The organism is Hymenobacter cheonanensis, from assembly GCF_030581075.1.
Lineage (GTDB): Bacteria > Bacteroidota > Bacteroidia > Cytophagales > Hymenobacteraceae > Hymenobacter.
Genome location: NZ_JAUQSW010000003.1, coordinates 168,299 through 555,697, shown reverse-complemented (window position 1 = coordinate 555,697; position 387,399 = coordinate 168,299). Strand labels below are relative to the sequence as shown.

General features: G+C 62.2%; 343 protein-coding genes, 1 tRNA gene and 1 riboswitch (1 of these 345 running past the window's edge). Of the genes, 146 read left to right on the top strand and 198 right to left on the bottom strand.

From position 1 onward, the window contains the following. From Q5H89_RS08820 to Q5H89_RS08805, 4 genes are all read left to right on the top strand, one after another. Positions 1-699, top strand: a 699-nt coding sequence (locus Q5H89_RS08820) for a hypothetical protein (RefSeq protein ID WP_305018925.1), incomplete at its 5' end; no start/stop codon positions are given. A 91-nt stretch (positions 700-790) separates the two neighbouring features. After that, positions 791-1,477 carry a response regulator transcription factor gene (locus Q5H89_RS08815; RefSeq protein ID WP_305018924.1) on the top strand — a complete coding sequence of 229 codons (687 nt, stop codon included), beginning with the start codon at positions 791-793 and terminating at the stop codon, positions 1,475-1,477. A gap of 3 nt (positions 1,478-1,480) precedes the next feature. Further along, on the top strand, positions 1,481-2,962 hold the full coding sequence (locus tag Q5H89_RS08810; RefSeq protein ID WP_305018923.1) for a HAMP domain-containing sensor histidine kinase: 1,482 nt from the start codon (positions 1,481-1,483) through the stop codon (positions 2,960-2,962). A gap of 480 nt (positions 2,963-3,442) precedes the next feature. Beyond that, entirely contained in the window at positions 3,443-5,461 is a 2,019-nt protein-coding gene (locus tag Q5H89_RS08805; RefSeq protein ID WP_305018922.1) for a DUF4394 domain-containing protein, read from the top strand. A gap of 128 nt (positions 5,462-5,589) precedes the next feature. Here the strand turns inward: Q5H89_RS08805 and Q5H89_RS08800 are convergent, their stop codons facing one another. Then, positions 5,590-6,339, bottom strand: coding sequence for an RDD family protein (locus Q5H89_RS08800; RefSeq protein WP_305018921.1), 750 nt, complete (start codon positions 6,337-6,339; stop codon positions 5,590-5,592). Positions 6,340-6,439: 100 nt separating this feature from the next. Here Q5H89_RS08800 and Q5H89_RS08795 point away from each other — a divergent pair, with 100 nt between their 5' ends. The 10 genes from Q5H89_RS08795 to Q5H89_RS08750 all read left to right on the top strand — a co-directional run bounded on the left by Q5H89_RS08795 (position 6,440) and on the right by Q5H89_RS08750 (position 17,140). Beyond that, positions 6,440-7,393 (top strand): stage II sporulation protein M, encoded by a 954-nt coding sequence (locus Q5H89_RS08795; protein WP_305018920.1) that lies wholly within the window; start codon positions 6,440-6,442, stop codon positions 7,391-7,393. 54 nt (positions 7,394-7,447) lie between these two features. Beyond that, entirely contained in the window at positions 7,448-8,425 is a 978-nt protein-coding gene (locus tag Q5H89_RS08790; protein WP_305018919.1) for a hypothetical protein, read from the top strand. Continuing rightward, on the top strand, positions 8,385-9,176 hold the full coding sequence (locus Q5H89_RS08785) for a DUF4129 domain-containing protein (RefSeq protein WP_305018918.1): 792 nt from the start codon (positions 8,385-8,387) through the stop codon (positions 9,174-9,176). Before Q5H89_RS08790 ends, Q5H89_RS08785 begins: the two co-directional genes overlap by 41 nt. 258 nt (positions 9,177-9,434) lie before the next feature. Further along, complete coding sequence (locus tag Q5H89_RS08780; RefSeq protein ID WP_305018917.1) at positions 9,435-10,508, top strand: glycosyltransferase family 4 protein; 1,074 nt, start codon at positions 9,435-9,437, stop codon at positions 10,506-10,508. A 13-nt stretch (positions 10,509-10,521) separates the two neighbouring features. Further along, positions 10,522-11,904 carry a DUF4350 domain-containing protein gene (locus Q5H89_RS23245; protein ID WP_369810648.1) on the top strand — a complete coding sequence of 461 codons (1,383 nt, stop codon included), beginning with the start codon at positions 10,522-10,524 and terminating at the stop codon, positions 11,902-11,904. A gap of 191 nt (positions 11,905-12,095) precedes the next feature. Then, positions 12,096-13,127 carry an AAA family ATPase gene (locus tag Q5H89_RS08770; RefSeq protein ID WP_305018915.1) on the top strand — a complete coding sequence of 344 codons (1,032 nt, stop codon included), beginning with the start codon at positions 12,096-12,098 and terminating at the stop codon, positions 13,125-13,127. Positions 13,128-13,151: 24 nt separating this feature from the next. After that, a complete protein-coding gene (locus Q5H89_RS08765; RefSeq protein ID WP_305018914.1) occupies positions 13,152-13,433 on the top strand; it encodes a hypothetical protein in 282 nt (93 codons plus the stop codon). Between the two features lie 77 nt (positions 13,434-13,510). Beyond that, positions 13,511-14,860 carry a DUF58 domain-containing protein gene (locus Q5H89_RS08760; protein WP_305018913.1) on the top strand — a complete coding sequence of 450 codons (1,350 nt, stop codon included), beginning with the start codon at positions 13,511-13,513 and terminating at the stop codon, positions 14,858-14,860. Positions 14,861-15,015: 155 nt separating this feature from the next. Beyond that, complete coding sequence (locus Q5H89_RS08755; RefSeq protein ID WP_305018912.1) at positions 15,016-16,884, top strand: beta-N-acetylhexosaminidase; 1,869 nt, start codon at positions 15,016-15,018, stop codon at positions 16,882-16,884. Positions 16,885-16,936: 52 nt separating this feature from the next. Next, on the top strand, positions 16,937-17,140 hold the full coding sequence (locus Q5H89_RS08750) for a hypothetical protein (protein WP_305018911.1): 204 nt from the start codon (positions 16,937-16,939) through the stop codon (positions 17,138-17,140). On the opposite strand, the gene Q5H89_RS08745 is transcribed toward Q5H89_RS08750, so the two are convergent. The 3 genes from Q5H89_RS08745 to pucL are packed head-to-tail and all read right to left on the bottom strand — an operon-like array spanning position 17,137 to position 19,539. Then, entirely contained in the window at positions 17,137-18,117 is a 981-nt protein-coding gene (locus Q5H89_RS08745) for an XdhC family protein (RefSeq protein WP_305018910.1), read from the bottom strand. The two genes, Q5H89_RS08750 and Q5H89_RS08745, sit on opposite strands and share 4 nt — an antisense overlap. A gap of 5 nt (positions 18,118-18,122) precedes the next feature. Beyond that, positions 18,123-18,668: a hypothetical protein gene (locus Q5H89_RS08740; RefSeq protein WP_305018909.1), complete on the bottom strand. Its 546-nt coding sequence runs from the start codon at positions 18,666-18,668 to the stop codon at positions 18,123-18,125. Between the two features lie 22 nt (positions 18,669-18,690). Further along, entirely contained in the window at positions 18,691-19,539 is an 849-nt protein-coding gene (pucL, locus tag Q5H89_RS08735) for a factor-independent urate hydroxylase (RefSeq protein WP_305018908.1), read from the bottom strand. A gap of 70 nt (positions 19,540-19,609) precedes the next feature. On the opposite strand from pucL, the gene allB reads away from it, so the two are divergent. The 6 genes from allB to Q5H89_RS08705 all read left to right on the top strand — a co-directional run bounded on the left by allB (position 19,610) and on the right by Q5H89_RS08705 (position 25,650). Then, positions 19,610-20,944, top strand: coding sequence for an allantoinase AllB (allB, locus tag Q5H89_RS08730; RefSeq protein WP_305018907.1), 1,335 nt, complete (start codon positions 19,610-19,612; stop codon positions 20,942-20,944). 131 nt (positions 20,945-21,075) lie between these two features. Then, positions 21,076-22,326: a Zn-dependent hydrolase gene (locus tag Q5H89_RS08725; protein ID WP_305018906.1), complete on the top strand. Its 1,251-nt coding sequence runs from the start codon at positions 21,076-21,078 to the stop codon at positions 22,324-22,326. Between the two features lie 131 nt (positions 22,327-22,457). After that, positions 22,458-23,204, top strand: a complete 747-nt coding sequence (allE, locus tag Q5H89_RS08720; RefSeq protein WP_305018905.1) for a (S)-ureidoglycine aminohydrolase — start codon at positions 22,458-22,460, stop codon at positions 23,202-23,204. A gap of 151 nt (positions 23,205-23,355) precedes the next feature. Beyond that, the gene (gene uraD, locus Q5H89_RS08715) at positions 23,356-23,859 is read left to right on the top strand and encodes a 2-oxo-4-hydroxy-4-carboxy-5-ureidoimidazoline decarboxylase (protein ID WP_305018904.1); all 504 of its coding nucleotides are present in this window, start codon (positions 23,356-23,358) and stop codon (positions 23,857-23,859) included. After that, complete coding sequence (gene uraH / locus Q5H89_RS08710) at positions 23,856-24,194, top strand: hydroxyisourate hydrolase (protein WP_305018903.1); 339 nt, start codon at positions 23,856-23,858, stop codon at positions 24,192-24,194. The genes uraD and uraH overlap by 4 nt, the downstream gene beginning before the upstream one ends. Positions 24,195-24,219: 25 nt before the next feature. Next, complete coding sequence (locus Q5H89_RS08705; protein WP_305018902.1) at positions 24,220-25,650, top strand: DUF6986 family protein; 1,431 nt, start codon at positions 24,220-24,222, stop codon at positions 25,648-25,650. A gap of 71 nt (positions 25,651-25,721) precedes the next feature. Here the strand turns inward: Q5H89_RS08705 and Q5H89_RS08700 are convergent, their stop codons facing one another. From Q5H89_RS08700 to Q5H89_RS08685, 4 genes are all read right to left on the bottom strand, one after another. Further along, positions 25,722-26,246, bottom strand: coding sequence for a DUF5063 domain-containing protein (locus Q5H89_RS08700; RefSeq protein WP_305018901.1), 525 nt, complete (start codon positions 26,244-26,246; stop codon positions 25,722-25,724). A gap of 14 nt (positions 26,247-26,260) precedes the next feature. Beyond that, positions 26,261-28,549, bottom strand: a complete 2,289-nt coding sequence (locus Q5H89_RS08695) for a xanthine dehydrogenase molybdopterin binding subunit (protein ID WP_305018900.1) — start codon at positions 28,547-28,549, stop codon at positions 26,261-26,263. A gap of 147 nt (positions 28,550-28,696) precedes the next feature. After that, positions 28,697-30,220: an FAD binding domain-containing protein gene (locus Q5H89_RS08690; RefSeq protein WP_305018899.1), complete on the bottom strand. Its 1,524-nt coding sequence runs from the start codon at positions 30,218-30,220 to the stop codon at positions 28,697-28,699. A gap of 83 nt (positions 30,221-30,303) precedes the next feature. Continuing rightward, the gene (locus Q5H89_RS08685) at positions 30,304-34,131 is read right to left on the bottom strand and encodes a hypothetical protein (RefSeq protein ID WP_305018898.1); all 3,828 of its coding nucleotides are present in this window, start codon (positions 34,129-34,131) and stop codon (positions 30,304-30,306) included. Between the two features lie 138 nt (positions 34,132-34,269). Here Q5H89_RS08685 and Q5H89_RS08680 point away from each other — a divergent pair, with 138 nt between their 5' ends. Next, a complete protein-coding gene (locus Q5H89_RS08680; protein WP_305018897.1) occupies positions 34,270-35,520 on the top strand; it encodes a hypothetical protein in 1,251 nt (416 codons plus the stop codon). 87 nt (positions 35,521-35,607) lie between these two features. Here Q5H89_RS08680 and Q5H89_RS08675 read toward each other — a convergent pair whose 3' ends face one another. From Q5H89_RS08675 to Q5H89_RS08590, 18 genes are all read right to left on the bottom strand, one after another. Next, the gene (locus Q5H89_RS08675; RefSeq protein ID WP_305018896.1) at positions 35,608-36,012 is read right to left on the bottom strand and encodes a hypothetical protein; all 405 of its coding nucleotides are present in this window, start codon (positions 36,010-36,012) and stop codon (positions 35,608-35,610) included. A 146-nt stretch (positions 36,013-36,158) separates the two neighbouring features. After that, positions 36,159-39,908 (bottom strand): sensor histidine kinase, encoded by a 3,750-nt coding sequence (locus tag Q5H89_RS08670; protein WP_305018895.1) that lies wholly within the window; start codon positions 39,906-39,908, stop codon positions 36,159-36,161. 194 nt (positions 39,909-40,102) lie between these two features. Then, positions 40,103-40,354: a hypothetical protein gene (locus tag Q5H89_RS08665; RefSeq protein ID WP_305018894.1), complete on the bottom strand. Its 252-nt coding sequence runs from the start codon at positions 40,352-40,354 to the stop codon at positions 40,103-40,105. A 35-nt stretch (positions 40,355-40,389) separates the two neighbouring features. Continuing rightward, complete coding sequence (locus Q5H89_RS08660; RefSeq protein ID WP_305018893.1) at positions 40,390-40,971, bottom strand: DUF420 domain-containing protein; 582 nt, start codon at positions 40,969-40,971, stop codon at positions 40,390-40,392. Beyond that, the gene (locus Q5H89_RS08655; protein WP_305018892.1) at positions 40,955-41,647 is read right to left on the bottom strand and encodes a hypothetical protein; all 693 of its coding nucleotides are present in this window, start codon (positions 41,645-41,647) and stop codon (positions 40,955-40,957) included. The genes Q5H89_RS08660 and Q5H89_RS08655 overlap by 17 nt, the downstream gene beginning before the upstream one ends. 9 nt (positions 41,648-41,656) lie before the next feature. Then, a complete protein-coding gene (locus tag Q5H89_RS08650; RefSeq protein ID WP_305018891.1) occupies positions 41,657-42,013 on the bottom strand; it encodes a cytochrome C oxidase subunit IV family protein in 357 nt (118 codons plus the stop codon). A gap of 73 nt (positions 42,014-42,086) precedes the next feature. Further along, on the bottom strand, positions 42,087-42,863 hold the full coding sequence (locus tag Q5H89_RS08645; RefSeq protein WP_305018890.1) for a cytochrome c oxidase subunit 3: 777 nt from the start codon (positions 42,861-42,863) through the stop codon (positions 42,087-42,089). Positions 42,864-42,907: 44 nt separating this feature from the next. Continuing rightward, a complete protein-coding gene (locus Q5H89_RS08640; protein WP_305018889.1) occupies positions 42,908-43,498 on the bottom strand; it encodes a cytochrome c oxidase subunit 3 in 591 nt (196 codons plus the stop codon). Between the two features lie 91 nt (positions 43,499-43,589). Then, positions 43,590-44,441 carry a heme o synthase gene (gene cyoE / locus Q5H89_RS08635; protein WP_305018888.1) on the bottom strand — a complete coding sequence of 284 codons (852 nt, stop codon included), beginning with the start codon at positions 44,439-44,441 and terminating at the stop codon, positions 43,590-43,592. A gap of 55 nt (positions 44,442-44,496) precedes the next feature. After that, positions 44,497-45,630 carry a COX15/CtaA family protein gene (locus Q5H89_RS08630; RefSeq protein WP_305018887.1) on the bottom strand — a complete coding sequence of 378 codons (1,134 nt, stop codon included), beginning with the start codon at positions 45,628-45,630 and terminating at the stop codon, positions 44,497-44,499. A 138-nt stretch (positions 45,631-45,768) separates the two neighbouring features. Then, positions 45,769-47,634 carry a cytochrome c oxidase subunit I gene (locus tag Q5H89_RS08625; RefSeq protein ID WP_305018886.1) on the bottom strand — a complete coding sequence of 622 codons (1,866 nt, stop codon included), beginning with the start codon at positions 47,632-47,634 and terminating at the stop codon, positions 45,769-45,771. 32 nt (positions 47,635-47,666) lie between these two features. Continuing rightward, on the bottom strand, positions 47,667-48,764 hold the full coding sequence (locus Q5H89_RS08620; protein WP_305018885.1) for a cytochrome c oxidase subunit II: 1,098 nt from the start codon (positions 48,762-48,764) through the stop codon (positions 47,667-47,669). A 90-nt stretch (positions 48,765-48,854) separates the two neighbouring features. After that, positions 48,855-50,165, bottom strand: coding sequence for a quinol:cytochrome C oxidoreductase (locus tag Q5H89_RS08615; protein WP_305018884.1), 1,311 nt, complete (start codon positions 50,163-50,165; stop codon positions 48,855-48,857). Positions 50,166-50,172: 7 nt separating this feature from the next. Beyond that, entirely contained in the window at positions 50,173-50,814 is a 642-nt protein-coding gene (locus Q5H89_RS08610; protein ID WP_305018883.1) for a c-type cytochrome, read from the bottom strand. 113 nt (positions 50,815-50,927) lie between these two features. After that, positions 50,928-51,518: a DUF3341 domain-containing protein gene (locus Q5H89_RS08605; protein WP_305018882.1), complete on the bottom strand. Its 591-nt coding sequence runs from the start codon at positions 51,516-51,518 to the stop codon at positions 50,928-50,930. Then, positions 51,511-52,989: an NrfD/PsrC family molybdoenzyme membrane anchor subunit gene (gene nrfD / locus Q5H89_RS08600; RefSeq protein ID WP_305018881.1), complete on the bottom strand. Its 1,479-nt coding sequence runs from the start codon at positions 52,987-52,989 to the stop codon at positions 51,511-51,513. Before nrfD ends, Q5H89_RS08605 begins: the two co-directional genes overlap by 8 nt. Before the next feature lie 29 nt (positions 52,990-53,018). Further along, a complete protein-coding gene (locus Q5H89_RS08595) occupies positions 53,019-56,099 on the bottom strand; it encodes a TAT-variant-translocated molybdopterin oxidoreductase (RefSeq protein WP_305018880.1) in 3,081 nt (1,026 codons plus the stop codon). Between the two features lie 113 nt (positions 56,100-56,212). Beyond that, the gene (locus Q5H89_RS08590) at positions 56,213-57,451 is read right to left on the bottom strand and encodes a cytochrome c3 family protein (RefSeq protein WP_305018879.1); all 1,239 of its coding nucleotides are present in this window, start codon (positions 57,449-57,451) and stop codon (positions 56,213-56,215) included. 498 nt (positions 57,452-57,949) lie between these two features. Here Q5H89_RS08590 and rpsF point away from each other — a divergent pair, with 498 nt between their 5' ends. From rpsF to priA, 6 genes are all read left to right on the top strand, one after another. After that, on the top strand, positions 57,950-58,333 hold the full coding sequence (rpsF, locus tag Q5H89_RS08585) for a 30S ribosomal protein S6 (protein WP_208132027.1): 384 nt from the start codon (positions 57,950-57,952) through the stop codon (positions 58,331-58,333). Between the two features lie 19 nt (positions 58,334-58,352). Beyond that, positions 58,353-58,625 (top strand): 30S ribosomal protein S18, encoded by a 273-nt coding sequence (gene rpsR / locus Q5H89_RS08580; protein ID WP_151085757.1) that lies wholly within the window; start codon positions 58,353-58,355, stop codon positions 58,623-58,625. A gap of 10 nt (positions 58,626-58,635) precedes the next feature. After that, positions 58,636-59,079, top strand: coding sequence for a 50S ribosomal protein L9 (gene rplI, locus Q5H89_RS08575; protein ID WP_173243372.1), 444 nt, complete (start codon positions 58,636-58,638; stop codon positions 59,077-59,079). Positions 59,080-59,156: 77 nt separating this feature from the next. Further along, on the top strand, positions 59,157-61,445 hold the full coding sequence (locus Q5H89_RS08570; RefSeq protein WP_305018878.1) for a GSCFA domain-containing protein: 2,289 nt from the start codon (positions 59,157-59,159) through the stop codon (positions 61,443-61,445). 56 nt (positions 61,446-61,501) lie between these two features. Continuing rightward, positions 61,502-63,553 (top strand): thioredoxin domain-containing protein, encoded by a 2,052-nt coding sequence (locus tag Q5H89_RS08565; protein WP_305018877.1) that lies wholly within the window; start codon positions 61,502-61,504, stop codon positions 63,551-63,553. Between the two features lie 72 nt (positions 63,554-63,625). After that, positions 63,626-66,172, top strand: coding sequence for a replication restart helicase PriA (gene priA / locus Q5H89_RS08560; protein ID WP_305018876.1), 2,547 nt, complete (start codon positions 63,626-63,628; stop codon positions 66,170-66,172). 74 nt (positions 66,173-66,246) lie between these two features. Here priA and Q5H89_RS08555 read toward each other — a convergent pair whose 3' ends face one another. Next, positions 66,247-66,870, bottom strand: coding sequence for a hypothetical protein (locus tag Q5H89_RS08555; protein ID WP_305018875.1), 624 nt, complete (start codon positions 66,868-66,870; stop codon positions 66,247-66,249). A 195-nt stretch (positions 66,871-67,065) separates the two neighbouring features. Here Q5H89_RS08555 and Q5H89_RS08550 point away from each other — a divergent pair, with 195 nt between their 5' ends. After that, positions 67,066-67,857, top strand: coding sequence for a class I SAM-dependent methyltransferase (locus Q5H89_RS08550; RefSeq protein ID WP_305018874.1), 792 nt, complete (start codon positions 67,066-67,068; stop codon positions 67,855-67,857). 6 nt (positions 67,858-67,863) lie between these two features. On the opposite strand, the gene Q5H89_RS08545 is transcribed toward Q5H89_RS08550, so the two are convergent. Further along, complete coding sequence (locus Q5H89_RS08545) at positions 67,864-69,048, bottom strand: glycoside hydrolase family 130 protein (RefSeq protein ID WP_305018873.1); 1,185 nt, start codon at positions 69,046-69,048, stop codon at positions 67,864-67,866. Between the two features lie 203 nt (positions 69,049-69,251). Further along, positions 69,252-70,541 (bottom strand): aminopeptidase P N-terminal domain-containing protein, encoded by a 1,290-nt coding sequence (locus Q5H89_RS08540; RefSeq protein ID WP_305018872.1) that lies wholly within the window; start codon positions 70,539-70,541, stop codon positions 69,252-69,254. Between the two features lie 133 nt (positions 70,542-70,674). Between Q5H89_RS08540 and Q5H89_RS08535 the strand changes: the two genes are divergently transcribed. After that, entirely contained in the window at positions 70,675-71,352 is a 678-nt protein-coding gene (locus tag Q5H89_RS08535; protein ID WP_305018871.1) for a phosphatase PAP2 family protein, read from the top strand. 56 nt (positions 71,353-71,408) lie between these two features. On the opposite strand, the gene Q5H89_RS08530 is transcribed toward Q5H89_RS08535, so the two are convergent. Further along, entirely contained in the window at positions 71,409-72,476 is a 1,068-nt protein-coding gene (locus tag Q5H89_RS08530; protein WP_305018870.1) for a fatty acid desaturase family protein, read from the bottom strand. Positions 72,477-72,833: 357 nt separating this feature from the next. On the opposite strand from Q5H89_RS08530, the gene dnaE reads away from it, so the two are divergent. The 3 genes from dnaE (at position 72,834) to trxA (ending at position 78,122) form a co-directional block, all read left to right on the top strand. Next, positions 72,834-76,550 carry a DNA polymerase III subunit alpha gene (gene dnaE, locus Q5H89_RS08525; RefSeq protein ID WP_305018869.1) on the top strand — a complete coding sequence of 1,239 codons (3,717 nt, stop codon included), beginning with the start codon at positions 72,834-72,836 and terminating at the stop codon, positions 76,548-76,550. Between the two features lie 217 nt (positions 76,551-76,767). Continuing rightward, positions 76,768-77,679, top strand: a complete 912-nt coding sequence (locus Q5H89_RS08520; RefSeq protein ID WP_305018868.1) for a porin family protein — start codon at positions 76,768-76,770, stop codon at positions 77,677-77,679. A gap of 113 nt (positions 77,680-77,792) precedes the next feature. Next, positions 77,793-78,122 carry a thioredoxin gene (trxA, locus tag Q5H89_RS08515; protein WP_305018867.1) on the top strand — a complete coding sequence of 110 codons (330 nt, stop codon included), beginning with the start codon at positions 77,793-77,795 and terminating at the stop codon, positions 78,120-78,122. Between the two features lie 85 nt (positions 78,123-78,207). On the opposite strand, the gene Q5H89_RS08510 is transcribed toward trxA, so the two are convergent. After that, a complete protein-coding gene (locus Q5H89_RS08510; RefSeq protein WP_305018866.1) occupies positions 78,208-78,525 on the bottom strand; it encodes a hypothetical protein in 318 nt (105 codons plus the stop codon). 182 nt (positions 78,526-78,707) lie between these two features. Between Q5H89_RS08510 and Q5H89_RS08505 the strand changes: the two genes are divergently transcribed. Next, a complete protein-coding gene (locus Q5H89_RS08505; RefSeq protein ID WP_305018865.1) occupies positions 78,708-79,133 on the top strand; it encodes a hypothetical protein in 426 nt (141 codons plus the stop codon). A 99-nt stretch (positions 79,134-79,232) separates the two neighbouring features. Next, positions 79,233-81,146: an SPFH domain-containing protein gene (locus Q5H89_RS08500; RefSeq protein ID WP_305018864.1), complete on the top strand. Its 1,914-nt coding sequence runs from the start codon at positions 79,233-79,235 to the stop codon at positions 81,144-81,146. An 85-nt stretch (positions 81,147-81,231) separates the two neighbouring features. On the opposite strand, the gene Q5H89_RS08495 is transcribed toward Q5H89_RS08500, so the two are convergent. Further along, positions 81,232-81,720, bottom strand: a complete 489-nt coding sequence (locus tag Q5H89_RS08495; RefSeq protein WP_305018863.1) for an Lrp/AsnC family transcriptional regulator — start codon at positions 81,718-81,720, stop codon at positions 81,232-81,234. 457 nt (positions 81,721-82,177) lie between these two features. Between Q5H89_RS08495 and Q5H89_RS08490 the strand changes: the two genes are divergently transcribed. Continuing rightward, positions 82,178-83,506, top strand: coding sequence for a hemolysin family protein (locus tag Q5H89_RS08490; protein WP_305018862.1), 1,329 nt, complete (start codon positions 82,178-82,180; stop codon positions 83,504-83,506). Between the two features lie 11 nt (positions 83,507-83,517). On the opposite strand, the gene Q5H89_RS08485 is transcribed toward Q5H89_RS08490, so the two are convergent. From Q5H89_RS08485 to accD, 9 genes are all read right to left on the bottom strand, one after another. After that, the gene (locus Q5H89_RS08485) at positions 83,518-84,222 is read right to left on the bottom strand and encodes a TM2 domain-containing protein (protein ID WP_305018861.1); all 705 of its coding nucleotides are present in this window, start codon (positions 84,220-84,222) and stop codon (positions 83,518-83,520) included. 349 nt (positions 84,223-84,571) lie between these two features. Beyond that, positions 84,572-85,174: a TM2 domain-containing protein gene (locus Q5H89_RS08480; protein WP_305018860.1), complete on the bottom strand. Its 603-nt coding sequence runs from the start codon at positions 85,172-85,174 to the stop codon at positions 84,572-84,574. A 304-nt stretch (positions 85,175-85,478) separates the two neighbouring features. Next, positions 85,479-85,991 carry a gamma carbonic anhydrase family protein gene (locus Q5H89_RS08475; protein ID WP_305018859.1) on the bottom strand — a complete coding sequence of 171 codons (513 nt, stop codon included), beginning with the start codon at positions 85,989-85,991 and terminating at the stop codon, positions 85,479-85,481. A 4-nt stretch (positions 85,992-85,995) separates the two neighbouring features. After that, positions 85,996-86,982 (bottom strand): radical SAM protein, encoded by a 987-nt coding sequence (locus Q5H89_RS08470; RefSeq protein WP_305018858.1) that lies wholly within the window; start codon positions 86,980-86,982, stop codon positions 85,996-85,998. A 55-nt stretch (positions 86,983-87,037) separates the two neighbouring features. Continuing rightward, positions 87,038-87,811, bottom strand: coding sequence for an endonuclease III domain-containing protein (locus Q5H89_RS08465; protein ID WP_305018857.1), 774 nt, complete (start codon positions 87,809-87,811; stop codon positions 87,038-87,040). Positions 87,812-87,969: 158 nt separating this feature from the next. Then, complete coding sequence (locus Q5H89_RS08460) at positions 87,970-88,686, bottom strand: OmpA family protein (RefSeq protein WP_305018856.1); 717 nt, start codon at positions 88,684-88,686, stop codon at positions 87,970-87,972. A gap of 208 nt (positions 88,687-88,894) precedes the next feature. Then, the gene (locus Q5H89_RS08455; RefSeq protein WP_305018855.1) at positions 88,895-89,170 is read right to left on the bottom strand and encodes a glycine zipper domain-containing protein; all 276 of its coding nucleotides are present in this window, start codon (positions 89,168-89,170) and stop codon (positions 88,895-88,897) included. 150 nt (positions 89,171-89,320) lie between these two features. Further along, positions 89,321-90,064: an OmpA family protein gene (locus Q5H89_RS08450; protein ID WP_305018854.1), complete on the bottom strand. Its 744-nt coding sequence runs from the start codon at positions 90,062-90,064 to the stop codon at positions 89,321-89,323. Positions 90,065-90,172: 108 nt separating this feature from the next. Further along, complete coding sequence (accD, locus tag Q5H89_RS08445) at positions 90,173-91,024, bottom strand: acetyl-CoA carboxylase, carboxyltransferase subunit beta (protein WP_305018853.1); 852 nt, start codon at positions 91,022-91,024, stop codon at positions 90,173-90,175. Positions 91,025-91,274: 250 nt separating this feature from the next. On the opposite strand from accD, the gene Q5H89_RS08440 reads away from it, so the two are divergent. Beyond that, on the top strand, positions 91,275-92,264 hold the full coding sequence (locus Q5H89_RS08440) for an OmpA/MotB family protein (protein WP_305018852.1): 990 nt from the start codon (positions 91,275-91,277) through the stop codon (positions 92,262-92,264). 87 nt (positions 92,265-92,351) lie between these two features. Further along, positions 92,352-93,800, top strand: a complete 1,449-nt coding sequence (locus Q5H89_RS08435) for a hypothetical protein (protein WP_305018851.1) — start codon at positions 92,352-92,354, stop codon at positions 93,798-93,800. A 75-nt stretch (positions 93,801-93,875) separates the two neighbouring features. On the opposite strand, the gene Q5H89_RS08430 is transcribed toward Q5H89_RS08435, so the two are convergent. The 5 genes from Q5H89_RS08430 to Q5H89_RS08410 form a co-directional block, all read right to left on the bottom strand. Then, a complete protein-coding gene (locus tag Q5H89_RS08430) occupies positions 93,876-96,689 on the bottom strand; it encodes a TonB-dependent receptor (protein WP_305018850.1) in 2,814 nt (937 codons plus the stop codon). Between the two features lie 379 nt (positions 96,690-97,068). Next, positions 97,069-98,058 (bottom strand): MBL fold metallo-hydrolase, encoded by a 990-nt coding sequence (locus Q5H89_RS08425; protein ID WP_305018849.1) that lies wholly within the window; start codon positions 98,056-98,058, stop codon positions 97,069-97,071. A 40-nt stretch (positions 98,059-98,098) separates the two neighbouring features. Beyond that, positions 98,099-98,719, bottom strand: coding sequence for an SGNH/GDSL hydrolase family protein (locus tag Q5H89_RS08420; protein WP_305018848.1), 621 nt, complete (start codon positions 98,717-98,719; stop codon positions 98,099-98,101). Between the two features lie 175 nt (positions 98,720-98,894). Next, positions 98,895-99,860, bottom strand: coding sequence for an SIMPL domain-containing protein (locus tag Q5H89_RS08415; RefSeq protein ID WP_305018847.1), 966 nt, complete (start codon positions 99,858-99,860; stop codon positions 98,895-98,897). 137 nt (positions 99,861-99,997) lie between these two features. Continuing rightward, a complete protein-coding gene (locus Q5H89_RS08410; RefSeq protein ID WP_305018846.1) occupies positions 99,998-101,137 on the bottom strand; it encodes a cystathionine gamma-synthase in 1,140 nt (379 codons plus the stop codon). Positions 101,138-101,227: 90 nt separating this feature from the next. Between Q5H89_RS08410 and Q5H89_RS08405 the strand changes: the two genes are divergently transcribed. From Q5H89_RS08405 to Q5H89_RS08395, 3 genes are all read left to right on the top strand, one after another. Continuing rightward, complete coding sequence (locus tag Q5H89_RS08405) at positions 101,228-102,136, top strand: DUF2167 domain-containing protein (RefSeq protein WP_305018845.1); 909 nt, start codon at positions 101,228-101,230, stop codon at positions 102,134-102,136. 80 nt (positions 102,137-102,216) lie between these two features. Continuing rightward, entirely contained in the window at positions 102,217-102,927 is a 711-nt protein-coding gene (locus tag Q5H89_RS08400; RefSeq protein ID WP_305018844.1) for a TVP38/TMEM64 family protein, read from the top strand. Between the two features lie 124 nt (positions 102,928-103,051). Further along, a tRNA-Arg gene (locus Q5H89_RS08395) sits at positions 103,052-103,128 on the top strand. 65 nt (positions 103,129-103,193) lie between these two features. On the opposite strand, the gene Q5H89_RS08390 is transcribed toward Q5H89_RS08395, so the two are convergent. From Q5H89_RS08390 to Q5H89_RS08080, 63 genes are all read right to left on the bottom strand, one after another. Next, positions 103,194-107,354 carry a phage tail tape measure protein gene (locus Q5H89_RS08390; protein WP_305018843.1) on the bottom strand — a complete coding sequence of 1,387 codons (4,161 nt, stop codon included), beginning with the start codon at positions 107,352-107,354 and terminating at the stop codon, positions 103,194-103,196. After that, positions 107,354-107,884 carry a hypothetical protein gene (locus tag Q5H89_RS08385; protein WP_305018842.1) on the bottom strand — a complete coding sequence of 177 codons (531 nt, stop codon included), beginning with the start codon at positions 107,882-107,884 and terminating at the stop codon, positions 107,354-107,356. Before Q5H89_RS08385 ends, Q5H89_RS08390 begins: the two co-directional genes overlap by 1 nt. Before the next feature lie 90 nt (positions 107,885-107,974). Next, positions 107,975-108,583 carry a hypothetical protein gene (locus Q5H89_RS08380; RefSeq protein WP_305018841.1) on the bottom strand — a complete coding sequence of 203 codons (609 nt, stop codon included), beginning with the start codon at positions 108,581-108,583 and terminating at the stop codon, positions 107,975-107,977. A 1-nt stretch (position 108,584) separates the two neighbouring features. After that, positions 108,585-109,049, bottom strand: a complete 465-nt coding sequence (locus Q5H89_RS08375; protein WP_305018840.1) for a lysozyme — start codon at positions 109,047-109,049, stop codon at positions 108,585-108,587. Further along, a complete protein-coding gene (locus tag Q5H89_RS08370; RefSeq protein ID WP_305018839.1) occupies positions 109,046-109,870 on the bottom strand; it encodes a hypothetical protein in 825 nt (274 codons plus the stop codon). Before Q5H89_RS08370 ends, Q5H89_RS08375 begins: the two co-directional genes overlap by 4 nt. Further along, complete coding sequence (locus Q5H89_RS08365) at positions 109,871-110,350, bottom strand: hypothetical protein (protein WP_305018838.1); 480 nt, start codon at positions 110,348-110,350, stop codon at positions 109,871-109,873. Between the two features lie 2 nt (positions 110,351-110,352). After that, entirely contained in the window at positions 110,353-111,294 is a 942-nt protein-coding gene (locus Q5H89_RS08360) for a DUF6712 family protein (protein WP_305018837.1), read from the bottom strand. Positions 111,295-111,298: 4 nt separating this feature from the next. Beyond that, positions 111,299-112,570, bottom strand: a complete 1,272-nt coding sequence (locus tag Q5H89_RS08355; RefSeq protein ID WP_305018836.1) for a hypothetical protein — start codon at positions 112,568-112,570, stop codon at positions 111,299-111,301. 3 nt (positions 112,571-112,573) lie between these two features. After that, positions 112,574-112,888: a hypothetical protein gene (locus Q5H89_RS08350; RefSeq protein WP_305018835.1), complete on the bottom strand. Its 315-nt coding sequence runs from the start codon at positions 112,886-112,888 to the stop codon at positions 112,574-112,576. A gap of 300 nt (positions 112,889-113,188) precedes the next feature. Beyond that, positions 113,189-114,676, bottom strand: a complete 1,488-nt coding sequence (locus Q5H89_RS08345; RefSeq protein ID WP_305018834.1) for a terminase large subunit domain-containing protein — start codon at positions 114,674-114,676, stop codon at positions 113,189-113,191. Beyond that, entirely contained in the window at positions 114,666-115,190 is a 525-nt protein-coding gene (locus Q5H89_RS08340) for a hypothetical protein (RefSeq protein WP_305018833.1), read from the bottom strand. Before Q5H89_RS08340 ends, Q5H89_RS08345 begins: the two co-directional genes overlap by 11 nt. 58 nt (positions 115,191-115,248) lie before the next feature. Beyond that, entirely contained in the window at positions 115,249-115,449 is a 201-nt protein-coding gene (locus Q5H89_RS08335) for an AbrB/MazE/SpoVT family DNA-binding domain-containing protein (RefSeq protein ID WP_305018832.1), read from the bottom strand. Positions 115,450-115,483: 34 nt separating this feature from the next. Next, a complete protein-coding gene (locus tag Q5H89_RS08330; RefSeq protein WP_305018831.1) occupies positions 115,484-115,801 on the bottom strand; it encodes a hypothetical protein in 318 nt (105 codons plus the stop codon). 202 nt (positions 115,802-116,003) lie between these two features. Continuing rightward, positions 116,004-116,774 carry an N-6 DNA methylase gene (locus Q5H89_RS08325; protein WP_305018830.1) on the bottom strand — a complete coding sequence of 257 codons (771 nt, stop codon included), beginning with the start codon at positions 116,772-116,774 and terminating at the stop codon, positions 116,004-116,006. A 44-nt stretch (positions 116,775-116,818) separates the two neighbouring features. Continuing rightward, complete coding sequence (locus Q5H89_RS08320) at positions 116,819-117,484, bottom strand: hypothetical protein (protein ID WP_305018829.1); 666 nt, start codon at positions 117,482-117,484, stop codon at positions 116,819-116,821. Beyond that, a complete protein-coding gene (locus Q5H89_RS08315) occupies positions 117,471-118,061 on the bottom strand; it encodes an AAA family ATPase (RefSeq protein ID WP_305018828.1) in 591 nt (196 codons plus the stop codon). Before Q5H89_RS08315 ends, Q5H89_RS08320 begins: the two co-directional genes overlap by 14 nt. Positions 118,062-118,139: 78 nt before the next feature. Further along, on the bottom strand, positions 118,140-118,928 hold the full coding sequence (locus tag Q5H89_RS08310; protein ID WP_305018827.1) for a DUF932 domain-containing protein: 789 nt from the start codon (positions 118,926-118,928) through the stop codon (positions 118,140-118,142). Between the two features lie 214 nt (positions 118,929-119,142). Next, positions 119,143-119,439 carry a hypothetical protein gene (locus tag Q5H89_RS08305; protein WP_305018826.1) on the bottom strand — a complete coding sequence of 99 codons (297 nt, stop codon included), beginning with the start codon at positions 119,437-119,439 and terminating at the stop codon, positions 119,143-119,145. Positions 119,440-119,443: 4 nt separating this feature from the next. Then, on the bottom strand, positions 119,444-120,130 hold the full coding sequence (locus Q5H89_RS08300) for a CRISPR-associated endoribonuclease Cas6 (RefSeq protein ID WP_305018825.1): 687 nt from the start codon (positions 120,128-120,130) through the stop codon (positions 119,444-119,446). After that, positions 120,130-120,489 carry a hypothetical protein gene (locus Q5H89_RS08295; RefSeq protein ID WP_305018824.1) on the bottom strand — a complete coding sequence of 120 codons (360 nt, stop codon included), beginning with the start codon at positions 120,487-120,489 and terminating at the stop codon, positions 120,130-120,132. The genes Q5H89_RS08300 and Q5H89_RS08295 overlap by 1 nt, the downstream gene beginning before the upstream one ends. Positions 120,490-120,621: 132 nt before the next feature. After that, complete coding sequence (locus Q5H89_RS08290; protein WP_305018823.1) at positions 120,622-121,092, bottom strand: hypothetical protein; 471 nt, start codon at positions 121,090-121,092, stop codon at positions 120,622-120,624. Positions 121,093-121,171: 79 nt separating this feature from the next. Next, the gene (locus Q5H89_RS08285; protein WP_305018822.1) at positions 121,172-121,609 is read right to left on the bottom strand and encodes a hypothetical protein; all 438 of its coding nucleotides are present in this window, start codon (positions 121,607-121,609) and stop codon (positions 121,172-121,174) included. 72 nt (positions 121,610-121,681) lie between these two features. Continuing rightward, positions 121,682-121,993, bottom strand: coding sequence for a hypothetical protein (locus Q5H89_RS08280; RefSeq protein ID WP_305018821.1), 312 nt, complete (start codon positions 121,991-121,993; stop codon positions 121,682-121,684). Positions 121,994-122,135: 142 nt separating this feature from the next. Next, the gene (locus Q5H89_RS08275; protein ID WP_305018820.1) at positions 122,136-122,411 is read right to left on the bottom strand and encodes a hypothetical protein; all 276 of its coding nucleotides are present in this window, start codon (positions 122,409-122,411) and stop codon (positions 122,136-122,138) included. 2 nt (positions 122,412-122,413) lie between these two features. Continuing rightward, positions 122,414-122,644 (bottom strand): hypothetical protein, encoded by a 231-nt coding sequence (locus tag Q5H89_RS08270; protein ID WP_305018819.1) that lies wholly within the window; start codon positions 122,642-122,644, stop codon positions 122,414-122,416. Positions 122,645-122,664: 20 nt separating this feature from the next. Then, complete coding sequence (locus Q5H89_RS08265) at positions 122,665-123,009, bottom strand: hypothetical protein (protein ID WP_305018818.1); 345 nt, start codon at positions 123,007-123,009, stop codon at positions 122,665-122,667. 1 nt (position 123,010) lies between these two features. Further along, on the bottom strand, positions 123,011-123,751 hold the full coding sequence (locus Q5H89_RS08260; protein WP_305018817.1) for a GREB1-related protein: 741 nt from the start codon (positions 123,749-123,751) through the stop codon (positions 123,011-123,013). Next, positions 123,733-124,359, bottom strand: coding sequence for a hypothetical protein (locus Q5H89_RS08255; RefSeq protein WP_305018816.1), 627 nt, complete (start codon positions 124,357-124,359; stop codon positions 123,733-123,735). Before Q5H89_RS08255 ends, Q5H89_RS08260 begins: the two co-directional genes overlap by 19 nt. Beyond that, entirely contained in the window at positions 124,344-124,523 is a 180-nt protein-coding gene (locus tag Q5H89_RS08250; RefSeq protein ID WP_305018815.1) for a hypothetical protein, read from the bottom strand. Before Q5H89_RS08250 ends, Q5H89_RS08255 begins: the two co-directional genes overlap by 16 nt. Further along, a complete protein-coding gene (locus tag Q5H89_RS08245) occupies positions 124,520-125,293 on the bottom strand; it encodes a hypothetical protein (protein WP_305018814.1) in 774 nt (257 codons plus the stop codon). Before Q5H89_RS08245 ends, Q5H89_RS08250 begins: the two co-directional genes overlap by 4 nt. Before the next feature lie 73 nt (positions 125,294-125,366). Further along, on the bottom strand, positions 125,367-125,699 hold the full coding sequence (locus tag Q5H89_RS08240; protein ID WP_305018813.1) for a hypothetical protein: 333 nt from the start codon (positions 125,697-125,699) through the stop codon (positions 125,367-125,369). Positions 125,700-125,922: 223 nt separating this feature from the next. Continuing rightward, the gene (locus Q5H89_RS08235; RefSeq protein WP_305018812.1) at positions 125,923-126,171 is read right to left on the bottom strand and encodes a hypothetical protein; all 249 of its coding nucleotides are present in this window, start codon (positions 126,169-126,171) and stop codon (positions 125,923-125,925) included. A gap of 44 nt (positions 126,172-126,215) precedes the next feature. Continuing rightward, entirely contained in the window at positions 126,216-126,899 is a 684-nt protein-coding gene (locus Q5H89_RS08230) for a hypothetical protein (RefSeq protein WP_305018811.1), read from the bottom strand. Positions 126,900-127,006: 107 nt separating this feature from the next. Next, positions 127,007-128,017 (bottom strand): hypothetical protein, encoded by a 1,011-nt coding sequence (locus Q5H89_RS08225; protein ID WP_305018810.1) that lies wholly within the window; start codon positions 128,015-128,017, stop codon positions 127,007-127,009. A gap of 67 nt (positions 128,018-128,084) precedes the next feature. Then, on the bottom strand, positions 128,085-128,468 hold the full coding sequence (locus tag Q5H89_RS08220) for a hypothetical protein (protein ID WP_305018809.1): 384 nt from the start codon (positions 128,466-128,468) through the stop codon (positions 128,085-128,087). Next, positions 128,441-129,472 (bottom strand): S49 family peptidase, encoded by a 1,032-nt coding sequence (locus Q5H89_RS08215; protein ID WP_305018808.1) that lies wholly within the window; start codon positions 129,470-129,472, stop codon positions 128,441-128,443. Before Q5H89_RS08215 ends, Q5H89_RS08220 begins: the two co-directional genes overlap by 28 nt. 174 nt (positions 129,473-129,646) lie before the next feature. Further along, positions 129,647-130,129 carry a hypothetical protein gene (locus Q5H89_RS08210; protein WP_305018807.1) on the bottom strand — a complete coding sequence of 161 codons (483 nt, stop codon included), beginning with the start codon at positions 130,127-130,129 and terminating at the stop codon, positions 129,647-129,649. 12 nt (positions 130,130-130,141) lie between these two features. Beyond that, a complete protein-coding gene (locus Q5H89_RS08205) occupies positions 130,142-130,756 on the bottom strand; it encodes a hypothetical protein (RefSeq protein ID WP_305018806.1) in 615 nt (204 codons plus the stop codon). After that, positions 130,753-132,180 (bottom strand): hypothetical protein, encoded by a 1,428-nt coding sequence (locus tag Q5H89_RS08200; protein WP_305018805.1) that lies wholly within the window; start codon positions 132,178-132,180, stop codon positions 130,753-130,755. The genes Q5H89_RS08205 and Q5H89_RS08200 overlap by 4 nt, the downstream gene beginning before the upstream one ends. Before the next feature lies 1 nt (position 132,181). Continuing rightward, on the bottom strand, positions 132,182-132,733 hold the full coding sequence (locus Q5H89_RS08195; protein WP_305018804.1) for a hypothetical protein: 552 nt from the start codon (positions 132,731-132,733) through the stop codon (positions 132,182-132,184). A gap of 5 nt (positions 132,734-132,738) precedes the next feature. Continuing rightward, positions 132,739-133,137 carry a DUF5675 family protein gene (locus tag Q5H89_RS08190; RefSeq protein ID WP_305018803.1) on the bottom strand — a complete coding sequence of 133 codons (399 nt, stop codon included), beginning with the start codon at positions 133,135-133,137 and terminating at the stop codon, positions 132,739-132,741. A 233-nt stretch (positions 133,138-133,370) separates the two neighbouring features. Further along, positions 133,371-135,194 (bottom strand): hypothetical protein, encoded by a 1,824-nt coding sequence (locus Q5H89_RS08185; protein WP_305018802.1) that lies wholly within the window; start codon positions 135,192-135,194, stop codon positions 133,371-133,373. Then, positions 135,175-136,905, bottom strand: coding sequence for a hypothetical protein (locus tag Q5H89_RS08180; protein ID WP_305018801.1), 1,731 nt, complete (start codon positions 136,903-136,905; stop codon positions 135,175-135,177). The genes Q5H89_RS08185 and Q5H89_RS08180 overlap by 20 nt, the downstream gene beginning before the upstream one ends. Before the next feature lie 5 nt (positions 136,906-136,910). Beyond that, the gene (locus tag Q5H89_RS08175) at positions 136,911-137,384 is read right to left on the bottom strand and encodes a hypothetical protein (protein ID WP_305018800.1); all 474 of its coding nucleotides are present in this window, start codon (positions 137,382-137,384) and stop codon (positions 136,911-136,913) included. Between the two features lie 32 nt (positions 137,385-137,416). Beyond that, complete coding sequence (locus Q5H89_RS08170) at positions 137,417-137,932, bottom strand: hypothetical protein (protein ID WP_305018799.1); 516 nt, start codon at positions 137,930-137,932, stop codon at positions 137,417-137,419. A 52-nt stretch (positions 137,933-137,984) separates the two neighbouring features. After that, on the bottom strand, positions 137,985-138,629 hold the full coding sequence (locus Q5H89_RS08165; RefSeq protein WP_305018798.1) for a recombinase family protein: 645 nt from the start codon (positions 138,627-138,629) through the stop codon (positions 137,985-137,987). Positions 138,630-138,731: 102 nt separating this feature from the next. Continuing rightward, complete coding sequence (locus Q5H89_RS08160; protein ID WP_305018797.1) at positions 138,732-139,100, bottom strand: hypothetical protein; 369 nt, start codon at positions 139,098-139,100, stop codon at positions 138,732-138,734. A 35-nt stretch (positions 139,101-139,135) separates the two neighbouring features. Next, entirely contained in the window at positions 139,136-139,486 is a 351-nt protein-coding gene (locus tag Q5H89_RS08155) for a hypothetical protein (RefSeq protein ID WP_305018796.1), read from the bottom strand. After that, a complete protein-coding gene (locus Q5H89_RS08150) occupies positions 139,479-139,847 on the bottom strand; it encodes a hypothetical protein (RefSeq protein ID WP_305018795.1) in 369 nt (122 codons plus the stop codon). Before Q5H89_RS08150 ends, Q5H89_RS08155 begins: the two co-directional genes overlap by 8 nt. Before the next feature lie 240 nt (positions 139,848-140,087). After that, complete coding sequence (locus tag Q5H89_RS08145) at positions 140,088-141,392, bottom strand: toprim domain-containing protein (protein ID WP_305018794.1); 1,305 nt, start codon at positions 141,390-141,392, stop codon at positions 140,088-140,090. Between the two features lie 237 nt (positions 141,393-141,629). Next, positions 141,630-142,190 carry a hypothetical protein gene (locus Q5H89_RS08140; RefSeq protein WP_305018793.1) on the bottom strand — a complete coding sequence of 187 codons (561 nt, stop codon included), beginning with the start codon at positions 142,188-142,190 and terminating at the stop codon, positions 141,630-141,632. A 175-nt stretch (positions 142,191-142,365) separates the two neighbouring features. After that, positions 142,366-142,572 (bottom strand): hypothetical protein, encoded by a 207-nt coding sequence (locus tag Q5H89_RS08135; RefSeq protein WP_305018792.1) that lies wholly within the window; start codon positions 142,570-142,572, stop codon positions 142,366-142,368. Then, a complete protein-coding gene (locus Q5H89_RS08130; protein WP_305018791.1) occupies positions 142,556-142,759 on the bottom strand; it encodes a hypothetical protein in 204 nt (67 codons plus the stop codon). The genes Q5H89_RS08135 and Q5H89_RS08130 overlap by 17 nt, the downstream gene beginning before the upstream one ends. Beyond that, on the bottom strand, positions 142,756-143,085 hold the full coding sequence (locus Q5H89_RS08125; RefSeq protein ID WP_305018790.1) for a hypothetical protein: 330 nt from the start codon (positions 143,083-143,085) through the stop codon (positions 142,756-142,758). Before Q5H89_RS08125 ends, Q5H89_RS08130 begins: the two co-directional genes overlap by 4 nt. Continuing rightward, the gene (locus tag Q5H89_RS08120) at positions 143,078-143,476 is read right to left on the bottom strand and encodes a hypothetical protein (RefSeq protein WP_305018789.1); all 399 of its coding nucleotides are present in this window, start codon (positions 143,474-143,476) and stop codon (positions 143,078-143,080) included. Before Q5H89_RS08120 ends, Q5H89_RS08125 begins: the two co-directional genes overlap by 8 nt. Positions 143,477-143,478: 2 nt before the next feature. Beyond that, complete coding sequence (locus tag Q5H89_RS08115; RefSeq protein ID WP_305018788.1) at positions 143,479-143,862, bottom strand: hypothetical protein; 384 nt, start codon at positions 143,860-143,862, stop codon at positions 143,479-143,481. 25 nt (positions 143,863-143,887) lie between these two features. Beyond that, the gene (locus tag Q5H89_RS08110) at positions 143,888-144,040 is read right to left on the bottom strand and encodes a hypothetical protein (RefSeq protein ID WP_305018787.1); all 153 of its coding nucleotides are present in this window, start codon (positions 144,038-144,040) and stop codon (positions 143,888-143,890) included. A gap of 67 nt (positions 144,041-144,107) precedes the next feature. Further along, complete coding sequence (locus Q5H89_RS08105; RefSeq protein WP_305018786.1) at positions 144,108-144,440, bottom strand: hypothetical protein; 333 nt, start codon at positions 144,438-144,440, stop codon at positions 144,108-144,110. A gap of 2 nt (positions 144,441-144,442) precedes the next feature. Beyond that, the gene (locus Q5H89_RS08100; RefSeq protein ID WP_305018785.1) at positions 144,443-144,703 is read right to left on the bottom strand and encodes a hypothetical protein; all 261 of its coding nucleotides are present in this window, start codon (positions 144,701-144,703) and stop codon (positions 144,443-144,445) included. Between the two features lie 29 nt (positions 144,704-144,732). Beyond that, positions 144,733-145,137 carry a hypothetical protein gene (locus Q5H89_RS08095; RefSeq protein WP_305018784.1) on the bottom strand — a complete coding sequence of 135 codons (405 nt, stop codon included), beginning with the start codon at positions 145,135-145,137 and terminating at the stop codon, positions 144,733-144,735. A 2-nt stretch (positions 145,138-145,139) separates the two neighbouring features. Further along, positions 145,140-145,454, bottom strand: a complete 315-nt coding sequence (locus Q5H89_RS08090) for a hypothetical protein (RefSeq protein WP_305018783.1) — start codon at positions 145,452-145,454, stop codon at positions 145,140-145,142. Positions 145,455-145,532: 78 nt separating this feature from the next. After that, entirely contained in the window at positions 145,533-145,796 is a 264-nt protein-coding gene (locus Q5H89_RS08085; protein ID WP_305018782.1) for a hypothetical protein, read from the bottom strand. A gap of 49 nt (positions 145,797-145,845) precedes the next feature. Next, positions 145,846-146,124 carry a hypothetical protein gene (locus Q5H89_RS08080; RefSeq protein WP_305018781.1) on the bottom strand — a complete coding sequence of 93 codons (279 nt, stop codon included), beginning with the start codon at positions 146,122-146,124 and terminating at the stop codon, positions 145,846-145,848. A gap of 124 nt (positions 146,125-146,248) precedes the next feature. Here Q5H89_RS08080 and Q5H89_RS08075 point away from each other — a divergent pair, with 124 nt between their 5' ends. The 6 genes from Q5H89_RS08075 to Q5H89_RS08050 all read left to right on the top strand — a co-directional run bounded on the left by Q5H89_RS08075 (position 146,249) and on the right by Q5H89_RS08050 (position 150,586). Next, complete coding sequence (locus tag Q5H89_RS08075) at positions 146,249-146,731, top strand: hypothetical protein (RefSeq protein WP_305018780.1); 483 nt, start codon at positions 146,249-146,251, stop codon at positions 146,729-146,731. Next, positions 146,731-147,282: a DUF4468 domain-containing protein gene (locus Q5H89_RS08070; protein WP_305018779.1), complete on the top strand. Its 552-nt coding sequence runs from the start codon at positions 146,731-146,733 to the stop codon at positions 147,280-147,282. The genes Q5H89_RS08075 and Q5H89_RS08070 overlap by 1 nt, the downstream gene beginning before the upstream one ends. 6 nt (positions 147,283-147,288) lie before the next feature. Further along, a complete protein-coding gene (locus Q5H89_RS08065; protein WP_305018778.1) occupies positions 147,289-148,629 on the top strand; it encodes a hypothetical protein in 1,341 nt (446 codons plus the stop codon). A gap of 413 nt (positions 148,630-149,042) precedes the next feature. Beyond that, the gene (locus Q5H89_RS08060; RefSeq protein WP_305018777.1) at positions 149,043-149,405 is read left to right on the top strand and encodes a hypothetical protein; all 363 of its coding nucleotides are present in this window, start codon (positions 149,043-149,045) and stop codon (positions 149,403-149,405) included. Between the two features lie 102 nt (positions 149,406-149,507). Then, entirely contained in the window at positions 149,508-149,855 is a 348-nt protein-coding gene (locus tag Q5H89_RS08055; RefSeq protein WP_305018776.1) for a hypothetical protein, read from the top strand. Between the two features lie 191 nt (positions 149,856-150,046). Next, a complete protein-coding gene (locus Q5H89_RS08050; RefSeq protein ID WP_305018775.1) occupies positions 150,047-150,586 on the top strand; it encodes an RNA polymerase sigma factor in 540 nt (179 codons plus the stop codon). Positions 150,587-150,685: 99 nt separating this feature from the next. Here the strand turns inward: Q5H89_RS08050 and Q5H89_RS08045 are convergent, their stop codons facing one another. Then, a complete protein-coding gene (locus Q5H89_RS08045; protein WP_305018774.1) occupies positions 150,686-151,573 on the bottom strand; it encodes a DNA/RNA non-specific endonuclease in 888 nt (295 codons plus the stop codon). A gap of 212 nt (positions 151,574-151,785) precedes the next feature. Here Q5H89_RS08045 and Q5H89_RS08040 point away from each other — a divergent pair, with 212 nt between their 5' ends. Together Q5H89_RS08040 and Q5H89_RS08035 are read left to right on the top strand one after the other, a co-directional pair. Beyond that, positions 151,786-152,802, top strand: a complete 1,017-nt coding sequence (locus Q5H89_RS08040; RefSeq protein ID WP_305018773.1) for an NAD(P)/FAD-dependent oxidoreductase — start codon at positions 151,786-151,788, stop codon at positions 152,800-152,802. Positions 152,803-152,896: 94 nt separating this feature from the next. Beyond that, positions 152,897-153,220 carry a 2Fe-2S iron-sulfur cluster-binding protein gene (locus Q5H89_RS08035; RefSeq protein ID WP_305018772.1) on the top strand — a complete coding sequence of 108 codons (324 nt, stop codon included), beginning with the start codon at positions 152,897-152,899 and terminating at the stop codon, positions 153,218-153,220. Between the two features lie 107 nt (positions 153,221-153,327). Here Q5H89_RS08035 and Q5H89_RS08030 read toward each other — a convergent pair whose 3' ends face one another. Next, the gene (locus Q5H89_RS08030) at positions 153,328-154,026 is read right to left on the bottom strand and encodes a hypothetical protein (protein ID WP_305018771.1); all 699 of its coding nucleotides are present in this window, start codon (positions 154,024-154,026) and stop codon (positions 153,328-153,330) included. Between the two features lie 172 nt (positions 154,027-154,198). After that, positions 154,199-160,438, bottom strand: coding sequence for an alpha-2-macroglobulin family protein (locus tag Q5H89_RS08025; RefSeq protein ID WP_305018770.1), 6,240 nt, complete (start codon positions 160,436-160,438; stop codon positions 154,199-154,201). A 232-nt stretch (positions 160,439-160,670) separates the two neighbouring features. On the opposite strand from Q5H89_RS08025, the gene Q5H89_RS08020 reads away from it, so the two are divergent. Genes Q5H89_RS08020 through Q5H89_RS08000 form a run of 5 tightly spaced genes read left to right on the top strand, consistent with a single transcriptional unit; the run spans position 160,671 to position 163,206 of the window. After that, positions 160,671-161,021: an ArsR/SmtB family transcription factor gene (locus tag Q5H89_RS08020; protein ID WP_305018769.1), complete on the top strand. Its 351-nt coding sequence runs from the start codon at positions 160,671-160,673 to the stop codon at positions 161,019-161,021. 24 nt (positions 161,022-161,045) lie between these two features. Beyond that, positions 161,046-161,504 (top strand): DUF6428 family protein, encoded by a 459-nt coding sequence (locus Q5H89_RS08015; protein WP_305018768.1) that lies wholly within the window; start codon positions 161,046-161,048, stop codon positions 161,502-161,504. Positions 161,505-161,545: 41 nt separating this feature from the next. Then, on the top strand, positions 161,546-162,070 hold the full coding sequence (locus Q5H89_RS08010) for a GNAT family N-acetyltransferase (RefSeq protein WP_305018767.1): 525 nt from the start codon (positions 161,546-161,548) through the stop codon (positions 162,068-162,070). After that, on the top strand, positions 162,067-162,741 hold the full coding sequence (locus tag Q5H89_RS08005; RefSeq protein WP_305018766.1) for an MIP/aquaporin family protein: 675 nt from the start codon (positions 162,067-162,069) through the stop codon (positions 162,739-162,741). The genes Q5H89_RS08010 and Q5H89_RS08005 overlap by 4 nt, the downstream gene beginning before the upstream one ends. A 27-nt stretch (positions 162,742-162,768) precedes the next feature. Beyond that, a complete protein-coding gene (locus tag Q5H89_RS08000; RefSeq protein WP_305018765.1) occupies positions 162,769-163,206 on the top strand; it encodes an arsenate reductase ArsC in 438 nt (145 codons plus the stop codon). On the opposite strand, the gene Q5H89_RS07995 is transcribed toward Q5H89_RS08000, so the two are convergent. From Q5H89_RS07995 to purH, 4 genes are all read right to left on the bottom strand, one after another. Next, on the bottom strand, positions 163,203-163,733 hold the full coding sequence (locus Q5H89_RS07995; RefSeq protein ID WP_305018764.1) for a hypothetical protein: 531 nt from the start codon (positions 163,731-163,733) through the stop codon (positions 163,203-163,205). The genes Q5H89_RS08000 and Q5H89_RS07995 overlap by 4 nt on opposite strands. Further along, complete coding sequence (mreC, locus tag Q5H89_RS07990) at positions 163,730-164,764, bottom strand: rod shape-determining protein MreC (protein WP_305018763.1); 1,035 nt, start codon at positions 164,762-164,764, stop codon at positions 163,730-163,732. The genes Q5H89_RS07995 and mreC overlap by 4 nt, the downstream gene beginning before the upstream one ends. 105 nt (positions 164,765-164,869) lie before the next feature. After that, the gene (locus tag Q5H89_RS07985; RefSeq protein WP_305018762.1) at positions 164,870-165,895 is read right to left on the bottom strand and encodes a rod shape-determining protein; all 1,026 of its coding nucleotides are present in this window, start codon (positions 165,893-165,895) and stop codon (positions 164,870-164,872) included. 392 nt (positions 165,896-166,287) lie between these two features. Further along, positions 166,288-167,820 (bottom strand): bifunctional phosphoribosylaminoimidazolecarboxamide formyltransferase/IMP cyclohydrolase, encoded by a 1,533-nt coding sequence (purH, locus tag Q5H89_RS07980; RefSeq protein ID WP_305018761.1) that lies wholly within the window; start codon positions 167,818-167,820, stop codon positions 166,288-166,290. A gap of 208 nt (positions 167,821-168,028) precedes the next feature. Between purH and Q5H89_RS07975 the strand changes: the two genes are divergently transcribed. From Q5H89_RS07975 to Q5H89_RS07965, 3 genes are all read left to right on the top strand, one after another. Further along, a complete protein-coding gene (locus Q5H89_RS07975; protein WP_305018760.1) occupies positions 168,029-169,336 on the top strand; it encodes an acyl-CoA dehydrogenase family protein in 1,308 nt (435 codons plus the stop codon). A 101-nt stretch (positions 169,337-169,437) separates the two neighbouring features. Beyond that, positions 169,438-170,178 (top strand): PIG-L deacetylase family protein, encoded by a 741-nt coding sequence (locus Q5H89_RS07970; protein WP_305018759.1) that lies wholly within the window; start codon positions 169,438-169,440, stop codon positions 170,176-170,178. Then, positions 170,175-170,771, top strand: coding sequence for a class I SAM-dependent DNA methyltransferase (locus tag Q5H89_RS07965; RefSeq protein ID WP_305018758.1), 597 nt, complete (start codon positions 170,175-170,177; stop codon positions 170,769-170,771). Before Q5H89_RS07970 ends, Q5H89_RS07965 begins: the two co-directional genes overlap by 4 nt. 3 nt (positions 170,772-170,774) lie before the next feature. Here the strand turns inward: Q5H89_RS07965 and Q5H89_RS07960 are convergent, their stop codons facing one another. The 7 genes from Q5H89_RS07960 to Q5H89_RS07930 form a co-directional block, all read right to left on the bottom strand. Then, positions 170,775-172,013, bottom strand: coding sequence for a glycosyltransferase (locus Q5H89_RS07960; protein ID WP_305018757.1), 1,239 nt, complete (start codon positions 172,011-172,013; stop codon positions 170,775-170,777). A 234-nt stretch (positions 172,014-172,247) separates the two neighbouring features. Beyond that, positions 172,248-173,447 (bottom strand): BamA/TamA family outer membrane protein, encoded by a 1,200-nt coding sequence (locus Q5H89_RS07955; RefSeq protein WP_305018756.1) that lies wholly within the window; start codon positions 173,445-173,447, stop codon positions 172,248-172,250. A 187-nt stretch (positions 173,448-173,634) separates the two neighbouring features. Beyond that, positions 173,635-174,579 carry a geranylgeranylglycerol-phosphate geranylgeranyltransferase gene (locus Q5H89_RS07950; RefSeq protein WP_305018755.1) on the bottom strand — a complete coding sequence of 315 codons (945 nt, stop codon included), beginning with the start codon at positions 174,577-174,579 and terminating at the stop codon, positions 173,635-173,637. A gap of 119 nt (positions 174,580-174,698) precedes the next feature. Next, the gene (locus tag Q5H89_RS07945; RefSeq protein WP_223651647.1) at positions 174,699-174,893 is read right to left on the bottom strand and encodes a cold-shock protein; all 195 of its coding nucleotides are present in this window, start codon (positions 174,891-174,893) and stop codon (positions 174,699-174,701) included. 106 nt (positions 174,894-174,999) lie between these two features. Then, the gene (gene iscX / locus Q5H89_RS07940) at positions 175,000-175,236 is read right to left on the bottom strand and encodes a Fe-S cluster assembly protein IscX (RefSeq protein ID WP_305018754.1); all 237 of its coding nucleotides are present in this window, start codon (positions 175,234-175,236) and stop codon (positions 175,000-175,002) included. A 108-nt stretch (positions 175,237-175,344) separates the two neighbouring features. Continuing rightward, complete coding sequence (locus Q5H89_RS07935) at positions 175,345-175,692, bottom strand: 2Fe-2S iron-sulfur cluster-binding protein (RefSeq protein WP_305018753.1); 348 nt, start codon at positions 175,690-175,692, stop codon at positions 175,345-175,347. Positions 175,693-175,783: 91 nt separating this feature from the next. Next, on the bottom strand, positions 175,784-176,614 hold the full coding sequence (locus Q5H89_RS07930) for a Rossmann-like and DUF2520 domain-containing protein (protein WP_305018752.1): 831 nt from the start codon (positions 176,612-176,614) through the stop codon (positions 175,784-175,786). A 229-nt stretch (positions 176,615-176,843) separates the two neighbouring features. Between Q5H89_RS07930 and Q5H89_RS07925 the strand changes: the two genes are divergently transcribed. Further along, a complete protein-coding gene (locus tag Q5H89_RS07925) occupies positions 176,844-179,585 on the top strand; it encodes a T9SS type A sorting domain-containing protein (protein WP_305018751.1) in 2,742 nt (913 codons plus the stop codon). An 81-nt stretch (positions 179,586-179,666) separates the two neighbouring features. Here Q5H89_RS07925 and ccsA read toward each other — a convergent pair whose 3' ends face one another. Then, complete coding sequence (gene ccsA / locus Q5H89_RS07920; protein ID WP_305018750.1) at positions 179,667-182,258, bottom strand: cytochrome c biogenesis protein CcsA; 2,592 nt, start codon at positions 182,256-182,258, stop codon at positions 179,667-179,669. Positions 182,259-182,385: 127 nt separating this feature from the next. Here ccsA and Q5H89_RS07915 point away from each other — a divergent pair, with 127 nt between their 5' ends. Further along, positions 182,386-185,148: a PAS domain-containing hybrid sensor histidine kinase/response regulator gene (locus Q5H89_RS07915; protein ID WP_305018749.1), complete on the top strand. Its 2,763-nt coding sequence runs from the start codon at positions 182,386-182,388 to the stop codon at positions 185,146-185,148. A 74-nt stretch (positions 185,149-185,222) separates the two neighbouring features. On the opposite strand, the gene Q5H89_RS07910 is transcribed toward Q5H89_RS07915, so the two are convergent. From Q5H89_RS07910 to Q5H89_RS07870, 9 genes are all read right to left on the bottom strand, one after another. Next, positions 185,223-185,984 (bottom strand): LytR/AlgR family response regulator transcription factor, encoded by a 762-nt coding sequence (locus tag Q5H89_RS07910; protein ID WP_305018748.1) that lies wholly within the window; start codon positions 185,982-185,984, stop codon positions 185,223-185,225. A 226-nt stretch (positions 185,985-186,210) separates the two neighbouring features. Beyond that, positions 186,211-187,299 (bottom strand): hypothetical protein, encoded by a 1,089-nt coding sequence (locus Q5H89_RS07905; RefSeq protein WP_305018747.1) that lies wholly within the window; start codon positions 187,297-187,299, stop codon positions 186,211-186,213. Positions 187,300-187,411: 112 nt separating this feature from the next. Then, positions 187,412-187,858 carry a cytochrome c maturation protein CcmE domain-containing protein gene (locus Q5H89_RS07900; RefSeq protein ID WP_305018746.1) on the bottom strand — a complete coding sequence of 149 codons (447 nt, stop codon included), beginning with the start codon at positions 187,856-187,858 and terminating at the stop codon, positions 187,412-187,414. 84 nt (positions 187,859-187,942) lie between these two features. Continuing rightward, entirely contained in the window at positions 187,943-188,200 is a 258-nt protein-coding gene (locus Q5H89_RS07895) for a CcmD family protein (RefSeq protein WP_305018745.1), read from the bottom strand. Next, on the bottom strand, positions 188,172-188,858 hold the full coding sequence (locus Q5H89_RS07890; protein WP_369810647.1) for a cytochrome c biogenesis protein: 687 nt from the start codon (positions 188,856-188,858) through the stop codon (positions 188,172-188,174). Before Q5H89_RS07890 ends, Q5H89_RS07895 begins: the two co-directional genes overlap by 29 nt. A gap of 104 nt (positions 188,859-188,962) precedes the next feature. Further along, on the bottom strand, positions 188,963-189,607 hold the full coding sequence (locus tag Q5H89_RS07885; protein WP_305018744.1) for a methyltransferase domain-containing protein: 645 nt from the start codon (positions 189,605-189,607) through the stop codon (positions 188,963-188,965). Between the two features lie 26 nt (positions 189,608-189,633). After that, a complete protein-coding gene (locus Q5H89_RS07880; protein WP_369810646.1) occupies positions 189,634-190,311 on the bottom strand; it encodes a heme exporter protein CcmB in 678 nt (225 codons plus the stop codon). Positions 190,312-190,407: 96 nt separating this feature from the next. After that, the gene (locus Q5H89_RS07875) at positions 190,408-193,776 is read right to left on the bottom strand and encodes a hypothetical protein (protein ID WP_305018743.1); all 3,369 of its coding nucleotides are present in this window, start codon (positions 193,774-193,776) and stop codon (positions 190,408-190,410) included. A 120-nt stretch (positions 193,777-193,896) separates the two neighbouring features. After that, on the bottom strand, positions 193,897-194,988 hold the full coding sequence (locus tag Q5H89_RS07870; RefSeq protein WP_305018742.1) for an NAD(P)/FAD-dependent oxidoreductase: 1,092 nt from the start codon (positions 194,986-194,988) through the stop codon (positions 193,897-193,899). Between the two features lie 82 nt (positions 194,989-195,070). On the opposite strand from Q5H89_RS07870, the gene Q5H89_RS07865 reads away from it, so the two are divergent. The 6 genes from Q5H89_RS07865 to Q5H89_RS07840 all read left to right on the top strand — a co-directional run bounded on the left by Q5H89_RS07865 (position 195,071) and on the right by Q5H89_RS07840 (position 205,385). Continuing rightward, entirely contained in the window at positions 195,071-195,715 is a 645-nt protein-coding gene (locus tag Q5H89_RS07865; RefSeq protein WP_305018741.1) for an MBL fold metallo-hydrolase, read from the top strand. A 69-nt stretch (positions 195,716-195,784) separates the two neighbouring features. Further along, positions 195,785-196,543 (top strand): CDP-alcohol phosphatidyltransferase family protein, encoded by a 759-nt coding sequence (locus Q5H89_RS07860; RefSeq protein WP_305018740.1) that lies wholly within the window; start codon positions 195,785-195,787, stop codon positions 196,541-196,543. A 90-nt stretch (positions 196,544-196,633) separates the two neighbouring features. Beyond that, positions 196,634-200,743 carry a type IX secretion system sortase PorU gene (porU, locus tag Q5H89_RS07855; RefSeq protein WP_305018739.1) on the top strand — a complete coding sequence of 1,370 codons (4,110 nt, stop codon included), beginning with the start codon at positions 196,634-196,636 and terminating at the stop codon, positions 200,741-200,743. A 113-nt stretch (positions 200,744-200,856) separates the two neighbouring features. Beyond that, entirely contained in the window at positions 200,857-202,074 is a 1,218-nt protein-coding gene (porV, locus tag Q5H89_RS07850; RefSeq protein ID WP_305018738.1) for a type IX secretion system outer membrane channel protein PorV, read from the top strand. A 177-nt stretch (positions 202,075-202,251) separates the two neighbouring features. Continuing rightward, positions 202,252-203,550: a M16 family metallopeptidase gene (locus Q5H89_RS07845; RefSeq protein WP_305018737.1), complete on the top strand. Its 1,299-nt coding sequence runs from the start codon at positions 202,252-202,254 to the stop codon at positions 203,548-203,550. A 440-nt stretch (positions 203,551-203,990) separates the two neighbouring features. Beyond that, positions 203,991-205,385 carry a DUF3500 domain-containing protein gene (locus tag Q5H89_RS07840; RefSeq protein ID WP_305018736.1) on the top strand — a complete coding sequence of 465 codons (1,395 nt, stop codon included), beginning with the start codon at positions 203,991-203,993 and terminating at the stop codon, positions 205,383-205,385. A 68-nt stretch (positions 205,386-205,453) separates the two neighbouring features. On the opposite strand, the gene Q5H89_RS07835 is transcribed toward Q5H89_RS07840, so the two are convergent. After that, positions 205,454-206,410 carry a hypothetical protein gene (locus Q5H89_RS07835; RefSeq protein WP_305018735.1) on the bottom strand — a complete coding sequence of 319 codons (957 nt, stop codon included), beginning with the start codon at positions 206,408-206,410 and terminating at the stop codon, positions 205,454-205,456. A gap of 196 nt (positions 206,411-206,606) precedes the next feature. Between Q5H89_RS07835 and Q5H89_RS07830 the strand changes: the two genes are divergently transcribed. After that, a complete protein-coding gene (locus tag Q5H89_RS07830; protein WP_305018734.1) occupies positions 206,607-207,689 on the top strand; it encodes a glycosyltransferase family protein in 1,083 nt (360 codons plus the stop codon). Here Q5H89_RS07830 and Q5H89_RS07825 read toward each other — a convergent pair. After that, a complete protein-coding gene (locus Q5H89_RS07825; protein WP_305018733.1) occupies positions 207,686-208,288 on the bottom strand; it encodes a YdeI/OmpD-associated family protein in 603 nt (200 codons plus the stop codon). The genes Q5H89_RS07830 and Q5H89_RS07825 overlap by 4 nt on opposite strands. Positions 208,289-208,516: 228 nt before the next feature. On the opposite strand from Q5H89_RS07825, the gene eno reads away from it, so the two are divergent. The 4 genes from eno to Q5H89_RS07805 all read left to right on the top strand — a co-directional run bounded on the left by eno (position 208,517) and on the right by Q5H89_RS07805 (position 213,845). Continuing rightward, positions 208,517-209,788, top strand: a complete 1,272-nt coding sequence (gene eno, locus Q5H89_RS07820) for a phosphopyruvate hydratase (protein ID WP_305018732.1) — start codon at positions 208,517-208,519, stop codon at positions 209,786-209,788. 150 nt (positions 209,789-209,938) lie between these two features. Further along, positions 209,939-210,256 (top strand): FtsB family cell division protein, encoded by a 318-nt coding sequence (locus Q5H89_RS07815; RefSeq protein ID WP_305018731.1) that lies wholly within the window; start codon positions 209,939-209,941, stop codon positions 210,254-210,256. Between the two features lie 128 nt (positions 210,257-210,384). Further along, positions 210,385-213,363 carry a CARDB domain-containing protein gene (locus Q5H89_RS07810; RefSeq protein ID WP_305018730.1) on the top strand — a complete coding sequence of 993 codons (2,979 nt, stop codon included), beginning with the start codon at positions 210,385-210,387 and terminating at the stop codon, positions 213,361-213,363. An 86-nt stretch (positions 213,364-213,449) separates the two neighbouring features. Beyond that, a complete protein-coding gene (locus Q5H89_RS07805; RefSeq protein WP_305018729.1) occupies positions 213,450-213,845 on the top strand; it encodes a hypothetical protein in 396 nt (131 codons plus the stop codon). A gap of 156 nt (positions 213,846-214,001) precedes the next feature. Here the strand turns inward: Q5H89_RS07805 and Q5H89_RS07800 are convergent, their stop codons facing one another. From Q5H89_RS07800 to Q5H89_RS07770, 7 genes are all read right to left on the bottom strand, one after another. Further along, a complete protein-coding gene (locus Q5H89_RS07800) occupies positions 214,002-215,165 on the bottom strand; it encodes an anhydro-N-acetylmuramic acid kinase (RefSeq protein ID WP_305018728.1) in 1,164 nt (387 codons plus the stop codon). A 122-nt stretch (positions 215,166-215,287) separates the two neighbouring features. Beyond that, positions 215,288-215,617 (bottom strand): nucleotide pyrophosphohydrolase, encoded by a 330-nt coding sequence (locus tag Q5H89_RS07795; RefSeq protein WP_305018727.1) that lies wholly within the window; start codon positions 215,615-215,617, stop codon positions 215,288-215,290. A 12-nt stretch (positions 215,618-215,629) separates the two neighbouring features. Then, positions 215,630-216,079, bottom strand: a complete 450-nt coding sequence (dtd, locus tag Q5H89_RS07790; RefSeq protein WP_305018726.1) for a D-aminoacyl-tRNA deacylase — start codon at positions 216,077-216,079, stop codon at positions 215,630-215,632. A gap of 64 nt (positions 216,080-216,143) precedes the next feature. Next, positions 216,144-217,241 carry an endolytic transglycosylase MltG gene (locus Q5H89_RS07785; RefSeq protein ID WP_305018725.1) on the bottom strand — a complete coding sequence of 366 codons (1,098 nt, stop codon included), beginning with the start codon at positions 217,239-217,241 and terminating at the stop codon, positions 216,144-216,146. A 65-nt stretch (positions 217,242-217,306) separates the two neighbouring features. Then, positions 217,307-219,235: a carboxypeptidase-like regulatory domain-containing protein gene (locus Q5H89_RS07780; RefSeq protein ID WP_305018724.1), complete on the bottom strand. Its 1,929-nt coding sequence runs from the start codon at positions 219,233-219,235 to the stop codon at positions 217,307-217,309. 165 nt (positions 219,236-219,400) lie between these two features. Further along, entirely contained in the window at positions 219,401-220,582 is a 1,182-nt protein-coding gene (locus tag Q5H89_RS07775; RefSeq protein WP_305018723.1) for a ribonuclease D, read from the bottom strand. Between the two features lie 261 nt (positions 220,583-220,843). Next, positions 220,844-222,439, bottom strand: a complete 1,596-nt coding sequence (locus Q5H89_RS07770; protein WP_305018722.1) for a T9SS type A sorting domain-containing protein — start codon at positions 222,437-222,439, stop codon at positions 220,844-220,846. 418 nt (positions 222,440-222,857) lie between these two features. On the opposite strand from Q5H89_RS07770, the gene Q5H89_RS07765 reads away from it, so the two are divergent. The 6 genes from Q5H89_RS07765 (at position 222,858) to Q5H89_RS07740 (ending at position 235,375) form a co-directional block, all read left to right on the top strand. After that, on the top strand, positions 222,858-223,925 hold the full coding sequence (locus tag Q5H89_RS07765; protein ID WP_305018721.1) for a TonB-dependent receptor domain-containing protein: 1,068 nt from the start codon (positions 222,858-222,860) through the stop codon (positions 223,923-223,925). 111 nt (positions 223,926-224,036) lie between these two features. After that, the gene (locus Q5H89_RS07760; protein ID WP_305018720.1) at positions 224,037-225,425 is read left to right on the top strand and encodes a RagB/SusD family nutrient uptake outer membrane protein; all 1,389 of its coding nucleotides are present in this window, start codon (positions 224,037-224,039) and stop codon (positions 225,423-225,425) included. A 320-nt stretch (positions 225,426-225,745) separates the two neighbouring features. Further along, the gene (locus Q5H89_RS07755; RefSeq protein WP_305018719.1) at positions 225,746-228,781 is read left to right on the top strand and encodes a SusC/RagA family TonB-linked outer membrane protein; all 3,036 of its coding nucleotides are present in this window, start codon (positions 225,746-225,748) and stop codon (positions 228,779-228,781) included. A 21-nt stretch (positions 228,782-228,802) separates the two neighbouring features. Continuing rightward, on the top strand, positions 228,803-230,254 hold the full coding sequence (locus Q5H89_RS07750; protein WP_305018718.1) for a RagB/SusD family nutrient uptake outer membrane protein: 1,452 nt from the start codon (positions 228,803-228,805) through the stop codon (positions 230,252-230,254). A 346-nt stretch (positions 230,255-230,600) separates the two neighbouring features. Further along, entirely contained in the window at positions 230,601-233,957 is a 3,357-nt protein-coding gene (locus Q5H89_RS07745) for a SusC/RagA family TonB-linked outer membrane protein (protein WP_305018717.1), read from the top strand. A gap of 20 nt (positions 233,958-233,977) precedes the next feature. Then, positions 233,978-235,375 carry a SusD/RagB family nutrient-binding outer membrane lipoprotein gene (locus Q5H89_RS07740; protein ID WP_305018716.1) on the top strand — a complete coding sequence of 466 codons (1,398 nt, stop codon included), beginning with the start codon at positions 233,978-233,980 and terminating at the stop codon, positions 235,373-235,375. A gap of 76 nt (positions 235,376-235,451) precedes the next feature. On the opposite strand, the gene Q5H89_RS07735 is transcribed toward Q5H89_RS07740, so the two are convergent. The 3 genes from Q5H89_RS07735 to Q5H89_RS07725 form a co-directional block, all read right to left on the bottom strand. Then, positions 235,452-235,922 carry a hypothetical protein gene (locus Q5H89_RS07735; RefSeq protein WP_305018715.1) on the bottom strand — a complete coding sequence of 157 codons (471 nt, stop codon included), beginning with the start codon at positions 235,920-235,922 and terminating at the stop codon, positions 235,452-235,454. A gap of 126 nt (positions 235,923-236,048) precedes the next feature. Then, positions 236,049-238,268, bottom strand: a complete 2,220-nt coding sequence (gene feoB, locus Q5H89_RS07730; RefSeq protein WP_305018714.1) for a ferrous iron transport protein B — start codon at positions 238,266-238,268, stop codon at positions 236,049-236,051. 11 nt (positions 238,269-238,279) lie between these two features. Then, positions 238,280-238,564, bottom strand: coding sequence for a FeoA family protein (locus Q5H89_RS07725; protein WP_305018713.1), 285 nt, complete (start codon positions 238,562-238,564; stop codon positions 238,280-238,282). Positions 238,565-238,868: 304 nt separating this feature from the next. Here Q5H89_RS07725 and Q5H89_RS07720 point away from each other — a divergent pair, with 304 nt between their 5' ends. After that, the gene (locus tag Q5H89_RS07720; protein WP_305018712.1) at positions 238,869-239,699 is read left to right on the top strand and encodes a carboxypeptidase-like regulatory domain-containing protein; all 831 of its coding nucleotides are present in this window, start codon (positions 238,869-238,871) and stop codon (positions 239,697-239,699) included. A gap of 94 nt (positions 239,700-239,793) precedes the next feature. Here the strand turns inward: Q5H89_RS07720 and Q5H89_RS07715 are convergent, their stop codons facing one another. Further along, positions 239,794-241,245, bottom strand: a complete 1,452-nt coding sequence (locus Q5H89_RS07715; RefSeq protein WP_305018711.1) for an alpha/beta hydrolase family protein — start codon at positions 241,243-241,245, stop codon at positions 239,794-239,796. 328 nt (positions 241,246-241,573) lie between these two features. Here Q5H89_RS07715 and Q5H89_RS07710 point away from each other — a divergent pair, with 328 nt between their 5' ends. The 3 genes from Q5H89_RS07710 (at position 241,574) to Q5H89_RS07700 (ending at position 248,609) form a co-directional block, all read left to right on the top strand. Beyond that, the gene (locus Q5H89_RS07710; RefSeq protein WP_305018710.1) at positions 241,574-242,473 is read left to right on the top strand and encodes a carboxypeptidase-like regulatory domain-containing protein; all 900 of its coding nucleotides are present in this window, start codon (positions 241,574-241,576) and stop codon (positions 242,471-242,473) included. Positions 242,474-243,158: 685 nt separating this feature from the next. Next, complete coding sequence (locus Q5H89_RS07705; RefSeq protein WP_305018709.1) at positions 243,159-248,330, top strand: M36 family metallopeptidase; 5,172 nt, start codon at positions 243,159-243,161, stop codon at positions 248,328-248,330. Positions 248,331-248,411: 81 nt separating this feature from the next. After that, positions 248,412-248,609, top strand: coding sequence for a PID-CTERM protein-sorting domain-containing protein (locus Q5H89_RS07700; RefSeq protein WP_305018708.1), 198 nt, complete (start codon positions 248,412-248,414; stop codon positions 248,607-248,609). Positions 248,610-248,817: 208 nt separating this feature from the next. Here Q5H89_RS07700 and Q5H89_RS07695 read toward each other — a convergent pair whose 3' ends face one another. The 4 genes from Q5H89_RS07695 to Q5H89_RS07680 form a co-directional block, all read right to left on the bottom strand. Beyond that, the gene (locus tag Q5H89_RS07695; protein WP_305018707.1) at positions 248,818-249,471 is read right to left on the bottom strand and encodes an OmpA family protein; all 654 of its coding nucleotides are present in this window, start codon (positions 249,469-249,471) and stop codon (positions 248,818-248,820) included. Positions 249,472-249,614: 143 nt separating this feature from the next. Next, positions 249,615-251,012, bottom strand: coding sequence for an alpha/beta hydrolase family protein (locus Q5H89_RS07690; protein ID WP_305018706.1), 1,398 nt, complete (start codon positions 251,010-251,012; stop codon positions 249,615-249,617). 149 nt (positions 251,013-251,161) lie between these two features. After that, positions 251,162-253,795, bottom strand: a complete 2,634-nt coding sequence (locus tag Q5H89_RS07685) for a bifunctional UDP-N-acetylmuramoyl-tripeptide:D-alanyl-D-alanine ligase/alanine racemase (RefSeq protein ID WP_305018705.1) — start codon at positions 253,793-253,795, stop codon at positions 251,162-251,164. A 146-nt stretch (positions 253,796-253,941) separates the two neighbouring features. After that, positions 253,942-254,778: an oxidoreductase gene (locus Q5H89_RS07680; RefSeq protein WP_305018704.1), complete on the bottom strand. Its 837-nt coding sequence runs from the start codon at positions 254,776-254,778 to the stop codon at positions 253,942-253,944. A 635-nt stretch (positions 254,779-255,413) separates the two neighbouring features. On the opposite strand from Q5H89_RS07680, the gene Q5H89_RS07675 reads away from it, so the two are divergent. After that, a complete protein-coding gene (locus Q5H89_RS07675) occupies positions 255,414-257,984 on the top strand; it encodes a YfhO family protein (RefSeq protein WP_305018703.1) in 2,571 nt (856 codons plus the stop codon). Between the two features lie 140 nt (positions 257,985-258,124). Continuing rightward, positions 258,125-259,030 (top strand): 1-aminocyclopropane-1-carboxylate deaminase/D-cysteine desulfhydrase, encoded by a 906-nt coding sequence (locus Q5H89_RS07670; RefSeq protein ID WP_305018702.1) that lies wholly within the window; start codon positions 258,125-258,127, stop codon positions 259,028-259,030. An 8-nt stretch (positions 259,031-259,038) separates the two neighbouring features. On the opposite strand, the gene Q5H89_RS07665 is transcribed toward Q5H89_RS07670, so the two are convergent. After that, positions 259,039-260,283 (bottom strand): hypothetical protein, encoded by a 1,245-nt coding sequence (locus tag Q5H89_RS07665; protein WP_305018701.1) that lies wholly within the window; start codon positions 260,281-260,283, stop codon positions 259,039-259,041. Positions 260,284-260,392: 109 nt separating this feature from the next. Between Q5H89_RS07665 and Q5H89_RS07660 the strand changes: the two genes are divergently transcribed. Next, positions 260,393-261,028: a DUF4230 domain-containing protein gene (locus tag Q5H89_RS07660; RefSeq protein ID WP_305018700.1), complete on the top strand. Its 636-nt coding sequence runs from the start codon at positions 260,393-260,395 to the stop codon at positions 261,026-261,028. 180 nt (positions 261,029-261,208) lie between these two features. Here Q5H89_RS07660 and Q5H89_RS07655 read toward each other — a convergent pair whose 3' ends face one another. Beyond that, the gene (locus Q5H89_RS07655) at positions 261,209-261,571 is read right to left on the bottom strand and encodes a hypothetical protein (protein ID WP_305018699.1); all 363 of its coding nucleotides are present in this window, start codon (positions 261,569-261,571) and stop codon (positions 261,209-261,211) included. Between the two features lie 304 nt (positions 261,572-261,875). Between Q5H89_RS07655 and Q5H89_RS07650 the strand changes: the two genes are divergently transcribed. The 3 genes from Q5H89_RS07650 to Q5H89_RS07640 all read left to right on the top strand — a co-directional run bounded on the left by Q5H89_RS07650 (position 261,876) and on the right by Q5H89_RS07640 (position 265,453). Further along, entirely contained in the window at positions 261,876-263,357 is a 1,482-nt protein-coding gene (locus Q5H89_RS07650; RefSeq protein WP_305018698.1) for a hypothetical protein, read from the top strand. A gap of 21 nt (positions 263,358-263,378) precedes the next feature. Continuing rightward, positions 263,379-264,830 (top strand): T9SS type A sorting domain-containing protein, encoded by a 1,452-nt coding sequence (locus tag Q5H89_RS07645; RefSeq protein WP_305018697.1) that lies wholly within the window; start codon positions 263,379-263,381, stop codon positions 264,828-264,830. Between the two features lie 143 nt (positions 264,831-264,973). After that, positions 264,974-265,453 carry a hypothetical protein gene (locus tag Q5H89_RS07640; protein WP_305018696.1) on the top strand — a complete coding sequence of 160 codons (480 nt, stop codon included), beginning with the start codon at positions 264,974-264,976 and terminating at the stop codon, positions 265,451-265,453. Between the two features lie 307 nt (positions 265,454-265,760). Here the strand turns inward: Q5H89_RS07640 and Q5H89_RS07635 are convergent, their stop codons facing one another. Further along, a complete protein-coding gene (locus tag Q5H89_RS07635; RefSeq protein ID WP_305018695.1) occupies positions 265,761-266,252 on the bottom strand; it encodes a regulatory protein RecX in 492 nt (163 codons plus the stop codon). A gap of 138 nt (positions 266,253-266,390) precedes the next feature. On the opposite strand from Q5H89_RS07635, the gene Q5H89_RS07630 reads away from it, so the two are divergent. From Q5H89_RS07630 to Q5H89_RS07610, 5 genes are all read left to right on the top strand, one after another. Further along, entirely contained in the window at positions 266,391-267,248 is an 858-nt protein-coding gene (locus Q5H89_RS07630) for a DMT family transporter (RefSeq protein WP_305018694.1), read from the top strand. 99 nt (positions 267,249-267,347) lie between these two features. Further along, positions 267,348-268,616 carry a ferritin-like domain-containing protein gene (locus Q5H89_RS07625; protein WP_305018693.1) on the top strand — a complete coding sequence of 423 codons (1,269 nt, stop codon included), beginning with the start codon at positions 267,348-267,350 and terminating at the stop codon, positions 268,614-268,616. Positions 268,617-268,655: 39 nt separating this feature from the next. Next, complete coding sequence (locus Q5H89_RS07620) at positions 268,656-269,594, top strand: ferritin-like domain-containing protein (protein WP_305018692.1); 939 nt, start codon at positions 268,656-268,658, stop codon at positions 269,592-269,594. Between the two features lie 133 nt (positions 269,595-269,727). Beyond that, positions 269,728-272,391 (top strand): DUF5686 and carboxypeptidase regulatory-like domain-containing protein, encoded by a 2,664-nt coding sequence (locus Q5H89_RS07615; protein ID WP_305018691.1) that lies wholly within the window; start codon positions 269,728-269,730, stop codon positions 272,389-272,391. Between the two features lie 84 nt (positions 272,392-272,475). Beyond that, positions 272,476-272,970 carry a hypothetical protein gene (locus Q5H89_RS07610; protein ID WP_305018690.1) on the top strand — a complete coding sequence of 165 codons (495 nt, stop codon included), beginning with the start codon at positions 272,476-272,478 and terminating at the stop codon, positions 272,968-272,970. Between the two features lie 84 nt (positions 272,971-273,054). On the opposite strand, the gene Q5H89_RS07605 is transcribed toward Q5H89_RS07610, so the two are convergent. Next, positions 273,055-273,354, bottom strand: a complete 300-nt coding sequence (locus Q5H89_RS07605) for a DUF4834 family protein (RefSeq protein WP_305018689.1) — start codon at positions 273,352-273,354, stop codon at positions 273,055-273,057. Between Q5H89_RS07605 and Q5H89_RS07600 the strand changes: the two genes are divergently transcribed. The 3 genes from Q5H89_RS07600 (at position 273,353) to Q5H89_RS07590 (ending at position 276,170) form a co-directional block, all read left to right on the top strand. Beyond that, on the top strand, positions 273,353-274,654 hold the full coding sequence (locus Q5H89_RS07600) for a GWxTD domain-containing protein (protein WP_305018688.1): 1,302 nt from the start codon (positions 273,353-273,355) through the stop codon (positions 274,652-274,654). The two genes, Q5H89_RS07605 and Q5H89_RS07600, sit on opposite strands and share 2 nt — an antisense overlap. Beyond that, positions 274,627-275,658, top strand: coding sequence for a 23S rRNA (guanosine(2251)-2'-O)-methyltransferase RlmB (gene rlmB / locus Q5H89_RS07595; RefSeq protein WP_305018687.1), 1,032 nt, complete (start codon positions 274,627-274,629; stop codon positions 275,656-275,658). The genes Q5H89_RS07600 and rlmB overlap by 28 nt, the downstream gene beginning before the upstream one ends. A 65-nt stretch (positions 275,659-275,723) precedes the next feature. Continuing rightward, positions 275,724-276,170: a hypothetical protein gene (locus Q5H89_RS07590; RefSeq protein WP_305018686.1), complete on the top strand. Its 447-nt coding sequence runs from the start codon at positions 275,724-275,726 to the stop codon at positions 276,168-276,170. Between the two features lie 77 nt (positions 276,171-276,247). On the opposite strand, the gene Q5H89_RS07585 is transcribed toward Q5H89_RS07590, so the two are convergent. Continuing rightward, positions 276,248-277,336 (bottom strand): mannose-1-phosphate guanylyltransferase, encoded by a 1,089-nt coding sequence (locus Q5H89_RS07585; protein ID WP_305018685.1) that lies wholly within the window; start codon positions 277,334-277,336, stop codon positions 276,248-276,250. 124 nt (positions 277,337-277,460) lie between these two features. Then, a complete protein-coding gene (locus Q5H89_RS07580) occupies positions 277,461-278,465 on the bottom strand; it encodes a KpsF/GutQ family sugar-phosphate isomerase (protein ID WP_305018684.1) in 1,005 nt (334 codons plus the stop codon). Positions 278,466-278,665: 200 nt separating this feature from the next. Here Q5H89_RS07580 and recQ point away from each other — a divergent pair, with 200 nt between their 5' ends. Beyond that, entirely contained in the window at positions 278,666-280,876 is a 2,211-nt protein-coding gene (gene recQ, locus Q5H89_RS07575; RefSeq protein ID WP_305018683.1) for a DNA helicase RecQ, read from the top strand. A gap of 86 nt (positions 280,877-280,962) precedes the next feature. On the opposite strand, the gene Q5H89_RS07570 is transcribed toward recQ, so the two are convergent. Both Q5H89_RS07570 and Q5H89_RS07565 read right to left on the bottom strand, forming a co-directional pair. After that, the gene (locus tag Q5H89_RS07570) at positions 280,963-281,349 is read right to left on the bottom strand and encodes a GxxExxY protein (RefSeq protein WP_305018682.1); all 387 of its coding nucleotides are present in this window, start codon (positions 281,347-281,349) and stop codon (positions 280,963-280,965) included. A 109-nt stretch (positions 281,350-281,458) separates the two neighbouring features. Next, entirely contained in the window at positions 281,459-281,881 is a 423-nt protein-coding gene (locus tag Q5H89_RS07565) for a BrxA/BrxB family bacilliredoxin (RefSeq protein WP_305018681.1), read from the bottom strand. A gap of 297 nt (positions 281,882-282,178) precedes the next feature. Here Q5H89_RS07565 and Q5H89_RS07560 point away from each other — a divergent pair, with 297 nt between their 5' ends. From Q5H89_RS07560 to Q5H89_RS07545, 4 genes are all read left to right on the top strand, one after another. Then, positions 282,179-285,973, top strand: a complete 3,795-nt coding sequence (locus tag Q5H89_RS07560) for a PKD domain-containing protein (RefSeq protein ID WP_305018680.1) — start codon at positions 282,179-282,181, stop codon at positions 285,971-285,973. A gap of 216 nt (positions 285,974-286,189) precedes the next feature. Continuing rightward, positions 286,190-289,804: a hybrid sensor histidine kinase/response regulator gene (locus tag Q5H89_RS07555; protein ID WP_305018679.1), complete on the top strand. Its 3,615-nt coding sequence runs from the start codon at positions 286,190-286,192 to the stop codon at positions 289,802-289,804. A 127-nt stretch (positions 289,805-289,931) separates the two neighbouring features. Continuing rightward, a complete protein-coding gene (locus tag Q5H89_RS07550) occupies positions 289,932-290,690 on the top strand; it encodes a LytR/AlgR family response regulator transcription factor (protein WP_305018678.1) in 759 nt (252 codons plus the stop codon). A 49-nt stretch (positions 290,691-290,739) separates the two neighbouring features. Further along, the gene (locus Q5H89_RS07545) at positions 290,740-291,363 is read left to right on the top strand and encodes a PKD domain-containing protein (RefSeq protein ID WP_305018677.1); all 624 of its coding nucleotides are present in this window, start codon (positions 290,740-290,742) and stop codon (positions 291,361-291,363) included. Positions 291,364-291,372: 9 nt separating this feature from the next. Here Q5H89_RS07545 and Q5H89_RS07540 read toward each other — a convergent pair whose 3' ends face one another. Beyond that, entirely contained in the window at positions 291,373-292,836 is a 1,464-nt protein-coding gene (locus Q5H89_RS07540; protein WP_305018676.1) for a hypothetical protein, read from the bottom strand. A gap of 409 nt (positions 292,837-293,245) precedes the next feature. Between Q5H89_RS07540 and Q5H89_RS07535 the strand changes: the two genes are divergently transcribed. The 4 genes from Q5H89_RS07535 to Q5H89_RS07520 all read left to right on the top strand — a co-directional run bounded on the left by Q5H89_RS07535 (position 293,246) and on the right by Q5H89_RS07520 (position 297,538). After that, positions 293,246-293,638 (top strand): hypothetical protein, encoded by a 393-nt coding sequence (locus Q5H89_RS07535; protein ID WP_305018675.1) that lies wholly within the window; start codon positions 293,246-293,248, stop codon positions 293,636-293,638. 323 nt (positions 293,639-293,961) lie between these two features. Next, a complete protein-coding gene (locus tag Q5H89_RS07530) occupies positions 293,962-295,467 on the top strand; it encodes an ABC transporter substrate-binding protein (RefSeq protein ID WP_305018674.1) in 1,506 nt (501 codons plus the stop codon). Between the two features lie 2 nt (positions 295,468-295,469). Further along, positions 295,470-296,531, top strand: coding sequence for an ABC transporter permease subunit (locus Q5H89_RS07525; RefSeq protein WP_305018673.1), 1,062 nt, complete (start codon positions 295,470-295,472; stop codon positions 296,529-296,531). Beyond that, positions 296,528-297,538 carry an ABC transporter permease gene (locus Q5H89_RS07520; RefSeq protein ID WP_305018672.1) on the top strand — a complete coding sequence of 337 codons (1,011 nt, stop codon included), beginning with the start codon at positions 296,528-296,530 and terminating at the stop codon, positions 297,536-297,538. Before Q5H89_RS07525 ends, Q5H89_RS07520 begins: the two co-directional genes overlap by 4 nt. A 726-nt stretch (positions 297,539-298,264) precedes the next feature. Here the strand turns inward: Q5H89_RS07520 and Q5H89_RS07515 are convergent. The 7 genes from Q5H89_RS07515 to Q5H89_RS07485 form a co-directional block, all read right to left on the bottom strand. Next, positions 298,265-299,179, bottom strand: coding sequence for an SDR family oxidoreductase (locus tag Q5H89_RS07515; RefSeq protein WP_305018671.1), 915 nt, complete (start codon positions 299,177-299,179; stop codon positions 298,265-298,267). A 6-nt stretch (positions 299,180-299,185) separates the two neighbouring features. After that, positions 299,186-299,830, bottom strand: coding sequence for a peptidylprolyl isomerase (locus tag Q5H89_RS07510; protein ID WP_305018670.1), 645 nt, complete (start codon positions 299,828-299,830; stop codon positions 299,186-299,188). Positions 299,831-299,900: 70 nt separating this feature from the next. Next, positions 299,901-300,842, bottom strand: a complete 942-nt coding sequence (gene hemC / locus Q5H89_RS07505) for a hydroxymethylbilane synthase (protein WP_305018669.1) — start codon at positions 300,840-300,842, stop codon at positions 299,901-299,903. Positions 300,843-300,863: 21 nt separating this feature from the next. Beyond that, entirely contained in the window at positions 300,864-301,805 is a 942-nt protein-coding gene (locus Q5H89_RS07500; RefSeq protein ID WP_305018668.1) for a DUF2279 domain-containing protein, read from the bottom strand. A 42-nt stretch (positions 301,806-301,847) separates the two neighbouring features. Further along, on the bottom strand, positions 301,848-302,981 hold the full coding sequence (locus Q5H89_RS07495) for a DNA polymerase III subunit (RefSeq protein WP_305018667.1): 1,134 nt from the start codon (positions 302,979-302,981) through the stop codon (positions 301,848-301,850). Continuing rightward, on the bottom strand, positions 302,978-304,189 hold the full coding sequence (locus Q5H89_RS07490) for a GlmU family protein (protein WP_305018666.1): 1,212 nt from the start codon (positions 304,187-304,189) through the stop codon (positions 302,978-302,980). Before Q5H89_RS07490 ends, Q5H89_RS07495 begins: the two co-directional genes overlap by 4 nt. Positions 304,190-304,341: 152 nt before the next feature. Continuing rightward, positions 304,342-304,611 carry a type B 50S ribosomal protein L31 gene (locus Q5H89_RS07485; protein WP_305018665.1) on the bottom strand — a complete coding sequence of 90 codons (270 nt, stop codon included), beginning with the start codon at positions 304,609-304,611 and terminating at the stop codon, positions 304,342-304,344. Positions 304,612-304,845: 234 nt separating this feature from the next. Between Q5H89_RS07485 and rdgB the strand changes: the two genes are divergently transcribed. The 8 genes from rdgB to Q5H89_RS07445 all read left to right on the top strand — a co-directional run bounded on the left by rdgB (position 304,846) and on the right by Q5H89_RS07445 (position 312,664). Continuing rightward, positions 304,846-305,442: an RdgB/HAM1 family non-canonical purine NTP pyrophosphatase gene (rdgB, locus tag Q5H89_RS07480; RefSeq protein WP_305018664.1), complete on the top strand. Its 597-nt coding sequence runs from the start codon at positions 304,846-304,848 to the stop codon at positions 305,440-305,442. Between the two features lie 78 nt (positions 305,443-305,520). Continuing rightward, entirely contained in the window at positions 305,521-306,147 is a 627-nt protein-coding gene (locus Q5H89_RS07475; RefSeq protein ID WP_305018663.1) for a uridine kinase family protein, read from the top strand. Between the two features lie 30 nt (positions 306,148-306,177). Beyond that, positions 306,178-306,645: a DUF4268 domain-containing protein gene (locus tag Q5H89_RS07470; RefSeq protein WP_305018662.1), complete on the top strand. Its 468-nt coding sequence runs from the start codon at positions 306,178-306,180 to the stop codon at positions 306,643-306,645. Between the two features lie 62 nt (positions 306,646-306,707). Continuing rightward, positions 306,708-307,088, top strand: coding sequence for a hypothetical protein (locus Q5H89_RS07465; protein WP_305018661.1), 381 nt, complete (start codon positions 306,708-306,710; stop codon positions 307,086-307,088). A 118-nt stretch (positions 307,089-307,206) separates the two neighbouring features. Continuing rightward, complete coding sequence (gene secDF, locus Q5H89_RS07460; RefSeq protein ID WP_305018660.1) at positions 307,207-310,212, top strand: protein translocase subunit SecDF; 3,006 nt, start codon at positions 307,207-307,209, stop codon at positions 310,210-310,212. Between the two features lie 419 nt (positions 310,213-310,631). Then, positions 310,632-311,054: a hypothetical protein gene (locus Q5H89_RS07455; RefSeq protein WP_305018659.1), complete on the top strand. Its 423-nt coding sequence runs from the start codon at positions 310,632-310,634 to the stop codon at positions 311,052-311,054. Positions 311,055-311,104: 50 nt separating this feature from the next. After that, positions 311,105-311,710 (top strand): YceI family protein, encoded by a 606-nt coding sequence (locus Q5H89_RS07450; protein ID WP_305018658.1) that lies wholly within the window; start codon positions 311,105-311,107, stop codon positions 311,708-311,710. A 30-nt stretch (positions 311,711-311,740) separates the two neighbouring features. Continuing rightward, positions 311,741-312,664: a DUF5777 family beta-barrel protein gene (locus tag Q5H89_RS07445; RefSeq protein ID WP_305018657.1), complete on the top strand. Its 924-nt coding sequence runs from the start codon at positions 311,741-311,743 to the stop codon at positions 312,662-312,664. Positions 312,665-312,735: 71 nt separating this feature from the next. Here Q5H89_RS07445 and Q5H89_RS07440 read toward each other — a convergent pair whose 3' ends face one another. The 4 genes from Q5H89_RS07440 to Q5H89_RS07425 all read right to left on the bottom strand — a co-directional run bounded on the left by Q5H89_RS07440 (position 312,736) and on the right by Q5H89_RS07425 (position 317,037). Further along, a complete protein-coding gene (locus Q5H89_RS07440) occupies positions 312,736-313,572 on the bottom strand; it encodes a CPBP family intramembrane glutamic endopeptidase (protein WP_305018656.1) in 837 nt (278 codons plus the stop codon). A 97-nt stretch (positions 313,573-313,669) separates the two neighbouring features. Then, positions 313,670-314,272, bottom strand: a complete 603-nt coding sequence (locus Q5H89_RS07435) for a NifU family protein (RefSeq protein WP_305018655.1) — start codon at positions 314,270-314,272, stop codon at positions 313,670-313,672. 105 nt (positions 314,273-314,377) lie between these two features. Further along, positions 314,378-315,457 carry a chorismate synthase gene (gene aroC, locus Q5H89_RS07430; protein ID WP_305018654.1) on the bottom strand — a complete coding sequence of 360 codons (1,080 nt, stop codon included), beginning with the start codon at positions 315,455-315,457 and terminating at the stop codon, positions 314,378-314,380. 92 nt (positions 315,458-315,549) lie between these two features. After that, on the bottom strand, positions 315,550-317,037 hold the full coding sequence (locus Q5H89_RS07425) for a hypothetical protein (RefSeq protein WP_305018653.1): 1,488 nt from the start codon (positions 317,035-317,037) through the stop codon (positions 315,550-315,552). A 684-nt stretch (positions 317,038-317,721) separates the two neighbouring features. Between Q5H89_RS07425 and Q5H89_RS07420 the strand changes: the two genes are divergently transcribed. The 3 genes from Q5H89_RS07420 (at position 317,722) to Q5H89_RS07410 (ending at position 319,929) form a co-directional block, all read left to right on the top strand. After that, positions 317,722-318,495 (top strand): ferritin-like domain-containing protein, encoded by a 774-nt coding sequence (locus Q5H89_RS07420; protein ID WP_305018652.1) that lies wholly within the window; start codon positions 317,722-317,724, stop codon positions 318,493-318,495. A 47-nt stretch (positions 318,496-318,542) separates the two neighbouring features. Next, entirely contained in the window at positions 318,543-319,508 is a 966-nt protein-coding gene (locus tag Q5H89_RS07415) for a ferritin-like domain-containing protein (RefSeq protein WP_305018651.1), read from the top strand. Positions 319,509-319,719: 211 nt separating this feature from the next. After that, on the top strand, positions 319,720-319,929 hold the full coding sequence (locus tag Q5H89_RS07410) for a hypothetical protein (protein WP_305018650.1): 210 nt from the start codon (positions 319,720-319,722) through the stop codon (positions 319,927-319,929). On the opposite strand, the gene queG is transcribed toward Q5H89_RS07410, so the two are convergent. From queG to Q5H89_RS07390, 4 genes are all read right to left on the bottom strand, one after another. After that, positions 319,926-320,876, bottom strand: a complete 951-nt coding sequence (queG, locus tag Q5H89_RS07405; RefSeq protein WP_305018649.1) for a tRNA epoxyqueuosine(34) reductase QueG — start codon at positions 320,874-320,876, stop codon at positions 319,926-319,928. The two genes, Q5H89_RS07410 and queG, sit on opposite strands and share 4 nt — an antisense overlap. Before the next feature lie 138 nt (positions 320,877-321,014). After that, positions 321,015-322,067 (bottom strand): Holliday junction branch migration DNA helicase RuvB, encoded by a 1,053-nt coding sequence (ruvB, locus tag Q5H89_RS07400; RefSeq protein WP_305018648.1) that lies wholly within the window; start codon positions 322,065-322,067, stop codon positions 321,015-321,017. A gap of 105 nt (positions 322,068-322,172) precedes the next feature. Beyond that, the gene (locus Q5H89_RS07395) at positions 322,173-322,511 is read right to left on the bottom strand and encodes an HIRAN domain-containing protein (protein WP_305018647.1); all 339 of its coding nucleotides are present in this window, start codon (positions 322,509-322,511) and stop codon (positions 322,173-322,175) included. Positions 322,512-322,615: 104 nt separating this feature from the next. Next, entirely contained in the window at positions 322,616-322,951 is a 336-nt protein-coding gene (locus Q5H89_RS07390; protein ID WP_305018646.1) for a hypothetical protein, read from the bottom strand. A 132-nt stretch (positions 322,952-323,083) separates the two neighbouring features. Between Q5H89_RS07390 and Q5H89_RS07385 the strand changes: the two genes are divergently transcribed. Together Q5H89_RS07385 and Q5H89_RS07380 are read left to right on the top strand one after the other, a co-directional pair. Further along, a complete protein-coding gene (locus Q5H89_RS07385; protein WP_305018645.1) occupies positions 323,084-323,425 on the top strand; it encodes a hypothetical protein in 342 nt (113 codons plus the stop codon). A 220-nt stretch (positions 323,426-323,645) separates the two neighbouring features. Further along, on the top strand, positions 323,646-323,843 hold the full coding sequence (locus Q5H89_RS07380; protein ID WP_305018644.1) for a hypothetical protein: 198 nt from the start codon (positions 323,646-323,648) through the stop codon (positions 323,841-323,843). Between the two features lie 387 nt (positions 323,844-324,230). Here Q5H89_RS07380 and Q5H89_RS07375 read toward each other — a convergent pair whose 3' ends face one another. From Q5H89_RS07375 to Q5H89_RS07350, 6 genes are all read right to left on the bottom strand, one after another. Continuing rightward, entirely contained in the window at positions 324,231-324,749 is a 519-nt protein-coding gene (locus Q5H89_RS07375) for a YfbM family protein (RefSeq protein ID WP_305018643.1), read from the bottom strand. A gap of 9 nt (positions 324,750-324,758) precedes the next feature. Continuing rightward, the gene (locus Q5H89_RS07370) at positions 324,759-325,994 is read right to left on the bottom strand and encodes an acyl-CoA dehydrogenase family protein (RefSeq protein WP_305018642.1); all 1,236 of its coding nucleotides are present in this window, start codon (positions 325,992-325,994) and stop codon (positions 324,759-324,761) included. Positions 325,995-326,090: 96 nt separating this feature from the next. After that, a complete protein-coding gene (locus Q5H89_RS07365; protein WP_305018641.1) occupies positions 326,091-326,912 on the bottom strand; it encodes an ATP-binding cassette domain-containing protein in 822 nt (273 codons plus the stop codon). Positions 326,913-326,923: 11 nt separating this feature from the next. Continuing rightward, positions 326,924-327,601 carry a molybdate ABC transporter permease subunit gene (gene modB / locus Q5H89_RS07360; RefSeq protein WP_305018640.1) on the bottom strand — a complete coding sequence of 226 codons (678 nt, stop codon included), beginning with the start codon at positions 327,599-327,601 and terminating at the stop codon, positions 326,924-326,926. Between the two features lie 153 nt (positions 327,602-327,754). Continuing rightward, positions 327,755-328,519 (bottom strand): molybdate ABC transporter substrate-binding protein, encoded by a 765-nt coding sequence (gene modA / locus Q5H89_RS07355; protein WP_305018639.1) that lies wholly within the window; start codon positions 328,517-328,519, stop codon positions 327,755-327,757. Between the two features lie 152 nt (positions 328,520-328,671). Beyond that, positions 328,672-331,161 (bottom strand): TonB-dependent receptor, encoded by a 2,490-nt coding sequence (locus Q5H89_RS07350; RefSeq protein ID WP_305018638.1) that lies wholly within the window; start codon positions 331,159-331,161, stop codon positions 328,672-328,674. Between the two features lie 61 nt (positions 331,162-331,222). After that, positions 331,223-331,324, bottom strand: a riboswitch (TPP riboswitch). A gap of 173 nt (positions 331,325-331,497) precedes the next feature. Between Q5H89_RS07350 and Q5H89_RS07345 the strand changes: the two genes are divergently transcribed. Both Q5H89_RS07345 and Q5H89_RS07340 read left to right on the top strand, forming a co-directional pair. Continuing rightward, positions 331,498-331,725 (top strand): hypothetical protein, encoded by a 228-nt coding sequence (locus Q5H89_RS07345; RefSeq protein ID WP_305018637.1) that lies wholly within the window; start codon positions 331,498-331,500, stop codon positions 331,723-331,725. An 86-nt stretch (positions 331,726-331,811) separates the two neighbouring features. Further along, a complete protein-coding gene (locus tag Q5H89_RS07340; RefSeq protein ID WP_305018636.1) occupies positions 331,812-333,374 on the top strand; it encodes a DUF4139 domain-containing protein in 1,563 nt (520 codons plus the stop codon). Between the two features lie 6 nt (positions 333,375-333,380). On the opposite strand, the gene Q5H89_RS07335 is transcribed toward Q5H89_RS07340, so the two are convergent. From Q5H89_RS07335 to pnuC, 3 genes are all read right to left on the bottom strand, one after another. Then, positions 333,381-334,268, bottom strand: coding sequence for an aldose 1-epimerase family protein (locus Q5H89_RS07335; protein WP_305018635.1), 888 nt, complete (start codon positions 334,266-334,268; stop codon positions 333,381-333,383). A 65-nt stretch (positions 334,269-334,333) separates the two neighbouring features. After that, positions 334,334-334,849, bottom strand: coding sequence for an ATP-binding protein (locus Q5H89_RS07330; protein WP_305018634.1), 516 nt, complete (start codon positions 334,847-334,849; stop codon positions 334,334-334,336). 12 nt (positions 334,850-334,861) lie between these two features. Then, positions 334,862-335,488: a nicotinamide riboside transporter PnuC gene (gene pnuC / locus Q5H89_RS07325; RefSeq protein WP_305018633.1), complete on the bottom strand. Its 627-nt coding sequence runs from the start codon at positions 335,486-335,488 to the stop codon at positions 334,862-334,864. Between the two features lie 54 nt (positions 335,489-335,542). Here pnuC and Q5H89_RS07320 point away from each other — a divergent pair, with 54 nt between their 5' ends. The 5 genes from Q5H89_RS07320 (at position 335,543) to Q5H89_RS07300 (ending at position 341,633) form a co-directional block, all read left to right on the top strand. Next, positions 335,543-335,866: a rhodanese-like domain-containing protein gene (locus tag Q5H89_RS07320; protein WP_305018632.1), complete on the top strand. Its 324-nt coding sequence runs from the start codon at positions 335,543-335,545 to the stop codon at positions 335,864-335,866. A 137-nt stretch (positions 335,867-336,003) separates the two neighbouring features. Continuing rightward, complete coding sequence (locus Q5H89_RS07315; RefSeq protein ID WP_305018631.1) at positions 336,004-336,768, top strand: YqjF family protein; 765 nt, start codon at positions 336,004-336,006, stop codon at positions 336,766-336,768. A 9-nt stretch (positions 336,769-336,777) separates the two neighbouring features. Further along, the gene (hrpB, locus tag Q5H89_RS07310; protein WP_305018630.1) at positions 336,778-339,471 is read left to right on the top strand and encodes an ATP-dependent helicase HrpB; all 2,694 of its coding nucleotides are present in this window, start codon (positions 336,778-336,780) and stop codon (positions 339,469-339,471) included. Between the two features lie 299 nt (positions 339,472-339,770). Further along, positions 339,771-340,604, top strand: coding sequence for an oxidoreductase (locus tag Q5H89_RS07305; RefSeq protein ID WP_305018629.1), 834 nt, complete (start codon positions 339,771-339,773; stop codon positions 340,602-340,604). Between the two features lie 177 nt (positions 340,605-340,781). Beyond that, a complete protein-coding gene (locus Q5H89_RS07300) occupies positions 340,782-341,633 on the top strand; it encodes an FRG domain-containing protein (protein ID WP_305018628.1) in 852 nt (283 codons plus the stop codon). A gap of 361 nt (positions 341,634-341,994) precedes the next feature. Here Q5H89_RS07300 and Q5H89_RS07295 read toward each other — a convergent pair whose 3' ends face one another. Beyond that, complete coding sequence (locus tag Q5H89_RS07295) at positions 341,995-342,153, bottom strand: hypothetical protein (protein ID WP_305018627.1); 159 nt, start codon at positions 342,151-342,153, stop codon at positions 341,995-341,997. 166 nt (positions 342,154-342,319) lie between these two features. Between Q5H89_RS07295 and guaB the strand changes: the two genes are divergently transcribed. From guaB to Q5H89_RS07250, 9 genes are all read left to right on the top strand, one after another. Beyond that, positions 342,320-343,798, top strand: a complete 1,479-nt coding sequence (guaB, locus tag Q5H89_RS07290) for an IMP dehydrogenase (protein ID WP_305018626.1) — start codon at positions 342,320-342,322, stop codon at positions 343,796-343,798. A gap of 202 nt (positions 343,799-344,000) precedes the next feature. Continuing rightward, the gene (locus Q5H89_RS07285) at positions 344,001-346,106 is read left to right on the top strand and encodes a PP2C family protein-serine/threonine phosphatase (RefSeq protein WP_305018625.1); all 2,106 of its coding nucleotides are present in this window, start codon (positions 344,001-344,003) and stop codon (positions 346,104-346,106) included. A gap of 21 nt (positions 346,107-346,127) precedes the next feature. After that, positions 346,128-346,457 carry an STAS domain-containing protein gene (locus Q5H89_RS07280; protein WP_305018624.1) on the top strand — a complete coding sequence of 110 codons (330 nt, stop codon included), beginning with the start codon at positions 346,128-346,130 and terminating at the stop codon, positions 346,455-346,457. A gap of 56 nt (positions 346,458-346,513) precedes the next feature. Then, positions 346,514-346,930 carry an ATP-binding protein gene (locus Q5H89_RS07275; protein WP_305018623.1) on the top strand — a complete coding sequence of 139 codons (417 nt, stop codon included), beginning with the start codon at positions 346,514-346,516 and terminating at the stop codon, positions 346,928-346,930. A 231-nt stretch (positions 346,931-347,161) separates the two neighbouring features. Beyond that, positions 347,162-349,537: a peptidylprolyl isomerase gene (locus Q5H89_RS07270; protein WP_305018622.1), complete on the top strand. Its 2,376-nt coding sequence runs from the start codon at positions 347,162-347,164 to the stop codon at positions 349,535-349,537. Between the two features lie 99 nt (positions 349,538-349,636). Then, positions 349,637-351,031, top strand: a complete 1,395-nt coding sequence (locus tag Q5H89_RS07265; protein WP_305018621.1) for a peptidylprolyl isomerase — start codon at positions 349,637-349,639, stop codon at positions 351,029-351,031. Positions 351,032-351,173: 142 nt separating this feature from the next. Next, on the top strand, positions 351,174-352,139 hold the full coding sequence (locus Q5H89_RS07260; protein WP_305018620.1) for an AAA family ATPase: 966 nt from the start codon (positions 351,174-351,176) through the stop codon (positions 352,137-352,139). Positions 352,140-352,238: 99 nt separating this feature from the next. Further along, the gene (locus tag Q5H89_RS07255; RefSeq protein ID WP_305018619.1) at positions 352,239-352,655 is read left to right on the top strand and encodes a hypothetical protein; all 417 of its coding nucleotides are present in this window, start codon (positions 352,239-352,241) and stop codon (positions 352,653-352,655) included. 229 nt (positions 352,656-352,884) lie between these two features. Next, positions 352,885-353,457 carry a GNAT family N-acetyltransferase gene (locus tag Q5H89_RS07250; protein ID WP_305018618.1) on the top strand — a complete coding sequence of 191 codons (573 nt, stop codon included), beginning with the start codon at positions 352,885-352,887 and terminating at the stop codon, positions 353,455-353,457. 51 nt (positions 353,458-353,508) lie between these two features. Here the strand turns inward: Q5H89_RS07250 and Q5H89_RS07245 are convergent, their stop codons facing one another. After that, a complete protein-coding gene (locus Q5H89_RS07245; RefSeq protein ID WP_305018617.1) occupies positions 353,509-354,240 on the bottom strand; it encodes a hypothetical protein in 732 nt (243 codons plus the stop codon). Between the two features lie 726 nt (positions 354,241-354,966). On the opposite strand from Q5H89_RS07245, the gene recA reads away from it, so the two are divergent. From recA to Q5H89_RS07195, 10 genes are all read left to right on the top strand, one after another. Then, positions 354,967-356,049 carry a recombinase RecA gene (gene recA / locus Q5H89_RS07240; protein ID WP_254244286.1) on the top strand — a complete coding sequence of 361 codons (1,083 nt, stop codon included), beginning with the start codon at positions 354,967-354,969 and terminating at the stop codon, positions 356,047-356,049. Between the two features lie 160 nt (positions 356,050-356,209). Further along, on the top strand, positions 356,210-357,019 hold the full coding sequence (locus tag Q5H89_RS07235; protein ID WP_305018616.1) for a DUF3108 domain-containing protein: 810 nt from the start codon (positions 356,210-356,212) through the stop codon (positions 357,017-357,019). Positions 357,020-357,114: 95 nt separating this feature from the next. After that, positions 357,115-357,834: a response regulator transcription factor gene (locus tag Q5H89_RS07230; protein ID WP_305018615.1), complete on the top strand. Its 720-nt coding sequence runs from the start codon at positions 357,115-357,117 to the stop codon at positions 357,832-357,834. 156 nt (positions 357,835-357,990) lie between these two features. After that, positions 357,991-359,061, top strand: coding sequence for a sensor histidine kinase (locus tag Q5H89_RS07225; protein WP_305018614.1), 1,071 nt, complete (start codon positions 357,991-357,993; stop codon positions 359,059-359,061). A gap of 47 nt (positions 359,062-359,108) precedes the next feature. Then, positions 359,109-359,822, top strand: a complete 714-nt coding sequence (locus Q5H89_RS07220) for an RluA family pseudouridine synthase (protein ID WP_305018613.1) — start codon at positions 359,109-359,111, stop codon at positions 359,820-359,822. A gap of 128 nt (positions 359,823-359,950) precedes the next feature. Continuing rightward, complete coding sequence (rplM, locus tag Q5H89_RS07215) at positions 359,951-360,403, top strand: 50S ribosomal protein L13 (protein WP_305018612.1); 453 nt, start codon at positions 359,951-359,953, stop codon at positions 360,401-360,403. 46 nt (positions 360,404-360,449) lie between these two features. After that, positions 360,450-360,836: a 30S ribosomal protein S9 gene (gene rpsI / locus Q5H89_RS07210; RefSeq protein WP_305018611.1), complete on the top strand. Its 387-nt coding sequence runs from the start codon at positions 360,450-360,452 to the stop codon at positions 360,834-360,836. 21 nt (positions 360,837-360,857) lie between these two features. Continuing rightward, complete coding sequence (gene rpsB / locus Q5H89_RS07205; protein ID WP_305018610.1) at positions 360,858-361,631, top strand: 30S ribosomal protein S2; 774 nt, start codon at positions 360,858-360,860, stop codon at positions 361,629-361,631. A 163-nt stretch (positions 361,632-361,794) separates the two neighbouring features. After that, positions 361,795-362,631 carry a translation elongation factor Ts gene (gene tsf / locus Q5H89_RS07200; protein ID WP_305018609.1) on the top strand — a complete coding sequence of 279 codons (837 nt, stop codon included), beginning with the start codon at positions 361,795-361,797 and terminating at the stop codon, positions 362,629-362,631. A 102-nt stretch (positions 362,632-362,733) separates the two neighbouring features. Continuing rightward, positions 362,734-363,003 (top strand): hypothetical protein, encoded by a 270-nt coding sequence (locus tag Q5H89_RS07195; protein ID WP_305018608.1) that lies wholly within the window; start codon positions 362,734-362,736, stop codon positions 363,001-363,003. 2 nt (positions 363,004-363,005) lie between these two features. Here the strand turns inward: Q5H89_RS07195 and Q5H89_RS07190 are convergent, their stop codons facing one another. The 4 genes from Q5H89_RS07190 to Q5H89_RS07175 are packed head-to-tail and all read right to left on the bottom strand — an operon-like array spanning position 363,006 to position 365,884. After that, positions 363,006-364,010, bottom strand: a complete 1,005-nt coding sequence (locus Q5H89_RS07190; RefSeq protein WP_305018607.1) for a DUF3089 domain-containing protein — start codon at positions 364,008-364,010, stop codon at positions 363,006-363,008. 59 nt (positions 364,011-364,069) lie between these two features. Further along, positions 364,070-364,828: an SHOCT domain-containing protein gene (locus Q5H89_RS07185; RefSeq protein ID WP_305018606.1), complete on the bottom strand. Its 759-nt coding sequence runs from the start codon at positions 364,826-364,828 to the stop codon at positions 364,070-364,072. Positions 364,829-364,848: 20 nt separating this feature from the next. Beyond that, positions 364,849-365,592 (bottom strand): hypothetical protein, encoded by a 744-nt coding sequence (locus tag Q5H89_RS07180; protein ID WP_305018605.1) that lies wholly within the window; start codon positions 365,590-365,592, stop codon positions 364,849-364,851. A gap of 31 nt (positions 365,593-365,623) precedes the next feature. Continuing rightward, positions 365,624-365,884 carry a hypothetical protein gene (locus Q5H89_RS07175; RefSeq protein ID WP_305018604.1) on the bottom strand — a complete coding sequence of 87 codons (261 nt, stop codon included), beginning with the start codon at positions 365,882-365,884 and terminating at the stop codon, positions 365,624-365,626. Positions 365,885-366,040: 156 nt separating this feature from the next. Between Q5H89_RS07175 and Q5H89_RS07170 the strand changes: the two genes are divergently transcribed. Continuing rightward, positions 366,041-366,217 (top strand): hypothetical protein, encoded by a 177-nt coding sequence (locus tag Q5H89_RS07170; protein WP_305018603.1) that lies wholly within the window; start codon positions 366,041-366,043, stop codon positions 366,215-366,217. 75 nt (positions 366,218-366,292) lie between these two features. On the opposite strand, the gene Q5H89_RS07165 is transcribed toward Q5H89_RS07170, so the two are convergent. The 6 genes from Q5H89_RS07165 to Q5H89_RS07140 all read right to left on the bottom strand — a co-directional run bounded on the left by Q5H89_RS07165 (position 366,293) and on the right by Q5H89_RS07140 (position 373,030). Continuing rightward, the gene (locus Q5H89_RS07165; RefSeq protein ID WP_305018602.1) at positions 366,293-367,597 is read right to left on the bottom strand and encodes an MFS transporter; all 1,305 of its coding nucleotides are present in this window, start codon (positions 367,595-367,597) and stop codon (positions 366,293-366,295) included. 56 nt (positions 367,598-367,653) lie between these two features. Continuing rightward, on the bottom strand, positions 367,654-368,136 hold the full coding sequence (locus Q5H89_RS07160) for a hypothetical protein (RefSeq protein WP_305018601.1): 483 nt from the start codon (positions 368,134-368,136) through the stop codon (positions 367,654-367,656). Continuing rightward, positions 368,123-368,446 (bottom strand): hypothetical protein, encoded by a 324-nt coding sequence (locus Q5H89_RS07155; RefSeq protein ID WP_305018600.1) that lies wholly within the window; start codon positions 368,444-368,446, stop codon positions 368,123-368,125. Before Q5H89_RS07155 ends, Q5H89_RS07160 begins: the two co-directional genes overlap by 14 nt. Before the next feature lie 43 nt (positions 368,447-368,489). Further along, positions 368,490-370,700: an FUSC family membrane protein gene (locus Q5H89_RS07150; RefSeq protein ID WP_305018599.1), complete on the bottom strand. Its 2,211-nt coding sequence runs from the start codon at positions 370,698-370,700 to the stop codon at positions 368,490-368,492. Between the two features lie 264 nt (positions 370,701-370,964). Next, entirely contained in the window at positions 370,965-371,657 is a 693-nt protein-coding gene (locus Q5H89_RS07145; RefSeq protein WP_305018598.1) for an MlaE family ABC transporter permease, read from the bottom strand. Between the two features lie 305 nt (positions 371,658-371,962). Continuing rightward, positions 371,963-373,030 carry a glycoside hydrolase family 43 protein gene (locus tag Q5H89_RS07140; protein ID WP_305018597.1) on the bottom strand — a complete coding sequence of 356 codons (1,068 nt, stop codon included), beginning with the start codon at positions 373,028-373,030 and terminating at the stop codon, positions 371,963-371,965. 724 nt (positions 373,031-373,754) lie between these two features. On the opposite strand from Q5H89_RS07140, the gene Q5H89_RS07135 reads away from it, so the two are divergent. The 4 genes from Q5H89_RS07135 (at position 373,755) to Q5H89_RS07120 (ending at position 381,355) form a co-directional block, all read left to right on the top strand. Beyond that, a complete protein-coding gene (locus Q5H89_RS07135; protein ID WP_305018596.1) occupies positions 373,755-376,874 on the top strand; it encodes a SusC/RagA family TonB-linked outer membrane protein in 3,120 nt (1,039 codons plus the stop codon). Positions 376,875-376,907: 33 nt separating this feature from the next. Further along, complete coding sequence (locus tag Q5H89_RS07130; RefSeq protein ID WP_305018595.1) at positions 376,908-378,482, top strand: RagB/SusD family nutrient uptake outer membrane protein; 1,575 nt, start codon at positions 376,908-376,910, stop codon at positions 378,480-378,482. A gap of 126 nt (positions 378,483-378,608) precedes the next feature. Then, entirely contained in the window at positions 378,609-379,682 is a 1,074-nt protein-coding gene (locus Q5H89_RS07125; protein ID WP_305018594.1) for a glycoside hydrolase family 43 protein, read from the top strand. Between the two features lie 71 nt (positions 379,683-379,753). Beyond that, on the top strand, positions 379,754-381,355 hold the full coding sequence (locus tag Q5H89_RS07120) for a family 43 glycosylhydrolase (RefSeq protein ID WP_305018593.1): 1,602 nt from the start codon (positions 379,754-379,756) through the stop codon (positions 381,353-381,355). Positions 381,356-381,556: 201 nt separating this feature from the next. Here the strand turns inward: Q5H89_RS07120 and Q5H89_RS07115 are convergent, their stop codons facing one another. From Q5H89_RS07115 to Q5H89_RS07105, 3 genes are all read right to left on the bottom strand, one after another. Beyond that, positions 381,557-383,752 carry an RICIN domain-containing protein gene (locus Q5H89_RS07115; protein WP_305018592.1) on the bottom strand — a complete coding sequence of 732 codons (2,196 nt, stop codon included), beginning with the start codon at positions 383,750-383,752 and terminating at the stop codon, positions 381,557-381,559. A 136-nt stretch (positions 383,753-383,888) separates the two neighbouring features. Further along, positions 383,889-386,369, bottom strand: coding sequence for a glutaminase family protein (locus Q5H89_RS07110; RefSeq protein ID WP_305018591.1), 2,481 nt, complete (start codon positions 386,367-386,369; stop codon positions 383,889-383,891). 101 nt (positions 386,370-386,470) lie between these two features. After that, positions 386,471-387,399: the 3' portion of an aldose epimerase family protein gene (locus Q5H89_RS07105; RefSeq protein WP_305018590.1), read on the bottom strand. 292 nt of this gene lie beyond the right edge of the window; only the last 929 of its 1,221 coding nucleotides appear in the window; its start codon lies beyond the right edge, outside the window; its stop codon occupies positions 386,471-386,473.

Below are 387,399 nucleotides of genomic sequence, written 5' to 3'. Positions count from 1 at the left end.
GGCCCGGCCGGCCCGCCGCCCCCGCCGCCCGCCGGTGGCCCCCGCGGCGAGCGCGGCCCCGGCGGCCCCGGTCCTAAAGGCCCGCACGACAAGGGGCCGAAGGGTGGCCCCGATGGCGGCCAGGTGCAGGTGCTGAGCGACGTGCGCGGCACGCTGGCCAGCTACCAGGCCCGCAACGATGAGCAGGTGTACGACGCCTTTGTGCTGCGCCCCGAGGGCAGCGCCGCCCCCGATACCATCCACTTTCCGCGCCACCTGGGCCAGCAGCTAACCTCGGCCGTGAAGGCCGGCAGCAGCGTAACGGTGACCGGCTTCCGCCAGGCCGGGCCCGATGGCCGCAGCCGCTTCCACTTTGTAAGCCTGACCAGCGGTGGCCAAACCGTGCGCGACACGCCGCCGGTGCGCCCCACCACGGCCCCTACCGAGGAATCGGCCACGGTAAAAGGCACCATCCGGGAACTGCGGCGCGGACCACGCGGCGAGGTTAAGAGCCTGCTGCTCAGCGACCAGAGCGTCTTGCAGCTTTCGCCCCGCGCTGTAGAGCAGCTGGCCGATAAGCTCACCACCGGCGCCACCGTGGAGGCCACCGGCACGCTACGCACCGCCCACCCCGGCGAGGCCATGGCTACTACCTCGCCCGTGCGCATTGTGCGGGCCGAGACGCTGACGCTCGGCGGCAACAAATACTTGGTGCGCTAGCCAACAGATAGTTAACTCAAAACGTCAGCCGAAAAATCTCGGCTGACGTTTTGAGTTTTTACTCTGACCATTTGCTGACTTTCTGCCTTTTATGCGCATTCTCATCGTCGAAGATGAAGCCCGGCTAGCCGGCTTCGTGCAGCAGGGCCTGGTGCAGGCCGGGCACGTGGCCGATGTAGCCGCCACCGGCCCCGAGGGCCTGGAGCGCGCCGCCACCACGCCCTACGACGCCATTTTGCTCGACCTGATGCTGCCCGGCCAGAGCGGCCTCGATGTGCTGCGCAACCTGCGCGAGTTTGGCATTGCCACGCCCGTGCTCATTGTCAGCGCCCTCACCGACAGCAAGCACGTGGTGGGTGGCCTCGAAGCCGGCGCCGTCGACTACCTGCGCAAGCCCTTTGCCTTCGATGAGCTGCTGGCCCGCCTGCACATTATCGGGCGCAAAACGGCCGGGCCCGCCGGCGCCGAAGCCCTGCGCCTGGCCGACCTGGTACTCGACCCGCTGGGCCGCGTGGTAACGCGCGCCGGCCGGGTTATCAGCCTTACCAACCGCGAGTTTGCGGTGCTGGAGCTGCTGCTGCGCAACGCCGGCCGGGTGGTGAGCAAAACCCGCCTGGCCGAAAAGGTGTGGGACGTGGATTATGACATGGGTTCCAACGTGATAGAGGTGCACATTTCGCAGCTGCGCCGCAAGCTGGACCGCGACTTTGCGCCCGCCCCGGCCCTGCTCGAAACTGTGATTGGCCAGGGCTACCGGCTGAGAAATTCTGAGCTATGAGTTATGAAGTATGAGCTAGAGACTGCGCCAGTTGCGGCTACTACCGCCGCGCCCACCGCCCGCCGCCGCTGGCGGCTGGGTTTGCGCGGGCAGCTGCTGCTGGTGTTTGGGCTGGTGCTGGGGCTAGCCACGCTGGCGGCGGGCGGCTACCAATACCGCAGCCTGCGCCGCCAGCTTACCCACGCCGACGATGCCCTGCTGCGTGCCCGCGCCCAGGATTTGCTGGGCCGCATCAGCCTCGACCCCCTGCCCACCCTGCCCCTGCCCGACCAGGCGGGCGAGATTATGCGCGTGACATTTACCGAGGCCGGCCAGCCGCCGCACGAGCTGTTTCGGTCGGCCCGGTTTCCGGCCGATGCCGTGCCCAGCCTGCCCCCACCCAATGCGCCCGGCGCCGCGCTAGGCCCCCGGCACCGGGCGGTGGCCGTGGGCCGGGCCGCCGCGCCCCCTGGGTTTGGGGCCGAAAGCGCGGCTCCTACCGGCCGCCTCACGCTGTGGCTGGGCCACCCGGCCGCACCGCTAGGGCAGGCGCTGGGGCGCGTGCAGCGCACGCTGCTGCTGGGTTTGGCGGGCAGCCTGGCGCTGGCGGCCCTGCTGGCGCCACTAGTGGCGGGCGCCGTGCTGCGGCCGTTGCGGCGCATGGCGGCGCAGGCGCGGCGCATTCAGCAGGCGCAGGATATTGCCCCGCTGCCGGTGCCGGCCACCGGCGATGAAGTGCAGGAGCTGGCCGAAACCCTCAACCAATTGCTAGGCCGCCTGCAGGAGCAGGCCACGGCGCAGGCCAACTTTTTGGCCGCGGCGGCCCATGAGCTGCGCACCCCGCTGGCCACGCTGCAAACCGGCCTCGACGTGAGCGGCCGCGACCCCGCGCTGCCCGCCGCCACCCGCGCCGCGCTGGCCGGCCACGATGCCGAGCTGGCCCGCCTGGGCCGCCTGGTCGACGACTTTTTGCTGGTGGGCCGCCTGGGCGCGGGCGGGGCGCCGGCCACGCACTGCCGGCCGGTGGCCCTCGATGAGCTGGTGCTGGCCCTGGCCGACCGCGAGCTGCCGCGCTTTCGGGCGGCCGGGCGAGGGCTCACCATTGCCCTGCCCGACGAGGCCGACGCGGCTAGTCTGCTCGCAACTACCGATGCCGACCAGCTGACGACCATTTTGCTGAACCTGCTCGACAATGCCCGCAAGCATGGCGCCCCCGGTGCCCCGGTGGCCCTGCGGCTGCTGGCCCCGGCGGCCGGCCAGGGCGCGGCCATAGAAGTAGCCAATGCCCTAGCCGCGCCGCTGGGCCCGCGCCTGGCGCAGCTCACCACGGCCTGGTACCAGGCCGACCCGCTGGCGCCCGGCACGGGCCTGGGCCTCTGGATAGCCGGGCGGCTGGCCCAGGGCCTGGGCCTCACGCTGACGCTGGCTGAAACGGCCGGCCAGCTGGTAGCGCGCGTGCAGTGCCCGCCCCCGCGGGGCCGTGGGGGTCCCGCTATTGCCAGCTAGGCGAAGAATATGGTGAAAAACTGCCAGAGAATGTCAGGCTTGCCGCTTCGCCTGGGCGGTTCTCCACGCCGAGCAGGATGCTTCGACAAACTCGACTTAAGAGGCTAAAGGTGTTTTTAGAGAATTTAAAACACGCGCTGGGCGCGTGGCCGGCAGCACAGGCTAGCAAGCCCCGCAACGCAGCTTAAACTCTTGATTTACAACAATATTTTTTGACATAACTTCGCAATCAGCGCCCAACCAGTGTGCGGGGTGCTGCCGCGCAAAGGCCGCGCTGCGGCTGGAGTAGCCTTGCGCCGGCGCCGTGGCGGCCGGCTGGCTGCCCGGCCACTACGGCGCCGGCACAGCATATTAAATCATCATTAAAATTCATACAAATTTCATCCAAAGTGCAGCTGCGAAACGTAGGTGATTTGCGGCTGTAGACGGCTGCGCTTTGCTGAATTTCACCTCATTACCTTTTCCCCCCTCCCTTACTTTATGTCGAAACTTCTTACTCGCTGGGATATGGCACTGAAAGGCCTTTGCCTGGGCGCCTTGCTGCTAGGGGCCGCCGCGCGGCCAGCCGCCGCCCAAACTGCCTATGGCATCACGCTCGACCTGACGCAGACGTACAGCCTCGTCACGTTTCAGGTAACGGCGCCGGGCACTTTCACGGCCACGGCTACCATTACGGGGCTAGCCACTGGGCAGTCGCTGGTGGGCATCGACTCGCGCCCGGCCACGGGCCAGATTTTTGCCTTGGGCTACGATGCTACCTCGACCAGCAACAACGCGCAGCTTTACACCCTGTCGACCGCCGGGGTGCTGACGCCCGTGGGCAGCGCTTCTACCCTGCTGCTGGGCAATAACGCCACCCGCGTGGGCTTCGACTTCAACCCTACCGTGGACCGCATTCGGGTGACGGGCGGCAACGGCGGCAACTACCGCCTCAACCCCAACAACGGCGCCGTTGCCGCCATCGATGGCATGCTGGCTTACGCCACCACCGACGCCAATACCGGCCAGACGCCCGGCGTGGGCTCATCGGCCTACACCAACTCGTACATCGGCAGCTCGGCCACCACGCTCTACAACCTCGATGAAGCGGCTAGCCGCCTGGTGCGCCAGGACCCGCCCAATAATGGCACCCTGAATACGGTGGGGCCGCTGGGAATCAGCACTAACGGCTCTACCCAGGCCTCGGACATTGATATTTACTTCAACCCGACCACGGGCCAGAACGTGGCTTATATATCGTCGACCACCCTGTCGCTGGCTACCGCTTCGGTGAGCAACCAGCTATACACCGTGAACCTGACGACTGGCGCCACTACGGCCGTTGGCACACTGGGCAGCGCTACGGCGCTTTATGGGGTGGGCGATATTACGCTGGCCATCACGCGGCCCGCGCTCACCAACATTACGGGGCAGTTGGCGTATGCGCTGGCAGGCACCAACCTGCTCACGTTTGATACGGCGCTGCCGGGCACCATCCGCACGGCCACGGGCATTACGGGCGTGGATGCCACCCAAACGCTGGTGGGGCTCGATGTGCGGCCCCTCAACAACGCGCTGTATGCGCTGGGCTACAACTCGGCCGCCGCTACGGGCGTGAACAACTCGCAGCTTTACTCGCTCGATGCCGGCACGGGCACGGCCACGGCCGTAGGTGCGGCCTTCCGCCTCGAGCTGGGCACGGGCAGCGTGGGATTTGACTTTAACCCCACCGTGGACCGCATTCGGGTGGTAGGGGCCAACCGCAACAACTACCGCCTCAACCCCAATAGCACCGCCGCCAGCGTGCTGGCCGCCACCGACGGCCCGGTGGCCTACACCACCGGCACCAATACGCCCAGCATCGGGGCGGTGGCCTACACCAACAGCTTTATGGGGGCTAGCACTGCCTCGGGCACCACGCTCTACAACTACGACCTGGCCCTGAACCAGCTCAACACCCAGGCCACCGCCAACCCGCCGGCCGATGGCCAGCTTACGGCCGTGGGCGCTTCGGGCATTACCGTTAATACCACCACGCCCTACGTGGACCTTGACATTTATAGCACCGGCGCGGGCGTGAACACGGCGTATCTGGTGGCCAATACCGGCACCTCGCTCGGCACCACGCTCTATACCGTGAACCTGGCCACGGGCGCCGCTACGCCGGTGGGCGCCATTGGCAACGGGGCCGTGGCGGCCCGCAACATTGCCATTGCCGCCGCCACGGGCGTAATAACGAGCAGCCGGCCGGCCGAGCTAGCCACTTCGCTCACGCTACACCCCAACCCTTTGGCCAGCGCCACCAGCCTCAGCTTTGGCCTGCCCCGCGCTGCCCGCGTGGAGCTGACCGTGACCGACGCCCTGGGCCGGGTAGTAGACCAGGTAGATGCCGGCCTGCTGCCCGCCGGCCCCCAGGCCCTGCGCTGGAGCCGCCACGGCCAGGCCGCCGGCCTGTACTTCTTCCGCCTGCGCTTCGATGGCCAGCCGGCCGGCACGCGCCAGGCCATGCTCACGGAGTAGGGCTAGCCCTTATTTTAAGCCTAAAGCGGCCGGCCCTCTCTGGAGGCGCCGGCCGCTTTTTTATGGGCTATGCATGGAGTGTTTGGCTCTAGCGGGGCGCGGCCAGCCCTGCACCACGGCCGCTGGGCCTAGCCGGCCGGCGCCACCAGGCTGGCGTGGTCGCGCAGCACAGTTTGCAGAAAGGCCTCGTTGGGCAGGTCGCTGCTTATGCCCAGCAGCTGCTTGGTTTTGAGAGCCGTTTCGTGCAGCAGCACGTGGTCTTGGCGGCGCTGGCTGTGGCGCAGCAGCTGGCGCAGCAGGGCCACATCGTGGTCGCTGAGCTGGGCGGCCTGCTCAAATACCGGCTGGTAGCCGGCGGGCACGGTGTCTTCGGGGGCGCGGGGCGTGGTGCGGGGCCGCAGGCTAAGTACGGTGGTGCCGGCCAGCAGGTCGCCCAGGCGCTGCCCCCGGCCATTGAGCAGCACCACCACGGCGGCCAGCCCGCCGGCCGTGGCAATAATCTCGATGGGCCGTAGCAGCCAGCGCAGAAAGTAGTCGCCCAGCCGGGGCGGGGTGCCATTGAGGCGCATCACGCGCAGGTGGCGGGCTTTTTTGCCAAGCGTTTGGCCATTGAAGAAAATCTCGCAGGCCAGGAAGTAGAAAATGAACGGCGAAAGCATCAGGGCGGCCAGGGCCACGCCCACCAGCTCGGCAGGGTCGCTGTAGTTGATGGCGTGGCTATCGCCGTCGCCGGCGGCGCGCACCAGCACCGTCAGCAGCACGCCGTAGGCCAGCAGCACCAGGTAGTCGAGCAGCGCCGCCGCCAGGCGGTCGCCCACGCTGGCTACTTCATACTGGAGAGTTACGTTTTGGGTGGTATGAATGCGGATGGAAGCCATAAAGGGCGCATAAAAAACGGCGGGGCCGCCCGCCATACGCAGCAAAGTAACGCTGCCGGCTCCCTATCTTCACCGCCCGCTAACCGGCTATTTTTTCTATATGCGCGAAGCAGTATTCCGCCGGCTCAACCAGGAGCGCTGGCGCCGCTACGAAACCGCCGCCCCCGTGGCCGACCCCGACGAGCTGGCCGCCCGCTTCGTGGCCCTCACCGACGACCTGGCCTACGCCCAAACCTTCTACCCGGAGTCGGACACCACGGCGTACCTCAACCAGCTGGCCAGCCGCCAGCACCAGGCTATTTATAAAAACAAGGCCGAGGACAGCAGCCGCTTTGGCCGGTTTTGGGCCCTGGAGCTGCCGCTGGCCGTGAGCCGCCACCGCTCCGAGCTGCGCTGGGCGCTGCTCGTATTTGTGCTGAGCACGCTGGTGGGCGTGCTCTCGGCGGCCTACGACGACACCTTTGTGCGCGTGGTGCTGGGCGACGGCTACGTAAACCAGACGCTGGAAAACATCCGGCACGGCGACCCCATGGCCGTGTACAAGCGGGACCCCGAGGCATCGATGTTTCTGCAAATCACCTTCAACAACGTGCGCGTGGCGCTGCTGTGCTTTGCCCTGGGCATCACGGGCGGGCTGGGCACCACGTTCATGCTCTTCCGCAACGGCCTGATGCTGGGAGCTTTCCAGTTCTTCTTTTTTCGGCAGCACGTGCTGCTGGCCTCGCTGCTGGCGGTGTGGCTGCACGGCACGCTCGAAATCTCGTCGATAGTGCTGGCCGGCGGCGCGGGCTTTGTGCTGGCGAAGGGGCTGTTGTTTCCGGGCACCTTTTCGCGGCGCGACAGCCTGCGGCTAGCCGCCCGCGACAGTGTGAAGCTGGCCCTGGGCATTGTGCCGGTGCTGTGCGCGGCCGGCTTTATCGAAAGCTACCTCACGCGCCACACCGAAATGCCACTGGCTGCCAGCCTGCTGCTCATCGGCGGCTCGGCGGCGTTTATCGGCTGGTACTTTGTGCTGCGGCCCCGGCAGCTGCGCCAGCGGGCGCAGGCCACCTGAGCGCCCGGCCCTGCTAGCTACTAAATTTTTTCCAACCCGAATTTTCCTCGCTTTATGCCCATTCAGTACTCTTCTTCCAGGCTTAGCTACACCCACGAAACCGACTTTCGCCAGGAGCGCAACTTTGGCCAGAAGGTCAGCGCCACTTTCGAGTTTATGGGGGCGCACTGGCGGCCGCTAGGCCGCGTAATGCTCTACCTGGTGGCGCCGCTAGCCCTGTTGCAGGGTATTCTCACGGCCTTGCTGCAATCGCGCATGCTGAGTGCCATCCGCCTCGCGCAGCCCGCCGACCCCACCAACCCGCTGGCCGCCCAGCGCGCCATGCTGCGCGCTACCTTTCAAAACCCGCTGTACTACTTCAATTCGGTGCTCGGGATGATTTTCATCTCGATGTGCATTCTCACCATTTATGGCTACCTGGTGCGCTGCCTGCGGCCCGTCGGGGCCGAAGTCACGCCCATCACGCCGGGCGAGGTGTGGCAGGTGGTGCGGGGCCACCTGGTGGGCACATTCTTCTCGCTTTGGGGCCTGACGCTGGTAATAATGGTGGGCTTTCTGGTCTTCTTTTTTCCCGGCGTGTACCTGAGCGTGGCGCTAAGCCTGTTTTTCATTGTGCGAGTGGTAGAGGGCACTGGGTTTTTCGGCACCATCGGCCGCTGCCTGCGCCTGACGAAAGGCAAGTGGTGGTCCACGTTTGGGGTGATTTTTATCATGATTGTGCTGCTCTACGCGCTGCTTTTCGGCCTGAATACGGTACTGGGCATGTTGATTGCCGGGCTGCACGGAGCCTTCACGCCCACCACCCCGGGGCAGGCCAGCGATATTTTTGCCATCGTCATGGCGGTGTTTCTCACGGTTGCCTTCTTTTTGCTGTATCCGCCCCTGCTGCTGGTGCTGGCTTTCCAGTACTTCAACCTGGTAGAGCGCCACGAGGCCGTGGGCCTGCTGCACCTGGTGGGCCAGCTAGGCCAGGCCCCGCTGGCCAGCCCCGATGGCAGCACCTATCGCCCCCAAGAAGAAGGTGAATACTAGATTCTTAACGCGCACTACCGGGCAGTGGCTGCTGCTAGGGTGCCTGGCGCTGGGCGGCGGCGTGGCGGCCCAGCCCGCACCCGCGCCGGCTACCCAGGCGCCCGCCGTGCGCCTGCGCCAGCCGCCGGCGGTGGTCGCCCGCCTGCGCGAGCTGGCCGGCGAGCGGGCCTTTGACTACCAGCAGGAGCCCCCGGCCGATGATGCCCGGGCCAGCGCGTGGCAACGCTTCTGGCGGCGGGTGTTTCGGTGGCTGCGCGAGCTATTTGGGGGCCGCGATGCGCCTACCTACAACGGCTTCTGGTGCTGGGTTATCTACGGGCTGCTGGCCGCCGCCGCGGGCTGGGTGGTGCTGAAGCTGCTGCAGGTAGACCTTACATGGGCTTTCGGGCGCGCCCCGCGCCGGGCACCGCTGGCCTACGAAACGCTGGGCGAGAACATCCACGAGCTGGATTTTGAGGAGGAGCTGCGGGCGGCCGAGGAGGCCGGCAATCGGCGCCTGGCCGTGCGGCTAGGCTACCTGGCCCTGCTCAAGCAGCTCAGCGACCGCGACCTCATTGCCTGGCAGCCCGACAAAACCAACCACGCCTACCTGGGCGAGCTGGCCAGCCAGCGCCCCGCCCTGCGCCCGCCCTTCGCCGAGCTTACCCGGCAGTTTGAGTACGTGTGGTACGGCGAGCTGCCGCTCACCCCGGCCCAATACACCGAGGTGCGCGCCGCCCAAGTGTCTTTAAGTAAAACACTTACTGATTAATATGCAAGTGTGCTGATTCATATGCAAGCGTGCTCCCCACCCCGGCCCCTCCCCTGCGGAAGAGGCGAGCCGATTGCCAGTGGTCGTAAGGTAAGCCGACGCCAGGCTCCCCTCCCCCGCAGGGGAGGGGCCGGAGAAAATCTTAACCGCCCTTAGCGACGTGCAGGCTCCCCTCCCCCGCAGGGGAGGGGCCGGGGGTGGGGCCCGGCGTGAGGGCTATACACTACAAGAAGTACCTACCACCAGTAAAACCCTTCATTGAAAAATATTTGCCTCGACTGCGAGCCGTTTCGCGACCGCCACAGCGGCTTCAGTCACTTCGTGTTTCCGCTGGCCGAAGAGCTGGTGCGCCAAAACCACCGCTACCGCCTCAGCTGCTACGTGCCGGCGGCCGAGGTGGGCGCGCTAGGGCACGCGGGCGTGCAGTACCTCACCCAGCGCAGCTTTCACAAGTATTTCAACCCGCCCAGCTACCGCTTTCGGCTCTGGCACGCCACTTCGCAGCTGAGCTGGTACGTGCCCACCGGGCCGTTTACGAAGGTGGTGCTGACGGTGCACGACCTCAATTTTCTGCACGAAAGCCCCGATGAGCGCACCTACACCCGGCAGCTGGCCATGGTGCGGCGCAACATTCGGCGGGCCGATTACCTGGTGACCATCTCCGACTTCGTGCGCCAGGACATCCTGCGCCACGCCGACCTGCTAGGCTACCGCGCCGGCCAAAAGCTGCGCTACGTGCCGCGCGGCGTGGAGGCGCTGGTGCCCGTGCCCGGCCACGCGCCGGCCTACGTGCCCACGCGGCCATTCCTGTTCAGCCTGGGCTCGGTGAATGCCAAGAAGAACTTTCACGTGCTGCCGCCGCTGCTGGTCGGCAACGACTACGAGCTGGTGCTGGCCGGCGGCTTTGCCGAGCCCGACTACATTGCCAAAATCCGGGCCGTGGCCGCCGAGTGCGGCGTGGCCGAGCGCGTGCACATCCTCACCCGCATCAGCGAGGCCGATAAAGTGTGGTATTACCAGCACTGCTTAGCGTATATGCAACCCTCACTGGCCGAAGGCTTTGGCCTGCCGGTAGTGGAGGCTATGCAGTTTGGCAAGCCGGTGTTTTTGAGCAACCTGACGTCGCTGCCCGAGGTGGGCGGGGCCGAAGGGCGCTACTTTCCCGACTTCGCGCCCGCCGCCATACGCCACGTGCTGGCCGAAGGCCTGCGCGAATACCAGGCCGCGCCCACCGCGCGCGCGGCAGCGCTGCGCGCCCACGCGGCGGGCTTCAGCTGGGCGCAGTCGGCCGCCGACTACCTGGCCGTGTACGACGAACTGCTTCTCTCCTGATTTTTTCGCGCCCGTGACGTCTTTTCGCCTATATCTGCTAGGGTTGCTCGCCTTGTTTGGGGCCTACGTGGCGCTGGAGTATTATCGCCCCAAGCCGCTCGACTGGCGGCCCACGCTCAGCAACGCCGACAAGATTCCCTACGGCACCTATGCCCTCTTCGACGTGCTGCCCCAGCTGCTGGGCACCGAGGAGGTGACCAGCGTGCGGCTGCCCGTCTACAATCAGTTCTTTGACCAAGATGAACCGGAGGACAACAGGATTGAAGAAAGTGATTCTACCGATGTACCTCAATCAGCCAAGTCTGATTCTGCTAAAACAAGTACTCGCAAGCAGGTAACAAAGTATATTTCATCAAGCTCTGGTACTGATGCTGATTCAACAATCGAGTCTAGTCGGCAAGATTCGGCACATTTACCTTTCGTATCTACTCGCCCCATAAATTATTTATTTATAAATAATTATTTAAAAATTACTGAAAGTGAGGCGAAAGCTTTACTTGTCTTTGTGAATAAAGGCAATGACATATTCATTGCAGCGACCGATGTAGACAATAATCTTTCCCGGTTATTGGGCATGAAGCCGATAGAACTGGATACTACTCTCTCGTCAAATGTTCATCATTCCGATTCTGTAAAAATCCACTGGTTTGAGCCCGCATTGGCACAGGCGACAACACGTTTACCGGCCGAGGTTGTCACAACTCGTATCTCTACTAAAATCTGGTGTAAAGCCGAAGCATTAGCTACTGATGAGCAAGGGCGTGCGGTATTCATGCGCCTCAATTTTGGGCGCGGCCACGTGTACCTATGCACGGTGCCGCTGGCCTTCAGCAACTACTTTGTGCTGCCGCCGCGCCAGCGGCAGTTTGCGCTGGCGGCGCTTTCGTATCTGCCTACCGGCCGCCCGGTGTGGTGGGATGAGTACCAGAAGCAGGGCCGCGCCGGCGAGCAGTCGGTGCTGCGCGTGGTGTTCAGCCAGCCCAGTTTGCGCACGGCGTATTATCTGCTGTGGGCCACGGCGCTGCTCTTCATTTTTGTGGAGGCGCGGCGGCGGCAGCGCATCATCCCGGTCCTCAACCCGCTGCCCAATACCACGCTGCTGTTTACGCGCACCGTGGCTAGCCTCTACCGGCAGGGGCGCAACCACCAGCGCATTGCCGACAAGAAAACGGCGCTCTTTCTCGACTACCTGCGCGCCCGCTTTCAGGAGCCCGCGCCCGACCTGGCCGACGAGGCCTTCCGCGAGCGCCTGAGTCAGAAATCGGGCGTATCCCGCGCCCGCCTCGACGAGCTGGTGCGTCTCATCAACTTCGCCCGCACCGCCCCCACCGTCACCGACCGCGAACTACTTACCTTGAGCCGCGCCATGCACGATTTCAAGCGCGAAGCGAGTTGAAAAATCACTTTTGCACTGTGCCGGGAAATGCCCTTTTTACTAAATTGTATTTTTCCGCTAAAGTGCTTTTGCGGGCCACCAGGCCACTTTATTCCTTTTTTTTAGCCGCTGCCAGCCCACTTTACGGACGCAAGGTAGCAGCCAGGCCTGCTCCGACGGGCTTCTTTTTGACCTAGCTTTTTCTCTGACTCATGGAAAACGAAACTCCTTACCAGTCGCCGGAAATACCCGCCGAAGCGCCGGCATCTCCCGAGTCGGCTTTCGCGCCGCGCACCAACCTGGCGCAGCTCACGGCCCGCACCGAGGCCGTGCGCCAGCAAATCGGGCAGGTAATTGTGGGCCAGCAAGACTTGCTGGAGCTGCTGCTCACGGCCCTGCTCGCCGACGGCCACGTGCTGCTCGAAGGCGTGCCCGGCGTGGCCAAAACCCTCACCGCCAAGCTACTGGCCCGCACCTTGGATGTGCCCTTCAGCCGCATCCAGTTTACGCCCGACCTGATGCCGGCCGATGTGCTGGGCACCAGCATTTTCCGGCCGGCGCAGGGCGATTTTGAGTTCCGACCCGGCCCCATCTTCGCCAGCGTGGTGCTGATTGACGAAATCAACCGCGCCCCGGCCAAAACGCAGTCGGCCCTGTTTGAGGTGATGGAGGAGCGCACCGTGACCCAGGACGGCACCACCCACCGCATGGCGGCGCCCTTTGTGGTGCTAGCCACCCAAAACCCGATTGAGCAGGAGGGCACCTACCGCCTGCCCGAGGCCCAACTCGACCGCTTTCTGTTCAAGCTGAACGTGGGCTACCCCACCCTGGCCGAGGAAATCCAGATACTACAGGGCCACCACAGCGGCTTCGGCGGCACGCCCCTGGATAAAGTAAAAGCCGTGCTCACGGCTCCGGACCTGGCCGCTCTACGCCAGCAGGTGGGCCAGCAGCGCGTGGAGGCCAACGTGCTCGAATACATTGCCAAAATCGTGGGCCAGACGCGCGCCCACAAGGCGCTGTACCTGGGCGCCTCGCCCCGCGCCAGCATTGCGCTGCTCAACGGCGCCAAGGCCCTGGCCGCGCTGCGCGGCCGCGACTTCGTGACGCCCGAGGACGCGCAGTTTCTGGCCGCGCCGGTGCTGCGCCACCGCATCATGCTCACGCCCGAGCGCGAAATGGAAGGCGGCACGCCCGATGAGGTAGTGAAGCAGATAGTACAGAGCGTGGAGGTACCACGGTGATAAAGCAAGTGCTTCTTATTCAACATGGATGGTTCGCAAACAACAGTAACAAAAATTGACCGGCATGAGCCCGCATATGTTTGCCAGCATGTTTTCACGAAGGAAAAACCTATCCTTTACGTGTGTAGAGAAGATGGTGACTGGCAGCTCTTGTGTGGTGGCTTACATGATGAAGATGAAATTCCGCATGTAGTAGGAATAGGTCACTTTTTTGATGCAGACCCAACTTTGGCATTGATTGCTGCTTTACAAGCAGGTCAAGAGGCAGAAAGAGAAACCCCTACAAGTCCGTGGATTATATCATAAAGACCTTACATGCTTGCTTGTTGAGCCTAGTAGTGTAGTCATTTGACGATAGCAATCCGCAAATAGCTGCGCTACCCATGTCTTTCTTCCTAACCTCCCGCTTCTTCTACCTCTTTACGGCGCTCATCACGGGCTTCATCGTCAGCTTCTTTCTGCCGTGGCTGCTAGGGCCGCTGCAGCTGCTGCTAGGGGTGGCGGGGCTGCTTACGCTGCTCGATGCGCTGCTGCTGTACGCGCCGGCGGGCGGGGTTAGCCCGGTATTTGGGCGGCGGGCGCTGGGCGAGAAGCTCTCGAACGGCGACGACAACGACGTGCAGCTGTTTCTGGAAAACCGCTACCGCTTCGCTATTCAGGCAGAGGTGATTGACGAGATTCCGCACCAGTTTCAGCGGCGCGATGTGCTGTTTGAGGCTACTATTCGGCCGGGGCAAACGCAGGTTATCAAGTACCAGTTGCGGCCCACCAAGCGCGGCGAGTATGAGTTTGGGGCCTTGAACGTGTACGCCGCCTCACCGCTAGGGCTGGTGCGGCGGCGGTTTCGGTTCGGGCGCGAGGGGCAGGTAGTGCCGGTGTACCCGTCGTTTTTGCAGATGCGGCAGTACGAGCTGCTGGCCATTCACAACCGCCTCACGGAGGTGGGCGTGAAGCGCATTCGGCGGGTGGGCCAGAGCATGGAGTTTGAGCAGCTACGGCCCTACGCCGGGGGCGACGACCCGCGCACCATCAACTGGCAGGCCAGCGCCCGGCGCGCCACCGGCGGCGGTGCCGACACGCTGGTAGTCAACCACTTTCAGGATGAGCGCGCCCAGCAGGTATACTGCCTCCTCGACAAAGGCCGCGTGATGCGGATGCCCTTCGCGGGGCTGAGCCTGCTCGACTACGCTATTAACGCCACGCTGGTCCTCAGCAACATTGCGCTGCTCAAGCACGACAAGGCGGGGCTCATCACATTCTCGAACAAGCCCGGCGCCACGGTGCCCGCCGAGCGCCGGCCGGGCCACCTGCGCGCCCTGCTCGAAGTGCTGTACCGCCAGAAAACCCAGTACCTCGAAACCGACTACGAGCTGCTCTACGCCACGGTGCGCGCCAGGATTAAGCAGCGCAGCCTGCTAATTTTGTTCACCAACTTCGAGACCCTGCCGGGTATGGAACGGCAATTGCCCTACCTGCGCGCCTTGAGCAAGGCGCACCTGCTGCTGGTTGTTTTTTTTGAGAACACCGAGCTGCGCACCTACCTCGACGCGCCGGCCGAAACGACGGCCGACGTGTACAATCAAACCATCGCCGAAAAATTTCAGCAGGACAAGCGCCAGATTGTGCTGGAATTGCAGCGCTACGGCATTCAGGCGCTGCTTACGCCGCCGCAGCTGCTGACGGCTAACACCATTAATAAATACTTGGAATTCAAGGCCAGGGGACTGATATGAATTTTTTAACGCGAAGTTTCGCAACGTACAATCGCGAAGTTTCGCAAAGTGTAAATGGAGCGGCTTTACCAGACTTCGCGCTCAACTTTGCGAAACTTTGCGCGCTAACGCTCGGGCTCAGCTTCGGCGCCCAGGCCCAACGCCCGCTGCTGCCGGTGCCCGCGCAGGCCACCTGGCAGGCCGGCCACTACGCCTTCAAAACGGCGCCGCTGCTCGCCCTGCGCCGGCAGGTAACGGGCCCCGCCACCTCGACCGATGAGCGCTACCACCTGCGCATAACTGCCACCGGGGCCAGCCTCACGGCCGCCGGGCCGCTGGGCTTGCAGCGCGGGCTAGCCACTTTTCGGCAGGTTATTGAGCGCACGCCCCAAGGCTGGCGGGCGCAGCTTTGCGACATCCAGGACGCGCCGCGCTTTGCCTGGCGCGGACTGATGATGGACCCGGCGCGGCACTTCCTGCCGGTGGCCGTCATCAAGCGCAACCTCGATGGCATGGCCGCCGTGAAGCTGAACGTGCTGCACTGGCACCTGTGCGACGACCAGGGCTGGCGCGTGGAAAGCAAGCTGTTTCCGCGCCTGCACCAGGTAGGGGGCGCCACCGGCTACTACACCCAGGCCGAGGTGCGCGAGGTGGTGCGCTACGCCGCCCAGCGCGGCATCCGGGTGGTGCCCGAGTTCGATATGCCGGGCCACGCCGGGGCGCTGGTCACGGCCTATCCGCGGCTAGCCTCCAACGACTCGGTCAAGACCCTGCCCATCAGGTGGGGCGTGCTCAATATCGCCCTCGACCCCACCCGCGAGGCCACCTATACCATGCTCGACTCGGTGCTGACGGAGATGAGCGGGCTGTTTCCGGACAAGTATTTCCACATCGGCGGCGATGAGAACGATGGCCGGCAATGGCGCCACAGCCCGCGCATTGTGGCTTTTATGCAGCAGCAAGGCTTCGTGAAGCCCGGCACCACTACCCCCGACAAACACCAGCTCCAGAACTACTTCAACCGCCGCATGCTCAGCATTTTGCAGAAGCTGGGCAAGACTATGATAGGCTGGGATGAGATACTAGGCCCCGACCTGCCCCGGCCGGTCGCAATCGAAAGCTGGCGCGGCCCCAAGGGCGTGCTCGATGCCGTGCGCCAGGGCCACCCCGCCCTGCGCGCCAACGGCTACTACATTGACCTGTACTACTCGGCCGCCACCCACTACGCCGCCGACCCGCTCCAGGGCATTCCCGACTCGCTGGCCAGCCGCGTGCTAGGGGGCGAGGCCGAGATGTGGAGCGAGTTTGCCGACAGCGTGCTCTACGACAGCCGGGTGTGGCCCCGCGCCGCCGCCGTGGCCGAGCGCCTCTGGAGCCCCGCTGCCCTCAGCCAAGACGTGCCCGACATGTACCGCCGCCTGGCCTTCGTGAGCGAGGAGCTGGAGGCACTGGGCCTGCGCCACCGCCGCGCCCCGGCCGCCCTGCTGCGCCAGCTGACCAGCCCCTACCCCGCCGCCCTGCCCGCCCTGCAAACCCTAGCCGGCCTCATCGAGCCGGTAAAAGAGTACAAGCGGCACTCGCAGGGCTTTAAGTACACCACCGAAACGCCCCTCACCCGCTTGGTAGACGCCGCCCCGGCCGAGGCCGACCCAGCCCGCCGCTTCGGCGCCACCGCCGACAGCCTGCTGGCCAGCCTCAGCATCGGCGTGCCCACTTTCCCGGCCACGCCGCCCAAGCTCACGCCCGCCGCCCAGCGCCAGCTGGCCAGCCTGCGCCGGCAGGTGGCCGAGTGGCAGCGCGCCCCCGAGGCCCTCACGCCACTATTTGCGGCTAGCCCCAGCCTGGCCGAATACGCGCCATTGGCCGTTCAGCTGGGCCTCGTGGCCAATCTGCTGGCTACGCGCCTCACCCAGCTTGAGCAGGGGCAGCCGGTGGTGCCCGCCGCCCAGGCCGCTGCCAAGCTCCAGCTCGACGCCGCCCAGAAGCCCGTGGGGCAGGTTGAGCTGGCTATCATTGGGGCGGCGCGGCGGCTGGTAGGCGGCTGAGCCCAGCCTTGCAGCAGCTAACCAAAAGCGGGTTGCTTTACGTAGGCAGCTTATGCAACCCGATTCGCCCCTACCGCCCAACCCGAACCCACCTGCCGAGCCCAGCATTCTGGAGGAAATGGCCGCCCTTACCGGGCTCTTCAACCCCGAGATAATCTGGAAAGAGGAAGAGCTGCTCGATGACATGGACGAGCAGGAAGCCCGGCAGGCCGCCGCGCAGGAAACCCCCACCACACCGCCCACCGACCAGCGCTAGCCCCCGGCGCGGGCTTGTTCCTGCGCGTTGCGCACCGCAATCAGCTCGGCGGCGATGCTCACGGCAATTTCCTCGGGCGTGCGGCTGCTTATCTGCACGCCTATCGGGCCACGCAGCCGCGCTAAGTCGGCGGCCGAGAAGCCTTCCTCGGCCAGCACCCGGCGCAGCTCGGCCACTTTGGTGGCGCTGCCCATCACGCCCAGGTAGGCGTAGGGCTGGCCTAGCAGCCGGCGCAGGGCCACGGCATCGGTGCGGTAGCCTACTGTCATGACCACCACATACTTGCGCGGGCCGGGCGGCACGGTTAGCGTGTCATAATTCACACGCTGGCGGTGGTGCGCAAAGCAGTTGGCGGCGAGCGTGGGCAGGTCGGCGCGGTCGTCGAGCACCGTTAGTTCAAATTCCAGGTTAGCGGCCAGTTGCGACAGCGCCAAGCTCACGTGCCCGCCGCCCACAATCGTGAGCTGGTCGCGGAAGCCTAGCTGCTCGCGGTAGCGCCAGTCGGGGCCGGGCTGATAGGTGTAGAAGTCGGCCGGCGCTTCGCCGGCTAGTTGCAGGCCGCTAGCCTCGCTCACTTCCCAGGCGCCACCGCTGAGCCGCTGCAACGCCGCCTCAATGGCCCCTACCACCGGAAAATCGGCCGCTTGCAGCGGCCACAGCAGCACTTCCTGCTCGCCGGCGCACATCATGCCCGAGCGGTCGGCTGGGGCCTCGCGCCGGTGAATCTGGGGGCGCAGCAGCGGCGTGTAGTTGGCTTCGCGCAGGCGCTGGCGGGCCAGCTCCACCCACTTGTGCTCCATAATGCCGCCACCGATTGAGCCAGCTACGGCTGCGGCCGTCACCGTCATTTTGAAGCCCTGGCGGCCGGGGCTGCTGCCCTCGCTGCGCACCACGCACAGCAGCGCGGCCGGCTGGCCGGCGCGCAGGGCAGCGGCGGCTAGGGTCCAGGCAGGCAGGTCGCGGGGGGTGGCGGGCATAGGAGTTAGAGGGCCATTGCAGTTACAATTGCCTTGTGCGTAAACGGGCCAGCCTTATCAAGCCAATGATAACTGCCCATCATCTCGACATCTATGGCTGCCTGCATTATTGTCTCGAATTTTTTGGGTATCCAGCAGAATAGGTTAGCGTTTTCGTCGTCGAAGTAAAACCAGGTATCGATAGGTGGCACATCGCTTTCATCCACAAAGCAATTGCTGTCAACAATGGCCGCTCCGTCGTGCGTAGTAAGCTGGGTATGCAAGTAGAGTATCCTACCTAGGCTCTGGAAATCAGCAAAGCTGCCAGCTGCTTCCCCCATTTCCATATCACGATGATTAAAGGCCAGTTGCAATGCCTGTCTGAAATTATTCAACTCATATACATCCAAATTCCAGGTAGTATAACCCCACTCGCTAGCGTACAAATGCTGTCCATTAATTACCGGATTAATCTGGCGAAAAATGGCACCATGATTTTGCTTATCAGGTGGATAGACAAATTGTTGCATCAGATGCTCAGTCCACGCTACAACTTGTTTCAGGCGTGGCACGAAAACACGTAGGTCTAACATATTACTCCCGCACCACCGTGCCCGTGATGTAGCCAAACGGCGCATCCGTGGCCACGAAAACCTCGTTCGTATTTGGCTGGCCAAAGGGCTCCAGGTTGAAGGGAATGTGGTGCTTGTTGGGCATGATGAGGCTGATTTCCTTCACCTCATCGTTTTCTTCCAGAATTTTCTCGCCGATGGCGTAGAGCGTGTGCTGCACCGAGAGGCTCTTGTGCTCGGAAAACGTGCGCAGCAGGCTAGCCCGGATTTTCTGATACAGCGCCTCAAAATCGAGGTCGGCGCGGGTGTATTCCCACTCGGCCTCGCATTCGGTGGCCAGGATGCGGTCGGTGGTTTCGGGTAGTACCGTGTACTCGTCTTTAGGATAGCCCACGAAGGCCGAGTCGGTGGTTTTGAGCAGCATCAGGCCCTTGATGCCGGCCCACACGGTGGCCGTGCCATCGGCCGTAAGCTCGACTACGGCGCGGCGCTTTTCGGAGCCGCCGCCGGTGAAGGCGTGCGTATGCGCTTGGCCGTCAAACTCCATGCGCTGCCACAGGTGCTCTACCAGCTCGATGCGCGCCTTGCGCACCTGCGGGTTGCGCGACACAAAGTGCCTAGCCAGCACCAGCCCATACGCCTCGATGGTACCCGTAAAATGCTCCCTGGCCAGGGCGTACACGGTGTTTTTTTGCGTATCGGTGGGCAGGATGAGCGAGTTGTCGCCCAGCGTGTGGGCCGTGTCGAAGTCGCCCGTCAGCTGCACGCTCACGCTCACCTGCCGAAACTCGTGGTGGCTGCCGTGGCGAATGATGCGCGACATATTCACGGCATTCTTGCCGTAGGCGTTCGTTCCGAGTTTAATGGGCATACGATGTAGATTGCGGGGCAAAAAAAGAGCGGCAAGATAGTCGCTAGCCGCTACCATCGTTCCTCGCCCCATGCCCGATTTATTCTTAAAAAGCACGGCCGTCGTGCTGCCCGAAGGCCAGCGCCCGGCGCTACTAGCCCTGCAAGGCGGCCGCCTGGCCGATGTGCTGCCCTACGACGCGCCCGTAGCCGGCCCGGTGCAGGACTTCGGCCACGCAGCCATTTTGCCCGGCGTCATCGACCCGCACGTGCACCTCAACGAGCCCGGCCGCACCGACTGGGAGGGCTTCGATACCGGCACCCGCGCCGCGCTGGCCGGCGGCCTCACCACGCTGGTAGACATGCCGTTAAACTCGGCGCCCGTCACGACTTCGGTCGAAAACCTGCGCATCAAGCAGGCCGCCACCCAGGGCCAGCTGCACACCAACGTGGGGTTCTGGGGCGGCATCGTACCCGGCAACGCGGCCGAAATCGAGCCGCTCATCGCGGCCGGCGTGCTGGGCTTCAAGGCCTTTCTGACGCACTCGGGCATCGATGACTTCCCGAATGCTACGGAGGCCGATTTGCGCCGGGCCATGCCCATTCTGGCTAGCCACGGCCGGCCGCTGCTGGTGCACTGCGAATTGAGCGAAGACAACGACGCCTGGAAAAAGGGCGACACCCGCTCATACCGCAACTACCTGGCCTCGCGCCCCAAAAGCTGGGAGGATGAGGCCATTGCCCTGATGATTCGGCTCTGCGCCGAGTACCGCTGCCCGGTGCACATCGTGCATTTGTCGTCGGCCAGCTCGCTGGCCCCCATTGCCGAAGCCAAGGCCCAGGGCCTGCCCCTAACCGTCGAAACCGGCCAGCACTACCTCTTTTTCAACGCCGAGGACATTGCCGATGGCCAGACGCAGTTTAAGTGCGCGCCGCCCATTCGGGAGCGGGCTAATAATGAGCAGCTGTGGCTGGCCCTGCAAAGCGGCCTCATCGACTTTGTGGCCACCGACCACTCGCCCGCCCCGCCCGACCTCAAGCAGCTGGCCAGCGGCGATTTTGCCACCGCCTGGGGCGGCATCGCTTCGCTGCAGCTAGCCCTGCCCGTGCTCTGGACGGCCGCCCGCCAGCGCGGCGCCACCCTGCCCGACCTCGCCCGCTGGCTCAGCCAAAACCCGGCCCGGCTCATCGGCCAAAGCCACCGCAAAGGCCAGATTACCAAGAACTACGACGCCGACTTATTGGTACTGGCCGCCGACCAGACTTTTACCGTGACCGAGGCGCTGCTGCACCACCGCCACAAGGTGTCGCCCTACCTGGGCCGCGAGCTGGCGGGCGTGGTCACGCACACGTTTTTGGCTGGCGAGGAGGTTTTTCGCCACCCCGATGCCCTGCACCTCAACCGGGGGCAGCTCCTGCGGCGCTAAAACTCCGCGTACCTCCGCGCTTTCCCACTGCGCACCTCTGCGGTAACTTGCCGGGCACTTTGTTTCTATAAATTTCCCGCTGAGGTACGCGCAGATTAGCCGCTGAGGTGCGCCAGGCCCCTATACTCCCCATGACTACTTACGCAACGCGCACCACCCACATTCTCAGCCGCATCGAGCAGCTGGCCGCCATCAGCGAAGATGCGACGGGCGCCACCGTCACGCGCCGCTTCGGCACGCCGGCCTTCGTGCGCGGCCGCGACCTGGTGCAAGGCTGGTTTGAGGCCGCCGGCCTCGCCACCCGGCTCGACGGCATTGGCAACCTGCGCGGGCGGCTGGCTAGCCCCCGGCCGGGCGCCAAAACTTTCGTGCTGGCCTCGCACATCGACACCGTGGTGAATGCCGGCAAGTACGACGGCCCGCTGGGGGTGCTGATGGGGCTGAACCTGGTGGAAAGCATTATCCAGCAAGGCCTTGAGCTGCCGTTTCACCTGGAGCTGATGGCCTTCAGCGACGAGGAAGGCGTGCGGTTTCACACCACCTACCTGGGTAGCAAAGTCGTAACGGGCGCGTTCGAGCCGGCGCTTCTGCAAAAGACAGATGCCGACGGCATTACCCTGGCCCAGGCTATTGCCGAGATGGGTGGCAACGCCGCCAGCCTCGCCGCCGACGCCCTGCCCGCCGCCGAGTGGCTAGGGTACTTCGAGCTGCACATCGAGCAGGGGCCGGTGCTGTGGGAAAGCAAAGTGCCCATTGCGCTGGTCACGGCCATTGCCGGCCAGCAGCGCGTGGAGCTGACCTGGACGGGCATGGCCGGCCACGCGGGCACCGTGCCCATGCCCATGCGCCAGGATGCGCTGGCCGCCGCCGCCGAGTTTGTGCTGGCTGCCGAAAGCTTTGCGCTGGCCCACGGCCACGGGCTGGTAGCCACAGTGGGCCAGCTGCGCATTCCGTATTCGGCCAGCAATGTCATTCCCGGCCAGGCCGTGCACAGCCTCGACCTGCGCAGCCCCGACGCCGGCCAGCTCGCCACCGCCTACGCCGACTTGCAGGCCCAGGCCGAGGCTATTGCCGCCCGGCGCGGGCTAGGCCTCGACTGGCAACTGGTGCAGTACACCGCGCCCGTGCAGTGCGACCGCGAGCTGAACCGCCTGCTCGGCCAGGCCATTGCGGCCAGCGGCTACGAAGTGGACGGCCTGGTGAGCGGTGCCGGCCACGACGCGGTGCCCGCCTCGGCGGTGGCGCCGGCCACGATGGCCTTTATCCGCTGCTACAAAGGCATCAGCCACAACCCGTTGGAGAATGTGGAGGCGGCCGATGTGGCCGCGGCGCTGGAGGTGGCCGAGCGGTTTATGGTTGAATTAAAAAACAAATACAATTAAGTCGTCTGTCATGCAGAGCGCAGCGAAGCATCTCGCGTGCTGACGCTAGGGTTGCCAACCTACCGGCGCGAGCGAGATGCTTCGCTGCGCTCTGCATGACGTTCTTTTCCCTCAACACTTCTTCCTAAGTCATGGAACTAGGCTCTACTACCCGCTCAGTTGTTAAGCGCAACCACGCCATCATCGCGCCCGATGGCTACATCAACAGCAACGTGCCCGGCTGGACCGGCTGCACCGTCAACGTCATCATTAATGAGCAGATGGGCGCCCGTCTCTGCCAAACGCTCGTCACGCTCACCGAAACCGGGCAGCTTACGGGCACTACCGAGGCTAGCCAGATTTTTTTCTACGTGGTGCAGGGCCAGGTGCAGGCTACCATCGGCGACGACAGCCGGATTCTGACCGTGGGCAAGTTCGTGTACGTGCCTATTGGCCAGGGCTATACCTTTAAAAACCCTACAGCGGGCACGCAGGTGCTCACCTTCCACAAGGTGTACGAGCCGCTGGCTGGCCACGCCACGCCGGGCGTGTGCTGGGGCGAAAAAGACGACAGCAAGGCCCCCGTGTACATGAACGACGAGGCCCTGCGCATCCAGGAACTGCTGCCCAATGAGCTGGGCTTCGATATGGCCGTCAACATCTTCACCTACCAGCCCGGCGGCAACCTACCGATGGTGGAGACGCACATCATGGAGCACGGCCTGTTGTACTTGCAGGGCCAGGCCATCTACATGCTTGACCAGCAATGGTATCCCGTAAAAAAAGGCGACTCTATCTGGATGGCGCCTTATTGCCAGCAGTGGGCCGCCTCCATTGGCAAGGAGCCGTCGGTGTATATCTATTATAAAAACGTGAATCGGTTTCCGACGGTGGTATAACGCGTACCTCACCCCCGGCCCCTCTCCTTGAGGAGAGGGGAGCCTGGCGATTTTTAACGTATAGATGTGTCCGCTTGCGTTCGGCTCCCCTCTCCCCAAGGAGAGGGGCCGGGGGTGAGGTTTTCGCGCCCGAAACAGCGCTATTTCTACCATGACTCTTTCCGACCTCAACACCCTAGCCCCCGCCGCCCGCGCCGAGGCCCTGGCCACCTGCTGCGGCGCCACGGCCTGGGTGACTACGCTGAACGAGCAGTTTCCTTTCTCTTCGCCCTCAGCGCTTTACGAAGCGGCCGACCGCACCTGGTACAACCTGACCGAAGCCGACTGGCGCGAGGCCTTTACGCACCACCCCAAAATCGGGGATGTGCATGCGCTGAAGGAGAAATTTGCCAGCACCGCCACCTGGGCGGCGGGCGAGCAGGGCGCTGTGCGCCAGGCCTCGCAAGACACCCTGGAGTCCCTGTCGGCCGGCAACGACGCCTACGAGCGCAGGTTTGGCTACATCTTTATCGTGTGTGCCACCGGCAAATCGGCCGATGAGATGCTGGCGCTGCTGCAAGCGCGGCTGCCGCATGAGCCTAGCCGGGAAATCCAAGTTGCCATGGGCGAGCAGGCCAAAATCACGCGCCTGCGCCTCCAAAAACTACTCGCATGAGCCAGCTCACTACCCATATTCTCGACACCACCAAGGGCCGGCCGGCGGCGGGCGTCACCATCGCGTTGTACGAGCCGAGCGGCGACGACTGGCGCGAAATCGCGCGCGGCGCTACCAACGACGACGGCCGCATTCCCGACTTATTGCCCGCGGATAAAATCCTGGCAACGGGGGTGTATAAGCTCAAATTTTTCACCCAGGACTACTTCGAGCGCGATGGCCTGACGCATTTTTACCCGTTCGTCGACATCTGCTTTACCGTGGCCGATGCCGCGCACTACCACGTGCCGCTGCTGCTTAATCCCTTCGGTTACAGCACCTACCGCGGCTCGTGAACTCAACCGTCTCTTCCTATCACCCATGAAACTCAGCCTCCAGGACTCCGATAAAACTGCCTTGCTCGACCAGCTCGGCGTGGCCAATCTTAAGTTTCAGCACACCTACCCCGGCGACCGGCCCGACCGCCAGCCCGTGCACACCGTGTACGGCGGCGCCAACCTCTTCAAGGCCGATACCTGCGTGCGGATGGGCGAAATCGCCCTGCGCAACCTCCAGACCTACGCGCCCAATTTCGTAGAATTGGCCCGCGTGCTGGGCCTAGCCGGCCACGAGCACCTGCCCACGCTCGAAAAAGACATCCACGACCTCACCGACTACCTCGATAAACTGCCCGCCGACCAGCGCCGGCAGGAGCCCGCCTGGCTAGCCTACACCGTCTACAACAAGATTGTGCATAAGCTCAAAACCGAGGCGGTCGAAGATTTCCGCGTCGATTTTGAGGATGGCTTCGGCAACCGCCCCGACGCCGAGGAAGACGCTACCGCCGTGCAAGCTGCCCACGAGGTAGCCAAGGGCATGGCCCAGGGCACCCTCTCACCCTTCATCGGCATCCGCATCAAGCCCTTCACCGAAGACCTAAAGGCGCGCGGCGTGCGCACGCTCGACATCTTCCTGACAACCTTGCTCGAAGCCACCGGCGGCAAGCTGCCCAACAATTTCGTGGTGATGCTGCCCAAAGTGACCATCCCCGAGCAGATGACTACCATGGTGCGCTTCTTCGAGCTGCTGGAAAAGGCCAACCACTTGGCGCCCGGCACCCTGAAGATGGAAACGATGGTGGAAGCCACCCAGATTGTGATGGACGACGAGGGCCGCAACCCCTTGATGCGTATTATCCGGGCTAGCGAGGGGCGCTGCATCGCGGCCCATTTTGGCACCTACGACTACACGGCCTCGGCCGGCATCACGGCCAGGTACCAGACCATGGCGCACCCCGTCTGCGATTTTGCCCACCATATGACCAAGGTGGCGCTCGGCGGCACCGGCATTTTCCTCAGCGACGGCGCTACCAACGTGATGCCCATCGGCCCGCACCGCGGTGATCACCTGACGTTTGCGCAGCTGCGCGAAAACCAGGACGCCGTGCACAGCGGCTGGCGCCAGGCCTACCACCACACCATGCACTCGCTCATCGGCGGCCTCTACCAGGGCTGGGACCTCAACCCCGCGCAGCTGCCCATGCGCTACGCTGCTACCTATAATTTCTTTCTCAGCTCCTACGAAAGCGCCGTGCACCGCCTCAAAACCTTCGTGGACCGGGCGGCCATCTCCACCCTCACCGGCGACATTTTCGACGATGCTGCCACCGGCCAGGGCCTGCTCAATTTCTTCCTCAAAGCCCTGAACTGCGGCGCCCTCACCGAAGAAGACATCCTGCCCACCGGCCTCAGCATTGAGGAGATTGAGACGCGCTCGTTCTACCGCATCCTGCAAGGGCGCCGCAAAGCGTAGCGCAGGCACGCCACATATAACGCAAAAACGGCTGAAACTCTTGAAGCTTCAGCCGTTTTTGCGTTATGGTATTAGGCATTTTCTATTTTCTGAATAAAAAAATGCAGTGCACGCAACGCATTGATACAGTGATAACCCCAATGCTTATCAAAAGCAAATTTGAATTCCCAAAGTGCGTTTTCCTGACTGTCGGCCGTCTGTAAGTCGAAGACCCTCAAAGAATACTGTAGGTCTTTATAAATGTCGCCTAGGTCATCCAGCAAGTCCCCGCAACTAGGGGATGTATTCTCCATATCAGTTGGGTCAAATACGCTCCAGTAATATCTATTATCACATATTTTCTCAGCAACTATACAGAGAATTTTATCAAGGTCAATTTTCCCTAATTCATAGTCGACATTGCTTTGTAAATCAATCCAATCCAGCTTTAGTGCTGCTGAATAAAGGTCTGATAATAGCTGCTGCACCTGGGGCAAAAACACTACTGCCGAAACTGGCCGCATATCTTCAATCAGTAGACAATACTGCCTGGCTAGGGCAACGAAATGTCTGATTTTTTCAGTGCCAATTGCTTCTGCTACTGAAATATATTTCATAAACAAAAACCGGCTTATTTAGCTAGCATCCGGCTAGCACTCTCCGCTACGAATTCCGGGTACAACCCCCCTAGCACCCGCTCGGGCGTCATGGGGGCCACGAGCGGCAGGGCCACGCTGGGCTGGAAGGCGCGCACGGCATCACGCAGGGCGAAGTAGGCGCCGATGCCGTACATCAGCGGCGGCTCGCCCACGGCTTTGGAGCGCAGGATGGCGTTGGGGTGGCCGGGCGTGTCGAGGAAGTGCACGTCGAGCACGGCGGGCACCGAGTAGAGGTCGGGTATCTTATAGCTATTTAGCGAGTTGCTGAGCAAGCGGCCTTGGTCGTTGTAGCTTACTTCCTCCAGCGTCATCCAGCCGATGCCCTGCACGGCGCCGCCCTCAATCTGGCCGCGGTCGATGGCGGGGCTGAAACTTTGGCCGAAGTCGTGGGCAATACGCACGCTGTCGATGGTGTAGGTGCCACGAAGGCAATCGACGGTGGCCGTGGTCAGGGCCGTGCCATACACGTGGTAGGCAAAGGGGTGGCCGCTTTCGGTGCCAGCATCGAAATGCACGCCGGGCGTGGCGTAGTGGGCGTTTTCGGTGAGGGCCACGCGCCGCACGAAGGCGCTGCTCACCAGCTTTTCCCAGGTAGTTTCGGCCGGAATGCCCGCGGCCAGCACCTGCTCATTCTCAATGGTGATGCCTTCAAACTCAACCGCAAACTCGGTGCTGGCGTGGCGCAGCAGGCGCTCGCGCAGGGCCTGGCAGGCTAGCTGGGTGGCCTTGCCGTTGAGGTCGGCAGTGGCGCTGGCGGCGCTGGGCGAGGTATTGGCGACGCGGGTGGTGTTGGTGGTTTCGATTTTAATGCGGTTAATTGAAATACCCAGCGTGGTCGCCGCTACCTGGGCGATTTTGGTATTTACGCCCTGCCCCATTTCCACCGCGCCGGTGCTGATGCCCACCGAGCCATCGGTGTAGATGTGCACCAGGGCCCGCGTCTGGTTCATAAACGTCTTCGTGAATGAGATGCCGAAGCAGATGGGCATCAGGGCTAGCCCCTTCTTAAAGAGCTGATTTTCCTGATTGAACTTCGCCACGGCCGCCCGCTCGCCGGCCAGGTCAAACAGGCTGGCAGCCGTGTCCCAGGCCTGCTCAGCGTGGCAGCCTTCGGCTGGCTGGCGATACGGAAACAGGTCGCCCTCGCGCAGCAGATTACGCCGCTGAATCTCGCTCGGCAACACGCCCAGCTCCTCGGCCGCTTTGGTGATGGCCGACTCGATAACAAACATGCCCTGCGGCCCGCCGAAGCCCCGGAAGGCCGTATTGGGCGGCAAATTGGTGCGGCACGAGTTGGCCGTGGCTGTCACATTCGGAATGCAATACGCATTGGTAGTGTGGAAGAGCGTGCGCTCCAGCACGGCCGGCGAGAGGTCGGCCGAGGCGCCAGCATTCTGGTAGTACGTGACCTCGTAGGCCAGGATTTTGAGGTCGGCGCTGAGCCCGATTTTGAAGTCGGAGGAGTAGGGGTGGCGCTTGCCGGTCATGCGCATGTCGGCCATGCGGTCGAGCACGAGCTTGACGGGCTTCTTCACTACAAAAGCCCCTAGCGCGGCCAGGCAGCCCCAGGGCGTGGCCTGGTCTTCCTTGCCGCCAAAGCCCCCGCCGAGGCGTGTCACGTCCACTTCAATCTGGTGCATCCCCATGCCCAGCACCACGGCGCAGTGCCGCTGCACGGCCGTCGGCCCCTGGGTGGAAGAGATGATTTTCACGCCCCCTAGCTCCGTCGGAAAAGCGTAGGCGGCCTGCGTTTCGATGTACAGGTGCTCCTGCCCGCCGCTTTCGGCCACGCCCTCAAACACGTAGTCGCACCCGGCAAACGTACCCGCCGAGTCGCCGATGCGGAAGGTGCGCGGCGGCACGATTAGCTCGCCCTGCGCGGCGGCCTGGCGCGGGTCGGTAATGATGGGCAGCGGCTCGATGTCGGCCGTAATGAGCTTGAGCGCGGCGTGGGCCTGGGCCTCGGTGCGGGCCAGCACCAGCGCCACCGGCTGCCCGCGAAAATGCACGTGGCCCTCGGCCAGCAGCGGCTCGTCGGGCACAATGCCGCCGATTTGGTTTTGGCCCGGAATATCGGCCGCCGTGAGAATGCGCACCACGCCGGGTGCTTTCAACGCGGCGCGCAGGTCGATATTTTTCAGAATGCCGTGGGCTAGCGGCGACTCATACACGGCCGCGTAGAGCGTGCCCTGCTGCACGGGCACATCGTCGAGGTACTGCGATTCGCCGCGCACGTGGCGCTGGGGGTCGAGGTGGTTCATGGCTGAATTCTTCTTAGCTAACAATCCAGAACGTCATGCTGAACGCAGTGAAGCATCTCGCTTGGGTTGGTAATCAATACCGTTGCAGCGATGCGAGCGAGATGCTTCACTGCGTGCAGCATGACGTTCTTTTTTCTTTTAACTACCTTATACCAACTCCGCCAGGGTCAGCTCCGGTGCGAAGCGCAGGAAGTGCGCGAATAGCAACTGCCGCAGCAAGAGCCGCTTATAAGCCGCCGTGCCGCGCACATCGCCGATGGGGCTGATTTCTTCCTGCATCACTTCATTGGCGCCGGCCACCGTTTCAGCACTTAGCGCGCGGCCCCGCAGGTATTCGCCGGTGCGGGCCAGCAGCAGCGGCACCGGCCCTACCCCACCGGCCGAGAGCCGGGCGGCGCTGATGACGCCGTTTTCAACGCGCAGCCAGGCGGCGGTGTTCACGCTGGCAATGTCGAGGTGCGTGCGCTTGGATACTTTCTCGAAGTTGAAAAAATCGCCGGCTAGCGGCGCCGGAAAGCTGATTTCGCTGACTTGCTCCTCGGCGGCTTTCGCCAGCTTTTTGTAGCCCAGGTAGAGGCTAGCCAGCGGCAGCGAGCGGCTGGCGCCGGCCGCGTCGGCTAGGGTGATATCGGCGCCTAAAGCCAGGAATAGTATCGTCAAATCACCAATGGGCGAGGCGTTTACAAAATTACCCGCCACGGTGCCCATGTTGCGAATGGGCGTGCTCGACACCAGCTTGAGGTAGTCGGGCAGGCGGGGCAGCAGGCCAAGCATCACCGCCGACTCCAGTAGCTGGCTAGCGGTGGTGGTGGCACCCAGCACCACGCGGCCACCCTCCTGGCGCACGCCGCGCGGGCCGTGGTCGAAGAGCAGGCGCACGGGCTGCTGGCGCAGCTCGTCGAGGCGCTGCACCAGCAGGTCGGTGCCGCCCGACAAGAGTGGATGGGTGAATGGGTGAGTAGGTGAATGGTTTTGACCGTTCTGGCTCTGGGCATGGCCGTTGGGCGAGGTCGAAACGGCGCTGCCGTTGGCGGCGTGGCCGCTGCTGCTGAGGCTAGCGGGCGCCTCGGCAGCGGCGGTTTCGGCGCGGAGACTAGCCAGCCGGGCGGGCATTTGCTCGAAGTAAGCGGGCACGAACTGCTTCTCACTCAGCCATTTTACGCTGTTAGTGCTGGGGCGCTCGGCCAGCGCGGCGGTGAGGCTAGCGGCGGCGCGCTCCAGCGCCTTGTAGCCCGTGCAGCGGCAGATGTTGCCGTCGATGGCAGCGCGGGTGCTTTGCTCGGTGGCGGGCCTCTCGGCCAGGCTGTGGCCAGTGAGCGACATCACGAAGCCCACCGTGCAGAAGCCGCACTGCGCGCCATTATGGTCCACAATGGCCCGCTGCACCGGCGTAAGCTGCCCGCTAGCCTGGTTGATGCCTTCTACCGTGACTACGTGCTTGCCGTGCACGTTGCCGAGCGGCGTAAGGCAGCTCGTCATGCTCTGATAATTAATACGTTGACCATCGGCAGCCAATTCGCCCACTAGCACGGTGCAGGCGCCGCAGTCGCCCTCGCGGCAGCCGATTTTGGTGCCCGTGAGGTGCTCGTGGTAGCGCACGAAGTCGAGCAGCGCGCTGGCCGCCGGCTCGGTGGTGCGGATGGGCTGGTCGTTGAGGAAGAAGGTAATCATGGGCAAAAGCCTTGGCCTCAGTGGCAAAAGGATTTCCAAGTTACTGCCGGGGCTGACTTTCTGCAATTTGCCAGGTACTTTTCCTAAAACAGCACCGCTACCTGCATCCTTCCGGTGTGCACCACCCCTAGCCCGCTGGCCTTGCGCCCATCATACGCTACGTTGATATTCAGGCCATTGGCCAGCCGCTGCTCCAGGTTCAGGTTCCAGGTATAGTTGGTGCCGGGGCGCAGGGCTTGCAGGATTTCAAGCCCTACCACCGACGATACATCACCTTCGAAAGCCACCCTGGTCACGTGCGTGGCGGCCGTAAGTGTGCGCTTGCTAACCTGGCTCACGCGGGTTTCGAAGCCCAGGTCGTCGAAACTGCCGCTGGCGTCGGCGTCGCGGGTGGCCAGCACGTTCATCTTGCTGGTGTGCAGCAGCGAGCCGGTGAGGCGCAGGGCCGGGCTGGGCTGGTAGCTGATTTCGGGCTGCGCGGTGTAGATGAGCAGCTTGAAGTTACGGGCTGCCGAATACGTGGTTTGGGCCTCCCGAATGTCGCGCGCCGCGGTGAGGCGGCCCGTAAATGACTGCGCCAGCGTGCGGCGCAGCAGCAGGCTTTGGGTCGAGAGGTTGCGCAGGTCGAAGCCTTGGGTGAGCAGTGTTTTCTGCTGGGTTTGCTGCACCGTAAGCTCGGCGCCGAAGATGGGATTGGCCCGGTTGAAATACAGCGTATTGCGCAGCAGTTGGTTAAAAGCCAGCAGCTTGTCATCGCCCTTGGCGAAGCTGAAGGGGCTGAGGCGGGCCAGCAGGTCGTCGCTGGTGGTGCGCCGGTCCACCGTCACGCTGCTCACGCTGCTGAGGCGGGCTAGCGCGGCGCGCCAGGCGCCGGCCTCGCGCCAGCCGCGCGGGGCGTTCACGGTGAGGCGGTAGCTGAGGCGGTTCTGGTAGGCGGTGAGGTAGTCGGCGGTGGGCAGGTACACCTTGATGAAGGTGCGGTACTGGGCATCAGGGGTTTGGGCTTCCAAAAATTCGTCCTTGTCCTGCACGCCGTTCTTGTTGAGGTCGCCGGCGTAGTAGTGCGTGCCCTGGCCGGCGGGCACGGCCAGAAACGAAAAGTCGCGCCGCAGCTCGCGGCCGGTTTGCACGCTGTAGCTCAGCTCGGAGCGAATCTGGTTTTGGAGCAGGCCCAGGTTGTGGTCGAGCTTGCCTAGCAGGTTGCGCTGGCGGGCGCTGTCGGGGCGGCTCACCAGGTTAACGTCGCGGTAGGTGGCGATGAGGCGCAAATCCTGGGTGCGGCTGAGGCGCGTAACGAGGCTGCCCTGCACGGTTTGCGACTGGTTGTGCAGGTCGAGGTTATTCTGGTCGGCGGTGGGCGTGCGGTCGCGGCGCAGGGCGTAGCTCAGGCTGTAGCGGGTGCGGCCGGTGTCGGGGCTTTGCAGCGATAGCGTGTGCTCATCAAAGTAGTTGGCCGAGCGAATGGTATCGCCCCGCGGCGAGATAACCTTGTTTTTATCGAAGCGATAGGTGTAGCCCGGAATGAGCCGCCCGCCGCCGTAGCGCACGCTGGCCTCGCCCCTAGCCCAGCTCGACTGAAAGCGCCCGGCCTGCGAATTGAGCAGGAAAAGCGAGCCGCGTACCTCCAGGCGGCCCACCTGCTGGGCCACGTCCAGCCACTGCTGCACACCGCTGACCTCGCCAGGCCGGTAGCGCCGGCTCACGCGGTAGTTGATGGCGTGGTTCACGTCGCGGGTGAGGCCTAGCGCGAAGTTGAAGATATTGTCCTCGCGCGGGGTGGCCGCCGTGGCGTTGGCGGTGCTGGTGGCGCTCCAGTTGCGGTCAAACTCGATGTCGCGGTAGCGGTCGATGGGCGAAAATTTGGGCGCCGTGTACTCGTAGTCGAGGGCCGAGCGCAGGCGGTAGTTGCGTAGCGCGGCGGGCGCCCAGGCCGGCAGCACCCGGTCTTGCACGGTGTAGCCTAGCCGCATGGCCTGGCCTTTGTCTTCGGTACCTACCGCAAAGCGATTGCGCTGCAGCTGCGAGCTGGCCAGGTCCACAAACACGGCGGCGGTGGGGTCGAGCTGGTAGGTGGCGCCGGCGGTGGCCATCTGCTTGAGCAGCGGCGTAGGCAGAATGCGCACGGCCCGGTAACGCCCCAGGTTGGTACCCACGTACTCGTACACGCGGCCGTTGGCGTTTACATAGTTGGTACTCAGATTATAATCGCCCTGCCCGGCGCCCACGTCGGTAAAGCGCACGGTGTACACGCCCCGCAGCGAGTCGGTGGCATACTCAAACGCATAAGTTCTCTGGCCGGTGCCGGGGTCGGTGCGGGCCACGCGGTAGTACTGCACAAGCGTGCGGTTGAAGGCCGCCGAATCGGCGCCCGGCGCCTGCACGAGCGACACGTTGCCGGCCCCGCGCAACAGCTGCTGGTCGGCAAACGAGAGCGAGAGGTTGGCTGCGTTATCGGGGTTGTCCGATTCCTGGTAGAAGTTGCCGCGCAGGTTCAGCTTGCCCACCTGCTGGTAGTGGCTCAGGGTATAGAGCGAGCGGGCGTAGTTGAGGTCGGAGTACTCAAAATCTACTTTCAGGCGCGAGTTGCTGGTGATGAGGTGGCGGGGCGAAAACGTGATTTCGGCCAGGTTGTAGTCGATAACGTAGTCATAATCAAAGCCCCGCGTTTGCAGGCGGCCATCGAGGTACACGCGCTCCGAGCCGGCTAGCACAATGATGAACTGCTCGCCATTGGGGCCCGTGAGGCGGTACGGCCCCTGCACGTTGTCAATCGGCGCCAGGTCGATGCTGGCAAACTTGCCCTTGGCCACGCCGCCCGCCACGAGGGTTGAGGAGCGAATCTGCCCCAGCTTATCCAGAATAGTGACGGAACCCGTGCCGCTGGGCACCGGGGGCGCGCCGGGCAGCGGCTGGCCGGGCGGCACGGCCGTGGTGGGCGGGGCTAGCGGCGCCGTGGCGGTGCCCGGCGGCGCGGCGCTGTTGTTGGTCACGCCGTTGGTATAGGTTGTAAACGACGAGGGCGGCGCGTTGCTAACGCTGTTATTGGTAGTGCCGGCTTGCAGCGGCTGCGGCCCGGGCGCGCCCAGATTGGCCTCCACGGCCGCGCCCTGAATGTTTTTGTAGTAGCGCAAAAAGTAATCGGGCTTGTTGCGCAGCACTACGTCGCCGGCCGTCAGGTTCCACTGCGGGCCGGTGAGCGTGATGTAGATTTTGTCGAACTGCTGGAGCGTCTGGGTATTGCCCTCGGGCTGAAAGGGCACGTTCTGGTCGGAAATGGCGGCCGTGAGGCGGATTTTTTCGGTCAGTTGCCCTTCCAGCTGCAAGTTCAGCGCCGAGTTTACGAATACGTTCTGGGTATTGCCAAAGGAAATACCCCGGCTCAGATTACCCGTCTTATTAATTCCCGGCGTGCTGAGAATCTGCTCTTTCTGGGCAAAATCTTCGTAGCGCAGCATAGGCCGGTCCCGGAAATCGAGGCTATCCATGAGCCGGCGCGAGCGGCGGTAGCGGGCCAGCCCCAGCTGCACCGGCAGCACCCGGTAGCAAAGCAGTACCGAGTCGGGGCGCGGGGCGCCGGTACTGTCGTGGGGGGCAGGCCCCACCAGTTGGTAGCGGTTGCGGCTAGGGTCGTAGCGCACGTCCAGGCCGTTGGCCGTAACGGAGGCCGGCACGATGGTGAGCGTATCACTCAGCGCGAAGGTGGTTGTATCGTGCCCCGGCGCCAGCCGCTGGTAGCGGCAGCGCTGGCTGCTGGGCGGGCCCGGCTCGGCCGCCGTGCGGGCGGGCAGGCGGGCGGGCGCCGCCCCGCCCGGTGGCGTCGGCTGCTGGGCCCAGGCGCGGGTGATATTCCCGCACAGCACCGCCACGAGCAGGGCCACGAGGGCGAAGCACAGGCGGTAGAGTTGGGTCATAGAGTAAAGTTCGGGCTGCGCCGGGGTAACGCCGGCACCGGCCCGTTTCGTGCCGCCCGAAGCCGGCGTATTCGGGCGTACTCCTGGGTGGCGGGCCGGGCGTAATTTGCGCGCCGCCTGCGGGCTAGCCCCTTTGCCATGAAATTTCTACTTGCCACGCTGGGCTTGCTGCTCGCCCTAAGCCCGGCCCGCGCCCAGTCTTCGGCCGCGGCCGGGGGCCCGGCCTGCCACGGCTGCGCGTTTTCCGACGATATCGACAAGACAATTAACCTGTGCCAGGCCCTGGTGGCCAACGGCGACAGCTGCGAGCCGCACAACCTGCTGCGGCTGGTGCCAACCCAGCCCGGCGCGCCCGCGCCGCCCGATGAGGCCGAGGACAGCTTCACCACCTCGAAGGCCGTGCCCTGGTCGGCGTGGAGCGGCCACCTAGAATGGCTAAGCTGGTACCTACCCCCACCGAACCCCACCAAGCCGCTGGCCGGCACCGCCGGCCAATACACGCGCCTACCCAATGCGGCCGGGCGGCAGCTGTTTCTGGCCGGCGATGGCCCGACAGAACCGGGCCTGCTGCTAGAGTTTCAAGGCACCCGCTTTCGCTTTATCCTGCTGAACTACGAGGCGCGGGGCAGCAGCGAGCCGCACTTCTACCACCACGCCGACTGCGACCTGCTGGTGCTGACTAACACCGATGGGGTCATAAGTAAAATCTATAATGCCTCTACCACCTGGCTCAGTATCTTCGACTTACGCAGCAACACCTGGCTGCTCGATGCGGTGGTAGAGGCCGATGGAGATGAGGACAGCAACTGGGCTACCCAGCGCCACTACCAGGTAAAAGACGCGGGCCGCACGGTGGTGCTGGGCCCCTACCGCGACGCCAAAGGCCGGTACCAGTCGGCCCTGCTCACGGGCAAAGCCAGGCCACGCAGCAACTATAACTTGCCGCCGGGCACGTATCAGCTGCGCGATGGCCGCTACCAGCGCGCCATTGCGCAGCCACCCGTAGCCGCCCGGCCGGGGCTAGCCCCGGCGCCGCGCCGCCCGGCCGTGTCGGCGGCCGAAGTAAACGGTACTTTCCGCGATGCGCAGGGGCGCGAGCTGGCGCTACTGGCATTGGGCGGGGGCCGGCTGCGCGTCGGCTTTCGCGATGCGGCCACCAATACGGCGGGCGTATACCATCGGCACACGTTTACTTACGAGGCCAGCATCGTGGCCGATAGCGCGGTGCTGCAGCTGCCGCCCTACGCGGGCAGCCCCGCATCCTGTAGCCTGCGGCTGCATTTCGAGCGCCCGGGCACGCTGCAAGTGCATGAAAACGGCGCCGGATGCACCGCCGAAGCCGTGGGCACCTACACCAAGATTAGCGCGGATAAGCCGACGTTCAACTAGCAGGCCATCCGGCTGCCCCCGGCTTATTAAGCCATAAAAAAAGGGCCCTCCCGCAACCGGGAGGGCCCTTTTTGGTAAAGAAGCGGGCTAGTGGCGCTGCACCAGCACCGGCATATCGGCCGGGGTAACAGGCTCGTCGAGCTGCATCAGCAAGTGAAACTGGCTAGGGGTGAGCAGCTTGCCAATAGTAGTGTAGTAGCTGTAATCCAGGTTTTCATAGGCGGCAAAGGCAGCCTGGCTCGATGCAAACAGCAGGTGCCCCAGCATATCGGCCGATTCGAGGCGCTTTTCTACGGCGGCCCGCAGCTTGGCGGCCTGGCGCGTATTCAGGCGCAGAGCATCGGCCAGGTAGGCACTCATGCGCTCGGCCCGCTGCGCTGCAGTGGGCGCCGCCGGGTCGGGCAGGCTGCTCGTTTGAGCAGCGGCTCCCAGGCTGGCCAGTAACAAGACTAGCAGCGGCAATACCCTACGTAAATGCACCAGAGTTGACATAGAACAGGAAAGACTTGGACAATAACCAGAACGAAACTACCCAACGCCCTTTCTACGAGCATAGTTCGCTTAGCGGATACATCTGATTAGTAGCCGAACGCCCGTTTTAACCGGGTGAACGGCCCAGCTTCCTCGCCCAGTCGGCCCTAGCCAGCCAGCGGCAACTCCACAAAAAAGGTGGTGCCCACGCCTACCTCCGTTTCAAACCAGAGGCGCCCCCCCGCACTCTCAATACCCCGCTTGGCCACGGCCAGCCCAATGCCCGAGCCACTAGCTTTGGTCGTGAAATTGGGCCGAAAAACGTGCTCGCGTACGTCATCGGCAATGCCGGCGCCGTTATCGGCGATGGTAATGAGCACTTTATCGGGGCCGCTGGCTTGCAGCACAATTTCCTGGCGGGGCGCGCGCTCGGGCGGCACGGCCTGCTTGGCGTTGAGCAGCAGGTTGTTGAAGGTGCGCACTAGCAGGCTTTCATCGGCAAAAACCGTGTAGCTACCATCGGGTGGCAGGTGCAGGTGCAGCTCGCCGTTGTCGTCGCCATCGGTTTGCCGGAATAAGTCGGCGCAGTGGCGCAGCACGGCCACCACATCGAGGCGCGCCGGGCGCATGGCCGGCAGGTTGGTAAAGGTGCTGAACGAGGTAGCAATGTCGGAGAGCACGTCTATCTGGGTGATGAGCGTTTGGGAAATGCGCCCAATCAGTTCCTCCGTATTGGGCCGGCGCTCGGCAATAGATTTTTGTAAGTACTGCAGGCTCAGCTTCATGGGCGTGAGCGGGTTCTTGATTTCGTGGGCTACCTGGCGAGCCATTTCGCGCCAGGCAGCTTCTTTTTCCTGGGTGGCCAGCTCGCGCTTGCTGGCTTCGAGCTTGCCCAGCATGGCGTTGTACTCGCTCACGAGCAGGCCAATTTCGTCGTCGCTGCTGCGGTAATCCAGCACCTCGTTCTGGCCCGTGAGGGTAGTACGCATCAGGCGCTGGGTGAGGAGCTTGAGCGGCGCCGTGAGCTGGCGCGTGGCCACAAAGGCTAGCCCCAGAAACACCAGAAACATGAGCGTGAAGATGTTGAGAATCGTCGTGAACAGCTCCGTCAGCTTGTTATCCAGCTCCTTTTGCGAGTCGAAGAACGGAATGCCGACGTAGCCCAGCACCGGCCCGGCCGGCCCATCGACGCTGGCCGCCCGCACGGGCAGGTAGAGCGAGCTGAACGAGAGCGTGCCCGCCCGCTCGGTGAGCAGCGTGCGGCTCAGGCCACGCTCGCGCAAGTCGATAATGGCCTGAGGATTGAGCAGCGGCCCTAGCAAGCCGGCCTCGAAGATGAGCGGCTGCGAGCTAACCAGCAGCTGGCCGCGCGCGTCGTAGAGGTTAAGGTCGGTTTCGGTGAGGGCCGCCACGTTGCGGGCCAGCGCCGTCAGCACCGGCCTAGCGGTGGTGTCGGTGAGCTGGTCGCGGCGGCGCAGCAGGCTTTCGAGGGCAATGTGGCCCCGGCGCTCGTAGGTGCGGTGCAGGTCGCGGCGGTAGCCCGAAATAACCTGGCTGGCCGTAGCCACGCTCACCACCAGCAGCGGAATCATAATGCCCAGGTTGAGCAGCAGCTGAATGCGGGCACTGAAATTGAGCCGAATGCCCGGCCCGCCGCGCCGCGCCAGCAGGTACAAGCCACCCGCCAGCAGCCACACCAACACATTGAGCAGCAACTGAAAGGAGAAGTTAGAAAACCAATCGGCCAGCGAGTACGTGCTAGTAGTCACAACTACCTCGCGCCGACCACTGTCGTCTTTCATGGCCAGGTGGTGAAAGCCGCTCACCACTAGCCCATTGGTATATAAGTGCGGGTCGCCGAGCAGGGCAGTGGGCAGGTTGTTGGCGTAGTCGAAGTCGCCTTCGCTGTATACAAGGCGGTTTTGGGCGTAGCCGGCGTAGCTGAGGTCGGTAGCCAGGCCAGGCTGAAAAAACTTCTGGTCTACCAGCAGCTCGGGCAGCACGCTATAGCTAGCCAGCTGCTTGAGGCTGAGGGTGAGCAGGATGGTGCCGGCCGGCGCGGGCGGCCCAATGCCGCCCGGTGCCGGCTGCGTGATATTTACCACCGCCACGTAGCGCCGCGAGCTAAACGAATTATCCGACTTCAACAGGTACACGCCGGCCTGGTCGGTGGGCGTGGCCGTGCGCGCGAGCCGCATGCGCGTCTGGTCGAAGGTGAGCGTATCGTCGGCCTCGCCGCCCACGGGCTGGCCGCTGGGGTCGAAGAGGTCGATGGCCTCTTCGTACTTATCAAAATAATTGCGCAGGTACTGGCGCTCGATGCGCCGCCGCAGGGCATCGGTGCGCACGGGCACGCTCGTGAGCAGGTGCGCGATGGTGGGGTCGGCTGCCAGCTGGCGCAGGCGCTGCCCCAGCAAAAACTCTCCCTGCAAGTCATTATCAACCAATAGGTTACTAGCCAGTCGCTGCTTATCCAGCAGCAATTGCCGCTCAAACTGCCCATACAGCGCCACCGCCCCGGTGGCCGAGGCCAGGCCGAGCCACAGCAGCAGCAGCAGGTAGCGCGGGCCGCCCTGCACGGCGCGCTTTTCCAGCTTGCCGCTGCGCATCAGCAGCAGGCAGAGGAGCGTCATACCCGGCAGCAGCAGCAGCACCTCGTGCAGGAGTATGCCCTGGGCCAGCAGCAGCAGAGCCAGCGCCGCGCCGCCCAGCAGCAGCGGCCGGCGCGGCAGGCGGCGCAGGTCGGGCGCCAGCAGCTCGGTCCAGAGATAAAAACCCGTGACGAAAGCCGCCGTGTGCAGCAGCACGGCCAGTATCAGCACCAGCCGAAAACTGCTAATCTGCATGCTCTGCGTGATATCAAGGCTGAGCTGATTATTGCTGAAAGCACTCAGGTAGTAGCTGTAAAGCGCTACCACCGTCAGGAGCAACCCTAGTAGCGCGGGCACGCCCCACATGCCAAATGGGGCCCGCTGGGCGCGGGCCGGCAGTTTGTAGTGGCGGCTCACCACAATAGACAGCCCGGCCAGCAGAGCGGCTAGCAGGCCATTGAGCAGCAAATCGCCCAGCGAGGGCGCCCAGCCCGACACCGCATACACGCGCGGGTCGAAAAGCGGAATTTCCAGCCAGGCATACGGCAGCCCCAGGTAGAGCAGCGCCATGCGCAAGACTACGGGCGTGGCCGCCAGTACCGCAATAGCGGCCGCTTTGCGGCCGCTTTGCCACCAGCGCCAAGCCACCCCTAGCCACCCCGCCGTGTAAAACCCAATGCCCAACGCCAGCAACAGCAGCGGCAGGATGCGCCCCGTAAGGGCATTACTGGGCAGCTGCACTACCGAAAACAAGTAGTGCCCCTGCGTATCGACCAGGGCCGCTACCAGCCCGTGCGTTTCGCCGGGCGCAGTGGGTGTAGCGCGCACCTGCACTTCCATGCCCTGTAGCAGCGCCGGCTCGGCCCCCGCGCGCAGGTAGCGATTGCTGATGCCGTAGCGCCGCGCCAGCGGCACGTAAGCCAGGGCCACTACGCCCGCCTTCGCCCGCCGCACCACCAAAAACTCACCCAGCGTTGTTTGGGCCAGCCGCTCCGGTACGGAGTCGGCCAGCTCGGCGGCCGTGGGGGCCGGCCCCGAGGCCGACCAGCCGGCTAGCTGGCCATTAACCGCCACAAAGGTGGGATAGGAGCACTGGGCCAGCAGGCGGCGGAAATCGGGCGCGGCCGGGGGCTGGCACTCCTGCACCACCTGGCTGGCCTCGCGGCCGGCCGTAACGGCGGCTTGGTTCACTAGCTTTTGCAGCCGGGCCGCGCTCGGGTACAGCGGGTTGGTGCCGGGCAGTTGCCAGTAGGTATTGGCCAGCCAGCTTGCCCCAAAGCTCAGCAGTGCCAGCACTAGCAAAGCCAGCGGCCAATGCCGGGTCATAGAAATACGCGAAACGGGCAAAGCAGACAATGCAGCAAACTGAAGTGTGAGGCAATGGCCGGCAACTACCGCGCCAGCCAGGTACTGCAAGCTAGGGCTTAAGCCGGCCTTATACCGTCGCTAAGACTATAAAAAAACGACGACCCTGTGCCTTGGCACAGAGCCGTCGGCTCTTGTTATTCTGCTATCAGGCCCTAGGCCTGGTGGTCGGTGGGGCGCTTGGGGTGCGTGCGGCGGTACCAGAAGAAGCCCACGGCCCCCATCAGGATATACGGCACGGTCATCATATACACTATGCCCCGGTTGAGGCCCGCCGGGTCAAAGTCGTCGCGCTCGGCGCGGGCGGCTTCTACCTGGCTTTTACACATCACGCACTGGGCCTGGGCGGGGGCTAGCGAGGCCAGCGTGAGCAAGGCGAATACCAATCCAAAAATCAGCTTTTTCATACAAATAGAACGGTCAGTAAGTCAGAATGTTCAGCCTAGCCCGCCGGATAATAGGGCGCAATCATAAAGTACACAATAACGCCCGTTACCGACACGTATAGCCAGATGGGAAACGTCCAGCGGGCGATGCGCTTGTGCTTGGTGTACTGCCCTGTCAGCGCAAAATACAGCGTAAACAACACCAGCGCCACCGTAACGGCCGCCAGGCTAATGTGCGTGAGCAGCAGCAGAAAGTAAACACCCCGCACCAGGCCAGTGCCCCCAAAGTGCGTGCTAGCCACCTGCGAGTGGTAGGCCACGTACGAAATCAAAAACAGCCCACCCAGGGCAAAGGCGGTGCCCATAGCGGCCCGGTGCGCCAGCACATTCTTTTGGCGGATAAAGTAAAACCCCACCAGCAACGCCACGGCCGTAAGCGAGTTCAGGGCCGCGTTCACGGCGGGCAGCGCGTGCAGGTATGCGTCGGCGCCTTCTATGCGAAAGATATTCTTGTAGTAGAAGATGACCGCCACTAATAGCGGCACCACCGCCCCCAGCGTACCCAGAATAATTTTATACTTGGTATAGTCGCCCGGCTCTAGCACGGGCGGGTGCAGCTGCTCAGTGGCGGTCGTCATAGGTATACAGCAAAACGTTGATTTCAGTAATGAGCCGCTCCACCTCGTACTTATCGGTGGCGTCGTAGTAGCCGCGCACGTGCTGCGCATCGTCTACCAACAACAACCGGCCGGGCAGCAGGTTCCCGGGCTCCGTAGCTGGCCTAAAGGGAAAATGCTCGGGGCGCAGGGCGGCCTGCCCAAACTCGTACTGCGCCAGCTGGCGCAGGGTATCGGCGGGCACTGCCCCCACTACCCACTTGCCCGCGATGGTACCGTACTGCTCGCTCAGCTTTTCCAGCTTGGCATTGGTGGCTGCTTCGGTAGCCTCGGTGGGCACCAGGGTTACCATCCGCACCCGCGGCTCGGGCCGGAAGCGCTCCTGAATACGGGCCAGCGCCCGGGTAGCCGGCGCACCAGCCTCGCCCGGGGCATAAAACTGCACCAGGTACATACCCTTACTTAACTCGGTGCTGGCTAGCACCCGCCCACCAGTAGTGCGCAGCCGAAACGGCCGCACCCGGTGAAAAACAGTATCGCGCTGCCAGCCTCCCGCCGAGGTGCGGACGGAGTCCGCCCGCTCGGGCAAGTAGGTTGGCAGCGCGTAATGATTGCGGCCGAAGCCGTAGAGAAACAAGAACGCCAGCACCGGCACCAGCAGCAGCAGGCCCAGCAGGATAGTCTGGCGTGGTCGCATTCGGCTACCCTAGCGGCTGAACATGTGCGACAGTACTTCGCCCACGTAAGAACCTTCGGTTACGAGAGCCACTACCAGCCACACCAGCAGCGAAGTAGGCACCAGGATGGTCCAGATGAGGCTCTTCACCTCGTGCTTGAGGTGCATAAACTCGCCCACAATAAAGAATGCCTTCAAGATAGTCATCACGATGAAGATGGAGTTGCGGATGGTGCGCAAGCCCGGCGACGTCATGCTGAAAGCGATGGCAAACTCAGCGGCCGTGATGATAACCAGAATCCAGAAGGTTTTCCAAATCCAAGCGGTATTGGGCTTGGCGATTTCGCCGTTGAAGGCGCCATGTTCGGGGGCAGCGTGGGAAGCCATAGAATAGTTGCTGATTGTTGGTAGTTACTTAATACTAGGCTGGTAGCCCGATTGGCAATCGACAATCAACGAATTAAACGAGGTAGAAGAACGTAAAGACGAATACCCACACTAAGTCTACGAAGTGCCAGTAGAGGCCAATTTTCTCAATCATTTCGTAGTGGCCGCGCTTTTCGAAGGTGCCGTTGGTGGTAGCGATAAAGCACCACACTAATAGGCAGACACCCGAAAATACGTGTGTGCCATGGAAGCCGGTGATGAAGAAGAACAGGTCGCCAAACAGCGGCGGGCCGTACTGATTCATAGCCAGGTTGGCGCCGTAGAAAATCGTTCCGTCGGCCATGCGCGTGCCTTCTTCATGGCCGCCAATAAAGTGGCTCCACTCCCAGGCCTGGCTACTGAGGAACATCGTGCCGAACAGGATGGTCCACAGAAGCCATTTCTGCACATCCGCTTTGTCCATGCGGTGGCCGGCTTCTACGGCCAGTACCATCGTTACGGAGCTGAAAATGAGAATCATCGTCATTAACGCCACGAAGGCCAGCGGCAGGTCGGTGCCATGCATACCGGGGAAAGCGTTGAACACTTTCTCAGGAATGGGCCAGTGCGCTGTGCTGAAGAAGAAATCTTTGGCTTGGCCCGTAAATACGCCGTGCTTGTGGCGGATGAGGCCATAGGCAGTCAGGAACGCACCGAAGGTGAAGGCATCTGAGAGCAGGAAGAACCACATCATCAGCTTGCCGTAGCTCGCCTTGAAAGGTTCGTTGCCGCCGTCCCAGGTGCCGGTGCGCGGGGCATCGGCGTAGGCAGCGGGGGCAGCTGAAGGCTGCAAAGTGGTAGATTGGGCCATAACGGACAACAGATGGACAGGCGGGCTTTACGCCAAAATCCCGTTTAGTGGTTCAAAAGTAGGAACAAATACAGGTACAGCCAAAGCCCACCAAGGAAGTGCCAGTACAAGGTAGCGTTGCCAATCGAGAGCGTAGCGCGCGAATGTACCTGATACTTAAGGCTGCGCCTTAAAACCACGGCTACGAAAATGAGGCCCGTAACCAGGTGGAAAGCGTGCACGCCCATCAACACATACACAAACGAGCCCGAAGGATTGGCATCGGCTCCGCCGAAGAAAGTGTGGCCGGCCACGAGGTCGCTCCAGGCGTGCATCTGCCCGAAGAGAAACACTATCCCTAGCACGATGGTGGCCAGCAGGCTCAGGTTGGTGCGCTTTATCTCGTCGTGCTTGGCCGAGAAATAAGCGAACTGCATAGTTGCGCTACTGAGTGCGATAATAATAGAATTGAACAGCAGGCTCATCGGCAAGTCAAACTCGCGCCAGTTGCCTTCGTCTCGGCGCACAATGTAGCCGCTTGTAAAAGCCGCAAACATCATTACGATGCTAAAAATGAGCAGAATAAGCAGCACACGCTTGGGGTGCCAACCCAGGCCAAGCTCCTTATCGGCCAATGTTGCTTCGGAGGTTTTCATATCAGAAATAATTGAGTAATTTTTGACTGTTTGCGAGGCCGTTGTCCGCTGGCTCCTCACGCACTAACAACAAAGAGCTTCCGATTATAACTCAAACTTTGTCTAAAAGCAGCGCTATTTGCACAATGGGCAAATACAGAAAGGAAGCAAACATGATACTCAGCGCCGACTTACGGTCTTGCGTGCGCATGAGGCGCACGGTGAGTAGCGTGAATAGTACCCCGCACACGAGGGCCACCCCCGCCGACACGCGGCCCGAGATGCCTAGCACCAGCGGCAGCAGCGATACCGGAATGAGCAGCACCGTGTACGTCATTATCTGAAAGGCCGTGCGCAGGTCGCGCTCGCCGGGCGTTGGCAGCATCTTGAAGCCGGCGCGCTTGTAGTCTTCGTCGGCCACCCAGGCGATAGCCCAAAAATGCGGAAACTGCCACATAAACTGGATGCCAAATAGCACCCAGGCAGCCTCTCCCACGTAGCCCGTAGCGGCTACCCAGCCAATGAGTGGCGGCAGCCCGCCCGGAATGGCCCCCACGGCTACGCACACCGGCGACACCGTCTTGAGTGGCGTATAGATAAACCCATACAGAATGAGCGACAGCAGCGAAAGTGCCGCCGTGAGCGGGTTGAAATAGTAGGCCAGCAGCCCTAGCCCGGCTATTGCCAATAGCACGCAGAATACCCAGGCCTCTATGGGCGAAATGCGCCCGGTGGGCAGCGGCCGGTTTTCGGTGCGCTTCATCAGCTTATCCAGGTCTTTTTCGAAAACCTGGTTGATAATGTTCGCAGCTCCGGTAACCAGCAAGCCCCCTAGCAGCACCAATAGCGCCCGGCCCCAGTTCGGCGTAGCTAAGCCCAGCAGGTAGCCCAACGCACTAGAAAACGCGACCGTGAAGGAAAGCCGGAACTTGAGCAGCTGAAAATAGGCGCGGGCCTTCGTCATTAACCTGATAAAATTGCTGCTGCAAAGGTACGCCCTACTCGGGCTAGCATGGGTACTACTGCATTGCCTGCAGCGAGGCAGCCCCCACCTCGCCACCTACCCGGTTTAGCCGGCGCAGGGCTAGCAGTGTCAGAAACTGCACCCCGAAGAGCAGGGTCGCCAGCGTTAAGTGGATGGGCTGCACGAAGGCCGGCAGCGCCCAGGCGGCCAGCGTAAGGCCGGCTACCAGCTCCGCCCCTATCAGCCCCCAGGTACCTACTACCAGCCGCCGCAGCGCTGGCGCTTCCAGCTGCCACACTTGGTAGCCCACGTAGGCATTGGCTAGCACCACAATGGCAGAAAGTGTGCGGTGCGCTTCAAAAACACCGCCTAGCTTATCGACCCAGGTGGCCCGCTGCGTATAGCCCGCTGCCGAAGCAATTTGGTCGATTTGCTCACGGACCTGCGTGCCCAGAATAATCTGCACAAACGTGAGCCCGATGACCAGCCAGAGCAGCCACTGCAAGCCAGCAACAACGGCCAGTTCTTCATCGGCTTCCCCACCCAATGTTTCCAGCTCCACCTGCTGCTGCCACAGTAGTTCTTTTTTTTGCCACCGGGCTCTATGTGCCGCATAAAGCAGCAAAGCCACAATCAGCAATGCCAGCCCCATATGAATGGTTACCATGACGGGCAATAAGTTGGTCGACACAACCAGCGACCCTAGCCAGCCCTGAAACCCGGTAAGCAACCAGCTAGCTACTGCCAACCAAAAAATCGGTTGGTCCCGCTTAAAGTAAGGAATGGCTACTACTGCCGTTACGAAAACAAAAATGCCAATAAGTGCCCCTAGCAGCCGGTTGATATATTCAATCCAAGTCTTGGTGGGGTTGAAATCGGTTTCTATGTATTGGGTCGGGTGAGCAAATATGTCGCCGGCTACCTGCCGAAAACCCAAGCTGGCCAGGGTGCGGGCTAGTTTCTGATTTTTGGCAACTCGCTGGGCTGTGTATAGCTGCTTGTAATTGGCCGGTAGTTGACTTGCTTCTGTAGGAGGCACCCACTGGCCAAAACACTTTGGCCAATCGGGGCAACCCATTCCCGAGCCAGTAGCCCGCACAATGCCCCCAACCAGAATTAATAAATAGATGCTGATAACCGTCAACACGCTCCAAAAGCGAAACCGACGCTCAAATCCTGCTTCTTTCATAAACGTTATTTTTCGAACCAACGCGAGAACTCCACTATAAAATCCGTAGCTCAAGAGCAACTTAAGGGGCTAGCTTGGCAACAAAAAAACGGGCCGCCGTACGTCGGCGGCCCGTTCAGGCAGAGTTACTCTACTAGGCTATTCAGACAACTCCCGCTCGTATGGAAGATTGGATGAAGGCGTTTGCGAGTAGGGTACGTTCTGAGGGATGAAATCCACGTCGGCACCGGGCTTGCTGTAATCATAGGGCCAGCGATATACTGCGGGTATCTCACCGGGCCAGTTGCCGTGGCCGGGCTCAATGGGCGTGGTCCATTCCAGCGTAGTCGAATTCCAAGGATTTTCAGTTGCGCGACGGCCACGGAAAATGCTGTAGAAAAAGTTGAAAATGAATACAAATTGAGCGAAGAAGGCCAGGATAGCAGCTATCGAGATGAACTTATTCAGGTCAGCGAACTGCGAGAAAGCATCAAAGCCAGTCCAGGAATAGTAACGGCGGGGGAAGCCTGCGATGCCTACATAGTGCATTGGCATAAACACCAAGTAAACCCCGAGGAAAGTTAACCAGAAGTGGATATAGCCTAGCTTCTCATCCATCATACGCCCGAACATCTTCGGGAACCAGTGGTACACACCGGCAAACAGACCAAAGAAAGCCGATGAGCCCATCACCAAGTGGAAGTGAGCTACTACGAAGTACGTATTGTGCATCTGGATATCCAGCGTTGCGTTGCCGAGGATAATACCAGTCAAACCACCCGAGATAAACAGCGATACGAAACCAATAGCAAACAGCATCGCAGCCGTGAAGCGGATGTTACCGCGCCAAAGGGTGGCTAGCCAGTTGAACACTTTTACCCCCGAAGGAACGGCGATAATCAGCGTCAGGAACATGAATACTGAGCCCAAAAAGGGATTCATACCTGTTACGAACATGTGGTGAGCCCACACTACGAACGACAACAGCGAGATACCAATCAGCGAGCCAATCATGGCCCGATACCCGAAAATAGGCTTACGGGCGTTTGTAGCAAGAATCTCCGAAACCATGCCCATTGCAGGCATAATTACAATATATACTTCGGGGTGCCCCAGAAACCAGAACAAGTGCTGGAAAAGTACCGGCGAGCCACCTTGGTTGTGTAATGCCTGACCAGCAATATAGATGTCGGACAGAAAGAATGATGTACCGAACGAACGGTCAAAAACCAGCAGTAACGCAGCTGAGAACAATACCGGGAAAGACAGAATACCCAGAATGGCCGTGAGGAAAAACGCCCAAATAGTGAGCGGCAGCTTACTCATGCTCATGCCACGGGTACGCAGGTTGATAACCGTAGTAACGTAGTTTACACCACCCAGCAACTGTGATACGATGAAGAACACCATACTCACCAGCCACATCGTCATACCCATTCCAGAGCCGGGAATGGCTTGGGGCAGGGCGCTCAAAGGAGGATATATCGTCCAGCCAGACGCAGCCGGACCAGTCTCCAAAAATAATGAGCAGAACATAATAACACTCGACAGGAAGAAGAACCAGTACGAGAGCATGTTCATAAAGCCTGATGCCATATCACGGGCACCAACCTGCAAGGGAATCAGGAAGTTGGAAAACGTTCCTGATAAGCCAGCGGTCAACACGAAAAATACCATGATGGTACCGTGCATCGTTACCAAAGCGAGGTAAAACTCTGGGTTAAGCTTACCACCTTCAATCCATTTACCTAGCAGGGGCTGCAACCAGTCTAAAGTTGCCTCAGGCCAGCCTAGCTGCAAGCGGAACAGGCTCGAAAGCAAACCACCAATGATAGCCCAAATCATTCCTGTAATGAGGAACTGGCGGGCAATCATCTTATGGTCTTGGCTGAAGACGTACTTCCACAGCCAGTGCTGGTCGTGGTGCTCGTGGTCGTGTAGATGGTCCTCGTGCTCGGTGTGCGGCACTGGCGCGGTACCCACTCCACCCTGCGACTGCGCGGAAACCGGGAGATTAGTAGCCATAAATCGGAATAAAAATTCTGAGAATTTAACTTTTACATGGATGCTTGGGCAGACAGAGGCGCAGGTGTCTCACCTGTTTCCTCTACTGCACTAGCTCTAGCACCTTGGCTCCCCCCTTTACCGAGACCAGTCTGTTGGCTCATCTGCTTGAAAGATGCCATCAAATCGGCATTCTGAGAGATAGGGCTTTGCGCAGCAAACCAAGCTACATAATCGTCAGGCTCATCCACCACGATATTCAGCTTCATGGCAAAGTGACCTTTACCACATATTTGATTGCAGGCTAGCTCATAGTTGAATTTGGGATTACCCAATTTAGCCCGCATCTCATCGGTGGTAGTAGTAGGAGTAAACCAAAAGCGCGTTGGCATGCCTGGTACTGCATACATCTGCACGCGAAAATGCGGCATGTACACGGCATGCAGTACGTCGCGCGACCGAATCTTAATCAATACAGGGTGTCCTTTGGGAACGTGGATTTCTGAAGCAGTAAAGTCATCCATTGCTGACTTATCGCTCAAGTCGAATCCAAATTCGTTTGAGGCATCAATCAAACGGTAATTTACCACCCCAAGCTTCATGTCACGGCCTGGGTAGCGTACCAACCAGTTGAACTGCTTGCCCATCACTTCCAAAACAATAGCATCTTTAGGAGCTGGGCCGGTAATGCGGGTCCAGGCTTTCCAGCCAGCGAAGATTAGTGCAGCCATAACAATGGCTGGGATAATCGTCCAAATGACTTCTATTTTGTTATTGTGCGAGAAAAAGTAAGCCCGACGACCTTCTCTATGCTGATATTTATATGAGTAGATAAAAAGGAGTGCTTGCGTAATAACGAAAGCAATACCAATTACCGTCATCGTCGTCCAGAACATTCGCTCCATCGCATGTCCGTGAACGGACGCAATAGGCGGGTTCATCTTGCTAAAGTTTTCAGCAAAAGACCAAAAGAAAGCAGCCCCACCAAACACCATAAACACTAGCATCAGAATCGCATTAATGCGGTTGCTGGTACCAATCTGGCGCACATAGGAGCCCGAGAAAATAGCCGTTAGTATTTGGAGACGGAACAGCAGGCCAAATACGACCAGCAGCAGCACCAAAACTAGCAGAATAGTTAAAGAAGTCATCGGATAGAAGGTAGAATTCTGAACTTAGAGCCTAGTGCTAGCAAATAACTGACTGCTACGCGCTAAGTTCTAAAAATCTAAGCTCTTAAATTAAGTGGTGTGGTGAACGCTCTCCTCAACGAAGGGATGATTGACTGGAATCAGCGACGCTTCAGTGAGGCGACGAGTTACGAGAATCAGAAATGCGCCTAAGAAAATTAGCGCGATACCGATTTCAATGAGGAACCCGTTATCGCCCTTCATAGTGCCCGGCATTATCATTAAATAGAAGTCAGACCAGTGACCTATCAGAATAGCGATGCACACTATTTTCATGATAATCATTTGACGCTTAGCGTCTCGGGTCATCAGGGCCAGGAATGGGAAGGCGAAGTTGACTACCAGATTTGCATAAAACATCCAAGTATAGCGACCCTCAAAACCACCTAGACGCTGGTTGAAGTAAACCGATTCTTCAGGCAGGTTGGCATACCAGATGAGCATGAACTGTGCAAACCATACGTAAGTCCAGAAGATGCTGAAGCCAAACATAAGCTTACCTAAATCATGGAAATGGTTGGCATTCATGAAACGCAGGTAACCTGCTTGCTTCAGGAAAATAGCAATCAATGCCGTAGCCGCGATACCAGACACCCACCAAGAGGCAAACACATACCAGCCGAACATAGTGCTGAACCAGTGCACATCGACTGACATTACCCAGTCCCATGCTGACATTGAAGACGTTACAGCAAACAACACCAGAAATAATGCAGCCGTAGTGATGCTTGTATGAAAGTAGCTAGTGCCACCGTTCAAATCTTCCGCCAGTGAAAGTTGACGCAAGCGCCACGAGAATACAGCCCAAATAACCAAGTAAGAAACCATCCGCACTAGGTAAAAACCGAAAGTGAGGAAGCCCGCTTTGCCAGCCACTATTTTATCGTAGTTGGCAGAGCCCTTAGTCATGATACCGTCGTGGGTCCAATGAAAGATGTCATGGCGACCAATAACAAACAAAACAACGAGCAAAACACCACCTGGAATCAACCATGCGCTCAGTGCTTCATTGATGCGCTTTACAACTACCGACCAGCCGGCATAAGCTACATATTGAATAGCCATGAATACGGTGCCAACCACAGAGACACCGATGAAGAAGACATTGCTATGCCACAAGCTGACAATAATGCGACGCACCAATACAGAATGGCCTTCCTCATGAGCAGAGGCATTATGGGCAGCATTTACTTGCGTAGCAATCTCATGATGCTCGCCCCAATGCATAAGGGCAGCAATAATCCCAATTATAAGCACTAGAATACCAGCACCAATAATGGTAATGAAAGTGCGTTGAACCTTTGGGCTAAGGACTAGCTGCTCAACGGCGGCGGGTTCGTGATGATGAGTCAGAGTTGCCATAAGTCAGTTAGTTCATCTTACCGTTGCGGCCCGGAGTACCTTGGCCGGGCGTTTCGGAGCCTGTACGTGAGTTTGCCTTTCCTTCAGCTTTTTGATTGGTTCCGTCCGTCATGGCAGAAGCTTCGCCACTCGAAGCACTTGTAGCTTCAACAGGGGCAGTAACTTTTACTAGTTTGGGGAGGTCAGCTGGGTCGTTATTAAGTTGTAAGACGTGCACATACATTGCAATCTTCCAACGTTCTTCGGGGTTAACCTGTGAACCGTGGGGCATCATGCGGTTGCGCCCCCACTCGATGACGTGGTAGATGTGACCATCATTCATCGTCTTGTAGGCACCGGAAGAATAGTTAGGGACACCTTTGAACTTCATGCCAACCGGCCCCTGTCCATCTCCCTTTTCACCATGACAATGCAGGCAGTAGCGCGAGAAGAGCACCTGGCCCTCTTCTAAGTTAGCCTTGCTGTAAGCGTAAGGATTACGCAAAGTGCGCTCTGCAATAGTTACACTATCCTTCGGAATGTGGTCGAAATACGCCAATTTTCCCCGAGGCACCGTACCAGCAGCCGGAGTACGTTGGTTTATACCGAAGGAGTTAATTGAGTTAAAAGTAATTTGGCGCAGGGGCTCATAGGGAATCGACTCGTACATCTCCGGAGCATATTCTACGCCGGGGCTATTCGGGTCGGGAGAGCACGATGCTACGCCAAGGCTCAGAGCTAGAGAGGCCGCGGACAGCCCGTATTTGAGGAAAGGCGACATCATTAGAATTTGGTCATTTCCTTTTGATTGACTTCACTAGCCCCGTTTTCGCGAAGCAGTTGCGTCAATTTAGGCAATTGGGAAGAATGCTCGTCTAGTTCGATAGCCATCACAAACTTGTCGTCGGTAGAGCGCACATCTAGCACCGGCGTTTTGAATCGCGGATACAATTTCGAGATAGTGTAGAAGGTGATTACCATACCGTGGCAGGTAAAGAATACCGTCAACTCAAAGCTTACAGGAATAAATGCTGGCAACGCAATTGCTGGCTTGCCACCAATAATCATGGGCCAGTCGAAACCGAGCGTGTAAATCTGTAGCCACAGCGCAAAAGCCAGCCCGCACATGCCGTAGAAGAAGGCGGCAATTGGCAAGCGCGAACGCTCAATCCCCAAGGCATCGTCGATACCGTGGACAGGATAAGGCGAAAAGACATCGTAAATCTTTACGCCAGCTCCCCGCACATTATCGATAGCGTGAAGCAATACATCTTCGTCATCGAAAACACCGAGCGCAAAACGCTTCGTAGAGCTGTGGGTATCCGAGGCAGTAGCGGTAGCAACTGGCGCGGTAGTAACGGCAGGGCTAGTCATTTTGCTTGTCGTAGTTTACTGGTGCCGAAGCCGGAACGCCAGGCGTAGAGTGAGGGGCAGATACACTGTGGCGACCCGGAGTACGGCTGCCATCATTAACGCCACCGTAAGTGGGACCATCATTGACGGTATACTTTAGGATTGTTTTTACTTCTGCCATGTTAATTACCGGGAAGAACTTGGCAAAGAGCAGGAAGAGCGTGAAGAACAAGCCGATTGTACCCACATAAACACCAACGTCAATACGGGTTGGGGAGAACATTGCCCATGAAGAAGGCAAGTAATCGCGGTGCAGCGATGATACGATAATTACAAAGCGCTCGAACCACATACCGATATTCACGATAATGGAAAGAATGAATGTCATCGTAATGCTGTAACGAATGCGGCGTATCCACACAAACTGCGGCGAAAGCACGTTACAGCTCATCATGCTTAGGTAGGCCCACCAATACGGCCCAGTAGCCCGGTTGATAAAGCAGTACTGCTCGTATTCAACCTGGGAATACCAAGCAATAAAGAACTCGGTGATATAAGCTACCCCTACGATAGAACCCGTTACCATCATGATTTTATTCATAAGGGCAATGTGCTCCAGCGTGATATAGTCCTCTAGCCGGAATACTACGCGAGTGATGAGCATCAGCGTTAGCACCATGGCAAAGCCGGAGAAGATAGCGCCGGCCACGAAGTAAGGCGGGAAAATTGTGGTATGCCAGCCAGGTACTACAGAGGTTGCAAAGTCCATCGATACAATAGTGTGTACCGAGAGTACCAGCGGCGTTGAAACACCAGCCAAAATCAGTGACACCGTTTCGTAGCGCGACCAGTGTTTGGCAGAGCCCGTCCAGCCCATGCTGAGCAGAGAGTAGCTCACTTTGGCGATTTTGCCTTTAGCGCGGTCACGGATGGTAGCAAAGTCGGGCACCAGACCTGTGTACCAGAACACCAGGGAAACCGTGAAATAGGTTGAAATGGCGAACACGTCCCACAATAGTGGTGAGTTGAAGTTTGCCCACAAGGAACCTAGCGTATTTTGCAGTGGGAACACATAGAAAGCCAGCCACGGGCGCCCCATGTGCAATACTGGAAACATAGCAGCGCAGATTACGGCAAAAATCGTCATTGCTTCTGCTGCCCGGTTGATGGACGAGCGCCATTTCTGGCGGAACAGGAGCAATACAGCTGAGATAAGTGTACCAGCGTGGCCAATACCTACCCACCATACGAAGTTGGTAATATCCCAAGCCCAACCGATGGTCTTATTCAAGCCCCACTCGCCGATACCATACCACAGTGTGCGGTATACCGAATAGAAGAAGACGCCCAGCAGAACTAAGGCTACCCCAAGGGCACCCATCCACCGGATGTTAGGCGCAGCTTCTACCTGATAGCAGATATCCTGCGTGACGTCGTGGTACGTCTTACCACTCGTTACGAGTGGCTCACGTACTGGTGATACGTACTGCATAGTGGTGAATATTAAAGATTTAAAACTATTTAGCTAGCCGGCTCAGCACTTTCCTTCTCCTCTTCGGGGAAGAACTCGGCCGCACCGTTGCGGATTTTAGTCAGGTAGGTAATGTTAGGCTGCACGTTGATGGAATCGAGCACGTGGAAAGCCCGCTCGCCATCCTCACGGCGTAGCAACTGGCTGATACGGCTAGCTGGGTCGCGCATATCGCCAAACAGAATCGCTTCGGTGGGGCAGGACTGGGCGCAGGCCGTTACGATTTCACCATCCTTCGGGCGGCGCTTCTGCTTTTTAGCCTCAAGCTTGCCGAGTTGAATACGCTGTACGCACATCGAGCACTTTTCCATCACCCCGCGGGCCCGTACCGTTACGTCGGGGTTCAGCACCATGCGGCCGAGGTCAGTGAACATGTGGCCGTTAACATCTTCAAATTTCTCGTTGGAGTAGTACGAGAACCAGTTGAAGCGACGCACTTTATACGGACAGTTGTTGGCGCAGTAGCGAGTACCCACGCAACGGTTGTAAGTCATCTGGTTCAGGCCTTCCGAGCTGTGCGTGGTGGCTAGTACCGGGCATACCGTTTCGCAGGGTGCGTGGTTGCAGTGCTGGCACATCATCGGTTGGAAAATGACCTGCGGATTATCCGAAGGGTCTTCCATCGCTGCATATGTTTTCAGCTTACCATTTTTCTCAAACTCGTCCTCGTGGTGGTCTGAGCTATAGTAGCGGTCAATGCGCATCCAGTGCATCTCGCGGCGGTTAATAACCTGCTGCTTGCCTACTACGGCAATATTGTTCTCGGTCTGGCACCCAATTACGCACGAGCCGCAGCCAATGCATGAATTGAGGTCGATGGCCATGCCCCAGTGGTGGTCATTGTACTGATAGTCCTGCCACAGCGAAACTTTATTAGGCTTTTCAAGGCCATCTGGCGTGGCAATAAGCTCATACTCAGTAACCTCTTTAGGATTTTCGCGGTATTTGGCCAGCGTATTCTCCTGCACTACCTCATGGCGGTCCATGATGGTGTGGTGAGTCTGTGTTTGAGCAATGGGATTGGTGGCTCCCGTCTTCTCCAGCGTTACGGTGTTGTAATACAATACTGCGCCAGGGGTAACTTGAGCCAGCGGGAAGGCATTAGCGCCTACTGCATCACCAACCTTACCGGATTTAGTACGGCCGTAGCCCACAGCAATACTCACCGTACCGTCTGCCTGACCAGGTTGTACCAGCACCGGCACCTCAATGCTTTTGCCATTAGCAGTCACTTTGAGCACGTCGCCTTGCTGCCACTTCTGCTCTTCGGCCATCTTGCGCGGCACGGCCACGTAATTACCCCAAGTAGCTTTTGAAATGGGGTCAGGTAGTTCGTGCAGGAAAGGGTTGTTGGCTTCTACGCCACCCTCACCAATACCTACTTTCTCGTACAATACGGCTTCAATCCCTGATTTAGCACCACCTCCCAAGCGGCCGGTAGCATCGGCAATGCTGAGCGGCTGCGCTACAAAAGCAGTCGTAGTGAGGGCTGAGCCAGAAGCTACCCCGTCATGAACAGCTTTGTCCCAGGCAGCCTGAAAGCCATTGTTGGCCCCTAGTACCGTTCGCCAGCCATCTTTCAGGAAATTGTAGTAAGATTCGTTAGAGCCGGCCCAACGCAGGAAAGTTTCCTGCGCCTGGCGGGTTTTGAAAAGAGGCGTAATAGCCGGCTGAGCCAAGCTAAGCGCACCGCGCTTAGGCTCGTAGTCATTCCAGGATTCCAGCCAATGATGGTCGGGAGCCTGGTATTGGCAGAGTGAGCCTGTTTCGTCGAGGCGGTCGTTGAGAGAGATGGTGAGCGCGGCTTTATTGCTCTTCAAAGCCTCTTCGATTTCAGCACCACGTGGGTGGTTGAATACCGGATTGGCGTGGTAGAAGATAACGGCACCTACTGCTCCATTTTTCAAATCAGCGATAAACTGCGTCATCCGCCCATCTTCCCCCTGGCGCACAAACGAAGGAGCGGTGAGATTCAGCGTCGTTCCAACGTTGCCGAGCGATTGGTTGATAGCTGCTACTACAGTCTGAATAGCCGGGTCGTTCGAACCGGCTACCACCAGCGAGGCACCACGATTGGCCTGCAATTCTTTGGTGGCCTGAGCTACCTGCTTCTGAGCAGTTGCCGACAAGCCAGCGGTAGAGCCCCCACCCGATATAGCGTTGTAAAGGGCTAGCGCTACGGCACCCATTTCCGAAGGCTTCACCGGCACGCGCACATCAGCGTTAGAGCCGGTGAGCGAGAGCGCGGTTTCGAACTGGAAGTGGCGCGACATCGTGCGCTTATCAGTGCTCACCTTGCGGTTGGTGATGTACTGACGAGAATACTCAACCGGCGAAATCCAGGTTCCCAGAAAGTCGGCGCCAAGGCTTACAATGACATTGGCCCGGCTAAAGTCGTAGGCCGGCAGCACGCCACCGTTGGCCTGCAATAGCCCGGAGGCCGAGTTCACGTCGTACATTACGTGCTCGAAATTGCGCGTGCGGCCCGCCAGGGCTGCAATAGCGCGTTTCGTGCTCGGGCTGATGATGGTAGGCGATACCAATACCGTTTTACCAGTAGCACTGGCTAGGCCGGCACGCACTGCTTGGTCCAACTCGCTGAAGTCAACCTGCTTGCCCTTCGCCATGAAGTGCTGCAAACGCGCACCGTCGTACAGGTTCAGTACGGCTGCCTGTGCGCGGGCCGAGAGGCCACCGCGCGTTACCGGCGACTCGGGGTTGCCTTCCAGCTTAATCGGACGGCCGTCGCGGTTCTTAACCAGCACGGCGTTGTAGTCCGAGCCAGTGAAGTAGGTCGAGGCGTAGAAGTTGGAAATTGTAGGGTCAATTTCCTCCGGCTTGTTGAGGTAAGGGATGGCTTTGTGCACCGGGGTTTCGCACGCAGCCAGGGTAGCAGCAGCCACACCAAAGCCCATGAGCTTCAAGAAATCGCGGCGCGGGGCTACCGACGCATCGTCGGTGTGACCGGCGCGACCTTCTTTTACCGGCAAAAAGTCGGGAAACTCGGCGAAGGCGTTCTTTGCGAACTCCGGTGAGTTGTCCAGCTCTTCAATTCCCTTCCAGTATTTCATCTTATCAGGTATGAGACATTCGCAGTGCGTAAAATGCCAGGGCAGCTACCATAGGGGCTAGCCGCGCCAGGCGTTTTAGGCATGTCTTTTATAAATGCTTAGCTAGGAAAATATTAGTAGTGGCACTTCGAGCACTCAGTGCCACCGTTCGACGACACGGTGAAAGGCACCGCGTTGTTCGACTTGTCGTGTAGTTTCACGAGGTTGTCGTAGTAGGCATTGCCTTTCGTATTGAGCGGCGTTTCGCGGTGGCAGTTGATGCACCAGCCCATGGTGAGCGCCGAGTACTGATACACCACTTCCATGTTTTGGATGGGGCCGTGGCAAGTCTGGCACTGAATGCCCCCTACCTGCGTGTGCTGCGAGTGGTTGAAGTAAGCCAAATCGGGCAGGTTGTGCACACGCACCCACTGAATGGGTTGCTTACGCTCGATGGCCCGGTAGATTTTCTTGATTTCCGGCGACTCCGTTTTAATCTGCGAGTGGCAGTTCATACAGATGTTGGCCGACGGAATGTTGGCCGATTTGCCTTTGTACACCGACGTGTGGCAGTAGGCGCAGTTAATCTGGTTTTCGCCAGCGTGGATTTTGTGCGAAAACGCAATCGGCTGGGTTGGCTGGTAACCCTGGGTCAGGCCCACGGCCATTACACTTTGTACACCCTCATAGAGAAGTACTAGGGCAAATACAGTCCCTACAATGCCACGCAGCGCGGTTGAGCGGTAAAACTTAGTCCAGTCAAAGCGCTGGTTCAGTACTTCCACATCGCGGCCATCAAGGTCTTTGCGGCCTTGCAGCACATCCTTCATCAGGTTAGCGATGATGGCTAGGGTCACCACCAGCACAATCAGCACTACTACTAGTACGATAAGCAGGATATCGGTAGTGCCGCTGGCGGCACTACCAGCAGTAGCTCCACCGTCTTTACCATCGGCAGCAGCAGCATTGCCAGCCGTTACGCCACCTCCAGCAGCAGGATTAGCGCCAGTTTCCTGCGAGGTAACCCAGGCAATAATGCTCGTGATTTCTTTGTCCGACAGCTGGGGGAAAGCGGGCATCTGCTGCTTGCCGTTGTCGTTAAAGAGCTTTACCGCGTACTCATCACCGCTAGCAATGACTTTGCTGGAGTTGTGAATCCACGGGATAATCCACGAGATGGAACGACGTTTGCTGATACCAGCCAATGCCGGGCCCACTACTTTGTCATTCACTGCGTGGCATTGGGCGCAGTTGTTCTTAAATAGGGCGTCGCCCGCTGCGATGGCGGCAGCATCGCCCCCGCCAGCGCCTGGGGCACCAGCAGGCGCAGTGGCAGCGGCCGGTGTAGCAGCAGCAGCGGTACCTGGCGTCATGCCGTTTTTACTAACGGTGGCAGTCTCCTGGGCCAAAGCCGGAGCCGCGACGGCTAGAAATAGTGCTAGCACCCAAGAACTGGTGCGTGATAGAAAGCTATTCATCATCCAAACGAACCGGTAAAACGGATTGCGGGCGTACCCTTTCCGGGGCACAAATGTAGGCTAGGAATCGCGGGGGACAAAGGTAAGAAAGCCATTTTAGGATAGCTCTAGCTTATTTGGAATCATCCTAAACTTCCTTTTATCCCTTCTTTTAAGCCTGCCCTTCTACTAAGATATTGGTTGCTTGGGCAACCTGTTGCTAATGGCTTTGTTTTTCTACTCCGCTGGCAGGCAGGCAAAGAATCACTTTGGCGGACTGTTTTTTGTCATTGCCAAAAGACGGCTTCCTAAAGTAGTGTTGACTTGGTAGGCACCCGACTTGCTAATGTGCTGAAAAATCAGTACCTTTGCCCCCCAATTCATTTTTTTCACTAACCAAAATCAACCCCGTCAATGGACGTAAGAAATTACGAGACGGTCTTCATCCTCACCCCCGTGCTGAACGAGGGCCAGGTGCAAGAGACGGTCGAGAAGTTCTCGCAGGTGCTTAAGGAAAATAGCGCCGACCTCATTTCTACTGAAGCCTGGGGCTTGCGCAAGCTGGCTTACCCGATTCAAAAGAAATCCACTGGTTATTACTTCACGCTGACCTACAACCACAGCGGCGAAGGCAACATTGTAGACGTACTCGAACTGGCTTTCCGCCGCGACGAGCGCGTTATTCGCTTCTTGACCACGGTGCTCGATAAGCACGCCGTGACCTACAACGAGCGCCGCCGCAACGGTGAGATGAACCAACAGAAGGCACCCCAGGCTGCCGAAGCTGTAGCTCAGTAACCCCTTAGCACGCAATACGATGGCTACGCAAAATAACCGCAACAACAACCGCGACAACGGCAACAAGCCGGTGGACACGCGCAACAAGTACTGCCGCTTCAAAAAGAACGGTATCAAGTACGTAGACTACAAGGACCCGAACTTCCTGCTGAAGTTTGTGAACGAGCAGGGCCGCTTGCTGCCCCGCCGCATCACCGGCACCAGCCTGAAATTCCAGCGCAAAGTGGCTCAGGCCGTGGCTAAGGCCCGCCACCTGGCCCTGATGCCCTACGTAACTGACGCCCTGAAATAGACCTGAAGACATGGAAATCATTCTGAAAGACGACGTTAAGGGGCTGGGCTACAAGAACGACCTCGTAACGGTAAAATCCGGCTACGGCCGCAACTACCTCTTGCCGCAGGGCTTGGCTATTCTGGCTGATAAATCGGCTAAAAAAATCGTAGCTGAGAACGTGCGTCAGGCTGCTCACAAGGCCGAGAAAGTGAAGGCTGATGCCCAGGCAGTAGCCGACCAGGTTGGCTCGCAGGTATTTGACCTGCCTGCTAAAGTGGGTGAAACCGGCAAAATCTTTGGCCGCGTAACCACGCTGCAACTGGCTGAAGCCCTGAAAAACAAAGGCATCGACGTAGACCGCAAGCGCCTGAGCTTTGACCAGGAGCCCGCTACGGCCGGTGACTATACCGCTACGCTCAACCTGCATAAGGAAGTGAAGCACACGGTAAATTTCCGCGTAGTAGCTGCTTAATTGCTGCTGCTTAGCAGATTAGTAAGACGTCCTGCCGTGAGGCGGGACGTCTTTTTTTGGGCCTACCTTTGCAATTCATGTTTCGGACAGAACTAACTATTGCGCCGCAGGAGCGGCAATTGGCGCGCACGGCGCGGGTACTCACGGTAGGCTCGTGCTTTGCCGACAGTATTGGCACCCGGCTGCGGCTGAATAAGGTAAATGCCTTGGTTAATCCCTTTGGCACGGTGTTTCAGCCGCTAGCCTTGGCGCAGCTGCTGCGCGCTGCCGCCGGCGAGGAGCAGGACTGGCAGCAGCACGTGGTGGAAGCCCGGGGCCGCTGGCAGAGCTACGACTTTCACAGCACCATTGGCGCTGAGTCGCCGGTTGAGCTGCTGCAACTCATTCAGGAAACGGTGCGGCGGGTGGGCGAGTTTGTGCGCACGGCCGATACGGTGGTGCTAACGCTTGGCACGGCCTGGGCCTATCGCCTGCGCGAAACGGGCGAGCTGGTCAGCAATCTGCATAAGCTACCCGCCAGCCTCTTCGAGAAAGAGCTTTTGACAGCCGATGAGATTGTGAACGGGCTAGCCGAGGTGCATGCCTTACTGCGCCGCGCTAACCCTGACATCCGCATTGTGCTCACGGTGAGCCCGGTGCGCCATCTTAAAGACACGCTGCCGCTGAACGCGGTGAGCAAGTCGGTGCTGCGCGTGGCGTGCCACTATTTGAGCGAGCTGCTGCCGGGTGTAAGCTATTTCCCAGCCTACGAGCTGCTGACGGATGAGCTGCGCGACTACCGCTTCTACGCCAGCGATATGCTGCACCCGTCGGAAGTGGCGGAGGACTATATCTGGGATAAGTTTGCCCGGGCGTATTTCGACGCCGACTTTGGGCGTTTTCGCAAGGAGTGGGCGGCCGTGCGCCAATCGCTGGGCCACCGGCCGCTGCACCTGGGCGCACCCGAGCACCGCAGCTTCCTCGACCAGACGGTCGAGCGCCTGGAGCGGCTCAGCAGCCAGGGGGTAGATGTGCGCCAGGAGCTACGCGACGTGCAGCGCCAACTCGTGGCGCTGCCGCCGCCCAAGCCGGCGCGGGTAGTGGAGCTAGCCCCCGAAGACGACGAGGAGCGCATTGATATCGGGGATAATATGCCCAGTACGCTATCAGCCGCCGCTAGCCCCGGCGATGAGCCAATAATCCAGGCAGCAGAGCGCCGCAACGATAGCCGGCGCGATGGCCGCCGCAGCGACCGCAATAATCGCACCGGGCAGGACCGCCGCAACGGGCGCCCGGCGCAGCCGGGAGCGGCAGCCGCCGCCGAAATAGTAGCGCCCGCAGCCTTGCCCCTAGTAGACGAAACGGTGGCAGCCGCTGCCGATGCGTTGCTGAGCAATCCGGAGGCTAGTTTGCTGGCGCCAGCAGAAAATGCGGCTTACCCCGCCAAGAAGAAAAAGCGGCGCTCGCGTGGTGGGGCCAAACGCACGGCGCGTAAGCATGCTGCACGTTTGGCTGCTGACCAAACCGGGGAGAACAGCGAGGAGGAAACCGACGACCGGGCCACGCAGGAGCTGGCCCAGGAAATCGCGCACGAAGCGGCGGGCGTACTGGCCGATGCAAACGCCTTGGGCGATGCCACGCCGGGCGAAGCTCCGCTTATCAGTCCCTCGCCGGTAGAGGTGAGCCTGGAGAACGACGCGGTTACCGTTGTTGCAGATGCGGCTAGCCCTGCTACTGAGCCCACTATCCGCAAGCGCGGCACGGGCCCCACGCCCAAGAAATCAAAGGTGATTACCAAGTCGGGCTTAGTAGGGCGCGGGCCCAAGCGCAACGCGCTGTACCGCAACCCCACTCCAGCCGAGAAAGCGGCGGCCGAAGCTGCAACGGCTAGCGCTGCGCCCGCAACTGCGCCCATCATTTCGCCCCCGCTTATGCCAGTAGCTTTGCTGGAGCGGCCAGCCGTGCTGGATACAATGGTGCCTAGCCAGGCAGAACCGGAGGCCCCTAACCTATCTCAGCTGCCTGCAGCAGACGCTGGCCCCGCTGCCGCTACCACTCCGCGCCGCGGACGGCCGAAGGCCGCCCCATCGACTACGCCCGAAGCCACTACAGTTGTAGCAGCTGAGGTGGCTCTCACGCCGGTGTTTCCCGAAGGCCTGGTAGCTCCCGAAGTAGCCGAACCTGCGGCTGCTCCCGACGCAGTATCCACAGTATCCCCGGTTAGCAAGCCGAAGGATGCCAAAGCGCCGGCGGCTAAAAAAGCAGCCACTTCTAAGGCTACTCCTAAGAAAGCAGCGCCCAAGAAGGCGGCGGTGAAAAAGCCGGCGGCGAAAAAGGCCCCGGCCAAGCGCGCCGCACCGCCCGCCACCGACGCGCCAGCCGCTTAGTTTTTTAAAACCCAGCCCCACCGGCTGGGTTTTATTTTGCCCACACCTGCCCCGCCATGCCCGCCTTTCCTCCCCTACCCACCAACCGCCTGGCCCACGAAACCAGCCCCTACCTGATTCAGCATGCCCACAACCCGGTGCACTGGCAGCCGTGGGGGCCCGCGGCGCTGGCTAGGGCCCAGGCCGAGCAAAAGCCCATTATCGTGAGCATTGGCTACGCGGCTTGCCACTGGTGCCACGTGATGGAGCGCGAATCGTTTGAAAACGAGCAGGTGGCGCGGGTGATGAACGAATACTTCGTCTGCATCAAGGTTGACCGCGAGGAGCGGCCTGATGTAGACCAGCTGTATATGGAGGCGGTGCAGGCGATGGGTATCCGGGGCGGGTGGCCGCTGAACGTGCTGCTTACCCCCGCAGCCAAGCCCTTCTACGGTGGCACTTATTTTCCGCCCACTACTTGGGTAAAGCTGCTCGAAAACGTGGCCCAGGCCTACGCTAGTAAGCACCGGGCTGAGCTAGAAGGCTCGGCCGAGCGCTTTGCGCAGGTGCTGCAAACCAGCGAGCTGGCTAAGTACCGCGCCGCAGGCCAGCCAGCCAGGGCTAGTGTAACCGACGAAGACTTCAAGCTGCTAGCTTATAACCTGGTGCAGAGCTTCGACCGCGAGCTGGGTGGCACCACCGGCGCGCCCAAGTTTCCGATGCCCAGCATCTGGCGGTTTTTGCTGCGGGCGCACCACCTTTCGGGTAGCCCGACTATTCTAAATCAGCTTAATCTTACGCTGCGCGAAATGGCCTGGGGCGGCCTCTACGACCAGGTGGGTGGGGGCTTTGCCCGCTACTCGGTAGATGCTGAGTGGCTTGTGCCGCACTTCGAAAAAATGCTCTACGACAATGGCCAGCTGCTAAGCCTGTACAGCGAGGCGTATCAGGTAACGCAGGAGCTGCTGTACCGCGAGGTTGTGTACCAAACGGTGAACTGGGTGCGGCGCGAGCTGACCAACCCGGAAGGCGGCTTTTATTCCTCGCTGGATGCCGATAGCGAGGGCGAAGAAGGCAAATTCTACGTCTGGACCCGGGAGGAATTGCAGAAGATTTTGGGTTCGGAAGAGCCGCTGGCCTCGGCCTATTACCAGTGCACCGGCCTGGGCAACTGGGAGCACGGCCGCAACATCCTGCACCGGCGGCAGTCGGATACCAACTTTGCCGCCGCGCACCAGCTAGCGCCGCACGTGCTGGCCAAGCTCGTTCATGGCTGGCAAAAACAGCTGCTGGCGGCCAGGGCCCGGCGCGTGCGCCCGGCCCTCGACGACAAAGTACTAACGGGCTGGAACGCCCTTATGCTCAGCGGCCTGCTGGCAGCCTACCGGGCTTTTGGCGAGGCAGAGTTTCTGGCGCTAGCCCTGCGCAACGCCGAGTTTTTGCAGCAGCACCTGCGCCATGGCCCCCGCCTGTTTCGCACCTGGAAGGCTGGCCGCGCCACCATCTCTGGCTTCCTGGAAGACTATGCCCTCGTAATAGAAGCCTACCTTAGTCTCTACGAAGCCACGTTCGCTGAAAGCTGGCTGCGCGAGGCCGAGGCGCTGGCGGCCTACGTACTCGAAAATTTCTTTGACCCCGCCGAGCAGCAGTTCTTTTATACCGATGCCAGCGCCGAGCCGCTCATTGCCCGCAAAAAAGAGCTGTTCGACAATGTTATTCCAAGCTCCAACTCGGTGATGGCGCACAACCTGCTGCGCCTGGGCCGGCACCTGGAAAAACCCGCGTATCAGGCGCTGGCGGCCACTATGCTAGCCCAGGTGCAGGCCCTGGTAGTGAAGGAGCCGCAGCATCTCGCCAATTGGGCCAGCCTCTACGGGGCGCTGCTGCGGCCGGGCGCTGAAATTGCCATTGTGGGGCCGCAAGCCGAGGAGTTTCGCCAGCAGTTGAGCCAACACTTTCTGCCGCATGATGTGCTGGCTGGCTCACTAGTGCCCAGCGAGTTGCCGCTGTTGCAAGGGCGAAGCAACAGCGATAAAACGACTATTTATGTGTGCCACGACCGCGCCTGCCAGCTGCCGGTGCACTCGGTGCCCGAGGCGCTAGCTCAGCTGAGCCAGGCCGGGCAGTAAGCCGCTGGGCGGGTAACTATGTCCCGGCGGCCGGGGTTATCTTTACTATTCGCCTGCCGCTAGCTGTTTCCCGTGTCGCTTACCTTCGAATTTGCCTCTCCCACGCCCGCCCCGGTGGCCGCGCCCGACCGCGTGACGCTGTTTGTGGACGTGATTTTGCCCCTGCCCCTGCCCAAGCTCTACACCTACCGGGTGCCTTACGAGCTGAACGACAACGTGGTAATCGGCGGCCGGGTCATTGTGCAGTTTGGGGCCAAGCGCACGCTGAGCTGCATCGTGGCCGCCGTGCACGAAACGCCACCCAAGGAGTACCAGGCCAAGTATATCCTGGAGTTTATCGACGATGCGCCCGTCGTGACCCAGCCGCAGCTCAAGCTATTTCGCTGGATATCGGAGTATTACCTCTGCACGCTCGGCGAGGTCATCAATGCTGCGCTACCGGCGGCGCTCAAGCTCTCGTCCGAGTCGCGGATTCAGCTGCACCCCGCTTTTGTGGCCGAGGGCAGCCCCTACCCGCTCGATGACAAGGAGCAGCGCATCGTGGACAACCTGCGCACCGAGGATGGCAAGGCCCTGACCTTTACCGAAGTGGGCGACCTGCTAGGCATTGCTTCGTTCCACAAGGTCATTAAGTCCTTGATGCAGAAAGACGTTATCTTTCTCTTCGAGCAGATGTCGGACAAGTACTCGCCCAAGGTGCTGAAGAAAGTGCGGCTAACCCACCACCTGGCGGCCATCGGCGCCGTTGAGAAGCTGTTCGAAGACCTGGCCAGCAAGCCCAAGCAGGTCGATGTGCTGCTGAAGTATTTGCAGCGCGTGCCGGTGCACCAGAATGAGCACCTCAACCATTTGGGGCTTGAGAAGGCTTACCTCACCAGTTCGCCGCACCTTTCGGCATCGGCCGTGAACACGCTGATTAAGAACGGCGTGCTGGAGCAGTTCGACCAGATTGTGTCGCGCTTTCCGCTGGAGGAAAACCCGCTGGCCCAAATGCCCTACCAACTCAACGAAGCCCAGACTGTGGCCCGCGATGAGGTGATGAGCCAGTTTGGGCAGAAAGACATTGTGCTGCTGCACGGCGTAACCGGCTCGGGCAAGACGGAGATTTACATCGACCTCATCCGGCAGGCGCTCGATGGCGGCGGGCAGGTGCTGTACCTGCTGCCCGAGATTGCGCTCACAGCCCAGATTGTGACCCGGCTGATGCGCGTATTCGGCTCGCGGCTAGGGGTCTACCATTCCAAATTCTCGGACAACGAGCGGGTGGAGGTCTGGAACGGCGTGCTTTCGGGTCGCTTTCAGGTGGTAGTGGGTGTGCGCTCAGCGGTGTTTTTGCCGTTTGATAACCTCAGCCTGGTGATTGTGGATGAGGAGCACGAGGCCAGCTACAAGCAGTACGACCCCGCCCCGCGCTACAACGCCCGCGAAGTGGCCCTGATGATGAGCAACTTCCAGGGTGCCAAGGTGCTGCTGGGCTCGGCCACGCCGGCCGTCGAAACCTACTACCAGGCGCGGCTAGGCCGCTACGGCCTCGTAACGCTGAACAAGCGCTTCGGCGAGGCCGGCATGCCTGAGATTGAGCTGATTGACACCCGCAAGCTGCGCGCCGAGAAGAAGATGCACAACCACTTCTCGGCCGATTTGCTGAACGCGATGGAAAGCCGCATTGCCCAGGACGAGCAGGTTATCCTGTTTCAGAACCGGCGCGGCTACGCCCCCGTGACGGAGTGCAACGACTGCGGCTACATCCCCAAGTGCCAGAGCTGCGCCGTGAGCCTGAGCTACCATAAACACGCCCACGAGCTGCGTTGCCACTACTGCGGCTACCACGAGGGTATGCCCACGCAGTGCCCGGCCTGCGGCTCGCGCGCGCTGCGCACCCAAGGCTTTGGCACCGAAAAGCTGGAAGACGACCTCAAAATCATGCTGCCCCAAGCCAACGTGCAGCGCATGGACCTGGACACGACCCGCGCCAAAAATGCTTACCAACAGATTATTGGCGACTTTGAGCAGCAGAAAACCAACGTGCTCGTGGGCACCCAGATGGTGACCAAGGGCCTCGACTTCGAGAATGTGAGCCTGGTGGGCATCGTCAATGCCGACGCCATTATTCATTACCCCGACTACCGGGCCCACGAGCGCGCCTACCAGATGTTTGTGCAGGTGAGCGGCCGGGCGGGGCGCAAGGGCAAGAAAGGCAAGGTGTTGATTCAGACCGGCGACCCCACGCAGGTAATTTTTGACAAGGTTATCCGCAACGACTACCTCGAATTTTACGAGTACGAGATAACCCAGCGCCGCGAGCACGAGTACCCGCCCTTTGCCCGCATGATAAAGCTGACGGTGAAGCACATGGACCAGGCCGTGGCCCAGCAGGCCGCTATTTTCCTGACCCAGGAGCTGGTAGAGCGCCTGGGGCGCGGCCCGGTGCTAGGGCCCGAAGCACCCTACATCTTCCGCATTCGCAATTTCTTTTTGCAGGAAATCGTCATCAAGCTCAGCCGCGAGCACACGGTGCTGAAGGCCGCCAAGCACGCTATTTGCGCCGCCCTGGAGGCCGTGCGCGACCAGAAGGAGTTTCGCCAGGCGCGGTTGGTAACCGACGTAGACCCGATGTAGCAACCGCTACTAATGCAAAAAGCCCCGGCTGCGCTGTGCAGCCGGGGCTTTTTGTATGAAGTTAAATCAGTCGCTTATAGCTCGTCGAGCAGCCACAGAACCAGGAAGATAACGCCGATAAGGGCGATAATAGTACCAATCAGACCGCTGAAGATACCTACAATCAAACCTACCAGCAGCAGGATAATACCCGTGCGCAGGTTGCCGTTGATGCGGGCCGTATGGGCCGTGTTGTCGCCCTGCTTGAACTGCGAGGATTTGCTGGCCAGCTTGTTGATTTTCTTGGTAACCTTAGCCAAAGCCATGCGCTGCACCAGGTTCAGGCTTTTGGGAGCGGCCGTAGCCACCGTAGCGTCGGGCATAGCTTTTGCGGCAGGAGCAGCTTGAGCCGCTGCTTTAGGAGCGGGTGCTTGCGTAGGAGCAGCCTGCGGGGCGGGCGCGGTGGCCACTACAATCTCAGGAGCCACGGCGGGCATAGCGGCTACCGGAGCTGGTGCGGCTACTGGCGTCTGGGCTACCTCGGTGGGCGTAGCTGCCAAAGCCACGGTGGGGCGGACTTTGGGCGCTGCCATAGTGGTGCCTAGGTAAGAAGCCGATTTGGGCAGGAAGGCATAGTCGGCGCGGCTGCAGGAGCCGAGAGTGAGGGCACCGGCCAAGACCACTGCGAGGCGGCCGAAGGTAGAAGTCAGGTTTTGCATAAGGTGAAGGCAAAAATTGATGAAAGAATTGTGCTCGCAATACGTTAGAGAAGCGAATTTGGCTGACTGTAGCGCTTATTTTTTTACACAGCCAACCCGCGAAGCCCTCGTAGCTTCGCCACTACGAGCTGAACGCTAGGGCCGCAATGGTTGTTGTGGGGCTGGCAAAAGCTAAGTTTAGAATTGACGTTGCTTATGAAGAATGGCGTTGTGCTATGGCTAGGCCTGGCAACCGTGGCGGGGTTTGGGGCCTGCACCCAGTTGCCCATCGAATCGAGCGTGGCCAACCGGGCCGGCCTGCGGGCCGCCACTATTACCACCTCGCTGCCCGACTCGTCGGGCTACGAGAGCCGGCCCCCGCGCGACCCCAACGGCATTGGCCGCTACTACCAGGGCCGGCAGATTGCCCACGTAATGGGCCACGAGGGCGCCGACTGGCTGGAGCGCGACGACCGCAGCCAGGAAGAAGGCACCGACCTGCTCATCAGCAAGCTGCATCTCAAGCCTACTGATGTGGTGGCCGATATCGGGGCGGGCACCGGGTTTTTCTCGTTTCGGCTGGCGCCGCTGGTGCCGCGCGGGCGGGTGCTGGCCGTTGATATTCAGCCCGAAATGATAACCGAGCTTAAGCAGCGCCAGGCCCGCAATGGCCTGCGCAACGTGGAGCCCGTGCTAGGTACCACCACCGACCCGCACCTGCCCGCCAGCCAGGTCGATGTGGTGCTCATCGTGGATGCCTACCACGAGTTTGACCACCCGCACGAGATGGGCCTGGCCATTCGCAATGCCCTGCGGCCCGGCACCGGCCGGCTGGCACTGGTAGAGTACCGGGCCGAGGACCCCGACGTGCCCATCAAGCCGATTCATAAGATGACGGTGGCCCAGGCTCGCAAAGAGATGCTGGCCGTGGGCCTCGTGCTGGCCGATACGATTGAGTCGCTACCGCAGCAGCACCTGCTGCTGTTCAAGCGGCCCGTGGCGCAGTAACTGCGGCTAGGGGGCCACGGCGCGGGTAGCCACCGCAATTTTGGAGTCGGCGGTGCCGTAGTACAGCAGCCATTTTCCCCGGAACTGCGCCAGCCCTTCCAGAAAAACCACCTGGTTTACCTGGCCCGTTAGCTCGTAGGGGCGCTCGGGGCGGATAAAATACGTGTCCATGCGCTGCACTAGCTTGGTCGGGTCGTCTTTGTCGAACAGCGCCTGGGCGGCCGAGTAAGTACCCTCGGGCAGCGTATTATCGCCGTAGAGCGGCACGTTGCGACTGTTGTAAATCAGGCGGATACCTTGCGGGGTAAGCATGGCCGGCGGGCCGGGCTCCACCAGGTTGCTGTCGAACTTGCCGGTGCGGGTTGGCAGCACCACCAGCAGGTTGGGCATGGTCAGGGCTTGGTCGCGCAGGGTTACCGGGGGCTTGCCACCAGCGGCCATTTCTAGCGGCGTCCAGTGGATGAGGTCGTTGGAAGTAGCTAGCCAGATTTGGGCGTCGCCCCAATACATCCAGTATTTTCCCTTGATTTTGGCCGCTACAATGCGGCCATCGGCACCGTAGCGGGAAACGATGGCGCCCGATTTGCTCCATTTATTCACGTACTTGCCCCCGTAGGCCTGGCTGAATGCACTGCCGTGCTTGGTCCAGTGCACCAGGTCCGGCGACGAGGCTACCTGCAGGCGGGCCAGGGTGCCATCGTAGGCCGTGTACGTCATGTAATAGCGCTGGCCGGGGCCTTCTACCACGCGGGGGTCTTCTACCCCACCGGGCCATTCATATTTTTTTTGGGCGTCGTTGCCAGGGTACAGCACCGGCTGCGGGCGCCGCCTGAAGTGCACGCCATCGGCGCTGCTAGCCAGGCCAATGCGCGATACCTTGCCGCTCGCGCCGGGCCTATTCTCGGCCCGGTAAAGCATGTACAGCGTATCGCCCCGCACCACCATGGCCGGGTTGTACACATCTTTTTCCTCCCACCACACAGGCCGCTGCAAAATGGGGTCTTGAAACACGCCCGCCGCCTGGGGCCCCATGATGGGGTTCACGCTATCAGCCTTGGTAAAGCCCAGCAGGCGCCAGTCGGCCGCGGTAGTAGCCGCCGAATCGTGGGGTTGCGAGCAACCTGCCAGGGTAGCCAGGGCCACCAGCGCGCTACCTGTCAACTTATGAGAGCGAAACGCAACGAGCATCATGGAATAGGTTCTACAGGTTGAAACAACCACTCAGCCAGCCTCGCTACCTACTCAAGCCCGGAAGGTGGGTACAGCTACCAAGTTACTAGCAATCAGCTACCCCACTCAGCGAGCGCACTAAAGCCCAGCCTGGCAGCCCGGCCGGCAATGGCCGGAAGTGCTGCTAAGCTGGGCTTCGTGTGGTTTTAGTGCTGCGCTGGGGGCTAGCGCTTCATGAGGCGCTCGATATCGGCCAGCTCCAGCGGAATATCGGCCATGAGGTCTTCGTTGCCGGTGGGCGTGATGAGAATATCGTTTTCGAGGCGAATTCCCAGCTTCTCCTCGCGGATGTAGATGCCCGGCTCATTGGTATACACCATGCCGGCTTCAAACTTGCGGTATTTATACCCCACGTCGTGCACGTCGAGGCCCAGGTAGTGGCTGGTGCCGTGCGGGAAATACTTCTTGTAGAGCGGCGCGTCGGGGTCCTGGTTCTGCACGTCGCTGGCGTTCAGCAAATCGAGCTTAATGAGTTCCTGCTCCATCGTCTGGCCCACTTCTTTGTGGTATTCTTCGATAGAGTTGCCAACCACCAGCCGGGTTTTGGCGAATTTGAAGACTCGCAGCACGGCCTCATACACCTGACGCTGGCGCGGCGTGAAGGTGCCATTGACCGGGATGCTGCGCGACAGGTCGGCGGCGTAGTTGGCGTATTCGGCGCCGAAGTCGAGCAGCAGCACGTCGCCATCCTGGCACTGCCGGTCGTTGGAGATATAATGCAGAATAGTAGCGCTTTCGCCGCTGCCGATGATGCTGGTGTAGGCCGGCCCGCGCGAACCGCTTTTCACAAACTCGTGCAAAATCTCGGCTTCCACCTCATACTCCCACACGCCGGGCCGCACGAAGCCTAGCACGCGCCGAAACGCGTTGCCGGTGATTTCGCAGGCGCGGCGCATCAGCCGGATTTCTTCGGGGCTCTTGATGGCCCGCAGCTGGTGCATGAGCCTGGCGGCGCGGCGGTACTGGTGCAGCGGGTAGCGCCGCTGGATGTCCTTGATAAAGCGCGCATCGCGGGTTTCGACCTCTACCACCGAGCGAATATGCTCGTTCGAGTTCAGGTACACGTACTCGGCCTCGTTCATGAGGGCCGCCAGCACGGCCGGAAACTGGTCGAGCCACATGATGGTGGGCACGCCCGACACCTGGCGCGCTTCCTCCTTGGTAAGCTTGTAGCCCTCCCACACGAGAATATGCTCGGAGGTTTCGCGCAGGAATAGGATTTCGCGGTGCTTGGCCAGGGCCGCATCGGGGCAGATGACGAGGATGCTTTCCTCCTGGTCTACACCCGAGAGGTAAAACAGGTCGGTGTTCTGCTTGAGGGCTAGCGTGCCGTCGGCATTAGTAGGCAGAATGTCGTTGGCATTGAAAATGGCCAGCGACTGCGGCGGCAGCAGCTCGCGGAAGCGGCGGCGATTTTCAACAAACAGCTCGGGAGCAATGGGACCGTAGCGCATACTGAGGCGGGAAAAAACGGGTTAAGAGCCGCAAGTTAGCGGTCCTACCTTTGTAGGGTAAGCTTTAGCTGGCCTACGGCTGGCCCGCATTACCCCTCGCGCTAGGGCGGCAAGCTAAAGCTTACCCTACATTATGCTCTATCTGCTCCGGCAAACCCGCACCTTCCTCATTCCCTACGCCGTGCTGCTGGTGCTGCTTGGCACCGTGCTGCTGGCTACGCCCAAGCACTTGGCGTTTTTTTGGGTGAATGGCCACAACACGCCGTTTTTCGACCAGTTTTTTCGGCCCTTCACCAACGTGGGCGACGGGCTGTTCTACGTGCTCATCACGCTGGGGCTGCTGTTCGTGCGCTTTCGCTGGGCGTTTGTGAGCTTCGTGTGCTTTGCCGTGACCTCGCTAGCCGCCCAAATTGGCAAACAGCTCATTTTCACGGGTCACCCGCGCCCCTTCCGCTATTTCAGCGAAAACCCGGGCTTCCCGCCCCTGCACGTAGTGGAGGGCGTGGTGATGGGCACGCTCAAGAGCTTCCCGTCGGGCCACTCCACGTCGGCCTTTTCGGTGTTTCTGCTGCTCACGCTGCTGGTGAAAGACAAGCGCTGGGGCTACGCTTTTGTGACGCTGGCCGCGCTCACTGCCTACTCGCGGGTGTATCTGGCCCAGCATTTTGTGGAGGACGTATACGCCGGCTCGGCGCTGGGCACCGGCCTTACGCTGGCTGTGCTAGCCTGGCTGCTGCCCTACCTGGAGCAGCACCCAAAGCCCTGGCACCACTGGCGCCTGCGCCGCCCCGGGCAAAAGGCACGCTCGTAAAAGCCTGACCCTGGCCGCTTCTTCTGCGAAAAAACGCCTACAGCCAAGTGTCGAGGCTACGCCAGCTGCGGCACCAGCACCGCGCGGCTGATGCGCTGCGTGCGGCTGCGCAGCAGCTCCGTTACCTGGGCCTCCGAACGCTCGGTGCCATCGAGCAGCACAAAGTGGCGGGCCAGCAGGTCGTAGCGCTTGGCCATGAGGTAAAAAAAGATGTGCAGAAAGTGGATGCCATCAAACACAATGGCTTCGCTGGCAGCGTACTGCGCCAGGTTCTGGCGAAAGTGGTGCGGGTGGTCGGTCCAGTGCATAGCCGGCTTGAGGTGGTGGCTGATGTGGTAGCCATCGTTCCAGCACTTGTGATTGTAGGCAGTGTTGATGCACGTTACGCTGTTGCGGTAGCAATTTTCGGGTGCCTCGGCATCGATAAACGCGTGCTGGGCCCAGTTGCCAAGCATCATGATTACCCGCGACAGCACAAATGGCACCACGAACACGGCCAGCGTGGCCGGCAGGTTCACGAAGGCCAGGGCCAGCGTGAGGCCGGCATACAGGATTTCGCCGCGCAAAAGGCGGTAGCGTAGGGTGGTTTTATTGCGCTGCGTAAAATAGCCCGCCAGCTTTGCCACGCCCAGAAACAGGAAGTCGCCAAGGTAGCGCAAGAACCCGCGCAGCGAATCGCGCTGGTAAAACATGGTCGAGCTTTGGTCGTCGGGCAGGTTATTTTCGGGGTGGTGCATACCCATGTGGTGCACGAAGTACGACTCCGGCGTTTGGCCAAACAACGGCCCTAGCACCCACGGAATGTAATTGTTCAGCCAGCCGTATTTCTTCTTGAACAGCACCCGGTGGCTGGTGCAGTGCAGCATCAGCCCAAACGGCCCCTTAAAGCGCGCATTGCTAAAAAAGAAGAACAGCCCAAACGTGGCCCACCACCATGCCCCGCGCAGCGCCGGCACAAACAGCAGCACCGCCAGCGGCAGCATGGTAGCCGTTATTTTGAGGATGAGGTAGGCAAACGGCAGGTCGCGCTCGTCTTGCAGGTAGCGGGCTAGCCACGCATCTAGCCGCGACGGGAAGGCCGGCTGGGTATAAACCGGGTCGGTAGAGGCGGCCAGTACTTTCATAAATGCTTCGACGGGAAGAAGCTACTTGCGGCAGCTTCTTCGGCCCCCACAGCCCCTGGCGGGGTAATTGGGCGAAGCAGGCGCGGCGGGCAGCAAAGAGAACTGAACGCAGCCCTAGCGACGGGCCACTGTGGCCCCTGTGGCGAAGGTAACCGGCACGGCGGGCACGAAGTTCGGCAGTAGGTAAAATACCGGGCTCATTTTCAAGCTTATTTACTTTCGAGCGGCTACCGCCCGCCGCCAACCCCTAGCCAGGCGGTAACTTTAGCTTTCGATGAAGAGCCACTAATTAGGGCGTTGCGGTAAACTGCTTGCCCAGGTTTTGTTGTTCTAAGCTCACTTTTAAGTTCTTGCCTTATGCCCGTTTTCTCGCACCTTCACTCGCACACGCAGTACTCCTTGCTCGACGGCCAGGCCAGCATTTCGGCGCTCATGAAGAAGGCGCAGGCCGACGGCATGCCCGCCGTGGCCCTCACCGACCACGGCAATATGTTCGGGGCATTCAACTTCGTGGCCGAGGCCAACAAGTACAACGTGAAGCCGATAGTGGGCTGCGAGTTCTACATGGTGGCCGACCGCCACAAGAAGACTTTTCTGCGCGAGAAGGGCGAAAAGGACAACCGCTACCACCAGCTGCTGCTGGCCAAGGACCAGGCCGGCTACCACAACCTGGCCAAGCTCTGCTCCATGAGCTTTATCGAGGGTGTGTACTCCAAGTTTCCGCGTATCGATAAGGAGCTGCTGCTCAAGTACCACGAAGGCCTGATTGCTACCAGCTGCTGCATCGGGGCCGAGATTCCGCAGGCCATTCTCTTCGAGAGCGAGGCCAAGGCCGAGGAGCTGCTGAAGTGGTGGCTCGACGTGTTTGGCGACGATTACTACATCGAGATTCAGCGGCACGGGCTAATGAACTTCGACGGCACCGGCAAAAGCCAGGAAGACGTAAACCAGGTACTGCTGGGGCTAGCCAAGAAGCACAACGTCAAGGTTATCTGCACCAACGACTCGCACTACGTAGACCAGACCGACTACGCGGCCCACGACCTGCTGCTGTGCGTGAACACGGCCGAGGAGCGCAGCATCCCGGTCGGCGACTTCGAGACGAACTACTATACCGTACTCACCGCCGACCAGCGCGTGCACTACGACACCCTCGACAACCTGCGCGGCGCCCACGGCTACGACGACAACGCCCGGCGCATGATTTCGCGCATCGACGAGGAGCTGCAAAAGCCGCCCAAGCAGCGCCGCCGTCGCTTCGGCTTCGCCAACGACCAGTTCTTCTTCAAGAGCCAGGCGCAGATGAACGAATTGTTCAGCGACGTGCCTGAAAGTGTGGATAACACCAACGAGATTGTGGATAAGATTACGCCGCCCAAGCTGGCGCGCGATATCCTGCTCCCCAACTTCCCCATTCCCGCGCCCTTCGCCAACGCCGACGAATTTTTGCGCGAGCTGACCTACGTGGGCGCCTTCGGCCCCGGCGCCGGCAACGGCTCCGTGACCATGACGAAGCCCCCGCGCTACGCCGAGCGCACCCCCGAGGTAGAGGAACGCCTTGATTATGAGCTGCGCATCATCCAGACGATGGGTTTTGCGGGCTACTTCCTCATCACGCAGGACTTCATCAACCACGGCCGCAATATCGGCGTGGCCGTGGGCCCCGGCCGGGGCTCGGCGGCCGGCTCGGCGGTGGCCTACTGCGTGGGCATCACCAACATCGACCCCATCAAGTACTCGCTGCTGTTCGAGCGCTTTCTGAACCCCGAGCGCGTATCGATGCCCGATATCGACATCGACTTTGACGACGTGAACCGCCAGAAAGTCATTGACTACGTGGTGGGGAAGTACGGCAAAACGCAGGTGGCCCAGATTATCACCTTCGGCACGATGGCCGCCAAGTCGTCCATCAAAGACGTGGCCAGGGCCATGGAACTGCCGCTGCCCGCCGCCAACGAAATTGCCAAGCTCGTGCCCGAGAAGCCGGGCACGACCCTAGCCGGCGCCTTCCGCGACGTGCCCGAGCTGCAAGCCATCCGGGCCGACCAGAGCGACCTCAAGGGCCAGATTCTGGCCCTGGCCGAGCGCCTCGAAGGCTCGGTGCGCAACACGGGCATCCACGCGGCGGGGGTCATCATCGCGCCTGATGATATTACCAACTACATCCCCGTTTCGACCTCCAAGGACTCGGACCTGCTCATCACGCAGTTCGACGGCAAGGTGATTGAGAGCGCCGGGATGCTGAAGATGGACTTCCTGGGCCTCAAAACCCTGACTATCATTGTGGATGCGCTGAATTTGATTGAGCGCAACCACGGCGTAAAAATCGACATCGACGACATTCCGCTCGACGACCCCAAGACCTACGCGCTCTACCAGCGCGGCGATACCATCGGCACGTTCCAGTTCGAATCCGAAGGTATGCGTATGTACCTCAAGGACTTGAAGCCAACCAACATCGAAGACCTGATTGCCATGAACGCGCTGTACCGGCCCGGCCCGATGCAGTTCATCCCCGACTTCATCAACCGCAAGCACGGCCGCGAGCCCGTGGAGTACCCGCACGAACTGCTGAAACCCATCCTGGAGTACAGCCAGGGCATTATGGTGTACCAGGAGCAGATTATGCAGACGGCCCAGATTCTAGCTGGCTACTCGCTGGGGGGTGCCGACTTGCTGCGCCGCGCCATGGGTAAGAAGGACATGAAGAAGATGGCGATGGAGCGCGAGAAGTTCATCAAGGGCGCGGGCGAGCTGCACAAGATTCCGGCGAAGAAGGCCAACGAAGTCTTCGACGTGATGGAGAAATTTGCGGAATACGGCTTCAACCGCTCGCACTCGGCGGCTTACTCGGTAGTGGCGTATCAAACTGGCTACCTGAAGGCTAACTACCCCGCCGAGTACATGGCCGCCGTGCTCACCAACAACATGGGGGACATCAAGAAGGTGACCTTCTTCATTGAGGAAGCCCGCAAGCAGGGCGTGGCCGTGCTAGGCCCCGACGTGAATGAAAGCGAGCAGAAATTCAACGTGCCGCGCGAAAACCAGATTCGCTTCGGGCTAGCCGCCGTGAAGGGCGCGGGCGAAGCCGCCGTACTTGAACTGGTGGATGAGCGCAAAAAAAATGGGCCGTTCTCCGATGTATTCGACTTTGCCAAGCGCGTGAATTTGCGCTCGGTAAACAAGAAAACCTGGGAAAGCCTGGCCCAGGCCGGCGCATTCGACAGCTTTGAGAAGTACAACCGCCGCCAGTTTATGGACGCCCCGGCCGGCGACCAGAACCTCATCGAAAAGGCGATGAAGCTGGGCCAGCAGCACCAGGCGGCCAAGGAATCGGCGCAGCACAGCTTGTTTGGCGCCGGCGCTTTTGGGGCAGTGGCCGCGCCGCTGCCCAAGGTCAACGACCTGGAAGACTGGAGCCCCACCGAGAAGCTGCGCCGCGAGAAAGAAGTAGTAGGCTTCTACCTGTCGGGCCACCCGCTCGACACCTACCGCATGGAAATTGACGCCTACTGCACCTGCCCGCTCGACAAGCTCGACGCGCAAAAAGGCAAAGACGTCACTATCGCCGGCCTCATCTCGGGCGTTACGTTTCGCACTACCAAGAGCGGCCAGCCGATGGTGTCGTTCAACATTGAAGACTACGATTCTAGTTTGAACCTGGCGCTGTTCCGCGACGACTTCAGCAAGTACGGGCCGCTCATCAACCCCAAAAACTACCACAACGACCAGGTGCCGCCCATGTTTGTGCGCGGCAAGATGGAGCTACGCTACGGCACCCAGGACCAGTGGGAACTGAAAATCAAAACGATGGAGCAACTCAGCAACGTGGCCGATAAGCTCAGCAAGGGTGTGCGCGTGAAGCTGGACCTGCGCACCGTAACGGGCCCCATGATAGACCGCTTGCAGGAAGCTATAGAGTATGCCAAGGGCTCGAAGCGCCTGGAGATACAATTTGTGGAGCCCCACGAGCGGCTGGCCGTTGATATGTTTTCGCGCCGCTTTCAGATTGAGCCCAAGACGTTTATCGACAAAATGCGCGAGTTTGAGCTGGATGTGTGCGCCCTGATTTAGAGCGCAGGCTTAGCATTCGGAAGACTTCACTACTGCGCAGCGCCGAAGCCTTTTGTCCACACCGCCGGGATGATAGCCCTGGTGGTGCGGACAAAAGGCTTCGGCGTTATGCGATAGACTGCCCCAGTAAGTGCTTTAGCAGTTGGTTTACAACAGGCTAAAAGTAAGTTGAAAGGCTTATTTTCGTCCCGAATTAGTTCTTTACCTCGCTTCTGCTATGCTGCACTTTTCTACTAGGCTACCTGCTCCTACTCTGCCGCACTCTGGCACACTGGGGCGCTTTCGGCCGGCTGCCTGTTGCGCGCTCGCGGTGCTGGGCCTGAACTCACTAGCCCTGGCGGCGCAGGCCCAGGACCTGCCTGCCGCCGCGCTGCGCCAGCCAGTACTATTCAACTTGAAAAGCGGCTTCAACCTAAGCACCTACACTGGCGGCGGCTACATCGGCTGGCAGACGGGCTTAAAAGGCGGCTTCACGGGAGGGCTATCGGCTACCAGGCGGCTAGCGGCCCGCAGCGCCTGGCAAGCCGAGCTGCTGTACGCGCGCAAAGGGGCAGTGCGCTACGACTATTGGCATGCCTACGCCCGAGGGCACGCCTCTAATCTGCCCACCGCCTCCAACGAAAATATCTGCCGCTCCGAGTTGCATTATCTGGACCTGCCGGTACTCTTCACCTACGGCCCCGGCAGCGGCAACCGCCCCGGCTGGTACGTAGCGGCCGGCCCCCAGGTAAGCCTAGCCCTCGACCGGGAGGAAACGGTGGTCCCCGCTGGTATCAGCGATGCAGATAACTTCAAAGAGATAGTCGGGAGCGGCGCCGAGGCACTAACGCGCTGGAACTGGGGCTACCTGGCCGGCATAGGCTACCAGATTGCCGGTGGCAACGCGGGCATCGAGCTGCGCTATAGTGGTGACATCAGCAACGTGTACCGCGATGGCCAAGGCTCGGGGGCTTTTTATGCCGGTAGTGGCAACCGCTTTCACAACGGCAGCATTCAGCTGCTGCTAAACCTGGTTTTGAGCGGCGGGGGCTGGCGCTGGGGCCACGACGCTTTCCCGGACACGCCCACGCCTTCGGCCGAGCCACCCCGGCGCTCGGAGTCGAGCCCATCTCCCCGGCCACAGCCTTAGCGGGGCTGGCAAACCTTTCGCTTTCTACCTTTGTTCTACATCAACTCCGCTACCTTGCGGCCTCGTTGGCCGTACACGCCGGACGTTTTCTCACTAATATTTCCCTTAGCGTCATGGCGCACAAAGCAATTGAAATAACCGACGCCAATTTCGAGGAGATTATCAACTCGGATAAGCCAGTACTCGTGGACTTTTGGGCCGAATGGTGCGGCCCCTGCCGCATGGTAGGCCCGGTAGTAGAAGAGCTAGCCGGCGAATATGAAGGCAAAGCCATCGTAGGCAAGGTAGACGTGGACGCTAACCCCCAGACGTCGATGAAGTTCGGTATCCGTAGCATCCCGACGCTGCTGGTTTTCAAGAACGGCCAGATTGTAGATAAGCAAGTAGGCGCCGTGCCCAAGCATGTGCTTGCCCAAAAGCTGGAAGCTCAGGTAACTGCCTAAGTGTAGTAAAGCTTCGATTTTAGAAACAAAAAAGCCCCGCGCTAGTGTAGCGCGGGGCTTTTTTGTTTCAGGCAAGCTGCGGGGCCTAGCGCACCTGGCGGTCGTGCTTCTGACGGTAAATGGCGCGGCTGGCGCTGTTTTCGGTGCGCCGGATGTCGTGGCGCTCGCCTCGCGTCACGATGCCATCGGCGCGGGCGGCCCGCTTTTCGGCCGTTATGCCCGCTTCGCGGCCGCGCATACGGGCCGCTTCACTACGGGTCAGCTCGCCCGAGCGCACGCCCTGCCGGATACGGGCGCGCTCATTGCGCTGGCGGGCATTGATACCAGGCATTTGGGCCGCAGCGGCTAGCAAATTGCCAGCCAGTAGCGCGGTAACGGCTACGCAAAAAAGAAAATTTTTCATGGCAAAAAGAGTGGGTGGTTAGTTGCTCGTGAAGTGGGAACGTGCGTTGGACGGCCGGCGGCGTACCGGGTTTAAACCGGGCGCGAGGGCTAGCGCGAGTTCATCGATAAAGCCGCTATATTTCGGCACATTTTCTGCCGGGTACGGCAGAGCTTTCCATCCACCCATTTTCTTCTCACACCATGAAACGCTTTTTTGGATTTCTCGCCGCTTTATTGGTTACTGGCGGCCTAGCGGCCCAGGCCCAAACCACCCCGGCCACCGGCACCATGAGCAGCAGCTCGTCGAAAATGACGACCACTAGAACGGCACAGGTACCGGCCACCACCACTACCCGCACTACCACCTCGACCAACCCGGCCGGCATGAGCAAGTCTTCGACCATGTCGAAGAACCAGGCCACGATGAGCAAGTCGAGCACCATGACCACCCCTTCGGGCATGACCAAGACTTCGAGCACCACACACATGAAGGCCGACGGCACGCCCGATATGCGCTATAAGTCGAGCAAAACCGTGCAAACTGGTCCTATGAAGGCCGACGGCACGCCCGACATGCGCTACAAAACCAACAAGACGAAAACTACTACGACCAAAACCACTATGTAATGCCCACCCTGGGCTAGCGATGAAGTCCTTCCCGGCCAGTCTGGGAAGGACTTTTTTATAGCTTTACTTTGCTACCTGATTCTTTTTCTCACCTTTTTTATGCTGCTAGCCCTTACTGTTTCAGCTTTTTACGTATTTCTCAGTGTGCTGGGCGGGCTGCTGCTTGTGCTGCTGCTGGCCAAGTCGCTGCTTGGCATCGTCGTTATTGGCGAGCTGGAAGTAGGCATTGTGGCCAAGAAATTTGCCCGTACCAGCCTGGCAGCCGGCCGCCTTATTGCCTTGGAAGGCGAGGCCGGCCTGCAGGCCGACACGCTAGCCCCCGGCTGGCACTTCTTTTTATGGCCCTGGCAGTTTGCCGTTACCAAAGAGCCCGTAACGGTAATTCCCCAAGGTGAAATCGGGCTGGTGGTGGCCAATGGCGGAGCTGTTATTCCGCCTTCGCACATGCTGGGCCGGGTAGTGGAATGTGATGACTACCAAGATGCTCGTGCTTTCTTGACGAAAGGCGGCGAGAAAGGCCGGCAGCTCGGTATTCTCACGGCGGGCACCTATCGTATTAATACGGCGCTCTTTACCATCCTCACCCGGCGCAATGCCGAAAGCATGGGCATGAACCCTAGCGAGCTGGCAGTGTACCGCGTGGTACCCGACGCGGTAGGCATCGTAACGACTCTCGACGGCGTGCCGATTGAGCCGGGCGAGATAGCCGGCCCGGTTATTCCAGAGCACGACAATTTTCAGGATGCCCAGCGCTTCCTGGCCGCCGGGGGCCGGCGCGGCCTGCAAGAACAAGTGCTGCTGAGCGGCGCCTGGAACCTGAACCCCTGGTTCTGCCGCGTCGAGCAGGTGCCCATGACCGAGATTCCGATTGGCCACGTGGGCGTGGTGATTTCCTTCGTGGGCCGCCCGGCACAGGATGTGAGCGGGGCCGATTTCACCCACGGCAACCTCGTGGAAGTAGGCCACAAAGGCATTTGGGTCACGCCGCTTTACCCCGGCCGCCAGCCCCTGAACACCCGCATTATGCGCATAGAGCTGGTGCCCACCACCAATATCGTGCTCAACTGGGCTACCCGCACCGAGGCGCATGGCTATGATAACTCCTTGAGCAGCATTACGGTGCGCTCGCGCGACGGTTTTTCGTTTAACCTAGACGTGGCCCAGATTATTCACGTGGCGGCGCTGGATGCGCCGCGCGTCATCTCGCGGGTGGGCTCGATGCAAAACCTGGTCGACCACGTGCTGGAGCCGATTGTGGGCAATTACTTCCGCAACAGCTCGCAGGAGTACACAGTGCTCGATTACCTCACCAACCGCGCCGAGCGCCAGCGCGATGCAGCCTTGTTCATCCGCATTGCCCTAGCTACCTACAACGTGCAGGCTGTGGATACACTCATTGGCGACATTGTGCCGCCGGCCCAGCTCATGACCACCCAAACCGACCGCAAACTGGCCGAGGAGCAGCGCAAAACCTACGAGGTGCAGCAGGCCGCCCAAACCCAGCGCCAGGCCCTAGTGCGCGAAACCAGTATTGCCGACATCCAGAGCGAATTGGTAAAGAGCGAGCAAGGCGTAAATATTGCCGAGCTAAATGCCAACTCGCAAGTAAAGAAAGTGCGCGGTGAAGCCGAAGCGGCCAAGCTGCGCGCTGGCGGCGAAGCCGAAAGCACCCGCCTGCGCGCCATTGCCGATTCGGAGGCCACGCGCCTGCGCGGCGTGGGCGAGGCTGAAGCCATCCGCGCCATTGGCCAGGCCAAGGCCGAGGCCTACCAGGTAGGCGTGGCTAGCCTCGGCACCCGCGAGTTTACGGCCTTGCAGCTGATGCAAATTATCGGCGACCGACAGGTGAAAATTACGCCCGATGTGCAGGCCAACGGCGCTGGCACGGGCGCGGGCGCGGGCGGCGGCCTGGTCGAGGCCTTAGTAGGCTTGCTGGTGCAAGGCCAGCAGGCCGCCCCACCGGCGGCCCCGCCCCAGTCTACCCCGGCGGCCCCCGCAGCCCCAGCCAGTTAGGCTACCGAAGCCAAAAAAGGCGCCACCCGACTGGGTGGCGCCTTTTTTGGGCCCTAGCGCTTTGGCAATACCACAATAGTAGGGGCTATTTAGCTACATCTACCGGGGCTTCTTCGAGCTGCACGGTGCGGCTGAATACCTCCTCCAGCGAAATGAGGGTTTCGGTGCGCTCTACGCCTTCTATCTGTTGCACCAAGTCGTGCAGCACGTTGCGCAGGTGCTGGGTGTCGCGGCAGGCCAGCCGGGCAAACAGGTTGTAGCTGCCCGTGGTAAAGTGCACGCTGATAACCTCCGGAATGTCGCGCAGCTGCGCAATAACCGAGTCGCAGAAAGAGCTTTTCAGCAAAAAAATGCCCAGAAAGGCCTGAATGCCAAATCCTACCTTGGTCAGGTCAAGGTCGAGGGTGGCACCGCGCACAATTCCAAGCTCCTCCAGCCGCGTCATGCGGCTATGAATGGTGCCGCCCGACACGTGCAGCTGGCGGGCTATTTCGGAATAGGGCAGCTTGGCATCCTGCACCAGCAGGCTCAGGATGCGGCGGTCAATATCGTCGAGTTCGTAGGGACGGGACATGGTGGGCTGCTAATAAGAATTCAAAATTACGGCAACTTCTCACAAACACACCTTCTTTTTTGAAGATTAAATAATTTTTGAAGGTTTTTTAAATAAAATTTGCAAAGACCAAATTTTGTGTCTTACCTTTGACACATCAAAACGCAAACGGCGTGGCGACCCAAACCTTGTAGTGTGGTGAAACTGGCAGACACGCCCTCCTATCTCGGGGGTGGAGATTCGGGGATAAAGCACTGGCTTTTCGGAGCCCGCGCCTAACTTCTTCGTGGAGGTTCAAGTCCTTCCGCTACAGCATACCTAGTAGAGGCGCTTTCCAGCTTGGGGGGCGCCTCTTCTTCATTTAAGCGCCATCAAATCGACGCATTATGCGGCCCGGCGCCAACCGGCCCTTGCTACGTGCGTACTTTTGCATTACTTAGGCTACCCCGGCGGTTCGTATCGGTGGTATGCCAGGCTCATGGGCACCCAGCTACTCCTCACGTTTTTCCTGATTTTAATAAACGCCTTCTTTGTGGCGGCCGAGTTCTCCCTCATCCGGGTGCGGCTTTCGCAGCTTGAGATAAAAGCCAAGGAAGGGAGCCGGCTAGCCGGCCAAGCCGTGAGCGTGCTGCGCCGGCTCTACGATTACTTGTCGGCCACGCAGTTTGGCGTCACGGTAGCTTCGCTGGTATTGGGTGCCGTGGGCGAGGAGCTGTTTACCGAAATTTTTCTGGATTTACTGCCCCGGCTGCACCTGCACATTACGGTGGCGCTGGCGCACAGCATTGCGGTGGGCGCGGGGCTTATTGTCCTCACGTTTCTGCACGTCTTGTTCGGCGAGCTGTTTCCGAAGGCGCTGGCCATTCAGCGGCCCGAAGCGGTGAGCCTGGCCCTGGTGCTGCCGCTGCGGGTGTTTTACCTCGTAACGCTGCCGCTCACCTGGTTTCTGTCGAAGGCCTCTACCCTGCTGCTAGGCCTGGTGGGGCTGCACAGTGGCGGCCACGGCACCGAGGCCCACACCTCCGATGAGCTGCGCCTTTTGCTGGACCAAAGCAAGGAAAGCGGGGAGATTCAGGACTCGGAGCACGAGCTGATTGAGAATGTATTCCAGTTCAACGACCGCATGGTGAAGCAGATTATGGTGCCCCGCACCAAGCTCGCCGCCCTCGACGTGAACGCCCCGGAAGACAAGATTCTGGAAACGGTGTTCAGCGAGGGCTACTCGCGGATGCCGGTTTTTGAAGGCAACATCGACAATATCGTGGGCGTGCTTTATGTGAAGGACCTGCTGCCCATCATTCGGCGGGGCGAGCCCTTGGAGCTGGCCCGCATTATGCGCCCGGCCTACTTCGTGCCCGAAACCAAGAAAATCAACCGCTTGCTGCGGCAGTTTCAGCGCAAGCACATTGTAATGGCCGTGGTGAGCGACGAGTTTGGTGGCGTGTCGGGCATCGTAACCATCGAGGATATCATGGAGGAGCTGGTGGGCGAAATCCAGGACGAGTATGACAACGAGGTGCCCGTGGTGGAGAAAATATCGGAAGCCGAGTACCGGGTCAATACCGCTACGGCCATCCCCGATGCCAACGAGTACCTGCCCTACCCGCTGCCCGAGGGCGACGACTACGAAAGTGTGGGCGGCCTGCTGAACGTGCTCTACGGCAACATTCCGGAGGTAGGCGACGTGGCCGTGCTCGAGCCCTACGAGTTTCGGGTGCTTAGCCGCACCGGCCGCGTAGTGGAGATGGTGCAATTGCGCGTTATCAATACTGCCCCGCTAGTAGCTGCGGAAGACCCACTGGCCTAGCCAGTAAGCTATTAAGGGGTATCGCGGGTTTGAAAAAAGCGAGGGAAATACTCGCCATTCCTGGGCTTGAGGTCGCCGGTGATGATACGCACCATATCTATCAGGCTCAGCAGACTCACGACACTACTCAAAATTACTCCGGCTATCGCCAGGCCCATAAACCCTGCTCCGCCGCCATAAAGAGTAGCAATACTGCCGATTACTGCCACTACAAGAAGCAGAAACCCAGCCGCGGTAGCAGCCAGATACGCGGTACCGCGCCCATAGTAGCCTAAGTAAAACAGGTGTCCTCCAATGCCCCCCACAAACAAGGCCAGCAACAGGGCAATGCCTTTGGTACGCCGGTGAGGAGTGGTATCTGCCGGACCCGGCTGCTGTTTGCTAACGTCTTGAGCCTTAGCATAAGCAACAGCAGGTTGCTTCAATAACGTTGGCAGCCATTGCTGTAATTTTGTTAATGATTTTGCCTGCTTCCGCACTGCAGCGGCCTTCTTGTTTTGCCGCAGGGGCCTAGTCCTCTGCCAGGCTGCCAACGGTAGCGGCGTATCTCTCAGCCTGGCCGGGGCAACTCCTGCGTCTGGCGCTGTAGCAGTAGGCAGCGGCGGCCAGCCAGCACTGGAAGCCTGAAATGAGTAGCTGGCACGCTGACAAGCGCCTAGCGCAACTAGCGTAAGCAGGAACAACCAGTGACAGCAGCAGGCGGCGCGAAAGGGCATAACAAAGGCGAGGTTAATCTTGACTCAAATCACGCTAGGCCACCGGGCAGTAGCAAATCATTATTTCTTATCTACAGACTTTAGACTAGCTGCTTCAAGTGGCTACTCAGGGCAAAAATTGCCCCCTACTCTTTCAAATCGCAGGTTATAGAAGAATTTTGGCTGACTTTACAAATTATTTCGCTTGAGGGCAAGCTGCGAAATAAGCCATCTAGCTGGCCCCAGGCAGGGTACTTGTCAATACAGGCTAAGCTGGTAAAAAGGGCGGGCCACTTCAATTGAAGTGACCCGCCCTTTTTATTATCGAATACAAGTGTTATCCTTCTATTTTACCCTGTATTTCAACTCATTATATTTTTTTCGCATAGTCCCCGTCTTTGGGCTTTAGGTTGCCGGTGAGAATGCGCACAAAGTCGATGATGACAAGGATAAACCCAATTAGTATCAGCGACAGAAAAATTTGCAGGATGCCTTTACCTACTCGCCCCAGGTAAAAATCGTGGATGCCCAAGCCACCTAAAAAGAAGCAAAGTACAGCCGCTACTACCTGGCTTTTGCCTTCAGCAGTAGTACCCTGAGGAGCAGCTGCCAATTGGCGTTTCAGCTCTTTCTTGAAAGCTTTGCGATTAAGGTTCGCAACGGGCGTTTTTGCGGCAGCAACTGGCGTGTTTATTTCTGCACCGGCAGCTACATGCGCGCTGGCACGGCGAGCCGCGCGGCGAGCACTATGGCGAGCTGGCGCTACTTCGGTTACTTGAAGCGTAGCGTCAACTGAGGCAGTGGCGGAAGTCGTTTCGAGGGTTGCCGCCGCAGCTAGAGGCACAGTATTTACTTGCTGCGACCCCAGGTAGGCGGGTGCGCTGCTATTGAAAGCGTAGTTGGAGCGGCTGCAAGAAGAGAGCGAGGCGCTGGCAATTCCCAAAGCCAAAACTAGTTGGTAATATTTTTTCATTTGAAAAAAAGTGATTGATGGTGTCGGCGCCAAAGCTAAACCATCAATCATTTATTTTCCAAATTTTGAATATTTTAGATAAAAATTTTATTGTACTATACCTTATTTAATGTTTAAAAATAAAAGATTTTTTTATTTTTAAAACACTCTCTTTCAGAATCTTAATTAAAATAATTTACTAGTAATTATTTCTGCTTAGCAGGCACCTTATTTACCAGCAAATCCTATTACCAAGCTAGCACACCTTGTCCATTTTAAATCTTTTTACTAATTATTATTATATAACAATTATAATACAATATTATTATTTCAACCAACTGGCGTAGCGCTGATAATTGGCGGCCGTGCGGCGCAGGCCAGCGGCCTGCGCCGCGCTTACTGGCTTTATTTTGCGGGCCGGCACCCCGGCGTAGAGGTAGCCGGGCTCGCACACAGTGTTTTCGAGCACTACGGCGCCCGCCGCGATAATGCAGCCGGTGCCCACCAGGGCATGGTCCATCACGATGGCGCCCATCCCGATGAGCACGTCGTCTTCCACGGTGCAGCCGTGCACCAGCGCCCGGTGGCCAATGCTCACGCGCGAGCCGATGCGCAAGGCAGCCTGCTCGAAGGTGCAGTGCAGCACCGCTCCATCCTGGATATTGGTTTCGTCGCCGATACGGATGCTGTTGACATCGCCCCGAATAACGGCCGTGAACCACACGGTGCAGCCGCGCCCCAGCACCACATCGCCGATAACGGTGGCATTATCAGCCAGAAAGCAGTCGGGGCCGATGGTGGGCGAGATGCCGTGAACGGGCAGAATAAGCGCGGGCATAAGGCTAGCGGGTGGGGAGCAAACGCTTCCAGGTACCCTTTTCCCAGCTGTATTTCAACGTGCTGGGGAGGGCTTGCCAGAAGTACTTGCTGGTTTCGACCGCGAAGCTAGGCTGCATGTAGCAATTGATGGTGCAGCCCTCGCACTGCGGCAGGCGGCCTTCGAGGGCGGCCAGGCGCTGCGTGGCCGGGGCATTATACACCTCAAACAGCTGGCCGTTGATGGGAAACTTCTGCTCGCCGAGGTGGTAGCAGGGCAGCACCAGCTCATTGTGGGGCGAGATAACGAGCGTGGTGCTGGCCGCCCGGCACACGGGCGCCGCCACGTGGTTGCCGCCATCGCGCCGCAGCGCAATAAAGCCCTCGTTGAGGTACACGCCCTTGCGCCGGCCGAAGGCCGATAGGTAGTCCAGCTCGGCCTCGGTGAGCTGCTCGCCGGTTTCTACGTCGCCGTATTCGAAAGCAGGGTTAATGATGAGTACCAGGCCGTTGGGCTGGGTGATATCGCGGTACACAGCCTCCAGGTCGGCCAGGTTTTTACGAAAAACCGTGAACAGGATGTCGGGCCGCTCGCCCAGCTCTTTAGCCACGCGAATGCTTTCGAGCACAAAATCGTAGCAGGCCACGCCCCGGCCCAGGTCGTGGGTGGCGCGGTCGGCCGAATCGAGCGAAAAATGCAGCATATCGACCAGGCCGCGCAGCTTCTCCGCATTTTTAGGATAAAGCAGGCCGTTGGTCGTAACGGTGGTGATGAAGCCTAGCTGCCGGGCTAGCCCCAAAAACTCGGGCAGCTGCCGGTGCAGCAGCGGCTCGCCGCCCGTGAAGTCAATCACGTTGACCCCGAGCCGCTTTAAATCGCGCAGGTTGGCCTCCACATCAGCCAGGGTAATGTAAGGCGAGGGCTTCTCCCAGATGTCGCAAAACGCACACTTCGCATTGCAGCGGTAAGTGACGTAGTAGTTGCACAAAACGGGGTGCTTGACGAGGCGCATACCATAAAGGTAACCCCTACTACCCTAGCCAGGCAGTTCTAGCCCGCCCAAGGCCCTAGTGAGGCAACTGGCCCCAGGCCGCGGCGTCCCAGCGGGTGGGCGTGGCGGCCAGTGCCTCGGCCGTAGCCTCGCCAACGTGCTCCTGGTAGTAGTTGCAAAAGCCTTTAAGCGGGCAGCGGGCACAATTTGGACGCTGAAAAAAGCAGATTTGCTGCCCGTGCCAGTAGTTGTGCTTGTGAAAATTGAACAGCCCTTCGGGGTCCAGCTCGGGCCTGAGCAGGTCGAGCAGGACGGTGTGGGCTTTCTCGACCGATACTTTGGGGCCGATAACCCCTAGCCGCTGCATTACGCGGTGCACGTGGGCATCGACGGGCAGCACGGGCTTGCGAAAGTTGAATAGCAGCACCAGCGAGGCCGTTTTCAGGCCGATACCGGGCATATCGGTAAGCCACTTCATGGCACGCTCAGTGTCCCAAGCAGCCAGAAAGTCAAGCGAATAACTGCCGCCCGTTTCCGACTTGATGCGGCCCAGGATGTCCTGAATGCGCGGCGCCTGCGTGGCGGGCCAGCGCGTGGTGCGAATGGCGTGAATAAGGTCGTCGAGCGGCGCGTGCAGCACGCCCTCCCAATCGCCAAAGGCCTCCAGCATCCGGTCGTAGGCTAGTTCTTCGTCGGCGTGCGTGGTGCGGTGCGAGAGCAGCGTCGAAATCAGCTCGCGCATGGGCGTGCGCCGGGCGGCCGTGGGCACGGGCCCAAAAAACTCGTTCAGAATGCGGTGGTCAGCCAGGGCTTTGGCAAGGGCGGGCGAAGTATAGGTTGGCTGGACCACAAGTGCGACGGTTTTTTCGGATTGAGCAGATGCTATAGCCGGACGCATTAGGAAGCGCGCTAGGCTATAGCTGAGCACAATACGAAAAAAGCCGCCCCAAGGGCGGCTTTCTTAACATTCACAAAATTTGCTTTATCCAAGCAAACCGTGGCGCAACCTTACAGCTGGCCGCGCTTGGCCGCTTTCTGCATTTTCTCATTGGCGAAGATGGCTACTTCCACGCGGCGGTTGGCGGCTTTGCCGGCCACGGTCGTGTTGTCGGCCACCGGCTGGCTCGAGCCGTAGCCCGTGGCCGTGATGCGGCTGGTGTCTACCCCTTTCGTTGTCAGCTCGTTGGCTACGGCCTGGGCACGGCGCTGGCTCAGGGGCTGGTTGATGGCGTCGCTGCCCGAGGCATCGGTATGGCCGTCGATGGTCACGTTGGTATCAGCGTATTTCTGGAGCGTAGCGGCTAGCTCGTCGATGTTGCCGGCGGCGGCCGGCGTGAGGGCCGACGAGTTGCTGGCAAACAGAATACCCGAAGCAAACGTGATTTTGATGCCCTCGCCCACACGCTCTACTTTGGCGCCTTCGAGGTCGCGGCGCAGCTCGGCGGCCTGCTTATCCATGCGGCGGCCAATGAGCGCGCCACCCGCGCCGCCCACGGCCGCGCCTAAAATGGCACCCTTAGCCGTGCCCGACTTGCCACCAATTACGCGGCCCAGGATGGCGCCACCCGCCGCCCCACCCAGGCCGCCAATGATGCCGCCCTTCAGCGTTTTAGTCATCCCCTTGGGCTTATCCGTCGAAACGGTGGTCGACTGCGCCTGTGCAAAGTGGCCTAGCAACAGCAAAACCGCCAGCAAGTAAGAAAAAGAGAGTTTCAGGGTTTTCATGAAAAATGGTAATAAAGAAAAGCGATTGCCGGCAAGGCACTGGCAATGCGGCGGCAATTTCACCATTTGCAACCACCTTGCCAAACTCCCCGCGCCTAACGCAGCGCTTTCCTCGTTTAATGCCGCCGGGTCTTGGCTAGCCACAAAAAAAGCCCGGCCGTGGGCCAGGCTTTTTTTGTGGCTAAGCTGCGTGGCAGCCAGCCCAGGCTTACTTGTTGCGGTAGCGGTTGTAGCGGGCGGGGTCTTTCTTTTTGTCCTGGTTGCGACCAACCAGGCCACCACCTACCACGCCAGCGCCAGCGCCCAGCAGGGCACCTTTGCCACCGCCTACCAGGCCACCCAGCACGGCCCCACCGGCTCCGCCAATAGCAGCACCCTTAGCCTTGCGGCTCCAGCCTTTAGGCTTATCCTGGGCCTGGGCCACCGAGCCGGCGAGCATGAAGAATGCCAGCAAAAACACGAAAACTTTTGAGAAGGATTTCATATGAATACGAAGCGATTAAGAAGGAAAAGCGGCCGGTGAGCCGCCGAGGTTTTTAACGGAATTCGAAATCCGGAGGTTGTGCTTGGGCACAAAAAAAGCTCGGGGGTAAGCACCCCGAGCTTTTAAAAGTTGCATGACCTAACTGCTCACTTACAGCGTGCCGTTTTCGGCCGCTTTTTTCATCTTTTCGTTGGCATAAATGGCTACTTCTACGCGGCGGTTGGCCTGCTTGCCTTCTACCGTCGAGTTGTCGCCCACCGGCTGGGTCGAGCCGTAGCCTTTGGTAGTGATGCGGCTGCTAGCCACGCTTTGGGCGGTGAGGGCATTGGCCACCGACTGCGCGCGCTGCTCGCTCAAAGGCTGGTTGATGGCGTCGGTGCCGGTGTTGTCGGTGTGGCCTTCTACCAGCACGTTGGTGTCGGGGTATTTCTGCAGCGTAGCGGCCAGCTTCGAAATATCGGACTGCGAAGCGGCGCGCAGCGCGCTGCTGTTGGTATCGAACAGGATGCCCGAGTCGAAGGTGATTTTGATACCCTCGCCCACGCGCTCTACCTTGGCGTTGGCCATGTCGCGCTGCAATTCCTGCGCCTGCTTGTCCATTTTGCGGCCGATGAGGGCGCCCGCGCCGCCGCCCACAGCCGCGCCCAGAATGGCGCCGGCGGCCGTGCCCCGGCCCCCGCCCAGCAGGCCCCCTAGCACGCCGCCCACCACGGCCCCACCACCGGCGCCCAGCAGGCCGCCCTTGGTAGTTTTATTCATGCCGTCTTTGCGCACGCCGGTGCCGTTGTTGCTCGACAGGTCGGGCTGCGTGGTGGTTTGGCGCGTAGAGGCGCACGAGCCTAGCAGCATCACAAAGGCCATCAGCACAGCCAGAAAGGACTTGGGAGAATTCATTATTTCTGAAGAATAGGTGAAGAAAATTGGCAGCGCCAATTGGGCCTTATACGCAAAAGCCCGCTCTGGTTACCAAAGCGGGCTTTCCCAAAGTCGTGCCAACCAAGCCTAGCCGGCGGCCCGTAGCATCCCAAACAGGTCGGCGAGGCGCTGCTTAAGCTCGCGGCGGTCCACGATAAAATCGAGGAAGCCGTGCTCCAGCACAAACTCGGCGCTCTGGAAGCCCTTGGGCAAGTCCTTGCCAATGGTTTCCTTGATAACGCGCGGGCCGGCAAAGCCGATGAGCGCGCCCGGCTCGGCAATGTTGAAGTCGCCGAGCATGGCAAACGAGGCCGTGACGCCGCCCGTGGTGGGGTCGGTGAGCAGGCTCACGTAGGGCACTTTGGCTTCGGCCAGCAGGGCTAGCCGGGCCGAGGTTTTGGCCATCTGCATCAGCGAATAGCCGGCCTCCATCATGCGGGCGCCGCCCGAACGCGAAATCATGAGGAAAGGAATCTTGTTCTGGCGGGCGTAGTCGATGGCGCGGGCTATTTTTTCGCCCACCACCGAGCCCATCGAGCCGCCGATGAAGCGGAAATCCATGGCCGCTACTACCAGCGGCTGGCCGGCGCTGAGGCCATGGGCCGTGCGCACGGCATCTTTGAGGCCAGTGCTTTTTTCGGTGGCCTGCACGCGTTGCGGGTAGGCCTTGGTATCGACGAAGTGCAGCGGGTCGCCGGAGGTGAGGTTGGCGTCCATTTCTTCAAACTGGCCGCCATCGAATAGCAGTTCGAAGTAGGCGGCCGCATCAATGCGGTCGTGGTAGCCGCAGTTGCCGCACACGTAGTGCAGGCGCTTGTGCTCGGCCATGGTGGCCACGGTTTTGCACTCGGGGCACTTATACCACAGGCCGTCGGGCGTTTCCTTTTTTTGCTCGGTGGGGGTGATAATGCCCTTTTCCTGGCGCTTGAACCAAGCCATACTGGTGGGGAAGTGGAGAGATGACGAATAAAGGCGTGAAGCTGAGTGGCTGACTACGGAGGCCGCGCACTGGTTGGCTACGCTTCAGCCAGGCAAAATTACGCCATAGTTACCATCGGGGCGAAAGTAGTGATGCCTCGTTAGGCCCGTTGCCTCACAAAACGGCCCTGGCGCGGGCGCCGGGCAAGGCCAGCGCGGCCGTAACTTGGCCCGCCCATCACCTAGCCTGCTTTTCTGCTTGAAAAAGTTTTTGTTTTACTCTCGCCCGCTGCTCGGGCTGGCTTTGCTGGCCGGCGGGGGCGCTAGCCTCAGCAGCTGCGTCACGGCCAAGCGCTACGAAGACCTGCAAGCCCGCCAGCAAAGCGAGGCCCAGGCCCGCACCGCCGCCGAAACCCAACTGCGCCAAACCAAGGCCGACCTGCAAAAAACCACCGACGCCCTAGCCGAAGCACGCCTCGACCAGAAGCGCCTCGTCACGGACTCGACCCAGACCGGCAATGCCCTGCGCCGCACCCGCACGCTCTACACCCAGCTCACCGACAGCTACGACAAGCTGCTCAAAAACAGCGACCGCGCCCTGGCCGACCGCAACGCCGACTACGGCAAGCTGGCCAAGGACCTGGCCACCCGCGAAGCTGAGCTGGGCCAGCTCGACCTGAATTTGCAAAAAGCCAAGTCGGACCTCAACGCCCGCGAAGCCAAGCTAGCCGAGCTAACCCAGGCCCTGGCCGACAAGGACAAGGCCGTGAACGACCTGAAGGCCCGCGTGAGCAAGGCCCTGCTGAGCTTCAACTCCAGCGACTTGCAGGTGAAACTCAAGGATGGCAAGGTGTACGTGTCGCTCTCCGAGCAGCTGCTCTTTAAATCGGGCTCCAGCAAGGTCGACCCCAAGGGCCAGGAAGCCCTCAAAAAGCTGGCTAGCGTGCTGCAAGAGCAGAAAGACGTGAACGTGGTGGTGGAAGGCCACACCGACAACGTGCCCATGCGCCCTACCGGCGGCATCCAGGACAACTGGGACCTCAGCGCGCTGCGGGCCACCGACATTGCCCGCCTGCTCACGGCCAGCGGTGTGGAGCCGAGCCGCATCACGGCCTCGGGCCGCTCGCAGTTTGTGCCGGTGGCCGCCAACGACTCGCCCCAGAACAAAGCTCTCAACCGCCGCACCGAGATTATCCTCACGCCTAAGCTCGACGAGCTGTTTCAGATACTCGACGGCAACAGCGCGGCCCCGGCCAGGTAGGCTCTTCGCTAGCCAGTTACCCTAGCCCGGAGAGCGGTTTGTTGCTATATTTCAAGCAACAAACCACTCCCCGAGCCAGGGTATTTTATGAATGCACTTTTTCGCTTGCGCTGGCTGCTAGCCGGCTTATTTTGGGTAAGCACGCTGCCGGCTGCCCGGGCGTCCCACATTTTGGGTGGCGATATTACGTATGCACCAGTGGCGGCCACCACAGTCGGGGTGCCGCGCTACCATGTAGTGGTGCGGCTGTTTCGGGATGTGACTGGGGTCGACCAGCCTACTGTGCGCCTTGCCTGCAACCGTAGCGACTGCAATGCGACCGCGAGCAACTATTTTTTTGTAGACAATATCCTGCGCACAATGAATGCGCGGCGCACTTCGCTGGGCTGCGCCACCGCCTCGCCTTTCCGTGTCTACGATACGTACTTGTATGAGACCGATGTAGACCTGCCACCCGGCCAATGGACACTCAGCGCTTCCCTCGAAAACCGCAGCGGCAGCATTCTTAACATCCCGAACTCTATTGCCCGCAGCTTTTACATCAGCGCTTTTTTAGATAATCAGCTAGCCCCCCAAAACTCTTCGCCGCAATTTTTGACCACCCTCCTGCCCTACCTGTGTGGCAGCACCACCCAACGCTACAGCTTCAGCAGCTTCGATAGCGACGGTGACTCGCTGGCGTACAGCTTCATTCTTTCGCAGGAAAATCTGATACCAGGCGGCACAAAAAATTTATGCGGCTCGCCCATTGCGGGCAGCTTCTCTCCCCATTTTCAAATCAATGCCGCCACTGGTGAGCTTACTGCTCCGGCTGGGCCCGTACAGCAAGGCACCTATGTTATGGCGGCGCGCGTGAACGAATACCGGCGCATTGGTGGCACGTGGCAGCCCATTGGCTATATTATACGCGATGTCTCCTACCTGGCCTACAGCGGCACTAATCTGCCGCCGGGCTTCACGGGCCTGACGCTCGCTAGCGGTGCCACGCAGCCTCTCGACCAGCTTATCGCTGTGCGGCCGGGCCAAACAGTCAGCCTGCTGCTGACTGCGGCCGACCCCGACGCCGGCCAAACGCTTCGCTTCAGCAGCGAGGCTACCAACATTATTCCGGGCCTGAGCCTAGCCACTGTGAGCGGCACTCAGGCACGCCTTACCTGGCAGGTGCCCGCTAGCCTCCCGCCAGGCCGCTACCGAGCTACCATTGCCGTGCAAGACGATGGCTGTCCACTTAATGCCAGCGCGGAGCAAACGGTATCCTTTGTAGTCAGCAACCTGCCGCTAGCCACCCGCGCCACCTCCGACACTGAAGCCACGGCCTTCCCAATGCCCTTCCGCGAGCAGGTGCAGTTTCGGGCGGGCGGCAGCGGGCAGCTGGTCGTTATTGTCGATGAGCTGGGCCGCACCATTGCGCAGCTGCGCGCCGGCGCCGATGGCCGCGTGCTGTGGCAGCCGGCCGCTAGCCTGCCCGCCGGCCTTTACCTGGCGCGCGGGGCCGATGGCCGCCCGCTGGCCCGCCTGCTGCACGCCGCCAATTAGCAGTGCCGCAGGTGCTCACAAAAAAGGCCCGTTCTGCATAGCAGAACGGGCCTTTTTGCTTAGTAAGGGGCTAGCCTACAAGCTGATGTTCAGGCGCCCAAAGTAGTAGGCACCGTTGAAGCCAAACTGGTTGGCGCTGTAGAGGTAGCGGCCCCGGTTCGAATTGTCGAGCGAGGAGCTATAGCTGGTGGCGGGGTCGACCGAGAAGTTGTTGGGGTTGTTGCGCGGGTCCACGTAGATTTTGTCGGGATACACGTCGAACAGGTTATTGACGCCCAGCGTAAGGGCTAGCTGCTTGGCGAACTGCACATTCACGGTGAGGTCGGTAATCCACTTGGCCGAGAACGTCTGGTCGAGGTTGGCGCGGGCCGGGTTGGCATCGGCGGTGCTAATCTCGCCAAAGCGTACTGTGCGGGCTTCCACCCCAAACTTGCCCACGGTGTAGGCCGCCGACAGGTTGATTTTGCTGCGCGGGTTGCCGCGCTCGAGGCGCGTGCGCTGCGAGCGGTCGAAGAGGCGGTTTTGCAGGTTTTCGACGCCCGCCGTCTGGTCGCCGTTGATGGTCGACGACGACGAGTTGAAGCTCGTTACCTCCGTTTGGTTGAAGTTGGCGGCGGCCGTCAGCAGCAGGCGGCTGTTGGCCCCTAGCGCAATGCGCTCGTTGGCCACCACGTCGAGGCCTTTGGTGCGCGTGTTCACGGCGTTGGCGAAAAACTGCACCTGGCTCACGGGCAGCGTGCCCAGGATGGTGTTCACCAGCGGGTTGTTGCGCGTGAACGACGACGACAGCACGATACGGTCTTTGATATCAATCAAATACGCATCCACCGTCAGCGTAAGCTGGCGAGCCACTGAGGCTGTGAGGCCCAGGCCGTAGTTAGTCGATTTTTCCTGCCGCAGCGGCTCCACGCCAAAGCCTTTCTGGCCGGTGGCGTCGAAGCTGTTGCGCACAATGGGGTTGTCGTTGTTCACCGTGAGCACCTGCTGCGGCAGGCCGCTCACAAACTGCGTGCTGGTGTTGCTGAAGTACCGCTGCTGCAACGAGGGCGCCCGGAAGCCGTTGCCGATAGAGCCGCGGATGGCCAGGGCATCAATAAGGCTGAAGCGGGCGCCGGCCTGGCCGCTCACGTTGCCGCCAAAGTCGCTGTAGTTTTCGGCGCGGCCGGCCAGGTGCACCAGCAGGCGGTCGGTGAGGTCGCTTTCTAGGTCGAGGTAGCCGGCCAGGTTGTTGCGCGTCTTATTCACCTCATCCTGCGGCTGGTAACCGGGGAAAACCTGCGAGCCGGGGGCCGCCGGGCTGCCGTTGCTGGCAATGCGCCCGCCGTAGGCGCCAAAGTACGAAGCGTATTCGCCCTTCTCAATCAGGTAGTTATCCACCCGAAACTCACCGCCAGCGGCCAGATTAAGCGTAGCTAGGGGGCCCACCTCGGTGAAGTGGCGCGAGATGGCCAGGTTGGTCGTGTTCTGCATAAACGCCAGCCGGCCCGCGTAGAAGCTGGTGGGGTTTATCTGGCCCGTGCCCTGCGGCAGGGCCGCGTTGATGGAGCCATCAATGGTGAAAGCCAGGTTATTGCGCCCAAAAGTATTGCTCAAATCCACGGCAAACCCGCCCAGGTTTTTGCGCACCCCAATAGCCCCCGAGTGGTCGTTGATAACGCTGTTAATGAACGGCAGAAAACCGTTCGGGAAAATGCTTAAGTCGCTCTGCGTAGGCTGGTTGGGCAGGCGGTTAAAGCCCGGCCCCCGGCCCGTGCGGTAAGCGGCGCCGCCGAAGAAATATACTTCGTAGCCCGCTCCCACGCGGTAGGCGCCGTTGAACGTCGCCCCGAAGTTGCGCGAGTCCGACTGCCCCACCCGAATATCGCGGCGGTCGAAGCCGCGCTGAGCCACCAGGGCGTCGTCCTGCGCCTTCAGGTCGCGGCGCGACTGCTCGGTAGTGGCCGTGCTAGGATAGTTGCCGCCGTTGTTGCCCAAGTAAATGAGCGGCGCCGTGTCCTCAAACGAGCGGTTCGTGTAGCTGCGGTTCAGAAACTGGCCGCTCAAATCGAGAAAGCCCCGGTGGTTGAGATTGATGCCGGTGCTGAAATCGACCTGCTCAGTTTTACCGTCGCTCTGGGTGGTTTGGCCATAGAGGCTGCTGGCGGCAGTGTGCGCCGAGTCGTCCTTGAGCTGAATGTTGATAACGCCCGCAATGGCATCGGAGCCGTAGAGGGCCGCCGCGCCATCGCGCAGCACCTCAATGCGCTTGATGCTGGCCGTCGGAATTACGTTCAGGTCGGTGCCCACCGAGCCGCGCCCGATGGTGCCGTTGATGTTAACCAGCGACTGGCTGTAGCGGCGCTTGCCGTTCACGAGCACCAGCACCTGGTCGGGGCCTAGCCCGCGCAGGCTGGCCGGGTCCAGAAAGTCGGTACCGTCGGAAATGGACTGGCGCGACGACTGAAACGAGGGCGCCACGTAGGTCATCACCTGGCTCACATCGGTCTGGGCAAAGGCCTTGATTTCGCGGGCCGAAATCACGTCTACCGGCGCGGTAGTCAGGATGTTGGAGCGGCCCTCGGTGGCGCGCGAGCCCGTCACTACCACGTCGCCGAGGTCAGTGGCCGAGGCCACCAGGCGTACTTCGACGCTGCTGCGGCCGCTCACGGCCACCTGCTGCGTAGCAAAGCCAATGGCCGAGATGGTGAGGGTAGCGCCCGGCGCCACGCTCAGCGAGAATTCGCCGTTCGGGCCCGTTGAGGTGCCGTTGGAAGTGCCGCGCTCCAGCACGGTGGCGCCCGGCTGGGCCTCGCCGGTAGTGCTGAGCACCCGGCCCGTCACGGTGGCTTTTTGCGCGTGGGCCGCTAGGGCCGCCACGGCAAACAAGGGCGTAAGTAGTAGTTTTCTCATGAATGGTTTGGTGGAGTGATGTAAGTTATGATGGTTGTTGCCAGCAAGGTATCTCATTTTTTCCCAGAATGGTGCAATTGGCGGTGTGCGCCAATTGCAGCGGCTGCAAAGCCGCCTGCCAACCTATGGCCCGCGCTAAAACTGGGTGGGAAGGGAGAAGAGGAGCAACGAATCCGGTTGGGTATCAGCCCCAAAGCGAGCCGACCGGACTGGCGAAAGAAGATGCTTAGGCGGCTTTTTAGTATCCAGGCTGGCACTCGCCGCCCCTAATATGGGTAACAGCGCCCCAATTGGCGCAACTTTGCTTCACCAACCCAACATAATAAGCGTCTTTACAACTTATTACTTTTTGATTATCAAATTTTTAAGCAATTAAAACTTATTTCCACCAATAAGAGGCCAGCGGACCGGCCGCCACCTCCACGCGCTGCCCCGGCGCGGGCAGCAGCAGCGTTACCGCTGGCCCGGCCGCCTCGATGAGCCGCTGCACCGGCTGCCGCCACGCGTGAAATGCCAGGTTGAACGTGCCCCAGTGCAACGGCAGCAGCGGCCCGCCGCCCAATAGCTGATGGGCGGCCAAGGCGTTATCGGGCCCCAGGTGAATATCGGCCCACTCGGGGTCAGAGGCACCGATTTCGAGCATCACCAAGTCAAACGGCCCATAGGCCGCCCCAATCTGCCGGAAAGCCTCATCAAACGGCCCCGAGTCGCCGCCGAAGAACACGCGGTGCTGCGGCCCTTTCAGTACCCACGAGGCCCACAGCGTGCTATCGCGGTTCAACAGGCCCCGGCCCGAGAAGTGCCGGGCGGGCGTAGCAATCAGCTCAAAATCGGGGGCCAGGGCAATCTTATCCCACCACGTGGCTTCGGTGATGCGGTCGGCGGCTACGCCCCAGCGGCGCAGGTGCGCCCCTACTCCGAGCGGACAAAAAAAGCGCTCGCCGCGCCCAGCCAGCGCCCGAATGGCGGCCTCGTCGAGGTGGTCGTAGTGGTCGTGCGAGAGGATAATGCCATCGAGCGGCGGCAGCTGGGCCAGCGGCAGTGGCGGCGCAAAAAACCGCTTCGGGCCCACTAGCTGCGAGGGCGAGGCGCGCAGGCTCCACACCGGGTCGGTGAGGAAGCGGCGGCCATCGACCTCGATAAGCGTGGTGCTGTGGCCTAGCCAGGTCACGCGCATCGCATCGGCGGGCACGGGCGCGGCCAGGGCCGCCGCATCGGCCGCAAAGGGGCCTAGCGGCTGGCTAGGCTCGCGCTCGGCTTTCTCAAAAATGTAGCGGCGCAGCAGCTGGCCGTAGCCCGAGGGCGGGCTCACGCTGGTGGGCAGCACGTTGTAGTATTTGTTGCCGGAGTGGCGGGGCTGAAGCTGCATAGGAGGCGAAGAAAGCGCGGCAGACGCAGCCACCCGCGTTTTACTTCAGCAGACCCTGCACCACGGGCAGCGCCCGGCTAGCCCACTGGCGCATTTGGGGGCCGGTGTAGTGCAGGCCGTCGCTGGTAAACTGGCTAGGGTCGCCGGCCGCGCGGCGCGTAAAATCGGTGATGTCGACGAAGGCAATGCCCGCCTGCTGGCACTCGGCCCGCGCCACGGCGTTGAACTGGTCGATGTCGTGGGCTATCTGCGCCGCATCGCGGTCGTGGGCAAAGGGTGTCTGGCCCCAGTCGGGAATGCTGAGCACTACCACGTGGCTAGCCTGGCCGCCGGCGTAGGCCACGGCCGTGGCCAGCAGCTGCCGAAACTCCTGGCGGTACAGCTCCACGCTTTGGCCGCGGTACTGGTTGTTGACGCCGATGAGCAGCGACACCAGGCCGTAGTCGGTGCGGTGGTTGCCGCTGGCCGCAATGGCTTCCTGCAGCTCGGCGGTGGTCCAGCCGGTGCGGGCAATGATGTCGGGGCTAGCCAGGCTCAGGCCCTGGGCGCGGGCCAAGTGGGCTAGCTGCACGGGCCAGCGGTCGGCCGCCGGGGCGCCCTCGCCAATGGTATAGGAGTCGCCGAGGGCGAGGTAAGGGAGAGCGGTATTGGCAACGGGCATTGTGGGAGCTACTATACTGGCGGCAGTCGGCGGCGCACTGGTACAACCCGCCCCGTACACTACCAGCCACAGCCAGAAAACAAGAAATCGCATGAGAAAGCACACTAAAAGAGGTGCTCAACCTACGAATCAGCCCGCACCTTGGCGCAGGCGAGTACTACATTTTTATTGCTTCCTACGGCCGGCGAGCAGGTTTCTGCAGCGTGTACTTTACTTGCACGGCAAGGGTAAACGTCACGACCGGCTCTACCACAACGGGATTGATAACGCGGTCGAAGCTGTCGGAGCTGGGTGGGCTGTAGTACCGGGTTGTGAGGGCGGGCAAGCCTTTATAGCGGTCGTTTTCGCTGTCGCGGCTGTAGTAGGGCGCCGTTACGGCCGCTTCGTAGGACTGATACTGCTCGGCCGGCACGAAGGTCGAAAACTGCTCCAGATAGGGCTGCGCGGCCGGGCGCAGCTGAGCGCCCGTTAGCAGCAGGTAGTTCGCCTTCTTGCGGTTGATAACCTCGGCGGCCGACTTGAATAAGTTGGTGTACACCGCTTCGGGGTCGTTGACGATGTAGTCTACTTTCACCAGGTCGAAAATGCTATCGGCTGCGGCAGCCACCAGCATATCATCCAGCACCGCAATGTGGCGAAACGACACGATAACATTGCGGGTAGACTCGAACCCGCGCAGGTATTCTTCACCTGTAAAGCCAGCGGGTTTACCATAAACAGTGACCGGATTGCGCGTAACCCGCACATCCTTAATTCGCTCCTGAGCAATGATATCGGTGTATACGTCTTTACTGGCCACTCCCAGCTGGCTCAGGCGGTGCGTAAAGTGCTGCACCCGCGCCGCGAGGCGCTTCTCAGTTGCCGCGATAGATGATGCCTCCTGCCGCAAGCCAAACACGGCCACGTAGCTATCGGCCTTGACGTGCTGCATGACGTTGGCCCCGAGCAAGAACGTACTGTCCGTCAGGAAAAGCTTGTCGGGCACTATAGCAGCGTTTGTGCGGCCCTCTTGGTAGCGGCCCGCCCGGCCCGTCACTTGATTGCCCGCTACCTGGGCCTGCGCTAGCTGGGTTATTCCTACCAAAGCCAGCATGCCTAGCCAGCGACTGGCGAGCGGCGCCCCTACCCGAAAAAATTGCATAATGCACCTACTACTAGTTACTGATTGCCGCAGCAAGATAAGGCGGTCAATCAGGATAAACCCGGCAGTTCAAACGCAAAAAGTGCCGAACCAACCGCACGGCTAGCCCGACACTCTTAGCAATAACGCACTAGCCCCTAGCCTATCGCCTGGGCTAGGTCGGCTATCAAATCCTCGGCATCCTCAATGCCCACGCTCAGGCGAATGAGCGAGTCGGAGAGGCCGGCCTTGCGGCGCTGCTCGGCCGGAATGCTGGCGTGGGTCATGGTGGCGGGGTGGCCGCTCAGGCTTTCGACGCCGCCCAGGCTTTCGGCCAGGGTGAAGAGCTGGAATTTTTCGAGCACCGCAATGGCGTCCTCTTGTTTGTCGCCTTTCAGCACGAACGAAATCATGCCCCCGAAGTCGCGCATCTGTTTGGCCGCCACGGCGTGGTTGGGGTGGTTTTCGAAGCCGGGCCAGTACACTTTTTCTACCTTGGGGTGCTGGCGCAGGTACTCGGCCACGGCGCGGCCGTTTTCGCAGTGGCGCTGCATGCGCAGGTGCAGCGTTTTGAGGCCGCGGAGCACCAAAAAGCAGTCCTGGGGGCCGGGCGTGCCGCCGCAGGCGTTCTGGTAAAAGCTGAGGTCCTTCAGCAGCTGCTCGCCGTTGAAAACCAGCGCGCCCATCACCACATCGGAGTGCCCACCCATATACTTGGTGAGCGAGTACACCACGATATCGGCCCCTAGCGCCAGCGGTTCCTGCAGGTAGGGCGTCGAGAAGGTGTTATCGACGGCCAGCAGCGCACCAGCTTCCTTGGCCAGGGCCGCGGTGGCGGCAATGTCGATGACGTTGAGCAGCGGGTTGGTGGGCGTTTCGACCCAGATAAGCTTGGTTTTAGGCGAAATCTTTTCGCGCACGGCGGCCAGGTCGCCCATCGGCACGAAGTGGAAGTTGATGCCCAGCGGCTCGTACACCTTGGTCATGATGCGGTAGGAGCCGCCGTAGAGGTCGTCGGTCGAGATAACCTCGTCGCCGGGCTTCAGCAGGCGCAGCACGCAGTCGATGGCGGCCATACCCGAAGCGAAGGCTAGCCCGTGCTCGCCGCCATCGAGGGCGGCCAGGGCGTCTTGCAGCTGGGTGCGGGTGGGGTTATGGGTGCGCGAGTACTCGTAGCCCTTGTTATCGCCCGGCGAGCGCTGGGCGTAGGTCGAGGTCTGGTAAATGGGCGTCATGATGGCCCCGGTGGTGGGGTCGGGGTGCACGCCCGCGTGGATGGCTTTGGTGGCAAATTTCATAGGCGGCAAAGGTACCGGCTAGCCTGCTTGCGGGCGTGGAAGCCGGACTTATCTTAGCGGCGATATCCTAGTCTACCTTTTTTCTAGCGCATGAAGAAACAGCTACTCTTACTAACCAGCGGTATTGCCTTGGCTTTCAACGCTCAGGCCGCGCCGCCCAAACCCAAACCCAAGCCCGTGGTGGTTGACTCGGCCGCCCGCTACCAAGCATTTGTCGACTCGGTCAATAATACGTTTCACTACCAGCATGGCCACGTGGTGCTGCCCGGTGGCGTGGGCGAGCTTACCGTGCCCCAGGGCTTTCGCTACCTCGACTCGGCCCAGGCGGCCTATGTCATGCACACGCTGTGGCACAACCCGCCGCAGGAAAGCCTGGGCATGCTTTTTCCGGCCACCATCGGCCCCATGAGCGACAACAACTGGGCCTACCTCATCAATTTTGACCCGCTAGGCCACGTTAAGGACAACGATGCCGACGACATTAACTACGACGACCTGCTCGAAGAAATGCAGCAGGACACCGAGGAAAGCAGCCAGGCCCGCCAGAAGGACGGCTACGAGGCAGTGCACCTCATTGGCTGGGGCGCGCCGCCCTACTACGATAAAAATCAGCACACCCTGCACTGGGCCAAGCTCCTGCGCTTCGGCGAGGGCCTCGACGAAACGCTCAACTACAACGTGCGCATTCTGGGCCGCAAGGGCGTGCTCATCTTCAATGCCATTGCCACGCCCCGGCAGCTGCCCGACATCAAGGCCAGCATCCCGGGCCTGCTAGCCAATGTTTCCTTCGTGAAGGGCCAGCAGTACAACGATTTCAGCGCCGGCCTCGACGAGGTAGCGGCCTACGGCATCGGCGGCCTGGTGGCCGGCAAAGTGCTGGCCAAGGTGGGCCTGTTCGGCCTCATTCTCAAGTTCTGGAAGCTGGGCATCCTGGCGCTGGGCGGCGCCTGGGCCGCCATCAAGCGCTTTTTCGGCTTCGGCGCCAAGGAGCAGGACTAGGGGCGGGGGCGGCAGCGGGACCGGCTTTTGCGTAGGTACTTTCGCCTCCTCATTGGCCGGCCCCCGGCTTTTCCTTGCTAATGGCTTTTTTGCGCGAGCTTTTTCAGAAGAATTTTTCCACCCTGCTCACCATGGGCCTGCTGGTGCTGGTGCCGCTGGTGGGCTCCTCGTCGCTGGTGCTCGTGCTGAGCCGCCATCAGGACTTACTGCAGCACCTCACGCTGTTGCAAATGGTGCTGTACTTCGGGCTTATGGGCCTCACCATGGCCGTGGCCCTCACCAACAGCACGTTTGTGGTTATCGTAACGGGCTACTTCCTGGGCTGGGCGGGCCTGCCGGGCATGATTGCCGCCTATGCCCTGGCCGCGGCCCTGGGCTACGAGCTGGCCCGCCGCCTCGACCAGGACAAGCTGCGCGGCTTCCTGCACCGCTTCCCCAAGGCCGATGCCGTGCTGGCCGAGCTGCAAACCCAGAGCTGGCCGCTCATCATTCTCACGCGCCTCTCGCCGGTGCTGCCGTTTGCGCTCATGACCTTCGTGCTGGCTATTGTGGGCGTACCGCGCCGGCTGTTTCTGGCGGCTTCGGTGCTGGGCATGCTGCCCCGCAGCCTGTTTTTTTACTGGCTCGGCACCAAGGCTCAGGATGTGCTGGCCCTGCTGCGAGACCCCGACGAGGGCACGCTTAGCAAGCTGGTATTGCTGGGGCTGGTGATGGCCTCGCTCTTCGGCCTCTACGTAGTGTTCAACCGGGCTTTGCAGCGCGTGCTGCGCCACCGCTCCCCTAGCGCCTGATTTTTTTCAGGCTGATTATTACCCAATTGACGCGGCAACAGTGTTTTTTCAGCAGAAAAAACCCACCCGGATTTGCGCAGCCAAAATTTTTCTTCCTACCTTTGCACTCCCAACACGGGACAACGGTTGTATAGCTCAATTGGATAGAGCATCTGACTACGAATCAGAAGGTTTAAGGTTCGACTCCTTATACGACCACCAAAAAGGCCCTCAGCGCACGCTGAGGGCCTTTTTTATTTTGATGGTGGCGGTTTTGGTGGCGGTTTCTACCGAACAGCCCCTTGGTTACGGTCATCAGCCAGCTCATTTAGCTCCTGCTCGAGCGCGAACGTATCGGTCTGATTCCAGTCGATAACGGCCTTTACTCGGCTCGGCAGGGCACGTACTGCGTCCTCGACCCGCCGCACGGCCTGCACCAGCTCCTGGTTGCTGGAAGTGGCGCCGGCTACGGTAGTCGGGGCCGGGCCAGTGGCAAACGCGCCACCGTCCTCGAAGTAGCCGGGCTGCCGGCGCACCGGGGCGCCGCCGCGGTAAAGGCTTGTATCAATCAGCTCATCGACCAAGTGCTTGTTGTTGGCGTAGGTGTCGCGCGAGAGAATCATGTAGGCCTCGCCCCGCTCCCACTCGCCCAGGTGCTCGCCGGTGGCGCCATCGACCATGCGAATGCCGCCGCCCGAGTGGCGCTGCCCTACGTCGGCCACGCCGGCACGCGAGTTGATGCGGCCGCCACTGGCGAACTGCCGTACTTTTTCGCGCCACGTGGGCTTGGGCCCACCGACAATACCACCCTTTTCAAACTCGGGAATGGGCGTAGCAATGATTTTGGCAACGCTCGCGGCACCCGTGAGGCCGGCTGCAATCATGAGCGGCACGTTGGGCGAGGCCTTCACTACCGAAAGCGCGGTTTGAATGACGGCCTGCGCCACGTTCAGCTCCTTTTCCTTCTCAGCCGCCCGCTTCTTTATCTGGCGGGTTTGCTCGTCGTAGCTCTGCTCGATGCTGGCTTTTTGGGCCTCATACGTTTCCTTGCTAATCGTGCCGGCCTTGTACTCCTGGTCGAGCTTTAGCAGGCGCGCCTTTTTATCCTTGTCAATTTTGGCTAGCTCCTTATCCGAGGAAATCTTCTGAAAATCGGCCACCGTTTGCAGGGCGTTGGCCGTTTGCTCCAGCCCGAATGAGATACCAGCCTTATCGCGCTCGCGGGAGCGGTCGGCATATTCGTTTTCCAAATCCTCCTTGTCCTGCAAGTACTTACGCGCCAGGGCTAGCTTCTGCTCGTCGTTGAGGCCTTCCTGAAAATACTCTTGGGTGAATTGCTCTTCGAGCTGCTGCTTGCGCACGGCCTGCTCCTCAGCATCGGCCCGGGCGCGCTCCAGGCTAAACTCGCTCGACTGCTGCCGGCGCCGGGCGATACGGCGCAGGGCAATATCCTCGTCGATAGCCAGGATGCGCTCGGCAATTTCGCGTTCGCGCTCCGCCCGGTCTTTGCCCAACTGCACTAGGTCGAATTGAAGTTTCTCCTCGATGAGCCGGCGCTTCTCGGCCGCCTGGGTATCGGTGTCGAGGATTTTTAACTTCTCGGCTTTGGCGGCCGTCAGCAGCTCAGCGGCGCGGCGGTCGAACTCGTTTTTAATCAAGGCGTTCTTACGCTTCTCAATGTCCAGCTCTTCCTCCTGCTGCTTGAGGGCCTGGGCCTGGCGCACGGCTTCGATGTCCACGGCCAGCTTATCCATAATTAGCCGGCGCTGCTCAGCGATTTGCTCGGCCGTACCCTTGGCCGTGGCCTTTTCCTTGTCGGCGGCGGCGATAAGCTGCTGCACCTTCTTCTCGGTTTCATCGGCCAGCAGCCCGGCCCGCAGGTCGGCAATTTTCTTCTCCACGTCGGCCTGCTCTTTCGCCCGTTTGGCGGCGGCGTCTGCCTGCTTTTTGTCATATTCGTCCTGCAGCTGGCGCAAATCGCGTAGGGCCTCGGCCCGAATCACCTTTTTATCGCCCTCGGTTTTCTTCTCCCCCAATAGGTCGATATCGCGCTTGGTGGTAATCAGCAGCTTTTTTAGGCGCAGCTCCTCGGCTGAGCCGGCCTCGACCAGCGCCAGGGCGGCCCGAATGTTGGCCTCGCGGGCCTTAAGCGCCTCCAAATCGTTCTTGGCGGCTTCCGCTACGGCTTCGGCCGTGGCGGCCTGCCGCTGGGCCTTGCCCTGGGCCAGAAAGTCCTGCTGCTTGCCGAGCACGCCCTGGTACACCTCGACCATGCTAAAGTTCACTTGCTCGGCCGCCGCACTGGCATCCTGCCCTAGCAGCGTGTTTAGGATAGACTTGCCGTTGGCTTCGAGGTTCTTGGCCAGCTTGTCGAAGCTGCCGTTGGGGTCCACCTCAAAACCGGCCCCGAAGAAGTTGGCCACGCGCTTGCCCACGTCCAGCAAGCCGGTGAAGGCATCGACCGACAGCTGCACCTGGGCGACCACCAATTTGAGCGGCGCGACCACGGCCACCCCCATCAGGTAGCCGAACACCTCCAGCACGGCCTTGCCCCCGCCGATGCTGCCGAAAAAGCGCCCTAGCTGGGCCACCAGCGGGCCCACCTGGGCCAGCACCGCGTTGAGAATAGCCCCCAAGGGCTGGAGCGCGCCAAAGAGGCTGTCCACGGCCGCCCGGAACGTCTCGCTGCGGTCGTAGAGCTGCTTGAGGCCGAAGGCAAACAGGGCCAGTAGCGTGATAATAATGCCGATGGGGTTGGCCGCCAGTGCAGTATTAAGTCCTTCCTGCGCGGCAGTAAGGGCCTCATCGGCCGTAACCAGGGCGTATTTCCCCTCCACCTCAGTGAGCACGCCCAGGGCCACCAATTTTTGCAGGGCTAGTGTGCGCAGGGTCGTGGCCTGGGTCTTGATTTGCTCCGCGTTGAAGAACGCCACGGCTAGGGCCAGCAGCCCGAACGCGGTTTTATTCTCGGCTACGAAGCCGGGCACTGCCCGCAGCACGTCCACTACGAAGCCCGACAGCTGCAAAAACCGCAGATAGATAGGCAGCAGTCGCTCGCCTAGCTCCTGGCGGTACTGGGCAAACCCCTTCTCGGCTTTCTCGACCTCGGCCGCCGCGTTGGTGTTTTTCTTGGCAAACTCGTCGAGCAGGCTGGTACCCTTCTCGTACTCGGCCGAGGCCAGCGCCTGCTTCTGGCGTACGAAGTCGCTTTTATCGGCCAACAGGCTGATAACCTTTACAGCTTCCTGACTCTTAATGCCCAGCTTATCGAGCGTAGTCACGATTTGCGTTTCGCTGGCTCCCTTGAGCGAGGCGGCCAGGCGCAGAATCACCTCGTTTGGGTCGTTGTTAATCAGCGCCTCGAAATCCTTGGTTGTCATGCCCAGCTGCTTGCCGAAGTCAGCCGTGCCCTTCGCCGCGGTGAGCAGGATGTTGGTCAGGCCACCCGCCGAGATTTCGGCCGTCAGCCCGAGTTCCTGGAACGCCGCGCCCAGACCCAGGGTCTGGGTAATCTGGGGCGACAGGTTGCCGAGCTGCCCGATGCGGGCCGTAAAGTCGGCAATCACGGGGCCGGTGGCCGTGCCATCGGCGCCCAGCGCATTCACGGCCGAGCCGATTTTGGTAATCGCGTCGGCCGGGCTCACGTCGGCCGTTTCTTTGAACAGCTTTTGCAGGCCACCCAGCGACTTGGTTACGTCCTCGACCCCACCCGTAAACTCGTCGCCAAGTGCCACTACGGCCTGGTCTACCGACTGCGTAAACGCAACGGCCTGGTCTTTGGCGATACCTAGCTGGCCGGCCGCCACGGCAATGCCTTCGAGGTTTTGCTCCGAGGTGCGGGTATCGATGCCTTCCAGCTGCGTGCGCAAGGCCTTGGCCTCGGCCGTGGTCACGTTCAGCGACTTCTCCATGTCGGAGATGGAATCGCTGCCCTTCACGGCCGCGTCCACGCTCTCGCTAAACAGCTGCTTAATGCTGCCAAACAGCGCCTGCACGCCCAGCTGCACGCCGGCGAAGCCAGCCGCTTTTTTGATAAAGCCCAGGATGCCGCCGCCGGCGTCGTCAAACCCGTCCTGCACGCCCTTGGCCTCGGCGCGCACCTTGCCCAGCTGCGCATCGACTTCGGTCAGCTCCTTGCTTTTATTGATAAATGCCTCGGTGCCAGGCACCAGGTCTTTGATTTCTCGGTTCAACTGCGAGCTGAGCTTGCCGAGTTGATTCATGGTCAGCCCCGTCAGGCCGATTTCAGTGCGCAGCTCGGTCATCCGAGCATTCACCTCGCGCAATTCCTTGTTAGCGGCGATGTACTCGTCGGTACCGCGCTTCATTTCCTTGAGCCCCGTCTGGAGTAGCTGGGCGCGGCGCGTGAGATTATCTAACTCGGTTTTCGACTGCGAGCCGTCGATTTCCAGCTTTATCTGGACGTTATCCTGTCTGACTTGTGCCATTAGATTTTAATGCTGGCTGCGAGGTGCGTGCCGGTGGCCACCAGGTAGCGGCGGGTCACGGCGTCGATGAAGCTGTTGATGGATTGGTAAAAAGTTTTGCTGAACCACGACTTGGGTTTCACCTGGGCGTTGTCGCGCAGCTTGGCGCGGGCCAGGCCCCAGGCGATTCGGTTGATGGCCGTTTTGCTGGCTAGCGGAAACTGGCCGTGCTTGTAGCCCGGCACGTACTCGAAGTGACTGATACCGACCTTTTTCACGTAGGCCTCAATCTCTTCGATGGGCGGGGCCTTGGTGCGGTTGATGCCCTTCATGTCCTTGATGCGGCCGTACTGCTCGAAGAGCACGCCCATCGTGGCCACGTGCTGGGCGGTGGCCGATACCACCTCCGTCCGGAGCGAGTGCAGCAGCTCCTGGGTCAGCACCAGGCCCTTGGCCTGGATGGCGGCGGCCAGCAGCTGCAAGGCCCGCTCGGCGTAATCGCCCACTTCCTCGTCGAGGATGCGCTTAAATTCATCTTGGTAGTCTGCCATGCACCCAAGATGGGCGCGGGGGCTAGCCGGGTGTAGGACGAAAAAGCCCCCGCTCCGGAAAGGAGCGAGGGCTTAGCTAAAACTTAGCTTTTAAGTTAATTTTCGCCACTTCAGCAGCAGGCGCAGCGGGGCAACCTGCGAGGTGAGCACCTCCCAGCCGACCGCGCCGGCCACGGCTGCTAGCACGTACCACCACCACGAAACGCCGGCGTCGGTGCTCGTGGCCACGGCCCCCGGCCCCACGGCGCTAGCCCCGCCGCGCTGGCCGGCCTTGCGCGCATCGGTGGCCGCGCCGCTGCTAGTGGCCACGGCCGAGGTGGGCCGGTTGATGGACGTGGCGCCGGGCGCGGTGGCAACGCTGCTGTTTTTGACTTTGGCCGGCAGCACGCCGGCGTGCGCCAGGTTCTGGGTCTGGGCTTTTTGCCACTGCCGGCGCTGCCGGGGGGTGCTGCCGGCAGGGGCCGGCACCAGGTACGGGGGCAGGCCCGAAAGGTCGCTGGGCAGCCAGTTTTTGAGTGTCAGCGAGTCGAGGTGCTGCACCGTAGCCCTGTCTGCCACGACCGGGGGCGGGGCCAGGGCCGGGTGGCTGGCCGCGCAGCTGCTCAGGCTCAGCACGGCGGCCAGCACTACGATGGCGCTTATGAGGCCGCCGATGAAGCCCAGCCACACGGCGAGCAAGGAAGTAAGAAATTTATCCATATTACGAGATATAAAGCGCGGCCTCCCGGGCGCGGCGGGCCGTAAGGCCGGCGCTCACGCGCTTCACCTTGGTTTGAGGGTCAGTTACTTTGTTCCAGAGCCCGAAGGCCGTGACGATAACCCGGTGGTCGGTGGCGCCGGCGTTGGCCAGGGCCAGTACGCTCGACTGGTCGAAGCCGCCGGTGCCGATGTTGTAGCAGAGCGACACCAGGGCATCGAACTGGTTTTGGGTCACGTCGCGGTGCACGCGGCCGGCCACGTGGGCGCCGTACTTTCTATCCACGTCCTGCTGAAGCAGGGCGCTGGCCTGGGCCTCGGTGAGCACGGCCGTGTTGTAGTGCGCCTCGTTGGCCTGAATCACGTGACCGTAGCCGATGGTGGGCTTGCCGGCCGCGCACAGGTAGCGCCGCGCCCGAAAGCCTTCCTGTTCTTTGATGAGGGCTAGGCCCTTGGCAGATGTTCTCATGCGTTTTCTCTCTCGGCTGCGCGCCGCTGGCGGGCCTCGCGGGCCAGGTTAAACAGGACAGTGTGGAGGGCGGTGTGCGCGACCTGGTCGTAGGTGCCGTAGAGGCCGCGCTCGGCCAGGCTCGCCAGCAGCTCCAGTAGCTCGGTGCCGTCGCTGTGGCGGGGCTTGGCCTGGGCCGCCGCGGGGCCGGTGGGCACCTCGGCTTTCTTAAACACCTCTTTGTAAGCCGAATGAATGAAGCGCTGGGCGGCCAAGAAGTGGTGCAGTACCACGATTTTGACGCCCAGCGGCGCATCGGCCAGCTCCTGGGCCCGGCCCTCGGCCAGCTTGGCGTTGTACTTCTCGCGCCGGAAGCCGTCCCAGGCCGGGTCTTGTGCCACCTGCGCCAGGTCGGCGCGCAGCGGCCGGCAGAGCGTGGCCACCAGCTGGTCGAGGGCGGCGGCCTGCGGGCGCTGCGGGTGAGCAAACTGCTGGAAATAGATGGTAGCCATCGCGTACTCGATGGCCACGGCATCGAGCAGGTTGGGGCTGGGCAGCTCGTAGGCGCGGCCCCGGTGCGTGAACTCGCGCACCCCGGTCGTGTCGAGCGGCTGGCGCCACACCCAGGCCACGAGCGTGCACACGTCCCACAGCTGGTCGGCCGTGAGCCGGCGCACGTGCTTGTCCTTGAGCTGCGGGCACCAGGCACGCAGCACGGCCAGGCGGGCGGCCAGCGACTCGCTGCCCAGTTGCGGGGCGGCGGCAAAAAGTTGGGCGGGCGTCAGCTCGGCCCAGGCTTCGGGCACCGGGTGCGGGCGGCCGTCGAGGCGAAAGGTTTGCATTTAGGCGGTGGCGGCTACGGGTTCGGGGCTAGCCACGCCGGCGGGCGCAGCTTCGGCGGGAGCGGCGGGCTCCTCTTCGCGCTCCGCCTGGCGCGTGATGCGCCGTTGCAGCAGGTCGGCCACGTCGCTATCGACCAGGCCCAGCTTGCCGAAAGCGATAATGAGCCGGCGCAGGTGAATCAGCACGAAGGGGGCCAGCACCAGTTGGGTGAGGAAAAACAGCCCCTTCTCGTGCTCGCCAAAGCCGTGGGCGAAGGCCAGCAGGGCGGTGTAGCCCACCAGGCGCCAGGCCAGCTTCTTAGCCCGGAAAGGCTGCTTTTCCACGAGGTTGTTGGTGAGCACATCCAGCACCACCAGCACCAGGAGCAGGTAGTAGGTGTAGGCTGGCGACCACACGTGCGCCTCGATAAAGCCACTGACGCCGGCCACGATAACGGCCACTAACTCAATGGCCTGCACAGAAATATAAAAGCGTAGCATCGCTAAACCCAGAAAGAAGCTTTACCGGAATTGTCGTACAGCTCGGCCGCGACGGGCGCGGCCGTGGGGCGCAGCTGGTCGAGGTAGGCGGCGAGCTTGGCCTGGTAGCGGTCGGCGTGGCCGTAGGCCTGCTGGCTCAGGGCGCTCAGGGCCTCGGGGCTGGCGGCCTGGCGCTCGCGCACGGCCTCGTTGTCGGAGAGCAGGCGCAGGCTCGTGCCGGTCAGGGCCACGCTCAGGCTGAGCACGCCCTGGGCGATGGCCCGGTGGGCCAGCACCGGGCGCACCAGCTTAAGCAGCTGCCTGGCCTCGGCCGAGGGGGCCTCGCCGCTGGCCAGCCCCTCGCGCAGCTCCTCCAGCAACTCCTCCCCTAGCAGGTCCTCGATGTCGAAGTCCTCGACCCGGCGCAGGGTGGGCAGCAGGGCCAGGAAAAACCGCCGGCTGCCGGCCGTGGCCACGTACTGGCCCAGCTCGTCGGCCGAGGCGATGAGCAGGCGCTTGCGACTACGATACTCGGTCGAATCCAGCTCCTGGGCGTAGGCGGCCGCGTGCTGGTCGAGCCAGGCCAGGGCCACGTCGAGCAACTTATCGGCGGTGCTGGCGGCGGCTTCAACCAGGTTGTTGTACGACCACTGGCGGGTGGGCACCGCGCCGCCGGCCGTTTGCTCGGTCACGCCCGAGTCGCTCACGGTGGTGGCCAGGAACGGAGCCGCTTCCAGCACCACGTAGTAGGCCAGGGCGGGGCGCAGCTTCTCGCGCAGGGCGACCAGGTGGGCCGGCGGGTCAACGGCCGGCAGGTTGCCCAGCTGCGCCACCAGGCCTTCGCCCAGCACTGGCACCAGGTGCAGCGTTTCGGCCGTGGGCACGTAGCTGAGCAAGGAGCCCGAGTTGTTTTTATGCACCGTGCTCAGGCAGGCGCGCAATTCTTCTACCGTATTGAATAGCATGACCTTACATAGATGAGTTAGCCACCTTCTGCTTGCCCGTCGGGTTGTCGGCAATGGTGGTAATGTCGATATCCTCGAAGCCGAAGAAGTGGGCGGGGTTGAAGCCCATGATTTTGCTGGCCGCCTGGAAGGGCTTGAGCAGGATTTTGCGCTTCTGGGGCGTGCGCAGGGCCACGTGCAGCTGGTAGCTGATGCGCTTCTCCGAGCCCGAGCCGCCGAACTTGCCCCCGGTGTCGATGCCGGCCAGCGAGGGGTCGATGCCGTGGCTGGAGGTGTGGGCAATGTTGGCCTGCTGATTCACCGAATCGTAGGCCTTGTCGCTCATCTTGTTCTCGATGGGCACGATTTCCCAGCCCGGCAGCTGCTTGCCGCTGGCATCCACGGCGAACTTGCTCACGAACACCTTATCCGTGTTCTCGACCCCGGCCAGCATCTCGTTCATGTTGGCCATGAGGCCTAGCTCGGCCTTTTTGCGGGCGTCGGCGTCGCCAAACTGGTCGAAGTAGCCCATCGGTATCTTGATGTGGTACTTGACGTTGTAGCCGTTGTCGAGCCCGCTGCTGTGAAAGCGCGGAATTTTGTTGCTGACCTCCGTCCACTTGCGCCCGCCCCAGAAGGGCGGAATGTCGTAGTATTTCTGGCCCGGTGTCCAGTCGCGGCCGTGCAGCAGGCACTCGCCAAACTTGGACGGGTTCAGCGGGTCGTAGGCGGGCAGAATCTTGGCCTCATCGGCCCGGAAGTTGCGCCAATCGTGGTGCAGGGCGTACTTCTCGGGCCGGGGCTTGCTCGTAACCAGGGCGCGCACCACCGTGGCGTCGAAGCTTTGGATGGCCTCGACGTAGTTTTTGCTTTGCAGCGAGAGCACGCCGAAGAAATTGGCGAACGTTTCGAGGTTGTAGGCCAGGCTCTGCATGGACGAATCGCCGTCAATCGACTCGTACCAGTCCTCCATCTCGGTATCGAGCACCGGCTCAAGCACGATTTTGCCCTCCTTGATGCTGCGCGAGAACACGCCGATGCGCGAGCCCAGCAGAAAATCGCGGGCCGTGGTGATGAGCTGCGGCTTGAGGTGGTTGTTGTGCACCAGGGCCAGCAGGGCCTGCGGTTGCAGGTTGTCGGCGCCCCAGGGCGCAATCTTGAACCCGCCCTGGCTGAGCGGGGCCGCGCCGTAGTTCACGTCCTGGGCCTTGTCGCTACTGGTTAGCTCGACAATGGCCTGGGCCCCGGGCAGGATGTAGATACCGCCTTCTAAGTCTTTGATATCGCGTGCTTTCATAGCCTAGCCGTGCTTAATATCCCGGCCGTTGTAGTGGCAGAGCAGAATGATTTTGAGCGCAAAGGGCCGGCCCGTGGCGCAGTCCACGAGCTGCACAGTGCCTTTCTCCTTCAGTTTGTAGCGGAAGGCGCTGCGGCCCTCCGCGCCGCCCCCGGGCGTGCTGCCGCCCGAATGCCCACCCTTGCGCACGGCCGCCTTGCTGCCCTTCGTGCCGTTGGTTTTGTAGTAGCCGAGCGAAAAGGCCAGCGGCTGGCCGTTGCCATCCGGCAGCTCTATCTCCGCCAGCACGGTCTTAATGTGAATGTGAGTCCGTTGCATGGGACTCAAATTGCCACTTTCGCCCACCGGCGCGTAGGACGGAAATAAATTATTGCGTGTTTTCGAGCGCAGGTGCTGAAAATCAGGCAGAACGCGCCGCCCAGGAGCCAAATTTTATTGCGTGACCCACGCGGCCGTGCGCGCCCTTTAGCGTTTGGCAATTGCCAAAATGGCAATTTTTGGGGTATATATGAACGGGCCCTGGGGGGTTGGGGCACAGCAAAAAGGGCCCTGGCGATAGTGCCAGGGCCCTTTTTGATTGTTTTGCAGTGGCAATTGCCACCTCACGTACCAGGTGGGCTAGCTTCGACCAAGGAAGTAGACCGGCTCATGCACCTGCACCTGGCCAAAGAGGTGGCCATACTTGCGGTACACGATGTTGTCGAAGCAGTCGCTCAGGTGAGTGGCCCGCTCCTGGTCGATGCTGCTTTTCTCGCTCTTCTTGTTCTTCGTCCAGTCGGGGTTGATGGGCGACTGCTGAATGGAAATGATGAGGTACTTACACTTGTTGCGGTTGAAGCGCATGACGGGCAGGCGCGGGTTGGTCTCGGCCAGCAGCTGGTTAATGGCCACGTGCTTGAGGCGATGGTCGGGGTCGAGGCCCTGCACCATGAGCACCGACGTCCAGCCAGCAGCGGCCAGCTGCTGCTGAATGGTTTGGTAGAAGGTGAGGTTGCTGCCTACCTGCTTGTTATTACCGTTGCGGTCGCCGTAGATAACCACGTGCTTGCGCTCGTGGCTCTCGTAGCTGGCAATGAACTTGCTGACCAACGCATCAAGCACGGTAGTGGCGCTCTGCTTGACCCACAACGCATCCAGGCAGCGAAACTCCTGGCCGTTCTCCTGGCACACGATAACGGAAGTAAACGCGGCGTTGAAGTCAAACGATAGCTCCAGTTCCCGGGCCGGATCGCGGTCGCTATCAATGGCCAGGGTTAGGCCGGTCTTGTCGTCGTGGGTGTAGGTAAAGGTTTTCCAGACGCCGTGCTTCTCCTCATTGAAGCTGGGATAGAACGAGTTGGGCAACTTAGTCAGGCGCTTATTCATCACCTCCACGTCCCACTCCAGGGGCGTCATGCCGTTGCGCAGGTCACGTAAGTACTTCTCCCCTAGCACGGCCACGTTGTCGTAAGCCGTGCTTTCCAGAAAGAAATAGTTATCGGGGTCTTCTTTGGCCAGGTCCTCGGTTTTGAATACCCACTGGCCCGAGGGCAGCCAGGGCACGGAGGTATAATCGCAGAAGGTCTGGTGGTGCTCGTCCTTGAAGCGGTAGATGTTGCCCCGAATCATGGGGCGCAGAATCTTGTTGACGTGCTCCTCCTTCATCAGGGCCGACTCGTCGATGTGGCCGAAGTCGTAATTGCCACCCCTAGCCAGCTCGGCCCTATCCATGCTCAGCATCTGGATGGTGTAGCCGTTCAGGAAGCTAATTACGTTCTCGAAGCTGCTGGGCGGCTGGTAGGGCTTAATCCAGTTAGCCGGGGGGCGCTTGCCCTTCACGTAGTGCCCAAAACCGGATTTTTGGTCGTACTCACGCAGGCCGTGGTCGGCCCAGGCCTTTTCCATCGCCGGCACCGTGTTGCTGGTGAGCTGGGTATAGGTCAGGCCCGCCAGGAAGCCCTTGGCCCGGGGCAGGTAGTTCATCTCCACGCGGGTTTCATGGCCAGCCACGGTGGTTTTGCCCGAGCCCCGGCCGCCTACGTAGCTGCGCCGTTTCTGCTTGGCAGCCAGAAACTGGCGCTGCTTTTCATTGACGTAGATACGCCGGCGTGTTTCCTTAGGCTGCATCGTCCTCGCCTCCTCCCGTTACGTCTTCAAAATCAATATCCTGCGTTTCCTGCTCGCGCAGTACGGCGGGGTCGGTGCTAAAGTCCATCGGCACCGGAATGAGGAAGGCCTTGGGGTCGAGCACGGTCTTATCGCTCTCGAAGAGCCCCAGTAGCTTATCGGCGTTTTCCTGGGCCCGAATAGCATTGCCGATATCGCCGTTCTTGCGCGCCAGGTTGGCCATGAGCTTGTAATTCTCATGCGAAATGACGCGCTGGCCCTTTTTATCGACTTCCTCAATCGAGCCGTAGAGCAGGATGCTCTCGCGCACGATGGCGTAGAGCTGCGGCTGGCTCAGCTCGTATTCCTTCTCCAGCGTGGCCAGCACCTGGTTGCGGCCGAAGCCCAGGCAGAGCAGGCCGTGGGCCTTGCGGTACTTGGCCAGCATCGCCAGCTCGTCTTCCTTAAGGTCGGCCCCGTCGACCAGGTGCGAGCGGTATTTATCGAGTTTATCCGGTTTACCGAGTTGTTTCATAAAAAAGCAGGATTACACCTCAAGATGTAACCCCGCCTCAGGCGATAATAGGACGGTATTACGCTACTGGCTGTGGGCTAATTACCAGCTGCTCGCCCACTACCGCCACGACAACCTGGTCGCCCGGCGCAAAGCCGGCCGCTCGCAGCCAGGCGGGGGGAAGTAATAGCCGACTCGTAAGGGCCGTAATAACGCCGCCTTTGCCACGACGGTAGCGGCGTTCGATGGTCAGGGTAGCAGGTTTCTTGGTGGTTGCCATGTTGGGGGTGAGAAGTAGGGGGAGGGAGAATTGATTAAGCGGCCTGGGGCAAGGCCTCCGGCGTGGGCAGCTGGTACACGATTGCCGCGGGTACGGTGGCCACCACCGGCGGCTCTTCGTCCTCCCACTCGGCCAGGAAGATGCCCAGGCCCTCCACGCGCACGAGCACCTTGTTGCCGGTGAAGTCGAACCAAAAGGAGTAGTAGAAGCCGTGGCTTTCCAGGGTAGCGGCTCCCCGATACCCGGCCGGCACGCACGCCCAGGGCGTGAGCTGCGTGAGGCGCACGGCATATTCCGATTGGATGATGAGGGTGGCCAGCGTAACGGCGGCCTGATTGATTGCGGCGGTCATGTGAGAAGGTTGTGAGGGTGAGTTGATAGTATAAAGGTCTTCATACACAGCGGATTACACTAATTAACAGACATTTATTTTTCCTTGAATACCAAGTATTTATCACAATGGGCTTAGCTTTGCTCCTCTTCCTGGAACTGAGAAGCCAGGAGGGTGAATTTGATAGGGGCCCGACTGGCAATTGCCGGCCGGGCCCCGCTCGTTAGAATAGGCCCAGCTGCGCACCAGGGCTAGCCACGGCCACCGCGCGCGGTACGGCCAGCAGTAGCGAGGGCGGCGGGCTGGGTGCGGGGCGCGGTGCCTCACGCTGCACCGGGCGGCCGGCCTGGTGCACCTGGGCCGATGCCACCGGCTGGATGCCGCCCCGGGCCGCGTTCACGTGCCAGCCGCGCCAGCACTCCATGGACAGGGCATTCATATGCGCCACTTCGCCGGTCAGCTTATTGGCAAACAGGTTGATGGCCGTCATGCGGGCACAGCGCACGTCCACGTCGCCGGCGAAGAACGTGTTGCGGGGCGCGTCCTCGGCAAAGCCCAGCAGCATCCGGCCCGAGCCGCACGCCGGGTCGTAAACGGTTTTGCCAATGGGCGGCTCATCGCCGGCAGTCAGGCTGGCCATGAGCTTGCAAATGCTGTCGGGCGTGAAGAATTGCCCGTTGTGGCCCCTGGTCACGTGCTCGGTGAAGTACTCGCCCAGCAGGTCGGTAAACGGCTCCTCACGAGCCTGCAGCAGCACTAGGCCCATCAGTTCGGCAATGCCATCCAGCTCGGGCCGCTGGTAGCTCTTGCTCGTGGCCAGGTATTCGGTCTCATTAGCAGCGTCAGGCTCGTGGCCAGGGTGGGCCAGGGTCTGCGGGTGCAGCGCGCACGTGGTGAGCGTGAGCATATCGCTGAACACGCGCTCCACGCCGTGGCGGCGGCCCAGCTGCTCAACAGTTTTGACGAAGGCTTTATAATAGCGCAGGTTTTCCACTAGGCTAGAAATGAAGAATCCCGGCAATTGCCGGGATTCGAGGGTTAAAAAGGAACGTCATCGCCTTCATCGTCAGGCTGATTCATAAGGGCCAGCAGGGTGCTGGCGTAGGCCCAGGTGAGGCGGAAGCCGGCCACTCGTCGAAAGCGCTCAGCTAGGCGGTGGCCGTAGCTCTGGGGGCGGTAGGTGTGCTGGCCGGCGGGGTGGGCTAGGATGAATTGCCAGAGCGCCTCCGGCTCCAGGGGCTCGCCGTCGTAGTCGGCACTGAGAATAGCGGCCTGCGTATCGAGCGGCAAGCCATCGGGGGCGGTGTAGCGGCGCAGCAGCTGCGGGGTGAGGTGGTTCACGTCGCCCCAGCGCCTCAGGCTCGCCTCGGTGGTCGAGTTGAGCCCAGCGGCAATGCGGCCCCACTCGCTGCCATCGGGCTGCTCGCCACCTACGCTCACGTAGGCCCGCAGCAAGGTCATCGGGCAGTCGCACTCGGTGCACAGCCACTCCAGCAGCTGCGCATCGTCGAGCACGTCGGGCGGGGCCGGCCGGCTCAGCGCATCAAGCAGGCGTAGCGGGTCCAATCCGCAGGCCGCAAGCAGTTTGGCAGTCTGCACATTGAAGTGGCGCTGCTGCCCCACCCGAGACGAAAAAGCGTAGTAGCCCGGCTCGCTTAGCTCGTGCTTGGCCATCACGCGGGCCTTCTGGTCACCCTTGGGCATTGCCGTCGAGGTCAAATAGCCCAGGCTCGGGGCTGCTGATAGCTTGCATCGCTTTGCAGCGGGCCTCGGCCTCGCCGGGCACGTCGCCCAGGTTTTCGAGGTGGCTGCCTTCCTCGAAAAAGTGCTTCCAGCCCCGCCCCTGCCGCCGCCCCGCCTCATTATGCTTGTCAAAGGCAAAGTCTGGGATGGGTAGGTGCACGTGCTCGTGCAAGCGCCACTGGGCAATCAGCACCCAATCGACCAGGCGCGACTTCGGGGCCCGAGCCAGCAGCAATACCGCGTGCGTGAGAAACAAGCGCTCGGGCTGGTTCTTATCTTCCTTCTTGGCGGCTTGGAGCTTGTAGTGCTGATACAGCGCGTGCACCTCGCTCACGATGCCGGGCTGGGCTAGCCCCACGTCCTCGCTGGCCATGATGCGCAGGCGCTTCCAGATGTACTCGCCGTAGTTGGAGTTGAACAGCTCCACGGCCCAATACATCGCCTCTTCTTCGAGGCCGCGGCGGATACACTTTTGAAAGGCGCTGCTCACTTCAAAGAAGTCGTGGCCCTTGGCGGTTCTTAAATCGTACTTACTCATTGTGTTAGGGCAAAGGCGTGGCCAGGCCTCCGACCGACTAGGGGCCGGAGGCGCAGGTACACAGTTGATTATTAAGTATTAGGCGCGCTGCATATAAAACTGGTGCGCCTCGATGTGGCGGCCGATTACCAGGCCGCTAGGGGTGGTTTTCAAGGCTTCCGTCGTGTGATTATATAAATCCCACATTGTGTCATCCCCGAAATTCTTTTGCTCGCGTAGCTCGCCGCGAATGATGCGCAGCTGCGCCTCGTTCACCACCGACTCGGAATAGAATAGCTCGCCCAGGATTTCGTGAATGATGCGCGGGTTCACTTCGACCTGCTTGAGCTTCTCGGTGTCGAGCTGGATGCGCTTGAACTGCGCTTCGAGGTTATCGACTACCCCGCTCACCAGGCTTTGCAGGCCGGCCGAGAGGTGCGAAGGCGTGTGCATCGCCTGCACCTTAAAATCTCCGGCAAACATCAGGTTCGAGCAAACGATAACGCGCGCGCCGGCAGCGGCCCCGAGTAGCAGGCTCTTATCGTAGCTGTTGCGGAAGCCCAGGGCTAGGTCTTGCTCGCCGTTGCCGCCGCCGACGGTCATGTGGCCGAATAGCTGCTGGCCGCTGCGGTTGTGCTGGTAGCGCTCATCCTTTAGCACCAGGCCCCGCTTGTCGAGTTCTTCCTTCACGGCTTCGATAAGGTCGCGGTGGCTCACCGGCGCGTAGGTGCGGGTGCTCGCCGGCACGGGGCAGGCCAGCAGCTCGGCCAGGGCGCCGGTGGGCACAACCGGCGCGGGGCACGGCACCACGGGAGCCAGGATGGCGGGCAATTCGACCGGGGCGGGCGTGGGCTCAGCCACTACCTGGGGCGCTTCAACGGGGGGCACAAAGTTGGCGATACGGCGAGCTTTGCGCTTGGGGGGATTTTGAACTAGGGTGCTCATTGTGTGTGAGTTGTGTGGGTGATTTGATAGTATAAAGGTCTTCCAGCACGACGGATTACACTAATTTTCAAATCCTTTCAACTCATTATTTTTCAATTATTTACCCACAGTCAAAAGGGCATAAAAAAGCCCCTGGTGGCAGTCACCAGGGGCTTTTTTACGAGAACTTCCACTCACGGGTCGGCGGCTCGTAGCCGTACCAGGCAGCGAGCCAGGGGCACAGCTTGAGGTAGTCCTCGCGGCTAATGCGCGCCTCGTTCTGGCCGGCGCCGCGCAGGGTGCGGTTCCACCAGCGCGTGAGGCAGCCAGGCGTGGCAACGGCGGCCGTTTCCAGGGCGCTGATGTTCAGCCGCTGCCAGTTGGTACCGTGAGCGGGGTGCTTGTGCTTAGCTAGTCTCTCGCCCCATTTCCGGAGGTGAGCCAACCATTCGTCGCGTTCTGAGTCGTAAGCCATATCTCTATTCTAAAAAACCGAATCCACAGCCGGTGGATTGGCCGATGCCGCAGTCGCGGGCAAAGCGCACCTGCTCGTCGGTCGCACCAATAAAAGTGACCGGACTGACGGCGCAGCGGTTGAGGGTTTCCTTAATTTTGATGAGCTTCGTTTGAAACGGTTCGGCCATGCGCAGTTCGATGCTGCCGGCGTCGAGGCCCACGTCGGCGAGCTTGCGCCGGAACGTATTGGTCAAGTACTCGGAGTGGTCCGGGTCAGATGGCAGCAGGTGGTCCCAGCGGCCCAGGCCATGCGGCGTATCATTGCCAGCCAGTGTTTTTACCAGTACCGGCGAGAGCACCCGCAGCTCATGCGGCAGCGCCAGCGGCTCGGCCTCCAGCTGCACCTCCACCAGGTTGAGGTCGCCGAAACCGTAGCGTAGCTCAATGCCGCGCTCCAGCATCTGGCGCGCGGGCACCGGGTCATAAAAGCCGACTATCCAGTCTACAGTTTGTGCGCCGTGCCGTAGCCGCAGGCCGTGGCGGCCAACAGAGCGCAGGTTCAGCAGGTTAGAAAAACCGAATTTTGAGCGCACCTGGCCGTGCCACAGGTTGCGCTCGCCCAGCCAGCGGTGCAACACGCTGCGCAACGCATCCTGGTAGGCAAACGGAATAAGCCCACCTTTGGAGGCAAATTTGAAGCGGATGCGCATTAGTTATCGCGGCCCACCGGCTTATCGAGTAGAAGCCAAAACTTGCACTCGGCCACCGGCGCCGACTTTTCAGGCCCGGCCGGGCCGGGGCTGATGGTGTGGCCCGCAAACAGATACTGGCCCAGCTCTTCGTGCGTCGGAAACGTGGCCAGCGGCTGGCCGTCGATGCTCGGCGGGGTGGCACTGGCGAAATACACCGCATCGTCCTGCACGCGCACGTTGTGCCGTTGTAGCTCTACATAGTGGCCTGGCCGGTGCTCGTTCGGCACCGAAACGGTGTTCCAGTCGGTATCGGTTACCTGGCGCGGCTGCCAGTCGGGGTGGGAGAAGGTGCCATCGGGGCTTTCTAAAATGTACATAAACGGGTGTATATTGTCTGACCAACTCATGAATCGGACTGCGACAGGCGGGATTGAAAAATGTGCGGCCAGTTGGGTTTTAGGCCCCACGCAAGATAGGCCCGCCCGAAAAATTCGGGCGGGCCTATTCTTTTAGGCAGCTTTTCGCGGCTCAAACTCGACGCGGAAGGCGAGCCACGCCACGTCATCGTCGTTGGCCAGCGCCTCACGGAACGCCGCGATGGCCGATTCAATAAAGCCCTGCACCAGCTCGCGGGCCGGTTCGGTCAGGTAGTCAAACATGCCGTGCTGCTCACGCGATGCCTGCGGAAACAGCGCGTACACGCGGTCGGCTACCAATGCCGTAGGCGCCCGGTGGGTAGCGTAGTTACGGCGGTAGTCGCCGGTGGGGGCCTGGCCGAGGCACGCCAGCATAGCCGAGCAGTGGCTGCCGGCACCAAAGCCGTAGAACAGCGCGGGCAGGGGGTGGGCGCTGCTGGTCGGCCGCACTTGCAGCTGCACCGTTTGCAGCTTCTGCTGCACCCAGCCCAGCGTGCCGGGCAGGTACGAGGCAGCGGGCTGCAGCGTGATAAGGGTGGGATTAGGGGTGGCTTCGGTAGCCATAATGCGGGTGCGCTTTGCGCGTTGGAGGTTCATTTTCAGGACACTTGCCTGAATTCCACCTAGTCCGATTGAAAAATGCCTACCAGTTGCTGGGCAGGTAGGTAGCCAAGAAGTCGGCCAGCGAGCCGCTGAACTCCTCGTGCCACGTCGCGGGCACGGGCGGGGGCAGGTTCAGGGCCTGCCAGCCGCCGAAGGTGGCCTTGCGGTCATATACGCCAAGCTTATCGCTCGGCGACTTGCGGCGCCGCACCACCAGCACGTCGGTGGCCGCATCGTAGAGGTAGCGGTAGCGCTCGCCAAAATCTGCGCTGCCGTCCGAAAACAGCTCCTCCAGGTAGTCGCTCATCTGGTAGATGGTTTCGCCCAGGTCGGCGCCGGGGGCGAGGGCCTGGTGCGCAAGAGCGAACTGCTTCACCACGTCGGGGCACGAGCCGCGCTGGTGCTGGTAGAGCGCCAGCGGCGCCAGGCCTGGCACCGGATTGGCAAAAATGAAGATGGCGGGGTTAGACGACCACATAACCAAATGTATTTGAGGTGGATAAAGCCCGGCCGGGGCCGGGATTCCAACAGTCCGATTAAGAGGGGGCAACTAGGCAGCCAGCTTGCGCAGGGCCGTAATGTTGCTGTTCTTGCCGTTACGGCTCACCGAGAGCGATTTGCGCACGATGCTGCACGACTCCGAGTAGCTGAAGTGCACGTCGATGGTGCCGTTGGTGGCCGAGAGGGTGCCGTTCTCGTTCATTTTCAGGGTCAGGCCGAGGCTCAGCAGCCAGGCGGCTACTTCGCCTACGCGCTTGGCTTCGTTGCTACGACGGCCGGTGGCCGAGCTGGCGGGCGACCAGAAGTAGGTGTTGGCGGTGAGGATGGCGGGCTCCTGGGCGGTGGTGGTGAGGTTTTTCATGACGTGTGAGAAGTGAGGGTGATTTGATGTTTCAAAGGTATAATGCTTTGTGCTTTGTATCCAAATTTTGGATACATAAAAAGCGAAAATAATTTGCAGTCGGAAACAAAAAGCCCCTGGTGGCAGTCACCAGGGGCTTTTCTTATTTCCAGCCAATAACCTTCATCCGTTCCGGTGGGCGCTTACGCTTGTGGCCCATGTAGCCATTGAAGCGCGGTTGCTCGAAGGCAATTACCGGTTCTTCCCTATTCCTAATGCAGACTTCCTGCACGTGTCGCTCCATGTATTGACAGTGACTTTCCTCAGCTGGAGTAGCCTGCCTGGCCTCGGCATCGATACCGAGCTTCGCAACTTCTTCGGCCATCTGGGCAGCAAGGCCAAGCCCGATGGTGCCAGCACCTACGATTATAATTTTCATAATCAGGCGGGGTGCTTTACAACAATGGGGTATTTACGCTGGTCGTCAATCCACTTTTGAGCATGCTCTTCGCTTTTAAATGGAAATGGGATGCCAGGTATACCAGCATTTTTCCACGTCACAATACTCACTGGTGGGGACCAGGGCCAATACTTGTAAGTAGAGTAACGGGCTACTTCGACATGGAACGTGCTGTCGGATACCTGAACAATACGGTATTCTTCCTCTTTCATAATGCAGTGAATGAAGCAAGTTAAAAGCTAGGAAACCAGTCGTGATGAGAGAGCCAGCCCCACCGGGCGCGGTAGCTGATGTGCTTGCCGGGCTTGGCCGAATAGTAGCCTTCGGTATCGGTATCGACCTTCACGATAACGCCGTCATCGCCCCGCACTACAATGGTGTAGTCATCTGCGGTGTAAACTGGGCTGAGCTTGCCCTTGCTGTCGGTAGTCCAGGACGTGTGCGCTGGCACGTACACCTGGTCGATAACTACGGCTTCGCGCACCACGGACTTACCACCGGTGCAATCAATCAGCATCGCGGCCAGAAAGGCCATCACGAAGTAGAAAGCAAGACGCTGTAAAATATTGTCTTCCATGCTAGAAAGGCAGTTTTAAGGTTTTTTGAAATTGATGCTTTCGCTTGGCCAGCTTGCTATCGCGCTTCTCCTGAATAGCCTCGCCGAAGCAGCGCTTCAGTAGCGCGAAGTCGGCCGCCTCGGCTTCCATGTTGCGGAACTCGGCCTGCCCACCGGCCCCGGTGAAGGTGTCCTTTTGCAGGAAGGTGAAGCGGGTATCCTTCCAAATAATGCGGTGGTGGTAGGCGTTGAGCGCCGAAATCCAGTAATCGCAGTTGCACTTGATATCGGTGCTCCACCAAAGCTTCGAGCCGGCGAGGAGCCCCTGGGCGCAGCCATTGACCCAGCCAGTGAGCTGGATGGGGTTCATGGCTTTGTACATCGTCGGGTTGGCGTTCGAGCTGAAGCCGAACAGAAACGCGCCCGCCTGCTTGGCAGCGTAGGCCGTTTCGTTCACGATAGCCAGGATGCGCGCCTCGTCCTTCACGCTCACCGGCTCGCCGGCGGGCAGGTAGAGCCGGCGGAAGTCGGTCAGGTCGTCGTCGAGCATCAGCAGGTTGCCGAAGTGCTTGTACATCCAGTTGCGCTTGGCCTGGAGCCCGAGCACCGAATCGGGGTGCAGCACCAGCTGCACGCCCGGGTGCGCCGCCCGGTACTCGGCCGCCTGGCTCTCCGGGATGCACACCACGGCCGAGGGCAGCAGGTCGAGCGTGGGAATACGCCCGGCCCGCTTGTGGCTAGGAATTACGACTTCAAGGTGCATCGCTCGCTGAAGGCCTTCGCCTCGATTACGTGGGTCTGGCCCACTTCCTGAGATTTGTAGCTCTGGCGCTTGTCGATGCCCAGCAATTCGCGCACGTTGTTGGCGTCTATCTCATTGCGGCACACAATGATAAAGGCGTCGTACTTCTCGCTGAACTCGGCCACGATGGGGTACTCGGGGGCCGCTTCCTTTCCTGCAGCGCCGGCCTCGGCTACTAGGGCATCCATCGCGGCCAGGCTCAAACCCACGTCCTCCATCACATCGGCGTAGTCGCCGCGCAGCAGCTCCTCTATCCACTCGCCCTCGCTGATGTTCGAGGCCAGGATGATTTTCTTGCGCACATCGGCCGGCAGCTCGCGGTCGGGCACCAGCACGTTCACCTCGTAGGCCGGGCCGTACATGCCCAGCAGCAGGTTGTGGCGCTTGTTGAAGGTCAGCAGCACGTCGGCCGTGTCGAGCGTGGCCGCCTCAAATACGCCCAGCTCACGCAGCTTGGCTTCGAGGCGGCGGCGCTTTTCCTGGGTAATCTTGCCGAACGGGTTGTTTTCGAGCGGCGTGAGCTGGTCGAGCCGGCGCTTGGCCGGCAGCCAGGTTATAGTTTGCTCCACGTGATGTTGGTTTTAACGAGGCGCCGGCGCTGCCGCTCGTTTTTGCGCTGCTCGTGGTGGTAGTATTTCAGCCAGCGGCGCGGGGCCACAGCCGAGTGAATGGAAGGGGTGCAGCTGCCGAGTGCCAGGCTCAGCACGACCAGGGCGAGGGCTAGCCGTTTCATGCTTGGGGCTGGGCTAGCTGCATCTCCACCTGCTGCAATTCCACCTCAAGCTTGGCCGCCTTCTGGGCGTACTCGCTGCGCTTCTCCTCCGATTTGGACTCCTCGGCCTTTTTCTTCGCCTTCGAAATATTCGAGCGCAGGTTACCGCGCTGCTTCACCAGTTCGCCCCGGTCGATAGCGGGGGCAGCAGCTGCTTCGCCAGCAGCGGGCTGCTCAGCCGGGGCCGGCTGCCCGGGGGCCGGGGCGGGCTGTTCGCCGGCCAGCACGTTGCGGCGCTTTTGGGCCAGGGCGTTGTACTGGTGTTCCAGGCTCAGGATTTCGCCTACTACCCGGGGGCCATCGGCCGGGTCGAGCGTAGCCAGGCTGTTGCTGAGCTGGCAGCGCTGGTTGTAGACCTTGGCCATGAGCTGCGTGAGGTCATCGACCACCAGGCGCGAGGCCTCCGGCACGTGCTCCGGCTCCGGTTGGGCAGGGAAGTCCTGGCTCGTGAGCACATCGGCCACCTGCTGCACCGGCGTGGGCGCGGCACCCTGCACGGCCTGGGCGAAGTGGTTGAGCACTTCGTTCACATCTTCCATGCGGCCGCCGCAGCCCACCTTCACCAGCTCGTAATGCAGCTTCTCGCGGTTGGCCGCCGATTCCTTTTTGAGTAGGTTGTTGACCAGGCCCCGGTTGCCACTGTGTTCCTGCAGCAGCAGGACGCCGGTGCGGTAGTCGGCCGCCTCGCCGGTTTCGAGCCAGCTAAATACCTTTTCTAGTGGGTGTTCCATTTTCGGACAGCGTTGATTTCAGGTTCGTTGAAATCAAAGGTGGCCGAATCGGCAAGCCGCTAGTAGGACGGAATTACAGTAGTTCGCGGAAGGTTTGCACCACCTCCAAATGGTCGCTGGTGGCTAGCCACGCGTAGGGGTCGAGGTCGCGATTAATGGCTTTCAGCTTATCCTCCCCTTCCTCCAGCCACTCGTCGAGCAGAAAGCGCACAGTCAGCATCAGCGCCCGGGCGCCCGCTGGGTGCTCTAGCAGCGCGTCCAATAACTTCGCCACCTTATTTAGTTGCTTGGGAGGCAGCAAGTCCTCCAGCACCTCCAGCAGCCCCGAATCAATAGTAGTGCCTTTGGCCAGGTACCCGGCCAGCGGCTGAAGCCTGGAAAGGAAGATGTTAGCCGGAACAGGCATGCGCAGCGCCAGGGAAAAGCCGAGGAAGTCGCTGCGAATAGTACGGGCACAGAAGCACCCGAAGTATCACGGGACTTGCACCCGCACGCTCCCCCGGCCGATTCCAAAGGGCTCGGCCAGGGGTGCTTCTATTGTAGTCCGTACTATTCGCGGGCCAAAGGTAGCCACAAAAAAGCCCCACCCTGGTGAGGGTGGGGCTTTTTAACCCAGGTGCTCAGCCGAGCTAGTTGCTGGCGCGCCGGCGGCCAGCGGCCGGAGCCTCGCCTTCAGCGGCGGCCGGCTCGCTGGCCGGGGCCAGCTGAGCCGGGGCGGCCACTGCCGACGTTGGCTCGGGAGTGAGACGCTCGAGCACGTGGGTTTTGCCGTACAGCTTATCAGCCAGGGCGTCGTCGATGTCCTCGACCCGGATGGTGTCCCCCTTGAAGAACACCGCTTTGGTATCGCCTACCAATTTGTATTTTGTGAGTGCCATGAGCTAAATAGTAGCAGTTTACAGATTAGGACTAAGCCGGGCGCCTACTTCACCAGCAGCGGCAGGGCGGCCGTGTAGTAGTAGGGCACGTGGGTGAAGCCCTCGCCCGAAAATTTGAAGTCGCTGCCGTTTTTATCGGTGCCCTTCTTGCCCGACTTGTAGTCGTAGTCAAACTTGACACCCCGGAACTTATCGCCACACAGGCGCAGGTTGCCGTTGCTGTCGCGGCCGGCCACCACGAAATCGCCGTTGAGCGCCGACTGAATCACGGCATCGGTGGCGGCCTCGCCGCGAGGAATGTACACGTTCAACTCGTGGCCTACGCTCTGGGTACCTACCTCACCACTCGACTTATGATTAATCTCGCCGGTGTCGGTGGCAAAATCCCACGGCACGAAGCCGCAGCCGGGTTTGGGCACGATGGCCGTACTGATTGTCACCTTATCGGTGTCCACGTCGGGAAAGGTGAGAATGTCGCGCCGACGAATCACGTGCAGGTCGGTCAGGCCGCCGGGGTTCGGGCACTCGTCACGCACAATGGCCTCAATGGGCACAATCACGCAGGCCAGGGTCGAGCCAGTGCCGATGCCGGTGAGGCTGGCCAGCACGAGCGGGCCGTGCTCGGGCGAGATAGCATGGGCCACGGCCACCGCCTCGTGGGGAAATACGAGCGCGGCCACCAGCAGCAACAGGCTCAAAAGGGCGCCGCAGCGCAATACGTTTTTCATGAGTAACAAGCAGTTAGAAGAAAAGACTCTGGGGCAGGCGTGAGAAGCGGGGGAGTGAACTGCCAGCCAAGGCCCCGGCCGCCAGGCGGCGGCCGGGGCTAGCCAGCTTAGATGACCGGGGCAGGCTCGGCCGCTTCGGCGGCGATAAGCGACCGGCCGGCTTCGAGGGCTGCCTCGTTCACCCACACGTACTCGGCGATGGCGAAATCCGGCGCGGCCTCGAAGTCGGCCATGATGTCCACGTTGCGGCGATGCTTCTCAATTACGAACGAGTTGGGGCCACCACCCAGCGGGCCGGTCATCCACACGATGTTGTTGCGCAGCGTCGTGATGATGCCGCCGGTGTCGGCCAGGCCGGGCTCGGGCACAATCGTGATGTTGGTGCCGTCGAGCGTGGTGTGCGTGAAGCCCTGGTAGTCCTGCTTCGTGCCGTAGGTGGCGCGGTAGTCGCGGTTGTAGAACTTGGCTACGGTGGGCTCCACCAGCATCACCAAGTCCTTGTTGATGAGGTGCGAGGGCACCAGGTCGGCAATGCCTTCGAGCTGGTCGATGGCGTTGCTCTGCGTGATGGGCGCGCCGGCATAAATCTGCTTGGCGGCCAGCACACCCGACTGGCTCATCAGCGGCAACAGGCCGTTGAAGACGCGGGCAGCCTGCTTCTTATCAGCGTTGTAGACACCTTTGAACACGGCCTCCAGGTGCATCTCCTCCTTGGCGCGCTCGGCCAGCTTGTCGATGATGTACTGCTGGAAGGGCACGTCGTAGACGTTGCCGCGGGTGCTCTTGGCAATGCGGCCCAGGTAGCCCTTCCACATCGCGTTGATGGTGGTGGGCGTCAGGGTATAGTCGATTTTGCAGGCGCGCACCTGGCCGATGCGGTTCTTGAAACCTACCGTGCCCTTCGGGTCGAAGGTATCCTTGCCACCGGGCTGGAGCACCGACGAGACGAACATCTGGGTTAGCGCCAGCTGGTCGGTCACGTCAGGATACAGCTCCATGTAGGCCAGAAACGACTGGTCCGTGATGAGGATGGTGGTGAGCAGCTGCCCCGCTTCACGCAGGGTATAGCTGGCAATTTTGGCACTGAGGCCCGAGAAGTCGATTGCTTTGTCTGCCATTGCTAGGGTGCCGGCTAGTTATGCCGGAAACGTTTAGCTAAAAGTTAATAAATGAGTGAGTTGCGGCCTACTTTTCGCCCACGCGCTTTTTGGCGCTGGCAATGGCCGAGGCGGAGAGTTTCTCCCAGGGCTCGGTCGCCTCCGCGCCACCGTCGAGCGTGTTGCTGTCGTCCTCCTGGCGGCCGTCAATCGAAGCCTGGTTTTTCTTCCACTCTTCGAGGGTGGCCACCTTCTCACTGGCGGTTTTCAACTCGCCGGCTACTTTGGTTTTCTCCTCCTCAGCGGTTTTGAGGGCGGCGGCGGCCTGCTCGGCCTTGAGGTCGGCAGCGGCCTTCTGCTCGGTGAGCTGGGCGATTTTATCGTCAGCGGCTTGTAGGTGGGCCTCGGTTACGGCCTCCTTATCAGAACCTAGGCCTAAGAAGCCTAGGATGTTGGCGAACTTGTTTGCCATGCGGAATTGAAGTTTTGGGTAAAGGATGAAGCAGAATTTCCGCCCCGGCCCGACTGGGCGAGCGAGGCGGCTTTGTTGACGGCATCTTGCAGCGAGCCGATGGCATCGACCAGGCCGTATTTCTTGGCGTCCGAGCCCTTGTAGACCTTGCCGGTGAACACGTCCTCTTTGGTCGAGAGCTTCTCGCCCCGGCCCTTGGTCACGGCGGCGATGAAGGTTTCGCCAATCTGGTCGAGGTCGGCCTGCACCGAAGCGCGCACCGAGGCGTCCATTTCCTCGACCGGGTTCAGGCGGGCCTTGTCCACGGCGCGGCTGGAGCGCAGAATCTCGACCTTGACGCCCTGCTTTTCCAGGAAGGCCGACTGGTTGATGCTCATGCAGAGCACGCCCAGCGAGCCGGCATAGCCGGTCGAGGCCGAATTGATGAAGATGTGCGAGGCCTGGCTGGCAATCCAGTAGGCGGCGCTAGCCCCCAGCCCGTCGATGTAGGCCACCACGGGCTTGCCGCTCAGGGCCACAGCCTGGGCCAGCTCCTCGGTGCCATCGACCTGCCCACCGGGCGAGTCGATGTCGAGCACGATGGCGGCAATCTCAGGGTCGCGGTTGGCGGCCTGCACCTGGGCCACCAGGTCTTTGGTGCCGAGTGAGCAGTAGCCGCCGCGCTTCTGCACGGTGCCCTGAATCGGAATCACGGCCACTTTCGAGCCCGACGTGTTGGCCGAGCTGGCCCCGCCGCTGCGGCCGGCCAGCACCTGGGCAATGCCTGAGGCCAGGTTCAGGCCGTGGCCCTGGGGCGCCACCTGCACGCCGGCCAGCTCGCCGGCCTGGGTCACCCACATGGTGGGGTAGCCCTTGGCATCGACGTGCACGTAGGAGCGTGGTTTCGACTCGCTGGCGTCCAGCGCCGGCAAGCCCGCTTCGAGGCGGGCCAGGATAGCCGCCTTGGCTATCGAATAGTATTTGGCTTCCAGGGCCCAGCAGGAACCCGCGATGGCATCGTACATAAGCAAGTAGACCACCCGGCGGGGTGGTCTACAATGATTGCCTTTTTCCCAGGCCAGGCGTAGGACGGATGTAGACCTACGGCCGGAAGCCTGGCGGCATATCCCAGCACAGGTAAAGTAGGAGGCCGGCCACCAGGGCAAAGACCACCAGGCGCGCAAGCGGGGGCCGTTGCATTAGTTGAGGTCGCCGGTGAGGCCGGCCAGCTGGATGTACTGCTTGATGAACTCGTCCACTACGACCGGCTGCTGGCGCATCATGCGGCAGAACCAGAGGTTTTGCGGCAACGCCTGCACGGCTTCGTCGGCCGCCAGTTCAGCCACGGCCGCCGACCACTCGGCATCGGGCATCAGCGAGCCGTCGGCCAGGTAGCGCGAGGCCAGGATGCGGCCCGTCTCGCTCTCGACCAGGCGCAGGGGGCTGGCCAGCAGGGCCGGGGGGGTGTAGCGGCGAAACACGCCGCCGCTCAACTCGGGGCCATACGAGCCATCGGCCAGGGGCTGGTAGGGAATTACCTCGACCTCCAGCACGCAGGGGTGGGTGGTGTCGTCGGGCAGGGTCAGCAGGCGGCGCCGGGCGCGGCGCTTCACTAGGGTGCCGCCTATCACCAGGTCGGGCAAGTCTACTAGGAGCGGTTCGTGGTCGTAGGAAAGCAGCATACAGAGAAAGGGTTAGGCAATTTGGGGGAAACGGGCGCGCAGGTAGCGCTCGGTGCGCAGGTACTCGTCGGGGCGCAGGCGGCGCGGGTAAACGTAGCAGGCCAGGATGGTGCCGGGCCAGGTGTAGGCGCCGGCCTGCTCGCCGCCCAGGAAAAAGGTACTGCCCCACACCCGGGGCTGGTGCACGTCGTAGTGGGCCAGCGGCTGGGGCTGGCCCCCCACCCGAAAGGCAAACCCGCCGGCGCTGGCCCCAACCGCAATCAGCTCGGCACCAATCAGCACCGTGCGGCCCCCGTCGAGCACGGTCTTATCCTGCACGCCGGAAAAGCCGTTGGTGTAGGTGTTGGCGGCCAGCCCGGCGTTGGGGCTGTAGCTGCGGCCGACGTAGGCCACGTCAGTCTTGGTGGTGCCATCCTGCGAGAGAATGGCGCACAGCATCCGGAGGTCTTCCGTGGAGGGCGGCTTGCTGGCCACCAGCAACACCGTGGCCTCGGTGGCCGAGACCAGGCCCGGCAAGCTGTAGGTGCGTACTTGGTTCGTGGCGGCGGTTTCCACGCCCAGCAGGAAGCCAGGCGTGGGGCCGGGCAGCGGCGCGCTGCCGCGGCGGTAGGCACTGGCGGCACTCATGCGCTCACGCCTCCTTTCAGAAACCACGTGTTCACGTCCTCCTTGTGCAGGCTCACCTCGTCGCCGGCCGCCACGTAGTAGTCCGCGCCCGCCGGCACGCGCACCGTCACGCCGGCCGCCGCGCCCAGGTGCACGCTGCCGGCCCCCATGCGCCGAATAAACACGATAGTGCCAATGGCAAACGGCACGTCGGCCTGGGCGGGCACCTGCACCTCCACCCCCACGCCCGCCGCGCTGCTCACCGGCAGCACCCGGCCCGCGTCGGCCAGGGCCAGGGTGTAGTTGCCACCCGCTGCGGGCCGCAGCTCCAGCGTCGTGCGCACGGCCTCGAGCTGGGCCGTCGTCACGTCGCCGGTGGCGGCGCTAGCCCCGGCGCCGGTGCGCAACACGACGGTGTAGTCCACCCCGCTGGTAGCGACCTTGGTGCTGCGGCCCTCCGCCGTCGCGCTCAGCACGACCGTGGTGCCGGCCGTGAGCGTGAGTGTATTCGCCTTGTCCACCAAAAAGCCCCCGACGAAATGCAGCGTGCCAGCGGTCAAAGCGTGGATAGCCAAGGTGGTGCCCGCCACGCCTTTAGCGTACCAGGCGGGCGGTAGGCTGACGTAGAAGTCGGTGGTGGGCTCGGCGTAGGGGTTGAGGCGGGTCAGCGTTTTGGCGGCCAGCTGGGCTGGGTTGCCGGCCGTGTGCTGGCTCGTGATGTTCGTGCTCCAGAGCCAGTCGAGCGGCAGGTCGTCCACGCCGGCCTTGGTGGCCAGCACGGTGACTAGCTCGTTGACGGCGGCCACGAGGTCGGTTTTGGCCGTGGTGCCGAGGCTGGCCAACACCCCGATGGCGGCCGTATTGGCCGCCACCACGGCCGGGTCCGGCCCGAAGACGCGCCAATCAGTCGGGTCGAACGCCCCCACCCCGGAGGTATCTTCGCCCGCGTAGTAGCTCAGGCCCCGGTACGTAACTAAATCGTACTGGTTATAGTCGCTGCCGGGCTTGTAGGGCCCTGTGTTGCGGCCCCCAGACGGGGGCGAGGCGGGGGGCACGGCCGTACCCGCCACCACATCGACCTGTACCAGCGCCCGCACCCGGCCCGGGTAGGGGCCACTCTCCAGCGTGCCGTAGGCCTCGAAGGTGGTGGCCGTGGCCGCCTGCACGTACACCACCTGGTCGGGGTCGCCGGTGCCGTTCCAGTCGCCGGCGATATCGTAGCGCAGGCCCGGCACGAGGTCGGGGGCCGTGGCCAGCAGGTTTTGCACGAAGGCCAGCGTGTGGGCCTGGCTCAGGCTTACCTTGTCGGAGGCCACTAGCAGGGCCGACTCGACCAGATTGTGCAGAAACGCCCGCACCACGGGCGGGGTAATTAGCTCAGTCGTGTTGTTGGGAAACCGCCCGTCGATTTCGGCGTGCAGGTCCAGGCGCGTGAGTTGTGCCATTTTAGTTGAAGCCGAAGTTGAAGCCGGTGGAGAAGGCGCGGCGCACCGGGGGCATGCCGGCGGGCTGCACCAGGGTGAAGGGCGCCGGGCGGCGCGTGAGGCCGGCAAAGGCCAGCGGGTAGCCGTTGCGGTCGGTGGGCTTCTTGCCCGTTTCGAGCCCCGCCGTGAGGCGCAGCGGGTGGGTGGGCGTGCCCACGAGCTTGGTCAGGCCGTTGCCATCGGCATAGGCCACCACGAAGTAGCGCACGGCCCGCAGGCGGGCAATGGCCTCTTGCAGGTCGGGCGCGTCGCGCAGCACCAGCAGCTGAAGGCTGGGCTTGTAGAGCACGCCCTGGGCGTCGTCGCCCTCGGGCTCGTCGAAGCCGGCCGAGTCGGGCTGAAACCAGATGTCGGCGTAGTTGGCCGGGTCGCGCAGCTGCACCGGCAGCAGCAGGTTGCTGCCGGGCTCGACGGGCAGGGGCAGCACGTTGCTGGCCGGCCACACGCGCAGGGCGCGCACCCCACCCACGTTGGGGCACTCGTTGGGCGGCAGCGGCAAGAGGGGCAGCAGCATGGCGCCTAGCGGATGGTAAGCGTGATGGTGGTTGCCGGCAGCAGCTTACCCATGAGCGCCTCGAAGGCCTCGCGCGACTGGTAGATTTTCGTGTTGCTGGGCAGCTTGGCAAAGCCCACCAGCACGCAGCCCCGGGTATCCTTCGGGCCGTTGCCCGGGTGCAGCAGCACGCCCTCGAAGCCGGGCACGCGGTGCAGGCGCGGGGTGAGCATGCGGAAGGTGGGGCTGCGCTCGATGGTGACGGGGTAGGTACCGGCCGGGATGGCCGTTTCGCCGGCCACCTTGGCGCCGGGGCGCACCACGTCCTCCAGGGTGTAGCAGAAAAACGTGCCGTTGATAAATAGCTCGCCCAGGGTGCAGCCGTTGGCCGAGGGATGGCGTTTTAAGAGTAGCTCAAGGTTCATGGGGGCCAAGAAGCACTTTTACCCTGCCGGGTAATAGGCCCCTAGCTGCCCGCCCCAAACCTGGCAATTGCCAGCCCGCCCCGGCCGGCCGGCTGGCAACTCCCGGGCTTGCCAGCCGGCCCCTCCCCTACCAGCTGGGCCGAAACTGGCAAAAGCTGGGCCGGAACTGGCAAATTTATTTTTTCATTCTATATAGCCCTTTCGGGCTGGTTTCCGTACTACGTAGCCGCTTTTTAAAACAGGCGCACCAGCTCGGCCGTGGCCGGCTTGCTCAGGGGCAGCGTGGCCGAGAGCTTGCGCACCAGGTAGGGCACGCCGGCCAGGCGCAGCGGCTGGGTCAGGTCGAGCCGGGCCAGGTCGAGGGGCGTGAGCAGCAAGGGCTGCTTGTAGCTGCTGGCGCGCAGCTTCACCGGCAGCCAGTCCCTGAGCCACTGCGCATAGGTGCCGGCCGGGCCATAGAGGCGCACCGAGTAGGCCCCGCTGGCACTTTGGTGCGAAAGCTGCGGGTAGAGGCTCACCCCGTCGCTGGCCGGCTGCAAGCCGTTGTAGAACAAGAGGCGCAGCGCGGCGCTGCGGGTGCCGTTGGGTTGGCTAGCTGCGTAGGGCTCCTGCGAGAGCGCCGGCACCAGTGCCGTCACGCCGGGGTCGTCCGCCAGGCGGGTCAGTAGCTCCACGGTGTAACTCGTGGCCTGGGCCTGCTCCTGGCCGCCCCCGGCCACCGGCACCGGGGGCAGGTTTACCACTAGCGGGGCCCAGGTCAGGTTCACGCTCACGGCATCGCGGTAGCTCAGCGTGCAGGCGTACCAGGTGTCGAGCTGCGTCACGAGCCGCGCCTGCCCGGGCTGCGGGTTCTCGGTCAGGATAACGGCCGTAGCCGGCAGGTCGGCCACGGTGGCCACCGCCGGCAGCACCAGGCTCGCGGCCGGCTGCAAGCTGAGCAAGTCCTTGGTCAGCGCATCGCTCGAATCGACGGCCGTGGTCAGCGTCAGGCCGGCCGGCGCATCCACGCTTACCTCGGGCGGGCCGGCCAGCCGCGCGCTCAGGTCCACGTAGGCGGCGCTCGCGGCCACGCGCTCGACCAGGTAGGCCGTGCGCACGCGCCGGGTAGCTTGCTCCACGTACACCACGATACCGAAGTCCTGGCGCAGCGCGGCCAGCAGCTGGGCCACCGTTAGCTCGGGCACCACGTCGGCCAAGCTGAAGCGCAGGGTTTCGGCGTCGCCGCGGTCTACGAGCACGGCGTTGCTCACCAGCACCAGCTCGCCCAGCTCGCCGGGCAGCAGCTGGCCCAGGTCCACCCCGAGGCCGCTCTCCTCACAAATGGCTTGCAGCACGTAGCGCAGCTTGGGAAAGGGGCAGTACGCCGGCAAGAGGCGAAATTCCTGCACTACGACGCCGCCCGGCACCGTGAAGTTGATGTAATACGTGAAGCTGCCCCCGCCCGGCATACCCAGCACCGGCCCGCCGCGCACCAGCCAGGTGTTCACCGCCTGGCTGGGATAGTCCAGCGGGTCGATGTTCTTGGGGTCGAAGCCCGGCAGGCTCTTCACGAAGTCGCTCGGCTCCTCGTTGCGCAGCGGGGCAAACACGTAGCCGTAGTCGGCGGGGCTGGCCACTACCTCGTTGGCGTGCCGCACCAGGCCCGGGTACTGTACCCCGAGCCCGGGCAACGCCACCCAGCGCGGCACCTCGCGCAAGCCCCCGTAGGCAAAGGAAGAAAGCGGGCGCTCGCTCAGGTTCGCGCCCGAGAGGCCCGCCTGCACGCTCACGCTGTACTTGCTGGGGCTAGCCGACTTCACGCGCTGCGAGCCGGTGAGCAGGGGCAGCCCGTCCAGGGCCAGCTCGGCCGGCAGCTGCGCGCCGGGCTGGCTAGCCCCATCGGGCCGCTCGGGAAAGCCGTAGAGCGGGCCGTTGGGGGCGGCCGGAATGCCGAACGAGTACGAGAAGGCTCCTTTAATAGTATCCTCGTCGAAGAGCGGCGAGTTTAGCTCCAGCTGCACGCTGGTACCGGCCGCCAGGTGCACCGGCTTGCCGGCGCTAGTAAACTCCAGGGGCATACGCAGTGGGGGAATAAGCGTAATCGCATTCGAGTAGCAGCCCGCGCAGGCCGGGCTCATCGGAGTAAGGGGCCAGCGTGCGCTTGCCCCAGTCGAGCGGGCGCAGCTGCTCGGCCTGGGCCAGCCACACCTCGCGGCTCAGCACCAGGTCTTGCAGCCAGGCCAGCTCCTCGGGCTCCAGCCAGCCGGTGGCCAGCTTGAGCTTGCGGCTGGCCGAGAGGTCGCTCACCTGCCGGTCGGCGGCCGGCACCGGCGCGCCCGGGCGCGCCGGGCGCTCGGCCTGCTGGGTGCTGGCTTCGAGCGTGACGTCGAGCCGGCCCTCGCAGCGTAGCGTGTCGGTGGTGCCGAGCGAGTTGGTAAAGAGCAGGTAGCGCGTGCGCGGCGTTTCTTCCACGAACGTGTACCAGGCGGGCTGCGAGAGGGCGAGCCCGCCGGCCGCCTCCACCTGCACCATTACCCGCTGGTAGTCGGCGTGGGCCGGGGCGAGCGGAATGGCCAGCAGCTGGCGCAGCCAGCCCCGGGCCGGGGCAGCCGGCAAATCCTCGTATTCCACGAGCGCCGCGGTGCCGGGACCGTTGTCGTAGGTGCGGGCCACGCGCAGGACCGGCACGTCCACGGTGCTCAGCCAGAACAGCCACTCCGGCTGGACCAGGGTGACGGCCTTCACCGCTTCAGCGGCGTAGGTGCCGGGGCCGGCCGGCTGCCAGCTCAGGCAGGGCGGCAGGGCAAAGCGCAACTCGCGCAGGCGGAAGTAGTTCGTATCCTGCCACTCGGCCGGCAAGCCGCCGCGCAGGGCCGTGCGCAGCGGCCCCTGGGCGCGGGTGGCCGCGCCGGTCGCGTCGTAGGTGGCCGTGCGCACGAAGTAGTTCACCAAGTTTGTGGTGCAACGCTGGCTAACCAGCGGGCCGGCTACCGGGGGCACGAAGGGGCTGAGCAGCGGCAGCAGCAGCGTATCGAGGCGAAAGTTCACGTGACCAGCAGCGTCGGCCAGCTGGCGCAGGGTCAGCACTAGGGCGAAGTCGTCGGCCCCGTGGCTCGACTCAGCATACAGCTCCAGTTCTACCCGGGCGCCGGCGGGCGCGGTAGCCACCTGGAACCAGAGCGGTTGCTGCACGAAGTCGATGCCCTGGGACGCGCCGGCCGGCACGGTGGGCGCCACCACCACCGGGCCGGCCGGCGCGGTTACCTCCACGTCGAGGCTGGCCGTGCAGCCGGCTAGCCCATCGTCGCGCACCTGTAGCTTGTGCGAGCCCGGCAGCACGCCGGTGAATACAGGGCTGGTTTGCTCCACCCCACCATCGAGCGCGTAGTAGGCCTGGCCGTTGGAGAGGCCGGAGTACTGCGCCGTGAGCGTGGTGCGGCTGCCCACCGCTTTCTGCTGCACTGTTAGGGTGCCCAGGTCGCAACTCAGTGCCACCTGATAACCGCAGTAGTTGACGCTGTTAACCTCCGTTTCTATGCGCACATCAGTACCCCCGGCGTAGAAGTACTTGGTAGCCGTGTAGTTTACGTCGCAGTCAAACCAGAGAAAAGCGCCTACGACCAGGTGCGCATCGGGCGGCGGGGGGTCGAGCACGGCTAGGTTGCGCGAGCCGGTCCACTGCTCAATCTGCTTGGTGTCGGTATTAAAGGCCGTGCCGGTGCCGCTGGCCGTACTGCCGCCGCCCCCGTTACCAACTGTTTTCCACGTGGTATTTACCTCAATGTACATCGTGCTTAGTGCCAGCGGGTGGCGTCGTAGGTGAGCGGGGCCGGGTAGTCCGAGAGGCTGAACTCGAAGCGCCAGCCGATTTCACCGGCCACCGTGAGCGTGGCCACCGCCTCGAGCACGGTGCCGTCGAGCGAGAAGGCCACGAACTGGCGGGCCTTGTAATCCCTGCGCATCCGGCTCAGCACCTCCAGGGCAATGGCCTCGGTGCTGGCCCACTTGGCATCCTGGTCGGCGTAGTCGCTGGCGCTGGCCGAGTCGAGCACGATGAGGGCCGCGTGGCGCTGGCCCAGCGGGGCGGTGCCGTCCTTGTCGGCCAGGGCCAGCGAGGGCGTTTCCAGCCAGAGCAGCGGGTAAGTCAATTCCCGGCGCGAGCCGGCGATGATGCGGCCGCTGGGGCCGTGCACGAAGTCGCGCAGGGCCAGGTTATCGGTGGCCAGCCGGCGGAAGTAAGCCAGGAAGGCGGCGAGCGTGTTGTCCATGCGGTAAAGGAACGCGCCGCCCCTGCCCGCTTTTAGGCCGAAAGTGCGAAGTCGCTCAGCAGGTCTTCGCGGCCCTCGCCGTAGAGCATACGCTGCTGCCCGTTCTCGCGCAGCACCTTATCCTTATAGTCGCGGTAGAGTTTGCGCAGCATTTCCAGGTCGGCCTCGCTGGGGTCGATGTCGTAGTATTTACAGAAGGCCCGCAGGGCAGCCCGCTCGTTCTGGCTGGCCACCACGTGGCCCATCACGAACGATATCATTTTTTCCTGGAATAGCTTATCCAGCGTTTCCCCGATTTGCTTGGCGGCCTCGGGCGTAATAGTGTAGTGCTTGAGGGCCGTAGGCAAGGTAAGTTCGTAGACGGGGCCTTCGGGCTTCTGCTCCCGGTGCAGCTGCCGGAACGGATGCTTTTCCACCTTCATGCGCACCAGGCGCCCTAAAAACGTATTCTGGTGCAGCGGGTGCGGCTGCTGCATCCCAAACCATAGTAACAAGTATTGCCGCACGTGCGGACGCACCGGAATAGCGAAAGTAGGCTGTTTGCTCACAAAGAAGGGGTAAGATTTCCTCATCAAAGGTTCAGCTAAGCAACGTTAGAAATTAGGACGAAAGTGCGGCCTTGACCTTGCCCACCGTATTTGTCGAGCACCCGGCCAGCCCAGCAATTTCGCGCACAGTCAGTGCGCTCTCCAAATATTTAACCACTTTCGGGTATTTGGCTAACAGCTTCTTTGAATCTTGCACTGTGCCGGTGGGCCGGCCCTTCTGCTTGCCCTCGGCAAAGGCCTTCTCCTGGCCACTCTTGATGCGGTGGCCCAGGCGCTCGGTTTCCATCTCGTCCACTTCCATCAGCACCGTCATCACCAGGCGGGCAATGGGGTTGGGCTTGCCGTCGGGCAGCAAGGAGCCTAGCTGAATGTTGAGGGCAAACACCGACACCTTCAGGTCGGCCAGCTCCTCGACCACCTGGCGCACCTCGCGGGCGCGGCGGCCCAGCCGGCTTAACTCGGTCACGAGCACCATGCGCACCTGGCCACTGCGGGCCAGGGCCAGCAGCTCGTCGAGGTCGGGGCGTTTGGCCCGGCTGCGGCGCGAGCCCGAGAGCTTCTCGGCAATCGTGGTTACCACCTGGTAGCCGGCGCGCTCGGCGTGGCGCTGCAAGTCGCGCAGCTGCCGGCCGAAGTCCTGGGCCTCGGAGCTGACGCGGGCGAAGAGCACGACGGGAACGGGGGCGTCTTGTGTCATAATAAGCAGGTGGTTTTCGGGCGACAGTTTTGAGAAAAGAAAAACGGCCCGGACGGGGCCGTTTTCGGGATGTTTTTGCGGAATACTTTTTTTGAGACAAAATCAGCCGAAAGAGCCGTATCGCCGAATGACAGCGGCCCATACCGATAAAACCAAAGTGTAGTGTGACTCCTCGAACTCCTCTTTCGTGAGCTGGTCGGCTTGGCGGGCCAACATCAGGTGGCCGGCGTCGCGAGCATGCTGGGTCGTGAAGCACTCCAGCGCCTGCAGCATCTCCACGTGACCAGGCATCATCATGGTCAAACGTAGGTTTTTCCAATCCCACCCATCGGCAGCTGTTAGCCAGGTGTCGAGGGTCAGCGCCGTGGCCGGCCCGGTCTGTCGGCCAAAACCGATGAGCGCAGTATCGTTGGCGGCGCGCACCAGGTACTGGCGGCCTCGGTCTTCAATGATTCTACAAAAGCGAAACATGGTCTAGGCTCATTAATAGTAAAAACTAATTATTTCTACCAGCCAAAGACGTCGCTAGTAACAGCGAGCGCCTCTTCGAGCCCCTGGCAGGTGTGTACTCTGGATTGGGCAGGCGCCCGAAACCCAATCAATGCCTCATTCAGCATGTGAACGGCATTTGCATCGGTGTCTTGGGCATCACGGGCCACTTTGAAGTATTCGCCCAGGTCTAGCTCGTTACCGAAGAACCAATGGAAGCCGGGGCCGGTGATGTAGTACACATCTGCGGCTCGGACTATCTGAGTGATAATCGAAACCGGGTTGCTAGGATTTCTTAGTACCATGTGCTGACCGGGGGCTAGTTCTGTGAGCAGTTGCGGGCCGGTTTTTCCAGTTGAATTAGGCATAATTAAAAGGCAGGGTAAAATCAATGAATCGTTCGAGGCGCAGGCTAGCCTGCTGAATTTCGCCCCACGCCAGGCCGGCCGCCGGCGCGCTGGGTAGGATGAGCATGAGCCCGGCTACCTCGTCGTAGCGCAGGGTGTACTTGCGCGGCTTCTTTGGCAGCGGGCCCACGTGGTGCTGTTCCTGGCGGGCCCGGGCTACTAGCCGGCTACGCACCCGGGTGAGCGGGCCGAAGCTGAGCACCATGGCCACCGTCGGCCGGCCCTCCAGCTGCTGGCACAGCACCCACTCGATAGCGTAGGCCAGCTGCTCGGCTTCGCCCCACCGCACCTCGATACACTGGTCGAGCTGCGGGAGTCTCATGCCACCAGTTTTTCGCCGCAGTGCGGGCAGTAAGAATGCACAAATGGCACCCGGTACACCTTTGAGTTACCGAGTAAACCATCCTTTTTTACAGGGTGCCCTCGCATCTCATACTCATCGTACCCAACGGCTATTAGCTTATTCTCAGTCTTTAAGGCACTCTGGTTTACTAGTGACACGAGGGTACCTAATTTGACCTTATCGCCGTGTTTCTGCTTGAGGAAAATGGCAGCGGCGTCTTTATTCTTCTGGTTGCATGTGCACATGGCTAATTGATTTAGGGGTTTGTGGTACTGGCTGGTGCAAGCCAGCCCATTCAAGAATTTTATAGTCGCGGCCGCTGGTGCGCTCGCAGAGGCGGTAGTAGCTCATTTGGTAGCCTAGCCGATTGCGCAGCACTAGTAGATATTCGAGGCCGGTGGCGTCATTCGTCCAGGAGTAGAAGGAGCATTTGCGCTTTTTGCCATCGGCAGCCGGCGTGCCGGGGGCGCGCTCGTTGAACTCGACGTAGAGCCAGTACCGCGCTGTTTGGCTGAGCTTGCTGGGCTCGGCTCGCCGGGGCGGCAGGGGCTTAGTCGGCGGGGTCTTGGTCAGGAAATCGTTGAAATCCTTGTAGCCGCGGTACAGCTCGTTGTAGGCCTTCACCCGCGACGGCGTGAGCGATTGGCGCAGCAGCCACAGGGCGCGCTCGCCGGCCAGATCGTTATCGCCGAACCAGTGCACGAGCCGGGCTTCCATGAGCGTAGGCAGGGCCTCGGTGAGCATGCCCACCGAATTGAGGATAAGTACTGTTTCCTCGAAATAGGTCTGATTATAGTAGGTCAGGGCGCTGAGGTAATCCATAAAGCCTTCAAACACGCGCACTTCGTCGCGCTTCTGGCCCAGCAGCCAGGTGAGGCCCTTGCCGCCGATGGTGCCCTGGAACCCTTTGCTGCGCACCTCCCAGCCGGCCGACGTTTTCCAGCCTAGCCCGAAGTAGGGCTGCTGGCGGGGCTTGCCGGCGATGTGGTAGAAAATCTGCTGCAAGTGGGCCTGCGTGCGGTTGCTGCGCTGCACCAGGGGCCAGTTGATGCCCCGGCTAGTCAGGTACTCGACAAGCCGCTTCATGGCCAGGGGCTCCAGGCGCACGTCGGTGAAGGTGACCTTGCCGGTTACGAACGTCTCGCCGGTTGGCGCGGCCGGCAGCGCCAGCTCAGCCGGGGTAGCCAGGTCGGCGGCCCAGGCCCGGAGCACCAGGCGCGCGCGGCCGGTATCGAAGCCGGTGAGGCGCATAATTAGCTCCAGCACATCGCCGCCGTCGGCTTTCTTGCCGGGTTTGGGCGTGCCGCCGAAGTCGCTCCAGACGTTTTTGGGCTCGCACACTACGAACGAAGGCGTTCTCTCGTCGGGCCGGAAAGGCGAGGTGTAGTAGTAATTGCCACCAGCTGCTGGCGGGCCGGCCGGCACGTGGCCGAGCTTGGCCATGATGCTGCGCAGGGGAATGCGCTTATCGGCCGCCTGGGCGGCTTTGGGGCTCAGGCCCGGCGCGTGAGAAGTGAGCTGCATGGGGGAGATTTTAAAAAATTTAGCAAAAGCGGCCCCTACCCACGCGCTGAGGGGCGGTGGTGCGGGTGCCTGCGGCCCGCTCAGCGCGGCCCGCCCCTTCTTTTTTTTTCAGCCAGCCTGACTTATCGACAAGTGGGGGGTGGATAAGTCGGTCGAAAAACAACCGTTCCTATCATTCATAATATTTATGAGGGGTCCCAAACTATAAAGCCAGGGAAAATGCCCGCATTGAGTTTTTTAAGAGGTTTTCCACATAGTCCCTTTCAAATTTTGGGCGGTGGCCAGCAGCCCAGCTAGGCCCTGAGCGGGGCTCTCAGCCGCCGGGGCGGGGGCGGGGGCATAACTGGGCGCGAGGGCCGCAGCAGCAGTGTTAGGGGCCGCGTCGAACACAAAAAGGGCGGGTTCCAGCAGCAGCTGAAGCCCGCCTTTTACTTGCACCTTGCCGCGCAGAAAGCCGTACTCGATTAGGGCCATAATGTGGCGGTAGCCCGTTTTCGGGTCGCGGTTGTTGCCGGCCTTGGCGATGGAGGTGCGCGTGGTGAAGATGGCCAGGTTGATGGCCGTACTAGCCTTTTTCCACTCGGCCATCATGATGCGCACGATTTCCTTGAGCGTGTGGGCCAGGTTGCCGCGCAGTTGGGGCAGCTTCACCGTTTTCTGGGGCGCTAGCGCGTCCACGAGGTGCGCCGGGGTGGGCGCGGGCTGGATGGGGCGCGGGTCGCGCAACAAACTCAGCAGCTTCGCCCACGTTTTGTCATAATTGAGGCGAAGCTTGGGAATGAAGGCTGGACGGTACATGATGTTTAGTACTTAAACAAGATTAATTATAAATGAAGAAGCCCAAATATGGGCAGCTGTTCCCCGGCCGGCCGCGAAGCCGGCTGAACGCGCCTGAACTCCCACCCAGGGCGCGCCCATCTACCCACGAGACAGGGAAGCCGGGAGGCGTCAGCGACGCTTCACCGGCTAGGTATTAGGAATTGAGCGGCGGCTGCCGAGTGGCCTGACGCAGCAGCAGGCCCAGCAGCCAGAACACGAGAATCATGAGCCACGGCCCCCAAAACAGGCACGTGGCTACTAGCCAGCTTGTGCCGACCAGCGCCACACCAGTGACCTTAAATGCTGGCAATACCAGTTGCAGCAGTACCAGGGAAACTAGCAGCTTAATAGACTTTTTCATTAGTAATACCCTGAATGCGAATGGTTAATACCTCTTTTGTACTTTCTAGGCCCTCGATAACGCGCTTGGTGTGAGCAGCCAGCTCAGAATCGTCCAGCAGTTCGTAGCAGGCCAGGCGGTTGCGGGTGAGCCGCAGGTTGTTTTCAATCTCCACCAAGTCGCGCTGGAGGCGGGGCAGATTCGTCACGACCTTTTTGGCGCGGCACACACCACGCAAGGGCCAGCGACGTAGTTGATTTGGCTGATGCCTGGCACCAGCGCCTCCCACAGCTCATTGGCGGCCTCGTTGCGCGCCCGCTCGTTGGCTTGGCCCTGCGCATCGATAACGAAGACTAGGCCAGTACCCGCTAGGTAGACCAGGTCCAGGTCCTGGCAGCCGAGCTTTTCCAGTATCTCCATCCGAGTAAACTTCTTGCCGGCAGCTGGCCGAATGGCCTCGCTGCGGCCGTCGGCCAGTAGGCGCGGCTGCATCTTCAGCGCCTCGATTTTAGTTTTTCTGGCTTGTTTATCCATAGACCTGCCGCTTACGCCGCGTTAGAAAACGGTTGAGTAGAAGTTGATTACGCCGCACTTCCATTAGTTCCGGATGCTGCCGGTATGCAGCAGCCAAGGCAGCCTTCTCCTCCGGCGGCAGGGTGCTGCGCGTGCCTACCAACATGGCGGCCACGTAGCGGTCGGAGAGGTCGCGGGTGCCGCAGCGGCCGGGCGGGGCACGGAAGTCGCTGAAGCCCGCGATGGCTTCGGCCTTGGTGGTTGCGTGGCTGCGGTAGCGGCGGATGCGCTCGCCGTTGACATAGATTTCCACGCGCCAGCAATCGTGAAAGCGCTGGCGGCCGCGGCTCCAGCCTTTGCTGCCCCGGTCACGGTAGGCGGTAACGGTAGTAATATGGCGGAAATTTGGCATGGCTATCGGTGTTGCGCCTGTACCAGGAGCCGGGCCGCCTCTACTTGCACTTTGGCTCCGTTAATAATTGCCTGAGCCGTATCGGCCATCGCCCGGGCCTGGGGCGCATAGCCAGGGTCATCCCGCACCTTGCGCATAGATTCCAGCAGCAGCTGATTCACGTCATGCAGCATTGTCGTGGGCCTAGTCACATCGGGGGTAGCACTCGGCAGGGCCACTCCAGTCAGGCGCTGCACTTGCCCCTCCCAGGCCACCAGCACGGCCGCCAACTGTTTGCATGGGATATGCCACTGGCCACCATCGTGCTCGATAACCGTATCGTGGGCACCTATCTCCCAGCCAATTAGTAGCTGTTCGGCGTTCTGGTAGTTAACGGTGTGGCCCATGAGGTCCTTTAGCCGGGTTTGAACACTATTCATCCTTTGCACCCTCCTTCCCGAACTTCTCCTCGTGCCAATCGATAAAGATTTTTAGCAAGCCGATAGCTAAACCCAGGCCCACCGGCTGCGAGTGGCCCATTTCCTGGCCGCACACCTGGCAGCGCCAGCGCTGCTCTTGCGCCATTGGTGCCGTGGCAGGCGGCGCGGATTTCACTGGCCCCTGCCCAGACACGGCCCCTATCCAGAATGCATCAGCCATCGACTTGCCCCCCTTCCTGCGCCGTCAGCAGTTGCGTAACTTCCAGAAGCCGCTTTTCCAACGCGGCCTTGTCGAGCCTGAGGTTGGTTTCCAGCACCACGTCGGGCTGCCAGGTACCGTTGGCGAGCAAGGCCAGGCCCCAATTAGTGAAGGCCAGGCTCGTAAGCAATTCGGACTGCTCGATGCGCAATGGGCCCAGGCGCAGCGGCTGGGCGGGCGGCAGGTCGGCCAGCGGCAGCAGCCGCACTTGTCGGCCCGGGCGAGTCAGCGACAGGGCCAAGTTGGCCAGGTGGCCGTTAGTGGGTTGGGAGGTGTAGAACTGCATAGCTAGGCGGCGATAGCTAGCTGTTGCTTTCCCTCGGACTCCCCTTCGGCAATCACCTCTTCCAGGCGCAGCTGGAATACTTTGCGCAGCGTGAGCAGGTGGTTTAGGTCATCCAGGGTTTCTTCGTCTTTGCGGTGTTCTGCACTCTCCGCAAGGAAGGCAACCGTGCCATCGAGTTCCTTTTGGAACATACGAAGCGCGTACTCTAGGGTGGGACGGTCGAGCTGCATGAGCTGGGTAATGGTGATGAGGTGATAGGACATGGGGGTGTGAGAAGTTGGGGGTGAATTGATTAGGCAACTTTGAGCGCTTCTTCGGAATCGAGGGACGCCCGTTTTTTAGAATGCTTCTTGGCCGCTGGACCCTGCTTGACCGGCATGGCGCCGGCGGTGAGGCTGGGCGTGAGCACGCCGATTTTCAGCCCGAAGGCTTCGGCTTCGCTCAGCTTGAAGCGCAGCTGCCCATTGCGGTACTCGTAAGCCTTCAGGTAGACTTTATGGCCAGTGGCATCGAAGCGGCCGTTTACCACCCAATCGCGCACCGTGCGGTGGTCGAACTTGGTGTGGTTAGCCACCTGCTCGATAGTCACCAGCTCCTCAATGGCCGGCGCGGCCGGCTTAGCCAAGGCAGCGAGTACCAGGTCAAACTTGGCCGAGAGGGTGGCGATATCTTCGCGGGTGGCAATGTCAAGCAGCATAACTAGGCAGCTTTGAGCAGCCGGAACTCGCGGCGGCAGTCGGTGAGGTCGATTTCCTTGATGCCGGCCGGCAGCTCATCCACAAGCCAGGCCTCCTCGTGGGTGCGGCCCTCTTCCTGGGCCGAGCGCAGATGCAGCGGCGTGGTGCCGCTCACGTACACGGTGAGGTGCCCGGCCTGGTAGGTGTAGCCAAGAATGGGCTCGGGCTGGGGCACCAGCACCAGGGCCGCGCCGGGCGCGAAGGCCGATACCCGCACCCGCTTGCCGGTGCTGGCATCGGTGAGGGAAACAGGAGGGAAAGAGAGGTGTGTAGGCATTGGCTGTGAGAAGAAAAGGGGGTGAAAGAGAGCAGGATAAATAGAAGCGGAAGGCAGTAACAGAGTAGTGTAGTAGTCTTAGGCGACCTGGTTGCGGCCCACAGATTGGGTCACACGCAAGCCGTTTAGCGTATGGCGGCGCTTGCGCTCGATGGCGATTACGACTGGCGTTTCTTCGCGGAAATGCGGGTGCGTGGCGTCAATTTCCTGGGCGCGGCGCTCCAGCTCGGGCAGGGGCACGAGCATGACCAGGGCGGCCGGCAGCAACGTGGTGGTGAGTTGGTGAAAATCTCGAATGCAGGGCTTGCCGAGCGGCTGCACAGGGTCGGTGTTAATGTGCATGGTGTGAGAAGTGAGAGAGGGTGAACTGAAAGGTTTTATAAGCCTGGGGCTACTGAAATAGGGGCGCGCTGACGCTAGCCGGCACAATAGATGCCGGCAGCAATTCTTCGGGGATTTGGTAGTCGGGCAGAATCACGTGCACCAGGTCGATGAGCCAGCCCAGATTCACGTTGCGGCCGAAACGCACCGCAGCCAACTGACTTGAGGTAGCCTCATGGCCAGCGCGCACCATCGAGTCGATGGCTTTGGTATTCGCCGTCAGGTCTTCGCACACCAGCGCCATGAGCGCGTGGTACTTCTGCTTGTCAGTAGTCAGCGGTGCATGCATAGCGTGATTGACATAGTTCAACCGCCACGCGCTTTCTTGCGAGTGCGTTGCCCTGTCTTGTCACAAACATACGGACGACCACTATTAGTAGTGCATTACTAATAGCCAAATAATACTACAAGTAGTGGAAAAGCCTATTAATCAGCGTATAAAGTTTTTACTTGAAGCTCTATCGCTAAGCGCTAGAGACTTTAGCCGTGCAGTAGGTGTGCCCGATAACAATACCCAGAACTACTTGGAACCTCGGTTTGCACAACCAAAAGCAGATTATCTTGAAAAAGTAATGCTTCACTTCGGAAGCATTAACCCGACTTGGCTCTTAACAGGCCAAGGCGCCCCCTTCCTCCCACCCACCAACGAAAACGACCTTGCTACAACCACAAACCAAAAATTTTTTCGCAGTCCGATAATCGGCAATAACCAAGGCACTGCTAATCAGCAACAAAATATTTCTAGTGCTGAGAATGAAGCTATGGTGAATAAGTTAGCCCTAGCTGAGAAGGAAATCGAGCACCTACGCACCCAGCTTGCTATGCAGGCCGCGTTGCTTGCTTCTAAAGACGAAACCATTACCCTGCTGCGCAACAGCTACACCCGCCCTACCTAATGTTTAAACAGCTATTTGTAAGCAGCTTACTTGCCTTATCCTACGCTGCCCAGGCGCAGACCACCCCGGCCGGCCCGCTACCCGTTAGCGCCGAAACGCACCACATCACCTACACCGGCGTGGTGGAGGTGCCTGGTGCTACCAAAGACGAGCTATACACCCGGGCAACCGAGTGGTTTGCGAAAACCTACAACAACGCCAACAGCGTGCTGCAAATGCAGGACCGCGCCGCCGGCCAGCTCGTGGGCAAGCCAGTGCTGGCAACCACCGTGCGCAGCCTGGGCTCAAACTACCCGGCTGGCATCGTGAAATATACCATCTCGCTGTACCTGAAAGATGGGAAATACAAATATGAAATCACGGATTTCGTGCACGATGCCACCGGCAGCAAGCTATGCAGCGCCGGGCCGCTCGAAAACGAGAAAACGGGCTGCATGTCGCTCACGAAGGGCCAATGGACCGAGATTAAGAGCCAGACCGACCGCGCCATGCAAGGCTTGGTCGCCAGCATGAGCACCACCCTCTCCAAAAAAGCAGCTAGCGATTTTTAAACACACATGAAAATCACCCGCCAGCTGCGCCTTGACCGCTTGGCAGCCGATGGCACCGCCCAAATTCAGCTTACGATATGGTGGGAGGGCAATCGTATCCGGCTAGGCACCGGCGCCGTGGTACTGCCTGAGCATTGGGATGAGGATGGCCAACAAGTAAAGGTGCGGCGCGACACTGCTCATGCGAGCATCAACCCTCGGCTCAACCGGGCAGCCGAAGCAGCTGCCGATGCGCAGGCCCTGGCCACCAAACAGGGCCGGCGCCTGCCCAAAGAGGAATTGAAAGCGGCCGTTGATGCGGCGCTTGCGTTAAAGCCAGTGGTGGCGCAGCAGCCAGAACCGGCAGCAGCTGGGCCCACCACGGATTTCGAGAGCTTGCAGCGCAAGTGGATACTGGAGCAGGTGAACCGACCACGCAAGGGCTCGGGCAAACCGCTGTCTAAAACAACCAAAGCCGGCTTCCTAGCCACGCTGCAACGGTTTCTGGACTACCAAGCGGCGCGGGGCATCAAACTGCAAGTGGGAGCCCTGGACTTAGCCTTTTATCAGGATTTTCGCACCTACATGCTTGATGAGCTAGGCCAAGGCCTCAACACCTTCGGCAAGCACATTAGCCGGCTAAAGACCTTCCTGGCCTGGGTCGAGACGGAGGAGGATTTGCCGGTGCACCGCCACGTGCGCAAGTTCGTGGCCTCTACCCAGAAGGGCAAAGTGGATGCCCTGACCGAAAAGGAACTGCACCAGGTGGCTGATTTGAATTTCAGCGACCAGGCTACTCGTGAGCAGCTGGCAGCCCTGCGCCTGGAGCTAGGCCGCTACACTGGCAAGCATCAGGACGACGATTCACTGGCGGCGTGGATAGAGCACGTGGAGCTAGCCCGCGACAAGTTTTTGCAGTGCTGCTACACTGGCCTACGCATCAGCGACGCCAATCGGGCCGCCTGGGAGCACGTGCGCGGCAACCTCATCGTACTCGATAGCATCGCTAAGAGTGATGTGACGGTATATATTCCATTTTACGACGACGCAATTTTTAAGCCCGTCGAACTAGCCGAGCGCTACGAGCACCCTACCCCCTACTCGCTGCTGGTGCCCGAGTGCTACCGGGCCAACGAGTTTCTGAAGGTAGTGCAGCGCATGGTTGGCTTGACCAGGCTAAAGCTTACCACTAAAATCGGCCGCAAAACCTTCGTCACGCTGAAGCTCTACCAGGGCGTACCGTCGCGCACGATAATGCAAGCCACCGGCCACCAAACAGAGGAAGCGTTCAATGCCTACGTGGGCGTCGATGAGCTGGAAATTGTGCAGCAGTTTATGCGCAAATCCACCAAACGCCGGGCCGCGTAAAGGTGGCGATTTTGGCGGCGGTTTTTTAGCTCTGCATTGTAGCCAGTTGTATTTCATTGCAGCACAAAGCCGCCGCTAGGCGCAAAGAGCGGACAATAGGCTACAATGCGCCCCATTTGGATACAAAACCAAAGAACTTATACGACCACGAAAAAGGCCCTCAGCGCATGCTGAGGGCCTTTTTTTATGCCTAATGGGGCAGCTGGCACCGGGCCACCCACGCTGCTGGCAAGGTCTGCCGACACTTGCGAACGCGCCGCTGGCAGCAGGCGGCGCCCGGCACGCAAATCAAATTTCAGAATTACAGAATACCGCCAGGGTTCGGCTGCAGGGCAGCCGAACCCTGGCCCTTTGGCGCCCGGCAGAGTGGCGCGCAGGAAATGGCCGTAGGCCCACCAATTCCTTTCCTACTCATGGCTTCCCAGCAAGCTAGGGCAAACCGGCCTGCTGCTGGCAACGCTGGCCGGTGGCAGGAGCGCGGAGCAGTATATTTTTCAATCAATAACCATTTTGTAAAAAAATTATCACGTTTATGGCACAAATTTGTAATATCATTTACATCATTTATGCTTTCCCGGATAATCAAAGGTGGCTTCCGCCTGACCAAAACGCTGGTGCCGGCTAGGCTGTTGGCAACCGACAAGCCTGCCTATGGCAAGATTATCGTGCTGGGCAACAGCATTACGCGGCACCCACCCCTGGCGGAAATTCACTGGCCGCACAATTGGGGCATGGCGGCAACTTCTCAGGACAAAGACTTCGTTCATCTACTCTAGAAGCGCTTTCAAAAGCGCCTGCCCCACGCCCAGCTGTTATTTGAGAACATCGCAGCCTGGGAAAATACCTATTGGAAGTACGACCTGGCGCAGCTAGCCTTCGTGCGTGCGTTTGAGCCCGAGCTGCTTATTATTCGGGTGGGCGAAAACGTAGCGGGCGCAACCGTGGAGGAGCACAGTTTCGCCACGCATTTTTCGCGCCTGCTCGATTACCTGCATAGCCCCCTGACCCGGATTGTGGTGGCGGGCTCGTTCTGGGGTGGCAACCCCGCTACCGATATCATGCGCTGGGTGTGCAAGGCGCATAATGTGCGCTTCCTTTCGCTGGCGAAGCTGGGCGATGAACTCGACAACCGCGCCATCGGGCAGCATCAGAACCCGGGCGTTGCCAACCACCCAAACGATAAGGGTATGCTTGCTATAGCCAATGCCATTTGGGGTACTATCTAGCTTGCGGTCAATTTCTTTGCTCGCACCTAAGCCCTTGGTTTCATGCTCGTTCCATTCGCTCTTACTGGGCGGGCTGGATACTTTTTCAACCAAAAAAGTTCCGATAAATTATTTATTTATTTTCGGCAGCCCCTAAAACCGGGGGCTTGCCCAGCGGCGTAAGTCGGGCTCGTTCTACCTAGTTGCCGCTAATGAAACTGCTTGAGCCAGACGCAGAAAGCCAGCTCGTCCAACGATTATATGCCCGGGACGAGCTGGCGATGGCCTTTTTTTACAAGAACTACCACCGCGCCCTGTACCACACCATCTGGCGCGTGGTGCGCCAGGAAGAGCTGGCCCAGGACATTTTGCAGGAAACCATGCTCAAGTTCTGGCTGACTTTTCCCAGCTACGACAAAGGCAAGGGCCGGCTTTTTACCTGGGCCCTGACCATTGCCCGCAACCTGGCCATCGACCGGCTGCGCACGGCCCGGCGCACCTCGCAGCGCACCCACTCGCTTACCGAGGCCGAGGTGCTGCATCTGGCCGCCCCCACCGGCTTTCGGCCCGAGCACGTGGGCGTGCTCGACTGGCTAGCCCTGCTGGGGCCCGCCGACCGCCAGCTGGTGGAGCTGCTGTATGTGCAGGGCTACACCCAGGCCGAGGCGGCCGAGACGCTCCAGCTGCCGCTGGGCACCGTTAAGTCGCGGGGCCGGCGCATTATTCGGGCGCTGGCCCGCCGCATCAACTAAAAGCAAGCGCCGCTTGCTTCCTTTGGCTGCTAACCAAGCCAAAAAAAGAGCCTTCGCACGGTGCGAAGGCTCTTTTTGCTGATGCGGGGCTAGCCCGGGCTAGTTGGTGGGGCCGGTATCGACCTTCGACTCGATGCTGCTCTGGATGGTGCTGGACACGGCCGAGAGCAGGTTGTAGCCGGTGGCGCTTTCGATGGCATCCACGGTGGTGCGGTAGCTGCCCCAGCTGGTGCTGATGGAGTTGGTGTTGGGCGTGTTGATGGCGATAACGCGGGTGCTGCTTGTGATGCGGCTCACGTCGGAGGTGCCCACGGGCAGCACCACTACCACCTTCCAGCAGTTGCTGGGCACCGTAATGCGGCCGCTGTCGATGGTCGAGTACGTGCCGTTGGTGCCGGTGCCGCCCTTGCCGTAGCTGCCCGCAATGATGTACAGCTCGTTGCCGGCGTTCACGAGGGTGCGGCAGTAGTTTTCGAGGTTGGCCCAGGTTTGCTGGTTGTTGGTGGGCGCCTGGGGCATCATGTTGCTCATCAGGAAGGTAGCCGAGTTGTCGGCCACCGAGCCGGTGCGGTCGGCGCTGGGGCAGTTGTGGCCCCGGTCGAAGCCCGAGCCGCTGTAGCTGGTGGCCCCCACGTGGTACCACGAGCTGGGCAGGCTGGCATCGGCGGCAAAATTATCCTGGCGGGCGGTGCTGCCCAGCCAGGCCGCGCTCAGGTGCCAGCTTACCCAGTTGGGCTTGCCCTGGTCGCGGCTATACGACATGGTGTACTGGCTCTTGGCGAGCAGGTAGTTGTTGGGGTAGTTGGTGGCGTCGGTTACGGCGCCGCTCGGGTTGCCGAGGGCCATGTTATCGTCGCGGGTGGCCGTGGCATCGGCGTAGGTGCTGCTGGTGGGTGCCGGGGCGATTTGCTGGCCTAGCGGCGAGCAGGCGGCGGCAAGGGCTACGAGCAGCGCGCTGCTGCCCAGGCGGAAGTAATTGAGCTTCATGAAACTTGTGGAAAAAGAAGAAAATGAAGAAAAAATGGGGTAGTACCAGACCGCAAAGTTCAGCGCGGCCAGAATCTTATTGATTACCTAATTGTTAAGAAATCAGCTTTCTACTGCCTCATTTCGCGAACCTATGGTTGGGCAGCCGCTAGCCCCGGCAGCCCGGCCGTATCTTTGTAATCATTCTAAAGACTCACGCTTTTCCCTCCTGAATGGCCGCTGTAATTTCCACTGATATCTGCATCATCGGGGCTGGCCCGGTGGGCCTGTTTGCTGTTTTCGAAGCCGGACTCCTCAAGCTGCGCTGCCACGTGGTAGACGCCCTGCCCCAGCCGGGCGGGCAGCTGTCCGAGATTTATCCCAAAAAGCCGATTTACGACATCCCGGGCTACCCCGAGATTTTGGCCGGCGACCTGGTCGACAACCTCATGAAGCAAATCGAGCCCTTCCACCCCACGTTTACTTTGGGAGAGCGCGTCGAGCGCTTTGCCAAGCTCGACGACGGCTCGTTTCAGCTCTACACCACCGACGGCACCGAGATTCAGTGCAAGGCCGTGGCCATTGCGGGCGGGCTAGGCTCGTTTGAGCCGCGCAAGCCGGCTGTCGAAAACCTGGAGCGCTTTGAGGGCGGCAAAGGCGTGCACTACATGGTGCGCGACCCCGAGCACTTCCGCGACAAAAAAATCGTGATTGCCGGCGGCGGCGACTCAGCCCTCGACTGGACCAATTTCCTGGCCAACGTGGCCAGCGAGGTGACCCTGGTGCACCGCGGCACCACCTTCCGCGGCGCGGCCGACTCGGCCGAGAAAGTAAAAAACCTGCACGAAGCCGGCCGCATCAAGCTAGTACTCAGCTCCAACGTGACGCACCTGCACGGCAACGGCCACCTGGAGCAGGTCACCATTACCGGCAATAATGGCGAGGCCGAAACCGTGCCGCTCGATGCTTTTGTGCCGCTGTTCGGCCTCACGCCCAAGCTAGGGCCCATCGGCGAGTGGGGCCTGGACCTCGAAAACGACGCCGTGCTGGTGAACACCGTCGACTACAGCACCTCGCTGCCCGGCGTGTACGCCATCGGCGACATCAACACCTACCCTGGCAAGCTGAAGCTCATTTTGTGCGGCTTCCACGAGGCGGCGCTCATGTGCCAGGGGGCGTTCAAGTACATCTACCCCGACAAAAAATACACCCTCAAATACACCACCGTCAACGGGGTACCCACTTTGTAGAGTTAAGAGTTGTGAGTTGTGAGGTAAGAGCTGGCTGCTTATTGGGCGCCGTCTCAACTCACAACTCACAACTCCTAACTCCTAACTCCCATTTATGAGTGATATACGCATTTACGTAGAAGAAGCGCCCGGCCAGCGGCGCGAGCTGGAAGGCCCTACCGACATGGGCCTGAGCCTGATGGAGTTGCTAAAGGCCAGCGACTACCCCATTCAGGCTACCTGCGGCGGCATGGCTTTGTGCGCCACCTGCCACGTTGAGATACTAGCCGGCCCGCCCCTGCCCGAACCCAGCGACGACGAATGGGCCATGCTCGACACGCTGCCCGTGCTGCACGAAACCAGCCGCCTGAGCTGCCAGATTCGCCTCGCCCCCAACCTCGATGGGCTGGTGGTGCGCGTGGCGGGCAGCGGCGAGTAGCTGGCTGCCGGGCGGGCTTTGGCCCGCCTTTGATAGCCGCACATCCGAACTTGTACTACTAAAAAAAGCCCGGCCTTGCAGCCGGGCTTTTTTTGGCTTTTGCCAGCCTAGCGGCGGCGCTTGTGCTTGGTGGTAGCCGCTTTGGTTTTGGCTTTGGCCTTCACTTTTTTCCCGGCCGCGTGATGAGCCTTTTTGGTGGTTTCCTTCTTGGCTTTGTGCGACGTGGCTTTTTTGCTGCGGCTGGCCTTCTCGCTGGTGTGGTGCTTGGCCGCTGTCGATTTGCGGCTAGCCTTGCTGTGCCGGGCTTCGCGGGCTTCTTTGGCGCGGCTGGCCTTGGTCGATTTGCTGTGCTTGCTGGCTTTGCTGCTCTTGCTTGCGTGGCTGCTGTGGCGGGCAGCGCGGCGGGCTTCGGCCCGGCGCTCGGCCCGGGCTTCGGCGGCGCGCTCCTCGGCCCGCTCGATGGCCCGCAGGCGAGCCCGGCGGGCGGCGCGGCGGCTGGCGGCGCTGGTTTCGTGGGCAATGGCGGCTACCTCCTCGGTGCGGGGGTCGGCGGCGGCTTCGCTGTAGTGGGCGGTGGCGTCGGTTTCGGGGGCGGCGCTGGCCAGCTGCTCGGCCGAGGCCGTGGGCTTGGGCAGTTCGGCGGCCTTCTTGCGGCGCACCGGCATCAGAAAATCGCGCTCGGCCCGCTCGCGGGTGCTCAGGCTTTCTTCGCCGGGCAGTTTGGTAACGACTTGGGCTTTCTCGGCCTGGGCCCACGCCGCTGAAGTGCTCAGCGACAAGGCCAGTAATACAATTAGCTTCCTCATCAATAACTTACTGGATAATTAGAAAAAACAAAAATAGGCGCCACCGGCCACCCGCGCAAGCCACGGCGGGCGGGGTGGGGGGCCCGCTGGGCCCGGCATTTTGCCTGGGCACCCTGGCCGGCCACCCCGCAGTAGGCGCCATACTTTCTGAAGAAAACCTGTCTGACTTACCCTAGCGGCCTGCTACCTGCGGCGCAATGGCCAGCCGCTGGCCCGCCGATGTAGCCCCAAACTCGGGCGCGTACAGGCACTGCACCTGGCTGAGGCCGCCCGAAAAATTTCCGGCCTGGCTAGCCCGCAGCCGGTACTCGAAGACGTGCGTGCCGCGCGGCACCTCGCTCAAAAAGAAGTTGGCGGCCGCGTCGCGTGGGCTCTCGTAGTACCCTAGCCCGGCCTGGTAACGGTAGCCACTGAGCTGGTTTATCGGCTCCAGGCCGGCGGCGCGCTGGTCCTTGAGGTGCACGTATTCGAGGGCGCGGTTGGTGCGCAATACTAGGCGCACCACTAGGGCATCGCCCACGCGCAGGGGCGTGGCAGTAGTAATGCGTTCGAGCTGCGGGCCGGCGGCGGTGCGGGTTTCGCGGTAAAGCTGGCGCTCGACGCTGAGCGGCGAGGCGGCGGGCGTCACCTTATCGAGGTCTTCGAAATACTGCCAGTAGAGCGCGCCCCAGGCCGGGCCAGCGTCGGTTTTGGTCACCGTTACCTTGCCCTGGGCGGGCTGGATGTCGGCGGCGGGCCAGGTCTGTCTATAGTAGCCGGTGCCGGCCTGCGTGGCCTCAGGCCTGATGGCCTGGCCACCCATGCTCACCTGCAACGGCTGGGCGGGGGCCAGCCAGCTCGTGCCGCGCAGCAGCAGGGCGTAGCAGGCGTCGGCGGTGGCGCGGGTGCTTTCCCAGCTGTGGGTTTGCTTGTGGGCCAGCAGCCAGAGCTTCAGCTCATCGACTGCTTTCTGGGCGTTCTTGATTTCGTCGAAGGCTTCGATGAGGGTAGCCTGGGTTTCCACAGGGGCCTCGCGCCAGTAGTAGCCGGGCTGCACGTCTTTCCAATACATGCCTAGCTCTGGGCTGTGCAGGGCGTTTTCGGCCAGGGCCTGCATGACGGCCTGGGCGGCCGGAGCCTTAGCATTTTCGCGGAACAGGGCTAGCGCGAGTTGCGCTTGCAGGTAGCGGGTGCGGCCGGCCCAGTGGCTGGCGGCCTGGGTGCGGTAGTAGGCGTAGGCGGGCTGGGCCTCGGCGGCTACGGGCTGGGCTAGCCAGAAGCTGCGGGCGTAGAGCGCCTGAATTTCGAGGTCATCGAGGTGGTTGTCGGCCAGCTTCACGGCTTTTTGGCGGCGCAGCTCGGCGTAGTCGCGGGCCAGGGCGCCGTCGAGGTAGTGCAGGGCGTGTTGCAGGATGTTGCGCGCCGCGTTGTCCTGGCTGGCGTCGAAGGCGCCGAGCTTTTGGAGCTTGCCGAAGCCAGCCACGATGAGCTGGGTGATGTAGCGGTCGGCGGGCATTTTTTCAAACCACGGAAACGAGCCATCGGGCAGCTGCATGGCTTGCAGCTTGGCGAGGGTGCGGGTGGTTTCGGCTTTCAGCCGGACTTCGTCGAACAAGCTGCTGAGGCGGGCTAGCCGCTCGGTTTCGCCCTGGGCATCGCGCACCCAGGGGGTTTCTTGCAGCAGAATATTTTTCAACTCCTGGTTTTGGGCGAGCTTGCTGGCGAGGGCGTTTTGCTGGGCGGCGGTGCCGCTCTGAGCCTGGCGCTGCCACTCGGCCAGCACGGTGCGGAAGCGCGGGTTGCTCTTGAGAATCTGGGCGGCGAGCAGGTTGGCGTAGAGGCGGGCGAAGGTCTGCTCCGAGCACTCGTAGGGGTATTCGAGCAGGTAGGGCAGGCTCTGCACGGCGTACCAGGCGGGGTTGGCCGTCATTTCGAGCGTGAGCGAGTAGTTGCGCCGGGTGGGACTGGCGGTGCTCGTGAGCTTCTTTAGCTCAAACTCACGGGTGCCGGGGCCGGCCAGCGGCAGCGGCAGGCTCTCGGTGATGAGGATGCGGTTGGGCAGGACAGGCAGGGTGTTTTCCTCGCCGTCGGAGTAGGTAGCCCCACCCCCGGCCCCTCCCCTGCGGGGGAGGGGAGCTTGGCGATTTTTCTTTTTGCCTTTCGCATTGGCACTAGCTTCCGCTGTGGGCTCAGCTTCGCCGCTGGTTTGGGCTACCACGCGGTAGGTCACGGCCACGGGGGCGAAGTCGGCCGGGATGGCCAGCTCCCACCCTAGCGCGGCGCTTTGGTGGGCGGCGGCGCTCACCGGCAGCTGGGCCGGGCCTTTGAGGAGCTGGCTGGTGATATCCTGGCCGGTGGCGGCGTCGAGCAGGAAGAGCTGGGCCGTGCCGCTGGTGGCGTGGTCGGTGAGGTTGGAGAACTTAGCGGGGAAGGTGAACGCATCGCCGGGCCGCAGGAAGCGCGGGGCGTTGGGCGTGATTTGAATTTCTTTCTGCGTCACGAGCTGGCGGGCTAGCTGGCCGGTGTGCAGGCTGCGGTCGTGGGCCAGGGCCAGCAGCTGCCAGCGCGTCACGGCCTCGGGCATCTGGAATTCGAGCACTACGTCGCCGTTTTGGTCGGTGCGCAGGGCGGGCTGCCAGAAGGCCGTTTCGCGGAAGTCGCTCCGGGCGGCGATGGTGGTGAGGTCGGGGGCGGTCTTTGGCTGTGCATTGCTGTCTTCGGCATGAACATAGCCATTGCCGCTAATAGCTACCCCGGCAACCTTGCCTTGCAAAGCCATCATTGGCGACGCAGCCCGAGCGCGGCGGCTAGGGCCAGCGCTGGGAGCACCAATTTTACCTGAAGGCTCATACATATCCGAGTTGCCCTTTACAGTAATCGTGGAAACGACTTTGTCTTTCAATTCTTCTTGGTCGGGCACTTCATCTAAATGCCGCTGCCAATCGTTAAGCTGCGGGTAGCGTACCTCCTTCGGCCCCAGTCCATCATTCGTAGTAGCATAAGATTCCGAATTAAACTCCCCAAAATTCCCCTGCCAGCCGAACCGCGCTGGGAAGTAGTTCCCACCAAACTCCAACCCCTGAAAGCTGTGCGGACGGAATACGTCCAGGCTCTGGTCGTAGAGGGTGGCGAGCAGCTCGGCATCGGCAGGGCGGCCGTTGGCCTGGCGGATGGTGAGGCGCCAGGTTTCGCGCTGGCCGGGGGCTAGCCGGTCGCGGAAGGTGGCGATGGCCAAGCGCAGCGGCTGGGGCTGCTCGGTTACCTGCACGGTGGCGTCGTGGCGGTAGAGGCGGCCGTCGCGCACCTGCGTGGTGTGGATATAGAGCGGGCCGCGCGCATCGGCCGAGCCGCTGGCTACGGCCAGGCGGCGCTGCTCGCCGGCTTTCAGGGTCAGCCACTCGCGGCGCAGCAGCTGGCCGCCGCGCTCTACTTCGAGCAGGATGCGGGCGTCGGCCTCGCTGCTGCCCAGCAGCACGGCGGCGGACTGGCCGGGCGCCACGGTATCGGCGAGGGCCACGAACCAGTCGGGCGTGGCGAAGGGCACGGTGGCAGCGTTGGAGTCGAAGAGCGTGAAGTCGAGACTAGCGCGAGCCGAGTCGGCGCCGGCAGCCTGGGCTTCGAGGCGGTAGCGGCCGGTGGGCAAGCTAGCCAGGGCGGCGCGCAGGTCGAGCACCGGGCTGGCGTGGGTGTCGAAGGGCAGGGTTTTGACCAGCTCGGCGGGCAGCTCGTTGTCGGTGGTTTCGGGGGCGGGGCCGGGCACGCCGGGCGGGTTGGAGCGGTAGCGGCGGGCTAGCAGGCGCAGGGTGCCGGTGGCAGGCAGCGGCTCGCCGGTGGCGTTGGTGCCGAGCAGCGTGAAGGCGGGCAGCCTGGCCTTGTCGGCCTGGTCGGGGCCGGCGAGGCGCAGGCTAAGCGGGTTGCGGCCCAGCACCACATAGCGGGTGCCGGTGCGGGTTTCGCCGGCCGCGTCGGTCACGTCGGCAGTTACTTCGAAGAGGTAGCCTGGCTCCCAGCGGCCCCGGCTCGACTGCTTGGGCACCAACGGCGGCGTGAACGTGATGGCAAAGCGGCCTTCGGCATCGGTGGTAGTAGTGCCGTGGGCAATTTCCTGCGTGCCGCCGCGCGGGCCGGGCCGCATGATGCCACGCCCGCCGCCAAAGCCGTAGTCAAACAGCGGCCACAGCTCGCGGCGCGTGATGCGGTATTTCACGCTCGCCCCGTCGGTGGCCTGGCCGGCGTAGGCGCGGGCGCGGCCGTTCAGGGTCAGTGGCTGGCCGAGCTGTGGCCGGCCGGGTACCGAGTCGAGCGTGACTAGGAAGGTCGGCCGCTTGTAGTCTTCGACTGCGAAGCTGAGGCTACCGTGGTCGGTTTGCAGCTGCATTTCGCCATTGAGCAGGCCGGTGGGCAGCACCAGCGAGCCGTTGAAAGAGCTAAAATCGGAAGTGGTGAAGGTGAGCGTCTGCACGGTCTGGCCGTTCACGTCCACGAGGCGCACGCTCACTGGCTGGCCAGTCAGCAGGCTAGCCTTGCCGCCGAGGCTTTGAGTCAGAATGCCTTTGAAATAGACCGTCTGGCCCGGCCGGTAAATGGCGCGGTCGGTAAAGAGAAACGTGCGCCGCTGCGCTTGTTCAGCCTCATTCTGGCGGCCAGGGAAGTAGTAGGCGTTGAGCGGCGTAAGCAGCGTATCGCGGCCGAGCCACGAGCGCACGCCGCTCAGCTGCTCGCGGCCCAGCGCGTCGCTGGCTTTGTTGGGGCCGGGGATTTCAACTTCGCCGGTGGCGCTGGTGGGCAGCACCTCGCCCAGGCGGCGGTCGTCGCGCTGCGTGGTGCGGTTGTACACGCTAAAGTTGGCCTGGTTTTTCACCCCCGCCAGCGGCGCGCCGCTAGCCCGGTCAAGCAGCAGCAGGGAGGTAGTCCCCGTAGCCGCATTAGTGCGATGCACGAGACTGAGCTGGCTGGCCCCCAGCACGGCGTAGGCCGTGACGGTGCCGGCCGGCGCCGACTTCACGGCCGGGTCGGTGGAAAGCTGGGCCTTGTTACTGAGCAAAATGAGGTAGTAGCCGGCTGGTAGTGCCGCGCCCGCCGCTGCTAGTTTTTGCTCTTTATAATCAAGCGGGTGGGCGGGCAGCGGCACGGCCCAGGTGGCGGCTGGCGCGGCCTTTAAGGCGCGAGCAAAACGCTTGGCCAGCGGGCGGTTTTGGGGGTCGTAGCCGGTGCCCTGCTGCCACTCCTTCGCCGTGATGCGGTAGGCCCAGGCGTGCAGCTCAGGCACGTTGCGCGTGGTGAGGTCGAGGCGCCAGGGCTGGCCGGGCACCACCATCTCGGCGGCCGAGAAGGCTAGCTCGGGCTGCTCCATCTCGGCGCGTAGCTGCCGGGCCCGCGCCGCGCCGCGCGACTTCGGAAACCGCGCCTCGGCGGCCCGCGTGAGGGCTACGGCGGCCACGTTATCACCAGCGGTGCGCCGGGCTTCGGCCTGCTTGGCAATAAACTCAGTGCTGATGGGCAGCGCTTTATACTGCTCGGCCAGGCGGGCCAGCGCGGGCTCGTACTGGCTAGCCACGTCGGTGCCTTCGGTAAGGCCGTGCACATAATCGAGGCGCTGCAAGTCCACGTCGGCCAGGGCAGCCGGGTTATTGGCGGCCAGCCGGGCGGCCGTGAGGCGCTGCAACAGCCGCAGCGCCAGCAGCTGGCCATTGAGCGAGTCGGCGACCGGGGCGCTTAGCTTCAGCGCCGCAAACTCCTGGGCGCTGCCGAAGAGCCTGGGTTCCGTGGGCTGCCACTGCTGCTCGGGCTTTGTGACGAACAGTTCCTGGTTTTGCAGGCCCGCGATGGCGCGCTGGGCCAGCAGGTCATACAGCGTGGGGCGCAGGGCCCGGCCTTCGGTATCGCCGCCGGTGGCCAGGTCGCCGAGGTCGGCCAGGGTCGTTTTGAGCTGGCGCTGGGGCTCGTCGGCCACCGACTGCTCGTAGTGCCGCACAATGGCGGCCCCTAGCCGGCCGGCGTCCCAGGTGGCAAGGCTGGTGCCGCCGTCGGCCCGGCCGGGCGTGGCCGGGTCGGTGGTGGGCGCCGCGCCGCTGGTGCGCTCGTAGAGCTGGTAGCGGTGCTCGTTATAATAGGCACTGTACAAGCCCCCTAGCAGCGAGTGCAAAATAGGCCGGGCCGGAAACTGCGCCGTTTTCAGGTCTTTTTCGAGCAGCGCGATGGCCTTTTCGTCGGCGTCATTCTCCTTGTTCTCGAGCAGCCGGATTTTGTAGAGCAGCGCCCGCACGTAGGCCGGGGCGTTGTTTTCTTTTTTCGCCTGCTGGTATATTTTCTCGACCAGCGGCGCGGCGCTGGCAGTCTGCTCCCTGGCCAGCAGGGCGTCAATCTTCTTCCACTGCGCGGCTAGCGGGGAAGGCGGCCCGGGCGCGGCCGAATCGGCAAGAAAAACAGTCATCAGCAGGCAGCAGAAAAGGAGGAAATAGCGCATGGCAGCAAGCTATATGGCCGGGGTTAGTACTCCAAAGATGCCAGAACCAGGCCAAGTGCACACGGCCGGGCGCCCGCCGCCGCGGGCCACTCCCCCAACCTACTCAGCCTGACTACCCTTAAAACCGCTTTTTTCACCTTGTCGCAAACACACGACATAGTATGCCGTATATTTGCGACATAAGTACTTACGTTACCCCATGACACGCGCCAAAACCACCGTCTTCACCACCGAGCAGCAGCAGCTGGCCCGCGTAGCCAAGGCCCTGGCGCACCCGGCACGCGTGGCCATTGTGCAGCTGCTGGCCAGCAAAACCACCTGCATCTCGGGCGATATCGCCGCCGAGCTGCCGCTGGCGCGCACCACCGTTTTCCAGCATCTGCAAGAGTTGAAGGCCCTCGACCTCATTCGGGGTGAAATCGATGGGCTCACCGTTTGCTACTGCCTCAATACCGAGCTGCTGGCCCAGGTGCGGCAGCAGTTTCTCGCATTTTTCGATGCCGCCTCGGCTAGCCCCGCTTGTGGGCCCGGCGGGCCTTGTGCTTGCTGATTTTTCTACCTTCTGCCTTCCTCTATGCGCATCTCCGAAATGAAGCAAGCCCTGGCCGGGCTCGCGGCCGTCAATTTTCGCCTGCCCGACGGCACCTACCTGCCCAAGCATTTCCATGTGACGGAAGTGGGCCTGGTAACCAAGCATTTTATCGATTGCGGGGGCGTAGAGCGGCGCGAAGCCGTGGCTAATTTTCAGCTCTGGGAGGCCGGCGACTACGACCACCGGCTGGCCCCGCAAAAGTTTCTGCACATTTTGCAGCTCTCGGGGCGCATTCTGGGCAGCGAGGACCTGGCTATCGAGGTGGAGTACCAGCAGGCCACGATTGGCAAGTTTGGGCTGGCCTTCGATGGCACCGATTTCGTGCTCACGCCCAAGCAAACGGCCTGCCTGGCGCAGGATGCGTGCGGCCTACCCAGCTTCAGCCTGGCGCTGCCCCAGCTGCAAGCCACGGGCTGCACGCCGGGCGGCGGGTGCTGCTAAATGCCCACCGGCCCGGGCCGGGCCCCGTTTATTTCCGCGCCATGATTTCTGCTTTCACCATTCAGCCGCTAGGGGCCGCGCACTGGCCCGCCGTGCGCGCCATCTACGAGGCCGGCATCGCCACCGGCCAGGCCACTTTCACTACCGAAGCCCCTGGCTGGGAGGCCTGGGATGCCGGCCACCTGCCCCACTGCCGCCTGGTAGCCGCCGCGGCCGATGGCCAGGTGCTGGGCTGGGCGGCGCTCTCGCCGGTATCGAGCCGCTGCGTGTACGCGGGCGTGGCCGAGGTAAGCATCTACATCGTGGCCGAGGCGCGGGGCCGGGGCGTGGGCCGGCAGCTGCTGGCCGCCCTGGTAGCCGCGGCAGAGCAGCACGGCCTGTGGACCTTGCAGGCGGGTATTTTTCCGGAAAACGCGGCCAGCCTGGCGCTGCACGCCGGCCAGGGCTTTCGCACGGTGGGGCGGCGCGAGCGCATCAGCCAGCTGCGCGGCCAGTGGCGCGACACGCTGCTGCTGGAACGCCGCAGCGCTGTGGTGGGCGCGGCACCTGGCCCGCCAGCCGCATGAGGCGGCGCTACGCGCGGCTGCTGCTGGCCGAGTGGCTGGCCACCTACTTGCTGGTGGCGGCGGGCACCGGGGCCATTGCAGTCGAGAACCTCACGCACCAACTAGGCCACGGTGGCGTGGCGGCGGCCTTTGGGCTGGTGGTAGTCGTTATTATCTACGCCTTTGGCGATAGCTCGGGCGCGCACGCCAACCCGGCCGTAACCATCGGCTTTTGGGCGGCCGGGCGGCTGCCGGGGCGGCTGGTGCTGCCCTACGCCGCGGCCCAGAGCCTGGGGGCGCTGGCCGCCAGCGCCAGCCTGGCCCGGCTGCTGCCGGCGGCCGTGGCTACGGGCCTCGGGGGCACGCACAGCCGGCTAGCCCCGGGCGCCACCTGGCTGCTGGAGGCACTGCTAACGGCGGCGCTTATGCTGCTGGTGCTGCGCGTATCGGTGGGCGCGCGCGAAAAAGGCATCACCGCCGGCCTGGCCGTGGGGGCTATGGTGGCCCTCGAAGCCCTGGTAGCCGGGCCGCTCACCGGGGCTTCCATGAACCCCGTGCGCTCGCTCGGCCCCGCCGTGGTGAGCGGGCAGCTGGCCGGCCTGTGGGTGTACCTCACCGCCCCGGTGGCCGGCGCGCTGGCCGCAGTGGCCCTTAGCTACCTACTTGAAGAGCCGCTGCCAACTACTAATTAAACTTTGACTATCAATAATTTACCTTTTATGGCTAGCCCTCCCAACATCCTGGTGCTGTGCACCGGCAACTCGTGCCGCAGCCAGCTGCTGCACGGCTACCTGCGGCAGCTGCTAGGGGCGCGGGCGGCCGTGTACTCGGCCGGCGTCGAAACCCACGGCCTCAACCCCCGCGCCGTGCAGGTGATGGCCGAAGACGGCGTCGATATTGCGCAGCACACCAGCAACCATGTGGCTGAGTATGCCGCCGTGCCCTTCCACTACGTGCTCACGGTGTGCGACCATGCCCAGGAGGCTTGCCCGGTTTTTCCTTCCTCGGCCCAGAAGCTGCACCACAATTTTGCGGACCCCGCCAAGGCTACCGGCAGCGAGGCAGAAATACTAGCGCAGTTTCGGCGCGTGCGCGACGAAGTAAAAGCTTACGCCAACGGTTTTGTACAAAACCACTTCGGCGCCAAGTCCGCCTAGCTGCGGCTGCGCCGCACCGGGAAGAACAGCAGCTGCACTATCAGCAAGGCCGTGCTGGTGAACAGGATGCTCACGCCCACCCGCCCCAGCGTGCGCAACGGGTGCTGAAACGAGCCTAGCTCCAGGAAAAAATATACTACGTGGTGCAGGCTCACGAGCAGCAGCAGATACACCATAAACCATTGCCAGCCCATTTGGTGCACGTTTACGGTGTCCTGGGCGTCGTAGCCATCACGGGGCGTAAGCAGGCGCAGCACCCAGGGGCGCAGGTAGGCCAGCAGCACGGCCGCGGCGGCGTGCAGCCCCCCGGTATCGTAGCTGATGTCCATGGCCAGGCCCATGCCAAAGCCCAGCAGCAGCTGCAGGGAAATGGGCGTGCCCAGCGGTAAAAACAGTACAAAGCCCAGGTACAGAAAGCACCAGCCCAGCCCAAACAGCGGCGGCAGCTGCCCCACAATGAGCACCTGCATCCCGGCATACAGCCCAAACCGCAGCAACTGCCGCACGAGTACCCCTAGCACACTCATCGGCTTGGGCGGGTGGGCTGTTTGGCGGGGGCCTTGGCGGGCGCCGGCTCGGGGGCGGTGAGGGCCGTTTCGAGCGAGTCGCGCTCGGTGCGGGGGCGGTTGTGCACCACGTACACGTAGGTGAGGCGGCTGAAATCGACGCCTAGCCGCAGCCGCACCGTCCAGAAATTCTTGTCGGGCTCCTTCACAAACGACTCTACGGTACCCACAAACACGCCCTCCGGAAAAATAGCGTTGTAGCCCGACGTCACCACCGAGTCGCCCACGGCCAGGCGGTTCTGGCGCGGAATGTAGTCGAGCAGCGCGTGGCTGTAATCTTCCCCGGGCCATTTCACGCTGCCAAAGGTACCGTCGCGCTTTATTTTGGCCGCCACCGCCATCTTCGAGTGCAGCAGCGAGAACACCGTGGCGTAGTGCTCGCTTGCCGATTTCACCTGGCCTACCACCCCATAGGCGCTCAGCACCCCTAGCCCGGGCTGCACGCCATCAGCGGTCCCCACGTTCAGGGTCAGGTAGTTATCCACGGCGCGCAGCGAGTTGTTGAGCACCCGCGCCGGCACCAGCGGGTACTCCGCATCGCGGGTAGGCAGCTTGGCGCCTCCTAGCAGCAGCGTGTCGGGCCGCGGCGCGAGGGTTTGCGTTTTGCCTTTGGCGCCCGGCACTTGCGCCGCCGGGGCGGCCAGCGCCAGGCTGGGGTCGGGCCGCAGGTGGCGGTAGATGAGGTGGCCCAGCGTATCGCGGCCCACGGGCAGCGAGTCGGCCTCGCGGCGCGTAAAATCGGGCGGGTACAGCTGCTGGCGCAGCTTGGCGTTGTCGGCCAGCAGTTGGCGGTTCAGCTCATCGAGCCGAAAGTAGTCGGTCACCTGGGTGCGGCGGGCCAGCAGCGCGCCCGCGTAGGCATTGGCCGAGTTGAAGAACGCCGCCCGCTGGTACGAGCTGTTGGTTATAAACAAAAACAGGCTCACCACCTCCAGCAGCACGAAGAGCATAACGCCCTGAAAGCGCAGCAGAAACGCGATGAGATTACGCATAACTAATTGTCATGCTGACGAAGGAAGCATCTTGCCAGGGTAGAACTAGCTTGACTTCCTAATTCTACCCTGGCAAGATGCTTCCTTCGTCAGCATGACAGATGATCAGGTTAAAAGAACTCCCCGGAAGCCCTGAATGTCTTTAATGGCCTTGCCGGTGCCGCGCACCACGGCGCGCAGCGGGTCTTCGGCAATGTGGATGGGCAGCTTGGTTTTGGCGGCCAGGCGCTTGTCGAGGCCGCGCAGCAGCGCCCCACCGCCGGTGAGGTGAATGCCGTTCTCGTAGATGTCGGCCGACAGCTCGGGCGGGCTGATTTCCAGCGCCTTCAGCACAGCTTCCTCGATTTTGGCCACCGACTTATCGAGGGCGATGGCAATTTCCGACGAGGTTACCTTGATAACTTTCGGGATGCCCGTCATCAGGTCGCGGCCGCGCACCTCGTAGTCGGGCGGCGTCACGTCGAGTTCGGTGAGGGCCGCGCCCACCTCGATTTTGATGCGCTCGGCCGAGCGCTCGCCGATGAGCAGGTTGTGCTGCCGGCGCATGTAGTCCAGAATGTCCTGGTTGAATACGTCGCCGGCCGTCTTAATTGACTGGTCGCACACGATGCCCGAGAGGGCGATAACCGCAATCTCGGTAGTGCCGCCCCCAATGTCGATTATCATCGAGCCCACGGGCTGCTCCACGTCGATGCCGATGCCAATGGCGGCGGCCATCGGCTCCTGAATCATCCATACTTCCTTGGCGCCGGCGTGCTCGGCCGAGTCGCGCACGGCGCGCTTCTCTACCTCCGTAATGCCGCTCGGAATGCAGATAACCATGCGGTGCGAGGGCTGAAACAGCCGGTTGCGGGTGTCGATGAGCCGGATGAGGCCCTTTATCATTTCCTCGGCGGCGTGGAAGTCGGCAATTACGCCGTCCTTGAGCGGCCGAATGGTCTTAATATTATCGTGCGTCTTCTCGTGCATCTGCTGGGCCTTGCTGCCGACAGCGATGACTTTATTGGTGGTGCGGTCCTTGGCAATGATGCTCGGCTCGTCCACCACAATCTTGTCATTGTGAATGATTAGCGTATTGGCAGTGCCCAGGTCAATGGCAATGTCGCTGGTCAGAAAATTGAAGAACCCCATTTAAATAGCTTAGCCAGGAATAGGAAGCGGTAGCAAGAAACAAAGGTACAATAGAACTAAGCCGCATTTGAAATCCAGCGGCTCAATACAGTTTCGCACCCCGCCTCAGGGGCGGCCACAGTATGCCTGGCCAGCGTTTTCGCTCGGTAGGAAAAGGAAAAAGGCACCGGCAGCCAAGCTGGCTGTTGGTGCCTTTTTTATAAACCTTCTTTGAGAAGGCGCTAAAGAAGGTTGGTCATGCAGCGCGTAGCAAAGCATCTCGCGTGCTGACGTCTGCAAACGTTAGAGCTTACTGCACCACGCGAGATGCTTCGCTGCGCGCTGCATGACCAACTCCATTATCAACAGCTTTCTCAACCGCTTGCGTGGGTTGTTTTAAATGCAGCCTAGCCTTAATGCTTGAAGTGGCGCACCCCCGTGAGCACCATCGCCATACCGAGCCGGTTGCAGGCGTCAATCGAGTCCTGGTCTTTGATGGAGCCGCCGGGTTGCACCACGGCGCGCACGCCGGCGGCGGCGGCAATCTCGACGCAGTCGGGGAAGGGGAAGAAGGCGTCGGAGGCCATCACGGCGCCGTGCAGGTCGAAGCCGAAGCTGGCGGCTTTTTCGATGGCTTGGCGCAGGGCATCCACGCGCGAGGTTTGGCCCACGCCCGAGGCTAGCAGCTGGCCGGGGCGGGCCAGCACAATGGTATTGCTCTTGGTATGCTTGCAGATTTTGTTGGCAAACTCCAGGGCCGCTACCTCGTCGCTGGTCGGGGCCGACTCCGTAACGGTGCGGAAATCGGGCGCTGTCTCAATCTGCAAATCAGCGTCCTGCTCAATAATGCCGTTGAGCAGGGTCTTGATAAGCTTGGTCGGAAACTCAACCGGCTTCTGCTTCAGCAAAATGCGGTTCTTCTTGCTTTGCAGCACCGGCAGCGCCTCGGCCGCGAAGCCAGGCGCAATGAGCACTTCAAAGAACAGCTTGTTCAGCTCCTGCGTCGTGGCCAGGTCCACTTCCTGGTTCACGATGATAACGCCCCCGAAGGCCGACACCGGGTCGCAGGCCAGGGCGTGCACGTAGGCGTCGTGGAGGCTAGCGGCCTGGGCCACGCCGCAGGCGTTGGTGTGCTTGAGGATGGCCACGGCGGGCGGGCCGCCCGCAAACTCGCGCATGAGCTGCACGGCGGCGTCCACATCCACAAGGTTGTTGTAGCTCAGCTGCTTGCCGTGCAGCTGGTCGAACAGCGCCGTGAGGTCGCCGTGGAAAGCGCCGGCCTGGTGCGGGTTTTCGCCGTAGCGCAGCGGCGTGGTGGGGCCTTGGGGGCTAGCCGGGGCGGCGAGGCCCGTACCCTGGCTCACGTACTTGAAAATCTCGGTATCGTAGTGGCTGGTGGTGGCGAAGGCGGCGGCGGCGTAGTGGCGGCGGTCGTCGAGGCTGGGGCTGCCGCTGGTATCATCGAGCAGCTTGGTGACGGCCTCGTACTGGTCGCGCGAGCTTACCACAAGTACATCGCGGTAGTTTTTGGCGGCGGCGCGCAGCAGGGCAATGCCGCCGATGTCAATTTTCTCAATCACGTCCTGCTCGGGCGCGCCGCTAGCCACGGTTTCCTCAAACGGGTACAAATCGACCACTACCAAATCAATGGGCGGGATGCCGTGCTGCTCGGCCTGGGCCAGGTCGCCGGCTTCGTGGCGGCGGTGCAGAATGCCACCGAATACCTTGGGGTGCAGCGTTTTAACGCGACCGCCGAATACTTCGGGGAAGCCCGTAAGGTCTTCCACGGCGGTTACCTCGGCGCCTTGCTCTTCGAGAAACTGCTGGGTGCCACCCGTAGAGTAGAGCTGCACGCCGAGGCGGCGCAAAGTGGCTACCAGCGGGGCTAGCCGGTCTTTGTGGTACACGGAGAGCAGGGCGGCGCGAATGGGGCGAGCGGCGGACATTGGCAGGGAAAATTTAGGGGGTTCGATGCTGTGCGGAGTGCAAAAGCTGCCTCGCCCCTACCCGGCCAACCGCGGTAAGGGTTTGGCGCTGCAAAGGTAGGCCCACCAGCCGGGGCTAGCCGGGCCTTTTGCAAAAAAGCTGCGCGGCGGCCCGGTATGGCCGGCGGCAACTCAATTGTGAAGTTTGGAGTTATGCTATACTAACCGTTTGCGTCCGCTGCCGCTGCTTTTGATGATTGATTTCTCGCCCACCACCCGGCCCGCCGCCCCGGCGGCTGCCGAAACGCCCACCCTGTCCTCGTTGCCTGCAACCCCCGCTAGCTGCGCGGCCGCGGCGGCGCAGCTAGCCCCGCGCCTGCTGGCCCAGGCCGCGGCCACCGACGAGGTAGGTGGCTTTCCGACCCAGGAAATGCGCTGGCTGCACGAAGCCGGCCTGCTCACGGCCGTGCTGCCCACCAGCCTGGGCGGCGCGGGCCTGGGCGAGCCCGCGGCCACGCTGCTGCTCTACCAGGCGCTCTACCACGTGGGGCGCGGCAATCTGGCCGTGGGCCGGCTCTGGGAAGGCCACGTGAATGCGCTGCTGCTTATTCGCTGCTTTGGCAGCCCCGCCCAATTGGCCCGCGCGGCGGCCGATGCCCGCGCCGGCCACATTTTTGGCGTGTGGAACACCGAAAACCCGGCCAATGGGGTGCAGCTGGAGCCGGTGCCCGGGGCACCGGGCCGCTACCGTTTGCGCGGAGCTAAAACCTTTGCCTCGGGTGCGGGGCACATTACGCGGCCGGTGCTTACCGGGGCGTTGCGGCCGGCCCCAGCGCCCGTGCGGCGCCTCGACCAGGGGCCTTTGCCCGTGGCTAGCCCGGCGGTGGCGCCCACCGGCTGGCAGCTGGTGCTGCTGCGCGCCGATGAGCAGCCGCCGGTGCTCGACCGCAGCTTCTGGCGGCCGCTGGGGATGCGGGCCACGGCCAGCTTTCAGGCCGACTTTACGGGCATCCAGGTTGGCCCCGATGACCTGGTGGGCCAGCCCAACGACTACTACCGCGCCCCGTGGTTTGGGGGCGGCGCGGCGCGCTTCGCGGCGGTGCAGCTAGGCGGGGCCGCCGCCGTGTTTGATGAAACCCGGCGATTTTTGCGCCGCCTGGGCCGCACCGACGACCCCTACCAGCGCCAGCGCCTGGGCGAAATGCTGGCCCTGCACGAAACCGGCCAGCGCTGGCTGCGCGGGGCCGCCGAGCACGCCGCCCTGCCCCCTACCCCCACCGAGCTGCCGCCGCCGCGCCTCGAAGCCTTGGCGGCCTACGTAAATACCCTGCGCGCCACTACCGAAGACATTTGCCTGCAAACCCTGCGCCTAGCCGAGCGTAGTGTGGGGGCCCGGGGCCTGCTGCAGCCCGAGCCATTCGAGCGCCTGCACCGCGACCTTACCCACTACCTGCGCCAGCCCGCTCCCGATGCCACGGTGGCCGACGCCGGCCGTTTTGCCCTGGCTTCGGACAAGCCGGCGTATCAGCTTTTTTAGGCTGCGCGCAGCCTTAGCCCCTAGGGCGCGTCCGTGAGGCTGGCCACAAGCAACAAGGAGCGGGCCCCGGCGCTAGTTCCCTTTCACCCTATACTTACTGCATGTCTGCGTTGCCTTTTGATTCTTACCCCCTGCGGCCGGCCGGCTACGCAGCCGCGCTAGGCCGCACAGTCATCGTTATTCCGCATCCCGACGACGAGGCGCTGGGCTGCGGGGGCTTGCTGGCCCTGCTGCGCCAAGCCGGGCAGGAAGTAGCCGCCGTGCTCGTGAGCGACGGCACCATGTCGCATCCCCACTCGCAGGAGTTCTCGCCTGCCGCCCGCCGCGAACTCCGATATGCTGAGCTGCGCCATGCCCTAGCCGTGCTCGGGGTTGACGAAAACAACGTGCTGTACTTGGGCCTGCCCGATAGCCAGGTGCCTAGCGAGGGCCCGGCCTTCGAAAAGGCGGCCAGCCGGCTGGCTGATTTCCTAGTTCAGCAGCGGGCGGCAACGGTGCTGACGCCCTGGCGGCGCGACCCGCACCCCGACCACCGCGCCACCAGCCAGCTCACGGCCGCCGCGCTGTCCCGGCTGCCCCAGCCGCCCCGCCGCCTCGAATACGTGGTGTGGGCCTGGGAGCGCGCCGCCCCCGCCGACTTGCCCCAGCCCGGCGAGGCCACCGGCTTTCGCCTCGATATAGCAGCGGTGCTGCCCCAAAAGCAGCGGGCCATTGCGGCGCACCGCTCACAGCTAGCCCCCGGCACCATCACCGACGACCCGAGCGGATTTTTGCTTTCCGCCGATATGCTGGCGCATTTTGCCCAGCCTACCGAGGCCTTTATCGAAGCTTCCGCGCCATGAATACCAACCAACCCAACACCCTGGACCCCAACTATTTCGACGACGTTTACCGCGCCAGCACCGACCCCTGGGCCTTTGCCAGCAGCCCCTACGAGCGCCAGAAATACGCCGATACCCTCGCCGCCCTCGACCGGCCGCGCTACGAGCGCACCTTCGAGATTGGCTGCTCTATTGGGGTGCTCACGGCGCAGCTGGCCCAGCGCTGCGGCCGGCTGCTGAGCGTAGATGTGAGCGAAGCCGCCCTGGCCCAGGCTCGCGAGCGTTGCGCCAGCCTGCCGCAGGTAGAGCTGCGCAAAATGCAGGTACCCGCCGAGTTTCCCAGCGAGCAGTTTGACTTGATTTTGCTGTCGGAAGTAGGGTACTACTGGGCACCCGCCGACCTGGCCCGCGCCGCCGACCTGATGCTAGCCGCCCTGCCCACGGGCGCCGAGCTATTGCTAGTGCACTGGACGCCCGTGGTGCCCGACTACCCGCAGACGGGCGACGAGGTACATGAGTTTTTCCTTCAAAAAGCTGGCCCCGCCGGCCAATTGAAGCACCTGCACGGCCACCGCGCCGAGAAATACCGGCTCGACTTATTTGAGAAGGCCTAGCCCTTAGCAGCCCTCTACGCCTTCGCGCAGGTAGGTGCGCAGGTCGCGCAGGGCACCATTGAGCGGCACTGGCAGCACTGCGCCGCGCGTGGCTTCTACCCAGTGCCACAGCTGGCCAAACGTGGTAGCCTGCCGCGCCTGCCGCAGCAGGTCGCCCACGGGCACTTCTACGGCGCGGGCCAGCCGGGCCAGCTCGGCCCCCCCCGTGTGCAGGCCAGCCTGCCACCAAGCGCGCAGGCGGCGGCGGGCCCGCCACACCCGCACCAGCTCGTGGGGGCAGGGCACCAGGGGCTCGCGCTGCTGCCCGGTGAGGTTTTCCCACTCGCGCAATTGCCACGACAGGCCTACCTCCACGCGCCCGCAGCGGCGGGCCGAGGTATACACCTGCACGTGCGGGCTGTGGCGCACCGGCAGGTCGTGCTGCAACAGCAGCTGCCACAGCTGCTCATCTTCCAGAAAAGGCACCACGGGCAGGCCGCCCACCTGCCGGTAGGCGCGCACCGTAAGGGCCAGGCTAGCCCCGTAGTGCTGGTGGTGGCAGGGCCAGCGGTCGGCGGTGCAGGGGTCAATTTTATCCTCCAGCTGGCGCAGCAGCACGCGGTAGGCCGCGTCGCGCAGCTGAATGCGCCGCACGGGGCAGGGCTCCATGGCGGCGGGCGTTTGGGTGAGGATGCGCCCACCCACGGCCTCGGCGCCTTCTTCCAGCTCGCGCAGCGTGGCGGCCAGCCAGGTCGACGCCACCAGCGTGTCAGCATCGGTGCTGAGGAGCACGCCGGTGGGCCCGATGGTGCTTTCGAGGCGCAGGGCAGCCTCGTCGAGCAGCAGGCGGCGGGCGCGGCCCACGTGAGCCTGCGGGCGCGGCAGCAGCACCTCGGCCACGTGCACTATCAGGTTGGGGTGGCGGCGGCCCGCCTGGCGCACGGCGGCGGCCGTGCGGTCGAGGCAATTGTTGGCCAGCACAATCACCTCCATCATGCCCGCCGGCAGGGCCTGGCCCGCCAGCGTAGTTTGGGCGGCCAGGGCGGCTAGCGTGGCGGGCAGCGTGGTTGCCTCATCCTTGGCCGGAATAATGACGCAGGCTTGCAGCGCAGCCAGCGGGGGCGGTAGCTGCCGGTGCAGCGTGCGCTCGGCCAGGCGTAGCAGCTGCTCTTCGGTAGGGGGCTGGGAAAGGAGGGCCGGGTGGGCAGTGGCCGTGGCTTCGCGCGTGGCGTGGAAGCGGGCCGGCTGGGCTAGTTGGTCCATAAGGAAACCTATGTACGCCCCGGCCCCGCGAAGGATAGGAAATGCCGATTTAATTTTTATTTCTTCCCTCTTTTTTCATCTTGTCCAGAGCTATGAATAACCATAAAATCTTTTAAAACAGATTTTTACGCTATTTAAAGCTTAGCTAATTCTTTTAGTTAAAAAAGAAGGCTGCCCCACCTGTTCGGTAGGGCAGCCTTGCCAAAACAGCCGCCGCCAGGGCTAGCTGCGGTATTAGAACGCCTCGCCAATGGCGAAGTAGAAGCCCGGGTCGGTGCCAAAGGCGTAGTCGAAGCGCAGGTTAACCCGGTCGCGCCGGATGAAGTTGAAGCGGGCACCCACGCCGCCGGCCGTGTGAATACCGCCAAAGCTGTAGTCCTTGAGGTCGTAGCCCACCTGGCCGGCGCCCAGAAAGGCCGCCCCGTCGATGCGCCAGAACAAGTGCTGGCGCAGCTCGGCCTGGGCCGACACCATCTGGCGGTCGCGGTAGCGCTGCTCGTAGATGCCGCGCATCAGGTTGGCGTTGTCATACAGGGTACCGCCCAGGTTAGCGCCAATGCCGGCTAGCCCGTACCACGGCACATTGCCCGAGTGAAACTGCCCCAGAAATTGCAGCGCCAGAATGGTTTTGTCGCTAAAGATGCGCTGGTAGTGGCGGGCATCAATCTGGTAGCGCACAAAATTGTAGTCGGAGCCCACAAAGCCCCCGTTGAACATCACCTGCAAGTCGAGCAGATTGCCCCTGGAGGCGGCCAGGGCCACGTCGCGGCTGTCGAGCGTGTAGACCGGGCCTATACCGGAAAGGCTGAAATTGAGCCGTTGGCGCTGGTCGAGGCGCGGGTCTTGATTGAAGTAGTTTTGGGTATTCGGATTCGTGCTCACCGGCGAAATGGCATCGCCGTCGTCGTTTATCCGCCCCTGGGCCTGGCTCAGGTTATACACGCGCGACAGCCGGTATTGCAAACCCAGGAACTGGTTTTTGGCAATGCTTTTCTGAACGCGCTGGTTGATAATAAACAGCTGAAAGTCGAGGAAGGAGCGGTTGCTGTTTTGCACCGCCGGCGCGTCGTTGCCGATGCCGAAGTAGTAGAGCCGGTTTTTGTAGGAGCTGATTTCGCCGTTCAGGTAATACTTCTCACCCGGCGAGTAGATGGTATGCACAAACTGCACCAGCGACTGGCTTTTCTGGGTGGTCCAGAACTGCACCCGGGCATTGGAGGCGCGGGTGAGCGTGTCGGTACCGAGGCGGCCGCTCAGCAGGCCGCCGATGCCATAGCCGGCGCCCGTTTCCTGCTGATAAAACAGCACCGGCACGGGCAAAATCGTAATTCGTTTAGGAGGCTTGGTAGCCCGGGCCTGACCAGCCGGCAGGCCTTGGCCAAAGCCAATGCTAGCACAACCCAATAACCCCACTAAAAGCGGAAAAAAGCGCATAGAATAAAAAAAAGGAAAGCGTGTTGGACACCTCAACGGATTTTACCCCCCAGCGGTTGGCCTGGCAGCGTGTTATCGCTTCATCTTTCCTCCAGAATGTGCCCGGCCCAGCCCCCGGGGTACCCCTCAGGAGCAGCCGGCCGCCCCGGCTGCCCCTGGCCCTAGCAAAACCTTGGCGGCCAGCCCATCACACCAGCAGCATACTCAGAATGCCCGCCAGCATAATGCCCTTGCACCAGGCACTGAGCTGGCGGAAGTGCCGGCGGCGGTCGGCCCGGGCCAGGCGGCGGGCCAGCTCCAGCAGCGGCAGCAGCACCAGCCCTAGCAGCCACGCCGCCAGCGGCCAGCGGCCCCAGGCCAGCAGCTGCCCGGCTGCCCCCAGCACCAGCAGCCCCAGGCAGCCCAGAAAAAAGCCCGCTACCCACTTGCTGCGCGCCACGCCCCACACCAGCGGCAGGGTGCGGCAGCCATGCTGGGCATCGCCGCGCATGTCTTCCAGGTCTTTCACTATTTCGCGCACCACGGTGAGCAGGAAGGCGGCCAGCGCATAAAGCCACACGGCCTGGCGGCCGGTTAGCAGCTGCAGCTCGGGCAGCAGCACCAGCGCCGCCGTAAGCGCGCCAATGCTCACGTTGCCCACCAGCGCCACCCGCTTAAACCGGGCCGAGTAGCCCCACAGCAGCGCCGCCGCCCCCATCGTAACGAAGCCCAGCGGGCACGACAGCGCCATGGCCAGCAGCACTCCCAGCCCACTCAGCAGCACGTGGGCCAGCATGGCGTGGCGCCGCCGCAGCACCCGCCCCACCACCAGGCGGCCGGGCCGGTTGATGGCGTCAATCTTGACATCGTAATAATCGTTGATGATGTAGCCGGCCGCCGCCACCAGCAGCGCCGCCAGCACCAGCAGCCCGAAGCGCGGCGCCAGCAGCACCGCCCCCAGCGGCTGGCCGGGCAGCAGCAGCACCCGCACTAGCACCAGGCTCAGCAGCATAATGGCCAGGTTGGGCCAGCGCACCAGGCCCGGCAGCGCCCGCGCCAGGCGGCCGGCCTGCCCGGGGCCGGGCAGCAGTTCCTCGCCCCCGCCCGGCAAGGAGGGCTCCGAAGTGGGCGCGGGCGGCGGGGTGGTAGCCATAAGAAAGGGTAGTGGGGCCACAAGGTACGGCCCGGGCCAGCCGCCCCCACGCAAAACGCCCCCGCCGGCGCAGCCGGCAGGGGCGTTATTAAGTGCGCCAGGGGCACAAGGCCAGGGCCTCACACGCGGCGCACGTTCACGGCATTCACGCCCTTGCGGCCTTCCTGGGTTTCAAACTCCACGCGGTCGTTTTGCTGAATCTGCCCGCCGTTGAGGCCGGTAATGTGCACGAAGAAGTCCTCCTTCGTGGTGTCGTCGGTGATAAAGCCGAAGCCTTTGGCCTCGTTAAAAAATTTTACGGTCCCGGTTTTCATGTAATCGGCAAAAAAGAGAAAATCACTGCCGGCCTGCCCATCTCCTGGCAGAGCTAGCCGGGCCGGCGTTGTCATACGCAGGCCCAGCGGCCGGGTTTAAGCTAGCTTATTGGTGGTCGCGCCACTCGTACACCCACTTGGCCTGAATCTGCTCCAGGTGGCCTTCGTTGGCCTGCTCGCGGGTGCCCTCAAAGTTGGGCAGGCCCAGCACCCACTCTATCAGTTCGGTAAAGCGGATGCGGTAAATTTTGGCTTCCGTAAAGTCATCGCCAAACTTTTCGTAGAGGGCAATGGCTACGTCTTCGTGGTCGGCCCACTGAATGGGCGGCTCGTAGTGGTTCACGTTTTTTGGAGTTATGAGGTAAAAGTCAGAAGTTAGGAGTTAGCTGGTTTGAGCAGAGCAGCCGGCAAAGCCAACTCATAGCTCATAGCTTTTAACTCATAACCTACCCTAGTGGCCCAGAAAGTGCTGGGGCGGAATGGTAACCACGATTTCGAGGCGCTCGTTGGGCAGCACGCACTGGCAGGCCAGGCGCGAGGTGAGGCGCGGGTTGATGGCCCGGTCGATGAAGTCTTCTTCCTTATCAGAAATCTCGGGCAGCTCATCGCCGCCCTTTTCAATGTACACGTGGCAGGTGCTGCAGCCGCACACCCCGCCGCAGTTGTGCTGGAGCTGAATGCCGTTGTTGAGCGCCACGTCGAGCACCGACTCGCCGCTGGCGGCCACGTGGGTTTGGGCGGGCTGGCCGTCCTGAAACTGAAAAATAATCGTCGAGGGAGTCAAAATACGGTTGCCCATTGGGCCTGATGCAAGGCACAAAGTTAAGGCAGCCCTTTTAGGAATCGGGAATGCGGAAGGAGGAAGATGGAATTACCTGATTATCACTTCCTCATTCCACCTCCCGCGCTCGCACTTCTGCACGCTGGATGCTGGCCGAGAGCTGCGCGTAGAGCGCCTGCCAGGCCGGGTGCGGGGCTAGCGCCGCCTCGTGGGCGGCCAGCGTAGGCGCATCGTGGCGCAGGGCGGGGCCGGTTTGCACCGCGTAGGGCGAGGGCTGCGCAGCCAGGGCCTTGTCCACGGTTTCGCGCACCAGTGGGTGCAGCAGCTCGAAGGGCAGGCCGGCTTCGGCCAGCAGTGCGTGGGCCACGCCCAGCAAATGGTTGGTGAAGTTACTGGCCCACACCGCCCCCAGGTGCAGGTGCAGCCGCTGGCCCGAGGCCAGCAGCGCCACCCGCTGGCTCAGGCTGCGCGCCAGGGCTAGCAGCGTGGCCTCGGCGGCGGGGTCGGCGGCTTCCACAAAAAGCGGCACGCTAGGCCACTCGATGCGCCGGCCGGGGCTGAACGTTTGGAGGGGGTACAGCACCCCGCCCCGCACCCGCGGCCGGGCGGCAAACACGGCCAGCGGCAGGGCCCCGGCCACGTGGGCTACCAGGGCCCCGGCCGGCCACTGGCCGGCGGCCAGCAGGGCGGGCACGGCCGCATCGGGCACGGCCAGCAAGTACGCATCGGCCGGGGGCGGGGCGGCCAGGGCGGCCTCCTGCGGCAGGGCCGCGCAGCCGGGCAGGCTGGCCGCCAGGGCCTGGGCCGGGCCGGGCGTGCGGCTGGCCACAAATACAAGCTGGTGCCCGGCCGCCGCCAGGGCCGGGGCCAGTGCGCTGGCTACGCGCCCGGCGCCAAACAGGCCGATGCGCAATGCATTAGTATCTCCGGAAGGTGCCATCGGCGCCAAAGGTCGGGGCCCCGGGCAATCAGGCCCAACCTCGGGGGCAAAGCGCGGGCTGGCAAAATGAACAAATCCTGATTAGCGGGGCAATAGTTTGCCGAAAAGGTAGCATATTGTGGGCGCAAGCTGGTTGGGTTTAGATTTAACTCATAATTTCTTTATAAGAAGTGGCTAGCTGGCTGGCTCTTATTCCTACGTTTCCTTTTTCACTTTCTTTTTTTCTATGATGAATCCTTACACTCGGGGGCAATACTGGGGGGCACGCCTACGGCAGTGGGGCCTCACGGCTCTGCTGGTGAGCGGGGCCGCGGCCGCGGCGCAGGCGCAAAACCTCAACTACTCGGTGCTCAACGCCACCAATACTACTACTACCTATACCGACCTCGGCACCGCGGGCACGGCCATTGCCACCACCACTACCGACGATGCCAACTCGGCGGCGCAGGCTATCGGCTTCAGCTTCAGCTATGGCGGCACGGCCTACACGCAGTTTGTGCTGAATACCAACGGGTTTATTAAGCTCGGCAGCACGGCGCCCTCAACGGCGGCGATGTTTATCGACGAAACGAGCGGCAGCAGCATTCTCGACCCGTTTGAGAGCAACGACACCAATATTATTGCCCCGCTCAACGTGGACCTGACGGCCGGCGCGGCAGGGGGCACCGAATACCGGGTGGCCACCACGGGCACGGCAGGCGCGCGGGTGTGCACCATTCAGTGGAAAAACGTGCAGGACAAAGCCAACGTGCGGCCCACGCAGTATACCAACCTGAGCTTTCAGGTGCGGCTGTATGAGGGCACCAACGTGATTGAGCTGGTATACGACGCGGCCACGGCGGGCAGCCCCGTTTCGTACCGCTTCACGCAGGCGGGCCTCAAGGGTACCGGCTTTGCCAGCGGGCAGCTGGTGCAGGTGGCCAAGGGCGAAAACGCCCCCTGGAGCGCGGCCACGTTTGCCGACTTCTCCAACGTGGTGGCTACCAACAACCTCAACACGCTCAACATCAGCGCGGCGGCCCTGCCCGATGCGGGGCGCACGTTCCGCTTCACGCCCACGCCGCCGCTGGCCAATGATATTGCCCTGCGCGGCATCTACACGCCGGGTAAAATTGCCTCGCCTACGGCCCTGCCCCAGGCCGTGCGGGTCTACATTTCCAACCTTGGCACGGCCACTCAAACCAACATTCCTATCACGCTCACCATTTCGGGGGCTAATACCTACACGGTAACGGCCACGCTGGCCTCGCTGGCCGCCGGGGCGCAGGGATACCTCACGCTGGCTAACCTGCCCGCTACGCTTGCTGCCGGTACCAACACCGTGACGGCAAGCGTGCCCAACGATGACAACAACGCCAACAACTCGGTGAGTACCACGCAGCTGGTTACGGCTACGCGCCTGAGCCAAATTGACCCTAGCAAGGGCTACGACGGGGCCTTCAGCGGCTACGGCAACGGCTCTACGGTGTTTGCCACCAAGTTTATTTTGCCGAGCACTACCACCACGGCGCTCACCGATGCCATCGTGTCGTTTGGCAATACCGGGGCTACTACGGCTTACCAGGTGCTGGTGTATGATGCCTCGGGCACCGGCAGCCTGCCAGGCAAGGTGCTCTATACCTCGGCTACCCAAAACCGCCCCGCTGCCGGGGGCGACGTGACCGTGACGCTGCCCAACATTCAGCTTACGGGCACCTTTTACCTGGGCGTGCGCGAGGCTGCTACCACCGGCATCGGCCTGGCTACCCAGAGCGAAAACCCGTTGCGCAGCACTACCTTCTATTTCTCGGCCGACGGCGCTACGGGCTGGGTTGACATGGCCGCGTCGTACCCGCGCCGCCTGGGCATTGAGGTTGGGCTAGCCCCCGCCCCCACCTGCGCCACGCCCACGGCCCTGACCGTGACGGCCACCACGCCCACCACGGCCACGGTGACCTTCGCCGATGCCAGCAACACGGGCAGCTACCAGCTGGTGTATGGCCCGGTGGGCTTCCAGCCTGCCACGGGCGGCACCACGGTAACGGTGACGGGCTCGCCGGCTACCATTACGGGCCTGACGCCGGGCGCCACCTACCAGGTGTATGTGCGCAGCAACTGCACGGGCGGCGGCACCAGCTTCTTCAGCACGCCGGCCACCTTCAGCACGGGCTGCGCGGCCGTTACGACCATTGCCTCCTTCCCCTACTCGGAAGGCTTTGAGAATATTGCTACCGGCCAGACCCTGCCCTGCGGCCTCACGGTGCTCGATGCCAACAACGACAAGGCTACCTGGGCCATCAACAAAACGGCCCCCTACGCCGGGGTGAATGCCCTGCGCTACACCAGTGCCATCAACAACAGCGTGGCGGCCGACGACTGGTTCTTCACCCCGGCCCTGACCACGGCGGCCAGCACCCGCTACCAGCTAGCCTTCCGCTACCGCGGCGAGGGCATCGTAAACAGCCCCTCCAACTATACCGAGAAGCTGGAAGTGAAGGTGGGCGCTGCCGCCACCCCGGCCGGCCAAACCACCACGCTCTACACCAACACGGCCATCACCAACACCAGCTACGCGCTGGCCAACGCCACCTCGACCCCGGCCGTGGCCGTGTTTACGCCCGGGGCGGGCACGCAGTACGTGGGCTTCCACGTGTTCAGCGCAGCCGAGCAGGGCAACCTTTACATCGACGACCTCAACATCACGGCCAGCGTGGTGACGGCCACTTCATCGGAGGCGCTGCTGCGCGCCGTTACGGTGTTTCCCAACCCGTCGGCCACCGGCTTGTTCGACCTCGAAATCCACGGGGCGCAGGCCAAAGGCAGCCTGGCTGTGCGCATCACCAACGCCCTCGGCCAGCAGGTATATACCGGCGCTGCCCGCGACAACTACACCAACCGCCTCGACCTGAGCAGCCTGGCTCCCGGCATCTACCACCTGCAGGTGCGCAACGGCGACGAAACAATGACCCGCCAACTGGCCATCGTGAAGTAATTCGCGCTAGCCCCTGGTTCATAAAAAAGGCCGCCCAACGTGGGCGGCCTTTTTTATGTCCGTTTCTGTTTGGCCAGGGCATTAGGCTACGGCCTGGGGGCGGGCGGCCCCAGTGCGGCCGGCTACTTCGGCGGGGCTAGCCACGGCGGCGGCCCGGCTGGCTTTGCGCTGGCGCATACTCAGCACCAAGCCCAGGCCCATGAGCAGCGTGCCGCCCCACAGCAAGTTGATGAAGGGCTTCTCGGTGGCTTTGAGGATGATATAGTCTTTGCCGGTGGTAGCGATGGCGAAGGTAAACTTGCCCTTTACCGGGTCAATTTGGTCGAGACTGATTTTGAGACCCAGGTCTTCCACAATTTCGGGCACGCGGCCCACCTGGCGGTCACGCAGCAGGAACACCGGGTGCGCGTGGTACTCGCGGCCCTTCTCGCCGGTGATAATCATGTCGGCTTGCAGGGCAATGTCGCCTTTCTCCAGCTTGATGCCCGGCACGTCGTGCGCCTGCTCGATGGCCCGGAACACGGCGAAGTAGTCGTTCAAAAACAGCGTATCGCCCACGGCCAGCTCGTGCGGCACGGCGGCGCTCCACGGAATTTCCTTGCGCGGGTCGGGCACCGACGAGATGTGCGAGTAGATATCGTGGTCCCAGAAGCGCTGCAAGGCCGGCGAGGCGAGCAGGCCGCCCATTTCCTCATTGACCTGGGCACGAGGAAAGAGCGTGAATTTCTGGCCGGTCTTCTTGTCGTTGTATTCGACGCGGTAGTAGGTATTTTCGGGCCGGATGGTGAGCGAGTCGCCGGTGTGGTAGTACACCTTGTCGCCCTGCTTGATTTCGCCCCTGGCCACGGCCTTGTACTCGTCGTCGGTACGGTAGAGCAGCTGCGTGTTCACGTAGTCGGGCAGGCCGGGCACTTCGAGGTACTGGCCGCTGTAGGTCACGTCGTAGCCGTTCATGGCGCCGGTTTCGTTGCGCCACAGCAGCACGTTTTCCTCGTTGCCCTTGTCGTCCATGTCGCGCGAGATGAGCTTGCCGCTCGTGTTGCGCGAGATGATATTGGAGTAGCCCGCCGAGGCCAGAATGCCCAGCAGCATGAGCGCTATGCCCAGGTGCGACACCGCTCCACCCGAGAGCTGCACCCGCCGCCGCCACAGCCCAAAAATGGCCGCCGCGTTGGTCATTACCCCAAACAACCCGGCTAGCAGCAGCACCACATACGGGGCCGACATGGTGTGGCCAAAATAGCGCGTGAGCAACACCACGAGCGAGGTAGTGAGCAGCGCCAGCATAGTGGGCGTGGCCAGGGCATTGATAACTGGCTCCTTGGCCGGGCGCCACCACAATATCTGGGCGATGCCCGACACGAACCCAATCAGCACGCCCGCCCACAGCTGAATGCGGGTGTAGTGCTGAATCTGGTCGGCCGGCAGGGCTAGGTTCGACTTGATGCCGATGAAGCCTAAGAAGGAATTATACACCGGAATGCTGGTGGTAGCCACCACCTGGAAGGCCGCCAGACACAGCACCGTAGCGCCCACAAATACCCACAGCTCGGGGCTGTAAGCATCCAGTTCTTTCTCCGAAACCGGAATGCTTTTCCAGCGGCTAGCCAGCAACGCAATGGCGCCCACCGTGAAGAAAGCCAGGTAAATAATCAGCTGGCCCGACAAGCCGAGGTCGGTAAACGAGTGCACCGAGGCGTTGCCTAGCACGCCGCTGCGCGTGAGGAAAGTAGCGTAGAGAATGAGCACAAACGTGGCCACCACCAGGGCATACGCGGTGCGCAGGCCCGTGCGGCGGCGCTGCCACAGCACCATGCCGTGCAGGGCCGCGATGAGCACGAGCCACGGAATATACACGGCGTTCTCCACGGGGTCCCAGTTCCAGAAGCCGCCGAAATTCAGGGTTTCGTAGGCCCAGTAGGCGCCCATCATAATGCCGATGCCGAGCACGGCGCCCCCTAGCGCGGTCCAGGGCAGGGCGGGTTTTACCCAGGTCGTAAGCTCTTTTTTCCAGAGCCCCGCAATGGCGAAGGCAAACGGCACCAGCGTGAGCGCAAAGCCCAGGAACAGCGTAGGCGGGTGAATCACCATCCAGTAGTTCTGAAGCAATGGGTTGAGGCCCGAGCCGTCTTTGGGCACGAAATCGGGGTTCATCTTCCACACCGGCAGGTCCACCATAAAGTCACGCAGCAGAATGAAGGGCGATGAGCCAATCTTGACGCCAGCTACGACTACGCCCAAAATCATGCTCACCAGGAAGGCTTGCACCGTGGCAAACACGGCTAGCACAGGCGCTTCCCATTGCTTATTGAACTTCATGATGCCTAGCCCCAGCACCACGTGCCAGAATATCCAGAGCAGGAAGCTGCCCTCCTGGCCTTCCCAGAAGCAGGAAATCATGAAGTGAATGGGCAGGTGGTTGCTGGAGTGCGACCACGCATAGTAGTACTCGTAGCGGTGGGCGTAGATGATGTTGAACAGGCAGAACACCACGCCTACCACGGCCGCGCCGTGCACGAAGAACGCGCCCCGCGCCAGCCGCAGCCAGCTTGCGTCGGCCTGGCCGAGGGCCCGGCCCCGCGCCGCCTGAAAGTAGCCGTAGGCGGCCACTGCCGCCGCCACGAAGGCCAGAATGACGCTGGCCTGACCGAGGTTTCCGATAAGTAAATTCACGAGCTAGCTGGTTTTTTGGCAAAGGTACCGCCTGGCGGGCGGGGGTGCATCGCACCGGGCTGCCTGCTACCTAAAGCCGCAGGCCGGTTTTTTGTCTACCTTGACGGCTGTTTTAGTTCTACACCCCATGCCTGCTCCTGGTTCCTTACCGGCGGCGGCCGGCGCGCTGCCGGCCGCCAGCCCCGCCCCCCCTGCCCCACCCAAGCCCACCCTGGCCCAGGCGCGCGCCGAGGCGGCCCAGGCCCGCCAGCACCTGGCTGCCCTAGCCAGTGGCCTGCGCGATGGCCTGCTGCTGCTCGATGCTGACAAGAATGTGCTGCTGGCCAACGACCAGTTTTGCACCCTGCTCGGCTTGCCGTTGGCCGCCAGCCAGTGCGTAGGGCTGCCCACTACCCAACTCACGGCGCTGATGCAGCCCTACCTCGACGACCCGCAGGCCTACACTGCCGAACTGGCCACGGTGCGGGCCGACTACATCCCGAACACGCTGCTGCGGCTACGCGATGGGCGCGTGCTGGAGCGCGACGCCCGGGCCGTAGCCCTGGGCGAAGCCACGGGCTGGCTGCTGAGCTACCGCGATGTAACGCAGCACCAACAGGCTGAAAACCAACGCGACGCACAACGCAAATTCTACGAAACCATTCTTGATGAGGTGCCCGTGGAGATTGCCGTGCTCGACGAGCAGCGCCGCTACGTGTACGTGAACCCCCAGGCCGTGCCCGACCCCGAGCACCGCGCCTGGCTGCCCGGCCGCACCCTGGCCGAGTACTGCGCCCGCTACGGCTTTCCGATGGAGCTGGCCGAGCAGCGCGACCGCATGTTTGAGCTGGCCGAGGCGAGTACCGAGCCCGTGAGCTGGGTCGACCGCACCCCGGTGCCGGGCGGCGAAATGCACCACCAGCGGCAGTTCAAAGTGCTGGCGGGCGCGGGCAAGGGCCTGCCCTACATGCTGGGCAGCGGCCTCGACGTGACGGCCCGCGTGCAGGCCGAGGAGCGCAGCCAGCGCAGCGAGGCCGAGCGCCGCGAGCAGCAGGAGTTTATGGAGCAGGTGCTCAACACCAGCCCTAGCCCGGTGTACGTGCGCGATGCCGCGGGCGAAGTAGTATTTGGCAACCGGGCCCTGTTTAAGCTGGATGAGCAGGCGGCCCTTTTTGCGCCTACCGAGCAGGTGCGCCGCGCCAAGGAGCGCGAAGCGGCCGAGTACGCCGCCATCGATGCCCAGGTGCTGGCCACCGGCCGCGAGGTAGTGGCCGAAGAGCGCTCGACCTCGCCCACGGGCGAGGAGCGCTGGTTCTATTCCATCAAGCGCCCGCTGGTGCGCCCCGATGGCACGGTACAGGTACTAGGGGTCAGCACCGACATCACCGCCCTAAAGGCCGCCCAGCTGGCCGCCGAAGAAGCCGCCAAGGCCCGCGAAAACTTTTTGGCCAACATGAGCCACGAAATTCGGACGCCCATGAACGGCGTGCTGGGCATGGCCGCGCTGCTGGCTAAAACCCGCCTCAGCCCGCAGCAGCAGGAGTTTGTGCGCACTATTCGCAGCTCGGGCACGCACCTGCTGGGGGTGCTGAACGACGTGCTCGACGTATCGAAAATTCATTCGGGCAAGCTGGAGATGGAGGCCGTGGCCTTTCACCTGCACGACTCGATGCAGCAGGCCGTGGCCACGCTCACCTTGCAGGCCCAGGAGAAGGGGCTGGTATTCGGCTTCAAGCCCTTCGCCGCCGACGAAGCGCCCTGGGTACTGAGCGACCCCTTCCGCCTCAACCAGATTTTACTCAACCTGCTCTCCAACGCCATCAAGTTCACCACCAGCGGCAGCGTGTGGCTGCGCAGCTTTTTGGTGGATGAAACCGACGAGGAATACCTCGTGCGCTTCACTGTGCAGGACTCGGGCATTGGCATCGGGCCCGAGGCGCTGGAGCGCATTTTTGAGAGCTTCACTCAGGCCTATGCCGACACCACGCGCCGCTACGGCGGCACCGGGCTGGGCCTCACCATCAGCCGGGCGCTCGTGACGCAGCTCGGCGGCGAGCTGAGCGTGAGCAGCAAGCTGGGCCAGGGCAGCACGTTTTCGTTTACCATCCCGCTGCTCAAAACCCAGCAGCCCGAGCCGGTGCTGGCCGATGCCTTCGACACCGGGCAGCTGCGCGGCGTGCGGGTGCTGCTGGCCGAAGACAACCCCATCAACCGCACCGTGGCGCGCCTGCACCTGCTGCAATGGGGCGTGGAGGTAGATGAGGCCGAGGATGGCCGCGTGGCCCTGAACAAGCTGCTCGAAAACGTTTACGACGCCGTGCTGATGGACATTCAGATGCCGCACCTGAGCGGCATCGAGGTAACGCAGCAGCTGCGCCAGCTGCCCGACCCCGCCCGCGCCGGCGTGCCGGTGCTGGCCCTTACGGCCAACGTGTTTCGCAGCGACAACGAAAAATACCTGGCCGCCGGCATGGACGACTACCTCGCCAAGCCCTTTGCCGAGGAGCACCTCTACGCCAAGCTCATCAACCTGCTGCGCCAGCCCACCGTCGCCCTGGCGCTGGCCCCGCCCCCGGCCTATACCCTGGCCAAGCTTTACCACGATGCCAAGGGCAACCAGGCCTTTGTGACCGGCATGGTCAACTCCTTTTTGACGCACATGCCCCCTAGCCTCGACAAGATACGGGCCGCCGCCGAGGCCCGTGACTGGCTGCTGGTGGCCGAGCTGGTGCACCACATCAAACCCAACTTACTCACGCTCAGCATCGAAAGTGCTATTGCGGCCATGCACATTCTGGAGCCGCCGCCCACCCAGCTGCCCACCCCCGACGAGCCGGCCCGCCAGCTAGCCACCACCCAGCTGCTGGCCGCCGTGGAGAATGTACTACGGGAGCTGCCCGGGGAATTATAAGCCAAAAGAGCGGCGCTAAAAGGCTACTGAATGCTTAGCCTTTTAGCTGCCGCTCTTTTAATTTCTATCCCTTTTTAAATGCCGCGCAGGCGTTTGAAAAAGCTTTCCTGGTAGGCCTTGGCCACGGGCACTTCGTGGCCACCGGGCAGCTGCAGCTGGTTATCCTCGATGGCCTCAATGAGCTGTGTATTTACCATATAGGAACGGTGCACGCGCACAAAATGCGCGAAAGGCAGGCGCTCCTCAAAGGTTTTGAGCGTGGCGTACACAATGTGCTTGTGCTTGAGCGTGACGAGCACCGAATACATCGACATAGCCTCGATATACAGCACCTCGTCAAAATTGACGCGCATCAGGCGGTTGTTAATCTTGAGAAACAGCGTGTTGCCATCGGCCCCAAACATGGCCTCGGCGGCTTCGGCGGGGGGCGGGGCCAGGGCGGCGCGCTGGCTCCGGATGCGGTCGACGGTGCGGCTGAAGCGGGCGTAGTCGAGCGGCTTCACCAGGTAGTCGGTCACGCGCAGCTCAAAGGCATCCACGGCGTAGTCGCGGTGCGAGGTCACGAGCACTACATCGGGCAGGGGCTGGGGCAGAATGCGCACCAGTTCGAGGCCCGTGAGTTCGGGCATGGTGATGTCGAGCAGCAGAATATCGGCCCGCCCCCCCGACCGGAAATAATTCAGGCAGGCTACGCCATCGGCGAAGGTGCCGGCCAGGGTCAGGCCTTCCGTTATGCTCACATAATGCTCCAGCGCCAGCCGGTTCATCTCATTGTCGTCCACCACCACGCAGGCCAGCTGGGCAAGGGGTGCCGTGGCAGTAGCGGAAGAACTCATACGAATAAAGAATAAATAAGCGGGCCTAGCAGAAACCGGCTGAAAGATAGGCCTAAAAGCGGCATTGCCAAGGCCACCAAAGCCGGGCGGCCAGGCAGTCAATTTACGCTCCTGGCTTTCATGTTTGCTTCTTATTTTACTGGCCCACTAGCCGTTAGCTACGCCGGCCAGCCCGCTGGCAACGCTACTGAGTAGCGTTAATTTATTCATTAATAACACATTTTGCTCAGGGTTTCGGCGTACTTACCGGCAGCAGCAGGTGCTCGGTGTAGGGCGCGCCACCGGGCGGGTAGCAGGTAATGGCCACGGCCACCTGCCGAATTCCCGCATCGAACCAGGGCTGGGCGTAGACGCGGCCCTGGCCAGGGCTAGCAGTCGGAGCCAGGGCCAGCGGCAGTCGGCGCAGCACCCGGCCAGTGGTGGGGTCGCTGATGAGCACGGCCAGCTGCGCCCGGCGCGGGTAGCGCCCTAGCGGCAGTTCCAGAAAGGCCACATCGGCGGCCACTGCCCCGGGCATAATGGGGCGCAGCTGGCTATAGGCCAGCCACTGCTGCCGCAGCAGCGTAGGCGGGCCATCGGCGGGGTCGCCTTCGGCCACCACCTGGTAGAGGTACTGGCCGGGGCTGGGTAAGGTATCGGCAATGCTGTACGCTAGCTGGTGCTGGCCGAAAGTATTGGTTACCAAGGGCTCGTGCCTGATTTCGCGGGCCCGAAACTCGTGCAGCTCGCGGCGCAGCACCCGGCAGTAGCGAGCAGCGCTGAGCGAGTCGGGTACTTGCCAGGCTAGGGTCACCACGCGGCTCATGGCGGGCAGGCCCTGGGGCACGGCAGGCGCGGGCACCACCGGCAGGCCCCGCGCCTGCCCACTTACCTGCAGCGTAAAACTGCAATAATCCTTGAGATAACCGTCCACATCGAGCAGGTAGGCCTGGCCGGCCTGCAGGTTGGGCAAAGGCACAAACAAGTTATCCTGGGTGCCTAGCGAGGTGCACGACAAAAGGCGGTACGTGGCCGGCTGGCACGGCGTGCCCGTGAGCACCACTAGCTGCACGCCGCGCACAGCGCGGCAGCGCTGCCCACCAATATTCACGTAGTATGTGCCGGTGGCCGGCGGCCGAAACTCAAACCATTGGTCGTTGTGATACTCGATGCACTTGCCCGTGAGGCGCTCATCTACGCAGGCGCGCTGCACAGTACAGCCCACAGTGCTGGAGGTAATGGTTTCCTCGGCCCGCAACGGGCGGCGGTTTTCGATATTGTCGTTGGGTACCTGGGCGTGGGCTAGCGAGATGAGCAGACTTAAAACAATCGTCATGCTGAACGCAGTGAAGCATCTCGCCCGCACCGTTAGGATACTAACCTCAACGATACGGGCGAGATGCTTCACTGCGTTCAGCATGACAAGCCTTATTGGTATTGCTGCGAGCCTAGCGGCGGGTAGTCATGGCCGTAGCGGGCGGGCCGGTTTTGCCCAGGTCTTTCTCCACGTACTTGCTCGGGCACTTGGTCAGAATCTGGTCGGCCTCGAACACGCCGTTTTTCATGGCGCCCACTATCACTACCTGCTCCGACTTGTCGAGGTCCTGGGGCTTGGGGTTGCGGTACACCACGCGCTGGGCCACGTGCAGTGTATCTACCATCGTGAAGGCGAAGTAGTTGGGGTTCACCATCGGGTCGTACTCCAGGCCCACGGGGCGCTTGTCGGCGTCGCGCGGCAGGGTGCCCACCACGTGCACCTTGGCCAGGTTGCCGGCCGCCGCCTGCTGGCGGGCAATAGTGAAGGTCGAATACGTGCTGGCATCCGACATAGTGCTGATAATGATGCCTACCGCCGCCGCGATAACCACCAAAACAAAAATGTGCGACTTTTTCATAGTATAAATTTACGTGTAGGGTAAGCTTTAACTTGCCTGGCGGCCGCAACGATGGACAAGCCAAAGCTTATCCCACATCCTGCTCTAGCGGCCTTCTACCTCGCGCTCCAGGCGGCTCACCTTGCGGTCGAGGCGCACCAGGTAGGCTAGCAAGCCACTGAGGATGATGACGATAACAAGCACCACCACGTAGATTTTGCCGCTGGCGCGCAGGGCGTCGGCCATTTCGGGTTGGTCGGCGGCCACGGCATTGGTTTGGGCCAGGGCGGTACCGGCTAAGAGCAGCAGCGGCAAAAGCAGGGCGAAGCCGCGGTTAAGCCAGTTGTTTGTCTTGTTTTTCATAGACTTTCTCTTTAACAAAAGCGAAGCGGCAGGCCACTTCCGTAATCCAGACCCCTAGCAGCGTCCAGCCGATAACGGCCGGGTAAAACACCAGGCGCATGGCACTGTCGAGGTCATACTTTGAGAAGCCCGGGTTGCCGCCCATGCCGGGGTGCAGCGACGCCGAAGCCATGCGGGGCATGATGAACAACAACGGAATGGCCGCCGCAAACGCAAAAATATTGTAGATGGCCGAAAGGCGCGCACGCTGCTGCTCGTCTTGCACGGCGCCACGCAGCACTAAATAAGCCAGGTAAATAAGCATGGTCACGGCCGCACCGTTGAGCTTCACGTCGGTGGTCCACCAAGTGCCCCAGGTATAGCGCGCCCACAGGCTGCCGGTCATCAAGCCCAACACCCCGAGCAAGATACCAGTCTTGGCCGACTCGTGGGCCAGGATGTCGAGGCGCGGGCTAGGGTTGCGCAGGTACAATACTGAATTTATAACCGAGATAAGGAGAATAGTCGTCATCCCGAACCACATAGGCACGTGGAAGTACAGATTACGCTCCGTTTCGTTCAGAATTGGTAAGCGCGGCACATGGCCTAAAAGACCCATCACTGCTGTATAGAGTAACAAGCCAGCTGCCGCCCACTTCCACCAACGTGCCCGACTCACCAATTGCTTATTCAGCCATAGAACAGCTAAACAGTAAATCACTGTGCCTAAAATGCCTGCTACAGCTTGGATAATTACTTTTTTTTCCATTAGTCAGGTATCCTTTAATTGCTCACTACTGGCGTTTTAGCTACCACGCCGTAGAGCGGGTCGCCGTGCTTGGGGCGATGGGCGTATACCTCGGCCAGGCTGAAGCCGGCGGCTTCAAAATAATGCTTCACCAAGCCCGCGTGGCCGGCATCGTCGAGAGCCTGCCAGGCATACACGGCTTTGTCGGGAAAGCAGCGGTTGGAGAACGTGACGACCAGCGGCGCGCCCGGCCGCAGCACCCTGGCCAGTTCCTTAAATACCTCGACCGGCTGCGTGAGGTACTGCACCGACACGCAGATGCCCGCGCCGTCAAACTCGGCATCGCCGTAGGGCAGACGCGGGGTTGAGTTGAGGTTCTGCACGATGCCCGGCTCGGTGAGTCGCGGGTTGTGGGCCAGCTCGCGGGCATTCATGCCCAGGGCGGCCACGCGGCCGTAGGCTACCTCGGCGGGCAGGTGGCTAACCCAGCTGCTCATGAGGTCGAGGATAGCGCCGCCGGCCGGAAAGTACTGCCGATAGAGCTGCGTAACGGCCGCCACCGCCGCCGGGTCGATGTGCGTAACGAGGCGCTCGAAGCGGTAAAACTCACTGTCGGGCGCTTCGTCGCGGCGGGCAAAAGCCTGCGGCGGCAACGTGAGCGGGCTAGCAGAGTCGGGCATAGTGTCTCTATAAAAACGGGCAGCCCCTAGCTGCGCCACAGGAAAGGAAACAACAGATAAGACACCGCGCCCACAATAAAGTTCAGGGCCACCAGGGTAATAATGGCGCTTTGGCTAGCCTCCCAGGGCAGGCCGTCGAGGGCATTTTTACTCACCTTCACCAGCAGCAGCAGCACGGGCACCAGCACCGGCAGGCCCAGCACGGCCAGCAGCGTGCCGCCCCCACCCTGCCCCGCCCGCGCCGCAATGCCCGCCACCAGCGTCAGCGACGAGGCCAGGCTTACGGCCCCCAGCGCAATGCTGAGCACGTAGGTAGGCCAGTCCTGCACGGGGTTGCCGAGCAGCAGCGTGTAGAGCAGCAGCCCCGGAATGGCCAAGGCCAACAGCAGCAAGGCATTATAAATAATCTTGGCCAGCACCACGGCTTCGGGCCTAGCCACGGTGTAGTAGTACAGCCGCAGGCCGGCCGACTCCTGGGCCAGCCCCCGCCCCGCCGCGCCGAGCGCCGCGAAGAGCAGAATAACCCAAAAAAGCGCGTTCCAAGCCGGGGCCGGCGGCGCCCCGCCGCGAAAGCTAAAGCTGAGGTAGCTGATATACACCGTGCCGCCCACGTAGAGCAGCAGGCCCCCTAGCGCGCTGCGCTGCCGCCACTCCAGGCGCAGGTCTTTCAACAGCAATAACCAGATTTCAGCGGGCAGCGACACGGGCGCAAAGATACAATGGGTAAATGAGCGAAGGGGGAATGGGTGAATGATGTTACGTTCATTCCCCCATTCCCCCTTCGCTCATTCACCCATTGCCTAGAAGTCGTGGCCGAGCGTGAAGTAGGGCTTGGGCTTGGACGTCACGTAGTTTTCCTGGGCCCAGGCCAGGTCAAACTTGGTGTAGAAGCCGAGCACCGTGGAGCGGATGCCCACGCCGTAGCCTATCAGCACCGGGCTGGTGTAGCTCGTAACGGTGCCCGAAAACGGGTTGCCGTTGCCCCCGAAGTTGACAGTGGTATTGGAGTTATCCTCGCCGAAGGGGCTGGTGCCGCGGTAGGCCGTGCCCGCATCGAAGAAGCCGATGAATTGGAGGTTGCGGAAGAAGCCCGAGTAGATGGGCTTATTCGAGAAATACTGCACAATGGGGAAACGCAACTCGCTATTGAGCAGCACGTAGCGCGTGCCCGTTTGGCGGCTCAGGTCAAAGCCCCGCAGGTTGGTAACAAACTGCTGGTAGAAGATGCTGGTGGGGTCGGGCACTACCTGGCCGGCGGGGGCCAGCAGGCGGTCGCCCGAGTACTGCTGGTTCACCCAGTTGTCCATGCCGCCCAGGCGGAAGACCTGCTGCGGGCTGTTGCCCCGCTCAGCAGCCCCGAAGAACTGCCCGTAGCTCACGCGGTTGGCCCACACCAGCGAGCGGTGAATTTTCTGGTAGTGGCGCAGGTCGATGTAAAACTTGCCGAAGTTGTTGTTCTTGGCGCCCAGGTCGTTCATCTGCAGCACGCCGGCCTTCAGGCGGGTGCCCAGCAGCATGTTCACGCCCGTAGCCCGGGAGTTATCAAACACCAGCTCCGCATTGAACCCCAGATAATTACGGTTCAAATCACCTTCCGTGGAGGGCACGCCCGTAAGCGAGCGCGAGATGTTGTCGTAGCGCGGGCCGCCGCGCAAACTCAGGTTGTGGGTAAGCGGGTAGGCCACGATGGGCGACACCGAGTGGCGGCCATAGCGAAACTGCTGCCCGGCCCCACCGGCGTCGAAAAAGTACGCCTGCTTTTGGTAGGCCACCGACCAGTCAACGCGGTGCGTGAGGTTGGTGTACGATACGTTGATGTTGCTCGTGCGCAAGTCGAGCTGGGCAAACACACTGGCCTGGAAGCGCTGATTCTCAAACGCATCCGACAAATTGGCCTGGAGCGAAAAACCGAAGCCCAGCAGCGGGTCGATGGCCACGCCCGTCACCAGGTTGTCGGCCATAAAGCGCGTGTCGTAGCGATACGGCCCGCTGATGGTGGGCATAGCTGCCGCCGCCCGCGTGGCCGCCGTGGAGGTAATGGCCTTGGCATTGCGGCGCGGGCGCACCGGCGTCACGTCCTCATCTTCCTCAAACTGATAGTTGTTGGGGTTGAGCGGCGCCGTGCTGCTGCGGCGCGGGGCCGTGGGGCCGGCTGGGGTAGTGGTGGCCGGCGCAGTACCAGCCACCGGGGCACTACCGTCGGACGCGGTAACCGGGCTAGTGGCTGGGGTGGCGGGTGCCGCCGGGGTAGCTGGCGCGGCGGCGGGCCGCACGGGCGCCGGCGCGGGCTGCGAGCGGTTTTCGAGAATGCGCTGGCGCGAAGTTTTGCCCACTGCCAAGTCGGTGGGCAGCGGAAACTGCGGGTAGAGGTACAGCAAATCGCGCGACTGCACTTGCGGAATGAAGGCTAGCGCGCCCGATGGCAAGCTCAGGTCGAAGTCCTGAATATTGTTAGCGAAGTTGCTCACCGGCTGGTGCTGGCCCGTTTTGCGCGAGTAGCGGAACAAGCCCCGGATGCCGTTTTCCTCGCCCAGGTACACAATCTCATCATCCGACACCGGCCGGGGCCGCGTCTCGTTAGAGATGGTGCTTACCAGGGGCTCGATGGGCACGGGCCGGCCATCGAGGTGGCAGAGGAAGAGGTCGTAATTATTCACCACGTTGGGGAACGTGGCGGGCCGGGCGCGGCCCGTCGAGTCGAGGTAGCGATTCGAGCTAAAGGCGATTTCCTGGCCGTTGGGCAAAAACACCGCCTGCTGGTCGTCGAACAGGTCGTTGGTGAGGCGCTCGGGCTGGCGGCTGCCGGCGCGCAGCAGGTAAATATCGTTCTGCCCATTCTGCACCGCCGTAAATACCAAGGCCTTGCCATCGGCCGAGTAGTTCATATCCAGCACCTGGTCGTAGGGCGCGAAGATGGTGGTGGGTGGCTTAAGGCGCAGCGTGCGGCTGATGCGGCCGGGCAAATCGAGGCTCAGGGCCTCGTGGGGGCGCAGCACCATGCGGCCGTGCAGCATTTCGGCCACGGCCAGCTGGGCGTTGCCGCGCCAGGCCAGCACCGGTAGGCGATTTTCCAGCTGCTGGTCGGGGGTGCGGTAGCCGCCGTGCAAAATGGTGCGGCGGTGCGAGCCGTCGCGGTTGGCCACCACCACGCGGTAGCGGCCCTGGTCGTTCACGGCGTAGGCCAGGTGCTGGCCATCGGGGCTGAATACGGGCTGCGAAAACACCTCCAGCCCGCGCTTATTGCGGCTGCTGAGGCGGTTGGCCTCGGCCGGCGTCACTAGGCTAGCCAGCGAGCCGCCCGTATTAATGTCGCGGTAGTAGCTGACCCAGTTGCGTAAAAACACCTTGTACGGCACATTCAAGGACGACGCAATGCCGACCTCTACGTCGCGGGTGATACGCGTGAGATTCAGCACGTTCTGGAGCGTACCGTAGCCGTAGCGCTCAGCAATGTAGTTCCAGATGCTGTGGCCCGCCAGGCGCGGGTTGCGCTGGAAAAAGGGCGCCGTGCGGTTGCCGGTGGGGTACTGGCGCACCATGTCGCGCATGTAGGCATCCATGTCTACGCTCCAGCCCTCGGCGGCGTAGGCCGAAGCACCTTCCACAAACCAGCCGGGCAGCTGCAGCAGGTAATTGCTTTGCAGCACCTCACGCAAGGAGCCGCCGTACATCATATCGTTGAGCAGCACCTGGGTTATCTGATAGCTCAGGTCGCGCTTAAAATCGGTTTGGCGGCCCGCAAAGGCCACTTCCACCTTGGTTTGGCGGGCTAGCTGGGCCTCGCCGCCGCTCACGGCGTTGGCCACGGGCAGGTTGATGTTGCTCTGCCGCAAATCGCCCACCGAGTTGTAGACCATGAGCGTGGTTTTGCTGTAAGGGAAATACCCCACCAGCGCCGTAATGCGCTGCAATTCCTGCTCGGCATACTGGGCCGTGCGGCGGGCGCTGGCCTCACCCCCGGCGTAGAAGTACACGTTGAAATTCTGGGTCGAAAACTGCTCCCACTGCAATTTTTTGTACTGAATGCGCACCCGGCCGAAGGGTTCCTGCGCCGTTTGGGCGCGGCCGGGGGTGGCCGCCAGCAGCCCCAGCAGGCCCACGGCCAGCTTCAGACTTTTACCGCGATGAAAGCCAGCCGGGCGCTGGCCGAAGGATTGGAAAAAATTCACAGCAAATAGCGTCAGATTATGGCAGAAAGAGCGAGCGCCCAGGGAAGATAACGCCGCCACGCAAATTGGACCGGCGGGGGTTTTACTAGAACGCCGCCGGGGGCCAGTCTGGTACCTGGGCTAGCCCGGGGCGGCGGAAAAAAGCGGGTAGTAGCGGGCTAAGGTAACATCGGGCCATAGCTCGCCGCTACCGCCCAGGTAGTCAGCCAGCAGGCTGGCCAGGCGCGGGGCCAGGCTCACGCCCTTCGAGCCAAAGCCTCCGAAAAGGCTCAGCCACGGCAGGGCCGGGTGGCGGCCCAGCAGCGGGCGGCGGTCGCGCACGGCGGGCCGCACCCCCCGCCGCTCGCCCAGCACCTCGAAGGGCAAGGGTGTGAGGCTAGCCAGGCGCCCGGCCAGCTCGCGCTGGTCGTCATCGCCCGGCACCTCGGCAAAGGGCGGCCAGCGGTAGGTAGCCCCCACCCGAAACTGCCCCGGCGCGGGCGCCGGCACCACGTAGGCTCCCCGATTGAGAACCTGCGCCGCACTGAGGCCGGGCACCGCCACGTCGAGCACCGCGCCCTGGTTGGGCGTGAGGGGCAGCCAGCTAAAGTGCGGGCTAGCCAGGGCCGCCGCGCCGGTGCAGCACACCACGTGGCCGGCCCGCAGCCGGCCCGGGGCGTAGGCTACCCCCGCGCCGTCGGCAACGAGCGCCTGCCAAGTAAAAGTTTCTTCGCGCAGCCAGCCTTCGGCGCGGCCCCGGCTGGCCAGGGCCGCCAGCAGGGCTTCTACGCGCAGGTGGCCGCCGCCGCGCAGCCACGCGCCGCCGTGCGGGGCTAGCAGGCCGGCGCGCGCGATGGACTCGGTTTCGATTTTTTCCACGAAACCCTGCCAGGGGTCGTCGGCGGCGCGGGCCAGCATCTGGGCCTGCTCCTGGGCCGAGCCAAATACCTTGAGGATGGGGGTGGCCTGAAAAAATTCTTCGCCTAATTCCTCGTTAAGCGCCTGGTAATAAGCCACTGCTGCGGGCAGCGTTTCGTGGGCGCGCCAGGTGAGGGCAAAGCGCTTGCCGGCCACGGGGTTCATGAGGCCGGCGGCCACGCGCGAGGCCGCGTCGGGCCGGGGCTCGTCGTAGACGAGCACGCGCTGGCCCCGGGCGCGCAGCTCGCGGGCCAGCACCGCCCCGGCAATGCCGTGGCCGATGAGCAGGTAATCGAAGTCGGTAAAATCAGTCATTCGTAGCAGCAAAGTACGCCGCTAGCCCTGGCGGGCGGGTGAAGGCGGGCTCCCATCGGCCGGGGCTAATACCTTTGCCGCCATGCTCCGGATTGTCAGCTTCACCTTCAACGCGTTCAGCGAAAACACCTACCTGCTCATCGACGAGGCCACCCGCGCCACGGCCATTGTGGACCCCGGGGCCTACTCGCCGGCCGAGCAGCAAACCCTGCGCGCCTACATCGAGCAGGAAAAGCTCGACGTGCAGTACCTGCTCAACACCCACGCTCACATCGACCACGTGCTCGGCAACGCCTTCGTACTGAGGCAGTACCCCGGCATCCCGTTCCTGCTGCACACCCTCGACCTGCCTACGCTGCGGGCCGTGGGCACCTACGCCGGCCCCTACGGCTTCCCCGCCTACGAAGGCGCCGAGCCTACCGGCGAGCTGGCGGCCGGCCAGGTTATTAAGCTGGGCGAAAGCGAGTTGCAGGTGCGTTTTGCGCCCGGCCACGCGCCCGGCCACGTGGTGCTTTACGACGCGGCGGGCGGCCAGCTGGTGGGCGGCGACGTGCTGTTCAAAAGCAGCATCGGCCGCACCGACCTGCCGGGCGGCGACCATGCTACGCTTATTCAAAGCATTAAAAGCCAGTTATTAACCTTGCCCGATACGACGGTAGTATATCCCGGCCACGGGCCTAGCACTACTATTGGGGCCGAGCGCCGGAGCAACCCGTTTTTGACGTAACGTATTTTTCGGGCTCTTGCGCGGCGCCTTACCCCACACATCTTTCTCAACAGCCTAGCCGCTACTCCTTTGAAACGACATATTCCCAACGCCGTTACCTGCCTCAACCTGCTGTGCGGCTGCTTGGCGCTCACGTTCATCTTCCGGGGCGAGCTGGTAATGGGCGCCTACCTGGTGGGCATTGCCGCCGTGGCCGACTTCTTCGACGGGCTGCTGGCGCGGGCGCTGCGCGTGTCGTCGCCCATCGGCAAAGACCTTGACTCACTAGCCGATATGGTATCGTTTGGGGTAGTGCCGGGGGCGATACTATATGAATTGATGGGTATGACTTTTACCCTTAATCAGCCATTCTTCGAACCGCGAGCGGCGCCATTCTGGCCCTTCGCTCTTTACCTGCCTTTTCTCGTTACTATCTTCTCCGCCTTGCGGCTAGCCAAGTTCAACAACGACACTCGCCAGACGACTTCCTTCATCGGCCTACCTACGCCGGCCTGCACACTGGTGGTAGCCTCGCTGCCGCTTATTCTGGCTAATGACCAATTTGGGGTGAAGAATATTATTCTCAACCCCTGGCTCTTGCTAGGCCTTGCGGTGCTGCTTTCGGGCCTACTCGTGGCCGAGCTGCCGCTTTTTGCCCTGAAATTCAAGAACCTGAAGTGGCTGGGCAACCGGCGGCGGTTCATCTTTGTGGCCTTAGCCTTGGTGCTGGTTATCACTTTGCGGGCGGCGGGTATTCCGCTGGCGGTGCTGCTTTATGTGCTGCTGTCGGTGCCGGGCCGGGTGCGCAGCCGCGAGGGCCTGGAGGCTAGCCCTGGCAGCCCGCAATAAGTTGGGCCTGGCGGTAGTTAGCCAGTGCGGGAATGCGCGGCAGCGGGCGTATTTTTGAGGAGTGCCCACGGGCCTAAGCTGGTTGTATTTATGCGAAACCTTTTCTCGATGCTGTTGCTGGGGGTGCTGGCTAGCTTCGTGCGGCCCGCCCTGGCCCAGGGCAGCGGCGCGCAAACGGTGCCCGTAACCCTGAGCTGGACCACCTACGCCAGCCTGCGCAACCCCGCCGCCGACCCCGATGCGGAGCCGCGCCGCGTGCCCAGCTTCCGGGGTGCCTACCACGGCCCGGGCCAGGTGCTAGGCACCTACACCCTGCGCCTGCCCGGCACCCTGGCTGGCGGCGAGCTGCGCGATGCCGTGTACGAGGCCTTCCCCGCCGCCGACGTTAAGCTATTGGGCAACACCACTTTGCCGGCTGCGCCGGAGCTACAGCTGCGCACCGGCACCGAGGCCCGCCGGCCCTACTCCTACGTGCTGGTGCAGCCCGTGCGCCGCAACCCCCAGACCGGCCAGGCCGAGCGCCTGCTATCCTTCACTTATGCCTATCAAACGGTGGCTAGCGGGGCCAACGCCCGCACCACCGCCCGCACCCACGTCGATACGTCGGTGCTGAGCGCCGGCGACTGGTACAAAATTGGGGTGCCGCGCAGCGGCGTGTATAAGCTCGACCAAACCGCGCTCAAAAACCTGGGCCTGCCCGTGGCCAGCCTCGACCCGCGCCGTATTCAGCTCTATGGCAACGCCATGGGCCTGCTGCCCCAGGCCAACGCCGCGCCCCGCCCCGACGACCTGGCCGAGAACAACATCCTATTCGTGGGCAACAACGACGCCACGTTTGATGCGGGCGAGTACTTCCTATTCTACGCCAAGGGGCCGCACACCTGGCAGGCCAGCCAGCCGGCGCGGGCGGCCGCGCTAGGGCAGCCGGGCCTGTACGGGCTGCTGGGCGAGGGTGGTCGCTTCAAGCACATCAGTAATTTTTACAGCGACACGGCCTACTACTTTGTGCGGGTTGGCGCTGCCAATGGGCGGCGCATTGCCACGGTGGCGGCCCCTGGCCGGCCGGCCATCGGCGCACCCATTACCACGTTTCTCGACCGACGCTTCTACGAGCACGACCTCGTAAACGTGCTCCACTCGGGCCGGCGCTGGCTGGGCGAGTCGTTTGGCAACAGCACCAATAGCTCGCGTGATTTTGTGTTCAGTGGCGATGGCAATCAGGCCTTGGCCGACCTCGTGGCCGGCGATACCCTGCGCCTGACCGTGGCTGTGGCCAGCACGGCGCTGCAAAGCAGCACGTTTACGGTGGCGCTGAACGGGGCCACGCTAGGGGCACAGTCGCTGCCCAGCTTGCCCACTGGTGCCTTCAACTCGGTGGCGGTGAATGACTTTCGCACCTTCACCATTGCCACGCCAGCCGGCCTCACCGACCCCAAGGTGACGCTGAGCTTCGCCTCCTTCGACCCCACCGGCACCGGCTACCTCGATTATTTGGAACTGGTGGTGAAGCGCCAGCTGCGGCTCAGCGGCGCGTACCTGGAGTTCAACTCCCTCAATTACAAGCGCGGGGCCAATACCGTGGGCACCTTCACCCTGGCCAACGCCAGCGGCGCGCAAGTGTGGGACGTTACCAACCCGCGCCGCCCGCTAGGCCAGGCGCTCGACGCTAATGGCAACTTCCTGGCCTACACCGATTCGCTGCGCGAATTTGTGGCCGTGCAGCCCGCCGGCACCTTCGACGCGCCCCGGCTTTTTGGCAAGGTGGCCAACCAGAACCTGCACGCGCTCAACAAAGACGGCAAGCTCGATTTGGTGATTGTGACTTACCCGCCCTTCCGGGCGCAGGCCGAGCGCCTGGCCCAGCACCGGCGCGACTACAACGGCCTGCAAGTGGCCGTGGTAACGACCAAGGAGGTGTACAACGAGTACAGCTCGGGCGGGCAGGATGCCACGGCCATCCGCGACCTGATGAAGCAGGTGTACGACCGCAACCCCGACCCCACCAGCCGCCGCAACGCGCTGCTGCTCTTCGGCGATGCCTCCTACGATTATAAGTCATCGCCCTACAACGATGCCGCCCAGGAGCCCGCGTGGTGGGCTAGCCGCCGGCCCTTCGCCACCAGCAACAACCCCGACGCGGCCAACCAGAACTTCGTGCCGACTTACGAGTCGCGCGAGTCGTTTTTGCCGATTAGCTACTCCCGCAACAACAGCGAGGGCGATAACAGCTATTCGTCGGAGGATTATTACGGCCTGCTTGATGACAGCGAGGGTGAATGGCTGGAAACGGCTGGTACCACATTTGAGGCCACCGATATCGGCATTGGCCGCCTGCCGGTGCGCACCGTGGTAGGGCAGCGTACCGACGACAGCCAGGCCCGGCAGGTGGTCGATAAACTGATTGCCTACGATTCGCCCGCCAGCTTTGGCAAGTGGCGCAACCGCATTACGCTCACCGCCGACGACACCGATGTGGAGAAAAACAACGGCTTCGTGAATGATTCAGAGCTGATTTTCGCGGCCAGCATCAAGCAGGCTGAACCGGCCTACAACCTGCGCAAAGACTATCTCGACCTGTTTCCGCAGGTGAGCGTAGCGGCCGGGCAGCGCTCGCCGGCCGCCGTAGCCGCCATCGACGAATCGCTGGAGCAGGGCTCGCTGCTGATAGGCTACACCGGCCACGGCGGGCCGCGCGGCCTCGCCGATGAGCAAATCATTACCAGCGCCTCGCTGCTGGCCCTGCACAACCAAAACCGCCTCACGTTCTTCGTAACCGGCACCTGCGACCTGAGCACCTACGATAACCCCGACCTGACTTCGGCCGGCGAGCTGGTGCTGACTGACAATGCCACCGGCGGCGCAGTAGGCTTGTTTACGACGACGCGGGTAGTTGACTCTTACCATAACACGACAATAGTCAACAACTTCTACACCCAGGTGCTAGCCCGCAACGCGGCTGGCGCGCTGCCCTACCTGGGCTTCGCGGCCAGCACGGCCAAAAATCAATCGCCGAGCGGCGACCTCAACAACCGTAATTACACGCTGCTGGCCGACCCCACCACGCGGCTAGCCTACCCGAGCCAGCGTGTGGTGCTCGACTCGATAAAAGTGGGCCCCAACAAGGCCCGCACCTTCGCCAGCGCCCCCGACAGCCTGCAAACCCTGCAGGCGCTGGGGCAGGTGCAGCTAAGCGGCCACATCGAGAATGCCGGGGTACTAAATACAAGCTTCGGCGGCACGGCCGACATCACGATTTTTGATAAGCCGGTGACCGTGACCACCCTCGGCGACCAGGGCTCGACGCCGGTGCCGGTCGAGACGCAGGAAAACGTTATCTACGGCGGGCAGGCTACGGTGCGCGGCGGGCGCTTCTCGGTCAAGTTTGTGGTGCCCAAAGACATTGCCTACAACGTGGGCCGGGGCAAAATCAGCCTCTACGCGCAGGACATGGCCAACAAGGTCGATGCCCAGGGCTACCAGCCGGCCCTGGTGGGCGGGGCCGCGCGCGGAGCTGCCAGCGATACCACACCGCCGGTGGTGCAGCTCTTCATGACCGACGAAACGTTTGTGTCGGGCGGTATCACGGGGCTGAGTCCGCTCTTCATTGCGCACCTCACCGACAAGTCGGGCATCAACACCTCGAATGCCGGAATTGGACACGACATTACGGCGACGCTCGACAATGACCTCACTAAGCTCGTGACGGTGAATGACTCGTACACGGCTGACGTTGACAACTTTATGTCGGGCCGGGTACGCTATTTGTACAAAGACTTGGCGCCCGGCCCCCACACCATCCGCTTAAAAGCGTGGGACACCTACAATAATTCGGCCGAAGGAACGATTGACTTTATTGCGGAGCAATCGGCTCAGCTAGCCCTCGACCACGTGCTGAACTACCCCAATCCGTTCAGCAGCTTCACTACCTTCCATTTCGACCAGTCGCGGCCGGGCACAGAGCTTGACGTGCAGGTGCAGATTTTTACGGTAGCGGGCCGCCTGGTAAAAACCCTGCGCACCACAATCCCATCCAGCACCAGCCACGTACCTAGCACCATCCGGGATGCCGCGCTGACCTGGGATGGCCGCGACGACTACAACGACCAGCTGGCGCGGGGCGTGTATGTGTACCGCGTAAGCGTGCGCACCCCCGATGGCCAGGCCGCCACCAAGTTTGAGAAGCTAGTTTTGTTGAATTAAGCTTTAGTATTCGCCACCTTCGTGCGCCTGCCCGCTGCTTTCGCTGTTTTCCTTCATTTTGCAACCCTTTGCCGGGCGTCAATCCTCCTATAAATAGTCCTTTACCAAGCCATATGACTTTTTTTCGTACGCTAGGCCTGGCGCCGGTACTGCTTGCATTGGCCGCCCCGGCCGCGCTAGCCCAGGTAGCCACCGCCGACCTGCACACCATCACCACGGCGGTGCCCATTCTCACGCTCAGCCCCGACGCGAGGGGCGCGGCGCTCGGCGATGCCGGCGTGGCCACCTCGCCCGATGCCAACGGCGCCTTCTACAACCCCGGCAAGCTGGGCTTCGTGGATTATAAATACGCCATCTCGCCTTCCTACTCGCCCTGGCTGCGCCAGATAACCGACGACATGAGCCTGAGCTACCTCTCGGGCTACAGCAAGCTCGGCGACCGCGGCGCCATTGCGGCCTCGCTCATGTATTTCAGCCTGGGGCAGATTGACTACCGCGACGGCAGCAACCTGCCCAACGGCTCGTTCAACCCCAAGGAATATGCCTTCACGGTGTCCTACGGCCAGAAGCTGGGCGAAAACTTCGGCCTCGGCATCTCGGCCCGCTACGTGCGCTCGAACCTGGTAGGCAACTACACCGGCAACGACGCGCAGGCCGGCAATTCCTTTGCCGCCGACCTGGGCCTGTATTACAGCAAGGATGCCACCATTGGCACCGGCGTGTACAACCTGGCTTTCGGCGCGGCCATCACCAACATTGGCAACAAGATGGTGTACGGCGACCCCAACAACGCCAGCTTCCTGCCTACGCAGCTACGCATTGGCACGGCCATCACCCGCGAAATCGACACCTACAACAAGATTACGCTGGTTTTCGACGCTACCAAGCTGCTCGTGCCCTCGCCCTACTACGAAGACCCCTACAACCCCGCCAATGCGGCTAGCGTGAAGGCCACCAACGACGCGCGCCAGCAGCAGGGCATTGTGTCGGGCATCTTCAACTCGTTCAGCGATGCGCCGGGCGGCTTCAAGGGTGAATTGCAGGAAATAAACCTGCACGGCGGCCTCGAATATTGGTACAACAATACCATTGCGGCCCGCGTGGGCTACTTCTACGAAAACCCGCATACCGGCGACCGCCAGTACCTGAGCTTCGGCCTGGGCGCACGCCTGTCGGTATTCGGCGTCGATGGCACCTACCTGGTGCCCAACTCGCAGGCCAACCCCCTGGCCCAGACCATCCGGGTATCGCTACACTTCAACCTGAACAAACTGGCCGATGCCTTCGACGAGAAGGGCGCCGGCGGCACCCAGGGCACGCTGCCGAATTAATTATTGCTTGTATAGCTTGGCTGACGTTTAGAAAGAACGTCATGCTGAACAAAGTGAAGCATCTCTGCCGTTTCATTGGTTACTACTCCAATGGTCCGGCTGAGATGCTTCACTTTGTTCAGCATGACGTTCTTTGTGCATAACGCATTTTCTTCCGGTTCTGATTTCCCGTTTCCCGTGCTCAACCGCCTCCAGCCCCCGCCCACGTTTCCGCTTACCCAAGTGGTGCTGCCCACCCCCGTGGTGAGCCACCTGCCCACTGGCGCCCGCCTGCACCTGCTCGCCAACGATGCCCAGCCCGTGCTGCGCCTGCAAGTGGTGCTGCCCGCCGGCAAGTGCCACGAGCCGCTGCCGGGCCTGGCGCAGCTAGCCGCCCGCATGCTTACCGAGGGCACGGCCACGCGCTCGGCCCGCGAAATTGCCGATATGGTGGCTTTCTACGGGGCGTCGCTCGACTGCGAGGCTGGCCCCGACCGCGCCACGCTCACGCTCTACTGCCTGGCCCGCCACCTGCCCACGCTGCTGCCGCTGGTGCAGGAAGTACTGGCGGCGCCCAGCTTTCCGGAGGCCGAGCTGCGCCAGATGCAGCAGCGCATCAGCCAGAACATGCGCGTGGAGCGCCAGAAAACCAGCTTTCGCGCCAGTGAGGCAATGAACTGCCAGCTGTTTGGCGAGGACTCGGCCTACGGCCGCCCCTTCGACGAAGCCTCGTTCAACCAACTCACGGCCGCCGAGCTACGCGCCTTCCACGCCACGGCCTACGCGCCGGCCGGGGCCGAGCTTTTTTTGAGCGGCGATGTGGCAGCCTCGGCCGCCGCGGTGGCCACCGGGCTGGGCCAGTGGCAGCCCGCCGCTAGCCCCCAGGCCGCGCCCGAGGCCCCGGCCGCTGCCCTCGCTGCCGCGCCCGCCAGCGTGGTGGCCGTGCCGGTAGAGGGCAGCATTCAGGCGTCGCTGCGGGTGGGCCGGCGCTGGCCAGCCCTCACCGAGGCGCAAACGCCGGAGCTGCTGCTGCTGGTGAAAATACTAGGGGGCTACTTTGGCTCGCGCCTGATGCGTAATATTCGGGAGGACAAGGGCTTTACCTATGGCATTCACGCCAGCGTGGTGGCCCGCGAGCGGGCGGCCTCGCTCGTTATCGGCACCGATGTCAATGGCGAGAGTGCCGACGCTACCCGCCGCGAAATTGCCTACGAGCTTACCCGCCTGCAAGAAGAGCCGCTGGGCGACGATGAGCTTGAAACCGTGAAAAACTACACGCTGGGCAAGCTGCTGGGCGAAACCACCACCGTGTTTGAGCAGGCCGACCGCTACCGCTACGTGGTGCTGCAAGGCCTGCGCCCCGACTACTACGCCGAGCTGGTGCGCCGCACGCAGGCCGCCACCGCCGCCGAGTTGCAAGCGCTGGCCCGCACCTACCTCAGCCCTGCCGATATGCTGACGGTAGTAGCCGGCGGCGCGGTGCCCGAGCCGGCCTAGCCCGCCGGCCGTCGAGCCGCCCGCGGCCTTTGGTCGATTACGAAAGTTACCCTTCGCTCCGCGCGCTAGGTTTGCTGCCAGTCAGCAAGCCTGGCGCGCGTTGTTTTTGGGCGTTTTTGGGGCCTGTGCGTGCAGCACAACTAGCTGGCAATATGCTTTTTGGGCAACTATCAGCAGGGTTCCGAATACCTGGCGCCAGGTAGTGGCTAGCCCCCGGGGCTCAGTGCAAGCCCCGGCCTATCCTGCTTATAGCCAGGCTGCTGGCAAATTGGTCGATTTAAAGTAGATGCTCATCGATTATTCATCATCACAAATTTTGATAATTATTTAATTTTCAAATAATTATCTCTCAAATATCACAAAACCTATCACTTGGGCAACCGTAGTTTTTCAAAAATCAATCCTTGGCATCTTCTGGCTTCACTTTACTTTTTCTTCTCATGAACAAAACCACTTACCTTACTAGCCTGCTGCTGGCCGCTTCGGTGTGCCAGGCCGGCGGCGACCAGCTGCTGGCGGCCCCCAGCGCTCGCCCGGCTGCCGTAAAGTCGACTAAAGGCACTACCTCAACCAAGGCTACCAGTTCGGTGGCCGATGTGGTGACGGCCGCCAACACCTTTATTGCCACGCTGAGTACGAGCCAGCAAACCACGCTGCTGCAAACCTTTAACTCGACCAACGTGGCCAAGTGGTCGAACCTGCCTTGCGGCTCCAACTGCCGCATCGGCCTGCAGCTCAGCAACCTGACTACTGCGCAGCAAACGGCGGCGCTGGCCGTGGTGCAGGCCGCTACCGGCACAGCTTCGGGCGAAGGCTACAATGAAATTCAGCAGATTCGGGCCGCCGATGACTACCTCAATGCCAACGGCGGGGGCTCGGGCTACGGCAGCGGGCTGTATTTTATTGCTTTCCTGGGCACGCCCTCCACTACCGGCACCTGGATGCTGCAATTTGGCGGCCACCACCTGGCCACCAACATCACGTTTGGCAACGGCGTCGTGACCGGGGCCACGCCCAAGTTTGAGGGCGTGGAGCCGCTGAGCTTCACCACGGCCAATGCGAATATTTTTCCTACTGGCACCACCGTAGCCCCGCTGGGCAGCGAGGCTGCTGCCATGCTGGCGATGATTAGCGGGCTGACCGCTACCCAAAAAACCACCGCCAAGCTGAGCCAGACGTTCAGCGACGTACTGCTGGGCCCCAACACCACGGAGGGCGGCAGCACGGGCTTTCCGGCCACCAAAGTGGGCCTGCAGTGCAGCACGCTCAGCAGTGCGCAGCAAGACCTGGTGGTAGCCGCCATGGCGCCCTGGATAAATGACGCCGACGATGCCACGGCCGCCAGCCTGCTCAATTACTATAAAACGCAGCTGGCCAATACGTACATCGCCTATTCGGGCACCGGCAATTTCACCACCCAGGCCGACTATGCCCGCATCGACGGCCCCAACGTCTGGATTGAGTTTGTGTGCCAGAACGGGGTGGTATTTCAGAGCCAGATTCATTACCACAGCATCTGGCGCGACCGGGCCCGCGACTACGGCGGCAATTTCTACACCACCGTGCTGGGCACCCGCGACGTGACGGCGGCTTCGGTGTTTGGGGTGTACCCTAGCCCCATCACGGCGGGCAGCAGCCTGCAATTGCAGCTTATGGCGCCCGCCACGGCGGCTAGCTACACCCTGCGCAATTTGCTGGGCCAGACCCTCACGGCGGGCTCGTTTCGGGGCAGCACCACGGCCGTGCCCACGGCGGGGCTAGCCCCCGGCACCTACCTCATGAGCGTGAAAACCCCCACCCAGCAGGAGGTAACGAGCCGCGTGCAGGTGTATTAAAAAGTTAAAAAAGCGCAAGCCGGAATTGCTGATAAGGCAATTCCGGCTTGCGCTTTTTTGGCATCTACCTACCGCGACAGGTTGGGAATGCGGAATTGCAGCCCGAGCGACGGAATAAAGGTGACGCCGCTCAGCGAGGTCGTGCTGCCATCGACCAGAGTGTAGTCGCCGTAATTCTGGTAATACAGGCTGACGGCCGGCACCACGTACACGTATTTGTAGCCCAGTTTGAGGTTGAGAAACAGGCCGTAAGACGAGAAATTGCGGCTCTGGTTTTCCAGCGTAGGCAGCACGCCGGTGCCGGCCCGGTTGTAGAGGTTGCTGGGCCGGAAACCATAATTCACCCACGAGTGCGCGTACACGGCGCCGTAGCTGATGGCCCCAATGCTTTCCTCGGGCCCAAACGACTGGCTGACGGTGAGTGGAATCAAAATATCGTGGCGCGAGGCCGTGAGGCCCAGCAGGTTATTGACATCGGCCAGCAGCGGCAGGTTGGGGATGGAGGCGCGCTGAATGGCGTATTGCAGCCCGATGCTGGCGTAGGTAGTGCCGCTGGCCGCCCCGCGCTCGGGGTTTTCGACCGAGCCAGTGGGGCCTAGCAGCTGGTACTGCGTATCGAACACGTGCGAGCCGAAGGCAAACTTGTAGCCCACATCGAGGCGCGGCACCACCCCGTAGCGAATGCTGAAGTCGGCGGTAGTTTGCACGGGGTCGAGCAGGTAGGCTAGCGCGGCAGCCTGCACGTTGCTCACGGCACCCGAGTAGCGCACCGTGTCGCCGCTGGCGGCCCGGCTGCCCAGCTGGCTAGCCGCGCTTTTCACGGCCGAGCCCGCCTTGCTCAGCGGCGCCGAGCCCACGTTGAAGCCCTGGTTGTAGGCCAGCCGAAACTCGCCCTGCGGCGTTACCTTGCCCGAGGTGGTGATGCCGCGCGGGGCGGTGCAGGCCGTGGCCGCCAGCAGCAAAAGGGCCGCCGCACGGCCGGCCAGGGGGCGAAAACGCGAAGAAAAAGTCGGTATATTCATCATAGCAAACAGCAAAAGAAGCCGGTAGCGGGCCGCGAAACTAAAACCGGGCCAATCCGGCCTCTTTGGCGGCGCAAGAAACGGCTGCCCGGCCGGTAGGCCCGCTCCCATCGCTCAACGCACCGCTTCCATCGACCTACCCAGGCCGGGCCCGCCGCTTTACCTTTACCAGCCGCCTCTTTTTTCCGGCTAGCTTCCCATGACCATCCTCTACGGCGTGCCCGGCGAGGGCCTCGGCCACGCCACCCGCAGCAAAGTCCTCATTGCCTGGCTACTGGCCCAGGGGCACGATGTGCGCGCCGTCAGCAGCTCGCGGGCTTTCGCGCTGCTCGACAAAGCGTTTCCCGGCCGGGTGCTCGAAATAAAGGGCTTTCACCTGGCTTATAAACAGCTCACGGTGTCGAAGTCGCGCACGGTGAGCCTCACCTTGCGCTCGGCGCCCGAGGCGCTGCAAGTCAACTTCCGGCAGTACCGGCAGCTGCTGCACGGCTTCCGGCCCGAGGTCGTGATTTCTGACTTCGAGTCGTTCAGCTACTTTTTTGCCAAGCTGCTGCGGGTGCCGGTCATCAGCATCGATAACATGCAGATTATCAGCCGCGCCCACCTCGACGTAACGGTGCCCGCCGCCGAGCGCGAAAACTACGACCTGGCCCGCTACATCGTGCGGGCCAAGCTGCCGCGCGCCCGGCACTACCTCATCACCACATTTTTTGAGCTGCCGCTGCGCCTGCGCTACGCCGAGCGCACTACGCTGGTGCCCAGCATAATCAGGCCCGAAATCCAGGCCGCCAGCCCCACCACCGGCGACTACGTGCTGGTATACCAATCGGCCACCACGCAGGCCGATTTAATTGATATTTTGCAGCAGCTGCCAGAGCAGGAATTTCGCGTGTATGGCTTCAACAAAGACGAGGCGCACGGCAACGTGCTGCTGCGGCCCTTCTCCGAGGCAGGCTTTATTGCCGAGCTGGCGGCTAGCCGGGCAGTGCTCACCAACGGCGGCTTCTCACTGATTTCGGAGGCCGTGTACCTGCACAAGCCGGTGTGCGCGGTGCCCATTCCGGCCCAGTTCGAGCAGTGGCTGAACGCGGCCGAGATTGAAAAGCGCGGCTACGGCCGCCATTTCGAGGCCATCACGCCCGCCAATGTGCAGGCCTTTCTGGCTGGCCTGCCGCAGTTTGAGGCGGCCCTGGCCAGCTACCGCCAAAACGGTAACGAGGTGCTATTTGCGCGGCTAGCCGAGGTGCTGGCCGAGCTGGCACCAACCGGCAAAGAAGCTTAGGACGGGCTTTTGCGGCCCCGGAATTGCGCAGGCTTCAACTGCTGGGCGGCTAGCTCCACAATTTCGGCAAGTCGCTTTTGGCGCGTGGCCGGGCGCTTGGCCAGCACCAGCCACTGCAAGATGTTGCGCTTGTCGGTCCGGCTTAGGCTTTCGAAGTAGCTGGCGGCTAGCGGCCGGGCTTGCAGCTGCTGGGCCAGGTCGGCGGGAATTCGCAGCTCCTCTATGTCGTCCAGCAGGGTCCAGGCGCCGGTTTGCTTCGCCGCTTCGATGCTAGCCAAGCCGGCCGGGGTCATCAGGCCCGTCGCAATCAGCCGCTCGATTTTGGCTTTATTGACCTTCGACCACCCGCTGCCGGGCTTGCGGCGGCTGAAAAACTGCCGGTAGCGCTCGGCGTCCAGGGGCTGCGCCCGGCTGTCTATCCAGCCAAAGCAGAGCGCCTCATCCACCGCCTGGCTCCAGGTGAGGGAAGGCGTGGCCGAATTCTTTTTGTGGTAAATCAGCCAGATGAACTGCCGTTCGGCGTGGTGCGCTTGCAGCCACTCGCGCCAGTGCTGAGGGCTAGCGGGACAAAAGGTTTCGGGCTCGGCTTCGGGTGTCATGGCGTGCGGGCGTGGGCTAGGCTACTGCTTTCATGCTGCCGAAAATAAGCGTAATTCGCGGGTAAATGGCGCGGCGAGCAGCTGGCAGCCCTTGGCCGGCCAGCAGCCTGCCGCGGCTAGCAGGTTTTGGTGCCCGGCCCCGGCAACGTTTGCGAAGCCCCACGAAATTGTACGCCGTTCTCCAAACGAGCGGGCTACATTTGCAGCTCTCATCTTCTTTTAACACCCATGAGCTACATCGCAGCCATTCATGCCCGCCAGATTCTCGATTCGCGCGGCAATCCCACCATCGAAGTTGACGTAACCACTGACTCGGGTACCGTGGGCCGCGCCGCCGTGCCCTCGGGCGCCAGCACCGGCGTGCACGAAGCCGTGGAGCTGCGCGACGGCGACAAGGCCGTTTACCAGGGCAAAGGCGTGCTGAAAGCCGTTGAGAACGTGAACTCTAAGATTGCCGAAGAGCTGATTGGCTTCTCGGTATATGAGCAGTCGCTGATTGACAAAATCATGCGCGAGCTTGACGGCACGCCCAACAAGGGCAACCTCGGCGCCAACGCCATCCTGGGCGTGAGCCTGGCCGCCGCCCGCGCCGCCGCGCAGGAGCTGGGCCAGCCGCTGTACCGCTACGTGGGCGGCGTGGGCGCTACTACCCTGCCCGTGCCCATGATGAACATCCTGAACGGCGGCTCGCACGCCGACAACAAGATTGACTTCCAGGAGTTTATGGTAATGCCGGTGGGCGCCAGCTCGTTCAGCGAGGCGCTGCGCTGGGGCACCGACATCTTCCACACCCTCAAGGGCGTGCTGAAGAAGAAGGGCTACAGCACCAACGTAGGTGACGAAGGCGGCTTTGCTCCTGATATTCAGAGCAATGAGGAGGCTATTCAAATCGTGCTGCAAGCCATTGAGCAGGCCGGCTACAAGCCCGGCGAGCAGGTGATGATTGCGCTAGACCCCGCGGCTTCCGAGTTCTTCGAGGATGGCCACTACCACTTCAAGAAGAGCACCGGCGACAAGCTGACGCCCGAGCAAATGGTGAGCTACTGGGTGGAGTGGACCAAGAAATACCCCATCATCAGCATCGAAGACGGCCTAGCCGAGGACGACTGGGCGGGCTGGAAGAGCATCACCGACCAGGTGGGCAAGAAAATCCAGCTCGTGGGCGACGACCTGTTCGTAACCAATGTAGACCGCCTGCAACGCGGTATCGATGAGCACATTGCCAACGCCATCCTCATCAAGGTAAACCAGATTGGCACCCTCACCGAAACGATTGATGCCGTGAACCTGGGCCGCCGCAACGGCTACAAGTCCATCATGAGCCACCGCTCGGGCGAAACCGAAGACAGCACCATCGCCGACCTGGCCGTGGCCCTGAACACCGGCCAGATTAAGACCGGCTCGGCTTCGCGCTCCGACCGCATGGCCAAGTACAACCAGCTGCTCCGCATCGAGGAAGAGCTGGGCGAAACCGCTTATTTCCCCGGCAAGAAAATGTAGGTAATGCCGCCGGGCTAGCCAGCCCGGTAAGTAAGAACGTCATGCTGAGCTTGTCGAAGCATCTCTACCGAACCGTTAGAATTACTAACCAGGCGAGATGCTTCACTTTGCTCAGCATGACGTTCTTTTGTATTCAGTTACCCTCAACTCATGCAGCTTCCTGCTTTCCTTAGCCCCGTGCTGCGCGTACTGCGCAATTTCTACTTTCTCACGGCCGCGGGCTTTGTGGTGTGGATGGCCGTGTTCGACTCCAACGACCTCAGCAAGCAGTACGACATGTACCACAAGTGGCGCGAGCTGCGGGCCGAGAAAGATTACTACGAAGCCAATATTGAGAGCGTGAAGAAAGACCGCGCCGAGCTGCTTAGCTCGCCGGCCCTGCTCGAAAAATTTGCCCGCGAGAAGTACCTCATGAAGCGCCCCGGCGAGGACGTGTTTGTACTGGTGCCCAAGGAAACCGAGGAGTAGCGCCCGGCCGGGCTAGCCCCTGCCCGCGCTGAAAACGCCCGCTGCTCGCCGAGTAGCGGGCGTTTTGCGTTGAGCGCTGCTACCTTCATTCTCTGAAAGCTTATCTACTTACCAATCACTACTATTTGGTGAAAAACTTTACTTTTCTGCCTAAAGTACTGCTGCTGCTGGCCGGCCTGCTAGCCCTGCACCCGGCCCGGCTGCGCGCCCAGAGCTACCTGCTGCCTGCTACGGGCACGGCCAGCTACACTACCTGCGCGGGCACGCTCTACGACGACGGCGGCCCGAATGCCCCGTACGACGCGGACGCGCAAGGCAGCCTGACGCTGCTGCCGGGCACGGCGGGCGCCAAGCTTAAGCTGGAGTTTGCGCTGGTAGAGCTGGACAGCACGCGCACCTACGTGCAGGTCTACGACGGCCCCGACACCAACGCGCCGCTGATTTGCCGGGCTTCCCGAAGCGGGCTCACGGTGTATGCCACCGGCAGCACGGGCGCGCTCACGGTAGTGCTGTCGAGCTACGGGGGCCAGCCCCGGCGCGGGCTGGCCGCTACCATCAGCTGCCAGACGGGTGCGCCCCCGCCCCCGGACCTGGTGATGCAGGGCCTGCTTTTATCGCCCGCCCGCGCCCTGGCCGGCGATTTGCTGACGAGCCAGTCAACAGTGCTCAACCTGGCGGGCGGGCTCACGCCTTACCGCCTGGCCTATTACCTCTCTACCGACAACCAGCTGAGCACCAACGATGTGCCGCTTGAGGTAGACGCCTCTACCTACAACCCCACTACCTCGCCGGTGGCGGCCGGCAACCTGGCCGTTGACCAGCGGTTTCTCATTATTCCGGCGAGCACGACGCCCGGGGCGTACTACGTGCTCTGCGTGGCGCAGGCCAATGGCCGGCTGCCAGATGCCAACGAAGCAAACAATATCGGCGCGGCGCCCCTGACGGTGCTGGGCCGCGTGCCAAACGTAGACCTGGCCATCACGGAGGTGGCCCTCTACCCGCCACCTTTTATTACGGAAGGAACTTCTATCGTCTTCTTTAGCCGCCTGCAAAACCTGGGGCAGGTGCCGGCCAGCGCGTCGCGGATGGGCTACTACTTCTCGACCGATGCAACGCTTGGCCCTGATGACCAGCTGCTGGGCAGCGTGGCCGCCAAGCTGCCGGCCAACAGCACGTTTGAGCAGTTGGCGGGCAACGTGAGCGTGCCGCCGGGCACTGCGCCGGGCACCTACTACCTGCTGTTTGCGGCCGACTACCTCGACCAGGTAATTGAGCAGGATGAGCAAAACAACGTCCTTGCACGCAAGCTAGTGGTAGGTGGGCCGGTTACTGACTTGGCTTTCAGCGCTTACCGCAGCCTGGCGCCCAACCAGCCGGCGGCGGGCAGCACCGTGCAGCTTTCTGCCGAGCTGCGCAACGAAGGCAGCGCCCCGCTCGACTCGGCCACCACCGGCATTTACCTCTCCGATGACCCGGTTCTTGGCCCGGATGATGTACTGCTCGCCCACCGCACGCTAGGCCCTATTCAGCCTTCTTATTTGTTTGTTGCGCCAGGGTATCTCAATCTTACCCTCCCCATTCCGGCGGGCACTGCGCTGGGCAAGCACTACCTGCTGCTGGTGGCCGACTACCGCCACGAGCTGGCGGAGAGCAATGAGAACAACAACGTAGTAGCGCTGTCTTTCAACGTAGTGGTGCCCGACATCGACCTGGCCGTGAGTAAGGCCAGGCTGGCCAGCGCTTATAGCCCGGCGGTGGGCACGCCCCTCCTCATCGAGTATACCCTAGCCAACCTGGGCACTACCACGGCCTACCCCGCCACGGTGGGCTACTACCTCTCGGCCGACAACCAGCTCAGCCCCGACGACCTGCTACTGAGCGCTAAGGTGGCTGGCGCGCTGGCAGGGGGCGGCAGCCAGCTGCTGCAAGACTCGCCCTTTGCGCCGCTCATTGTGCCACCGGGCACCGCGCCGGGGGCCTACTACCTGCTATTCGTGGCCGACTACCTGCACCAGGTAGCCGAAACCAACGAAGCGAACAATATTTTTGCGGTGCCCATGCAGCTGGGCAGGCCAGTGGTCGATTTGACGCTGCCTTATAATTTCGACGTAACTCCCGGCCGGCTATCGGCCGGCACGCAGGCGCAGGTAGCGTACTACTTCCAGAACCTGGGCAGCACCCCGGCCTACACGCCGGCCGTCGGGTTCTACTTATCCACCGACCAGGCGCTGAGTGCCGACGACGTGCTGATAGGCAACGACCAGGTTTCTGGCGGCAATGCGCTCTTTCCCAGCTACTACAACCACTATACCAGCCAGGTAAGCGTGCCGCGCACCATGCCCCCCGGCCAATACTACGTGCTAGGCGTGGCCGACTACCTGAACGAGTTTGCCGAAACCGACGAAACCAACAACGTGCGCGCCGCCCCGCTGGAAATAACGGCCCCACGCCCCGACCTCGCCGTGCTGGCCAACCCCCTGCCCTACCTCGGCGTGCGGCAGGTGCTGGCCGGGGGCCAGGTCGCCACCGAAAACTACGTCAACAACGTGGGCCCCGGCCCGGCGGCGGCCTCTAAAGTAGGCTACTACCTTTCTGCCGACCCGGTGCTAAGCCCCAGCGATGTGCTGCTGGGCAGCGCCCCCACCGCTGCCGTAGCGGCCGGCGCCTCGGCGCTCGTGGCGGGCTCCTTTGTGGTGCCGGCCGCCACGCCCACCGGCCGCTACTACGTGCTGTTTGTGGCCGACTACCTAAAGCAGCTCGACGAAGTTGACCTGACTAACAATTTGAACTATAGCACTCTATCGGTAAGCGGCACCTCCCTGACTACCCGCGAGCAGCTGGCCGGCTACGACCTGCGGGTGCTGCCCGTGCCGGTGGCTAGCCCCGCCCCGCTGCGCGTGCAGCTCAGCGGCCCGGGCCCGCAGGCCGAGGCCACGCTGACCCTCTGCAACAGCCTGGGCCAGGCCGTCCGCACGCAAAGCCTGTCCCTGCTGCCGGGCCGCAGCCAGCAGGCCGAGCTGCCCACTGCCGGCCTGGCGGCCGGCGTGTACCTACTCCGTCTCACCGGCCCCGGGCTGAATGCGACGCGCCGGGTAATTATCGAGTAGCGGGGCTGGCCCTGGCCGTATTTTTGGCAATGAGCTATCGGTATTCTGGGGGGGCAAGGGCCTGGCCGGGGTGGCTGGCAGGGGCCATGCTCCTACTGGCTGGGCTGGCCCTGGGCACCTGGGCCCGCGCCCCTGTCCCCACGCAGGCGCAGGTAGCCCGGCGCTTTTTGCAGGAAGTATTGCGCGCCGATTACGCGGCGGCCTACCCCCGGCTAGCCCCCGAGGTGCGGGCGGCCGTGCCCCAGCCTGCCTTTGAGCGGGCAGCGCGGCCCCTGTGGCAGCAGAGCCAACAGCGCGGCCTGGCCATTGAGCTGTACCAAATTGGGGCGCGGCTGGGCAGCGCCCGGCGGCCCGGGCAGTGGTTTTGCCGCTTTGCTTTTGCCAGCGACTCGGCGCGGCGCCCGCCCCCGGTGCTGCTCGAAGTCACGTTTCGCGATACCACGGCGCGGGCCGTGCTGGGCTTTGGCCTGCGGCGGCGCTAGCAGCCAACAACCCAGGCTAGCATCTTATTGACTATCAATAATTTATAAATAATTTATATTTGCAGCTCGCCTCTGTGCGCGGTGCTCGATGAGGCGCTTTTTCGCGCACCGCTGGCCGCCGCAGCTTGAGCGCCTGCGCTACTGATTGGGGCGGGCCTAGCCGGGCAGCGAGATTTTGCCGAGGCTGAGCGCCGGGTGGCCGGCCAGCGTTTCGTTGGCCAGCACGGCAAAGAGCACGGCTTCCTTGGCATCGGGCGGCACGCCGGCCTCGGCGGTGCTGAGCAGGCGGCTGCCGGGCAGGTGGCGGGCCAGGGCCGCCAGCAGCGTTGCATTGTGGGCGCCACCGCCGCTCACCAGGATGTCGGCCGCCGGCGCCGGGCCCAGGTACTGCCGGGCAGCCTGGGCCACGGCGCCGGCCGTTAGCTCAACGAGCGTAGCCAGCAAGTCGGGCGCGGGCAGGTTTTCGGCGCCCGCCAGGCGCTGGCATTCGCTTAAATATGCCGGCGAAAAAAGCTCGGGGCCGGTGGTTTTAGGGCAGGGCGCCCCGAAGAAAGGGTGGCTGCGCAAGGCCGCCAGCAGCCCGGCGTGGGGGCGGCCCTGGGCGGCCAGGCGCCCGCCCGCGTCGTAGGGCTGGCCGGGGTAGTGCCGGCGCACCACGTAGTCGAGCAAGGTGTTGGCGGGGCCGGTGTCGGTGGCTTGCGCGGGGCCGCCATCGGCAGGCAGCAGCGTGAAGTTGGCAATGCCGCCCAGGTTGAGCAGCAGGCGGCTGGCGCCCGGCCGGCGAAACAGCAGCTCGTCGGCGAATGGGGCTAGCGGCGCGCCCTCGTAGCCGGCGGCCACGTGCTTCTGCCGAAAATCGGACAGCGTGAGAATACCCGTGAGCCGGGCCAGGTGGTCGCCGTCGCCGATTTGCAGCGTGGCATGATGGGCAAAATCGGTGCGGCCGTGCTGGTGGCGCGGCGCGTGCCAGATGGTTTGGCCGTGGCTGGCCAGCACATCGATGTCGGTGGGGGCTAGCTGCCAGCCGCGCAGGCACTGCTGCACCACAGCCGCATGGCGCCGCGCCACCTCGGCGTGCAGCAGCACCACATCTTGCAGCTGCACCGTGGGCTGGCTGATGGCGCGCAGCCGCTGCTGAAAATCAGCCTCATATGGCACGGTGGCAAACTGCTCCAGCACCACGCGCAGGCCCGCGCCGTGGCCGGTGCAGCGGCACAGGGCCACATCGAGGCCATCGAGCGAAGTACCCGACATGAGGCCGATAATGCGGCGGCTGGGCTGCGCCGCCACGGCGGCCAGGCGGGCTAGCTGGGGGTTCATTGGGTAGATAAGAGTAATTGAGGTCGTGCGAGTAACGGATAATTGAATAATGAGTGTCATGCTGAACGCAGTGAAGCATGACGTTACTTACTTCCAATTGCTCTCCTTGTCCCAATCACCCACTACCCAGCCAATTTCGGGTTGTCGCGGTGGCGGGTGGCATCGCGCTGGGTTTTCTTAGCCAGGTTGCGGGCCAGGGCTTCGGTGAGGTCAACGCCCGTCTGGTTGGCCAGGCAGATAACCACGAACAGCACGTCGGCCAGCTCATCACCCAGCTCACGGCCTTTGTCCGACTCCTTAAATGACTGCTCGCCGTATTGCCGGGCAATGAGGCGGGCCACCTCCCCCACCTCTTCGGTAAGGATGGCCAGGTTGGTAAGCTCGCTGAAGTAGCGCACTCCGGTCGTATTTATCCACTCATCAACGGTGGCCTGGGCTTGGTCAATAGTCATATTGTCAGTTTTTTAAGTAGCCGGCGAATCAAGCACTATCGTTACCGGGCCGTCGTTGAGCAGGCGCACCTGCATATCGGCCCCGAAGATGCCCGTGGGCACCGGCTGGCCCAGCTCCTGCGCCACCAGGGCCACAAAGCGCTCGTAGAGCGGCTCGGCCACGGCCGGCGGGGCGGCGCCGATGTAGCTAGGCCGGTTGCCCTTGCGCGCATCGGCCAGCAGAGTAAACTGGCTGACTACCAGCACTTGGCCGCCCACGTCGCGCACGCTGCGGTTCATCTGGCCTTGGTCATCATTGAAAATGCGGAGGGCCACCAGCTTGCGCGCCATCCAGGCCAGGCTGGCTTCATTATCGGCCGGCGCGCAGCCGGCCAGCACTAGCAGGCCCGGGCCAATCTGGCCCGTAATGGTGTTCTCGACCGTGACGGAAGCTTCGCGGACGCGCTGAATAACGAGGCGCATAAAGTACTTATTGATTGCTGACTGTTAAGTAATTGCCTTGGCATAAACCACGGCAATTGAATGGCTAGCGCTTGATTTTCAGGCTATCCAGGTGGTGCTGAAAGCGGCGGGCGAAGGCCTTGTGCTGGGCAAAGGTTTCGCTGAAGTCAGAAAAGCCGCTGCCGTCGGGCCGGGCGCAGAAGAACACAAAGTTGTGGTGCGCCGGGCGCAGCACGGCATCCAGGGCCTGCGGGAAGGGCGTGGTGATGGGGCCGGGCGGCAGCCCTTTGTGGCGGTAGGTATTGTAGGGCGAGTCAACTTTCTTGTCCACGTTCAGCACGCGCTTGCGGGTGCCCAGGCCGTGCAGGGGCCACAGCAGGGTGGGGTCGGCTTGCAGGGGCTGGCCCCGGCGCAGGCGGTTGAGGTACACGCCCGCGATGAGCGGCTTATCGGTGGGCTGGGCCGTTTCGCGCTGCACGATGCTGGCGAGCACGCTTACCTGCACCGGGCTCATTTGCAAGGAATCAGCCTCGGCCAGGCGCCGGCTGGTCCAAAAGCGGCGGTGGCGCGCCGCCACCGAATCGAGAAACGCCGGCGCCGGCGTGGGCCAGCACAGCCGCAAGGTGCCCGGAATAAACAAGGTGCGCACCGTAGCCGTGTCGAGGCCGTAGCGAGTCAGCAAGTACGCATTGTCCAGCAGCAGCTTATGCAGCAGCACCGTGTCGGTACTAAGCTGGCGGCCGGCCTGGCGGGGCAGCTGCGGCAGGTAGTGGAAAGGCTTAAGGGTAAAGGCCAGCGTATCCTGGCGGCCGCTTTCGAGCAGGCGCAGCAGCGCCAGGTTGCCCAGCCCGGCGGGCAGCGTGTAGCGGCCGGGTTGCACGGGGTGGGCCGCCGTGCCAAAGCCCCGCCAGCGCGCCACGCGGGCAAAATCCTGGGGCCGGGCCAGCTGGCCCGGCCGGCGCAGCGAGTCGAGCACGGCGTTCAGGCCCACCCCGCGCCGGATGTAGAGATAGGCCGGGCCATCTACGGCGGCAGGCACATTGGAGCGGCAGAGAAAATGCCAGGCCAGCCCGGCCCCGGCGGCCAGCAGCCCCAGCAGCACGGCGGCTACCGCTAGCCCCACCCGGCGCGGGCGCGGCGCGGCGGGCAGCAAAGGAGGCTCGGGCAGCACGGGCTCAGTCATGTAGGTGGCAAAGGTGCTGGGCAACTTGCCCGCGCATTCGTCAAAATTAACGTGGCCGCCCAGCTTTATTGCCCAAGCCGGTACAGCACGCCTATGCTTAGCAACGGGTGCCCCAGCTGCCACGGCCCGCCCGTGGCGGGCTGGCCCCCCACCGCCACCTGCGCCTCGGCGGCCGGCAGGTCGAGGTCGGCGGCGTGAGCATTAAAGCTGAAAAAGCCTTTTTTCTCTTCTACCAAAAGCTGGGCGCGGGTGCGCAGCGGCAGCACGTAGCCCAGGTCGGCCACGGCCTCCCAGCGGCGGTTGATTTCCAGCCCCAGCCCTAGCCGGGGCAGCAGGGCATCGGTGATGGTCTGGAGCGAGAGCGTAAGCTCATCGGCGGCCAGCGGGGTGCCGGCCAGGCGCAGGCTGGCGTCGGGGTTGGCGAAGGTGCCTAGCTCCTGGCCCACGCTTTGGCGCAGGTAAGCCAGCCCGGCGCGGCCGTGCAGCGGGCGGCCCCGTGGGTTCAGCTGGCGCTCGTAGCCCAAGCCGGCTTCCCAGCCATCGCCGCGCATCTGGCCCAGCACGCTGCGCGAGGTGGCATATATATTCAGCCCACCTGCCAGGTCGAGTTGCGCGCCAAAGCCATAGTAGGCGGCCACCCGCTGGGGCGCCGTGCTAGCCCGCGCCTCGGCCCGAAAGCCCGAGCCACCGGGCGCCAGCACCACGCGCAGGGCGGCGGCGGGCACGGCCACCGGCAGCAGCCCGCCCGCGTAGGTGTAGCGCAGGTGGCGCAGCAGGCGCCACTTTTTAGCCTCTGGGGCGGGTGAGGAGCCTGCGGGCGCAGGCCGGCGCAGCAGCGTATCGGCCTGGCGCTGGCGGGCCTGGTCGAGCAGCGCCTGCGAGGGCAGCACGGTGGTATAGTGCTGCCAGAAAGCCGAATCGTAGGGCACGGGGTTGCGCAAAAAAACGTCGGCGTACTGGCTGCGCTCCTGGTAGCCGGGCGACGGGCCCTGGGCCGTGTCGATGGCCGTGGTCACGAACTCGGCCAGGTGGTGGCGCACCCGCCCGGCCTGCGGCTGCCCTAGCGTGTTGTACCAGATACTTTTCAGATAATACCGGCCCGCGTAGGGCTGATAATCGGCCCGGTATGCGCGCTCGCGCGCGTCAAACACCAGCAGCCGCTCGCGCCGGATACCGGCCGGCGTGCGGTGCCAGCGGGCTCCCAGAAAAGCGTAGCTGCGCTCGTCGATGTACACCTCGCCCGCAAAATTGGCCCGGCGGGTGCCCGGCCGGGGCTCGAAGGTGATAACGTACACCGCCCGCCCCTGAAAAGTGGTCTGCGGGCTGAAGCGGTACTGATACTCTTTAAAATGAGCGGCACTGATAAACTCGGCCCGGGTGTGCACAAAATCGAAGCGCTGGGGCACCAAGGCCCCGGCCACCCAGTCGATGGGGGCTAGCACGGAGTCGGGCAGGGCGGGGCGCAGGTCAACCCGGCGCGATTCGAGCACCTGCACGGCGCCGGGGTCGCCGGGGTGCTGATAGCCCGCCTTGTGCACCCGCAGCACGCCCTCCACCAGGTAGTCGTAGCGCTGGCGCGTGGCTTCGTCGTCCGACTCGCGGTAGAAGCCCGTGAGCTGGCTGGGCCGCACCGGGTAGTTGCGCGGAATGCGGGCCACCGCCTCCCGGATAATCCCCTCGGCCGAAGCCGTAACGGTGACCGTACCCAGGCTGGCCGGGCTGAGTTGAAGTTCGATAAGCAGCTCGGGGGCCGGCAGCGGCGGCAGCGGGCGGCGGTAGGGCCGGTAGCCCAGCAGCGCCACCTCCAGCTCGCTGGCCTGGTAGGCGGCGGGCACGCGCAGGGCAAACCGCCCCTGCTGGTTGGTGCTGGTGCCCAGCCGGTTACTCCCGATGCCTACCTGCGCATTCGGAATAGGCTGGTGGGTTTCGGCATCGAGCACCCGGCCGCGTAGCGTTGGGCTTTCCTGGGCTAGGGCGGGCGGGGTAAGCAGCAAAAGACAGCCCAACGCATAAACAAGAACGTCATGCCAGCTGGCGTCCGCTTGTCGAAACATCTCCACCACTTTCGCTAGGTTACAGACCCTAGCGGTGCGGTAAAGATGCTTCGACAAGCGGACGCCAGCTGGCATGACGGACGTTTATGGATTACAATCGGCGGGCTAGCCCTGCAGGGGCTCTTCCAACTCTGCAATGGCCAGGCCGTGCTGGCCGGCGGTTTCGCCCAGCAGCTGGCGCTGCCAGGGGCGCAGCGCGGCCAGGCTGCCCTGCTCCACCACATCGCCAATGAGGCGGTTGCTGAGCACCGTATTGGCCAGCACGGGGCTGTAGTCGGCCGCCAGGTGGTTTTTGAGGCTCGTCAGCAGCGCTTCGCGGGCTTCGGCGCGGGCCGCTACAGGGCCACCGAAGCGGCGGCGGAAGGGCTGCGGCCGGCGCTGGTCGGCGGGCAGGGGGCCATCGGGGGCTAGCTCGGCGGTGGCCAGGTCCACTAGCTCGTCGGCGTAGGGCGCGCGCTTTAGCTCGGGGTGCAGGCCGCCGGCATTGCGCAGGGCGCCGTGCGAGGCAATGGGCTGGCGCGTGATTTCGGCCAGCCGGTCGTTGCTGAGCACCATGTAGCTGGGGCGGTCGAGTTGGCGGGCCAGGCGGTCGCGCAGGGCGTATAGCTCCCGAAACAGTGGCAGCTCCTGGGGCGTGATGCGGTATTTGCCGGCCAGGCGCAGGTGCGGGCGCAGCTCACCGCGGCCGTAGCGCACGGCCTCCAGAGCGTGGTTTTCTTCCTGGGCCCACTGGGCGCGGCCCTGCTCTTGCAGGCGGGCGGTGAGGCGGTCGGTAAGCTCAAATAAGTAGAGCACGTCGTTGGCGGCGTACTCTTTCTGGGCTTCGGTGAGGGGGCGCTTCAGCCAGTTCGACTTCTGCTCGCCTTTGTCTACCTCAAACCCCAACTCACTCTGAATGAGGCGGCCGAGCGAAATATTGTTGTCTTCGAGGGCTAGCAGCGTGAACTGCACGCTGGTGTCGACGATGGTGCGGCACGTGACGCCAAACAACTCGTCGAGCAGCAGAATGTCCGATTTGCAGGAATGGAAAACCTTGGCCACTTCGGGCGAGCGCAGCACGGCGAAAAGCGGCTCCAGGCCAGCGGCCATCTCAGGCTCAAGCGGCAGCGGGTCGATGAGGTACACCTGCTGCCCGTCAAATACTTGAATCAGCGCTAGGTGCCGGCCGTAGCGGTAGCGGTTGTCGTCAAACTCCAGGTCGATGCCGATGCGCGGCAGCGTGGCGAAGTGGGCCGCCGCGTCGGCCACCTGGGCCGCCGTGGTAAGGTAATGAATAGTAGGCTTCATGCGTGGCGGCAAAGGTAGGGCTAGCCAGGCGGCCAAGGCATTAGGCAACAGCTTTTATCTACTTATCTATGCTTTTTTCGCTTGATAATGAATCTGTTAAGGAAGGCAACAGAAATTCATCCCTTACTGTATTCAGCATGACGGCTAAGCGTTTTTTTAGAATTCCTAACTAATTTCAAAACAAGTATTTCTACCTAAAGCAGCCGAGTAATCATGAAGAACCCCTAGCCTTACTAGGCTAGGGGTTCACAACTAAAAGAACTAGTGCTTAATCTGAATGCGTTGATTAATTACTTTGCCTCCTTTTTTCATACGCAAATTATAAAGACCATCTGGCAACTTATGCACATCAAGCGCATTTGCCTGGTTGTTAGCTTGTACCACATTGCCTTGACTATTTATAAGAGTTGCCTCCTGCGTGCCTGCTGGTAAGGATAAGCTTTCGGCCGCTGGATTAGGGTAGGCCGTAATAGCATCATCACAGCCTCTGCCAGTACACGGCCCGCCTTGCGTTGTGCAACTAATAATAGAAATTGCTCTTGTCTGCCAAGCGCCATAGCATGTACCCTGTTGGTAACGTACTTGTAGCGTGTATTGACCTACCGTGTAGTTGCCGCCTATTAAGAAGTAACTGAATGTACCGTTAGAGAGGGTAACACCATCTAGATTATCATCTACTACCCGACCAGTCGCGTTCTCTACCAACTGCGAGTAATACGAGTAACCAGTTGGGGCAGGCGTATTAATTGTGAGTGTAGTTCTATCTCTGCCATCGCCCGTGCGGTCGTAACACACCTGTGGGTTTCCGAAAATCTGCCCTGGGGTCGATGGACTTCCTGATACGGTAACAATCACAGAGGAAGCCCTAGTGGCTCCATTAGGCAATGTCACTACTAAATCATACGTGGTAGTATTAGGTGGGCTAACCATAATTTGAGAGTTGGAGGGCAATGTTTGGGAAGCGCCTCGTGCGGTCCAACTATAAGTTGCGCCCGGAATACCACAATTCTCACCAATCGTTGCGGAAGAGCCGCACGCTATAGCGCTTGCTACGCCTGCATTAGGTATTTTATATACCTCCACTTGGTCGATATACACGTAAGCATAGCTTGTGTTCCCATTCGGTGGCGGATAATTTGCAGTACCTGTGTAGGTATCTGGCTGAAAATTACCAATGTTAATAAATCTTCCACCAGCTATTCCTAGAAATGTACCACTTACCGTGGTCCAGTCCGTGCTCGTAATAGGACTGCTGCTTTGAATACCTTTCCCTCTTGGGGTAAAAGTTATCCCGTATGGTGCCGTAGAAGGGGTAGAATAGTCTGTTACGTCTGTTGGCGTAATATCAAAGCCAATATTTGCGTACTGGGTCACATCAGAATTTACAGCGGTACGAACTTTCATACTACCGTAATATTCCGCATTCGGGTCTAGCGCGGTAGTTAGCGTACCCATCACATATTCCTCAGAAACAGCATCAGGGCAGCAAGGCCGACTATAGGTTTTTAGGCCCACGCCACCATTGTGCGCGTTGGGCGAAGAGTCGTAGTTATAAGGCGTGTAAGGACCAAATGAGGAAGTAAAGGGATTAGTGTAGTTATACGGGTAAGTGTCTGTAGCATAATACCAAGGGTCAGAATAGTTAGTTGCTTTCCAACCAGTTAATTCGTTGCCCATATTTACTGCAGTTCCGGAAGCGATATTACGCCACGTTCCTGATATAGGTGACACATTTTGCTGTTCAAAATCGCCGTTAAATACTAGATTACCACAGGTATTTTGCGCAAGGGCTCTGTAGCAAGTAATGCCTGAAAAGAGCATGCTAAGAGCTAGAAATCGAGGTAGAGGTAAGCGCATGGGTTGTGTGAAAAAAGAAGTGAAGAAGAGACGCCCGTATCATCGGCCGCTTATGTAAATGACGCTATAAGGCTAGAATATAAGAAAGGACACATTGAGTTATTTTGTGACAATAAAACTCCTCGCCTTACCCAGATAGTAATAATTTTTTGAGTTAACCTGTTGATTTTCAAAATTTTACTACACATTATCATTAATCTAATTGTGACATTGATACGAATTAAATAATTTTTACTTAACTATGCCATGAAATATCATTTTAATATTTTATTTTTTTAATTTTCTATCATTCGCCTTAAAAACCCTCTACTAGGTCAGCACCCACTCTTTTTCAAAGAGCGGAAGCGACCAGAAACAGCCTGTGGCACACCCTGATGCCGCAACCGTTCGGCATTAATTCAAGAAGTTGTAGGTAAACGTGGGCACGCCCGGCGACCGCCCTTCGCAGCTGGGCAACAACCAGCTGAGCTGGGAATCGACGGTGCAGTACGATGCCGGCCTGGAATACGGCTTCTTCAATAACCGGATTTCGGGCGAGGTTGACATCTACCGCAAAAACACCACCGGGCTGCTGCTCTCGCTGCCGGTGCCGGGCATCTCGGGCTTCAGCACGTACTTCACCAACGTGGGCAGCATGCGCAACCAAGGCCTGGAGCTGTCGCTGACCACCCGCAACTTCGTGGGCGATTTCACCTGGACGACCAGCGCGAACGCCGCCGTGAACCAGAACAAGATACTGGACCTGGCGGGCCCCGACATCCTGGGCAGCTCGCTTAACCGGGCCCGCGCCGGCCAGCCGCTGGGCGAGTTTATCGGCCCCGAATACGCGGGCGTAGACCCCGCCAACGGCAACGCCCTCTACTACCTGAACACCCAAAAGAGTGACGGCACTCTGGACCGCGGCACCACCACCAACATTAACCTGGCGACCTCCGTGCCCGTGGGCAACCCCAACCCTAGCTGGACGGGCGGCCTCACCAACACGTTTACTTATAAGGGCATTGACCTATCGGTGACCCTAGTGGGCGTGTTTGGCAACCAGATTTACGACGGCGGCGCGCAGTACTATTCGGTAGGCTTCAACAACGGGGCTGATAACCAGACCCGCGACCAGCTAAACCGCTGGCAGAAGCCCGGCGACATCACCAACGTGCCCAAAGCCACCTACCTGGGCGGCAACGGCATCGGCGCTTCGTCGCGCTTTGTGCAAAACGGCGATTACGGCCGCCTGCGCTCGGTGGTGCTGGGCTACAACCTGCCTAGCGCTATTGCCCAGCGGGGCCACCTGCAATCGGCCCGCATATTCGTGCAAGGCTACAACCTAGCCACGTTTACCAAATACACTGGCTGGGACCCCGAGGTGAGCACCGACTACGTGAACGGCGGCGGGGTATCGCAAACCCAGGCCAATATCAACCAGGGCATCACCTTTTACACCGCGCCGCAGGCGCGCACTTACACGGTAGGCATCAACCTGGGCTTTTAATGGCCGCGCGGGGCTAGCCAGCCGGCTGGCTAGCCCCGCGCGGCCACTGCTTTCGAAGAAAACCGCGCCGCACCCGGCTGCTTTTCTTCCTCACCCCTAGCCTTCTTTTTTATGAAAAAAATAGTACCCGGACTGCTGACCGCAGTTCTCCTCCTGAGCGGCCTCGAAGGCTGCAACAACAAGCTGAATGTGCAGCCAACCAGCTCTATCGACGCGGCCCAGGCCTTTGCCAGCTCCAGCGACGTGCAGGCGGCCCTAGTGGGCTGCTACGCCGGCCTGCAAAGCGTGAACCTATATGGCGGCTACTGGCAATTTTTGACCGACCTGGTGGCCGACAACGGCGATATGAGCTTTGTGGGCACGTTTTCGCAGCCGCAGGAGGCCCAGCGCAAAACCCTGCTCATCACCAATAGCCAGGTGAGCGCCACCTGGCTGAGCGCCTACGACGTGATTAACCGCGCCAACAACGTGCTGGCCAACCTGAGCAAGCTCGACACGCCGACCCAGCAGGCTTCGGTAGAGGGCGAGGCCAAGTTTATCCGCTCGCTGGTGTATTTCGACCTAGTGCGCACCTACGCCCGCGACTGGAACGACGGCACCCCTAGCGCCAACCCCGGCGTGCCGCTGATAACGACGCCGACCCTCTCGGTAGCCGATGCCAAGCCGCTGCCCCGCAATACCGTGGCTGAGGTATACGCCCAAATTATCACCGACCTCACCACGGCCGAGGCCAAGCTGACCACGAGCGCCGGCCTCAACACGTTTTCGGCTTCGCGCTACGCTTGCGCGGGGCTGTTGGCGCGCATCTATCTGCAGCAAGGCAACTTTACGGCCGCCGCCGCGGCCGCCAACCGCGCCATCAGCAGCACGGCCCGGCTGAATGCCTACTACGGCGACAACTTTGGCTACAACCAAACTACCAACACGGCTAACCAGCTGGTGAGCAACACAACGGAGGACATCTTCACCATCCAGATTTCGGCGCAGAGCGGCACCAATCAGCTCAACACCTTTTACGCCCGCACGCGCCGGGCCGACGTGAACATCAACGCCCAGTTCCTGAACCTGTTCGAAACCGGCGACACGCGCAAAACGGTGTATTTCACCACGGCCGGCGTTACCTACACCACCAAGTACGACGGGCTCTATGGCAACATCAAGCTCATGCGCATCGATGAGATGCTGCTGACCCACGCCGAAGCTAACTTCCGGGCCGGCACGGCGGTGGGGGCCACGCCGCTGGCCGATGTCAACACCATCCGGGCGCGGGCCGGGCTGCCGGCGCTCACTACGCTTACGCTAGCCGCTATTCTGAAGGAGCGTCGCATTGAGCTAGCCTTCGAAGGCTTCCGCCTCGGTGACTTGAAGCGCAACCAGGAATCGACCATCGACCCGCTCACTACCACGGCTATTGCCTGGAATTCGCCTCGCCTGGTATTCCCGATTCCGCTGCGCGAAATCAACGCCAATCCCAACCTAGTGCAGAACGCGGGCTACTAAGCACACGCTACGCTCCCCTTTTTCAAAGGCCCGCAACAGCTGTTGCGGGCCTTTTTTAATTGGCCTAACTGCTTCTTTTTCGAAAAAAGCCAGCATAGGCTTCCAATCTTAAAAAGTTATTTTTTAGTGAATGACTGCGCTTTACAATACCCCTTTACAGCTTAAAAACGCATATCCTTAACCCACCCTTAACAATTTGGAAGCGCTTTCCCCTGGAATACGCTTTCTTTGCAACCGGCCATTGTGCTTCTTACCGAGGGGTATTGGCTGCCTAGCTACACGTTTTCAGTATCATCTTTTTTTCAATTATTACTCGCCTTATGAGAAACATTTTCGCTCCCTTGCTGGTGATGGCTGCATTGCCGGCAATTGCGCAGACACAGGCTGTTACGGGCCGGGTGGTGGGCACCGATGGCAGCCCCGTGCCCGGCGCCACCGTGGTAGAGCGCGGCACCACTAATGGGGTAAGCAGCGGCGCTGATGGCAATTTTACCCTGGCTGTGCAGCCGGGTGCCACCCTCATTATCAGCTCGGTAGGCTACACCAGCCAGACGGTGGCCGTGGGCGGCCGTAGCACTATCAACATAACGCTGGCCGCTAGCGCCACCGACCTGGCCGAGGCCGTGGTAGTGGGCTACGGCTCGCAGAGCAAGGCCGACGTAACGGGTGCCGTGACCCAGATTTCGGGTAGCGTGGTCGAAAACCAGCCCGTCACGAGCTTCGAGCAGTCTATTCAGGGCCGCACGCCGGGCGTGGTTATCAACCAGGGCAGCGGCAAGCTGGGCCAGGGCATCAACATTCAGGTGCGCGGCACGTCGTCGGTAACAGCCTCCAACCGCCCGCTGTATGTTATTGACGGGGCGCCGATTACCTTCCAGGACCAGTCGCAGGCCGGCGATGAGCCGCTCAACCCCTTGGCCGACCTCAACCCCAACGACATCGAGAGCATCAGCATTCTGAAAGATGCCTCGGCTTCGGCCATCTACGGCTCGCGCGCCTCCAACGGCGTGGTGCTGATTACGACCAAAAAAGGCCGCCAGGGCGCCACCAAGGTAAACGTAGGCTACTACTACGGCACCAGCGCCCCCACGCGCTTTCGCCAGTTTTTGAATGCCGACCAGTACAGAACGCTGCTGGGCGAGTCGATGACCAACGGGCTCAACATCAGTGCCACTGACCCCAACGCCGACTACGCGAACCTAACGGAAGCCTTCCTGTACGAGGGCGGTATCGATTACAATTCGACCTACAACACGCCCTGGGACCGCCTGGCGTTCCGCAACCAGGGCAAGTACAAGCTGTTTGGCAGCGACGCGGCCAACCTGGCGCAGTACGACTTTAGCGCGGCGGGCGGCGATGCCAAGACGCGCTTTTACCTGAGCGGTACGTTCAACGACCAGAAGGGTATCATCATCGGCAACCGCTTCCGGCGCGGTAGTATTCGCCTCAACATCGACCACAACATTTTCGAGAGCCTGAAAGTGGGTCTGAACGTGTCGCTGGCGCGCACCGTGAACGACCGCGTATCGGGCGACAACGCGTTCTCGAACCCGCTGCAGCTCAACGCCCTCACGCCGCTGCAGCCGGAGTTTGACCCCACCACCGGCCGGTTGAACGCGAGCACCATTTACTACAACAACCTCATCGACCAGGAGCTGGGCTCGAACCGGGCCGGTACGTACCGCTCGTTTAGCACGGCTTACCTCAACTGGGTGCCGGTGAAGGGCCTGACGCTGCGCACGGAAGTGGGGGGCGACTTCCTGAACCTTAACGAGGACCTGGTGCGCGGTGCGGGCACGCAGGACGGCGGCGCCAACGGCTACGCCTTCAACTCGCAGACCCAGACTGTCAACTACACCAACACCAACACGGCTACCTACACCTTCAACGCCGGCGACGACCACCACTTTGATGTGCTGGTGGGCGAGTCGTATCAGCGCGCCGACACCAAGGTAACGGCGGCCGAGGGCCGGGGCTTCCCCACCACCGAGTTTACGCGCATTGCCAGCGCGGCCATCAAAACGGGCGGCAACACGTCGTTTGGCACGGCTTACTCCTTCCTCTCCTACTTTGCCCGCGCCAACTATAACTTCCGCGGCAAGTACCTGCTGAGCGGCAGCGTGCGCCGCGACGGCTCGTCGCGCTTCGGTAGCGCCAACCCCTACGGCACGTTCGGCGCCGGCTCGGTGGGCTACCTGCTGTCGGAGGAAAGCTTCCTCAAGGACAATACCATCATCAACTACCTGAAGCTGCGGGCTAGCTACGGCGTAACCGGCAACGCCGAAATCGGCAACTTCAGCTCGCGCCGCCTCGTGTCGGCCCTGCCCTATGCCGACCAGTCGGGCATTGCCCCCGATGCCGCGCTGGGCAACCCCAACCTGAGCTGGGAAACTACCAAGCAGGTAGACTTTGGTATCGAGTTTGGCTTCCTGAACAACCGCATCTCGGGCGAGGTAGACGTGTACCAGAAGAACACGACGGGCCTGCTGCTCAACCGCCAGCTGCAGCTGGTGAGCGGCTACACCACCATCACCGAAAACGTGGGGTCGCTGCGCAACAAGGGCCTCGAAATTGCCCTGAACGGCCGCATCCTCGACGGCGACTTCAAGTGGACGGTAGGCGCCAACATGTCGTTTAACCGCAACGTGATTCTGAACCTGCCCACGCCCATCATCCCCACGGGCAACACCATCAGCCGCGTAATGCAGGACCAGCCGCTGGGCGTGTTCTACACCAAGAAGTACGCGGGCGTAGACCCCTCTAACGGCGACGCGCTCTACTACAACGCCGACGGCACTACCACCAAGAGCTACGCCGCCGCGCCCATCCAGAAGGTGGGTAACCCCAACCCCAAGTTTACGGGCGGCGTGAACACTAACCTGAGCTTCAAGGGCTTTGACCTGACCGCGCTCGGCCAGTTCACCTACGGCAACGACATCTACAACGCGGCCGGCATCTACCAGTCGGCCAACGCCGACTACCTCGACAACCAGACCGTTGACCAGCTCAACCGCTGGCAGAAGGCGGGTGATATCACGAATGTGCCCCAGGCCCGCTATGGCGCCTCAAACGGCACTCAGACTTCCTCGCGCTGGATTCAGGACGGCTCGTTCTTCCGCATCAAGACCGTAACGCTGGGCTACAATCTGCCCACCGACCTCGTGAAGCACGGCTATATGCAGTCGGTGCGCGTCTACCTCACGGGTCAGAACCTGGCCACCTTCACCAAGTACACCGGCTACGACCCCGAGGTGAATACCTACGGCCTGGGCACGGCCAACTACCTGCTGGGCCACGACTTCTACACGCCGCCGCTGGCTAAGACCTATCTGCTGGGCGTGAACATTGGCTTTTAATATTTTGTCTTCGCATTCGATATGAAAAATACCGCTATTTGGACCGCCTGCGCCCTGGCGCTAGGCCTCGGCCTGACGGGCTGCAAAGACGCCCTCACCATTGAGCCCCAGCAGAGCATCGACGCCTCTACGGCCTACAACACCTCGCAAAAAGTAAGCGCGGCCGTGGTGGGTGCCTACGCCCGCCTCGACGACCCTAGCCTGTACGGCACCGACCTGATTCTGGTGCCCGAGCTGATAGGGGAGCAGGGCGCCGGCTACACCGTCTGGAACGGCTCGTTTTCCAACTACAACCAGCTGTACCGCCGCACCCAGATTTCGACGCTGTCGAACGCGCAGGCCATCTGGACGCAGGCCTACAACGCCATCAACCAGTGCAACCTGATTCTGGCCAACCTGTCGGCCGTGACCGATACCGGCCAGCGCACGCAGTTTGAGGGCGAAGCCAAGTTTATCCGGGGTATTATGTATTTCGAGCTGGTGCGCCTCTACGCCCAGCAGTACCAGGCGGGCGGCGGCAACAGCCAGCCCGGCGTGCCCATCAACCTGACGCCCATTACCACCACCGAGCAGGCCGACGTGAAGCTGGCCCGCTCGACCGTGGAGCAGGTGTACGCCCAAGTAATCAGTGATTTGCAGACGGCCATCACCAACCTGCCCAGCCAAAACGTAACCCGCGCCTCGAAATACTCGGCCGAAGCCATGCTGGCCCGCGTGTACTTGCAGCAGAGCAACTTTACGGCGGCCCGTGCCATGGCCGATGACGTTATCAAGAACAGCGGCTCCGCTCTGCAAGGCTCGGTAGCGGCGGTTTTTGCCAACCGCAACAGCGGCGAAAGCCTGTTTGAGATTCAGCAAAACGACCAGAACAACGCGGGCACCAGCAACTCGGGCCTGGCTACGTTCTGGGCCGGCTACAGCCCCACCGGCGACCAGACGGTGCTGTATGGCCGCGGCGACGTGTACATTCAGCCGGCCTTCGTGAACCTCTATGCCGCTAGTGATGTGCGCGGCACCGATGGCCAGCCGGCGCTCACCACCCAGAAGCTCATCTACGTGAGCGATGGCAACAACAAAACCGGCCGCTACCGTACCATCAAGTGGCGCACCTACGGCCAAAACATTCCGGTGGCGCGCCTGGCGGAGATGTACCTCATCCGGGCCGAAGCCGATGTGCGGGCCGGCAATGTGGCCTCGGCTACAGCAGATATTAATACTATCCGTCAACGCTCTTACCGCAGTACGCTTACTCCTCCTGTGGCATATCAACCCGTTACCACCATTACGCTGGCCGATGTGCTGCTTGAGCGCCAGCTGGAATTGGCTTTTGAAGGCTTCCGCATTCATGACCTCAAGCGCACGGGCCGCCCGGTGGGCACCATTGCCGCCAACAGCCCGCTGCTCGTGCTGCCCATTCCGCAGCGCGAAATCAACAACAACTCGCTGCTGACGCAGAACGCCGGCTACAACTAGGCCCGCCCACCACTCAGCTGCTTTATAAAAAAGGCCCGCAACTACTGTTGCGGGCCTTTTTTGTGCAGTGCCAACTGCTCCGGCTCCGTAGCCTGGGGCCAGGCTGCGGAGCCGGAGCAGCCGCTTTGGAAAGCCGGCTAGCCGCTACGGGGCGTGAGCCTGAACACCTACCCACACCCGGCCAAGAGGCTTAAACTGTATGCGCAACTACTGTTTGTCCAGCGCTTTAATGAAGTTGCATTTTTTCCGAAAACAGGTGGAAATATTTTTTAGCCTTGATTCTACTCCCTACTTTTAGCCCCGGCAATAAAGTTGTCGCTAATTCTTTAACTAATCTGTTTTTCTTATGAAGAAACATTTACTCTGGTTCGTGCTCCTGATGGCCGGCTTTCTGCCGGACGCCTGGGCCCAAAATCGCCTCATTGGCGGCAAGGTTGTCGACCGAGGTAGCGGCCAAGGATTGCCGGGCGTCACGGTTATCGTGAAAGGCCGGCCCACTATCGGCACCTCTACTAACAGCGACGGCGCCTACTCGCTGAGCGTTCCCCAGGAAGCTAATACATTGGTGTTCAGTTTTGTAGGCTATTCCAGTCAGGAGTTGCCCATCACCAGCGCCAGCACGCTCGATGTGGCCCTGGCCACCGACGCGAAACAGCTGAACGAGGTGGTAGTGACGGCCTTAGGCCTGCAAGCTAACCGCGACCAGCTGGGCACGGCCCAGGCCACGGTGCAGGGCCCCGCGCTGGTGCGCTCGGGCGAAACTAGCGTTATCAACGCGTTGTCGGGCAAAACGCCCGGCGTAACGATTACGCGCACCTCGGGCGACCCGGGGGCTAGCGCCAACATTCAGCTGCGGGGCCCCAGCACTATTCTGGGCAACAACCAGCCGCTGATTGTGGTGGATGGGGTACCCATTTCGAACTCTTCGATTGGCGACGACGGCATCGTGTCGAGCAACGGCGGGGCGGGCTCCAATCAGGTGAGCGGGGTAGTGCAGGCATCGCGCCTTAATGACATCAACCCCGACGACATCGCCACCCTGGAAGTACTAAAGGGCGCCGCGGCCAGCGCCGTGTGGGGCACGCGCGGCTCCAACGGCGTAATCGTGATTACGACCAAGCGCGGTAGCAGCGCCAACGGCCGCATGAACGCCAGCATCCGCAGCTCTATCGGCATCGACCAGATTAACCGCCGCGTACCGCTGCAAACGGCTTATGGCCAGGGTCTGAATGGCCTGTACAGCAACACCAGCAGCGCCAGTTGGGGCGACCTGATTTCCGGCCGCTCGGGCGGGGCCGATGCGTACATCACGTCGCCCACGGCCAGCGGCTACCAGGGGTACATTACCTTCCCGGACGGTACCCGCTACTATAACATTGCCAACGGCACGGCCGCTAACCCCCACGGCGGCAAAAACAGCCAGCAGGTATTCGACCACTCGCAGGATGCCTTTAACCGGGGCTATACCTGGGACAACATTGCGACGCTCTCGGGCGGCGACGAGCGCTCCAACGTGTATTTCAGCCTCGGCGACACCTACCAGAAGGGCATTGCCCGCGTGCACAGCGACAACGAGCGCATCACGGGCCGCCTCAATGCCGACCGCCAGCTGACCGATAAGCTGCGCATTGCGCTGAGCTCGACCTACGTGCGCACGCTTTCCAACCGCGTGCAGCAGGGCTCCAACACGGATGGCGTTTTCCTGGGCGGCCTGCGCACCGCCCCCGACTACAACAACGATTATGCGCAGGGCGACTACACCTCGCCTACCGGCTTCGTGTTCACGGGCCGGCAGTCGTCGTACCGCAACAAGCTGGGTACCACCAATAACCCGGGCTACGACAACCCCATTTGGACGATTAACAACGTGCGCAACCAGACGCGGGTGAACCGCTTCGTGGGCAGCCTGGAGCTGACGTACCAGCTCACGCCCTGGCTCAATATCCTGGAGCGGGCCGGCGTTGATACGTATTCCGACGCGCGCTCGGCGTATTTCCCCATCGGGGCCGCCGGCATTACCGGCAACGTGGGCTCCATTACGGAGGAAGTGATTCAGGAAACGCAGGTTAACAACGACCTGATTGTGCGCGCCACCGGCAAGCTGGGCAGCGCCGTTACCATCACGGGCCTGGTGGGCTATAACCTGAACGCCCGTCGGCAGTCGCAGGTGGGCGCCACGGCCACGCAGTTTCTGAACCCGCTGTCGCCCCCGCAGCTGAACAATACCCCGGCCGCCAACCGCAGCCCCTACAACCTGCTGGTGCGCCAGAACACGGCCGGCCTCTACGGCCAGGTATCGCTGGGCCTTTTCGACCAGCTGTTCCTGGAGGGCACGGTGCGCGGCGAGCAGGCCTCCACGTTCGGGCCCGAGGCTAATAATACCTTTTTCTACCCGGCGGGCACCGTGGCCTGGCAGTTTACCAAGCTCGCGGCCCTCAGCGAAAACAGCTTCCTGAGCTTTGGCAAAGCGCGCTTCGCCTACGGCCAGGTAGGCGTGCAGCCCCAGCCCTACCTGGTGCGCACCGTGTATGTGCCCGCCGATATTGCCGATGGGTGGGGCACCTCCCTGGGTGCCTCGGCCTATGCGGGCGGGGGCTATGCCCGCTCTTCGAGCCAGGGCAACCCGCTGCTGCGCCCCGAGCGCAAAACAGAGTATGAGCTAGGCCTCGATATGCGCTTTGTGCAGAACCGCATTGGCTTCTCGGCCACGTACTACTCCAACAACACCCGCGACGCCATTTTTGCCCTGCCCGTGGCGCCTACTACCGGCTACACGGTGCGCTACTCCAACGCGGCCTCGCTCATGAACCGCGGCCTGGAGCTGAGCCTCGACGGCGACCTCATCAAGACCAAGGACTTTTCGTTTAACCTAGCCCCCAATTTCTCGCTCAACCGCAGCCGCGTGCTGAGCCTGGGCGGCGCCACGTACTACGGCTTCACGGGCTTCACGGGCTCGGAGTCGGTGGCTATTCCGGGCTACCAGTACGGCGCCATCTACGGCACGCGCTGGCAGCGCGATGAGCAGGGCAAGCTGGTGCTCGACGCCAACGGCTTTGCGCAGCAGGATGCGCAGTCGGGCGTAATCGGCGACCCCAACCCGCGCTGGAAGGGTGGCCTCAACCTGAACTTCCGCATTAAAGGCGTTACCATCAACGCCTTGTTTGACCACACCCACGGCGCCGACATCTGGAATGGTACCAAGGGCGCCCTGGCTTACTTTGGCACGGCGGCCTACACCGCCCAGCAAACGACCGTGACGGGCGACCAGGCCAAGACCCTCATCAACTACGATGGCAACACGATTGCCAGCACCTACGCACCCAACGCCGATGGCTCGTACACCTTTCGCGGCTACTTGCAGGATTTTGGCGGCGGCCTGCGGGCCATCGACCAGTCGTGGTTCCGCGATGGCCCCGGCAGCGGCTTCACCGGCCCCAGCGAACAGTTTGTGGAGCACGTGAGCTGGACGCGCCTGCGCGAGGTGTCGGTGGCCTACTCCCTGACTTCGGAGTTTGTGCGCAAGGCTACGCACCTCAGCAGCATCGACCTGTCGGTGACGGGCCGCAACCTGGTGCTGTGGACCAACTACTCGGGCATTGACCCCGAAACCAACCTCACGGGGGTGTCGAACGGCCGGGGGCTTGATTACTTCAACAACCCCAGCACGCGCTCCATCATCTTCGCCCTCAAGCTCACTTATTAACCTGGCTAGCGCTATTTCGTATGAAAAAGACCACTATTTCGCTGCTGCTGGCGGGCCTCACTATTGCCGGTGGCCTGGGCGGCTGCACCAAGCTGACGCGGGGCTTCGATGAGAACCCCAACACGGCCAGCGATGCCCCCTCAACCCTGCAGCTCACGGGCGCCCAGCTAGCCGAGGGCCTGTTTATGAGCGGGGAATCGGCCCGCACGGCCAACATCTGGGCCGGCGTGTTTCGCGGGGCCGACCGCCAGTACCAGGCGCTGCAGAACTACATCACCACCACCCAGGACTACAGCACCCCCTGGACGATAGCCTACCAGTCGTGCATGACGCAGCTGCGCATCGTGGAGAGCAAGGCTACCAGCGTCGGCAACAAGCAGCTGACCGGCATTGCCCAAGCCTCGGAAGGGCTGATGATTGGCACCGTTGCCGCCTTGTGGGGCGATGTGCCCTACTCGCAGGCGTTCGTTGAAAACACGCCGCCCACCTTCGATGCGCAAGCCACCGTGTATGCCGCCACCCAAACCCTGCTCACCACGGCCATCGGCAACCTGACGGCCAACGCCGGGGCCGGGGCCTCGGTATCGGCCGATATTTTCTATGGTGGCAACCAGTTTAAGTGGGTAGCCGCCGCTCATTCGCTCAAGGCCCGCTACTACCTGCACGTCAAAAACTACGCTTCGGCCCTGACTGAAGCGCAGCAGGGCATCACCAGCTCGGCCAATGACCTGCTGATGCCCTACGCGGGGGCCGTCGGCATATCGGCGAACCCCTACTGGGATTTTCTCAACAACCGCACGGCTTACCTCGACGGGGTTGGCTCTTACGCCCCTACCCTGCTGCTAGCCCGTACCAACAGCAAAACCAACGAAACGGCGCGCTATAAGTACTTCTACAACGACAGCGACCCTAGCATTTACTCTGACCGCGACCCCAACTGGATTGACGGGGCCTTTCAGGCCACCAGCAGCTTCCCGCTGATTACCTACGTTGAAACCCAGGCCATCATTGCCGAGTGCCAGGCGCGGGCCGGCAACACCGCAGCCGCCATTACGGCGCTGAACAACCTTCGCGCTTATGACGCGAGCACGTATACCGGCTCCGGCGCGCTGTATACGGCCTACGTAGCCAGCGACTTTACCCCCGGTGGCGTGGCGAACCCCACCAGCAGCGGCCAAACGGCCGCCGCCGCGCTGCTCAAGGAAGTACTGCTCGAAAAATACTTTTCGCTGATTGGGCAGATTGAGGAATTCAACGACGTGCGCCGCACCAATAACCTGATTGGCGTGCCCATCAACACCTCCACGGCCTCGGCGCTGCCGCAGCGCTTCCTCTACCCGCTCGTTGAGCTGAACACGAACCCGAACACGCCCAACCCGGTACCCTCGCTGTTTACCAAAACCCCGGTAAACCAATAGGCTCCGCAGACCCTAAAAAGGCCCCCTGGCACTAGCCAGGGGGCCTTTTTAGGGTCTGCGGCAATGCGGGAGCTGTTTATTCGCCTTTCTCATCGGCGCGCTCAAAATCCAGCCCGCGGGCCAGGTCCACGGCTTCGGCTTCTACCTGGGCCAGCAGGTCGGGGGCGTCGGCATCGAGGGTGCGGGCAAAAAGGTCGAGCAGCGCCTCGCCTTCGTCGTTGACGTAGAGGTTGGTATAAATCTGTTCGAAGAGCTTGTTTTCCTTGCCAATCTGCTTGTCGATGTCCTGCGGCGATTTGGCCGTGTTCAGGGCGCGGTGCAGCACATCGGCGGCGCGGCGGGCCTCGTCGTGGTCGCCCAGGTCGGCTAGCAGGCGCAGCAGGCTGGCGGCCACGCCCAGGCGCCACTGCTCGAAGCGGAAAGGCTGCTCGGCCCGGCTAGCCTGCTCAAAGCGGGTATCGGCCCCCAGCGTGGCTGGGGTGAGGTATTGGTCCACATCGGCGGGCGCGCGAAAGGCTAGGCGCAGCAGGGTTTCGTAGGTCGTCATTAATCGCAGGTGTAACGGAGTTAACGGATTGCGCAGATACGCGCGTGGCGCGGGCTGGCTAAGGGCGCCGCAGGTTTATCCTTGCCAATAGTAAGGGCCGGCAATAGCTTGAGCCGCTAGCCTGCTTTAAGAAAAGAGCTGCCACACCAGCAGCGAGGCCGCGTACGCTAGCCCGGTCATGTACACGAGCTGGCCCAGGGGCCAGCGCCAGCTTTTGGTTTCGCGGTACGTAACGGCCAGCGTGCTCATGCACTGCATGGCAAACACGTAGAACACGAGCAGCGACAGCGCCCGCACCGGCGTGAAAAACGGCTGCCCGTTGCTATCTTTTTCGTTGGCTAGCTTCTGCTGCACAGTGCCGAGGTCGGCATCCTGCCCCACGCTGTAGATGGTGCTCATGGTGCCCACAAATACCTCGCGGGCCGCGAAGGAAGTGAGGAGGGCAATCCCGATTTTCCAATCGAAGCCCAGCGGCCGGATGGCCGGCTCGATAACGTGGCCAAAAGTGCCCGCATACGAAGTTTCGAGCCTAGCGGAGGCCACAGCCGGCTCGATGCTATCGGCCCAGCCCCGAATGCCATCGTGAATGCCGTGCGCCTCCAATTCGTTTATCCTTTGCTGAATGGTTGCCCGAACCTGCTTCTCAGCCTCATTCTGCCGGTTGCCGGGGCCGTAGCTGGCCAGCACCCACAGCAATACCGAAATGGCAATGATGACCTTGCCGGCCTGAAAAATGAATGCCTTCACCTTCTCCACGATGGTGAGGCCCACGTTTTTCCAGCGCGGCCAGCGGTACACCGGAAACTCCATGATGAAGTAGCTGCGCTCGCGGGCCTTGAGCACCGTTTTGAGTAGCAACGCCGACAGCAGCGCCGAGCCCAGGCCCAGCAGGTACAGGCCCATCAGCACCAGCCCGCGCATATTGAAAAGGCCTAGCCAGCTTTCATCGGGCACCACCAGGGCCACCAGCACCGTGTAGACCGGGATGCGCGCCGAGCACGACATGAGCGGCGTCACGAAAATGGTCAGCATCCGGTCCTTCCAGCTCTCGATGGTGCGCGCACCCATGATGGCCGGCACGGCGCACGCCAGCCCCGAAATCAGCGGCACCACGCTCTTGCCGCTCAGGCCGAAAGGGCGCATCAGCTTGTCCATGAGGAAGGTAACGCGGGCCATGTAGCCCGTTTCTTCCAGCACCGCTAAAAAGGCGAAAAGCAAGGCAATCTGCGGAATAAAAATCAGCACCCCCCCTAGTCCGGCAATCACGCCCTCGGTGAGCAGCCGCACCAACGGCCCGCTAAACCGCGCCTGAATGGCCGCGCTCAGGGCCGAAATGCCCTGGTCAATCAAATCCATCGGGTACTGGGCCCAGGCAAAAATGGCCTGAAACAGCAAAAACAGGATGGCCAGAAAAATGAGGTAGCCAAACACGCGGTGCGTCAGCACCTTATCAATGCGGTTGGAGGCGGGCTCGCGGCGCTCGGTGCGCGTCACGGTCACCACCTCCAGCAGCAGCTCGTTGATAGCGGCGTAGCGGGCCACTGTTTCGGCCGCCTGCTGGGCCGTCGAGTCGAAGGCGTACTGCTCGGTCACCTGCGCCAGGTAGGCGCGGTCATCCTCACTCAGAAAATGCAGCTGCCCAAACTGGTGCGCGTAGTGCAGGGCCAGGTAGTCGTTGGCCAGGCCGAAGTGCGCCCGGATAGCAGCCAGCAGCGGTTGCAGCTCGGCGCTAGGCTGCCAGAAGCGGCCGGCGGGCGGGCGGGTGGCCAGCCGGTCGGCCATAATAATGCGTAACGCGGCCAAGCCCACGCCCTTGCGGGCATTCATGGGCACCACGGGCACCCCTAGCTCGCGCTCCAGGGCCGGCACATCGAGCTGAATGCCGCGCTCGGCGGCCACGTCCGTCATGTTCAGGGCCAGGATGGCCGGCAAATCCAGGTCGGCGAGCTGCGAAAACAGCAGCAGGCTGCGGCGCAGGTTGCTGGCATCCACGGTTACCACCACAAAATCGGGGTAGTCGGCCGAGAGCGGGTTGTAGAGCAGGTCGGCAATTACACGCTCGTCGAGGCTCTTGGGGTAGAGCGAGTAAGTGCCGGGCAGGTCTACTACCTCGGCCCGGCGCTGGCCCCCTAGCTGGGCAATGCCGGTTTTGCGGTCCACCGTCACGCCCGGAAAGTTGCCAACTTTCTGGTTCAGGCCCGTGAGCTGGTTGAAGAGCGAAGTCTTGCCCGAGTTGGGGTTGCCAATGAGGGCCAGGCGGGGCAGGCGCTCGGCCAGGGGCGCCGCGCCCCCGGTGCCGGGTTGCGGCGTAGCCGGCCGCACGGCATCCTGAATAGCACCCGCCATAGGGTTGTGGATTAGTCTTTTAGCTGAATAGTAACGGCCTCGCTCACGCGCAGCGACAGCGTATATTCCTCATCGCCGAGCACCAGCATCAGCGGGTCGCCGAGGGGCGCGCGGCCCGCCAGACGCACCTGCGTGCCCGGAATGCACCCCATTTCGAGCAGCTTGAGGGCCATTTGGGGGTCTTTGAGGCAGCACACGGTAGCCGATTCGCCAGGGCGCAGGTCGTTGGCAGTGCGGCGGGCAGCGGGGGCCGGCTGCTTGGCAGCCACGGCAGCAGAACGACGGAAAAGAGCCACGAGCGAAAGGGTTATGGTTATTTAGATTTAATTCAAACAAAGATAAGCGCGTTTAGTTGGCGGCACCAAAATGGCGTTCTCATTTTGGCCTAAAGCAGGCAAAACTAGGCTTTTAAAAAGGCGCTTTGCTCTGTACAATTTTTTGTCTGTATTAAATGTGGCGCCGATAACCTTCGCCACCTATTTTTGCACTAGCCAGTCCTTTAACTACTCTCAAATGTTCCAACGTTTATTTTATTTTGCACTATTTTTATGTGCAGCCAGTGGAGCGGCTCGTGCGCAAACCACTGCGCCCGCCCCGGCTATGCTAGCCGGCAAAATTATCGACAAGGCCACCAAGGAGCCGTTGCCGTTTACTTCGCTCAGCCTGAAGGAAGACCAGACGGGTGCGCTTAGCAACGAGTTTGGGGTGTTTCAGCTGCCTGGGCCGCTGAAAAACGAAACCGACTCGCTGATTGTGATGGCGCTGGGCTACGAGCACCTGGCCATTGCTGTGCAGCGCGGCAAGCCGATAGCCAATATGGTGCTCGAAGTGAACCGCCGCGCCATTGCGCTGAAGGAAGTAACCGTGAAAGGGGGCAAGGTGAAAAACCTGGCCCTGGGTGCCAACAGCAACAACCCCGGCGATGGCCTGCTGCAGGGACAGCCCGGCGGGCAGTATGCTTTCTTTGTGAAGAATGACAAGAACAAGCGGCTGGGCAACATCCGCTCGGTGTCGTTCTATATCGGCGAGAACGGGTTTCCGCGCGAGCCTTTCCGGGTGCGCCTCTACAAGCCCGATGGCAACTACAGCGCGCCCAATACCGATATCCTGACCGATAACGTGGTAGTATCGGCCCCCAAAGGCGGCCAGTGGTATACCGTAGACCTGACGCCCTACAACGTGACGGCGCCCGAGGAAGGCTTCTTCGTGGCGATGGAGTGGATTGTGAGCGGCGACAAGTTCTTCAATACCAACTTCATGGATGATAACTATACGCCCTACGGCCAGATTATGCGCCCCACCTTCGAGTTCAAGGAAAGCCGCACCTGGACCTACACCATCGCCAAGGGCTGGACACTGCTGACCATGGCCACCGCCGCCGGCCAGCACTACAACGCCATGATTAAGGCTGAGGTAGACATGATTAAGTAAGCTGCGCTATCCTATTCTTTATCTTGCAAAAAAGCCCGGCTAGCCGGGCTTTTTTGTAGAAAATAGTTTGGGCAATTGCCGAGCAACCAGCCAGCTATTTGCCTAGCTGGGTGGCTAGCCACTGGCGCAGCTCTTCCTGCACCACGGGCGCCACTATCGGCTTCAGCTCGCCATTCAGCATAGTCCACTGCAGGTTGGGAGGCTGCAGCAGGTGGTTGACGCCGGCCGGGCGAAAAGCCGTTACGAGGCGGTTGCCCCCGGCCCGCAGCTCGCGCTCGAGGGCGGCCAGGTGCTGGGCGGGCGGGGCCTGCTCGTCGGCCAGCCCACTAATGAGCAGCACCGGGCACTGCACCGCCGCTAGCCCCTCGAGCGGGTCGAAGGCCAGGAATGCCCGCGACCAGGGCGTGAGCAGCGCGGCGGCCTGCTGCTGGGCATCGGCGGCCGATAGCGTGGCCTCGCCCTGGCGCAGCAGGTTGGCCACCATGGCCTGCGTCTGGGCCGGGCTGGTGCTGTAGCGAATCAGGTCATAGAGGGTGCGCTCGCGGCGCAGCCGGGTGGCTAGCTGGGCGGGCGGCAGCTTTTGGGTTTGCCAGGCCAGCTCGTGCTGCTGCAGCAAGGTTTCGTAGCCGGGCAGGCCGTAGGCTCCCAGGCCCACCACAAAGGCGGGCGCCAGGGGCTGCGCCGCCACCAGCAGGGCCACATTGGCGCCTTCGCCGTGGCCCACCAGCCCCAGGCGCAGCAGGTCTGCCTCGGGGCGGGTGCGCAGAAAGTTGAGCGCGGCCTGCACATCGCCGGCCCGCTGCGTGGGCGTGGCCGCCGCATTGATGCCGCCCGACTGGCCCACGCCCCGGTCGTCGAAGCGCAGCACAGCTACGCCGTGGCGCGTGAGGTAATCGGCCAGGGAGCCGAGCAGGCGGTAGCTTACCGGACTGGCCGCCTGGGCGCCGCCGGGCGCCAGGCCATCGCGGTCCTGCTCGCCCAGGTCCGACACCAGTACTACGGCCGGAAAAGGCCCCGCGCCCGGCGGCACCGTAAGCGTGCCGGCCAGCCGCAGCCGGGCCGGGAAGTTCTGGAAGGCCACCTCCTCGGCCCGGTAAGGGGGTGCAAAGCGGGTGCCGGGGCTAGTGGCGGGGGCCGCGGGCAGCGGCAGGTAGCGCAGCTGCAGCGGCGTGCGCAGCCCCGGCCGGCACCAGATGCCGGTTAGCAGCTGGCCGTCGGCCGAGCGGCGCGCCAGAAACCGGCTGCTTACCTGGGGCACCAGCAGCAGCACCGAGTCGGTGCCGGCGGGCTGGCGCACCGTGGCGGGTACGCGGCTGAGCTTTTGCATGGGCACATCGAGCGCCGCGAAATACTCGCCGCTCACCAGGGCTACGAGGCTGAAGCGCAGGTCCAGGGCGCCGCCCGGCACGGGCAGGGCACCCTGCCACACGCCTTCCAGCGAGCGGCTGGCCTGGGCGGGCGGACCTAAGCCCGCATTTTGGGCCCAGGCCCCGTTGCTTAGCCCTAGCGCCCATACCAATATCCACGCCCATTTACTACTTTCCATAAGTTATCTATTGCAGAAGAGCTTGATAAGGAGCCCTAAGCGAAATACCTTTCACGGTGGTATTCAGACTGACAAAGGTAGCGGGGCATCCTTATGCGTGTTTGGGTGGGCTCGCAACCTGGGTTTGAGCCACGGGCGCGGGCTGCCTCCGCGCAACACAGCCAAATCTTAGTAAAATACCATTTTAAATTTTGCATTTCGGCCTCTGTTAGCCGTTAAGCTCTTTTCTCAATAGATTTACCATAAATTTTTTCTATAACTCACCTAACATGCGCGCGGCCGCGATTAAATTTGTGGGCCGCGTTCTTATTCATTTTACTTTTTCTGTATGATTAAGCGTTTACTATTCTTTTTATTAGTGGGCAGCCTGCTGCCTGCGCTAGGCTGGGCCCAGCAGGAGGGCCGCATCACGGGCCGCGTGGTGGATGAAAAAACCCAGGACCCCATTCCGTTTGCCTCCATCAACCTGCGGGAAGAGCAAACCGGCGCGCTCACCAACGAATACGGCTACTTTCAGCTGGCCATGCCCACCAAGGTGACCGAAGACTCGGTTATCGTGATGGCGCTGGGCTACAAGCGCACGGCCCTCTTTGTGAAGCGCGGCGCTAACATGGAAGAAATTATTATTCAGCTGCCCAAGCAGGCCATCGAATTGGCGCCGGTAGTAATCAATGAGAAAGGCGTGAAGCCGATGCAGATGGGCGCCCACAACAACTCGCCGGGCGCGGGCATGATTCAGGGCATGCCGGGCAGCCAGTACGCCTTCATGTGCAAGAATGATAAGGCCAAAAAGCTAGGCCTCATCCGCACGGTGTCGTTCTTTATCGGCGAAAACGGCTTTCCGCGCGAGCCCTTCCGGGTGCGGATTTACAAGGCCAACGGCAACTACAACGCCCCCAACGAAGACATGCTCACCGAGAGCGTGATTGTGTCGGCGGCGCGCGGCGGCGAGTGGTTTACGGTCGACCTGTCGCCCTACAACCTGGTGGCACCCGAGGAAGGATTTTACGTGGCAATGGAGTGGATTGTGAGCGGCGATAAGTTCTACACCACCAACTTTATGGATAACTACACGCCCTACGGCCAGATTTTGCGTCCCACCTTCGAGTTTAAGGATAGCCGCACCTGGAGCTATGCCATTGGCCGGGGCTGGAACCTGGTGACGCTGGCCAACGGCGGCTCGCACTTCAATGCCATGATGCGCGCCGAGGTCGACGCTTATAAATAAATCGCAGCCAGGCACCGCGCTGGCGGCTATGCGCTACCCAGCGCGTCCCCACGCCACCTCTCGTCATTTCTCAGGAAAGGCCACCCGGTTATCGGGTGGCCTTTTTTGTTGGTTGCAGGGCGCTAGCCCGAACAAGCAATGTTTTGGCGGGAAGCGGCCCCTAGCGCAGGCAGGCAGCTCGGCCGGCCTCCGGGGCGGGAAGCGGTAGCCGAGCGCGCAGCAGTGGCGCCCGGCTGCCGAGGCAGTACCCCCCCGCTGAAGAGCTACCCCTGGTTTCAAGCACGGTTGAGTAGTGGATGACGGACGAGCCGTCAGGTAGCTTCGATTGCAGACCGCGCGAAGCCACTGCTTTTGCCTGCCTGGCCTTGCCCGGCTACCTCAACATAAATAACCTCGCATATATGTTGTGCTACTATACAAGCGTCTACTTCTTCAACATTCCTGGCGCAGCGTTTAACTAATTAAAATTATACGCCTAAATAATTTATTTGAAAATCAATACGAATTAAAGTGATTTCACTAAAAAGTGAAAGCTATCCTAAAATAAATTACGCGTTTCAGTTGCTAATGCAGTGGCACACCTCTAGCTTCGCGCCTTCACCCTCAATTCATTGTACCCACTCAACCGTACTGCCTGATGAAACAACCTTCTACTTTTTCTAGCTGGTGTAGCGCTGCGCTAGCTATGCTTTTCTGTTTGTTGGCTGCCGGGACGCCCGGGTATGCCCAGCAGCTGGGCAGCCAACAGACAGTTGCTGCCCGGCAGGCTGCCCAGCTGGCGCGGCAGCTCGCTCCGCAATGGGCCGGCGATGCCATTCCGGCAGCCAGCTTTCGCATTGCCAGTGCCCACACCGAGCCTTCGGGGCTGCTGTATGCTTATTCTCAGCAGCTGCAAGCGGGCATTCCGGTGTATAACCGGGTAACCACGCTGGTATTTAAAGCCGGCGAGCTGCGCCACCACGCCGGCACATTTGTGCCAGCAAAGGCCTTTGTTGGGCAGCCAGCCACGGCTACGGTCACGCCTTCGGCGGCCGTCACTACTGCCCTGGCTAGCATCGGCGCAAAAAACTTTGAGGGAGCCACTGCCACCAGCACCGCCAGCGGCCCCGAGCAGCAGCAAACCTTTGCGCCGGCCGGGGCAGCGCGCCGCCCCATTGAAGTGCGCCTGGTGTGGGCCACCGACAAGGGCACGCCCCGCCTGGCCTGGAACGTAAACGTAGAATTGCTGGCCACGCCCGACTGGCTCAACATTCGGGTGGATGCCAACACTGGCCGGGTGCTGGGCCAGGACAACTGGACGGTATCTGAAAAGGCTGCGTACCCCGCCGCTACGCCGGGGCGCCGGCCGGTGGCCAGCGCCAGCCCGGCCCACGCGCCGCAGGTGCTGCGGCAGCCCAGCAGCGCCAAAAGCACGCTGGCCATTGCGTCGGCCAGCTACCGCGTGGTGCCGTTTCCGGGAGAGCGGCCCGATGTGACCACGCCGCGCGTGGACACCAACCCCTGGCTACGGGCCGGGGCCAGCAACCCCGTGGCTAGCTATGGCTGGCATTTTGACGGCACCACCAACTACACCGACACCCGCGGCAACAACGTGTGGGCCTACGACGATAGCCTTAAGCTCAATGCCCCCGGCCGCTTCACGGCCTCTACGGGCACCAGCAGCGCGTTGGTGTTTGATGACATGCCTGACTTTACGCAAGTACCTACTTTGGGTAAGAACCGGCGGGCGGCTACGACCAACCTGTTTTACTGGAACAACCTGATGCACGACGTGATGTACCAGTATGGGTTCACGGAGGCTAGCGGCAATTTCCAGACCGATAACCAGGGCCGGGGCGGCACGGGCGGCGACTACGTGCGGGCCGAAGCCCAGGACGGCGGCGGCACCAACAATGCCAACTTTGCTACCCCACCCGATGGCGTGGGCGGCCGGATGCAGATGTACCTGTGGAATGGCATCACCCCGACTTACACCATTAATGTGACGGCCCCGGCAGCTATAGCCGGCAATTATGTAGCCGTGGAGAGCGGCTTCAGCACCAACAACAAGCTGGCTACCCTTGGCCCTATTTCGGGCCAGCTGGCGCTCTACGCCGACGCGAACAACTTGGCCTGCAACCCGGCCAGCACCCCCCTCACCGGCAAAATTGCGGTACTTTATCGCGGCACGTGCAGCTTCGCGCCGAAAGTAAAAAATGCGCAGCTGGCCGGGGCCATTGCGGCCATTGTTATCAATAACATAGCGGGAGCGCCCATTGTGATGGGCGGCACCGATAACACCGTTACCATTCCGGCGGTGATGGTATCGCAGGACGATGGGGCCACCCTAGTGGGCCAGATAGCCAATGGCGTGCAGGTAACGCTGCCCAAGCCCACGCCCACCGGCCCGCAGCTTGATGGCGACTTCGACAGCGGCGTGATGTCGCACGAGTACGGCCACGGCATCAGCAACCGCCTCACCGGCGGCGGCACCAACACCAGCTGCCTCAACAATGCGGAGCAGGCTGGCGAAGGCTGGAGCGACTACTTCGGCCTGATGATGACCACCGACTGGACCACGGCCCAAACCACCGATGGCCCGAAAGCCCGGCCCGTAGGGGCCTATGTGTATGGCCAGACGCCCTCGGGGGTTGGCCTCCGGCGCTACCCGTACAGCACCAGCCTAAGCGTGAACCCGCTCACCTACGCCAACGTGGCCACCAACCCGGAGGTGCACGCCATTGGCGAAGTCTGGACGGCCACGCTCTGGGATATGACTTGGAACATTATTCAGCAGCAGGGCGTCATCGAGCCCAACCTGTACAACAGCGCCAGCACCGGCGGCAACGCCGTGGCCCTGAACCTGGTGATGCAGGGCCTGAAACTGCAGCCCTGCCAGCCGGGCTTCCTCGACAGCCGCGACGCTATTCTGGCCGCCGACTCGCTGCTGTATGGCGGGCAATACCACTGCAGCATTTGGAGTGCGTTTGCGCGCCGGGGCATGGGCTTTAGTGCCCGCGAAGGGGCTGCGACCAGCGCCACCGACCAAACGGTGGCCTATGACCAGCCGGGCGTGACGCTGCGCAAGCACACCACGCCCCTGGTGGGCAACCAGTTTACCATTACCCTAGCGGCCTCCTGCGATTGCCAGCCCACGTCCTCGGTTTCCATTACCGACCAGCTGCCCGCGGGCTTACAATATGTCAGCAGCTCGGGCGGCACGCTTAGCGGCAACACCGTCACGTTCTCCGGCCTCAACTTTACCAAAGGGCAGCAGCGCACCTTCCAGATTGTGGCCCAGGCGGCCACTGGCGCGGCCTGCCCCATTGTGCTCCCCGTGAATGATGACCGCGAAACCAATACCGTGGGTGGCTTCACCCCGGCCGTGGTAACGGCGGGCGGCGGCAATGCCTGGGCCCCCACCACGGCCCTAGCGCACAGCGGCACTACCTCGTGGGCCGCGGGCGACCCCAATGCCAAGTCTGACGTGACCCTCACGTCGGCCGCGTTCACGCCAACGGGCTTCTCGCTGCTGTCTTTCTACCACTTTTTCAGCACCGAGTCTATTTACGATGGCGGCATGGTGGCCATCTCGGTGAATAACGGGGCCTGGCAGGATGCCGCCAGCTACTTCCTGCAGAACGGCTACAACTCGGTCTTCACCACGGGCACGGCCTCGGCGGGCAAGCCGTGCTTCTCCGGGATATCGTCGGAGCTGAGCGGCCCGGCCGCCTTCCAGCAATCGGTACTCAACCTGACTTCGTTCAGTGGGCAGTCCATCCGGGTGCGCTTCCAGTTTCAGTCTGATGAAGGCAACCCCTACAATGGTTTGCTAGGCTGGTACATCGACGATATTCAGGTGCTGAATGGCTGCGGCGGCTTGCAGCAAGTGCAGCTGCTCAACAGCGCAAACACAGTGACGGCCAGCTACGCGCAGGCCATCCTGCTGACCGACCCGCTGACGACGTGGACGGGCGCCGTGTCGACGGACTGGTTTACGGCTGGCAACTGGACTGGCGGCGTGCCCAATAGCGCGTTCGATGCCATTATTCCGGCCGGGGCTCCCCGCTACCCGCTGCTGAACGGCGGCACGCCCACTGCCCGCGCGCTCACCCTTAACACGGGCGCCACGATAACGCAGACCGACGGCACGCTCGACGTGCGCGGCACCTGGACCAACAATGGCACCTTCACCGCCACCGGCGGCACGGTGCAGCTGGGCGGCAATGCGGGCAGCCAGATTCTGGGCAGCAGCACCACGCGCTTCTGGAACCTCACCACCAGCGGCAATGATGTGAACCTGAGCACCTCGGCCGGTTTCAATTTGCAGCGCCTGCTGCTGACCAGCACCAACCTGAACACCAACGGCAACCCGGTGCTGCTGGAGTCGAACGCTACCGGCACGGCCATGATAGCTAGCCCTTCGGTAGGCGTTTCGCTCCTAGGCACCAGCGTAACGGCGCAGCGCTACATCAGCCCCGGCGCAAACCCGGGCGCGGGCTACCGCCACCTGGCCTCGCCCACGGTGAGCACATCGAACTCGCAGGGTACTATGTTCAGCGACCTGGCCACGGCCAATTTCACGCCCCTGGCGAATACGGCCTACAATACCTCGGCTACGCCGGGCACGACTACGCCCTTCCCCAACATTTTCGCCTACGACCAGACCCGGTTGGCGTCGGTGACAAATAACCTCAGCAGCTTCGACAAAGGCTGGCTCTCGCCCGCCGCGCTGAGCGACCGCATGACCTCGGGCCTGGGCTACACGGTGAACCTGGCCGCTAGCCAGACGGTAAGCTTCAAAGGCCAGCCGGGCTATGGTGACCTGGTGCGCAGCCTGACGCGCAACGCGGCGGGCTCGGCCAACGCCACGGACGCGGGCTGGAACCTGATGGGCAACCCCTACCCCTCGCCCTACGACTACTCGCTGCAAGCCGCTGGCGACCGCACGAACCTGGATGCGGCCATCTACATCTTCGAGAGCAGTGGGCAGTATACCGGCAACTACCGCGCTTATACCAATGGCGTGGGTAGCGGCAACCCGGTGCTGGCAATGGGCCAGGCGTTCTTCACCCGCGTGAGCACGGGGCAGACTAGTGGCACTCTCGTATTCCGCAACGCCAACCGCGTGACTGCCTACACCAACCCGGCCTACCTCCGCACGGCCGCCGAAACGCGCCCCCTGGTGCAGCTCACCCTAGCCAGCACCACCGGCAGCCTAACCGATGACGCCTACGTGTACTTTGAACAAGGCGCCACCGAAGGCCTCGACCCGCAGTACGACGCGGAGAAGCTGCCCAACTCGACCGGCCTGAACCTCTCGACCAGCGTGGCGAGCCACCAGCTGGCTATCGATGGCCGCTCGCCGCTGGGCACTGCGCAGCGCGTGGTATCGCTGGCCGTGGGCGTGCCCGCGCCCGGCACTTACTCGCTCACTTCGGCCCAGCTGCTGAACCTGGCGGCCGTGCCGGTGTACCTGCGCGACCTGCAAACCGGCACCGTTACGGACCTGCGCCTGACGCCCAGCTACCAGTTCACGGTGAGCAATGCCTCGGCGCTCATCACCGGCCGTTTCGAGCTGCTATTCTCGCCGCAGCAGCCGCTAGCCACGGTGCCCGCCGCCCTGGCCCAGCAGGTAGCCCTCTACCCCAACCCGGCTAAGACCAGTGCCTTCCTGGAGCTGCCCGCCAGCCTCGGCCGCCAGGCCGTAACGGCCACCCTGGTCGATGCCCTGGGCCGGGTGGTGCGCACCACCACGCTGCCTGCCCAAGGCGCGGTGGCCCACTCGCTCGACCTGCGTGGGCTGTCGGCCGGCGTTTATGCCCTGCGCCTGAACACCAGTGCCGGCACCGTGGTCAAGCGCCTGACCGTGGAGTAAAAAGCACCGCTACCTGGCGGCTGGCCCCGGCCGGCCGCCAGGTAGCAATGGCGCATCCATCAACTCAATCTTTTGATTTCTATGAACCGCATTTTTCTCCTGGCCACCCTCTTACTGGCCGCCGCGGCCGGCTATGCGCAATCTCCCACCACGGGCGGCCCCACGCCGCAAGCTCCCACCGCCACCGAAGTGCCGCTTGATGGCGGCGCTTCGCTGCTGCTGGCCGGCGGCGTGGCCTATGGCCTCAAGCGCCTGCGCCTGCGCCGCCAACGTAGCTAGCTCCTTCGCTAGCCCTTTACTCCAAGAGGCCCATTCTACAGCAGTAGGATGGGCCTCTTTTATGCTAAATAATTAACTCAGGATAGTATCGCCAGCCGCGCGCATAACGACGCTAGCCCCAAAAGAGCGCCTCCAACCAGTAGGCGGAGGCGCTCTTTTGGGGCTAGTTTAGCGTACTTACAACAGCGGCTAGGCAGCACACTGCTGATTAGCGGATGCGCACGGCAATCTCGACGCGGCGGTTTTCCTGGCGGCCGGCGGGCGTAGCGTTGCTGGCTACCGGCGCGTTTTCGCCGAAGGCCTCGGTGCTGAGGTGGTCGGCGGGCAGCTTATCGGTGGCGACGAGGTAGTTCTTGACGGCCTCGGCGCGCTGCTTGCTCAGGTCACGGTTGTAGCTTTTGTCGCCGCGCGCATCGGCAAAGCCCAGCACCCGCACGTCCTTGCCCGGGTAGCGCTTGGTGATGGAGGCGCTGATTTGCTTGAGCGCCTCGGCGGCACTTGGCTTAATGGTGGCTTTGTCGGTGTCGAAGAGCACTTTTTCCTCCAGGCCATACACCTGGTAGTCCTCGTTGCCGCGCACTGTGATGCCGCTCAGGCTTACTTCGGGCAGCTTCACATCGGCAAGCTTGGCCTTGGTCACATCAAAGGCATCGCTCACGGCGCTGCCCACTTTGCTGGCGGCGCTGTCCACGGTATTGGCGGCACCAGTAGCCACATCGCCCACGGTGCGGCCCGTGCGGGCCACTACGGCCGTATCGGTGGTGGCATCGCCGAGCGTATTCTTTTCGTCCGTTTTTTTAAGGTCGTTGCAGCTGGCAAGCAGCAGGGCAGCCGCGAGCAGCGGATAGGCAGATTTAGTCATGATGCAAAGCAACTGAGCGTGTAAGTGCCAGCCGGAGCTGGCAGTGAAAGACTCGTTGCTTACGGCAAGCCAAGCCTATCCGTTGGCTTACGGTTGGCTTTATACCTAGTTCGAGCCGAACGAGGGCTAGCCCGGGCGCCCGGCTATTTGCTGGTTTGCGTCACTATCCAGGCGCGGATGGCCTCCTGGGCGGCGGGCGAAAAATTGGGCTGGGCCTGCCCGGCCACAATGGGCCACTGGTCGCGGTCGGGCTGAAACAAGTGGTTCACCCCTGGCAGCTTATCGGCCGTCACGGCCGTGTTGCCCTTCAGGCCTTTTAGCAGGCCTTGCATGTTGGCGTCGGGGTTCACCACCGAGTCGGCGGCACCATAAAGCAGCAGCACGGGGCAGGCTACTTTGGCCAGGGGCTCGGCCGGATTAAAGGTTAAAAAATAGCGGTACGGCGCGGTAGTAAGCTCGGTGGCGCGAGCCTGGGCGGCGGCCTCGCTCAGCATGGGGTTATCTTTTTTCAGAATATTGACCACGATGGCGCGCGCCTGGCTGCGGGTAGCCGTTTGCCGAATGGCATCGAGTATCATCTGCTGCCGCCGCAGGGCAATAGCCAGCTGCGCCGACGAAGTTTGCAGGCTGCGCAGGGTAGCTTCCTGCTGCTGCATGGCAATGTCGTAGCCGGGCAGGCCATTGGGCGCCAGGCCCACCACAAAGGCGGGCGGCTGCGGCTGGGTGGCGGCCAGCAGCGCCACGTTGCCGCCCTCGCCGTGGCCCACCAGCCCAAGGCGGCCGGGCAGAACTTCGGGCCGGGTACGCAGAAAAGCAAGCGCGGCCTGGGCATCGGTTACCAGGTCGGTGACTAGGGCTTCGGCCTGCCCCGTCGACTGGCCGGTGCCGCGGTCATCGAAGCGCAGCACGGCAATGCCGCGCCGGGTAAGGAAATCGGCCAGGCGGCCCAGGGGGGCAAACTCATTCACGGTGCCGTTGCGGTCCTGCGAGCCCACATCGCTAAGCAGCACCACCGCCGGAAACGGCCCCGGCCCGGCCGGCACGGTAAGCGTACCGGCCAGTTGGAGGCTAGCGGCGGCATTGGGAAAGGTCACCTCAATTTCGCGGTAGGGCGGGGTAAGAAACGACTTGGCGGCCGTGGCCGCCGTGGGCAGGGCCGTGCGCGTGAGGGTAAGCGCGGCCTTAAAACCCGGCTGCTGCCAGGTGCCTTGCAGGTGGCCGGCATCGGGCACCAAGCGGCCAGTAAACAGGCAGTCAGCCTCCGCTGAGGCAAAAATGACGGTATCGGCGCGCGTAGTCACGGTTACGGACAGGCGGCTGACCCGCTGCTTCGGCACATCTAGGGTGGCGAAATACTCGCCGCTGCTGAGCCGAACCAGGCGGAAAATAACCTCCAGCTCGCCGCCTGGCAGTTGCAGCGGCCCTTTCCAAAAGCCTTCGAGCGAGGTTTCAGTGGGCTGGCTGGCGGCCCGGCCGGGCAGGGCCCATGCGCAAAGCAGAACAACCAGAAAGCTGTAAAAGAAAAGGCGAATAGCAGACATGAAAATACTGGAAAAATTATAATTCAGGCGCTAACCTGCATTCCAGATGCTAAGTTATTACCGGCCAGCTACTGCCCCCACTTTTTGGTCTTTCGTTTTGCCCTGATACGGGCTATCTAAACTGGATAAGCTGAACACTTATTTACACGTTATTCACTTACAAACACTCGTTTCACGCGCTCGCTCACATTGGTAAGCAGCTCGTACGGAATAGTACCAATGCGCTGCGCCAGCTCGCTCGTGCTCAGCCCCTGCCCAAAGACTACGGCCACGTCGCCGGGGCGGGCCTCAGGCACTTCCGTTACATCTACCATCACCATATCCATGCACACCGAGCCTACTACCGGGGCGCGGCGGCCATGCAGCAGCACCAGCCCCTGGCCGTTCGAGAAGCGCCGGTCGTAGCCATCGGCGTAGCCAATGGCAAGGGTGGCCACGCGGCGCTCGTGGGCGGTGGCGGCTCCCCGGCGGCCGTAGCCCACGGTGGTGCCAGCGGGCAAGGTTTTTATCTGCGAAATAGTAGTTTTTAAGGTACTCACGGGCAGCAGGTTGGCAGCATCTTCGGCCCCGGCCTCCACGCCGTAGAGGCCCACGCCGAGGCGCACCATATCGAGCTGCGCCTCCGGAAAGCGCCGGATGCCGGCCGAGTTGAGCACGTGCTTAAGGGCCGGGTAGCCCAGCACCGCCTCGATGGCGGCGGCCATGCGCCGGAAGGTGGCGAGTTGCTGCCGGGTGAAGTCGTCGTGGCTAGGGTCGTCGGCGGCGGCCAGGTGCGTCATAATGCCAGCCACCGGCAGCTGGGCCCGGTGGCTAGCCAATAGGGCCAGCAGGGCAGGCAATTCCTCTTCGGCAAAGCCCAGGCGGCGCATGCCGGTATCGAGCTTGAGGTGCAGCGGGGGCAGCGGCCCGGCCGCGTCGGCACTGGCTTCGCGGGCCGCTTGCAGGTAGTCGTGCAGCCGTTCGAGCGAGTAGATTTCGGGCTCCAGGCGGTAGCGCCGCAGCTGGCCAAACGAATCGGGGCCGGGGTTCAACACCATGATGGGCAGGCTGATACCGTTATCACGCAGTTGCTGGCCTTCGTCGGCGTAGGCCACGGCCAGGTAGTCGGCCCTTTGAAATTCGAGCAGGCTAGCCACCTCATACGAGCCGCTGCCGTAGGCAAAAGCCTTCACCATCACCATGAGCTTGGTGCCCGCGTTGAGGCGCTGCCGGTAGTAGTGCAGGTTGTGGGTGAGCGCGTCGAGGTTCACCTCCAGCACCGTGCCGTGCTGCGGCTGCTGCAAGGCCGCCACCACCCGCTCGAAGCCAAAGCGCCGAGCGCCTTTGATTAATATCGTTTCGTTTTGAAAACGAAGCGGCTGCAAATCGGCCAGCAGCGTTTCGGTACTAGGGTAGGTTTGGATGGAAAAGCGTTGGCCATGCTGAGCTTGCCGGTGCAGCTCAGCAGTACCATCCTCATCATTAGGGCGGGCTGCTTCGGCAAGCTCTGCCTGACCAACGTGCGAAATCGCCTCCCCCACCCCAATGAGCCGCGTGACGCCGTGGGCCCGCACCAGCGCGGCCACGCGGGCGTAGAGGTCGGCCCCGCTCAGGCCCGATTCGAGCACATCGCTGAGGATGAGGGTACGCCCACCAGGCCGGGCCTGCCGGCTCAGGGCATCGAGGGCCAGCGAGAGGCCGGCCAGGTCGTTGTTGTAGGTATCGTCGAGGAGGTAGCAGCCGTGGCGGCCGGCCTTCATTTCGAGGCGCATGGCCACCGGGTGCAGGCGCAAGAGCCGGCGCTGCATCTCAGCCGCAGCCAGGGTCTTGCCAAGGTCAAGTTGGCGCCAGAGCAGCACAGCCAGGCAGTGCAGCGCATTCTCGACCGACGGCTCATCGGCGAAGGGCAGCGTGAAGCGCGAGGCGGCCCGCAGGGCCAGGTGCTCGGCCGGGAAGTGGGCGGTGGCCGCCGTTTCGGCCAGCCGCACGCGCACCGTGGTGGTGCCGCTGGTGGTAGCCTTGAGGCGAAAGCGCAGCGCCGCGCCGGGGGCCGCGTGGCGCGTCCAGGCCAGGGCGGGCAGGCCGCGCGCCTGCACGGCGGCGTGCACGGCCGGTTGGTCGGCGCAGTACACCAGCAGCTCGAAGCCGGGCTGCTCGAACAGGGCTAGCTTCTCCGCCAGCTTTTCGGCTTCCGAGGCAAAGCCGGCATCGTGGGCCGTGCCCAGCGTGGTGAAGATGCCGTGCGTGGGCCGGATAATGTGGGCTAGCCGGGCCATCTCGCCGCGCTCCGAAATACCGGCCTCGAAGATGCCCAGCGTGTGGCGGCCGGGGGCCAGTTCCCACACGCTCAGCGGCACGCCCACCTGCGAGTTGTAGCTTTTGGGCGAGCGGCAGATGTCCTCGTCGGGGGCTAGCAGCTGGGCCAGCCACTCTTTCACTATCGTTTTGCCGTTTGAGCCCGTGATGGCCCACACCGGCCCTGTGAAAGCTGCCCGGTGGCGCGCCGCCAGCGCTTGCAGCGCCGCCAGGGTATCGGGCACCTGCACAAAGCCCGCGCCCGCAAACGGCGCCAGGCTGGCCGGCGGGTGGCTCACCACAAACAGCCGCACGCCCTTGGCATACAACGCCGCCAGGTGCTGGTGGCCATCGTGGTTGGGCCCGCGCAGGGCAAAAAACACGGCGCCCTGGGTAAGGCCCACGCGGCGGCTGTCGAGCAGCAGCGTAGCAACTTCGGCAGCGGGTGCGGGAGCTTGCAGCAGCGTGCCGCCGAGCAGGGCCGGCAGGTCGAGAAACTGGATAGACATGGCCGGACAAAGGTCGGAAGGCCGACGCTGTAAACCGAAAGCGGCCGCCGATGCGTCGGCGGCCGCTGGGTGGCGCTGGCAGGGCTAGGGGTTAGCGAGTGCCTAAGGCACCGCTGGTAGTTCAAGCCGACGCCTTAAACAGCTATTTAGAAATCGGTCGGCTCGCCGAGGTAAGCAAAGTCGTCGATTTCTTTCAGCATATCCTGCAGTTTTTGGCGCACAAGCTGGTAGGCAAAGTCGCCGAGCAGCAGGTGGGCCGGCGGATTGGGCAGGCGCACGAGCTGGTACATGGCCTCGGCGGCCTTGGCGGGGTCACCCTTCTGGTTGCCGTCGCGGCCTAGCGAGGCTTTCAGGCCCTCGCCCACGGTAGCGGCGTAATCGGCAATTCTGGTTTCGGTATAGGTGGCCGAAGCGCCGGCCCACAGCGTGCGAAACGGCCCCGGCTCCACGTTGGTGACGTGGATGCCCAGCGGCTTTAGCTGCGCGCCCAGCGACTCGCCCAGGCCTTCGAGGGCAAACTTGGAGCCGTTGTAGATGCCCGCGTGGGCTAGCCCAATAAGGCCGCCCACCGAGGTGATGTTGAGAATATTACCCGATTTCTGGGCCCGCAAATGCGGCAGCACCGCCCGAATCACGCGCAGCGGCCCAAACACATTCACGTCGAACTGCCGCTGGGTTTCTTTCTCCGTAATTTCTTCGATGCTGCCCAGCGAGCCGTAGCCGGCATTATTCACCACCACATCGAGGTGGCCGAAGGCAGTGATGATGTGCTGCACGGCGCCTTGTATCTGAGCCGCGTCGGTCACATCAACCAGCACGCCCAGGCTCTGGCCGGGTTGGCGCCTGGTAAATTCTTCTACTTGCTCCGACTTGCGGAAGGTGGCCGCCACGCGCTCGCCCTTGGCCAGCAGCAGGGTGGCTAGCGCCTCGCCAAGGCCGGTGGAGGCCCCGGTAATGAGCCAGGTTTTAGGAGTATCAGACATGAGATGATTCTTGTGGAATGAGGCGATAAGACCGGCGATGGGGGCCAATTGTTCTTTCCTTAAACTCCTGAATACGTTCTCACGTTTGCCTAGTACATTTGCCTTAAACTAAGATAAGGGGCCAAGTGCCCGGCCCGGCCCCTTATCCCAACTAGTGTATCAAGTGAGCGATGAAGTAGAGGCCAAGGCCTTTAGCTACACCTTTCACGAACTCGTGCAAAACTGGCTTCCACCATTTTCGCAGCAGTTGTAACGCAGGTTTTCCCTTCATTTGAGTAAGAAGTCTGGGTGTTCCTGCACCCGCTTCTTGAACCCTCGGTTGTGTCACCAGCCGGGGGTTCGCCGTTTGTAGGCGACCGTGTTGGCGGGGTGTGTACCATACGTTGCGACGAAAGTAGAACACCATGCAACTCAAGAGAAGGAGCAGACCATCTGAGGGTCTTTGAAACCAATTTTCTTATTTTTGATAATCAGCATTTTATCAAAAATAAAACCCAATTATCAGTAATTTGTGTAACCTGAAAATATGAGAAATTTTTTAGTTCTTGTATTCTCCAGTTCGTTACTACCCCACCCCCTTCCGCGCCCCGGCGCTACCTTCGGGCTTCATTTGCCTACTCGTAGTTAAGCGCCCGATGGCCGTTTCCACTTCCTATTCTCCTACCCCCGCGCCCTTGTGGCAGCGGGCCTGGCCGCACGTGCTGGCCGTGTTGTTTTTTGTGGTGCTGGCCGTGGCCTACTTCGCGCCCATCGTGTTTGAGCACCAGACGCTGGCGCAGCACGACATCACCCAGTTTCAGGGCGGCGCCCGCGAAACGCAGCAGTGGGCCGCCGAGCACGGCCACGAGCCGTTGTGGACCAACTCCATGTTCTCGGGGATGCCGACTTACCTCATCTCGGTGCACTTCCCCGGCGACTTGTTCGTGTACGTGCAGAAGTTTATCGCGCTAGGCTTGCCGGGCGTGGTCAGCAACCTGTTTGTGGCCTTGCTCTGCGGCTACGTGCTGCTGGTGGCCCTGGGCGTGCGCCCGCTGGTGGCGGTGGCCGGCGCGGTGGCGCTGGGCTTTTCGAGCTACAACCTCGCCATCCTGGCGGCCGGGCACAATACCAAGTCGTGGGCCCTGGCCTACGCGCCGCTGGTGCTGGGCGGCCTGCTGCTGGCCATGCGCCAGAACAAGTGGCTGGGCGCCGCGCTCTTCACGCTGGGCCTCACCATGAACGTGCGCGCCAACCACCCGCAGATTACCTATTACCTGGGCTTGCTGGTGGTTATTTATGGTATTATTGAGCTGGTAGCGGCCATTCGGGCCGGGCGCCTACCCGATTTTTTCAGCCGCGTGGTTCTGCTAGGGGTGGGCGCACTGCTGGCCGTGGGCGTGAGCTTCGGCCGCCTCTACACCACCTACGAGTACAGCAAATACAGCAACCGCGCACCTTCCGAGCTAAAAGCGCTGCCGGCCCAGCCCGGCCAGGCCGCTCCCAACGCCCGGCAGCAGGACCGCGACTACGCCTTCGCCTACAGCTACGGCATCGGCGAAACCATGACCCTGTTGGTGCCTAACTTCTACGGCGGCAGCAGCGCCATGCTGCTGCCCAAAGATTCGCACATCGCGGCCGCCGGCCTGCCCGAAGAATACCTGGCCAGCATGCCTACCTACTGGGGCGACCAGAGCTACGTGGCCGGCCCGGTGTACGTGGGCGTCACGGTCTGCTTCCTGTTTGTGCTAGGCCTGTTTGTGGTGGACAAGCGCACGCGCTACTGGCTGCTGGCCGGCACGCTGCTGTCGTTTATCCTGGCCTGGGGCAAGAACTTCGAGACGCTTAACAACCTGATTTTCGACTACCTGCCCGGCTACCGCAGCTTCCGCGCCGTGAGCATGGGCCTGGTTATTGCCCAGCTGGCCATGCCGCTGCTGGCAGCGCTGGCGCTCTCGCGCATCTTGCGGCCCCGCGCGGCCGTGGTGCCCACGGGCGCCGCGCCGGTGGCTAGCGAGCCGCTGCACCCGGCCCTAGCGAAGGCCGCTCGCGCGGCGGCTGGCGCCCCGGCCGTGGCCGTAGACTCGGCCGATAATGTGACTCGTACCAAACAGCTGCTCTACGCCGGGGCCATCACGGCGGGCTTTCTGCTGCTGACCTGGGTGGCTAGCCTGAGCTTCGACTACGCCTCGCCGCAGGATGCGAACCTCACGCAAAGCGGCTTCACGCCGCAGCTCATGAGCGCCCTGCGCGCCGACCGCGCCGACCTGCTGCACAACGATATCTGGCGCGGGCTGCTCTTCGTGGGCCTCACGCTGGCGGCGCTGTACTTCTTTCTGAAGGGGAAAATCGACGCCCGCGTGGCCGCTCTGGCCGTGGCCGCCCTAGTGCTGCTCGACCTCTGGACGGTAGACAAGCGCTACCTGGGCGAGAAGAACTTCCAGACTGAAACCATCGCCGAGAGCTTTCAGCCCACGCCCGCCGACCAGCAGATTTTGCAGGACAAAGACCTGAGCTACCGCGTGCTCAACCTCGGCAACCCGTTTAACGAGGCGCGCACCTCGTATTTCCACAAGAGCATCGGCGGCTACCACGGCGCCAAGCTGCGCCGCTATCAGGACCTCATCGAGCGCCAGATTTCGCAGAACAATACCGGCGTGCTCAACATGCTGAACACGCGCTACGTGCTGGTGCCGCCCCAAAAGCAGGGCGAAACCGAGCAGGTGCAGCGCAACCCCGGCGCGCTGGGCAACGCCTGGTTTGTGCGCGAGCTGAAGGCCGTAGACAGCCCCGATGCCGAAATGGCCGCCCTGAGCACGCTCAATACCAAGCAGGTAGCCGTAGTAGACACCAAAAAGTTTCCTGAGGCCAAGCCGGCCGTGTATGCCGACTCATCGGCCACCATTGCCCTCACCAGCTACGCGCCCGACGCCCTCACTTACCGCTACTCGGCCGCGCAGCCGGGCACGGTGGTTTTCTCCGAGATTTACTACGCCGACGGCTGGCAGGCTTTCCTCGATGGCAAGCCGGTGCCGCACTTCCGCGCCGACTTTGTGCTGCGCGCCATGCAGGTGCCCGCCGGGTCGCACGAAATCAAGTTTGTGTTTGAGCCCAAGGAATATAAAATCGGCAACACGGTGTCGCTGCTGTCGAGCATTGGCGTGCTGCTGGCCGTGGCTGCGGCCGGCGTGTTCGGCTTCCGCCAGCGCCGCGCCGACGAGGCCGCGTAGCTACGGCTGACTTTTACCGCCCGTCATTGCGAGCGCAACGCAGTGGAGCGCGGCAATCTTTCCTTGTCGCTAGGGTGCGTAACCTATAAAAAAGCAGCCGACAAGGAAAGATTGCCGCGCTCCACTGCGTTGCGCTCGCAATGACAGACGTTTTTCCAGACTTTCTTCAGCCCATACCGCACCCCATTGCCGCTAGCCACGGCGTGCGCCTGCTGCTGTGGCGCGATGACCTGCGGAACCCCGACTTGCCCGGCAACAAGGCGCGCAAGCTGAAATACAATCTATTGCAAGCCCGCGCCGAAGGCCAGGCGCGCCTGCTCACTTTCGGCGGGGCGTACTCCAACCACCTGGCGGCCGTGGCCGCCGCTGGCCGGCTCCACAGCTTCGAAACCGTGGGCCTGGTGCGCGGCGAGGAGTACCGGCCCCTCAACCCCACCCTGGCCCGGTGCGCAGCCGACGGCATGGCCCTGCACTACCTCGACCGCGCCACTTACCGCCGCCGGGCCGAACCAGGGTTTCTAGTCGAAATGCAGCAACGCTTCGGCCCTGCCTACCTGCTGCCCGAGGGCGGCACCAACACGCTAGCCCTGCGCGGCGTAGCCGAGCTTATCAGCGAGCTGCGCCAGCACACCGCGTTCGACGCCGTGGCCGTGGCGGCCGGCACGGGCGGCACGCTGGCCGGCCTGGCGCTGGGCGTGGCTGAGGCCAGCTATCCGGCCCGCGTAGTGGGCGTGGCGGCACTGAAAGGAGCTGATTTCCTGCGCGATGAAGTGAACACGCTGCTGGCGACGGCCGGCGCGCCCGGGGCCGGCTACGAGCTGCACATCGGCTACCACTTCGGTGGCTACGCCAAGCTGCCGGCCGGGCTGCGCACCTTCATCCAGGAATTTGAGGCTGATTACGGGGTATTGCTCGACCCGATTTACACCGGCAAGCTGCTGGTTGGCGTGCTCGATTTGATTGCGCAGGGCCACTTTGCGCCGGGCAGCACCGTGGTAGCCGTGCACACCGGCGGCCTGCAAGCCTGGGCGGGATTTTTACGATAAGTACTTGACTAAATGTGCGAACTGCTCGTCTGGTCTACTCGGGCTAGCCCTGGCTTATCTACCCATTCACCTACCGCCAGCCCTACCAGCGCGAACACAAAGGGCAGCACCGGCGCCAGAAACCGCACGTCGTAGTCATCGACGGTGAGCATAACCACGGCGGCTTGCAGCAGCGGCACGCCCACCAGAAATGCCCGCGCCGGCAGCCACACCGCCGCCCGGCGGGCGCCGCGCACCGCCAGGTAGTAGAGCGGCCACAGCCCCAATACGCTCAGCAGCTTGTGGCCCAGCGAGTAGTAGGGCTTAATACTGCTGAAAAACACGAATAGCTTGCCCAGCATCAGCCGGGCCAGAAAACCTGGATTGTGGGCCGCGAAATACAGCACCCGCGACATCTGGCCCCAGCCGGCGGGCGGCAGCACCAGCGGCGCGCTGGGGTGCACGGCCCACACGGGCGTGGCAAACATCAGCTCGCCCCGCAGGTAGGTTTCGACAATAAAGAAGCTGACCAGCTGATGGTTGAGCCACCACACTGCCAGCGGTGAGGCTAGCCCCGCGGCCCCCACGGCCAGCCAGAATACCCGGCGCTTTTTTACAAAAAGCGTGGCTAGCCCTGCCAGCCCCACTGCCGCCGCCACCACAAAGCCATTGGGCCGCACCAAAGCCGTGAGCACGAGCAGCCCACCCAACGCTACCCAGGCGCGCCAGCCCCCGGCGCGGGTGCGCCCAAACGCCCAAAACGAGAGCACCGACAGGCTGATAAACAGCGACTCGGTGAGCAGGTAGCAATTGAACTGCTGCACATCGGGCCACAGCACAAACAGGCCCGTGGCTAGTGCGGCCGCCGCGCGCCGCCCGCCCGCCAGCCGCCGCACGGCGCCATACAGCGCCAGCGCCGCTAGCCCCGACAACGCAATTTGGCCCAGCACAATGCCCCACCACCCGGCGTGCAGCCGCAGCCACACGCTCTGGTACCACGGGTAGAGGATGTAGCGCTGGTTGTGCTCGTACTGAAAGTTGGCCACGCCGTTGTTGGCGATGGTAGTGGGCGCGGTGCCGGGCTCAATTTTATAGTAGCCGTGCTCGGCCAGGTTGGCCGCGTAGCCGAGGTAGCGGGCGCTGTCGTTGGCGTAGTGCGGGCCGTGGTAGCGTACCAAGTAAGCGGCCTGCACCAGCAGCCACAGGCCTAGCAGCAGCCAGCGGTGCCCGCGCCAGGCACGGCGGGCCAGGCCCAAAACAGAAGGTGGAAGCAAGCGCATCAGGTCCTAAAGCTACGCTGCCGCCAACCCTGGCCTGAGGTTTGGGGTATTACTGAGTACCCTCCACTACGGGCCGGCGCTGGCTAGCCCTCTGCCGCTGCTTATGCTTCCTCGTCTCCTTCGGCGCCTTATTCCGTTGCTTATCCTGGTGGCGCTGGGCTTGTTTTTGTGGCGCAAAATCGGCACTACGCTGGCCAGCCTCAACCCGCTGGCCCCGCGCGAGCCGCAGGTGACGGTGACGCACAATACGGTGCTCACGCAGGTGGAGGCGCTGGGCAAGCTCGAACTGGTGCGCTACCGCTTCAAAGACGTGGTGGAGTACAAGCGCACCGCCAAATACCCGTTTTTGCCCGATGCCAAGGCCGCGCTCATCGTGGGCGGCGAGGCCGTGGGCTGCCTCGATTTGCGCAAAATCCGTCCTCAGGACGTGACCTTTGAGGGCGATTCGGTGGTGCACGTTATCCTGCCTGACCCCGAGCTGTGCGCTTTCCAGGTTAACCACAAAGAAAGCCGCGTATTCAGCACCGAAAACGGCTTTTTTCAGGACGCCAGCCTAGTGGACGAGGCCTACCGCTACGCCGAGGCCCAGGTGCGCAAGTCGGCGCTGCAAAGCGGCATTCTGGCCGAAACCCAGCGCAACGCCCAGCAAATACTGGTGCCCATGCTGCACACGCTCACCGGGCGGCGCGTGGTGGTGGGCCAGCGGCTGGTAGCGCCCGGCCCGGCGCGCAAGCTATAGTCTCAACTCTCTGGTTTTACTGCAAAAAACGTCCGTCATGCTGAGCTTGCCGAAGCATCTTGGTTGCAACGTTGGATTAATAACCCTAGCGGTGCGACCAAGATGCTTCGGCAAGCTCAGCATGACGGACGTTTTTGTTTTTGCCTTGGCCTTAGCTATAGTCAAACCAAAAGCCCCTAATTACGCGGCCCGGAAGCCCGTGGCCTGCCGGATGCTGCGCTCGTTGCCGCTAGCCGGGTCGGTGTAGCTGTGGTCACTCACTTCTACCGACAGGTGCTTGCCAATCAGCTGCTTAGTGTCGAGGTCTTTGCCTTCCTGGGGCTTGATGCCCACAGCCGCGTACAGCGACAAAATGATGGGGTGGCCGGCCGGCGAGTTGTAGAAGCGCTGGGTCACGTAGCCGTCTTCGCTTTCCATGTGCGCGGCAAAAAACGGCACGTTCTGGTGCTCGCTGGTGCCTTCCTCAATGCTGGTGATGGTAACGGTGTGGCGGCCATCGGGCAGGAAGCCTTTGGCTTCGCCTTTTTCAACTGCAATTTTCATAACGGGTCAATTTTGCTAGTGTTATTAGTGCTAACGTATTTGACAGCCGCAGGTTGCCGGGCGCTCAGGCAGAACTGCTCCGGCTAGCCACAGTGTCGCGCATTATTCGGGCTGAGAAATGCCTTACCGGCTTTTTCTAAAGTCCCTGGCGGCTCGCCTGGCCTAGGCTTTGCCGCTAGCGCAAAGGGCAGTTTTGCCGGTAAATACCTGGTCACTAAGCCAATTCCAGTGTCTGACGAGCCAGCATCTCCACTTGCGGCGCCAGAAGTACCACGCCACTTTTGCCCACTTCACTAAAACGCAAGTGCCCACTGGCCGCCTGCTCAAATACGGCGTGCGCCTGCTGCCCCTGCGCTTCTTCACCGGCGCCACCCTCACCGATACCAACCGCACCGATATGGCCACGCTGCGCTACCTGCGCACCACCCTGGCCTCAGCCCGCGTGAGCGGTACCGACACCCTGCCCGACGTGCCCGCCCTCAACGCCCGCCTTAGCGCTGCCTCGGCCACCGGGGGCGGGGCCATCCCGCTCGTGGTGCAGTACATGCCCTACGCCAGCATCCGCCCCGATGCCCTGCAAAACAACCTGCTCGCCGTACAAAACGGGCAGGTGGTCGACGTGCCCGGCCGCAGCCAGAGCCCCTACCGCACCAACGTGCTCTTTGCCGCCGCCCCCGCCCGCCGCGACGCGCCCACCGGCAGCGTGGCCTTCGTATTTCGCCGCAATCTCTACCTCAGCGGCAACGGGGCCGTGCCCACCAGCATCGCCCTCGATTTTGGCGATGGGCGCGGCTACCAGGCCGCTACCTGGGGCCAGCCCCTGCGCACGACCTACACCTCGGCTGGCACCAAGCAAGTGAAGGTGCGGCTTACCTACAAGGTATTTTTTTATCAGGAAACCCGCGAAAGCTGGTTCGATTTCACGGTGCAGAGCGTGGCAGCCGCCAGCCGCTACGCCCCTGCCAATGACCTCGAATATATCGTACCCATTACCAGTGCCCACGCCAGCGCGCACGTATCGGTGCGCTACGGCACCGGCCATACCTCGTTAGTCAAACCACTCATCGTGGTGGAGCAGTATAATCTGGCTAGCGTGGCAGAGGGCAAGTTGGAGCATTGTAATAATGCTAATAATACAGTATCCTCTTTTCTCGACCGTATTCAATCGCCGTTCACTACTCCTTTTGACTTTAACGACCACTTAGAGCAAGCTGGCTACGACCTCGTCTACAGCGATTTAGACTACAACACCGACGACATCCGGCGCAATGCGGCACTGTTTGAGGACGTGGTGCGCTGGGTGAACGACCGCAAGCAGCCGCTCAACGGCGTGCGGCAGCCCAATGTGGTGCTGGCCATGAGCATGGGCGGCCTCATTGCCCGCTACGGCCTGGCCGAAATGACCAAGCTGCCTCCGAGCCCCAGCGGCAGCCGCAACCTCAACGACCCCGAAACCCGCCTGCTGGCCCTGCACGACAGCCCCCAGCGCGGGGCCTACAACCCGATTGGCGTGCAGTCGCTCACGCGCTCCTTCGACGTGCCGTTCCTGTTCAACCTCAAGGTGCGCGATTTCAAAGACGAGCTGGGCGCGGTCGTAGAAGTACTCAACCAGCCCGCTACCCAGCAGCTTTCTTTCCTCAACGCCTTCAATGGCCGGGGCGGCAGCGGCATTCAGGCCAACACCTTCCTCAACGGCCCGAACAGCCCCTACCGCCAAATGATAGACAACGTGCCCGGCGCGGCCTACACCATTGTGGCCACCAGCGACGGCTCGCAGTGCGGCTAGCCTCAAAACACCCCGCTGGGGGTGCTGCTGTCGTCCACCAGCCGCAACCATTTTTTACCACCCATTGTCGGCTTTGTGTTTTTCGACAACTTTTCGCTCCAAGCCGATATGGCTGCCTATGGCCTCCCGGCTTATGGGCAGCAGGCCGAAGTCAGCCATGCCCGCATCTGGATACAGTACGACCTGTGCATTGGCAGTCGCTATTTCGGCTACTGCTTTCCCATCAAGTTTTATTTGCTCCGCGAGTCGGCCACTTCCCCCGCCAATACACTGCCTTACGAAACCCTGCCAGGTGGCAATACTAACTATAAAAGAGAGTCGGGTACTTGTGCAGACTTGGGTGCTATAACCAGCTTTTTCCTGAACGTGACGCTGTACGACGGCGACGTGTGTTTTGTGCCCACTTTCAGCGCCCTCGACCTGCCCACCACCACGCCGGCCACCGCCTACGCCAAGTACATCAATGGCCTGACCGATAACCCTACCCAACGCGTGGGCAACCCCGGCATTAGCAGCTTCATTGCCCAGGAGCGGAGCGGTAGCGACTTCAGCCTCACCCACCTGCGCTACACGGCTCGTAATAGCGAGTGGCTATTCAACGAAATGCAGCGCACCAATCCAAGCATGCCCAATGGCGTAGCGTGTGCCGCGGAATGCCTTTCTCCGGCCGACCTGCAGCTCACCGGCCCCGGCACGCTGTGCGGCAGCGGCACCTACACGGCCCCAACCCTCTACGGCCCTGGCCTTGCCTATACCTGGACGGCCTCGCCGGCTAGCGCCGTTACCGTGGCTACGGGCACCGGCAGCACTTTCACCACCGGCAACAGCAGCACCAGCAGCGACTACGTCACTATCACCCTGCAAATCGGCGGGGCCTGCCCACTCACCATCACCCGGCAGGTGAAGCTCGGCGCTCCCGAAACGCCCGGCATCGGCTCCCTCGACACCTTCGACGGCTGCACCTACCAGTTCGCCACTTTTCAGATTTACAACTACGACCCCACGCTTACCTACCAGCTTAGTGCCTCGGGCAGCATCAGCCTGCGCAGCCAGCTGCGGGCCGATGGCACGTTCAACGTGAAGGGCGGCGGCCGGGGCGGTGCCATCACCATCACGGCCAGCAACGGCTGCGGCGCCACTACCAGCCGCAACGACTTCACCTTCGAGCCGTGCAGCAACTTTGCCGTGTACCCCAACCCCGGCGCCGACGAGGTAACCGTGCAGCAGGACGACACTGCCGCGCCGGCTTCCAGCGCCCGCGCCACCTCTGGCGCCGCTCCTGAGCCGGCGGGCCCCGGCATCGAGGCCGTGCGCCTCTACGACAGCTACGGCCAGCTGCGCCTCGAGCAGGCCGGCCACGGCGCCCGCGCTGTGCGCCTGCGGGTGGGCAAGCTGCCGGCCGGCTTCTACGTGCTGCACGTGGTGCAGCAGGGCACCGTAGTAAGCCGCCAGCGCCTGCAAGTGGCCCACTAGGCGGCTCCCTGCCCGCGCTGCTTCGCCTGAATACACTAGCATGGCAACTATTTTTTATTTGTATACTAAACAAGCTAGCCGGGTGCGCTAAGTTTGCTAGCCGGGGCCAACGGTCGGTTCCGGCTTTCTTTTTTTCTTACCCCATGCCCAAAGGCAACAACTACCCCGCCCCCATCGGCCCGGCCGATTTGCAAACCGCCCACGATGCCGCCGCGCAGCTCGACAAGGCCCTGGCCTTCGTGCCCAACCTGGGGCCCGACGTGCTGACCACCGCCACCATCAGCCCCGAGCGCCTGGGCCTGGCCGACAAGGCCGCCGAGGTGGCCGCCGCCGCCCCCGACGTCATGCGCCGCACCTTCGACCCCCAGCGCCTTACTACCAAGCTGGCCTACTACCGCCAGCTGGCCGCCCTGCGCGCCACCCTGGCCAAGGCCGACCAGAAGCTGGCCAATGCCCTCAACGTGCTGGGCTCGGATATGCTTTTCGACATCGGCAACATCCACGAAGACGTGGAAAAGGACAACGGCGAAACCGTGGACCTGGGCCCGCTGCGCACCGAGCTGCACGACTACTACACCCACCCCGGCGCCCGCAAGGCGGCCAAAGCCGCCGCCAAGGCCTAGCCAGGGCGCGCTACGACCCAAACGGCCGTTGTCACGACCCAATCAGTCGCGGCAACGGCCGTTTGGGTGGTTGCCACGACTGATTGGGTCGTGGCAACGGCCATATTGGTCGTTGTGGCGACTGGAAAGGTCATTGCAACGGCCGTGTTGGTCGTTGCCACGACTGGAAAGGTCATTGCAACGGCCATGTTGGTCGTTGTAGCGACCAGCACGGCCGTTGCCACGACCTAACAGCACGCCGTGCAGACCGCAGGGAGCTAGCTCACCCGCGCCGCCAGGGTCTAGGCAAATGGTTGGCGGTAGCCCACTACTCCTCGGCCAGCTCGCCCAGCGCCGCCTGTATCAGGTCCGACTCGTAGCCCTTGTGGGTAAGGTAGGCCATGAGCTTCATTTTGCGCTTCATGGGGTGGGTTTCCTTTTCGCGGGCGTCGCGCTGGCCCAGCAGCTGCTTCAGCTTGTCGTAGTACTCGTCGCCGTCCAGCTCCTTGAGGCCGCTTTTTATGCAGTACTCGCTCAGGCCCTTGGCCTTCATTTCGAGCTTGATGCGGCGGCGCCCCCAGCCGTTGGTGCGGTGCTTGCCCCTAGCGTAGGCCTGGGCGTAGCGCTCCTCGTCGAGCAGCTTTTCGCGGCTCAGGCGAATGATGATTTCGCCGGCCTCGTCCTCGTCGAGGCCGTAGCTTTTGAGCTTCTCTTCGACCTCGCGCTGGGTGCGCTCCTGGTAGGCGCAGTAGGCGGCTATTTTGGGCAGGGCCTCGCCGGGCGTGTAGCTTTTGGGGGCTTTGTCGGGGTTCTTAAACATAGGGCAGGAAGGCGGCAGCCGCAAAGTACGGGAACGAAGCGGGGGCTGGCCCGTTGTAGAGGCGGGCCGCCCGCTGTTCTCAACCACCGGCAGTGGCCAAACGTGCCGCCACCCGGGGGCCGCCCTGCCTTCGCCCCTATGCGCCTCTCGCCCGGAATTCTCTACATGCTGGCCTCCACCGCGCTGCTAGCCCTCGTCAACGTGGCCGTGAAGAAGCTCGCCGGCCTGCCCACCGCCGAAATCATTTTTGCCCGCTGCTTTATCTCGCTGGCGCTCACGGTGTGGCAGCTGCGGCGCACGGGCGTGCCGGTGTGGGGGCCGCCCGAGGCCCGGGGCAACCTGTGGGCCAGGGGCATCTTCGGGGCGGGCTCCATCATCGGCGGCTTCCTGGCCCTGAAGGTGCTGCCCCTCGGCGGGGCCGTTACGCTCGGCTACCTGGCGCCGGTGATAACGGCGGTGGCGGCCATCTGGCTGGTGGGCGAGCCGCTAAAGCCCTGGCAGTGGCTTTTTTATGGGCTAGCCGTGGCGGGCGTGCTGCTGGCCAAGGGCACGGCGGGGCTGCTCTCGGCCGGGGTGCTGCTGGGCGTGGGCGCGGCGGTGGCCTCGGGCCTGAGCAGCGTGTTTTTGCGCCGCGTGGGCGATAAGATTGCGCCGCTGGTGCCCGTGTTTTACTTCAACCTGGTGCCGCTGGCCATTGCCTCGGTCTGGATGCTGGTTGGCTTTGAGCTGCCGCACGGCACCGAGTGGGCCTGGCTGGCGCTGGCCGGCGGGCTCACGCACGTGGCGCTGTGGTGCGTCACGCAGGCCTTCCAAGAAAAGCAGGCCAATTTTGTGGCGGCCCTCGATTACCTGGGGCTTATCTACGCTACCGCGCTGGGCTATTTCGTGTTTGGCGATAAGGTAAAGCTCACCGTGTACCCCGGCATTGCGCTCATTTTGCTAGGGGTGCTGCTCAATGCCTGGTACACCAGCCGGCCGGAGAAAAAGCCTGAATAAAGCGGTATTTTTTTAGCCAGGCGCTGCTATAGCCGTGGGGCCAGGGCAGTACATTTGGGAAGGCTTCAGTAGGTAGCTTTTTCCATTTCACTTCGCTTTATGACCTTGTCTTTACCCGCTATTCGGGTGCGGCCGGCGGCCGCCGGTGCGCCCACCCGGCGTTCTTTTTTGCGCTACAGCGGCGCCAGCGCGGTGCTCGGCAGCCTGTGGCTGGCCAGTTGCAAAGGCAACCAGCCCGACCCTAGCCCGACCGCCGTTACCAGCCTGGCCAGTTTCAGCCCCGCCAGCGGCATGGCGGGCACGGTAGTCACGCTCAAGGGTACCGGCTTTCTGGGCACCACGGCGCTGCGGCTAGGCACCACTACCGTTACTGGCTTCACGGTAGTCGATGCGGCTACCATCACTTTTAGCGTGCCGGCCGGGGCCCAAACGGGGGCCATCAGCGTAACCTCGCCCACCGGCACGGCCACCAGCAGCACGCAGTTTACGGTAACGGCCACGCCCGCCACGGCACCCACCATTACCAGCTTCAGCCCGGCCAGCGCGCTGCCGGGCACCTTGGTTACGGCCACGGGCACCAACTTTACCGGGGCTACCAGCCTCACGGTGAATGGCCTGGCGGCCACGCCCACTGTTACGAGCGCTACCACCCTCACCTTTACGGTGCCCACGGCCGCCGCGGCGGGGCTAGCTACCGTGGTCGTTACCGGCCCCGGCGGCATGGGCACCAACAACACGGCCTTCACGGTATTGCCCAGCACCGTGAGCGTGGGCACCGGCGACGCGGGCGTGCTCAACTACGCCTACGCCCTGGAGCAGCTGGAGGCGGCTTTCTACACCCAGGTGCGCACCGGCACCTACTACACCGGCCTGGCCACCAACGGCGCCGAGCGGCTGGCCTTCGACGACCTCTACTACCACGAGGTTATCCACCGCGAGTTTTTGAAGGCGGCCCTCACGGCGGCCGGCGTCACGCCGCTCAAGGACCTGACGGTCGATTTTACGAGCATTAATTTCAGCGACCGCACCTCGGTGCTCAACACGGCCAAGGCATTTGAGGACCTGGGCGTGGCGGCCTACAATGGTGTGGCACAATACATTGTGACGCCCGCCTACCTCTACCTGGCCGGCAAAATTGTCTCGGTCGAGGCCCGCCACGCCGCCCTCATCCGCGATTTTGTAAGCGAAGGCACCTTCGTGGGCAACGACGTGGTGACCATCTCCACGGCCGGCACCAGCAGTGTGGCCACCAACAACGGCCCCGCCGGCTCCAGCCTCGAACGCGCCCTGGCCCCGGCCGAGGTCGTGGCCGTGGCCAATGCTTACCTGGCCATCGGCTCCAGGCTCGACGTGTCGGGCATTAAATAAGCCGGGCGTTTCTCCTTCTGTTTTTTCCGTCTTACGACCATGAATTTTCTGCAAATTCTTGCTGATATTGAGCAGGTTGACCCTGAGGTATATGGCCGCCTCGACTCGCGCCGCGCCGTGTTCAAAAACCTGGGCGGCCTGGGCCGGCAGCTCACCGCCGCCGCGCTGCCCCTGGCCGTGGGCGCCATCTTTAACAAGGCCTACGCCCAAACGCCGGTGGGCGCCACCGTGGCCGACGTGCTCAACTTCGCCCTGAAGCTGGAGTACCTGGAAATGTATTTCTACCAGCGGCGCACGGCCGTTACCGGCCTCAGCGCGGTTAATGCCGCCGCGCTAGCCCTTATTGCCACCGACGAGGCCAACCACGTCGCGTTTCTGCGTAGCGTTATCACCTCGCTCGGCAGCACTGCCGTGGCCGACCCCGGCGCCGCTACGTTCGACTTCACGGCCGGCGGCATCTTTAGCCCCACCGTAGCGGGCCAGTACCTGGCGCTAGCCCAGGCGTTTGAAGACACGGGCGTGCGGGCTTACAAAGGCGCCGCGCAGCTGCTCATCAGCAATAAGGCCGTGCTCACGGCCGCGCTCGGCATTCACGCCGTGGAGGCGCGCCACGCCTCGCACATACGCGAGATGCGGCGGGCGGGTGCCGCCAGCACCGCGCCTTCGCAGGGCGTGCCCATCAACCCCTTTTCCAATGCGCCTAAAAGCTGGGTTTCGGGGCTCGAAAACGGGGGCCCGGTGCCCGGCTTCACCGACCCCGTCTACGGGGCGGGCAACAACACCAATGCCCCGACGGATATCACCTTTCTGGCCGAAAACACCGTGGTGCAGCGCGGCATCGTGCTCAGCGACCTGCCCAATACCAGCACCTTTCCGGCCAATGCTTTTTTTGAGGCGTTTGACGAGGGCCTGGATGTGGGTACCGTGTCGGGCATTGCGAAGAAGTTTCTGGCACCGGGCAGCACATTTTTCGGCTAGCCAACCTTTTCGCCCCTGTTCGCATCCCCTAAAAGAGCAGCCGGGCCGGCTGCTCTTTTTTTGGGCGCATATCCGCGGGCGGCCCCTAACTTGCTGCTGCCTGCTGCGCCGCCGCTGCTTTTCTCGAATCTTGATGCCGTTATCCCGTTTACTCCGGCTAGCCCTGTGGCTGGCCGTGCTGCCGCTGGCCGCCCACGCCGGCCTCATCAAGGGCAAAGTGAGTGGGCCCGATGGGGTGGGGCTGCCCTTTGCCAACGTGGCGGTGCGCGGCGCGGCCGTCAGCACCGGCTCCAACGAGCAGGGCCAGTACCAGCTGCGGCTCGACGCGGGCACCTACCAGCTTGTGTTCCAATACGTAGGCTACCGCCCCCGCACCGAAGTAGTGCGCGTGCCGGGCGCCGACTCGACCCTCGTGCTCAACGTGGCCCTGGCGCCCGAGTCGTTCAGCCTGGCCGAAGTCACGGTGCGCGGCACCGACCGCGACCCCGCCTACGCCATCATTCAGCACGCGCAGCAGTGGCGCGCCTACCACCAGCGCGAGGTGGCCGCCTTCCGGGCCCGCATCTACATCAAAAGCCTGGGCCGCCTAAGCGAAACGCCGAGCAAGATTTTTGGCCTCGTCAAAGTTGGGCCCGACATCAAGCCGGGCATTTTTTACCTTTCCGAAAGCCTGTCGGAAATCGCTTTCACCCAGCCCGATGTGGTGAAGGAGCGCATGCTGTCCTCGCGCGTGAGCGGCGACTCGCACGGCATCAGCTTCAACCGGGCCAGCGCCGGGCGCGGCCTCAGCTTCTACAACAACCTCGTAAAATCGGGCTTTTCGGAGCGCGGCTTCGTGTCGCCGATTGCCGGCAACGCTTTTTCATTTTACCAATACGAGCTGGTGGGCAGCAGCCAGCAAAACGGCGAGCTGGTGCACAAAATCCGCGTCACGCCGCGCCGCCGCTCCGACCCGGTTTTTTCGGGCTTCATCTACGTGGTAGATGGCTCGTGGCGGCTGCACTCCGTGGATTTGCGCCTTACTAAAGATGCCCAGCTCGACTACGTTGATGACCTGCACATCGAGCAGTTGTTTGCGCCCGCGCCGGGCGCGCCCCACGCCTGGGTTATTCAATCGCAGAAGCTGGCCGTGAGCTTTTCGGCCTTTGGGTTTAAGGGCACGGGCTTCGTTACGGCCGTTTTTTCCAATTACAACCGGGTGGTGCCTACTTACCCGGCCCCGCCCGCAACCCAGCCTAGCGCGCCGGTGGCGGGCGCCGCGCCCGCCGCGCCGCCCGTCATCGCCCCGGTTACTACCAAGGAACTGACGCGCCAAATAAAGCGCGAAAAGCCCAACCTGGCCGGCCTCAACAAGCAGGTGCGCCGCCAGGTGCAGCAGGCCCGGCGCGACTCCTTGCGCAACGACCCGCTAGCCCGGATGAAAAAAGGCGAAGTGCAGCTGGTCGAAAAAGGCGTAAACGAGCGCGACACCACTTACTGGAGCCAACTGCGCCCGGTGCCCCTCACGGAGGAGGAGAAACTGGACTATCACAAGAAGGACAGCAGCGAGGTCGTGCGCAAGTCGCGCCCCTACCAGGATTCGCTCGACCGCAAGCGCAACCAGCTGAGCGCGAGCAAGCTGCTGCTCACGGGCTATACCTACAGCAATACCTTCGCTAAGCGCAGCTTTACGGTAGCGCCCATCTTCAACGAGCTGCAATACAACACGGTAGAGGGCTACGTGCTGAATGCCCAGGCTACCTACACCCAGCGCACCGACGACCGCCGTTTCCTGAGCATCGCGCCCACGCTGCGCTACGGCTTTTCGAACCAGCAGCTGCAGCCCAGCCTGGCGCTGAACTGGCAGCTCGACCCGCAGAAGCTGCGCCAGATTGGGCTAGTGGCGGGCCGCACCATCGAGAATTTTGACCGCAACTCGCAGCTTACACCCTTCATCAACTCAGCTTACTCGCTGCTGGCCAACCATAACTACGCCAAGCTTTACCGCCGCGAGGGCGCCGAACTCAGCTACTTCTGGGAGCCGGTGAACGGCCTCACGGTGCGCGGCGCGGCCAGCTACTTCCGCCGCGTAGAGCTGGAAAACACGGCCAGCTACCTCTGGCACGATGTGCCGGGCCGCGCCTTCACCCCCAACCAGCCCGTGGCCGAGGAGGCGCCCACCGACGCCACGGCCTTCGGCCGCAGCAACGCCGCCGTGCTAGGCCTCAGCCTGAGCTACAAGCCCGGCCAGCGCTACATCACGCGGCCCGATATGAAGTTTAATCTCGGTTCGAAGTGGCCGACGTTTGGGGTGCAGGCCCGGCTAGCCGTGCCGCACCTGCTGGGGGCCGATGTGCGCTACCTGCTGCTGCAGGGCTCGGTGCGCCACACCCGGCAGTTTGGGCTGCTGGGCACTTCCACGCTGCAGGCTACCGTGGGCGGCTTCGTGGGCAAGCAGGAGGGGCTGACGTTTGCCGACTACCGCCATTTTTCGGGCAACCGCACGCTGCTGGCCGCCGACTTCGCCGACTTCCAGCTGCTCGATTATTACCAGTACAGCACCCGCTCTGGCTTCTTCGAGGGCCACTTCAACCACCACTTCAACGGCTTTATTTTTAATAAGCTGCCGCTGCTGCGGGCGCTGAAATGGCAGGAAGTCGTGTCGCTCAACTACCTGCACACCGCCCAAATCGGGCATTATGTAGAGCTGGGCGCGGGCGTCGAGCACATTTTCAAGCTGTTGCGGGTCGATTTCTACACCGGCCTGCAAAGCGGGCAGCGCGTGGGCACGGGCCTGCGGGTGGGGCTAGGGTTTTAATGCCGTAGCAGGCCTTATTTTAGCAGCTTCTACCTATATAGCTGGTGCTACCTGCCGGCTACTCTAACTCCTCTTTTTTTCTGCGTGAAAAATTTACTCTTTCTGCTGGCCTTTAGTGCGCTGGCCACTACGTCCGTTGCCCAAAAAATCAAGGTTGAGGGCGAGCTTATTACCGTTGATGGCCAGCCCTACGCCCGCATCGAGCGCGATGGCTGCGGGGCCCTCAATGCCGGGTGCATGTACTACGTGAAATCGCTGCAAAACGAGCGCCTCTTCATCATAAAGCCCCTGGAGTTTGTGGACCCGGCTACCATCAGCGCCTCCCACCCCGATGGCCGCACCTTGTATGTGCAGTACATTTTTACGGCCTCCCGCGCCACTACCGAAACGGCATATCCGTCCATCATGCTTTTGCGCGCCCTGGATATTGCCCGCAAAATTTACAAAGCGCAGCTAATCAAAGACGGCACCCTCGACCAGCAGGCGGCCGATGCCTTTGTGCTGGCCAACGGCATGACGTTCTCTGAGCGCCGCCGCGAGCTTAACCCGCAGTTTATAGTTGTGCCAGTTGCTCATTAGCCTTTGACAAGCTGGCCAAGACAACAAAAAAAGCTCCGCATCACCGGAGCTTTTTTTGTTGTCTTGGCCAGCTTGGTTTTAAAGCTATTTCACTTCTTCATAGTCCACATACTCGCCGCCCCTAAATTCATGCCGGCGGTCGCCGGACGGGGAAGCAGTGGGCGGCACGTACTCCACGCGCACCTGGCCGGGCTGGGCGGCGGGCTCGGGCGGGTTTTGGGGCCGCTGATAACCTGCCTGTGCACCCGGTGGCGGGTAAAAACCACCCTGCTGCGCCTTGTGCACCTGCTGCCGCACAAAGCCTCCTAGCACCACCCGCAGCACCCGGGGCAGCACAAACCGTACAAGCACAAAAAACAGCAGCAGCGAAAGCGTGAAGCCCATGAGTTACTCAAAAAGAAAGGCAATTTACGGCGCGCCGGGAGCTAAGTTTTGGCTGGCGCTGGGGCTGGCGGGGGTAAGCAGCCTGGCGGCTAGCCCCACCCTGCTGCCCACGCCCGATTTTGCCGGCCTCTACCGCCCGGTGCCCGACCGGCTGCTGCCCGCCACGCGCCGCGAAGGCGACAGCCTCCGCATTTTTATCAACCAACCGGCGCCGGCGCCAGGTTCCGCACCTATGCGGCTACGCCTCACGGGCTGGGCTGCTTTCGAGGCCAAAGAAGCGCAGTGGCAGGTGGTGCGCGCGGCCAGGCCCTACCCGGGCTCCGACCCCGCCGCGCCGGTGCAGGTGCTTACGGCGGCCGTAGCGGCCAGCCGGCTAGCCCCCGGCGCGGTGCTGCAAGTCAGCCTCGGCAAGCCCAGCCTCCCCACCCAGCCCCCTACCACCGACCAGGACCCTAGCACTACCGCCTGGCTGCGCCTTACGCCCGAGGTGCTGGCCAGGCCCTTCGTGCTGCTCGACTCGGCGGGCATGGTGCTGGCCCGGCCCTATTTGAATGCGGGCGAGGGCGTGGCCGTGGCCACGTATGGGCTGGCGCAGCCGGTGCGCTGGCGGCGCTACCCCACGGGCACGCCGGCCCTGCCGCCCTTCACCGACCCGCGCAGCCAGCCCGCGGCGCCGCGCACGCTAGGGGTGCTCGACTCGTCGGCCGCGCCGGTAACTAGCGGCAATTTGATTCGCTTGCGCGAGCAAGGGTTGTATGCCCTGAAAGTAGGTGGCGTGGGCGGCGAGCCGGTGCGCACACTGCCGCTGCTGGTGGTGCCGGCCAGCTTTCCGGGCCAAAGCACGCCGGCCGAAATAATTGAGCCGCTGCGCTACCTCACCACTAATGCCGAGCGCCAGGCATTGCTGAAGGCCCCCGAGCCCAAGCGGGCCATCGACCGCTTCTGGCTCGATGCGGCGGGCGGCGACCAAGGGCGCGGCCGCGAGATGATACGCCGCTACTACCAGCGCGTAAGCACTGCCAATGAAGTATTTACCGGCCACAAAGCCGGCTGGCTCACCGACCGCGGCCTGCTCTACGTGGTGCTGGGCCCGCCCCAGAGCGTGCGCCGCCTGCCCGATGGCGAAGAGCGCTGGCACTACGACCAAGCCGGCCGCCAGGGCGAGGCCGTGGCCTTCACCTTCCGGCCCCGCCCTAGTACCTTAGCACCTGATAACTACGAACTGGTGCGCCGCCCCGAGTACGAACTGCTCTGGTATGCCGCCGTAGAAAGATGGAGAACAACGACGACCGCCCGCTAAACGACGGGTTCAGTGACGACTACGTGCCCCGCCGCTTCCGCGAGGGCACCGATAGCAACGAGCGCCGCGCCAGCCGCCCCGCCGGTGGCCCCGGCCGCGACGAGCGCCGCCCCGCCGGCAACGACGGGGCTAGCCGCCCGCGCCCGCAGCGCCCTTTTTACGACGAGCGCGGCCGCCAGGTAACGCCCGGCCGGCCCGCCGCAGGCGGGGGCCGGGGCAGTGCTCCTGCTTATAAGGAGCACAACACCCGCCCGGCCGCCGACCGCAGCATCGACATGCTGTTTGGCCTGCGCCCTATTTTGGAAGCGCTGAACGCGGGCCGCACGCTGGACAAGATTTTTCTGCTGCGCGGCACCAAAAACTCGATGACCCAGGACATCTCGGACCTGGCCCGCCAGGCCAACGTACCTGTATCCTACGTGCCTATCGAGAAGCTCGAAAACCTGACCCGCAAAAACCACCAGGGCGCCGTGGCCTTCGTGTCGCCCATCGACTTTGCCCCGCTCGATACGCTGCTGGCCGGCTTGTTTGAGGAGGGCAAAGTACCCTTCGTGCTCGTGCTCGACCGCGTAACTGATGTGCGCAACTTCGGCGCCATTGCCCGCACGGCCGAGTGCCTGGGCGTGCAGGCCCTGGTAGTGCCTAGCCACGGCGCGGCCCAAATCAACGGCGACGCGGTGAAAACCTCGGCCGGCGCGCTCAATATTTTGCCCGTGTGCCGCGAGCCCGACCTGCGCCAGACCATCATCTTCCTCAAGGAAAGCGGCCTCACCGTCATTGCCTGCACCGAAAAGGCCGACGCCGACCTCGGCCACACTGCGCCGGCTAGCCTCAGCGGCCCCATCGCGGTAGTGATGGGCTCGGAGGAAGACGGCATTTCGCCCGACCTGCTGCGCCTCTGCGACCAGCGCCTGCGCATCCCCATGAGCGGCCAGATTCAGAGCCTCAACGTGGGCGTGGCCGCCGGCATCATGCTGTTTGAGGTGGCCAAGGGCCGCAGCTAATTATTTACTGGTTACCAGCGTTTTAACCCACTTTCATTGTCAGTATCTTCGCGTACACTTTAGCCGTGACTCCCACCAAATACCGCATGACTGCTGACCAGCGCCTCGACCAACTTGAGCCCTTGCTTTCGGAAGCAATGACGATTCTGGACCGCCATACGGCCCAGCTTAAGCAACTGACCAACGCTGTTGGCCAGCTGACTACCATCGCCGTTCAACAAAGCGATAACATCGCTTTTCTGCTGCGCGAACACATTGTCATCAAGGCTGACATAGCCGAGCTGAAGCTGGACGTAGCTGGCCTGAGAACCGACGTAGCTGGCCTGAGAACCGACGTAGCCGGCCTGAAAACTGACGTGGCTGGCCTGAAAACCGATGTAGCCGAGTTAAAATCGGATGTGGTTGGCCTAAAGACCGACGTGGCCGAGTTAAAATCGGACATGGTTGGCATCAAGCAGATGCAACAAGCAATGGACGGTAAGCTTGACTTGATACTAGCTAAGCTTCAGTAGTACAGCTATAAACGATATAAACGCAAAGAGGCCGGCTATTCACAGCCGGCCTCTTTGCGTTTATACCTGGGTTACGTTTAATTATACCCCGTCCCCTTGCGGGCTTTTACGTCGGCTACAAACTCCTTCACGCGCTGCTCTTCGCTGCGCTGGCAGATGAGCAGCACGTTGTCGTGCTCGGCCACAATGTAGCCGTCGAGGCCCTGCACCACCACCAGGCGCTCGTGAGGCGTTTTAATGAGGCATTCGCGGGTGTCGTAGAGCAGCACCTCGCCGTCGACTACGTTGCCCTGGGCATCGTGCGGGCTCACCTGGTGCAGCGAGTCCCAGGTGCCGAGGTCGCTCCAGCCGATGTCGGCGGGCAGCACGTACACGTTGTCGGCCTTTTCCATCACCCCGAAATCAATGCTGATGTTGCGGCAGCGCGAGTAGGCCTCGTTGATGAAGGCTTCCTCCTGCTCGGTGCCCAGCAGGTGCTTGCCCTCCTCGAAAACTTCGGCTATATCACTCAGGCACTGATGAAAAGCCTCGATTATGGCGCTGGCCCGCCACACAAACAAGCCGGCGTTCCAGAGAAAGTCGCCGCTTTCGATAAACATGCGGGCCAGGTCGCTATTCGGCTTTTCGGTAAAGGTTTTCACCTTGTAGAGCGCCGAATCGGGCAGGCGGTGGGCGGGCTCATCCATGTACTGAATGTAGCCGTAGCCGGTATCGGGGCGCGAGGGCTGAATGCCGAGCGTGATGAGCACATCGTGCTGCCGGGCCGAGGCCACGGCCTCGCGGATGAGGCGGCGAAACTCCTCCTCGCGCAGCACGGCGTGGTCGGCCGGCGTTACGATAAGCGTGGCCTCGGGGTCTTGCTGCGCAATGCGGTAGCTGGCGTAGGCAATGCAGGGCGCCGTGTTGCGCCCGATGGGCTCGCCCAGAATATGGCTCAGCGGCAGCTCGGGCAGGTGCTCATGCACCAGCTCGATGTAGTCGCGGTTGGTTACCACGAATACGTTTTCGGGCAGGCACACCCCCCGGAAGCGGTCGACGGTGAGTTGCAGCATCGACCGGCCCACGCCCAGCACATCGTGAAACTGCTTGGGGTGCTGCGTGCGGCTGAAGGGCCAGAAGCGGCTGCCAATGCCGCCCGCCATCACAACGAGATAGGTATGTTCCATAGAAAGTGCGGGCAAAGTGAGTCGGGGCGAAGATAGGCGCTGACCTGCGTAGCCTTTCAGGCTTTAGCTCGGCTTCGCTGGTGAGCTATACCCTTTTCGCAGTTGCCTGCGGCAGGCTAGCCCCTCACACCAGCCCTTCGCGCAGCAGGTCGTGCAGGTGAATGAAGCCGGCAAACTGCCCCGCCTCCAGCACCACCAGCTGCGTAATGTTGCGGGCCTGCATCCGGGCCAGCGCCTCGGCCGCAAACTCGCCAATGTCGATGGTAGCCGGCTGGGGCGTGAGAATATCGCGCGCCGTGAGGGCATCGAGTTCGCTGAGGTGGCCGCGGCCCAGCATGCGGCGCAGGTCGCCGTCGGTGATGATGCCGGCTAGCCCCCCGGCCTCGTCGAGCACGGCGGTGGCGCCCAGGCGCTTGCCCGATATTTCGAGCAGCACCTCGCGCAGCGGCGCGGCCAGGCCCACCTGCGGGCGCTGGTTTTGGCGGCTGAGGTCGCCCACGGTGAGGTACAGCTTTTTGCCGAGCGTGCCGCCGGGGTGCAGGCGGGCAAAATCCTGGACCGAAAATTGGCGGCTTTCGAGCAGGCACACGGCCAGGGCATCAGACAGGGCCAGGGCGGCGGTGGTGCTGGTGGTGGGCGCCAGGTCGTGGGGGCAGGCCTCGCGGCGCACGGGGGCGTGCAGCACGTAGTCGGCCTGCCGGGCCAGGTACGAGTCGGCGTTGCTGACCAAGGCGGCCAGCGGCACGCCCTTGCGGCGCAGCAACGGCACCAAAACTTTTACTTCGGCCGTGTCGCCGCTTTTGCTGATGGCAATTACAAAGTCTTCGGCCTGAATCATGCCCAGGTCGCCGTGAATGGCGTCGGCGGCGTGCATAAACAGCGCAGGCGTGCCGGTGCCGTTGAGCGTGGCTACCATTTTACCGGCAATGTGGGCGCTCTTGCCCACGCCCGTTACCACCACGCGGCCGCGCAGGGCTAGCAGGGCGGCCACGCAGCGGGCAAAATCGGGGGTAGCGCCCACGGCCTGGGCCACGTCGCGCAGGGCATCGGCTTCGGTAAGCAGCACTTGCCGGGCCACGGCCAGCACATCGACCGCGCTACTGGGAGGAAAAGCAGAAGTTGGTTGCACGGCCAAAAATACGCCGCAGAAATGTAGGGCAACCGCTAGCCCGCCAGCGGCCCAAAAGACACGCCGCAGCCCGGCCTACTCCTGGCCCGGAGCTTTTCCAAAATGTTACGCATGCCGCGAAGTTTTTCGCAAAAAAGTTCCCTTCCTGCTTATCTTCGCTAAGAACCACACGCTATCCGCTTCGCCTTACTTGCTAGTCCATGTCACTGACCGCCGTTGAAGAACCAGTTGTTGCGAATGCCGAACTCAAAACCAAGCTTAAGGAAGTCTTCGGCTTTGGGCAGTTCAGGGGCACCCAGGAGGCTGTTATTCAGAACATACTGGCGGGCAACAACACGTTTGTGATTATGCCCACGGGCGCGGGCAAAAGCCTGTGCTACCAGCTGCCGGCCCTGGTGCTGCCGGGCACGGCCATCGTCATTTCGCCGCTCATTGCCCTGATGAAGAACCAGGTAGACCAGCTGGCCGCTTTCGGCGTGAACGCGCAGGTTTACAATTCGACGCTGACCAAGACGGAGATGAACCGCGTCAAGAAAGACGTGATTTCGGGCGAGGTGCGGCTGCTATACGTGGCGCCCGAAAGCCTGACTAAGGACGATACCATCGCCTTTCTGCAAAAGGCCAGCATTTCGTTTGTAGCCATCGATGAGGCCCACTGCATCTCGGAGTGGGGCCACGACTTTCGGCCCGAGTACCGCAAGATTCGCGGTATTATCGACAACCTGGGGGGTAAGATTCCGCTCATTGCCCTCACGGCCACGGCCACGCCCAAGGTGCAGCTCGACATCCAGAAAAACCTGCACATGGACGATGCGAGCGTGTTCAAGACCTCGTTCAACCGCACCAACCTCTACTACGAGGTGCGGGCCAAGCGCAACACCAAGAAGCAGCTCATCCAGTACGTGCAGTCGCACAAGGGCAAGGCCGGCATCATTTACTGCCTGAGCCGCAAGAAGGTGGAGGAAGTGGCCGAGCTGCTGCGCGTGAACGACGTGCGCGCCCTGCCCTACCACGCCGGCCTCGACCCGCACACCCGCATGAGCAACCAGGATGCGTTTCTGAACGAGGACTGCGACGTGATTGTGGCCACCATAGCCTTCGGCATGGGCATCGACAAGCCCGACGTGCGCTTCGTCATTCACTACGACGCGCCCAAGAGCATTGAGGGCTACTACCAGGAAACCGGCCGCGGCGGCCGCGACGGCCTGGAAGGCAACTGCCTGATGTTCTACAGCTACGACGATATTCTGAAGCTCGAAAAATTCAGCAAAGACAAGCCCGTGACCGAGCGCGACAACGCCCGGCAGCTGCTGCTGGAAATGACGAACTACTCGGAGAGCGCCGTGTGCCGCCGCCGCCAGCTGCTGCACTACTTCGGCGAGCACCTGGACAAGGACTGCGGCTTTTGCGACAACTGCCGCCATCCCAAGGAGAAATTTGAGGGCCGCGAGCACGTGGGGCTAGCCCTGCGCGCGGTGGTGCAGACCGAGGCGCGCTTCGGCCTCGACCACGTGGCCCAGGTACTGCTAGGCCTCTCCAACCCGCACATCGAGAGCTACGGCCACACCGGCTTGCCGGTGTATGGCCAGGGCAAGGAGCTGAGCGGTGACATGCAGCTGTGGCTGTCGGTGCTGCGCCAGTGCCTGCTTAATGGCTTACTGGAGAAGGACATCGACTCGATTGGCCTGATTCACATCACGCAGAAGGGCATCGACTTCATTGAAAATCCGCACGCCTTCACGCTCACCAAAGACCACGATTTCGAGGCTGAGAAGCAGGAAGAGGAAGACGGCGAGAAAGTGCAGCAGGCCGCCGGCCACGACGAGGCGCTGTTTGTGCAGCTTAAAGAGCTGCGCAAGCAGGTGGCCAAGCAGAAGAACCTGCCGCCCTATGTGCTCTTTCAGGACCCTAGCCTGAAGGAGATGGCCACCATCTACCCGCAGAGCCTGCACGAGCTGACGCACATTGCGGGCGTGGGCCAGGGCAAGGCCCAGAAGTTTGGGGCGCCCTTCGTGGCGGCCATCAAGAAGTACGTGGAAGACAACGACATCGAGACGGCCGCCGACGTCGTTATCAAGTCGACGGTGAACCGCTCGAAGCTCAAGATTTACATCATCCAGCAGATTGACAAGAAGATGGATCTGGCGGGCATTGCCCGCAGCCAGGGCATCTCGATGACCGACCTGGTGGAGGAAATCGAGCACATCTGCTACTCGGGTACTCGCCTGAACCTGGATTACTACATTCAGGATGCGGTGGATGAGGACAAGCAGGACGAGATTTACGACTACTTCATGACGGCCCAAACCGACAACATTGCGGTGGCCATGAATGAGCTAGGCCCCGACGACTACACCGAGGAGGAGGTGCGGCTCATGCGCATCAAGTTCTTGAGTGAGGTGGCCAACTAAAATCACGGATTACGCGGATTTTAGCGGATTTCACGGATTTTGTGGACGGCTCCTGACGGTGGTTGGGAGCCGTTTATTTTTGGCGGCTAGCGGGAAACATTTTGCACAAAGCGCTTGAATTGCAGGCTAGCCCCACCGAAATTGATAAGGAGCGCGACCTCCAATCGGTAGGCTTTGAGATAATTTATGACTTGGGCATAGTTTAACGGCACAAGCTCACTGATAGCCTTAAGCTCAATTAGCAATTGCTCTTCTAGCAGAAAATCGGCGCGCCGGGCGCCAATGGGCACTTCCTTATAGAATACAGGTAGATGAATTTCGCCTTGAAAATTAATTTCAGCTTCCTTTAGCTCTACTGCCAGCGCCCGCTGATAAATAAGCTCGGGAAAGCCGCTGCCCAACTCAGTGTGCACGCGCATCGCACAACCAATTACCCGCTCGGTTAGCTTGTTGAATCTTGTATCTAACAACATAGCGCTAAAATAACACAAAGCGTAGCCGGCAAAAATAAACGGCTCCCAACCACCGTCAGGAGCCGTCCACAAAATCCGTGAAATCCGCTAAAATCCGCGTAATCCGTGATTAGCAGTACTCTTCGAACGCACCTTGCAGGTTGTTCACAATGCGCATGAGGTCTGAGCCCTCGATGTGGTAGCGCTCAATCATGTGCACAAGCTCGCCATCCTTGAAGAGGCCGATGCAGGGCGAGGAAGGCGGGTAGGGCAGCAGGTGCTCGCGCATTTTGGCGACGGCGTCGGTTTCCATGCCGGCAAAAACGGTTACGAGCTTACCGGGCTTTTTGTCGGCGCTGGCCAGGGCCAGCTTGAGAGCCGGGCGAGCCTTGGCGGCGGCACAGCCGCACACCGAGTTTACGGCCACCAGCACGGTGCCTTCGGTATCGGCGAGAGCCGCGTCTACTTCCTGCGGCGACATCAGTTGCTCGAAGCCCGCCTCCACCAGGTCCTGGCGGATGGGGGCTACCATATATTCGGGGTAAACAGCCATGATTGAATAAATAAAAGTGCGCGGCACCCGTGCCGCTCGTACAAAATTACGGCCTAGCGGGTGCCGCCTGCTATAATTCGGCAACCGGGCAAAAAGTTTAATCAGCAGTTCACTCGGCACTTGCGGCGGCAATGGTCGGCTCAACTACCGAACTGGGCGACGTTAGGCCCATACTAAGCCAGCAAGTGCCCGCAACAGGCCCCAGCGCCGCAATCGGGTGAATTAATTTAGCCGGACCCCGCGTTGGCAGTACTACTGCTTTAATTGGCTATCCACTAGCTTTTTCGTGTTTTTTGCATGAGTTTTTCTATTTCTACTACCTACCGGCGGCTGGCCGCGACTGGGCTTGTAGCCTGGGCTACCCTAGGCCAAGCTGCCTGGGCCCAAACGGGTGGCGCACCAGCTCCTACAGCTCGCCGCCTGGCGGCCACCCGGGTGGGCAATCACACCCAGGCGCCTCTCATCACGGCCCAGCCCACCGACCACGGCTCGCGCCTGGGCGGCGAGTTGCAGCGCCTCTACCGCCAGCAGGCGGGCGCGGCGGCGCGTACTACCCCCGATGCACCGGCGGCGCTGCGAGCCAATTTTCCGCGCCTAAAATTCAACAAGGAAACCTCGGCGGTGCTGGTGCGCATTACGGCGCAGGATGTGAACGCCCTGCTGCCGGGCCTCGCTAGCCGGGGCTTTCAGGTGGTGGCCGCCTACCCCGAGTTGCACTTTGTGGAAGGCCTGCTGCCGCTGAGCCAGCTGGCGCCCGGCAGCCAGGGCATTGAGGGGCTGGTGGGCCGCGGCCTGCTAGGCGTGCTGCCCACCCTGAAGCCCCAGACGCACGGTGGCCGCGTAACGAGCCAGGCCGACGATGCCCTGGAAGCGGCCCGCGCCCGCGCCACGCGCCCCGGCCTGGTATCGGGCAAGGGCGTGCGCATTGGGGTGATGAGCGACTCCTTTAACTCAAAGGATGGGGCGGCGGCCGACGTGGCGGCGGGCGACCTGCCGGCCGGCGTGCAGGTGCTGCAAGACCTGACCGATGAGCAGGGCGGCAGCGACGAGGGCCGGGCCATGAGCCAACTCATCTACGACCTGGCGCCGGGCGTGGGGCTGGCGTTCAGCAGCGTGTATTTTGGGGAAGGCAACTTTGCCCAGCAGGTGCTGGCGCTGGCCGACCCGGCCAGGGGCAACTGCCAGATACTGGTGGATGACATTGCCTATTTCGGCGAGCCGTTTTACCAGGATGGCGTTATTGCACAGGCTATCAACCAGGTAGTGGCGCAGCGGGGCGTGGCCTACTTCTCGGCGGCTGGCAACGAGGCCGACCAGAGCTACGAAAACAACGCGCCGCAATTTGTGCAGGCCACCATCGGCAGCAAGGCGGCAGCCCGGCTCAACTTCGACGTTTCGGGCGCGACTACCGACGTGACGCAACGCATCACGCTCACCAACGGCCAGGAGTTTTTTCCGACCCTCGAATGGTCGGACCCCTACTACACGGCTAGCGGCGTGAAAACGGACCTCGACATGTACCTGATTGCCGTGCGCAACGGCGTGGCGGCCGATACGGTGGCCCGCTCCGACGATAATAACCTGCTGTCGCAGACGCCGCTCGAAATTCTGGATTACGTCAATGATGTATCCAGCAGCAGCACCACGGCGTTCGATTTCGTTGTTGTGCGCCGGGCCAACACCGCCAACCCGGCCCGCCTAAAATACGTGGACAACGGCAGCTACGGCGCCACCGAGTGGAAAACGAGCAGCCCCACCATTGTGGGCCACCCGGCGGCGGCCAGCGCCCAGGCCGTGGCCGCCGTGCCCTACACCAACCAGCGCACGGCCGAATATTTCACCTCCAAGGGCGGCGCCATGCCCTTTCTGTTTGGGCCCACGGGCACGCCGCTAGCCGCCGTGGAGTACCGCCAGAAGCCCGACATTGCGTCTATCGACGGCACCGACACCAGTTTTTTCGGGGCCGAATACAGCGGCTCCGATACCGAAAGCAACGGCTTTCCTAACTTCTACGGCACTTCGGCGGCGGCTCCGCACGCGGCGGCGGCAGCGGCGCTGCTGCGCGAAACAGCCCCGGGCCTCACGCCGACCCAGGTGTATAGCCGCCTGGTGGGCTCGGCGCGCCTCATCGGTGCCTCGGCTACTGATGCCTACACCGGGCCGGGGCTGCTCGATGCCTACACGGCCATTTACGGGCCGGTGGTGGCACAGGCGCCCCCCGCCGTGCAGGACCTTGAGAAAGGCGCGCTACCCCCTAGCTGGCTGGTGAACAGCACCGGCGCGGGCCGGGTGGAGGTGCGCACCACGCTAGGGCCGGCCTCGGGCCTTTACCATCTGGTGCTGGATGCGCCTTTTACCGGCTCGTCGGCCAGCCGTAGCCTCAATGAGGTGACGTGGTACCTGAGCGGCACCGCCGGGGCCAGCCTGCAGCTCACCTTTCGGGAGCGTAAGCTGGCCGGCGAAACCGACGAGACCATGCCCACGCAGTTCAGCACCCGCAGCAACACCGACGGCGTGGCCCTGAGCGCCGACGGCGGCACCACCTGGTACCGCCTCGTGGACCTGACGGGCACCAACGCCACCACCACGTACCAGACCAAAACCGTCAACCTGAGCCAGTTTGCCACTGCCAACGGCCTCACGCTGAGCAACGATGTGCGGATTCGCTTTCAGCAGTACAGCGGGGCCATTGCCTCGGCGGCGGTGGCTAGCCAGCGCGGACGGCTTTTTGATGACATTGCCGTGACGAGCACCGTGGCGGCGCCCATTCCGCTGTACACGGCCGTGCCCACGGTGGGCTGCCCGGGCCTCACGGTGGCCTTTAGCGATACTTCGGCCCTGCGGCCTACGGCCTGGAACTGGACTTTTCCCGGCGGCACGCCGGCCACCTCTACCTTGCGCAACCCCACGGTGGTGTACAATGCGCCCGGCCACTACGGCGTGACGCTGAGCGTGAGCAATGCCAACGGCACGGCCGCCCGCACCGACACGGGCGTGGTGTTTATCTACGGCCGTGCGCCGGTGGCGGTGCCCACCGCCAGCCGCGCCAGCGTGTGCCCAGGCGGCGTAGTCACGTTTAGCAGCACGGCCAGCTATTGCCCCGCAGCCTACGCCTGGAGCTTTCCGGGGGGCTCGCCGGGCAGCGCCACGGTGGCTAGCCCAGGGGCTGTCACGTATGCCACGGCCGGCACCTACACCGCCACGCTGGTAGTCAGCAATGCCTACGGCAGCACTACCTACTCGCTGCCCGTGGAGGTGACGGCGGGCCGAACCATTCCGTTTGCCGAGAATTTCGACGCCTCGCTAGCCCTGCCCACGGGCTGGACCCTGGTGAATCCCGATGGGCAATACGCCTGGGCCGTGCGCGATACCACCATCAACCGTCAGGGCGTGCGCAGCCACGTGCTACGGGCGCCGTTTGCCTTCGATGCCAACGTGGGCGAGCGCGATGCCGTGTACACCCCGGCCCTCAACCTGACGGGCGTCGGCCTGCCCACGCTGCTCTTCGACGTGGCCTACGCCACTTTTACCGACAGCAACACGGCCAAGATATCGGCCGATTCGCTCATTGTGCAGGTGGCCGATGCCTGCACCGGGGCCGTGCTAGGCCGCCCCTACGCCAAAGGCCAGGCCACGCTGCCCACCGCCAATACCCGCGACTATTTATTCATCCCCACCTCGGCCGCCGACTGGCGCCAGGAGCGCATCGACCTGACGCCCTACGCCGGGCGCAGCGTAGTGCTGCGCTTTGTGGGGTATAATAATTTTGGCAACTCGCTGTATATCGACAATGTGCAGGTGGGCGGCAACCTGCTGGCCCTCACCACCGCCGCGGCCGCCGTGGGCCTCGAAGCCTGGCCCAACCCTACCCCGGCCGGCAGCAGCCTGCGCGTGCGGCTGCCCGCCTTCACGGGCGCCGTGAGCCTGCGCCTGGTCGATAACCTGGGCCGGGTAGTGTGGCACGAGCAGGTGCAGCAAACCGGCACTACCCTCGAGCGCACCGTGCCGCCGGGCTTGGCCCCGGGCCTCTACAACCTGCTGTATGCCCCGGCCGGTGGCACGCCCGCCGCACGGCGTATCGTGTTTGAGTAGCCGGCGCCAGCTGAGCACAAGGCGTGGAAGGGCCGGGCACTGGTTGCCCGGCTCTTTTACGTGGCTCGCCAGGCCGGGCCAGTAGTTTACCGGCAATATGACGGGCTTTACCGAGGTCCAGGCCCTGGCTGGCCAAATTTACTTAGCCTCGACCGGGACCACTAGCTAACTTGCGTTCTAGGGCATTTTTGGCTTTGGTGCGCTAGTTTTATCGCTGTGTTTTCTTGTATTATTTCTGGGCTGCGCCGCTGGGGCGGGCTTTTAGTAGTGGCCCTGCTGCTGGGGCTACGGCCGGGGCACGCCGCCCCGGGGCCGCAGGCCTTTGTGCGGCAGTTTGGGCCGGCCGAGGGGCTAGCCCAGCCCTTTATCTACTGCCTGCTGCAAGACCGCCAGGGCTACCTCTGGCTGGGCACCGCCGAGGGCCTGGTGCGCTACGACGGCAGCCGCTTCGTGACCCTGACCACCCGCGACGGGCTAGCCGACAACTTCGTAACCGGCCTCTGGCAAGACCCCGCCAGCGGGGCCCTGTGGGCCACCCACGCCCAGGGCAGCCGCTCGGTGCAGCTGGCTGCTAACCAAGGCTTTCGTCCAGCTTCCGCTAGCCTGCCCGGCGGCCCGCCGCCTGGCCGTTTGGGGGCCGTTGCGCCCGATACCGCCCGCCTCGGCGCCTACCAGCGCCGCTACCACCTGGCGCTGCCCCCCGAGGTGGTGCCCACCTGCCTGCTCGAAGACCGCGAGGGCAACGCCTGGCTTGGCACCGCCGGCCAGGGCCTCTGGCTGCACGCCGACCGCTTTCTGAGCCTGTGGCCCAAGCTCGCGGGCCCGGCTGGCGTGCCCCTTGCTTTAGCGAGCTGGCAAAGGGCAGCGTGGGCCACTTTTACTGGCTCGCCCTACTACCAGTTTCGGAATGCGGGCCCGGCGGTTATGGTCGGCAATTGGCGCCAGCCACCCCCACCAGGCGAATCGGCGACCGCTCTACTAGCCCGCCCCGTAGGCCAGGGTGGCGGTTTTTGGGTCGGCACTGCGATGGCCGGTGTACACGCCGTGCCTGCACCAGGCCAGCCATTCCAGTCAATTCCGGGCCTTACCCAAAGCCTGGGCTCGGCCGTGACGGCGCTGGCCTACGCGCCGGGCGCGGGCCTGTGGGTGGGCACGGCGGCCGATGGCGTGTACCTGCTGCCCGATAAGTCGCCGGCTAGCCCCCAGCCCGCCGTGCAGCACTTCACCACTGCCAATGGTCTGCTGCACAACAGCATCACAGCGTTGCTGGCCGACCATACTGGCCGCGTGTGGGTGGGCGGCCACAACACGGGGCTAGCCATCTGGGAGCCGGCGCGGCAGCATTTCAGCTACCTCAAGCTGAATGCCGTTGGCCTCGACGCCAGCGCCCTGGCCGAAGATGCGGCCGGCACTATCTGGGTGGGCACCGAGGGCCAGGGCCTGTACTGCCGGCCGGCCAGCGGCCGCTGGCAGCATCTCGGCAAAGCCAGCGGCACCCTGCCCAACGACTTCCTCACGGCCCTGCTGCCCCTGCCCGCGCCGCTGGCCGGCACCCTGCTGCTGGTGCACCCCCAGGGCCTGAGCCTGCTCGATAACCGCCACGTAGCCATGCCCCTCACGGCCCCCGACGACCTGCTGGCCCAGGGCAACCTGCCTACTACGGCCTTGGCCGCGGGCGTGGCCTGGGTAGGCACCCGCACCGGCCAGCTGCGCCTCGACCTGGCCACCCTGGCCCGCCTGCGGCCCGGCCATGCCCCCGCGCCGCCCCTAGCCATCGGCGGGGTAGAGGTGGATGGCGAAAGCCGGCTGGGCGCGCTGGGCGAGCTGCCGGCCGGGCCGCACCGCATCCGCTTTACCTTCCAGGGCATTAGCCTGGCGCCGGGGGGCGCGGGGGGCCTGCAGTACCGCTACCGCCTGCGGGGCCTGGCCGACGAGTGGAGCCACCCCAGCGCGCTGGGCGAGGCGCAGCTGGTGGGCCTCGGCCCCGGCCAGTATGTGCTGGAGGCGCAGGTGCGCCGCACCGCGCCGGGCGCCGCCTGGGGGCCGGCGGCCCGGTGCACCTTTGGCATTGCCACGCCGTGGTGGCGCACGCCGCTGGCCCTGGCCCTGGCCCTGGGGGCGGTGGTGGCGCTGGTAGTGGTAGTAGTGAGCGCCCGCGAGCGCGTGCTGCGCCGCCAGAAGCTGCAGCTCGAGCACACGGTGCGCGAGCGCACGAGCGAGCTGCGCCAGAAAAACCACGCCATTGAGCACATCAACGCCGAGCTGCTGGTGGCCCGCGATGCGGCCGAAGCCTCGCGCCGGGCCAAGGCCCAGTTTCTGGCCAACATGAGCCACGAAATCCGTACGCCCATGAATGCCGTTATTGGTCTTACCAATCTGCTGCAGCACACGCCTACTACTACCGAGCAGCACGAGTACCTCACGGCCATCGGCTCCTCTTCGCAAAATTTGCTGGTTATTCTCAACGACATCCTCGACTCGTCGAAGATGGAGGCGGGCAAGCTGACGCTTGAGCAGGTGGCCTTCCGGCTGCCCGAGGCCGTGCGCGGGCTCAGCACGCTGTTTCGCTACGCCGCCGATAGCAAGGGCCTAAGCCTGCGCGTAGACGTGGCCGAGGGCGTGCCCGAGGCCGTGCTGGGCGACCCCGTGCGCCTGCAGCAGGTACTCGTCAACCTCGTCAGCAACGCCCTCAAATTCACCCGCCAGGGCGGCGTATCGGTGCGCCTGGGGCTAGCCCCGGGCCCGGCCGCTGCGCCCGGCCACGTGGCGCTGCGCTTCGAGGTGCAGGACACGGGCATCGGCATTCCGAACAACAAGCTGGCGGCCATTTTCGAAGATTTTTCGCAGGCCAATGCCAGCACCACCCGCGAGTTTGGCGGCACGGGCCTGGGCCTGAGCATTGCCCGCAACCTGGTGCAGCTGCACGGCGGCCAACTGGGCGTGCGCAGCGCAGAAGGCGTGGGCTCCACGTTTGCCTTCGAGCTTACTTACCCCGTGGCCGAGGCCAGCCAGGCCAGCCCCGGCGCCCTGGCCGGCCCGCTGCCGCCCTTCGAGCCAGCCCTGCGCGTGCTCGTGGCCGAAGACAATAGCCTCAACCAACTGGTAGTGCGTAAAACCCTGGAAAAGTGGAATGTGCACGTCACCATTGCCGACAACGGCCGCCTGGCCGTGGAGCAGGTGCTAGCTGCCCCCGCGCCCTTCGACGCCGTGCTTATGGATGTGCAGATGCCCGAGCTGGATGGCTACGCCGCCACCCGCGCCCTGCGCCAGCACCACCCCGACCTGGCCCAGCTGCCCATTATCGGCCTCACGGCCTCGGTGCTGCCCGAAGACCGCAGCCTGGCCCTGGCCGCCGGCATGAACGACATTCTGGCCAAGCCCTTCGAGCCGGCCGCGCTCTATGCCCGGCTAGCCCACTTCACGGGCCGGCTGGCGGCCGAGGCGGCGCCCGGCCGCCCCGCGCCCGCCCCGGCCGCCCCGCCGCCCCCCAGCAAGCCCCCGGGGCTGCACCCCAGCTGGCAGCAGCTGGAAGAGCTGGCCGGCGGCAATGCCGGCTTCATCAGCCAGATTGTTAACACCTTCCTCACCGAAGCCCCGGCCCTGGAGCAGGTGCTGGCCGCCGCCTACCCCCACGACCCGCCCACGGTGGCTGCCACGGCCCACAAGCTAAAGGGGCAGGTGGCCTACTTTGGCGTGCCCGGCCTGCACGCCCAGCTCGACGAGCTGGAGCGTAGCGCGCGCCTGCCCGGCTGCCCCTACTGCGAACCCTTGTTGCAGACTGTGCAGCAGCAGCTTAGCCAGCTTTACCCGCAGTTGCAGGAGCGGGCCTGAGGCATCCGGCTAGCGCCAACCTATCGCTCACATTATTTAGCCGTCATTTCAGAAAATACCCATGCTTTATTGTCTGCCTAAGCCCTACATTTGCCTGGACTACTTACTTGTATTTTAACGTTACGCTATGCCTTATTCTACTCCTGAACTCAGCCCTACTATCACTACGCCGCTACGCTGCCTTGTGGTCGACGACGACCCCATGTCAGTACAAATCGTACGCACCTGCATCGGTAATACCCCCTTTCTGGCCGCAGCCGCGGCGTGCGGCAGCGCCATTGAGGCCGCCGAAATGCTGCGCACTCAGGAGTTCGATGTGTTGTTTCTGGATGTAGAAATGCCCATTATGTCGGGCCTCGACCTACTGCGCAGCCTGCCCAACCCGCCGCAGGTAGTGCTCATCACCAGCAGCCGGTCGTATGCCGTGCAGGCTTTCGAGTTTGCCGTGGCCGACTATCTGCTCAAGCCGTTATCGTACCCACGCTTTTTGCAGGCCGCCCAAAAGGTGCTGGAAACCATTACGACCCAGCGCACGGCCCCATCCGAATTCGACGGCCTAGTGCCCGCAAGCAGTGCCGAGTTCACCTTCGTGAAGGTAGACAACAAGCTGGTGCGCGTCGATTTTGCCGACGTGTTTTACGTTGAGGCCCTCGGCGACTACGTGCACCTCGTTACGAGCCGCAGCAAGCTCATCGTGTACAGCACCATGCGGGCCATTGAGGAGAAATTCCCGCCGCAGCGCTTCGTGCGGGTGCACCGCTCGTTCATCATTAACATCGACTACGTGCAAGCGCTGGAAGACAACTCCTTGCTGCTAAAGGAGAAGTATATCCCCATCGGCCAAACGTACATGCGCGGCCTGCTTCAGCGCCTCAACAAGCTGTAGCGCCTGCGAGCTGGGTGCTTCTCCTTTTTCTACGCTAACTCACTTTTTGGTGCGCATACTTTCTACTTTTTTACGGGCGGCCCTGGGCCTGGCCGCGGCCCTCGCCCTGCCCATCGTGGCCCACGCCCAGTACCCGGCGGCCGACCCTAGCGTGGTAGACTGCGGCCCGGTGCAGCCCGCCGAGCTGTGCGTCGATTTTGATGCCAGCCGCTCGGTAGACCCCGGCGCCGGCAACCTCGAATACCGCTGGAATATGGGCGATGGCACCACTCTCACGGGCCTCACCATCACGCACTGCTACAAAACGCGCGACCACTACAAGGTAACGCTCGACGTGGCCGTGCCCGCCACCGGCGAAGTGCGCCGCGCCGAGCGCACCTTCGACGTAGACCTTACGCGCAAGCCAGTGCTCAATTTCAGCGTGGGGCCCACCCTGAAAGCCCGCGTGGGCCAGCCCGTGACTTTCGATGCGCTCGATTCGGTCCTGCCCGACTGCCAGTCGGTAGTAGTGGTGTGGGACTTTCGCGATGGCTACACCCAGCAGGGGCGCCGCGCCGAGCACACGTTTCGCAAGGCCGGCCGCTTTGCCGTGCGCATGAGCCTGCGCGGCTACGGCCCCGGCTCGTGCGCCGCCAGCAACTGCGTCAGCCAGGAGGTAGTAGTAGAGCCCTAGGCCAGCTATTTACTGAGGCGTGCCTTGCGATAATATTCTCATTATCAGCAGCCAAAGGTTTTCGTAGGGTATAATCTCCACTTCCGCGTCGGCATCCCGCGTTAGGGTAGCCTGCTGCAGCGTGCGTAGCAGCGGCTGGCCACGCTGGGCTAGCTTGGCGGGGTCGAAGTCGGCCTCGGGCAGCAGCAGCAGCAGTCGCAAAAACGTGCGGCTGCGCAGCGTGGCCGCGTCGCGCAGGTGGCGCTGCTGGTACTTGCGCAGGCGTTCCAGCCGCACCAGCACGGGCTCCAGCAGCCGCTCTTGCAGGTAGTGCACCAACTGAAATATCAGAATAGCTACGTTATGGCCCCGCTTGTCGCGGCTGTATTCGGGCACCGTGAGTGCCGCAAACACGGCCAGTTGATTGCGCCGGCGCGGCAGCACCTGCTCGCTAGGCAGCACCAGCTCGGTATAGGCCTCCAATAGCTCCCAGCGCTCAAGGGCAGCCGGGCGCAGCTTGCCATACGAAGGGTTTTTGTGGGCCATGTGCAGTAGGCGCATGGCCTGCTCGTATTCGCCCGCGTGCAGGGCCAGCAGCAGGTAGTGCTCGTAGAAATAAAACCAGTTGCTGGACGTGGGGTGAATGGTTTCGGCAAACGCCTCGGCCAGCTTCAGGCCCTCTACCGGGCGGCGGCCGCGCAAATGCGCGTACACATTCATGAAGTGATTGAAACGCTGGTCGAACCGCCGGGCATTGATGGTGCCCGCCGCCAGCTGGGCCGAGGCCCGCTGCGTTTGCAGAATTATTTCCTGGTAGTGCCCGGCTAGCCCCGCTTCAATCAAACGCACCCGGTACAGCGCAATAAATGTCCCGAAGGTGCCCGCCGCCTGGTGTAATTCTTCGAGCCGCTTTAGGTAAGCAGGTAGCTTGGTTACTATTTCGTGGCGTTTGGCTACTGCGTCTTCTGCCCCTAGCTGCACGTCGAAAAATATTTTTTCTGCTTCGCGCTCATACTCAATTACCTGGCGCAGCCTTACCAACTCCTCCCCTAGCTTATCAAACTTGCTCTGCTGGCGCTGCTCGGCATAAATAGCCCGCAGCTTTTGGGAGGCCTGCTCCTCATAAGTGGTAAAATCTCCCTGTTCAGCAGCCCGTATGCAGCGCCGCAACAGGCGCTCGCTCAGCGAGTATTCGCCTTCCAGGTATAAAATGGTCGCTTTATGCAGTAAGTTCAGGCATTCAATCTCATAGCGACGCGACACCAGCAGGCGCGGGTCCGAATGGTCTAGAAAAAATAAGTGATTCAGCAGCTTGTCCTGCACCCGGGCGCGCAGCTGGCGCATCGCGGCTTGGTTGCTGGTCGAGTTTGTACCGTAAAGTGATTTAGTAAGCTGTAAAGCAGTCACTTCAGGGTTTATGGCTATCTCTTGCATCAGGCGCTCCTCCTTACCCAGGCGCGTGGCATCAAGGTCAAGCAGCGAACGCTGGCGCATCCGGCGCAATGTCACAATTCGCGCCAAATTTGCAATTTCTTTCATCAAAAAAGTGCCTCAGGAGCGTTTAAAGCCATTTTTTTACCAACATACCTACTTCAAAATGCTCGTACAAAAACTGGCTCATTATCCTTGTATCAACTGTTAGCTTGCCCAACCTTTGCATCTTGGAGTAGTGCGTGCAATTTATACGGTACGATGTCACATTTCGCTTTTTTTTTCGCACTACTCCCTTAGGAGTATCGACTAGCAAGCAACCAGTAGCGCTTTCTTTTCTTCACCCATCCTTAATTAATCCATTTCGCACTTGGATTAGTCCTTGTCACAGGCAGGCTGCCTCTTTCCTTTTGAGGGCTGAGCACCTAGAGGAGATTTGTATCAACAATTCACTCTAACAATCAACCCCGTCATGTTTCAGGTTCTCACTATCGCCCTCTTTCAGGTTTTCAGCTTCGCTACCCACTCTTCTTCTACTGCAGCCGTAGGCGGCTCGGGCTGGGGTGGTGGTGACGTGGCGGCCGTAGGCGGCTCGGGCTGGGGTGGCGGCGACGTGGCAGCCGTAGGCGGCTCGGGCTGGGGTGGCGGCGACGTGGCAGCCGTAGGTGGCTCGGGCTGGGGTGGCGGCGACGTAGCGGCTGTGGGCGGCTCGGGCTGGGGCGGCGGCGACGTAGCGGCTGTAGGTGGCTCGGGCTGGGGCGGTGGTGATGTGGCGGCTGTAGGTGGTTCAGGCTGGGGCGGTGGTGACGTGGCAGCCGTAGGTGGCTCGGGCTGGGGTGGCGGCGACGTGGCTATTATTGCCTAGCGTAGGCCTCGGCTAAGCCCGACTGCCAGCAATAACAATAGCTGGTGCTTGCCTAACTTGCCGACGACATTTTTTGCTGTCGTCAGTAGATGAGATATTTTTGGCTTGGTAGCCTGCTTGCGCTATTAACTAGCGCTTGTTCGACGACTCCTGCTCCTGAAGGTTTTGCTTCGGTTCGCACGCGCTGGGCCCGTGACCCCGAGACGCTCGACCCGCTAGCCCTTCCTAACCAAAATGCCGTTGATGCCAATAATTTACTTCATTTAGCGCTTCTACAGATTGATTATCAGCGCAATGCCTACGCCCCTGCGCTAGCCCAGGCTTTGCCGCGCGCGCACTGGCTCGGCGATTCGCTGGCCCTGCTCGATTATGAGCTGCGCGCAGTAGCTGCCTGGGATTCCGGCCAGCCCGTACTGGCCACCGACGTTGATTTCACCCTCAAGCTGATGCAGTGCCCGGGGCTGCCCAACGAAAACAGCCGGGCGCAGTTTGGCTTTATTCGCCAGGTGCGCATCGACCCGGCCAATCCGCGGCGCTTTTCGCTGCTGTGCCGCAGCCAGGGGCAGGAAATTCTTACCACTTCGGGTGATTTTTCGGTGCTGCCCGAGGCTAGCCTCGACCCCGGCCATACGCTACGAAGCTTTTCGCTGGCCACGCTGCAAGACTGGCCGGCCGGCCGCCCGCCCGCGCCCGCGGTAGCCGCACTGGTGCGGCGCTACCAGCAGGCCAATGCGGCCCGCCACCCCAACAATATTCCGGGCTGCGGCGCCTACCGCTTGGCGGCCTGGGAAACCAATCGCCAGCTGCGCTTTCAGCGCAAAAAACAGTGGTGGGGCGATAAGGTGCAGCCCACGCCGTTTGTGCTGCAGGCGCACCCCCGCGAGCTGGTATATTCTATTTTGCCGGATGACGCGGCGGCGGCCCTGGCGTTGCGGCGGCACGAGCTGGATATTTATCCGCAGGTGCCGGCCCGTATTTTTCGGCAGCTGCAAGCTTCCGCTACCGCCCAGCAGGATTTTGTGTTCTACACCACCCCGTCGTATGATATCCTGTCGGTGGGGTTTAACACACAGCGGCCGGCCCTGCGCGACAAGCGCACCCGCCAGGCGCTGAGCCGCTTACTCGACCCCGCCGGGCTTATGGCCGCAACGCAGCTTGGCCAGGGCAGCCGCACGGTGGGCCTGCTAGCCCCCGGCAGCCCCTTTTACAACGACAGCCTGCCGCTGCCGACCTACGCCCCTGCCCAGGCCGGGGCTTTGCTGCGCCAGGCGGGCTGGCAGCGCGGCGCCGACGGCCAGTGGCGGCAGCCCGGCGGCGCGCCGCTGGCTCTAACCGTGCGCTACCGGGCCGAAGAAACCACTTTTGCCACTGTGGGGCTGCAGCTGCGCGCGGCCGCCGCGCAGCTAGGCATTGCCATAACGCTGCTGCCATCGGAAAACTCAGTGGTGACTACCTGCCTCGAATCGGGCGATTTTGACTTGTATATCCGCCTGGTAAAAGGCACGCCGTTTGGCGTCAACTTCGCGCCCATTCTGCATACCGATGCCATCGGCACGGGTAATTTCCCGCGCTTTGGCCGTGCCGATACCGACCGGCTGCTCACGGCCATCTCGACCGAAGGCAACCTGGGCCGGAAGCGGCGGCTGCTCCGCCGCTTTCAGGTGATGCTGCGCGACGAAATGCCGATAATGCCCCTGTTTTTTCTGCCCTATCGCCTGGCGGCCAGTCGCCGGCTGCAGCACGTAGTGGCTTCGGGCATCAAGCCGGGCTACGCGGCCATGGCGCTTTCGTGGCCCACTACGCCCCCCGCGCCGGCGGGCCGGCCCTAGCCATGATGCGCTGGCTCCTGGCCCGGCTGGGGCGGGCAGTGGCAGCCGCCTGGCTGATTGCCTCGCTGGTTTTTATCAGTAGCCGGCTTCTGGGGGGCGGCCCCGAGCAGCTAGCCCTGGGCGACTCTTCCGACCTGAGCCGCCCAGCGGCGGGCGCGCGCTCGGCCGCCACCCGGCAGGCCGCCCAGCAGGTTGTGCGCCACCGGCTGGGGCTTGATATGCCCGTTTTTTATGTCACGCGCGAGGCGGGCCCGCCGGTGCGGTGGCAATGGCACGGCGCAGCTAACCAGTACCACCGCTGGGTGATGGCCCTGCTGCATGGCAATCTGGGGTACTCTTACCGCGATGGGCAGGCCGTGGGCGCTATGCTGTGGCAGGCCGTGGCATTTAGCCTGCCGCTGGCGGGCAGTGCGGCGGTAGTGGCTGTTGGGCTGGCGCTGGGCCTGGGGCTATACCTGGCCCAGGCCCCGGGGGGCAGGCTGCGGCGGCTCCTGCTCGGCCTGCTGGCGGGCTGGCAGGTGATGCCGCTCTTTCTGCTGGCCCTCAGCCTGCTGCTGCTATTTGCCAACCCCGATTTTTTAAACATTCTGCCGGGCAGTGGCCAGCCTCCTGCAAATGCCAGCGGCCCCACCCTGGCCGGCTACTGGCTAGCCCGCTCGGTGCTGCCCCTGCTGAGCCTGGTGCTAGCCGTGCTGCCCGAGCTAACGCTGCCGCTGGTGGCCATGCTGCGCCATGAAGTGCGGGCCGGCTATGCCACTACGGCCCGCGCCAAGGGGCTTACGGCGGCGCAGGTACTGCGCCGCCACGCGCTGCCCAATGCCCTGCTGCCCCTGCTTACTACCCTTGCCGACCTGCTGCCCACCCTGGTGGCGGGCACGGTGGTGGTCGAGGTATTATTTGGCCTGCCGGGCAGCGGGCGCCTGCTCGCCGAGGCAGCCGCTGCCCACGATTACCCGGTGGTAGTAGCCGCCGTGCTACTGAGTGCGGCGGCCCGCCTGCTAGGGCTGGTGCTGACCGATATCCTCTACTTTTTGGCGGACCCGCGCCTCCGGCCCTCTGCATGAGATACTTTCGGCCTTTTTTTGGCAGGCAGCCGCTGGGGGGGCTAGCCTTGGCCTGGCTGCTGCTGGTGAGCGCGGTGGGAGTGGTGGCGCCTTGGCTTCCCCTGCCCTACTCCGCCGCCACTCCCGACCTCTTGCAGGTATCGGCCCCGCCTAGCTGGTCGCCTATCGGCCCAGCCCATTACCTCGGCACCGACCCCTTGGGGCGCGATGTGCTGGCGGGCCTGGTGGCCGGGGCCCAGCGGCTATTGCTCCTCAGCCTGCCGGCGGTGCTGCTGGCTACGGCCGCTGGCGCAGTGGCGGGTGGGGCGGCCGGCTACTGGGGCAATCAGCGCCTGCGCCTGCCGCTGGCTGCCGCCACCGGGGCCCTGGGCATTGCCTGGTGGGCGCTGGCGCTGCCGGGGCACGCCATAGCATCTATCCTATTGATAGCTACTGCTTTGCTCGCAATAGCGGCTACGTGGCCGCCCCTGGCGCCTGCCTTGCGCAACTACGCCTTTGCACTCCCGCTGGATGCGCTGGTGCTAGGGGCAACCACCTTGCTCGGGGCCGTGCCCCGGCTCGTTTTGCTGGTGGCCCTGGCAGCGGGGCCGCCGCTTACGCAGCTGCAGCTGCTGGCCCTGCTGGCGGTGCTGGCCTGGCCCGGCACGGCGCGCCTCGTGCGCGGCCAGATGCTGCAAGTGCGCGTTCAGCCTTTTATAGAGGCAGCGCGGGCCAGCGGGCTGCCCATGAGCCGCATCTGGTGGCGCCACGCCCTGCCCCATGCCTGCCGCCCGCTGCTGGCTTATACCCCCCTAAGCCTGGCCGGGCTGATTAGCCTCGAAAGCGCCCTGGCCTTTATCGGCATTGGCCAGGGGCCTGAGGTTGTGAGCTGGGGTAGCCTTCTGGCAACGGTGCGCCAAGACCCGGCAGCCTGGTGGGTAGCTGCCGCCCCCGGGCTGGCGCTGCTTTGCACCCTGCTCGCGCTGCAGAAACTGGCAAAATCTGTGGCTAAAAGCCCGGATTTTTAAGTCTTAAAGCGCACATTTCAGGCCGCAATTGTCACAAATTTAGATGCATTGAATTTTTCACAAAAAATGACGTACCTCCTATAATGCTCATTATCAAAATTCTGACTTTAAAAATAATTTTATTTCTTTCAAAAATATGCTTTTTCAAAGTATCAATTAGTCTTTTTTCCTACAAAAACGCAAAAACTTCAATGTCACAAAAACAGGTCATTTGTCCTTTTGCAGGCTCAAGTCGCCCCGTAATCTTGTAACAGAATCTACGTTCACCCCACTACGCCATATCCTTTTTATCTGCTACTGTTTTTCCTAGCTATTATGAAAAGCTCTTTCATAGCCCGGCAGCCGCTTGCATACCCCAGCCCTTTGCCAGCTGAGTATGCGGCCTCGTCGGCTGAGCGTGACTTCACCACCTTGGATGGCCGCATCGTGCCGCGTGCATTAGGCGAGATGGCCTTGCGCCAGCACACTGCCCTTCTAATCGGTGGCTTACTCATTGGCGAATGGCCCGAACAGGCCTGAATGCGCCTTGTCTGCACTCCCAAGCCCATACAAGTACCAGAAATTCATATCGATAACTCCTACTACACTCTACAAAAGCTGTTTACCCCAGCGGCTCTTATTTCCTTTATTAGTGTCCATTTATAGGTGACCAAGTATTTTAGAAGCGGAAGGCTTATAGCAAAAAAAGCCCGCTGGCCCTGCCAGCGGGCTTTTTGCATAATGGCATTACTGCCTTACCTGGGCTAGCTGACGCTGCACCAGAGCCAGGCCTTCGGTAAAGGAATGTGGCCGGTAGCCTAGCTCGCGCTCGGCCTTGGCAATACGAAAACCCGTGCGGGGCGGACGGCGGGCGGCCTGCGTAAACGTTTGGCTATCAACCTGCTTCACCAAAGTAGCATCGAGCTGAAAAGCGGCAGCTACCTGCTGGGCCATTTGGTAAGGCGTAAGCAGCTCGCGCCCGCTGAGGTGAAAGATACCCTGCGCCGACTGCCGGGCCAGCAGCCAGCAGCCTTGCGCCAGGTCTTCGGCGAGGGTAGGCGTGCGCCACTGGTCACTCACTACCTTGATGGCTTGCTGGTTACGCAGCGAATTATACACCCACAGCACGAGGTTGCTGCGGCCGCCGGCCAGGGTGGTGCCGTACACCAGCACCGTGCGGGCGATGGCCCAACGCAGGCCCACCGTGCTTTGCACCACCTGCTCGGCGGCCAGCTTGCTAGCCCCGTAGTGGCTGATGGGGTCGGGCAGGGCTTCTTCACTCAGCAAAGCTTCGGTGCCGTTGAAGATAAAATCGGTGCTGAGGTGCGTGAGGTGCACATCGAGCTGCGCGCAGGTGGCCGCCAGGTGGGCCACGGCCGTTACGTTCTGGGTCCAGCAATCGGCCTGATTCAGCTCACAGTCATCTACTTGCGTCATGGCCGCCGTGTGGATAACGTGGGTGGGCCGCTGCCGGGCCAGTACCTGCTGCACCTGCGCTAAATCGGTTACATCGAGCGGCACGAAGTGCAGAGTTGGGTAGCTGGTGGCTAGCCGATTGGCACCGCGCGCCGTAGCCACCAGCTCCACGCCGGGGGCCTGGTGCAGGAGCGCCACGAGCTTCTGCCCCAGCAGGCCATTCGAACCAGTGAGGAGAATTTTCATAGCGCCTTAGTAATTGTAGCCATACAACTGGCTGATTTTCTTTTTCTTGACTTTCTCTACGCGCATCGTCATCCGCAGGTCCGTGGTGGGGCGGTCGCGGCCATCGCGGGGCAGCGCGGCTATTTTATCAATAACCTCCTGGCCCTGAATAACCTGCCCAAATACTGTGTACTGGCCATCCAGAAAGTGCGCGCCCTGGTGGTTGCCTACCAGGTAAAACTGGCTGGCGCTGCTAGCCCGCTGCGGGTTCATGAAGTCGGCCTGGCGGGCGGCGGCCACGGCCCCGTAGTCGTGGCGGTGGCCGGCGACCAGCTCGGCCGGAATGGTCGGCTCGTTGGGCGGGCCCTGGCCATCGTTGGCGGGGTCACTGTCCTTGGAGTTGGGGTCGCCACCCTGCACCATAAAGTTGGGGATGACCCGGTGAAAAGTGGTACCGTTGTAGAAGCCGCTCGCCGCCTTTTTCAGAAAATTAGCCCGGTGCAAAGGCGTGTCGGTGAATAAGATAAGCTTTATCTCGCCTAAGCTGGTACTAATAGTCACTACCTCATCCTTCTTGCTGCTGCGGGGCATTTTGGCCGCGAAGGCCGTGAGGCTTAGCATGAGGCCTAGCACCACAGCCACCACCCGGCTCAGGCAAATATTCCAGCTCATAGTCTTCTGGCAAAGCAAGTATGACAACTCAAACAACCCTAAAAATAGCGCGGCTAGCCCAGGTAAGTCCCTATTGGTCGCCGCGGTGCTCGCGGATACTGGCCAGAATGGCGGCGCCCCCGTGCCCCAGCACGTGCTCGGCCACGGCCATGCCCAGGCCTTCGGCCTGCGCGGCCGGGGCCGTCTGGGTGAAGTCCACGTATTCTTCGCCGCTGAGGCTGATGAGGCCGCCGTGCAGGTGGATGTCGCCGGCCGGGGTGAGGCTAGCCAGCGCGAACGACGGGATGCTGCAGCCGCCCTCCATGGTGCGCAAAAAAGCGCGCTCGGCCAGCAGGCAGCGGTGCGTATCGGCGTGGTCGAGGGCGTATCTTATCTTCTCTTTCAACGCTTTATCCAGGAAGCGCGAGCTTTCGACCGCGATGCTGCCCTGGCCTACGGGCGGCACAAAGCGGTCGGCGGGCAGTTGGTGCCGGATGAGGTGGTCGTAGCCCATGCGGTGCACGCCCGCGTAGGCCAGCACCAGGGCATCGTACTGGCCTTCTTCGAGCTTGCGCACGCGGGTTTGGAGGTTGCCACGCGCCTCGGCCGTGTTGGCCAGGGGGTAAAAGCGCCGCAGCAAGGCCTTGCGCCGGGTACTGCTGGTACCCAGCAAAATTCCGGACCGACTGATGTCAAAATCTTCCTGAAAGCTGATAACTACATCATTAACCCGCTCGCGCTCCAGAAAAGCCAGCAACTCCAGGTCGGGCGGAATGGTACTTTGCACATCCTTGGCCGAATGAATGGCCAGGTGTGTTTCACCCCGGCGCAGGCTTTCTTCCAGCTCTTCGGTAAACACACCCTTGGCCCCGATTTTGGCCAGCGAGCGGTCGAGCACCTGGTCGCCCACGGTTTGCATGGGCACGATTTCGGTGGCTAGCCCGGCCTGGTTGAGCAGGCTGGCTACGTGCTCGGTTTGCCACAGCGCAAGGCGTGAGGCACGGGTGGCGAGGCGGATAACAGGTTCAGACATAAGTAAGTAGAAGCTCGGCGCTTAATCTTTCGGCAACAGCAGCGGGTGAAAGCGCACGCCATTCAAACGATTGAATTCGAGGGAGGGTGCCGGAATTTTAAAGAATTGCCCGGCGCTCACCAGCGGCTGCGCGGTAGTGCCGTTGAGGCCCGGCAGGCGGGCTAGCGTGATATCGGGCGAGAGGTAAAACTGGCGGTAGCGGGTGAATTTCACCTCTTTGCCTTCGGCGTCGAAGTAGGGCGGGTTGGCGTGGCCGCCGGTCATGCCGCTGCCGCTGTAGCCCAAGTCGAGGTTGAGCCAGCGCGGAAACGACGGCCCCACCGGCAGCACCGAGGCCAGGTTGAGCGACAGCCAGTACTGCTGCCCATTGTAATCCTTCAACATTTGGTTGCCAACGGTTTTGCCCAACAGATTGGGGCGATACTGTGGGTATATGCTCTGGCGCCAGCCGTAGCGCAGGCCCATTTTCTGCTCCCCAAACCCGTACTGCTGCCCCACAAACAAGCCAATGCCGGTGAAGTTGGCTGCCATGTCGCCCTTCGAGAAGCCCCAGCCTTCGGAGCGGCCATCGAACAGCTCGATGGTGGTCTGGTAAAGCAGCGCAATGAGCCCGCCTGTGAGCACCGAGGCGCGCTCGTTAACCCCGCTCCAGCGAAACAGCTCGTACTCGCCCCGGCTGATGGCGTAGGCCGTGGTGGCGTGGCCCACCTTGTCCATTTGCAGCCACTCGCCGTTGTCGTTGAAGGTGTGAAACGGCACGCGCTTGGTGTACCACGTTTTTCCTAAGAAGTAGGAAGTCAGCGCGTAAACGGCCGCCGTGCCCACCACCACGCCAATAAACCGGCCCTGGTTGATGCCGGTGTTCTGGGCCGGGTCGGGGGCCGATATGCCCACCTGCGCCGCTGCCGGCTGGCTGGCCGCCAGGCTGAGGGCTAGCAAAAACGAATACAGGCAGTGGCGCATCGGGCAAAGGTAGAAGCAGCGCGAAGCTTCTGCTTCGTGCTACTAGGCTTGGCGCAGCTGCTGGCCCATGCGCAGCGAGGTATCGACGAAAACCATGCGCGGGTTGGCGTTGCGCTCGATGTGGTAGTGGGCCGTGTTCAGCTCCTCGGTAAGCTGGTCGGCGTTGCGGGCGGTTACGAACTTGCTGAAACCCTGCACAAACTGCTGCTCGCCGCTGGGCAGGTGCGGCACCATCTGCGGGTCGATGCCGAAGAGCAGCACCTTGCGCAGCAGGCCTAGCGAAAAGCTGAGCTGCTCCTTCTGGTTTTCGCGGCCCATCTTCTGAAACTCATCGGCTAGGGCCAACACATCACTCATTTTCAAGGTAAAGCACTTACGCATCCACTTGATGAAAAACTCGGCGTAGTCGTGGTCGGCGCTCTGCTCGCGGCTGGCGATGGCGGCGCCCAGGTTGCCCTCGGCCAGCTGCGCCACCTGGCGGGCTTTCACTTCGGGCACGTGGTAGTGCGTGCGCAGGTAGGTGGCAATGTCATCTTCCGAAAACGGCCGCACGGCCACCGGCTGCACCCGGCTCAAGATGGTGGGCAGCAGCCGCTCGGGCTCATTGCTCACGAGCAAAAACACCGTGGTGGGCGGCGGCTCCTCCAGCAGCTTGAGCACGGCGTTGGCCGCAGCCGGGTGCATCAGCTCGGGTAGCCAGATGATAACGAGCTTAAACCGCGCCTCGAACGCCTTGAGGCTGACGAGCTTGAGCAACTGCCCGGCTTCTTCCTTCGAGATGCTGCCCTGCTTGTTTTCGGCCCCAATGTGCTGCATCCAGTCGTTGAAGCCCTGGTAGGGGCTTTCGGCCAGGAAGGTGCGCCACTCGGCCATAAACCGGCCGCTGGTGGCATCCTTGGGCACCGCCTTGGTGGTGGTAGTGGGCAGGATAAAGTTGAGGTCGGGGTGCGCCAGCTTACTGATTTTCAGGCAGGCGGGGCAGTGGCCGCAGCTATCGGGTGCGTCGTCGGCGCGGCCCTCGCAGTTGAGGTATTGGGCGTAGGCCAGGGCTAGCGGCAGCGCCGCCGAGCCTTCGGCCCCGCGAAACAGCTGGGCGTGCGCTACGTGCCCGCGCTGCACCGACTGGCGCAGTACTTCTTTGAGGGCAGCTTGGTTGGGGATATCGGCGAAGGTCATACTACTTTGGTCTTCTCCCAAACCCTATCTTCCTCCGTCTGCTTGAAAACCTCCGCAATAACGCCTTGCTCCACCGCATCATAGGCTAGCCCGCGCCGGCTCATCACGCGCTCGGCCACCTCAGCAAACTTGTTGAGTTTGAAGGTCTCAAAGCCCGCGGCGCCGCCCCAGCTGAAGCTCGGGATGAAGGTGCGCGGGAAGCCCGCGCCGAAGATATTAGCCCCCACGCCCACCACCGTGCCGGTGTTGAACATGGTGTTGATGCCCGCCTTGGCGTGGTCGCCCATGAGCAGGCCGCAGAAAGTCTGGCCGGTATCCACAAAGCGCTTGGCGGCGTGGCTCCACACTTTTACCGGGGCGTAGTTGTTCTTGAGGTTGCTGGTGTTGGTGTCGGCGCCCAGGTTGCACCACTCGCCGATAACCGAGTTGCCGAGGTAGCCGTCGTGGCCTTTGTTGCTGTAGCCCAGCAAAATGCTATTGCCCACCTCGCCGCCTACTTTCGAAAACGGACCAATGGTGTTGTCGCCGCGCAGCTTGGCGCCGGCGTTCACGTGGCTGCCCTCGCACAGGGCTAGCGGCCCTTTGATGATGGCGCCCTCGTGCACCTGCGAGTTTTTGCCCAGGTAAATGGGGCCGTCTTCGGCATTGAGAATGGCGGCGCGGATTTTTACCCCTTCTTCAATAAAGATATTTTCGGCGCCGTACACAATGGTATGCGCATCGCCTACCGGCTGCGAGGTGCGCCCGGCCGTGAGCAGCGCAAAATCCTGGCGAATCTCCGCGCCATTGCGCAGAAACAGGTGCCAGGGCCGCTCAATTACCGACACATCCTCGGGCGACTGGCGCACTTCCAGGCCGTCCTGAATCAGCTCGGCTACCTTGGAGGCGTCGGCGAGGTGGGCGGCTACCAGCGTTTCGCCGCAGTAGAGGCCCTGGCCGGGCCGCAGGGCCAGCACCTGGCGGGCCAGCAGGTCGTCGGGGCACACGGCGCCGTTCACGACCAGGGCCGCACCAGCCACGTTACCGGCCGGAAACTTGGCCTGCAAATAAGGCTGCGTGAGGTAGCCCACCGACGCAGGGGCTAGCCGGCGCTCCCACTTCTCGGCAATAGTGAGGATGCCGCAGCGCAGCGCCGCCACCGGCCGCGTGAAGGTGAGCGGCAGCAGGTGCGGCCGAATGGCCGGGTCGTCGAACAGCAGAAGGTGCATGGCAGGAAACAGTTGGCTACGGCTGGCTGGTAATTAGCCGGCGGGTAGCGGGAAAACAAAATTACGGTAGCCAGCCGGGTGGCCGCACAAAAAAAGCTCCTTCCGAGGTAATCGGAAGGAGCTTTCACAAGCTAGCGGCAAGCCGCCAGAAGCTATTCTTTGCCCGCGCTGCTCTGCACCTTGTTGGCGTAGCGGCTGCGGAATTTCTCCACGCGGCCGGCGGTGTCGATGAACATGTTTTTACCCGTGTAGAAGGGGTGCGAAGCAGAGCTTACTTCGATTTTAATCACCGGGTAGGTGTTGCCGTCTTCCCACTGAATCGTCTCGGCCGAGGTCATCGTGGAGCGGGTAATAAATTTGAAGTCCGACGAGGTGTCTTGGAAAACTACCTGGCGGTACTCGGGGTGCGTGTCCTTTTTCATATCGGGAGGGCCTATTTACCTGTTAAACCCTGCCGGTTTTGCGGAAGGGACTGCAAAAGTACGCATTAGCTACGACAAAGTCAACCCGCTGCACCAAGATATCGGCTCGCTACCTGGCTGTTTACGCTTGGCAGGCAGTAGCTTGGGAGCGGCTTAGTCCAGGCGAAAAGCGCGCTCGCCGTTATTTCGCCAAAAATTCAGGGCTAGCGCCTTGCCACTTCCTCCCCCACTGCCATGCGCCTGTGCTTCGCCTCCAACAATGCCCACAAGCTCGATGAAATCAGGCCCCTGCTGCCGGCCGCGGTGCAGCTGCTGAGCCTAGCCGACATTGGCTGCCACGAAGAACTGCCCGAAACCCAGCCCACGCTGGAGGGCAACGCCCGCCAAAAAGCGCAATATGTGTGGGACCACTACGGCGTGGCCTGCTTTGCCGACGACACCGGGCTGGAAGTAGACGCCTTGGGTGGCGAGCCCGGCGTGTACTCGGCCCGCTACGCCGGCCCCCAGCGCGAGGCCGCCGACAACGTGGCCAAGCTGCTGCACGAGCTAGCCACCCAGCCCCACCGCCAGGCGCGCTTTCGCACGGTTATCTCGCTGGTGCGCAGCGCCCAGGAGGCGCACGAGTTCAGCGGCGAGGTGCAGGGCGTCATTGCGGCCGCGCCCATTGGCCGCGGCGGCTTTGGCTACGACCCGGTGTTTGTGCCCAGCGAGGGCGACGGCCGCACGTTTGCCGAGATGACGCTCATCGAAAAAAATATGCTTAGCCACCGGGCGCGGGCCGTGGCGGGGCTAGTGGCGTTTTTGGTGGCTGAACTGGGCGTGGAAGGCTGAGAAAGGGCGGCCAGGGCACCTGCTCAGTGTGCCCTCCCAATCCTTCATTAGGCCCAGCGCCTACCTTTGCCCCCCGTTATGCAGCATCCCTACCTCGTTGGTATCACGGGCGGCAGCGCATCGGGCAAAACCACGTTTTTGCGCCGCTTGCTGGCCGCTTTTCCCGAACGCGACATCTGTTTGATTTCGCAGGACAACTACTACCACCCCCGCGACCAGCAGTTTCGCGATGAGCAGGGCGTCGAAAATTTCGACCTGCCCTCCAGTATCGACTCAGCCGCCTACGCTGCCGATGTGCGCCTGCTGCGCAGCGGCCAGGAGGTGCGCCGCACCGAATACACCTTCAATAACCCCAACGTGGTGCCCGCCGAGCTGGTGTTTCGGCCCGCGCCCATTGTGGTGGTGGAGGGCATTTTCGTGTTCTACTTCGAGGAAATTGCTAAGCTGCTCGACCTCAAGGTGTATATCGATGCCCAGGAGCACGTGAAGCTGCACCGCCGCATAGTGCGCGACCGCGACGAGCGCGGCTACGACCTGCAGGATGTCCTCTACCGCTATACCAACCACGTGGCGCCAACCTACGAAAAATATATTCAACCCTTTAAGGCTGACGCGGATATCATCATTCCGAACAACCGGCATTTTGAAAACGGGCTAGCCGTACTCATCGGTTATTTGCGTAGCAAGGTGGCGGAGAGCGCCTAGCCAGAGCCGCCTCGCTTAGCATAACTGCTTATGTATAGCAAAGCCGAAGCCTCGCAGCTGCGCCAGGCGTTCTGGACTGCCTTTGGCCAGTACATGGCCCCGGTGCGCTCGTTTGACGGCTGGCCCGTGAGCTGGGTCAATTACAAAACGGGCGTGAAGGGCGTCCAATTCAAATTGCACGCTGATAACCGCCGCGCCAGCATCGCCATCGAGCTTACGCAGCCCGATGCGGGCGTGCGCGAGCTGTTTTTCGAGCAGTTTCTGACCCTCAAAACGCTGCTGCACGAAACTCTGAGCGAAGAGTGGACCTGGGAAGCCGATGCCCTGAACGAGCACGGCCAGCCACTGAGCCGCATTTATAAGGAGCTAGCCCCCGCCAACCTCTTCAACCGCGACGACTGGCCGGCGCTTATTTCCTTTTTCAAGCCACGCCTCATTGCCTTGGATGAGTTTTGGAGCGGCGCGCAGTACGCGTTTGATGAGCTGCGCGAGTGGTAGCAGCTAGGCCTTGCTTGGGGCTAACTGTTAGTCTGGGTTATATTTGTAGCTCTGCCCGAGGTATGCGCTATTCCCTTTCCCAGTTCAAACAGTTACTACGCGTGGCCTTGGTGGCCCTGCCGGTACTGCTATTGCTGGGCCTGAATGGCCGGACAGTGAGCTTGTTGCGCCCGGCTAGCCCGGCCCGCCCGCAGGTGAGCGCAACCCCGCGCGCCACCGTTATCAAGCAAAAAGTATTGCTGGAAGCGGCCTCGCCGCTGGGTAGCTACGTGGCCCCGGCCTTTGCGCTAGGGTGGCTACCGGCTACGTGGCGCGCCGCTTGGGCGCCGCACCTGGTGCGCCGCGCCCTGGTAGCGGCACAAGCAAATGGGTCGAGCGCCTTCGTGGCGCAGCTGTGCCGCCAGCGGCTGCTGGGCGCGGCATTGTCGCCGCAGGCACCCTAGTGGTAGCTAAGAGCGAGGAGTTAGAAGCGGTGAGTTGGGTTCGGCCCTCGCTGCACATTAACTTATAGCTCACCTCAGTAACTCTTAACTTTTACTTCATAACTCATACTACTACGCAATGCGTTACAAAGGATTTATTATTACCCTCACTGTGGTGGTGGCCATTATCTGTGGCTACCACTTGTTCCTGACGTATGTCTCGAACGGGGTGCAGGACAAGGCGGTGGCCTACGCCACCCACAATGGCCAGGTGAATGAGCTGCAGCGCCAGCACTACCTCGACTCGGTGTGGCGGGCGCCCGTGCTGGGCTCGCTTACGTACCGCGATGTGCGCGAAAGCCAGCTAGGCCTCGGCCTCGACCTGAAGGGCGGCATGCACGTGACGCTGGAAGTATCGCCGGTGGAGATTGTGCGGGCCATGTCGGGCAACTCGAAGGACCCGGCCTTCAACAAGGCTATCGAGCTGGCCCAAGAGCGCCAGAAAACCAACTCGGGCACGGCCTTCACCACGCTGTTTTACCAGGCCTATAAGGAAACGGCGCCCGGCGTGCCGCTGAGCCGCATCTTCGCCAACTCGGTTAACAAAGACCGCAAAATTGACCTCAACAGCACCGACGCCCGCGTGCTAGCTGCCATTGACAAAGAAGAGGAAGACGCCATCGGCCGCTCGTTTGACATTCTGCGCAAGCGCGTGGATAAGTTTGGCGTAAATCAGCCCAACATTCAGCGCGTGAAGGGTACCGGCCGCATTCAGGTAGAGCTGCCCGGCGTGGATAACCCCGACCGCGTGCGCAAGCTGCTGCAAGGCCAGGCCAAGCTCGAATTTTACGAAGTGTGGGCTCAGAACGAGGTAGTTCCCTACCTCGGTCAGCTCGACCAAATCCTGACTGCCAAGCAGAAAGCGACCGGCCCGGCCGCTGCCGTAGCCAAGGCCGATTCGACCATTGCTGCCGCTGGTGGCGCCAAAGGCGACACGACTTCGCTAGCCGCCCAGCTGGCTAAGAAGGCCCCGGCCGCCAAAGCTAAAACCGACTCGGCGGCTACTGCCAACCCAAAAGGCGGCGTGCTGGCCAGCCTGCTCACCATGCCCGGCGCGCTGGGCGTGAACCTGCGCGATACTGCCCGCATGAATACGCTACTACGCACCGACGAAGCCCGCAGCGTGCTGCCCAACAATATGGCCCTGCTCTACACCAACAAGCCGGTAGAGTTTAACGGCCAGCAGTTTCTGCGCCTGGTGGCGGTGAAGAAAGACCGCACCGGCACCATTGCCGCGCCCATCAGCGGCGAGGTAGTGAGCGACGCCCGCCAGGACTACGACCAGACCGGCCGCCCCGAGGTGAGCATGAGCATGAACCCCACCGGCGCCCGCAAGTGGGGCAAGATGACCGGCGCCAATATCGGCAAGCAAGTGGCCGTGGTGCTCGACGACGTGGTGTATTCGGACCCCGTGGTGCAGAGCGAAATCACGGGTGGCAACACCAGTATTTCGGGCAACTTCACCATCGACGAAGCCCAAGACCTGGCCCAGGTGCTGAAAGCCGGTAAACTCCCCGCTCCTACCCGCATCGTGGAAGAAGCCGTAGTAGGCCCCTCGCTCGGCAAGGAAGCCATCAACCAAGGTTTGTACTCGTCGCTGGCCGGCCTGGTTATCATCATGGTGTTCATGGCCTTGTACTACGGCCGCGCCGGCCTCGTAGCCGATGCGGCCCTGCTCTTCAACATGTTCCTGATTCTGGGCGTGCTAGCCCCGTTTGGCACCGCCCTCACGCTGCCCGGCATCGCCGGCCTGATTCTGGTAATCGCCTCATCGGTTGATGCCAACGTGCTGATTTTCGAGCGTATCCGCGAAGAGCTGGACCACGGCCACTCGCTGCACGATGCCGTGAACGCCGGCTACTCGCGCGCCTTCTCGGCCATCTTCGACTCGAACGTGACCACGATGCTCATCGCCATCATCCTGGGCTTCTTTGGCACGGGCCCGGTGCAGAGCTTCGCCGTAACGCTCGGCATCGGCGTGCTCACCTCGTTCCTGTCGGCCGTGTACGTGTCGCGCCTCATCATCGAGGCGCTGATTAAGGGCAAGACGACGAGCGCCATGACGTTCTCGACTTCCATCTCGCGCAACCTGTTCAAGAACGTGAATTTCGACATCGTGGGCAAGCGCAAAATCGCCTACGCCTTCTCGACCATCGTTATCGTCACGGGCTTCGTGCTGATGTACCTGCAGGGCGGCCCCAACCTGGGCGTCGACTTCAAGGGCGGCCGCTCCTACGTAGTTGACTTCAACAAGCAGATGGTGCCTTCCGATGTGCGTACCACCCTGGAGCCCACCTTCAAAGGCACGGGCCTCGAAGTAAAGCAGTACGGCAGCCCCGACCGCCTGCGCATCACCACCAGCTACCTGGCTGAGGATGAGAGCCAGACCGCCGACAAAACCGTAGCCGACGCCCTCAACCAGGGCCTGAGCAAGTACAAGGCCGACGCGCCGGTTATTCAGTCGACTTCTAAAGTAGGCGCTACCATCGCTGACGACATCAAGCGCACCTCCTTCCTGTCGCTAGCCCTCACGCTGCTCGGCATCTTCGTCTACGTGCTCTTCCGCTTCGAGAAGTGGCAGTACTCGATGGCCGCCGTTATCGCGCTATTCCACGATGCGCTGCTCGTTATCGCCTCCTACCCCATCGCCGCCGCCTTCGGCCTGAAGTATGAGATGGACCAGATTTTCGTGGCCGCCGTGCTCTCCATCATCGGCTTCTCGATGAACGACACCGTGGTTATCTACGACCGGGTGCGCGAGTACCTGCGCGAAAACCCCAAGCTGACCTTCGCCCAGGTGGTAAACCCAGCCCTGAACTCGACGTTCTCGCGCACCATGATTACGTTCACCACCGTGTTCCTGGTAGTGCTCGTGCTCTACATCTTCGGCGGCGAAACGCTGCGCTCGTTCTCGTTTGCCATGATTATCGGCATCATCTTCGGCACGTACTCATCGCTGTTCATTGCCACGCCCATCATCCTTGACACCTACGGGAAGAAGGAGGAGCGCGAGCGCAAAGCGGCTGGCGAAGACGTAACCGGCCTGCCCGGCGACTCTCCTAAGCTGAGCACGGCCACGGTGTAATACCCCGCCTCATCAGCGGTGCTTTTAGAAAGCCCGGCCCTGGCGGCCGGGCTTTTTTTATGCGCCACCGGCACCCGCCACGCAGGGCCTGGCCTGGCGGCAACTGCCTCATAGCGGGCAGCCAAGCATTCAGCCAGCAAAATGGCCCGGTCAACGAAAATCACTAATTTTCATCCGCGCTCAATCCTAGCTTTGACTGCTAACGTAGGTTGGCCCTGCCCCAAAGCCGCGAGCAGCTGCCAGGCGGGCAGCCGTGGGGCCAGCCCGCTCATCGGATACCAGCTTACAATATCATTTTTACCATATTAAGCATGATTATAATCCGCCCATTATTAACGGTCAACTCCTTGATTTACTAGCGTTTTTCGTCGTAATTTTCCAGCAAAAATCCTCCGCTTATTATCAACTCTCTACGTTCTGTGAAAGTATCTACACTGCTACCCAACCGCTGGGGGCTAGGGGTCATTTTGTCGGGCTTGGCGCTATTGGGCGCCTGCTCTTATACGCACGAAACCATTCCGGAGCCGGCCTGCCCTTCGCTACCCGCCGCGATTTCGTACAAAACGCACGTGCTGCCCATTCTGCAGGACGACTGCTACCGCTGCCACGACTCGCAGCACTACCAAACGCTGGCGCTGGGGGTCTTCAACATGGAGAACTTCAACGAGGTAAAGTACTGGTCGACACCCGCCAACGGGCAGAACGGCCAGAGCTGGATGATGGGCAACATGCTGAGCCAGCCGGGCTTCAAGCCCATGCCCTACGACGGCGTGCACGGCCCCAGCGCCTGCGAAATCGCCCTTATCAAAGCCTGGATTGATGCGGGCGCGCTCAACAACTAATGCGTGCGTACTGGCACGCCCTGGCTTCTACCTCCCGGTCCGCTTGGCTTATGCATAAACTACTACTACGCGTGGGGCGGGTGAGTGTGCTGGTGGCCATGCTACTGGGGTTGGGTACCCCTAGCCGGGCCTGGGCACAGGGAAAATACATGACCCGGGCCGGCCACATTTCCTTTTTCTCGGCCTCCATTATGGAGGATATTGAGGCCCGCAACGACAAGGTGGCGGCCGTATTTGACCTGGCCACGGGCCAGATTGCCTTTTCGGTGCCCATCCACGAGTTTCAGTTCAAGCGCACCCTTATGCAGGAGCACTTCAACGAGAACTACATGGAGTCGGACAAATTTCCGAAGGCCACTTTCACCGGCCAGGTGCTTAATGCGGCGCAAGTGTTGAAACAGCTGCCCACTGCCACCCAAACGGTGGAGGCCGAGGGCAACCTCACGATTCACGGCGTTACGCACAAAGCCATCGTGACGGGCACTTTGCAGCTGCGCGATGGCCAGCTGGTGGTATTTGCCTACTTCAACGTGGCCCCGGCCGATTTCTCCATCGACATTCCGCTGCTCGTGCGCGAGCACATTGCCAAGTCGGTGAGCGTGCGCATCAACCTCACCTGCGATGCCGTGGCGCCCGCGCTGGTATCGCAGCCCTAACGCGTTTATCTCTGCTTCTGATTATTTCATATGAAAAAACTACTTACTTTTTTTGGCCGCACCACGCTGCTAGGGCTGTTTATGGCGGCCGGCGCGGCGCCGCTGGCCCAGGCCCAAACCGACCTGCTGGGCCAGCTGGAGCAGGAAACCAAGAAGGACGCGCCGGCCACGCAGGTGGTCGATGCTACGTTTAAAGCTACCCGCCTCATCAATGGCCACACCGTGCAAACGCCCGGCGAGGGCACCATGGTGTTTCTGATTTCGCACCGCTTTGGGCCGCTCAATAGTGGCGCGTACAATTTCTTCGGCCTCGACGCGGCCACCCTGCGGCTAGGCTTCGAATATGCGCTCACCGACCGCTTTGAGGTTGGCGTGGGCCGCTCGTCGCAGGGCAAAACGTTTGATGGCTTTTTGAAATACAAGGCCATTCAGCAAACGACCGGCGCGCACGAGGTGCCGGTGTCGGTGACGCTCTTTACGTCGGCGGCCGTGATGACCGAGCGCATGAACAATGGCATCGACTACACGCTGGGCAAGCGCACGGGCTACACCTACCAGGCGCTCATTGCCCGCAAGTTCAGCTCTAACCTCTCGCTGCAGCTTATGCCCACGCTCGTGCACCGTAACCTAGTCATTAACGAAGGCGAGAAAAACGACGTGTACGCCATCGGGGCCGGCGGGCGCTACAAGCTTACTAAGCGCTTCTCGCTCAATGCCGAGTACTATTATTTGCTGCCCTCCTACACCGCCGACCATTACCGCAACTCGGTGGCGCTCGGGGTGGATATCGAAACCGGCGGGCACATCTTCCAGATGCACGTAACCAACTCGACGGGCATGATTGAGCAGCAGTTCATCACCCAGACTTCGGGCAATTTCTTCGATGGCTACCTCTGCTTCGGCTTCAATGTGAGCCGCAACTTTACCGTGAAGCAGCGGGCGCGCAAAATCTAGCGGCTAGGGCCTGGTCCACAAAAAAGCGGCCGGCTACCTTGGGGTAGCCGGCCGCTTTTTTGTGGGGGTTATTATTTTTCCAGGCCTTCAACAGCGGGAGGCGAAGTGGTGCGTTTTATCCACCAAAGTAGGCTGCCCATCAGGAAAGCGGCCCCCAAAAACGTATATAGAAACTTGCTGCTGGTCAGGTAGTGGTACTGGGCCGCCTCGCTCATGGCAGCACTGTTGTGCATCAGGCTGAAGAATGAAAGCAGATTATTAAGCCCGTGCAGCACAATGCACAGCACCAGCGACTGCGTGCGGTAATAAATCCAGCCTAGCGTCAACCCAAAACATAGGGCGAATAAGCTCTGCGCCGGGTTGAAGTGAATGATGCCGAACAGCAAAGCTGATTGCCCGATAGCCAAGGCTGGCGAATAATTGCGCAGCAGCCCCCGGAGTAAGATGCCCCGGAATAGAATTTCTTCCAGCACCGGCGCAAGCAAACAGCCAAACCCCAGGCTCAGCAGCGGGTAGTGCGCCATACTTTGAAAGGTTTTAGCGGTCCAGCTAGGCAGCGGCAGCAAATGCAAGGCAGCTAGTACCACTGCCTGGGCCGGCACCAGCACCAGCAGCAGGGCATATAGCTGCCAGCGCGCCCCGCGCGCGTTCCAGCGCAGGCTGGGCAAGCGCACCAAATTCGTACGCCGCCGCAGCCACCCCAGCAGCACCAATTGCACCACCACGCTCAGCAACGCGCCAACGCTGAGCTTATACAAGGGTAATTGCAGCGGCAGCAGCCAGGCAGCTAGCCCATACAAGGGCACGCCTACTACTAAGGAAATAACCAGAAACCACCCGAGAACGCCCCAGCTTTCGCGCAGCGTCGGAAAGGCCACCGGCAGGGCGTCAACAGGCTCAGGTTCCATACGAATTCTTAAAGAAACAAACATAAAGAAAGCGTCCCGAAAAGCCAACCTGGGCGGGTTGGCTTTTCGGGGCGCTTATCGGCAGGTGGGCGGTCAGCTACACTGTTACGCCTTCGGCTACTACTTCTTTCACCTCTGGCACCATGCGCTTGAGCAGGTTCTCGATGCCTGACTTGAGCGTGACGGTGGCCGAGGGGCAGCCCGAGCACGAGCCCTGCAGGTTCACAGTCACAATGCCGTCGTGGAAGCTTTTGAAGGTGATATTGCCCCCGTCCTGCTCCACGGCAGGGCGCACGTAGTTATCGAGCAGGTCAATGATTTTCTGGCTCGTGAAGCCGTCCTGCTGGGTGGGGTCGCCGGCGCTGGCGGCCTGGGCGGCGCGCTGCTCGGCGGCGGGGTCTACCAAAAACAGCTCGCCACCGGCCTCCACGTAGCCTTTTATGAACTGGCGCAGCTCGGGGATAATGCTGGTCCAGCCCAGTTCGGGCTGGGTTTTGGTCACGGTCACGAAGTTTTGGGCGATGAACACGCGGCCTACATAGTCGAAGCCAAACAGTTCCTGAGCTAGGGGCGAGTTGGCAGCGGCTTCCACATTAGGGTAATCCACGCTCACGCCATCGGGCAGCAGGGTGGAGTTGAGCACGAATTTCATGCTCTCAGGATTGGGTGACGCCTCGGCGTAGATGGAAACGGCAGACATATCGTTGATTTTTAAGAGTTTCGGTTACCTACCAGCCGACTAAGTTAGTCCGGATTCTGGATTCATTCTAAACAAAGGTGCTAACAAGGAATTTCCCATAAGGTTCTACAACTTGTTGGCCCTCGCGCGCAGCAGTAGGTCGGCCAGCACGAGCTGGGTCATGGCCTCCACAATGGGCACGGCGCGGGGCAGCACGCAGGCATCGTGGCGGCCGCGACCGGCCAGGGTCACGGCCTCGCCAGCCTGGTTGATGGTTTGCTGGGGCTGGAGCAGCGTAGCCACGGGCTTGAAGGCAACGCGAAAAAATACGTCCTGGCCATTGCTGATGCCGCCCTGGCTGCCGCCGCTGTGGTTGGTGCGGGTGCGCACGCGGCCCACCTCATCGGTGTAAAACTCGTCGTTGTGCTGCGAGCCGGGCAGCTTGGTGCCCTCGAAGCCCGAGCCAAACTCGAAGCCCTTCACGGCATTGATACTCAGCAGCGCGTGCCCGAGCACGGCGGGCAGCTTGTCGAAAACCGGCTCGCCGAGGCCCGGCGGCAGGCCGGTAGCCACGCCCGTAACGACGCCGCCTACGGTATCGTGGGCCGCCTGTGCCTGGCGAATACGGGTTTCCATGCGCGCGGCGGCTTCGGCGTCGGGGCAGCGCACGGGGTTGCTATCAATGAGACTTAGGTCCAGCTCCTCGTAGGCTTTGCCCACTTCTACCTCGCCCACGGCCGATACGTAGGCCTTGACCTCAACACCAAAGTGGGCCAGCAGCTCGGCCGCCACGGCGCCGGCGGCCACGCGGGCCGCCGTTTCACGGGCCGAGCTGCGGCCGCCACCGCGGTGGTCGCGGCGGCCATACTTGGCATCGTAGGTGTAATCGGCGTGGCTAGGGCGGTAGGCGCCGGCAATGTGCGAGTAGTCATCGGAGCGCTGGTCGGCATTCGGAATAAACAGGCTGATGGGCGTGCCCGTCGTCAGCCCCTCAAACGTGCCCGATTGCACCTGCACGCGGTCGGCCTCCTGGCGCGGGGTGGTGAGGGCCGACTGGCCCGGCCGGCGCCTATCGAGGGCGCGCTGAATGGTGGCCGGGTCGAGGGCTAGCCCCGCCGGGCAGCCATCAATGATAACCCCAATACCCACCCCGTGCGACTCGCCGAAAGTGGTAATACGAAAAAGTGTTCCGAAGCTATTTGACATGAATAAGAGGCTCTTAGCCAGCAGTTGCCAGCAGCTGTTTCTCAACAAAGCTACCAGCCGACAGCTCGCAGCGAAGCGCTAAAAAGGTAAAGTTACCGCGCCCGCCACCACCCCACGGCCGCTAGCCCCAGCAGCGCAACGACCAGCCACGCGGCGTAGCGGCCCACTTGGTGGTACACATCCAGGGGCTGCAGCTGAGCTTCGGCGCGGGCCAGGGCCGGGCCATAGAAGGGGTCATCGTCGGGGCTGGCCGAGGTAGTGGCTCGCGCAGGGCCACTCACCGTCACGCGCAGCTCGGGCCGCAGGGTATCGTAGCGGGCCGTAACGGGGTTGAAAAAAGGCAGCTGCACGAGGCTGTCAAACGCCAGCACGCCGGGCCGCTGGGTTACCAGCCGGTACCGAAAGCTTTTGCGGAAGTGGCCGTCGGGCAGCGCTTCCTCGCGCGTGGTGGGGCCATACACGGCTAGCCCGGCGCGGGGCCGCAGGGCCGGCGCCGTGAGGGCCGCCGCATTGCCGCTGCCCTCCACCCCAAACGTATAGGTAAAGGCCTCGCCCGTGCGAAAGCGCGTGCCGCTGATGCCTTCGCGCAGCACGTACTCGCCCACCACGGCGGCACCGGGCGGCGGCAGGGGCCGCACGGCCACGCGCAGCGCCGGCGCCGAGTACGTTTTATAAAAGGCCAGGCGCTCGGTATCGCCGGGCTGCGGTTTTTTCAGGAGCTTGAACTTGGTAAGTGTCAGCTGCAGGGCCGGAAATTGCAGCGCTTCCTTGTTAAGTGGGTAGTAGGTGCGCCCCGCCAGGTGGAAGCGCAGCAGCACCTGCCCGCCGGCCCGGCGCACGGTATCGGGTAGGGGCGACGGGTCGGGGGCGGCCACTTCCCAGGTGGTGGGCTGGCGCAGCTGGCGCAGCAGCTCGGTGAGCTGGGTATTGAAATCGTAAAAGTTGAGTAGTGCCTGGTCGGCGGGCTTCAGGTAGAAATACAGGTTTACGCGCACGCCCTGGCCCACGTACACGCGCTCGCGGTCGGCCTCAAGGGCTAGCTGGCCCGCATCGGGCGGCTCGTAGAAATACTGCGGCTTGGGCTTGCCCAGCAGCTGGTCGAGCGAGCCCACGCCCGTGCCAGGCGGGGCCGCGCTGGCATCGGGCGGCGGGCTGGCGGCGCCCACCCGCACCCGGCCCCCGGCGCTGCGCAGTACCTGCCCATTCACGGTAAGCGTGAAGGCGGGCACCACGTACTCGCCCTCCGTATACGGAAAATAGCGCTGGCTCACCGTAAGCTCGGTGCTGCGCTGGCCGCCGGGCAGCAACCGCGTGGTGGTAGTGGTAGTGAGGCCGGCCGCCTTGCGAAAACCCTCAATTTCGGGGAAGGCCGAGTGGCTGGCCAGGGCCGCCCCCTGCAGCCGAAACGCCAGTATGAAGGGCCCCGCCAGGGGTACGCTCGCGGCGGGCGCCACCAGGCTCACCTGCCCGGTGGCGGCCGGTGGGGCAGCGGGCTGCGCGTGCAAGCCGCCAGCCAGCAGCAGCCAGCCAGCCAGCCAGCAGCCCAGCCACCACGCACGCACCTGAAAACGCCGAGCCATCACTTTTTTTGTATTGCTAAAATCCAGCCTGCGCACGAAGTTCGTAAAGCTACCAGGTTCTTCGGCCGCGACGAACCTCGGGCGCCAGCCTGGCTGGCGCGTTTTATTAGTTCAGTAGCTTATTTATTTCTCTTCCGCTGTAGCTATTTCTAAATTTTATTTGTTGCCCAAATCTGCAAAAAGCCAGCCTTAAGGGCTGGCTTTTTGTGCGCAAAGTACCTAGCCGGCAAGGCCGCTACGCGCCTGCGCCAGGCTCGCGGCGGCTGTTTTCTGAGCCGGGTAATAGCCGGCAGCGCATAGTATTACTTGCTCCCGAACCCAGAGCGCATGCCCAGAGCACGCGCTTTTTTTTATACGGCTAGCTGAGCTTTGACTTAAAATCTGCCGGCTAGTACTCAGCCGTTTGCTTATTTTCAAGCTTCTGCCAACGCTCGCAGCGGCTTGGTTATTCGCCTGATTTTGGGGCGGGCAGCATCCGAGTTAGCACTATGCCTCGTACATGGAGCGTGGCGCCTTTACACCTGGGCTAACACTATGCGTCTACTTACCCTGGGGCCACTAACTCAGCAATATACATCATCCGGCGGGTTGCGCTAAAATAATAAAGCGCTGAGTAACCTGAACAACAGCATTAGCCGTATAGCCTCGCAACCCCGGAAATTACTTTTTCCCTTTTCCTTTTTTATGTCAACCACCCCCAACTCTGATTTGCTCTTGCAAGAGCCACGAGTAGAGCAGCCGCTCTACACGCCCATCAAGCGTCGCTCGTTTTTCATGTACGCTGGTGCCACGGCTGGCGCCACGGCCCTCGTGCTGGCCGGTTGCAGCAAAAGCGATTCGTCGCCGGGTATGGTAAGCGTGGGCAGCGGTGATGCCGGCGTGCTCAACTACGCCTACGCGCTGGAGCAGCTCGAAGCCGCTTTCTACACGCAGGTTCGCACGGGTACCTACTACACGGGTAGCACCATTACGGCCGCCGAGAAAGCTATTTTCGACGACCTCTACTACCACGAGGTTATTCACCGCGATTTCTTTAAGGCTGCCATTACCGCCGCTGGCGCTACGCCCATTCAGGCCCTGACGCCCAATTTCGGAGCCGTCAACTTCAACGACCGCACGTCGGTACTAGCTACCGCCAAAGCATTCGAAGACCTTGGGGTAGCTGCCTACAACGGTGCTGGCCAGTACATTACCTCGGCTCAATACCTCTACATCGCCGGCAAAATCGTTTCGGTAGAAGCGCGCCACGCTGCTATCATTCGTGACCTGGTTTCGGAAGGCACCTTCGTTGGCAACGACGTAGTTACGCTCACTACCGCTGGCACCAGCAGCGTAACCACCAACAATGCCCCGGCCAACTCTAGCCTCGAACGGGCTATGTCGCCGGCTGAGGTTGTGGCAATTGCCAACAATTTCCTGGCCGATGGCTCGAAACTCGACGTTTCGGCCCTCCGCTAAGCCACGCAGTTTTGGCTCCTTCCACCATCTAATTTCCGACCCTAGTCATGAATTTCTTTCAAATTATCTCCGAAATCGAGAAAGTTGACCCCGAGGTATACGACCGCCTCGATTCGCGCCGCTCGGTGTTCAAACACATGAGCGGCCTGGGCCAGAAGCTGAGCGCCGCCGCACTGCCGCTGGCAGTAGGTGCCATCTTTAATAAGGCTTATGCGCAAACCCCCAGTGGGCTGGCAGTAACCGATGTGTTGAACTTCGCGCTGAAGCTGGAATACTTGGAGTCTATTTTCTACTCGCAGCGCACCGCCTTGGTGGGCCTGAGCAGCGTTAACGCCGCTGCCCTGACGCTGATTGCCACCGACGAAAGCAACCACGTAAACTTCCTGCGCACGACCATCACCGCACTGGGTGGTATGCCCGTTACGGCTACCGCTGCCGACTTTGACTACACGGGCGGCAAGGGTACCAACGCCGGTCCGTTTGCCGACTACCGCACCAACCCGGCCACCTACCTGGCTCTTGCCCAGTCGTTTGAGGACACTGGCGTGCGTGCCTACAAAGGAGCCGCGCCGCTGGCAGTAGTAATGGCCAACAAAACTGTGCTGACGGCTGCCCTCAACATTCACTCGGTAGAGGCGCGCCATGCCTCACATTTGCGCAGCATGCGCCGGGCGGGTGTTACCAGCACCACGCCTTCGCAGGGTGTTGCCGTTTCGCCCTACAGCGCTGCACCGAAGAGCTGGATTTCGGGTACCGATGGCGGCGGGGCTTCCCCCACGTACACGGCTCCCATCTATGGTGCCGGCAACAACACCAACGCGCCGACGGGCATCACGTTCCCGGCCGAAGACAACGTTACCCAAGGTGGTGTCGCCCTGTCGGGTACTACTATCACGGCAGCTTCTTCTTTCCCCACCTCCGCTTTCTCGGAAGCCTTCGACGAAGGGTTAGACGTTGGCACGGTTACGACTATCGCCCGTGTCTTCACTACCGCTACCAGCACGCTGTTCTAGGCAAGCTCGGTACATCGTTTTCAAAGGGCAACCCATATGGGTTGCCCTTTTTTTGTGTCCTGCCCCGGGCAATGTTAATTCATATTTTTTAAAGTTGATAATCTGTGAATTGTACACCGGCCGCGAGCAGCGCGTGGCTGCAAGAAAGCTGTTTACGTATAATGCCCCCGTACTTTCTGATTGCCGTCCTTCATCCCACCCGCTACCCGCTATGTTAGACTACGTAAAAATGATTTTGCTGAAAGTCAGCTTCAGCAAAAAGCTCTTTGAGAAAGAGTTGCGCAAGGCCTTGCAGCAGATTTTACCCGAAGACCTGCTAGGCTTCAAAACGTGGTGTTACCAGCAGTTTGCACGGCTCTACCGCCGGGTGCTGAAGCGGGTGTTTATCCAGCACAGCGCCCTGCCCCGCTTAGCGGCCTAGTCTGTTAGCTGGCTCTGGCCGGTTACGAACCGAATATTACGCTTAAGCCCTTCGTAGCCAGTGCGCTTAAGGGGCGACTGCTTGAACAACGCCTGAAAAACCTCGTGGGTAATCTCTTGCCAGTCGTTGACTGATAGATTTTTCAACTCCGGATGGGGTTGAAACTGCGCTTCCTGCGTGGGCTTGGCAAAACGATTCCAGGGGCACACATCCTGGCAGATATCGCAGCCAAAAACCCAGTTACCGAACTGCCCGGCCACATTTTGCGGAATTAGCTGGTCCTTCAGCTCAATGGTAAAGTAGCTGATGCACTTGCTGCCGTCCACCACGTAGGGCTCGGTGATGGCCTGCGTGGGGCAGGCGTCGAGGCACTTGGTGCAGGTGCCACAATAGTCACGGATGGCGCCATCGTATTCCAGCTCTACGTCTACAATCAGCTCGGCGATGAAGTAAAAAGAGCCTGCGCCCGGCGTGATGAGGTTGCTATTCTTACCTACCCACCCTAGCCCACTTTTCTTCGCCCAGGCCTTATCGAGCACCGGCGCCGAGTCTACAAAGCAGCGCCCGCCCACCTCGCCGATGTTGGCCTGCATGTCGGCCAGCAGCGTTTTAAGCTTTTCCTTAATGACGAAGTGGTAGTCGCGCCCGTAGGCGTACTTGCTGATTTTCAGCGTATCATCGGGTTGCTGGTCTTCGGCCGGCGGGTAGTAGTTGAGCAGCAGGGAAATCACCGACTTGGCGCCATCCACGAGCAGGCGCGGGTCGAGGCGCTTGTCGAAGTGGTTTTCCATCCAGGCCATTTTGCCATGCATGTTCTTCTTAAGCCAGTTTTCGAGGCGCGGCGCTTCTTCTTCCAGAAACTCGGCCTTCGAAATTCCGCAGGCCATAAACCCTAACTCAGCGGCGCGGCGCTTGATGTAAGGAGTCCATTCGGCGTGCAGTAACATGGGCTAGCGGGCAATTGAACCCCAAAGAAACGAAGAACGCGCCGCTAGGGGCGGCGCGTTCCGGTAAGCGTGTTGCAGACTGGCGGAGTCCACACAGGGGGGGCGATTAGCGCACGACGCGCGAATCCGCAGTACAGCTTACGACGTTATCTCGCCGAACAAGTCGCCGTTATTGCCGCGCAAGTGGTTGGGCAGCAGGCGGCCCAGGTGTTGATAGGCCGCCTCGGTGGCCTCGCGCCCTCTAGCGGTGCGCTTGATGTAGCCTTCCTGGATGAGGAAGGGCTCGTACACTTCCTCGATGGTTTCGCCTTCCTCGCCGCAGGCCGTGGCGATGGTGCTGATACCCACCGGACCACCTTTAAACTTGTCGATAATGGTGGTGAGGATGCGCTTGTCCATGTCGTCGAGGCCGCGGGCGTCCACGTCGAGCGCGTTCAGGGCAAACTGAGCAATCTCCACCGTAATAGTGCCGTCGCCCTTAATCTGGGCAAAGTCGCGGGTGCGGCGCAGCAGGTTGTTAGCGATACGCGGGGTACCGCGCGAGCGGCGGGCAATCTCGTAGGCCGCATCTTCGTGGATGGGCGTGTGCAGAATATCGGCCGAGCGCTGCACAATGGTAGTCAGCAGCTTCGAGTCGTAATATTCGAGCCTGGCCGAGATGCCGAAGCGCGCCCGCAGCGGCGCCGTAAGCATACCCGAGCGCGTGGTGGCCCCGATGAGCGTGAAGGGCGACAGCGAAATCTGCACCGAGCGGGCGTTAGGGCCCGAGTCGAGCATGATGTCGATGCGGTAGTCTTCCATCGCCGAGTACAGATACTCTTCCACCACCGGGTTGAGGCGGTGAATCTCGTCGATAAAGAGCACGTCGTGCGGCTCCAGGTTGGTGAGCAGGCCGGCGAGGTCGCTGGGCTTGTCGAGCACCGGGCCGCTGGTCATTTTGATGCCCGCGCCCAGCTCATTGGCGATGATGTGCGAGAGCGTGGTTTTGCCTAGGCCGGGGGGGCCGTGCAGCAGCACGTGGTCGAGGGCATCGCCGCGCTGCTTGGCCGCTGCCACGAACACTTTCAGGTTTTCCAGGATTTTGTCCTGGCCCGTAAAGTCCTCGAAGCTAAGCGGGCGCAGGGCCTTGTCGATGTCCTTGTCGGTGGCATCGAAGTGTTCGTTGCCGCCGGTTAGATAGGCTTCGCGCATGGTTGATAATTGTTAGTTGCTCGTGGTCAGTTAGCCGTTAAAAACGGGCAATTGGCTAACCAAATTAGTTAGCAAAAAGCTCCCTGGCCAGCCATAAACCTGACTTTATTCGCGCGGCAGCAGCACTTCTATTTCGAGGTGCAGCCAGTCGTCTTCCCAGGCTTTGTGGGCTAGCCGGGCCGTGAGCGGGTAGCCGGCATCCAGCAGGCGGGCCACGGTTTCGTTGCGAATCTCGGGCAGGTACCCTAGCCAGATGGCAGCCTTGTCATCGGCCGCGCCCGAGTGGACTTTCACGGCCCAGTCGTCGTACTTGCTATCGGCTTCGCGCTCGAGGCGAAGCGTTTGGCCGACTTTGAGCGACTTTTCCTGCTTGGGAAGTTCGGGGCGATGGGAAGTGCCGGCAACCAGGCATTCCAGCAAAACGAGGGGCGTAGCGGGCTTCATGCGGGCAAATTACGCCCTAGCCCGCCAAACCGCCGAAAACAGTACCGTAAAAAAGCCCGCCGTGCTGAGCACGACGGGCTTTGCGCTTGCTGACCAGGGGCTAGCTAGTCTTTCAGGTCGCCGCCCGCCACGTTGCGCTCGTCGAGGCGGTCGGGGGCTTTGTTGGCGTTTTGCTCGGTGTCGAAGCCGCGCTTGGTACTGTTCTGGCCGTCGCCAGCCACGGTTTTGGCTACGCCGTTGCTGGTGCCGTCCTCGGCCTGCACGTTGGGGTCAAAGCTGCCATCGCCGCCGCGGGTGCGCAGGCGGTGGGCCAGGTCGGGGTCGGGGCCGCCCTGGCGCATGTCGTCGCCCTGCTCGCGGTAGGCTTCTTTGTCGTGCTCGCGGCGCTCGTGGCGGCGGCTTTCGGCGTTTTCGTGGTTGCTTTCGGGTTCGGTAGCCATGAGTGGAAAAGGGAAAGAGTGTCTGAATCTATACGGCAAGAGCAGGCCGACTGTTGATGCGTCTTGCTTAATAGCTTTTTCATCGCGGTTACGCTATTCTTGCATTAACACCTCTCTTCCTTCTAGCTGCTTATGAAAAAAATACTTACCGGCGGGCTGCTCTTTGCGGCGGTCGCCTGCTCGTGGGCCTTTTACCCCAAAGCCGCCGAGCCGACCCAATACCTGATGGTCATTCGTGACCTTGAGCTTACTGCCTACAGCGCCCAACCCCACCCGGCGCTCACAGTTATCGAGCCCAATGGCTCTTTTACCACCCAGGAGCTGCCGGTGATTACCACCAGCTTTCCGCGCGAAAGCATCAAGGCTACCATCGTCAAAGGCTCTACCACCGATTCTACCTCCACCCGACTGCGCCGCTTTCGCTACGCCCGCAACTACGTGTACCAGCCCTGGGCGCAAGCTCAACGAGCTTAGCGCCCAGGGCTGGGTGCTCGTCAATACCACGCAGGACGGGGCTTCTACGCGCTATTTATTGCGCAAAAACTAACCCGCGCTCAAAACCATGAAAAAGGCATTTGCGCAAGCTACCCTCCTGCTACTGGCTATTGCGAGTTGCTCATTCTATCCCAACCAGGCGCGCAGCTCCGCTTACATGCAGCTCCGGTCCTTCATCTCGGGCGGCAGAGGGTATATTATGATTGTTTCGCCGGATGGCCAAAACCTTGATATTCAGCTTAAGGAAAAGAATTCATCCCTAGCCCAAGGGAAAGTCCTCGCTGAGCTTAACCGCTTGCGCCAGAGCGGCTGGCGGGTAGTGCAAATGAGTGGCTCGGCCATGACGGGCGGCACCATTGTAGATTTATACTTATTGGAAAACACTCCCCAGCCCTAGTAGCCGGGCACCGGCTCGCAGTGCCCAAAATCATCACCAGCCGGCCCGTAGCGTCCCAACCGCCCGGCACACTAGTTCAGGCCCAGGTCGTTGACGAAACTGCTCGATAGGCTTTGAGAGCCTGCGTGTCAGGCAGCGCCTCGCGTAGCGGCGTAGCTTCGGTGGCAGCGGCCGGCAGCGGCCGGCAGCTCGCTTAGCAGCCGCGCGGCTACGGCGGCCCGCACCGCCGGGTGCTGCCCGGCCACCCCTAGCTGCTGGCCGAACCAAGAAGCCGCGTCGCCGACCGTATAGAGCCTTTCAGACACCGCAGCCGGTATTTCACAGCCGAAATATTGCTCCAGGCTATAGGCTAGCTCTACCGTATCGAGGCCCATTGCATGCAATGCTTTACACGATGGCTACTATCACCGCCTGTTGCTGGGCCACGGCGCGCTGTAAAAAGCTTTGTAGCTCTGCTAAGCTATCCTGCATCCAGTCGTCGAGTGCCTCGTCTTCCCGGTCCCAGATGCCAGGATAAATATCCAGCTTTGTCATTTCAACTGGGTTGAAGCGTCTGCTTACTTCAGCTGGGCTTAGCTGGCCCAGCGCTTGTGAGAAGGCTACCACGTGAGGCGGCAGTAAAATCCGTGCCGGGCCATACCCAACGTCATGTTCCTGTTCGTCTCCTACCTGCTCACCACCAAGTAATAAAGAATTCCAGGGCGACTCACCACCCCCGGCAGTACCAGTCAGGATATAGTGCAGGCCGTGCCAAGCCTTGTCAAGGTCGAGGTCTTCGCCCTGCGCTTCTTCGGGCAGTTCGCCTTCGCTGGCATCGTCGTAATACTGCAACACCTCATCAGGATTTTGCAATAGCTTCTGGGCATACGCCGGGCTCAACTGCCGCAGCTCGCAAGTCATTCCCATTACAGAGTTCTACTTAAACGCCTGAATACCCGTAATATCGGCGCCCGTAATGAGCAGGTGAATATCGTGCGTGCCCTCGTAGGTCACCACCGATTCCAGGTTCATCATGTGGCGCATGATGGGGTACTCGCCCGTGATGCCCATGCCGCCGTGAATCTGGCGGGCTTCGCGGGCCACGTGCAGGGCCATCTCGACCGAGTTGCGCTTAGCCATTGAGATTTGGGCGCTCGTGGCGCGGCCCTCATTTTTGAGCACCCCTAGCCGCCAGGCCAGCAGCTGGGCCTTGGTGATTTCGGTAATCATCTCGGCCAGCTTCTTCTGCTGAAGCTGGAAGCTGGCAATGGGCTTGCCGAACTGCTCGCGCTGAAGCGAGTATTTCAGGGCCGACTCGTAGCAGTCGATGGCCGCGCCGATGGCCCCCCAGGCAATGCCAAAGCGGGCCGAGTCGAGGCAGCTCAGCGGGCCTTTCAGGCCCTCCACGTTGGGCAGGATATTCTCCTTGGGAATCTTCACGTTATCAAACACCAGCTCGCCGGTGATGCTGGCGCGCAGGCTCCACTTGTTGTGGATTTCGGGCGTGGTGAAGCCTTCCATGCCACGCTCCACGAGCACGCCCTTGATGCGGCCCTGCTCGTTTTTGGCCCACACCACGGCCACCTGGCACTCGGGCGAGTTCGATATCCAGAGCTTGGCGCCGTTCAAAATGTAGTGGTCGCCGGCATCCTTAATATTGGTGGTCATGCCGCCGGGGTTCGAGCCGTGGTCGGGTTCGGTGAGGCCGAAGCACCCTAGCCATTCGCCGCTGGCCAGCTTAGGCAAAAACTTGCGGCGCTGCTCCTCCGAGCCGTAGGCGTAGATGGGAAACATCACGAGCGAGCCCTGCACCGAGGCCGTGGAGCGCATGCCGGAGTCGCCGCGCTCAATCTCCTGCATGATGAGGCCGTAGCTGATGTAGTCGAGCCCGCCGCCGCCGTATTCCTGCGGAATGGTAGGGCCGAACGCGCCCACCTCGCCAAACTTGCGCACGATTTCCGACGGGAAGTGCGCCTGCTGCGCCCATTTCTCAATATTGGGCGAAATCTCCTTTTTGACGAAGTCGCGGATGCTCTGGCGCACCAAAATATTTTCTTCGGTGAGCAGGCCGTCGAGGTCGAAGTAATCGGTAAAGCCGTTGGCGTTGGTGCTGCCTTTTTGGGCGGTGTGGGCTTTAGACTCGGGCGAGAGGACATCGGCAATGGAAGACATGGCGGGGCGGGGTGGGGTTTGGACAAATGTAGCGCGGACTTTGAGTCCGCATTTGGCCTAAAACCCCAGCTGGCGCCGAGTAGTGCGCGGCGCGGGCTACAAAGTCCGCGCTACGTCGACCGTCAGCGCAATTTCTTCCCCCACCCCAGCCAGCCCGCTTACCTCGACCTCGGCGCCACCCGGCAGCTGCACGCGCAGCCGCCCGCCCGGCAGTGCGGCCAGCACGCGGCCCACCACCCTAGCCGGGGCGGCCGCGGCCACGGGTGGCCCCACCCGGCGCACCTGGCCCAGCTCCAATTCGAGCACGCGGTCGGCGAGGCGGGTTATCTCGGCCGGGTCGTGGCTAATGAGGATGGTGGTGAGGCCAAACTGCCGGTGCACCTCGGCCAGTACCTCCTGGAGGCGCAGGCGGGTAGGCAGGTCGAGGGCGGAAAGCGGCTCGTCGAGCAGCAGCAGGCGCGGGCGGCGGGCCAGCGCCCGGGCCAGCGCCGTGCGCTGCTGCTGCCCGCCCGAGAGCACAGCGGGGCGGCGGTCGGCCAGCTCAGTCAGCTCCAGGGTTTCTAATAAGTCGTTGATAATGTGACTAGCCCTGGCCTGGCCGGTGGCAGCGAAAGCCAGGTTTTCGCGCACTGTCATATTCGGAAACAGGGCGTAATCCTGAAAAACGAACCCTAGCGCCCGCTGCTGGGGCGGCAGCCACTGGCGGCTTTCGGCACGGTACCAGATTTGGCCAGCGGCCTGAATAAAGCCGCCATCGGGCCGGTCGAGGCCGGCGAGCAGGCGCAGCAGCGTGGTTTTGCCCGCGCCGCTAGGGCCGCTGATGGCCAGCAGCTCGCCGGGCGCCAGGGCCAGGCGCACATCCAGGGTGCGCGGGCCGGCGGCGGTGTGCAGCGCTTTGAGGAGGTGAAAATCGAGCACGGGAAAGCTTGTTACGAGAGGCGGGCCGCGTCGCGCCTGGAAAACCAGTACAGCGCCACCAAAATGACAAACGCCACCCCTAGCAGCGTGAGCGCGTAGGCATTGGCCTGGGCGTAGTGCAGGCTCTGCACCTCGTCGTAGATGGCGATGGAGGCCACGCGGGTGCGGCCCGGCAGGCTGCCGCCTATCATCAGCACCACCCCAAACTCGCCCAGGGTGTGGGCAAAGGTGAGCACGAGGCCGTTGAGCAGGGCGGGCCGCATGTTGGGCAGCAGCACGCGCCACAGGGTGGTGCCGCGCGACTTGCCGAGCGTATAAGCCGCCTCGCGCAACGAGCGCGGCACCTGCTCGAAACCGGCCTGCAACGGCTGCACCATAAACGGCAGGCTATACACCAGCGACCCCACCAGGATGCCCGGAAACGTAAAATTCAAACTCACCCCCAGCTTCTCAATCAAGAACCGCCCTAGCGCGCTGCCGTCGCTGAAAGCCACCAGCAGGTAAAACCCGATAACGGTGGGCGGCAGCACCAGCGGCAGGCTCACCACAGCCTCGGCCAGCGGCTTGAAGCGGCTGCGGCCATAGGCCAGCGCGTAGGCCAGCGGCAGGCCCAGCACCAGCAGCAGCGCCGTGGTGCAGGCGGCCAGGGCCAGCGTGAGGCGCAGGGTTTGCCAGTAGTCGGGGGGCACTTTTAGGTAGCTTATTAATTATGAAACCAATACGGTTGTCATGCTGAGCTTGTCGAAGCATCTTGCTCGCATCATCGAGCTAGTAACCCTAGCGGCACGGGTAAGATGCTTCGACAAGCTCAGCATGACAACCGTACTTTTCAGCCTTTATTTTTACAACCCAAACCCGTATCTCTTAAGCGCTTGCCTAGCCACCGGGCTCGCCATAAAGGCGGCGAACTCGCGGGCTGTGGCATTGCCCTGGGCGCGCTTCAGCACCACGTAGCTCTGCTGCAAGGGCGTGTGCGCGGTGGCCGGAATGAGGTAAAACCGGCCCGCCCGGCGCAGCTCGGGGCTCAGGGCCAGCGAGTAGGCCAGCACGCCGACATCGGCGGCGCCGGTGGCGGCGTACTGGGCCGTTTGGCCGATGTTTTCGCCCAGCACGAGCTTAGGTCTTATCTGGTCGTAGAGCTTGTAGTGGCGTAGCACTTCCTCGGCTTTGCGGCCGTAGGGGGCGTGGGCGGGGTTGGCAATGGCAATGCGCTGCACCGGCGGGGCTAGCAGCGTGTTCATGCCTTTCAGGCTGGGGTCCAGCTTTTTGCTCCACAGCACGAGGCGGCCCAGGGCGTAGGGCACGGGTGTGCCGGCCGTGCGGCCCGTCTGCTGCAAGCGCCGGGGGTAGTCGCTATCGGCCGAGAAAAACAGGTCGAACGGCGCGTCGTGGCTGAGCTGCTCGTAAAACTTGCCCGACGAGCCATACACCACCGTGGCCCGCGCCTGCGGGTGCTGGCGGTTGAAAATCGTGACCAGCGAATCGAGCACGTACTTGAGGTCGGCGGCAGCAGCAATGGTAATTGGGCCAGCCTTGGGCTGCGCGGCTACGGGCGCCGGCAGGCAGGCAGCCAGCACTACCAACAGGACGGCGAAAAAATGGGTCATAAGCAACGGACGCGGCAGCGGATGCCACCGTTATATACTCAAAGATACTGCGCTGGCCAGCCCCGGGTTGCGGGCATCCAAAAGCCCGGGCGCACGCGGCGGCCGGGCTTTTGGGTGGGCCAAGGCTTTCTGGCGCCTCGCTGCGTAGGGGCTTAAAACCGCAGGTTGACCGAAGCCAGGAAGTTGCGGGTGGCCTGGGGGTAGTACCAGTTAAAATTTTCCTGCTGGCCGCTAGCCCCGAGGTAACCATAGGTGTAGCCATTGGCCGAGTACCTGTTGTTCAGCACGTTGCTGACGAGCAGCGCCAGCTCAATCTCCTTCATAAAGGCCGGGTGCAGGGCGTAGCGCAGGCGCAGGTCGAGCACCTGGTAGGCGGCGATGCTGCGGCCATTATCGGCCGAGTTGTCGAGAAACTGGCGGCTCACCGTTTTGTAGAGCGCGGCTAGGCGCAAGCCTTTCAGCGGCTGGCCCTCCAGGGTGTGGGCCGACACGGCCGCCGGCGAATACGAGATGGTGGTAGTACGGCCCTCGGCCGCCACTACGGGGTTGTAGTCGGCGTCGTAGGTCACCTCGTGGTAGTCCAGAATGCGGTTGCGGCTGAGCGTGAGCGTGCTGCTGAGGCTGATTTTGTCATCGGCCGCCACAAACCCGGTCAGCTCTACCCCGCGGCGGTAGCTGCTGGCCACGTTGGTGCGCAGGGCGGTGCCCACGTCGTTGAGCTGGCCGGTAGCCACGAGCTGGTTGCGATAGGTCATGTCGAAGTAGTTGGCTTCGATGCGCACGGCCGTGCGCGGCCCCAGAAAGCTGAGGTCGGCGCGGGTGAGGCGGTAGCCGGCCTCCAAGTCCAGCATCCGCTCGGCCTGGGCGGCGGGGTAGCCCGCCTGACGGTCGGTGAAATCGGCGCGCACCGGCTCGCGCTGGCCCACCGCCAGGCTAGCGTAGAGCTGCTGGCCGTAGCCGAGGCTAGCCGTAGCGCCCGCCTTGGGGTTAAAGAAGGTGTAGTTGGCGCGGGTCGTCACGTCGTTCTGCGCATCTTCCACGCCCTCAATCTGGTAGATGATGCGGCGCACCTGCGCATCGCCGTACAGGCCTAGCCAGGGCAGCACCTGCCAGGTGGCGCGGGCGTAGGCGTTGAAGTCGGTTTTGCGGGCAGTATTGAAGTAATAGCGCTGGCCCGGAAAGCTGGTGCTGGCGTACTGCGCCCAGATTATCTCGCCGTAGTGGTCGTTGTCGAAGCGGTTCCAGCCGCCGCCCAGCGTGGCTTGAATTTTAGCATTTTCCCGCGGCTGGTAGTTGAGGGCGAAGGTGCCGCCGTAGAAGTAGTTATCGAGCCACTTACGGTCGATGAGGTTGGTGCGCGTGAGCGTATCGCCGCCTAGCACCACGTTGGGCAGGTTGTAATCGGCAAATTTTCGGTTGGCGCGGTAGCTTTCGTAGTAGCCAAAGCCGCGCGTGAGGTGCAGCGCCGCCCCCAGGTTCCAGTTGGCCCCTAGCCCCTGCGAGAGGTGCAGCTGGTAGTGGTTTTGCTGGTAGTTGTCGGTCTGGTTGTCGTAGGTGTAGTAGCTGTAGCGGCGGCCTTCCTGCAACACGCGCGCCGCGTCGGCGGCGCTCAGCTCGCCGTTGTCGATAAAGGTTTGGAGCGAGGCACGGTTGCCGGTAATGGCCGGCTCGGGCACGCCGTTCCAGGCCTGGTAAGTTTTTTCGCGGCCCGAAAAGGTGATGAATTTGAGCAGCGTGCTCTTGTTCTGGTAGCCGGCCGAAAAATAGTACGACTTCAAATCGGAAGCTGCCTTATTCATATAGCCGTCGCTGCTGATGCGCGAGAGGCGGCCATCGAAGGTGAAGTACTTGCCCACCAGCCCGGTGCCAAACGACACGTTGTTTTTCCAGGTTTTGAAGGAGCCATAGCTGTTCTGGGTTTCGGCGTAGGCCTCGCGGCGCACGTCGAGGGTCGAGATATTGAGGCTGGCGCCGAAGGCCGCGCTGCCGTTCTGGCTCGTGCCCACGCCCCGCTGCACCTGAATGCTGTTGATGGACGACGCCAAATCGGGCAAATTCACCAGGAACGAGCCGTGCGACTCGGGGTCGTTCAGCGGCACGCCATTAATAGTGGTGTTGATGCCCGTGCTGCTTGTGCCCCGGATGCGGATGTCGGTGTAGCCCACGCCCGCCCCGGCGTCGGAGGTCACGACGACCGAGGGCGTCTGGTCGAGCAGATAGGGTAGGTCCTGGCCAAAATTGCGCTTGTTGAGGTCCTGCTTGCTGAGGTTGGTGTACACCGTGGCGGTGCGGTCGCTGGCCCGGGTGGCCGTCACGAGCGCCTCGCCGGTGAGTACGCCGCCCGGCTGCAGCTGCGCATTCAGCTGCTGGCTAGCCCCTTGGCCCTGCACTGGCTGCGCCAGCGGCTCGTAGCCCAGAAACGTGATGCGCAGCTCGTGGCGGCCCGCCGGCACGGCGGCCAGGCTGAACCCGCCCGCCGCATTGGTGACGCCGATGGCCGCGCCATCCAAAAAAATGGTGGCGCCGGGCAGCGCCTCGCCGGTGCGGGCATCGGTGATGGTGCCGGCTACGGGGCCTTGCGCCCACGCCGGGACCGCCGCCAGCGCCAGCAGCGCCGTGCCCGTAAAGAGTACAGTTTTCAAAAATCAAAAACGGCTAAGTAGAACGCACCCGCACCCCAGGGGTCGGCGCACGGGCGGAAACGTTCGCGGATTGTTTTTTCCCGACGCCAGCATTACCTGGTTCCGGTTCGATGGGTGTCATCTCAGCCGCCCGGTTTCCCGGCCAGCACCCCTAAACATGCCACAAAGATACGCCCTGGCGCGGGCCGGCCGGGGCCGGGCCGGGGGTGCTTGCGTGGTTGGTTGGCTATCAGCTATCTTAGCGTAGTGCGGCGGCCAGCAACGCAAGCCCGGTGCTTTGCGTTGGGGGTAGGCAGCCATCCACCTTTTTTGAGTAGTCGCTATCGGCCTTTCGTTATGCACCAGCTTCTCTGCGCTTTGTTTTTGCTGGCCGTGTTCACCTTCTTTTTGGTGGTGCCGAAGCGCCGCCGCGTGCCGCCCCCGCCCCCACCCTCTTCGGGCGGCGATGATGGCGGGGGCGAGCCCCACGACCCCGGCCTGCCCGATATTGACCTGCCGCCCGGCATCTCGCTTCCCATCAACGACTGGGAGCCCGACTACAACCGCCGCCCGGTAGAAGTGTAGCCCTGGCGCGCCGCCCGCCCGCCTCTTGGGCAGCCGCGCCGCCGAGTAGCTTTGCCGCGCTGGCCCTTACTGGCTAGCCCCTGGCAATGCTTTTTCGATACGCTTTTTTAGCCCCGCTGCTGCTGGCGGCTGCCCCGGCTTTTGCCCAGCCCACCCCGCGGGTGGCCGTGAAACCGCCCCTTACCCACGTCATCGCGTACCTCAACGGCACCGCCCTGGAGCACCGGGCACCCGTGGCGCTGGCCGCCGGCGTCAACCGGGTGGTAGTGAGCGGCCTCTCGCCCCGCGTAGATGCCGAAAATATGGAAGTGCAGTTGGGCGAAGGCGCCGAGCTGCTTTCGATAGAAGAAAACGATGAGCAGCTGGCCCCCGCCGCGCCCCTCAACCCCACCGCCGTTGATAGCTTGGCTAAGGCCGAAACCGAGCGCCGCACCGTCGAGGGCGAGCTGGAAGGGCTGAAGCAGGAAAAAATATTTCTCCTGGCCAACCAGACGCTGCCCGCGGGCACGCAGGCCAACTGGAGCGCCGAGGTGCAGAAGGGTGCCACCCTCATGCGCACCCGCCTGCCGGCCATTCAGCAGGAAACCAACCGCCTGGAAAACCGCCTGGCCGCCCTCCGAACCGACATTGCGCGGCTAGGGCCCCGCGCCGCCGAAACCGGCAGCGGCGACCGGCAGGTGCTGGTGGTGCGCGCCGCCCGCGCCGGCACCGTGCCCCTGACGCTGCGCTACTTTTTGAGCGCTCGCAGCGCGTGGCGGCCGGCCCTCGACATTCGGGCCAATGCCAGCGGCCGCGAGGTGCGGTTTATCACGCACGGGCTGCTCACCAACCGCACGGGCCTGGCCTGGCAGCAGGTGCCGGTGGTGCTGATGCGCTACGAGGTCGGCGATGTGGCGCGGCCGCAGCTGGTGCCCTGGGAGCTGGACTTTGACGGCGGCGACCACAACGGCGAGGGCCGCATCGACGAGTTTGTGGTGAAAGGCACCGCCAAGGGCCGCCCGGCCGCCGTCACGCAGGGCTCGCGCTACGAAGTGCCCGAGCCCATGACGCTAGCCCCCGGCCGCCGCCGCGAGCTGGCGCTGCCCGCCGTGCCGCTGCCCGCCCACCCCGAGTACCTGGCCGTGCCGCGCGTGTCGGAGCAGGTGGTGCTGCAAACCAAAGTCAGCGGCTGGGAAGGCTTGCAGCTGCCCGACCGCGCCCACGTGTTTCACGACGGTGTGTACGTGGGCACCACCGACCTGGAAGACCGGGCCTTCAACGACTCGCTCGAAGTGGCCCTGGGCCACGATGCGCAGCTGGTGGTGGGCCGGGCCAAGCTCGAAGACTTCAGCGGCAACGTGCCGCTCAGCGACAAGCGCCGCGTGCGCCTCACCTACGAGCTGAACGTGCTGAACCGCCACGCCGAAACCGTGCACCTGCGCCTGCTTGATGAGGTGCCCATCTCGGAAGAAAAGGAAATCAACGTGAAAGTGCTCGAAAGCAGCGGCGCGCAGCTCGACGAGCGCACCGGCAAGCTTACCTGGCTGCTCACGCTGCCGGCCGGCACCAGCCAGCGGCTGCGCTTTAGCTTCCAGGTCGATTACCCGAAGGATAAAACGGTGGAAATCATCAATCACCGCGTGCGCATCTCCAACCCTAAGTTTCGCTAGCCCCGGCTAGCCGCCAATCTCAATGGTGTAGCTGACATCGAACATCTGGCTCGGGGCCAGGGTCAATATTCCTTCCTTCTCGCTCAGCTCCTGCGGCTCGCCCACGGGGCTAGCCACGCCCTGCCAGGGCTCGATGCACACGAAGTTGGCGCCGGGGCCTTTGGTCCAGAGGCCGAGGTAGGGGAAGCCGTCGAACTGCATGCGCACGAAGGGGCCGGTTTTGTCGGCCTTTTGCAGCGTAATGCGGGTAAAGTCGAAGTGGTCGAATACCAGCGCATCGTCGCTGAACAGCGCGTAGCTGAGCGGCAGCGCGGCCTGCCCGGCAAGTACGGGCGCCGTTTCGCCGCTGCGCAGGCCGCCCGCCAGCAACTGACGCTTCAGCGTCACGGGGTGGTCGAAGTGGAAGGCGTAGTCCGAGAACTGCTCGCCTGCCCCGGGCAGCAGCGGGCAGTTGAAGGCCGGGTGCGCCCCGATGCTGAACAGCAAATCGCGGCCCGCCGCGGCGGGGTTGCGCACGTGCCAGCCCACAGTAAGCACGCTCCCGCGCAGCTCGTAGCGCACGCGCAGCTCAAACTCGAACGGATACTCGGGCTTGGTAGCCGCATTGGCCATAAGCTGAAAGGTGAGGCTAGTCGCGTCGTGCTCAATAACCGCAAACTCCTGGTCGCGGGCGAAGCCATGCTGCGGCAGGCTCAGCGGCTGCTCGTGGTAGAGGTAGGTGTTGTCGGGCAGCTTGCCCACTATCGGAAACAGCAGCGGCGCGTGGCGCGCCCACTGCGCGGGGTCGGCCTGCCAGAGGTACTCGCGGCCGCTGGCCAGGTCAATAAAGCTGGTAAGCTCAGCGCCGTGGGTGGCAATTTCAACGCGGGCAGTGGCGGAGGTTAGCGTAGGCATAAGAAGGTAGGATAAGCGTTTGCCGGCAGCCGGCGGATTTCAGGTCTATACGCACAAGCTACAGCTTACGCTACGCTATCCACAGCGGCCACCGCCTGCGCCAGCCGCCCGGCCGCTGGCCCGCTGATTTCTGCAAAGGGCCAGCCACGGGCCACCAGCTCGGCCCGATACAACCCATAGAAGTGCCAGCGCTGGGCCGGGTCGGGGTGCTCGCGCAGGGGGTCGGGCGTCCAGGGCAGGTCGGGGGCCAGCAACAACGTGAGGGCGTAGCGCGGGCGGGCCAACTCGGCCAGTACCCAGGCCGGGCAGGTGCCAAAGGCATTCTCGGCCCAGATTTTCACGACCAGCAAATCGGTATCGCAAAAAAACAGTTGGCTAGCCAGGCTAGCCGCCGCATCTTCGGCAGCGAGCTGGCCGCGGGCGATGGCTTCGAGGTCGGCCAGGGTATAGCTGGCGCCGTTTTCCGCCAGGTACTGGCGGGCGTACTCGGGCACGAAGGTGGTGCCGTAGTGGGCCGCCAGCTGCGCGGCCAGCGTGCTTTTGCCCGCCGATTCGGGGCCGGTGAGGGAGATGCGGCGCATAGTTCTTGCGCTTTACGCCACCTGCTGGCGGCGCATATCGCGCCGCCACTCCCAGTAGCCATAGGCGGCCAGCCCCAGGTATAAGGCATACAGCAAGCTGGTCGGATACAAGTGCTTGACCCACAGAATGGGCACGTAAATGACATCGACCAACAGCCAGAGCCACCAGTTTTCGAGGCGCTTGCGCATGAGCAAAAACTGCGCGGCGATGCTGGTGCCGGTGGTAAAGCTGTCCCAGTGCGGAAAAGTAGAGTCGGTGTGGTGGGCCAGGTAATAGCCTGAGGCCAGGGTGTAGGCCAGCACAAAGGCGGCCGTGAGCGCCCACTCGGCGGGCGTTACGTGCGTCACCGGCAGCTCGGTATCGCCCCGGCCACCGTAGCGCCAGGTGTACCAGCCATACGCGCTGAGCGCGATAAAAATACCCTGCAACCCGCTGTCGGAATACAGCCCCTGCTGGTAATAAATGACCACGTAGAGCAGGCAGCTGAAAATGGCCACCGGGAAGTTTAGCAGCGACTCGCGGGCCGCCAGCCACACGCAGGCAAAGCCCGTGAGCACGGCCGCCCACTCCAGGGCCGTGGTGGCGCGCACGGCGGCCAGGATGTCGGCCGGGAGGCTAGCGAGGGAAAACAGCAGCATACAGGAAAGGCAGAAAAGCCGCGCAAGGTAGCCGGCCGGGGTACTTTTGCCCCCATGCTGCCCGACCTTACCCCCGCCGCCCTGCACGCCCGCCTCGCCGCCGGCGAAGACATCCAGCTCATCGACGTGCGCGAGGAAATGGAATTTGACTACTGCCGCATTGCGGGCAGCGTGCTCATTCCGCTGGGCGATATTCCGCGCCGCGCCGCCGAAATCCGCACCCAGGGGCCGGTGGTGCTCATCTGCCACCACGGCGTGCGCTCGGCGCAGGCGCTGGGCTACTTGCAGCACCGGCTAGGGCGCGAAAATCTGCTTAACTTGAGGGGCGGCATCGATGCCTGGAGCCTGCAGGTAGACCCCAGCGTGCCGGTGTACTGAGGCTTATCATAAAAAAAGAAGTGTCATGCAAAGCGTAGCATCTCGCGTGGCGCAGTAATCTCTACCGCAAGCAAACGTCAACACACGAGATGCTTCGCTGCGCTCTGCATGACACTTCTTAATTTCTGACCTTTCCAATGCCCCAAGTTCCCACCCTAGCCAGCCGCCTGGCCCTGCGCGAGCGCCCCAGCGGCCGGCCGCTGATGCACCAGGAATGGGGTGACCTCCTGTTTATGCACTGGCCCATTGCGGCCGAGCTTATCCAGGCGCAACTACCCGGCCGCTTACAAGTCGATACCTACGACGGCATGGCTTGGATTGGGGTGGTGCCCTTCCGGATGTGGGATGTGCGCAGCCGCGTGACGCCACCCGTGCCCGGCGTGCGCGAGTTTTTAGAGCTGAATGTGCGTACCTACGTGCACCTCGACGGGGTGCCGGGCGTGTGGTTTTTCTCGCTCGATGCCAGCAACCCGCTGGCCGTGTGGGCGGCGCGCACGTTTTTTCACCTGCCCTATTTTCGGGCGCACCTCAAGCTGGAGCGGCCTGCGGCCGAGCGCCTGCACTACGTGGGCCACCGCGTGCACAATGGTGCGCCCGAAGGCCACTTTGCCGCCACCTGGCAGCTGGGCGAGGTTTTGCCGCCTACGGAGCCCGATTCGCTGGCCTTCTTCCTCACCGAGCGCTACGCGCTGTACGCGGCCGGCGGCATGGGGCCGGGGCATGGCGATAAGCTGTACCGGGGCCGCATTGCGCACCATCCCTGGCCGCTGCGCACTGCCGAGCTGCTGAGCTACAACTCGGACCTGGTAGAAGGCCACGGCCTGCCCACGCCCGTGGGCGAGCCGGTGCTGCACGCCGGCGGGCCGCTGAGCGTGGATTTGTGGCGCCTGGAGCGGGTGTAATTTTGGCAGGTGTCCGCTGCCTTCCGCCTTCCGCCCCTACCCGATTTACCCGTTGTAGCCGCCTTGCCCGAGCTGCTGGCGGCCCTCGCCACCAACCCGCGCGCCGTGCTGGAGGCCCCGCCCGGCGCGGGCAAAACTACCGTGGTGCCGCTAGCCCTGCTGGCCGCCGAGTGGCGCCCGGCCCACCAGAAAATCCTGGTGCTGGAGCCCCGCCAGCTGGCCACCCGCGCCGCCGCCGCCCGCCTGGCCCAGCTGCTGGGCGAGCCCGTGGGCCGCACCGTGGGCTACCGCGTGCGCCTCGACAGCCGGGTGAGCGCCGATACCCGCATCGAGGTCATTACCGAAGGCATTCTGACCCGGATGCTGCAGGATGACCCGGCTTTGGAAGACGTGGCCTGCGTGGTCTTCGATGAGTTTCACGAGCGCAGCCTGAATGCCGACCTGGGGCTAGCCCTGGCCCTCGATGCCCAGGCCGTGCTGCGCCCCGAGCTGCGCATTCTGCTGATGTCGGCCACCTTGGAGGCCCAGCGGCTGGGCCAGTGGCTGCCCGCGCCGGTGGTGAGCAGCGCGGGCTTTCTGTTTCCGGTCGAAACGCACTACCTCGACCCGCGCCGGGCCGCCGCGCTGCCCAACAAGCCTAGCGAGCGCTTGGCCGAGCTAGTACCGGGCCAGGTGCGTGAGGCCCTGGCCCGGCACGCCGGCGACGTGCTCGTGTTCCTGCCCGGCGTGGCCGATTTGCAGCGCGTGGACCGCAAGCTCGGCGACAGTCTGCCCGCCGACACCGACCTGCATTTATTGCACGGCGAATTACCGCTCGAAGCCCAGGACGCCGCCCTGCGCCCCGCCCCGGCCGGCCGGCGCAAGGTCATTCTGGCCACCAGCATTGCCGAAACCAGCCTCACCATCGAGGGCGTGCGGGTAGTGGTAGATGGCGGCTTTGCACGAGTGCCGCGCTTTGTGCCGCGCACCGGCTTCACCTCGCTCGAAACCGTGCCCGTGGCCCGCGCCGCCGCCGACCAGCGCCGGGGCCGCGCCGGCCGCCTGGCCCCCGGCACCTGCTACCGCCTCTGGACCGAGGCCGAGCACCACCTACTGCCGGCCCACCGCCCGCCCGAAATCCACACCGCCGACCTCAGCGGGCTAGTGCTGGAGCTGGCCCTGTGGGGCACCCACGACCCTGGCAGCCTGCGCTGGCTCGATGTGCCGCCAGCGCCGGCCGTGGCCCAGGCGCGCGAGCTACTAGGGCGGCTAGGGGCGTTGGAAAGCGGTGAAGGTGGTAAAAATGAGGTGGTAAAAGCTAAAATATCTGCCGAAGCATCGGCTGCATCGCCCGCTCTTACTTCTTCGCTTTTACCTTTTAACTTTTCAACAAAGCCCACCGCCCACGGCCGCCAGCTAGCCAGGCTGGGGCTGCCGCCACGCCTGGGCCACCTAGTGGTGCGCGGTACCGAGCTGGGCCACGGCCCGGCCGCCGCCGCGCTGGCTGCCCTGCTGGCCGAGCGCGACCTGCTCCGCTGGGCCACGCCCACCGACCCGCGCCCCTTGCCGCCCGACCTGCGCCTGCGCCTCGAAGCGCTGGCCAGCGGCCGGGCGCCACTACCCGGCCTGGCGCTGCACCACGCCACCTTGCAGCGCGTGCGCGATGTGGCCCGCCACCTGCAAAGCCGCCTGCCGAAAATCGCCTCTTCCACTGGCAATCAACCGCTTGCCAGTGCCCCCGTGGGCCTGCTCACCGCGCTGGCTTACCCCGACCGCCTGGCCCAGCGCGAAGCGCCCGACCGCCTGCGCCTCGTAACGGGCCAGCGCGTGAGCCTGCGCACGGAGGACGTGGACGCGCAGGCCGAGTTTTTTGCGGTGGCGTACCTGGCGGGCACGGCTACCGCGCCCCGCGCCACCCTAGCCGCGCCGCTCGGCCGCGAGGAGCTGGAAGCCGCCTTTGGCGAGCAAATTATGACTACCGAGGAAGTTCGCTTCGACCCCGCCACCCAGCGCGTAACTGGCCGCCGCGTGCGCCGCCTGGGCGCGCTGCTGCTCGAAGAAAAAGTCATCGGCCAGCCTAATGAGGAGTTGGTGGCGCAGGCGCTGCTAGGCTATTTGCAGGAGGCCGGGCTAGCCAAGCTCAACTGGACTGATGGCGCCCGGCAGCTACAGCAGCGGCTGGAGTTTGTGCGGCAGCACCTGGGGGCAGCGGCGGCCGAAAGCTGGCCGGCATTTGATGACGAGGCGCTGCTGGCCGACTTGCCGGCCTGGCTCGGGCCGCACCTAACGGGCCTCAAAAGCCTCGACCACGTGCAGCGCCTCGACCTGCTGGAGCCGCTACTGGCGCGCCTGCCCGGCGGCTGGGCCCAGCGCCAGGAGCTGGACCGGCTAGCCCCCGCCGCCCTCGAAGTGCCCAGCGGCTCGCTCATCACCCTCGACTACGCCGACCCCGCCGCGCCGGTGCTGGCCGTGAAGCTTCAGGAGCTGTTTGGCCTCACCGAAACGCCCAGCGTGGCCGGGGGCCGCGTGCCGCTGCTGCTGCACCTGCTGTCGCCGGGGGGGCGGCCGGCGCAGGTCACGCGCGACTTGCGCAGCTTTTGGGAAAAGGGCTATTTTGAGGTGCGCAAAGACTTGAAAGGCCGCTACCCCAAGCATCCCTGGCCCGACGAGCCAATGAAGCACGTACCGACGAAGCTTACCAAAAAACGCCTCGGAACGTCCTAGAACTGCCACTGGCAGCACAAGGAGTTCATTGGGCAGTACATAAAAAGTTGTGCTGGTATAAAATAAAGTGCCTTGTTGCGGCTGCCGGGCACTTTGCGAGCGCAAATTACCCTTGGTAGGCAATTTGCTACCCTTTGTGCCCGGCGGCTTATTGTGGCAGAGCTAGGCCATTGCAGCAGGGCTAGCCAGCGGAATACGCAACCAGAACTGCGGCTTGCGTGCCGTAGTGAGCGGGCAAACAATTGGGCGCGTTTTCGCGTCTTAGCGCCACTGTTTTTCCGTTTTTAATTTCTGTATCCATGACCAAGCATTGGTTTATTACCGGCGTAAGCACCGGCTTTGGCAAGCACCTCGCCGAGCTAGCCCTGGCCCAGGGCGATAAGGTAGCCGCCACCTTTCGCCAGCAGGCGCAGGCCGACGAATTTACCCAGAAAGCTGGCGCCAACGGCGTTGGCTTGGTGGCCGATGTAGCCGACGAAGCCGCCGTTAAAAAGGCCGTGGCCGATGCCATTTCTACCCTCGGCCACCTCGATGTGGTGGTGAACAACGCCGGCTACGGCTCGATGGGCCCCATCGAGGAAGTGCCCGAAGAAGAGGTGCAGCGCCAGTTCGACATCAATGTGTTTGGGCCCTTGCGGGTGCTGCGCGCCGTGCTGCCCCACCTGCGCGAGCGCCGCAGCGGCCACATTCTCAATATCACCAGCATTGGTGGGCTGCGCGCGTTTCCGGGCGTAGGCATTTACAACGGCTCCAAGTTTGCCCTCGAAGGCATTGGCGAAAGCCTGGCCGCGCAGGTGGGGCCGCTCGGCATTCACGTCACCAATGTTGAGCCTAGCGGTTTCCGCACCGACTGGGCCGGGCGCTCGGCCACCTACACCGAACCCGCTATTGCCGACTACCGCCCCACGGCCGGCCAAAATTTGGCCAATATTCAGAAGGCCAGCGGCAACCAGCCCGGCGACCCCGAGCGCGCCGCCCAGGCCATGTTTGACCTGGTGCGCATGGAGAACCCGCCCGTGCACCTGCCCCTGGGCAAAGCTGCCGTAAAAGGCGCGCTCGACAAGTTTACCACCATTAAGGCCGAAATTGAGCAGTACGCCCACATCGGCAATGGGGCCGACTTTCCGAGCTAAATCAGCTTGACCAGCCTGCTTGTAAGCGCTTGTGATTGCGCGGAGGAACGACGAAGCAATCGCACCCGGACAACTCGTTTAGGTGCGATTGCTTCGCCGTTCCTCCTCGCAATGACAAGCGCTTTTTTTAGTAGCCAGCCCCACTTCCCCGCTAGCCGCGCTCCGTACCTTCACCCTATGCCCACTTCGACTCCGCCCGCCGCCAACGACTTCGAAGCCCAGAGTTGGCAGCACCTGCAAGACCTGCTGTTTCGCGAAACCTGGGATGCGCGCCTGGGGCGCTACCGCTCGCCGTTTGTGTACCGGGGCATGCGCAGCTTTGGCTACACCCTGAGCACCAGCCTACAGCGGCTAGGGGGCAACTACGACGCCCTGGAGCACCACTTGCTGCGCAACTTCCGCAAGTATGCCCGCGACACCACCACGCCGCCCAGCGCCACCGTGTGGGACTGGTTGGCCCTGGCCCAGCACCACGGCCTGCCCACGCGCCTGCTCGACTGGACGTACTCGCCCTACGTGGCCCTGCACTTCGCCACCGACGACCTCAATGCCTACCACCAGGACGGTATTATTTGGGCCCTCAACTATGTGAAGGCTGCCGAGCACCTGCCGCCCATTTTGCGCGACGCGCTGGCCGGCGAGGGCTCCAACGTATTCACCACCGAGCTGCTGGCGCCCACCCTCCCCAGCCTGCCCACGCTGTCGAGCCTGCAAGCCGAGCCATTTGTACTCTTTCTGGAGCCGCCTTCGCTCGATGCGCGCATTGTGCACCAGTACGCGCTGTTTTCGCTCATGAGTACGCCGCAGGCCATGCTGCACACCTGGCTTATGCAACACCCCGAATTGTACTTTCGCATTCGCCTGCCCGCCAGCCTCAAGTGGGAAGTGCGCGATAAGCTCGACCAGGCCAACATCACCGAGCGCGTGCTGATGCCCGGCCTCGGGGGCCTCAGCCGGTGGCTGCACCGCCACTACTCGGCCGCCCAGGGCCGCCCGGCCACCGGCGAAGGCGCCGAATTGCCGGGCTGATTTCGGCCATTCAGTAGGTTCAGGCTGTCATTCAGCGAGAATACCAGTGCACTGAGCGATTTTTATTGCCTGCTTATCCGCTCCTTATATTAATTTTGTATTGTAATTATTGCGCAGCGGCCCGCTTTTTGTTAATGTTTGCTGCGTAATAAGCCCTAGCCGGCGGAACCTCGTTCCACGCCAGGGCCGCCAGTATCGCGCCAGCCTAGCTGGCTCACCGAGTTGGTTTTCTTGTGGAAAAGGAACCTGTTGGAAAGGCTCGTCCCGCTTGGGGCGAGTCTTTTTTGTTTTTTATAAAAAAGCGGCGCCGCCGGGTGGACGACGCCGCAAATACTGAGTGGCGGGGCGGGCGGCAGCCGGGCTAGCGGCCGTAGCCGTAGCCATAGCCGCGCCCCCGGCCGTGGTCATGGCCCCGGCCGTAGCCGCGGCCCCGGTCGTGCTCATGAATAACGCAGGAAGTGAGGGTAAGCGAACCGAGCAACAGCACGGGCAGGGCGCGGAAAAGGAGTTTCTTAAGCATGAGTGATAAGTCGTTAGAATGAGCGGAAGCTAGAGGCTTCTTGGGTATTTAAACGAGAGACGCGCGCGCATAGTTGATGCCTTGGTCGATAAAACCTGGGCGTTGCTGGGCAAATGCGTCGTATATTTGTCTGGCAATAAGGTTTTCTGCTAAACCCCCTGTTGCTATGGCCGACCACGCCACCCCCAAAATCGCCTTCGAGGCTCTGACCTACGACGACGTACTGCTGCTGCCCGCCTACTCGGAGGTGCTCCCCCGCGACTGCGACCCCGGTACCCAGCTCACCCCCACCATCCGGCTGCATCTGCCCCTGATTTCGGCCGCCATGGATACCGTGACGGAAGCCGACATGGCCATTGCGCTGGCCCAGGCCGGGGGCCTTGGCATCATTCATAAAAACATGAGCATCGGCAAACAGGCCGAGCAGGTGCGCCGGGTGAAGCGCTCGGAGTCGGCCCTCATTCAGGACCCCTTCACGCTGCCGCCCACCGCCACCCTCACCGAGGCCCGCCAGCTCATGCGCAAGCACAACATCGGTGGCATTCCGGTAGTAGAGGCCGACCACCGCCTGGTGGGCATTCTTACCAGCCGCGACTTGCGCTTCGAGAAGGATTTCAACGCGCCCGTAACGACCGTAATGGTGCCGCTCGACCGCCTCGTGACGGCCCCCGCCGGCATCGACCAGGCCGCCGCCGAGGATATGCTGCAAGACCGTAAGGTAGACAAGCTGCCCCTAGTGGATGCCGACGGCCGCCTCACCGGCCTCATGACTTACAAGGATATTCGCAAGCGCCGCCGCTCGCCGCAGGCCAGCAAAGACGGCCTGGGCCGCCTGCGCGTGGGCGCCGCCGTGGGCGTCACGGCCGACCTACTGCAGCGCGTGGCGGCCCTGGCCGAGGCCGGCGTCGACCTCATCAGCATCGATACGGCCCACGGCCACAGCAAGGGCGTGCTCGATGCTGTGCGCCTGCTTAAAAAGGAATACCCGACGCTCGACGTGATGGCCGGCAACGTGGCCACCGCCGCCGGCGCCCGCGCCCTGGCCGAGGCCGGCGCCGAAGTAGTAAAGGTGGGCGTGGGCCCGGGCTCCATCTGCACTACCCGCATCATCGCAGGCATTGGGGTGCCGCAGCTTTCGGCCGTGCTGGAAGCCGCGCGGGGTGTGGAAGGCACCAGCGCCACCATCGTGGCCGACGGCGGCATTAAGTTCTCGGGCGACCTGGTGAAGGCCCTGGCCGGCGGCGCCGCCGCCGTGATGGTGGGCTCGCTGCTGGCCGGTACCGAAGAGGCCCCCGGCGACCTCATCATTTACGAAGGCCGCAAGTACAAGAGCTACCGCGGCATGGGCTCGGTAGAGGCCATGGAGGATGGCTCGAAGGACCGCTACTTTCAGGATGCGGAGGATGATGTGAAGAAGCTCGTGCCCGAGGGCATTGTGGGCCGCGTGCCCTTCAAGGGCAGCGTGAGCGAGGTGCTGTACCAGCTGGCGGGCGGCCTGCGCGCGGGCATGGGCTACGTGGGTGCCCCCGACCTGGCGGCGCTGCAGGCGGCGCAATTCGTGCGCATCACCGGGGCCGGCCTGCGCGAGAGCCACCCGCACGACGTGCAGATTACGCGCGAAGCCCCCAATTATTCGAGCCGCTAGGCCTTTATAGCCGGGCGCGGCCGGCCCCTGAAGGCTAGCCGCGCCCGGCTTTTTGGTGCCCGGTCGCCAACCCGCGCGGTATCTTTCCGGGCTTGGCCGGACCTAGCGGGCTCCGTTGTAGTTTTGCGCTTTGTCTTTTTTTGGCTGGGCAATAAAGCTGGCGGACTAGGGTACCGCTGCGCCTGGCTTTTACTTTTATTCTATGCCCAAATTTCGCCGTTCGGTGTGGCTGCTAGGTATTGCTGCCGGCTGCTGGCTGCTGCTGCTGCTGAGCACGCTCAGCCAGGGCCGCACTGTGCTCGGCCTGCCTGCCGACTGGCCGCGCTGGCTATTGCTGCTGGCGCAGGGTGGCTTTGCGGCCAGCGTATTTCTCTACGCCCGCCTGCAGCCCAACCCGCTGGTGGGCCACGGCTTTTTGCCGCTGCTTCGGCGCCTCTTTTGGCGCGGGCTGGTGCTCACGGCGCTGCTCGTAGGTGTTCAAACGTTTGGGCAGCTTACGGCCGCGCGCCAGCTGCCCCTGCCGGGCGATACAACGGCCGCCGTGGGCTACACCATTAGCCTGGCGCTGTTCATTATTCTGCTGGCCCAAACGCTTTACATCTGGCGCTCGCTGGTCAATTTCCGGGGCAACTCCCGGCTCCGGCGCGAGTGGACGGCCTTCGAGCTGCTGCTAGGGTTCGCGCTCTTATTTCAGCTGTTTGTGTGGCAGGCGCCCGATTACCTGCGGGTGGGCGTTATTACGGCCCTGTGCCTGTTTGGCGTGTACCTGAGCGGGCATCAGCGCTGGGTAGCCTACCTGAGCCAGGGGCAAAAAATTCAGGCTATTCTGCTGCAGCTAGGGGTGCTGGGGTTTCTAGTGCTGTTTTTGCAGTACCTACGCGGGGCGCAGGCCGACCCCATTTTGCTGGCGCCGCCTACGCAGCAGGCCTTTCTGGTGCTGACGTCCTTTTTCGCGGTTTTCTATGCCGTGGCGGGCCTGCTGGTTACGCTCTTCAACCTGCCCATTGCCGACGTGTATGAGCAGCGGCGGGCCGAAATCCTGAGCCTGCAGCAGCTGAGCCAGATTATTCAGCGTGGCCAAACGGCTCCCGAAATTTATCAGGCGCTTTTTACTTCGGCCGTGCAAACCATCCGGGCCGATGCCGCCTGGCTCGATGCCCAGCTGCAGCCCACCGAGCAGGCGGGGCCGCTGCCCGCCGCCCTCACCCACGAGCTGGCCGCCGCCGACCTCGCCACGCTGCAAACGCTGCTGCCCAGCCTGCTACCCGAGGGGCAAGCCGAAATTACCGACAACGACTTGCTGCGCTCGCAGCGCCTGCCGGGTCTTAGCCAGCGCTACGGCTCGGCGGCGGTGCTCTCGCTGCACAGCCCCACGCACGACTACGGGGTACTGGTGCTGCTGAAAAAGGAGCAGGCCGGCTTCGACCCCGAAGACCTGAGCATCCTGCACACCTTCACCACCCAAACGGTGCTGAGCCTCGAAAACCTGCAGCTAGCCCAGGAAGCCCGCATCAACCAAAGCGCGCAGGACGAGCTGCGCATTGCGGCCCTGGTGCAGGAGCGCCTCATTCCGAAGCACCTGCCTACCGACAACTGGTTTGAAATCAGCACCTACGCGCAGGCGGCCAAGGAAGTAGGCGGTGATTTCTACGACTTTCTGCACCTGCCGGGCCAGCAGCTGGCCGTGCTCATCGGCGATGTGTCGGGCAAGGGCGTGACGGCCGCCTTCCACACGGCCCAGATGAAGGGGATTTTCCATGCCCTCATGCAGCCCAACCCCCTGGCCAAGAAGGACCGCGACCGCTACCCCGACCCGCATCGGTTTATGATGAAGGCCAACGAGGCACTGACTCACTGCCTGGAGCGCTCGTCGTTTATCACGGCTTCGTTTTACTTGATTGACTACGAGGCCGGGGGCTTCAGCTTTGCCCGCGCCGGGCACTGCCATACGCTCTACTACCACTCTATTAAGGAAGAGGTTAGCTACTTCCGCAGCGATGGCCTGGGCCTGGGTATTCTGCGCGATGGCAGCTACGGCCGTCACATCAAAAACCAGTTCTGGGACTACAACCCCGGCGATGTGATGGTGATTTATACCGACGGCATTCTGGAGGCCCGCAATGCCAGCGGCGACGAGTATGGCGAGGAGCGCCTGGCCCAGATGCTGAGCGAGTCGTTCTACCAGTCGGCCGAGGAAATCAACCAGCATATCCGCCAGGATGTGCAGGAGTTTAGCAAAGGCCTGCCCCTGCACGACGACCAAACCCTGCTCGTTATCAAATTCAAGTCGGCCCAACCCCAAGGCTAGCCCCACCGTATGGGGCCTATTATGAAAGTAACCGCTCAACCCGCCGATACTACCCTTACGCTCTTGCTGGATGGCGAGCTCGACGCTTCCTCCGCAGTAGTGCTGGATACCGAGCTTAACAAGCCCGAGCTGCTCAATTACAAGAAGGTTCTTATAGACTGCCAGCGTCTTAGCTATATTTCTTCAGCCGGCCTGGGCGTTTTCATCTCGCACTTGCAGCGCTTGCAGGACTCCAACGTTAAATTGGTTTTCTACAATATGCAGGAAAAGGTTTTCAACGTATTCGAAATTCTCGGCCTCGATTCCCTCATGACTATCGTGCCGACCGAGCAGGCGGCCCTCGCCGCCTAATTGCGCCCGGCAGGCCCGCTAGCGCCCAGCAGCCCCTGCCTCTCGTTTCCCCTCCCATGCAAGACCGCATTCGCATTAGCTGCTCGCGCCAGAACCTTCAGCAGGTGCGCGACTTTGTGCGCGGCTTTTTGCTGAGTGCGCACCGCAGCGAACTGGTAGTGAACCAGGTAGTGCTGGCGGTAGATGAGGTAGTAGCCAATTTTATTATTCACGCCAACGGGGAGGATACCACGCAGTTCTTGGACCTGCTGCTGGTGCTGGCCGGCCCAAACCTGGACATCGAGATTGAGGACCACGGCAATACGCTCTTTTTGCCGCCCGGCAAGGTGGCTAACCCCGACCTGCGCGCCTACATTCAGCAGGGCCGCAAGGGGGGCATGGGCATGGCCCTGGTGTCGCGCATCATGGACCAGGTTGAGTTCTTCGAGCGCAATTCGCACACGGTGTGCCACCTGAGCAAGATTCTTACTTAGTGGCCGTTTACGTAGCGCCAGACCACTATTTCGCAGCGGGCGAACGGCACCAGGGGTCGTTCGCCCGCTGTTTTTGGGGCTAGCTGCGGCCGGGCGCCCACGCGCCCGGCCGCCCGGCTGGGTGCCAACACACTTCAGGCAGGGTTTTATTCGTAAAATTGCACCAGTATTGTGCCTGAAGCGTTGCGCGTTGTCTCTACCCGCTCTTCTGGCCGATTCCTTTCTTCCTCTATGCACTCCCGCCTTCCGTTGGCCGGTGCGGCTGCCGCCACGCTCCTGCAGCTGGCTGCCTGCCAAACCAGCAAGCCTACCGCCACCACCACTACCCCCGCTAGCCAGGCCCTGGGCACGCCGGTAGCGGCCGGCCCCGCCATCGAAACCCTGGGTACCTACCCGGTTTCGGCCCGCGAGTTTGCCTACGTGTACAAGAAAAACAACAGCACGGCCGCCGACTATGGCACCCGCGCCAGCGTTACCGACTACCTTACGCTCTACACCAACTTTCGCCTCAAGGTGCTCGATGCCGAAAAGCACGGCCTCGATACCACCCAGGCGTTTCGGCGCGAGCTAGATGGCTACCGGCAGCAGCTAGCCCTGCCCTACCTCACCGAGAAGGGCGTGACCGACCAGCTGGTGCGCGAAGCCTACGACCGCATGGGCCAGGAGGTCAATGCCTCACACATTCTCGTGCGCGTGGCCCCCGACGCCGCCCCGGCCGACACCCTGGCCGCGTACCAGAAAGTGATGGCCCTGCGCCAGCGCGTGACCAGTGGCGAGGACTTTGGCACGGTGGCCAGCACTACCAGCGAAGACCCCTCGGCCAAGGAGAACGGCGGCAAGCTTGGCTACTTCACGGCCATGCAAATGGTGTATCCGTTCGAAACGGCCGCCTACCGCACCCCGGTGGGGCAGGTCAGCCAGCCCATTCGCACGCGCTTCGGCTACCATATTATTAAGGTAAACGACCGCCGTGCCGCCCAGGGCGAAATAAAAGTGGCCCACCTCATGGTGCGCGTAACGCCCCAGGCACCCCGCGCCGACTCGGTGGCCGCCCACAAAAAAATAGACGAGCTCTACGCCCGCCTGCGCAAGGGCGAAAACTGGAACAAGCTCGTGGCCCAGTTTTCGGAAGATGCCGGCTCGGCGCCCAATGGCGGCGAGCTGCCGCCCTTCGGCACGGGCCGCATGATTCCGTCGTTTGAGGAAGTTGCTTTTAAGCTGCAAAAGCCCGGCGACATCTCGGCCCCGGTGCAAACGCCCTACGGCTGGCACATCATCAAGCTGATTGAGAAGCAGCCCCTGGCCCCCTTCGCCGCCATGGAGCCCACGCTCAAGAGCAAGGTGGGCAAGGACTCGCGCTCGGAGCTGAACCGCGCGGCCTTTCTCAAGCGCATTCGCCAGGAAGACCAGTTTGTAGAGATTCCGGCGGCCAAGGCCCTGGCTTTCCGCCAGGCCGATACGGCCCTGGTGAAAGGCCGCTACAAGTTTGACCCCGCTACCATGACGGCCAGCGGCGCCAAAGCTTCGAAAGCGACCAAGAATGCGGGCGGCGACAAGCTGCCGTTGTTCACCATCATGAACAAGCCCTACACAGTGGCTGACTTCCTGACCTTTGCGCAGCAAAACCAGCGCCCGCGCCCCACCGCGCAGCCCGAGTTTGCCATGCAGCAGCTCTACGACCAGTACGTGGACCAGAGCCTGACCGACTTTGAGAAGGCTAGCCTGCCCACCAAGTACGAAGACTACCGCATGCTCGTGCAGGAATACCGCGACGGTATTCTGCTCTTCCAGCTGATGGACGAAAAGGTATGGAGCAAGGCAATTGAGGACACCGCCGGCCTGCGCAAGTTTTTCCTGGCCAACCAGGCCAACTACCAGTTTGGGCAACGGGTGCGGGGCACGGTTATTTCGGCCGCCTCGCCCCAGGTGCTGGCCCGCGCCCAGCGCGAGCTAAAGGCCAGCCGCTACCCGGTAGCCGGCAAGGCGGGCTCGGCCCTCGTGCACTTCAACCCCGGCACGGCCACGCCCGCCAATAGCAACGGCCCGGCGGTGCTCGACGACGTGGCCCGCCGCCTCAGCCAGGATACGGCCCTTACTGTAACCGTAGCCGGCCACATTCGCCGGGGCGAAAGCGCGGCCCTAGCCCGCCAGCGCACCACGGCTGCCCTCGACTACCTGGCCAAAACCGGCAAAATTGAGCGTCGTCGCCTCACGGCGGCCCCCGTCGGCGCGGCCACTACGGCCACTGGCGATACCCGCATTGCGTTTTTCAGCAATTCGACCGCTGCCCTCGAAGCCAGCCTGAACCAGCAGAACCCCCTGGCGGTGCAGATTCAGCAGCGAACCTTCCAGAAGGGCGACAATAAGGTGATGGACGACTACTTTACGCGCCCGGCCGGCACCTACACCGCCCAGCGCGATGGCCGCTACTACGCCGTGGTGGTGAAGCAGAGCCTGCCCGCCGGCCCCAAGGCCCTGGGCGACGCCCGCGGCCAGGCGACCAGCGACTACCAGAACTACCTCGAAAAGCAGTGGATTGAGCAATTGCGCCAGCAGTACCCCGTTAAAGTAAACGAGGACGAGGTGAGCAAGCTCGTGACCAAATAAGTGCCTTTACTAGGCGGGCCGCCGAATTTTCTGCCCGCTGTTTCACGTTATCAGCGGGCGGGCGGCAACCATTTGGCCTGCCCCGTGCCTCTTTATTCTATGCAACGTATCGCCCGGCGCTTATCCGCCCTTTCAGTAGTTGTTCTGGGAGCCTTTTTGGCCCTGCCGCACGCTAGCCATGCCCAGCTCGGCATTAGCCGCCCGGTGGGCCAGCAGCTGCTCGACGGCATTGCGGTAAAGGTTGACAATCAGATTATTCTGCGCTCCGATATTGAGGGCATTATGGCCCAGGAAGCGGCCCGCGCCCAGGGCAAGCCCCTGCCGCCCGACCTGCGCTGCAAAATCGTGCAGAGCCTGGTGCTCAACAAGCTGATGATTGCCCGTGCGGAAGTTGACTCCGTGACCGTGACCGACCAGCAGGTGAACGGCGAGCTTGACCGCCGCATGAACTATTTTGTGCAGCAGGTAGGCTCGGAGAAAAAGCTGGAGGAGATGTACAACAAGCCGGTGCGCGTGCTCAAGGAGGACCTGCGCGGCCAGGTGCACGACCAGCTGGTGCAGCAAAAAATGCAGGAGCAGATTTCGGGTAAAGTAGCCGTGACGCCCCGCGAAGTGAAGGAATACTTCGACCGGGTGCCCAAGGACAGCATCCCGTACTTCTCGACCGAGGTTGAAGTGGGCCAGATTGTGATTCCGGCGCAGGTGAACGATGCGGCCAAGCAGGCCGCCATTGCCCAGCTCAACGACCTGCGCGCCCGCGTGCTGGCCGGTGAGAGCTTTGAGGCCCTGGCCAAGCAGTACTCGCAGGACCCCGGCTCGGGGGCGCAGGGCGGCTATCTGGGCTACTTCAAAAAAGGCGAGCTGGTGCCCGAATACGAGGCCGCTTCGCGCAAGCTGGAGCCTGGCCAAATGTCGCCGGTAGTGGAGTCGCAGTTTGGCTTTCACCTTATTCAATTCATTGAGCGTAAAGGTGATTCGTACTCCACGCGCCATATTTTGCTGAAGCCGGTCACCGGCACGGCCGACGCCAGCGTGGCGGCTACCAAGCTCACGCGCATCCGCGCCCAGATTTTGAAGGACAGCATTTCCTTCGCCAAAGCCGCCAAGGAATTCAGCACCGACAAAATGACGGCTGCCAACGGGGGCCTGCTGGCCAACCGCCAGGATGGCGGCACCCGCCTGCCGCTCGATAAGCTCGACCCGGCCATCTTCTTTATTATCGATACCATGAAGGTGGGCCACATTACCCCGCCCATGCCCTACCGCACCGACGATGGCAAGGACGCCATGCGCATTCTCTACCTCAAGAGCAACACCCCGCCCCACCAGGCCAACCTGCTCGATGACTACCAGAAAATATCGCAGGCCGCGCTGAGCCAAAAGAAAAGCAAGGCCCTCGACGACTGGTACGAGAAAAACCGCGACACCGTGTACCTGGAGGTTTCACCCGAGTACGCCCAGTGCAAAGTGCTGACGGCCAGTACCGAGCAATAAAGAATTTAGTAGTAAGTAGACCGTCATGCTGAGCAAAGCGAAGCATCTCGCTCGCACCGCTAGGGTAGCCACCCAACGATACGAGCGAGATGCTTCGCTTTGCTCAGCATGACGGTCTAGTGTTTATAATATCTGTTAGATAATGGCGCAATTTCAAAACGATAAGGAAGCGGCCGACTCGCTGAAAGCAGCTTATCAGCAGCTGCGGCAGGAAATCGGCAAGGTCATCGTGGGGCAGGACGAGGTAGTGCGCCTGGTGCTCACGGCCGTGTTTGCGCAGGGCCACTGCCTGCTGGTGGGCGTGCCAGGGCTAGCCAAAACGCTGCTCATCCAAACGATTGCCGACTCGCTCGACTTGTCGTTCAACCGCATCCAGTTTACGCCCGACCTGATGCCGAGCGATATTGTGGGCTCGGAGACACTGACGCAGCAGCGCGATTTTCAGTTTGTGAAAGGGCCGATTTTCGCCAATATCATCCTGGCCGACGAAATCAACCGCACGCCGCCCAAAACCCAGGCTGCCCTGCTCGAAAGTATGCAGGAATATGCCGTGACGGTGGCCGGCCAGCGCTACCCGCTGGCGCGGCCGTTTTTCGTGCTAGCCACCCAAAACCCCATTGAGCAGGAAGGCACCTACCCGCTGCCTGAGGCCCAGCTCGACCGGTTTATGTTCAATATTCAGCTAGGGTACCCGAGCTACGAGGAGGAGCTGAACATCGTGAAAAACACTACTTCCGACCGCAAGCCTACTGTGGGCAAGGTGCTGCATTCGGCTGATATTCAGGCCTACCAGGCCCTGGTGCGCCGCGTGCCCGTGGCCGACAACGTAGTGGAATACGCCGTGGGCCTCGTGCACAAAACCCGCCCCAACACGGCCCGCACCGCGCCGCGCGCCCAGCAGTTGCTGGAGTGGGGCGCCGGCCCCCGCGCCAGCCAGTACCTGATAGTGGCGGCCAAGTGCAATGCGCTGCTCACCGGCAAGTACTCGCCCGATATTGAAGACGTGCGCGCCGTAGCTTTGCCCATTCTGCGCCACCGCATTGTGCGCAACTTCAAGGCTGAGGCCGAAGGCGCCACCGTAGAGCAGATTATCAAAGAACTACTTTAATTGAGTTATGAATTATGAGTTAGAAGGTATGAGTTGCTGCCAGCCCTCATTTCAGTCCCGACTCATAATTCATAACTTCTAACTCATAACTCAACTAAGTTGGAAGCCCAAGCTTACTACCAGCAATTTGAGCGCAACGTGCGCATCATCCTCGACGCGCTGGCCGCCGGCCTCGACCTGCGCACCACCTCGCTCGAAACCAGCCTGCCTATTGAGGTCTACGTGCTGTGCGAAGTACTGAACCAAGGCGCCGGCGAGCACTTTCAGCTCACGGCTACCGGCGTGGCGCGGCTAGCCGAGTTTCAGCAGCAGTTTATGAAGCACGAGGACCAGACGCTGGCCGCCATGCAGCGCGTGCTGGCCGACAAAACGTCTATCATGCGCACGCCCGAGGGCCGGGTTTTCACCAAGGAAATGCTGATTCGGCGCCTCGAATTCTTCAACGAGGCCGCCCGCCAGGTGAACGTGATGCGCACCCAGCAGGCCTTGGGCAGCCCCCGGCAGTACGCCGCCTGAGCTGCAAGCTGGGTCCACCGCAGGTTCGGCTAGCCCCTGCCTGGCACTGAAGAAGTTATCTGCGCAGGCAGGCTTCTTCAGTGCCTGGCAGGGGCTGTTTTTTTATCTTCGTACTGCGCGCATCTGCTTCCGGCCTGGCAAGCATCTGCTTAGCGCAGCTTGGCAATTTCGGCCCTTCGGCAGGATTATTGTTTTCTGGCGGTGCCGCTTCTTTCAACTCCTTTTCCCAGTGTTCGAAACCAACCGCCTGCTGCTCCGCCCCTACGAGCCGACCGATGCCCAGGCGTTTTTTACCCTGCTCGACCAGAGCCGGGAGCGCCTCAAAAACTCCTTTCCCGACCGCCTGCGGGCCGTGCCGACCCTGGCCGCGGCGCCGGCCCAGCTCGCCGCCTTTGCCGACGACTGGCACACGGGCCGCTTCTACGTGCTCGGCATCTGGCTACGCGAAACCGGCACTTACATCGGCGACATCTGCCTGATGCCCCAGCGCCACGGCCAGGCCGAAATCGGCTACTACCTGGCCGCCGAGGCCGAGGGCCACGGCTACGCCCGCGAGGCCCTGGCCGCCGTGTGCCGCTTCGGCTTCGGGCGCACTGTGGAGGCCCAGCGCCTGCTCATTCGCTGCTTCGCCGACAACGCCCGCGCCCAGGCCGTAGCCCGGGCGTTGGGTTTCACGCCCCAGGGCCCCGAAAAGCCCGAGCAGCCCGCCTGGCTGCGCCTCAGCTTCTGGGAAAGCCGGCCGCCGCTGCCACCCATCCTACACTTCGTGCGCCACTGGGCCGCCGGCGATAGGGAGGAGTAAAGGATTACCCTGGCGGCAATCCTTTACTCCTCCCTGCTAACTCCCTTATTATCACTGCCCCACGCGCACGCGCCGCCCTACGTTGCCGAGCAGCCACTCCTGCCGGAAATTGAGGTAAAAGCCGAACGAGAAATCGAGCAGGCTGCGGTTGAAATCGTACACCGGCTCGACGCGGACCGTGAGCGCCGCCGCGTCGGAGATGCGGAAGTCGCGCAGCAGGCGCACGAGCAGCAGCCGGCGGTCGGCGTCGGTGTAGCCGGGCGTGCCGTAGCGCGAGGCGATGGACTGATAATAGCTGCCCCCTAGCGGCGCGTAGAACTGGTGCCCCTGCCAGTAGCTGAGCATGAGGTCCACGTAGCGCGTTTCGAGCGTGCCGTTGATATACAAGCCCTTACCCGCTTGAAAGGGCAGGCGATAGTTGGAAAACGAGTGGTCGTCGAAGAGTAGACCGTAGGCGTTGAGCCGCACCGCCTGGAAGGTGCCGCCGCCCAGCGGCACCCTAGCCACCACGCCACTGGCGTAGTTGAGCAGCGTTTGCACGGGCAGGTGCAGCGTATCAATCTGCCCACCGAAGTGCCGCGCCGTAAACTGAAACGGCACGGACACCTGCACCCGGCTATTGTCGCCCGTCAGGCGGAAGCTGCTGCTGAGGCCGCCCGCAATCTGCTCCTGGTAATTCACGCCCGGGTATTCCTGCTTCAGCCAATCGACCCAGGTATCCAGAAACACGCGCTTGGTGTTGAGCCGGTACTGCAAGCCTTCCTCTAATGGTTTTAGTATCACCCTTTCAAAATCGAGTAGCGGCTCGATGTAAAAATGGCTTAGATTGGGATAAATATTACCAAAAATGAAGCTATTATTTTTGACTTTCCAAGTAGCGCGAAAAGTCGGGCGTACTTGTCTCAACTGTGGATTGCCAAAGTCTTTCCAAAGGAACACGCCCGCTTCGAGTCGTAAGTCTTTGGTGGGATAATAGACGAGTTGTGGATTCAACTGCGTACCAAATAGCGTGTAGCCTTCGACAATATCGTTGAAATATTCGTTATCCTTGAAGAAAGTAAAAGCTTTAAAAGAAAAGCGAAGGTCGCCGGCTTGATGTTCATTTTCTAAAGTTCGTCGCGCGCTCACCCTATCCACAGAATCTATGGCTTGTATTTCCTTTGGAGTAGCACCGTCAACTGGGTATGTATAAGACAGTGGCCTCCATCCTGGATATGCCATTACAAATGCTCCATTATCGAGCTGCGCCTGGGCGGGCGCGGCCATAACCAACACAGCCCCAAGGCTAACTAAAATTTTTAGAAATTTCCCCATAAATTTGCGCCTCTGCCGGCACAAAACCGGGGTGCGTTGCGTTACAAATGGCCGCCGCAAAACAGAACGGTAGCCGGGCTAGCCCGCTGCTTTTCTGCCTTGGTGCGGTAAACCAAAATACCGTAGATTTACAACTCTTTAGTTTTCCCCTCCCCCTTCATGGCCTTAGCAACCAAAAAAGCCGAAAAATCAGAAATGGTCGATAAAGCTGACAAAACCGGTCCTTCCAGCCCCGCCGCCGAGAAAGCGAAAGCCCTCGCGCTGACGATGGAGAAGCTCGACAAAGCCTTCGGCAAAGGTACCGTGATGAAGCTCTCGGACCAGAAGGTGAACGACATTCCGGCCATCAGCACGGGGTCGCTGTCGCTGGATATTGCCCTCGGCATTGGCGGCCTGCCCCGCGGCCGCGTTATCGAGATTTACGGCCCCGAATCGAGCGGTAAGACTACGCTCACGATGCACGCCATCGCCGAGGCTCAGAAAGCCGGTGGCACCGCCGCCTTCATCGACGCCGAGCACGCCTTCGACCCGACCTACGCCAAGAAGTTGGGCATCGACGTGGATAACCTGCTGATTGCCCAGCCCGACAACGGCGAGCAAGCCCTCGAAATTGCCGACCAGCTCATCAGCTCGGGTGCCATCGACATCATCGTTATTGACTCGGTGGCGGCCCTAGTACCGAAAGGTGAACTCGAAGGCGACATGGGCGACTCGAAAGTGGGCCTGCACGCCCGCCTCATGAGCCAGGCCCTGCGCAAGCTCACCGGCACGATTAATAAGACGAACTGCCTCTGCATTTTCATCAACCAGCTGCGCGAGAAAATCGGCGTGATGTTCGGCTCGCCCGAAACCACGACCGGCGGTAACGCCCTGAAATTCTACGCTTCGGTGCGCCTCGACATCCGTCGTATCGGCCAAATCAAGGAAGACAAGGACAACGTGACCGGCAACCGCACCAAGGTGAAGGTGGTGAAAAACAAAGTAGCGCCGCCCTTCAAGGTGGTCGAGTTTGACATCATCTACGGCCAGGGCATTTCCAAAGTCGGCGAGATTGTGGACCTGGGCGTCGATATGGGCATCATCGGCAAGTCGGGCTCGTGGTTTAGCTACGACGGCAACAAAATCGGCCAGGGCCGCGAAGCCGTGAAAACGCTGCTACTCGACAACCCCGAGCTAGCCGACCAGATTGAAGCTAAAATCCGCACCATGGCCAAGGGCGACGACGCCGTTATCCCCGTGGACATGAGCGGCCCCGAAGACGGCGACGACACGCTGTAGGCTGCCCTTCGCAAATTGAATTTTAAAAGCCCCGCTGCGCCTTGCAGCGGGGCTTTTTGTATACCTTAGCCGCCCGCTTGGCGGGCCGCGGGGCGTTTACTTTTGCTGGCTGGCATCTCGTTTGTAAATCTGCTTTCGACCCGTCTTCGTTTCTGCTTGTATGCACCGCTGGCTACTCGTTCCGCTTTTTCTACTCTGCACTGCCTGGACCCAGCCTATCGGCACCGCCGAGCCGGTGCGGTACTGGCCCAATGCCAGCTTTAAGGCCGGCGAAACCATTCGCTATAAGGTGCACTACGGCGTGCTCAACGCCGCCGAAGCCGTAGTCGAAACATCTGGCAGCCTTGAGCGCGTGGCCGACCGCCCTTGCTACAAAGCCACCGTGAGCGGCCGCACCACTGGCTCGTTCGACTTTTTCCTGCATGTAAAAGACCAGTGGCGCGCCTACATCGACACGGCCAGCGTGCTGCCGCTGCGCTCCTCGCGCGACATTGAGGAAGGCACCTACCGCAAGAAGGAAGTCGTCGATTTTGACCAGACGCACGACATCGTCAACGTGCTGCAAACCCACACCAAGGAGCCCATTCGCTACACCTTCAAGGTACCCAACAATGTGCAGGAACTCGTGAGCGGCTTCTACTACCTGCGCACCCTCAACTACGACCACATGAAGCCCGGCGAGGTCATTCACATGAGTGGCTTCTTCGACGAATCGACGTTCAATCTGGACGTTACCTTCAAGGGCCGCGAGGTAGTTGATACCAAGGCTGGCGCCATTCACGTGCTGAAACTGGTGCCCAAAATGCCGAACAACCGCATTTTCCGGGGTGAAGACGCCATCAAGGTTTATCTCTCCGACGACCGCAACAAGATTCCGGTCCTCTTCCAGGCCGAGCTGTTTGTGGGCTCGGTGAAGGTGGACATGTACAAGTACGACGGCCTGAAGAGCCGGCTGAACATGGCCCGCTAGCCCGCGCCGGGGCATCACACAAACGTAACATGGCGGCCCGCCCGGCGCGGGTAATTTTGCACCGCGAAAGCTTCTCTCCCTTTTGCGTCCGCACCGTGGCTACCCCCACCAGTCAGAAGTCAGCGTCGGCCAAAGCCGGCACTTACAAGATTCTAGTAGTCGACGATGACCCCGATATTGTCGAGCTGCTCGAATTTAACCTTAAGAAAGAAGGCTACCTCACTGCCTCGGCTGGCGACGGCCAGCAGGCCCTGGCCGTGGCCCAGGAGTTTAGCCCCGACATCATCCTGCTCGATGTGATGATGCCCCATCTCGACGGCATTGCCACTTGCCGCGCCCTGCGCGAGCAGCCTAAGTTCAAGGACACCTACATACTCTTCCTCACGGCCCGCGCCGAAGAGTTTTCGGAAGTAGCCGCCTTCGAGGCCGGCGCCGACGACTTTCTCTCCAAGCCCATTAAGCCCCGGGCGTTGCTGAGCCGGCTAGCCGCCGTGGTGCGCCGCGACCAGGACCCCCACGCCGGCGTGGAGGCCATCGACATCAACGGCCTGCGCATCGACCGCACGGCCTTTGCCGTGTACCAGGATGGCCGCAAAATCACGCTGCCCAAGAAAGAGTTTGAGCTGCTGGCCTTTCTGGCCGCCGCGCCGCACAAGGTGTTCAGCCGCGATGAGCTGCTGCAAAACATCTGGGGCAACGACGTATTTGTGCTGGCCCGCACCGTGGACGTGCATGTGCGCAAAGTGCGCGAAAAAGTGGGCGACCACCACATCCAAACCATTAAGGGTGTGGGCTATAAGTTCAACGCCGACTAAGGTAATACGCAGCACAACGCTCGTCATGCTGAGCTTGCCGAAGCATCTTACCTGTGCCGCTAGGGTTACCAACCTAACGCTACGAGCAAGATGCTTCGGCAGGCTCAGCATGACGAGCGTTGTCTTAACTTCCCTTCTTGCCCACCCTAGCCTCCCATGAACCTCTCCTCCCGCACCATTGCCGTACTTATTGCGCTACTGGTGGCGGGCGTGCTCGGCACGGGTACATACTGGGTGCCCAGGCTGCCCACGCACCAGGCCTTTCTGGCGGGCGGCATCACGGTGGCCGCCTGCTTTCTGCTTGTGTACCTGGCGTTTGAGGCGCTTATTTTCCGGGAGATAAATGGCATCTACTCGCGCCTGGAGCACATCAAGCGCAAGGAGTTCAAGCGCCTGAGCAACAAGTTCTTATTTCGCCCCGAGCCCCTGCGGCGCATTGGCGACGAGATAGTGGAAATGGCCGAGCGCCGCCAGCAGGAGCTTGATGAGCTGAAGCGCCTGCAGGCGCTGCGCCGCGAGTTTCTGGCCGATGTATCGCACGAGTTGAAGACGCCGCTTTTCGCCGCCCAGGGCTTCGTGCACACCATCCTGGATGAGGAAGAAGACAACGAGGAAATGGGGATGGACCCCGCCACGCGCCGCAAGTTTTTGCAGCGCGCCGCCGCCAGTCTCGACGCCCTCGATGCCCTGGTGCAGGACCTGGTCACGATTTCGCAGCTCGAAAAGGGCGTGATTCGGATGCGTCGCCAGCGCTTCGACCTCGTGGCCCTGGTGCAGGAATTGTTTGAGCTGCTGGAGCAGCAGGCCGAGCGGCGCGGCACTACGCTGGAGCTGTTTCCGCCGCACCTGGCCGGGCAGGAGCTGCCGGTTATTGCTGACCGCAACCGCATTCGCCAGGTGCTCATCAATCTGATAGACAATGCCATAAAGTACGGCCGCGCGCACAGCGGGCACGTAGTGGTAGCCCTCACGCCGGGCCGCAACGGGGTACGCGTAGCCGTGCGCGACAATGGCGCCGGCATTGCCCCCGAGCACCAGGCGCGCATCTTCGAGCGCTTCTACCGGGTCGATAAAAGCCGCTCGCGCGCGGCCGGCGGCTCGGGGCTGGGGCTAGCCATCAGCAAGCACATTGTGGAGGCGCACAAGTCTACTATCTACATTAAGAGTGTGTTGCAGGAAGGCACCACGATGGAGTTTAAGCTACCCCGGCCCAAGGAGGTGAAGTAGCGCAAGCCAAAGCTTACGCTATAACCCGTCGTACCTTTGCGCTTCGCATGAAGCCACCTAAGTTCAAAGACCTTATCCTGTTTGAGAACGACGATTACATCGTCGTCAACAAGCCACCATTCCTGTCCACGCTCGACGAGCGCATTGGCGTAGCAGCCAGCCTGCTGCGGCTAGCCCGCGAATATTCGGAAGATGCTCAGGTGGGCCACCGCCTCGACCGCGACACCAGCGGCGCGCTCGTGCTGGCCAAGCACCCCGAGGCCTACCGCCACATTTCGATGCAGTTTGAGAACCGCGAGGTGAATAAGGTGTACCACGCCGTAACCTGGGGCGCGCCGCCGCTGGATAAGTTTGTGGTAGAGCGCAATATCGAAACCACCAAGAGTGGCAAAGCCCGGCTGGCCTATAAGGGCAAGCCCGCCGAAACGCGCTTCACGCTGCTCGAAACCTATGCCCGCCACGCCCTCGTGCAGTGCGAGCCCGTGACCGGCCGTATGCACCAGATTCGCCTGCACCTGGCGTATGTTGAAACGCCCATCGTGGGCGACCACCTCTACGGCGGCGAGGATTTTTTCCTGTCTTCGCTCAAGAAGAAGTTCAACTTGAAAGAGGGCGAAACCGAGCAGCCGTTCATCAAGCGCTTTGCCCTGCACGCCAAGGAGCTTGGCTTTACGGGGCTAGCGGGCGAGGCTATCCGCATTGAGGCTCCTTACCCGAAAGATTTCCGGGTGCTGGTCGAGACGCTGCGGGAATATCGCTAGGCGCTTTTAACTGCCTGGCGTTTGGTTATCTGCCCGAAAACTCGTACCTTTGTGTCCGTTTTTCCCCAGGCCCGACCGGCTTGGGGTTTATTGTCAATTGTTTAGCCGGTAATTTTTACCAAATCCGCATGGACCACCTGAGCTTCAAGACGACCCACGTCAACAAGGCCAACGCCCAGAAAGCCTGGGTTATCATCGACGCCAGCGTGGCCCCGCTGGGCCGCGTGTGCAGCCAAATTGCCAACGTACTGCGTGGCAAGCACAAGCCTTCGTTCACCCCCAACTCCGACTGCGGCGATAACGTAATCGTTATCAACGCCGACAAGCTGCGCGTGACGGGCAAGAAGATGGAAGAGAAAGTGTATATCTCGCACTCGGGCTACCCCGGCGGCCAGAAGCAGCGCACCCTGCGCGAGCAGATGAACCGTGACTCGCGCAAAGCCATTGAGCACGCCGTAAAAGGCATGCTGCAGGGCAACCGCCTGGGCGCTGCTCAGTACCGCAACCTGTACGTGTACGCCGGCACCGAGCACCCGCACGAGGCCCAGCAGCCCACCGTATACGAGCTGAAGAACCTGTAAATCATTGCTTTTACGGCCGATTTTGGCCGCATTATTTTTCCACTAAATGGCAGCTACTAACACCTCTGGTAGAAGAAAAACCTCGGTGGCCCGCATCTACATGCAGGCCGGGCAAGGGAATATCACTATCAACGACCGGGACATGAAGTCCTACTTCGCCAACGAACTGTTGGAGAACATCGTGAACCAGCCGCTGGCCATCCTCGAGCAGGTAGGCCAGTACGACATCAAGGTAAACGTGAGCGGCGGCGGCATCGCCGGCCAGGCTGAGGCCATCCGCCTCGCCATCTCGAAAGCCCTGGTGAGTGACAACGCCGAAATCAAGTCGTCGCTCCGCAAGGAAGGCTTCATGACGCGCGACCCCCGCATGGTGGAGCGTAAGAAGTTCGGCAAGCGCAAAGCTCGTCGCTCGTTCCAGTTCTCTAAGCGCTAATCGTTTAACCGTAGTAGTATCATGGCTCAGTCCACCACCTATAAAGAACTGCTTGACGCGGGTGCCCACTTTGGCCACCTTACGCGCAAGTGGGACCCGAAAATGGCGCCGTACATCTTCATGGAGAAGAACGGCATCCATATTATCGACCTGAACAAGACGCTGGCTTCGCTGGATTACGCCGCCAATGCTATTCGCAACATCGCGAAGAGCGGCCGCAAAATCATGTTCGTAGCCACCAAAAAGCAGGCCCAGGAGATTGTGCAGACCGAGGCTCAGCGCCTTAAGATGCCTTTCGTAACGGACCGCTGGCTGGGCGGGATGCTGACGAACTTCGCCACCATCCGCAAGTCGCTGAAGAAAATGGCTACCATCGACAAGATGGTAAAAGAAAACACCGCTTTCGCGGCCCTCGCTAAGCGCGAGAAGCTCATGATGAACCGCGAGCGCGAGAAGCTGGAGCGCGTAATGGGTGGTATTGCCGACCTGAGCCGCCTGCCCGCCGCCCTGTTCATCGTGGACGTGAAGCGTGAGCACATTGCCGTGAAAGAAGCCCAAAAGCTTGGTATTCCGGTTTTTGCTATCGTAGATACTAACTCGAACCCTGAATTGGTGCAATTCCCGATTCCGGCTAACGATGACGCCTCGAAGTCGATTCAGCTCATCATGAACGTGATTGGCAAGGCTATCGAAGACGGCCTGTCGGAGCGTAAGGTTGATAAGGAGGATGCTGACCGCAAAGAAGCTGATGAGGCTGCTATTGCGGAGAAAACCGAAGCTGACACCGAAGCCTAAGCCGCTTTTAAAGCTTGACGAAAGAGGGAACGGTCGAGGCAAGTGCTTGGCAGTTCCCTTTTTCTTTATACCGCGGCCCCCGTGGGTCCGCGCGTAAGTAGTCAAAAACTCATTTCCCCACCACCTCGCGGGCTCGCAGAGCCCGCGTTACACTGTTACAACTATGGCCGCTATCACCGCCGCAGACGTAAACAAGCTCCGCACCATGACCGGCGCGGGCATGATGGATTGCAAAAAAGCCCTGACCGAAGCCGATGGCGACTTCGAAGCCGCCCGCGACATCCTGCGCAAGCAAGGCCAGAAAATTGCTGACAAGCGCGCCGATAATGCCACTTCGGAAGGTTTGGTACTGGTAAACGTGAGCGCCGATGGCACTACCGGCAAACTGGTGGCCCTAGCCTGCGAAACCGAGTCGGTAGCTAAAGTAGCTGACTTCCGTGCGCTGGTACAGCAAATCCTGGACACGGCCGTGAAAACGAACGTGGGCACCAAGGAAGACCTGCTAGCTGCCAAAGAAGCCGATGGCCGCACCGTGCAGGAGCACATCACCGAGCTGACCGGCAAAATCGGCGAGAAGCTCGACCTGACCTACACCACGCTTACCGCTGAGAAAGTAGCTTCGTACATCCACTCGGATAACAAGAAGGGCGTACTCGTGGGCCTGAAAAACGTGGGCAGCGCCGACGTAGCTGCTATCGGCCGCGACGTTGCTATGCAAATCGTGGCCATGAAGCCCGTTGCCGTTGACAAAGACGGTGTGGACTCGGCTACGGTAGAGCGCGAAATCGAAATCGGCAAAGAGCAGGCGCGTGCGGAAGGCAAGCCCGAAGCTATGCTGGAGAAAATCGCCCAGGGCAAGCTCAACAAGTTCTACAAGGAGAATACCCTGCTGAACCAGGAATTTGTAAAAGACAACTCGCTAACCATCGCCCAGTTGCTCGACAAAGAGTCGAAAGGCATGACGGTATCGGACTTCAAGCGCGTAGCCATCGGTGCGTAGTTTGTAGCCTGACTTTAATTAACAAAAAAGCCCGCTGGCATTGTGCCAGCGGGCTTTTTATTTGTGCTACACTATTTAAGAAGACCCTATTACATAAGTATCATGTCAACATTCAAAACAGAACGGTTTGTGTGGGCGGCCTCTACGTTTTTGCTTGATTCCTTGGCTGGTATCGCAATTATTTTAAGTGCTTTTAATTTGCACAATCCTCCAGGCGAAGCGTCAATAGCAGCTATGAGGACATTCGTTATTTTAAATACTTTAGTGTTACTTATTATTTTTCTAGCGAAAAAACGGGAAGCTTTCATCGGCTTCGCGCTAGGAGCGTTTTTACCTTTCCTTTTCGTATTTGCGGTCCTGCTTAGTCAATAGCCTCACTTAGAGTTAGCTTTCAGCCATACCCGGACCCTAGCCCGCGCATTCTGGCGCACGTTGAGATAGAATAGGTTGTAATCGACAATGTGATAGGAGGCGCTCAGCGCCTTTTCGCCGGGAATGTGCAGGTGGCGGTAGCCGGGCGGGTGCTGGGCAGCGGCCCAGAGCAGACCACGGTGAATCTGGGCGCCGGTTACGTGCGGGTCGATGCGCTTGAAGGTGAGGGGCACGCCGCCCCGGTTGAGGCTAGCGGGCGCGGCGGCCGAGTCGAGGGTCCAAGTCAGCGGGTTGGTGACGAGCAGGCCGTGGTAGGGCGCAAAGTCGGTGCCGCGGGTGGCGGTATTCCAGCCGATGATGCCGCCGGTCTGAAGTGAGTCGCGCAGGGCGGGCAGGTGCTGGTATTCGTCGGGCTTTACTTTGCGACCCACTAAGTAGGCCGCAATCAGCTGCTTGCGCAGCTGCGGGTTGTCATCGACCAACTCATGCAGCAGGCGCTGGGCGTGGGTAGTGCCTTGGCTGTGGCTAGCCAGGATAAATGGCCGGCCGTGGTTGTAGTGCGCGAGGTAGTACCGAAAAGCGGCCTTTACATCGGCATAAGCCAAGTCGAGTGCGGGCTGGGCGCTAGGGTCTTTGGGCGCGAAAAAGCTGTAGAGCGTGGCTTGCCGATAGCGCGGCGCGTAGAGCCGGCCTACATCATAGAAGAGGCTGGCCTGATTGCGCAGGCAGGTGAGGTCGGTGTAGTGGCGTAGCCGCCGCAGGCGCATCGGTGCATTCCAGTACCCTAGCCGCCAGAAATAGGTGGTGGGGTGCACGTAAAATACGTCGGCCACCGTATCAGCGGGCGTAGGAATGGGCCGGGGCAGGCCGGGTGGGCGCTGCCGGGCGGCAGTACGGTGGCCCGGCAGCGCTGCCCAGGTGGCGCTATCGGCGTAGTCGGGCGCGGGACCGGCGCTCTTGACCGAGAAATGGTGAGCTGGTTTTAATAAGGTCAGGCAGCTACTCAATAGAGTTACTGCACCTAGCATACTGCCCAGCATCATCTTACGAACACCCATTGCCTGTGCTACTGGGGTGGTTTGGTAGTAGCTGCCGAGTCAGTAGTCATGGTCGTGGTGGCAGGGCTGGCGGGGGCAGCTACCGGGGCCTTGGTAGCCGGGGCAGGGCTAGCCGCTGGCGCAGCCACTGCCGAATCGGACCGGAACTGGCCGGCGGCCGGGGCGGGAATTACTGCCGGGGCCACGCGCACGGTTTCGGGCGCGGCGGCGGGCGGCAGGTTTAGCTGTTCGGCCTGGGGGCCCACTTCGGGCACCACGGCTGTGGAGTCGGCGGCGGTTTGGGTGCCGCTGGTCAGGTGCTCGTCGGGCTGGGTAGGGCGGCCTATCAGCAGATAAGCCACTACGCCCAAAAACACCAGCAAGCCGCCAATGGCAAACACGAGGTTGAGCGGGTTGCGGCGCTCTTCGATGGGTGGCAGGTCAGACTCGTCGGCCGGAAACAGGGTAGGGGCTACGGCGGCCAGCCAATCGGGGCTAGCGGGCGGCGGGGGCGGCAGTTCGGCGGGGTTAGGGGCCACCGTATCGTAAGCGGCCAGGGTAGTTTCGGGCTCGGGGGCTAGCGCCTCGGGCGCCTCTTCGGGCACTACGGCGGGCGTGGGGGCTAGCGCGTCATCGGCGGGTGAGGTGAGGGGCAGTGCGGGCTCGGCGCCAAAAACTATCTGGCGCTTAAGAGTTTCGAACTCCTGGGGCGTGATGGTGCCCGCATCCAGCATTTCCTTGAGCTGGCGCAGCGCAGCGAGCGACGAATGAGGGTCGGAAGGACTCATAAAGAATAGAAAAACAAAAACTACTTGGCCACCACGCCGGCCAGGCGCGTTTTGCGGCGCTCCAGCACCTGGCTTTTCACCTCACGCAGCTGGCCGTTGCTGATGAGCCGCAGGCTGTCCTGGCCCAAGCTTTGGGCGTTGGCCTGGTTTTGGCGCAGCAGCTCCTCAATGCGCTTCAGGTTGGCGGCGGTGTTAGCACGGGTGTTATCTATGTTGCGGTTAATCTTCTCCTTTTCCTTATCGATGGCCGCTACCTGGGCCTCCGCATCCAGCACTTGCTGGCGGAAGGCGTTGATGCGGGCGGCGGGCGCATAGCGCTCCAGCATGGCCTGCAGGCGCTTGAACTCGGTGCTGGTGAGGTCGGGCGAGAAGAAGGTTTTCTCGCCAAAGCCCCCGAACAGCGCCACCTCGGTGGTCGAGTCGGTGAGGGCCGTGGTGGCGGCGTAGATGTCCACGGCGCGGCTCGAAATGCTGGTGCCCGCCACCTGCTTGGCCGTGAGCACGCCGTTTTTCTTGGTTACCATGCTCACCAGCCCGTTTTTGAGCGGAATGCGGTAGGTTTCCTTCATGTAGCTCTGCAAGAAGTCGCGGGTCTTCTCCTCGTTGCCATCCACCACCACGTTTACGCTGTACTGGGTGCGGCCGGCGTAGGGCAGCTGGCCCTGGCGCACCACGTAGTTCTGGCCCGGCTCGTAGGTTTGGGCCCGGGCGGCGGGGGCTAGCAAAGCGCTGAAGGTGAGCAGTAAGAGAAGTCGGCGCAGCATAGCAAAAGAAGAGAAAGGTGAGTGGGTAAGCTTAGCGGAGGTCGTGGCGGGCGAAGGCGGCGCGCAGGTCGTCGCGCATGAGCTGGAAGCGCGCCACGGCGGCAGCCAGAAACTCCTCGTCGAGCAGCTGGCGGATTTCCACGTCGGGCGCGGCCACGCCGCTCAGGTCGAGGTCGGCCACTTTGTAGGTTTGTTCGAGCGGGCCCTGCTCCAGCTTGAGCAGGTACTTGCCATTCCAGGCCAGCAGGGTGATTTTAACTTGCGGATACGGGATGTCGGCAACGTGGCGCATGGGCAGCTAGCAGAGATGGGGGCCGAAGATAGCGCCCCTGCCCCACCCCGCCGGTATAGCTCCGCCTTAACGCCCGCCCGGGCCGCCTCGTATAAAAACCAGGGCCAGCCCGCGCAGGCCGGCCGTATCTCACTCAACCTTAATCCTTTTCCAGCTATGCCCCAGGGAGATAAGTCGAAGTACACCGACAAGCAAAAGCGCCAAGCCGAGCACATCGAAGCAGGCTACGAGCAAAAAGGCGTGCCCCCAGAAGAAGCCGAAGCCCGCGCCTGGGCCACGGTAAACAAGCAGGATGGCGGCGGCAAAAAGCCCGGCGGCTCGGGCCGCAAATAGCCCTCTCCTACCCTGGCCACCACGGCGGCCGGCGCGCACCAGGGGCGCTGGCCGTCGTTTTTTTGTGGGTAGCCCTCAGGCGGCCAGGGGCTGCTGAATAACTGCCGGGTGGGCCGGCGAGCGATGCAGCGCAACTACCAGCCCCAGCAGCAGCAACCCGCAGCCCACGCCGATAAGGGGCGCCGATGTTACGTCCAGCAGCCAGCCATTGAGGTAGCTGGCCGTGACGGTGCAGAGGTTGACCAGGGCCATGTAGGTGGTGAATTGCGAGCCCTCGATGCGCGGCTGGCAGAAGGCCATGAGCAGCGGCATGGCGGCGGCGCTGAGCAACGGGTCGGCCAGGTTCATCACCACTAAGCCGGTGAAACCCACGGCTTTCACTGGCCAGAAGGCGCCCAGGCTGCCGAAAGTCAGCAGAAACCCCGCCAGGCCCGCCATCACCCAGTATTGCAGCCGCGCCGCGCCGAGGCGGTCGACGATAATACCGCCGCCGAGCAGCACGCCAAAGGCGATGACGCTGCCCAGCGTGCCCTGCTGGGCCGACACCTCGGCATCGGCCCAGTGCAGCGAATGGATGAGGTGGAAAGTATAGGCGTTGTTGAAGAGCGAGCCAGCCAGGTAGGCCAGGAAGATGATACCGAAGGCGCGCAGGCTGTGTTTTTCGACCATGCTGCGCCACAATTCGGCAAAGAGCCAGGCGAGCGGCGGGTTGGCTTCGGCCTCGGGCTGGCCCTCGGCCACGGGGCGCTGGCCAAGGCCGAAGCGCGGCAGCAGGTGGTCGGTGCGCTCGAGCTTGATGAAAAACGTGAGCACCGTGAAAGCCAGCAGGGCCAGCGACTGCGCCAGCGCCGCCCGCCCAAAGCCGCCGTGGTGCAACACCCACGACAGCGCCGCGCCGCCCACCGCCCAGCCCAGCAAAAACCCGCCGCGCATGAAGGCATTCACGCGCCCGCGCTCGGCCACCGGCACCACCGAGATGGCGATGGCATCGACGCTGGCATCCTGAATGGAAGCAAATACGCTGTGGATGAAGAACACGGCGCCCATGAGCCCTAGCTGGGCCACCGGCTGGCGCACCAGCAGCAGCGAGAGCGAGGCCAGCACCGCCACCAGCTGCGTGAGCACCACCCACTGCTTGCGGTGCCCGATAACGGAGTATTGATACTTGTCGATGAGCGGGCCCCACACGAACTGGAACGTCCAGGGCAGGCCCACAATGGCGGCGAATGACCCCACCGCATGGGCCGACAGCCCACTGCCAATGAGGTAGTTATACACCGCCGTGAGGCCGAAGCCCGCCGGAATGCCCTGCATCACATACAGGTAAAAGAAGGTAGCGTAGCGCAGCCGGGCGCTGTCGCGCAGAACGAGAGCAGACATATCCTATAGGCGAACTACTTAACTTTACCTGTATTTACCAGAATAGCTAGTATCGACTAATGGTAAATTGTGGGGAATTGTGTGTAGTCGTTAAGATATGAAGTAAGAAGTTGCTTTGAGCAATGCACGTGACCATCGAGGGCAAAACGCACATGAAGTACCAATATCCCCTTACTTTCAGAACCAATCTTATTTATTTCATAAAGGTCATTCAAATCAGAACGCGAAATAATCAGTGGTGAGTGCCAGCCAGTTTCTGGATGGCGCACCATCAAGGCATAAGTTAATTCCGGAGTAGGCAAGCTCTGTAGCTGTGGCAGCGGAATTGCAAATTGTGCTGTGATGCCATCCTTTATTTTCTTAGCCTGAGCTGTTTTTACCTGAACGCGCACAAATTCACCTTCTTTATCTTTTACCACCAGTATATCATCTCCTACATCCACTTCTGGCACAGCAACGTTCCAACCCCTAAATAGAAATTCGGCCATAGCAGCAAAATGACCCGCCTTACCTAAATAAAGATTATTACGCTTCGACATCCTGCAAGTTAATCTTATACAAAACCTTATGTGATACAGGCTCTTCGAATTGAACAATATTTACCTGTTCTTTGAGTTTAATCAACTGAGAATTATTTACCCCGAGTAGTGTCAGCAGAATATGCTTAACAATTGGCCCATATTGACTTTCAAAGTCCGTCTTTGTACCCTGAGCTACAAAAACATTACCGAAGGCCGACCGCTCACTCGCCAGTGTTTCTGCTACTAACTTTTTAGATAAAGGAGAGAGCCCAAACGTATAACCATCAAATTGGCGGCTAACGCTTACTGTTAAAGTTTTCATATGCATCATTTTTAAGGTTATAGTTCTAACACAAGCTAATGTACTATAATTACGCCACCAGCGCCTCGGTTACGCGGCTGAGGTCGCTGCTCACTTTTTGCAGAAAGGCCAGCTGCTCGGCCAGGGTGCGGTCGGGGCTGGCGGTATCGGCCAGGGCATCGGCGCGCACCTCCTGCATGAGGGGCACGGTGGCGGCCGGAGCCGCCGCAACCTCGGCTTCGGGCGCGGGGGCGGCGGCTAGCCTAGCCAGGCTTTTGCTGAGGGCGGCCTGGGCACTGGTGAGTACGCGGCGCGTAGCGGGCGGCACGCTGGGGTTGGGCGTGGCCGCATCCTGCCAGGTGGTGGTGAGGGCCGAGATATTGGCCGACAGAATGTGGTTCAGCACCACAAACTCGTGCACCTCGGTGGGGTGGCGGCGGGTGCGGCGCGGCTCGGACAGCATGCGCTGGAAGGCCGCCGCCAGGTTGGCCGAGGCCACGTACACGTCTTTGCGCAGCAGGCGGTACGTGACAGGCGGCACCTCGCGGCCGGCCAGGCGGTCGGCCAGCTGGCGCAGGTAGGCCAGGTTGGCGCGCAGCGTGGCAGCCAGCAGGTCGGGCAGCTGGTCGCCCTCCCAGCGCGGAAACAGCAGATAGGCCGTGGCCAGGGCAATGGCGCAGCCCAGGGCCGTATCGGTCAGGCGCTCCTCAATTACCCCGATGTACCCTAGCCCCAAAAAGCTGAACATAATGAGCAGGTAAGCTGTGAGAAACGTTACCGTGACCAGGTATTTGGTACGCTGAAACGAGTAGGCGATGACCATGAATACCAGCAGCAGCCCGAAACGCACGTCGCCGTCGGGCACGGCCCACAGCACCAGCGAGCCCAGCACGCCCCCCACCAGCGTGCCGCTGATGCGCTGAATGTTGCGCTCGCGGGTGAGGCTGAAGCCGGGCTTGAGCATAAAGGTCACGGTCATTAAAATCCAGTAGTTGTGCTGGCCGTGCCAGAGCAGCTCGGCCACCGCGAAGGCGATGGCGCAGGCCACGGCCATGCGCACGGCGTGCCGAAACACCGACGAGCCCAGGGTCAGGTTTTCGCCGAAGGCGCTCCATTCCAGCTCCTGGCGGGCCACAAACTGGGTGTGGCTGGCCATGCGGCTGGCATCGGGGGTTAGCGCGGCAGCCTGGGCCTCGTCGAAGTAGCGCCGGATGCTGCGCACGCGCCGGTGCAGGTCGCGCAGGTTCACCAGTATTTTTTTGAGCACCAGCGTGCTTAGGCCGGTGCCAGGGTCGGGCGCGGGCAGGGCATTGATGCGGGCTTGCAGCTGGGTAAGCTCGGCCAGGCGGTCGGGCGGCGGGCTGCCGTAGGCGCGGTTGGCCAGGATGGCGCTGCCCAGGTAGTCGAGGTCCACGGCCAGGCGGTTGATAAAGCCCTGGATTTCGGCCAGAATACCCGTGCTGCCAAAGGCCGCGCGCAGGGCGCCGTAGTCGAAGTAGCCCGCCGTAATGTGCTCGTAGAGGTCCACCGTTTCGGTGAAGGTGAGCACGAGGCGGCGGCCGGCGCTGGTGCTTTCGCTCACTATCTGGCGCGAGCGGAAGATGAGGTCGCGCACGGCTTCCTGCTTTTCATTCACCACCACTTGCTGCGCCACCAGGCGGCGGTAGTCGTCGTCGAGGCTGGTGCTGGCGTTGTAAAACGTGGCCTTGATGTGCAGAAAGCCCGCCACGGCGTGCAGGCACTCGCCCAGCGCCTGCTGCGCCGAGCGGTAGGGCTGCACCCGGCTTTGCACCAGCGCCAGCAGCAAATACCAGCACCCCCCCAGCCCCAGCATAGCGGCATGCAGCAGGTTGGCTTTCCAGCCCTCGGGCGGGTGGGCCAGCGTAAGCACCATACCCAGCAGCGTGGCCGAGCCCACGGCGCCCGCCCGGGCGCCCCATACCAGCAGCATCGTCAGCCCAAAGCTGAGGCCCACCAGCACCACGCCCAGCCCCAGCCGGTGCGGGGCTAGCCAGCCCACCAGCAGCGCCCCCACAAACACGAGGCCCAGGGCGGCCAGCAGGCCATTGCGCCGATGCTGCAAGGGGCCGGGCGTGTCGGTCACGCTCAGGCACACGGCGCCGGTCGAGATGGTAATGCCGGCCGCAAACTGCCCCCACTGCGCCCCCAGCACCGCGGGCAGCAAAATGGCCAGCGTAGTGCGCAGCCCATCGGAGAAGTGCTGGCTGAAGAAAAAGTACGAAAGGTCGCGGCGCGACACGCGGGGCAGGGCAAACGGCATGGCTAGCCGAAAGTACGCGGTGGGTCGGGGCCGGGGTTACGCCGGCGCCCCGCTCCGGGTCTTGGCTAGGCCCAAAACAGCCTTAGCCAAGACTAAAACAGCCTTAGCCAAGACCCAAACAGGCTTCGCCAGGGTTCTCCGCTTCCTTGCTAGCCTCAACCTAGCCTTAGCGAAGACCTAAACGACCCTGGCTACGGCTATTTGGGTCGTAGCCAGGGTCGTTTGGGTCTTCGCCAGGGCTGTTTGGCTCCTGCTGCCGGCCGGCTACAGCAGAATGCTGGCCAGCGCGTAGTCGGCCAGCAGAATGGAGATAATGGAGTTGGTAACGGCGGCCGTGCTGGCCTTGCCCACCTCCAGGGCGCCGCCCTTGAGGGTGTAGCCTTTATAGGAGGAGATGGCCGATACCAGGAAGGCAAATACTACCGACTTTATCAGCGAAAACAGCACCGTGTAGGGCTTGAAGGCGTAGCGAATGCCCTCGATGTAGTCGGCGCCCGGCATCACGCCCGCTATCTGGGTAGCCACGTAGCCGCCCAAAATGCTCAGGTTCATGGCCAGGATGACGAGCAGCGGAAACACGAATATGGAGGCGATGATGCGCGGCAGCACCAGGTAGGAAGCCGAGTTGATGCCCATCGCATCGATGGCCGAAATCTGCTCGGTAATGCGCATGGTGCCCAGCCCGCCCGCAATGGCCGAGCCCACCTTGCCGGCCAGCACCACCGAAATAATGGTGGGGGCTAGCTCCAGAATGGTCATTTCGCGCACCATAAAGCCCACGGTGCTCATGGGCACGAGCGGGTTCACCATGTTGTAGGCAATCTGCACGCAGGTTACGGCCCCGATAAAGGTCGAAACCAGACCTACGATAAAGATGGAATCGACGCCAATCTCGATGGCCTCGTCGAGGGTGCGCTGCCAGAGCACGGCGCGGCGCTCGGGGCGGGTTACCATCATTTGCATCAACAGCACGAAGCGGCCAAACGCAGATATTGGCCGAGGATATTTATACATCACCTAGAGATAACTAACGAGCCCCAAAGGTACGACCCGCAGGCAGGCCCGTAAAAAGAACGCCTGGCGGGGCCAGGCACCACTAGGCGTTCGAGGAGGCGTTTTACTTTAAAAAGGTTGCCTCAGGTGCTACCGCGGCTTTGCCCGCGGCCTACCAAGCGCTGGGCACTGACCCCTCCGGCGTAAACGCCCCCCAGCCCCTCTCCGTGGGCCGGGGGCTGGGGCGACGTTTATGCCGGGCGAATAAGCTACTTCGGCAGCGGCTGCGGCGTGTAGGTGGGGCCCAGGCAGCGCGGGCCCTGGGCCGTCCAGGCCAGCGGGTCGAGGCAAAGCTGGCGCTCGGTCATGGCGGCGTTCCAGGCGTGGTACACCAGGTATTCGGTGCGGCCGTCGGGGCCTAGCACGTGGCTGTGGTGGCCGGGGCCGCGCACGTGGCCCGGCACCGAGTGCAAGACCCTGGCCCCGGCATCGGAGCCCGAGTCGACATACGGCCCCAGCACGTGGTCGGCGGCGCAGTAATCGACGCCGTAACGGTCGGTGAGGAAATTGGCGCCGCTGAAAAAGCAGTAGTACTTGCCCGCGTGGCGGCGCACAAACGGCCCTTCCAGGGTGTGCCACTGGGCAAAGGTGCGGTTGCCGTAGAGCGGCATCAGGCGGTTGGCCTCGAAGAGCGTCCACTTGTGGCGGGCGCGCAGCACGGTGCGCGGCTGGCCGGCCAGCTGCGTCATGCTGGCGAGGCGGTCTACCACCAGCCCCGTGCCGGGGTAATAGCCGTCGTTGGTATCGGTAAAGTCGCGGGCGTAGAAGAGGTACCATTGCCCGTCGGTGTCCTGAAAGGCGTGGGCATCGATGGTAAACCGGCTATCGGCCACCGGCAGGCTAGCCACTTCGGTATACGGCCCTTCGGGCCGCGGGCTGGTGGCCACCTTCAGCTGATGCCCCACCGTGGCCCCGATGGCGCCGCCCCCGCGCGAGTAGTACATGTAAAACGTGCCCTGGTGCTCGACCACCTCAGGCGCCCAAAAGTCAAACTCCTCGCTGCCGGCCGGGGGCGTGAGCGCCCCGCCCAGCGGCTGCCAGTCTACGAGGTTCTCCGATTTTAGCAGCGTAAACACCCGGCCATCGGGCGTGCGGCCCCGGCCGGTGGTGCCGAAGGCGTAGTAGTGCCCGCCGTGGCGCAGCACGAAAGGGTCCGGAAAATTGCGGGCCAGCACCGGGTTAGTGTAGGTGCGGGCGGCGGCAAAAGCAGTGGGGCGCATGGCAAGCAGGGCTAGCCCCGTGAGCGAGCCCGTAAGAAAGTGACGGCGGGTGGGCATGAAGCAGGTAAGGAAGGCTGGCAACAAGTATACGGCACGAAAGGCCGGCGCCCGGCTGCCAATGCCCGCTGAAAGTCCGGACCACCCAGGGCAAATGCAAACGTTTGCACACCATTGCCACCTTAGCAGTAGTGCCGGCGCATCCTGCAAAGCAGTTTTATTGGTATTTTTTATCTAACTAAGATTGTATTTAACAACAAGTTATGCTTCATATCTTCATCTAATCAGCGCTGCTTTACCGCCCGGCTGGCCGGCGCAAAAAAGGCAAGGCTTCAACGCTTTGCCGGCAGCCAGTGCGGCTGGGCCGGCCGGACCGGCCGGGCTTTTCGGCCACTACAGGCCATGCCTACGCGCTGGTGTGGCCAGCGTGGTGCCCGGCCGGCCCTGGTATTTTCCGGGCCGCCGCAGGATGCAAGAAAAACTTGCTTCCGTTAATTATTCACCCTGTACCCTTGCTTATTAGCAAACCGGCTTTACTTTTACGTCATCTTGCAGCGTCGATTTCGCCCGCGCATTACGGCCAGTCTCTCCCATCGGGCGGGGCTAGCCACGGGCGCAACGACTACCGCGGCCCAGCCAAGGCGCAGCAATCGGCTGCTCCCGTGCGGGTTGGCGCTGCTTGCCGGGCGGAAGCTGCTTTTTTTTAGGCCTTTATGCAAACGATTGCACGAAGCCTGCCGCAACTGCCCCTTTCCCTGCCTCTTTTCACTTTTCTCCCACCCATATGAAAAAGCTGCTACCCCCTCCCGGGCGTTTGCTGATTCCCGTATTGGCTTGCTGCCTGCCGCTGGCCGTTGCCACGGCCGCGCCGGTTGCCGTTATCACTCCGAAAGCCCTGGCCGGCAAGGCCAGGCTGGCCCAACCCGCCGCAACAGTTACCGGCCGCGTAACGGACGAAAAAGGCGAAGGCCTGCCCGGCGTTACGGTACTCGTAAAAGGCACTACTACCGGCACTTCGACCGACGTCAATGGCAATTTTTCTATTGAGGTGCCCACGGGCGGCTCGCTCGTTATCTCCTCGATAGGCTACGCCACCCAAACCATTGCGGTGGGCAGCCAGACTACCCTGGCCGTGCGCCTAGCCACCGACACGCAGCAGCTTTCCGAAGCCGTGGTGGTGGGCTACCTCACCCAGGAGCGCCAGAACGTGACCGGCTCGGTAGCTACGCTAGGGGCCACCGAAGTGCGCCGGGCCCCGGTGGCCTCGGTGGGCGAGGCCATTCAGGGGCGCCTGCCGGGCGTGCAGGTTACCAACTCGGGCGTGCCGGGCCAGGGGCCGGTGGTCAACATCCGGGGCCTGGGCTCGCTGGGCGGCAGCAACAGCGGCCCGCTCTACGTGGTAGATGGCCTCTGGATTGAGCCGACCAGCAGCGCCGGGCGCGACATCAACCCCGCCGATATTGAGTCGGTGCAGGTGCTGAAGGACGCCGCCGCGCTAGCCCCCTACGGCAACTCGGGGGCCAACGGCGTTATCGTTATTACCACCAAAAAGGGTAAGCAGGGCACGCCGGCCATCAGCTTTAACGCCAGCGGCGGGGTGCAGAACCTGATAAAGCGCCTCGACCTGGCTAATGCCGCGCAGTGGGCGGCCGTCAACAACCAATCGTACGATAACGCGGGCCTGCCGCGCCAGCCCTACGCGGCCAACCTGCCCGCCGGCATCGACACCGACTGGCAGAAAGAGCTGTTCAAGCAGGGCTCGGTGCAGGACTACAACCTGGGTTTTTCGGGGGGCGGGCCGCAGTCGAACTTCAACGTATCGGGGGGCTATTTCAAGCAGCAGGGCACCATTATCGGGCCGCAGTTTGAGCGCTTCACGGCCCGCGTGAACACGGGCTTTACCCGCGGACGCCTGCGGGTGGGCGAGAACCTGCAACTGGTGCGCGCCAACCAAACCTACGTGAACGGCGCGCCCTTTACGGAGGTGCTGCGCATGCCGGCCGTTATTCCGGTGTATGACCCCACCGTGCCGGGCGGCTTCGGTATTGGCAACAACAACGCCATTACCTTCGGCACCAACCCCATTGCCTTGCAGCGCCTGCTGGTGAGCACCAGCACCAACAACCGCATTTTGGGCAACGTGTACGGCGAGGTGCAGATTTTTGACTTCCTGCGCTACCGCCTCAACCTGGGCCTGGAGTACCACGGCTTCCGCGACCAGCAGCGGCGGCAATTCGGCGTGTGGCGCCGCAACGACGCGACCACGCCTTCTTACTTTGGCGATGACCAGGGCAACGAACTGTTTGGCCAAGCCGAAAACACGCTGACGTTTGACAAGAGCTTCGGCCAGCACAACCTGACGGTGGTGGCCGGCTACAGCCGCCAGCGCCGCAGCTTCGAGTTTACTAGGGGTGTTAACTTCGGCTATGGCACCGGGCCGGTGTACTACTGGGCGCTCGACGCGGGCTCGCAGACGCCGCAGGTCATTGGCTCGTCGTACGTGCAGGGCAAAGAATCACTCTTCGGCCAGGTAACCTACGACTACGACCGCCGCTTCCTCGTGACGGGCGCCTTCCGCCGCGATGGCTCGTCGCAGTTTGCGCCCGACCGCCGCTGGGGCAACTTCGGGGCCGGCTCGGTGGGCTGGCGCATCTCGAAGGAGAAGTTTATGGAGAACGTAACGGCCATCAGCGACCTCAAGCTGCGGGCTAGCTTCGGCAGCCTCGGCAACCAGTACCTGAGCGGCGCCTACGGCGGCTCGTACCTCTACCAGGGCGCGCTGAACACCAACGCCAACTACGTGCTGGGCACCAGCCAGACCATCCAGAACGGCGCCATCCAGACGACCCTAGCCAGCAACGTGCGCTGGGAAGAGCGTCGCACCCAGAACTATGGTTTTGACCTGGCGCTGCTCGAAAACCGCTTCTCGCTGTCGGCCGACTATTACATCTCGCGCACGGCCAACGCCCTGGTGTCGCCCAACCTGCCGCAGGTACTCGGCAACGCCGGCGCGCTGCCCTTCCAGAACCTGGGCTTGCTCGAAAACCGCGGCTTCGAGTTTAAAGTAGGCTACGCCGACGACCGCAAGGACTTCAAGTACGGCGTGTCGGCCAACCTCACCACGCTCACCAACAAGGTATTGAACCTGAACTCGGGTTCGATTGATGGGGCGCCGTCCAACTTCCTGCAGGGTGGGCCGGGTGCCACTACCCGCACCGAAGTAGGCTACGAGATTGGCTCGTTCTACCTCTACCAGTTCGACGGCATTTACCAGACCGGCGACGCGAATATTCCGGCCGGGCTGCAAGCCGGCGACGTGCGCTACAAGGACACCAACGGTGACGGCCAGATTACGGAGGCCGACCGCGTGCACGTGGGCCGGGTATTCCCCCGGATTCAATATGGCCTGAACCTGACGGCCAGCTACGGCGGCTTCGACCTGGCGGCCTTCTTCCAGGGCGTGCAAGGCAATACGGTATTTAACGACGCCAAGTACTGGCTGGAGCGCACCGACGACAACAATAACCACCTGGCCAGCTTCACCCCCTGGACGCCTACCAACCCCTCTACCACCACGCCCCGCGCCCTCATTGCCGGCGGCACCGGCGGCATTGCCCCCGGCAACAACGACCGCTACCAGACCACCCGCTGGCTGGAAGACGGCTCGTACCTGCGCCTGAAAAACGTGCAGCTAGGCTACTCGCTGCCCAAAACCATGCTGGAGCGCACCAAGTACATCGGCTCGCTACGCCTGTTCCTGACCGGCCAGAACGTGTTTACGGTGACCAAGTACAGCGGCTACGACCCCGAAACTGTAGGGCAGGGCTCGCTGGCGCGCGGCGTCGACGCGGGCTCCTACCCCAACCTGCGCTCATTCACCCTGGGCCTGCAAGCTGGCTTCTAAGTCTTTTCTCCCACCCGTATCTATCTAGCTATCATGAAAGTATCTATCCTGACCCGGCTGGGCCTAGCGGGCGCGCTGCTCCTCTCGGCCACGGCTTGCGAGAAAGACATTCTCAATCAGGTGAACCCCAACCTGCCCACCGTGCAGTCGTCGTGGCAAACCAGCGACGACGCCGTGAAAGGCTCCACGGCCTGCTACGCGGGCTTGCAGGGCCTGGGCATGTACCGCCGCTGGCTCAACTTCGCCTTCGACCTGCGCGACGACATTGGCTGGAGCCAGAGCCCCTGGGGCGAGCTGGCCGACTTCACGCGCTTTGTGCAGCAGAACTACGACTTTGAGGTGTCGAGCACCATCTGGCGCGACCACTACCGCACTATTTTCCGCTGCAACCAGGTGCTCGACCGCGTGCCCACCATCACGACGATGGATGCCACGCTGCAAAAGCGCGTCATTGCCGAGGCCAAGTTTATCCGGGCGCTCTCGTACTTCAACCTGGCCTCGCTCTACGGCAATGTGCCGCTAGCCCTCACCTACGTTACCGACCTGAACGCTACCATTCCGCAGGCCAAGGAGGCCGACGTGTGGGCCCAGGTGTATAAAGACTTGCAGGAAGCCGCGCCCGACCTGCCCGTATCCTACAGCGCGGCCGACGTGGGCCGCGCCACCAAGGGCGCCGCGCAGGCGCTGCTGGGCAAGGCCTACATGCAAAACAAGCGCTGGGCCGATGCGCAGGCGCAGTTTGCGCTGGTCATCAGCTCGGGCACGTACAAGCTGACTTCTACCTACACCGACAACTTCCGCCACACCTCGGAAAACAACGTGGAGTCGATTTTCGAGGTGCAGTTCTCGGATGAGAAGAAGGGTGGCAACGACTCGGGCGGCGGCCCCGACGCTACCAGCTCGCAGGGCGGGCAGCGCTCGCAGTTCTGGGGCGTGCCAGGCTTCGGCTTCAACGACGGCGAGGTGCGGCCCTGGCTGGTGAACGAGTTCCTGAAGGAAGGCACCACCACCGGGCAGCGCGACCCGCGCCTGGCGGCCACGGTGTTCTACAACCGCAAGGACCAGAGCCAGTTCCCGACTGCCTTGCCCACCGACGGCGATACACTAGCCTACGGCATCGGCTTTTTGACCCGCTACGGCAAGGACGCCCGCAACCGGGCCCGCGTGTACTGGCGCAAGTACCAGACCGACTACTACCGCCAGTTTGAGGACTTCGACTCGCCCATCAACCAGCGCGTGATGCGCTACGCCGACATCCTGCTGCTGCAAGCCGAAGCCCTGAACGAGCAAAACCAGACGGCCACTGCCGTACCGCTCATCAACCAGGTGCGCAGCCGCGCGGGGCTAGCCCCGCTCACGGCGGGTAGCTTCACGCAGGCCAGCCTGCGCACCCAGCTCATGCACGAGCGCGCCACCGAGCTGGCCGGCGAGGGCGTGCGCTGGTTTGATTTGCAGCGCTGGGGCCTGCTCGACACCCAGGCTAACGTAGACCAACTTAAAACCCGCGATGCGCAGTTCAATACCTTCCGGGTGGGTGTTTCGCGCCTGCTGCCGCTGCTGCAAACCGAAGTTGACCTGCTGCGCCTGACGCAAAACCCGGGCTACTAGCCCATGACCCGCCCGCCAAGGCACTAAATACCCGCCGCCGTGCTTTCTTACCAAAGCGCGGCGGCGGTTTTGCTTAAAGTAGGGGGCCGCCCGGGCTGCCTGCGTCATCCTTTTCCCACCCTTTCTATGCCTATCTCGCTATCCGCGCGCTGGTTTACACTGCTGCTGGCTGGCAGCATGGCCTGCAACTCTTCGTCGGGCGGCGGCTCTACGCCAGCGCCCACGCCCACGCCTACCCCGGCGCCTGCTGCTACCACGTTCACCAACCCGCTGCTGGCCAGCGGCCCCGACCCGTGGGTGTATCAGAAAGATGGTTACTACTACTACATGCAAACGACGGGCACCAACCTGGTGCTGCGCAAAACGGCCAAGATGAGCGAGCTGGGCTCGGGGGTGAGCACCACCATCTGGACGCCCAAGGCCACCGGGCCGACCTCGCACGACATCTGGGCGCCCGAAATTCATTTTCTGGATGGCAAGTGGTACGTGTACTTCACGGCGGGGCCCGGCAACTGCTGCGGCGGCCAGCGCCTGTGGGTGCTCGAAAATGCCAGCGCCGACCCCACCCAGGGCACCTGGACCGAGAAGGGCCAGATAGCCGTACCCGGCCAGGATTTGTGGGCCATCGACGGCACCGTGCTGGAGCAGAATGGCAAGCGCTACCTCGTGTGGAGCGGCCAGGAGGCGGGCTCCGACCAGCAAAATCTTTACATCGCCCTCATGAGCAACCCCTGGACGCTCAGCGGCGCGCGCACGCAGCTCAGCCACCCGCAGTACGCCTGGGAGCTGAACGGTACGCCCAAGGTAAACGAGGGCCCGGAGGTGATTCAGCACGCGGGCAAAACGTTTTTGGTGTACTCGGCCAGCCACTGCACCACCGACGACTACGCCCTGGGCATGCTCACGGCCAGCGCTACCGCCGACCCGCTGGATGCGGCTAGCTGGAGCAAATCGACCTCACCCGTTTTTTCTAAAAACCCCACCAACAATGCCTACGGGCCGGGCCACAACGGCTTCTTTGTGTCGAAAGACGGCACGCAGAACTGGATAATCTACCACGCCAACCTGCAAGCCAACCAGGGCTGCGGCGATGCCCGCAACCCGCGCATGCAGCAGTTTAGCTGGAACTCCGACGGCTCGCCCAATTTTGGCTCGCCGGTGGCCACGGGCGTGGCGCTGCCCCGGCCGGCCGGCGAATAGCCCGCTCGCCGTTTCACTCACCACCTCAAACCTACGGCCTGCCTCGCGCAGGCCGTTTTGTTGTTTCATTTATGCTGCATAAGTTCTTTTATGGCTCCCTGGCCGTGCTGGGGCTGCTGAGCGCCGCCCCGCTAGGGGCCTCGGCGCAGGTGAAAGTTAGAAAAGGTAAGTGGGCCGCGCCGGTGGCCCGCCCGCTAGCCCCCGTCGCCATTGCCAACCCCGTGCTAGCCGGCGACTACCCCGACCCGTCGGTAACCCAGGTGGGCAATACCTACTGGGCCACGGCCACTTCCTCTAACTGGGGGCCGACGTTTCCGCTGCTGAAATCTACCGACTTGCAACACTGGAACCTGGTGGGACACGTTTTCCCCGGCGAGCGCCCGGCCTGGGCCGACTACTACTTCTGGGCCCCCGAGATTAGCCACGATGCCAACGGCAAAATCTACGTCTTCTACACGGCCCACAAGCGCGGCGGCAACCTGGCGGTGGGCGTGGCCAGCGCTGACCGCCCCGAAGGCCCCTACCGCGACCACGGCCCGCTGGTGGGCCAGCCCGACGGCTCCATCGACGGCTTTCCGATGCAGGATGAAAAAGGCCAGCCTTACCTCATCTGGAAGGAAGACGGCAACAGCGTGCAGAAGCCCACGCCCATCTGGGCCCAGCGGCTGAATGCCGACCGCACCGCGCTGATAGGCGACAAAACCGAGCTGTTTCGCAACACCGCCGCCTGGGAGGGCAACCTCGTGGAAGGGCCTAGCGTGGTGCGCCACGGCGGCTACTTCTACCTGTTTTACGCGGCCAACGGATGCTGCGGCGCCGGCTGCACCTACGCTACCGGCGTGGCTAGGGCCAAGAACTTACTCGGCCCCTGGGAGAAGTACGACCGCAACCCCATCCTGACCAAAAACGACACCTGGACCTGCCCCGGCCACGGCACGGCCATCGAGCGCCAGGGCCACTGGTACATGCTGCACCACGCCTACCAAACCGGCAGCATGCAGCACGTGGGCCGCCAGGGCGTGCTCAGCGAGTTTAAATGGACGGCCAGCGGCTGGCCCGAGTTCCTGGCTAACCACGGCACGCCCGCGGCCGCCGCGCCCGCACCGGGCGTAGTGGCCGATGAGTTTGCCAGCGCTACGCTAGCCCCGGCCTGGGAGTGGCCGGTGGAAGACAAGCCCACTTTTGCGCTGCAAAATGGCCGGCTGCAACTCACTGCCCGGCCCGACAAGGGTGGCGCCGCCCTGGGCCGCCCCACGCTGGCGGCCACTTACTCGGCCACCACTACGCTGCTCAACCCGGCCAGCCTGCCGGCCGGCACCACCGCCGGCCTGGCCGCCCTCGGCGACCCTAGCAACGCGCTCAGCCTGCTGGCCGGCGATGGCAAGCTGCAAGTGCAGGAGCGCCGCGATGGCAAAACCCGCACCCTGGCCGAGGCCCCGCTGCCGGCCGCTAGCCCGGCCCTGTACCTGCGGGTGCAGGACCAAGGGGGCAGCCACTACCGCTTCGCCTACAGCCCCGATGGCCGCACCTGGACCGAGCTACTACCCGCCGGCCAAACCGCCGACGGCGCCTTCCTGCCGCCCTGGGACCGGGGCGTGCGCGTGGGCGTGGTGGCCCAGGGCCCCACGTCGGCCACGGCCACGTTCGAGCGCTTTGAAGTGACGAACGAATAAGTTCGCAGAAAGAATGAAACTCGTCCGTCATGCTGAGCTTGCCGAAGCATCTTGCCAGAGTGCGCAAGGCTACTATTCCTTACGTAACCTGCCAAGATGCTTCGGCAAGCTCAGCATGACAGACGTTCCTTTAGTACTGCATAAAAAAGCCCTTGCTACGCGCGTAGCAAGGGCTTTTTTTATGCAGCTGACCCTGGCAGCCTAGTGCACCAGCACCAGCTTGCTATAGGAAGTTTGGCTGGCCGACGACAGGCGCACGGTGTACACGCCGGCGGCCCAGGTGCTGCCATCCAGGGCGAAGTCGGTGGCCTGGCCGGCCGTGCCGGCCACCTCGGCGAGGTGGCGCACCAGGCGGCCCTGCACGTCGAAGATGTCGAGGGCCACGCGGCCGCTTTGGGTGGGCGTCACCACGCAGTGCACCTGGCCGGTGGAGGGGCTGGGGTACACCACCAGGGGCGCGGCCTCGGCGGTGGAGGCGGCCGGGGTGGCCAGGGCCAGGCGGGCGCCGCTGGCGGCCTGGGGCATCAGGTCGAGGCGCCAGCGCTGGGCGTCGTTGCCATTGTCGGTGTACTGGTGCACGCCCTGGCCGGGGTTCGAGAGGTTGTTATCGACATCGAGGCAGAGGGTGGCGCCCTTGTGGATGAGCTTGGCGTAGCCATCGCCGGTCGATACGATTTGCCAGCGCTGGGCGTCGCTGCCGTTGTCGGTGTACTGTTGCACCGTGGCGCCGGTGGCGGTGCTGTTGCTGGCCACCTCCAGGCACTGGTTGGTATTGCGGTGCGTCAGCTTGTAGTAGCCGTCGGGCATCAGCGTGATAACCCAGCGCTGGGCATCATTGCCGTTGTCGGTGTACTGCTGCACGGCCTGGCCGGGGCTAGCGCTGTTGCCGGGCACTTCGAGGCACTGCGTGGTGCCTTTGTGCGTGAGCTTATACACGCCGCCCGACACGATGGGCAGGGCCGTGAGGGTGAGCTGCCAGCGCTGGGCGTCGTTGCCGTTGTCGTTCCACTGGTGCACGGCGGTGCCGGCGGCGGCCGAATTGTTGTCCACGTCGAGGCACATGGGCGTGTTTTTGTGGGTCAGCTTGTAGTAGCCGCCGGCCATGTTTTCGAAGCGCCAGCGCTGGGCGTCGCCGCCATTGTCGGTGTACTGCTGCACCACGGCGCCGGCCGTGGCGCTGTTGCCGGCCACTTCCAGGGCCTGGTTGGTGCCCTTGTGCAGGGCTTTGTAGTAGCCATCGGCTTGCAGGCTGATAACCCAGCGCTGGGCATCGTTGCCGTTGTCGGTGTACTGCTGCAAGGCCTGGCCGGGGCTGGCGGTATTGCCGGGCACATCGAGCGCCTGAGTGGTGCCCTTGTGCACAAGCTTGTAGGTGGCGCCCGAGGCGAAGGTGGGGCTCACCGGGCAGGGGCCGCTGGCGGGGCGCGGGGCCACGCCGTAGTTGGTCATGTTCACTTTCTGGATGGTGCCGTCGTAGTTAAACGTCAGGTGGTCAACGGATACCTGGCGGGTGCTGAAGCTGCGGTCGGGGTAGCGGTGGTACACCACGTAGTAGTCGTCGCAGCCCGGCACCTGCGTAATGGAGTGGTGGCCGGGGCCAAAATTCTGCGCATCGCTGCTCAGCAGCGAGCCCCGGTAGGTCCACGGCCCGGTGGGCGAGGTACTGGTTGCGTACTGCACATTATAGGTGTCATTAGTCCACGAGCCGTTCGAGTAGCTCATGTAGTACAGCCCGTTGCGCTTTATTAGGTAGGGCCCCTCGGTAAAGTTCTGGGGCGTGATATCGCGCGGGGCATCGCTCGTCAGCGATACCATATCCGCGTTCAGCTTGCGCACTACCAGCCGGCTGCCGTTCGAGCCGCCGTAGTAGACGTAGGCCTGCCCGTCGTCATCCACAAACACCATGGGGTCAATCACATCCTGCGTGATATTGTTGCTGAGCGCGGGCGTCAGCAGCGGCTGTCCCTTATCGGTAAACGGCCCGGTGGGGCTAGTGCCCACGGCAACCCCAATGGATGGCGTATTGGTGGCATTGTTGTGCGCCGTGTAGTAGAAATAGTACTTGCCATTGCGGGCCACCACCGAGGGCGCCCAGCCGTTGTAGGTGGCCCAGGTAGTTTGCCGGCCCAGGTCGAAAATGGTGCCCAGGTCCGTCCAGTTGGTGAGGTCGGTGGACGAAAAAGCGTGAAACTGTCCCCCGCTCGAATTAGCGTCGGTAGTGGGGTAGATATAGTATTTGCCGTTCAGGTAATCCATCTCCGGGTCGGCCTGGTAGCCGGGCAAGATGGGGTTGCCGCTGGTTTGGGCCGGGGCCCGCAGGCTCAGCAGCAGCAAGAAGGCTAGCAGGCCGGTCCAGTACCGGCGCAACGAATGGGCAGACAGTAGGGCTGTCGACATAAGGTTTGGGTGGGGAAAAGGTAAAAAATGACTACCGGGCGCGCCCGGCAATCGGGAAGAGCAGGCTGTAAGGAGTTAAAAGCGAAGTAGTTAAGAATTGAAATTCATTGCTCTTAACTCTTTCACTTTTAACTATTTACTTAGCGAGCTTATCGCTCAGCATTTTCATAAAGTAGCCGCCTACCACCGAGCGGGCCTGGAAGCCGACCTGGCGGGCATTGGTAGTCTCGTGCCAGTCGGTGAGGGGCACGCGGCTAGGGGTGTCGTTGGCAAACTGCCACACCGGGTTGATGAGCGCCGCAAAGTCGGCTTGGTTAGTGGCCAGGGTGGCGGTCCACAGTATCCAGTCCGACTTGGTGTAGGTCCTGCGGCTGTCGAGGGGCAGGCCGTATTTCTGCTGGTGCCGGAGGTAAAAAGCCAGCTCCTGCTGCGCCACCTCGGGCGGAAACACGTTCAGGTCGAGCACCTTGTCCCACACCAGGTTGTATTTCTGGCTCCACGAGCCGGCGGGCTTGTCGAAGGTGAGGGCGTAGTGGTCGCCGTCCTGGGCCAGCTGCATCCACTTTTTAGCCAGCTCGCGGGCCAGGGCCTGGTACTCATCGGCCGTCTTGGCATCGCCGAGCTGGCGGGCCAGCTGGCCGTAGCAGGCAATACCCATAATGGCCTTCACCGAGAGGTTGGTGTTGCGGGCCAGGTGGCCGGCAAAGTCGTCGGTGCTGAGCTGGTTGGCCGGGTCGAAGCCGTCGCGCCTCAAAAAGCCAACCCATTTGGTGAGCGTGGGCCAGTGCGCGCGGGCAAAGTCGGCCCGGCCATCCACTTTCACCACGGCAGCGCTGATAATGAGCATGTTGCCGGCTTCTTCCACCGGCATGTCCTCGCCGTAGGTCTGGCCGTTGGCCAGGGGGTAAGTGCCCACATCGTGGGCCGGAAAGTCTTTTTTCCAGCGCCCCGACTCCGAATACTCGAAGATGAAGCGCAGCATACCCTTGGCTAGCTCGTTGTTGTAAAGCAGGAAAAGCGGCGCCGAAGGGTAGGTAATATCTACCGTGCCAATAGAGCCATTCGAGAAGTTCTCCTTCGAGAAAAAGAGCAAGTCGCCCTTGGGCCCCACCACAATGCTGTGCGCGGCAATGGCCTGGCGGTAAGCCAATTGGCACAGGTCGGCATATTGAGGGCCACCGCTGGCCTGGGCGTCAGCATACAGCTTTTGGTCGAAGGCCGTGGCTTTCTGGCGCAGGCGCGGGTAGTCGGCCTCGGCGGCGGCCAGGGCCTTGTTCATGGTCATGGCCGGGTCGCGGCGCCACCAGGGCCGCAGGTTTTGGCCGAAGTACTGCACGGCCACCTGCTCGTCGTAGCCTAGCAGGAGGTGCTGCTCGGCGGGCGCGGCGGCCACGGCGCCCAGGTCGAGCACGGCGGCCTGGGCCACGCGCTGGGCCGGGCCGGTGGCCGGGGCACCGGGGGCCAGGGTGCCGGCTTTGGCAAAGGCGGCCTTCAGCGCCTGGGGGTTGCCGGAGGCCAGCAGCGCCCGGCCCGGCGCGGCCAGGTAGGCGTAGCCCCAGTCGATGCGCAGGTTGTCGCCGGCCTTGGCCAATACGGGCTGCTGGGTGGTGCCCAGGGCCTGCCAGCGCAGGCCCGCGGCCTGGCCGGCCTTGGTAGCTACGGTTTGGTAGGGCGTATTGCTGGCCAGTGTGCCCGCCTCGGTCAGCAATACTTGGGTGGGGTGCGCCTGGCCGTCGGTGGCCGTGGCGGTGCAGGTGACGTAGCTAACGGGCCGGGCCACGGTTTCCAGCTCGTCGAGCAGGAGCGGCGACAAGAAATTGACTTTCAGCGTGACCGGCCCGGCGGCAAACGTATAGGTGGTTTGGGTGGCCGTGACGGTGACGCCCGTTTGGCGGGCTAGCGGCAGCGCGGCCGGCGCGGGCAGCGCTTCGTAGAGGCCGGCATCGAGATACTCGCCGCCCTGGGGGCTGGTGGCGTGCAGGGCCAGCACGTTGTCGCCGGCGTGCAAGGCCTGCCGGGCCGCCGGGGGCACGTCAAAAAAATCGTATTTGCTGTTGAAACCGGCCTGCCTGGTTAGCAGCACGCCATTCAGGTAGGCTTCTACGTCATCATCGTGCTCCATCAGCAGGCGCAGCTCGCCGGCGGTTTTGGGGTCGGGCACGCGCACGGTGCGCCGCACCCAGATGTCGCCGCCAGTCCAGGCAGTGCCGTGCTCACTCTGGTTATCGGTGAAGGGTGCCGGGCCTTCCTGCCAGCCGCTGGCGGCCGCAAAACCGGCTTTCTCCCAGCCCGCCGCGGGCTGCTTAAACGTGTAGCGCGCCCGGTACGGCTGCTCGCGCACCGTCGGAATCAGGGCCCGGTACTGCGGCCCGGCCTGGCCCAGAAACTGATAGGCCCGGCCATCAACGCGCACCACGCCTTCCAGGCCCTGGGGCTCGCCGGTCCAGTGCCAGGTGGGCGCGGCGGCCAGCTCATTCTGAAACGCCCACACGCTGAAGTACGGGTTGTGCGTGATAAGCGGGTAAGCCGGCGGCCGCAACGCCTGCGCCTGCACCTGCGCCCCACCCAAGTCCAAAGCGCTTATTATCAGAATAAAAGAAGTTTTCTTTAGCTGCATAGCTCCTACGAATAAGGCGTGAGAAACAGCTGCCAACCCCGAAGCGAGGCTAACAACCCGGTTTTTAAGCAACAGCCCAGAGCACGGCGCCCGGGCTAGCCCTACTTGCGCACGCCGAAGCGGTACTCGGTAGTCGAGCGGAACGTGTCGCCCGGCCGCAGCACCGTGCTCGGAAAAGCGGGCTCGTTGGGCGAGTCGGGAAAATGCTGGGTTTCGAGGCAGAAGCCCGCGTGCGGCCCGTAAACCACGCCGCCCTTGCCTTTCAAGTTGCCTTTCAAGAAATTACCCGAGTAGAACTGCACCCCCGGCTGGTCGGTATATACCTGCATGGTGCGGCCCGAGGTGGGCTCGTACACGGTGGCGGCCAGGGCGGGGCTGGCGCGCTGCTTATCGGCCAGCACCCAGTTGTGGTCGTAGCCCCCGGGGGCAGCGCCGGGCACCTGCGCGAGGCGCTCGCCAATGGCGTGCGGCTGGCGAAAATCCATGGGCGTACCGGCCACGGCTTGCAGCTTGCCGGTCGGTATCAGCGTGTTATCGACCGGCGTGAAGCGGTCGGCTTGCAGCGTCAGCTCGTGGCCTAGCACGTCTTTGGCCCGGCCGTGGGCGAGGTTGAAGTAGCTGTGGTTGGTGAGGTTGAGCACCGTCGGCTGGTCGGTGGTGGCGGTGTAGTCGAGGCGCAGCGCGTCGGCGCTGGTGAGGGTGTACACCACCGTCACGCGCAGGTTGCCGGGGTAGCCCTCCTCGCCATTCTGGCTCAGGTACGTGAGTGTCAGGGTCGGGCCGTCGGCCGAGGTGCCGGGCCGGGCCGTCCACACCTTCCGGTTGAAGCCCACGGTGCCGCCGTGCAGCGAGTTGGGCGCGTTGTTGATGGGCAAGGTATAGGGCTTGCCATCCAGCGTAAACCTGCCCTTGGCAATGCGGTTGCCGTAGCGCCCGATAAGCGCGCCGAAATAAGGATTTTCCTTTAAAAACACATCGCTCGTGTAGCCCGCCAGGTCGTCGAAGCCCAGCATAATATCGCCCATATTGC

What these genes read in the sequence shown, in the direction of transcription:
- Q5H89_RS07315 (WP_305018631.1), top strand. Translation starts at nt 336,004, where the DNA reads ATGCCCCAAGTTCCCACCCTAGCCAGCCGCCTGGCCCTGCGCGAGCGC.
- Q5H89_RS08770 (WP_305018915.1), top strand. Translation starts at nt 12,096, where the DNA reads ATGGAAAACGAAACTCCTTACCAGTCGCCGGAAATACCCGCCGAAGCG.
- Q5H89_RS08345 (WP_305018834.1), bottom strand. Translation starts at nt 114,676, where the DNA reads ATGCAGCCTAAGGAAACACGCCGGCGTATCTACGTCAATGAAAAGCAG.
- Q5H89_RS08185 (WP_305018802.1), bottom strand. Translation starts at nt 135,194, where the DNA reads ATGCCCCTGGAGTTTACTAGCGCCGGCAAGCCGGTGCACCTGGCGGCC.
- Q5H89_RS07865 (WP_305018741.1), top strand. Translation starts at nt 195,071, where the DNA reads ATGCTCCGGATTGTCAGCTTCACCTTCAACGCGTTCAGCGAAAACACC.
- Q5H89_RS08045 (WP_305018774.1), bottom strand. Translation starts at nt 151,573, where the DNA reads ATGAAGCTCAATTACTTCCGCCTGGGCAGCAGCGCGCTGCTCGTAGCC.
- Q5H89_RS08380 (WP_305018841.1), bottom strand. Translation starts at nt 108,583, where the DNA reads ATGGATAAATTTCTTACTTCCTTGCTCGCCGTGTGGCTGGGCTTCATC.
- Q5H89_RS07425 (WP_305018653.1), bottom strand. Translation starts at nt 317,037, where the DNA reads ATGGCTCGGCGTTTTCAGGTGCGTGCGTGGTGGCTGGGCTGCTGGCTG.
- Q5H89_RS07935 (WP_305018753.1), bottom strand. Translation starts at nt 175,692, where the DNA reads ATGGGCAACCGTATTTTGACTCCCTCGACGATTATTTTTCAGTTTCAG.
- Q5H89_RS08420 (WP_305018848.1), bottom strand. Translation starts at nt 98,719, where the DNA reads ATGCCCGTTGCCAATACCGCTCTCCCTTACCTCGCCCTCGGCGACTCC.
- aroC (WP_305018654.1), bottom strand. Translation starts at nt 315,457, where the DNA reads ATGTCAAATAGCTTCGGAACACTTTTTCGTATTACCACTTTCGGCGAG.
- Q5H89_RS08320 (WP_305018829.1), bottom strand. Translation starts at nt 117,484, where the DNA reads ATGCCCAAGGGTGACCAGAAGGCCCGCGTGATGGCCAAGCACGAGCTA.
- rpsF (WP_208132027.1), top strand. Translation starts at nt 57,950, where the DNA reads ATGGACGTAAGAAATTACGAGACGGTCTTCATCCTCACCCCCGTGCTG.
- Q5H89_RS07770 (WP_305018722.1), bottom strand. Translation starts at nt 222,439, where the DNA reads ATGCGCTTACCTCTACCTCGATTTCTAGCTCTTAGCATGCTCTTTTCA.
- Q5H89_RS07145 (WP_305018598.1), bottom strand. Translation starts at nt 371,657, where the DNA reads ATGATGGTAACCCGCCCCGAGCGCCGCGCCGTGCTCTGGCAGCGCACC.
- Q5H89_RS08565 (WP_305018877.1), top strand. Translation starts at nt 61,502, where the DNA reads ATGCCCGCCTTTCCTCCCCTACCCACCAACCGCCTGGCCCACGAAACC.
- Q5H89_RS07755 (WP_305018719.1), top strand. Translation starts at nt 225,746, where the DNA reads ATGAGAAACATTTTCGCTCCCTTGCTGGTGATGGCTGCATTGCCGGCA.
- Q5H89_RS08115 (WP_305018788.1), bottom strand. Translation starts at nt 143,862, where the DNA reads ATGGGCCACACCGTTAACTACCAGAACGCCGAACAGCTACTAATTGGC.
- Q5H89_RS07130 (WP_305018595.1), top strand. Translation starts at nt 376,908, where the DNA reads ATGAAAGTATCTATCCTGACCCGGCTGGGCCTAGCGGGCGCGCTGCTC.
- Q5H89_RS08195 (WP_305018804.1), bottom strand. Translation starts at nt 132,733, where the DNA reads ATGCTGCTGCCCCTCTTGCCGCTGCCGCCCAACGAGTGCCCCAACGTG.
- Q5H89_RS07375 (WP_305018643.1), bottom strand. Translation starts at nt 324,749, where the DNA reads ATGGGAATGACTTGCGAGCTGCGGCAGTTGAGCCCGGCGTATGCCCAG.
- Q5H89_RS08610 (WP_305018883.1), bottom strand. Translation starts at nt 50,814, where the DNA reads ATGTACGAGTCGATTCCCTATGAGCCCCTGCGCCAAATTACTTTTAAC.
- Q5H89_RS08690 (WP_305018899.1), bottom strand. Translation starts at nt 30,220, where the DNA reads ATGATTACCTTCTTCCTCAACGACCAGCCCATCCGCACCACCGAGCCG.
- Q5H89_RS07740 (WP_305018716.1), top strand. Translation starts at nt 233,978, where the DNA reads ATGAAAAAGACCACTATTTCGCTGCTGCTGGCGGGCCTCACTATTGCC.
- recA (WP_254244286.1), top strand. Translation starts at nt 354,967, where the DNA reads ATGGTCGATAAAGCTGACAAAACCGGTCCTTCCAGCCCCGCCGCCGAG.
- Q5H89_RS08005 (WP_305018766.1), top strand. Translation starts at nt 162,067, where the DNA reads ATGAGGCGGCGCTACGCGCGGCTGCTGCTGGCCGAGTGGCTGGCCACC.
- ruvB (WP_305018648.1), bottom strand. Translation starts at nt 322,067, where the DNA reads ATGCGCGAAGCCTATCTAACCGGCGGCAACGAACACTTCGATGCCACC.
- Q5H89_RS08290 (WP_305018823.1), bottom strand. Translation starts at nt 121,092, where the DNA reads ATGGCTACCGAAGCCACCCCTAATCCCACCCTTATCACGCTGCAGCCC.
- Q5H89_RS08065 (WP_305018778.1), top strand. Translation starts at nt 147,289, where the DNA reads ATGAAAATCACCCGCCAGCTGCGCCTTGACCGCTTGGCAGCCGATGGC.
- pnuC (WP_305018633.1), bottom strand. Translation starts at nt 335,488, where the DNA reads ATGCTGCTGTTTTCCCTCGCTAGCCTCCCGGCCGACATCCTGGCCGCC.
- Q5H89_RS08450 (WP_305018854.1), bottom strand. Translation starts at nt 90,064, where the DNA reads ATGAATTCTCCCAAGTCCTTTCTGGCTGTGCTGATGGCCTTTGTGATG.
- Q5H89_RS08745 (WP_305018910.1), bottom strand. Translation starts at nt 18,117, where the DNA reads ATGCCCGCCACCCCCCGCGACCTGCCTGCCTGGACCCTAGCCGCCGCT.
- Q5H89_RS07605 (WP_305018689.1), bottom strand. Translation starts at nt 273,354, where the DNA reads ATGGGCTTCACGCTTTCGCTGCTGCTGTTTTTTGTGCTTGTACGGTTT.
- Q5H89_RS07870 (WP_305018742.1), bottom strand. Translation starts at nt 194,988, where the DNA reads ATGACTGATTTTACCGACTTCGATTACCTGCTCATCGGCCACGGCATT.
- Q5H89_RS08070 (WP_305018779.1), top strand. Translation starts at nt 146,731, where the DNA reads ATGTTTAAACAGCTATTTGTAAGCAGCTTACTTGCCTTATCCTACGCT.
- Q5H89_RS07655 (WP_305018699.1), bottom strand. Translation starts at nt 261,571, where the DNA reads ATGAAAATTGCAGTTGAAAAAGGCGAAGCCAAAGGCTTCCTGCCCGAT.
- cyoE (WP_305018888.1), bottom strand. Translation starts at nt 44,441, where the DNA reads ATGACGAAGGCCCGCGCCTATTTTCAGCTGCTCAAGTTCCGGCTTTCC.
- rpsR (WP_151085757.1), top strand. Translation starts at nt 58,353, where the DNA reads ATGGCTACGCAAAATAACCGCAACAACAACCGCGACAACGGCAACAAG.
- Q5H89_RS07925 (WP_305018751.1), top strand. Translation starts at nt 176,844, where the DNA reads ATGAATCCTTACACTCGGGGGCAATACTGGGGGGCACGCCTACGGCAG.
- Q5H89_RS08350 (WP_305018835.1), bottom strand. Translation starts at nt 112,888, where the DNA reads ATGCAACGGACTCACATTCACATTAAGACCGTGCTGGCGGAGATAGAG.
- Q5H89_RS07195 (WP_305018608.1), top strand. Translation starts at nt 362,734, where the DNA reads ATGTCAACATTCAAAACAGAACGGTTTGTGTGGGCGGCCTCTACGTTT.
- allE (WP_305018905.1), top strand. Translation starts at nt 22,458, where the DNA reads ATGGAACTAGGCTCTACTACCCGCTCAGTTGTTAAGCGCAACCACGCC.
- Q5H89_RS07915 (WP_305018749.1), top strand. Translation starts at nt 182,386, where the DNA reads ATGCCTGCTCCTGGTTCCTTACCGGCGGCGGCCGGCGCGCTGCCGGCC.
- Q5H89_RS07600 (WP_305018688.1), top strand. Translation starts at nt 273,353, where the DNA reads ATGAGTTACTCAAAAAGAAAGGCAATTTACGGCGCGCCGGGAGCTAAG.
- Q5H89_RS08275 (WP_305018820.1), bottom strand. Translation starts at nt 122,411, where the DNA reads ATGAAAATTATAATCGTAGGTGCTGGCACCATCGGGCTTGGCCTTGCT.
- pucL (WP_305018908.1), bottom strand. Translation starts at nt 19,539, where the DNA reads ATGCCCATTAAACTCGGAACGAACGCCTACGGCAAGAATGCCGTGAAT.
- rlmB (WP_305018687.1), top strand. Translation starts at nt 274,627, where the DNA reads ATGGAGAACAACGACGACCGCCCGCTAAACGACGGGTTCAGTGACGAC.
- Q5H89_RS08630 (WP_305018887.1), bottom strand. Translation starts at nt 45,630, where the DNA reads ATGAAAGAAGCAGGATTTGAGCGTCGGTTTCGCTTTTGGAGCGTGTTG.
- Q5H89_RS07125 (WP_305018594.1), top strand. Translation starts at nt 378,609, where the DNA reads ATGCCTATCTCGCTATCCGCGCGCTGGTTTACACTGCTGCTGGCTGGC.
- Q5H89_RS07525 (WP_305018673.1), top strand. Translation starts at nt 295,470, where the DNA reads ATGATGCGCTGGCTCCTGGCCCGGCTGGGGCGGGCAGTGGCAGCCGCC.
- Q5H89_RS07840 (WP_305018736.1), top strand. Translation starts at nt 203,991, where the DNA reads ATGAACAAAACCACTTACCTTACTAGCCTGCTGCTGGCCGCTTCGGTG.
- Q5H89_RS07945 (WP_223651647.1), bottom strand. Translation starts at nt 174,893, where the DNA reads ATGAAAACCGGGACCGTAAAATTTTTTAACGAGGCCAAAGGCTTCGGC.
- Q5H89_RS08125 (WP_305018790.1), bottom strand. Translation starts at nt 143,085, where the DNA reads ATGGATAAACAAGCCAGAAAAACTAAAATCGAGGCGCTGAAGATGCAG.
- Q5H89_RS07185 (WP_305018606.1), bottom strand. Translation starts at nt 364,828, where the DNA reads ATGAGTCCTTCCGACCCTCATTCGTCGCTCGCTGCGCTGCGCCAGCTC.
- porV (WP_305018738.1), top strand. Translation starts at nt 200,857, where the DNA reads ATGACTTTTTTTCGTACGCTAGGCCTGGCGCCGGTACTGCTTGCATTG.
- Q5H89_RS07910 (WP_305018748.1), bottom strand. Translation starts at nt 185,984, where the DNA reads ATGAGTTCTTCCGCTACTGCCACGGCACCCCTTGCCCAGCTGGCCTGC.
- Q5H89_RS07445 (WP_305018657.1), top strand. Translation starts at nt 311,741, where the DNA reads ATGAAAAAACTACTTACTTTTTTTGGCCGCACCACGCTGCTAGGGCTG.
- Q5H89_RS08785 (WP_305018918.1), top strand. Translation starts at nt 8,385, where the DNA reads ATGGCAGCACCTATCGCCCCCAAGAAGAAGGTGAATACTAGATTCTTA.
- Q5H89_RS07150 (WP_305018599.1), bottom strand. Translation starts at nt 370,700, where the DNA reads ATGCCGTTTGCCCTGCCCCGCGTGTCGCGCCGCGACCTTTCGTACTTT.
- Q5H89_RS07275 (WP_305018623.1), top strand. Translation starts at nt 346,514, where the DNA reads ATGCAAGACCGCATTCGCATTAGCTGCTCGCGCCAGAACCTTCAGCAG.
- Q5H89_RS07640 (WP_305018696.1), top strand. Translation starts at nt 264,974, where the DNA reads ATGCCCAAAGGCAACAACTACCCCGCCCCCATCGGCCCGGCCGATTTG.
- Q5H89_RS08145 (WP_305018794.1), bottom strand. Translation starts at nt 141,392, where the DNA reads ATGCAGCTCACTTCTCACGCGCCGGGCCTGAGCCCCAAAGCCGCCCAG.
- Q5H89_RS08485 (WP_305018861.1), bottom strand. Translation starts at nt 84,222, where the DNA reads ATGCCCTTTCGCGCCGCCTGCTGCTGTCACTGGTTGTTCCTGCTTACG.
- Q5H89_RS07155 (WP_305018600.1), bottom strand. Translation starts at nt 368,446, where the DNA reads ATGCATATGAAAACTTTAACAGTAAGCGTTAGCCGCCAATTTGATGGT.
- Q5H89_RS07710 (WP_305018710.1), top strand. Translation starts at nt 241,574, where the DNA reads ATGATTAAGCGTTTACTATTCTTTTTATTAGTGGGCAGCCTGCTGCCT.
- Q5H89_RS07620 (WP_305018692.1), top strand. Translation starts at nt 268,656, where the DNA reads ATGAATTTTCTGCAAATTCTTGCTGATATTGAGCAGGTTGACCCTGAG.
- Q5H89_RS08260 (WP_305018817.1), bottom strand. Translation starts at nt 123,751, where the DNA reads ATGCACCTTGAAGTCGTAATTCCTAGCCACAAGCGGGCCGGGCGTATT.
- Q5H89_RS08050 (WP_305018775.1), top strand. Translation starts at nt 150,047, where the DNA reads ATGAAACTGCTTGAGCCAGACGCAGAAAGCCAGCTCGTCCAACGATTA.
- Q5H89_RS08360 (WP_305018837.1), bottom strand. Translation starts at nt 111,294, where the DNA reads ATGCTATTCAATACGGTAGAAGAATTGCGCGCCTGCCTGAGCACGGTG.
- Q5H89_RS08605 (WP_305018882.1), bottom strand. Translation starts at nt 51,518, where the DNA reads ATGACTAGCCCTGCCGTTACTACCGCGCCAGTTGCTACCGCTACTGCC.
- Q5H89_RS08475 (WP_305018859.1), bottom strand. Translation starts at nt 85,991, where the DNA reads ATGCCCGCGCTTATTCTGCCCGTTCACGGCATCTCGCCCACCATCGGC.
- Q5H89_RS08030 (WP_305018771.1), bottom strand. Translation starts at nt 154,026, where the DNA reads ATGAGGAAGCTAATTGTATTACTGGCCTTGTCGCTGAGCACTTCAGCG.
- Q5H89_RS08305 (WP_305018826.1), bottom strand. Translation starts at nt 119,439, where the DNA reads ATGGCTTACGACTCAGAACGCGACGAATGGTTGGCTCACCTCCGGAAA.
- Q5H89_RS08555 (WP_305018875.1), bottom strand. Translation starts at nt 66,870, where the DNA reads ATGCAAAACCTGACTTCTACCTTCGGCCGCCTCGCAGTGGTCTTGGCC.
- Q5H89_RS08180 (WP_305018801.1), bottom strand. Translation starts at nt 136,905, where the DNA reads ATGTACATTGAGGTAAATACCACGTGGAAAACAGTTGGTAACGGGGGC.
- Q5H89_RS08025 (WP_305018770.1), bottom strand. Translation starts at nt 160,438, where the DNA reads ATGACTGTTTTTCTTGCCGATTCGGCCGCGCCCGGGCCGCCTTCCCCG.
- Q5H89_RS08760 (WP_305018913.1), top strand. Translation starts at nt 13,511, where the DNA reads ATGTCTTTCTTCCTAACCTCCCGCTTCTTCTACCTCTTTACGGCGCTC.
- Q5H89_RS07510 (WP_305018670.1), bottom strand. Translation starts at nt 299,830, where the DNA reads ATGAGCTGGAATATTTGCCTGAGCCGGGTGGTGGCTGTGGTGCTAGGC.
- Q5H89_RS08700 (WP_305018901.1), bottom strand. Translation starts at nt 26,246, where the DNA reads ATGAAATATATTTCAGTAGCAGAAGCAATTGGCACTGAAAAAATCAGA.
- Q5H89_RS07760 (WP_305018720.1), top strand. Translation starts at nt 224,037, where the DNA reads ATGAAAAAAATAGTACCCGGACTGCTGACCGCAGTTCTCCTCCTGAGC.
- Q5H89_RS07265 (WP_305018621.1), top strand. Translation starts at nt 349,637, where the DNA reads ATGCAACGTATCGCCCGGCGCTTATCCGCCCTTTCAGTAGTTGTTCTG.
- Q5H89_RS07440 (WP_305018656.1), bottom strand. Translation starts at nt 313,572, where the DNA reads ATGGAACCTGAGCCTGTTGACGCCCTGCCGGTGGCCTTTCCGACGCTG.
- Q5H89_RS07485 (WP_305018665.1), bottom strand. Translation starts at nt 304,611, where the DNA reads ATGAAAAAGGACACGCACCCCGAGTACCGCCAGGTAGTTTTCCAAGAC.
- Q5H89_RS08000 (WP_305018765.1), top strand. Translation starts at nt 162,769, where the DNA reads ATGGCTAGCCCTCCCAACATCCTGGTGCTGTGCACCGGCAACTCGTGC.
- Q5H89_RS07345 (WP_305018637.1), top strand. Translation starts at nt 331,498, where the DNA reads ATGCACCAGCTTCTCTGCGCTTTGTTTTTGCTGGCCGTGTTCACCTTC.
- Q5H89_RS08285 (WP_305018822.1), bottom strand. Translation starts at nt 121,609, where the DNA reads ATGTGGTCGTCTAACCCCGCCATCTTCATTTTTGCCAATCCGGTGCCA.
- Q5H89_RS07370 (WP_305018642.1), bottom strand. Translation starts at nt 325,994, where the DNA reads ATGTCTTCCATTGCCGATGTCCTCTCGCCCGAGTCTAAAGCCCACACC.
- dnaE (WP_305018869.1), top strand. Translation starts at nt 72,834, where the DNA reads ATGCCCGTTTTCTCGCACCTTCACTCGCACACGCAGTACTCCTTGCTC.
- Q5H89_RS08210 (WP_305018807.1), bottom strand. Translation starts at nt 130,129, where the DNA reads ATGCTGCTTTCCTACGACCACGAACCGCTCCTAGTAGACTTGCCCGAC.
- Q5H89_RS08410 (WP_305018846.1), bottom strand. Translation starts at nt 101,137, where the DNA reads ATGAAATTTGCCACCAAAGCCATCCACGCGGGCGTGCACCCCGACCCC.
- Q5H89_RS08495 (WP_305018863.1), bottom strand. Translation starts at nt 81,720, where the DNA reads ATGTCCCGTCCCTACGAACTCGACGATATTGACCGCCGCATCCTGAGC.
- Q5H89_RS08655 (WP_305018892.1), bottom strand. Translation starts at nt 41,647, where the DNA reads ATGCGACCACGCCAGACTATCCTGCTGGGCCTGCTGCTGCTGGTGCCG.
- Q5H89_RS07685 (WP_305018705.1), bottom strand. Translation starts at nt 253,795, where the DNA reads ATGTCTATCCAGTTTCTCGACCTGCCGGCCCTGCTCGGCGGCACGCTG.
- Q5H89_RS08200 (WP_305018805.1), bottom strand. Translation starts at nt 132,180, where the DNA reads ATGGCACAACTCACGCGCCTGGACCTGCACGCCGAAATCGACGGGCGG.
- Q5H89_RS07475 (WP_305018663.1), top strand. Translation starts at nt 305,521, where the DNA reads ATGCAGCATCCCTACCTCGTTGGTATCACGGGCGGCAGCGCATCGGGC.
- Q5H89_RS07735 (WP_305018715.1), bottom strand. Translation starts at nt 235,922, where the DNA reads ATGACGACCTACGAAACCCTGCTGCGCCTAGCCTTTCGCGCGCCCGCC.
- Q5H89_RS07120 (WP_305018593.1), top strand. Translation starts at nt 379,754, where the DNA reads ATGCTGCATAAGTTCTTTTATGGCTCCCTGGCCGTGCTGGGGCTGCTG.
- Q5H89_RS08225 (WP_305018810.1), bottom strand. Translation starts at nt 128,017, where the DNA reads ATGGCAGACAAAGCAATCGACTTCTCGGGCCTCAGTGCCAAAATTGCC.
- Q5H89_RS07950 (WP_305018755.1), bottom strand. Translation starts at nt 174,579, where the DNA reads ATGGCTACCACCCCGCCGCCCGCGCCCACTTCGGAGCCCTCCTTGCCG.
- Q5H89_RS08390 (WP_305018843.1), bottom strand. Translation starts at nt 107,354, where the DNA reads ATGGCACAAGTCAGACAGGATAACGTCCAGATAAAGCTGGAAATCGAC.
- Q5H89_RS08435 (WP_305018851.1), top strand. Translation starts at nt 92,352, where the DNA reads ATGAATGCACTTTTTCGCTTGCGCTGGCTGCTAGCCGGCTTATTTTGG.
- Q5H89_RS08705 (WP_305018902.1), top strand. Translation starts at nt 24,220, where the DNA reads ATGAAACTCAGCCTCCAGGACTCCGATAAAACTGCCTTGCTCGACCAG.
- Q5H89_RS07560 (WP_305018680.1), top strand. Translation starts at nt 282,179, where the DNA reads ATGAGTTTTTCTATTTCTACTACCTACCGGCGGCTGGCCGCGACTGGG.
- Q5H89_RS07410 (WP_305018650.1), top strand. Translation starts at nt 319,720, where the DNA reads ATGTTAGACTACGTAAAAATGATTTTGCTGAAAGTCAGCTTCAGCAAA.
- rplM (WP_305018612.1), top strand. Translation starts at nt 359,951, where the DNA reads ATGGACCACCTGAGCTTCAAGACGACCCACGTCAACAAGGCCAACGCC.
- Q5H89_RS07390 (WP_305018646.1), bottom strand. Translation starts at nt 322,951, where the DNA reads ATGGCTACCGAACCCGAAAGCAACCACGAAAACGCCGAAAGCCGCCGC.
- Q5H89_RS07955 (WP_305018756.1), bottom strand. Translation starts at nt 173,447, where the DNA reads ATGCGCTTTTTTCCGCTTTTAGTGGGGTTATTGGGTTGTGCTAGCATT.
- Q5H89_RS08090 (WP_305018783.1), bottom strand. Translation starts at nt 145,454, where the DNA reads ATGCCTACACACCTCTCTTTCCCTCCTGTTTCCCTCACCGATGCCAGC.
- Q5H89_RS08365 (WP_305018838.1), bottom strand. Translation starts at nt 110,350, where the DNA reads ATGCTACGCTTTTATATTTCTGTGCAGGCCATTGAGTTAGTGGCCGTT.
- Q5H89_RS08520 (WP_305018868.1), top strand. Translation starts at nt 76,768, where the DNA reads ATGCTGCACTTTTCTACTAGGCTACCTGCTCCTACTCTGCCGCACTCT.
- rpsI (WP_305018611.1), top strand. Translation starts at nt 360,450, where the DNA reads ATGGCAGCTACTAACACCTCTGGTAGAAGAAAAACCTCGGTGGCCCGC.
- Q5H89_RS08590 (WP_305018879.1), bottom strand. Translation starts at nt 57,451, where the DNA reads ATGACGCCAGGTACCGCTGCTGCTGCTACACCGGCCGCTGCCACTGCG.
- Q5H89_RS07225 (WP_305018614.1), top strand. Translation starts at nt 357,991, where the DNA reads ATGAACCTCTCCTCCCGCACCATTGCCGTACTTATTGCGCTACTGGTG.
- Q5H89_RS08355 (WP_305018836.1), bottom strand. Translation starts at nt 112,570, where the DNA reads ATGAAAGCACGCGATATCAAAGACTTAGAAGGCGGTATCTACATCCTG.
- Q5H89_RS08385 (WP_305018842.1), bottom strand. Translation starts at nt 107,884, where the DNA reads ATGGCAGACTACCAAGATGAATTTAAGCGCATCCTCGACGAGGAAGTG.
- Q5H89_RS08140 (WP_305018793.1), bottom strand. Translation starts at nt 142,190, where the DNA reads ATGTACCGTCCAGCCTTCATTCCCAAGCTTCGCCTCAATTATGACAAA.
- Q5H89_RS08650 (WP_305018891.1), bottom strand. Translation starts at nt 42,013, where the DNA reads ATGGCTTCCCACGCTGCCCCCGAACATGGCGCCTTCAACGGCGAAATC.
- Q5H89_RS08300 (WP_305018825.1), bottom strand. Translation starts at nt 120,130, where the DNA reads ATGCGCATCCGCTTCAAATTTGCCTCCAAAGGTGGGCTTATTCCGTTT.
- Q5H89_RS07695 (WP_305018707.1), bottom strand. Translation starts at nt 249,471, where the DNA reads ATGACTAAATCTGCCTATCCGCTGCTCGCGGCTGCCCTGCTGCTTGCC.
- Q5H89_RS08425 (WP_305018849.1), bottom strand. Translation starts at nt 98,058, where the DNA reads ATGCAGCTTCAGCCCCGCCACTCCGGCAACAAATACTACAACGTGCTG.
- Q5H89_RS08240 (WP_305018813.1), bottom strand. Translation starts at nt 125,699, where the DNA reads ATGCCTGTTCCGGCTAACATCTTCCTTTCCAGGCTTCAGCCGCTGGCC.
- Q5H89_RS08135 (WP_305018792.1), bottom strand. Translation starts at nt 142,572, where the DNA reads ATGAAAAAGTCTATTAAGCTGCTAGTTTCCCTGGTACTGCTGCAACTG.
- Q5H89_RS08620 (WP_305018885.1), bottom strand. Translation starts at nt 48,764, where the DNA reads ATGACTTCTTTAACTATTCTGCTAGTTTTGGTGCTGCTGCTGGTCGTA.
- Q5H89_RS07495 (WP_305018667.1), bottom strand. Translation starts at nt 302,981, where the DNA reads ATGACCTTCGCCGATATCCCCAACCAAGCTGCCCTCAAAGAAGTACTG.
- Q5H89_RS08080 (WP_305018781.1), bottom strand. Translation starts at nt 146,124, where the DNA reads ATGCATGCACCGCTGACTACTGACAAGCAGAAGTACCACGCGCTCATG.
- Q5H89_RS07585 (WP_305018685.1), bottom strand. Translation starts at nt 277,336, where the DNA reads ATGGAACATACCTATCTCGTTGTGATGGCGGGCGGCATTGGCAGCCGC.
- Q5H89_RS07170 (WP_305018603.1), top strand. Translation starts at nt 366,041, where the DNA reads ATGCCCCAGGGAGATAAGTCGAAGTACACCGACAAGCAAAAGCGCCAA.
- Q5H89_RS08500 (WP_305018864.1), top strand. Translation starts at nt 79,233, where the DNA reads ATGCTGCTAGCCCTTACTGTTTCAGCTTTTTACGTATTTCTCAGTGTG.
- Q5H89_RS07905 (WP_305018747.1), bottom strand. Translation starts at nt 187,299, where the DNA reads ATGACGATTGTTTTAAGTCTGCTCATCTCGCTAGCCCACGCCCAGGTA.
- Q5H89_RS07450 (WP_305018658.1), top strand. Translation starts at nt 311,105, where the DNA reads ATGCATAAACTACTACTACGCGTGGGGCGGGTGAGTGTGCTGGTGGCC.
- Q5H89_RS08680 (WP_305018897.1), top strand. Translation starts at nt 34,270, where the DNA reads ATGAAATTTCTACTTGCCACGCTGGGCTTGCTGCTCGCCCTAAGCCCG.
- tsf (WP_305018609.1), top strand. Translation starts at nt 361,795, where the DNA reads ATGGCCGCTATCACCGCCGCAGACGTAAACAAGCTCCGCACCATGACC.
- Q5H89_RS08750 (WP_305018911.1), top strand. Translation starts at nt 16,937, where the DNA reads ATGCAACCCGATTCGCCCCTACCGCCCAACCCGAACCCACCTGCCGAG.
- Q5H89_RS08810 (WP_305018923.1), top strand. Translation starts at nt 1,481, where the DNA reads ATGAAGTATGAGCTAGAGACTGCGCCAGTTGCGGCTACTACCGCCGCG.
- mreC (WP_305018763.1), bottom strand. Translation starts at nt 164,764, where the DNA reads ATGCGTAATCTCATCGCGTTTCTGCTGCGCTTTCAGGGCGTTATGCTC.
- Q5H89_RS08625 (WP_305018886.1), bottom strand. Translation starts at nt 47,634, where the DNA reads ATGGCTACTAATCTCCCGGTTTCCGCGCAGTCGCAGGGTGGAGTGGGT.
- Q5H89_RS08800 (WP_305018921.1), bottom strand. Translation starts at nt 6,339, where the DNA reads ATGGCTTCCATCCGCATTCATACCACCCAAAACGTAACTCTCCAGTAT.
- Q5H89_RS07705 (WP_305018709.1), top strand. Translation starts at nt 243,159, where the DNA reads ATGCTTTTCTGTTTGTTGGCTGCCGGGACGCCCGGGTATGCCCAGCAG.
- Q5H89_RS08270 (WP_305018819.1), bottom strand. Translation starts at nt 122,644, where the DNA reads ATGAAAGAGGAAGAATACCGTATTGTTCAGGTATCCGACAGCACGTTC.
- Q5H89_RS08035 (WP_305018772.1), top strand. Translation starts at nt 152,897, where the DNA reads ATGAGTGATATACGCATTTACGTAGAAGAAGCGCCCGGCCAGCGGCGC.
- Q5H89_RS08480 (WP_305018860.1), bottom strand. Translation starts at nt 85,174, where the DNA reads ATGAAAAAATATTACCAACTAGTTTTGGCTTTGGGAATTGCCAGCGCC.
- Q5H89_RS07700 (WP_305018708.1), top strand. Translation starts at nt 248,412, where the DNA reads ATGAACCGCATTTTTCTCCTGGCCACCCTCTTACTGGCCGCCGCGGCC.
- Q5H89_RS08015 (WP_305018768.1), top strand. Translation starts at nt 161,046, where the DNA reads ATGCGCATCTCCGAAATGAAGCAAGCCCTGGCCGGGCTCGCGGCCGTC.
- Q5H89_RS07785 (WP_305018725.1), bottom strand. Translation starts at nt 217,241, where the DNA reads ATGACTGAGCCCGTGCTGCCCGAGCCTCCTTTGCTGCCCGCCGCGCCG.
- guaB (WP_305018626.1), top strand. Translation starts at nt 342,320, where the DNA reads ATGGCCGACCACGCCACCCCCAAAATCGCCTTCGAGGCTCTGACCTAC.
- Q5H89_RS07625 (WP_305018693.1), top strand. Translation starts at nt 267,348, where the DNA reads ATGACCTTGTCTTTACCCGCTATTCGGGTGCGGCCGGCGGCCGCCGGT.
- Q5H89_RS07615 (WP_305018691.1), top strand. Translation starts at nt 269,728, where the DNA reads ATGCCGTTATCCCGTTTACTCCGGCTAGCCCTGTGGCTGGCCGTGCTG.
- Q5H89_RS08540 (WP_305018872.1), bottom strand. Translation starts at nt 70,541, where the DNA reads ATGCGCTACGGTCCCATTGCTCCCGAGCTGTTTGTTGAAAATCGCCGC.
- Q5H89_RS07715 (WP_305018711.1), bottom strand. Translation starts at nt 241,245, where the DNA reads ATGGAAAGTAGTAAATGGGCGTGGATATTGGTATGGGCGCTAGGGCTA.
- Q5H89_RS07420 (WP_305018652.1), top strand. Translation starts at nt 317,722, where the DNA reads ATGTCAACCACCCCCAACTCTGATTTGCTCTTGCAAGAGCCACGAGTA.
- Q5H89_RS07750 (WP_305018718.1), top strand. Translation starts at nt 228,803, where the DNA reads ATGAAAAATACCGCTATTTGGACCGCCTGCGCCCTGGCGCTAGGCCTC.
- Q5H89_RS08550 (WP_305018874.1), top strand. Translation starts at nt 67,066, where the DNA reads ATGAAGAATGGCGTTGTGCTATGGCTAGGCCTGGCAACCGTGGCGGGG.
- Q5H89_RS08265 (WP_305018818.1), bottom strand. Translation starts at nt 123,009, where the DNA reads ATGGAAGACAATATTTTACAGCGTCTTGCTTTCTACTTCGTGATGGCC.
- Q5H89_RS08175 (WP_305018800.1), bottom strand. Translation starts at nt 137,384, where the DNA reads ATGGACAACACGCTCGCCGCCTTCCTGGCTTACTTCCGCCGGCTGGCC.
- Q5H89_RS08250 (WP_305018815.1), bottom strand. Translation starts at nt 124,523, where the DNA reads ATGAAACGGCTAGCCCTCGCCCTGGTCGTGCTGAGCCTGGCACTCGGC.
- Q5H89_RS07885 (WP_305018744.1), bottom strand. Translation starts at nt 189,607, where the DNA reads ATGCCCGACTCTGCTAGCCCGCTCACGTTGCCGCCGCAGGCTTTTGCC.
- Q5H89_RS07385 (WP_305018645.1), top strand. Translation starts at nt 323,084, where the DNA reads ATGAAAAAAATACTTACCGGCGGGCTGCTCTTTGCGGCGGTCGCCTGC.
- Q5H89_RS07680 (WP_305018704.1), bottom strand. Translation starts at nt 254,778, where the DNA reads ATGTCTGATACTCCTAAAACCTGGCTCATTACCGGGGCCTCCACCGGC.
- rdgB (WP_305018664.1), top strand. Translation starts at nt 304,846, where the DNA reads ATGCGCCTGTGCTTCGCCTCCAACAATGCCCACAAGCTCGATGAAATC.
- Q5H89_RS07305 (WP_305018629.1), top strand. Translation starts at nt 339,771, where the DNA reads ATGACCAAGCATTGGTTTATTACCGGCGTAAGCACCGGCTTTGGCAAG.
- Q5H89_RS08165 (WP_305018798.1), bottom strand. Translation starts at nt 138,629, where the DNA reads ATGACACAAGACGCCCCCGTTCCCGTCGTGCTCTTCGCCCGCGTCAGC.
- hemC (WP_305018669.1), bottom strand. Translation starts at nt 300,842, where the DNA reads ATGTCTGAACCTGTTATCCGCCTCGCCACCCGTGCCTCACGCCTTGCG.
- Q5H89_RS07805 (WP_305018729.1), top strand. Translation starts at nt 213,450, where the DNA reads ATGCTCCTACTGGCTGGGCTGGCCCTGGGCACCTGGGCCCGCGCCCCT.
- Q5H89_RS08340 (WP_305018833.1), bottom strand. Translation starts at nt 115,190, where the DNA reads ATGAAACAACTCGGTAAACCGGATAAACTCGATAAATACCGCTCGCAC.
- Q5H89_RS07630 (WP_305018694.1), top strand. Translation starts at nt 266,391, where the DNA reads ATGCGCCTCTCGCCCGGAATTCTCTACATGCTGGCCTCCACCGCGCTG.
- Q5H89_RS07800 (WP_305018728.1), bottom strand. Translation starts at nt 215,165, where the DNA reads ATGAACCCCCAGCTAGCCCGCCTGGCCGCCGTGGCGGCGCAGCCCAGC.
- Q5H89_RS08245 (WP_305018814.1), bottom strand. Translation starts at nt 125,293, where the DNA reads ATGGAACACCCACTAGAAAAGGTATTTAGCTGGCTCGAAACCGGCGAG.
- Q5H89_RS08400 (WP_305018844.1), top strand. Translation starts at nt 102,217, where the DNA reads ATGGCTTTTTTGCGCGAGCTTTTTCAGAAGAATTTTTCCACCCTGCTC.
- Q5H89_RS08190 (WP_305018803.1), bottom strand. Translation starts at nt 133,137, where the DNA reads ATGAACCTTGAGCTACTCTTAAAACGCCATCCCTCGGCCAACGGCTGC.
- Q5H89_RS07465 (WP_305018661.1), top strand. Translation starts at nt 306,708, where the DNA reads ATGCGCTATTCCCTTTCCCAGTTCAAACAGTTACTACGCGTGGCCTTG.
- Q5H89_RS07340 (WP_305018636.1), top strand. Translation starts at nt 331,812, where the DNA reads ATGCTTTTTCGATACGCTTTTTTAGCCCCGCTGCTGCTGGCGGCTGCC.
- Q5H89_RS08615 (WP_305018884.1), bottom strand. Translation starts at nt 50,165, where the DNA reads ATGGCAACTCTGACTCATCATCACGAACCCGCCGCCGTTGAGCAGCTA.
- Q5H89_RS07835 (WP_305018735.1), bottom strand. Translation starts at nt 206,410, where the DNA reads ATGATGAATATACCGACTTTTTCTTCGCGTTTTCGCCCCCTGGCCGGC.
- allB (WP_305018907.1), top strand. Translation starts at nt 19,610, where the DNA reads ATGCCCGATTTATTCTTAAAAAGCACGGCCGTCGTGCTGCCCGAAGGC.
- Q5H89_RS07970 (WP_305018759.1), top strand. Translation starts at nt 169,438, where the DNA reads ATGTCTGCGTTGCCTTTTGATTCTTACCCCCTGCGGCCGGCCGGCTAC.
- Q5H89_RS07330 (WP_305018634.1), bottom strand. Translation starts at nt 334,849, where the DNA reads ATGCGCCGCATCTCCCTCACCGGCCCCGAATCGGCGGGCAAAAGCACG.
- Q5H89_RS08470 (WP_305018858.1), bottom strand. Translation starts at nt 86,982, where the DNA reads ATGCGCCTCGTCAAGCACCCCGTTTTGTGCAACTACTACGTCACTTAC.
- Q5H89_RS08455 (WP_305018855.1), bottom strand. Translation starts at nt 89,170, where the DNA reads ATGAAATCCTTCTCAAAAGTTTTCGTGTTTTTGCTGGCATTCTTCATG.
- Q5H89_RS07280 (WP_305018624.1), top strand. Translation starts at nt 346,128, where the DNA reads ATGAAAGTAACCGCTCAACCCGCCGATACTACCCTTACGCTCTTGCTG.
- Q5H89_RS08335 (WP_305018832.1), bottom strand. Translation starts at nt 115,449, where the DNA reads ATGGCAACCACCAAGAAACCTGCTACCCTGACCATCGAACGCCGCTAC.
- Q5H89_RS08220 (WP_305018809.1), bottom strand. Translation starts at nt 128,468, where the DNA reads ATGGCAAACAAGTTCGCCAACATCCTAGGCTTCTTAGGCCTAGGTTCT.
- Q5H89_RS07520 (WP_305018672.1), top strand. Translation starts at nt 296,528, where the DNA reads ATGAGATACTTTCGGCCTTTTTTTGGCAGGCAGCCGCTGGGGGGGCTA.
- Q5H89_RS08235 (WP_305018812.1), bottom strand. Translation starts at nt 126,171, where the DNA reads ATGGCACTCACAAAATACAAATTGGTAGGCGATACCAAAGCGGTGTTC.
- Q5H89_RS07815 (WP_305018731.1), top strand. Translation starts at nt 209,939, where the DNA reads ATGCAGCTTCCTGCTTTCCTTAGCCCCGTGCTGCGCGTACTGCGCAAT.
- Q5H89_RS07635 (WP_305018695.1), bottom strand. Translation starts at nt 266,252, where the DNA reads ATGTTTAAGAACCCCGACAAAGCCCCCAAAAGCTACACGCCCGGCGAG.
- Q5H89_RS08505 (WP_305018865.1), top strand. Translation starts at nt 78,708, where the DNA reads ATGAAACGCTTTTTTGGATTTCTCGCCGCTTTATTGGTTACTGGCGGC.
- Q5H89_RS07670 (WP_305018702.1), top strand. Translation starts at nt 258,125, where the DNA reads ATGACAGACGTTTTTCCAGACTTTCTTCAGCCCATACCGCACCCCATT.
- Q5H89_RS07165 (WP_305018602.1), bottom strand. Translation starts at nt 367,597, where the DNA reads ATGTCTGCTCTCGTTCTGCGCGACAGCGCCCGGCTGCGCTACGCTACC.
- Q5H89_RS08530 (WP_305018870.1), bottom strand. Translation starts at nt 72,476, where the DNA reads ATGAAAGTACTGGCCGCCTCTACCGACCCGGTTTATACCCAGCCGGCC.
- Q5H89_RS08295 (WP_305018824.1), bottom strand. Translation starts at nt 120,489, where the DNA reads ATGTACATTTTAGAAAGCCCCGATGGCACCTTCTCCCACCCCGACTGG.
- Q5H89_RS08595 (WP_305018880.1), bottom strand. Translation starts at nt 56,099, where the DNA reads ATGAAATACTGGAAGGGAATTGAAGAGCTGGACAACTCACCGGAGTTC.
- Q5H89_RS08160 (WP_305018797.1), bottom strand. Translation starts at nt 139,100, where the DNA reads ATGTTTCGCTTTTGTAGAATCATTGAAGACCGAGGCCGCCAGTACCTG.
- Q5H89_RS08535 (WP_305018871.1), top strand. Translation starts at nt 70,675, where the DNA reads ATGCTCTATCTGCTCCGGCAAACCCGCACCTTCCTCATTCCCTACGCC.
- Q5H89_RS07320 (WP_305018632.1), top strand. Translation starts at nt 335,543, where the DNA reads ATGCTGCCCGACCTTACCCCCGCCGCCCTGCACGCCCGCCTCGCCGCC.
- Q5H89_RS08640 (WP_305018889.1), bottom strand. Translation starts at nt 43,498, where the DNA reads ATGAAAACCTCCGAAGCAACATTGGCCGATAAGGAGCTTGGCCTGGGT.
- queG (WP_305018649.1), bottom strand. Translation starts at nt 320,876, where the DNA reads ATGTTACTGCACGCCGAATGGACTCCTTACATCAAGCGCCGCGCCGCT.
- Q5H89_RS08375 (WP_305018840.1), bottom strand. Translation starts at nt 109,049, where the DNA reads ATGAGAACATCTGCCAAGGGCCTAGCCCTCATCAAAGAACAGGAAGGC.
- Q5H89_RS08280 (WP_305018821.1), bottom strand. Translation starts at nt 121,993, where the DNA reads ATGAAAAACCTCACCACCACCGCCCAGGAGCCCGCCATCCTCACCGCC.
- Q5H89_RS07160 (WP_305018601.1), bottom strand. Translation starts at nt 368,136, where the DNA reads ATGTCGAAGCGTAATAATCTTTATTTAGGTAAGGCGGGTCATTTTGCT.
- Q5H89_RS07900 (WP_305018746.1), bottom strand. Translation starts at nt 187,858, where the DNA reads ATGAAAAAGTCGCACATTTTTGTTTTGGTGGTTATCGCGGCGGCGGTA.
- Q5H89_RS07965 (WP_305018758.1), top strand. Translation starts at nt 170,175, where the DNA reads ATGAATACCAACCAACCCAACACCCTGGACCCCAACTATTTCGACGAC.
- Q5H89_RS07570 (WP_305018682.1), bottom strand. Translation starts at nt 281,349, where the DNA reads ATGTTGTTAGATACAAGATTCAACAAGCTAACCGAGCGGGTAATTGGT.
- Q5H89_RS08510 (WP_305018866.1), bottom strand. Translation starts at nt 78,525, where the DNA reads ATGAAAAATTTTCTTTTTTGCGTAGCCGTTACCGCGCTACTGGCTGGC.
- Q5H89_RS08205 (WP_305018806.1), bottom strand. Translation starts at nt 130,756, where the DNA reads ATGAGTGCCGCCAGTGCCTACCGCCGCGGCAGCGCGCCGCTGCCCGGC.
- Q5H89_RS08230 (WP_305018811.1), bottom strand. Translation starts at nt 126,899, where the DNA reads ATGAAAAACGTATTGCGCTGCGGCGCCCTTTTGAGCCTGTTGCTGCTG.
- Q5H89_RS07235 (WP_305018616.1), top strand. Translation starts at nt 356,210, where the DNA reads ATGCACCGCTGGCTACTCGTTCCGCTTTTTCTACTCTGCACTGCCTGG.
- Q5H89_RS08095 (WP_305018784.1), bottom strand. Translation starts at nt 145,137, where the DNA reads ATGCTGCTTGACATTGCCACCCGCGAAGATATCGCCACCCTCTCGGCC.
- porU (WP_305018739.1), top strand. Translation starts at nt 196,634, where the DNA reads ATGCGAAACCTTTTCTCGATGCTGTTGCTGGGGGTGCTGGCTAGCTTC.
- Q5H89_RS08695 (WP_305018900.1), bottom strand. Translation starts at nt 28,549, where the DNA reads ATGAACCACCTCGACCCCCAGCGCCACGTGCGCGGCGAATCGCAGTAC.
- rpsB (WP_305018610.1), top strand. Translation starts at nt 360,858, where the DNA reads ATGGCTCAGTCCACCACCTATAAAGAACTGCTTGACGCGGGTGCCCAC.
- recQ (WP_305018683.1), top strand. Translation starts at nt 278,666, where the DNA reads ATGTCACTGACCGCCGTTGAAGAACCAGTTGTTGCGAATGCCGAACTC.
- Q5H89_RS08085 (WP_305018782.1), bottom strand. Translation starts at nt 145,796, where the DNA reads ATGCACATTAACACCGACCCTGTGCAGCCGCTCGGCAAGCCCTGCATT.
- Q5H89_RS08215 (WP_305018808.1), bottom strand. Translation starts at nt 129,472, where the DNA reads ATGTACGATGCCATCGCGGGTTCCTGCTGGGCCCTGGAAGCCAAATAC.
- Q5H89_RS08020 (WP_305018769.1), top strand. Translation starts at nt 160,671, where the DNA reads ATGACACGCGCCAAAACCACCGTCTTCACCACCGAGCAGCAGCAGCTG.
- Q5H89_RS08120 (WP_305018789.1), bottom strand. Translation starts at nt 143,476, where the DNA reads ATGCCAAATTTCCGCCATATTACTACCGTTACCGCCTACCGTGACCGG.
- Q5H89_RS07985 (WP_305018762.1), bottom strand. Translation starts at nt 165,895, where the DNA reads ATGGGGTTCTTCAATTTTCTGACCAGCGACATTGCCATTGACCTGGGC.
- Q5H89_RS08790 (WP_305018919.1), top strand. Translation starts at nt 7,448, where the DNA reads ATGCCCATTCAGTACTCTTCTTCCAGGCTTAGCTACACCCACGAAACC.
- Q5H89_RS08685 (WP_305018898.1), bottom strand. Translation starts at nt 34,131, where the DNA reads ATGACCCAACTCTACCGCCTGTGCTTCGCCCTCGTGGCCCTGCTCGTG.
- Q5H89_RS08330 (WP_305018831.1), bottom strand. Translation starts at nt 115,801, where the DNA reads ATGACCGCCGCAATCAATCAGGCCGCCGTTACGCTGGCCACCCTCATC.
- Q5H89_RS08150 (WP_305018795.1), bottom strand. Translation starts at nt 139,847, where the DNA reads ATGAGACTCCCGCAGCTCGACCAGTGTATCGAGGTGCGGTGGGGCGAA.
- Q5H89_RS08725 (WP_305018906.1), top strand. Translation starts at nt 21,076, where the DNA reads ATGACTACTTACGCAACGCGCACCACCCACATTCTCAGCCGCATCGAG.
- Q5H89_RS07415 (WP_305018651.1), top strand. Translation starts at nt 318,543, where the DNA reads ATGAATTTCTTTCAAATTATCTCCGAAATCGAGAAAGTTGACCCCGAG.
- Q5H89_RS07930 (WP_305018752.1), bottom strand. Translation starts at nt 176,614, where the DNA reads ATGGCACCTTCCGGAGATACTAATGCATTGCGCATCGGCCTGTTTGGC.
- trxA (WP_305018867.1), top strand. Translation starts at nt 77,793, where the DNA reads ATGGCGCACAAAGCAATTGAAATAACCGACGCCAATTTCGAGGAGATT.
- Q5H89_RS08570 (WP_305018878.1), top strand. Translation starts at nt 59,157, where the DNA reads ATGTTTCGGACAGAACTAACTATTGCGCCGCAGGAGCGGCAATTGGCG.
- Q5H89_RS08315 (WP_305018828.1), bottom strand. Translation starts at nt 118,061, where the DNA reads ATGAGTAAGTACGATTTAAGAACCGCCAAGGGCCACGACTTCTTTGAA.
- Q5H89_RS08805 (WP_305018922.1), top strand. Translation starts at nt 3,443, where the DNA reads ATGTCGAAACTTCTTACTCGCTGGGATATGGCACTGAAAGGCCTTTGC.
- nrfD (WP_305018881.1), bottom strand. Translation starts at nt 52,989, where the DNA reads ATGCAGTACGTATCACCAGTACGTGAGCCACTCGTAACGAGTGGTAAG.
- Q5H89_RS08405 (WP_305018845.1), top strand. Translation starts at nt 101,228, where the DNA reads ATGAAGAAACAGCTACTCTTACTAACCAGCGGTATTGCCTTGGCTTTC.
- Q5H89_RS08670 (WP_305018895.1), bottom strand. Translation starts at nt 39,908, where the DNA reads ATGACCCGGCATTGGCCGCTGGCTTTGCTAGTGCTGGCACTGCTGAGC.
- Q5H89_RS07675 (WP_305018703.1), top strand. Translation starts at nt 255,414, where the DNA reads ATGGCCGTTTCCACTTCCTATTCTCCTACCCCCGCGCCCTTGTGGCAG.
- Q5H89_RS07895 (WP_305018745.1), bottom strand. Translation starts at nt 188,200, where the DNA reads ATGAAAAACAAGACAAACAACTGGCTTAACCGCGGCTTCGCCCTGCTT.
- Q5H89_RS08105 (WP_305018786.1), bottom strand. Translation starts at nt 144,440, where the DNA reads ATGCAGTTCTACACCTCCCAACCCACTAACGGCCACCTGGCCAACTTG.
- purH (WP_305018761.1), bottom strand. Translation starts at nt 167,820, where the DNA reads ATGTCCGCCGCTCGCCCCATTCGCGCCGCCCTGCTCTCCGTGTACCAC.
- Q5H89_RS08675 (WP_305018896.1), bottom strand. Translation starts at nt 36,012, where the DNA reads ATGTCAACTCTGGTGCATTTACGTAGGGTATTGCCGCTGCTAGTCTTG.
- Q5H89_RS07395 (WP_305018647.1), bottom strand. Translation starts at nt 322,511, where the DNA reads ATGAAGCCCGCTACGCCCCTCGTTTTGCTGGAATGCCTGGTTGCCGGC.
- Q5H89_RS08040 (WP_305018773.1), top strand. Translation starts at nt 151,786, where the DNA reads ATGGCCGCTGTAATTTCCACTGATATCTGCATCATCGGGGCTGGCCCG.
- Q5H89_RS07720 (WP_305018712.1), top strand. Translation starts at nt 238,869, where the DNA reads ATGCTAGCCGGCAAAATTATCGACAAGGCCACCAAGGAGCCGTTGCCG.
- Q5H89_RS07775 (WP_305018723.1), bottom strand. Translation starts at nt 220,582, where the DNA reads ATGAAGCCTACTATTCATTACCTTACCACGGCGGCCCAGGTGGCCGAC.
- Q5H89_RS07535 (WP_305018675.1), top strand. Translation starts at nt 293,246, where the DNA reads ATGTTTCAGGTTCTCACTATCGCCCTCTTTCAGGTTTTCAGCTTCGCT.
- Q5H89_RS08765 (WP_305018914.1), top strand. Translation starts at nt 13,152, where the DNA reads ATGGATGGTTCGCAAACAACAGTAACAAAAATTGACCGGCATGAGCCC.
- Q5H89_RS07500 (WP_305018668.1), bottom strand. Translation starts at nt 301,805, where the DNA reads ATGCGCCACTGCCTGTATTCGTTTTTGCTAGCCCTCAGCCTGGCGGCC.
- Q5H89_RS08815 (WP_305018924.1), top strand. Translation starts at nt 791, where the DNA reads ATGCGCATTCTCATCGTCGAAGATGAAGCCCGGCTAGCCGGCTTCGTG.
- Q5H89_RS07335 (WP_305018635.1), bottom strand. Translation starts at nt 334,268, where the DNA reads ATGCCTACGCTAACCTCCGCCACTGCCCGCGTTGAAATTGCCACCCAC.
- Q5H89_RS08060 (WP_305018777.1), top strand. Translation starts at nt 149,043, where the DNA reads ATGGCTTCCCAGCAAGCTAGGGCAAACCGGCCTGCTGCTGGCAACGCT.
- Q5H89_RS08155 (WP_305018796.1), bottom strand. Translation starts at nt 139,486, where the DNA reads ATGCCTAATTCAACTGGAAAAACCGGCCCGCAACTGCTCACAGAACTA.
- Q5H89_RS07565 (WP_305018681.1), bottom strand. Translation starts at nt 281,881, where the DNA reads ATGGCTGTTTACCCCGAATATATGGTAGCCCCCATCCGCCAGGACCTG.
- Q5H89_RS07435 (WP_305018655.1), bottom strand. Translation starts at nt 314,272, where the DNA reads ATGTCTGCCGTTTCCATCTACGCCGAGGCGTCACCCAATCCTGAGAGC.
- feoB (WP_305018714.1), bottom strand. Translation starts at nt 238,268, where the DNA reads ATGGCGGGTGCTATTCAGGATGCCGTGCGGCCGGCTACGCCGCAACCC.
- Q5H89_RS08100 (WP_305018785.1), bottom strand. Translation starts at nt 144,703, where the DNA reads ATGTCCTATCACCTCATCACCATTACCCAGCTCATGCAGCTCGACCGT.
- Q5H89_RS07825 (WP_305018733.1), bottom strand. Translation starts at nt 208,288, where the DNA reads ATGACACCCGAAGCCGAGCCCGAAACCTTTTGTCCCGCTAGCCCTCAG.
- Q5H89_RS07175 (WP_305018604.1), bottom strand. Translation starts at nt 365,884, where the DNA reads ATGCGCCACGTTGCCGACATCCCGTATCCGCAAGTTAAAATCACCCTG.
- Q5H89_RS07270 (WP_305018622.1), top strand. Translation starts at nt 347,162, where the DNA reads ATGCACTCCCGCCTTCCGTTGGCCGGTGCGGCTGCCGCCACGCTCCTG.
- Q5H89_RS08460 (WP_305018856.1), bottom strand. Translation starts at nt 88,686, where the DNA reads ATGAAAACCCTGAAACTCTCTTTTTCTTACTTGCTGGCGGTTTTGCTG.
- uraD (WP_305018904.1), top strand. Translation starts at nt 23,356, where the DNA reads ATGACTCTTTCCGACCTCAACACCCTAGCCCCCGCCGCCCGCGCCGAG.
- Q5H89_RS07295 (WP_305018627.1), bottom strand. Translation starts at nt 342,153, where the DNA reads ATGCTTAAGAAACTCCTTTTCCGCGCCCTGCCCGTGCTGTTGCTCGGT.
- Q5H89_RS08795 (WP_305018920.1), top strand. Translation starts at nt 6,440, where the DNA reads ATGCGCGAAGCAGTATTCCGCCGGCTCAACCAGGAGCGCTGGCGCCGC.
- dtd (WP_305018726.1), bottom strand. Translation starts at nt 216,079, where the DNA reads ATGCGCCTCGTTATTCAGCGCGTCCGCGAAGCTTCCGTCACGGTCGAG.
- Q5H89_RS07180 (WP_305018605.1), bottom strand. Translation starts at nt 365,592, where the DNA reads ATGCTGCGCCGACTTCTCTTACTGCTCACCTTCAGCGCTTTGCTAGCC.
- Q5H89_RS07220 (WP_305018613.1), top strand. Translation starts at nt 359,109, where the DNA reads ATGAAGCCACCTAAGTTCAAAGACCTTATCCTGTTTGAGAACGACGAT.
- Q5H89_RS08490 (WP_305018862.1), top strand. Translation starts at nt 82,178, where the DNA reads ATGGGCACCCAGCTACTCCTCACGTTTTTCCTGATTTTAATAAACGCC.
- Q5H89_RS08370 (WP_305018839.1), bottom strand. Translation starts at nt 109,870, where the DNA reads ATGCAAACCTTTCGCCTCGACGGCCGCCCGCACCCGGTGCCCGAAGCC.
- Q5H89_RS08415 (WP_305018847.1), bottom strand. Translation starts at nt 99,860, where the DNA reads ATGCAATTTTTTCGGGTAGGGGCGCCGCTCGCCAGTCGCTGGCTAGGC.
- rplI (WP_173243372.1), top strand. Translation starts at nt 58,636, where the DNA reads ATGGAAATCATTCTGAAAGACGACGTTAAGGGGCTGGGCTACAAGAAC.
- Q5H89_RS07515 (WP_305018671.1), bottom strand. Translation starts at nt 299,179, where the DNA reads ATGAAAATTCTCCTCACTGGTTCGAATGGCCTGCTGGGGCAGAAGCTC.
- eno (WP_305018732.1), top strand. Translation starts at nt 208,517, where the DNA reads ATGAGCTACATCGCAGCCATTCATGCCCGCCAGATTCTCGATTCGCGC.
- Q5H89_RS07140 (WP_305018597.1), bottom strand. Translation starts at nt 373,030, where the DNA reads ATGCCCACCCGCCGTCACTTTCTTACGGGCTCGCTCACGGGGCTAGCC.
- Q5H89_RS07260 (WP_305018620.1), top strand. Translation starts at nt 351,174, where the DNA reads ATGGCGCAATTTCAAAACGATAAGGAAGCGGCCGACTCGCTGAAAGCA.
- Q5H89_RS08430 (WP_305018850.1), bottom strand. Translation starts at nt 96,689, where the DNA reads ATGAGAAAACTACTACTTACGCCCTTGTTTGCCGTGGCGGCCCTAGCG.
- Q5H89_RS07380 (WP_305018644.1), top strand. Translation starts at nt 323,646, where the DNA reads ATGATTGTTTCGCCGGATGGCCAAAACCTTGATATTCAGCTTAAGGAA.
- secDF (WP_305018660.1), top strand. Translation starts at nt 307,207, where the DNA reads ATGCGTTACAAAGGATTTATTATTACCCTCACTGTGGTGGTGGCCATT.
- accD (WP_305018853.1), bottom strand. Translation starts at nt 91,024, where the DNA reads ATGGCTTGGTTCAAGCGCCAGGAAAAGGGCATTATCACCCCCACCGAG.
- Q5H89_RS08110 (WP_305018787.1), bottom strand. Translation starts at nt 144,040, where the DNA reads ATGGCGCAAGAGCAGCGCTGGCGCTGCCAGGTGTGCGGCCAGGAAATG.
- Q5H89_RS07490 (WP_305018666.1), bottom strand. Translation starts at nt 304,189, where the DNA reads ATGCACCTTCTGCTGTTCGACGACCCGGCCATTCGGCCGCACCTGCTG.
- Q5H89_RS07285 (WP_305018625.1), top strand. Translation starts at nt 344,001, where the DNA reads ATGCCCAAATTTCGCCGTTCGGTGTGGCTGCTAGGTATTGCTGCCGGC.
- modA (WP_305018639.1), bottom strand. Translation starts at nt 328,519, where the DNA reads ATGACCCATTTTTTCGCCGTCCTGTTGGTAGTGCTGGCTGCCTGCCTG.
- Q5H89_RS07540 (WP_305018676.1), bottom strand. Translation starts at nt 292,836, where the DNA reads ATGCGCCAGCGTTCGCTGCTTGACCTTGATGCCACGCGCCTGGGTAAG.
- Q5H89_RS07470 (WP_305018662.1), top strand. Translation starts at nt 306,178, where the DNA reads ATGTATAGCAAAGCCGAAGCCTCGCAGCTGCGCCAGGCGTTCTGGACT.
- Q5H89_RS07115 (WP_305018592.1), bottom strand. Translation starts at nt 383,752, where the DNA reads ATGTCGACAGCCCTACTGTCTGCCCATTCGTTGCGCCGGTACTGGACC.
- Q5H89_RS08545 (WP_305018873.1), bottom strand. Translation starts at nt 69,048, where the DNA reads ATGATGCTCGTTGCGTTTCGCTCTCATAAGTTGACAGGTAGCGCGCTG.
- Q5H89_RS07300 (WP_305018628.1), top strand. Translation starts at nt 340,782, where the DNA reads ATGCCCACTTCGACTCCGCCCGCCGCCAACGACTTCGAAGCCCAGAGT.
- Q5H89_RS07795 (WP_305018727.1), bottom strand. Translation starts at nt 215,617, where the DNA reads ATGACTATTGACCAAGCCCAGGCCACCGTTGATGAGTGGATAAATACG.
- Q5H89_RS07830 (WP_305018734.1), top strand. Translation starts at nt 206,607, where the DNA reads ATGACCATCCTCTACGGCGTGCCCGGCGAGGGCCTCGGCCACGCCACC.
- Q5H89_RS07660 (WP_305018700.1), top strand. Translation starts at nt 260,393, where the DNA reads ATGCTTCCTCGTCTCCTTCGGCGCCTTATTCCGTTGCTTATCCTGGTG.
- Q5H89_RS07995 (WP_305018764.1), bottom strand. Translation starts at nt 163,733, where the DNA reads ATGAGTGTGCTAGGGGTACTCGTGCGGCAGTTGCTGCGGTTTGGGCTG.
- Q5H89_RS08645 (WP_305018890.1), bottom strand. Translation starts at nt 42,863, where the DNA reads ATGGCCCAATCTACCACTTTGCAGCCTTCAGCTGCCCCCGCTGCCTAC.
- Q5H89_RS08660 (WP_305018893.1), bottom strand. Translation starts at nt 40,971, where the DNA reads ATGACGACCGCCACTGAGCAGCTGCACCCGCCCGTGCTAGAGCCGGGC.
- Q5H89_RS07110 (WP_305018591.1), bottom strand. Translation starts at nt 386,369, where the DNA reads ATGCAGCTAAAGAAAACTTCTTTTATTCTGATAATAAGCGCTTTGGAC.
- Q5H89_RS08665 (WP_305018894.1), bottom strand. Translation starts at nt 40,354, where the DNA reads ATGAAAAAGCTGATTTTTGGATTGGTATTCGCCTTGCTCACGCTGGCC.
- Q5H89_RS07135 (WP_305018596.1), top strand. Translation starts at nt 373,755, where the DNA reads ATGAAAAAGCTGCTACCCCCTCCCGGGCGTTTGCTGATTCCCGTATTG.
- Q5H89_RS07960 (WP_305018757.1), bottom strand. Translation starts at nt 172,013, where the DNA reads ATGGACCAACTAGCCCAGCCGGCCCGCTTCCACGCCACGCGCGAAGCC.
- uraH (WP_305018903.1), top strand. Translation starts at nt 23,856, where the DNA reads ATGAGCCAGCTCACTACCCATATTCTCGACACCACCAAGGGCCGGCCG.
- Q5H89_RS07690 (WP_305018706.1), bottom strand. Translation starts at nt 251,012, where the DNA reads ATGTCTGCTATTCGCCTTTTCTTTTACAGCTTTCTGGTTGTTCTGCTT.
- Q5H89_RS07745 (WP_305018717.1), top strand. Translation starts at nt 230,601, where the DNA reads ATGAAGAAACATTTACTCTGGTTCGTGCTCCTGATGGCCGGCTTTCTG.
- Q5H89_RS08010 (WP_305018767.1), top strand. Translation starts at nt 161,546, where the DNA reads ATGATTTCTGCTTTCACCATTCAGCCGCTAGGGGCCGCGCACTGGCCC.
- Q5H89_RS07550 (WP_305018678.1), top strand. Translation starts at nt 289,932, where the DNA reads ATGCCTTATTCTACTCCTGAACTCAGCCCTACTATCACTACGCCGCTA.